Below are 450,085 nucleotides of genomic sequence, written 5' to 3' on the forward strand. Positions count from 1 at the left end.
CAGCTGGCGAGCTGGCTCAACGTCCAGGGCATCCGCCTCGCCGAGGTGCGCGTGGTCCCGGACAATGAGAACGCGATCGTCGAGGCGGTCAACCAGTTGCGCGCGCGCAACGACTATCTCTTCACCACCGGCGGCATCGGGCCGACGCACGACGACATTACGGTCGATTCGATCGCGGCGGCGCTCGGCGTCGGCGTGGTCCACCATCCCGAGGCGGTGGCGGTGCTGGAGCATTATTACGCCTCGCGCGGCGGTATCACCGCAGCGCGGCTGCGGATGGCGCGCGTGCCGGAGGGCGCGACGCTGATCGAAAATCGAGTCTCGGGCGCGCCGGGGATCCGCGTCGGCAACATCTTTATCATGGCGGGGGTGCCGCACATCACCGCGGGGATGCTCGACTCGCTCACCGGCACGCTCGAGGGCGGGCGCCCGGTGGTGAGCGGCACGATCGGCTGCTGGGTGGCGGAGAGCGAGGTCGCCGACCTGCTGCGCGACGCCGAGAAGGCGCACGAGGGCGTCTCGATCGGCAGCTATCCCTTCTTCCGCGAGGGGCGCACCGGCGCCAATTTCGTGGTGCGCTCGCCCGACGCGGCGCTGGTGGAGCGCTGCCTCGCCGACCTGGGCGCCGCGCTGACGGCGGCGGGGCATGAGGTAGTGGCCGGCGGGATCTGACCCTTCCCGACCCCACGAGCAGCGGGGATCCGAACTCCCATCATCGCCAACGCGATCCGAGATGTCGCGAGGCGCGCACTCGATCGGGCATCTCGCGACACCATCGGTCCGGGTTCAAACCGAAGAGGCTGCTGGCGGCGGCGGGCCCGGACAGGAGCCGCGCAGGCGCGCGGTGAAGCCCGCCCCGCCCCTCACCCGCGCCGGCCGCCGCCCCTGCCTTCGCCGCCCTTGCCCTCTCCGCCCGCGCGCGACCGCCGCTCGCCGCGGCGCTCCTTGCGCACCGTCTTGGCATGCGCCCGCGCGCGCGCCTTCTTCTCCTCGCGTGTCGGCGGCGCGCGCTCGTCGAGCGGCATCATGTCGCCCGCCATCGCCTCGAAGCCGAGCGAGGCGAGGCTCTCGGCGAAGTGCGACGGCAGCTCGGCGGTGACGTCGATCTCGCCGCCGTCGGGATGGTCGACGCGGATGCGGCGCGCGTGAAGGTGCATCTTGCGGCTGATCCCGCCGGTGAGGAACGCCGCCGGGCCGCCGTATTTGCCGTCGCCGACGATCGGGTGACCGATCGCCGCCATATGGACGCGCAGCTGGTGCGTGCGCCCGGTGAAGGGTTGCAGCTCGACCCAGGCGGTGCGGTTACCCGCGCGCTCGATCACGCGGTAGCGAGTCCGCGCCGGCTGGCCCTCGGCCTCGTCGACGTGCATCTTCTCGCCGCCGGTGCCGGGCTGTTTGGCGATCGGCAGCTCGATCGTGCCGTCGTCGATCGAGGGCACGCCGACGATCAGCGCCCAATAGACCTTCTTCGCGGTGCGGCCCGAGAAGGCCTTGGCGAAGAAACCAGCGGCGCGCGCGGTCCGCGCCACCAGCAGCGCGCCCGACGTGTCCTTGTCGAGCCGGTGGACGAGTTTGGGCCGGCCCTGCGACTCGTCCTGTAGCGCGTCGAGCAGCCCGTCGACATGCGCGGTCGTCTTGGTGCCGCCCTGCGTGGCGAGGCCGGGGGGCTTGTTGAGCACCAGCGCCTGCGCGTCGCGGTGGATCACCAGCTCGCGCGCGAAGGCGATCTCGTCGTCGCTGAGCGGGGCGCGCTGGCGCTCGGGCCTGGCATCGACGCGGACGGGCTCGGGCGGGGGCACGCGCAGCACCTGACCGGCCTGGACGCGGTCGCCGGGTCCGACGCGCGCGCCGTCGAGACGGAGCTGCCCGGTGCGCGCCCATTTGGCGACGGTGGTGAAGCTGGTGCCGTCGAGGTGGCGCTTGCACCAACGGTCGACGCGGATCCCGTCGTCGTCGAGCGCGACGGTGAACTGGCGGACGCCCTCGCCGCTCATGCCGCCACCCGCGCCAGCGCGAGCCCGGCGAAGACCGCCGCGATCGCGCCGACCACCGAGACGAGCGCGTAGCCGAGCGCGCCGAGCGCGGCGCCGCGCTCGATCATCGTCGCGGCGTCGAGCGCGAAGGCGGAGAAGGTGGTGAAGCCGCCGAGCAATCCGACGCCGAGCAGCAGCCGCCAGTTCTCGCCGCCGCCGGTGCGCGCGAGCGCGCCGACGAGCAGCCCCATCAGCAGCCCGCCGACCAGGTTGACGGTCAGCGTGCCCCAGGGCCAGTCGGGTCCGAGCACCGCGGTCATCGCGCGCCCGGTCAGGTAGCGCCCGGCCGTACCGACCGCGCCGCCCGCCATGACGAGAAAGAGGGAGTTCATCGCGCCGCCCTAGTCGCTTTCGGCGCCGAAGGAAATCGGCGGGCGTGGGTGGAGGATAGTGGTGGTGATCAGGCGGTGACAGCGACGGGGAGCGGGCACGAGGCAGCCTTTCTCACGGCCGCGGCTGGAGGATGAGGTCGCCCGCGCGTCCGACCACGCCGTCATTCCCGCGCAGGCGGGAATCCAGACGCGCTAACGGCAGCGATGGAGTCGTGACGTCCGCGCGTCTGGATCCCTGGCATCGCAGGGGTGACCGTGTGCTTGGGGACGTGACGCGAGTCCTCGCAAGGCACGTGCGACAGCCGCTCGGCCGTGCGCCCCGCGCCAGCTCGGGTCCGCCCACCACCGTCTCACCCTTGCAATACACCTCGCCTCGCGCCATCTTGCCCCCATGCTCAACCTGTTCTCGATCCTGATCGGCCTCGTCGCGCTGCTGCTCGGCATCGTGCCGTTCCTGCCGTTCCTCGCCTGGGGCTATTGGTTCGTCATACCGATCGCGGTGGTGGGCGCCACGGTCGGCGCGCTGTCGTCGCGCAACACCGGGCGCAACCTCAATCTCGTGCTGATCCTGATCTTCGGGTTGCGGCTGATGCTCGGCGGCGGGATCATCTGACGCGAGACGGGCCCCGGCATCGCTGCCGGGGCTCGCCCGTACGCATCACTGAACGCGAGACGCCTCAGCGGCAGACCACCTGGCCGCGGTCGACCTGCTGGCCGAGCAGCGCGCCGCCGCCCGCGCCGATCACGGTGCCGAGCAGGCGCGAGCCGCCGCCCGCGATGATATTGCCGAGCGCGCCGCCGGCGAGACCGCCGACGATCAGGCCGGTCGTGCCGTCGTTGCGGCGGCAGTAATAACGGTTGTCCGAGCCGCGATAGATGCGGTCGTTGCGGCCGAGCGCGCGGGCGCGATAGTAACGGCCGTCGCGATAATAGCGGTCGGCGTAATAGGCGCGCTGCCCCGGCTCGTACCGATTATAGTCGTACCGCGCCGAGCGACGCCAGTCGCGCACCCGGTCGTTGCGGTCGCGCCGCGCGTCGCGGACACTGTCGCGATACTCGCGGCGCGCGTCGCGCACGTCGCGACGCGAGTCGGCGTCGCGCAGGTCTTCGCGATATTCCTGGCGCGCGTCGCGGACGTCGTCGCGATACTCGCGGTTGGCGCGGCGCGGGTCCTGCGGCGCGGCCGCGGCGGGGACGCTGGCCAAGGTAGTCGCGGCGAGCGCGGCGGCGAGGATGATACGCATCACTGATCTCCCTACAGAGTGATGCCGTATCAACGGCGCCGCCGCGCCCCCGGTTGCGTGAACTACAAACTACCTCTTGTTCACTTCAGAGACACTTATGACTCTAACTTGTGCGTGAGCGTCACTTCCGCGTTCAACACTTTGGAAACCGGGCAGTTCGCTTTGGCGTCCTGGGCGATCCGCTCGAACTCGTCGGGCGCGATGCCGGGGATCTTGGCGGTGAGGTCGAGCTTGGACGAGGTGATGGTGAAGCCGTCGCCGTCCTTGTCGACCGTGACTCGCGCGCTGGTCTCGAGCGTCCCGTCATTATAGCCAGCGCCGGCGAGCGCGAAGCTCAGCGCCATGGTGAAGCAGCTGGCGTGCGCCGCCGCGATCAGCTCCTCGGGATTGGTGCCGGGCTCGTCGCCGAAGCGCGTGCCGAAGCCATAGGGATGCTCGTCGAGTGCCTTGGACTGGGTCGAGGTCCAGCCCTTCCCCTCCTTGCCGAGACCTTCGTAGCGTGCCGAACCACCGCGCGTGGGCATGAGTCACTCTCCCGTTGAGACCTAAAAGAGAAAAGGCGCGGCCCGCACTCGCGGACCGCGCCTCCTCCAACGTCGGTCAGGCCGAAAGGCTCAACCGTGGCATGGCATCAGCGGCACTGGCGCTTGCCGCTGCGCTCGATCTCGCGCCCCGCGAGCGCGCCGCCGACGCCGCCCAGCACGGTGCCGAGCGTACGGTCGCCGCGCGAGTCGATGGTGCGACCGAGCAGACCGCCCGCCACCGCACCGACCACCAGGCCGGTGGTGCCGTCCGGCTTGCGGCAGCGCAGGCGACCGTCGTTGCCGCGCCACTCGCGATACTTGTACCGGCGCTGCGCGTCGGCATCGACGGTGGTGGCGACGAGCGTCGGCGCGACCATCGCAGCGGCACCGAAGGCCAGCATCAGCTTACGCATGACTTCATTCTCCCGTTCGAACTTCATGTTGGCGACGTAACGTGTCGCTTCTAGCGCGGTTGCATGAACCGGGAACAACGAGGCGTTCATGGTGTTGCACGCGTCCCGTGGCGGGGCGGCGGAGGGCGACGCGCGAGAGCTGGACCTACCTTCCCTCTCCCTCGCGTCATCCTGGCTCCGTTTGAGGATCCAGGGTGCCGCGTACCCACACGCCGCCGAACCTGCGGGCCCGTGGTTCCTGAGACGAGCTCAGGATGACGACTGGGGAGAAGGTCGCGGGCCGCCCCCAACCTCATCGCTGAACCGCGGCGCCCGTTTCTCCAGGTTGGCGCGCACCGCCTCCGCCTGGTTGGGCGAGCGCAGCAGCGCCAGCTGCGCCGCGCTCTCGGCGGCGAGGATGGCGGGTGCGTCGGCGTCGGCGGCGAGCGCGAACAGCCGCTTGGCGGCGCGCACCGCGTCGGGGCTGCGCGCCGCGATGGCGCGCGCGATCGCCAGCGCACGCTCGCGCGGTTCCGGGTCGAGATAGGTGACCAGCCCGCACGCCTGCGCCTCGGCGGCGTCGAGCTCGCGCGCGGTATAGACCAGCTCGCGCAGCACGTCCTCGCGCACGCTGCCGCGCCACAGGGCATAGCCGCCCATGTCGGGCACCAGCCCCCAATGCACCTCGCGGATCGCCAGCCGCGTGTCGGGATGCGCGACCCGCACGTCGGCGCCGGCGAGCAGCTGGCAGCCGCCGCCGAAGGCGACGCCGTGCGCGGCGGCGATCACCGGCACCGGCAGCGCGCGCCAGCCGGTGCAGACATATTGCACGTCGTTGCTCGCGCCGCGCGTGCGCTCGCCGAGCGCGAGCCCCGACCCGCCCGCGGCCATCGCCGCCATGTCGAGCCCGGCGCAGAAGCCGCGCCCCTCACCCGACAGCACCACGGCGCGCAACCGGGGTTCGCCCGCGAGCCGCTCGATCGCCGCCGCCAGCGCGGCGAACATCGCCGGGTCGAGCGCGTTCATCTTGTCGGCGCGGGCGAGCCGCACGTCGGCGACGCCGTCCTCCAGCGCGATCGTCACCCGCTCGTCCATCCCGCCTCCGCTCGCCCACCTTGCCTCACCGCGTGAGGAACAGCCGCGCGGCGACCGGTGTCAACAGGGGATCGGGGCGGCGCCCGCTCACAGCGATCCGCGCAGCTGCACGCCGACCCAGCGCGGGATGCCGGGCTTATACTGGTTCCACGACGGTTGCAGGCTGTTGTCGACGTCGAGCAGGTTGCGCACTAGCAGCGCGACGTCGAAGCGCCCGTCGCCCAGGCCCAGCCCGGCGGAGATGTCGGTGATCCCCCAGGCGTGCGTCCTGGTGTAGCGCGACAGGGTCGTGTCGGCGAGATACCCGCTCTGGAAGTTATGGTTCACGTCGACGTGGAGCACCCGCCCGGGCGCGATCGGATAGGACCAGTCGCCGAACAGGTTGCCGCTCCACCGCGGCGCGCCCGGCAGCGTGCTGCCGCTGGCGTCGTGATAGGGGCCGGCGGGATTGTCCCCGCCCAGCTCGCCGGGGACAGGCGCGCGCGGGAACGAGCGGTAGTGCGCGTCGGTATAGGCGCCGGCGAACCGCAGCGTCGTGTAGGGAATGGCGAACAGCGCCACGTCCAGCTCGACCCCCTGGCTGCGCACGCGCGGCACGTTGCCCAGCGCGGCGCGGTAGGCCGGGTGGCCGTCGCCGTTGAGCGCGCTCTGCACCGGGTCAAAGACGAAGGTCGGTTGAATATAGTCGGCGAAGTTTTCGCGGAAGCCGGTGGCGCTCGCCTGGAGCTTGTGCGCCAGCGCGATCGTGCGCACGCCCAGCTCATAGGCGTCCACCCGCTCGGCCGCGACCGGCAGCGAGGTGCCGCCCGCCGCGCTCGCTCCGACGATCTGCGCCACGCCCGGCTTCTCGCCGTGGCGATAGGAGGCCACGATCGTGTGCTCGGACGTCAGCTTGTAGCTCGCCGCGAGATCGCCGGTGACGAGCGTGCCGCGATACGGCTCGGCCTCGCTCCGCCGGTACAACGCGCCCAGCCGCGCGGCGCGCACCCCCTTGGCGGCACCGAGCTGCGCGCGCTGCGCGTCGGTCAGATCGGCATAGTTGGCGACATGGAAGTATTTCTGCGCGGTGCGATCGGCCAGCGCGCGCTGCGCGGCGCCGTTGTCGGCGGTCAGCACGCCCTGCTCGTCGCTGTCGAAGCCGCCGAGCACCACGTCGTTGACGCGCGCGGGATCGAGCTCGGCGGCGAACCCCTCGGACTGGATGAAGCTGCGCGCCTGGCTGTGCCGCGTCTCGCGCGACACCCGCGCACCGGCGTCGAGCGTGAGCCGCGCCGACGCGTCCCAGCTGAGGTGCGAGTAGGCCGCGAGCGTGCGGTTGAGGTAGCGCTCCTGCCGCTTGGTGATCAGCGCGTCGGCGGCGTTGAGCAGCAGGCCGCGTCCGGCCGGGTCGACCGCGTCGGGTAGCGCCGGGTCGACCGGGTCGAGCAGCGCATATTGCGCGGGGCTGGCGTACCAGGCGCCGGCGTCGGAGCCGTAGCGTTCAGTCTGGCTGTAGTTGGGGAACAGCCCGCGATAGGCGAACAGGCCGCCGCGGTAGCTCAGCTCCTTGAGCGGCCGCGCGTCGAGCCGCAGCTCCTGGCTCCATTGTTCGAACGTGGTCTGCGTGCCGCGCGGCGCGCGCAGCCACTCGAACTGCGTGTGCGAGCCGGCGCCCTGCGAGAAGGCATAGTCGCGCCACGCCGTGATCGAGCGCAGCACCGTGTCGGGCGCGAGCGTCAGCCGGATGTCGCCGGAGGCACCCTTGGTGGCATAAGTGTTGGGATACTCGCCGATCGTGTTGATCGCCTTGGCGGTGAAGTCGCGCACCGAATAGTCGCTGCGCTGGCGGAACCAGCGCCGCTCGAGATGGCCGGTGTCCTCGTTGGCGTAGTTCACCGCCGCCGGTCGGCCCGTGGCGGGATCGATCCAGTCATAGGTCGGCGGCGACACCAGGTTGAAGGCGAAGCAATTCTCGCAGATCTCGCGGTTGGTGGGGGTGACGTCCGCGATCAGCCGCGCCTCGATCGCGGGCGAGGGCGTCACCAGCAGCTGCGCGCGCACGCTGGTGCGATCGGTGTTGCGCCACGTGAAATGCGTGTCGTTGCGGTTCTTATACGGGCCGTCCGCCTGCTCGCGGTTGATCGAGACGCGATAGGCCAGCAAGTCGTCCACGATCGGACCGCCCAGCACGGCGGTGGCGACCAGGGTGTTGCGCTGGCCGACGGTGACCGCGGCCTCCGCCTCGGGCGTGAAGCTCGGCTTGCGCGTGCGGATCACCACCCGCCCCGCATCGGTCGCGCGCAGCCCGTCGCTGCCCGTCGGCCCGCGCACCACCTCGACCGTCTCGACGTCGAGATAGTTGCTCAGCGCCGAGATCGCGCTGATCCCATGGCTGACGTCGTCCACCGCGACGCCGACGCTGGGTTCGAGCACGCCCGCGCCCGCCGCCCAGCCGACCCCGCGGACGAAGATCGACGCGGTGTTGGGGTTGTTCCACGACGTGCGCACGTTGCCGATGCGATTGACGATGTCGCGGAAGTTGTTGATCTGGAACTTCTCCAGCTCCTCTCCGGTGACCGCCGAGGTAGAGCGCGGCGCGTCCTTGAGCCGCACCGCGGTGACGGTGATCGCGTCGTCAAGCCCGCGGTCGCCGCGGTCGTCGCCCATCGTGGCGGCGGGTGCGATACTGGCGGCGGCGACGGGCGCGGGTTCGCCCGGTACAGCGGCGCCGGCGCGCGCGAGCGTCGCACGCAGCTGCGCCACTTCGTCCTGGAGCGCCGCGTGGCGCTGGCGCAGCGCCTCGGCATCTTGCGCGGGGACGGGGGCGGGCAGCAGCGCCACGCCGGCGAGCAGCAGCGCCCACCAGCGTCGCCGCGACGCGGACCGGGCGATACCGAGAGAAGGAGAGAAAGACATCGCTGCGACTCCTCGATCTCGCGGACGATCGCTCGCGCGCGACGAGGATCGCCGACAGGGACTGAAACGCCCTCTCCCGCGCCGATGATAAGGATCGCGCGGGATGATCGAAGATAGAATTTCTGTGACGCTCGCGAGAACTTAGAGAAAGCCGGTGACTACTTAGGTTTACTGGCCAGCACGGCCACCCCTTCACCGTTTCGGGTCATCTATGCTACGCGTCGCAACAGAAGGCTTGCTAGCGCGCGAGGACAGAGCCCCTTTTCTTCACGGGAGGGGCCGGGACGTAACCGGGAGCGGCGCGCTCGCGGACGCCCCTCACTCCCGCCCTCCCCTGAACGGGAGGGGAGCCGCCGCCCGGCCTCAACGAGCGGAACTTCTTTCCAGACACGTGTGCGATAAACGCCCTATCCGGACTCCAACCCCGCGCCCGCGCGCCGAAGCGCGGCTCGCGCGCTCCGTCACACCAAGAGCGTCTGCCCGGTCGCCAGCCCCCAGGCGGCATAGAGCGACAGCGCGGCGGTCAGCGCGCAGGTCGCGCCGAACAGGACATAGCCCACGTAGTTCAGCACCGCCGGGTTCGGCCGCGCCAGCCGGCGATTGTGCGACGCGCCCGAGAGCACGAAGCTCAGCAGCATGCCATAGGTCAGTGCAACGGCTTCCAGCATTCCCCACACCCTCGTGATCGCTCATCCACGCGGCCGCCCCCCGACGCCCGCCACGGCTTAACCATATCCGTTCCCTCCTACGAAGGGGTTAACACGCACTCTGCCGCGGCCGCCGCACGCCTCGCCGCTGCGCCGCAGCATGAACGAGGCTGGCGCGTGCCGTGCCATCGTCCTAAGCGCGCGCTCATGTCGCCACGTCTCGCCGTGTTCGACTGCGACGGCACGCTCGTCGACAGTCAGGTCAATATCTGCCGCGCGATGGAGGCCGCCTTCGCCGGCAATGGCCTCCCTGCGCCCGCGCGCGAGTCGATCCGCGGCATCGTCGGGCTCAGCCTGGTCGAGGCGATGGCGGTGCTCGCGCCCGCCGCCGGCGCGGAACAGCATGCCGCCCTCGCCGCCGACTATAAGGCCGCCTTCCAGCGCATGCGCGCCGAGGCGGCGCTCGACCCCGAGCCGCTGTACGAGGGTCTGGTCGACGCGCTCGACACGTTCGCGGACGCGGGCTGGCGGCTCGGCGTCGCCACCGGCAAGTCCGATCGCGGGCTCGCGCTGCTGCTCGCGCATCACGGGCTGACCGAGCGGTTCGTCACGCTGCAGACCGCCGACCGCCACCCGTCCAAGCCGCACCCGTCGATGCTCCACGCAGCGATGGCGCAGGCGGGGGCGGCGCCCCATATGACGGTGATGATCGGCGACACCAGCTTCGACATGGCCATGGCCCGCGCCGCGGGCGTGCGCGCGGTGGGCGTAACCTGGGGTTATCACCGCGAGGAAGCGCTGTGGACGGCGGGCGCCGACACAGTGGCGCGGCGCTGCGACGAGCTCGCCGGGTGCTGCGCGTGAGCGCGCCGAGCGACCCCGCCTTCGCGCGCTGGTTCGCGATCGCGGGCGTGCGGCTGGCGACGAGCTTCGGCGCGATCCTCGGGGTGGTGCTGCTCGGCCGCGCGGAGACGCTGCCGACGCGGCTGCTCGGCGTCGCGATCGTGGCCTCGGCGCTGTGGGTGATGGCGACGGTACCGCGCGCGCTCGCGGCGCGGTGGCGGAGCGAGCGATGAGGCGCTTCTGGAGCGAGGTGGCGGTCGACGCCGAGCGTGTCGTCCGGCTCGACGATCGCCCGGTGCGCACGCCGGGCCGCGTGCCGCTGGCGCTGCCGAGCGCCGCGCTTGCCGCGCTGGTCGCGCAAGAGTGGCGTGCGGTGGGGGAGACGCTCGACCCGCGTGCGATGCCGCTGACTGGGCTCGCCAACGCCGCGATCGACCGGATCGCGCCCGCGCGCGCCGACTTCGCCGCCGGCCTGGCGCGCTACGCCGAGACCGACCTGCTCTGCTACCGCGCCGACGCCCCCGCCCCGCTGGTCGAGCGCCAGGCCGCTGCCTGGGACCCGCTGCTCGCCTGGGCGCGCGAGCGCTATGACGTGCATTTCGAACTGGTTACCGGCGTGATGCACCGGGCGCAGCCCGCGGCGACGGTGGCCCGGCTGAGCGAGGCGGTGGCGAGCCGCGACGCCTTCGCGCTCGCCGCGCTGTCACCGGTGGTGACGGTGACGGGCACGTTGGTCGGCGCGCTCGCGCTCGCCGAGGCCGCGGCCAGCGCGGAGACGCTGTGGGACGCCGCCACGCTCGACGAGCGCTGGCAGGCGGAGCATTGGGGCGAGGACCCGCTCGCCGCCGCGGCGACCGAGGCGCGTCGGCGCGACTATGACGCGGGGGTGGCGTTCCTGGCGGCGCTGTAGACGCCGTCGGTCGATGTCAGATCGTGCTCCGCTTAGACGGAAAACACGCTACGGCGCGCCCGCCCGCGCCTCTCACCCCGCCGGCGTGCGCAGCTTGCGGATGAAGCCGATCAGCCCGGTCTGGCGCGAGCGCTTGAGCCGCTCCGCCGCCAGGATCGTCTTCACCTTGGCGAAGCAGCTCTCCACCTCGTCGTTGACCAGGACATAGTCGTAGCCGTCCCAGTGGCTGATCTCGGCGTCGGCGCGCGCCATGCGACGGTCGATGATCTCCTGCGCGTCGGTGGCGCGGCCCTCGAGCCGGCGGCGCAGTTCCTCCATCGACGGCGGCAGGATGAACACGCGCACCACGTCGCCGCCCGCGATCTGGTGGAGCTGCTGCGCGCCCTGCCAGTCGATGTCGAACAGCACGTCCTTGCCCGCCGCCAGCATCGCCTCCACCGGCGCGCGCGGCGTGCCGTAGCGCTGGTCGAACACGTGCGCCCATTCCAGGAACTCGTGATTGGACGCCATCTCGCGGAATCGGTCGAGCGAGACGAAGTGATAGTCGCGCCCGTCCTCCTCGCCGCGCCGCATCGCGCGCGTGGTCGCGGAGACCGACAGCGACAGCTCGGGCTCGCTCGCCAGCAGCATCCGCGCGATCGTCGACTTGCCCGCGCCCGAGGGCGAGGAGAGGACGAACAGCACGCCGCGGCGCTTCATATGGTGCGGGTCGGCGGGAGTGGCGGAATCCATGCCGGCTGATGCCCCGCGGGGTTGCGGCGCGTCAAGGCAAAGCGTCCGCGCGCGCCAGCGGCTTAGAGGTCGAGCGCGGTGCATCGCCGACGTGCTCCTGCGCCAGCAGGAGCCCAGGGCCGCCAGCGCTTACCTCGCGACCCTGGGCTTCGGCGTGCGACGGAGCACGATACCGCCGGCCCGACCATCGTTCAGCCACCGACGACCGCTTGGACGATTGCCAGCCCGTCGCGGTCGATCCGCAGCGCGGTGAGCACGCCGGTCTCATAGGCGCCGGTGTCGAGCCCGATCCGGTGCGGCAGCAGCACCGGCCGCTCGCTCGCCCAGGTATGGCCGTGCACCACGATCGTCTCGGCGGGGCGCGGATGCTCGAGGAAATCGTCGCGGATCCACAGCAGGTCGTCGCGCTGCTGCGCGCGCAGCGACACGCCCGGCCGCACCCCGGCGTGGACGAAGGTATAGTCGCCGACGCACACCATCGACTCGAGCCGCTCGAGCAGGCGAAAGTGCGCCACGGGCATGACGTCGAACAGGCGATCGCGCAGCGCGGTGAGCGCGGCGGCGTCGGGCGCCTCCTCCGCCGGGGGCTCGACGCCGTAGGAGCGGAGCGTCTCCGAGCCGCCGTAGCGCAGCCACTGGCCGTGCGCCGCGGGCCGCTCCATGAACAGGCGGAACATCGCCTCGTGGTTGCCCTCGAGCAGTCGTGCGGTGATCGCCGCGGAGCGCGCCAGCCACGCCAGCGCGGCAAGCACCTTGGCCGAGTCGGGACCGCGGTCGACATAGTCGCCCAGCAGCACCAGCACCGGAGCGACGCCGGGGGAGCGCTCGGCGGCGTCGCGCGCGACCCAGGCGAGCAGGGCGTGGAGATGGTCGTAGCAGCCGTGGACGTCGCCGATCGCGTAGAGCGGCCGGTCGCCGGCACGCGCGCCCGCTGGGGCAGCGTGGCGCTCGTGGCGGAGCGTGATCAGCGCCACGTGCTCCGCTCGTCCCCGCGCGGATCCTCGCCCGGGTCGGTGGCGAGCATGTGGAGGTCGGCGGCGATCATGCCATAGACGCGCAGCGCCTCGCGCGGCCGGTGGCGCCCGACGCGACGCGCGCGCAGCCACTCGCCGCGATAGTCGCGCAGCAGCCGCGCGCTCACCCCCGCCTGGGTCGCCTCGGCATAAGCGCCGGCGACGTCGCCGTCGGCGTCGTAGAGCCGCTCGGCCGCGCAATAGGGATCGTCGAGGCAGCGCTCGCCGCGCAGCGCCACGGGTCGCGCGCTCGGCGCGGCGGGCACGCGCGGCGCCGCGGCGAAGCGCGTCGGCGCGGCGCTACGCGGCGGTGCGGTGTCGCGCGATGCAACGGGCGCGGCGCTGGCGCGCGCAGCGGTCGGAGCGGCGGCATAAGCCGTGGGAGCCGGCTCAGCGATGCGCGCGGGATCTACCGCCGATGCCGCGGGCTCGGGTGCGGCGGCGAGCGCGCTCGCGGGCGCGGCAACCGGCAGCGTCGCGGCCGGCGCCTCCGCCGTCGGAGCGGCGCGCGCGCCGGCGCGCACCGGCGCGGTGACGCCGTGCGGCGGCACCACGGGCCCGACTGCGCTGGTCCCGGCAAGCACGCCCGCGGTCACCGCCACAGCCAGCCCGGCCGCGCCGAGCGCGAGCGAGCGCCCCCGCCGCGCCGATCGCACGGGCAATGGCCGCGGTGGGATCGCGGGGGCGGGTCGGACGCCCGACCCGAACAACGCGGCCATGTCCTCGGCCACGTCGCGGCCAGCGATACGGTCTGGGTCAGTCATAGTACTCATCCTACCCGCATGCCACTGAACCGGCGCTGTATGCGGGCTAGCGTTGACCGCTCGATCCTAGCCGACTCCTCTGAGGTCACCTCTTAGCTTCCCGCGCACAATGCGGCGATCGGCGGCGCACCCGAGATCGGGCGTGAGATCCTCTCAGTTTCGGCGAGGATCTGACCTCGCGTCGCCCAATCTCCCCCATTCTGGCGACAGCCTTGTTTCCGCCACGGTCCGGCTGTGATCCGGCGCGCTTTGGCGGCTTGGCTGCGCGCGGGCGAAGGGAGCGGTGCGGATGCCGGGCGAGCGGGTGACGATGCTGATGCTGGGCGCCGCCGCGCTCGCCAACCCCGCGATTGCGCAGGAGCGCGCGGACGCGCCGCCCGCCGGCGACGAGCCCGACGTCATCGTCGCGGCACGGCGCCCCCCCGGCTCGGCGATCGGCAGCAACGAGCCCATCGCGGTGCTCGACCAGCGCGCGCTGCGCTCGCTCGGCGTCACCGGGCTGAAGGAGGTGCTCGACCGGCTTCGTCCGCTCACCGCGGGGATCGGCGGCACCGAGCCGGTGATCCTGCTCAACGGTCGGCGAATCAACGGCGTCGCGCAGATCCAGTCGATCCCGCCCGAGGCGATCGAGAAGGCCGAGATCCTGCCCGAGCAGGACGCCGCGCGCTTCGGCTACCCGCCCACCGTCCGCGTGCTCAACCTGATCACCGCCAAACACTTCCGCTCCACGGTGGCGCAGCAGCTCGCCGGCCCCACCACGCGCGGCGGCGGCGCGACGCAATATGCCGAGGCGACCGCGACGCGGATCGACCAGTCGCGCCGCGCGACGCTGCAGGTCTCGCACTTCCGCCAGCTGCCGGTGCGCCAGTCGCAGCGTGCGATCGCGCCCGAGCCGGTGCCCCTGCTCGGCGGCGGCAGCGGCGACGTCGGCGCCGGGCGCTATCTCCAGCCGCTGACCGACACGATCAAGGTCGACGCCACCGCCGCGCGGCCGATCGCGGCCAAGCTCGATGCCGACCTCAACCTGACGATGGAGGCGACCCGCAACCTGCGCCGGAACGGCCTCGCCCCGCTGCTGGGCGAGGACGAGACGATGCCCGGCCGCTATCTCCCCGGCACGTCGCTGTTCCAGCGCGATACCGCCTTCACGCTGCGCGGCAACGCCGGCCTGCACGGCAGCGCGGGGCGGTGGATCTGGGACGCCACGGGCGGGTACGAGCGGATCCGCGGCGGCGTCACCGCCGAGCAGGCGCGCGTGCTCGACGATCCCGCGCGCGCGCTGTCGACGCGCGGGCGCTCGCTCACCGGCACCGTCAGCACCCGACTGACCGCGAGCGGGCCGCTGCTGCGCCTGCCCGCGGGCGAGCTGCAGGTCACCACCAGCGCCGACGTCGCGCGCGCCACCAGCGACGGCAGCGCCTTCGCGGACGTCCCGCTGCTCGCGACGCCGGTGCCGCGGCTGCGGCGCACCAGCGCGGGCGCGAGCCTGGGCGCGGTGCTGCCGATCGCGGCGGTGAGCGAGGGTGTGCTGGCGCCGCTCGGACGACTCGCCGCCACCGCCACGCTGGGGGTCAACCGGGTGACCGGCTTCGAGCGGCTGACCAGCCTCAGCTATGGCGCGACCTGGCAGCCGGCGCGCGCGGTGGAGCTGACCGCCACGGTCAACCTTGCCCAGACCGCGCCGCCGATCACGTCGCTGACCGGCACGCTGGTGGCGGTGCCCAACCTTCCCGTCTTCGACTATGCCACCGGCACCAGCGCTTTCGTCGACGCCGTCTACGGCGGCAATCCCGCACTGCCGCCCGAGCGCACCCGCCTCACCACGCTGGGGGTCGCGCTGCGGCCGTTCGCCGAACGCAGCTTCGACCTGCGGCTCGACTATCTCGTCACGCGGGCACGGGACCGCACCATTACTCCGGTGAGCGGCTCGTCGGCGTTCGAGGCGGCCTTTCCCGACCGCTTCGTGCGCGATGCCGCGGGACGGCTGGTGCGGCTCGACCTGCGCCCGGCCGCGGTGGCGGCGGAGGACGAGCGCCGGCTGCGCTTCACGCTCAACCTCTTCACCGAACTCGGGCCCAAGCCGGTCGCGCCGCCCGCCACGCCCGACCCCAAAGCGCCGCCACCCGCGCCGCCCAAGCCGCGGCCGAGCGTCTACGTGATGGGCAGCGCGACATGGCGGCTCTCGGATCGGCTGACCCTGCTGCCGGGCCAGCCCGCGCTCGACCTGCTCGACGGCGCCACGCTCGACGGCAACGGCGGCCGGCCGCGCTGGGAGGTCGAGGGCAACACGGGGATCAGCTACGGGCCCGCGTCGCTGGGTGTCTACGCGCGGCTGCAGGGGGCGACGCGGGTGCGCGACCTGCTGCCCGCGGCCGACCTGCGCTTCTCCGGGCGCGACTGGCTGGTGCTGTACGGCAACCTCGACGCCGAGAAGGTGGTGGGGCGGCCCTGGGCGAAGCGGCTGTCGCTGTCGTTCACGGTCGAGAACCTGTTCGACGACCGGATCGCGGTGCGCGACGGGCTCGGCGCGACGCCGCTGCGCTTCCAGCCGGGACTGATCGACCCGGTCGGCCGCTCGGTCCGGCTGGGCGTGCGCAAGCTGTTCTGAGCCGCGCTGGCGGCGACCTCAACCGAGCACACGCGCCAGGATCGCGGCGTTGCGTTCGAGCAGCGCCGGGTCGCGCGCCGTCGCCGCGGTGAAGATCGCGCCGTCGAGCGCGCTGTCGGCGGGCACGGCGGATCGATCGGGGGGCAGCAGCGACGCCAGCGCCGCCACCGCGGCGCGCGCCACCCGCCCGTTCGCCGCCGCCTGCGCCACCACAGTCGCGAGATCGACCGCGGGCCCCTCGTCGCGCCACGAGTCATAGTCGGTGACCATGCCGACCAGGGCGTACGGCAGCTCGGCCTCGCGCGCGAGCCGCGCCTCGGGCAGCGCGGTCATGCCGATCACGTCGCAGCCCCAGTCGCGGTACAGCCGGCTCTCGGCACGGGTCGAGAACATCGGCCCTTCCATCGCCAGATAGGTCGCGCGCTCGGCCACGCGCCCGCCCGCCGCGGTGACCGCCGCCGCGACCAGCGCGGAGAGCCGCTGGCACACCGGGTCGGCGAAGCTGACATGCGCCACCAGCCCGCTGCCGAAGAAGGAGGCGGCGCGCGCGACGGTGCGGTCGACGAACTGGTCGACCAGCACGAAACTACCTGGCGCCAGCTCGTCGCGCAGCGACCCGACCGAGGAGAGCGCGATCACGTCGGTGCAGCCGGCGCGCTTGAGCGCGTCGATGTTGGCGCGCGCGGGGATGTCGCCGGGTGCGAGCCGGTGGCCGCGTCCGTGCCGCGGCAGGAAGCGCACCGGGACGCCGCCGAGCCGGCCGAACAGGATCTCGTCGCTCGGCGCGCCCCAGGGCGTCGCGACGTCGCGCCACTCGGCTTCCTCCAGCCCGTCGATCCCGTACAGGCCGGAGCCGCCGATGATCCCGATCGTCCATTGCGCGTTCATCATTGCTCCCTGATAGTCCTGGCCATGCGTTTCCCCCTCCCCGCCGCGCTCGCGCTGCTCGCCCCGGTCGCTGTGGCCGCCCCCGCCGACGCCGCGACCCCGATCGCGGGACGCTACCTCACCCAGGACGGCGCGGGCGTGGTCACGGTCGGGCCGTGCGACGGCAGCGTCTGCGGCCGGCTCACCACCATCCTCAAGAAGCGTCCCGGTGCGCCTGACACCGACGTCAACAACTCCGACGCGGCGCTGCGCTCGCGCCCGATCCTGGGCCTGCCGATCCTGTCGGGCTTCACCGACGAGGGCAAGGACTGGCGCGGCAAGATCTACGACCCGCGCAACGGCAAGACCTACAAGTCGATCGTCGCGCGCAACGCGGACGGCACGCTCAACGTCAAGGGCTGCATCGCCTTCTTCTGCCAGACGCAGGTGTGGAAGCCGGCAAAATGAACGCGATTTCGCGTGCTTAGCGGCACCTGTCCGGCCTAGGCTGCGCTTTGGGGGTCGCAAGGAGAGAGACATGCGTTCCATCCTCATCGCCACCGTCGCGCTGATCCTGCCGTTCGGCGCCACGCCGGCGTCGGCGCAATGGGCCGGCTTCGTCGATATGTCGCCGCCGATCACCGCACCGATCGTGTCGGGCAATTTCCTGCTCGGCGGCGGGCGCGACACGCCGACGATGTGGCGCCAGCGGGTGCATCTCGCCGACCAGCTGCGCGCCGAGGTGCGCGACATGCTGGCCGCGAACGACGGCGAGCTCACCGACAAGCAGGTCGCGTACATTCGCAAGCGGGTCCGCCGCATCAACGGCAACCGCTCGTTCTAGGCTGACCGCGTCCCTTCAGCCAAGCAGCCCGGCGGCGATTCCCGGTCCCCACGATCGCAACGTGAAGAACCAGGTCGCCGCCGCCACGAAGGCGGTGGCGGCGAGCAGCACTGCCGTCGCGCCGAGGGTGGTCGCAGCACGGGTCGTGCGACGGCGCACCCGGACGAACAGCTCCGCCACCGCAAGGTTGGGCAGGTAGAAGAGGAAGACCAACGCCTGGTCGAACCCGCCGCGGAAGTCGGCGGTGTGGCCGTCGCGCCCGATCGCCAGGAACCAGGCGCCATATTCCATCCGGTACAGCCACGAGCCGACGGTGAGCGCGAACAGCCGGATCGCCCAGGCGCGGTGCGCCTCGGTACGCCCGGCACGCGCCGCGGCATAGGTCAGCGTCGCGGCCACCGCCATCAGCGCGCCGTACAGCGCGAAGCCGGTGCTCATCACCGCGCCGCCGATCGTGCCGCGCGACAGGATGAAGCCGAGCCCACCCAGCCCCGCCACACACGCGCACAGCACGTACAGCCGTCCCAGCCACCGGTGAAGCGCGGGATGACGCCGCCGGAGCGCGCCGATCAGCTGGAGCGGGCCGAGCAGCAGCAGCACGCCGCCGGTGGCGAAATGCACGCCCATCGCCAGCGTCGCCAGCGGCGTGGCGGGATCGTGCAGGTTGGCGAGCGACTCGTTCCAGCGCGCCGTCTCGCCGCGCAGCGCCGCGCCACCGAAGAAGGCGATGATATAGGCGCCGAAAATCGCGCCGCTGCACCAGCAGCACGCCCCAGCAGCCGCGCGCTCCAGCGCAGCGCGCGCGGCGACCACGTCGCCCTTCCCTGCCCCGCCTCCGCCGCGACCGTCGCCATGCGCCGCCTCCCCTCTCGCGGCGATCGTCGCGCCGCGCCGAGCGCTTGGCAAGCCGCGCTCAGGCGGCGAGGCGGAAGTGGAACAGCCGGCTCGGCCCATCCTCGGGCAGCAGGTACAGGTCGCGCCCCTGGATCGCCATGCCCTCGCCTGTGTACGGGCCGCCGCGCCCGAACGGTCGCACCGGACCGATCGCCCCGGCGCGCAGCGTGCGACGCAGCGCGAGCGAGGGCCAATCGAGGAAATCGACCGTCCCGCTCCACAGGTCGAGGTTGCCCCCGCCGACCAGCGTGCCGTCGACGAACTTCAAGTCCTGATAGTGCGTCGCCGAGGGGTTCGGCGCGGTGCGCACCGTCGCGCCGTCGGCGGGATCGATCACGTAGAGCAGCCGGCTGTCCCAATTGCCCGCGACCAGCCACCCGCCGGGCGCGACCGCGACGCAGCCGAGATGATCGGCGACGCGCAGGCGCCGGCGCACCCGCAGCGTCGCGGCATCGAGCTCGATCAGCACCGCCGAGCTGTCGGGGCGCATCTCGGCGACCGGCACCCACAAATTCCCGTCGTGGAAGGAGAGTCCACCGGGATGATAGCGCACACCGTCGGTGAGCTCGACGCGGCGCACGAAGCGGCCGGTGGCGCGATCGAACTCGTGGAGGTAACCACGTTGCGCGGCGCCGTCGACGGAGGTGACCCAAATTCGCTGCGCGCCGACCTCGACGCCCTGGACGTGGTACAGCTCGCCGTCGAGCGGCAGCGCGCCGAGCAGCCGCGCGTCCTCGACCGCGCCGTCGAACCGCTCCGACGCGCCCGCCACCGACAGCCCGGACAGCAGCAGCAGCGCCGCGGTGACCGCCGCCCGCCCCAGCCGCCGCCCGATCGCCTGCCGCCCCATCTATGCCCCCGCCGCCGCGTCCCCGCGCCGCCTTGGCAGGCGCGCGTGTCAGCGACGCTGAGCTTTGGTTGCAGTTCGGCGGCAGCGCGCCGGGATGGGTCGGCGATGGCGGTCACGCCGAGCGAGCGGCGGCGTAGCGGGCGAGGCCTCACCCCGGCCGCTTGTAAGGATCGCCGCGATCGCGGCTGAGTCCGTCCAATCGAACGTTCGCGGAAGACGGTATCAAGGCCGTGCCGGGGGAGAACGGCGAGTGCGCGATCGGCAGGATCAGCGGCGCGGGAGGGAAAGGGACGGTGATGCCCTATCGTCATGGCTATCGGGCAGTGCTGCTGCTGTTGCCGCTGATCCTGTTGGCGTTCTGGCCCGGCTATTTCGGCGCGCTGCGCGCCGCGCCGCTCGCGCTCCACTTGCACGGACTGAGCGCCACCGCCTGGCTGGTGCTGCTTGCGCTCCAGCTCTGGTCGATCCACGACCGCCGCGTCGCGCTCCACCGCGCCGCCGGCCTAGCGCTGTTCGCGCTGGTGCCGCTGTTCGCGGGTGCCAGCCTGGCCGCGATGCAGGGCGGCATCGCGCTCTTCGCGGCGCGCAGCGACCCCTTTCATTCCAGCTTCGGCGCGCGGCTCGCGCTGGTCGACCTGATCGCCCTCATCACCTTCGTCGCGCTGGTACGTCAGGCGCTGCTCGCACGACGGGAGGTGCACGCCCATGCCGCGGCGATGCTGGCGACCGCGCTGCAGGTGCTACCGCCCATCCTGGGGCGGCTGTTCCCCGCCATCCCCGGCTTCTTCGACTGGGACGTGGCGGGGCACAGCGGCTTCGCGCTGTCGTTCCAGATGGCGATGCTGGCGTCGATCGGCGGTGCGCTGGCGCTGTGGCGTGGACGGCGCGGCGGCGGCGCGTTCCTCGCGACGGCGGGCTCGCTCGCGCTCCAGGCGGTGGCGTTCGACACGGTCGGCGCGGGCGCGGCGTGGGAGAGTGCGGCGCGCGCCCTGCTCGCGGTGCCCGCGGCGCTGCTATTCACGCTCGGCGCGCTGGCCGCGGCGGGCGCGCTCGCCGAGGGCTGGCTGCGCGTCCCGCCGCGCGCGCGGCCGCGGCTCGGCCTGGCCTAGCCGCCTCACACCGGCGCGGCGTCGGCCCCCCCGCCATAATGGTGCCAGGTGAAGATCGCCGCCGCGCCCCGGTGCGGGCGCCACGGCTCGGCCAGCGCGCGGGTGAGCTTCTCGCTCGGCCGCTCGGCATGGCCGAGGATGCGGCCGGTCTCGATCTGCACTGCCAGGTCGCCCGCGGGCCAGATGTCGGGGCGCCCCTCGGCGAACAGCAGGTACACCTCGGCCGACCAGCGCCCGATGCCCTTCACCGCGACGAGCTGGGCGATCGCTTCCTCGTCGTCGGCGGGCAGCGCGGCGAGATCGAGCGCGCCACTCGTCACGAGCCCGGCGAGGCTGCGCGCATAGCCCGTCTTCTGCCGCGAGAAGCCGCAGGCGCGCAGTTCCTCGTCGCTGAGCGCGGTGACCAGCGCCGGGTCGCCGGGATCGCCGCGCTCGGCCAGCTTGCGCCACACCGAGTCGGCCGCGCGCACGCTCACCTGCTGGCCGACGATCGTGCGCAGCAGCGTGGCATAGCCGGTGGCGCGGATGCGCGGCGCGGGATAGCCGACCCGCTCGATCGCGGCGGCGAAGGCGGGCTCGATCGCGGCCACCGCGTCGAGCCCGGCGGTGAGTGCCGCGGCGCTCAGCCCCATTGCGCGGCCCGCACGCAAGCGGCATGGATCGGGCGATTTTTGGTGGAGACCAGCATGCCCAAGCTTATCGTCGAGACGCGCGCGGGGGAAGAACGCGAGATCGACGGCGCCGCCGGCCTGTCGGTGATGGAGGTGATCCGCGAGGCCGGGATCGACGAGATCCTGGCGCTGTGCGGCGGCTGCTGCAGCTGCGCCACCTGCCATGTCCACGTCGACCCCGCCTTCGTCGCGCTGCTGCCGCCGATGGGCCAGGACGAGGACGACCTGCTCGACGCCACGAGCGACCGCGACTCGACCTCGCGACTGTCGTGCCAGATCGAGTTCGGCCCGGCGCTCGACGGCCTGCGCGTGCGCGTCGGCGCCGACGACTGAGGCTGTCCTGCGATCGGTTGAAGGGGCTCGCGCGAAGACGCGATGACGCGAATAGGGCGGTGCCGAGGGAGGGCACGTAGCGCCGGGATAATGATCACGCGGAGGCGCGGAGACGCGGAGCTGAACCGCGAACCGCCGCTCGTCGCCTACGCTCACGATCGGAGGGCGCCACTGCTGCCGCACGCTCCCTCTCTGCGCCTCCGCGCCTCCGCGTGAAGCAGCCTTCTTCCTCGCGTCATCGCGCCTCCGTGCGAACGACCCTCAGCCGATTCGCGCTGCCGCGGCGTATAGCGCGATCGCGGCGGCGTTGGAGACGTTGAGGCTCTCCACCTTGGCCGAGATCGGCAGCCGCGCCAGCTCGTCGCAATGCACTTCGGTGTTGTGGCGCATGCCCTCGCCCTCGGCGCCGAGCACGATCGCGACCCGCTGCGCGCCCATCGCCTGCGCCAGCGTCTGCGTCGCGTGGCCGGTCAGCCCGATGCGCCAGAAGCCGGCCTCGCCGATCTCGTCGAGCGCGCGCGAGAGATTGACGACGCGCACCCACGGCACCGTCTCGAGCGCGCCCGAGGCGGCACGGGCCAGCGCGCCTGATTCGGGCGGCGCGTGCCGGTCCTGCGTGACGATGCCGAGCGCGTCGAAGGCGGCGGCGGAGCGCAGGATCGCCCCGACATTGTGCGGGTCAGTCACCTGATCGAGCACGACCAGCGGCCGCTGGTCCTCGCGGCCTTCCTCGAGCAGGTCGCCGAGCCACACGTCCTCGAGCGGATCGACCTCCGCGACCAGCCCCTGGTGGGGCGCGTCGGCGGGGACGAGCCGGCCGAGATCGGGCGCCTCGGCGAAGACGATCGGCAGCACCGGCGGCAGATCGAGCGGCGCCAGCGCCTCGCGCGTGCCCCAGACCTTGCGCACCGTCCGCTGCGGATTGGCGAGCGCGGCGAGCACGGGATGGCGCCCCCACAGCCGCGTGCGGTTGCCCTGCTGCTGGCTCGGCCGATGCCCGCGCCGCGCCATCAGCCGCGGCTCCGGAGCATGGTGAGAAGAGCGAGCGGACGACGCGGCATGACGTGGGAGCTTTCCGTAGGTGGCGGGGAGTGCGGCGGACGCTATGCGCGCACGCGCCGCGACGCAACCGCCCCGGCGCTGACGAGAAGGCGGGATGGAAGGCGTTGACAGCGCGGCGCGGCGCGGGCATTGGGCGCCCTCGCTTTCGACAGCGCCGCTCGTGGAAGGGTGGCCGAGTGGTTAAAGGCAGCAGACTGTAAATCTGCCCACGCAAGTGTACGCTGGTTCGAATCCAGCCCCTTCCACCAAAACCCGATCTCCTTGGTCCGCGTCACCGCCAGCCTGGGCCACGTTCACGTGGTGTGACGGATTGTTTCCGGCCCCACTGACGCTCAAGACGACGCCCGCCATCGCGCTTCCAGCCGGCATGTCACACTGCCGCGACCTCCACCGGCATCGAGCGCAACGGCAGACTGGCGGCACGATCGCCCGCTCGGCTAGGGAGAGAGCGTGAGGATCGCGATCATCGACACCAGCACCACGCGCGCGGCGATCATCGCCGACGGGCTGCGTGAGGCCGGGCTCGACGATCAGGTGGTGATCGATCCGGCCGGGCCGCTGGTAGCGCAGATCGAGGCGTGCGCGCCCGAGGTGGTGCTGATCAACCTCGAGAACCCCAGCCGCGACCTGCTCGAGGACTTCTTCGCCATGTCGCGCGCGCTCGACCGGCCGATCGCGATGTTCGTCGACCAGTCGGACGCGGAGGCGACGCTCGCCGCGGTAGACGCCGGCGTCTCCGCCTATGTCGTCGACGGGCTCGCCAAGCAGCGCATCAAGCCGGTCCTCGACGTCGCGATCCGGCGCTTCCAGGCCTTCTCCCGGCTCCAGGTCGAGCTCGCAGAAGCGCGCACCGCGCTGGCGGACCGCCACACCATCGATCGCGCCAAGGCGATCCTGATGCGCCGCCGCGGCATCGACGAACCTGCCGCTTATGCGCTGCTGCGCGGCCATGCGATGCGGTCGAACCGGCGCATCGCCGAAGTGGCGGAAGCGATCGTCACCAGCGACGCGCTGATGGGAGACCTGCCGTGAGCAACGAGACGCTGCGGATCGGTTTCCTGCCGCTGGTCGACGCCGCGCTGCCGATCCTCGCGCGCGAGCTGGGGTTCGCGGAGGAACAGGGGCTGACGCTCGAGCTGGTCCGCGACGTCACCTGGGCGACGGTGCGCGATCGGCTGCTGTATGGCCATAGCGACGCGGCGCACATGGTCGCGCCGCTGGCGATCGCCACGGCGCTGGGGCGCGACCGGCCGGCGGTGCCGATCGCGGTGCCGTTCGTGCTCGGGCTGAACGGCAATGCGATCACCTTCTCCACCGCGCTGGGTACCGCCTGCGGGCTCGGTGACTCGCTCGGTGACCCAATGCAGGTCGGCGCGGCGCTGCGGGGGGTGGCGACGGCGCGCCGTGCCGACGGGCACCGCCTGCGCTTCGGCGTGGTGCACCGCTACTCCAGCCACAATTACATGCTGCGCTACTGGCTCGCGGGGGTGGGCATCCGGCCCGACCACGACGTCGAGATCGTCGTCACCAGCCCGACCTTCGCGGCGGACGCGCTCGCCGCGGGGGAAGTCGACGGGCTCTGCGTCGGTGAACCGTGGAACTCGATCGCGGTCGATCGCGGCGTCGGGCGGATCGCGCTGGCGACCGCGCAGATCTGGCGGCGCGGGGTGGAGAAGGTACTGGCGATGCGCGCCGAGGTGGCGGCCGAGCGCGCCGACGCGACCGCACGGCTGATCCGCGCGCTCCACGCCGCCGCGGCGCATTTCGTCCTGCCCGAGAGCGCCGAGGAGAGCGCGGCGATCCTCGCGCGCCCGCCCTATCTCGACGCGCCCGCCGAGGCGATCCGGCGCGCGATCACCGACCGGGTGCGGCTCGTCGCCGGCGGCACCCCGGTCCATTATCCCGACTTCATGTTCCAGTACCGCGAGGCCGCCAACTTCCCGTGGCGCAGCCAGGCCGCCTGGCTGTACGCGCAGATGACGCGCTGGGACGGGCGCGCCTTCGACGCCGCCGAGGCGGAGGTCGCGACCGCGACGTTCCGCCCGGACCTGTACCGCGCCGCGCTTGCCGGCACGGGCGCGCCGCTGCCCGGCGCCAGCTCGAAGCTGGAAGGCGCGCTCGGCGAGCCGATCGGCGCGGGATCGACGCAGGGGCGACTGGTGCTCGGCACCGATCGCTTCTTCGACGGCCGCGCCTTCGATCCCGACGACATACCGGGCTATCTCGCCGGCCTGCCCTGACCGCCGCGCGGTGCTGCACCTGCGAGAAGGGGCTTGTGTGCCGGCGCCGAATCAGGCAGCTTCAGGGCTGCCCGGCAATGGCGTCGGGCACGAGATAGCAGCGTCTTCCGCTCCAACGCCGGGGTGAAGATGCTGACGGACCAAGGGCCCCCGCGCCCCGTCCGACGAGGCAACGAAGCCGCCAGGATGCGCCCGCCATGGGCCGCCGTCCTGGCGGCTTTTTTTCGTTCTGGCTTCCGCGAAGGAGCAGCGATGGCGACGGCATATTGGGATCGGACGGCGGAAAAGACGGGCGGCTTCTGGCGCAGCGGCCATACGCCGACGCTGATCGCGGCCTTCCTCTATTTCGACTTGGCGTTCATGGTGTGGGTGCTGCTCGGCCCGCTCGCGCCCGAGATCGCGCTGACGCTCGGCCTGACCCCGGCCGAGAAGGGCCTGATGGTGGCGACGCCGACGCTCGCCGGCGCGGTGCTGCGCGTCGTCAACGGCCTCGTCGTCGACCGGATCGGGCCCAAGCGCGCGGGCGCGATCAGCCAGATCGTCGTCATCGCCGGGCTCGCCAGCGCCTGGCTGCTCGGCGTGAACAGTCTCGCCGGCACGCTCGCGCTCGGGGTGATCCTCGGCTTCGCGGGCGCCTCCTTCGCGATCGCGCTGCCGCTGGCGAGCCGCTGGTACCCGCCCGAGCACCAGGGCAAGGCCATGGGGCTCGCCGGCATGGGCAATTCGGGTACGGTGCTGGCCGCGCTGTTCGCGCCGGCGCTGGCCAAGGCGTTCGGCTGGAACGCGGTGCTGGGGCTCGCCTGCCTGCCGCTCAGCGCGGTGCTGCTGGTCTATCTCGCGCTCGCCAAGGATGCGCCCAACCCGCCGGCGCCGCGCACGCTGGGCGCTTATTTTCGTCCGCTGCGGCAGCGTGACGCCTGGTCGCTGATGGGCTTCTATGCGGTGACGTTCGGCGGTTTCGTCGGACTGGCGGCGAGCCTGCCGATCTACTTTACCGACCGCTTCGGGCTGAGCACCGTGACAGCGGGCTATGCCACCGCGCTCTGCGTCTTCGCCGGCTCGCTGGTGCGCCCGATCGGCGGTGCGTTGGCGGACCGGATCGGCGGTAGCAGCGCGCTGTCCGTCGCCCTGACGCTCGCCGCGCTGGCGCTGGTGGGGGTGAGCGCGGCGAGCACGATGGTGAGCGCGCTGGCCTTGTTCGCGCTCGCCATGCTGGCGCTGGGCGTCGGCAACGGCGCGGTGTTCCAGCTCGTGCCGCAGCGCTTCGCCGCGGAGATCGGCGTGATGACCGGGCTGGTCGGCATGGCGGGTGGCGTGGGCGGCTTCTACCTCGCCTCGTCGCTCGGCGTCGCCAAGCAATGGACCGGCAGCTTCGCGCCCGGCTTCCTCGTCTTCGCCGCGCTCGCCGGACTGGCGCTGCTCGGCCTTACCCTCGTCAAGGCGGACTGGCGGCGATGCTGGGGCGCCGGCGCCGACGTCCGAATCTGACCTCACCCGACACCCTCGCTTGAGACGGGAGCTACCGTGAAACACGACCTCATCGAACCGCCCGCGGGCGACTTGCGCGACCATCTGGTCGTGATCGGCAACGGCATGGCAGGCTGCCGCGCGGTGGAGGAGCTGCTGGCGCGCGACCCCGATCGCTACCGCGTCACGATCATCGGCGCCGAGCCGCTGGTGAACTACAACCGGATCATGCTCTCCCCCGTGCTGGCGGGCGAGAAGACGTTCGACGACATCGTGATCAACGATGCCGACTGGTACGCCGACAACGGCATCACGCTGCTGAGCGGCGATCCCGTCGCGGCGATCGATCGCGCCGCGTGCACCGTCACCACGCGCTCGGGGCTGACGCTCGGCTATGACCGGCTGCTGATCGCCACCGGCTCGGACCCGTTCGTCATCCCGGTGCCGGGCCATGACCTGCCTGGTGTGGTAAGCTTCCGCGACATGCGCGACGTCGAGGCGATGCTCGCCGCGGCGGCGCGCGGCGGCAGCGCGGTGGTGATCGGCGGCGGGCTGCTCGGGCTGGAGGCGGCGCACGGGCTCAGCCTGCGCGGCATGCGCGTGACGGTGCTCCACCTGATGCCGACGCTGATGGAGCGCCAGCTCGACGAGGCGGCGGCATGGCTGCTCAAGTCGGCGCTCGAGGCGCGCGGCCAGACGGTGCTGACCGGCGCCGACACCGCCGCGATCATCGGTGACGGCCGAGTCGAGTCGGTGCGGCTCAAGGACGGCACCGAGATCGCGGCGGATCTGGTGGTGATGGCGGTCGGCATCCGCCCCGCGGTCGGGCTGGCGCGTGCCGCCGGGCTCGACGTCGGCCGCGGCATTCGGGTCGACGACCATATGGTGACGAGCGATCCCGCGGTGCTCGCGGTCGGCGAATGCGTCGAGCATGACGGGCAGGTCTACGGGCTGGTGGCGCCGCTGTGGGACATGTGCCGCGCGCTCGCCGACGGCCTGGTCGGCACGCCGAGCGGCTACCGCCCCGCACCGACCGCGACCAAGCTCAAGGTCGCCGGGCTCGACGTCTTCTCCGCCGGCGATTTCGCGGGCGGCGACGGCGCCGAGGACATCGTGCTGCGCGACGCCAGCCGCGGCATCTACAAGCGCGTCGTCGTCCGCGACGATCGCCTGGTCGGCGCGGTGCTGTACGGCGACACGGCGGACGGCAACTGGTATTTCGACCTGCTCAAGCGCGGCGAGAGCGTGGCGCCGTTCCGCGACGCATTGATCTTCGGCCAGGCGTTCGCCGCGGAGGGCGCCCCGGCGGACCCTAAAGCGGCCGTTGCGGCGCTCTCCGACGCGGCGGAGATCTGCGGCTGCAACGGCGTCAGCAAGGGCAAGGTGCTGGCCTGCATCGACGGCGGCGCGCACGGGCTCGACGCGGTGCGCGCCGGGTGCAAGGCCTCGGCGAGCTGCGGCGCGTGCACCGGCACGGTCGAGGCGCTGCTCGCGTGGCGGCTCGACGGCGCGGTCGAGACCGGGCCGAAGACGCTGTGCCGCTGCACCAGCTTCGGCCACGACGACGTGCGGCGCGAGATCGTCGCGCAAGGCATGCGCTCGATCCCCGAGGTGATGCAGCGACTGCACTGGTCGACCCCGGACGGCTGCGCCTCGTGCCGGCCCGCGCTCAACTATTACCTGCTGTGCGCGCTGCCGGGGGAGTATGTCGACGATCAGCAGAGCCGTTTCGTCAACGAGCGGCTCCACGCCAACATCCAGAAGGACGGCACCTATTCGGTGGTGCCGCGGATGTGGGGCGGGATCACCAGCCCGCGCGAGCTGCGCGCGATCGCCGACGTGGTGGAGAAATATGACGCGCCGATGGTCAAGGTGACCGGCGGGCAGCGGCTCGACATCTTCGGCATCCGCAAGGAGGACCTGCCCGCGGTCTGGGCCGATCTCAACGCCGCGGGCATGGTCTCGGGCCATGCCTATGGCAAGGCGCTGCGCACGGTGAAGACCTGTGTCGGCAGCGAGTGGTGCCGTTTCGGCACGCAGGACTCGACCGGGCTTGGCGTGACGATCGAGCGCGCCACCTGGGGCAGCTGGATGCCGCACAAGTTCAAGATCGCGGTCAGCGGCTGCCCACGCAACTGCGCCGAGGCGACGATCAAGGACTTCGGCGTGGTGTGCGTCGATTCCGGCTACGAGCTCCACGTCGGCGGCAACGGCGGGATCAAGGTGCGCGCCACCGACTTCCTGTGCAAGGTCGCCACCGAGCGCGAGGCGATCGAGATGTGCGCCGCCTTCATCCAGCTGTACCGGGAGGAGGCGCGCTACCTGGAACGCACCGCGCCGTGGATCGAGCGCGTCGGCCTCGCCTACGTCCAGTCGCGGCTGCTGCCCGAGGCGGCGGCGCGCGCGGAACTCGCCGGGCGCTTCTGGTTCTCGCAGCAGTTCACGCAGGACGATCCCTGGGCGGCGCGCGCCGCCGGGGCCGAGCGCGAGCATCACGCGCCGATGGCGCGCTTCCAGCCGCGTCCGCAGCCGCAGGAGGAATGGGCATGACGGGTGAGTGGCTCGACATCGGCTGGATCGACGAGATCCCGCTGCGCGGCAGCCGCGTCGTCCAGGTCGACGGCGGGGACGACATCGCGCTGTTCCGCACCGGCGATGGGCGGGTGTTCGCGCTGCGCGACCGCTGCCCGCACCAGCACGGCCGGCTGAGCCAAGGCATCGTTCATGGCGCGACGGTGACCTGCCCGCTGCACAATTGGCGGATCGCGCTGGCGAGCGGCGAGGCGCAGGGCGAGGATCGCGGCTGCACGCCGACGGTGCCGGTCAGGCTGAGCGGCGGGCGCGTGCTGCTGTGCCGCGCGAGCACGCTGCGGGCAGCGGCGTGAGCGTCCGCACGACCTGCGCCTATTGCGGTGTCGGCTGCGGCATCGTCGCCACCCGCACCGGCGAGCGGGCGGTGCGGATCGAGGGGGACGCCGACCATCCCGCCAATCGCGGCCGGCTCTGCTCCAAGGGCACGCATCTGGGCGAGACGGTCGGGCTCGACGGTCGCCTGCTCCACCCGATGATCGGCCAGCGGCGCGTTGGCTGGGACAAGGCGCTCGATCTCGTCGCACGTCGCTTCCGCGCCGCGGCCGCCGAGCACGGCCCCGACAGCGTCGCCTTCTACGTTTCGGGCCAGCTGCTGACCGAGGATTATTACGTCGCCAACAAGCTGATGAAGGGTTTCATCGGCTCGGCCAACATCGACACCAACTCGCGGTTGTGCATGTCGAGCGCTGTGGCCGGGCATCTGCGCGCCTTCGGCGAGGACGTCGTGCCCGCCAGCTACGAGGACATGGACGTCGCCGACCTCATCGTGCTGGTCGGCTCGAACACCGCCTGGTGCCATCCGGTGCTGTACCAGCGGATGCGCGCACGCTGCGCCGCCGGCGCGCGGATGGTGGTGATCGACCCGCGCCGGACCGAGACCGCCGAGGAGGCCGACCTTCACCTGCGCCTGCGGCCGGGCAGCGACGTCGCGCTGATGAACGGGCTGCTCGCCTGGTGCCGCGACCATGATGCGCTCGACCGCGACTTCCTGCGCGACCATGTCGCCGTGCCGGACGGCTTCTGGGCGCAGCTGAGCGACCGCAGCGATCTCTGGTCGGTGGCGCGCGCGTGCGACCTCGCGCCCGCCGAGCTGCGCCGTTTCTACGAGCTGTTCGCCGCCACCCCGCGTACCGTCACGCTGTTCAGTCAGGGCGTGAACCAGTCGGTGACCGGCACTGACCAGGTGAACGCGATCCTGAACGTCCACCTCGCCACCGGGCGGATCGGCAAGCCCGGCGCGCAGCCCTTCTCGGTCACCGGTCAGCCCAATGCGATGGGCGGTCGCGAGGTCGGCGGTCTCGCTACGACGCTGGCGGCGCATCTCGATTTCTCCCCACCGTCGCGCGCGCTGGTGCAGCGCTTCTGGGGTTCACCCACGATCGCGGCCAAGCCCGGGCTCAAGGCGGTCGACCTGTTCCGTGCGGTCGAGGAAGGAAGGATCAAGGCGCTGTGGGTGATGGCCACCAACCCCGCGGTGTCGATGCCCGACGCGGGGCGGGTGCGCGACGCGCTGGCACGCTGCCCCTTCGTCGTCGTGAGCGACGTGGTGGAGGAGACCGACACCGGTCGCCTCGCGCATGTCCGTCTGCCCGCCGCGGCCTGGGGCGAGAAGGACGGCACCGTCACCAACTCGGACCGGACCGTCAGCCGCCAGCGCGCGATCTTCCCGCTCCCCGGCGAGGCGCGGCCGGACTGGTGGATCGTCGCGCAGGTGGCGCGTCGGATGGGCTTTCGCACCGCCTTCGCCTATGACCGGCCGGCGGAGATCTGGCGCGAGCACGTCCGCCTCTCGACCTATGGCAACAAGGGCGAGCGGCTGTTCTCCCTCCCCGGCCACGCGGCCGGCGGCAACGCCGGCTATGACGCGATGAAGCCGTCCCGTTGGGGCGGCACGCCGTTCGCGGACAAGCGCTTCCCCACCGCTGACGGGCGCGCGCGGCTCGTCACCGTCGCGCAGAAGCCGCTCGCCGCGCCGCTGCGCGACTGGCCGCTGCTGCTCAACACCGGGCGCTATCGCGACCAGTGGCACAGCATGACCCGCACCGGCCTGGCACCGAGGCTCGCGCGTCATCGGGAGGAGCCGCTGGTCGAGCTGCACCCCGACGATGCCGCGACCGCTGGCGTGACCGACGGTGAACTCGCCCGCGTGACGACGCCGCAGGGAGAGACGCTGTACCGCGCTCGGGTCACCGACGCGCAGCGGCGGGGCGAGTTGTTCGTGCCGATCCACTGGACCGACCGGAATGCGAGCGGCGGTCGCACCGGCCGGCTGACACGCGCGCAGGTCGACCCCTTCAGCGGCCAGCCCGGCTTCAAGTCCTGCCCTGCGGCGGTGAGCGCGGTCATCACCGCCTGGCGCGGGTTCCTGCTCGTCTCCGGCGAGCCGGCGCGTCGCCCCGATTGCCTGTGGGCCACGCGGGTGACCCTCGCCACCGGCAGCCTGTGGGAACTCGCCGGCGACAGTGCGCTCGCCCCGTTAGAGGCCTGCCTCCCGGCGGGCGAGCGGATCGAGGCCGCCGACCGCGCGCGCGGGACCCGGCGCGTGGCGGTGTTGGCAGAGGGCCGGCTCCGTGCCGCGCTGTTCGTCACCGCGACCGGCGAGTTGCCGCCGCGCGACTGGCTGATCGCCCAGCTGAACGCACCCGCCGCGCCGACCTTGCTCGCCGGACGCCCGCCCGGCGGCGCGGCGGATCGCGGGCCGATCGTCTGCGCCTGCTTCGACGTCGCGCTGCGCACGATCACTGCCGCGATCCGCGACCAGTCGCTCGCCAATGTCGCCGCGATCGGTGCTGCGCTCGGCGCGGGCACCAACTGCGGCTCGTGCCGCCCGGCGCTGGCGCGCCTTCTCGCCACGGAGACGAACGATGCCGCATGACGATTTTCCGCCGGGCATGGTGTGGCTGGTCGGCGCCGGCCCGGGCGACCCGGAATTGCTCACGCGCAAGGCCGCGCGGCTGATCGGCGCGGCGGACGTGGTGTTTCACGATGCGCTGGTGGGCGCGGGCGTGCTCGATCTCGTCGCGCCGGACGCGCGTTGTGTCAGCGTCGGCAAGCGGTCGGGGCGTCACTCGGTCGCGCAGGAGACGATCGACGGATTGATCGTCGCCGCCGCGCGGGAGGGAGCGCGGGTCGTCAGGCTGAAGGGCGGCGATCCCGCCATCTTCGGCCGCACCGCGGAGGAGATGGCAGCGTGCCGGACGGCGGGCGTGCCGGTACGGATCTGTCCCGGCGTGACCGCCGCCAGCGCCGCGGCCGCGGCGGGCGGAAGCGCGCTGACGTCGCGCCGCCTCGCCCGCCGGCTGGTGTTCGTCACCGCACACCTCGACACGGGCGCGCCGGGCCAACTCGACGCAGCGGTGCTGGCGGATGCGGGCGCGACGCTCGCGGTGTACATGGGGCGCGCCGCGGCCGGCTCGGTCGCGCGGCAGCTGATCGCCGCGGGGCGCCGCGCCGATACGCCGGTGCTCGTCGTAGTGAACGCCTCGCTGCCGCAGGAACGTGTGGTTCATGGCCGGCTCGACGCCCTCGCCTTTCTGGTCGAGGCCGTCGGCGCGCGCGAACCAGTGATGCTGCTGATCGGTGAGGCGGTAAGGAGCTCGGCTGCGGCAGCGCACTCGCTGTCGGACAGCGCCGTATGCGTGTAAGGCCGCGCCTGGCTCGCGCCGGCAAGCTCTTCCGCTCGCCAGCCTGCGGCTGGAGCACGTTCGCGGTCTATGTCGCGAACTGCTGTGCGATGACGATGCTGATGCGGTGGCTGCTGGGTTAGTACGACGTCATGTCGAGGGGTCGACCGCTCGGTGTCGATGACGCGATGAACGGCAAGCGTCGCGTCGGCGCGTCCGCCAAGCAGAGACGCCTACACGGAGCGACCCAGTCATGCCGGGGTGGATGTTGCGGCAACGTTTCCGGATCCAGTCGGAACGCGACACCGAAACAAAATGAAACTGGCGTCCTTCAATCACTTAGCCGATATTCTCGGGGCCGCGCTCATCCGTGAAGGACCGGTTGCTGTTGCCGTATCGGGAGGGGCCGGGTCGGGGAAAGCCGATCTGAGCGCGGCGCTCTGCTTCTTCCCGGCGACACCGGCCCGTCTCGCGTCACAATGCCCAGGTGAGCTCCAGCCACAGTTTCTGCGTGTCGGTGGCGAAGCCGTCCGCCCGGTACGTGGCGTAGCGCGCCGAAACGCCGTAGCGCGCCAGCTTGGCCGAGGCGAGCAGGTCGACCTCGTCGCCGTAGCGGCGGTCGACGCGCTCGGCGTCGAAGCGGTGGTACACCGCCTGCACGCCCACCGCCTTGAACGCACCCAGCTTGGGCCAGCCCCAGCCCAGGCTGCCGTACAGGTCGCGCACGCCGTCGGGCGGGGTGGTGGTGAGCCTGTCCGCCCAGCCCTGGAACTTGAAGATCGAGGCGAGCGGCGTCTGGAACGAGGTGAGCGCGGTGCCGTTGCCCGCGCCGAGCACCTCATAGCCCGCGCCGACGTGCAGCGCGTGCACGTCCAGCGCACCGTCGACGAGGTAGTAATCGGCGCGATAATCGTTGGGGTTGCGGTGATAGTCCGACTGGGTGGCATAGCTCAGCTGCCACGAGCCCTTCACCTTGGGCGCGAGCGCGCGCGACCCCACCAGTCGCGCGCCGTAGCTCTGGCTCGACAGGCGATAGCCCTGCACCGCGGCCTCGTCCTGATCGATCAGATAAGCGAAGCCGGTCAGCGTGCCGAGCGGCGTGTCCTGCGCCAGCAGCGCGAAGACGTTGTCGCCGTCGATCGCGGTCGGCTTGGCGCCGCGGCCGTTGATCCCGCTGGGCGTTCGCACGCTCCATGCATAAGTGAGGTCGGCACGCAGGTGCTTGGTCAGGCTGAGTTGGCCGCGCACCGCGTCGAACGAGCGCGAATTCTGCCGGATCGCGGCGGCGCCGACGAAGCGCTCGTCCTCCAGCCCGATCTTCTGGCGCCCGCCGGTGAGCGTGAGCGGCGCCGACTTGTACTGCAACTGCGCGCGGTACAGCGCGATATTCTCCGGATCGCCGACCGTGGGATAGCCAGCACCGTTGCCGACGGTGTCGTCATAATGGTCGACGATCGCTAGATTGCCCTGCGCCTCGACCAGCGCCGACCACGGCCCGCTGCTCGCCGCCACGCCGCTGCGCACGCGGATCGTCACCGCGTCCGCGGCGCGCGCGATACCGTCCTGCTCGACCCGCTCGTAGCGCAGGCGCACGTCCTCGGTCGGGGTGAGTTTGATCGGGTCGGCGAGCGCGGGAGCGGCTTCGAGCGACAGCGCGGAAGGCGCCGCGAGGGTGGCCGCGGCGAGGCGGCGGGTCAGCGGTGACAGGTGAACCATGCCCCGTCAGTAAGCGCGCCGGCTTGCGATGTAGTTAACACGGAGCACGGAGCGGATAGCGTGAAATATGCGGGATAATAAGTCTTTGGTCGCAAAGTTAGTCGGCCCTTAACTCCGCGCGGCTACCACGTCACGATCGCCAGGAGAGCTTCGTGACCATTCGTAATATCGCTATCCCCCGCAAGCTCGCGCTCGCCTTCGCGGTGTTGATCGCGACCTTCTCGATCGTCAGCCTCGTGGTCTTCGCCAACGTCCGCACGCTCCACCAGGTGGCGGCGACGCGCGACGAGGCGAAGCTCGCCTCCGACCATGCCGACGACATGCTCAATGGCGTGGTCGAGGGGCAGAGCGCGGTGCGCGGCTATGTGCTTCTCGGCAAGCCGGCCTTCCTGGACACCTACAAGGAGAATGCGGCGGCGATCACCGCCGCCGCGGCCGAGTTCAATCGCCACGCCGCGCGGCACGATCAGGCCGAGCGCGTGCGCCGCTTCCTCGCCGCGGTAGAGACATGGCAGCGCACCAAGGTGGAGCCGACGCTCGCCGCCTTCGCCGAGCCGGCGACGCGCGAGCAGGCGCGCGAGCTCGCCGGCTCCAAGCAGCTCGGCGCGATGCGCGACTCGATCAAGGAGATCCAGGCGGCGCAGCAGGCCTGGGTCGACCAGCAGGACGCCGCACAGCGCCACGCCGAGACGATGGTGACGCTGGCGCTCGCGCTCGGCGGCGCGATCGCGGTGGCGCTGGCGGGCACGATGGGCATGCTGCTGTCGCGTTCGATCGCGCGGCCGGTGGTGGCGATCGCTTCGGTGATGGAGGAGCTGGCCGCGGGCCGCCATCAGGTGGCGCTGCCCAGCGCCGACCGCCGCGACGAGATCGGCACGATGGCGCGCGCGGTGGCGGTGTTCCGCGACGCCGCGGTGGAGAAGGCGCGCGACGAGCAGGAGCGCCAGGCGGTGTTCGCCGAGGTGGGCGACGGCCTCGCGCGGCTCGCCGACGCCGATCTCGCCGCGCGCTTCAGCGGCTTCCCGCCCGCCTATGCGAAGCTGGAGCAGGACTTCAACGCCGCGATGGACGCGATGGCGCAGGTGATGGGCGCGGTGACCAGCGCCACCAACGGCATCAACGACGGTGCTGCCGACATTCGCGCCGCCTCCGACGATCTCTCGCAGCGCACCGAGCAGCAGGCCGCGAGCCTGGAGGAGACCGCCGCGGCGATGGAGGAGATCACCTCCACCGTGAAGGAGACGGCGGCGAGCGCGGCGCAGGCCAACAAGACGGTCGAGGCGGCGCGGGTCGAGGCCGAGCAGTCCGCCGAGGTGGTCGAGCGCGCGGTGGCGGCGATGGGCGGGATCGAGCGCGCCTCGAGCGAGATCGGTGAGATCATCGGCGTGATCGACGCGATCGCCTTCCAGACCAACCTGCTCGCGCTCAACGCAGGGGTCGAGGCGGCACGAGCGGGCGACGCGGGCAAGGGCTTCGCGGTGGTCGCCTCCGAGGTGCGGGCGCTGGCGCAACGCTCCGCCGAGGCGGCGCGCGACGTGAAGGGCAAGATCACCGCCGCGACCGGTCAGGTCGACGCCGGCGTCACGCTCGTCAACGCCGCGGGCGACGCGCTAGCGCGCATCAGCGCGCGCGTCGGCGAGCTCAGCGGGCTGGTGCGCACCATCGCCACCGCCGCCGAGCAGCAGGCGACCGGGCTCCAGCAGGTCAACACCGCGGTGGCCGAGATGGACAACGTCACCCAGCAGAACGCCGCGATGGTGGAGGAGGCGACCGCCGCGGCGCGCAGCCTGGCGGTGGAGGCCGACTCGCTGGCGCAGCAGGTGTCCCGCTTCCGCGTCGGTGCCGCACCGCGCGCGGCGAGCCCGGTCCACCAGTTGCAGCAGCGCGCCGCGGCCGGGGTACGCCGCCTCGCCGGCGCACGTGCGACCGCGGTGACCGACGACTGGTCGGGGTTCTGACGACGAACTCCTCCCCGTGCCGGGGAGGATTGTCGGTCCCTCACCCCATCCGCGCGCGGAACAGCTGACCGCCCTCGATCACCCACACCAGCGCCAGCACCGCGACCCCGATCGCGAGATATCCCAGCGCCAGCGGCAGCGTCGTCCCCGCGTAAGACTGGCCGATCGCGCTGCCCACCAGCACCGCGCCGATGCTGGTGATGAAGCCCTGCACCGAGGAGGCGGTGCCCGCGATATGCCCGACCGGCTCCATCGCCATCGCGCCGAAGTTCGAGCCACACAGGCCGATGCAGGTCATGCTAAGCGCCTGGAAGACGATGTAACTTACCAGCGTCTCCCATCCCGCGGTGATCACCAGCAGGTGCAGCACCGACAGCGCGATCAGCGCCAGCACCGCCGTCTGCGAGATCAGCCGGGTGCCGAGCCGCTCGACCAGCCGGCTATTGGCGAACGAGGCGCAGCCCATCGCACCCGCGCACAGCGCGAACAGCAGGGTGAAGCGGTCGCCCGCGCGGAACTCGTCGACGAAGATCTGCTGCGCCGAGGACACGAAGGCGATGATCCCGCCGAACGTCAGCGACGCCGCCACGGCATAGCCGGCGGAATAGCGGTTGGTCAGCGTCTGGCGATAGTTGGCGCGCAGGTTGGCGGTCGAGATGGCGACGCGCCGCTCGGCCGCCAGCGTCTCGGGCACGCGCAGCAGCGTCCAGCTCAGCACGAAGGCGGCGAACCCGCCGAGCGCGTAGAAGATGAAGCGCCACGGCCCGAAGGCGAGCAGGCCCTGCCCCAGCGTCGGCGCCATGATCGGCACGATGAAGAAGATCATCTGCGCGATCGACATGGTCCGCGCCATCTGCCGACCGGAGGCGGTGTCGCGCACGATCGCCACCGCCAGCACGCGGGTCGAGGCCGACATCAGTCCCTGCAGCAGGCGCGCGCCGAGCAAGGCGGGGAAGGTGGCGGCGCTCGCCGCGAAGACGCTGGCGGCGACGAAGCCCACGAGCGTCACGATCAGCACCGGGCGGCGGCCGTAGCGGTCGGCGAGCGGGCCGTAGAGCAGCTGCCCCAGGCCGAAGCCCATCATATAGACGGTGACGATCCACTGCCGGTGGTTGGCCGCGCTCACCGCCAGGTCGTGGCCGATGTCTGCGAGCGCGGGCAGCATGAGATCGACGCCGAGCGCGTTCACCCCCATCAGCGCCGCGATGAAGGCGACGAATTCGCGCGGGTGCATGCCCTGCGGCGCGGGGTGCGGGTGCGGGGCGGAAAGGGACGTCATGCCTGCCCTATCGTCCTCCCCGCCGCAGTGCACAAGCGGCTGACGGGGCTAGATTCCGAGGGCTAGGGCCTGATCCGGGCAGTCGAACCGTGCCGCGGCGCAGGTCGGCCAACCGACACGGTCCGCCTAACCCGCGCGCCGCAGCGTGATCCGCGTCATCTCGGACGGGCGTCCCAGCCGCAGCGCGAAGCCGGGCCACAGCGCAGTGCCGTTGCTGACGTACAGCGTCATCGCGCCGACCTGGTAGCGGCGCGACACGAAGCCGTCGTTGCCGCGCGCCACCAATCGGTCGAGCCCGACGATCATCCCGCCGTGCGTGTGCCCCGAGAGCTGGAGCGCCACGCCGCGCGCCGCCGCGGCGCGGGCGTTGCGCGGCTGGTGGTCGAGCAGCACCACCGGCACGCCCGCGGGCGTGCCCGCCAGCGCGGCGGCAAGGTCAGGCGCAGCGTGTCCGGTTGCCGCCGCCGAGGCATCGGTCACGCCGGCGAGCACCAGCCGCTCGCCGCCGCGCTCCAGCACGGCGTGCGCGTTCGGCAGCAGCCGCACACCCAGGCCGGCGAGGTGCCGCATCCAGGCGTCGTAATCGAAGAAATATTCATGGTTGCCCGGCACCGCCCAGATGCCGTCGGGCGCGCGCAGCGCGGCGAGCGGAGTGACATCGTCGCGGCGCATCGCGACCGAGCCGTCGATGAAGTCGCCGGTGACGACGACAAGGTCGGCGCCCGCGGCATTGGCGCGCGCCACCATCGCCTCGCCCCAGCGCGCCGGGAACAGCCTGCTGAGGTGCAGGTCGCTGAGCTGGAGCAGCCGATAGCCGTCGAAGCGCGGCGGCAACCCGGCGATGGCGACGGTCACGTCGCGCACCGGCGGCTGGCGCAGCGCGTTGGCGACGCCGATCGCCGCGAGTACCGCCGCCGACGCCGCGGCGGCGTAGCGCGCACGGTCGGGCAGGGTCGTGCCGCGGCGGACCAGCTGCGCCACCAGCAGCCCGAGATCGAGCAGCAGCTGGAGGGCGAACAGCAGCACGATGGCGCCGAACGCCCAGTTGAACAGCACGATGATCGCGCGGGGGAACTCGGGCGCGAACACCGAGCCGGACGACAGTTTGCTCCAATAATGAAACTGCGACGCGGCGAGCAGCAGCACCGCGACCCCGCCCTTGGCCCAGAGCGGCAGCGCGAGCGGCCAGAGCGTGCGAACGACGACGTAGAGGCAGGGCGTCGCGAAGATTAGATGGAAGATCGTGGGTCTCCTCGCCCGCCCCAACCAGCGACGCGCGCCGACGTTGCATCACGCGTCAAGCCGCGGACATGTCAGCCGGCGCGGCGCTCCAGCGCGTGCGCCGCCTCGGCCATCAGCGCGGCGATGATGTCGGCGATCGGCTCCTCCTTGGTGACCATGCCGACCGACTGGCCCGCCATCACGCTGCCGTGCTCGACGTCGCCGTCGATCACCGCGCGGCGGAGCGCACCCGCCCAATAATGTTCGATCTGCAGTTGCGCCTCGGCCATCGCGACGCGCCCCTCGTCGAGCGACGAGGCTACCTCGCGCTGCTTGGCGGTGAACAGCTCGCCGCCCGCATTCTTGAGCGCGCGCACCGGGATCACCGGCAAGCGCGGGTCGATCTGGACGCTGGCGACCGCGTCGCGCGCGCTGGCGCGGATGAACGCCTGCTTGAATTTCGGATGCGCGATCGACTCGGTGGCGCAGACGAACCGCGTGCCGAGCTGGACGCCGGCCGCGCCCATGTCGAGATAGCCCGCGATCGCCTCGCCGCGCCCGATCCCGCCGGCGACGAACACCGGCACCTGGCCCGCGATCTCGGGCAGCATCTCTTGCGCGAGCACGCTGGTCGAGACCGGGCCGATATGGCCGCCCGCCTCCATCCCCTCGATCACCAGCGCGTCGACGCCCGAGCGGATCAGCTTCTTGGCCAGCGCGAGCGTCGGCGCGAAGCAGATCACCTTGGCGCCGCCGGCCTTGATCGCCTCGAGCGAGCCCTTGGGCGGCAGGCCGCCGGCGAGCACGACATGGCCGACGCCGTGGCGCGCGCACACCGCGATCAGCTCCTCCAGCGCGGGGTGCATGGTGATGAGATTGACGCCGAACGGCTTGTCGGTGAGCGACTTGGTGCCGGCGATCTCGGCGTCGAGCAGCTCGGGCGTCATCGCGCCGCAGGCGATCACGCCGAAGCCGCCGGCGTTGGACATGGCGGCGACGAGGTGGCGCTCGCTCACCCACGACATCGCCCCCGCCATGATCGCCACCTCGCTGCCGAGGAAAGCGGCGCCGCGCGCCATGCGGCGGGCGAGGCGCGCGGCGCCGCTCGCGGCGTCGGTGGCGGGAGCGGCGGCGGGAGCGAGCGTGTCGGTCATGCCCTGCCCTAATCACCTCGCGCCACGACGGCAATCACCCGCGCCGCGGTGGGGCGAAGGCGAAAGCTGTTCGCCCAATTTTTCCGCGCCTTCGCCGCGCCGATCGGCTTGCCCCCGCTACGAGAAGAGGCAGTGGACGGGCGAGCGAGGGACGGGCGATGCCGAACAAAAAATGGCCGCGGCGACAGCGCGCCGCGCTGCTGATCGTGCTGGTCGCGGCGAGCTGGGTGCTGCTCGCCGGCGCGATCGCGCTGGCACTCACGCTGCTTCGCTGACCGATGACGAAGCCGCTGAACCAAAGCGGGAAAATATGAAAAATGCGTCAGTGCGACTCGCTTTTAGCGGCGCGACCGTTTGCGTAATCTGCCCGGACAACATCGGGAGGGGATGATGATGAACGGCATGATGTCGACGCGTCGGCGTTACTCGGTGCTCGCGGTGCTGACCGCAGCGAGCTGGGCCACGGTCGCGGTGGCGGCTGAGATGGTGTTGCAGTTGGCGCGCTGAGCCGCGCCGTAGATGGGTCGGCGCGGTTCCCGGGGGGGCACCGCGCCGACCGACCTTCGATCAGTTGCTGTCGCTATTGTCGTTGTTATCGTCACCATTGTCGGCGACGAGCAGCACGATACCGGTCAGCGCGGCGAGGATGCCGATGCTGATCAGCGTGGTGGTCGGCACCTCGGCGCCGATCTTGCTGGCATTGGCGCTGCCGCTGGCGGCGCGTGCCGAGCGCGCGACCGAGAGCGAGGAGGCCGGGTTGGCGGCGGGCGCGGCGACCGCGGCGGCGGGCAGCGCGAGCATCGCGGCGACACCCGCGACCAAGTTGATGAGACGCGACATTCGGTGATCTCCCTGACGGCGCCACCTCTGCGCGCGGCGCGTGGGACTTCCTAGAACAGGCTGTTGTTGCAGTCATTTGACAATTGCGGCGGGTGGGACGGGCAACGTCCTCCCCGCTCGTCGGGTAGCGCCTGCCCTTTACCGGATCGCTGCTGCCAGCACCGCGCGTGTGCCGGGGTGCGCGGCGTCATAGTCGAGCGCGGCGTCGAGGCTCTGCGCCATGGCGCGGATCAGCCGCGACCCCACGCCGGTGCCCTTGGGTCCATCGTCGCCGATGCCGATCCCGTCGTCCTCCACCACCAGGCGGAAGCGCAGCTCGCCGTCGCGCGCCAGCGCGATGCGCACCTCGCCGTCGCCGCCGGGATAGGCGTATTTGCAGGCGTTGCTCACCAGCTCGGTGACGATCACGCCGAGCGACACCGCCCGGTCGGTCGGCAGCCGCAGCGGCTCGGCGGCGAGGCTCAGCCGTCGCGGCGCCTCGCTGGTGGACCAGGTCGCGCCCAGCTCCTCGATCAGCTGCGCGAGATAGTCGCGCATCTCGACATGCTCGACGTCGTCGCCGGTGTAGAGCCGGCGGTGGACCTGCGCGATCGCGCTGATGCGCCGCTGCGTGTCTTCCAGCGCGGCGCGCGCGCCCGGATCCTCCAGCGCGCTCGACTGCATCCGCACCATCGCCGACACGAGCTGGAGCGAGTTGGCGACGCGGTGGTTCACCTCAGCCAGCAGCGCCTCCAGCCGCGCGTTGCTGGCGCGCAGCTCGGCTTCGGCGCGGGTCTTGAGCGCCTCGACCTCGGTGCGCGCTAGCACCTGGCGGAAAGTGGCGTCGAGCAGGTCGAAGAAGTCGTCGCCCGGCGTCTTCACCACATAATCGGCCGCGCCCGCGCGCAAGGCCGCCACCGCGACCCGCGTCTCCTCCGACCCGCTGACGTAGACCACCGCCGGGGGCGTGGGCAGCGCGTGGAGCCGCTCGAGCGTCTCCAGCCCGTCGATCCCCGGCATATAGTGATCGACGGCGACCAGGTCGAAATGCTCGGCCGCGGCCGCCGCCACCCCCGCCTCGCCGCCGTCGGCGGTGGCGACCTGATAGCCGCGCCGCTCGAGCGCGCGACTCACCAGCCGGCGGATGCCGGCGTCGTCGTCGATGTAGAGGATGCGGGTGCCGGCGGCGATGGTCACAGGCCGCTCAGTTCGCCCCGTCGAGGTCGGGCACCTGGATCACCGAGAGGAACAGCCCGAGCTGGCGGATCGCCTGGGCGAAGCTCTCGTAGTTCACCGGCTTCGTGATGTAGACGTTGGCGCCGAGATCGTAGCAGCGCTGGATCTCGCGCGAATCGTCGGTGGTGGTCAGCACCACCACGGGGGTGCGCTTGACCGGGCCGTCGCTGTTCTTGATCCGTGTCAGGATGTCGGTGCCGCTCATGTCGGGCAGGTTGAGATCGAGCAGGATCAGCGCCGGACCGCTCAGCGCAGGGCCGACCGGATCGTTGAAGATATAGTCGAGCGCGCTGGTACCGTCGGTGAAGTGACGGATCTCGTTGAGAATGCCGGCGCGCCGGATGTTCTTCTCGATGAGGCGCGCGTGGCCCTCGTCGTCCTCGATCATGACGATGCCGACCGACTGATGCGCGTTCATTCGTTTTTACCCTGCCCTTCAGGACGTTGCGACTCCAGCGTCAGTGGTAGTGATAGCGTGAAGGTCGCGCCCTGTCCCAGGTTGGACTCGACGCTGATCGTGCCGCCCAGTCGAAACACCAGCGCGCGCACCGTGGCGAGCCCGATCCCCTCGCCCGGTCTGTCCTGCGCGCCCGAGCGACGGAACAGGTCGAACACGCGCGCATGGTCGCGCGGATCGATGCCGCGGCCGTTGTCGGCGATGGCATAGATCACCCGCTGCGCCTCGCGGCGCCCACTCACCGTGATCCGCCCGGGCACGCCCGGGCGCAGGTACTTGACCGCATTCTCGATCAGGTTGGAGAACACCTGGTCGAGCGAGAAGCGGTCGCTGATCACCTCGGGCAGCGTCCCCGCCACGTCCAGCGTGGCCTCGACGTCGGCGAGCCGGTGCGCGAGCGTGTCGCGGATCTGGCCGACCAGCTGCGCCACGTCGATCCGCTCGGCCGCGAGCTGGCGCCGGCCCTGCCGCGAGAGCTGGAGGATGGCGTTGATCAGACGGTCCATCTTCTGCGTCGAGGCGCGGATGAAGCCGATCGCCTCGGGCAGGTCCTCACGCGCCGACAGCCGCGCCTCCTCGCTGAGCAGCTGCGGCGCCTCGGCCTCGACCGTATCGACCAGCGCGCCGAGCTGGCCCGTCGCCGCTTCCAGCTCGGCGGTGAAGCCCATCACGTTGACCAGCGGCGAGCGCAGGTCGTGGCTGACGATATAGGCGAAACGCTGGATCTCCTCGTTGGCGCGGGTGAGATCCTCGGTACGCTCCGCTACCATCTCCTCAAGGCTGTCCGCCAACGACTGGGTGGCGTCGCGCGAGCGCGCCAGGTCGCGCGTATAGGCCAGCACGGTGAGCAGCGCGACCACCGCCAGCGCGGCGAGCAGCACCGCGGCGAGCACCAGCACCGCGTAGAAAGCGCGCTCGGTGACGCGCAGCTCCCGGTCGCGGATGGCGAGCAGGCGACGTTCCTCACGCGCCATGCGGTTCATCAGAAAGCGCACCGCGCGCATGCTGCTCGCCTCGGTGTCGGCGCGAAAGGCAGCGAGGGCGGCGCGCTGGTCGCCGCGCTCGACCAGCGCCATCGTCTCGGCGCGACGCTGCGCCAGCGCGCCGAGCTGAAGCTGGAGCCCGGCGAGATTGTCGCGCTGGCGCGGATTGTCGGCGGTGAGTCGCGCCAGCGTCACCAGCCGCTGCGGCAGCTCGGCGGTGGCGCGGTGATAGCCCTCGCGGTAGGCCGCGGTGGCGGGGGCGAGCAGTGCTCCGCGCCGCGTCGCCTCGGCCTCCTCGATCACGCGGCGCACTTCCAGCACCGCCTTCTCGACCTCGTAGGTATGGACCACGGCGCGGGTGTGCACCTGGTTCTGCCGCGTCACCCAGGCAGCGCCGCCGCCCGCGGCGAGCAGCGCGAGGAAGCCGGGCACCAGCAGCGCGGTGAGCCGGGGTGCGATCTTGCCCTCGGGCGGCAGGAGGAATCGGGGCGTGGCCACGGCGCCGGCGGTTAGCGCGCGCGCGCGGCTTAGACCAGCCGCGACGCGCGACGGCTCATCCCTCGGCCGAATGCGCCGAGACCGGCAGGGCGATCGTGCAATGCGCACCGTCGCGCTCCAGCGTCAGCGCGGTGCGGGCGCCGAGCTGATAGGGCAGTGCCTGCTCGATCAGCTCGCGCCCCTGCCCGCCGCCGCTCGTGGCGCCCCCCGCCGCGGGCATCGCCACGCCGCGCTCGCGCCAGTCGATGTGGAGCCACGGCCGCAGGCCCGGCCCGGCCGGCTCCAGCCGCCACGTCACCGTCAGTTGCCCGCCGGGCTGCCCGAGCGCGCCATATTTCACCGCGTTGGTGGCGAGCTCGTGCAGCGCCATCGCCAAGGTCTGCACCGTCGAGGAGCGCAGCCGGACTCCGGCGGGGCCGTCGAGCGTCGACCGCTCGATCCCGCCCATCGCGGTCAGCTCGCTTCGCAGCAGGTCGTCGAAGGTGACCCGGTCGACGTCGTTGAGCCGCGACAGCAACGCCTGCACGCGCGCCAAAGCGTCGAGCCGGTCGGTGAAGCGCGTGCGGAAGTCGGCGAGGTCGGTGCTCGTCCGCGCCATATTGTCCGCGATCGAGCGCACCACGCCCATCAGGTTGCGCGTGCGATGCTGGAGCTCGGCGATCAGCACCGCCTGGCGCTCCTCCCACTCGCGCCGGTCGGTGACGTCGACCATCGCGCCCACCATGCGGATCGCGCCGTCGGCGTCGTAGAAGAAGCGGCCGCGCGCGTCGTGCCAGCGCACGGTCCCGTCGCGCCGGACGATGCGGAACTCGCGGCTATACTCGCTATGCCCCTCCATCGCCGCGCGGAGCGCTGCCTCCACGCCGGCGCGATCCTCCGGGTGCAGCCGGTCGCGCCAGGCCTCGTAGCTCGGCTGGATCTCGCCGACCGCGAAGCCCTGCATGCGGAAATGCTCGTCGGACCAGTGCACCTCGCCGGTGCGGACATCCCAGTCCCACAGTCCGAGCCGACCGACCTCGACCGCGCTGCGCAGCCGCTCCTCGCTGCGCCGCACCGCCTCGGCGGCCTGCCGCACCTCGGTGATGTCCTCGCCGATGCCGCCGATGAGCGTCACCGCGCCGCCGTCGCGGATCGGGAAGGCCGTGTCGCGGATCCAGCGCGTCGCGCCGTCGACCGGGCGGTGGAGGCGGTAATCGAAGCTGACATGCTCGCCACCGCGCACGCGCGCCATCGCCGCCTCGGCCAGGGGGCGGTCCTCGGGGTGGACGAGATCGAGCCAGCTCTGCGCCGCGTCGCCCGCGATCGCGCGGTCGGGGCTCAGCCCGTAGACGGTCTCGAACGCCGGGGTGAGATATTCCCAGCGCAGCGTCGCCGCGTCGCGGATCCACAGCACGTCGTGCGAGGCCTCGCCGAACTGGCGCAGCCGCTCTTCGCTCTGGCGCAGCCGGTCCTGCGCCGCGGCGTCGCGGAGCCGCAGCAGCTCCTCCTGCGCGTTCTTCCAGGCGCCGATGTCCTTCGTGGTGGTGGCGACGCCGTCGTCGAGCTTGACGACGGTCTGGAGAAACCAGCTGTCGAACTGCTCGTGGACATAGTGGCGCTCGTCCTGGCGCGGCTCGCCCGTCTCGGTGACGTGCTTGAAGGTAGCGAAGATCCCTTCCTCGATCACCCCGGGATTGCGCTCCAGCAGGCTCTGGCCGCGAACCTCGCCATAGGTGCTCTCGGAGGTGTGGTTGTTGAGCAGCCAGCGGAAGTCGACGATCTCGCCGCGCTCGTCGCGCACCGCCTCGAACACCTGGATCATGTCGGTCGAGGCGTCCATCGTCGCCCGCAACAGGTCGCGCCCGCGCGCCAGCTCAGCGGTGCGCTGGCGCAGCACCAGCGCGCTCGCGGCGAACTGGGCGAGGCTGGTGAGCAAGCGCGCGTCCTCCCGGTCGAAGGCGCGGTCGGGCGCGTGGGCGAGCAGCCACAAGGTGCCGGCGGCGCGGCCGTCGCGGTGGAACGGCACGAGCAGCAGCTCGCGTACGGGCGGGTCGAGCGCGGCACCCGCGAACAGCTCCTGCGGCCGCTCGAACAGCAGCGCCGCGTCGCGCGCGATCGCGACCCCGCACGGGCTGGCGTCGAGCGGCATGCCGCCGCCGCGATAGCGCGCCCAGGCGCCCGACAGCGCGTCCCAGCGGAAGCCGTTCGGCTCACGCAGGCTGACCCCGGCCGAGCCGGCCATCCCGTGCGTGACGATCTGGTCGGTCAGCCGCTGGAGCAGCTCGGCGGGATGGTCGGCCAGGTCGTGCGCGAGCGCCGAGAGGATCGCCGCCTCGGTGGCATGGTCGGGCGCGCGCGCCGGGCGCGCCGCGAGCGCGTCCGCCGCCGCTGCCCCGCTCGCCCCGCTCGCCCCGCTGCTCGATCCGCCGTGCATCGCGCTCCTCCCCCCGAGCCGCGCGACGCTACACCGGTGCGGGGGTCGGCGGCAACGCACGCGACGGTGGCGCGGGCCGCGGCTTGGCCCTACATCCGGTGGCATGCGCAGACACATCCTCGCCGTGCTCGGCCTCCTTGTCCTCGCCGCGATCGGCGTCGTCGCCTATCTCGCCTGGCCCGACGCCGCACGGCTCGACGTGGCCGCGGTGAGCGGCGCGCGGCCGACGATCACGCCGCCGCGCGAGCAGACGCTGCCCACGGTCAAAACTGCCGACCCGATCGGCTGGAAGGCGGGCGAGGCGCCGACGCCCGCGGCAGGGCTGCGCGTCGCCGCCTTCGCCACCGGGCTCGACCATCCGCGCTGGCTCTACCGCCTCCCCAACGGTGACGTGCTGGTGGCCGAGACCAACTCGCCGCCGCGCGAGGGTGGTGGGATCCAGGGTTGGGTGATGCGCCACCTGCTCGGCAAGGTCGGTGCGGGCGGCCCCTCGGCTAATCGCATCACGTTGCTGCGCGACGCCGACGGCGATGGTCGCGCCGAGACCCGCACCGTGTTCATGACCGGGCTCACCTCGCCCTCCGGCATGGCGCTGTTCGACGGCCAGCTCTACGTCGCCAACACCGACTCGCTGGTGCGCGTGCCCTATACCGAGGGCGCGACCAGCATCACCGCCAAGCCCGAGCTGGTGGTGAAGCTGCCCGGCGGCGGCAACCACTGGGCGCGCAACGTCATTCCGGCCGAGGATGGGCGCACCCTGTACGTCTCGGTCGGCTCGGCCTCGAACGTCGCCGAGGGCGGGTTCGCGCGCGAGAAGTTCCGGGCCGCGATCCTCCAGGTCTATCCCAAGGAGAAGACCTTCCGCGTCTTCGCCACCGGGCTGCGCAACCCCAACGGCATGGCGCTGGTCCCCGGCACCAACCGGCTGTGGACCGTGGTGAACGAGCGCGACATGCTCGGCTCCGATCTCGTCCCCGACTATCTCACCGCGGTGGAGCTGGGCGACAACTTCGGATGGCCCTGGTATTATTGGGGCGGCTACGTCGACACGCGGGTGGAGCCGAAGAACCCCGAGCTGCAGCAATACGTGAAGCGACCCGACTATGCGCTGGGCCCGCACGTCGCCGCGCTGGGGCTGAGCTTCGCGGGCGACGCCAAGCTGGGTGGGCAGTTCGCGCAGGGCGCCTTCGTCGGCGAGCACGGCTCGTGGAACCGCAAGCCGCTGTCGGGCTACAAGGTGGTGTTCGTGCCGTTCGACGCGGCGGGCTGGCCGGTGAAGGGGGCCAAGCCAGCCGACGTGCTGACCGGCTTCGTCACGCCGGACGGCGACGCGCACGGCCGGCCCGTCGGCGTGATCACCGACCGCACCGGCGCATTGCTGGTGGCCGACGACGTCGGCAACGCGATCTGGCGAGTCACCGCGGCGCGCTGATCCGGGCGCGCCCGTCCGCGCTATAATGAGCGTGGATCGAGCGCGGAGTGAGCGATGCTGTGGACGACCGTCGTCATCCTGGTGATCCTGTGGCTGCTGGGCTTCAGCTTCCACCTCACCCATGGCTTGATCCACCTGCTGCTGGTGATCGCGCTGATCGTCGGTCTGGTGCAGCTGTTCACCGGCCGCCGCTGAGCGGCACGCGCTTTTGCCTGTAACGAATTGTTGCCGGGGCGCGGAACAGTAGCCCGGCAGCGAGTGTTTTCCTCTCCCAACACAGGAGGTACTTCGATGCTCTGGACGATCGCCGTTATTCTCCTGGTGCTTTGGCTGCTGGGCTTCAGCCTTCATGTCGCCGGCGGGTTGATCCACATCCTGCTCGTGGTGGCGATCATCGTCGGGCTGGTGCAGCTGTTCAGCGGCCGCCGAGTGTAGGAGGCGTAACCCCGATAACGGTCGTGCGCGTCATCCCGGGCTCGACCACGGGATGACGAACGTGGATGCGGCGTTCCGCTAAGGCGACCGCCTCTTTCACAGCCGAGGGTGCGGCCCCACCCGTACCCATAACGCCGTGGCATCGTCACTTCGCTTGAAACGCGGGAAGCGTCGGCAGTCGGCGTCGTCCCGCTCGATCGCGCGCAACTCCTCGGCCAACGCCGCCATCCCCCGCGTGCGCACCGCCGCCATCAGCCCCGGCGCGTCATACGCGTCGTAGCTGTCGACCAGCGCGGCGAAGCCGTCGCTCATCAGAAGCAGACCGTCACCCGGCGCGAGCGCGACGCGGGCGTGGTCGGTCGCGGCCGCCGCGGCCGCAGCGTCGACGCCGAGCACGCGCCGCCCCGGTCGCTCGCGCGCGGCGCGACGATCCGCGATCATCGCCGGCGTCCGCACGCCGCCGAGCGCCTCACCCAGTGCCGCCGCCTCGGCGCTCTCCGCCGCGCGGTCGGGTGCGGGGGTGAGCCAGTCGACCGCACCGTCCGCGCGCGCGCGCAGGATCGCGCAGTCGCCCGCCCAGGCCACCTCGAGCGAGTCGCCGACGAGCTGGATCGCCGCGAACGAGGCGCTCGGCAGTTCCCACGCGCCCGCGGGTTCACGCCGCCGCTCGGCCGCGTAGCGCGTCGCCACGGTCTCATACACCGAGGCGCAGGTGGCGCGCAGGTCGGCGGCCTCGCCCAGCCCGAAGGCGGCGTCGGCGGTCGCTGCTAACCAGGCCGCGCCACCCCGATCACCGAGCAGCCCGGGCGGAGCGAGATCGGTGGCGCCGTCGATCACCCAGGCGCAGCGCGCGCTCGCGCCGGCGCGGTCGTCGTTGGGCGAGGCGCTGTCGCCGCACAGGCTGATCGACTGGAGCAGGTCGAGGTGCATGGCCTCGACCCTAGCCGCGCCCGCCGGCTCAGTCGACGAAGAGCAGCGCCGGCGCCTCGATAAGCCCCTTCAATGCCTGCACGAAGCTGGCCGCATCGTGCCCGTCGACCACGCGGTGATCGCAGCTGATCGAGAGATTCATCAGCTTGGCCCTGCGGATGGCATCGCCGCGCCCGGCCTCTTCGGGGGCGACGAAGACGGGGCGCTCGACGATCTTGTTCGGGCCTATGATCGCCACCTCGGGTCGGTTGATCACCGGCGTGGTCGCGATCCCGCCGAGCGGGCCTAGCGAGGTGAGCGTGATCGTGCCGTTGCCGAGCTCGTCGGGGCGCAGCTTGCCCGCGCGTGCCGCGGCGGCGAGTCGCGCGATCTCGGTGGCGAGCTGCCAGACGTTGCGGTCCTGCGCGTCGCGGATCACCGGCACGGTCAGCCCGGCGTCGGTCTGCGCCGCCATGCCGAGATGGACGCGGCCGTGGCGCGTCACCACGCCGGCCTCGTCGTCGTAGCGCGCGTTGAGCATCGGGAAGTCGGGCAAGGTGCGGCACAGCGCCACGATCAGCAGCGGGAGCAAGGTCAGCTTGGGCCGCTCGCCGCGGCGCGCGTTGAGCTGCGCGCGCAGCGCCTCCAGCGCGGTGACCTCGATCTCCTCGACATAGGTGAAATGCGGGATGTGGCGCTTCGCCGCGGCCATGTTCTCGGCGATGCGGCGGCGCATGCCGATCACGCGGACCTGCTCGTCGTCGCGCGCGCGGCTCACGTGGGGCGGGTGGTAGCCGTCGCCACCGCCGTAGCGGAGGAAAGCGTCGAGATCGGCGTGGCGAATGCGATCGCCCTCGGCGACGCGGACCCGCGCGAGGTCGACGCCGAGGTCACGCGCGCGGGCGCGCACGGCGGGGGAGGCGAGAACGGGGCGACCCAAATCCTCCCCGGAACGGGGAGGGGGACCGTCAGCCGAAGGCTGATGGTGGAGGGGGGGCTCCGCGGGCGGAGCGGCAGCTGGAGGGAGCTCCTCCGCCGGCAGCGTTCGGGGAGTCCCCCCTCCACCACGCCCTGCGGGCGCGGTCCCCCTCCCCGTCCCGGGGAGGATTTGGCTCTCCTCCACTCCCGGATTCTCCGCTTCGAGCGTGTCCTCCTGCACCGCGGGCGGCACGTCAGCGGCATCCGCTCCCTCCCCGTCGGTCTCGATCACCACCAGCGGCGCGCCGATCGAGACCTGGTCGCCGACCTCGCCCGCGCGCTCGACCACCACGCCCGCGACCGGGCTCTCCATCTCGACCGTGGCCTTGTCGGTCATCATGTCGGCGAGCTGCTGGTCTTCCTCGACGCGATCGCCGACCTGGACGTGCCAGGCGACGATCTCGGCCTCGGAAATGCCCTCGCCGATGTCGGGCAGCTTGAAGGTGAAGCGCGCCATGTGGGTTTAGTCCTTGAGAATCTTCTTGAGCGCCTGGCCGATCCGCACCGGGCCGGGGAAATAGGCCCATTCCAGGCTGTGCGGGTAGGGCGTGTCGAAGCCGGTGACTCGCTCGACCGGCGCCTCGAGATGGTAGAAGCAGCGCTCCTGCACCAAGGCGGCGAGCTCGGCGCCGAAGCCGCCGGTGCGCGTCGCCTCGTGCACCACCATGCAGCGGCCGGTCTTCCTCACCGAACGCTCGATCGCTTCGATGTCGAGCGGGACCAGCGTGCGCAGGTCGATGATCTCGGCGTCGACGCCGGTGTCGGCCACCACCTGTGCGCAGACGTGCACCATCGTGCCGTAGGCGAGCATCGTCACCGCATCCCCCTCGCGCACCGTCTTCGCCAGGCCGAGCGGGACGGTGTAATAGCCCGTCGGCACCTCGCCGCCGGGATGCTTCGACCAATTCTCCGCCGGGCGGTCCCAATGGCCGTTGAAGGGGCCGTTGTAGATCCGCTTGGGCTCGAGGAAGAGCACGGGGTCATTGTCCTCGATCGCGGCGATCAGCAGCCCCTTGGCGTCGTACGGGGTCGAGGGGATCACCGTCTTGATCCCCGAGACGTGCGTGAAGATGCCCTCGGGCGACTGCGAGTGCGTCTGCCCGCCGAAAATGCCGCCGCCATAGGGCGAGCGCACCGTGATCGGCGCGGTGAAGTCGCCGGCCGAGCGATAGCGCAGCCGCGCCGCCTCGGAAACGAGCTGGTCGAGCGCGGGATAGATATAATCGGCGAACTGGATCTCGGGCACCGGGCGCAGGCCATAGGCGCCCATGCCGATCGCGACGCCGACGATGCCGATCTCGGTGATCGGCGTGTCGAACACGCGGGTCTTGCCGTACTTCTTCTGCAGCCCCGCGGTGGCGCGGAAGACGCCGCCGAAATAGCCGACGTCCTCCCCCATCACGATCACGTCGGGGTCGCGCGCCATCATCTCGTCCATCGCCGAATTGATCGCCTGGATCATGTTCATGCGGGTGGTGGTGGGGGTGTCGATCGCGTCGGTCATGTCAGTATCCAAATCCTCCCCGCTCGCGGGAAGGGGGACCGCGACGCGAAGCGGCGTGGTGGAGGGGGCTCTCCACCAGCGCTGTCGTCCGCGGAGAGCCCCCTCCACCACCACGCTGACGCGAGGCGGTCCCCCTCCCCGTTCTGGGGAGGATTGGGAGTGCCATCGTCACGTCCGCGCCCATGGCCGGCCGCTCGCGGCTTCCTCGTCGATCATCATCTGGCGCTGCTCGCGCAGGTGCCAGGGCATCTCCTCGAACACGCCGTCGAACAGCGAGTCGAGCGGCTGCGCCAGGCCGTGGCCGAGGATGCCATTCGCCTCCGCCGCCTTCTGCGCGGCGCGGACCTCTTCGGCGACCGCGCGGTCCATCGCCTCCTGCCGCGCCTCGTCCCATTCGCCGACCGCGACCAGATGGTCCTTCAGCCGGCGGATCGGGTCGCCCAGCGGCCAGGCGTTCGGCTCGCCGGTGGAGCGATATTGCGACGGGTCGTCGGAGGTGGAGTGGCCCTCGGCGCGATAGGTGAAATGCTCGATCAGCGTCGGCCCGACGTTGGTGCGCGCGCGCTCCGCCGCCCAGAGTGTCGCGGCATAGACCGCGAGCGGGTCGTTGCCGTCGACCCGCAGCCCGGCAATGCCATAGCCGATCGCGCGCGCCGCGAAGGTGGTCGCCTCCGCCCCGGCGAAGCCCGAGAAGCTCGAGATCGCCCATTGGTTGTTCACGACGTTGAAGATCACCGGCGCGCGATAGACGGTGGCGAAGGTCAGCGCCGAGTGGAAGTCGCCCTCCGCGGTGGAGCCCTCGCCGCACCAGGTCGCGGCGATGCGCGTGTCGCCCTTGGAGGCCGAGGCCATCGCCCAGCCCACCGCCTGGGGATATTGCGTGGTGAGATTGCCCGAGATCGAGAAGAAGCCGAAGCGCTTCTCCGAGTACATGATCGGCAGCTGCTTGCCCTGCAGCTTGTCGCCGGTGTTCGAGTAGATCTGGTTCATCATGTCGACCAGCGGGCAGCCGCGCGCGATCAGCAGCCCCTGCTGGCGATAGGAGGGGAAGCACATGTCGTCGGCGTCGAGCGCGTGCGCCGCGGCCACCGCCACCGCCTCCTCGCCGAGCGACTTCATGTAGAAGCTGGTCTTGCCCTGACGCTGCGCGCGGAACATGCGCTCGTCGAAGGCGCGCACCGTCGCCATGTGGCGCAGCATGCGGCGCAGCGTGTCGGGGCTGAGCCGCGGGTTCCACGGCCCGACCGCCTGGTGCTGCTCGTCGAGCACGCGCACCATCGTATAGGCGAGGTCGGTGAAGTCGCGCGGCGGCGCGGCGGTGTCGGGGCGCGGCGCGGCGCCCGCGGGCGGCACCTCCAGGTCGCCGAAATCGGCCGCGTCGCCGGGGCGGAAGCGCGGCTCGGGGACGTGCAGCGTCAGCGGCTTCAGGTTGCGGGCGTCGCCCAAGGTCCACTCTCCTCGCCGCCCGATTGGGTCCGGGAGGCTTCGTCGCGGCTTGTAATTATATTTCAAGCGAAGCGGAAGCCCCTTGATGCTTTACCTGGACCTCGCGCCTGTCGCGTCGAACCGGTTCAGCGTCGCGCGGGTCACGATCCCGATCGCCAAGAGGCCGGCGCTCACCGCGCGTCCCGTGCCGCCGACGTGCACCATGCTCGCGACGAAGATGGCGCCGGCCGCGGCGGTGAAGACCATCGACAGCAGCGGTGCGAGCGGCGCGCGGTACGGCCGCGGCATGCTGGCGCGGCGGACGCGCAGGATCGGCAGCGCGGCGCCGCTCAGCGTCAGGAACAGCCAGTAGACCGGCGCCATATAGTCGACCATGGCCGCGAAGCCCGCGGGCGTGCTGGCGCCCCACAGGATCAGCGGCAGCGTGAGCGCGACCTGGCACCGCACCGCCGCCGGCGCGACCCCGCGCGCGCTGTCCCACCGCCCCAGCCGCGCGAGTGCCGGCGTGTCGCCCGCGAGCGCGGTGAGCGTGCGCCCGCCCACCAGGAACAATGCGTTGAGGATCGCCGCGGTCGCCACCACCACCGCCGCTACCATCGCGATCTCGCCGGCCGGTCCGAGCGCGCGGCGCATCACCGCCGCCGCGGGCGCGGCGCTGGTGGCCAGCCCGGCAGGTCCGAGTACGGTCAGGTAAGCCCAGTTGGCGATCAGGTACAGTGCGGTCACCGCCGCCATGCCGCCGACCAGCGCATAGGTGATGTCGCGCGGGCGCCGCACCTCGGCCGAGAGCGTCGCCGCGTCGTTGAAGCCGCCGTAAGCGAGCATCACGTAGATCATCGCGGTGCCGACGCCGCCCGGGCGCGGCATCGTCCCCGGTGCGGGAGCATCGACGCCGCGCAGCCACACCCCCGCCCCGCCCAGTGCGAGCAGCGCGATGATGACGAGCGCGACGAGCACCACCTCGCCGCGCACGCTCGTCGCCAGCCCGCGCAGATTGAGCAGCCCCAGCAGCAGCACCGCCGCCACCGCGACCGCCGCCCGCGCAATGGATCCCATCGGCACCAGCGCGGCGAGATAGTCGGTGCTCACGAACGCGAGCATCGCCGCCGAGGCGGTGAAGATTACCGTGAAACGCGACCAGCCGAACAGGAAGGCGATCGTGTCGCCAAAGGCTTCCTTGAGGAAGCGATAGTCGCCGCCTTCGTGCGGGAAAGCGGTGCTGAGCTCGGCGTAGCAGAGCGCGCCGGCGAGCGCGACCATCCCGCCCGCCAGCCACGCGGCATATATCGCGGGCGCGCTGCCGAGCGCGGCACCGACCGCCGCCGCAGAGCGGAAGATGCCCGCGCCCACCACCATCCCGACCACCACCGCCCCGGCCTGCCACGGCCCGGGCGCATGGCGTGCCCGAACGCCCGTGCCCGGGGCGTCGGCCCGCTCGTATTTTTCCGGTGTTCCCGCTGGCTCGGTCATCATCCCCTCATAGGATGGGAGATGACGAGAGCGCGCGGCACGGCCCTGGTGGGAATGGAGTGGATCGGCGGCACGGCTGCGTTCGTGCTGCTGGCGAGCAGTCCCGCCGCGGCGCAGACCGCGACCTTCGCGAACATCGACGCGCCAGCGGACGTCACCGTGATCGCCGCCCGCGGTGCGCCGCGCAGCGTGGCGGAGAGTGCGGTGCCCGTGGACGTGATCGGCGGCGACACGATCCGTCAGGCGAGCCCGGCGGGGGATCTCGGACAGGCGCTCGAGCAGCTGGTGCCGAGCGTCAACTTCCCGCGCCAGTCGAATTCGGGGGTCGGCGACGCGGTACGCGCGGCGCAGCTGCGCGGCCTGTCGCCCGACCAGCTGCTCGTCCTCGTCAACGGCAAACGCTATCATACCACGTCGACGCTGGCGCTCGACTCCAAGATCGGTCGCGGCACCGCCCCGGTCGATCTCGCCACGCTGCCCACCGGCGCGATCGCACGCGTCGACGTGCTGCGCGACGGGGCGGGTGCGCAATATGGCTCCGACGCGATCGCCGGCGTGATCGATCTGGGGCTCGACCGGCGGGCCAGCGGCGCGATCGCCGATCTGAGCTATGGCAGCAATCTCACCGCACCCGGCGCGATCGGCCGGCGGCTGCGTGACGGCGCGACGGTCCAGGCCGCGCTGGAACTCGGCACCGGGCTCGGCGACGGCTTCCTGACGGTGGGCGGCGACTGGTCGCACCAGCAGGGCACCGACCGCGCCGGGTACGATCGCGGCGGCTACTATCTGTCGAACGGCAGCGCGACCGATCCGCGCAACACGCGCCTGCTCGGCCGGCGGCTGTTCAAGCTGGGCGACCCCGCCGCCTCGGGCTTCCACCTGTGGTACAATGCGGAGACGTCGGTCGCGCCGGGGCTCACGCTCTACGGCTTCGGCATCGCGCAGGTGCGGCGGGCACTGGGGAGCAACTTCTTCCGCTGGCCCGTCATCGTCGACGGCGACGGCGACGATTATCTGCCGGTCGCGCAGCCGGGTGGCACCGCCGGCTTCCGCCCGGTGTCGGTGATACACGACCGGGACGGCTCGGGCACGCTCGGGCTGCGCGGCGCCGTCGGCGGGTGGCGGGTGGACGGGAGCGTCACCTATGGCGCCAACGCGATCGACGATGACCTGCGCGAGAGCGTCAATTACTCGCTCGGCGCGGCGAGCCCCACGCGCTTCCATCTCACCTCGCTGCGCTCGGACCAGCTGGTCGGCGACCTCGATCTCACCCGCGACTATGAGGTCGGGCTGGCCGTGCCGCTGACGGTCTCGGGCGGGATCGAGCTGCGGCAAGAGCGCTGGCGCGCCGGACCGGGCGACCCTGCCTCCTATGCCGTCGGGCCGCTCGCCGATCCCGCGATGCTCGGGCTTCAGCCCGGCGCACAGGCCGGCCCCGGCCTGACGCCCGAGGACGCGCGCCGCGTCGCGCGGTCGGTGGCGGCGGGCTATGTCGAGACCAGCACCGAGCCGCTGCCGGGGATCACGGTCGACCTGGCGGCGCGCGCGGAACGGTATAGCGACGCGGGTGCCGCGCTCGCCGGCAAAGCGGCGTGGCGCGCCGCGCTGGGGCACGGGGTCGCGCTGCGCGGCTCGGTCTCGAACAGCTTCCGGGCGCCCGCGCTGGCGCAGCGCGGCCTGTCCTCCACCACGCTCGGCTTCGGCGCGGGCGGACAGCTTCGCCGCATCGCGACGCTGGCGGTGGACAGTCCGGCGGCGCGGGCGCTCGGCGCGGCGCCGCTGCGGGCGGAGCGCAGTCTCAACCAGTCCGGCGGGATCGTCGCCGCCCCTGCGGCGGGGCTGCGACTGACGCTCGACCTCTTCCAGATCCAGGTGCGGCGCCGGCTCACCTTGTCCGAGCGGTTCGATCTCACCGCGCTGGACGAAGCCGCGCGCGCGGCGCTCGGGCTGGAGCGGTACGACGCGATCAACTTCTTCACCAATGCGGTGGATCTGCGCACCCGCGGGATCGAGGCGACGGGCGAGCAGCGGTTGGCGCTTGGCGCGGCACGGCTCACGCTGTCTGCCGGCTACAGCTATGCCGCCAGTGCGATCCGACGCGTCGCGGCGCCGCCGCCGCAGCTCGCCGCGCACGGGATCAGCGGTGCGTTGGTCGGGCTGGAGGAGGCGAACACGCTCGACGGCGCGGCGCCGCGTGACAAGCTGATCCTCGGTGCCGAGCTGGGCCGCGAACCATGGTCGGCGATGCTCCGCGCGACGCGCTTCGGCGCGGTCACCCACCAGTTCGATTTCGGTGCGGGGGACACGCCGTCGCAGCGGTTCGCCGCGCGCTGGTCGCTCGACGCGGAATGGTCCTTCTCGCTGTCGCCACGGCTGCGCCTCGCGGTCGGCGGGATCAATCTCGCCGACGCCTATCCGGCGCCGTCCGGCGACGCGATCAACGGTGCGGGCAATCTCGCCTACGATCCGCTCTCGCCGATTGGGGTCAACGGGCGTTATCTGTACGCGCGGGGACGAATCGCCTTCTGAGCATCACGGACTCGACTCAACCCATTAGAACAAAGTAAGAACGACGCTCCACCAGCGAGTCGTCACCTGTGTCCGAGTCGAGCGTCCTCCAGTCCCTGCGCGATACGCTCAGCGCGATCGAGGGCGACGGCCATCGCCGTCGCCCGGTACTGCCGTTCGGCGTGCCCGCGGTCGACGAGCGGCTCGCCAACGGCGGGCTGCGGCTCGACGCGCTGCACGAGGTCGCCGCCGCCACCCCCGCGATGGGCGACGACGCCTCGGCCACGCTCTTCCTCGCCGGCGTCGCCGCGCGCGCCTGGGGACCGGTCCTGTGGGTGGTGCGGCGGCGCGACCTGTTCGCGCCCGGCCTCTACCAGTCGGGTCTCGCGCCCGATCGCGTGCTATACGCCGAGGCGAGCGACGACGCCGAGGTGCTCGCGCTGATGGAGGAAGGCCTGCGCCACCGCGCGCTCGGCGCGGTGATCGGCGAGACGCGCCGCGCGGCGATGGCCTCGACGCGGCGGCTCCAGCTTGCCGCCGAGGGCGGGCGCACCATCGCCCTGCTGCTCAAGCGCCACGCGCGCGAGGGCGCTGACCCGCTCGCGGTGCCGTCCGCGGCGGTGACGCGCTGGCGCGTCGGCTCCGCCCCCTCGGCGCCGCTGCCGGTGGCGGGCGTCGGGCGCGCGCGCTGGGATCTCGCGCTGGTGCGGCAACGCAACGGCGAATCTTTTCAGACAATCGTGGAGGCATGCGATGAGACGGGTCGCATCGCTCTACCTGCCCGACTGGTCGATCGACCGGCTGCGGCGGGCAGAGCCGGCGCTCGCGCCGCCGCCTGAGCGCGTGGCGCTCGACCTCGCCGCGCTGAAGGCGGCGGGTGACGCCGAGCAGGGCGGCAAACAGTGCGACGCGCCGCGCAACACCGGCTGGCGCCCGGGCGCGCGCTGGGCGCGCGACGACGGCGGCTATCTGCCCGGCCCGCTGCGCGGCGTCGACGAGGCGACCGGCGGCGCGGGGGCGTGCTGGGCGGGCGAGACGCGTGCCGACGTCGCGCGCCGCGTCGCCGCGATCGCGCCGCACCAGCGCCCGCCGATGCGCGAGATGGGCCGCCGCAGCGAGGCGGCGGAGCATCCGTTCAAGCGGCTGCCCGGCGACGATGGGGGCAAGTCGAGCGGCTGGCCCGAGCCGGTGATGGCGCCGGTGCGCACCGGCGGCGAGGGCGTGCGGCCGACCTCACGCCAGCGCGAGCGCGGCAGCAGTGCGGCCGGGGCGCGACCGTCACCCCCCTTGTCGCCGTCAGACAGAGCCCAGGGTACCGCGAGCCAACCCACCCCGGTGCCCGCGGCACGATGGACCGCGGCGCAAGGTCGGGGTGACGACGCGCGCCCCTTACCCTCTTTCGCCTCGTCGTCCCGGACGTGTTCCGGGATCCAGGGTGCCGCGAGCGAACCGGCGGCGACTCGCGCGGGACGACGGCTCTCCGCGCAGGGCCGCGGTGACGAGGCGCGCCCCTCGCCCTCCTTCGCTCCGTCATCCCGGACGTTTCCCAGTATCCACGGTCCCGCGCCTTCAGCGGCCGAGGCGGGCGCGGAAAACTGGATCCCGGAACAGGTCCGGGATGACGGCAAAGCGCGAGAGGGTGCGAACCCCACCGTCCGCCTCGTGGCGCACGTCTCCACCGCAATTGACGGTCCTGCGGCTTCCATCTCAGACACCCCCGCCGTACCCGCGCCCCACCCCGCCTCGCGCGTCTCCCACGTCTCCCCCGCGCTGAGCGGCGCGTGGAACGCGATGCCCGCGATCCGCTATCCCGGCGACGGGCCGCACCCGGACAAGACCGCCGCCAAGGAGCGCCGACCCGGCTCGAACGACCCCGGCGCCGCGGTGAAGGAGGTCGCCGCCTTCTTCGACACCGGCCGCACCACCGCGGGCACGGTCGCGCGCGTCTGCCGCGACCCCGCCGCGGCCGCCCCTCCCGGCCCCGCATACGACATCGCGCCGCCGCTCGTCACCGTCCAGAAGGTGGGCAGCCGGGTCGAGATCGCCGCCGCCTCCGCCGCGGCGCGCGCGATCGGGGTCGAGCCCGGCATGGCGCTGACGCAGGTGCGCGCCGCTACCCCCGAGATCGTCGTGCGCGACGCCGACCCGGAGGGCGACCAGCGCGCGCTGCATCGGCTCGCGGTCGCGCTGGCGCGGCGCTGGACGCCGGTGGTGGCGATCGAGGACTCGCAGTCGCTGCTGCTCGACCTCACCGGCGTGGCGCATCTCCACGGCGGCGAGTCACGGCTGGCGCGGCGGCTGGTGCGGCTACTCGCGCGGCTCGGAATCACCGCGCGCGTCGCGATCGCCGATACCGCGGGCGCCGCCTGGGCCTGCGCGCACCATGCCGAGCCCGAGCAGGGCGGCGTGACGATCCTGCCGCCGGGCGCGACGCTCGACGCGCTCGCGCCGCTGCCGGTGGCGTCGCTCCGCGTCGACGAGCGCGCGCTCGAGCTGCTGCGCCGGCTCGGCGTCGACACCGTCGGCCAGCTCGCCGCGCTGCCGCGCGCGCCGCTGGCGCGCCGCTTCGGCACCGCGCTGGCACAGCGGCTCGACCAGGCGAGCGGGCGCGCGCCCGAGCCGCTCGCCCCGGTGGTGCCGCCGGTGGCGATCACGGTGGAGCAGCGCTTCGCCGAGCCGCTGCTCACCGCCGAGCCGATCGCGCACTGGATCGGGCAATTGGTCGACCGGCTCGCCGCCGAGCTGGCGCGCGCGGGGCGCGGCGCGCGCCAGCTGCTGCTCGCCGCCACGCGGGTCGACGCCGCGGTGCAGACGCTGCGGGTCGGCTTCGCGCGGCCGACGCGCGCGCGCGATCACCTGCGCCGGCTGCTGCTGCGCCGCGTCGAGCGGATCGACCCCGGCTTCGGGATCGAGGCGCTGACGCTCCACGTCCAGCGCGCCGACCCGCTCGCGCCCGAGTATCTCGACGGCGACCTTGCCGAGGGCGAGCGCCCCGACCTGGCGCCCCTGGTGGACGCGATCGTCAACCGCATCGGCGCGGCGCGGCTGTGGCGCGCGCGCGCGGTGGAGAGCGACGTGCCCGAGCGCTCGGTGGCGGGTGCCGCGCCGCTTGACCCGCCCGAGCGCGCCGCGCCGACGCTGCGCCGCGACGACGTGCGCCGGCTCGACACGCGCGACGCGGACCATCCGTGGCACCCGCGCTGGCCGCGCCCGACGCGGCTGCTGCGCCGCCCCGAGCCGCTCGACCATGTCCTGGCCGAGCTACCCGACCAGCCACCCAAGCGCTTCACCTGGCGCGGCGAGTCGCATGTCGTGGTGTGCGGCGACGGGCCCGAGCGGATCGCGGGCGAGTGGTGGCGCCGCCGCGGCGAGCGCGACGCGGTGCGCGACTATTACCAGGTCGAGGACGAGGCGGGCCGGCGCTACTGGTTGTTCCGCCGCGGCGACGGCGAGCGCGGCGCGACCGGCGACCTGACCTGGTACATGCACGGGACGTTCGGGTGAGCGGGGGTTGCCTCCCGCCGGTGCGGGGTAGGCCGCGGTGCGACGGCGTCGGCGGCCGACTCTTCGCCGCGGTGCTCCCGCGCACGCAGGAGCCTAGGGTATCGAGCGCCGACGACTGTGCCCGCAGTTGGTGGACGGCGTGCCGCTTGGCCCTGGGTTCCCGCGTACGCGGGAACACGGCGGAAGGTACCGTCGGGTGGGCTCGCATGCGGCGGACGATGCGCCGCGCGGGTCTGTGTTCCTGCCGACACAGGAGCATGATGGTGGGAGACGATCCCACCCTCCCTCCTCCACTCGATTACACCGGCGACCTACGCGCCGCCGCCCTCCTCTCGCGTCGCCCCGGCGGAGGCCGGGGAGCAGTTGGGAAGGCTTTCGTGAGACTCACCGGCGTCCTCCACCTGGGCCCCGGCTTCCGCCGGGGCGACGGTAGCGGGTGTGGTCGCCGTATCGCTTCCATCACTGCTGTACCGGGCGGCAACGCCTGGCACTGCTACGACTCTCAGCGACTCCCCCCGAACGTCACCTCTACCCCTTCACCCCCGCGCGTCGATCGCACGGACATGCCCCGCCGCGGCATAGCGCAGGATATGCTCGTCCGCCGTGATCAGCGCGGCGTCGAGCGCGCGCGCGGTCGCCACCATCAGCCGGTCGCATGGGTCGCCGTGGAGGCCGTTGCCGAGCCGCCCCGCCTCCAGCGCGATCGCGCGCGACACGGGCACGTCACGCGCCGCGAGGCTCGCGAGGCTGCGCTCGACCCATGTGTCGGGCGGCAGGGCGAGCACCAGCCGGCCGCGATCGACGAGCATCGCGATCTCCCACGCCACCATCGCCGAGACGCGACGGTCGTCGTCCCCCGCGATCGACGCGCGGGCGCGCGCGCCCAGCCGCGGCGAGTCGTCGACCGCCCAGATCACGACATGCGTGTCGAGCAGGATCACCGCGGCGGCGTGTCGGCGCGCGCCGCGAAGCCGAGCGAGTCCCACGCCGCGTCACGCGCGCCGTCGTCCGGCTCGAGCGGCGCGACGATGTCGCCGTGAACCGCCACCGTGCCCCGCATCGCGCCGAACGGCCCGGCATCGTCGGCGCGCAGCTCGCGCGCGGTGAGCGTCAGCGCGGGGCGACCGCGCCGCGTGATCGTCAGCGGCTCGCCGCTGCGCTCCATCTCGCCCAGCAGCGCGAGGCAGCGCGCCTTGAACTCGGTGATGCCGACGACCTTGCCCATCCGCGCCTCCAACTGACCATTTCATCTAGTCGGTTCGACCCGTGACGTACAGCGAGCTCCAGGTCACCACGCATTTCTCGTTCCTGCGCGGCGCCTCGTCGTGCGAGCAGCTGGTCGCCACCGCGGCGGCGATGGGGATGCCCGCGCTGGGCGTGGTCGACCGCAACTCGGTCGCGGGCGTGGTGCGAGCGCTCTACGCCTGCGACCAGGTGCGCCGCGACAGCGGGCTCGAGGTGCGCTCGATCCCGGGCTGCCGGCTCGACCTGGTCGACGGCGCCTCGCTGCTGGTCTGGCCCGAGGACCGCGCCGGCTGGTCGCGGCTGACCGAACTGCTCAGCCGCGGCAAGGCGCGCGCCGACGCGCAACGCGGCGAGAAGGGGCGCTGCTTCCTCCACTGGGAGGACGTCGCCGCGCACGCCAAGGGGCTGGTCGCCGCGCTGGTCCCGGGCCACGCGCCCGACCCCGAGCCGATGCGCTGGATGGCCGACCTGTTCGGCGACGCCGGCCACGTCTGCCTCACCCATTACCGCCGCCCCGGCGAGCAGCTGCGACTGCACCGGCTGAGCGAGGCAGCGCGCGCGCACGGGCTGACTCCGCTCGCCACCGGCGACGTGCTGTACCACGCACCCGAGCAGCGCATGCTCCAGGACGTCGTCACCGCGATCCGCGAGAAGTGCACGATCGACGAACTCGGCCTCCGCCGCGAGCGCAGCGCCGACCGCCACCTCAAGCCGCCGGGCGCGATGGCGCGGCTGTTCCGCGACCGGCCCGAGGCGATCGCCGCCGCGGCGGCGATCGTCGAGCGCTGCACCTTCTCGCTGCGCGAGCTGCAATACCAATATCCCGACGAGCTGGTGATGAGCGGGCGCAGCGCGCAGGAAGCACTCGCCCGCCTCTCGCGCGACGCGCTGGCGCGCCTGTTCGAGGGCACGCCCCCGGCGCGCTACGCCGAGCAGCTCGAGCACGAGCTGACGCTGGTCGAGCGGATGAGCTACGCGCCCTATTTCCTCACGGTCAACTCGATCGTCAGCTTCGCGCGCGGGCAGCAGATCCTGTGCCAGGGGCGCGGCAGCGCGGCCAATTCGATCATCTGCTACGTGCTCGGCATCACCTCGATCGACCCGATCAAGCACCAATTGCTATTCGAGCGCTTCATCTCGGAGGAGCGCAGCGAGCCGCCCGACATCGACATCGATTTCGAGCACGAGCGGCGCGAGGAAGTGATCCAGTGGATCTACGAGAGCTACGGCCACGACCATGCCGCGCTGACCGCGGTGGTCAGCCGCTTTCGCACCCGCGGCGCGATCCGCGAGGTGGGCAAGGTGCTCGGCCTGCCCGAGGACATGACCGGCGCACTCGCCAGCCAGGTCTGGGGCTGGTCGAACGAGGGCGTGCCGACCGAGCATGTCGCGGCGCTCCACCTCGACGCCGCCGAGCCGCGGCTGGCGCTCGCGCTCGATCTCGCCAAGCAGCTGATCGGCACGCCGCGCCACCTGTCGCAACACCCCGGCGGCTTCGTGCTGACGCGCGACCCGCTCCACCAGCTCGTCCCGATCGAGCCCGCCGCGATGGTGGACCGCCGCGTGATCGAGTGGGAGAAGGCCGACATCGAGGAGCTCGGCTTCATGAAGGTCGACATCCTCGGGCTCGGCATGCTGGGCTGCATGCGCCGCGCCTTCGACCTGCTCGCCGCGCACAAGAACGTCGACATGGACCTCGCCAGCGCGCCGTTGCAGGGCGACGATCCGGCGACCTACCGGATGATCCAGCAGGCCGACACGCTCGGCGTGTTCCAGATCGAGAGCCGCGCGCAGATGAGCATGCTGCCGCGGATGAAGCCGAAGACCTTCTACGACATCGCCATCCAGGTCGCGATCGTGCGGCCGGGGCCGATCCAGGGCAACATGGTCCACCCCTATCTCAAGCGCCGCGAGGGCCGCGAGACGGTGGAATATCCCAATGAGGCGCTGCGCGCGGTGCTGGAGAAGACGCTGGGCGTGCCGCTGTTCCAGGAGCAGGCGATGCAGGTCGCGATCATCGGCGGCGGCTTCACGCCGGGCGAGGCCGACGAGCTGCGCCGTGCGATGGCGACCTTCAAGCTGACCGGCGGGGTCGGGCGCTTCCGCGAGCGGCTGATCGCGGGGATGCGCGGCAACGGCATCAGCGAGGCCTTCGCCGAGCGGCTGGTGGCGCAGATCGAGGGCTTCGGCAGCTACGGCTTCCCCGAGAGCCACGCCGCCAGCTTCGCCAAGATCGCCTACGCCTCGTCGTGGATGAAATGCCACCACCCCGACGTGTTCTGCGCGGCGCTGCTCAACGCGCAGCCGATGGGATTCTACGCCCCCGCGCAGATCGTCCGCGACGCACGCGCGCACGGCGTGGAGGTGCGCCCGCCCTGCGTGCTGGAGAGCGAGTGGGACACCGCGCTGGTGGAGAGGGGGGAGTCGCTGGCGGCGCGCGGGTTGAGCGTGCGGCGTGGGGCTGAGGCTAGCGACGCGGGTAAGATTGAACCCTCCTCATCTCCGCTTCGGTTCGCCCCGCTGCGGCTCGGCCTGCGCGTGATCCACGGCCTGTCCGGCGAGGACGCCGGGCGGATCCTCACCGCGCGCGCCCACGTGCCGTTCCGCTCGGTCGAGGACCTGTGGCGCCGCTCGGGCGTGCCGCTGGCGACGCTCGAGAAACTGGCGCGCGCGGACGCCTTTCACGCGCTTGGGCTCGACCGGCGCCAGGCGCTCTGGGCGATCCGCGGGCTGGGCGAGACGCCGCTGCCGCTGCTCGCCGGGATCGAGCGCCGCGAGGAGCCGGTGACGCTCGCCAAGCTCACCCAGGGGCGCGAGGTGGTGGAGGATTATCGCGCCACGCAGATGTCGCTGCGCGCGCACCCGCTCGAGTTCCTGCGCCCGCGGCTCGACGACGCGCGGGTGACTCGCTGCGGCGATCTCGCCGGCAAGCATGGCAAGATGGTCGAGGTCGCCGGCATCATCCTGGTGCGCCAGCGCCCCGGCTCGGCCAAGGGCGTGCTCTTCATCACGATCGAGGACGAGACCGGGGTCGCCAACGGCATCCTCTGGCCCGATCGCTTCGAGGCGCAGCGCCGCACCGTGATGTCGTCGGCGATGGTCAGCCTGAAGGGGTCCGTGCAGCAGGAAGGCGCGGTGATCCACGTCATCGTCGACCGGGTCACCGATCTCACCGCGATGCTGCGCTCGGTCGGCGACGTCGACCTGCCGCGGCTGGTGGCGCGCGGCGACGGCGCCACCTACCCCGGCGCGCCCGACCGCGGCGACAAGGGCTGGCAGCCGCGCCCGCGCTCCGACTATCACTTCCGCGAGCGGCGCGACGACGTGATCCCGATCGCCAGCCACGACTTTCATTGACCGCAACTATCTACAATCTTCGACAAGCATTTAGCGTCATCGTGCCGATGGCCGACGCGCGCCGCCCACTCTCTCGGACGACCCGCTTATGGCCGCTGCCCTGCACCAGATCGTCTATATCAGCCGCGCCACTGCGCCGCTCTCCGACGACGCGGCGGCGGCGCTGTGCCGTGCCGCGGCCGAGCGCAACCGCGGCGCCGGCATCACCGGCCTGCTGCTCCACGACGGGACGCGCTTCATCCAGGCGATCGAGGGCGAAGGGGCCGCCTGATGGTACGCATCGCGCGCGACCCGCGCCACCACGCGATCGGCTATGTCAGCGATGGTCCCGTCGCCGCGCGGCAGTTTGGCGAGTGGGCGATGGACTATCGCCGCGTCGACGACATCCCCGCCGCGGCCGACTTTCTCGCGACGGTCAAGCGCGCGCTCGCGGGGGTCGAGGACCCCGGCCTGCTCGCCGCCTTCATCGGCTTCGCGGTGATCGGGCGCGGAGAGCGCCGCCGCGGCTTTGTCCCGCGCTGAGACGGCGGATCGTGCCGCTTCGCGGCGACCGTCCCAACCCACAGCAATTTAGCTTGAACTTTCCGTTGCTTTGCAACATCGCCCGGCGGCGCGATCCCGGCCCCTGGCCGCTGCGGACGCGATCGCAGCCGGGACGCAGGACAACAGAACGGATGAGCACGGGCTCCGATCGTCGAGGCACGCATGCTGGCACTTAAGCCGTCGCGACGCGCGCGACAGCTGCTCGGCCTGCTGCGACACCCGGTCGAACAGGTGCGGCTGCGACGCGCCATGTCGCGCGCGCGTCGCGCCGGCGTCGCCGCGTCCAAGGACGCCGGCGCGCGTCATGGGTCGTTCAAATATGTCGGCGCCTATCTTGCCACCCCGCTCAGCCGCCGCCAGCGGCTCGCCGCGCTGATCCACCACCATGACTTCGTCGGCCGCCACGCCGCGGCACACGGCGCCACGCTGTGGCGGGCGCCGTTCACGCTGTGGGAGCGGCACGATGAGGAGGGCCGCCACCACGCGGTGCTGCTCACCCCCGCGCGACTGGCGCCGATGGAAGGCGAGGTGGAGCTTGCCTTCCTGCTCGACGGGCAGCGGCTGTTCACGCTGACCTTCGCGCTGGTGAGCGGCGCGCTGGTCGGCGCCGCGGACGTGCCGGTGCTGCTCGTCGGCGGGCTGCAGGGCGGCTATCAGGTGCGCGAGGAGCTGCGCTACGCCGCGCGCGCCAACGGCGAGATCGCCGCACCGACGCTGCTGCTGCTCGCCGCGGCGACGCTGGCAGAGGCGCTCGGCGCCGCGCTGCTGGCCGGCCCGTCGAACCGGACCCAGGTGGCGGCCGGCTATGTCGTGGACGGACGGTCGAGCTCGCTCGACTATGACGAGCTCTGGGCCAAGCTCGACGGCGAGCGCACCTCCGCCGACTTCTTCCTCGTCGACCCGCGCCGCGAGGAACCGGAGGAGGGCGAGGTCTCGGGCAAGCACCGCTCGCGCACGCGGCGCCGACGCCGGATGCGCGCCGCGCTGCGCGCCGAGATGCTCGCCGCACTCGCGGCGGCGACGGGGCGAATGGATCTCGTCGCGGCACCTTTGTAGAAAAGTACCGCATTCAACTGTGGTGGCACAGTATAGTGTAAGGTTTACCCGCGCACCCAGCCGACTTGCCCGATTGTCTCAGTCAACACGAAAGCGCAGCGTCTCGCCCGTTCCAGCGTCAACACTGGAGGCGATCATGACAGAACAGCGTCAACACGAGCTCGACGAGTCCGAATCCGCGCGCGTCACGCGCCTATCGAGCGAGATCAAGGAGCGGCTCGACGAGTTGGCCACGATCTTTCGCGGCGCCGTCGGGCTCGGCGAAGTGCCCGAGGATGCGCTCAAGTTCGAGGCCAAGACGGTGAAGCGCGGCGAGCGCCGGCTCCAGACGGTCGAGCTGATCTGCGACGGCAGCGACTGCGGTTGTATCACCACGTTCCCGAACGGCCGGGTCCTCGTCGAATGGCCCTGCGGGACCGCGGGCTGAGGCAGACGCCTATTGCCCGTCCTGCCCGTAGCGCTGCTGTAGCGCGCGGGTGACGCCGTTGGTCCAGCCGAAGCCGTCCTGCGTCGGATATTCGCCGCCGCCGCCCGCGCGGCTCTCCTCGACGTCATATTTCTCGAGCAGCTTGCCCGAGGCGCGATACTCGCGCTCCACCGTAGCGAGGAAGCGCGTGCCGATCTGTCGAGCCACGCGCTCGGCGCCGTAGCGACGCAGCCCCTCCACCGCGACCCATTGCAACGGCGCCCAGCCGTTCGGCTTGTCCCACTGCTGCCCGGTCGCCGCGGCGGTGGTGCGCAGCCCGTTGGCGGCGAGCAGGTCGCGCTCGATCGTCTGCGCGACCCGCGCGCCGCGCGTCCGCGACGCCACGTCGGTGAACAGCGGGTAGGCCGTCGCCGCCGTGACGCCGGCGCGCAGCCGTGCGGCGGCAAGGTCATAGTCGCCGTAGCGGCCGTCGCGCTCGCTCCACAGCCAGCGCTCGATCGCCCGCTGGCGGGTCGTCGCGGCGCGCTCGAACGTCGCCGCGCAGGGTCGCGCCAGCGCACGGCAGCGCGCCGCGATCGCGCGCTCCATGCCGTAGAGCAGGCTGTTGAGATCGGCCGGGACGATCTTCGTCGTGTCGATCGTCGCCAGCGTCCGCCCGTCGCCGAACCAGCGCGAGCTATAGTCCCAGCCGCTCTCCGCGCCGGCGCGCAGGTCCTTGTAGACGCGCGGGTCGCCCTCGCCGGTCGCGACGTCCTCTCGATAGCTCTCGTCGCGCGGGGTCGACTTGCCGTCGCCGTAATGCTGGAGGCGCGCGCCGTCGGGCATGGTCGCGGAGCGCTGCTCGATCCAGAAACGATGCTCGGCGAGCAGGGCGTCGAGCCAGCGCGCCTGGGTGGCGCGGTCGACGTCGCGCACCAAGCTCATCATAAGGTAGAGGAACGGCGGCTGCGAGCGACTGACGTAATAGGTCCGCGTCCCGTTGGGGACGTGGCCGTAGCGCTCGACCAGCGAGACGAAATTCTCGATCATGTCGCGGGTGAGTGGCCGCTGGCTGTCCGCCTCCAGGCCCAGCATCGTGAAATAGCTGTCCCAGTAATACATCTCGCGGAAGCGCCCGCCCGGCACGACGTAACGGTGCGGCAGCGCGAGCGCGGAGGAGCCCGGCGGCGGGCTCAGCGGCGGCCGGGTGAGCTGCGGCCAGAGCGCGCGGATGTGCTCGGCGAGCCGCGGCCGCGCCGCGCTGGGGGGCGCGGTGCGACCCGGCTCGGGCACGTCGAAGTTGGCGAGCACGAAGGCGCGCAGCCCGCCATCGTCGAGCGCGCCGGCACGCGCGTAATCGGCCATGATCGCGGCGGGGCTGCGCTTCGGCGTGGCGTCGGCGAAAGTCTTGCCGTCGGGGAAGAGCCGGCGGCGCTGCACCTGGTCGAACAGCGCGCCGAACAGCTCGGCGGGCGAGGCGGGATAGGCGCGCGTCGCGGCGGGGATGGCGGAAGCGGCGGGGGAGGCGGCCGTCTGGGCCGCAGCGACGTCGGGCAGCAGCGCGAGCATCAGCGCCGCGGCCGCTACCGTGCTGCCGCGCACGCGGGAGCTCCAGCGATCCGCACGTCTCGACCCGACGCACTGTTCGGCCCAGGGCTCCTGCCTTCGCACGAGCACGGCGCAGGGGACGGGACCGTCGGCGCTCGGGCGGCGACCGCGCGCCGCGGACGCGCCGATGTCCCGACCGCTCACTCGACCACCTGTTCGATGGCGCCGAAGATCGTGTGGTGGCGATCGTCCTCGGCCCAGATCCGCACCGTGTCGTCGCGTTGCAGGAAGCGGGTGGTCGCCTCACCGCCGCGCAGCGTCTCGACCGCGCGCTGCTCGGCGATGCAGGAGTAACCCAGTCCCCCCTCGCTCACCGGGCGGCCGGGACCGCCCTTGGCGTCGCGGTTGGAAACGGTGCCCGAGCCGATGATCGTGCCCGCGCCGAGCCGGCGCGTCCGCGCCGCGTGTGCGATCAGCGCGCCGAAGTCGAAGGTCATGTCCTCGCCCGCCTCGGCTCGGCCGAACGGCTGGCCGTTCCGCTCGACCATCAGCCGGCGGTGGAGCTTGCCGTCCCGCCACCACGCGCCAAGCGAATCGGGCGTGACGAACACCGGCGAGAAGGAGGAGGCGGGCTTGGACTGGAAGAAGCCGAAGCCTTTCGCCACCTCGCCCGCGATCAGCCCGCGCAGCGACACGTCGTTGGTCAGGCCCACCAGCCGGATCAGCCCGAGTGCGGCGTCGCGTGTCGTGCCCTGCGGTACGTCGCCGGTGACGACCACGACTTCGGCCTCGAAGTCGGCGTCCCAGCTCTCGTCGGCGAGCGCGATCGGGTCGCGCGCGCCGAGGAGGGAGTCCGAGCCGCCCTGGTAGAGCAACGGATCGTGCCAGTAGCTCTCCGGCAGCGCGGCGCCGCGCGCCTGCCGCACCAGCGCGACATGGTTCACATAGGCCGAGCCGTCGGCCCATTGATAGGCGCGCGGCAGCGGCGCGGCAGCGTCATGCTCGTGAAAGCGCGCGCGCGGAATCGCCTCGTTGCGCAGATCGGTGGCGAGCAGCTCGAGTGTGGGCGCGACGCGCTCCCAGTCGTCCAGCGCGGCCTGGAGCGTGGGGCAGAGGTGCGCCGCGTCGGCGTACCAGGCGAGGTCGTCCGAGACCACGACGAGGCGACCGTCGCGCCCCTCTTTCAGGCTGGCGAGTTTCATGCGCTGCTCCTCTCCGCGTTAGGCGTATCGCGATTGTTGAGCCGACGCCACCGGAGACGGCATAGCCGTCCCCGCGCTCGGAGCGACGCGACGTGGTCGACGACTCACCGTCTATAATGAGAGACCCGGTCGCTCGGCTCGACACGCTCCCCGACCGGCCCATGCGACAGCGGAGATCGTAGATGAGCACGCTGCTATCCGACCTCACCTTACTGATGTCGAGTATGACGGATGCCCGACCGACCAGGTTTTTACCACGGCCGAATTCCGCCCCGGTGCTACGAGCGAAAGACGATTGGATGACCAACGGTGCCAGCCAAGACGATGCTGTCCTCGACTTTCACCACATGCGCCCCAAGCAATTCGCTCGTGAGGCCATGAAAATGTTTAATCACGGCGATATAGATATCGACGAGTTATTCCAGATGGACTGGCATGCAGGTGGCTTATTCATGAACTCACCAGCATGGGACACAGTCGAAAACTCGCCACGCGACTTTATCAATGATTTTTCAAGTAATTTATTATTCTACCAGCAAACCGGCCGAACCAAGAATGCCGGTTTCATTTCGGGCGTTCTAGATACATCACGCAAGTATCAGCTGGCTTCTTGATGAATGTGCTGGCCGTAACCATGTTATGACCAGCATCATATTACTTGATGTAGATCTGCGTACTCACGCCACTATTACCAGTGCCGCCGGACGTCTCATAGTAGAATTTTCCGCCTCCGGCTTCCCCATCCAACTTCCAATATTCAATGTAGCCAATGACGGTTTGACCTGCGCTGCAGCTCTCAGGTGCCGTAGCAGTCCCGCCACAGATCGTGTCCTCTTGATAATTAGCTGAGGATGGAAGATATTTCCCCTTGTACGACGCTTTTCGCCATGAAGCATAAGCCATTTCGACAACGGCGACTCGGAAGAATTCACCCCCGTGGTTGTATGTCGTGCTCATACCTCCGGCGGGATACTCCCAGCCACCCCCGGCCGTCGTCGACGCCACGGCATAGACCGCTAACTCTGACACGTCCGGCGCGGCCTCTTGTGGGCGAAGCGGCCGCTCACGTGGCGTCGCATCCTGGTTCCACTGCCGAAGCTGAACGCGTTGGCCCGCCTGCGCGCTCGACGCAAGCGCCACGGCGCAGATCGCACTGATACATATTTTCTTCAAAGAGACACCTCATTATGAGGCGACCAATCCGTAAAGATTGCATCAACAATATAGGTGAATTAGTTAGCGCGATCCGTCATCGCAGCCGTTTATCTCTAAATCTTCCACTTTCCGATAACTTGCCGGCTATACCAACGGGCCGACCTTCAATTGCCAACCAAAGATACTGCTCCATTTACACATCCCGATCACCCCGCCAGAAGCGCGCGCACCTTTCCGGCCAACGCCTCCATCGCGAAGGGCTTAGTGAGCAGCCCCATATTGGGCGCGAGCTGGCCGCCGCCGATCACCGCATTCTCGGCATAGCCGGTGATGAACAGCACCTTCAGCGCGGGCATCAGCGCCAGCGCGGCATCGGCGACCTGGCGGCCGTTCATCTGCCCCGGCAGGCCGACGTCGGTCACCAGCAGGTCGGGCCGCGCGCCCGCGCCGAGCAGCCGCAGCGCCGCCGCGCCGTCGCCCGCCTCCAGCGTGGCATAGCCCAGCCCGGCGAGCACCTCGACCACCAGCATCCGGATCGTCGGCTCGTCGTCGACGACCAGCACCACCGGCGTGCCCTGCGCCGCCGGCACTTGGTCGAGCGGCAGCGCCGCCTCCTCCTCACCGCCGGCCGCGCCATAGTGCCGCGGCAGGTAGATGCAGACGGTCGTCCCCTGCCCGACCTCGCTGTAGATGCGCGCCTGCCCGCCCGACTGGCGCGCGAAGCCGTAGATCATCGACAGGCCCAGCCCCGTCCCCTCGCCGAGCGGCTTGGTGGTGTAGAAGGGATCGAAGGCGCGCGCCTGCACCTCCGGCGTCATGCCCGTGCCGGTATCGCTGACGCAGAGCGAGAGATACTGGCCGGGCGGCAGGTCGCGCTCGCGCGCCCCGCGCTCGTCGAGCCAGCGGTTGGCGGTCTCGATCGTGATACGGCCGCCCTCGGGCATCGCGTCACGCGCGTTGACGCACAGGTTGAGCAGCGCGTTCTCGAGCTGGTTGGGATCGACCAGCGCGTCCCACAGCCCCGCCGCGCCGACCACCTCCAGCGTGATCGCCGGCCCGACGGTGCGGCGGACCAGATCCTCCATGTCGCTGACCAGCCGGTTGACGTCGGTCGGGCGCGGGTCGAGCGTCTGCCGGCGCGAGAAGGCGAGCAGCCGGTGCGTCAGCGCCGCGGCGCGGCGCGTCGCGCCCTGCGCCGCGGTGACGTAGCGATCGAGCTCGGCGACGCGGCCCTGCGCCACGCGCACCTGGATCATCTCCAGCGCGCCCGAGATGCCGGTCAGCAGATTGTTGAAATCGTGCGCGAGGCCGCCGGTGAGCTGGCCCACCGCCTCCATCTTATGCGCCTGGCGCAGCTGCTCCTCGGCGCGCATCAGTTCGGTGGTGCGCGCCTCCACCTCCTGCTCGAGATGCGCGGTGAGATCGGCCAGCTCGCGCTCGGCGCGGCGGCGCTCGACCGCGTCGCGCGTCCGCTCGGCCACCTCGCGGACGAATCCCTGTTCCTCGTCGGTCCACCGACGCGGCTGGGCGTGGTTGAGGTACAGCAAAGCGACAAAGCCGCCCTGCTCGGTCACCGGCATGTTGATGAAGGACATGGCGGCGAGCTGGCGCAGGCCCTCGGCGGTGTCGCGCGTGCGCGGGTCGAGCCGCACGTCCTCGATCGCGACGGTGACGCCGCGCTTCAGGTCCTCGATGTACGAGCCATAGTCGCGGAAGTGCAGCACCGCGGGGAGCGGATCGATCCCCGGCGCGCAGAAGGCGCGCTCGGTGGTGATCGTCTCCGCCACCGCGTCGACGATGCCATAGCCGGCGCGGCTGACGTCGAGCGCGCGGCCCAGTACCTTGGCGGCGGCGAGCGCGAGGTCGCCGGCGTCGCCGGGCTCGCGCAGCCGGTCGCCCAGCTCCACCAGCGCGGCGAGGCGCAGCTCGGCCCGCTTGCGCTGGTCGATGTCGAAGCTGACGCCGGGGAAGTGGACCGCCGCGCCCGCGGCATCGCGGTCGACGCGCCCCTGCGCCGCGACCCAGCGCGTCCGCCCCTCCGCATCGACGAGGCGATACTCGGCCTCGAACGGCGCGCCGCTGGCGATGCTGTGGTCGATCGCCTCGCGCACGCGCGGCAGGTCGTCGGGATGGATGCCGCCGAAGAAGTCGGCGATCGGCGCGCCGTCGCGCGCCAGCTCGGGGGCGACGCCATATAGCGCGGCGAAGCCGACGTCGGAGGTGACGCGATCGGCGCGGATATCCCAGTCCCAGCGCCCGATGCTGGGCGCCTCGGCGGGCGCGCGTGGGCGCGGCGTCGATACGGGTGGTTGGGTCATGTCAGAGAGGCTGCTCGGGGAAGGTCACCCCCGTCCAAACACCATCCTGGGCCAGGGGTTCAACGCCGCGACCTTGACTTTTTGCTGCACCTGCGCCATCTGCGCCGCATCGAGACGTATGCAGCGTGATCGGGCCCTCGCGGGCTCAGGCTCCGTCTCGGTTGTTGTTTCAGGGCTTCCCAAGTCACGCGGGGCGTCATTCTCCCCCCGCCACCCGTGCGTCCTCGCGGCGCGCGGTGGGCCTGTTTCGCAGGATTTTCACATGTCATTCTCCCATCTCGGCCTGGCCGAGCCGCTCGTCCGCGCGCTCGAGGCCAAGGGCTATAGCGAGCCCACCCCGATCCAGCGCGACAGCATCCCGCTGCTGCTCGAGGGCAAGGACCTGCTCGGCATCGCGCAGACCGGCACCGGCAAGACCGCGGCCTTCGTGCTGCCGTCGATCCAGCGCCTGTCCGAGGCGAACAAGCGCGTGCTGCCGACGCACTGCCGCATGCTGGTGCTGGCGCCGACGCGCGAGCTGGCGAGCCAGATCGCCGAGTCGGCGCGCGGCTACGGCCAGTTCTCCAAGATGTCGGTGGCGACCGTGTTCGGCGGCACCAGCATCGCCAAGAACCGCAACGACGTCGCGCGCGGCGTCGATATCCTGGTCGCCACGCCGGGTCGCCTGATCGACGTGATCGAGCAGGGCTTCCTCAACCTGTCGATGCTCGAGATCCTCGTGCTCGACGAGGCCGACCAGATGCTCGACCTCGGCTTCATCCACGCGCTCAAGAAGATCGTGCGCATGCTGCCGCGCAAGCGCCAGTCGCTGTTTTTCTCGGCGACGATGCCGCCGTCGATCCGCCAGCTCGCCGACCAGTTCCTCACCGATCCGGCGACCGTCTCGGTGGTGCCTCAGTCGACCACCGCGGAGCGCGTCGACCAGTCGGTGATCTTCTGCAACCAGACCGAGAAGCAGGCGCTGCTCACCATCCTGCTGCGCGAGACCAAGATCGACCGGGCGCTGGTGTTCACGCGCACCAAGCACGGCGCCGATCGTGTCGTGAAGCTGCTCGCGGGCAACGGCATCGCCGCCAACGCGATCCACGGCAACAAGTCGCAGCCGCAGCGCGAGCGCGCGCTGGCGGCGTTCAAGGCGGGCGAGGTGCCGATCCTGGTCGCCACCGACATCGCCGCGCGCGGCATCGACGTCTCGGGGGTGAGCCATGTGTTCAACTTCGAGCTGCCCAACGTGCCCGAGCAATATGTCCACCGCATCGGCCGCACCGCGCGCGCCGGACGCAGCGGCGAGGCGATCGCCTTCTGCGCGGACGACGAGCGACCCTACCTCAAGGACATCGAGAAGCTGACTCGCCAGAAGGTGACGCAGCATGAGCTGCCCGAGGACTTCCTGCGCCGCGCCGAGCAGCTCAAGAGCGAGCGCGTCAAGGCGATCGGCGCCGATCCCGCGCCGCGCGAGGACCGTCCGCGCGGATCGCGTCCGCCGGCGCGTCCGCGGGCCACGCACGCGCCGCGCCCGACCGCGGGCTCGCCGCAGGGCCGCAACTACGCCAACGCGAGCGCCGGTCCGGCCGGCGGCAACGGCGGCGGCAATCGTCGCCGTCGCGGCGGTCGCGGCCGCGGTGCCGGCGGCGGTGCGGGAGCGCCTGCGGGGCGGTAAGAGCGACACTGACGTTCTGAGAGGTGACTCGGTCCTCCCCTGCAAGGGGAGGTGGCAGTGCGTCGCACTGACGGAGGGGTGTCGCCGGCGGTGAGTCCTCCCGACCTCGCCGGCCGGGTCACCCCTCCGTCAGGCCTGCGGCCTGCCACCTCTCCTTGCAGGGGAGGACCGACGTGCGCCGCGTCCCTGCTCGGCTACTTCGCCGCCTTGCGCAGCGCGAGCCGCACCAGCGCGTCGAGCCCGGCGCTCGCGCCCAGCTCCTCCTCCGCCGCGGCGACCGCGGCGCTCGCCTCGGCGGGGCGGAAGCCGAGGTTGAGCAGCGCCGACACCGCGTCAACGCTCGCCCCCGCGGGCACCACCTGCGCCGCCGCGGCCGGGCCAAGCGCGACGCCGCCGACCTTGTCCTTGAGCTCGCGCACGATCCGCTCGGCCAGCTTGGGGCCGACTCCGTTGGCGCGCGCCACCGTCGCCTTGTCCTGCGCCATCACCGCGCGGCTGAGGTCGTTGGGCTCGAGCGCGGAGAGGATCGCCAGCGCGACCCGCGCCCCCACCCCCTGCACGCCGGTGAGCAGCCGGAACCAGTCGCGCTCGGCCGCGCTGGCGAAGCCGACCAGCCGCAGAAAATCCTCGCCGACCAGCAGCTCGGTATGGACGAGGCAGGCCTCGCCCGCGGGCGGCAGCGCGGCGAGCGTGCGCGCCGAGGCGCCGACGAGATAGCCGACCCCCGCGACCTCGATCACCGCGTGGTCGATCCCGGTCGACGCGACCAGCCCCTTGAGATGCGCGATCATGCGCGCGGCGTTAGGCGATGCGGGGCCGGCCGTCGATGGGAATGGCGGTCCGAGGCTCCCTCTGTCGGCGCCAACGGTCTGATCGCACGCCGTGTGCTCCTATCACCGTCGTCCCGGACCTGGTCCGGGATCCACTCGTCCGCGAGAGTAACGCCTCCTAAGTATGCGGCACGGTGGATCCCGGAACGGGTCCGGGATGACGGAGCGAGAGAAACGGTTGCTCCTCCCCTCAGAACGCAGCAGTGATCGTGGCGAACACCTGGCGCGGCGCGACCGGGAAGAAATTGTACGTCCCGCTCGCGGCGCCGATGCTGATCGTGCTGGCGCCGCGCTGGTCGGTGAGATTGGTGACGTTGAGGCTCACCCCCAGCTTCTTCGCCAGCCCCTCGCCCGACAGCGGCATGTCGAAGCCGATCCGGCCGGAAAGCGTGAAATAGCCCTTCACGCTGAGGTCGTTGGTATAAGTGGCATAGCGCTTGCCGATATAGTCGCCGATCAGCTGCAACTCGACGCCGTCGGTGCGCAGCGTCGCCACCGTTTTGTTGAGCCACTCGGGCGAGCCCGGCACCTTCTTGCCCGCGGTCGGCACCACCGTTTGCGCGGCGCCGACGGTGTAATCGTCGTCGTAGCGCGAGTTGTTGTACGACAGGGCATTGTACAGCGAGACCGTGTCGCCGAAGCGCAGCGTGCCGGCGACGTCGACACCATCGGTGGTCACGCTGCCGACGTTGGCGAGGATGGTCGCGCCGCTCGCCACCGCGCTGATCGTCTGGGTCGGGCTGACGCCCAGCAGCCGGTTCGAGAAGTCGACGTGATAATAGCTGATCTGGCCCTCGAAGCCCGTGACCGGGCCGAGATCGAGCGCGCGGCGGGTGCGCACGCCGCCCTCGTAGGTCCAGCTCGTCTCGGGCTTGGTCTGGTCCTTGAACGCCTCGAACAGTGTCTGGCTGCCCAGCGCGAAGGGCGACAGGCCCGCCGCCGCGCTCGTCTGGAACTGGCGGATGTTCTTCTGCGCGTTGACGAACACCTGCTCGCTCGCGGTGACGTCCCAGAGCACGCCCGCCTGGGGCAGGAACCACTCGTCGGTGTTGAGCCGGCCGACCGGCAGCTCGCGCGAGCCGGTGAACGAGCCCGGGATCGGCTGCACCGGCACCGCCTGGCGCGCCTTCTGGAAGGTGCTCTTGAAGCCCGCCTGCACCAGCAGCGTCGGCACGACCTGCCAGGCGTCCTGGATATGCGTCTGGATTTCCTCGACGCGCACCTCGCTGCCGTACTGCGTGATCAGCGGGTCGGCGTAGCTGTTGGGGCGGCGGTAGACCGAGCTGGGGTCGTTGATGTCGAAGGCGTACCAGCGGCGATAGCTCGACGAGCTCTGCCGCTCGTACCAGCCGCCCAGCTCGATCTGGTGGTTGCCGAGCTCGACCTTGAGCGTCGACAGGCCGCCGTAGCGATCGATGCGATATTCGGTGGTGCGCGTCGCCAGCCCGGAGTTGCCGAAGATCGTCGACAGCCGCGCGAGGTTGGTCGGCGAGGTCGGGCTGCTCCCGGCGGCGCCCGGGTAATAATAAGAGAACAGCAGCGGCAGGCCGGCGGCGGTGATCGGGCCGGCGATGATGCCGACGCCGTCATTGTGGTGGAAGTACACCTGGTTCGACCAGGTCACCCGGTCGGTGGCGCGCCAGTCGTATTTGGCGTAGCCGAGATAGTCGGTGCGCAGCGCGCCGCCGTAATAGTTGCTGTAGTTGCTGCCCGCGGCGGCATAGCTGGGCGCGCCGTTATAGGCATATTGATTGTTGAAATATTTTAGCGTGTTGGCCAGGTCCGAGTAGAGGAACGGCCGGATATAGGGCTGGAACGCCTGGTTGGCCGCGACGACGGTGGCATCCTCGTTGGGCTCGGTCTTGTCCGAATAGGCGAAGTAGGCGGTCAGCTTGCCACGGCTGTCGTCGTGAACCAGCTTGGCATTGCCCTGCCAGCCGTTCTGATAGCCGTTGAAGTCCCACGCCCGCGCGCGCTGGCGCACGCCCGAGACATAGAGCCGCGTGTTCTGCCCGATGTCGCCGCTGTCGAGGCGCAGATAGGAGCGCGTCGCCTGGTAGCTGCCGACGGTCTGCGCCGCGGTGAGGCCGAAGTCCGCGCGCGGGTCGCTCGAGAAGGTGTCGATCGTGCCGCCGAGGTTGCTGGTCGAGGCGGTGCCGAGGTCGCCCGCGCCCGAGGCCAACGTGACGCGGCCGACATTCTCCGAGATGATCGCGCGCTGTGGGCTCAGCCCGTTGTAATTGCCGTATTGCTGGTCGCCGAGCGGGACGCCGTCGAGCGTGTAGCCGAGCTGCTGCGCGTTGAAGCCATGGATGAAGAGCGAGATGTTCTGCTCGTTGTTGCCCCACGGGTCGGCGGTCAGATAGGTCACGCCGGGCAGCGTCTGGAGCGCCTTGAGCGGGCTGATGCCGGGCAGAATCTTCTGGATTTCGACGTTGCCGATCTGCGTGACCGATCGGGTCACCGCGCCGGTGACGACGACATCGGTCGCGGCGGTATCATCGGTCGTCGCCGGGTCGGCGCCCGCGCCGGAAGCCGGGTCCGCGAGCGCAGCGGCGGCGGCAGCGGGCGCGGCGCCCGTGCCGTCGCGCACGATCTGCGAGTCCTGCGCCGCGGCGGGCACCGCCGGGAAAGCGAGCGCGGCCGCGCTCGCGAGCAGCATCGTACGGTTCATGTGATCGTTCCCCAGCGGGCGCTGATCCGCCCGTCTGCGGTGCGCTGTGCGAGCGTCATCTTGCGGCGCGATGACGTTACTGGGTCAGTTCAATGACATGCGGTGGGAGGTGGGTGGAGAGATGAGTCTCACGCTGCGTCTCACCGACCGCGTTTGCTCGATCGCGCCACAGCGGCTGGCTACCCACGTCCGTCAAACCGGACTCGGTCCGGGATCCACCGTGCCGCTCATCCTGCAGGCGTTGCCCTTGCGGAGAAGTGGATCCCGGAACAAGTCCGGGACGACGGAAGAAGGTAGGGAGGGCCGACGTAGGCCGCGGCCCCCTCGCTTCTCGCCCCCTTCACACCGCCGCGGTGATCGCCTTCAGGTCGACGATCGGGCGCGCGCCGAAATGCTGGATCACCTCGGCGGCGCAGATCGCACCCAGCGTCAGCGATGCCTCCAGCGACTTGCCGCGCGCCTGGCCGAACAGGAAGCCCGCCGCGAACAGGTCGCCCGCGCCGGTGGTGTCGACCACCTTGTCGATCGGCTGCGCCGGCACCGTGACGCGCTCGTCGCCCGCGATCGCGGTGGCGCCGCGCTCGCTCAGCGTGACCACCACCAGCGGCACCTTGTCCTTCACCGCCGCGATCGCCGCCTCAACGTCGCCCGTCTCGGTCAGCGACATGATCTCCGCCTCGTTGGCGAACAGCAGGTCGATCAACCCGGCGTCGATCAGTGCGTGGAAGGCGGCGCGGTGGCGGTCGATGACGAACTCGGCGGAGAGCGTGAAGGCCACCTTGCGCCCCGCCGCGCGCGCGACGTCGATCGCGGCGCGCATCGCCGCGCGCGGCTCCTCCGGATCCCACAGATAGCCCTCGAGATAGAGGTAGCGCGCGTCCGCGATCAGCGCGCGGTCCAGCGCCGCCTCGGGCAGATAGTGCGAGGCGCCGAGGAAGGTGTTCATCGTGCGCTGCCCGTCGGGCGTGACGAAGATCAGGCAGCGGCCGGTGGTCGGCGCGCCGGCGCGCGCGGGCGTGTCGAAGCGGATACCCGCGGCGCGGATGTCGTGCGCGAAGACGTCGCCGAGCTGGTCGTCGGCGACCTGGCCGATGAAGGCGCAGGACGCGCCCAGTGCCGCCATGCCCGCGATCGTGTTCGCCGCCGACCCGCCCGACACCTCCTGCCCCGGCCCCATCTTGGCGTAGAGCGTGTCGGCTTCCTCGGGCGAGAAGACCAGCGCCATCGCCCCCTTGGTCATGCCGTTCTCGGCGACGAAGGCGTCGCTCGCGGGCGAGAGGATGTCGACGATGGCGTTGCCGATCGCGACGACGTCGTAACGGGGTTCGGTCAAGGGAATGGTCCTGCTGTCCGGGAAAGCGCCCGCCTATCCGGCGCCCGCGGCTTGCGCAACCGCGGCGCAGGGCGCATCGCTGCGCCACGATGCTGCGCGCGCTGCTGCTCTCGATCGGTCAGCTCGGCGACCCGCCGGTGCTGCGCGTGTTGGCGCAGTCGCTGGCGGTGACGCTCGCGCTGTTCGCGGCGCTGGCGCTCGGCCTGTGGTGGCTGGTCGACGCCGCGCTGGCCGGCTGGGCCTATCACGGCGCGATGGCGGGGCTGGCCGCGGTGATGGCGACCGCGCTGGCCTTCTGGCTGCTGTTCCGCGCGATCGCGATCCTGGTGGTCGGACTGTTCGCCGACAACATCGTCGCGGCGGTCGAGCGGCGCCACTATCCCGCGGCGGCGGCGAGCGCGCGCGAGGTGCCGCTGGCGCGCGGGCTGGCGATGGGGCTCGGCTCGGCGACGCGCTTCGTGCTGGTCAACCTGCTGCTGCTGCCGGTCTATCTCGCGCTGCTCGTCACCGGGGTCGGCACCGCGGCGCTGTTCTTCCTGGTCAACGCGTGGCTGCTCGGGCGCGACCTCGGCGACATGGTGGCGGCGCGCCACCTGCCGCGCGCGGCGATGCGAGACTGGCGCGCGGCGACCGGCGGGCGCCGCTTCGTGCTGGGGCTTGCCGGCACCGCGCTGTTCGTGGTTCCGCTGCTCAACGTCCTCGCCCCCGTGCTCAGCGCGGCGATGGCGACGCATTTGTACCACGGAGCCCGTCGATGATCCCGTCCCGCCGTGTCGCCGCGCTGCTCCCCGCGCTCGCGATCGCGGGCTGTACCGCCACCGCGCCCACCACCGCGCCGCGGCCGCAGCCGGTCGCGGCGGCGCTGCCCAGCCTGGGGCTGGAAAGCGTGATCGGGCAGAACGCCGCCGCGCTGGTGCGCAGCTTCGGCCCGCCCGACGCCGACGTGCGCGAGGGCACCGCGCGCAAGCTGCAATTCTCCAGCGCGATCTGCATCCTCGACGCTTATCTCTATCCCCCCAGCACGGGCAGCGGCGAGGCCAAGGTGACCTGGGTCGACTCGCGCCAGCGCGACGGCCGCTCGATCGATCGGGCCAGCTGCGTCGCGGCGCTGGCGCGGCGGGAGGGAGGGAAGTAGCGGCGGTCAAGCGTCAGCGAGGCAGGCGATAGAGACGCTCTACCCGCCGTCGTCGCTCGCGCAGATCCTCCCCGGCACGGGGAGGGGGACCATGCGAAGCATGGTGGAGGGGGGCTTCCACAAGCGCTGCACTGTGGGGAGAACCCCCTCCACCACCGGCTTTGCCGGCGGTCCCCCTCCCCGCCGAGCGGGGAGGATCTGCGCGGGAGCAACCCCTCCCTTCCGCGCTGGCCCTGGCGCGCGCGCTCGCCTAGGCTCGGCCGCGACAAGGGGGCGTCGGGTGGCGGATAACGGGATCGCGGTCAGCGCCGAGGCGCTGGTGAAACGCTACGGCGAGCGGCGCGTGGTGGACGGCGTCGATCTCGTGGTACCTGAAGGCGCGATCTACGGCGTGCTCGGCCCCAACGGTGCGGGCAAGACCACGACGTTGCGCATGCTGCTCGGCATCATCGAGCCCGACTCGGGCAAGCGCCGCCTGCTCGGCAGCGACGCCCCGCGCGACGTCGGCGACCGCGTCGGCTATCTGCCCGAGGAGCGCGGGCTGTACCCCTCGATGACCGCGCGCGAGGCGATCGCCTTCATGGGCGCGCTGCGCGGGCTGGAGTGGCGCACCGGCCGCGCGCGCGCCGCCGAGCTGCTCGAGGCGGCCGGGCTGGGCCACGCGATCGACGGCAAGATCCGCAAGCTCTCCAAGGGCATGGCGCAGCTGGTCCAGCTGCTCGGCGCGGTCGTCCACCGCCCAGACCTGCTCGTGCTCGACGAGCCGTTCTCCGGGCTCGACCCGGTCAACCAGGAGCGGCTGGAGGCGCTGATCCGTGCCGAGCAGGCGCGCGGCGCCACCATCCTCTTCTCCACCCACGTCATGCAGCACGCGCAGCGGCTGTGCGACCGGCTCGCGATCATCGCGCGCGGGCAGCGCCGCTTCGAGGGCACCGTCGACGAGGCGCGCGCGCTGCTGCCGCAGCACGTCCATTACGTGCCGCACCGCGCCGACCCGGCGATCGCCGCGCTGCTCCCGGCCGACGCGCGTAGCGACGGCGAGGGCTGGCGCTTCCAGCTCCCGCCCGACGGGATCGAGGCGGTGCTCACCCGGCTGATCGCGGCCGGTCACGGCATCGCCGGCCTGTCGATCGAGCGACCGGGGCTGCACGAGGCCTTCGTGCGAGTCGTCGGCGAGCAGGAGGCGCGCGCGTGACCCAGCTTCGCCGCCATCTCCGCCAGACGCTGACGATCGCGCGCCGCGATTTCGTCGCTACCGTGTTCACCCCGATCTTCCTGCTGTTCCTGTTCGCGCCGCTGATCATGGCGTCGTTCGGCGCGGTCGGCGGCATGGGCGCGGCGAGCGCGTCGGACAGTTCGGCCGCGCGCACCCGACTGGTGGTGCTGCTGCCCGCCGCGACGGCGCGGCGCGTGCTCGACGCCGACGCGCGCTGGCGACCGCTGCTCGCCGGCGACTCGCGCCAGCCGCAGGTCGAGGCGCGCGCTCCCGCCCCCGATCCGGCGCGTCAGGCCGCCGCGGCGCTCGCCGCGGGCGCGCACGGCCACGATACGGTCGACGTCGCCGCGGTGCTCTACGGCCCGCTCGATCGCCCGGCGGTGCTCTACGCCGCGGGCAGCCGCGGCGGCGCGCGCTACCTCGCCGGCCTCGCGCGCGATGCCGCGCTGGCCGAGCGCGCCGGCACCGCGCCCGCGGCGGCGACGCTCACCGCGGTGCAGACCAGCGCGCCGTCGCAGGGCGTGCGCAAGGCGACGGGCTTCTTCGCGGTGTTCGGGATCTTCTTCCTCACGCTGTTCCTGTCCGGCCAGGTCGCCGGCACGATGGCGGAGGAGCGCAACAACAAGGTGATCGAGGTGCTCGCCGCCGCGGTGCCGCTGGAGAGCGTGTTCCTGGGCAAGCTGGTCGGCATGTTCGGCGTGGCGGTACTGTTCGTCACCTTCTGGGGCGTGGTGATCAGCCAGCTCGGCGCGCTGCTGCCCGGCGACATCGGCGATTCGCTGCGCACGCTCGCGCCCGCGGTGGGCGGCGGCTGGTTCGCGCTGCTGTTCGGCGGCTATTTCACCATGGCCTATCTGCTGCTCGGCTCGGTCTTCCTCGGCGTCGGCGCGCAGGCGGCGACGATGCGCGAGATCCAGATGCTGTCGCTGCCGATCACGATCATCCAGGTGGCGATGTTCGCGCTCTCCTCGGCGGCGGTCTCGCATCCGGGCAGCTGGGTGGCGATGCTCGCCGAGCTGTTCCCGCTGTCCTCGCCGTTCGCGATGGCCGGCCGCGCGGCGAGCGACTCGGCACTGTGGCCGCATGCCGCCGCACTGGCGTGGCAGGCCTTGTGGGTAGCGATCTTCATCACCGTGGGCGCGCGGCTGTTCCGTCGCGGCGTGCTCCAGTCGGGCAGCCCGACGCCGGCGTGGAAGCGGCTGTTCAACCGCCGCTGAGTGGGTGGATCGACACCGTATACGGCATCTTCGCTGTCGCATTTATGCAACGCTCGGCGACAGTGTTGCAGCGCAGGACGAAAGCACTTTCCGCTGTCATGTAAGAGACATAATCGGAGGTCATCGGCGCGCCCAACGACGACGAATTCCGTCGCGCACCAGGCCATGCGCCATAGGGGACATCATCCGATGCGAAACAACCTTCTCGTAGGCGCGGCGCTGGTCGCACTCGTCGCGCCCGCCGCTGCCATGGCGCAGGAAACCACCTCGACGATCCGCGGCACCGTGACGGGCGACGGCGCCCCGGTGGCCGGCGCGACGGTCGAGGTCGTCAACGTCCCCTCGGGCACGCGCTCGACCACCACCACCGACTCGAAGGGCGGCTTCAACGCCACCGGCCTGCGCCCGGGCGGCCCCTATTCGATCACGGTCCGTGCCACCGGCTATGCCGACACCACCGTCACCGACGTGACCACGATCGTCGCGCAGACCTTCGACCTGCCGATCGAGCTGACCGCCGAGGGCACCGACATCGTCGTCACCGCGGCCTCGATCCCGAGCGCGCGCACCGTCAGCCAGGGCCCGGCGACCGTCCTCAACGCGGAGAAGATCGGCACCATCGCCTCGGTCAACCGCGACATCCGCGACCTGATGCGCCGCGACCCGCTCGCCCGCCTCGACGACACGCCCAGCGGCGGCCGTGCGGTCAGCTTCGCCGGCCAGAACGCGCGCTTCAACCGCTTCACCGTCGACGGCGTGCCGATCACCGACAATTTCGGGCTCAACCCGGACGGTCTGCCGAGCCGCCGCTCGCCGATCCCGCTCGACGCGATCGGCCAGTTCCAGACCAAGGTCGCCCCGTATGACGTGCGCGAGGGCAACTTCCAGGGCGGCGTCGTCAACGTCATCCTCAAGTCCGGCACCAACGAGTTCCACGGCACCGGCTTCTACTCCTATTCGGCGGACGAGCTGAGCGGCACCAAGACCAAGGCGGGCCCGGGCGTGCCCACCGGCGAGGTGATCCTGCCCAACTACAAGTATGAGAATTACGGCGCCGAGCTCTCCGGCCCGATCATCAAGGACCGGTTGTTCTTCATGGTCGCGGGCGAGCGCCTGCGCGCGCCGCGCCCGATCGCCGAGGGTCCCAGCGACGCCAACGCCGGCACCACCATCCCCAACCTGTCACTCGCCGACATCAACAACGTCTCGGCGATCGCGCAGTCGCGCTACGGCTATGACACCGGCGGCGTCGTCAGCAGCAACCAGGACAAGGACGACCGCCTCGTCGCGCGGATCGACGCCAATCTGTCGGACACGCAGCGACTGGCGCTGACCTACAGCTACGCCGAGGACTCGATCGTCCTCACCAACAACACCAGCGCCAATCCCAGCTCGCCCAGCCTCGGACTCGCGTCCAACGCCTATCTTCAGGGCAACAAGCTGCACACCGGCGTGATCCAGCTGAACTCGGACTGGTCGGACAGCTTCTCCACGGAGGCGCGCGGCTTCTACAAGAAGTACACGCGCATCCAGGACCCGCTGCAGGGCCGCGGCTTCGCCGAGATGCGCGTCTGCACCGCACCGACGTCGGACCGCGCCAACCCCGGCGCCGCGGGCGCCGGCGCCTCGCTCAACTGCGCGCCGGGCTATGCCACGGTCTCGTTCGGTCCGGACGTGTCGCGCCAGTTCAACGCGCTTAGCACCGAGACTTGGGGCGGTACGCTCCAGGCCCGCGTGACCCGCGAGGGCCATGACCTGCGGATCTTCACCGACATCCAGCACGTCGACGTGTTCAACGCTTTCCTCAGCTCGTCTAGCCCGCGCGCCGGCACCACCGGCTCCTATTATTTCGACTCGCTGGCCGACTTCCAGGCGGGCAACGCGCAGCGCTTCGGCTACACCAACGCGGTGCCGTCGCTCGATCCGAACAACGCCGCGGCGCAGTTCAACTATTGGCAATATGCCTTCGGCGTGCAGGACGTCTGGAGCATCACCCCGACGCTGAACTTCGCCTACGGCATGCGCTACGACCTGTACGGCAGCCACAGCCGCCCGCCGCTGAACGCCACCTTCACCCAGCGCTACGGCTTCACCAACCAGGCGTTCCTGTCCGGCCGCGGGCTGTTCCAGCCGCGCTTCGGGTTCGACTGGAAGCCGGTGCGTGAGATCAGCCTGCGCGGCGGCATCGGCATCTTCGGCGGGGGCGCGCCCGACGTCTACACGTCGAACAGCTTCTCCAACACGGGTATCGCGTCCAACGTGATCGACGTGCGCCAGATCAACAACGGCACGTACGAGGGTACCGGCCTGCCGTCGCAGGCGGTCGGCCAGGCGATCCTGAGCAACGTCAACGGCGGGACGATCCCGACCGCCGCGAACACCTATCTGGCCGGCGGCGTCTCGGCGGCGGCGACCAACGCGGTGGCGCCGAACTTCCGCCTGCCGTCGCAGTGGCGCGGCACGCTGTCGCTCGACTACACGCCGCAGTTCCTCGGCGGTGGCTGGACCTTCGGCGGCGACTTCTTCTGGTCGGACGTGCGCGACCAGGTGTTCTGGACCGACATCCGCTCGGTCCCGACCGCGGCGCGCACCCCCGACGGTCGCGTCCGCTACACCTCGCTGACCACGCCGACGGACACGTTCAACGACATCCTGCTGACCAACACCGGGCGCGGCCGCAGCTACGTCGGCGTCGCGCGGATCAACAAGCAGTTCGACTTCGGTCTCTACCTGGGTGCGAGCTACACTTACCAGAACATCAAGGATCGCACCCCGGCGACTTCGTCGACCGCCGGCTCGAACTATGCCAACGGCGCCTTCCTCGACGCCAATGGCGCGGCCTATGGCACGTCGAACGACGAGGTCCGGCACAACTTCAAATATGACGTGACGTTCGATCACGCCTTCGTCGGCGACTACAAGACGCGCCTGTCGCTGTTCGGCGAGACCCGCATCGGTCGCCCGTACAGCTACACGATGCAGGACACGTCGAGCGGGCGCAGCGCGATCTTCGGCACCACCGGTTCGAACTCGCGCTACCTGATGTACGTGCCGACCGGGATCGACGATCCCCTCGTCACTTATGACAACCCGACCACGGCGGCGACGCTCAACCAGTTCTTCGAGGACTCGGGGCTGGCCAAGTACCGCGGCAAGATCGCACCGCGCAACGCGTTCAACTCCAAGTGGTTCACCCGGATCGACCTGCACGTCGGCCAGGAGATCCCGACCTTCGTGGGCAACTCGCGCTTCGAGGTGTTCGCGGATATCGAGAATTTCACCAACCTGCTCAACAAGAACTGGGGGCAGATCCGCGAGTATCAGTTCCCCTATACCGCGGTGGCGGCGCGGGTGAGCTGCGTGACGGTGGGCAGCAACACCTGCGCCCAGTACCGCTACGCACTGCCCAACGCGACGCCGAGCGACACGATCTACGCGTCGCAGTCGCTCTACACGATCCGCGTCGGCGCCCGCTTCACCTTCTAAGCTCGCCGCCCGTTTGACCCGACCAGGCCGCCGTCCCAGCCCGGGGCGGCGGCCTTCCTTTTGCGCCAAGCGGTTCGCCGGTGTAGAGGGGGACGCGATGGCGACCTCCGCGACCCATGCGCCCCCCGCGCCTACCGCTTCCGCCCCGCCCCCGACCAGCGCAGCCGCGCCGGTGCGCCAGCTGCCCGCGCGCCAGCTGTTCGTGCGCCCCTTCTTCGAGGACAAGGCCGCCGCCTTCTGGAAGCTCCAGGCGGCGGGCTGGACCGGCTACATGCTGCTGCGCTCGGTCTCGTCGCTGTCGGTCAGCTTCACGCTCAAGTCGATCGTGCCGGTGATCATCGAGTCGATCGTGGGCTACTGCATCACGCTGCTGCTCTCGACGCTGTACGGCTTCTACCGCCGGCTGCCGCGCGTGACGGGCATCATGCTGTCGATCTTCACGCTGTCGGCCGCGACCTTCCTCTACGCCACGCTCGACGCTTTCTCGTTCAGCCTGATCAAGCTCGCCGCGCCGGGCATCGACCTGTCGGTGCTGCTCGCCACGCTGTTCCTCAACTTCACCGTGCTGGCGGGCTGGTCGGCGCTGTATTTCGGCATCAACTTCTACCTGATCGTCGAGGACCAGATCGATCAGATGGAGCATCTCGAGAACCAGGCCTCGAGCGCGCAGCTGGCGATGCTGCGCTACCAGCTAAACCCGCACTTCCTGTTCAACACGCTCAACTCGATCTCGACGCTGGTGCTGCTCAAGCAGACCGAGCGCGCCAACGCGATGCTGTCGCGGCTCGCCTCGTTCCTGCGCTACACGCTCGCCAACGAGCCGACCGCGCACGTCACCGTCGCGCAGGAGGTGGAGACGTTGAAGCTGTACCTCGAGATCGAGAAGATGCGCTTCGAGGAGCGGCTGCGCCCCAAGTTCGAGGTCGACGCGGCGGTCGAGAAGGCGCGACTGCCGTCGCTGCTGCTCCAGCCGCTGGTCGAGAATGCGATCAAATATGCCGTCACGCCGCAGGAGGATGGCGCCGAGATCTGCGTCACCGCGCGGCTCGTCGGCGACAGGGTGCTGCTCGGCGTATCCGACACCGGTCCGGGCTTGATGCCGACCAAATCGCGGCCAAGCCTTTCCACCGGCGTCGGCATCGCCAATATCAGGGAACGGCTGGCACAGGCTTACGGGCCTGACCACCGCTTCGATGTGCGGGCCATGCCGACGGGCGGGTTCGGGGTCGAGATCGAGATCCCGTACCAGCGCGACGTACCGAATAGAGAGGTGTGATGACCATTCGTACCATCCTCGTCGACGACGAGCCGCTCGCGATCCAGGGGCTCGAGCTCCGCCTCGCGGCGCACGACGACGTCGAGATCATCGCCAAGTGCCAGAACGGGCGCGAGGCGATCAGCGCGATCAAGACCCACAAGCCCGACCTCGTCTTCCTCGACATCCAGATGCCGGGCTTCGACGGTTTCTCGGTCGTGCAGGGACTGATGGACGTCGAGCCGCCGCTCTTCGTGTTCGTCACCGCCTATTCCGATCACGCGATCCGCGCCTTCGAGGCGCAGGCGACCGATTATCTGATGAAGCCGGTGGAGGAGGCGCGGCTGGCCGACACGCTCGACCGCGTCCGCCAGCGCCTGTCCGAGCGGCAGAGCGTCGGCGAGGCGGAGAAGCTAAAGGAGGTGCTCGCCGAGCATGCGCCGCAGGCGGCCGCTGAGATGGGCGACGGCGGCGGCGACGCGGTCAACGCCAGCCGTTTCGAGAAGATGATCAACATCAAGGATCGCGGCCAGATCTTCCGCGTCGACGTCGACACGATCGAACGGATCGACGCCGCGGGCGATTACATGTGCATCTACACCGGCGACAACACGCTGATCCTGCGCGAGACGATGAAGGATCTCGAGAAAAGGCTCGACCCGCGCCGGTTCCAGCGCATCCACCGCTCGACGATCGTCAACCTCGACCTCGTCAAGCAGGTCAAGCCGCACACCAACGGCGAGTGTTTCCTGGTGCTCGACTCGGGCGCGAGCGTGAAGGTGAGCCGCAGCTACCGCGACGTGGTGGCGCGCTTCGTCCATTGAGCGACGCGCCCGTCCGCGTCGACGCGCTCTACCGCTTCGCGCGGCTCGACGACCCGCACGCGCTGCGCGGACCGCTGCTGGAGATCGCGCGCGCGGGCGGCGTGCGCGGCACGCTGCTGCTCGCGAGCGAGGGGGTGAACGGCACCGTCGCGGGCACGCCCGCGGCGCTCGACCGGCTGCTCGCGCCGATCCGCGCGCTGCCGGGTGGCGCGCTGTCGCTCAAGCACAGCTGGGCGGACGCCTCGCCATTCCACCGGCTCAAGGTGAAGGTGAAGCGCGAGATCGTCACGATGGGCGAGCCGGTCGACCCGCTCACCGAGTCGGGCCACTATGTCGCGCCGGCCGATTGGAACGCGCTGATCGACGATCCCGCCACGCTCGTGATCGATACGCGCAACGCCTATGAGGTGCGAGTCGGCAGCTTCGCCGGCGCGGTCGACCCGGGCACCGCGAGCTTCGCCGACTTTCCCGCCTGGTTCCGTTCCAACCGCGACACGTTGCTGGCAGGCAAGACGCGCGTGGCGATGTTCTGCACCGGCGGCATCCGCTGCGAGAAGTCGACCGCGCTGCTCAGGCGCGAGGGCATCGAGCAGGTCCACCATCTCGACGGCGGCATCCTGCGCTATCTCGAAGAAGTGCCCGCGGCGGAGAGCCGCTGGTCGGGCGAATGCTTCGTGTTCGACCAGCGCGTCGCGGTCGGTCACGGCCTCACGCCGGGGACGCACCTGCTGTGCCACGCCTGCCGTATGCCGGTGAGCCCGGGCGACCGCGCCTCGCCGCTGTATGTCGAGGGGGTGAGCTGTCCCGCCTGCCACGACTCGCGCGGCGACGCGCAGCGCGCCGGCTACGCCGAGCGCCACCGCCAGCAGCGGCTCGCCGAGGCGCGCGGCGAGGCGCATGTCGGACGTCAGTTCGAGGGGTAAGCGGTGTTCCTGCTCATGCAGGAACCCGGGGTTACTCAGCGACGGGCCCGCGCCCCCGAGGCTCCTGCGTGCGCAGGAGCACGGTACCCGCTCCGCTCCGCCCCGTTAGGGCGTCCCCCCTCTTCCGTCATCCCGGCCTTCGCCGGGATGACGGAAGACGGGGGAGGTGCCCATCCAACCCACCTTCCCGCCCCCGCCGCGATCGGGTAGACGCGCGCGCATGCTCAACCTCAACGGCATCACCGTGCGCCTCGGCGGGCGCACGATCCTCGACGGCGCGACCGCGGCGCTGCCGCCCGGCAGCCGCGTCGGCCTGATCGGGCGCAACGGCGCGGGCAAGTCGACGCTGGTGCGCGTCATCGCGGGCCAGCTCGAACCCGACGACGGCTCCGCGGACATGCCCAAGGGCGCGCGGCTCGGCTACATCGCGCAGGAGGCGCCCGCGGGCGACGCCACACCCTTCGACACGGTGATCGCCGCCGACCTCGAGCGCGCCGCGCTGATGATCGAGAGCGAGACGTGCGAGGATCCCGACCGGCTCGGCGACGTCTACGAGCGGCTGATCGCGATCGACGCTTATACCGCCCCCGCCCGCGCCGCGCAGATCCTGATCGGCCTCGGCTTCGACGAGGAAATGCAGCAGCGTCCGCTCGACAGCTTCTCGGGCGGGTGGAAGATGCGCGTCGCGCTCGCCGCCCTGCTCTTCTCCCAGCCCGACCTGCTCCTGCTCGACGAGCCGTCGAACCACCTCGATCTCGAGGCGGTGATGTGGCTGGAGGACTTCCTCAAGGGCTATCCCGCGACGATCGTCGTGGTCAGCCACGAGCGCGACTTCCTCAACAACGTCGTCGACCACATCCTTCACCTCCAGGGCGGCAAGATCACGCTGTACCCGGGCGGCTATGACGCGTTCGAGCGCCAGCGCGCCGAGCGCATGGCGCAGCTGGAGGCAGCGCGTGCCAACCAGGCGGCGCAGCGAGAGAAATTGCAGTCGTACATCGCCAAGAACTCGGCCCGCGCGTCGACCGCCAAGCAGGCGCAGAGCCGGCAGAAGATGCTCGCCAAGATGCAGCCGATCGCGGAGATGGCGAACGATCCGACGCTGTCGTTCGGCTTCCCCGATCCGAGCGAGCTGCGTCCGCCGCTGGTCACGCTCGATCTCGCCAGCGTGGGTTATAACGCGACCCCGATCCTCAAGCGGCTCAACCTGCGGCTCGATCCGGACGATCGGATCGCGCTGCTCGGGCGCAACGGCAACGGCAAGACCACGCTGGCGCGGCTGCTCGCGGCGCAGCTGACCCCGCTGGAGGGCGCGATGAACGCGACCCCCAAGATGAAGGTCGGCTATTTCACGCAATATCAGGTCGAGGAGCTCGACACCGACGACACGCCGCTCGAGCATATGACGCGCATCATGAAGGGCGCGACGCCCGCCGCGGTGCGCGCGCAGCTCGGCCGCTTCGGCTTCTCGGGCGACAAGGCGACCACCAAGGTGGGCAAGCTCTCCGGCGGCGAGCGCGCGCGGCTGGCGCTGGCGCTGATCACGCGCGAGGCGCCGCACCTGCTGATCCTCGACGAGCCCACCAACCACCTCGACGTCGACGCGCGCGAGGCATTGGTGCAGGCGCTCAACGCCTATTCGGGCGCGGTGGTGCTGGTCAGCCACGACCGCCACATGCTCGAACTCACCGCCGACCGGCTGGTGCTGGTCGACGAGGGCACCGCGCGCGAGTTCGACGGCAGCCTCGACGATTACATCGCCTTCGTGCTCAAGGGCGATCCCGCCAAGCCGGGGATGAGCAAGGCCGAGCGCAAGGCCGACAAGAAGGCTGCGGCGGAGCGGCGCGACCGCGACGCCGCCTTGCGCAAGACGGTGCGCGAGCTGGAGGCGGAGATCGCGCGGCTTACCGCGGAGCGCTCTGGCATCGAGCGCGCGATGGCGGACCCGGGCGGCGCCGACCCGCGCTGGCGCGGCAAGCCGATGGGCGAGCTGAGCCGGATGCGCGGCGACGTGCAGGCGGTGCTCGACACGGTCGAGCTGCGCTGGATGGAGGCGAGCGAGACGCTGGAAAGCGCGAACTGAGGGGGCGGCTGGGGTTCAATCCTCCCCTGAAAGGGGAGGTGGCGCGCGTAGCGCGACGGAGGGGTGACCCCGTCGGCGAGCGTCGCTCGGCTCACCACCGGCGACACCCCTCCACCATGCCCTTCGGGCGCGGTCCTCCTCCCCTTGCAGGGGAGGAATGAAGGGGCTTACTCGCCCGCTCCCTCCGCGCCTTCATCCTCGCCGCCGCGCTCGAACCAGGCCTCGACCGGGCCCGTGAGCTTGATCGTCAGCGGACGGCCGTGGCGATCGACCTTCTTGCCGAGCGCGACGCGAATCCAGCCCTCGGACATGCTGTATTCCTCGACGTCGCGGCGCTCGACGCCCTTGAAGCGGATGCCGACCCCGCGCTGGAGCGCGGCCTGGTCGAAGTGCGGGCTCGACGGGTCGATCGAGAGATGGTCGGGAGGCGTGTCGGTCATGGCGCGGCGCCATGCCGCAATCTGCACGCTCAGGCCAACAAAAAACGGCGCGGGATCGCTCCCGCGCCGCCCGATGGGTCAGTAGCCGTAACCGTAGTAACCGCGCGGCCGATCATAGTCGCGGTAATAACCGCGCGGCTCGTAGTAATAAGCCCGCGGCGGCGGGGCATATTCGCGATAATAGACGCGGGGCGGCGGCGCCGGGTAATAGCCGCGGTCATAATAGCCCCGATCGGCGTAATAGCCGCGGTCGTAGCGATCATAGTAACGGTCACGGTTGTTGCTCGACGCGATCGCCGCGCCCAGTCCCAGCCCGATCACGCCGCCGATCAGCGCGCCCGCCGCCGTATCACCGCCGCGGTCGCGATGGCGCCAGTAGCGCTGCGCCTGGGCAGGCGCGGCGCTGGTCAGCGCGGTTGCGACCAGCACGGTGGCGAGCCCCGCCTTCTTCCACAGTCCCGACATCTCAAGACCTCCTCAACTCGGTTCGCATGATGGGTCCAACGCAGAGTGATGCGAGCCTGTTGCGGGAGTTAACCGAGCCGCGGTGAACCGTGCCGGAATGTGGCGTTCATCGAGCGTCTAGGTGGCGGGCGTGTTCGGGCAGGCCACGTCCGATCGCTCAGCCCGCGCGCCGCGCCGAGAAGAAGTCGCGGAGCAGCATCGCCGACTCGCCCGCACCGATGCCGGCATAGACTTCCGGGCGATGGTGACAGGTCGGCTGCGCGAAGAAGCGCGGCCCGTGCTCCACCGCGCCGCCCTTGGCGTCGTCCGCGCCATAATAGAGCCGTGCGACCCGCGCGTGCGCGATCGCGCCAGCGCACATCGCGCAGGGTTCGAGCGTCACCCAGAGGTCGCAATCCTCCAGCCGGTCGCGGCCGAGCGCGCGCGCGGCGGCGCGAATCGCGAGCATCTCGGCATGGGCCGTCGGGTCACAGAGCGCGCGCGGCGCGTTGGCCGCCACGGCGACGACCTGTTCGCCGCACATCACCACAGCCCCCACCGGCACCTCGCCGCGCGCCGCGGCGTCACGCGCGGCGTCGAGCGCCTGACGCATCGCGGGAGGCAGCGGGAACATGCCGGCGCACCTAGCGTGCCGCGCGCCCCTCGACCACCCCGAGCGGCTCGACGCCGCTCAGGGTCAGCGCTGCTCGCCGGGCTTCTGGATGTCCACCTTGGGCACTTCGACCGTCTTGTTCTCGGTGCCGACGCTGACCTTGGCGACGTCCGCCTCGAACTTGGGCGCCTGGCCGCCCTCGAGCCGCGGCAGCTGCGCGGTCTGCGTCTGATCGAACTTGACGAACCCCAGCATCATCGCGGCGAGCAGCACCAGGGCCGCGATCCCCACCAGAGCGAGCAACATGCGCATGTGATATCCTCCCGATCGGTACGTTAGCGCAACAACGCTTGTGCCGCTACAACGCGCCGCCGGGAGCGAGGTTGCCGCTGGCCCGAGTTGGCCGAACGCGTGATCGCTTGACCGATCCGCCGCCGCGGGCTATCGCGCCCCACTTTCCGGGCAACCGATATTCAGGATCGATCACATGTCGCGCATCTGCGAGCTGACCGGCAAGGGCCGGCAGGTGGGGCACAACGTCTCCCACGCCAACAATAAGACCAAGCGCACGTTCCTGCCGAACCTGCAGAACGTCACGCTGCTGTCGGACGCGCTGGAGCGTTCGGTGTCGCTGCGCGTCTCGACCCACGGGCTGCGCTCGGTCGAGCATAACGGCGGGCTGGACAACTGGCTGGTCAAGACCTCGGACGACAAGCTGTCGCTCAAGGCGCGTCGCCTGAAGCGCGATATCGTGAAGAAGCGCGCAGCCGCCGTCGCGGCCTGATCCGCTTCTCCGATCCGATCGATCGCGGCCCGCCGTCCCCGTGACGGCGGGCCGCTTCGCGTGCGCGGCTCAGCCGAGCCAGCGGAACTTGGCGAGCACGGTCGGGCGCCAGCGTGACATGTCATTGTCGGTGACCACCCAGATCATCGTCGCGCCGCGCTCCACCGTCACCGCTATGCCCTCGGCATTCTCCCGCTCCATGATCGGGCTGAGATCGGCCACGATCGGTCCGGCGAGCAGCGCGCCGGGGCGGATCGAGTCGCGCGCGATCCGCACCAGCACCGAGTCGAATCGCAGCGGTGGGAAGTGCCAGCGCCGGTTGAGCACCAGCACATCGCCGTTGGGCAGCACGGCGGCGTCGCTCGGCGCGAAGCCCTCGGGCGGGCGATAGTGTAGCGGTCTGCCATAGTCGCCGGACACGGTCGGATCGCCGTCGAACAATAACGCGTTGCGCGGCTCGATCATGCCCCGCCAGCCTTCCTGGATAACGAGGAAGCGGCCGTCATTGAGCCGTACCAGCGATTCGGGTCCGGTATTGGCGCCCCAATAGCGCATCGGTCGGGGCGCCACTGCGCCCAGCGCGTGTTGAAGGTCGGGGGCGTAGCGCCAGATCGCGTTCACGCGCTCGTAGCCGATCCAGACGAAGCCCGTGGTCCGGTCGAGCACCAGCGACTCGCTGTCTCTATCCTCCTTCATCCAGCCGGTACCGGGCCCCTCGCGCAGCGTGACGATCGCGCGCTTGCGAAGGTGCCGGCCCGCGATGCTGAGGCGAAGAAACTGGCCGCCGTCGCTCAGCAGCACCGCCTCGTCACCGCGCAGCGCCAGCGCCGAATAGCCGCCGAAGGCATGGTCATCCGAGCTGAGCGCGAGTGCGCCGACCGGTTGGAGCAGGCCGATCCGTCGTGGCCAACCGCCCGCCGGCGCGAGCCAGCGCGCCCGCACCGTGGCGTCGGGTGACAGGACCGGCAGCCGCGCCTCGCCCGTCCAGCCCGGCACCAGCAGCAGCACCGCGAGCAGGGAGAGGAACCAGCGCATCGCGGCGCTCTACGGGAGGCATGCCGCGGGGGAAAGGAGGATGAACCTTCGATAACGGGCGCATTCAGGGTCGGCTCAACGCGACTCGAGCATAACCGCATCATCGACGGGAAGCCCCGCCGACCGGAACAAGCAAACGGGAGATGACAGATGTTCAAGAATCTCGCTCTGGCTGGCGCCGCGCTCGCGATGGGTACCGCCGCGATCGTGCCGACCGCCGCCGACGCGCAGCGTTACGGCCGCTATGACCGCGACTATCGTGACTATCGCTACGATCGCAGCAGCTACCGCGACTATGACCGCCGCGGCGACTCACGCCGGTACAATTACAACCAGCGCTGCTCGGGCGGCACCACCGGGACGGTGGTTGGCGCGATCGCCGGCGGCCTGCTCGGCCGGGTGATCGACTCGCGCGGTGACCGCACGCTCGGCACGGTGCTGGGCGGTGTCGGCGGCGCGGTCGCGGGCAACGCGATCGAGAAGTCGAACAACCCGCGGTACTGCCGTTAACTTCTTGCGGTTACAGGGGCGGGCGTGGCCGAGCGGCCTCACCGTCCCGACCGCCACGAGTTCCCTCGCGTAGAGTAGGAGGGCGCGGGTCCGGTACCTTCGGGTGCCGGACCCGTAGTCATGTGGCGGGCGACCGCCGCCTCACTGATAATGGCCGAGCCGCTCGAATCCCGAGTTGGTCTTCGCCATCTTCATCAGCTTGCGGATCTGCCCGCGCGCGTGACGGTCGAACTTGCGATCGTCGTAGACGCCGCGCCAGATGAACTCGTCCTTGTCCTGCAGCGCCTTCAGCGCGGCGGTCAGCGAATCCTGGCTGTCGCTCGCCCCACCGCGCAGCAGCGCCGCGCACACCATCTCCTCGGCCGCGGCCTGGTCGCAATCGTCGTGGCCCACGCGGCCGTGGCGTTCGGCGGTGACCTGGTCGGCGCGCGCCGCCTCGATCCGGCGCTCCAGCCAGAGGCGCACCGCAGCTGCGTCCCACACCGCCGCCATCATGCCTCCTCCGCGTCCGCGGCGAGCACCCGCGCGATCTCGTCTTCGCCCAGGCCGAACACCGCGGCGAGTCCGGCGACGCTCGCGCCGCGCGCTGCGAGCGTGCGGATCCGCTCGCCGTCGACCAGCGTAGCATAGCCGCTGACGTCGCGGTCCTGCCGCACCACGTCGCGCCGCCCCGAGCCGCGCTTGCGCTCGGCGGCGGCGCGATGCGGGTCGCGCTCGGCCAGCGCCGCCGCGGCCTCGCGGCGCGAGCGGCGCGCCGCCTCGCGCTCCTGCGCCTGCGCCTCGCGTGCGGCCGCGCGCGACTCGAGCCGTGCCGTCATCGCCTCGGCGCGCATCGCGGCGCGTGCCTCGCTCGACCGGGCGCGCTCCTCGGCGCTCGGTCCGGCGTCGCGGCGTTCGCCAGCCATCACTGCTCCGCCCCGGTTCCAGCTGCTGTCGACCAACGTGCGCTCCATCGGCGCCCGATGCGCCGTCGTCTGCTCCTACGGCCAGCCCGGAGCGGCAGGCAACCCGCGCCCACGCGCCTGTCGCTTTCACCGCCACGACGCGGTACGGAGCGCGCCATGCATTTCCTCGATCAGGCAAAGATTTTCGTGCGCTCGGGCGCGGGCGGCCCCGGCGCGGTCAGCTTCCGGCGCGAGAAGTACATCGAATATGGCGGCCCCGACGGCGGCGACGGCGGCAAGGGCGGCGACATCGTCTTCGAGGCGGTCGCCGGGCTGAACACGCTGATCGACTTCCGCTACACCCAGCATTTCCGCGCGCCGCGCGGCACCGGCGGATCGGGCAGCAACCGCACCGGTGGGGGCGGCAAGGACCTCGTCATCAAGGTGCCGGTCGGCACGCAGATCCTCGCCGACGACGAGGAGCGCACGCTGCTGGCCGATCTCACCAAGGTGGGCGAGCGGATCGTGTTCCTGCGCGGCGGGGACGGCGGGCGCGGTAACGCCAGCTACAAGACCTCGACCAACCGCGCGCCGCACCAGCACGGCACCGGCTGGCCCAGCGACGAGGCCTGGGTGTGGCTGCGGCTCAAGCTGCTCGCCGACGCGGGGCTGGTGGGCTTGCCCAACGCGGGCAAGTCGACCTTCATCAACCAGGTCACCAACGCCCAGGCCAAGGTGGGCGCCTATGCCTTCACCACGACTCGTCCGCAGCTCGGCGTGGTGCGCCACAAGCAGCGCGAATTCGTCGTCGCCGACATCCCCGGGCTGATCGAGGGCGCCGCCGAGGGCGCGGGCATCGGCGACCGCTTCCTCGGCCATATCGAGCGCTGCCGCGTGCTGCTCCACCTCATCGACGCCAATGACGACGACGTGGCGGAGAGCTACCGCATCGTGCGCGACGAGCTGGCAGCCTATGGCGGCGGGCTCGAGGACAAGCCCGTCGTGGTCGCGCTCAACAAGATCGACACGCTCGACGACGAATTGATCGCGGCGCTGGCGGCGGAGCTGGAGGAAGCGAGCGGCGCCGAGGTGATCCCGCTCTCGGGCGCGAGCGGCGTCGGTGTCGACTGGGCGCTCGACAAGTTGCTCGAGGCGATTCCGACGAGCGGGTCGCCGGTCGACGACGACGGCGAGGAGGAAGCGCTGGAATGGTCGCCGCTGCGGGGGTGAGACGAGGACGGTAGAGGGCATCCTACCCTTTCCTGCCGTCATCCCGGACTTGGTCCGGACTCACCAGCCCGCAGGCATCGCCGCACTTGAGTGCGCGGCGCCGTGGATCCCGGACCAAGTCCGGGATGACGGCAGTGGCAGGTCGACTATTCGTGAGGATAACGCGCCGCGCTTACGCCGCTATGATGGTGAGAGTATGTCCGCGGGCATCATGCCAATCTACGCGCCGCTCACGGCCGAGCGCTTCCTCTCGATCGACTTCGGCGAGGAGAAGGCGGAGCTCGACCGCGGCGTCATTCGGATCATCACTGGCGCGACCAAGCGCCATGGCGAAGTGGCCGGCAACGTCCTGACCTTTCTCGCGACCAGCCTACGTGGTTCGGGGTTCGCCGACTATTCCTCGCAGCTGGCGACACGCACCGGCGACCTTTCGGTACGACGACCCGACGTGGCCGTCTTCCACGGCAAGAGCGACCCGTCCTACGACAACGAGCGCGCCTTCGCCGATCCTTACGTCCTCTTCGAGGTCATCTCCGGCAGCACCGTGCGTACCGATCTCACCGTCAAGCTGGAGGAGTACAGAGCCCTTCCCAGCGTCGACACGATCGTGTTCGTCGACATCGCGGCCGAGCGCCTGCGCGTGCTCCAGCGCACCGGGCCGCGCGCATGGAACGACGTCGCGCATGACTCGCTGCTCGATCTCGCCCTGCCCGCGCTGAACCTCACCCTCCCTCACGCGGAGATCTTCGCGCGCGATTGAGCCCGGCGCACGCGCGCGCTACCGCTCGCCGCGCCATGTCGCTGTTCCCGCCCACCGCCTGCCCGCGCCTGATCGTCAAGATCGGCTCGGCGCTGCTCGTCGACGACGCCGGCGGCGTGCGCCGCGCCTGGCTCGAGACGATTGCCGCCGCCATCGCCGAGCGCGTCGCCGCCGGGCAGCAGGTCGCGGTGGTCTCCTCGGGCGCGATCGCGCTCGGCGCACGCCGGCTCGGTCTCGCCAAGGGCGGGCGCGCCAGCCTGGAGGACGCGCAGGCGGCCGCCGCGACCGGGCAGATCGCGCTCGCCGGCGTGTGGGCCGAGGTGCTCGGCGCGCGCGGGCTGACCGCGGCGCAGATGCTGGTGACACTCGGCGATCTGGAGGAGCGGCGCCGCTACCTCAACGCCGCGGCGACGCTCAACCGCTTGCTCCAGCTCGGCGTCGTGCCCGTGATCAACGAGAACGACTCGGTCGCCACCGAGGAGATCCGCTTCGGCGACAACGACCGGCTCGCCGCGCGCGTGGCGCAAGCCGCGGCGGCGCAGGGCGTGGTGCTGCTCTCCGACGTCGACGGCCTGTACGACCGCAACCCCGCGCTGCCCGGCGCTCAGCACATCGCCCGCGTCGAGCGCATCGACGCCGCGATCGAGGCGATGGCCGATCGCGGCTCGGCCTCGGGCATGGGCTCGGGCGGGATGGTCTCCAAGATCGCGGCGGCGCGGATCGCCAATGCCGCGGGCGCGGCGCTCGCGATCGCCTCGGGGGGCGCCGAGGCGCCGCTGTCGGCCGCGGCGCGGCACACGCTCTTCGTCGCCGAGCGCGCCGCGCCCGCGCGCAAGGCGTGGCTCGCCGGCGGGCTGACCGCGCGCGGCGCGCTCCACGTCGACGCCGGCGCGGCGCGCGCGCTGACCGAGGGTCGCAGCCTGCTCGCCGCCGGGGTGACGCGGGTGGAGGGCGAGTTCGCGCGCGGCGATCTCGTCACCATCGAGGGCCCGGCGGGAACGATCGCGCGCGGCCTCGCCGAATATGACGCCGGCGAGGCGGCGCGACTGCTCGGACGGCGCAGCGACGAGCAGGCGGCGATCCTCGGCTATGCCCCGCGCGCCGCGCTGGTCCACCGCAACCATATGGCGCTGCTGTGATCCTGGCGCTGACCGGCGCGACCGGCTTCGTCGGCGGCGCGCTGCTGCAGCAGGCGCTCGCCGCCGGACACCAAGTGCGCGCGCTGGCGCGGCGGGCGCAGGCGGAGCGGGACGGCGTGACCTGGGTGGCGGGCGCGCTCGACGACGCGGCGGCAGTCTCGGGGCTGGTGTCGACCGCCGACGCGGTGGTCCATGTCGCCGGCGCGGTGAACGCACCCGACCGCGCCGGCTTCGCCGCTGCCAACATCGAGGGCACGCGAACCGTGGTCGAGGCGGCCAAGGTTTGGGGAGTCGCGCGCTTTGTCCACGTCTCCTCGCTCGCAGCGCGCGAGCCGAGGCTGTCGAATTACGGCTGGTCGAAGGCGGGCGCGGAGGCGGAGGTGGCCGCCAGCGGGCTCGACTGGACGATCGTCCGCCCGCCCGGCGTCTACGGCCCGGGCGACATGGAGCAGCGCGACCTGTTCCGCGCGGCGCGGCGCGGCATGGTGCCCTTGCCCCCCAACGGCCGGCTCTCGATCATCCACGTCGACGACCTCGCGCGGTTGCTGCTGACGCTTGCCGAGCGGCCGGGAACGGGTGCGCACGCCATCTACGAGCCCGCCAGCCCCGACGGCGCGCTGCGCTACACCGAGTTCGCGCGCGCGATCGCCGCCGCGGTCGGTCGCCGCGCGCTGCCGCTGCCGCTGCCCGCCGCGCTGCTCCGCCTCGCCGCGCGCGGCGACGCGCTGTTCCGCGGTTCGGGCGCAAAGCTGACGGCCGACCGCGTGGCTTATATGGTCCACCCCGACTGGACCGCCGATCCGGCCCAGGCGCCCCCGGCCGAGCTGTGGCGCGCGCGGATCGGCGCGGCGGAGGGGCTGGCCGCCACGGCGCGATGGTATCGCGCCCAGGGCCTGCTATAGCGCGGCCCGACATCCGCCGCATTTCAAGGCCACAGCCGAGCCCATGACCGACCGCAGCACGATCCTCGACACGCTCCGCACGCAGATCGAACCCTTCAACAAGAAGGGCATCGAGATCACCGAGGCGACCACCTTCCAGGGCGATCTGGAGTGGGACTCGCTCACCGTCATGGACTTCGTCGCCGCGATCGAGGACGAGTTCGACATCATCATCACGATGAACATGCAGGCCGAGATCGAGACCGTGGGGCAGCTCGCCGACGCGGTCGAGAAGCTGCGGGGCTGAATACGATGACCGAGACCGGCCTCCAGCCCGAGGCGCTGCCCGAGACCGTCGCGCCCGCGCCGACCGCGCACGACCTGTTCGCCAAGTTCGACCCGCTGATCGCCGAGCGCGACAAGCTGATGTCGTCGGGCGTGCGCGATCCCTTCGGCATCGTCATGGAGGAGGTGCGCTCGCCCACCACCGCGGTGATCCGCGGGCAGGAGACGATCCTGCTCGGCACCTACAATTACATGGGCATGACCTTCGACCCCGACGTGATCGCGGCGGGGAAGCGCGCGCTGGAGCAGTTCGGCAGCGGCACCAATGGCAGCCGAATGCTCAACGGCACCTTCCGCGACCATGTCGACGCCGAGGACGCGCTGCGCGAGTTCTACGGCGCCGCGCACGCGATGGTGTTCTCCACCGGCTATCAGGCCAACCTCGGCGTGATCTCGACGATCGCGGGCCGCGGCGAATATGTCATTCTCGACGCCGACAGCCACGCCTCGATCTACGACGGCTGCAAGATGGGCGACGCCGAGATCGTCCGGTTCCGCCACAATTCGGTCGAGGACCTCGACAAGCGGCTCGGCCGTTTGCCCAAGGAGCCGGGCAAGCTGGTCGTGCTCGAGGGCGTCTACTCGATGCTGGGCGACATCGCGCCGCTGCGCGAGATGGTCGCGGTGGCGCGCAAGCACGGCTGCATGGTGCTGGTCGACGAGGCACACTCGATGGGCTTCTTCGGCGAACACGGCCGCGGCGTTTACGAGGAGCTGGGCCTGACGCTCGGCGACGACGTCGATTTCGTGATCGGCACCTTCTCCAAGTCGGTCGGCACCGTCGGCGGCTTCTGCATCTCGAACCATCCCAAGTTCGAGGCGCTACGCCTGTCCTGCCGCCCGTACATCTTTACCGCCTCGCTGCCGCCGTCGGTGGTCGCCACCGCCGCCACCTCGGTGCGCAAGCTGATGCACGCGCACGACAAGCGCGCGCGGCTGTGGGACAATGCGCGGCGGCTGCACGGCGGGCTCAAGACGCTGGGCTTCCGCCTGGGCACCGCGGCGCCCGACTCGGCGATCGTCGCGGTGATCCTGGAGGACCAGGAGCAGGCGGTGGCGATGTGGCAGGGGCTGCTCGAGGCCGGGCTGTACGTCAACGTCGCGCGCCCGCCCGCGACGCCGACGGGCACGTTCCTGCTGCGCTGCTCGATCTGCGCCGAGCACAGCGCCGAACAGATCGACCGCGTGGTCGCGATGTTCGCCGCGGCGGGTCAGCAGGTCGGGGCGATCACGGCGGCCTGAGCCGGGCGTTTTAACCTTTGGTAAGGTAAACGGCGGTAAACCGCCGCCGGTGACCGACGAGGACGCCGAGCGCGGAGGCCCGACCTCCACCTGGGGGACGATCGCCCTGTGGGTGTTGGGCCTGCTGGGCGTCGCGGTGCTCGCCGCGCTGCTGCTGACGCTGCGCGAGGCCAATCATCGCCGCGACGACGCGCTGGCGGCGCAACGCCACAGCTACGACGTGATGATCCTGGTCCGCACGCTGCAGGGCACGATCGCCCGCTCGGAGGCATCGCTGGGCCGCTACGTCATCTCGGGCGACCAGCAGCTCGGGCGGCTCTATTTCGAGGACTGGCGCCGCGCCGACGAGACGATCGACCGGCTCGAGAAGCTGACGCACGACAATGCCGTTCAGTCGCGCCACCTCGGCGAGATCCGCGACGCTTTCCGCGAGCGCGGCGACGAGCTCGCGCTCACCGCGCTGAACACCAACTATCGCAAGAACAACCAGGCGCTGGCGCGCTTCTACCACAGCAGCAAGGCCGACTCGCTGACGCGAATCAACGAAGGGCTCGACGCGCTGGTGGCGCAGGAGCGCGTGCTGCTCGAGGCGCGCACCAGCCACGCCCAGGCCTCGGTGCGGCGATCGAGCATCATCGCCAAGGTGCTCGCCGCCTTCGGGCTGCTGCTGGTGGTCGGGGTGATCTGGCTCGGTTGGGCGGTGGTGTCGGCGCTGTCCGAGCATGCGGTGGCGCGCGCCGAGGCCGACGCGCAGCGCGACCGTGCGGAGGAACTCGCCAGCGCAGTGGCGCAGGCGACCGAGGAGCTGCGCGCGCAGGAGGCGCGCCTGCGCCAGATTCAGAAGATGGAGGCGGTGGGCCAGCTGACCGGCGGCATCGCGCACGACTTCAACAATATGCTCGCGGTGGTGCTGGGCGGGATCGAGCTGGCGCAGCGCGCCGTGACGATCGACCCGAAGACCGCCGCGCGCCATCTCTCGAGCGCGCACGACGGCGCCCAGCGTGCCGCCGCGCTCACCCAGCAGCTGCTCGCCTTCGCGCGCGAGACCGCGATCAACCCCGAGCCGATCGCCGCCGCGCCGCTGTTCGAGGGGCTCGCGGACCTGATCGGGCGAACGCTGGGCGACGGCGTCACGGTCCGGTTCGGCGACGAGAGCGACGGCTGGTGCACGCGCGCCGACCGGGTTCAGCTCGAGAACTCGCTGGTCAACCTCGCGGTCAACGCGCGCGACGCGATGGAGGGGCGCGGCACGCTCACGATTCGCGCGCTGCGCCGCACCGTCGCGGGCGCGGATTACGTCGCGCTCGCGGTGAGCGACACCGGCTGCGGCATGACACCCGACGTGGTCGAGCGCGTGTTCGAGCCCTTCTTCACCACCAAGCCCGTCGGCAAGGGCACGGGTCTGGGGCTGAGCCAGGTCTTCTCCTTCGCGCGCGGACTGGGCGGCGACGTGTCGGTCGACTCGGTGGTGGGGCTCGGCACCACGGTGACGCTGCTGCTGCCGCGCGAGCGCGCGCAACCCACGGCGTCCGCACCGCTGATGCCCGTCAGCGCGGCGCCGGTCGCGCCCGTGCAGAACCCGGCGGGCCTGCACATCCTGGTGGTGGAGGACGACCCACGCGTGTTGCCCGCGACGATGGATGCGCTCAGCGAGCTGGGGCATCATCCCCGCGCGTGTGACGACCCGACCCGCGCCGCCGCACTGCTCGCCGGGATGGACCGGGTCGACCTGATCCTCTCCGACGTGCTGATGCCGACGCTGACGGGCCCCGAGATGGTCGCCGAACTGGCCGCGACCCACGCGCGCGTGCCGGTGCTGTTCGTCACCGGGTTCGCGGGCGGCGCCGACGAGGCGATCGACCTCGGAGGGCACCCGGTGCTGCGCAAGCCGTTCACGCTCGCCGGGCTGGAGCGCGCGGTGGCACAGGCCGCGGCCGCGCGGCGGGAAGCGCGCGCGGCGGCGTAGGGAAGCGAGATCCTGCCCTTGAAGGGGAGCAACCGTCTTTCAGGCGGTCCAAGGCTGATCATGTTTGAGCGTGGCGTTGAGGGTGGTGAAGAGCTTTCGGTCGGCGGCGACGAGGCTGAGCTTGGATGGCTTGCCGGCTTCGGCGATGCCCCGTTTGAAGGCCTTCATGGCGGGCTAGTGCTGACCGGTCACAAGGGCGGCCATGTAAGCGGCGTCGTGCAGCGGTTTGCGGCCACCGGCGGTGCGTCGCTGGCCACGGGTGGTGCCGCTCTCGCCGTCGAACGCGGCGAGCGCGGCGAGCGCGGCGGATCCGTAGCCGCCGCAGGCCTCCAGTCCGACCGCTTCGGACTTCAGCCCCGCCACGTGCCGCACCCAAGCCTGGATACCCTCGTCATCGTTGGAGAAGCTCAACCACCCCTGGCTCGGCCACAGGCGTAGATGGAGCCTGGCCTTGCTCACGTCGCTCCCGACGAACACCGGCTGAGACGTCATCTTTGCTCCCTTCGTCGCGCGTGCGGGGTAGAACCCCTCGCAACCGTGCGGGCTGATGAAGATCCGTCCGGGCCATGCTCCCCTGCGGTCTCGGCAACCTGGATGGTAAAACGCGCTCGCGAACGGCGCGGGGTGGGTCACCGCCTACCCAACCCGCAACCGCCTCTATGCCTCATTCTTGAGATACAAGGCGTCAACGCGTCAGCGCTGACGGAGGGGTTTCGCCGGTCTTGAGTCCACCTGTCCCTCGTCGACCGGCTCATCCGTCCGTGAGCGCTGACGCGCTGCCGTGCGGGGGAGGATCAATCGCACACCGATTCTGGGAAGGTCCCGGCGCCCAGGAGCGCGGCGCAGAGCCATAGCTGCGAAGGCGCACAGGTCACGATGTACCCCATCTCGCCTCCTCCCCCCCGTCACTTCCCCGCGAAGGCGGCGCGCAGGAAGCCGTCGCTCTTGCGCAGCATCTCCGCGCGTGCGCGGTCGTCGTCGAGCTGGTGGTCCAATCCCTCGTACACCACCAGCATCGAGGCCTTGCCCGCGCCGCGCAGCCTCTTGTCCATCAGCTTCGACTGGCCCACCCCGACGTTGAGGTCGCGGTCGCCGTGGAACAGCAGCACCGGCGCCTTGAAGCGGTCGGCGTGGCGCGCGGGCGAGCCCTTGCCGATATTCTCCCCCGAGCCGATCTGGCGTTCGACCATGGCGTGGTTACTGAAGCCCTCGCTCTCCTGCTTGGTGCGGCCGAGGTCGGTCACCGGCGCGATCGCCACCACCGCCTTGAACAGGTCGGGGTCGACGACGTTGCTCTGCAACGCGGCATAGCCGCCGTACGACCAGCCGACGATGCCGAGCTTGGCCGGATCGGCGATCCCCTGCTTGACCAGCCAGCGCCCGGCGTCGCTGACGTCGCCGATCGCGAGTTCCCACGACCGGAAGCCGTTGTTGGCGAACCAGGTGTCGCCGTAGCCGGTCGAGCCGCGGAACTGCGGCTGGAGCACCGCATAGCCCGAGGCGGCGAAGAACTGGACGAGCCAGTCGAAACCCCATTCGTCGCGATAGGCTGGCCCACCGTGCGGCATCACGATCGCGGGCAGCCCCTTGGTCGCGCCGCCGGGTGGCAGCGTGAGATAGGCGGGCACCATCGTGCCATCCGCCGCGGGGAACTTGACCGAGGTCATCTGGCCGAGCGGCACACCCTCCAGCTCGGGACGCGCCGCGATCAGCGGGTCGAGCGTGCGCTTGGCCTTGGTGTAGAGGTAATACATGCCGGGATCGACGTCGCTGCCGGCATAGACCAGCAGCCGGCTCTCGTCCGCGGTGGCACCGACCAGGCCGATCAGCGGCGACTTGGGCAGCGCCCTCGCCAGCTTGGCGGCGAGCGTCTTGTACTCCGGATCGAAATAGTCGGTCTGGCGACGATCGGTCACGTAGGTGGCGCCGATCACGCGCCCGTGCCGCCCGATCCGCGCGATTCCGCCGACATCGACCTCGGGATTGCTCCACACCAGGTTCGCCTTCATCGAACCGTCGAGCGCCACGCTGTAGAGCGCGAGTCGCCCGTCGAGCCGCCGGGTCGCGAACGCCACGTCGCGCGTGCCGTCGACCGCGAGCGGCTCGAGCACGCTGGGGCCGTCCTGGCGCGAGGTGCTGAACGGCTTCCACGCGTCCTGGCCGGTCGCGCGATAGCTGTAGACGGTGTCGCCCTTGAGCTCGCCGTCGTCGCGCCGCGGCATCGTCTCGCGGACGCGGATGTGGCCCTGGCCGTCGGCCAGCCAGTCCTCGGCGTCGGCCACCGGGCGCTCGATCAGCTGCGCCTTGCCCGTGCTGCTGTCGACCAGCTCGACGCCGAGCCCGTCGCGCGACACCGAGCTGGCGTTGAAGCCGTCACCTCGCTCCGGGATGAAGTCGCGCTGCATCAGCACCCAGCCGTCGCCTCCGCGCCAGTCGATCACGTCGCCGTCGAACTGGTTGAGGCGGGTCGCGCCGAGCCGGCTCTTGCGGCCGAGGTACAGCGGGTGGCCGCCGTCGGCGTCGAAGGCGAACAGCCGCGAATAGCCCACCTGCTTGTCGTAATAGTCGGCGACGCCGCGGAACTTGCAGACGAGCCGCGCGGAGGAGGCCCAGCCGCACATCGACGGGGTCAGTCGCTCGCCGTTGCCGAGGTCGACCATCTCCTCGCGCTGCTTCGCGACGTCGATCAGCCGCACCGCGCTGCCGCGTCCCGAGGTCGCGCTGATATAGGCGATGTGCGCGCCGTCGGGCGCCAGGCTGACCTGGCCGACATGCTCGCGCGCGCCGAAGCGGCTCGCCAGATCGCCCGTGGTGGGCGCCGCCGGCACCGACGCGCCGTCCGTCCCTGCCGGCGCCGCGCTCGCGGCCTGGCCGGCGAGCCCCGCGAGCAGCGCGCACAGCGCCGCCCCCGTCTTCCCCTTCATCACATCTTCCCCCTGTTCCCCATCACAAATCTATCCGGCGCCGCGCGCGCCGCAAGGCCCGCGTGGACAGCGCTGAGCCAGCTTGGCATGAGGCGCCGGTATCCTCCCGGAGTACGTCCATGCGCCTGCGTCTCTCGTCCCTGTCCCTGCTCGCGCTCGCCGCGGCGAGCGCCGCCGCGGCGCAGACGGTGCCGACCGCGCCGATCGCCGAGCAGACACTCAAAGAGGTGACGAAAGAGTTATCGTCGGACGCGTACGAGGGCCGCGCGCCGGGCACCGCGGGCGAGGAGAAGACGGTCGCCTATCTCGCGAAGCGCTTCGCCGCGGCAGGGCTGAAGCCCGGGAACAAGGGCAGCTGGTTCCAGGACGTGCCGCTGGTCGAGCTGACCGCGCGCAACGTTTCGCCGCTCGTCTTCAAGGGCGCGGGCGCGCCGCTCAGCCTCCAGTACGGGCCGCAGATGGTGGTGGGCAGCCATCGCATCGCCCCGCGCGAGGAGGTGAAGGACAGCGACGTCGTCTTCGTCGGTTACGGCGTCGACGCGCCCGAGAAGGGATGGAACGACTATGCCGGGGTCGACGTGCGCGGCAAGACGGTGCTGATCCTCATCAACGATCCCGACTGGCGCACGCCCACCGTCGGCGGCACCTTCAACGGCCGCGCGATGACCTATTACGGGCGCTGGACCTACAAGTTCGAGGAGGCGGCACGACAGGGCGCCGCGGCCGCGCTGATCGTCCACCAGACCGAACCCGCGGCCTACGGCTGGAACGTGGTTCAGTCGAGCTGGACCGGCGCGCAGCAGGTCGCCGACGCGGCCGACGGCCATGCCGACCAGAGCGCAGCGATCGGCTGGATCCAGTACGACCAGGCGAAGGCGCTGTTCGCGCGCGAGAAGCTCGACTTCGACGCGCTCGCCGCCGCGGCCGCGCGAAAGGGCTTCCGCGCGATGCCGCTCAAGGGTGTGACCGCCTCGGTGTCGTTCGACGAGACGGTGCGCAAGCACATGTCGCGCAACGTCGTCGGCGTGCTGCCGGGCAAGACCCGCCCCGACGACTACGTCCTCTACAGCGCGCACTGGGACCATCTCGGCCATTGCGAGGCCGCGCCCGACGGCGACGACATCTGCAACGGCGCGATCGACAATGCCAGCGGCACCGCCGCGCTGGTCGCGCTCGCCGAGGCCAACGCCAAGGCCGGGCCGGCGGCGCGCAGCCAGGTCTTCGTCGCGGTGACGGGCGAGGAATCGGGGCTGCTCGGCTCCGAATATTACGCCGCCAACCCGCTCTACCCGCTGGCGCGTACCGTCGGCGGGGTCAATATGGACGCGCTGTCGCTCGCCGGCCCGGCGAAGAACGTGGTGGTGGTCGGCAAGGGAAAGTCCGAGCTCGACGCGTACCTCGACGCGGCGCTTAAGGCGCAGGGGCGCTATGCCTCGGACGAGCCCACGCCGGAGAAGGGCTTCTACTATCGCTCCGACCATTTCAGCCTCGCCAAGCGCGGCGTGCCGATGATCTATTTCGACGCGGGCGACGATCTGGTGGCGGGCGGCAAGGCCGCGGGCGCCGCCGCGGCGAAGGACTATGAGGAGCACCGCTACCACGGGCCCAAGGACGAATATGATCCGAACTGGAACTGGGCGGGGACGGTGCGCGACGTGCAGCTCTATTACTCGATCGGTCGCGCGCTGGCCGAGAGCGACGCCTGGCCCAACTGGGTCGCGGGCGACGAGTTCCGCGCGATCCGCGACCGCAGCCGCGCCACCGCGCGCTGAACAGGAGTGACGACCGTGTCCCGTACCCCGCTGCCCGAATGGGCGCCGCACCAGGCGGTGTGGATCGGTTTCCCGAGCCATCCCGAGCTGTGGCAGGACGATCTCGACCAGGCGCGCGACGAGGTCGCCGCCTTCGCGCGCGCGGTCCATGCCGAGGGGCGCGGCGAGCAGGTGCTGCTCGTCGCCGCCGACGCCGAGGCGGCCACGGCGGCGCGCGCGCTCGCGCCCTTCGCCGAGGTGCTGGTGCAGCCGTTCGGTGACATCTGGCTGCGCGACACCGCCCCGATCGTCGACGGCGACGGGCGCGCGCGCGACTTCCAGTTCAACGGCTGGGGCGGCAAATACGACCTGCCCGGCGACGACGACATCGGCGCGCGGCTGGCGCGCGCGCGCGGGCTGATCGTGCTGCCGTGCGAGTGGGTGCTCGAGGGCGGCGCGATCGACGGCGACGGCACCGGTCTGGTCGTCACCACCGAGCAGTGCCTGCTCAACCCCAACCGCAACCCCGCGCTGACCAAGGAAGCGGTGGAGCGCCGGCTCGCCGCGGACCTGGGCTACACGCGCGTGCTGTGGCTGGGCGACGGGCTGCTCAACGACCATACCGACGGCCATGTCGACAACCTTGCGCGCTTCGTCGGCCCGAACCGGCTGGCGCTGCCGGTCGGCGCGGAGAACGACCCGAACTGGCGCGTCTACCAGGACGCCGCGGCGCGCGCGCGCGCCGCGGGGGTGGAGGTGGTCGAGATCCCCTCGCCCGGCCGCGTGCTACGTGACGAGGAGGTGGTGCCGGCGAGCTACATGAACTTCTACATCGGCAACGCCGCGGTGGTCGTTCCAGTGTACGGCACGCCACAGGATGAGGCGGGCGTCGCCGCCGTGCGCGCGCTCTTCCCCGATCGCGAGGTGGTCGGGCTGCGCGCCGACGCGATCCTGACGGGGGGCGGCAGCTTCCACTGCATCTCGCAGCAGATCCCGGCGTAAGAGGGGGTAGCGGGGCGCGGGAGGAGGCGGAACGAAGCCGGGGGTCGCTCTCTGCTAGCGGGTTACTCCTCCGCCCCTCCCGGCACCTCTCCACCATACTCCCCGCCCGTATCTCTCCGCCATCGCGCCTCTCCGCCCACCGTCCCTCTGCCTTTTGGCTCGTCGCCTCTCGCCCCCCCTCGTCATCCCCGCGCGGGCGGGGATCCATAGACGCTGACGTGGCGGCCCTTGCACGAGCGTCAGCGTGTCTGGATCCCCGCCTCCGCGGGGATGACGTTAGGGGCGTGAGGGGGGAGGAACAGGGACGTGGATGGGGGGGGAGCATGACCAGGCGGGCACGGAGCAGGCGTCGCCTCTCCCACTCACATCACCCCCGTGACGAACGCCGCGCGGCAGCCTAGCCTCGCCCCACCAAAACAGGGGGCAACATGCTGAGAACACTCGCCGTCACACTCGCACTCGCGCTCGCCGCGGGAGCCGGTGCGCAACAGCCGACACCGACCGCCACGCCCGCCACGCCCGCACCCACGCTCATCTACGTCCACGCCGGCCAGCTGCTCGACCGGCCCGGCGAGCGCCCGCGCGGTCCCAGCACCGTGATCGTGCGCGACGGCGTGATCGCCGAGGTGCGCGACGGGCTCGTCCCGCCGCCCGCGGGCGCGCGCCTGGTCGACCTGTCGCGTGAATTCGTCCTGCCGGGACTGATCGACATGCACGTCCACCTCTGGGGCATCGGCGGCGACCCGCTGCGCGAGCGGCTGACCCGGCTCAACACCGACTCGGCCGACGACCTGATGACGGCGGTGGTCAACGCGCGCCGCACGCTCGAGGCGGGCTTCACCACCGTGCGCGACCTCGGCGGTGATCCGCGCGGCATCCGCGCGCTGCGTGACGCGGTCGAGCGCGGCGACGTGGTCGGGCCGACGATCGTCAACGCCGGATCGATGATCTCGGTGACCGGCGGGCACGGGGACGGCGGCAACGGACTCGCCGAGGAATGGGCCGACGCGGTGCACGCGCATCAGATCAACGTCTGCGACGGGCCGGACGACTGCCGCCGCGCGGTGCGCGCGCAGGTCGGGCTGGGCGCCCAGGTGATCAAGTTCGCTGCGACCGGGGGCGTGCTGTCGAACGTCGCCGGCGGGCTCGGCCGCGCGATGACGCCCGAGGAGATGCGCGCCATCGTCGAGACCGCGCACGCGCTGGGGCGCAAGGCCACCGCGCACAGCCACGCCGCCGAGGGCACCAAGGCGGCGCTGGAGGCGGGCGTCGACTCGGTCGAACACGCCAGCTACCTCGACGACGAGACGATCCGGCTGTTCAAGGCGCATAACGCCTATCTGGTGCCGACCGAGATCGCGCCGCTGGCGGCGCTCGCGCAGGCGCGCGCCGGTGCGCTGCCGCCCGCCACCATCCCCAAGGCCGAGGCGGCGGCGGCGGCGCTCCACGCCAACCACAAGAAGGCCTGGGCGGCGGGGGTGAAGTTCGCCTTCGGCACCGACAGCGGCGTGTCGCGCCACGGCGACAACGCCACCGAGTTCGCGCACCTCGTCGACCTCGGCATGACCCCGGCGCAGGCGATCCGCAGCGCGACCGTCGCGGCGGCCGACCTGCTCGGCCGCGACGACCTGGGCGTGATCGCGCCGGGCAAGCGCGCCGACCTGATCGCGGTCTCCGGCTCGCCGCTCGACGACGTGCGTCGACTGGAGGCCGTCGACTTCGTCATGCACCGCGGGGTGGTGGCGAAGGGTGGGTGAGCGGAGAGTATAACCCCTGACCCGTTCGTGCTGAGGAGGCACTGAGCTTGGCGAAGGGCCGTCTCGAAGCACCTGATGCCGCAGACGGTAAAGGCGCTTCGAGACGCGACTTCGACGGGCTCAGCCGCTCCTCAGCGCGAACGGAGCGCCCCTTCCTCACTGCGTCCGCACCGCCACACTTGAGCCCGCGCGCGCACCCGGATAGACGCGCCCCCTCTCCCGATCAGGGGCGAACCTCGCCGTCCGCCGCAGTGCGATTCGCCTGCGCCCGCGGGCGGCGTCATATTTTCGAGGAAGACAGTGAGATGGCGGAAGAGCGGGGCGAGGGCATGGGCGGCGGTGCGGTCGCGGCGGACGAGCTGCGGCTGCTGATCGAGCGCGCCGAGCGGCTCGAGGAAGAGAAGAAGGGCATCGCCGACGACATCAAGGACGTCTTCGCCGAGGCCAAGAGCCGCGGTTATGACGCCAAGGCGATCCGCCAGATCATGAAGATTCGCAAGCAGAAGCGCGAGGAGTACCAGGAGGAGCAGTCGATCCTCGAGGTGTACATGCAGGCGCTCGGGATGCTCTGATCGCCGAAACGGGTCACGATCGCTGCCGCGTTAACGGCTTCTTCGCGCCGCCGGTGGCATAGCCGCCATCTGGTTCAGCGATGAGGGAATGCGACGACGGTGCTCGCGGCGCTACAATCTGGCTTTCGCCCGCGCGAGGAGCGGATCACGGTCCTGATCCCGTCGCGGATGCGGCTGGGGGCGAAGTGGGTCGACGTCGTCATTCACAACGTTTCGTCGCGCGGGCTGATGGGCGGTTGCGACGAGCCGCCGCAGTCCGGCAGCTATGTCGAGATCCGCCGCGGCACGATCGTGATCGTCGGCCGCGTGCAATGGGCCAAGGGCCGCTTCTTCGGCATCAAGTCGCAGGAGCGGCTGTCGGTCAAGGCGCTGGTCGACGAGCCGCGGCTCGCCAGCCGGCCGCAGCAGAAGGCCGAGCCGGACGCCGGCGAGCGCCGCGCCGAGCGCCGCCTCGCGCACGAGGCGCAGATGGCGCGCAAGGTGGAGCGCTCGCGCGCCTTCGCCTCCGCCTTCCAGTTCTTCGTGATGGCACTCGTCGGCGTGACGCTGGCGGTGATCGCGGCGCAGGGCGTCTACGGGCTGCTCTCGCGCCCGGCCGACGCGATCGGCGCGGCGCTCGAGGGGAAGTAGGGAGGCCGACTGGCGCCTGCACACGCTGTGCGGTGCGGACGCGTTCTCGCCGGACGATCGCGTGAAGGGATCAGCAGCGGCACCTGCGCCGACCTCCCACTTGCGTCATCCTGAACTCGTTTCAGGATCTACCGTCCCGCGAACGCCTCGCCTGTTGGGTCAGCGGCACGGTGGATCCTGAAATGAGTTCAGGATGACGGCGGGACGACGTCGACGATCGCGTCGACGGCGTACTCGCCTCAGCTCGGCGTGATCGGCGGCGATGCCATCTCGGCACGGATCTCCGCCACCAGGTCCTTGCGGCTGAGCTTGCCGATCATCGTCTTGGGCAAGGCGGCGCGCACCACCACGCGGTCGACGCGCTCGTGCTTGCCCAACTGCGGGTTGAGCCAGTCGCGCAGCGCCGCGCCGTCGATCGCGCCCGCCTCCTCGGTCAGGGTGACATAGGCGCGCGGCACCTCGCCGCGATAGGTATCGGCCATGCCGATCACCAGCGCCTCGCGCACCGCCGGATGATGGTAGAGGATCGCCTCGATCTGGCTCGGGAAGACCTTGAACCCGCCGACCGCGATCATGTCCTTGAGCCGGTCGACGATGGCGATGAAGCCGTCCGAGTCGATCGTGCCGACGTCGCCGGTGCGCAGCCAGCGCCGCCCCTGCGAGTCGAGCGCGAAGGTGGTCGCGTCGGCGTCGGGACGGTTCCAATAGCCCGCCATGATCTGCGGGCCCAGCGCGACGATCTCGCCGGGCTCGCCCGGCGGCGCCTCGCGCGTGGCATCCTCCTTGTCGACCAGCCGGATGCGGGTCGACGGCAAGGGCTGGCCGATCGTGCCGGGCTTCTGCGGCGGATCATAGGGGTTGGTGGTGAGCACGCCGGTGCTCTCCGACAGGCCATAGCCCTCCACCAGCGTCGAGCCGGTCGCCGCCTCCCAGCACACCTTCAGCTCGGCGTTGAGCGGCGCGCCGCCCGAGATGCAGACGCGCAGGCTGGTCAGGTCGGTCTTGGCCAGCGAGGGATGGTCGAGCAGCGCCTGGTACATGGTCGGCACGCCCGGCAGCGAGGTCGGTCGCGTCCGCGCGATCGCGGCGAGCGCCTGGCCGGCGTCGAAGCGCGGCAGCAGCACCATCTCGCCGCCGGTCACGATCGTGCGGTTCATCACGCAGGTGTTCGCGAAAACGTGGAACAGCGGCAGCACGCCCAGGATGCGGTCGGTCTGGTCCCGGTGCGGGTCGAGGCAGGCCACCTGGCGAGCGTTGGCCGAGACATTGGCATGGGTCAGCATCGCGCCCTTCGGCACGCCGGTCGTGCCGCCGGTGTACTGGATCAGCGCGACGTCGCGCTCGGGCGCGATTGCGGCAGGGGGCAGCGCGCCGTCGTTGGCGATCAGCTGCGAGAAAGCGAGCACGCGCGGGTCGGCCGGGCGCGGCGCCACCTCGCGCCGCTTCAGCAGGCGGTAGGCGACCGACTTGGCGGGTGGCAGCACACCCGCGACCGAGCCGACCACCAGCCGCTCGAGCCCGCTCTTGTCGAGCACCGCCAGCGCGTTGGGCAGCAGCGCGGTGGCGGAGAGGGTGAACAGCAGCCGCGTGCCCGAGTCCTCGACCTGGTGGCAGAGCTCGTCGACGGTGTAGAGCGGCGAGAAGTTGACGACGGTGCAGCCCAGCCGCAGCGCGCCGTGATAGGCCGCGAGATAATGGGGCGTGTTGGGCAGGAACAGCCCGATACGATCGCCCTTGCCATAGCCGAGCGCGGCAAGGCCGGTGGCGACACGCCGCACGCCGTCGGCGAGCTCGTCGTAGCTATAGTGGCGCCCGAGGAAGTCGATCGCGGGGCGCGAGCCGTGCTGGCGTACCGAATCCTCGAACAGGTCGATCATCGATCGCGGCGCGAAGCCGGTGGCCCAGGGCACCGGGTGGCGATAGGCGTCCTGCCAGGCGTGCTCGTCCGTCATTGACATCGCTGTAAGCAACCGCGCCGCCAGCGACAAGCGGTCAGCGTACCAGATATTCTCCGAGCAGGACGACCGCGGCGGCGAGCGGGCGCAGCGCGGGGGCGGCGTCGGCTGTCACGCGCGGCAGATGCGCGCCGTCGGCATGGATCGTGAGCGTGCCGATCATCGGCGTCTCGCGGTGCGCCATGGCGAGCAGCAGCAGCGCCAATCCGCCGATCACGGCGCGGCGGCGACGAAGGTCTGGCGGCTGGGTCATGACAGGACTCGCTGTGGTGTGTGCGGAGCTTAGCGTGGCCGTACCGATGCGGGAAGCGGGGGTGTAAGGAAGCGTCGCGCGCCGGCGCCGGATAAGACGTAGGGTTGCCTGGAGCCGTCATCATGCCAGTACGGCGCCCCCCTTCGCCGTTCCGTCGCCGGGGTTCGTCGAGACGCTCGTCGCTGACCGCGCCCGCTTCCTCCTCCGTCATCCCTGCGAAGGCAGGGATCCAGACGCGTGGAGCGACGTGAGAAGAACAGAACGTCAGCGTGTCTGGATCCCCGCCTGCGCGGGGATGACGGATGGAGGGGTGAGACAACCGCTTTTCGACAGGTCTTCTGTACCAGGCGCCCAGCTCGGATCAGTCAGGCTCCCGCCCTCCACGCCGCGCCGCGCCACCATGGACCCAGCCCTAGCTGTCTCCAGCTCTCGACTAAGCCGCCGCGGCCCAGCGCACGCGATCGCGACCCGCCGTCTTGGCGGCGTAGAGCGCGTCGTCGGCGCGGCGATACAGTCGCTTCCACTCCGCCTCGGTCGCGATCGTGCCGCGCTCGCTGCCCAGCGAGGCGGTGACGGCGAGATCGAACGGCATCCGGGCCGCGCGCACCGCGCCGAGGATCTGGTCGGGCAGGTCGTCGCGCCCGGCGCCGGTCAGCACCGCGAACTCCTCGCCGCCCACGCGCGCCACCAGCGCGTCGTCGGGCACCACCGCGAGCAGCGCGCGCGCGAAGACGCGCAGCACCTCATCGCCGCCGTCGTGGCCGAGCGTATCGTTGACCTGCTTGAAATGATCGATGTCGATCAGCACGAGCAGCTGGGGCTCGGCGCGCCCGATCGCCTCGCGCAGGAAGCTGCGGCGGTTCATCAGCCCGGTCAGCGGGTCGCTGTCGGCGAGCAGCCGCGCCAGCATCTCCTGCTCGCGCGCGGCGTCGCGCTCCTCCACCACCAGCTTGATGCGCCACGCGATCACCAGCGCGCTGCATGACGCCTCGAGCGCCATCGCCAGCAGGGTCGAATTGTCGATGAAGAAGTTCCAGCGCACCAGCCCCGCCGCCTGCGCGACGCGCAGCCCGGCGAAAGCGAGCGGCGTGCCCCAGGCGAGCATGAACACGCGCGCGTGCGGCGTGTCGGCGCGCCAGCCGCGCCACAGCAGCGGCAGCGCCAGGGCCGCCACCGCGGCGAAGCTGGCGGTCAGCGCGGCGTCGAGCCAGTGCGATGCCCGGGGCATCAGCGTGCAATAGAGCGTCGCGGTCACCAGTACCGCACCGACCGACGACGTCGCCGTGCGCCCGACCCAGCCGGCGAACACGCGCGGGTGGAAGAAGCGCCGCGCGAACAGGATCGCGAAGCTGAGCGCCAGCGCCAGCAGCGCGGTGTTGAGCCGCAGCCGCAGGTTGTTGTCCATGCCCGTGAGCTGGCCGAGCAGCCCGGAGGAGCTGACACCATAGGCCAGCAGGCACAGCACCATCGCGCAATAGGGCGGGTGGAAGCGCTGGCGCAGCGCCGCGCCGAGCGCGAGGTTGGACATCAGCAGCGCCACGCACAGCCCGGCGAAGGCGGCGTAGAAGGCGGCCATCGCCACCTCCATCCGCGTCGACTGCGCCGGCGTCGCGACGCGCGGGTCGATGACGATGCCGCGCGTGACCGGCGCGCCGCGAACATGCCACAGCAGCGCGACGGGCCGCGCGGCATGATCCGGCAGCGCCAGCTCGAACACCGCGCCGAGCTTGAGCCGCTGCCACGCGGTCGCGCTGGTGAAGCCGGTCGCGCGTGTCGTGCCGTCGGCGTAGCGGACGTGGAGCGTCGCGGCGTCCTGCCAGACGCTGGCGGAGCGGATCAGCGAGCCGCGCGCGATCACGGGCAGGCGCGGCGCGAGCACCCAGTAATCGCCCGGTCCGGCGCTCCGCTGGTCGCTGGTGCAATCGAAGCCGCGCGGATCGGCGAGCACCGCGACGGCACGTTCATGGGGCAGCGCGTGGCGGAAACAGGTAGCGAGCGGCGTCCCCGCCAGCGCCGCGGCCGGGGGCGCGAGCGCGACAAAGGCGCCGAGCAGAGCGAGCGCGCGCGCGATCCAGCGGATGACCGTCCCCCCGTTCATGACAATCGGCGTAACAGGGCCAACCCGAAGGGAAGGTTAACGGCGCGATCATATGTTGCGTGATGCGACGAGAAAAAGCGCGCGTCGCCGCCGCACCTGCCCAGGTCATGTCAGACTGTGTCGCTTCACTGGAGCGGAAGGCAACGGGAGGCAACGTAGCCAGCCGTCGCAAAGGGTGTTCCCCGGCGGAGGCCGGGGCCGAGCCGGGGACGGTCATGGCTCTCACCACCACCTTCCCACCCGGACCTCGGCCTTCGCCGGGGAACAATGATCCATGCGAGGAGAGTGTCACCTCTCTGGACGGCGGCGGGGAACGCTCGTCCCCCGCCCCCTCGTCAGCCCTCGCCTCAGCCCGCCTTGACCGGCGCGGCCTTGCCGCCCTTCTTCTTGCCCGGCTTCTTCGGCGCGGCGGGCTCGATCGCGAAGGAGAGCGCGCCCTCCTTCAGCTTCACCGTCACCTCGCCGCCGTGGACCAATTTGCCGAACAGCAGTTCCTCGGCGAGCGGCTGCTTGATCTTCTCCTGGATCAGGCGACCCATCGGACGCGCGCCGTACAGCTTGTCATAGCCCTTGTCGGTCAGCCACTTCTTGGCCTCGTCGTCGAGCTTGATGTGGACGTCGCGGTCGGCCAGCTGGAGCTCCAGCTGGAGGATGAACTTGTCCACCACGCGCGCCACCACCTCGGGCGGCAGGTAGCCGAACGGCACGATCGCATCGAGCCGGTTGCGGAACTCGGGCGTGAACATCTTCTGCACCGCCTGCTCGTCCTCGCCCTCGCGGGTGAGGTTGCCGAAGCCGACCGTCTCGCGCGCCATGTCCGCCGCGCCCGCGTTGGTCGTCATGATCAGGATGACGTTGCGGAAGTCGACGGTCTTGCCGTGCTGGTCGGTGAGCCGCCCGTTGTCCATCACCTGCAAGAGGATGTTGAACAGATCGGGGTGCGCCTTCTCGATCTCGTCGAGCAGCAGCACGCAGTGCGGGTTCTGGTCGACCGCGTCGGTCAGCAGGCCGCCCTGGTCGAAGCCGACATAGCCCGGGGGCGCACCGATCAGCCGGCTGACCGAGTGGCGCTCCATATACTCGCTCATGTCGAAGCGCTGGAGCGGGATGCCCAGGATGGTCGAGAGCTGCTTGGCCACCTCGGTCTTGCCGACGCCGGTCGGGCCGGAGAAGAGATAGTTGCCGATCGGCTTCTCCGGCTCGCGCAGCCCCGCGCGCGCCAGCTTGATCGCCGACGACAGCTTCTCGATCGCGGCATTCTGGCCGAACACCACGCGCTTCAGGTCGGTCTCGAGCGTCTCGAGCTGCTTCTTGTCGTCGGTCGACACGCTCTTCGGCGGGATCCGCGCCATCGTCGCGATCACCGCCTCGATCTCCTTGGCGGTGATCGTCTTCTTGCGCTTCGACGGCGGCACCAGCATCTGCATCGCGCCGACCTCGTCGATCACGTCGATCGCCTTGTCGGGCAGCTTGCGGTCGTTGATGTAGCGCGCGCTCAGCTCCACCGCCGACTTGATCGCGTCGGGCGTGTACTTGACCGAGTGATGGTCCTCGAACGCCGAGCGCAGGCCCGCGAGGATCTTGATCGTGTCCTCGATCGAGGGCTCGTTGACGTCGATCTTCTGGAAGCGCCGCAGCAGCGCGCGGTCCTTCTCGAAGTGGTTGCGGAACTCCTTGTAGGTGGTCGAGCCGATGCAGCGGATCGTGCCGCCCGACAGCGCCGGCTTGAGCAGGTTGGACGCGTCCATCGCGCCGCCGCTGGTCGCGCCCGCGCCGATCACGGTGTGGATCTCGTCGATGAAGAGCACCGCGTCGGGCAGCTTCTCCAGCTCGTTGACCACCGCCTTGAGCCGCTCCTCAAAGTCGCCGCGGTAGCGGGTGCCGGCGAGCAGCGCGCCCATGTCGAGCGAGTAGATCACCGCGGGCTTGAGCACCTCGGGTACGTCGCCCTCGACGATCTTGCGCGCCAGCCCCTCCGCGATCGCTGTCTTCCCGACGCCGGGATCGCCGACATAGAGCGGGTTGTTCTTGGAACGCCGGCACAGAATCTGCACCGTGCGGTCCACCTCTGCCATGCGGCCGATCAGCGGGTCGACCTTGCCGACCTTCGCTTTCTCGTTGAGGTCGACGGTGAACTGCTTAAGCGCGCTCTCGCCCTTCTTGCCCGACGTGTCCGCCTTCTCCTTCTTCTCCTCCTCGGCCGCGCCCTTCACGCTGGTGGCCTCGGGGGTGGCGGCGCCCTTGCCGACGCCGTGGCTGATGAAGCTGACCGCGTCGAGGCGGCTCATGTCCTGCTGCTGGAGGAAATAGACCGCGTAGCTCTCGCGCTCGGAGAAGAGCGCGACCAGCACGTTGGCACCGGTCACCTCGTCGCGGCCGGACGACTGGACGTGCAGGATCGCGCGCTGGACGACGCGCTGGAAGCCCGAGGTGGGCGACGGGTCGGTCGTGGCGTCGACGCGCAGCGCGCCGAGCTCGGTGTCGAGGTAATGCGCGACCGTGGTCTTGAGCTCGCCGAGGTCGACGCCGCACGCGGACATCACCTGGCTGGCGTGCTCGTCGTCGATCAGCGCGAGCAGCAGGTGCTCCAGCGTGGCATATTCATGGCGGCGCGAGGAAGCGGCCTCGAGCGCCTTGTGCAGCGTGGTCTCGAGAGCGCTGGCGAATGAGGGCATCAGATTACTCCTAGCGAGCCGCGTGAGGACACGCGGCCCATCGTCACGAATGTCGTGATTGATTGGCCCCGCATCAAGCGCTGGCCTCCGCACCGGGAGCGATCGTTCGCCAGCCCAGTGCGCCAGCGTTCATCGCTTGAATAGCGCGTCCGCGCTTGCGCGATGGTTAACGGCCCCGTCTATTTTGCGCCGGACCCGCGCGATCTCGCCCTCCAGCGCGTCGGCGCGCGCCTCCAGCTCGATGACCGAAAGTCGGTCGAGATCCTCGCGCAGCAGCGCGGCGAGCGGGTCGTCCCGCTGCGGGCCGAGGATGTCGTCTAGGTCCATGTCCGGATCGTCCTACCGGGGCGGCGCGGAGTCAAGCCGCGGCGAACCCGAGTGTGGCGTGCGCGTTGACGCCCTCGCCGCGCCGGCCATAAGGCGGGGAAGACGCCAGAAAGAAAGGGTTGCCCTAGCGATGACCGACCTGCCCGAGGTGATGCTGGCGATCGATCCCGCGGAGTCCGGCGGCCCGGAGGTCCTGGTGCCGGTCGAGCGCGCGGTGCCGCGACCGGGCGCGGGCGAGCTGCTGGTGCGAGTCGCCGCGGCGGGGGTCAACCGTCCCGACGTGCTGCAGCGCCAGGGCAACTATCCCCCGCCCCCCGGCGCGCCGAGCGTGCTCGGGCTCGAGCTGGCGGGCGAGGTGGTGGCGCTCGGCGACGGCGTGGAGCCGGTGCTGCTCGGCCAGCCGGTCTGCGCGCTCGTCGCGGGCGGCGCTTACGCCGACTATGCGCTGGTGCCCGCGGGCCAGGCGCTGCCCGTGCCCGAGGCGCTGTCGATGACCGAGGCGGCGGCGCTGCCCGAGACGCTCTACACGGTATGGACCAACCTCTTCGAGCGTGCCTTCGCGATGGAGGGCGACACCGTGCTGGTGCACGGCGGCACCAGCGGTATCGGCACGATGGCGATCACGCTCTCCAACCTCTTCGGGCTGGAGATCATCGTTACCGTCGGCTCGGACGAGAAGGCCGCGGCGGCGCGGCGGCTCGGCGCCGACCATGCGATCAACTATCGCTCGGAAGATTTCGTCGCGCGCGTCCGCGACATCACCGAGGGGCGCGGCTGCGCGGCGGTGCTCGACATGGTGGGCGGCGACTATGTGCCGCGCAACCTCCAGTGCCTCGCCGAGGACGGGCGCCACGTCTCGATCGCGGTGCAGCGCGGCGCCAACGCGACCGTGCCATTGTTCGAGATCATGCGGCGGCGGCTGACGCTGACCGGCTCGACGCTGCGCGCGCGCGACGCCGGCTTCAAGGCGCTGGTCACCGACGAGATCGCCCGCACGGTGTGGCCCTTCGCCGCGGCGGGCAAGCTCAAGCCGGTGATGGACCGCAGTTTCCCGCTGGCGGAGGCCGCCGAGGCGCACCGGCGGATGGAGAGCGGCGACCATATCGGCAAGATCGTGCTGACGATGGGGTGAGCGGCCCTTAGGTCCTCCCCGCATGGCGGGGAGGGGGACCAGCCGAAGGCTGGTGGAGGGGGGCGTCCGCATACGAGGCGGTGCGTTCGCGGAGATCCCCCTCCACCACTCGCCTACGGCGAGCGGTCCCCCTCCCCGTACCGGGGAGGATCTTGCCCTCAATCCTCCGCGATCAGGCTCGCCTTGCCCGTGTCGCGCATGCGCAGGTAGACCAGCAGCGACACGCCGATCATCACCGTGACGTACCAATAGAAGCCCTGCTCCCAGCCGTGCTGCTTGAAGCTCAGCGCGACATATTCCGCCGTGCCGCCGAAGATCGTGTTGGCCAGCGCATAGGGCAGCGCCACCCCCAGCGCGCGGATGTGCGCGGGGAACAGCTCCGCCTTCACCACCGCGTTGATCGAGGTATAGCCGGTAACGATCACCAGCGCCGCCATTACCAGCAGCCCCGCGACGGTCGCGTCGCGCGTATGCTCCAGCGCGGAGAAGATCGGATAGGTGAACAGCACGCCCGCCACGCCGAACGCGACCATCAGCGGCTTGCGCCCGATCCGGTCGGACAGCCCGCCCGCGACCGGCTGGAGCAGCATGAAGGCGAACAAGGTCACCGCGTTGATCTGGGTCGCGGTCTCCTTGGAGAAGCCCGAGGTGTTGACCAGAAACTTCTGCATGTAGATCGAGTAAGCGTAGAAGGCGAGCGTGCCCCCGGCGGTGAGCAGCATCACCAGCGCCGTCTCGCGCGGATGGCGGCGCAGCAGCGTGCCGAAGCCCGACTTGGGCGCGTCGCTCGCCTTGGCCTTCTCGAAGCTCTGCGTCTCGGCCAGCCCGCGGCGCAGCCAGAACACCACCAGCGCCAGCACCGCGCCGATCGCGAAGGGGATGCGCCAACCCCAGCTGGTCAGCGCCTGCTCGCTCATCACCGATTGCAGCACCACCAGCAGCAGAATCGCGAGCAGCTGCCCCGAGATCAGCGTGACATACTGGAAGGACGAGAAGAAGCCGCGCCGCTCCTTGCCCGCCATCTCGGACAGATAGGTCGCGCTGGCGCCATATTCGCCGCCGACCGACAGACCCTGCATCAGTCGCGCGAGCACCAGCAGCGCGGGCGCGCCATAGCCGATCGTCTCGATGCCGGGGGAGCAGGCGATGATCAGCGAGCCGGTGCACATCAGCGTCACCGACAAGGTCAGCCCCGCCTTGCGCCCGCGGCGATCGGCGTAGATGCCCATGATCCACGCGCCGATCGGGCGCATCACGAAGCCCACCGCGAACACCGCCGCCGCGCTCAGCAGCTGCGCGGTCGGATCGTCCTTGGGAAAGAAATGCCTGACGAAATAGAGCGTGAACGCGGAATAGACGTACCAGTCGAACCACTCGACCAGGTTACCGGTCGAGCCGCCGATGATCGACTTGAGCCGGCCGGCGACGGGGGCGGCCTCGGGGGCGGTGGGCGGCGCGACGGCCATGGCGTCTCTCCTCATCATATGTGGTTTATCGCGTCGGCAGTGCCGGCGCCAACAATCCTCCCCGCATGGCGGGGAGGGGGACCGCTCGCGCAGCGAGTCGTGGAGGGGGGTTCGACACGGATGCGCCGGCCCGTATGCGGAGAGCCCCCTCCACCAGCCTGCGGCTGGTCCCCCTCCCCGCATGGCGGGGAGGATCGTTGAATTGACCCATCAGAACCGCAGGCTCAGCCATGCCGCGAGAAAGTCGGAGTTCTGATACCCCGCCCGCGTCAGCGCGTCCTTGGCGATCAGATGCTCGTAGCGCCCGGTGACGCTCACCCGCGGCGTCACCGCCCAGATCGCCTGGAAGCGCATCAGGTCGGCGATGCGCCTCCCCGCCACGTCCTGCGTGCCCGCGAAGGCGGCGCCCGAGGCGCGATACACGGCGTCGCTCTCGGTCGCGCGCCACGCCATCGTATACTCGCCTGTCACGCGCAGCCGCTTCACCGGGCTGAACGAGACGTTGGGCGAGACCGACATCAGGTTGGTCGGCGTCAGAAACAGCTGGTAGCTGTAGTAAATGTTGTTGCCGTAGAGCCCGCTCGCGGTGCGCAGCGTGCCGCCGTCATAGGCGCCCCCGCCGCTGGCATAGTCGAGGTGGACCCCGACCCGCGGCGCGCTCGCCGCCTTGCCGAGGCGGTAGGTCTGCGCGACGAAGGCCTGCCACGCGTTGATCGGGCGATCCCCGAACGTGCCGCCCTGATGGTTCACGGTCCAGTCGACCGTGACCGGCCCGGCGTCGCCGTAGAGGTGGAGGCCGTAGAACATCCGCTCCTCGCGCGCGACCGTGCCGTTCCAGCTCGCCACGCGGTTGCGCAGCCGCCAGACGAAGGGGTCGAAGAACAGCTTGGAGCCGCCGAGGAAATCGCTCGGCACCGCATAGCCGAAAGTGACGCCGCTGAAGCGCCGCGCGCCGTCGGTGCGGTCGTCGCTCAGCCCCTGCTGGCCGTAGGCGATGTAGCGCAGGTCGAACACGTCGGCGCGCACGCGCCTGCCGCGCGCATAGGCGCGGACGCCGTCGAGCACGAAGTGGAGCGTGGGATCGTCGCGCACCGAGGTGAGCAGGTTCGGCCCGTCCGAGAATTCCTGCCGCCCCGCGCGCACGCCCACGCTCGCGCCGGCGAGCGTGCCATAGACCTCGCCGAAACCCTGCGACAGCGTCAGCGCATTGCGCAGATTGCCCGCGGGGGCGCCGATGTTGACGCCGTCGACGCGCGCCTTGGCGAGCTCGCCGTAGACGCGGACGTGCTCGCCGAGGTGCAGGTCGGCGCCGGCATAGACGCGCAGCCGCTCCTGCCGCTGCGCCGCGCGGTCGCGCAGGTCGGGGTTGGTGGTGGCCTGGACGCGGTAGCGGATCTCGCCCGAGAGCGAGAGATAGACCGAGCCGTCCTCTGTCAGCGGCAGATATTTAAGCCGGTCGAGCGGGTCGTCGCGCTTGTCCGGGTCGGCCATCGCACGCCAGTCCTCGGCCCAGCGCGAGACGTTGTATTTGCCCTGCGCGGTCCCCTCGCCGATCCCGGCGGTGGGATATTCGGACGCGATCGGCGTGGCCGGCGCGGCCTTGCCCCCGCCCGCGGGAGCGCCGGCCTGGGCGCCCGCCGACGCCGCGACGAGCAGCGTGGGGGTGAGCAACGCGCTCGACAGGATAGAAACTCGTCTCATGACCTCTCCATGGCAGGCGGCTCGACCCGGCAAGGCGGCGGCCGTCGCTCTCGGCGCCATGCTACGCCGTCGCGGTCGGGCCGGCGAAAACACGCTCATCCTAGGATTTCCGCGGCTCCTGGCCGGACGGGGCGCGGGTTTCCGCATGGCCTCACTGGCCCGGATGCGGTATCCCGCACGCGTGTCCCTGCCGCGTCGCCCCGGTCTGCTGCTCGCCGCGCTCGCGGTCGTGCTGCTCGGCGCGCTGTTCTATCTCGCCGCGGCGCACGTGACGCGGCAGCGCGCGCTCGACCGGGTGGAGGACGAGGCGCTGCGCACCGCGCGCCAGCAGGCGCGGCTGATCGACAGCGAGCTCGCCAAGTTCCGCCTGCTGCCGATCGTGCTGAGCGAATATGGCGACCTGCGCGACGCGCTGGTGCAGGGCGCCGCCTCCCGCGCGGCGACGCGGCTCGACGACAAGCTCGCCTCGCTCGCGCGGCGCACCGGCGCGCCGGTGATCTACGCGATCGACTCGCGCGGCCTCACCGTCTCCGCGTCCAACGCCGCCGGCGCGCAGAGCTTCGTCGGCCACGATTATCGCTTCCGTCCCTATTTCCAGCAGGCGATGCGCGACGGCGCGGCGGAGCATTTCGCGCTCGGCAACGTCAGCGGGCGGCCGGGGCTGTTCATGGCGCGGCGGATCGACGGCGCGGCGGGGCCGCTCGGCGTCGTGGTGGTGAAGGTCGAGTTCGACGCGATCACGCGCGCCTGGGCGAATGATCCCGGCCGGACGCTGCTCGCCGACGAGCGCGGCATCGTGCTCGCCGCGACCGACCCGCGCGCCGCGCTCCGCGTGCTCGCGCCGCTGCCGCCGGCGACACTCGCCGCGATCCGCCGCACCGGCCAGTTCCTCGACCGCCCGCTCGCGCCGACCGGCTATCGCTTCGCCGGCAGCGACGCCGTCGCGCCCGACGGCGCGCCGCTGCGCCTCACCGCGGTGCCCGCGGCGCATGCCGGCTGGCGGCTGCTCCACCTCGTGCCCGTCACGCGCGCGCTGCGCGACGCCACCAATCTCGCGCGGCTCACCACCGTCACCGCGGTGCTGCTGCTGGCGCTGCTCGCCGCTCTGCTGCTGTGGCGCACCAGCCGGATCGCGCGCGCCGCCGCCGACCGCGCCGAGCTGGAGCAGGCGGTGGCGGCGCGCACCGCCGAGCTCAGCGCCGCCATGGCGCGGCGCGAGGACGCCGACCGCCGCTTCCGCGCCGCGCGCGAGGAGCTGGCGCAGGCCAACCGGCTCGCCTCGCTCGGCTCGATCACCGCGGGGCTGGCGCATGAGATCAACCAGCCGGTGGCGACGATCCGCACGCTCGCCGAGAACGCGCGCCACCATCTCGCGCAGCAGCGCACCGAGCGGGTCGCCGCCAGCCTCGACAGCGCGGTGGCGCTGACCGAGCGGATCGGCACGATCACGCAGGAGATGCGCCGCTTCGCGCGGCGCGGCAGCGGCACCGCGGGACCGATCGCGCTCGACGACGTGATCGACGGCACGCGGCTGCTGGTCGGCGACCGGCTGCGTGCCGCGCGCGTCGCGCTCGACTGGCCCGCGCCGAGGCAGCCCAGCGTGTTCGCCGGGCGCGTGCGGCTGGAGCAGGTGCTGGTCAACCTGATCAACAACGCGGTCGACGCGCTCGCCGGGCGCGCCGACCCGCGCGTCGCGCTCACCGTAGCGACGAGGGAGGAGTGGGTGGAGCTGACCGTGGCGGACAACGGACCGGGGATCGACCCGGCGCTCGGCGACGAGGTGTTCAGCCCCTTCGTCACCGGACGCCCCGACGGGCTCGGGCTCGGGCTCGGCATCGCGCGCGACATCATCGCGCAGTTCGACGGCACGCTGCGGATCGTCCCCTCCCCGCTCGGCGGCGCGGCGTTCCGCGCGACGGTGCGGCGCGCGTGAGCCAGCCGCCGCTCCGCGTCGTGCTGATCGACGACGACGAGGGCCTGCGTGCCGCGCTGGCGGACAGTTTCGCGATCGCCGGCATCGACGTCGAGCCGTACGGCGACGCGCGTACCGCGCTGGCGCGGCTCGACGCCGATTTCCGCGGCATCGTCGTCAGTGACATCCGCATGCCGCGGATGGACGGCCACGCGCTGTTCGAGGCGGTGGCGGCGCGTGACCCCGAGCTGCCGGTGATCCTGATGACCGGGCACGGCGACATCGCGATGGCAGTGGCGGCGCTCAAACAGGGCGCGTTCGACTTCATCGCCAAGCCGTTCGCCGCCGACCATCTGATCGCCAGCGCGCGCCGCGCGCTCGAGATGCGCCGGCTGGTGCTGGAGAACCGCCGGCTGCGCGTCGCCGCGGCCGAGGCCGAGACCCACTACCCGCTGATCGGCGAGACCCCGGCGATGGTGCGGCTGCGCGACACGATCCGCCAGCTCGCCGACGTCGACGTCGACGTGCTGGTCGAGGGCGAGACCGGCACGGGCAAGGAGCTGGTCGCGCTGCTGCTGCACCGCTGGAGTCACCGTCGCGCGCGCCAGTTCGTCGCCGTCGACTGCGCCGCTTTGCCCGACGCGGTGGCGGACGAGGCGCTGTTCGGCAGCCGCGCCCAGCCCGGCCGGGTCGCCGACGCCGACCGCGGCACGCTCTTCCTCGACGAGATCGACAGCATGTCGCCCGCGCTCCAGGGCAAGCTGCTGCGCGTGGTCGAGGAGCGCGAGCTGCCCCAGCCCGGCGGCGCGCCGCGCGTGGTCAACCTGCGCGTCGTCGCCGCGGCCAAGACCGATCTCGCCGCCGCGGTGGCCGAGGGACGGTTCCGCGCCGATCTGCTCTACCGGCTGGAGACGGTGCGGCTGCGCATCCCGCCGCTGCGCGAGCGCCGCGCCGACGTGCCGCTGCTGTTCGCCTATTTCCTCGGCGAGGCGGCGGAGCGGTTCGGGCGCGAGCGGCCCAACATCGATCCCGCGGTGGAGGCGCGGCTCGTCGCCGACGACTGGACCGGCAACGTCCGCGAGCTGCGCAACTATGCCACGCGCGTCGTGCTCGGGATGGCGGAGGGGACGCCGAGCGCGGCCGACCAGCTGCCGCTCGCCGAGCGCGTCGACCGTTTCGAGGCGGCGACGATCCGCGCCGCGCTCGACCGCGTGCGCGGCGACGTCGGCGCCGCCGCCGCCGAGCTTCAGCTGCCGCGCCGCAGCCTCTATGACAGACTACAGCGCCACGGCATCGAGCCGGCGGCGTTCCGCCAGCGCGAGTGATCCTGCCCCGATGCGTCTCCTGTTCCTGTTCGCTTCCCTTATTCCGGCGGCGCTGCTCGCCGCCGCCCCTGCCGCGGCCGAGCCGACATTGCTCGAAGTCGATCAACGGCTCGCCGCGATCGCCTGGCGGCTCACCACCGCCAACGCGCCCTTGTGCCGCGACCAGCAGCCGGTGATCGGCGCCGCGCTCCACGCCGCCGACCAATATCCCCCCGCGCTGCGCGCCGCCTTCGCCGCGCCGGTGACGGTCGAGCTGGTGGTGCCGGGCGCCCCCGCGGCGACCGCGGGGGTGGCGGCGAACGACGGGCTGCTCGCGATCGACGGCGCCGCGGTCGCGGCCCCGGCCGGTGGTGACTCGACGACGAGCGTGACCCGCGACGCGGCGCAGGCGCTGCTCGCGTCGCATCCCCCGACCGCACCGCTCGCGCTGACGCTCCGCCGCGCCGGCGCCGAGCGGTCGGTGACCGTGCAGCCGCGCGCGGGCTGCCGCGTCGAGTTCGAGGTGCTCGCGGGCAACAAGCTCGGCGCCTCGTCCGACGGTCGTGTGGTACAGGTCGGCGGGCGCTTGTTCGAGCTGTTCGGCGACGATCAGGTAGCGGTGGTGGTCGCGCACGAGCTGGCCCACGCCATCCTGCGCCACCGCGCGCGGCTGGAGGCGGCCGGCGTTAAGTGGGGGCTGTTCGCCGAACTGGGTCGCAACGGCCGGCTGTTCCGCCAGACCGAGACCGAGGCCGATCTGCTCGGCGCCTATCTGCTCCGCAACGCGGGCTGGGACCCGCAGCTGGCGGTGCGCTTCTGGCGCGAGGAGGGCGGCAAGATCGACGGCGGCTTCTTCCGCAGCCGCACCCACCCGTCCGCCAAGGCGCGCGCCGACGCGATCGCGACCGAGCTGGCGACGATGCCCGCGAACGCGCCGCTGCCCTATGCACCGCCGCTGCTGGCGAAGCGCGACGCGCCGCTGGGGTGAGCGACGGAGGGCGGGCGGATGGCGCGACAGGTGAGGGGATGCGCCCCCTGCCTCTGCCGTCATCCCGGACTTGTTCCGGGATCCACTCGTCCGCGAGCGGAACGCCTTCCGAGTACGCGGACCGGTGGATTCCGGAACAGGTCCGGGATGACGGCGCGGGTTTCAGGATGCGGGAGAAAGACTCAGAGAAAGCGCGTCAGGACGCGCGCCCGCCGCCTTATCACCCCCCCGAGTCGCGCTCGATATCGGCCCCCACCGCCAACAGCTTCTCCTCGAGCCGCTCATAGCCGCGGTCGAGGTGGTAGACGCGCGCGACGCTGGTCTCGCCCTCCGCCACCAGCCCGGCGATGATCAGGCTCATCGAGGCGCGCAGGTCGGTCGCCATCACCGGCGCGCCGACCAGGCGATCGACCCCCTTCACCACCGCGGTGCGGCCGTGCACCTGGATGTCCGCCCCCATCCGCGCCAGCTCGGGCACGTGCATGTAGCGGTTCTCGAAGATCGTCTCGGTCAGCACGCTGGCGCCCTCGGCCTTGCACAGCATCGCCATGAACTGCGCCTGCATGTCGGTCGCGAAGCCCGGGTACGGCGCGGTGGAGAGCGTCAGCGGCGCCAGCTTGCCCTCGCTCGTCACCACGATCGAGTCGCGCCGCTCCTCGATCCCCACGCCCGCCGCGCGCAGCGCGTCCAGCGTCGCGCCCATGTCGGCGGCGTTGACGTTGGCGAGCTCGACCGTGCCGCCGGTCACCGCCGCGGCACAGGCGTAGCTGCCTGCCTCGATCCGGTCGGGCATCACGCCATACGTGGCGCCGTGCAGCTCGGCGACGCCCTCGATCTCGAGCGTCTCGGTGCCGATCCCCTCGATACGCGCGCCCATCGCGACGAGGCAGCGGCACAGGTCGACGATCTCGGGCTCGCGCGCGGCGTTCTCGATGCGGCTGCTGCCCCGCGCGGTCACCGCCGCCATCAGAACGTTCTCGGTCGCGCCCACCGACACGATCGGGAAGGTGTAGCGCCCGCCCTCGAGGCGGCCGCCCGGCGCGGTGGCGGTGACATAGCCGGCCGACATCTCCAGCTCGGCGCCGATCGCCTGGAGCGCCTTGAGGTGCAGGTCGATCGGGCGATTGCCGATGGCGCAGCCGCCCGGCAGCGAGACCCGCGCCTGCCCCGCGCGCGCCAGGATCGGGCCGAGCACCAGGATCGAGGCGCGCATCTTGCGCACGATGTCATAGGGCGCCTCGGTCGAGCTGAGCTGGCCGGCGCGGATCGTCATCACGCGGCCGAAATCCTCCGGCCGGCTGCCCTCGATCGTGGTCGAGGCGCCGAGCTGGTTGAGCAGATGGCCGAAGCCGTCGACGTCGGCGAGCCGCGGCAGGTTGCGCAGCGTCAGCGGCTCGTCGGTGAGCAGGGCGCAGGGCATCAGCGTCAGCGCGGCGTTCTTGGCGCCGGAGATGGGAAGACGACCGTTCAGGCGGTTACCGCCGCGGATAAGAATGCGATCCATCGCCCCGCTCTATCGAAGCCCCGCGCGGTCGCCAAGGATGAGCGAACATGGTGACCCCCGCGTGCGCTTGATCGGTTTTAATGCACGTTGGTCGATTGCCCGCGTAACGAACGCACAGATCAAGGGGATATCCACCGGGTGCCAGCGCGTAGCCTCGCCGACAGGATCGGCGACATGATAATCCTCACCGCGCCCGAGCGCGCGGCGCTAGACCAGCTGGGTGAGCGCGAGCGCACCGTCCGCAAGGGGATGACGCTGGTGCGGGAGAATGAACGCTCCACCGAGCTGTTCGCGCTGAAGAGCGGCATGCTGATCGCCTATGTTTTGCTGGACGACGGCAGCCGGCAGATCCTGCGCTTCATCTTCCCCGGCGACCTCACCGGCATGGCGGTGATCGCCTTTGGCAAGGCGCCGCACGCGCTCCTCGCGCTGGCGGACAGCGTGGTGGTGCCGATCGACCGCACGCAGGTAGCCGACATCGTCTTCCGCTTCCCCCGCGTCGCGCTGGCGCTCGCCGCGCTCGAGCAGGTCGAGCGCGCGACGCTGACCGATCGTCTCGCCGGTTTGGGTCGGATGTCGGCGCGCGCGCGCGTCGCGGCGGTGCTGCTCGACCTGCGCGACCGCATCCGCCGCCAGGACGAGAACACTGGCGACACCTTCGCGCTGGGGCTGACGCAGGAGGAGATCGGCGACGCCACCGGTCTCACCGCGGTGCACGTCAACCGCATGCTGCGCCAGCTCGAGGAGCAGGGACTGATCGCGCGCTCGGGCGGCCGGGTGACGCTGCTCGACGAAGCGCGGCTGATGCGCAGCGCCAACCACGTCGACCGGCTCGCCGCGGTCGACCTGAGCTGGTTGCCGGGGCCGAGCGGGGGGTAGCGCGGCGGCGGCGACGCTCGCTTGCCAGCTCTCTGCCGTCATCCTGAACTGGTTTCAGGATCCACTGTGCCGCGCGTTCAACGACCGTCGCGCTCGCAAAACAGTGGATGCTGACCCAAGTTCAGCATGACGTCAGCGAACGGAGCGAGGCCGTCTCGTCATAGTCCCCGCGCGTCGCGCTACCGCCGCACCCCGCTCGCCGCCAGCTCCGCGTCGATCGCCGCCACCAGCCGCGCCAGCCCCGCCTCGTCGCGCGCCTCGGCGCGCAGGGTCAGCGCCGCCTGAGTATTCGACGCGCGCAGCAGCCACCAGCCGTCGTCGACCGATACGCGCACGCCGTCGGTACGATCGACGCGCGCGGCAGCGGCGTCGAGCCGCGCCGCCACCTCGGCCACCACTGCGAGCTTGCGCGCCTCGTCGACCGGGACGCGCCACTCGGGCGTGGTGCAGCGCGGCGGCAGCGCGGCGCGCAGGTCCGCGAGCGGCTGACCCGCGCGCCGCACCGCGCGCAGCAGCCGCACCGCCGCGTACAGCGCGTCGTCGAAGCCGTAATAGCCGTGCGCGAAGAAGATGTGGCCCGACAGCTCGCCCGCGAGCGGCGCGCCCACTTCCTTCATCTTCGACTTCATCTCGCTATGGCCGGTGCGCCACATCAGCGCCTTGCCGCCCAGCGCGGCGATGCGGTCGAACAATGCGTCGCTCGATTTCACGTCGGCGACGATCGTCGCGCCGGGCAGCTCCTCGAGCAAGGGCGCGGCGAGCAGCGCGAGGATCTCGTCGCCCCACAGCACACGGCCCGCGGCGTCGACCGCGCCGATCCGGTCGCCGTCGCCGTCGAAGGCGAAGCCGAGGTCGAGCCTCTCGCGCGCGATCAGCGCCTTGAGGTCGGCGAGATTGGCCTCGACCGTCGGGTCGGGGTGATGGTGGGGGAAGTTGCCGTCGATCTCGCAGAACAGCAGGTGGTGCTCCCCCGGCAGGCGCGCGGTGAGCGCGCGCACCACCTCGCCCGCCGCGCCGCTGCCCGCGTCCCAGCCGACGCGGAGCGGCCGTCCCTCGCCGCGCTCCGGATCGCCCGCGAGCAGCCGGTCGACATAATCGGCGCGAACATCGCGCTCGCTCACCCTGCCCTGCCCGCTGGTCCAGTCGCCCGCCGCGGCGAGGCGCGCCAGGTCGGTGATGTCGTCGCCGAAGAAGCTGTCGCCACGGAGCACCAGCTTGAAACCGTTGTCGTCGCGCGGGTTGTGGCTGCCGGTCACCTGCACCCCGCCGTCGACCCCGAGCGTCGCCGCGGCATAATAGAGCATCGGCGATGGTCCCAGCCCGACCCGCACCACGTCGACGCCGCCCTCGCTCAAACCGCGCACAAGCGCCGCCTCGAGCGCGGGCGAGTGGGTGCGCCCGTCGTAACCGACCGCGACGCTGGTCCCGCCGGCGCGCCGCAGCCGCGTGGCGAAGCTGCGGCCGACGGCATAGGCGTCCGCGTCCGACAGGTTGGTGCCGACGGTGCCGCGCACGTCATATTCGCGCAGGATCACGGGGTCGAAGCGGTGGCTCATGCCGGCGATCCCGTCAGTCGCGGCGCAGGCGCGCGAGCAGCGTGTCGCGCGCGGCGTTGGCCTGGCGCGCGCGCTCGGGCGAGCCGCCGCGGTCCGGGTGGATCTCGGAGATGAGGCGACGATGCGCGGCACGGATCGCCGCCTCGTCGGCGTCGTGCGTGACGCCGAGCAGCGCCCGCGCCTCGGCCAGCGGCGAGCGCTGACGCTTGGGCGCCGGGCGGAGGAAGCGCCAGGCGGCGTAGACGATCGCGAGGAGGAGGAGCCACTTCAGCATAAGCGTGAGTCGGCGCCGGCGAGTGTCCAGTCCGGGCGGCGGGGTGCGAGGACCACCGATGACCCCGCCCTGCTCCCCCGCGAGGCGTCATCCTGAACTCGTTTCAGGATCGACCCGTCCGTGACTTCCGCCGCACCTGAGTACGCGGCACAGTGGTGCACGCGCGAGATCGTGTCCCCCGGAAACGATCTTGGCTCACCGGGGGTGAGCCAAAGCGCGTACACGAGACAAGTTCGGGATGACGGGGGGTGGTTGGAGAAGGCGCTCGCCTCATACGCCACGTGCTCCTGCGCACGCAGGAGCCTAGGGTCACGCAGCGTAGCGGTCGGCGCTCTGGGTTCCTGTCTCAGCAGGAACACGGCCTCTTCCCGCCCCCTCACGCGAACAGCGGCATCGTGGACTCGGGCAATGCCAGCGCGGCCATCATCTCGCGCAGCTCCTGGCGCGCGGCGACGTGGCTCAGCCCCATCCCGCCGAACGCCTTGGCGTCGAGCAGCGTCAGCCCCTTGGGAAAGAGCTCGCGGTAGATCACGCGCTCGCCCAGGCCCGGGATGATGCGGAAGCCGACGCGCCGGGCGAGCTGGTCGAGCGCCTCCGACACGCGGCGCATGTTGCGCGCCTCCAGATATTGCAGGCGGTTGCGCAGCACGACCCAGTCGATCGTGGTGCCGTCCTCGCGCGCGCGCGCCTTGCGCGCGTCCCAGATCAGCTCGGAGTAGAAGCTCGGCCGGGTGACCTTGTAGGTCTCGGGATCGACCTGTCCGATCAGGTCGAAGTCGACGAAACTGTCGTTCATCGGCGTCACCAGCGTGTTCGACAGCGCCGCCGCGAGCCGCGCCGCGGGGTCGTCGCGACCGGGCGTGTCGATCACCAGGAAGTCGTAGCCGTCGGTGAAGCGCTGGTAGAGCTCGGCGAAGATGCCGTCGGCGCGGCCGTCACCCGTGGCGTGATCGGGCAGCGGCAGGTCGATCGCCGAGCGCTGCACCGTCGACTCGCGGTTCTCGAGATAGCGGCCGAGCGTGCGCTGGCGATGGTCGAGGTCGATGCAGGCGACGCGCGCGCCCTTCGCCGCGAGCGCGATCGCGACATGGACCGCGGTGGTGCTCTTGCCCGTCCCGCCCTTCTCGTTGGCGAAGACGATGACGTGCGTGCGCCCGCCCGGCGCCCCCGCGCCCGGGCTATCGTCGTGCACGCCTGCAACGGTATCGGACAATTCGTCGCATCCCTGATTGATCGCGGTTCGTCGCGACCATAGAACCCGACGCCGCGAGTTTCGAGGGGTAACGGGTGGAGATATATCGGGAGCTCGCCGGGCTCCGCGCGGCGCTGGAAGCGGCGCGCGCGAGCGGCCGCGAGGTGGCGCTGGTGCCGACCATGGGGGCGCTGCACGCCGGCCATATCGCGCTGGTCGAGGCGGCGCGCCGGCCGGGCACGACGGTGGTGGCGTCGATCTTCGTCAATCCGCGCCAGTTCGGCGCGGGCGAGGACCTGTCGCGCTACCCGCGCAAGGAGACCAGCGACATCGCCATGCTGGGTGAGGCGGGCTGCGACCTGCTGTGGCTGCCGCCGGTGGAGCAGATGTACCCCGACGGCTTCGCCACGACCGTCTCGGTCAGCGGGGTGAGCGAGGGGCTCGACGGCGCGGCGCGGCCGGGTCATTTCGACGGCGTCGCCACCGTCGTCGCCAAGCTGTTCAACCAGGTATACCCGACGCGCGCCTATTTCGGCGAGAAGGACTTCCAGCAGCTCGCCGTGGTGCGCCGCATGGTGGCCGACCTCGACTTCGACGTCGAGATCACCGGCGTGCCGACCCAGCGCGAGGACGACGGGCTCGCGCTCTCGTCGCGCAACGTCTACCTCTCACCCGAGGAGCGCCAGAAGGCGGTGGCGCTGCCGCGCGCGCTTGGCATCGCGGCCCGCGCGATCCGCGGCGGCACCGACTCGGCCAAGGCGCTCGACGACGCCACCGCGACGCTGACCGCGGCGGGGTTCGAGGTCGACTATGTCGCGCTGGTCGACGCCGAGACGCTCTCGCCCGAGCCGGCGGCGGGTCGGCGGCGGCAACTGCTCGCGGCGGCCCGGCTCGGCAACACGCGGCTGATCGACAATCTCGCGGTCGATCCTGGATAAGTTCGACTGAAGTCGCATTAACCGATTAACCAATTAGAGACTCGAATCAGCGAAAACACCCTCATTCCAAGGATTAGAGGGGTAGTCCGAGATGCTGACCGATTTCGAGGGCGCGCTGCTCGCCCGCCGTACCGCCGAGGCGACCCGCGGCAACGAGGACGCCGCTTATGACCTGGGCGTGGCCTATTCGACCGGCACCGCCGGCGCGACGCTCGACCTGATCGAGGCGCACAAGTGGTTCAACCTCGCCGCCGCACGCGGCCATGAGGCGGCCGCCGCGGCGCGGGCCGAGGTGGCCGAGGACATGACCGCGCGCGAGATCGCGACCGCGCAGCGCGCCGCGCGCGACGTGCTCGCGCTGGGCACCCGCCGCGCCGCCTGAGCCACGCTGACCCGAGGCACCCGGTCGATAACGGCGCCGCGGCGACAGGCGTGATGCTCCTCCCCTGCCCTCTGCCGTCATCCTGAGCTCGTCTCAGGATCCACGGTCCCGCCTACCCAGCGGCGCGAGGAGAGCGCGGACGGGTGGATCCTGAAACGAGTTCAGGATGACGAATCGCGAGGTTGTGAGCCCTCTCAATCCTCCCCGGCACGGGGAGGTGGCAGCGCGAAGCGCTGACGGGAGGGGGCGCGCCGCGAGCGAGCCGGGTCGTGCGGGGCGAGCCCCCTCCACCACTCGCCTTCGGCGAGCGGTCCCCCTCCCCGCCTAGCGGGGAGGATCGGAGCGCTCCTACTTCTTCGCCGCCGCCTTCTTCGCCGGCGCCTTCTTGGCGGCAGCCTTTTTGGCCGGCGCCTTCGCGGCCCCCGCCTCCTTCGCCGCGGCCGGCTTCTTCGCCGACGCCTTCTTCTTGACCGGCTTCTTCGCCGGTGCCGCGGCGGCGCGGTCGTCGATCAGCTGCGCTGCCTCCTCCAGCGTCAGTTGATCGGGCGCGATCGTCTTGGGCAGGGTCGCGTTGGTGGTGCCGTCGGTCACGTACGGCCCGTAGCGCCCTTCCATCAGCCGCAGCTCGGCCTCGGTCCGCGGGTGCGCGCCCAGCACCTTGAGCGGCGCGCGCGCGGCGCCGCGCTGCGGCCGGCCGCCGCCGGCCGCCGCCTCGGCCAGCTTCACCACCGCCGCGTTCATGCCGGTCTCGAACACCTCGGCGGTCGACTGGAGCCGCGCATACTTGCCCTCGTGCACCAGATAGGGGCCGTAGCGCCCGATGCTAGCGGCGATGTCCTTGCCCGTCTCGGGGTGCTGGCCGATCACGCGCGGCAGGTTGAGCAGCTTGAGCGCCATCTCCAGGTCGAGCTCGGCGATGTCCTTGGGGATGGAGGCGCGCTTGGCGTCCTTGCCGTCGCCGAGCTGGATGTACGGACCGAACCGCCCCGACTTGCGCTCGACCGGCAGCCCCGTCTTCGGATCGTGGCCGAGCTGCTCGGGGGTCGCGTCCTCGGTCGCCTCGCCGCCCTGCGCGAAGCGGCGCGTGAACTTGCACTCGGGATAGTTGCTGCACGCGATGAACGCGCCGAACTTGCCGCCGCGCAGCGCCAGGCTGCCGACATGGCATGCCGGGCACAGCCGCGGGTCGGTACCGTCGGCCTTGTCGGGGAAGAGATAGGGCGCGAGGAATTGGTCGAGCTGCGCGGTGACCTCGCTCGGCTTCTGCTCCATCACCTCGGCGGTACGCGGCTTGAAGTCGCGCCAGAACGCCTCGAGCACCGCCTGCCACTGCGCGCGCCCGCCCGAGACGTCGTCCAGCTCCTCCTCGAGGCCCGCGGTGAAATCATAGCCGACGTAGCGCTCGAAGAAGCGCTCGAGGAAGGCGGTCACGAGCCGGCCGCTCTCCTCGGCGAAGAAGCGGTTCTTCTCGACGCGGACGTAGGCACGGTCCTTGAGCGTCTTGATGATCGAGGCATAGGTCGAGGGCCTGCCGATCCCCAGCTCCTCCATGCGCTTGACCAGCGACGCCTCGGAGAAGCGCGGCGGCGGCTGGGTGAAATGCTGCTCGGCCTCGACACCCTTCTTGGCGGGCGAGTCGCCCTCGCGCAGCCGCGGCAGGCGCCGGGCGTCCTCGTCCTGGCTATCATCTTGCCCCTCCTCGTAGAGCGCGAGATAGCCGGGGAAGAGCACCACCTGCCCGGTGGCGCGCAACACGTGGCGCCCGGTGCCGTCGGCGAGCTCCACCGTCGTGCGCTCCATCCGCGCCGAGGCCATCTGGCTCGCCAGCGCGCGCTTCCACACCAGGTCGTACAGCCGCGCGTGGTCGCCCGAGCCGACGCGGTCGCGCGAGAAGTCGGTCGGGCGGATCGCCTCGTGCGCTTCCTGCGCGTTCTTCGCCTTGGTCTGGTACATCCGCGGCGTGTCGGGGACGTAGCCGCCGTCGTAGCGCGCGGCGATCGCGGCGCGCGCGGCGGAGATGGCGCTGCCGTCCATCTGCACGCCGTCGGTCCGCATATAGGTGATCGCGCCGTCCTCGTAGAGCTGCTGCGCGATCCGCATCGTGTGGTCGGCCGAGAAGCCGAGCTTGCGCGCCGCCTCCTGCTGCAGCGTCGAGGTGGTGAAGGGCGGCGGCGGATTACGCGTCGCCGGCTTGGTCTCGACCGACTGGACCGAGAAGTTGCCGGCCTCGACGTCGGCCTTGGCGCGCAGCGCGTCGCCCTCGTTGCCGATCGAGAGCCGGTCGAGCTTCCTGCCCTCCCATTGCACCAGCCGCGCGACGAAGGGCGTCCCGTCATGCTCGAGGTTCGCCGTGACCGACCAATATTCCTGCGCGCGGAACGCCTCGATCTCGCGCTCGCGCGAGACGATCAGCCGCAGCGCGACCGACTGGACGCGCCCCGCCGACTTGGCGCCGGGCAGCTTGCGCCACAGCACCGGCGAGAGCGTGAAGCCGACGAGATAGTCGAGCGCGCGGCGCGCGCGATAGGCGTCGATCAGGTCGGTATCGAGCTGGCGCGGGTTGGCCATCGCCTGCGTCACCGCGGGCTTGGTGATCGCGTTGAAGGTGACTCGCTGGACGTCCTTGGGTAGCACCTTGCGCTTGGCCAGCACCTCCTGGACGTGCCACGAGATCGCCTCGCCCTCGCGATCCGGATCGGTCGCGAGGATCAGCCGGTCCGCGGTCTTGGCGAGATCGGCGATCGCCTTGAGCTGCTTGGCCTTGTCCGCGTAATTCTCCCATTCCATCGCGAACCCCTCGTCGGGGTTCACCGACCCGTCGCGCGGCGGCAGGTCGCGGATATGGCCGTAGCTCGCGAGCACGCGATAGTCGGAGCCGAGGTACTTTTCGATGGTCTTCGCCTTGGCGGGCGATTCGACGATGACGAGCTGCATAAGCGGTCGGTAGCGGTCCTTACGTGTACGCGCGAGGGTGGGTGGCCGGAACGGGCACGTCAAGCGAGGGGTAAATCCTTCCCGGCACGGGGAGGGGGACCGCCGCGCGCGGCGCGGTGGTGGAGGGGGCTCACCACGCAGCGCAACGCCCAGGGAAGCCTCCCTTCCCCACTCGCCTTTGGCGAGCGGTCCCCCTCCCCGCTCGCGGGGAGGATCTTAGCACCTCACCGCGTCGGCACCGGCGTCTCGCCGCCGTAATCGTAGAAACCGCGGCCGCTCTTGCGCCCGTACCAGCCCGCCTCGACGTACTTCACCAGCAGCGGCGCGGGGCGGAACTTGGGATCGCCGGTGCCCTCGAACAGCACGCGCGTGATCTCCAGGCAGGTGTCGAGCCCGATGAAGTCGGCCAGCGTCAGCGGCCCCATCGGATGGTTGAGCCCGAGCTGGCAGGCGGCGTCGATGTCGGGGATCGTCGCGACCCCCTCGCCCAGCGCGAACACCGCCTCGTTGATGTACGGCATCAGCACGCGGTTGACGATGAAGCCCGGCGCGTCGCTGGCGTGGACAACGCGCTTGCCCAGCCGCGCGGCGAAACGCTCGATCGCGGCGACGGTGGCGTCCGCGGTGGCGAGGCCGCGGATCACCTCGATCAGCCCCATGACCGGGACGGGATTGAAGAAGTGGACGCCGATGAAGCGCGCCGCGTCGGGCGCCGCCTGCGCCAGCCGCGTGATCGGGATCGACGAGGTGTTGGTCGCCAGGATCGCGTCCGCGCCCAGCACCTCGCCGACGCCGGCGAAGATCGCGCGCTTGATCTCCTCGCGCTCGGTCGCCGCCTCGATCACCAGCGCGCAGTCGGCCATCGCGTCATAGCCGGCCACCGGCTCGATCCGCGCGAGCGTGGCGTCGCGCGCGGTGGCGTCGATCTTCTCCTTGGCGACGTCGCGGTCCAGCCGCTTGGCGACGCCGTCGCGTCCCTTGGCGGCGCGCGCCTGATCGACGTCGGCGAGCAGCACGTGCGCGCCCGCCGCGGCGGCGACCTGCGCGATCCCCGCCCCCATCTGCCCCGCGCCGATCACGCCGATCCTGTCCATGTCCGTCTCCCGTGCGGCGCGTGCGCCCGTCCTATCGGCGCCGGCTCGACGGCCGTCGCTTCTCGGCGAGCGCTGTAGCGGCAGGTGAGCAGGAGGTGAAGCGGCGCGGCGTACCATGCCGCCGCTTCTGCTAAGGTGAAGCCGGACCGTGCTCCGGCGAACGCCGGAGCCCAGGGTTGCAGGGACGACGCTCGTGGCCCTGGGCTCCTGCTTGCGCAGGAGCACGGTAGCGACACAAAGGACTGGATCAGGTTATCACGGAAGACGCGACCCCGCCGACGTAGAGCGGGGTCGCGCCGTCAGCTCAGGCGGACAGCTTCTGGCTGAACGCGTCGGCCGGCTTGAGCTGGTCGATGCGGTCGGCGTTCATCACCTTGTCCCACGCCTTGACGAAGTCGCGGACCATCTTCTCCTTCGAGTCCGACTGGGCATAGACCTCGGCCTGGGCGCGCAGCTCGGACTGCGAGCCGAAGATCAGGTCGACGCGGGTGGCGGTCCAGGTCGGCGCCTTGGTCTTGCGGTTCAGGCCCTGGAAGCGGTTGTTCGACTCGGTCGCGACCCACTCATTCTCCATCGTCAGCAGGTTGACGAAGAAGTCGTTGCTCAGCACGCCGACGCGGTCGGTGAACACGCCCTCCTTGGCGCCGAAGGCGTTGGCGCCGAGCACGCGCAGCCCGCCGACCAGCACGGTCATCTCCGGCGCGGTCAGCCGCATCAGCTGTGCCTTGTCGACCAGCGCCTCCTCCGGAGCCATGAAGGCGCCGTCCCAGTAATAGTTGCGGAAGCCGTCGGCCATCGGCTTGAGCGCCTGGAACGAGTGGGCGTCGGTCCACTCCTCGCTGGCGTCCATGCGGCCGGGGGTGAACGGCACCTCGACGTCGACGCCGCCGTCACGCGCCGCCTTCTCGACCGCAGCGGTGCCCGCCAGCACGATCAGGTCGGCGATCGACACCTTCTTGCCGCCGGTGGCAGCGGCGTCGAACTCGGCCTTGACCTGCTCCAGCTTGGGCAGGACCTGCGCCAGCAGCGCGGGATCGTTGACGTCCCAGTCCTTCTGCGGCGCGAAGCGGATCCGCGCGCCATTGGCACCGCCGCGCTTGTCCGAGCCGCGGAAGGTCGAGGCCGAGGCCCAGGCCACCGACACCAGCTGCGGCACGGTGAAGCCGAGCCCAAGCAGCTTGGACTTGAGCTCGGCGATCTCGCCCGCCTCGATCACGGGATGGTCGAGCGCCGGGATCGGGTCCTGCCAGATCAGCACCTCCTGCGGCACGAGCTTGCCGAGGTAGCGCTCGCGCGGCCCCATGTCGCGGTGGGTCAGCTTGAACCAGGCGCGCGCGAAGGCATCGGCGAACTCGTCCGGATTCTCGAGGAAGCGGCGCGAGATCTTCTCATAGGCGGGGTCCGCTCGGAGCGCGATGTCCGAGGTGAGCATCGTCGGGCGGTGCTTCCTGTTCGGATCGAACGCGTCGGGCACGTCCTCGGGGGCGTCCTTGGCGATCCACTGGTGCGCGCCCGCGGGGCTCTTGGTCAGCTCCCATTCGAAGCCGAACAGATTCTCGAAATAGCGGTTCGACCATTGCGTCGGCGTCTGGCTCCACGTCACCTCGAGCCCTGAGGTGATCGCGTGCGCGCCGACGCCGCTCTCGAACTTGCTGCGCCAGCCGAGCCCCTGGTCCTCGATCACCGCGCCCTCGGGCTCCGCACCGATGAACGACGGGTCGCCCGCGCCGTGCGTCTTGCCGAAGGTGTGGCCGCCCGCGATCAGCGCGACCGTCTCCTCGTCGTTCATCGCCATGCGGCCGAACGTCTCGCGGATGTCGTGCGCCGAGCGCGCCGGGTCGGGCTCGCCGTTGGGCCCCTCGGGGTTGACGTAGATGAGGCCCATCTGCACCGCGCCGAGCCCGGGGTGGAGCTGGCGCTCGCCCGAGTAGCGCTCGTCGCCGAGCCACGTGCCCTCGGGGCCCCAGAACAGCTCCTCGGGCTCCCAGGTGTCGGCGCGGCCGCCGGCGAAGCCGAAGGTCTTGAACCCCATCGACTCGAGCGCGGCATTGCCGACGAGCACGAACAGGTCGGCCCAGCTCAGCGCGTTGCCGTACTTCTGCTTGATCGGCCACAGCAGGCGGCGGCCCTTGTCGAGGCTGGCATTGTCGGGCCAGGAGTTGAGCGGAGCGAAGCGCTGCTGCCCGCCGCCCGCGCCGCCGCGCCCGTCGGTGATGCGATAGGTGCCCGCCGAATGCCAGGCGAGCCGGATGAACAGGCCGCCGTAGTGGCCGAAGTCCGCGGGCCACCAGTCCTGCGAGTCGGTCATCAGCGCCTTGAGATCGGCCATCACCGCGTCGAGATCGAGCGTCGCGAACGCCGCGGCATAGTCGAAGTCGGCGCCGAGCGGGTTGGAGCGCGGCGAATGCTGGTTGAGCGCGGTGAGGCTGAGCCCCTCCGGCCACCATTCGCGATTGCCCTGGCGCTTCGAGCGATTGCCCCCGCCGTGCCCGACCACCGGGCAGCCGCCGCCTACTTCGCCCGTCTTCGCGTCCATGCTCGCTCTCCTCAGTCGTGGCCCGCGCGCTCGTGCGCGGCGGTACGCCACCGTTAATGGCGGGATAGGACGTTCCGATGACGCGAGTAAAATCGATTAAAGGCGTGACTTTGACGGAGTGGGTCGATCAGTGACGCAGTCCTCCCCGCATGGCGGGGAGGTGGCAGCGCGAAGCGCTGACGGAGGGGGCTCTCCACCAACGCTTCGGCTCGTGTGCGGCGAGCCCCCTCCACCACCGGCCTGCGGCCGGCGGTCCCCCTCCCCGTGCCGGGGAGGAATTTGCGCCCCCGCACCCCATTGCATCGCCCCGCACATGCCGTCACCACGCGCGGCATGACCGCGCTCTCGCCCCCGCCCGCCGACCTGCTCGACGGCGCCAGCCTCTTCCTCGACTTCGACGGCACCCTGGTCGAGATCGCCGATACCCCCGACGCGGTCGCGGTCGCGCCGCACGTGCCGTCGCTGCTCGCACGCCTCATCGACGCGCTCGACGGGCGCGTCGCGATCGTCAGCGGGCGGCCGGTGGCGGAGGTGCGTGCCCTGCTCGCCCCCGCACTGCTCACCGTCGCCGGCAGCCACGGGCTGGAGATCGCGGGCGCCGACGGCGGCTGCTACGCCCCCGAGCGTCCGCCCGCGCTCGACCAGGCGCTCGCCGCCGCGCGCGCTCTCGCCGCGCAGCACCCCGGCGTGCTGATCGAGGACAAGCCCTTCGGCGTCGGCCTCCACTATCGTCAGGCTACCGACGCGCAGGCCGCGGTCACCGCGCTCGCCGACGAACTCGCCGCGACGCACGGTCTCATGGTGCAGCACGGCAAGATGGTGGCCGAGCTGCGCCTGCGCGGGCGCGACAAGGGCAGCGCGGTGGACCTGCTGATGGCGGAACCCGCGCGGCGCCACACGCGTCCTGTGTTCATGGGGGACGACGTGACCGACGAGGCGGGCTTCGCCGCCGCGCGTGCCCTGGGCGGCGCGGGCGTGCTCGTGGGCCCGGCGCGCGACACCGCCGCCGCCTATCGGCTCGACGACGTCGCCGCCGCGCTCGCCTGGCTCGCCGCTGCCTGTCCCTCCCCTCACCCGACGGAGACATGATGACCAACCTCGACCTGTGGCCGATCGGCAATTGCCAGGTGAGCGCGCTGGTGGACCGGCAGGGGCGCTTCGTCTGGGGCTGCGTGCCGCGCGTCGACGGTGACCCGCTCTTCTCGTCGCTGCTCGGCGGCGAGGCGCCCGACAGCGGCTATTGGGGCATCGAGATCGAGGACAGCGTCTCGGTCGAGCAGGAATATATCCGCAACACCCCGATCCTGGTCACGCGCCACGTGGACAGCCACGGCGGCGCGATCGAGGTGATCGACTTCTGTCCGCGCTTCCAGCGCGAGGGGCGCACCTATCGCCCGGTCGGCTACGCACGGATCATCCGCCCCGTCGCGGGCAGCCCGCGCGTGCGGGTGAAGCTGCGCCCCACCTGCGGCTGGGGCGGCGGCTGCCGCGAGCAGATCGGCGGCTCCAACCACCTGCGGCTGCTGCTCGACACGATCGCGCTGCGGCTCACCACCACCGCGCCGATCGCGATGGTGCAGGGCGAGCACGCCTTCCGCGTCGAGCGCCCGCTCCACTTCTTCCTCGGGCCGGACGAGAGCTTCCAGGGCGATCTCGCCAGCACCGTCGACCTGATGCTCTACCGCACCACGCAGGAGTGGCAGGGCTGGGTGCGCGGGCTCGCCGTGCCGCTGGAGTGGCAGGAGACGGTGATCCGCTGCGCGATCACGCTCAAACTGTGCCAGCACGAGGAGACCGGCGCGATCGTCGCGGCGCTGACCACCTCGGTGCCCGAGCACGCCGGGTCGCAGCGCAACTGGGACTATCGTTACTGCTGGATCCGCGACGCTTATTACACCGTGCAGGCGCTCAACCGGCTCGGCGCCCTCGACGTGCTGGAGGGCTATCTCGGCTACCTCCGCAACATCGTCGACGCGGCGCGCGGCGGGCATATCCAGCCGCTGTACGGCGTGCTCGGCGAGGCCGAGCTGCCGGAGCGGATCGAGGAGCAGCTCGCCGGCTATCGCGGCATGGGGCCGGTGCGCGTCGGCAACCAGGCGGCCGAGCAGATCCAGCACGACGCCTATGGCCAGATCGTGCTCTGCTCGGTCCACGCCTTCTTCGACCATCGCCTGTTCCGGCTGAGCGGCGTCGAGGATTTCGAGGCGCTGGAGCGAGTCGGCGAGCGCGCCTGGGCCTATTACGACCAGCCCGACGCGGGCCTGTGGGAGCTGCGCACGCGCCAGAGCGTCCACACCTACTCCAGCGCGATGTGCTGGGCGGCGTGCGACCGGCTCGCCAACGCCGCCGAGCGGCTCGGGCTGGCCGAGCGCCAGGCGGTCTGGGCCGAGCGCGCGCAGGTGATCCGCGACCGCATCGAGAGCGCCGCCTGGCGCGAGGAGACGCGGCGCATGTCCGCCACCTTCGCGGGCGACGACCTCGACGCCAGCGTGCTCCAGCTGCTCGACCTGCGCTTCCTCGAGGCGGACGATCCACGCTTCCTCGACACGCTCTCCGCGATCGAGACGGGCCTGCGGCGCGGCTCGACCATGTTGCGCTACGACACCGAGGACGATTTCGGCCTGCCCGAGACCGCGTTCAACGTCTGTACCTTCTGGCTGATCGAGGCGCTGTACCTCACCGGCCGCAGCGACGAGGCACGCGCCCTGTTCGAGGAAATGCTGACTCGCTGCACCGCGGCCGGGCTGCTCTCCGAGGACATCGATCCCCACAGTGGGGAACTGTGGGGCAACTATCCGCAGACCTATTCGCTGGTCGGCATGATCAATTGCGCCGCCATGCTGAGCAAACCGTGGAGTAGTATCCGTTGAGTCGACTGATCGTCATCTCGAACCGTGTCACCGCTCCAAAGGGCTCGACCTCGGGCGCGCAGGGCGGGCTGGCGGTGGCGATGGCGGCGGCGCTGCGCGACCGCGGCGGGCTGTGGTTCGGCTGGTCGGGCGAGCAGACCGACCATTTCACCGGCCACATCAACTTCCAGCGCAACCAGGGCGTGACCACCGCGACGGTCGACCTGGAGGAGCAGGACGTCCAAGAATATTACGACGGCTACGCCAACCGCACGCTGTGGCCGCTGTTCCACTATCGCATCGACCTGGCGGAATATGAGCGCGAGTTCGCCGGCGGCTACCAGCGCACCAACCAGCGTTTCGCCGACACCGTCCGCCCGCTGATCGAGCCCGACGACCTGGTGTGGATCCAGGACTATCACATGTTCCCGCTCGGCGCCGAGCTGCGCCAGCGCGGCTGCCGCAACAAGATCGGCTTCTTCCTCCACATTCCCTGGCCGCCGCGCCGGCTGCTCGGCACCCTGCCCAACGCGCAGGAGCTGGTGGAGACCTTGTTCGCCTATGACCTGATCGGCTTCCACACCGCGGAGTGGCTCGACTCGTTCCGCGACTTCGCGGTGCACGACATGGGCGCCACCGTCGACGAGGACGGCATCGCCCGGCTGGGCGACCGCTGCGTCAAGCTGGTCGCCTGCCCGATCGGGATCGACGCCGCCGAGTTCGCCGAGATGTCGAAGGGCGTCGCGGCGCGGCTCGCCTATCGGCGCATGCGCGACAGCGCGACCGGACGCGACATGATCGTCGGCGTCGACCGGCTCGACTATTCCAAGGGACTGGAGGAGCGCTTCCTCGGCTATGAGCGCTTCCTGATCGAGCATCCCGAGGAGCGCAAGGAGGTGTTCCTCCTCCAGGTGGCGCCGCCGAGCCGCGTCTCCGTGGAAAGCTACCAGCGCATCCGCACCTCGCTCGAGCAGATCTCGGGGCGGATCAACGGCGAATATGCCGACGTCGACTGGGTGCCGATCCGCTACGTCAACCAGGGCTATCCGCGCGACCAGCTCGCCGGCATCTACCGCGCCGCCAAGATCGGACTGGTGACCCCGCTGCGCGACGGCATGAACCTGGTGGCGAAGGAATATGTCGCCGCGCAGGACCCGGCCGACCCCGGCGTGCTGGTGCTGTCGCGCTTCGCCGGCGCAGCCGAGCAGATGCCCGAGGCGCTGCTGGTGAACCCGTATAGCGCGGAGGAGGTGTCCGACGCGATCTGGCAGGCGCTGCGCATGCCGCGCGACGAGCGCGTGCGCCGCTGGGAGGCGCTGATGGAAGGCGTCCAGTCGCAGGACGTGACCTGGTGGGCGAGCGAGTTCCTCGGCGCGCTGGAGCGGGTCGAGATGAAGGAGCGAGCGGCGTAGCGCCACCGACGCGATTCTCCTCCCCACCCCGGGTCAGACACGCCGCTGCACCGCGCGCCGCTGCACTAGGATAGTGAAAGGGGTCGGGAGGGGGCAGCATCAACGTGCGCAGCTGGACATCGGGCCGTCGCGGCCAATCCACCGCCGAACTCTATTTCGAGGCGTCGCCCGAGGCGATCTACATCGTGCAGGACGGCCGTTACGTCGACTGCAATCCGGCCACGCTCCGCCTGTTCGGCCGCACGCGCGAGGAATTCATCGGTCAGCCGCTGGGGCTCACCTCGCCCGAGCTGCAGGCCGACGGCGAGCCGACCAAGGCCGCGGTCGGCGCGCTCATGAAGGAGGCGCAGCGCGCCGGCGTGGCCCGCATGCCGTTCCGCGGATTGCGCAAGGACGGAACGCAATTCCCGGCGCTCGTCTCGCTCTTCCTGGCCCAGCGCCACGGCCGGCCGGCGATGATCGTGACCTGCATCGACATCAGCGAGATCGACGCGCTGATCGGCGCGATCACGGCCGGCCTCGCGCGGCTGGCCGGCGGCGACCTCAGCCAGCCGATCGCGACCGCGCTGTCGGAGCGCTACGAGCCGGTACGCGCCGCGTATAATCAGGTGCTGGTCGATCTCCGCGCGATCGTCACCGCGGTGCGCGAGCGGGCCAGCGCGATCGAGGCGGAGACGCAGGTGATCCGCGCCGGCGCCGAGTCGCTCGCCGAGCGGACCGAGCGCCAGGCCGCCGCGCTGGAGCAGAGCGCCGCCGCCTTGCAGGAGCTCACCCGCGATGTCGCCGCCGCGGCGGAGGACGGCACGCGCGCCGATCAGCTCGCCGCCGAGGCGAGCGCGGCGGCCGCGGCGAGCGGCGACGTGGCGCAGCGCGCGATCGCGGCGATGCACGGCATCGAGCGCAGCGGCGCCGAGATCGGCGAGATCATCGCGCTGATCGACGGCATCGCCTTCCAGACCAACCTGCTCGCGCTCAACGCGGGCGTGGAGGCGGCGCGTGCGGGCGACGCCGGCCGCGGTTTCGCGGTGGTGGCGCAGGAGGTGCGCGCCCTGGCGCAGCGCTCGGCCGAGGCGGCGCGTGAGGTGAAGGCGCGCGTCGGCGCGGTCGGGGGCGAGATCGCCACGGGGGTGCGGCTGGTCGGCGAGACCGACGCCGCGCTGCGCCACATCCTGACGCGCGTGGACGACGCCCGCGCGCTGGTCGCGCGCGTCGCCGACAGCGGGCGCAAGCAGGCGGCGGGGCTCGGGCAGGTCAATGCCGCGGTGAGCGAGATGAGCCGGATGACGCAGGACAATGCCGCGATGGCGCAGCAGACCGACGCCGCCTCGATCGACCTGGCCGAGCGCGCCGCCGACCTCGGCCACCAGCTCGCGCGCTTCCGGCTCGAACGCGCGGCGCGACCCTCGCCTGCCCCACCGCGGCGCGCGACCCTGACGCGCCACGGGAGCTGAGGTTCGCCGCAGCGCGCGATCGGCCGCGACATCACGGGCGATCATGCCAGCGCTTGGCTGCTCGAAGCGGTGCCGCTGCCGCCCCGCCATGTGCCGCCGGTGGAGCACGCGCTGCTCCGGCTCGGCGGGCGTCACCCGCTCCACACCTTTCGCCGCGTTCATCCCGCCTTACCTATCGTTAACCAGCAGATGCTACCTTCCGTCCCGACACCAAGGGGGGATGTTCCGCGTGGCCTCGCAGCCCAGTATCGACAACCGGCGCGACCCGCGCTTCAGCACCGAGTGCCGCGCGATGGCGCGCGTCGCGATCTCGGTCACCATCCTCGACGTCTCGGCGAACGGGCTGCGCGCGCGCATCTCTTTGCCGCTCGCCGTCGGGACCTTGCTCAAATTGTCGCTGCCGGGGGGCAGCGAGCATCACGCGCGGATCGCCTGGAACGACGGTGACGTGTTCGGCTGCGAGTTCATGAAGACGCTGAACTCGCACGAGTTGCGCCGAGTCGTCGAGGCGAGCAGCAACGCCGCACCGGTCGCGATCAGCGGCTGAGCGGGGTCGCGCGTAGCTCGACCTGCCGCGCCGTCCGGTCGACGCGGACGGTGAACTCCGGCAGCCGCAGCTCGACACCGTCGGCGCCCTCCCAGTCGGCGTCGCGCATCGGCGCGCCGTCGAGCCGATACCAGCGCGCATCGTGCCGTAGCGTCGGATCGCGCAGCGCGGGTAGCGCGCGACGCCGTGCCGCCAGCGCGGCGACGACATCCTCCAGCGCGACGTCGCGTCCCGCCCAGTCGAGCCAAATGGTGGCGTTGTCCTGCGCATAGGCGTTGTTGTTACCGCGCTGGGTGCGGCCGAACTCGTCGCCCGCGGTGAGCATGATGGTACCGCGGGTGGCGAATAGCGTTGCCAGCAGCGCGCGCGCGTCGGCGGCACGCCGCGCCCGTACCGCGGGATCGTCACTCGCACCCTCGACGCCGTTGTTCCACGCGATCTCGCCGCCGTGGCCGTCGCGATTGTCCTCGCCGTTGGCGTGGTTGTGGCGCTCGGCGTGCGCGACGAGGTCGGCGAGCGTGAAGCCGTCGTGCGCGGCGACGAAGCTTACCCCGCGCGTGCGCTCGGCGCCGAACACGTCGCTCGATCCCGACAGCCGCGTCGCCAGCGCCCCCGCGCCGCCGTCGCCGCGCCAGAAACGGCGCACGTCGTCGCGGTAGCGGTCGTTCCACTCCCACCAGCCTTCCGGAAAGGCGCCGAGCTGGTAGCCACCCGGCCCGGTGTCCCATGGCTCGGCGATCATCACGCGGTCGTGGAGCAGCGGGTCGGCCGCGATCTCGGCGAAGATCGGCGCGTCGGCGGCGAAGCCGGGGCCGCGCGCCATCACCGTGGCGAGATCGAAGCGGAAGCCGTCCACCCCCGCTTGTGCGACGAAGTGGCGCAGCGAGTCGCACACCAGCGCGCGCACCCAGCCCCGCGCGAAATCGAGCGTGTTGCCCGTGCCGGTATCGTTGATCAGCGTGCCGTCCGACGCGCGCGCATAGGCCGTGTCGTCGAGCCCGCGCAGCGACAGCGTCGGGCCGAGCAGGTCGCTCTCGCCAGTGTGGTTGAAGACCAGGTCGAGGATCGTGCCGATCCCCGCCGCGCGCAGCGCCGCGACCGTGTCGCGCAGCTCGCGTATGCCGCCGGGCACCAGCCGCGGGTCGAGCGCCATCGGCACCACCGGGTTGTAGCCCCAGGCGTTGCGCAGCCCGAGCGGCGGCAGGTGGCGCTCGTCGATCCAAGCGGTGATCGGCATCAGCTCGACCGCGTCGACCCCGATCTTGCGCAGGTGCGCGATCACCGCGGGGTGCGCCAGCGCCGCGACGGTGCCGCGCTGCGCCGCGGGCACCTCGGGATGCAGCATGGTGAAGCCGCGGACGTTGATCTCGTAGATCAGCCCGCCCGCACGCGTGAGCGGCGGCAGATCGCGCGGCGGCAGCGGCGCGCGCACGATCGCCTTGGGCACCAGCGCGGCGGTGTCGGCGCCGTACGCGGCCAGCCGCGGATCGTAGGCGAAGGCTCGGTCGAGCTCGGTCGCGTGCGGGTCGACGAGCAGCTTGGCCACGTCGAACGGCGCGTCGCCCTCGGCGCGGAAGCCGTAGCGCACACCCTCGCCGACGCCGGTGACGTGGACGCGCCAGCCCTCGCCGTCGCGTGCCATCGTGACACGGCGTTCGTCCTGGCCGTCGAACAGGCATAGCCATAGCACCGCCGCGGCGGGCGCGCGCACCGCGAAGGTGACGCCGCCCGCCTCGATGACCGCGGTCACGTCACGACGTCGGGGCGCTCGCGGCCGGTGTGCTGGCGGATCGCGGCGAGCTGCTCGGCCGCGGCGACGATGTCGGCGAGCATGTCGCCGGTCTCGGCGTCGAGGTCACCGCCCGCCGGCTCGTAGCGCTCGAGGTAGACGCGCAGCGTCGCGCCGCTGGTGCCCGTGCCAGAGAGACGGAAGACGACACGGCTGCCGCCCTCGAACAGCACGCGCACGCCCTGGTTGCGGCTGGTCGAACCGTCGGTCGGGTCCTCATAGGCGAAGTCGTCGGCCTCGGCGATCGTAAGCCCGGCGACGCTCGTTCCCGGCAGTGTCGCCAGCTTGCCGCGCAGCTCGCGCATCAGCGTGTCCGCGGCGGCGCTGTCGACGCCCTCATAGTCGTGGCGCGCGTAATAGTTGCGGCCGTAGGTGGCCCAATGCGCGCGCGCGATCTGGTCGACGCTCTTGCCGGTCGCCGCCAGGATGTTGAGCCACAGCAGCACCGCCCATAGCCCGTCCTTCTCGCGGACATGGTCGCTGCCGGTGCCCGCGCTTTCCTCGCCGCAGATCGTCGCCATGCCGGCGTCGAGCAGGTTGCCGAAGAACTTCCAGCCGGTCGGCGTCTCATAGGCGGGGATGCCGAGCTTCTCGGCGACGCGGTCGGCCGCGGCGCTGGTCGGCATCGAGCGCGCGATGCCCTTGAGCCCGTCCTTGTACCCCGGCGCGAGATGCGCGTTCGCCGCGAGCATCGCGAGGCTGTCCGAGGGCGTGACGAAGCGGTTGCGCCCGATGATCAGGTTGCGGTCGCCGTCGCCGTCCGAGGCCGCGCCGAAGTCGGGCGCGTCGGCGGACATCATCAGCTCGTACAGCTCATGCGCGTGGACGAGGTTGGGGTCGGGATGATGGCCGCCGAAATCCTCCAGCGGCGTACCGTTGCGCACCGTGCCCGGCGCGAAGCCGAGCCGGCGCTCGAGGATCTCGATCGCGTACGGCCCGGTCACCGCGCTCATCGCGTCGAACGCCACCGTCAGCCCGGCGGAGCGGATCGCGGCGAAGTCGAACAGCTGCTCCATCTGCGCGGCATAGTCGGCGACGGGGTCGATCACCTCGACCGCCATGCCCTCCACCGTGACCTCGCCGAGCGTGTCGAGGTCGATGTCGGCGCTGTCGGCGGCGTGCCACTCGCTGAGCGACACCGTGCGCGCGTGGATCGCCTCGGTAACCTTTTCGGGCGCTGGGCCGCCGTTCGCGACATTGTACTTGATCCCGAAGTCCTCGTCGGGGCCGCCGGGATTGTGGCTCGCCGACAGCACCAGCCCGCCGAGCGCGCCGCGCTGGCGGATCACGTTCGAGGCGGCGGGGGTCGAGAGGATGCCGCCCTGCCCCACCACGACGCGTGCGAAGCCCGCGGCCGCGGCCATGCGGATCGCCTTCTGGATCACGACCCGGTTGAGGTAGCGACCGTCGCCGCCGATCACGAGCGTCGCGCCCTGCTTGCCCTCGACCACGTCAAACACCGACTGGATGAAGTTCTCGGCGTAGTTAGGCTGCTCGAACACGCGCACCTTCTTGCGCAGCCCCGAGGTGCCGGGCTTCTGGTCGTCGAACGGCGTGGTAGCGGTGGTGACGATCATGCGGCGAGCAGCTCCCTGTACAATGACGCGTAACGGCGACCGCTCGTCGCCCATGAGAAATCGGCCGCCATGCCGGCGCGCTGGATCTGCTCCCAGCGCTCGGCATCGGCGTAGAGGTCGGTCGCCAGTGCGATCGCACCCACCAGTGACTCGTAGGTGACGGTATCGAACTGAATACCCGTGGCAACACCGGCCGCGAGCGCGGCGGCATTGGCGTGGATCACGGTGTCGGCGAGCCCGCCGGTGCGCGCCACCACGGGGACGCAGCCATAGGCGAGGCCGTAGAGCTGGGTCAGTCCGCACGGCTCGAAGCGCGACGGGATCAGGATCGCGTCGCTGCCCGCCTGGAGCAGGTGCGACAGCGCCTCGTCATAGCCGAGCCGCACGCCGATCTGGCCGGGGAAGCGCTCGGCGGCGTCGCGGAAGGCCTGTTCGATCCAGGCGTCGCCCGAGCCGAGCAGCGCGAGCCGCGCGCCGCGCTCGACCAGTGCAGGGATCGCGTCGGCGAGCACGTCCATCCCCTTCTGCCACGTCAGCCGGCTGACGACGCAGAAGATCGGGCCGTCACCGGCGTCGAGGTCGAAGGCCTCCTCCACCGCGCGCTTGTTGGTGACGCGGCGGGCGAGCGTGGCGGCATCGTAGCGCGCCGGCAGCGACGGGTCGGCGGACGGCGACCACACCGCGGTGTCGATGCCGTTGACGATCCCGCTGACGCGGCGCTGGCGCGTGCGCATCAGCCCCTCCAGCCCCATGCCGAAATCGGGCGAGAGGATCTCGCGCGCGTAGGTCGGGCTCACCGTGGTGATCGCGTCGGCGGACTCGAGCCCCGCCTTGAGGTAGCCGACGCCGCCATAATATTCGACGCCGTCGACCGCGAAGGCGTGCGCGGGCAACGCCAGCGAGGCGAAGATGCCGGCGTCATAGCGCCCCTGGAAGGCGATGTTGTGAATCGTCATCACCGTGCGCGGCACGTCCGCCGCGGGCGGCGCGAAGCGGAGATAGGCCGGCGCCAGCCCGGACTGCCAGTCGTGCGCGTGGAGCACGTCGAAGCGCTCGCTCGCCACCGCGCCACCCGCCACGTCCGCCGCGGCGCGCGCGAAGGCGGCGAAGCGGCGCCAGTTGTCGTCCCAGTCGCGCCCGGCCGGGTCGCCGTACGGCCCGCCCTCGCGCGCGAAATAGCCGGGCGCGTCGAGCACGAGCAGGCGATGTCCCGCGATCTCGCCCTCGAGCAGCTGCGCCGGCGCGCCGAGCAGGTCCGGCCAGCGGTGCAGCGGCGCGCCCCATCCGTGACTCACCTCGCCTGAACCATCGAGCTCCTGCGCACGCAGGAGCCCAGGGCCGCGCTCGTCACCCTTGTGACTCTGGGCTCCGGCGTTCGCCGGAGCACGCGCACGCTTGGCGGCATCAGCCTCCAGCGCGGCGAGGACTCGCGGATAGCCCGGCAGGAAGGTGGTCACGTCGACGCCATGCGGCGCGAGCGCGGCGGGCAGCGCGCCGACCACGTCGCCCAGCCCCCCGGTCTTCACCAGCGGATAGGCCTCGGACGCGACCGAGAGGACCGAGAGCGCCATGTCAGCCGAGGCGATCGATCATCGGCTGGGTGATCAGGCAGACGCCCTTCTCGGTGCGGCGGAACCGATGGGCGTCAAGCTCCGGATCCTCGCCGACGATCAGCCCGTCGGGGATGATCACACCGCGATCGAGCACCACCTTGCTCAGCTGGGCGCCGCGGCCGATGTGACAATGCGGCAGCACCACCGCCTCGTCCAGCGACGAGAAGCTGTGCGCCCGCACCCCGGTCGACACCAGGCTGCGATGCACGTTCGAGCCCGAGATGATCGTGTCGCCCGCGATCAGGCTCGACACCGCCTGGCCGCGCCGCCCCTCGATATCGTGGACGAACTTGGCCGGCGGGGTCAGCTCGGAATAGGTCCACAGCGGCCACTCGCGATCGTAGAGGTCGAGCTGCGGCACGACGTCGGTGAGGTCGATGCTCGCCTCCCAATAAGCGTCCACCGTGCCGACGTCGCGCCAATAGGCCGCGGGCTCGTCGGGCGAGCGGACGCAGCTGGCGGAGAAGCGGTGCGCATAGGCGTTGCCGTTCTTGACCAGGTACGGGATGATGTCCTTGCCGAAGTCGCGCGCCGACCCTTCCGTCGCTGCGTCGCGACGCAGCTGGTCGATCAGCAGCCGCGTGTGGAACACGTAGATGCCGAGGCTGGCGAGCGCGCGATCGGGCTGGCCCGGGATCGAGGGCGGATCGGCGGGCTTCTCGACGAAATCGATGATGCGATCCTGCTCGTCGACGTGCATCACGCCGAACGCGCTGGCCTCGTGCCGCGGCACCTCGAGGCACGCCACGGTGACGTCGGCACCGCTGTCGCAGTGCTGGCGCAGCATGATCTCATAGTCCATCTTGTAGATGTGATCGCCGGCCAGGATCACCATGAACTCGGGCGCGATGTCCTGGATGATGTCGATGTTCTGATAGACCGCGTCGGCGGTGCCCTCGTACCATTGAAACTCGCTGATCCGCTGCGAGGCGGGCAGGATGTCGAAGCTCTCGTTGCGCTCGGGGCGGAGGAAGTTCCATCCACGCTGCAGGTGGCGGATCAGCGAATGCGCCTTGTACTGTGTCGCGACGCCGATCCGCCGGATGCCCGAGTTGATCGCGTTGGACAGCGCGAAATCGATGATCCGGCTCTTGCCGCCGAAATAGACGGCTGGTTTCGCTCGCGTATCGGTAAGTTCCTTGAGGCGGCTCCCGCGACCGCCGGCCAGAACATAGGCCATGGCGTCGCGTGCCAGCGGCTGACCTCTGCGTTCGTCCACGTCAGACTCCTCCCTGTATCGTCTTTACTGCCGCGCGTCGGCCGGTTAGGTTCGGAACGCTCGAGCAGATTCCGCGTTGCTCAGTCAGTGATGGCGTATCAAGGAACGACAATGATAAGAGAGGATCTGCAATGGATCGCGCATATCCGTATCGTTCGCCCGACGGTCTGATCCGCGGGTTGATGACGGCCATTATTCCCTCGATCCTGGCCTGGGCCATGATCATCGCGGTGCTCACGCGGCTCTTCTGAGCGCTGCTCACCCTTCGAACTCCAGCATCACGGTCGCCAGCGGCGGCAGGGTAACGTCAGCATAGCCCGCCGCCGCGACGACGCCACCGAGATTGCCGAGCCCCGATCCCCAATATTCCTGCGCGTCCGAGTTGATCAGCTCGCGCCAGCGCCCTTCGAGCGGCAGCGGCACGCGATAGGGCATCCGCGCCACTGGCGTCATGTTGACGATCACCGCCACCGGCGGCGCACCGGGCGCACGCCGCAGCCAGGCGAACACCGAGTTCTCCGCGTCATCGCCGATCAGCCACTCGAACCCCTCGGGCTCGCAGTCGCGGGCATGCAGCGCGCGGTGCTCGCGGTAGACCTTGTTGAGATCGCGCACGAGCTTGCGCACGCCGTCGTGCGCGGATGAGTTGGTCAGCCCCCAGTCGAGCGCGCGCTCCTCGCTCCATTCCTGGCGCTGTGCGAACTCCTGCCCCATGAACAGCAGCTTCTTGCCGGGATAGCCCCACATCATCGCGTAATAGGCGCGCAGGTTGGCGAACTTCTGCCAGTCGTCGCCGGCCATCTTGGTGAGCATCGAACCCTTGCCATGCACCACCTCGTCGTGGCTGATCGGCAGGACGAAATTCTCGCTGAAGGCGTAGACCAGCCCGAAGGTGATATTGTGGTGGTGGTGGCGGCGGTGGATCGGGTCGCGCGCCATGTACTGGAGCGTGTCGTGCATCCAGCCCATGTTCCACTTGAAGCCGAAGCCGAGCGCGCTGGCGGCTCCCTCGTCATAGGCGGGCGTGGTCACGCCGGGCCAGCTGGTCGATTCCTCCGCGACGGTGATCACGCCGGGGTGGCGCGCGTAGACCGCCTTGTTGGTGGCGCGCAGGAACTCCACCGCTTCCCAGTTCTCGCGCCCGCCCTCTGTGTTGGGGATCCACTCGCCGGCCTTGCGCGAATAGTCGCGGTACAGCATCGACGCCACCGCATCGACGCGCAGCCCGTCGACATGGTAGCGCTCGGCCCAGAACAAAGCGTTGTTGACCAGAAACGCGGAGACCTCGCGCCGCCCGAAATTGTAGATCGCGGTGTTCCAGTCGGGGTGATAGCCGAGCCGCGGGTCCTGGTGCTCGTACAGCGCGGTGCCGTCGAAATGCGCGAGCCCGTGCGCGTCGGTCGGGAAGTGCGCCGGCACCCAGTCGAGCAGCACGCCCAGCCCGGCGCGGTGCGCGCCGTCGACGAAGCGCGCGAACCCCTCGTGGTCGCCGAAGCGCGCGCTCGGCGCGAACAGGCCGGTGGTCTGATAGCCCCAGCTCGGATCATAGGGATGTTCCGAGATCGGCATGAACTCGATGTGCGTGAAGCCCATCGCCACGGCATAGGGGATCAGCCGCTCGGCAAGCTCGTCCCAGCTGAGATACCAGCCGTTCTCGTCGCGGTCCCAGCTGCCCGCGTGGACCTCGTAGATGCTGATCGGCACGCGCCGCGGGTCGACCGAGGCCCAGGCGTCGCGGTGCGCCGCGTCGCCCCATTCATGGGTCGGCGGCGCGGTGGTGAGCGAGGCGGTCTTGGGGCGCAGCTCGGCGGCGAAGGCGTACGGGTCGGCCTTGAGCGGCTGCATCACGCCGTCCGGCCCGGTGATGGCGTATTTGTAGGCGCGCCCGGCGCCGATATCGGGGAGGAAGATCTCCCACACGCCGGTGTCGGCGCGCAGCCGCATGCCGTGGCGGCGCGCGTCCCAGTCGTTGAAGTCGCCCACCACCGCGACGCGCCGCGCGTTGGGCGCCCACACCGCGAAATGCACCCCATCGGCGCCCTCGTGGTGGAGCAGGTGCGCGCCGAGCTTGTCGTAGAGGCGGAAGTGCGTCCCCTCGTTCATCAGCAGGTCGTCGACCGGGCCGAGCACGGGACCGAAGCTGTACGGGTCGGTCACCCACCATTCCGCTCCGCCGCCGCGCGCGCGATAGCGCAGCGCCTGGGGATCGCCCTCGATCACGCCCTCGAACAGTCCGCGGTCGTCGACGCGGTCGAGCGTGCCGAGCGGCGCGCCCGCGAGCGTGTGCGGCTCGGCGCTCTCCGCGCCCGGTATCCAGGCGCGCGCGAACGTGCCCTTAGGCCCGGCATGCGCGCCGAGCAGGGCGAAGGGATCGGCGCTGGTGCCGTCGAGCAGCGCGTCGATCGCTGCCGCCGGCGGCCTCACAGCACGCCCCAGATCTCGCGCGCATACTCGCCGATCGTTCGATCGGACGAGAACCAGCCCATGTTGGCGGTGTTGCGGATCGCGCTGCGCTGCCAGCCATCGCGATCGCCCCAGCGGCGGTCGACCTCGCGCTGCGCGGCGGCATAGGCGTCGAAGTCGGCCGCGACCATGAACCAGTCGTGGTCGTACAGGCCGTTCATGAGATCGCGGTAGCGGTTCGGGTCATCCGGGGAAAACACGCCAGAGGCGATCGCGTTCACCGCCTGCGCCAGCTCCGCCGAATTTTCGATCACCGCGCGCGGCGAATACCCACCTGCGCGCTTCGCTGCTACCTCCTCCGCGGTCATCCCGAAGATCACGATGTTGTCGGCGCCGACATGGTCGCGGATCTCGATATTGGCGCCGTCGAGCGTGCCGATCGTCAGAGCACCGTTAAGCGCGAACTTCATGTTACCCGTGCCCGAGGCCTCCATGCCCGCGGTGGAGATCTGCTCGGAGAGATCGGCCGCCGGCACCATCCGCTCGGCGAGGCTGACGTTGTAATTGGGCAGGAATGCCACCTTGAGCAGCCCGCCGATGCTGGGATCGCCGTTGATCCGCCGCGCCACGTCGTTGGCCAGCTTGATGATCAGCTTGGCGTTGACGTAGCTCGACGCCGCCTTGCCCGCGAACAGCTTCACGCGCGGGGTCCAGTCGCGCTCGGGATGGCTGCGGATCTGGTCGTACAGCGCCACCGTCTCGACCAGATTGAGCAGCTGGCGTTTGTATTCGTGGATGCGTTTGATCTGGACGTCGAAGATCGAGTCGGGATCGAGCCGCAGCCCGATCGTGTCGCGGACATGCTCGGCCAGCGCGACCTTGTTGGCGCGCTTCACCGCGGCGAACTTCTCGCGGAATCCCGCGTCCTCGGCAAAGGGGGCGAGCGCGGGCAGTTTCTGCGCGTCGTCGGTGAAGTCCGGCCCGATCGCCTCCGTGATCAATGCGGTCAACGCGGGGTTGCAGCCCTGCAGCCAGCGCCGCGGCGTGATGCCGTTGGTCTTGTTGTTGATCCGGTCGGGATAGAGGCGGTGGAGGTCGGCGAAGACGGTCGACTTCATCAGCTGCGTGTGCAGCGCCGCCACGCCGTTCACGCTGTGCGCGCCCGCGAAGGCGAGGTTGGCCATCCGCACGCGGCGCTCGCCGCCCTCGTCGATCAGGCTGATCGCGGCGATGGCGCGGTCGTCTATCCCCTCGGCGGCGCGCGCCTCGCGCAGCAGCTTGGCGTTGATCGCGTAGACCAATTGCATGTGGCGCGGCAGCAGCCGCTCGAACAGCGGCAGCGGCCAGCTCTCCAGCGCCTCGGGCAGCAAGGTGTGGTTGGTGTAGCCGAAGGTGGCGCGGGTGATCGCCCAGGCCGCATCCATGTCGAGCTCGTGGTGATCGACCAGCAGCCGCATCAGCTCGGCCACCGCCACCGCGGGATGGGTGTCGTTGAGCTGAATCGCGGCGCGATCGGGCAGCGTGCGGATGTCGCCGAAATACTGGATGTGGCGGCGAACGATGTCCTGGATCGACGCCGAGGAGAAGAAATATTCCTGGCGCAGCCGCAGCTCCTGCCCGGCCGCGGTGGAGTCGTTGGGGTAGAGCACGCGCACCAGGCTGTCGGCGCGGAGCTGGTCCGCCATCGCGCCCTCGAAGTCGCCGCGGTTGAAGGCATCGAGCTTGAACGGGTCGAGGCTGCGCGCGGTCCACAGCCGCAGCGTGTTGACGCGCTTGCCGCGCCAGCCGACCACGGGCGTATCGACCGCGACCGCCTCGACCGCCTCGCCGGGCTGCCAGTGGACACGGCCGGCCTCGTCGCCGGTCACCTCGCCGCCGAAGCCGACGAAATAGGCGCTCTCGCGCCGCTCGAACTCCCAGGGATTGCCATGCGCCAGCCAGGTCTCGGGCAGCTCGACCTGCCAGCCGTCGTCGATGCGCTGGCGGAACATGCCGTTCACGTAGCGGATGCCGTAGCCGTAGGCGGGCAGGTCGAGCGTCGCCAGGCTCTCCATGAAACAGGCCGCCAGCCGCCCGAGGCCGCCGTTGCCGAGCGCGGCGTCGGGCTCCAGCTCCTCGATCCCGCCGAGGTCGACGCCGAGCTGGCGCAGCGCCTCGCCCACCTCGTCGCGGTGACGCAGGTTGGCGAGCGTGTCGCGCAGCAGCCGACCGATCAGGAACTCGAGGCTGAGATAATAGACCCGCTTGGCGCCAGCGGCGTGCGCCTGCTTAGTGGAGGCCATCCAGCGCTCGATGATCTCGTTGCGCAGCGTGAGGATCGTCGCCTCGAGCCAGTCGTGCGGGCGCGCGGCGCGCTCGTCCTTGCCGATGCGGTGGACGAGCGTGTCGATGATGGCGAGCGCGAGCGGCCCGCGCTCGCTGACGTCGGTGGTCGCGGTCAAGTGTCTGGCCCCCGGGCGATGATGTCGGTGCCGACCCTAACCGCGCGGCGCCGCGGTGGCTATGTCCGAGATGGCGGGATGATCGGGCCGTCCGCGATAGGCCTGCACGTCGAGCGCGGCGCCGAGCAGGAAGGCGTAGACGCTGATCCACAGCCAGGTCAGCACCACGATGATCGCGCTCAGCGAGCCGTAGGTCGCGCCGTAATTGCCGAAATTGGCGACGTAGAGGCTGAACCCGACGTTGGCGAGCAACCACACCGCGGTGGCCACCACCGTGCCCGGCGTCGCCCAGCGCAGCCGCGCGCGCGGGCGATAGGGACCGAAGCGGAACAGCAGCGACGCGCCGGTGATCACCAGCAGTGCGAGCGCGAGATAGGTCGCGATCCGGATCACCACCAGCACCACCGCGGGGAACCACGGGATCAGCGTGCCGATGAACGCGGCGAGCGCGCTCGCGGCGATGCCGGTCAGCACCAGCACGACGCCGGCGAGCACGATCGCGAAGGAGGTCAGCGTCCAGGTCACGAAGCTGCGCTTGTCCTTCACCTCATAGGCGACGTTCAGCGCGGTCATCATCGAGGTCGCGGCCTTGCTGCCGCCGTACAGCGCGATGGCCAGCGCAAGGATGATGCCTAGCCCCTTCTTGCCCTGCGAGCCCGAGACGACCGTGTCGAGCTGCTGGCCGATCAGCACCGCCACATCGCGCGGGAAAGCGGCGAACAGGGCGCGGATGTCCTCCTGCACCGTCTGAGCGTCCGCGAACAGGCCGTAGCCGAGCACCGTCACCGCGAGGATCGGCGCGATCGAGGAGATGATGTAGAAGGCGGCTCCGGCCGCGATCAGCCCGAGATTATCGGCGTCCGAGGCGGTGTAGGCGCGCTTCAGCTGGCCCCACCAGTCGGCGCGGAAGGAGCGCCACAGGTCGGCGGAGGAAAGGTCGACTCGCATTATACCGGGCAACGCCGCAGCGCGGCGGAGGGTCCGTGGAGAAATGTTGCGCGAGGTGAAGGGGTTGGAGGGTTACCTCTGCACAGCCGCCGGTCGCCTGAGGACCACACACGCCTTTCGACCTCCGGCGTGCCCCTTACCGTACGTCATCCCCGCGGAGGCGGGGATCCATAGGCGCGAACGTCGCGCCTCATGACCAGACGTCAGCGTGTCTGGATTCCCGCCTTCGCGGGAATGACGGAGGAAGAGGAGCGGGAGCGATCACTGTCGTGTCCCCCAGCCGCTCACACCGTGAAGCTCTCCCCGCAGCCGCACGCGCCCTTCGCGTTGGGATTGTTGAACACGAACCCCGCGGTGAAATCGTCCTCGACCCAGTCCATCGTCGAGCCGATCAGGTACAGCAGCGACGCGCCGTCGACGAACAGCACCCCGCCCGGCGTCTCGATCCGCTCGTCCATCGCGCTCGCCGCCTCGACGTAATCGACCGAATAGGCCAGCCCCGAGCAGCCGCGCCGCGGCGTCGAAAGCTTCACGCCGACCGCGCCTTCCGGGGCCTTGCCCATCAGCTCGGCGATCCGCGCCTCGGCGCTCGCCGTCAGGTTCAGCGCCGCGGGGCGCGCACGCAGGGTGGTGGCCATCACAGCATCCCCAGTTCGAGCTTGGCGTCGTCGGACATCTTCTGCGGGTCCCAGGGCGGATCCCACACCAGGTTGACGTCGGCGAAGGCGATGCCCGGCACGGCGGCGACGCGCATCTCCACCTCGCCCGGCATCGACTCGGCGACCGGGCAGTTCGGCGTCGTCAGCGTCATGGTCACCGTCGCCTGGCCGGCGTCGGTCACCTCGACGGCGTAGATCAGACCCAGGTCGTAGATGTTGACCGGGATCTCGGGGTCGTAGATCTCCTTGAGCGCGTCGATCACGCCCTCATAGAGCGCGCCGCCGGGCTCGTGCGGCGCCTCGCCGCCGGCGGGCTGCTGCGCCAGGAAGCCGGCGAGATAGTCACGCTGCCGCCCCTCCCCGCCTGCAGGCTCGACCGCGTCGGACACCTTGGCGCGCGGCGGCGCCTGCACCGTCTCGACTTCCTCGACCTTGATCGGGTCGCTCATCGTCCCTCGTCCCTATCCAAAACCGTCATCCGAAGATCCGGGCCACGCGCTCGATCCCCGCGGCGAGCGCGGCGACGTCGTCCGGGCCGTTGTACACGCCGAAGCTGGCGCGCGCGGTCGCCTCGACCTTCAGCGCCGCCATCAGCGGCTGCGCGCAATGATGGCCGGCGCGGATCGCCACCTTCGACTCGTCCAAGATGGTGCCGATGTCGTGCGGATGCACCCCCTCCATCGCGAAGGAGACGATCCCGGCGCTGTCCGCCGGCCCGAGCACGCGCACCGAGTTGATGCGGCCGAGCGCCTCACGCGCCTGCGCCACCAGCGCGGTCTCGTGCGCGTGGATGCGCTCGAGCCCGATCCCCTGCACATAGTCGATCGCCGCGGCCAGCCCGAGCGCGCCGACGATGTGCGGCGTCCCCGCCTCGAACCGCGTCGGCGCGGGGGCGTAGGTGGTGCGCTCGAACGACACGCGATCGATCATCGAGCCGCCGCCCTGGTAGGGCGGCATCGCGTCGAGCAGCGCGCGCCGGCCCCACAGCACGCCGATCCCGGTCGGGCCGTACAGCTTGTGCCCGGAGAAGACGTAGAAGTCGCAGCCGAGCGCGCGCACGTCGACCGGCAGCCGCGCCACCGCCTGGCAGCCGTCAATCAGGATCGTCGCGCCGACCGCGTGCGCGAGTTCGCTCGCGCCGCGCACGTCGAGTACCGAGCCAAGCACGTTGGAGACGTGCGCGAGCGCGACGAGCTTGTGCTCGGGGCGGAGCATCCGTGCCATGGCGTCGAGGTCGATGCGCTGGTCGGCGGTGAGCGGGACGACGTCGATCGCGGCGCCGACCCGCTCGGCCACCATCTGCCACGGCACGATGTTGCTGTGGTGCTCGAGCGTGGAGAGCAGGATGCGGTCGCCGGCTTTCAGCGTCGTGCCCGCGAACGACTGGGCGACGAGGTTGATCGCCTCGGTGGCGCCGCGGACGAAGACGATCTCGTCGGGCGTAGCGTTGACGAAGCGCGCGACGGTCTCGCGCGCCGCCTCATAGGCCAGGGTCATGTCGGCGGAGCGCTGGTACACGCCGCGGTGGACGGTGGCGTAATCGGTGTCGTAACCGCGCGTGATCGCGTCGATCACCGCGCGCGGCTTCTGCGCCGTGGCGGCGGTGTCGAGATAGGCCCAGCCGGCGGGGATGGCGGGAAAATCCGCGACGACGTCGAGCGGGCGCGCGGCGGGATCGGCGGTCAGGACGGTCATGCGCGCTCCCCAATGTTGAGTAAGTTGAGTCGGGAGGAGGGTGTGGGGCGGCGGGGGACCGACGCCCGCCACTTCTCTGCCGTCACCCCGGACTTGATCCGGGGTCCATGGTTCCGCGCACGCATCAGCCGCTGGGTACGCGGAGAGATGGATACCGGATCAAGTCCGGGATGACGGGCGGGGGTGAGCCGGTCCAGCTCGCCCCCGCCAATATTGCGAATGTTGAGTCGCCCGTGCCCCACGCGCGCGTCGGTGTTCGAGGAGCCGGGAGTTGTCACCACCGCCTCATCGCACCGGGCTCGCGCGTAGGACAGGGTCACAGCGCGCGCTCCAGCCACGCGGCAGCATCGGCCGCGAACGCCTCCCGTACCGTCTCGTCGGCGATGCGGTCGAGCGCGTCCGCCACGAAGGCGTGCGTCAGCAGCGCCTTGGCGCGCGCCGCCGGGATGCCGCGGCTCTCCATGTAGAAGAGCGCGCGCGCGTCGAGTTCGCCCACGGTCGCGCCGTGCGCGCATTTCACGTCGTCGGCGAAGATCTCCAGCTCGGGCTTGAGGTTCACCGTCGCGGTGCGGTGGAGCAGCAGCCCGCGCAGCGACTGCTCGCCGTCAGTCTTCTGCGCGTGGCGCGCCACCTCCACCGCCGCGGCGAGGCTCGCCTGCGACTGGTCCGCCGCGACCGCGCGCCACAATTGGTGCGACTGGCCGTTGGGCTCGGCGTGGCGCACGCGCACCGCGCATTCCTGCTGGAGCCGGTCGCGGGTGAGCAACGCACCGCCGAACTCGGCGTAACCGCCCTCGCCCGCCAGCGTCAGCGCGGCGTCGACGCGCGCGCCCTGATCGCCCGCGGCGAGCACGGTGCCGGTGAAGCTCGCCGCCTGGCCGAGCACGATCTCGTCGCGCAGCGAGACGAAGCCCGCCGCCTGGGTCAGCCGCACCGCGCGCGACAGCCGCGCGCCGCGCCCCAGCCGGACGCTGGTGAAGCGGTTCGACCAGCCCGCGCCCACGAACGTCTCGACCAGCTGCGCGACCGCGTCGTCGCCCAGCTCGATCGCGGCGCCGAGATGGTTCTCCGCACCGGTGGCGACATGGACGACCTGGACCGGGTCGGCGACCGCCTGCGCGTCGAGCGTGAGCGTCCAGCCGCGCGCGGCGCGCCGGCCGAGCGCGTGGTCGCTCGGGGCGATCGCGCCGACGCTGACGCGGTGGAGCTCGCTCGCACCTTCGTCGAGCTCACCGTCAACGAACAGGAGCTTGGCGCCGGGCAGGTCGAGGAACTGCGCGTCGGGGCGCGCGACCGGCGCGAGCGCGGCGGCCGCGGCGATCCCGCCGAGATCGGCCCAGCGCCATGCCTCCTCGCGATTGGAGGGAAGGTCGAGCACGCTCATGCGGCGGCTCCCATGTGATTCGGTTCACGCGAAGACGCGAAGACGCGAAGAGGTTCGCACGCGGAGGCGCGGAGACGCGGAGGCGTTGCGCCCCGCCGCGCCAGCGCCGCCGCATCACATCGCGTATGGTGATGAGGGCGCGCTGCCACGCGCGCGACACCTCCGCGTCTCCGCGCCTCCGCGTGAACCATCTTCTTCGCGTCTTCGCGGCTTCGCGTGAACAACATCATCACGCCGCCACCTCGGCATAGCCCTCGCGCTCGAGCTGCTGCGCCAGCTCCGGCCCGCCCGAGCGCGTGATGCGCCCGTCCGCCAGCACGTGGACGCGGTCAGGCCGCACGTAATCGAGCAGGCGTTGGTAATGGGTGATCAGCAGCACCGCCTTGTCCGGCTGGCGCATGATGCGGTTGATGCCGTCGCCGACCACGCGCAGCGCGTCGATGTCGAGGCCCGAGTCGGTCTCGTCGAGGATCGCGAACTTTGGATCGATGATCCCCATCTGCACCATCTCGTTGCGCTTCTTCTCGCCGCCCGAGAAGCCGACGTTGACCGGACGCTTGAGCATGTCCTGCTGGAGCCCGAGTGCGTCGGCCTGCGCGCGCGCCACTTTGAGGAACTCCGCGCCCGACAACGGCTTCTCCCCGCGGACCGCGCGCTGCGCGTTGAGGCTCTCGCGCAGGAACTGGACGTTGGACACGCCCGGGATCTCGACCGGATATTGGAAGCCGAGGAACACGCCCGCGGCGGCGCGCTCGTGCGGCTCCTTGTCGAGCAGGTCCTCGCCGTTGAACGTGACCGAGCCCGCGGTCACCTCATAGCCGGGCCGCCCGCCGAGGACGTAGCCGAGCGTCGACTTGCCTGCGCCGTTGGGCCCCATGATCGCGTGGATCTCGCCCGCGTCCACCTGGAGCGTGAGGCCCTTAAGGATCGGCTTGCCGTCGATCTCGGCATGAAGGTTGTCAATCGTGAGCATCGTCATTCCTGAAGCCCCTCCCCTGTAGGGAGGCCGTTGCCTATTCCATCGTCAACCCGGACGTGTCCGGGATCGACCCTTCCGCAAACCTACCGACCGTCAGGCGCGCCGACGGCTGGCCACCGGAACAGGCCCGGGGTGACGGAAGGACGAAACGTCACCCCACGCTCCCCTCGAGCGAGATCCCAAGCAGCTTCTGCGCCTCGACCGCGAACTCCATCGGCAGCTGCTGCAGCACCTCGCGCGCGAAGCCGTTGACGATCAGCGCCACCGCGGCCTCGGCGTCGAGCCCGCGCGACATCGCGTAGAATAGCTGATCCTCGCTGATCTTCGAGGTCGTCGCCTCATGCTCGATCTGCGCCGAGGGGTTGCGCACCTCGATGTACGGCACGGTGTGCGCGCCGCACTGGTCCGACAGCAGCAGCGAGTCGCACTGGGTGAAGTTGCGCACGCCCTCCGCGGTCGGCGCGACGCGCACCAGCCCGCGATAGGTATTGTCCGACCGCCCCGCCGAGATGCCCTTCGACACGATCGTCGAGCGCGAGCCCTTGCCGAGGTGGATCATCTTGGTGCCGGTATCGGCCTGCTGGCGGTTGTTGGTCACCGCCACCGAGTAGAACTCGCCGACGCTGTTCTCGCCCGCCAGCACGCAGCTCGGGTATTTCCAGGTGATCGCAGAGCCGGTCTCGACCTGGGTCCAGCTCACCTTGCTGTTCCTGCCCTGGCAGAGCGCGCGCTTGGTGACGAAGTTGTAGATGCCGCCGACGCCGTTCTCGTCGCCGGGATACCAGTTCTGCACGGTCGAATATTTGATCTCGGCGTCGTCGAGCGCGACCAGCTCGACCACCGCGGCGTGGAGCTGGTTCTCGTCGCGCATCGGCGCGGTGCAGCCCTCGAGGTAGCTGACGTACGCGCCCTTGTCGGCGACGATCAGCGTGCGCTCGAACTGGCCGGTATTCTCGGCGTTGATGCGGAAATAGGTGGAGAGCTCCATCGGGCAACGTACGTCCTCGGGCACGTAGACGAAGGTGCCGTCCGAGAAGACCGCCGAGTTGAGCGTCGCGAAGTAATTGTCGCGCTGCGGCACGACCTTGCCCAGCCACTTGCGGACGAGGTCAGGGTATTCGCGGATCGCCTCGCTGATCGACAGGAAGATCACCCCCGCCGCCTTGAGCTCCTCGCGGAAGGTGGTCGCGACCGAGACCGAGTCGAACACCGCGTCGACCGCGACCTTGCGCGCGCCCTCGACCCCCGCGAGCACCTCCTGCTCCTTGATCGGGATGCCGAGCTTCTCGTAGGTGCGACGGATCTCGGGGTCGAGCTCGTCGAGCGACGCGATCGTCTTCTTCTGCTTGGGCTCGGCGTAGTAGTACGCGTCCTGATAGTCGATCGGCGGCACGTTGAGCTTGGCCCAGTCGGGCGCCTGCATCGTCTGCCACAGGCGGAACGCCTTGAGCCGCCAGTCGAGCATCCACTCGGGCTCGTTCTTCTTGGCGCTGATATAGCGGACGGTATCCTCGCTCAGCCCCTTGGGCGCGAAGTCCTGCTCGATGTCGGTGGCGAAGCCCCACTCATACTTCTTGGCGACGGCCGCATGGGCCTCGGCGTTCTTCGTGGCCATGTTATGCCTCAACCTTCATCTGTTCGGGCGCGGGCGTGGGCGCGGCGGCGAGCGACGCCAGCGTCACCCCCGCGAGCGCGCCGCGCACCGCCTGATTGACCGCGTTCCAGTGCGGCTTGACGCGGCAATTGCCCTCGATCGCGCAGTCGTGCTCGGCGGCGTCGACGCAGGCGGTGAGCGCGATCGGCCCCTCCACCGCCTCGACCACGTCCGCCAGCGTGATCATCGCGGGCGGGCGCGCCAGCCGGATCCCGCCGCCGGTGCCACGCGTGCTGTCGATCAGCCCCGCCGCCGCGAGTCGGCTGACCAGCTTCTGCGCAGTGGGCAGCGGCACGCCGGTCTCCTCGGCGAGCGACGTGGCGTTCATCCGCGCCAGCCCGCCGCAGTGGCGCGCGGCGGCGGTGAGCAGCACCACGGCATAATCGGTCAGGCTCGAGAGGCGCATCGTTCCCAGCTAAGCAGTTGCGATCGACTCTCAAATCGGAGTAGATCGTTCCGATTGGCATGTGGCCGCCCTTCGGCGCGAAATCAACCGCGCGGGTTCGCGCCGGGCGCAAAAAAAGGGCCCGGCAGAGGCTGCCGGGCCCTTGAGGAAAGAACTTCCGTTCGGAAGCCCTTCGGGTCGCAGTCGCGTTATGCACACGACTCGTCGCGGAAGGATTGGATAGATTCATCTCGCTCAAGTCGAATCTTTACAATTCGTACGGCTTGATCTCGCCTCGGGAGGGGACGACAGACGCGATATGGCGATCTCCTCCCTCCTCCACCGCGCCACGTTGGCGCTGCCGCCCGAGCGCGCGCACGACGTCGCGCTCGGCGCCCTGGCGCGCTGGGGCACGCTGGGCGGGCCGCTGGGTAGCGCGATGCCGCGGCTGCCGACGCGCGTCGTCGGGATCGATTTCCCCAACCCGGTCGGGCTCGCCGCCGGGCTCGACAAGGACGCGCGCGCGATCGCCGGGCTGATGCGGCTCGGCTTCGGCTCGGTCGAGGTCGGCACGCTCACGCCGCGCGCGCAGCCCGGCAACCCGCGCCCGCGGCTGTTCCGGCTGGCCGAGGACCGCGCGATCATCAACCGCATGGGCTTCAACAACGGCGGGCTCGCCGCGGGCGTGGCGCGCGCCGCGGCGGCGCGGCGCTACGGTGGCGTGCTCGGGATCAACGTCGGCGCCAACAAGGACGCGGCCGACCGCGTCGCCGACTATGTCGCGGGGGTGAGCGCCGCGGCGCCGGTGGCGGACTATGTCACGATCAACGTCAGCTCGCCCAACACGCCGGGGCTGCGCGACCTGCAGCACGGCGCCGCGCTGGCCGAGCTGCTCGCCGCCTGCGTCGCCGCGCGCGGCGCCACGCCGCTGTTCCTCAAGGTGGCGCCCGATCTCGAGACGGCGCTGGTCGACTCGATCGCGCGCGCCGCGCTCGACGCGGGCGTGGACGCGCTGATCGTGAGCAACACCACGGTGAGCCGCCCGCCGTTGCGGAGCGCACACGCGGGCGAGGCCGGCGGGCTGTCGGGCGCACCGCTGCGGTCGCTCGCAGCCGAGCGGCTCGCCGACTTCCGCCGCGCCACCGGTGGCGCCCTGCCGTTGATCGCGGTCGGCGGGATCGACAGCGGGGCGGAGGCCTATGCGCGGATCCGCGCCGGGGCGAGCCTGGTGCAGGTCTATACCGCGCTGATCTACGACGGGCCGGGGCTGCCGCGGCGGATCGTGTCCGAGCTGGCGGCGTGCCTCGCGCGCGACGGCTTCGCGAGCGTGGTCGAGGCGGTGGGGGCGTAACCTACAATCCTCCCCTTGCAGGGGAGGTGGCAGCCCGCAGGGCTGACGGAGGGGTGACCCGGCCGGTGAGGCGCTTCGTCACTCACCACTGGCGACACCCCTCCGTCAGCGCCGATGCGCTGCCACCTCCCCTCGCAGGGGAGGATCTTGAGACCCTTACGCCTCCTCTTCCTCCTCCTCGTCGGCGCCGAGCTCCTCGGTCAGCGCAGCGAGGATCGCCTTGTTGAAGGCGGGGATGTCGTCGGGCTTGCGGCTGGTGATGAGATTGTCGTCGACCACGACCTCCTCGTCGACCACCTCGCCGCCGGCATTCTCCAGGTCGGTGCGGATCGACTCGAAGCCGGTCAGCCGGCGCCCGTCGATCACGTCGGCCTCGGCGAGCAGCCAGGGCGCGTGGCAGATCGCCGCGACGATCTTGTCCTCGTCCATGAAATCCTGGACGATCTGCACCGCCTTGGCCTCGACGCGCAGCTTGTCCGGGTTGGCGACGCCGCCCGGCAGCACCAGCGCGTCGTAGTCGTCGACCTCGACCTCGTCGAGCGTGAGGTCGGGCGTGGCGGTCTCGGCCTGGTTGATGTCCTGCTTCATGCCCTGGATCGGGTCGCGCTTGATCGAGGCGAGCGTCACGGTGACGCCGGCGGCTTCCAGCGCCTGACGCGGCTCGAACAGCTCCACCGTCTCGAAGCCGTCGGCGGCGAGCATCAGCACGCGGGCTTGCGACAGGTCGGCCATGGGAAATCTCCTGATACGTGTCGGTTCGACGCGGTCCCAACCCCGCCGCCGCACGCCCGTTCCGGAACGATGCGGCAGCCCGCGCATTTCCCGCGACATGAGCGTAGAAGCGGAGCGCACGACCGGAAACGGCTGCCACATCGTCTATTTCGACGACGGTGAGCCCGGTATCACGCGCAAGAAAACGCGGCACGGCGCCTGGGCCTATTACGATTCCGACGGCGCGCGCATCTCCGACCGCGACGAGATCGACCGGCTCAACGCGATCGGCCTGCCCCCTGCCTATACCGACGCCTGGTTCTGCCCGGACCCGACCGGGCATATCCAGGCGGTCGGCTGGGACGAGAAGGGGCGCAAGCAATATCGCTACCATCTCGAGTACCGCGCGCAGCAGGAGGCGGCCAAATACGACCTCTGCGCCCCGTTCGGCCGCGCGCTGACGAAGCTGCGCGCGCGCGTCAAGGCCGATCTCGATAAACGCACGCACAGCAAGGAGCGCACCGTCGCCGCCATCGTCAAACTGCTCGACATGGCGGCACTGCGCATCGGCAACGAGACCTACGCCAAGACCAACAAGAGCTACGGCCTGACCACGCTGCGTGACCGCCACGCGCAGATCAAGGGCAGCACGCTGGCGCTCCAGTACAAGGCCAAGTCGGGCAAGACCCGCAAGCTGCGCATCACCGACGGCAGCCTCGCGCGCTTCGTCAAGAAGTGCCAGGACCTGCCCGGACAAAAGCTGTTCCAATACGTCGGGGACGACGGCGCGCCGCATGCGGTGACCTCGTCGGACGTCAACGCCTATCTCCGCGAGGCGATGGGCGACGGCTTCACCGCCAAGCATTTCCGCACCTGGGGCGCAAGCGTCGTGGCGTTCGAGGCGCTGGTCGAGGCGCCCGCGCCGATCGGGCTCAAGACGATGCTCGAGCCGGTGGTCGAGCGGCTCGGCAACACCCCCGCGATTGCGCGCAAATCCTACGTGCATCCCGCGCTGATCGAGCTCGGCAAGGACAAAGCCGCGCAGGCGGCGTTCCGGCAGACGCTGCGGCTACCGCGCGCCAGCCAGTATCTGACCCGCACCGAACGCGGGCTGATCGCCTTCCTGGAGCAAACCGGTGCGTGCGAGTTGAAGGCGGCCTGAGATGAGTGACACCAAGGCGGCCGCGACCAAGCCGGCCGCGTCGATCGACGCCGGCCGCGTCGGCGACCAGCTTCAGGCGCTGCTCGGCGCGAGCGTCACCTGGCTGCAGGAGCATTGGCTGCAGATCCTGATTGCGCTCGGCATCGGCGTGGCGCTCGCGCTGCTGCTGTTCTGGCTACGTGCGTTCGGTCCGCGGCTGGCGCGGCGCAGCGCCTCGGGCAAGGGCTGGTCGGCGGTGCTGGGGCGCGCGGTGGAGCGCACCAACGCCTTCTTCATCGTCATGCTCTCGGCGCGGCTGGTGAGCGGCTATGCCGCCACCCCGCCCGAGCTGGACGCGACGATCGCCTTCCTGTTCAAGGTGGCGGTCACCTTCCAGGGCGCGATCTGGGCGCGCGAGCTGATCCTCGGCGCGATCGAGCATCGCACCCGCGGCGAACATTACACCGGCGAGGCGCTGATGAGCGCGATGGGGCTGATCCGCCTCCTCGTCAGCGTCGCGGTGTTCGCGATCGCGCTGGTGGTGGTGCTCGACAATCTCGGGGTCAACGTCACCGGGCTGGTGGCGGGGCTCGGCGTCGGCGGCATCGCGATCGGTCTCGCCGCGCAGGGCATCTTCGCCGACCTGTTCGCCGCGCTGGCGATCATCTTCGACCGCCCGTTCCGCCGCGGCGACAAGGTCAGCTACGGCACCACCAGCGGCGTGATCGAGTCGATCGGGCTGAAATCGACGCGGATCCGCTCCTTTACCGGCGAGCTGCGGATCATCTCGAACCGCAACCTGCTCGACAAGGAGATCCAGAACACCTCGCTGCGCGATCACGTCCGCGTGTCCTACACGATCGGCGTCACCTACGAGACACCGCCCGACACGCTGGCGCGCGTGCCCGCGATCCTGACCGAGCTGGTCGAGGCCGAGGGCGCCAAGGTGGCGCGGTGCGGCTTCGAGACGTTCGGCGCCTCGAGCCTCGACTATGCGCTCCAGGTCGACACGCCGGGGGACGACTGGGCCACCGCGCACGCCACGCGCGACCGGCTGATGGTGGCGATCATGCGGCGCTTCGCCGACGAGAAGATCGGCATCGCCTACCCCACGCAGACCACCTACACCGCCGCACCCGACGGGACGCTGGTGATGCCCTATGCGGAAGTGGCGCGAGGCTGAGGAAGCCTCCTCTCCAATCCTCCCCTGCAAGGGGAGGTGGCGCGCGCAGCGCAACGGAGGGGTGTCGCCAGGGTGAGTCTATCGAGGCTCACGAGCGGCAACACCCCTCCGTCAGGCCTACGGCCTGCCACCTTCCCTTGCAGGGGAGGATTTCGTCGGCATCGTCCGGACTAACGGCACGCGGCCCTCAGTCCCGCGCCCGCGCCGCGCCCACCAGCCCCGGCGCATCCGCGACGAAGCGGTCGAGCACGCCATCCGCCACCTTCACCGTGCCGTCGAACCTCGTCGCGCCGGGGATCGTCTTCACCGCCGCCGCCTGTGCCGCCAGTTGCCCCGCCGCGGCGAAGTCGCGTGATGCGGCAGCGCTGCGGTCGAGCGCCGCGCCCAGTCCGGCCGCGGTGAGCTGGAGCGCGCGGCCCCACAGAGCGGCCGCCTCGAGCCACGGCGCCGCCTGCGCCGCGAAGCCGGGGTCGATCACGCCGGCACGGATCGTGTCGGGCGCGGCCGCCAGCGCGTCGGCGCGCGCCGCCAGCGCCGCGATCGCCTCGCGCCGCGCCGCGTCGTCGCCGTCGGCCAGCGCGAAGCGGACGCCGTCGAGCAGCGCCTTGAGCCGCGGCGCCTGCTCCTGCCACGGCTGGCTGCCGAAGGTGGGGGCGAGATGCTGTGTGTCGAAGAAGTCGAGCAGCGCCGCCGCGGTGCGCGCGTCACTGCCCGACAGCGCGTCCGCGGCGAAGCGCCAGCCCTGCGCCGGGTCGTAGCCGCGGTCGTTCCACGCGAACGCCGCGACGCCCGCCACCGCGACGCGGCTGGGCGCCTCCTGGTTCATCGGATTGGAGAGGATGCCGCTCAGCTCGCCCGCGAGCCCTGCCTCGCGCCGCGCATACGGGGCGAGCAGCAGCCGGCCGGTGGTCTGGGCGTAATCGTTGACCGGGTAATTGTCCCACAGCAGCGTCTTGCGCCCGAACGCCGTGGTCGCGGTCTTGGCGTCGCCGATCGAGATCGCGGGCGGCACCACGTCGGTGCCGGTCCATTGCACCACCACGCGCGGGTCGAGTTCCTGCCGCAGCGCGGCCTTGTAGGGCGTTTCCTTGGCGTCGTAATATTCGGTCGGCACCATGATCAGCGGCGGCGCGGCGCGGTCCTTCGCGATCAGGTCGCGCTGCACCGCGTTGAGCAGCCGCGCCTGCGCCGTGCCAGCGGCGGCCGCCCCAGAGGCGCCGAACGCGGCCTCGTCCTTCGCGCAGTTCCACTTCTTATACTCGATGTCGTCGAGCGCGACGTAGAAGCTGCGCACGCCGATGCCGCGCAGCCCGTCGAACTTGCGCTCCAGCGCGGCGGCGTCGGCGGGGTCGGAGAAGCACACCGTCGGCCCCGGCGAGATGGCATAGACGAAATTGACGTGATCGCGCTTCGCCGCCGCGGCCAGCGTGCCCAGCTCGGCCAGCGTCGCCGCCGGATAGGGCTCGCGCCAGCGGTCGCGCGCATAAGGGTCGTCTTTGGGGCTGTAGACGTAGGTGTTCGCCTTGACGCTCGCGAGGAAGTCGAGGTGGCGGATCCGGTCCTCCTGCGTCCAGGGCTTGCCGTAGAAGCCCTCGATCGTGCCGCGGATCGGCATGGCAGGATGGTCCTGGATCACCAGCCCCGGCACCTCGCCGCGGCGCGCGAGCTGGTGCAAGGTCTGCGCGGCGTGGAACAGCCCGTCGGCATCGTGCCCGGCGAGCGCGATCAGCCCGCCGCCCGCCGCGTCGGGGCGCGCGACGAGCGTGTAGCCCTCCGGCCGGTCGTCGGCAGAGGCGCCCGCGCGCGCGAGCGAGTCGCGCACCGCGACGGCGTCGCTCGTCCCGACGACGACGTGGAGCGCTGCGAGCGTGGCGGGCAGCCGGTTCGCGATGGTGACCTGGGTGACGCCCGCGGCGGTGAGCGCGGCGCGTACCAGCGCCACCGTCTCCGGCGCGGTGCCGGGCGCGACCACCAGCACCGCGGCGCGGTCGAGCGCGACGCGGCCGCCGATCAGCGCCATCGACGTGGGCGCGGGAAAGATCGCGGGGAGCGTCGGCACCTGCGCCGAGGCGGACGTCACCGCGGTGCCGGCGAGCGCGGCGGCGAGCCACAGGGGGCGAGGGGTCCGCGTGCGTGTCATGTCGCGCTCCGGTATCATGTTGGTATTATGATTGTCTGGGTAGAAGGCGCGGCGCGGCTTCGCAAGCGGGGGTGTGGCAGCCCCGTTGCCGCGTCAGCGCGATGGGAGCGGCTGGTAAGGCGTCCTCTCCCCAACCCTCTGCCGTCATCCTGAGCTTGTCTCAAGATCCACCGGCCCGCGAGCGCCGCCGCCAGATCTCGCGCGGCACGGTGGATCCTGAAAGGAGGTCAGGATGACCCCAGCGTGGAGGGGTAACGCCTCACAGCCGCGGTCGGCGTTCGGAGCGCGGCCGCGGCAACCCGATCCGCGAAGCCGACGCCTACCCCGCGGTCCCGGCGACCGCCCGCGGCGGCGCGGTCGCGGCCGCGACGGTGGCGGGGACGAGCTGGCCGGCGCGCCAGCGATCATAGGCGGCGAAGAAGTCGGTGAACGGCCGCTCCAGCGCCGCCAGCCGCTCCGCCGCGAAGCCCGGCAGCGTCGCCGCCGGCACCGTCGCCATCGCGCCCAGCGTGTCCGCCGCGCCGGCGCAGAAGGCGTCGCGCGCCAAGTCCTGCGCAAAGAAATTATAGAGCCGGGTCATCTGGTCGTCGAACCGGTCCTGCCAGTCGCCACCACCGGCGCGATACTCGGCCTGGAGCGTCGCCTGCGCGCTGGCGAACTCGACCTTCCGCGCGGCGAGCATCGCATTGTACTGCGCGATGATCGTCGCCTCCTGCGCGCCGCGGCAGGCGAGCGCGGCGACGTTGAGCGCGCTGCGCAGGTGCCACACCGCCCCCGCGCCGCTGAGCGCGCGGTTGGGCGTGGGATAGCTGCCGTCGGGCAGGCGCGCCGGGACGTTCATCCCCGGCCGTGCGCCAGTTGGGAGCGGCGCGGGCACCATCGCGACGACGGGTGGTGGCGCGGCCGCCGCGGTCGGCGGCGGCGCGGCGTGGCGTGAGCAACCCGCGAGCAGCACGGCGATGAACAGCGCCCAAGCGATCGATGCGGCGGGCGCGCTCTGCTGGAAACGCACGGTCGGGCCCCTTCTGTTGTGTCCCCGCTTCGATCGTACGCCCGTACCGCGGCGGCGCCCACGGCAGCACGACCCGCCCGCCCGCGCTTCGCGCCCAACCGAGTCGCTTTCGCGCCAGGGCGAGTCGCGCGCCGCTCATGCCTCCTCGATGCGGCGCTCCTCCTCGGTGCGCAGGCTCATCTCGGTGAAGTCGAGCTCCTCCTGCAGCACCAGGAAAGAGTCGGCGCCCACCTCCTGCGCCTCGCGCAGTTCCTCGAGCCGCTCGCGCTGGCACGCCACCGCGGCGAGGCCGAGCTGGCGCTTCTCCTCGCCCGCGCGCGCGTCGCCGCCGGCCCGCATCGCGTCGCGCTTGGTCGCGAGGCCGTAGCGCCAGTGGTCCGCCGCCGCACCCGGCGCGTCGCCGATCCGCGCCAGCGCCGCCTCCGCCATCGCGACACGCGCGCGCGCCAGCTCCTCGCCCAGCCCGTCGTCGCCGTCGAGCCCGAGCCAGCGCACCAGCGGCGCCAGCGTCATCCCCTGCACCACCAGCGTCGCGAGCACGACCGCGAAGGCGGTGAGCACGATCAGGTCGCGCTGCGGGAAATGGCCTGGCAGCGCGAAGGCGGTGGCGAGCGTGACGATGCCGCGCATGCCGCACCAGCCCACCACCACGCTCTGCGCCAGCCCCGTGGCGGGATAGTCGCCGCGCAGCTTGGGAAAGTGGAAGGCGAGCCGGTTGTAGATCAGCACCCAGGCCATGCGCACGACGATCAGGCAGGCCACCACCGCGGCGGCGAACACCGCCGCCTCGCGCAGCCGCTCGGGTGCCATGCCGGCCACGATCGTGCGCGCCTGGAAGCCCATCAGCAGGAAGGCGAGCACGTTGAGCAGGAACACCGCCGTCTCCCACACCGCGAAATCGTGCAGCCGCGCGCGCGGCGGCGTCACCAGCCCGGCCGAGCGCGCGATCGTCATGGCGAAGGTGACGAGGCACAGCACCGCCGACAGGCCCAGCCGCTCGGCCACCAGCCAGGCGGCGAAGCCCGAGACGAACTGGAAGATGTTGCCGCTCAGCGTGCCCCAGACCAGCGGCTGGATGCGGCGCATCGCCAGCGCGAGCAGGTAGCCGAGCAGCACCCCGCCGGGCACCGCGACGCCGACGCGCAGCGCCAGCCCGCCGTCGATCCCGCCATGGCTCTCCACCAGGATCGCGGCGGTGTAGAGCAGCAGCGCGGAGGCGTCGTTGAGCAGGCTCTCGCCCTTGAGCACCGCGACGGTGCGGCGCGGCATCCTGACGCTGCCCGAGATCGCGGTGGCCGCGGCGGCGTCAGGCGGGGCGACGATCGCGCCGAGCGCGAGCGCGGCATAGACTGGCAGCCCGGCGAGCGCGACGCCGAGCCAGGTCACCGCGCCCGCGCTCAGCAGCACCGCCACCAGCGCCAGCGCGGTGAGCGGCCGCCACAGCCGCATCACCGTGCCGACGGGAAAGTCGAACGCGGCGTCGATCAGGATCGGCGCGATGAACAGGGCGAGCGCAGTGTGCGGGTCGAGCGCGATCGTCGGCGCGCCGGGCAGCCAGGCGAGCGCCACGCCCGCGGCGGCGAGCAGCGCGGGATAGGGGATGCTGGTACGGCGCGCGAGCTGGAGCAGCAGCACCGCGACGCCGAGCAGCGCGAGCAGGCTCTCGAAGAAGGTCACGGCGCGCTCCCCTGCCGCGCCGGCTCCCGCGGCGCGCGTCCGCAGCATGGCCGATCGCGCGCGACGGCGCCAGCGGATGGTGGCTGGCTTCCACATAGGCGAGACCGGCACGTAGCGCTCCGGCCGCGAGATCGTCGCCGTGCGATACTCATTGAACAAGCGCCGGAGGGGGCCACCCCCGCCCTCACTGGCGTCATCCTGAGCTCGTCTCTGGATCCGCGATTCCACCAGCGCCACCGGCACCTGGGATCGCGGCAGGGTGGATCCTGAGACAAGCTCAGGATGACGGGGGCAGGCGGCGGCGTTGTGAGCCATCGTTTCCAACCGCGACCTTCGTCGCAATTCCTCGCTTGCCGTCCGTCACTTACACTCAGGAAGCCGGGTCGCACGCCGCGCGGGCGGCGAGGAGAGGCCACCGACATGTCCGCCCATCGCCTGCTCGCCCCTCTCCTGCTCGCCCCGCTCCTGCTCGCGGCGCTTGCCGCCCCCGCCGCTGCGGCACCGGCGCGCGGCGTCTCCGCCTTCGTCACCGCGCCGCTCGACCCGCGCGCCACCATGGTGCGAGGCGTCGGCGACGGTCGCGCCGACGACAGCGCCGCGCTCCAGCAGGCGATCGACGCCGCGGCCGACCAGGGCGGCGGCGGCATCGTCTTCCTGCCGCAGGGCCGTTACCGCATCACGCGCACGATCTTCCTGTGGCCGGGCGTGCGGCTGTTCGGCGTCGGCGCGCGGCGGCCGGTGATCGCGCTCGGTGCCGACTCGCCGGGTTTCCAGAAGGGCGTCGCGCACATGATCGTCTTCGCCGGCGCGCGCCGCTCGGGCGCGGGCGGGCGCAGCGAGGGCGGGCGCGTCGGCGCCGCGCCGCCGCGCCGCATCCCTTTCCCCGTCGCGGGCAGCGTGCCGTTCGACCCCGCCATCGCCGACGCCAATCCCGGCACCTTCTACTCCGCCATCAGCAACGTCGACGTCGCGGTCGGCAAGGGCAACCCGGCCACTGCGGCGATCCGCTTCCACGCCGCGCAGCACGCGTATCTCAGCCACATGGACTTCGACCTCGGCCCCGCGCTGGCGGGCCTGTACCAGGTCGCCAATGTCGCGCGCGACCTGCATTTCCGTGGCGGCCGCTACGGCATCCTCGCCGAGAAGCCCTCGCCGGCCTGGCCGTTCACCTTGATCGACTCGAGCTTCGCCGGCCAGCGCGACGCCGCGATCCGCGAGCATGAGGCGGGGCTGACGCTGGTCAACGTGGCATTCCGCGACACGCCGGTCGGCGTCGAGATCGATCGCGGCTACGGCGACTGGTTGTTCGGCCAGGACGTGCGTTTCGAGAACGTGTCGCGCGCGGGCGTGATCGTCTCCAACGAGAACAACGCCTACACGCAGGTGACGTTCGAGAACGCGCTGGCACGCCGCACCCCGGTGTTCGCGCGCTTGCGCGACAGCGGCACCGAGCGGCGCGGCGCCGGCCCCAGCTATCGCGTGACCAGCTTCAGCCACGGCCTCGCCGTCGACGGCTATGCCACGATGGGCACGCCGCGCACCACGATGGCGGCCGAGCGGCTCGCCGCGCTGCCACCGCGCCGCGCCGACGCGATCCGCGCGCTGCCCGCGACGCGCGAGTGGTTCAACGCGCGCGATGCCGGCGCCAAGGGCGATGACCGGAGCGACGACACCGCGGCGCTGCAGCGCGCGATCGATGCGCACCGCACCGTCTACCTGCCCGCCGGCCGCTACGTGGTGAGCGACACGCTGCGGCTGCGGCGCGACAGCGTGCTGGTCGCGCTCCACCCCAATCTCACCCAAATCCTGTTGCGCGAGAACACCTTCGCCTATCAGGGCATCGGCGCGCCCAAAGCGCTGCTGGCGAGCGCCGACGGCGGCGACGCGATCGTCAGCGGCGTTGGCCTCGCCACCGGCGGGATCAACCCACGCGCCACCGCCCTGCTATGGACCGCGGGGGCTGACTCGCTGGTCGACGACGTCAAGTTCCAGGGTGGCCACGGCACCGATCTCGCCGGCGGGGTGCGCTTCAACCCCTATAACGCCAACGCCACGGGCGACGCCGATCCGGCCAAGCGCTGGGACGCGCAATATCCCAGCCTGTGGGTGACGCGCGGCGGCGGCGGCACCTTCAATAGCCTGTGGACGCCCAACACCTACGCTCAGACGGGGCTGTACGTCTCCGACACGACCACGCCCGGGCGCGTGTACCAGATGTCGTCCGAGCATCACGGCCGCGTCGAGATCGCGCTGAACCGCGTGGCGAACTGGCAGTTGATCGCGCCGCAGACGGAGGAGGAGGGCGGCGAGAGCCGCGACGCGGTCGCGCTCGAGATCCGCGACTCGCACGATATCCTCGTCGCCAATCTCCACGCCTATCGCGTCACCCGTACCGCCAAGGCGCTGCCCGCGGCGGTGACGCTGTACGGCGCACGCGACATCCGCTTCCGCAACATGCACGTCAACGCCGAGAGCGGGCTGGCGACCTGCGACGAGAACGGCTGCGCCACCTTCCTGCGCGCCAACAAATTCCCGTACGAGAACGCGATCGTCGACGTGAGCGGCGGCGCGCAGGTGCGCGAGCGCGAGTTCGCCGCCTTCGACGTGCCGGCGAGCACGACGCCAGCCGCGCCCGCGGCGGCGAATGCGGCCGGGGGCACGGTCGAGAAGCTCGCCGGCGGCTTCGACGCGGCGGGCGGCGGCACGGTCGCGCCCGACGGCACGCTCTATTTCGTCGACCGCCTCCAGCAGCGCATCTACCGCTGGTCGGCGGCGCGCGGGCTCGGCATCGAGCGCGACACCACGCTCGACGCGGTCAGCCTCGCCGCCGACGACGCGGGCGACCTGCTGGTGCTCTCGGCGGCGGGGCGCGACGGCACCGTCTCGTCCTTCCGCCCCGGCACGAGCGAGCTGGCGCTCGACGTGATCGCGCCCACGCCCGTCGCGACGGGCACGTCGCGCGTACTGCTGCCGGGCGCCTGGTGGGTCAACGGCGAGTTCCGCGACCAGTACGATCCGGCGACCGACCGCTTCACCACGCTCGGACAGCTGTTCGCGCGGGACGTCGCCACCGCCCCGGCACGCGCGTCGGTCGCACCCGATGGCACGCTCGCGCTGCCGGCGTGGCGCGTGTTCCAGCAGGGTCCGCCCGACTTCCGCGCGCGGCGCTTCTCGCACGCGCTCGACGGCTACGGCCTGGTCGCGGCGCGCGTGGGCGAGCGCAGCTACGTCAGCAACGCCTCGGAGGCGCGCACCTACAGCGCGCTCGTCGGCGCTGGCGGCGCGCTGACCGACCTGCGCGTGTTCGCCGAGCGCGGCGGCGAGAGCGTCGTCGCCGACGCGCGCGGGCGCGTGTACGTCGCCAATGGGCAGGTGTTCGTCTACGGCGCTGACGGGGCAGCGCTCGGCCGGATCGACGTGCCCGAGCGCCCGCTCCAGCTGCTGCTCAGCCGCGACGGCACCGCGCTTTACGTGCTGACGCACCACTCGCTGTACCGCGCGCGGCTCTGAGCCGCGGCGTGTTCCTGCGCGTGCACGAGCGCGCCGCGCTCACCAGAAGGTCGCGTACAGCGCCACCAGGATCAGCACGAGCGCCAGCGCGCCAACGTTGAACGCCGCGCTGGTGGCGTAGCGCACGTCGCCGGTGACGATCGTGTCGCGGTCGTCGCGCCGCGGCGTCGCCAGCGAGGCGCCCACCGCCAGCGCCAGCGCGATCAGGAACACCAGCCCCATCCGGTCCATGAACGGCAGCCCGGGCAGCAGCAGCTTGAACCCCCAGGACAGCAGCACCGAGGCGACCGCGGCGATGATCGCGCCGGCCTCGTTGGCGCGCTTCCAGAACAGGCCGAGCAGGAAGATCACGGTGATGCCCGGCGTGAAGAAGCCGGTGAACTCCTGGATGAACTGGAACGCCTGCTCGGAGGATCCGACCAGCGGGCGCGCGGTGAGGATCGCGATCACCGTCGCCACCATCGCGGCGACGCGCCCGACCAGCACCAGTCGCGAATCGTCGACCGCGCCATCCTCCGCCGCGGACGGGCGGCGCTTGAACTTGGCCCAGACGTCGAGCGTGAAGATGGTCGCGATCGAGTTGATCTTGGAGGCGGTGGAGGCGATGATCGCCGCCACCAGCGCGGCGAAGACGAGGCCGAGCAGCCCGGTCGGCAGCAGCCGCATCATCGTCGGATAGGCCTCGTCGGGCTTGGCCAGCCCGGGCGCGAGCACCACCGCGGCGATGCCGGGCAGCACGATGATGATCGGCATCAGCAGCTTGAGGAAGGACGCGAACAGCACGCCCTTCTGCGCCTCGGCCAGCGACTTGGCCGCGAGCGCGCGCTGGATGATGTACTGGTTGAAGCCCCAGTAGCTGAGGTTGGCGATCCACATCCCGCCGATCAGCACCGACAGGCCGGGCAGGTCCATGTAATGCGGGTTGTCGCGCGACAGGATCATCTCGAAGTGATCGGGCAGCTCGCGTGTCAGCCGCGCGAAGCCCGCGGCGAGCCCCGCGCCCTGCCCCAGTTCGCCGAGCGTGAGATAGGCGATGATCAGGCCGCCGAGCACCAGCAGCGTCACCTGCACGATGTCGGTCAGCGCCACCGCCTTCAACCCGCCCTTGAGCTGGTACAGCAACGCGAAGGCGCCGAGCACCACCAGCGCGATATTCTGGTCGACCCCCGCCACCTTGGTCACCGCGATCGAGCCGAGCCAGATGATGCTGGTGAGATTCACGAAGACGTACAGCGCCAGCCAGAACAGCGCCATCAGCGTCCGGATCGAGGGGCCGTAGCGCCGCTCGAGGAACTGCGGCATCGTGTAGATCTCGTTGCGCAGGAAGATCGGCAGGAAGAACTTGCCGACGATCAGCAGCGTCAGCGCCGCCATCCACTCGTAGGAGGCGATCGCGAGCCCGATGGCATAGCCCGAGCCCGACATGCCGACGATCTGCTCGGCCGAGATATTGGCCGCGATCAGGCTGGCGCCGATCGCCCACCACGGCAGGTTCTTGGAGGCGAGGAAATAGTCGGTGGTGTTCTTCGGCCCGGCGCCCGCCTTGTCGCGGCTGACCCATTGCGCCAGCGCGAAGATGAAGATGGCGTAGGCGACGACCACCAAGACGTCGATCGTGGCAAGCTGCACCCGTGTCTCTCCCATCCGCCGCGCATCGCGTGTCGCGCGCACTTGTAGATCGCGGCGGTCGCCTGTCCACCCGTGTCATGGGCGGGCATTTTTTCGCGACAAAGGTTGCGGCGCCGACACATGCCGCAATCCTGCGATGCGGCGTGCCCGCCACCACGGGGCCGAGGTCGCGGCGTTCCCGTGCTGTCCGCACCTCGCGTCGCCCGTTTCTCCTCCCGGTGGGCGGGCGGCGCCTTACTCGACCGCGGCGGGGAGGAGACGATGATGACCCTTCTGCTCGCCGCGGTCCTTCTGGCCGGGACCGCACCGGAGGCCGCCGTGCCGCCACCGCCGCAGCGCGTCCGCAGCGTCGCGCTCGCGCCCGGCGAGGCATGCCCCAGGCCCGCCGGCGACGAGGTGGTGGTGTGCGCCCCGCTCGACGAACCCTATCGCATCCCCAAGCCGCTGCGCCGTGCCGAGATCGCCGCGAAGAACCAGAGCTGGGTCAACCGCGTCGCCACCATGGACGAGGTCGGTCGGGTCGCCGGCGGGCTGCCGGACACCTGCTCCGCGGTCGGCACCGGCGGGCAGTCCGGCTGCACCCAGTCGATGATGCGCGCCTGGGCCGCGGATCGCCGCCAGCTCGCGCGTGAGAGCGCGGCGGTGCCGTGAGGGCATGAATGCGCGGCAGGCGCAGTGGAGCGGTCCGAGCGCGACGCCCTCCCCTCCCCCTAAGCGTCATCCTGAGCTTGTCTCAGGATCCACCGTGCCGCGAGCGCCCCCGCCGTCGTGAGCGCGGACGGGTAGATCCTGAAACGAGTGCAGGATGACGCAAGCGGATGAGGCGGCCGCAGCCATCGGCGCTCTGGGATCAAGCCGTGCGCCGGACCCGCCCTCCTCTCACCCCACCGGTATCGACTTGGCGGTGGGCTCGGCGTGCGCCAGCGCCTTCTCCTCGGCCTCGTGCGGCGTCGCGGGCAATCGGCCGCGGCGCCAACCGCCGTGGAGGTAGAAGCCGATCATCAGCAGCATCGAGCCGACCGAGCCGGCCGGAAAGCTCCACCAGATCGCGTCCGCGCCCCAGCGCGGCGACAGCCCCGCCGCCATGCCCAGCCGCAGCGGGAACATCGCGACGGCCAGGATCACCAACGGCCCGATCACCGCACCGTTGGCGCGCACCGTGGCGGACAGCACCATCGACACGCCGAACAGCACGAAGCTCCATCCGGCGATGAGGTTGATCCGCGCCGCGATGTCGACCGCGCCGCCGTCCTGCCCGAGGAACAGCCACAGCACGTGGCGGTCGAGCAGCGTCAGCAGCGCGACCAGCCCGCCGGTCAGCGCCAGGTTGGTGAGGATGCCGGTGCGCGTGATCCGCCCGACCCGATCCCACCGCCCCGCGCCGATATTCTGCGCCGCCATCGCGCTCACCGCCGCGCCCACCGCCATCGCGGGCATCTGCACGTAGGTCCACAATTGGTTCGCCGCGCCGTAAGCGGCGGTGGTGGCGGTGCCGTGGCGGTTGACCAGCCCGATCATCGCCAGCGCCGAGGTGGAGACCACCAGCATCTGCAATCCCATTGGGATACCCTTGGCGACGATCGTGCGCAGCAGCGCGGGATCGGGCAGGACGTAGCGCCACTCCGCCCCGCGCAGCCGCACCGGCAGGTCGCGGCGGTAGATATAGCCGAGCAGCGCGAGCAGCGAGACGCTGTTGGCGAGCAGCGTCGCCAGCGCCGAGCCCTCGATCCCCAGCGCCGGCAGCGGCCCCACCCCCCGGATCAGCAGCGGGTTGAGCACCACGTCGATGGCCGAGCCCAGCGCCATGAACTTGAGCGGGGTGATCGAGTCGCCGGTGCCGCGCAGCGCCATCGTCAGCAGCACCGAGAGGAAGCCCGGCGGCATCGCGACGAAGATCACGCGCAGATAGGCGAGCGCGAGCGGGTAGACCTCCGCCGACGTGGCGAGCGCGCGCAGGATCGCGGGCGCGGCGAACCAGCCGACCAGCAGCGTCACCACCGACACGCCCGCGAACAGCCCGAGCGAGGTGCCGAGCACGCGCCGCACCGCGTCGAGATCGCGCCGCCCCATGTTCTGGCCGATCAGGATCGTCGCCGCCATGCCGAAGCCGAACACCGCGGCGATCAGCAGGAACATGATGATGTTGGCGTTGGTGGTCGCGGCCAGCGCGCGCTCGCCGAGGAATTGCCCGATCCAGATCGCGTTGATCGAGCCATTGAGCGACTGGAGCACGCTCGAGCCGAGCGTCGGCAGCGCGAACAGCAGCAGCGTGCGCCCGATCGGCCCGGCGGTGAGGTCGCGCTGCGGCGGTCGCGCCATCGGTCCTGCTCCTCCCCTTGCCCGGCGACGGCTTTAGAGGCTTATCGTGCCGTGCGATAGCGGGCGTCAGTCGGCGAGAAAGGCGGCGAGCTCCTCCGCGCTGCCGGTCGGGAAAGCGGCGCGGAGATGGTCCAGGAAGGCGGCGACGCGCGCGCTCAGCAGCCGCCGCGTCGGGTAGAGCGCCCATAATCGGATCGGGGCGGCGTCGAGCTCGCCCCACAGCGCCAGCCGCCCCGCGGCGAGGTCACGCGCGACGAGCGAGATCGGCAGCCGCGCCGCGCCGACGCCTGCCAGCGCGGCGTCGCGCACCATCACCAGCGAGGACAGGCCGAGCACCGGCGTCACCGCGACGCTTCCCGCCACGCCGCCGGGGCGCAGCCGCCACTCGGCTCCCTCACCCACGGCGCCGCGCACCACCGCGGGGGCGCGCTCACCCGCTTCGGGCGGCGCCACGCCGGGCGCGGCGACCGCCACCAGCCGGTCGCGCAGGAAGGGGCGCCCGACCAACGCGGCGTCGGGCGCCGGGTCGACGCGGATGACGAGGTCATAGCCCTCCTCGACCAGGTCGACCGCGCGATCCTCGCTGGTCACCTCGAGCCGCACCTCGGGGTGCGCCAGCGCGAACCCGGCCGCCAGCCGCCCCATCGCGGTCTGCGAGAAGAGCAGGGGCGCGCTCACCTTGAGCCGCCCGCGCGGTGACCGGCCGCCCGCCGCCACCGCGGCGGCGGTCTCGTCCAGCTCGGTGAGCAGCGCGGCGGTGCGCTCGTACAGCGCACGCCCTTCCTCGGTCAGCTTGAGCGCGCGTGCGCCGCGCTCGAACAGCCGCAGGTCGAGCGCCGCCTCCAGCTCGGCGACGCGGCGTGACAAGGTCGCCTTGGGCCGCCCCGCGGCGCGCGCGGCGCGGCCGACACCGCCGTGGCGGGCGACCAGGGTGAAGTCGGCGAGGGCGAGCAGGTCCATGTGTCTCCCGGCGCGGTGTCTGATCTTCCCCTGCAAGGGGAGGTGGCAGCGCGTCAGCGCTGACGGAGGGGTGTCGCCGGTCGTGAGTCCAGCGTCACTCCTTGGCCGGGTCACCCCTCCGTCAGGCCTGCGGCCTGCCACCTCCCCTTGCAGGGGAGGATCAATCCAATTTGTCGCTTAACCTCTTACCGCCGAAGAGCCCGCCCGCGATACCGCACAGCGCTCAGAAGCCGATCGATGCCCGCGCCGCGATCCGGTCACCGGCATGGTCGAGCGCCGCATAGGGCGAAATCACCACCGCGTCGTCGCTGATGTCGGTGCCGGTATAGACCAGCGCGAGCGTCACCGGGCCGGTAATGTGCTCGAGCCCCACCGACCAGTCGCGGTAGCTGCCGGTCGGCCGCAGCCGCGCCGCGCGGACCGGATCGTCGACGCTGCCCGAGGAGCGGCCGAGGCTGGCGGCGAGCGTCCAGGGGGTGGCCGGGATGCCGACGCGCCCGCGCACGCCGAGATAGAGATTGTCGCCGCCGATCGCGCTCTGCGACGGCGCGTAACGCGCCTCCGCGCCTGCCTCGATCGGGCCGAGCGTGTAGCTGGCGCCGGCGCCGAGCTCACCATAGTCGAGCGCCCCGCCCGCGCCGGTGAACAGATGCCCCGTGACGAAGCCGTCGAGCCGGAAGCCGCCGGCGAGCCTGCTATAGCCGAGCGTCGGCTCGATCACCGCGTCGGCGCCGCCGTGGCGCGGGTCGCCGCGCGTGCCGGTGACCCGCGCGCCCAGGTCGATGCCGGAGGGCAGGTCGATCCGCGCCCAGGCGGCGGGAGCGAGCTGCGAGTCGCTCCAGCTCAGCCCGCGCCGACGCTCGTCGGTCGCGACCTCGACGCCGGCGTGCGGCGCGACCTGCGCCGCCGCCGGGGAAACGAGGGCGGCGCCGGTCAGCGCCGCCAGCAGGAAGGGACGCTGCCGCACTCAGCCGCGCACCCGGTCATGCGCCGCGTCGAGCTCGGCGACCAGCGAGTCCTGGTCGCGCGCGGCGACGGCGAGCAGATGCTCGCGCATCGTGCCGCTGCGCGCCGCGACGTCCTGCGCGATCGCGTCCTTCTGCGTGGAGCACCAGCCGGGGCGCGAGCCGGTCAGCGGCTTCTCGGCGCTGACGGTGCGCGCCAGCACGTGGCCGGCGGGATGACGCGCCTCGCGCTGCACCGCGACCGAGGCCTGCCAGGCGCAGCGCAGCGCGCTGGGCCGGCCCGGCGCGCCGACCGCGCCGACCTGGCGGTGAGTCACGCTGACGTCGCTGCGATAAGTCACGTCGACGCGCTGCCCGCGATGATCGAGCTGGACCTGATGGGCCGTGTCAGGGGCGGCGGCGGGCACCGGCTCGGTCGCGGTGAGCGCCAGGGCGAGCCCGGCGACGAGGGGAACGTACATAGTCTTCTCCTTGCGCTGCCCCGGGCCATGCTGCCCGGTGGCATCACCGAGATGAGGGCGTGTGCGCCCGCTTCAACGAAGCCGGGCGCGGGCGCAATGATTCATCACAGGCGATACGGCCAATGTTGCTGGCGTCGGGTCGGAGCGACAGTTGTGCGCGCCGCGGCGGCGCGGCACAGTCCTCGCGATGCCCTATGCTCCCGCTCTGCCCACCATCGCCGAGGCGATCCAGGCCTCGCTCAGCCCCGTCTTCATGCTCACCGGCATCGGCGCGCTGCTCAACGTGCTGACCGGGCGGCTGGCGCGCGTGATCGATCGCGCGCGCGTGCTGGAGGAGCGTCACCCCGCGCTCCAGCGCGATGACCGCACCCGCGCCGCCGCCGAGCTGCGTCGGCTGGCGCGGCGGATGAAGGTGATCAACGCCTCGCTGTTCCTGGCGGTGGCGAGCGCGGTGGCGACCTGCACCGTGGTGGCGATGCTCTTCGTCGGCGCGCTGACCCGCTATCATATCGGCCAGTGGGTGGCGTTCAGTTTCATCCTGGCGATGTCGCTGCTGATCGCCGCCTTCGTCGCCTTCATGGTGGAGGTGCGGCTGTCGATCCACGCGATCCGGGTGCGCGACGAACTGCTGCGGTAGGGAAGCCGGCCCGTCCGCCCTTCTACCGTCATCCCGGACTTGAGCCGGGATCCATCGCGCCGCGCACGCCGTCGTTCGAGGAAGCGCGCACGCGTTAAGCGCGCCGCCGATCGCGCTTTCGGCTCCAAGGATGGCGCCTGCGGAAGCATGGATCCCAGATCGAGTGCGGGATGACGGGTGGTTCGGGGCGCTGAGCGCACCTTCCCGCCGCGCACCTCCCCGATGAACCGGCGTCATCCCGAGCTCGTCTCAGGATCCACCGTCCCGCACACCCCCCGGCACTTGAGTGTGCGGCCGGGTGGATCCCGAAACAAGTTCGGGATGACGGCGGTACTTAAGGCGCGGGGCCTCGCCGCCGCGCCCCGCCGCCTCATCGCGTTGGGTCGATCAGATACTTTTCTCCGGTCGCCTTGCGCTCATAGGCGCGCAGCACGTCGGGATCGAGCGCCTCGGCCAGGCCGATCGTGCGGGTGTAGCGACTGGCGAAGGTGGTGGTCAGCTCGTCGACCACGCGCTGGCGCATCCGCGCCACCGTCTCGCGCCCGGCCTTCTGCAGCCACGGCGTCAGCAGGAAGCCCGAGACGCTCCACTGGAAGCCGAACGCCAGCCGGTTGAGCGTCGTCGGCGCGGTGTCGAGCGCGCCGTAGATGTACAGCTGCTTGAACACGGTCGAGCCGTAGCGGCTGTACTCGGTGGCGCGGCGGTTGGCGGCCTGCTCCATCGCCTGGACAATGTCGCTGCCGAGCGTGCCGCCGCCGATCGCGTCGAACGCGATTGTCGCGCCGGTCTCCGCGATCGCGTCGGCGAGACGGCGGCGGAAGTCCTCGGCGCGGCTGTCGAGCACGTGGGCGGCGCCGATATCGCGCAGCAGCGCCGCCTGCGCCTCGCTGCGCACCACGTTGACCAGCGGAACGCCGTCGGCGAGGCAGATCTTCTGGAGCATCTGCCCGAGGTTCGACGCCGCCGCGGTGTGAACGATCGCGCTATGCCCCTCCTGCCGCGCCGTCTCGACGAAGCTGAGCGCGGTCAGCGGGTTGACGAACATCGCCGCGCCGTCCGCCGCGCTGGCACCGTCGGGCAGCGGCACCACGTCGCGCGCGCGCAGCTTGCGATACTGGGCGTACATCGCGCCGCCCATCATCCCGACCGTGCGCCCCACCAGCGCCTGCGCCTCCGGACCCGCGGCGATGACCGTGCCCGCGCCCTCGTTGCCGACCGGCAGCGACTGGCCGAGCCGCGCGCGCACGCCGCCGATCCGCTCGCGCGGCACCTGGAAGCGCAGCTCGGGCCGCTCCGCGCTGCCGCCGCGCGCCAGCGTGGCGACGTCCGCCGGGCCGAGCAGCAGCCCGAGATCGGAGGGGTTGATCGGCGCCGCCTCGACGCGGACGATCAGTTCGTCGCCCTGCGGCGGCGACAGTGTCACTGGTTCGAGCGACAATGTCAGCGTGCCGCCCTCGTCCACGGTCGAGCGCAGTTCCAGCCCGGTCACCTCGTCCATCCTCGCCTCCTGTCCTGTCAGAGGTCGGGGATGCCGGTGCAAAGGTTTGCGGTCAAATCCGTTCTCATCCGCGCGCGGCTGAGGTAGCGCGGCAGCATGTTCGACCTCGACGCCTATCTCGCCCGCATCGAGCTGCCGGCGCGCCCCACCCGCGACGCCGCGGGGCTGGCGCGGCTCCAGCTCGCGCACCGGCTCACCATCCCGTTCGAGAATCTCGACGTGCGGCTCGGCCGCGCGATCGCGATCGACGGCGATTCCGTCGCGGCCAAGCTCGTCGCCTCGCGCCGCGGCGGCTATTGCTTCGAGCACAACCGTTTGCTGCTCGACGTGCTCGCCGCCCTGGAGATGACGGCGCGCCCGCTGCTCGCGCGCGTGTGGCTCGGCGCCGAGGCGACCCCGCCGCGCAACCACGCGCTGTCGCTGGTGACGATCGACGGCGCCGAGTGGATCGCCGACACCGGCTTCGGCGCGAGCTACGCGCCGGTGATGCCGCTGGTCGCCGACCAGGAGGCGACCGCGCCCGACGGCGCGCGCTTCCGGCTGGCGCGCGAGGACGACGGCGGCTGGCTGCTGTTGCGCGACGGCGATCCGGTCAGCACCGACGGGCGCACCGCGGCGGGGTGGAAAGGCACGAGCTGGCAGCCGCAATACAGCTTCACCACCGAGGCGGTGCACGACAGCGACCTGGCGATGAGCAACCACTGGGCGATGAGTGCGCCGGCGAGCCGCTTCACCCAGCGCGCGGTGGTGAGCATCGTGCTGCCGCACGGCTTCGCCGCGCTGACCGACCGCGCCTACCGCCGCCGCGCCGCCGGCAACACCGCCGAGGGCGAGATCACCGACCCGCGCGTCTATCGCATGCGGCTCAGCCTGATGTTCGGGATCGACCTGGCGAAGGAGGAGGTGGCGGCGCTGGGGCTGTTCTGAGGGGGGCTTTTCTCGTCATCCCGGCCCTGAGCCGGGATCCATGGTGCCACGAGCGCCTCAGTGGTGGTGTATGCGGCGCGATGGATCCCGGCTCAAGGCCGGGATGACGGTAGAGAGTGCGGGCCCCACCCTCGCGCCGCCCCTATCGCATCCCCTGCTCGCGCAGCCGCGGGTGATCGGGCGGCAGCGGCGGGGCGAAATCCTCGCGGCGCCAGATCGCGTCGGCCGGCTCCTCGGGATCGGGCCGCGCGAAATCGACGTAGCCGAAATAGGTCGCGATCAGCCGCTCCCCGGGATCGGTGATCGCGGTGCGGCCGTGCAGGAAGCGCGTGTTGTCGAGCATCAGCACGTCGCCGTTCCGCCACTCGACCGGTACCATCAGCCGGTCACCGACCGCCTTGATCGCCTGCAGCCACGCCTCGGGCACCGGGCGCCCGTCGTCGAGCACGGGATGGTCCGGCCGGTTGTTGTTGAAGCGCGCGAACAGCAGGAAATTGCCGAAGGCGGGCGCGTCGGCGAACATCGGCCGGTGCAGCGCCGGGCGCGAGAAGAAGCGCACGATCGTGCCGTCGGGGAAACGCCGGAACTGATAGGGGCAGGCGGACGGCGGCGCCGCGAGCTGCGAGTCGCTCGGTGTCTCGGTGCCGAGCCAGTAGCGCAGCAGCGAGGGCCAGACCGGCTTGATGTACAGCAGCCGGCGGTGCAGCAGCCCGGCGCGCACCGCCTCGGGCAGTTCGCGCGCCAGCGCGACGCCGTCGCAGATCGTCGTCTGCCCGCCGCGGGTCGGTGCTGAGAGGCAGGCGAAGAAGGCGGCGTCGGGCTTCCACGGCTCGCGCGACAGCTCGGGGTGGAGCGCGAAGGCGCCGGTGCCGCCGTCGACGGTGTGGATGTTGGCGGCGGGATCGATCGGCTTGCGGCCGGGACTCTCGTTGACCACGGCGGTGCGGCAGAAACGCTTGGCGAAGTGGCGGAACGAGTCGACGTCGGCGCCGAAGCCGCGGAACAGCAGCGCGCCGTGCGTGCGATACAGGTCGACGACCTCGTCGCGGTCGAGCGCGGCGAGCCGCTCGGCGTCCTCGGCCACGATCAGGACATGAGGGCGGCCCGGCCCCGGCAGCGTGATATCCGGCATAACTTACTGGATTAGCGAGGAGCGACCGTCGGCGCTATAGCGTGCCATGGCCCTGACGCTCGCCGACCTGTACGCCTCGCCCGACCATTATCTCCAGCGCTTCGAGCGCGACGCGGCGGTGTTCGTGCCGATGGACCGCGCCGCCTATCACCGCTCGATCTTCCTCGACGCGCGGATCGCCCCGGCGGCGCCGCAGGAGATGCGGCTGCCGGTGGCGATGCTGCGCGATCCGCCCCCGCCGCGCGCGACCGCCTGGATCTTCCATGTCGCGCACTGCGGCTCGACGCTGCTGGCGCGCGCGCTCGACTCTGTCGAGGGCGGGTTGGTGCTGCGCGAGCCGCAGGCGCTGCGCCAGACCGCGCTCGCGTTCGATCCGACTCGGCTGGCGCTGGTCACCGCGATGCTGGGGCGGCGCTATCGCGACGACGCGCCGACGCTGGTCAAGGCCAACGTGCCGGTCAATTTCCTGCTGCCCGCGCTGGCGGCGGCGCAACCGGAGGCGCGCGCGATCCTGCTCTACCTCCCGCTGCGCGACTATGCGCTCGCGATCCTCCGCAGCGACACGCACCGCGCGTGGCTGCGGCGCGTCACAACCGACTTGGCGCCGCATCTCGGCGACCTCGCGGGTGCGCCCGACGCGGTGCGCGCGGCGCGGCTGTGGTCGGCGCAGATGACCCACTTCGCGGCGGCGCTGGCGGCATGGCCGACCGCACGCTCGCTCGACGCCGAGCGTTTCTTCGCGGCGCCGGGGGAGGTGCTGAAGGTGGCGGCGCGGCAGCTGGCGCTGCCGCTGGAGGGCAAGTGGCTGGAGGACGTGGCGGCGGGAGAGCTGTTCGCGACCTACTCGAAGAACCCGGCGCAGGCCTTCGACAATGCGGCACGCGTGGCCCGCCGGGCGGCGCTGGAGCGCGAGCTCGCGGCGGAGCTGGCGCTGGCGGAGGCGAGCGCGGGCGACCGGGCGGACGCGCGCGCGGTGGCGGCGGCGGCGCTGGGGTAAGCTACTGAGATCCTCCCCGGCACGGGGAGGGGGACCGCGCCGCGAAGCGGCGTGGTGGAGGGGGGCTTCCACAAGCGCTGCGCTAGGTGGAGAGCCACTCGCCTGCGGCAGCGGTCCCCCTCCCCGTCGTGCGGGGAGGATCTAGCCGCCCCGCCCTTCCAGCATCGCCACCATCTCCGCCGCGAGCAGCGACAGCGTGTCGTCGCGCGCGCCCATCACCACGATCCGATCTCCTGGCCGCGCCACCGCGACGCAGTGCGCCGCAGCGCTCGCGCGATCGGGGATGTGGATCGCCTGCCGCCCCGCCACGCCCACGTCGCGCACCACGTCGGCGCTGGTCACCTCGCGCGTCACCGTGCCGCCCTGGTAGACCGGGTCGGGCAGCACCAGCAGGTCGTCTGCCGCCAGTCGCCCCGCGAACATCGCCGCCAGCTCGGCGCGCATCACCTTGAGCGGGCCGTAGCCGTGCGGCTGGAACAGCACGATCAGCCGACCGGGAAAGGCGTGGAGCGTGTCGAGCGTCGCGGCGATCTTGTCGGGATTGTGCCCGAAGTCGTCGATCACCGTCACGCCCGCGGCGCTGCCGACGAGATCGAAGCGGCGGCGCAGGCCCTCGAACCGCTGCACCCCCGCTACTGCGGCGTCGAGCGAGACCCCCGCCGCCAGCGCCGCGCCGATCGCCGCCAGCGCGTTGGCAACGTTGTGGCGCCCCGGCACCTGCAGCGCCACCGCTCGGCGCTCGTCGCGGTGGTGAAGCGTGAAGCGCGCGGCGAACGGGGCCTCCTCGACCCCGTCGGCGTACAGGTCCGCGCCCGCGTCGCGCAGCGAGAAGCGAGCCACGCGCGCGGGCGGCAGGCGCAGCGCCAGCGTCGCGGCGTCGGCATTGTCGGCGTTGACCACGGCGTGGTGCGCCTTGACGAGGAAGTCGCCGAACAGCGCGTTGAGCTCGTCGAGCGACTTGTGATCGAGGCTGACGTTGTTCAGCACCGCCACCTGCGGCGCGTAGAGCGCGATCGAGCCGTCGCTCTCGTCGACCTCGCTCACATAAGCGTCGCCCTGCCCCACCAGCGCGCTGGCGAAGGGGCGGTCGGCGCGCGCGACATGCTTCATCACCGCGCCGTTCATCACCGTCGGGTCGCGCCCGGCAGCGCCGAGGATCGCGGCGATCATGCCGGTGACGGTCGACTTGCCGCTCGTCCCCGCCACGCCGATCGGCAGCGCGCTGGCGTTGAACAGCCGCGCGTTGAGCTCGGCGCGCGACAGCCGCCGGCAGCCGAGCCGCGCCGCCGCGACCATGTCGGCCACGGTTTCCTCCACCGCGGCGGAGGCGACCACGATCTGCTCGGGCGCGGTGACGCCGCTGCCGTCCTGCGCGAAGAGATCGATGCCGAGCGCGCGCAGCGCCTCGAACTTGGCGGGGACACGGCCCTGGTCGAGCCCGCGGTCGCTGCCCGCGACGGTCGCACCACGCCCGCGCAGGATCATCGCCAGCGGCATCATCCCCGATCCGCCGATACCCACCAGAAAGAAACGCTGGTCCGCCACGTTGCCGTCATGCATGGCGCCGGGCTATCCGCCTTCACCGGGCGGGTGGCAAGCGGGAGTGTCGGGACTTCGCCGTGCGACGCTCAGAATTGCTGTCCGGTCGAGCGGACACCCGCCAAGAGCGCGCGAGTTGCGGCACAGGGTGGTCCCAAGAGAATGTCACCGCTGAGATGCCACCGTGCGCCGCGGGCGGACCGGTCGTCGCCGATGAGCCGCACTACCCGCACCCCGCCAACAAGCCCGCCGAGATAATACCAGACGATTGTCTCGTGCCGTCCCATATAGGCGCGGAGGAACTGCCGCTCCGGCGGGCTCGTCGCCGCGGCTACATCGTTGAGTCGAAAAGGAGCGTCCCTCTCCGCGATGCGCAGATGCTGACGCGCGAACTCATCCGCAATCGCCGGCGCCGCGTTTAGCCGCTCGACCCGCCTGTATTGCTTGCCTAGACGGCAGGTAGGAAGGGTAAGCGAGGGAGGACGGCGCACGACTTCGATGCCGCCTTGCGTCAGCGCCAACGACACCAGCGGGAGCGCGGCAATAAGATTAAGCATGAGCCGTCCTTCAACGTTCTAATTACTTGGATCGGTTAACCACAGCTCTGATCCCCCCGCGAGATCGAATAGGTTGTAGAGGCAATCGAGTCAGTGTTCGTATATTTTCCATCACCATGCGTGGTTCGGCCTGCCTCAAACTTAGTGCCAAAGTAGCCGTTATATCCGGTGGCAATCTTGTTCGCCTTATCGATTGCATCCATTTCGGGAGATCCGGGCAAAGCGGCATGACATATCTCGTGCGCCAGCGCCAGAACCGCGGGAACAGACTTAGTCACTCCATTTTCATCCCAGCTAGGGTAAGAAAAGGGATCCCACGACACAGTGTTGTTTTGAGTGTCAAACATATCTTGTTTGCCACCATCCGCCGTATCAATCCTGATTAGATTAAAGGCTGCGTTGTTTGAGTGCGCCTGGTCGATCACCTGCCTGGCGGTTGCCGAGCCTTCATAAAGCTTGTTCATTGCGTCGTCGAACCCGCTCTTCGCCGGCTGACACCATGTACGACCGCTTACTTGAATGTCGGCGGCGTGGGTGTACCGCCGCCGATGATGATCGGTGTGCCGACGTCAGCGGCGGGTGGCGGGTTCTTCCCGACGACCACGACCTCGGGCCCGGGCTCGGTGCCTTCCTCGCATGGCTGACCATCTGGCTGCGGACACGGACCGGCTCCGGCTGTGTGATACACCAATTCCGCAGTATCTACCTCAGTCATCACTATGCCTCGCTCACTTGATGAGGCTGACGCAATTGTACATTGTTGGATGACGATTTCACTTATATCTGCGATTAGGAAACCGTTGACTACGCCATCACGGCATTTTCAGAGTGATAATCTCTTCCGTTCGACGGTCGCGCCGCGCCCGCGCAGGATCATCGCCAGCGGCATCATCCCCGATCCGCCGATACCCACCAGAAAGAAACGCTGGTCCGCCACGTTGCCGTCATGCATGGCGCCGGGCTATCCGCCTTCACCGGGCGGGTGGCAAGCGGGAGTGTGCGCGATGCGGATCGGAGTGCTGGCGGCGAGCAGCGTCGCCAACCCGGACGTGATCGCGCCGGTCTCGGCCTTCGCCGCGCTCGCCTTCCCCGAGATCGATCTGGTCTTCCACCCGCAATGCTACGCGCACGACGGGCATTTCGCCGGCTCGGATGCGGTGCGCGCCGCCGCCTTCCTCGAGTACGCCAACGATCCCGCCTTCGACGGCATCTGGTTCCTGCGCGGCGGCTATGGCTCGAACCGGTTGCTCGCGACGATCATGCCGCAGCTGGGCGAGGCGGCGCGGCGCAAGACCTATCTCGGCTATTCCGACGTCGGCTTTCTGCTCGGCGCGCTCTACGCGCGGCGGATCGGCCATCCGGTCCACGGACCGATGGCGAGCGACATCCGGAGCCACGGTGGCGACGCGACGGTGGCGCGCGCGCTCGGCTGGTTCGCGCGGCGCGACCGCGCCGGGCTGGAGCCGGGGCTCGACGGCCGTCCCGCGGCGGCGTTCAACCTCTCGATCCTCGCCGCGCTGGTCGGCACGCCCTACCTCCCCGACCTCGCCGACCATGTGCTGATCGTCGAGGAGGTGTCCGAGGCGATGTACGCGATCGACCGCATGCTGTTCACGCTCGGCAACGCCACCCAGCTGCGCAGCCTGGCGGGCGTACGGCTCGGCGCGGTGACCGCGGTGAAGGAGAACGACCCCGCCTGGGGCGAGCCGCTCGACGGGATGATGACGCGCTGGTGCGGCGAGCTGGGGGTGCCGTATCTCGGCCGCGCCGAGGTGGGGCACACGCAGACGAACCGGGTGGTGCCGTTCGGGGTGGCGTGAGGGTAGGCTGATCGCTCACCCATCCTACCAGCACCACCCCGGCGCACGCCGGGCTCCAGTTGGCGGACGTCGGAGAGTGCGACGGCAGCCTTCCCACCTGGACCCCGGCGTGCGCCGGGGTGGTAGTGAGTGACGCGAGTCCAGGTCCGAACGCCTCCCATACGACAACACCCGGGCAGCGCGTGCTGCCCGGGTGTCGCTCGTCCCGTGCGAGACGGATCGGCGGACCGACCGTGACTGGCCCCGCCCCGGCCTGAGCCGGCGCGGGACCGTCAGCGGCTTAGAAGTCCATGCCGCCCATGCCGCCCATGCCGCCGCCGGCGGGCATGGCCGGAGCCTTGTCCTCGGGCAGCTCCGAGACGGTCGCCTCGGTGGTGATCAGCAGGCCCGCCACCGACGCGGCGTTCTGCAGCGCGGTGCGCACCACCTTGGTCGGGTCGATCACGCCGGCCTGGACCAGGTTCTCGTAGGTGTCGGTCGCGGCGTTGAAGCCGAGCGAGGTGTCGTTGCCGTCGAGCAGCTTGCCCGAGACCACCGCACCGTCGTGACCGGCGTTCTGCGCAATCTGGCGGACCAGCGAGGTCAGCGACTTGCGGACGATGTCGACGCCGCGCGTCTGGTCGTCGTTCTCGCCGTTGAGACCGTCGAGCGCCTTGGTCGCGTACAGCAGCGCGGTGCCGCCGCCTGGGACGATACCTTCCTCGACCGCGGCGCGGGTCGCATGCAGCGCGTCGTCGACGCGATCCTTGCGCTCCTTCACCTCGACCTCGGTCGAACCGCCGACCTTGATCACCGCCACGCCGCCGGCCAGCTTGGCCAGGCGCTCCTGGAGCTTCTCGCGGTCATAGTCCGAGGTGGTCACCTCGATCTGCTGGCGGATCGCCTCGGTGCGGCCCTTGATCGACTCGGCATCACCCGCACCGTCGACGATGGTGGTGTTGTCCTTGTCGATCGACACGCGCTTGGCGGTGCCGAGCATGCCGAGCGTGACGCTCTCGAGCTTGATGCCGAGATCCTCGCTGACGACCTCGCCCTTGGTCAGGATCGCGATGTCCTCGAGCATCGCCTTGCGGCGATCGCCGAAGCCCGGCGCCTTGACGGCCGCGACCTTGAGGCCGCCGCGCAGCTTGTTCACCACGAGCGTGGCGAGCGCCTCGCCCTCGATGTCCTCGGCGATGATCAGCAGCGGACGGCCCGACTGCACCACCGCCTCGAGGATCGGCAGCATCGCCTGGAGCGACGACAGCTTCTTCTCGTGGATCAGGATGTACGGGTCGTTGAGCTCGACCGACATCTTCTCCGGGTTGGTGATGAAGTACGGCGACAGATAGCCGCGGTCGAACTGCATGCCCTCGACGACGTCCAGCTCGAACTCGAGGCCCTTGGCCTCCTCGACGGTGATGACACCTTCCTTGCCGACCTTCTCCATCGCCTCGGCGATCTTCTCGCCGACCTCACGGTCGCCGTTGGCCGAGATGATGCCGACCTGCGCGACTTCCTGCGAGCCCGAGACGGGCTTGGAGCGCGCCTGGAGATCGGCGACGACCTTGGTCACCGCCAGGTCGATGCCGCGCTTCAGGTCCATCGGGTTCATGCCGGCCGCGACCGACTTCATGCCCTCGCGGACGATCGCCTGCGCCAGCACGGTGGCGGTGGTGGTGCCGTCACCCGCGATGTCGTTGGTCTTCGAGGCCACTTCGCGCACCATCTGCGCGCCCATGTTCTCGAACTTGTCCTTGAGCTCGATCTCCTTGGCGACCGACACACCGTCCTTGGTGATGCGGGGCGCGCCGAAGCTCTTGTCGATCACGACGTTGCGGCCCTTCGGCCCCAGCGTGACCTTCACCGCGTCGGCGAGGATGTCGACGCCGCGCAGGATGCGCTCGCGCGCGTCGCGGCCGAATTTCACGTCCTTGGCTGCCATGTGGCTACCCTTTCAGATGAACGATTGTTGATAACGTTTAGTTGCCGGAACGGTCTCAGGCGATGACGCCGAGGATGTCCGACTCCTTCATGATCAGCAGGTCCTCGCCGTTGACCTTGACCTCGGTGCCCGACCACTTGCCGAACAGGATGCGGTCGCCGGCCTTGACGTCGAGCGGGGTGACCTTGCCGTCCTCGGCCTTGACACCGGTGCCGGCGGCGACGACCTCGCCCTCCTGCGGCTTCTCCTTGGCGGTGTCCGGGATGATGATCCCGCCGGCCGTCTTCTCTTCCGCCTCAACGCGGCGGACGAGAACGCGGTCGTGCAACGGACGAAAGTTCATTGCTCTTACCTCTCTAAAGGTATGTGACAGTTGTTTGGCACTCCCGTGGGGCGAGTGCCAGCGCCCCGCATATGTGGGGCGTGCCCGCGGCGGTCAACCGGGGTCGCGCGATTTTTCGGGAACCGTGCGTCAGGCCGTGCGTGCGGCCGGGTCAGGCAGCAGGCCGAGCCGCGCGCGCACCGACCAGCGCCAGATCAGCAGCGCCGAGACGACGCCGAGCCCGGCGGCGAGCCCCCACCAGATGCCGATCGCGCCCCAGCCAAAGGTGAAGCCGAGCAGCGCGGCGATGCCGAAGCCGATCACCCAATAGCCGAACACCTGGATCATCATCGGCACGCGCGTGTCCTGCACGCCGCGCAGCACGCCGGCGGCGACCGCCTGCGCGCCGTCGACCAGCTGGAACACCGCGGCGACGCCGAGCAGTTCGACCGCGAGCGCGGCCACCGCCACCTCGCGCGCCGGATCGACATAGGCGCGCACCAGCACCCCCGGCACCGCCCAGAGGATCGAGGCGCTGACGACCATCACCGCGATGCCGGACACGATCGCGACCCCGCCCGCGCGCCCGACCCAGCGCGGGTCGGCGGCGCCATAGGCCAAGCCGACGCGGATCGTCGCCGCCTGCGCCAGCCCGAACGGGACCTGGAAGGCGACCGCGGCGATGTTGAGGGCGACCGCGTGCGCGTCGATCGCGGTGACCGAGATCAGCCCCATCAGCAGCGCGGCGCCGCCGAACAGGCCGCCCTCCGCCATCCAGCCGAGCGCGATCGGCGCGCCGAGCTTGGCGATCTCGATCATCCGCGGCCATTCGGTGCGCCACCAATTGCCGAACAGGTGGAAGCGGCGCAGCCGGCGATCGGTCGACAGGATCACCGCGTAGCTCGCCGCGGTGGCGAGCGAGGTGAGCAGGCTCGCGATCGCGGCGCCCTCCAGCCCTAGCGCGGGGAAGCCGGCGTTGCCGAAGACGAGGCACCAGTTGGCGGTGACCGCGACGCCGAGCGCGAGCAAGGTCACCACCAGCGCCCAGCCCGGCCGCCCGAGCGCGGCGGCGGTGAGCCGCATCAGCGCCGCCGCCACCGCGAAGGGCGCGGCGAGCGAGAGCAAGCGGCAGAAGCTGCCCGCGCGCGCCGCCACCGCGGCGTCCTGCCCGGCGAGGCGCAGGATCGGCTCGGCGAGGTTGAGCAGCGCGATCACCACCAGCGAACCCGCCGCGGCGAGCCACAAAGCCATGCGGAACGACCGCCGCACCTGCCGCACCGCGCCGATGCGGCGCCCGAGCGCGGCAGCGATCAGCGGCTCGGCCGCGCCGACCAGCCCGACCAGCGCGAAGGCGAGCAGGTTGAACAGGAACACGCCCAGCGTGGCGGCGGCGAACTCGACCGGCCCGAGCCGCGCGACGAACACGACGTCGATCGCGAACACCGCCATCTGGAGCAGGTTGGCGCCGACCAGCGGCCCCGCCAGCGCGGCGAGTGCGCGCAGCTCGCGCTGCCACGTGGCGGGCGCCCGCTCGGTCAGCGGGTGGAGGGTGGCGGCACCATGCATCGCGGCGTGCCGTAGAGGAGATTGTGCCGCGGTGCACGCGGGTGTTCGCCGGGGCGCGGCGACGGGCGCGGCGGCAGCCTCGCGGCTGCGCTTCGAGACGAGGCTTCGGCGAGCTCAGCCTCTCCTCAGCGCGAACGGAAGGCGACCGATCCGCCACCGTTCGTGCTGAGGAGCCACTGAGCCCGTCGAAGTGGCGTCTCGAAGCGGGGCCGCTACCGTGCAGCGGCTACTCCCCCCGCGCGCCCTCAGAAACGCACGCTCGCGCCCGCACTGAAGTTGCGCCCGACCAGCCCGGCATAATGCCAGCTGCTCAGGTAGTTCGGGTTGCTGCCATAGGCCGCCGACGCGAGCGGCGCGCGTGCGTCGGTGACGTTCTCCACGTTCAGGAAGAAGCGCAGCTGGTCGTTCACGGTCACGCCCGCGTTCAGGTCGACGTAGAGGAACGGCCGCACATAGCATTGCGTGCCGACGTCACCGCCCTTGTTGATCGGTGCCAGCGTATGCTGGCACGAGAGGTCGATCACGCCGCCCACGGGCGCGATGCGATCGGCCGCGACCTGCTTGATCCGGCCCACATAATAGGTCGTCGTCGCGAGCGAGAAGGCGCCGACCTCCAGCGCGTTCTGCCAATTGCCGCGGATCCGCGGCGTGCCGCTGCCCGACGACAGCTCATATGGTCCGAGCGTCCCTGCGTAACGCTGCACCACGCCATCGGGCGTCACCAGGTCGAGCCGGAGCACGCGGGTGGCGTCGAGACGCTCGATCAGGCGGACGCCGGACGCCAGCCGGATCCGCGCGTTGGCCTGCACGTCGAGGCCCGAGCTCACCTCGTCGTTGGCGTTGACGTATGGCACGTCGAACACGAGCAGACGCGGCAGGGCCTCGGGGTTGGCCGGGTCGGGCGCGTCGACGACGTTGCAGGCGTATCCCTTGGCCACCCTGGCAAGCGCATCGCAGCCGGCGGCCTTGTTGGGCTGGCTGTAATAGGCCGCTATCGCCTCGCTCCGGCGCGGGCCACTGACGATCAGGTTCGACTTCTTGATGTGATAGTAATCGACGGTCAGGTCGAGCCAGCGCGCGGGCTTGATGATGGTGCCGAACGTAAGACTCCGCGAGACCTCCGGCAGGATGTCAGGATTGCCCCTCGCCCCGCTGCCGATGCTGTAGCTGGTGCCATAACTCGCGTTGCCGGCATGCGCCGCGACGAAGCTCGCCGGCGGAGAGAAGGTCGAGAAGCCGGCATAGCTGCTGAGCGGATTGTTCTCGGCGAACGTCGGCGCGCGAAATCCCTGCGAGTATGTGGCGCGAAACGCGATCGGCTCGACCGGCGTGAGCTTGGCGCCGAGCTTGGGCGAGAAATGACCGTAGCCCTGCGAGTAATGGTCGTACCGGCCGGACAGATCGACATCGAGGCCGCGCGTGAACGGTGCGTTCACCTCGAAGAAGCCCGCGCTCACGGTCTGGCGGCCCTGGGCCGAGGAGGTGTTCAGCCCGTAGTAGCTCTGGTCCGCGTTCTGGCTGCGATTCATCAGCGTCTCGCGGCGCAGCTGGAAGCCGGCGCCGACGTTGAGGTCGCCGCCGCCCAGCGCCGTCACCGCCTTGATGAGCGATCCGCCGACCGTCGCCACGGTCGAGGAGGACGGCGTGATGCGGTCGGGCGAGACCTGCGCCCGCGCCGCCGCGCTGTTCTGCTCCGGATGGACGAAGTCATAGGCGCCGGTGTTGATCGCGCTCAGCAAGCCCCGGATGCTGATCGCACCATGCTGCGTGAGGTTGAAATTGTCGCGCGCGTAGACGCCGTTGAGGCGGAAGCTGAGGCCCTCTCCCAACGTCCCCGAGATACCGGCGGTGGCGCGGAACACGTCGACGTAGCGCTCGCTCGCGCCCGGGATGTCGCCGAACAGGTAATAGATGCGCGCGGCCCCCTCGCCGGGGTGGTCGGCATAAGCGGCGGCGTAGGGATTGTTCGGGTTCAGCCTCCGGTCGGCCGCGACGGCGCAGTTCACCCCGGCCGCGCAGACATAGACCGGCAGCACGATCCCCGGATTGTTCGACGCGATCGTGGGGGAGCCGCCGAACGGCTGGATCTGGCGGATCGCGGACGGCGCGCCGGTGATGCTCAGGTCAGAGTGCGAATAGCTGCCGCTCGCGAACAGCTCGAGCCGATCGCCCAGCCGCGCGGTGAGCCGGCCGGTGGTCGAGTAACGCTGCTGGCGCGGTTGGATGATGGAATAATCGTCGACGAGGTTGTGCGCGCAGCCGACGCCCTGCGCGTCCTTCTCGGTCGAGGTGAAGGTACCGTGCGGGCAGCCGTTCGGATCGAGCAGCTGATATTGTTTGGTGGGCGGCGCTCCGGCCCGGCCGGTGAGCGGATCGTTGAGATCGCTCTGCGTCACCCGCGTGACCACCGCCTGGGGGTTCGCGGCAGTCAAAGAGTCGTCGTTGCGGTTGCGATCGGCCAGGCCGCTCGGACGGAGATCGAGCGTGTTGAAAGGATAACCGCGCGAGTGATTGGTGATGAAACCGTCGGACGTGTACTCGCCGTTGAGGTAGAAGTTGAAGCCCTGCTCCTTGTAGTCGCCGAACCCCGCGGTCAGCGTGGCGCGATAATGCGAGCCGTCGCCGTGCGCGGTGGTGCCGGCCTGGACCGAACCGTCGATGCCCTGGACGTTCTTCCGGCTGATCAGGTTGACCACGCCGCCGATCGCGTCCGCGCCGTACGTGGAGGAGGCGCCGTCCTTCAGCACCTCGATATGGTCGACGGTGCTGAGCGGGATCGAGTTGAGGTCGACATAGGCGTTGTGCCCGTCGTCGTTGAGCGGGAAGTTGGCCGAGCGCAGCCCGTCGATCAGTATCACCGTCGAGGACACGCCGAGACCGCGCAGCGACACCGCGGCGCCCCCGGCCGAGAAGCCGTTGCGAAAGCCGGTCGAGATCGAGCCCGCGCCGTCGGCCGACACCGAGCGGATCGCTTCCTGCGCGGTGGTGATGTTGGCGCGCTCGAGCGTCGCCGTGGTCAGCACCGTGGCCGGCGAGATCAAGGTCGTGTTCGAGTCGCGGAACAGGGTACCCGTCACGACGATCTCGTTGCGCGGCTCGAAGGGCGCTCCGGACTGCCGCTGGTCGATGTCCGGCGCCGCGGCGTCCTTCGTCTGTGCGGAGGCGGCGACCGCGGTCAGCACCGCGACGGTGGAGATGCCATGTAATACCGTCGTGCGCGCGGACTTGACCAACATCATCGAATTCTGCCCCTGTAGACCCCCGCGTGCCGCGCCGTTGCTGGTCCGCAGCGCATGCTCACCCGCCTGCGGCGCGACATCGCCGTCACTGCAAAGCCGTGACTTGAGTGCTCCTTAGGAGCGGCATGGCGGGCGGCGCCGATCGGATAGGGAAATTTTCGAGCGGCAGCGCCGGAACAGTCGCGACCGCGGTCGTGGCGGCTCGTGCCTGCCGAGACGAGGCCGCGACGGTGCCGGCTCGCTCCTCCGCGTGACCGAAGCTGGGAGGTCAGGCGTTCTGGGCAAGCCAAAGCGTATTGCTCACTTGATACACGCCGGGCTAGGCTGGACGCCGCGCGACTCTCCCGCGAGAAGGTGATAATCACGATGAAACTGGTGCGCGGCGCCTGGAAGCTGCTGGTGGGCATCAAGGACGCGCTGGTGCTCGCGGCGATGCTGCTGTTCTTCGCTCTGCTGTTCGCCGCGCTCAACGCGCGCTCGCGCCCCGGCGCGATCAAGGACGGCGCGCTGCTGCTCGCGCTGGACGGCCCGATCGTCGAGCAGCCCGAGGAGATCCAGCCCACCGCGCTGCTCAGCGGCCAGCAGATCGGCAAGCAATATCGCCTGCGCGACCTGCTGCGCGTGATCGACTCGGCGGCCCGGGACGACCGCGTCAAGGCGATCGTGCTCGATCTCGACAAGTTCGGCGGCGGTTACCCTGCCTCGCTCGGCGAGGTGCAGGACGCGCTGCTGCGCGCGCGCAAGGCGGGCAAGCCGGTGCTGGCCTATGCCACCGCTTATACCGACGCGGGCTATCGCCTCGCCTCGGCGGCGAGCGAGATCTGGATGAACCCGCTGGGCGGCACGATCTTCGCCGGGCCGGGTGGCAGCCAGCTCTACTACAAGGGGCTGCTCGACAAGATCGGGGTCAACGCGCACGTCTATCGTGTCGGCAAGTTCAAGTCGGCGGTGGAGCCCTATACCCGCACCGACCAGAGCCCGGAGGCGCGCGCCGCCAGCCAGGAGCTGTACGGCACGCTCTTCCAGCAGTGGCGCGAGTCGATCGCGAGCGCGCGGCCCAAGGCGCAGGTGGCGCCGTGGCTGGCGCAGCCGGCGCAGCTCGTCCAGCAGGCGCAGGGCGACGTCGCGCAGGCGAATGTCGCCACCGGGCTGGTCGACAAGCTCGGCGACCGCGTCGCCTTCGGGCGGCGCGTCGCGCAACTCGCCGGCGGCGACGACGGCAAGCCCGCGGGCTGGTTCCGCACGATCAAATATCAGCCCTATGTCGACGCCGCGCCGCTGCCCAAGACCGGTCAGATCGGCGTGCTCACCGTCGCGGGCGAGATCGTCGACGGCGAGGCGCAGCCCGGCACCGCCGGGGGCGACACGATCGCCAAGCTGCTCTATCAGGGCATGATCGACAACAAGCTCAAGGCTTTGGTGCTGCGCGTCGACTCGCCGGGCGGGTCGGTGCTGGCCTCGGAGAAGATCCGGCTGGCGGTGCTGGAGGCCAAGCGCCGCGGCCTGCCGGTGGTGGTGTCGATGGGCGGGCTCGCCGCCTCGGGCGGCTATTGGGTGTCGACCCCGGGCGACGTGATCTTCGCCGAGCCCGGCACGATCACCGGCTCGATCGGCATCTTCGGCATCATTCCCACGTTCGAGAACACGCTCGCCAAGATCGGCCTCTCGGCGGACGGAGTTAAGACCACGCCGCTGTCGGGCCAGCCCGACCTGCTCGCCGGCACCACGCCGCAGCTCGACGCGGTGGTGCAGTCGGGCATCGAGCACGGCTATCGCGAGTTCCTGACGCGCGTGTCGCAGTCGCGCCGGCTGCCCGTCGAGCGGGTCAACGAGATCGGCCAGGGTCGCGTGTGGGTCGGCGGGATCGCGCACCAGCTCAAGCTGGTCGACCGGTTCGGCGGGCTCGACGCCGCGGTGAGGGAGGCGGCGCGTCGCGCCAAGCTCGACCAGGACAAGCCGCCGGTGGTCTATCTCGACAAGAAACCGGGCTTCGCCGCGCAGATCGCGCAGCAGCTGGCCAGCCAGGAGGACGACGACGACGCCGGCGCTCCCGCCGACGCGGTCGGCCAGCTGGCGTGGCAGCGTCAGCAGGCGTTCGCGGTCGCGCTCGGCGACGCGCAGCGGATGCTGACCGGCGCGACCGTGCGCGCGCAATGCCTCGAGTGCGCCGGGCTCGGCCCGGTGCGCGCCAGCGCGGCGGACCGGACCTTGCTCCAGCTCGTGCTCGCCAAGGTGGGGCTGTAATGCCGCCCGGCCCGATCGCGATCCGCGCCGCCACTGCCGACGACGCCGCCGCGATCGCCGCGATCTACGCGCCCTATGTGCTGCAGGGTACGGTCTCGTTCGAGAGCGAGGCGCCTGACGCCGCGGCGATGCGCGACCGCATCCTCGAGTGGGACGGCTATTACCCCTGGATGGTCGCGGTCTCGCGCGGCGAGGACGGCGGCGAGCGCGGGCTGCTCGCCTACGCTTATGCCACGCGCTTCCGCGACCGTCCGGCCTATCGCTACGTCGTCGAGACCTCGATCTACGCCGCCGGCGCGACGCAGCGGCAGGGCGTCGGCCGGTTGCTGTACGAGGCGCTGGTCGACACACTGCGCGCGCAGGGTTTCACCCAGGCGATCGGTGTGATCGCGCTGCCCAACGACGCCTCGATCACGCTGCACGAGGCGGTCGGCTTCCGACGTGCCGGCGTGTACCGCGAGGTCGGCTACAAGCAGGGACGCTGGATCGACGTCGGTTTGTGGCAGTGCGCGCTCAACGAGTCGGCCATCCCGCCGATCGAGCCGCGCGCCTTCCGCGACGTGGGCGTGCGACGCGACTGAGCGACGGGGCGTGTGACAGCTGAGTGAGTCGGTTCACGCGCTCGGGCGCCGCGCCCATCGCCGCCCGCCAGAACGGGCCACTGCCCCGCTCGACATCGCCGCCCTACCCCGCCGCCACGCTAAGTTTCCCCTACGGCGCAGGCGCGTCGAGGGAGGCGAGCGATGGAGCATCTCACCCGGCCGTGGCGGCTCTACGGCGAGCTCGCCGGGCGCGCGACGCGGCGCGAGCTGTTCGGTTTCGACCTCACGCTGCTCGCCGCGCTGGCGCTCGCCTGGCACGCGCCCGATCTCGCCGCGCCCTGGCTCGGCGCGCTCGACCTGCGCCCCGAGATGGCGCGAGGCGGCGTGCTGCTCGCGGCGCTGGGCTTCGTGCTGCTGTTCGGTGCCGCGCCGGGCGTCGCGGTGCACGCGCGCCGGTTGCATGACGCCGATCGCTCGGGCTGGTGGCTGCTTGTCCCGGTCGTGGCCCCGCTGCTGCTGCTGCTGCCGGGCACGCGCGGCCCCAACCGCCACGGCGCCGACCCGCGCGGATCGGAGCGCGCCGCGCCTGCGCCGGACAGCGCGCCCGAGCCGCTCCGCGCGGCCGCGGCAGCCGCGGTGACCTGAGGACAACAGCCTCGTGCCCCGGCGGAGGCCTAAACCGCGATACGGCGAGGTCGGGGCTCAGGTCGCTACCGTTTCCCACCCAGGCCCCAACCTCTGCAGGGCACGAGCTGCGCGGGCCATGCCCGCCCGAGCAGAGCGGATAACCCAAAACGGCGAACCGCCTCGCCCGGTCACCCGACTGTCGCCGAGCAGGCCTAGCTCCCGCGCCGGCAACCGGGGTGTGGACCATGACCATCTTCTACCGTTACGATGCCTTTCTCCTGTCGATCGCCGGGGCCCTGCTCTGCGCGCCCGCCGCGGCGCAGACGCTGCCGCCCGCTCCTTTACCCACCGGCGATACCGCGACCGACCCCGCCCCCGCGCTCGGCGAGGTGATCGTGACCGCGCAGCGCCGCCGCACCGACCTGCAAGAAACCCCCATCGCGGTGTCGGTGCTCGACTCGACCGCGCTGCGCGATCGCCACGTCCAGTCGCTCGGCGACCTGCGCGACGGCGCGATCCCGTCGCTGCGGGTCGCGCCCTTCTACTCGCGCACTTCTGCGCTGATCGTGAACATACGCGGCGTCGGCGTGCTCGCCGACAGCAACCAGCCCGCGCGCGACCAGGGCGTCGGCGTCTATGTCGACGGCGTCTATCTCGGCCGCGCGCAGGGTCTCGGCACCGCTTTGTACGACGTCGCCAGCCTGGAGGTGCTAAACGGGCCGCAGGGTACGCTGTTCGGCCGCAACACCGAGGGCGGCGCGGTCAACATCGTCACCCGCGCGCCGAGCGGCGAACTGGGGCTGCGCGCCGGCGCGGGGATCGGCGATGCGGGCGCGTACAGCGGCGAGGTCCACCTCGACCTGCCCGCGCTCGCCGGCGTGGCGGTGAAGCTCGACGGGCTCGTCACCGCACGCGGCGGACTGGTGCGCAACCCGCTGACCGGCCAGACGCCGTTCGACTTCTACGACCGCCGCGGCGCGCACCTCGCGGCGCTGTGGCACCCGGTCGAGGGGCTCAGCGCGGACTATGCGTTCGACACCGCCTATGACGGCTCCTCCCCGCTCTACTACCAGACGGTCACCACCGACACGAAGCCGCAGGCGCCGGCGCAGCCGATCACGCCGCGCCGGGTCCGGGTCGCCGCCGTTGGCGTGCCGCAGCAGGACAGCGTCGGCCGTACCCACGGTCACCGCCTCACGCTCGACTGGCAGGCCGCGCCTGGGCTGGAGCTCAAGTCGATCAGCGCGTCGCGTGCCATGACCCAGTCGCAATATGACAACGGCTCGGCGACCAAGTCGGTGTTCGCGCCGCGCAGCGCCTTCGCGCGCTACAGCCTGGCGGCGTTCGATCAGCGCCAGTGGAGCCAGGAGGTGCAGCTGATCGGCGAGACGCCGCAGCTCCACTATCTCGCCGGCGCACTCTATTTTCGCGAGCGGGTCGGCGATCAGGCGCAGGCGTTCAACACGATGCGCTGGAACGAGCGGGGCACCGCCGCCACCCTGCTCTCGCTGACGCCCGCGACGCAGCCGATCGACCGCGCCAGCCGGGTCACCGCCGAGAGCCTCGGCGCCTTCGGCCACGCCACATGGACGCCGCCGCTGGCCGACGCGTGGCTGCATCTCACCGGCGGGCTACGCTGGTCGCGCGACGCCAAGGCGGGCAGCCTCTACATCGTCAACAACAGGACGCCGAGCGTCAACGGCGTGGTGGCACCGCGCGGGCTCGACGCGCGCTGGTCGCGCCTCGACCCGATGGTGACGCTCGCCGCCGACGCCGGGCCCGACCTCCACGCCTACGCCAAGTGGAGCACCGGCTATCGCTCGGGCGGCGCCAACTCGCGCTCGCTCACGTACGCGCCCTTCACGCCGGAGAGCGTCTCGGTGTGGGAGCTCGGCACCAAGAGCGAGTGGCTCGATCGCCGCGCGCGGCTCAACCTGGCGGTCTATGCCGGCAGCTACGCCGGCATCCAGGTCGATTTCACCGCCAAGTACCTGCAGAAGGATCAGGCCGGTCGCGTGCTGGAGTCGACGCGTACCACCACCGAGACCTTCAACGCCCCCGGTCGCGGCCGGCTGCGCGGTGCCGAGGCCGATCTCACGCTCGCACCGACGACGGGGCTGACGCTCACCGCCTCTTATGCGCACACCGACCTGGGTATCCCGCCGACCGCCAACCCGTTCCCGCAGACCGACGGTCTGGTGGTGACGACGCCGGTGCGGCTCTACCCGGTCTGCACGCCGCGCGACGCGATCAGCGGCGCGTTCGACTATAACGCCGACGTGCCCGGCGGGACGCTGCGCGCGCATTTGGATGCCAACGCCGACTCGGGCTTCTACGCCAACTACAACGATCCGGAGCGTGACCGGCGCCAGCCGCGCGGCGCCGCCGACGTGGTGGTGAATGGCCGCGTCGCGCTGACCGACGTCGCCGTCTCGCCCGGCGCTGCGATCGAGCTGGCGCTGTGGAGCCGCAACCTTTTCGACGAGCAGCACCTGTTCTATCGCGAATATACCAGGCTGGTGGGAACCGGCGGCTTCTTCAACGAGCGCCGCACGATCGGGCTGGAACTGGGGCTGCGCTTCTGACACGTGCCCCGTTGATCGCGCCGGGCCTGAGCGCGCATAGCGGGAGCGTGAGAGCGGGGAGCGAGCGACGATGACCAGGCACCTACCATGGATCCTGCTCGCGCTCACCGGCGCCGCCTGCCTCGGCGTGGTCGCGTCGGTGCGCGGCGAGCCGGTCAACGCGCTGTGGATCGTCGCCGCGGCGTTCTGCGTGTACCTCGTCGCCTACCGCTATTACGCCCGCTACATCGCGCGCGTCGTCGTCGCGGTCGACCCGGCGCGCGCCACGCCGGCCGTGCGCCGCGCCGACGGGCTCGACTATGTCGCGACCGACCGGCGCGTGCTCTTCGGCCACCATTTCGCGGCGATCGCGGGCGCGGGGCCGCTGGTCGGGCCGGTGCTCGCCGCGCAGATGGGCTATCTGCCGGGGACCCTGTGGATCCTCGCCGGCGTGGTGCTGGCCGGCGCGGTGCAGGACTTCATGGTGCTGTTCATCTCGATGCGGCGCGACGGGCGCTCGCTCGGCGAGCTGATCCGAATGGAGATGGGCGCGGTGCCGGGCACGATCGCGCTCGTCGGCGCCTTCATGATCATGGTGATCATCCTCGCGGTGCTCGCGCTGATCGTGGTGCGCGCGCTGGCGGAGAGCCCCTGGGGGCTGTTCACCGTGGTCGCCACCGTGCCGCTCGCCATGGTGATGGGTGGCTACACGCGCTGGCTGCGACCGGGCGCGATCGGCGAGGTGTCGGTGATCGGCGTCGTCGGGCTCGTCGCGGCGATCCTGCTCGGCCAGTCGGTCGCGGCGAGCGCGAGCCTCGCGCCGTGGTTCACGCTCACGCCGGTGGCGCTGTGCGTCGGGCTGATCGGCTACGGCGCGGTGGCGTCGCTGCTGCCGGTGTGGCTGCTGCTCGCGCCGCGCGACTATCTCTCGACCTTCCTCAAGATCGGCGCGATCGCGGCGCTGGCGGTCGGCATCGTGCTGCTGGCGCCACCGCTGCGCATGCCCGCGCTCACCGACTTCGCCGCCACGGGCCGCGGGCCGGTCTGGGCCGGGCCGCTGTTCCCCTTCCTGTTCATCACCATCGCGTGCGGCGCGGTGTCGGGCTTCCACGCGCTGATCGCCAGTGGCACCACGCCCAAGCTGATCGCGAGCGAGGGCGACGCCGCCTTCATCGGCTATGGCGCGATGCTGATGGAGAGCGCGGTGGCGATCATGGCGCTGGTCGCGGCGTGCATCCTCGATCCCGGCATCTATTTCGCGATGAACGCCCCCGCCGCGATCACCGCGGGCGATCCCGCCACCGCCGCCGCGGCGGTGACCGCGATGGGCTTCCCCGTATCGCCCGAGACGCTGACCGAGACCGCGCGCCAGGTCGGTGAGACCACGATCATCAGCCGCGCCGGCGGCGCGCCGACGCTGGCGGTGGCGATGGCCGAGATCTTCTCGCACGCGATCGGCGGCCCCGCGATGAAGGCCTTCTGGTATCATTTCGCGATCCTGTTCGAGGCGCTGTTCATCCTCACCGCGGTCGATGCGGGCACGCGCGCAGGACGCTTCATGCTGCAGGACCTGCTCGCGCTGGCGGTGCCGCGCTTCGGGGATACGCGCGGCTTCGTGCCCGGGCTGGTCGCGACGCTGCTGTGCGTCGGCGCCTGGGGCTTCTTCCTCTACCAGGGGGTGACCGACCCGCTCGGCGGAGTGAACACCTTGTGGCCGCTGTTCGGCATCTCCAACCAGATGCTCGCCGCGGTGGCGCTGCTGCTCGCCACCGTGGTGCTGTTCCGCATGAAACGCGCGCGCTACGCCGCGGTGACGGTGCTGCCCGCGACCTGGCTGGTGCTGTGCACCGGCACCGCCGGTCTGATGAAGCTGGCGCACCCCGATCCCGCGATCGGCTTCCTGGCGCACGCGCGCCGCTTCGCCGTCGCCGCCGCGCGGGGCGAGGTGCTCAAGCCCGCCAAGACGCTCGCCGAGATGCACCGGATCGTGCTCAACGACCGGATCGACGCGGCGCTGTGCGCGCTGTTCCTCGCGGTGGTGGCGGCGATCCTGGTCTACGCGGTGCGCACCTGCCTGGCGGTACGGCGGCTCGACCGGCCGAGCGTCAGCGAGATCCCGCCGGCGGGAGCGACCGCGTGAGCGCGCTGTGGCGCCGGCTGGCGCAGACCGCACGGCTGATGGTCGGCCAGCCCGACTATGACGCCTATCGACGCCACCTCGCCGAGCATCATCCCGGGCGCGAGGCGATGACGCGCGCGCAGTTCTTCCGCGAGCGCGAGGCGGCGCGCTACCGCGGCGGCGGTGGTCGCTGCTGCTGAGGGGCGGCTCGCCTCCGCCCCCCAGACCTGAACTTCACGTGAAATGGTGATTAATAGCGCGTTGATCTGACGTATGGCACGGCTTAACCTGATGGCCGGCTATAGACGCGCCCCATGGGGCCGTTCCGGTGCGGTGACAGGTGCTCGAATGAGTGTTCCGGACTGGCAGATCAGCGGCACGATGGCCGCGGCACAGCGCGACGCGATCCTGGCGGCGCTGCTCGCCACCGATAACAATCTGACCCATGCGGCGCAGCGGCTGCGCATCGGGCGAACCACGCTCTACCGGCTGATCAAGTCGTACGATATCCTCCTGACCGAGCGCGTGCCGCGCCGTCGCGTCACCGCGGCGGGCGCGCCACGCGCGGTGGACGGGCGCGACGGCGCGGCGTCGCGCGTGATCCTGGTGGACGGGGCGTGGTACCTCGTCCCCGGCGCGGCGCAGGCATCGTGAGGGCGACGTGAGGGAGCGAGAATAGATCCTCCCCTGGAAGGGGAGGTGGCGCGCGTAGCGCGACGGAGGGGTGTCGCCGTCGGCGAAGCGCGCTGGACTCACCAACGGCGTCACCCTTCCGTCAGGCCTTCGGCCTGCCACCTCCCCTTCCAGGGGAGGATTGTTCAACGGTCTTTCCGGCGAGGCCCACTCCCCCCCCCTCAGATCGTCCACCCGCTCCGATAGTCACGCGTCAGCAGCGTGTTCGCCTCCGCCGCGTCGGTGATCCGAGCGGCGTTGCCGTCGTACGTGATCGGCCGACCGGCACGCAGCGCAACCATGCCCAGGAGCATCGTCTCGTTGAGCGTGGTGGCATAAGCGAACGGGCACGACGCCTGCGTCTCGCCGCGGATCGCAGCGAGCCAGTTGCGCTCGTGCCCCTGCAGCCCGCCCTCGATCCGCGGCAGCGAGCGCGGCACTGCCGCGGCGCGCTCGGCCGCGCCGGCGCCGAACACCACCGGCTTCTCGCCATAGGTCTCGTGCATCAGCATGCCCTGGTCGCCGACGTAGAGCACGCCGCCGTCGGGCGTCATCGTCACCTCGGCGGGCAGGTCGTGCGGCGTCGGGGGCATCAGCCCGCCGTCGTACCAGGTGAGCTTGATCGGCCCGCCCTTGGCGTTGCCGAACTCGAAGAAGGTCAGCCCCGCCAGCGGCCAGCTGCCCGGCTGCGCCGGCTGGTCGCGCGACGCCCAGCGCGAGTGGCGCGTCTCCACCCGCGTCGGCAGGCCGGGCTCGAGCGCCCACACCGGGAAGTCGAGCAGGTGCGCGCCCATGTCGCCCAGCGCGCCGGTACCGAACGGGGTCCACCCACGCCAATTGAAGTGGGCGTAATCAGGGTTGTAGCCCCAGTCGACCGAGGCCGGCCCGAGCCACAGGTCCCAGTCGAGGCTGGCGGGCTTGGCCACCGGATCGGGGCGCGCGATGCCCTGCGGCCAGATCGGGCGGTTGGTCCAGGCATGGACCTCGCGCACGTTGCCGATGGCGCCGCCGCGCAGCAGCTCGACCACGCGGCGACCGTCGTCGCCCGAGTGGCCCTGGTTGCCCATCTGCGTGACCAGCTTGGGGTTCTTGCGCGCCAGCTCGGCCAGCATGCGACTCTCCGCGACCGTATAGGTCAGCGGCTTCTGGACATAGACGTGGAGCCCGCGCTCCATCGCCATCTTGGCCGCGACCGCGTGATGGTGGTCGGGCGTGGCGATCAGGACCGCCTCGATGTCCTTCCGCTTGTCGAACAGCTTGCGATAGTCGCTGAAATGCTCGGCCTTGTCATAGGCGGCGCGCAGCGCGACGCGCTCGGGGTTGGTGTTGCCGTCGCGGCCGAGCAGCGACTTGGCGACATGGTCGAAATCGACGTCGCACGCGGCGACGATATTCTCGCCGGTCAGCCGCGAGGCGTTGGCGGCGCCCATGCCGCCCGCGCCGATCACCGCGATGTTGATCTTGTCGCCCGCCTTGCGGCGCCGCGCCGCCTGCGCGACGCCCGGCAGCGCCCCTGCCATCGCCGTGGCCGCCGCCCCGGCCAGCCACGTGCGGCGGCTGATCCCCTCGCTGATCGTCATCGTCTCTCCTTCGCGTGCGTCGTTGCAGAGGCTTGCGCGCTCACCGCCTTCGTCCCGCGCTCCGGGCTGAGCTCCGAGAGTCGCGCCATTCGAAAGCAATTATCTTATTGTATGCGGCACGTAAGGGAGCGGGGCAAGCCGATACGTTAGCGGCGCTGACGTATGGCGGCGGCAGGAGATCCGCTTTTGCCACGAGCGCACATCCCACCTCCTACCGTCATCCCGGACGTGTTCCGGGATCCACTCCTCCGCGAGCACAACGACGTCAGCATGAGCGGCACCGTGGATCCCGGAACAAGTCCGGGATGACGGGAGAGAGTGGCGCGGTTCGCCTTCCGAAGGGGAGTGAGGCCCCCCCCCCCTCAGAAGCTCAGCGCCGCGCTGAAGCGGAGCGAGCGGCCGAGGATCGGGCGCGCCAGCACCGGCCCGGTCCCCTGCGAGCCGATGATGCGCGGGTTGCCCTCGGTCAGCCCGATCTCGTTGGTGAGGTTGTTGCCCGTCACCTGCAGCCGGATCCGCTCCGCCACCTCGACCGACACGCCCGCGTCGAGCTGGTAGAAGCGCGGCAGCAGCTGCTGGTTCTCGGGGTCGGAGAAGCGGTCGCCGGTATATTGCAGCGTCGCGAACAGCGACGGCCGCAGGCTCCCCACCGGCAGCTCGTAGGACGGCGTCACGCGCCACATCCAGCGCGGCTGGCGCTGCACGCGATTGCCGGTGTTGTCGATCGCGCCGCCGCCGGTGAAGAAGTCCTGATAGGTGCCGTCGAGGAACGTCCCGGCCGCCGCCAGGCTGAAGCCCGCGAACGGTCGCAACGCGCCCTCCAGCTCGACGCCGGTCGCCTTGGCGCCGCCGACCTGGCTCAGCGCGACGTTGTTGATCAGCTGCGTCGTCGCCAGCCCGTCGAACTTGTTGTGGAAGACGGTGGCGTAGAGGTTGAGCCACGGCATCGAGACCTTGAGACCACCCTCGTAGGTGTCGACCTTGGCGACGATCGTCAGCCCCTCGCGCAGGTTGTCGAACTGCGGGAAGCTGTGGCCGCGGCTGTAGCGCGCGAACACGCCGACCTGCGACGTGAAGTCGTAGTTGGCACCCGCGGTCCACGACCAGCGCCCCTCGCGGAACGGGTCGAGCGCGCGGCGCTCGCCGAACACGTTGACCGCATTGTCGTACAGCGTGTTGGGGTTGCCATCGAGGTTGACCTGGGTCGCCGCCGGGGTGCGCAAATTGCCGTCGACGATATGCTTCTGGTAGCGCAGGCCGCCGTCGACGCGCAGCTGCGATGTGATCTGCAGCTCGTCGACCGCGTAGAAGGCGAGGTCCGACCCCTTGTAATAAGCGTCGACCAGGAAGCCGTCGCCGCTGGTGAAGCCGTTCTGCGTCGCGGTGCGCCCGCCGTTGAGCGTCAGGTTGAGCAGCCGCGCGCGCGGCTCGGCGGTGAGCAGCACCTGGTTGCCCAGCGCCCATTGGTCGCGCGTGGTGTAATCGGCGTAGTAGAAGCCGCCGGTCAGCTTGTTGCCGCCGGCCTTCCACTCCAGCGCGGTGTCGGCGACGAAGGAGGTGATCTTCTTCTGCACGCTCCAGATGCCCGCGCGCATCACCTGCGTGTCCGCACCCGAGGCGACCGCGCCGCCGCCATTGACGAAGCTGAGCGAGGCGACGGTCGAGCCCGCCCCGCCGAGCGCGGTTGCCATCGCCGAGGCGGCGGTGGGCGGACCGTCGGGGACGAGCCCGACCGTGTCGGCGCGCCCGCCGAGATAGCTCATCCGCTCGCGCACGCGCAGGCCGTCCGCCACCTCATAGTCGAAGGTGATGCCGGTGTTGATCACGTCGGCGCCGCGGCCGTTCTCGAGGTTGACGGTGTTGCCCTGGACGTTGCGCGTCAGCCGCGTCTCCGGCCCGAGCAAGGTGCCGGTGCCCGCGTCGAAGCCGGGATAGGCGCTGATCTTGCGCCCGTCCTGGATCACCGGGATCGGCAGCAGCCACTGGCCGCGATCGTTGAGGTAGCGCGCATAGACCTCGACCGAGCCGCGCCCCTCGAAATCATGGTGGATGTTGGCGGTGACCTGACCGCCCTTCTCGGCGCGGAAGCCTGGGTCGCGGATGCCGTTGCCCTGCGCGTAGAAGCCGCCGATCATGAAGCCGGTGTTCTCGCCGAGCGGGCCCGACACCCAGGCGTCGCCGCGTGCCTCGTCATAGTCGGTGTAGGAGAATTTGGCGAGGCCGTGGAGCGCGCTGCCGCCGGTGCGCGGCACGACGTTGACGGTCAGGCCGGGCTGGCCGTTGGAGAAGAGCGAGCCGGTGCCGCCGCGCACCGCCTCGACCCGCTGCACCGTCTCGTCGAGCCGGATCAGCTGCGAGTTCTCGAGGAAGGACAGGGTCGAGGGCGGGAAGATCGGCACGCCGCCGAGCTGGAAGGTCACGAATTGCGCGTCGCCGCCCGAGGGGTAGCCGCGCACGAAGATATTGGCGCCGTTCTGCCCGCCCGAGCTCTCCGCCATCACGCCGGGGACGGTGCGGAGCAGGTCGGCGGTGCTGTTGGGCGCGGCGCGCTCGATCGCGTCGTCGCTGAGCGTGGTGACCGCGAAGGCGGCGTCCTGCCGCCGCGTGCCGCCGCCGGCGGTGCCGACGACGATGATGTCGTCGCCGGTCGGGGCGGTGGTGTCGACGATGCCCGTATCGGGCTGCGAGCGCTGCGCGGTGTCTTGGGCGGGGTCAGGCGTGACGCCGGGTGCGGCGCCGGTCTGGGCGAGCGCGGGCGCGGCGAGCAGCGTCAGCGCGACGGTGGCGGCGCCGCTGAGCAGCCGCGTGGCGTGGGTGGACCGCATGCTTCTTCTCCCTCTGCTGCGGCGCTCGGGTGGCGCCGTTAACCATGCATGTAGGTGGCGCGCGGACTCGTGTCGACACGCGGCGGGCTGCGGTGGATCGTTGATCTGTGAGGGTTGCTTCCGCGCCACAGTGCGGCGAGCGGCGTGCTCCCTCGCTCGAGACAGCGCGTCTGGATCCCCGCCTTCGCGGGGATGACGGAATTAAGTGCGCGGGGATGACGAACTAAATTCGCGGGGATGACGGATCGAAGTGGTAAGATCCGCCGCCTATCTCTTCCGTCATCCCCGCGCAGGCGGGGATCCAGACGCGCAGGTGGCGCGATCATGGAATAGATCGCCGAACGCTGAGGCTACCTTCCGCGGCGATGGGCAGCGCGCGTAGCCCGGCTCCCCCCGCGCGAACGAGCGCCCCGATCACCCCACCAGCGCGACGCGGCAGATGCGGTCCGACGCCGTCAGGAACAAGCTGCGCCCGCCCTCCCCCACGCAGGCATTGGCGATCGGCTTGCCGTTGCCGATGATGCCGAGCGGCTCGCCCGCTGGGCTCAGCACGTGCATCCCGCCCGGCCCGCTGACGAACAGGTGGCCCGCCGCCGCGACGTCCATCCCGTCGGGCGCGCCGGCCCAGCCCTTCGCCTTGTCCGCGCGCATATCGCTGAACACGCGCGAACCGGTCGGAGAGCCGCGCGCGTCGAGCGCATAGGCCCAGACCAGCGGCGCGGCGTCGTCCGAGCAGGACAGGTACAAAGTCCGCTCGTCGGGCGAGAGGCCGACGCCGTTGGGGAAGCGCCGCGCGCCGTCGAGCAGCATCACCGTGCCGTCGGGATCGAGCCGGTAGAGCCCCATCACGTCGAGCTCGCGCAGCGGCGAGTCGGGGCCGGCGGCGAAGCCGTAGGTCGGGTCGGTGAAGTAGATCGCCCCCGAGCGCGCCACGACCACGTCGTTGGGGCTATTGAAGCGCTTGCCGCGATAGCGCTCGGCCAGCACCGTCCGCTTCTTCGTGGCGAGGTCGACGCGGACGATCGCGCGCGTGCCGCTGTCCGCGACGATCAGCCGGCCCTGGCGATCGAGCGCGAGCCCGTTGGCGCCGGCCTCGCGGATCGCGGGCGGGATCGGCGTCTGCAAGCCCGCCGGATCGAGGAACGGCCGCGCGCCGTCGCGGCGCGACCAGCGGTGGACGACGTTCGCGGGTACGTCGGAGAAGAGCAGATAGTCGCCCTTCGCGACCCACACCGGCCCCTCGGCCCAGCGATAGCCGGTGGCGAGCGTCTCGATCGTCGCGCCGCGCGGGATGATCGCGTCGAGCCGCGGGTCGAGCCGCAGCACCCCCATCGGCGGCGGCTCGGCCGCGCGCGCGGCGCTCGCGAGCAGCGCCCCCGCGCCCAGTCCCGCGCCCAGTCCCGCCAGCGCCGCGCGCCGGGTGAGGACCGTCATACCAGCCGCACGCGCTGGCCCTCGCGCGCTGAGCGGTAGATCGCCTCGATCACGCGCAGGTCGGCGAGCCCCTCCTCGCCGCCGGTCAGCGGCTCCTTGTCGTCGAGGATGCACTCGGCGAGATGGTCGAGCTGTCCGGCGTGCTGCGCCTTGCCCGCGGGCGGGTCGCGCGGTTCGGTGCGGCCGTCGCGGTTGATCCGCATCTTCTGCCCCTCGTACGAGGTGGCGGGCTCGAGCTCGATCCAGCCCTTGGTGCCGGTGACGCGATAGGCGTTGTGGTTGGAATTGTAGCTCGACACGCAGGTCGCCTCGATCCCCGAGGGAAAGCGCAGCAGGAAGGAGATCTTGTCCTCAACGGTGCGGAAGCGCGGGTCGGAGCGGTCGGTCGACTCGATCGCGCTGACCTCGATCGGGTTCTCGCCGGCGAGATAGCGCGCCGCGTTGAGGCTGTAGATGCCGATGTCCATCAGCGAGCCGCCGCCCGACAGCGGGCGGTCGAGCCGCCACTGGTTGGGCTTGATGGTGAAGCCGTGCTCCGAGGTGATGATCTGCGTCGGCCCGACGAAGCCGCTCTGCGCGAGCTGGATCGCCAGCACGTTGTGCGGCTGGAAGCGCGAGCGATAGCCGATCATCAGCTTGCGCTTGGCGGCGCGGCAGGCGTCGATCATCGTCTGGCATTCCGCCACCGAGACCGCCATCGGCTTCTCGCACATCACGTGCTTGCCCGCCTTGGCGGCGCGCACGACGTACTCGGCGTGCATCGAATTGGGCAGGATGACGTAGACGACGTCGACGTCGGGATTGTCGCGGATCGTGTCGAAATTGGCGTAGCTGTAGCGGTGCGACTTGGGGATGTTGTACTGCGCGCCGAATTTCTCGAGCTTCTCGGGCGTGCCGCTGACCAGCGCGACCAGCCGCGAGTGATCGCACTCGGCGAACTTGGACATGATCAGCTCGGCGTAGCGGCCGAGACCGACCACGGCATAGCCGATCTTGCGGTCGCGCGGCGGCGCGGCGCACGCGCCGCTCGCGGCGACGGCGAGCCCCATCCCGAGCCCGGTGATGATCGTGCGACGGTCGGCCTCGCGCATGTCCCTCTCCCTCTCCTGTCGACGCTTTCGACGCCGCGGATCAGAGGGTTAACAGCATCATTCGGGGAGCGCTACCATCTCCGCCGCGGCCTCGCCGCGCGCGTCGTAGCGCGCCTGCGCCTGCGCGACCGCGCCCATCCGCGTCTCCGCCCAGTCGATCATCTGGCGCAGCGCGCCGAGCAGCTCGCGCCCGAGCGGCGTGACACGGTAGACCACCTTGATCGGTACGCTCGCCTCGACCTCGCGCGTGACCAGCCCGTCGCGCTCGAGCGAGCGCAGCGTCTGGCTCAGCATCTTCTGCGACAGGCCAGCGATGCGGCGCTTAAGCTCGCTGAAGCGCCGCGGCGAGTCGCCGAGCAGCAGCAGGATCAGCACGCTCCATTTGTCGCCGACGCGGTCGAGCAGGCGTCGCGTCGGGCAGTCGGCCGCGTAGACGTCACCGCGCGCGGTATCGCCGAAGTGACCAGGTGAGATCGAAGTGCCGTCTTGCATGACGTCGCGCCCTAGCCAAGTAGGTCACCGTTGGAAACCACCACGGAGGGCGACATGAAGGTAGCGGTGCTGGGCGCGAGCGGCCGCGCGGGCAAGGAGATCACGCGCGAGCTGGCGCGGCGCGGCCATCAGGTCACCGCGGTCGCGCGCCACCCGGAGGCGATCCCCACGGGCGACGGCGTCACCGCGGTAGCGGGCGACGCGCAGGACGCCGACGCGCTCGCCGGGCGCCTCCGCGGCCACGACGCGGTGATCAGCGCGCTCCACTTCGACGTCACCGCCGAGACTCTGCTGGGCGCGCTGCGTGCCGCGGGCGTGCCGCGGCTGCTGGTCACCGGTGGCGCGGCGAGCCTGCGCACCGCCGACGGCGGCCGGCTGATCGACTCGCCCGATTTTCCGGCGGCGTGGCGCGACATGGCGATGGGCGGGGTTCGCTTCCTGGAGGTGCTGCGCGGGGTAGAGGACATCGACTGGACCTTCTTCTCGCCCGCCGCGCTGATCGAGGAGGGGCCGCGCACCGGCCGCTTCCGGCTCGGCGATGACGAGCTGGTGGTCGACAGCGAGGGGCAGAGCCGGATCAGCTTCGCCGACTACGCGATCGCGATGGTCGACGAGCTGGAACAGCACCGCCACCCGCGCGCGCGCTTCACCGCGGCCTATTGAGGGGCGGGTGGCGAGTCCGCGACTGCTGTGCCGGTAGGCGGTAAAACCGCCGCCCCCTTCCGTCATCCCGGACTTGTTCCGGGATCCACCGTCCCGCACATCCTGGTGCCGCTGCTCTCGCGAAAGTCTGAATCCCGGAACAAGTCCGGGATGACGGCGGTGGTAGGGGAGCGTTGAGAAAGCTCCCGTCAGCGCAGCCCTCTCAACCCAGCGCCTTCTCCAGCTGCGCCTTACTCATCGTCGAGCGGCCCGGCACGTCCGCCTTCTTCGCGCGCTCGTAGAGCTCGGCCTTGCTCGGCCCGTGCCTGCGCTCGCGCCGCTCCGCCGCGCCCTTGCGGCGCTCGTTCTGCGCGGGGGTCTGCTGGTTCGACGCCCCCGCCTCGCTCAGCCCGATCGCGATCGCCTGCCTGCGGCTGGTGACCTTGCGCCCCGCGCTCGTCTCGAGCTCGCCTTCCGCGAACTCGTGCATCACGCGCTCGACCGTCTCCTGCTGCGCCTTGCTCTGCTTCGCCATCTCACCCGCTCCCGACGCGATGCGAGCGAGAACCGGGGCGCGCGGCGGACGGTTCCGACGATCCTCCCGTGCCGGGAAGGACTTGCGCCTTCAGAACGCCGCGATGCCGGTGATGGCGCGGCCGAGGATCAGCGCGTGGACGTCATGCGCGCCCTCGTAGGTGTTGACCGTCTCGAGGTTCATCAGGTGGCGCATCACCTGATACTCGCCCGAGATGCCGTTGCCGCCGTGCATGTCGCGCGCCGCGCGCGCTACGTCGAGCGCCTTGCCGACGTTGTTGCGCTTGACCAGCGAGACCATCTCGGGCGCGAACCGGCCCTCGTCCATCAGCCGCCCGACGCGCAGGCTCGCCTGCAACCCGAGCGCGATCTCGGTCTCCATGTCGGCCAGCTTCTTCTGGAACAGCTGCCGGCCGGCGAGCGGCGTGCCGAACTGCCTGCGGTCGAGGCCGTATTGCCGCGCCGCATGGAAGCAATATTCCGCCGCGCCCAGCGCGCCCCAGCTGATCCCGTAGCGCGCGCGGTTGAGGCAGCCGAACGGCCCCTTCAGCCCCGCCACGTTGGGCAGCAAGGCGTCCTCGCCGACCTCGACCTCGTCCATCATCACCATGCCGGTGATCGAGGCGCGCAAGCTCAGCTTGCCCTCGATCTTGGGCGTGGCGAGCCCCTTCGCGCCCTTCTCCAGCACGAAGCCGCGGATCGCGCCGTCGTGCGCGTCGCTCTTGGCCCAGATCACGAACACGTCCGCGATCGGGCTGTTCGAGATCCACGTCTTGGCGCCCGAGAGGACATAGCCGCCGTCGCTCTTGCGCGCGCGCGTCGTCATGCCGCCGGGATCGGAGCCAGCGTCGGGCTCGGTCAGGCCGAAGCAGCCGATCAGCTCGCCGCGCGCCAGCCCGGGCAGCCAGCGGTGGCGCTGCTCCTCCGAACCATAGGCGTAGATCGGGTACATCACGAGGCTCGACTGCACGCTCATCATCGAGCGATACCCTGAGTCGATCCGCTCCACCTCGCGCGCCACCAGCCCATAGGCGACATAGGAGGCGCCGACCCCGCCATATTCCTCCGGGATGGTCGGGCCGAGCAGCCCCAGCTCCCCCATCTCACGGAAGATCGCGGGATCGGTGTGCTCGTGCGCGAACGCCTCGACGATGCGCGGCGCGAGCTTGTCCTCGGCGTACGCCCGCGCGGTGTCGCGCACCATCCGCTCGTCCTCGCTCAGCTGATCGTCGAGCAGGAACGGGTCTGCCCAGTCGAACCGGCCCATCTGGGTCATGCGGTGATCAATCCTCTCCGATGTCGTGCCCGGCGCGGCCGGTCTCTGGCTCCGGCTCTAGCGCAGCGCGCGCGGTTTCGGAACCGCGCGAGGCGGGCAGCGCGATCTCGCAATGGACGCCGTCGTCGCGCAGCGCGAAGCGGGTGCGCGCGCCGAGCTGATAGGGCAAGGCATGCTCGATCAGCTCGCGCCCATAGCCGCCGCCCGGCGCCGGCGCGTCGGCGACGGGATCGCGCGCGACCCCGCTCTCGTGCCAGGTGACGTGCAGCATCGGCGAGCCCCCGTCCGCCGCGACTCGCCAGTCCAGCGCCAGCCGCCCGCCCCGCGGCGACAGCGCGCCATATTTGAGTGCGTTGGTGGCGAGTTCGTGGAGCGCGAGCGCGAAGGTCTGCACCGTGCTGGAGCGCAGCCGCACGCCGACCGGCCCGGTCATGGTCACCCGTCCCGAGCCGAGCCAGTCGGCGCCGCCGAGCGACTCGAGCTCGCTCCGCGCCAGCTCGTCGAAGGTGATGCGATCCCCCTCGCTGAGCCGCGCGAGCAGCCCGTTGACCCGCGCCAGCGCGCGCAGCCGGTCATCGAACCGGCCGGCGAAATCGTCGAGCGAGGCGCTGCTCGCGATCAGCTGGTTCGACAGGCCGCGGACGACGCCGAGCAGGTTACGCGTCCGGTGCTGCAGCTCGGCGACGAGCACCTCGAGCCGGTCCGAGCTCGCCTTGGCAGCGGTGGCATCCTCGCTGATCCCGCCGATGCGGTGGACCCGGCCCTCGCCGTCGCGGATCGGGAAAGCGGTGTCGCGCACCCAGCGCACCGCGCCGTCGGCGGCACGGCGGATACGGAACTCGGCGGTGACGGTCGCGCCCGCGCGGACGCGGCGCACCGCGTCGATCGCGCCGGCGCGGTCGGCGGGCAGGATCAGCCGCGCGACGCGGCGCAGGTCGTCGCGGCCGCCGACCGTCGCCAACGGCAGGCCGTACAGGCGCTCGAAGGCGGGGCTGGCATATTCGATGCGCAGGTCGCGCGCGTCGCGCACCCACAAAGCGTCGGCCGACGCGGCGCCGAACTGCCGGAAGCGCGCCTCGCTCTCGCGCAGCGCCGCCTCGGCGCGCTTGCGCGCAGTAAGATCGATCGTGACGACCAGCAGCGAGCGCGCCGGATCGCCCGGCGCACCGAGCGGGGTGATGCTGCTGTTCGCCCAGACGCTGGTGCCGTCGGAGCGATGGTAGCATTTGTCGAGCGTGGCGGTGCGCCCGCTCGCCAGCGCGCGTTCCACCGCGGCGACGGAGGGGGCGAGATAGGCCGGCTGGGTCACGTCGGCGACGCCGAGGCGCAGCAGCTCGGCCTCGTTGCGGCCGAGCAGACGACACAGCTCCTGGTTGACGCGCAGGAAACGTCCCTGCTGGTCGACCTCGGACAGGCCGACCGAGGCGGCGGAGAAGATCGCGCGCAGCCGCGCTTCCGCCGCGGCACGCTCGATGTCGCGGCCGCGCTCGGCCGTGACGTCGCGTTGCACGCCGATCCAGCCCTCGATCGCACCCGCGGCGTCGCGGATCGGATCGATCGTCCAGTCGACGACGTAGCGCGTGCCGTCCTTGCGATAGTTGACCGCCTCGCCGGCATAGCCGCGGCCGGCGCGCAGCGCGTCCCGGAGCGCGGCGAGCACCGCGCGATCGGTCTCGGGGCCCTGGAGGATCCGCGGCGTCGCCCCGAGCAGTTCGTGCTCGGCATAGCCGGTCAGCGCACACATCGCCGCGTTGACGAAGCGGATCACCGGCCCCGGGCGCTCGACCTCGGGTCCGGTGACGACGATGGCGTGCCCCGCCGCCATCGCGGCGCGGCGGAACCAGCGGGCGTCCTCCTCCTCGTGCGGCGATCCGGTCATCGCGCCGGTCTACCGGGCGTTATGCCCCACCGCCAGCGAGTTGACGGCGTCGCGGTACGCGGTGCGCGACGATGACGGTCGCCGCGCCCGGATCACCGCGCGCCGGACCGGGCGTCGCGGGCGGACCGGGGTGCCGCGCCGGCCGCCCCTCTTCCCGGCGTCATCCTGAACTCGTTTCAGGATGGCATTGCAGGGGATGACTGACGCTGCACCGCCCCTCAGAACTTCGCGCCCAGCCGCAGCCCGATCGTGCGCGGGGTGATCGGCACGGCATAGGGCCGCTGGTAGCAGGAGCCGCATTGGACGAAGCGGGCGATCTGGCCGCGCTCGTCCCACAGGTTACGCGCGAACAGCTCGAGCGTGTATTTGCCCCAGTCCGCTCCCAGCGCGAGATTGCCCGTGGTGTAGGCGGGCAGCCGGCCGATCTCCGCCGACGGATTGGCGAGACGGCCGGTGCCGACCTCCTCGACGCTGAGCCGGATGTCCGACGCCGCCGAGCTCTGGTGCGCCACCAGCCCCTGAAGGTAGGCCTTCGCCGCGCCGATGGGGACGGTGTAGCGCGCGGTCGCGCTCAGCTTGAAGCGCGGCGTGATCGGCAGGCGCCGGCCCGCCGCGGCGACCACGTCGCTGCCGTCGCCGATGCAGGTGACCGTCCGGCACAGATCGGTGCGTGTCTTGGCGTCGGTATAGGCGCCCGAGGCGGTGAAGGAGAGCGGCCCGGCGCTGACGTTGGCGTCCATCTCGATGCCGCGGATGCGCGCGTCGGGGCCGTTCTGGATCACGGTGAAGCTGTTCTCGCCCAGGAAGGCGAACTGGAACTGGTCCCAGTCCTGCTGGTACACCGCGCCGTTGATGCGCAACCGCCCGTCGAGCCAGGTCGTCTTCCAGCCGAGCTCGTAGTTGGTGAGGAAGTCGGCGTCATAGTCGCCGACGTCGCCGCGCCGGTTGATCCCGCCGGGCCGGAAGCCCTTCGACCAGGTCGCGTAGAGCAGCAACAGGTCGGTCGGCTTCCACGTCGCGTTGAAGCGGTAGGTCACGCCCTGGCCATCGGCGCGCTTGGGCACCACCGTGTTGCCCTTGACCACGCCGAGGTTGGCGCAGGGGATACCGCCGACATCCTTGGTCGTCAGGAAGGCGCTGGTGTCGCCGCCGTTAAGATAGGCGTCGCGCAGTGTGCCGCCGCCGGCGAGATAGCAGCTCGCCACGCCGGTGCGCGAGCTGCCCGCGGCGTTGAACGGCGAGGCCGTATAGGGCCGGCCGTCCTCGGGATCGACGCCGGGATTGCGGCCGAAGCCGAAGAAGCCGACGAGCGAATTGTCGTAGATGAAGGCGCGCCCGCCCGCGGTCAGCGTCAGCCGCGGCGTGAGGTCGTAGCTCGCCTCGCCGAACACCGCGTAATCCTTGTCGACGCGGTGCTGGCGGGTCAGCCACAGCGTGCCGGTATAGCCGTTGACCGACACGTCCGGGCCCAGGTTGGGGATCTGATAGTCCTGGAAGATCAGGTTGCTCTGCCGCTGGTAGAAGCCACCCGCGACGATCCGGAAGGGCTGGTCCGCGGGCGAGGCGACGCGCAGCTCTTGGCTGGTCTTCTTGAAATGGTCGCGCCCGACGACGCGCTGGCGTGGGTCGACGGTGTTGCCGGCGGCGTCCTGGTAGTAGAAATAGCCCGCCAGCCCGCCGACCGACGAGTAGAGCGAGTCATAGGCTTCCGAGTAATCGGTATAGTCGGTCGACTGCTCGGCGCGGCGGTCGAGATAGGCGCCGGCATAGGTCACGTCCCAGTTGCCGAGCTGCCCCTCGATCGTCAGCGCCGCCTGGGCGAAGCGATCCTTGCGATATTCGGGGTAGAAATGCTGCACCTCGAGGTCGCCGACCTTCGGGTCGAAGGCGTAGCTGCCGTGGCTGCGCTGTTCCTGGTAGAGGAAGGTCGGCGTCGCGGTCCAATTGTCGTCGAGGTCGATCTTGAGCGCGGCGCGGCCGCCATAGGTCTCGGTGTCGTTATAGTCCTTCTCGACGAACTGGTCGTTGGTGACGGTGATGCCGCCGGGCTGGGGCAGGAAGCTGCGCGTGCCGGGCACGTTGTCGATGAAGCCGGCGTCGCGCTGGTAGAAGCCGACCACGCGCAGCGCCATGCGCTCGCTGATCGGGATGTTGAGCATCCCCTCGGTGGTATAGCCGATCCCGCCCGAGCGGACGCTGTTCACCTCGCCGTCGACGCGGCCGTAGAAGCCGGCGGTGTCGGGCTTGTTGGTGATGATGCGGATCGTCCCCGCCTCGCTCGACGCGCCGTAGAGCGTGCCCTGCGGGCCGGCGAGGCTCTCGATCCGCGCGACGTCGTAGATGTGGATGTCGAGCGTGCCGCCGATCGTGGTGACGGGCTGCTCGTCGAGATAGGTGCCGACCGAGGGCAGCGAGCCCGAGTGGTTGCCGTCGCCGCCCGAGGCGACGCCGCGCATGTAGACGGTGGTGACGCCGGGCTGCGACGACTGGAACGCCACCGATGGCAGCAGCTGAGTATATTCGTTGAAGTTCGAGACGTTGAGCTGATCCAGCCGGCGCGTGCCGATGGCCTGGATGCTGATCGGCACGTTCTGGATGTTCTCGTCGCGCTTCTGCGCGGTGACGATGATGTCGCCGTCGGTGGTGCTGCTGTTCTGCGGCACGTCGGCCTGGGTGGTCTGGCCCGAGCCGGTCGGCGCGGCGGCGACCTGGTCGGACGCCGTGCCCTGAGCCGCCGCCGGGGACGCGATCGCGGCCGACGCGAGAAGCTGCACCAGCACGCGACGTTTGAAGCTGACCACCACAATGCCCCCATTGTTGCGACTGTATGACGGGCATGCTGCGCTGCGGCGGGTGGCTTCGTCAATCGGGGGGGCGCCGAGGTGCGACATTTTGTTGCCGCGGCGATGCTGCGGGTGGGGCGCGTCGCATGGTAATCCCTGGTGTAAGCGACACTAAGGGTCGGCGGCGCGCGGGCGACCGGGCTTTCGCGGTACCCCCGTCATCCCTGCGGAGGCAGGGATCCAGACGCGCGGACCTTCGTGAAAGAGCCGGCACGTCGGCGTGTATGGATCCCCGCCTCCGCGGGGATGACGGACGAAATTGGGCGATACGTCGCGGGCGAGAGGACAATGGTGTGAGCGCCCCGTCACACCTGCGCCGTCAGCAACCCAGCCTGATCCATGTCGCTGTAGCCAGCGCGGTCTTTCCCCTCGGGCGAATTTCGCCTCCTCCACGCAGCGCCCGCACCGCTCGCTCGTTGTCGCCGACCATGCAGACGATGATCGACCGCGCCGTTCCCGCCGAGGAGCCACGCGAGGCCCCGCCCGCCCCGCCCGTCCTGTGGATCGCGCTCGGCCTCGCCGGGCTGGTCGGCGTGGCGCTGCTCGCGCGGCTGGTCGCGGGCGGTGCGCCGCTCGCCTGGGATCGCGCGATCATGCTCGCGCTGCGCGTGCCCGGCGACCCGGCGCAGCCGATCGGCCCGCGCTGGCTGCATGCCGCACTGATCGACGTCACCGCGCTGGGCAGCGGCACGGTGCTGACGCTGGTGGTGGCGGGGGCGATCGGGCTGCTGCTGGTGCGGCGGCTGTGGCTCACCGCGGCGCTGATCGCGGCGGCGACGATCAGCGGCTCGATCATCGCGGCGCAGGCGAAATACTGGGTCGGCCGGCCGCGGCCCGAGCTGGTCGACCATCTCGTCCAGGTCACCGGTCTCAGCTTCCCGAGCGGGCACGCCACCAACAGCGCGCTGGTGTATCTCACGCTCGCCGGGCTGGTGGCGCAGGTGGCGGACGGTCGCGCGGTGCGCAGCTACATCTTCGCGATCGCGACCCTGCTAACCGGATCGATCGGGGTGAGCCGCGTGTACCTCGGGGTGCACTGGCCGTCGGACGTGCTGGCAGGCTGGTGCGCCGGCACCGGATGGGCGGCGCTGTGGTGGTGGCTCGGCGCGACGCTGCGGCGTTCGCTGGCGCGTTAGCCGTCGATCCAGCGACGCGTTCTCGTGCTCCGGCGGACGCCGGAGCCCGGGTTCACGAGCGTGACGGGCGTGGCTCTGGGCTCCCGCGTCCGAAGGAGCACCGCGATCCCGGCGACGAGGTTCGCGCGCTAGTCCGCGCGCGCCGCCGCGAGCAGCCGCCGCGCCGCGGCCAGGTGCGGCGCATCGACCATGCGGCCGTCGAGCTGGAGCGCGCCCGCGCCCGGATTGGTTTCGAACAGCGCGACCACGCGCCGCGCCGCCGCGAACTCTGCCTCGCTCGGCGTGAACGCGGCGTTGATCACCGCCACCTGCGCGGGATGGATCGCCATCATGCCCGTGAAGCCGTCGCGCCGGCCACGCGCGGCATAGGCGCCGAGCCCGTCGAGGTCGCGGAAGTCGGGATAGACCGTCTCGATCGCGGGCACCCCGGCGGCGTGCGCGGCGAAGAGCGCGAGCGCGCGCACCACCCTGTACGGATCGGTATAGCCGCCGTCGGCCTCGCGCGACGACAACGCCCCGATCGCCGCGGGCAAGTCCTCCGCGCCCCAGGTCAGCCCCGCCAGCCCGGCGCCGTCATAGTCGCCGAGCGCGAAGACCGCGCGCGGCGTCTCGGTCGCGATAGGCAGCACCGGATAGTCGCCCGGCAGCGCCTCGCGGAGCGCGGCCACGGTGGCGCGCCCCTCCGCCTTGGGCAGCACCACGCCGATCAGCGGCGCGCCCGCCAACGCGGCGACGTCGGCGGCGAACGCCTCGGTCGCGACCGGGTTGACCCGCACCAGCAGCGCCGGCCCGCCCGGCGCCCGCTCGATCAACCTCCGCACCGCATCGCGCGCCGCCGGCTTGGCGGCGGGCGCGACCGAATCCTCCAGGTCGAGGATCAGCGCGTCGGCGCCGAGCCCGAGCGCTTTCTCCATCCGCTCCGGGCGGTCGCCCGGCACGAACAGGAGCGAGCGCCACGTCACCGCGCGCGTTCGGCCAGCTGCCGCTCCCACGCCAGCGCGTCGCGGACGATCCCTTCCAGGTCGTCGCGGCGCGGCGCCCAGTCGATCGTGCGCAGGATGGCGGCGTTGTCCGCGACCAGCTCGGCCGGGTCGCCCGCGCGGCGACCCTCCAGCCGGCGCTCGATCGGGTGGTTGGTGACGCGGTCGACCGCGTCGAGCACCTCGAGCACCGAGAAGCCGCGGCCGTAGCCGCAGTTGAGCGTGTGGCTCTCGCCCGGCCGGTCGACCAGCAGCTTGAGCGCGGCGACATGCGCCTCGGCGAGGTCGCTGACGTGGATATAGTCGCGCACCCCGGTGCCGTCGCTGGTCGGGAAGTCGGTGCCGTAGACCGACACCGCGGCGCGCTTGCCCGTCGCCGCCTCGACCGCGATCTTGATCAGGTGGGTCGCGCCGACGGTCGACTGGCCGCTGCGCCCCTGCGGGTCCGCGCCGGCGACGTTGAAATAGCGCAGGCAGCAGTGATTCATCGGATGCGCCGCCGAGACGTCCTTGAGCATATGCTCGGTCATCAGCTTGGACATGCCGTAGGGATTGATCGGCACCTTGGGGTCGTTCTCGGCGACGGGAACGCGCTCGGGCGTGCCATAGGTTGCCGCGGTCGACGAGAAGATGAAGTGCGGCACGCCCTCGGCCACCGCGCTCTCGATCAGGCTGCGCGTCGCCGCGGTGTTGTTGCGATAATATTTGAGCGGGTCGATGACCGACTCGGGCACCACGACCGAGCCGGCGAAATGCATGATCGCGCGGATGTTGTGCTCGCGGATCACATCGCGCACGCGCGCGTCCTCGACCGCGACGTTGACGAAGGCGGCGCGCGGGTCGACCGCCCAGTCGAAGCCGGTGACGAGATTGTCGATGACGACCACGTCATAGCCCGAGTCGAGCAGCGCGAGCACGGCGTGGCTGCCGATATAGCCGGCACCGCCGGTCACCATCACCTTGCCGTCGAGCGTCGCGTCCTGCGTCATGCCTGTCTCCCGTGCCGTTGCCGCCGCCTAGCGGCTTCCTACATGACACGCAAAGGAGACGCTTTTCATGACGGAATATGCGACGCTGGCGGGTGGCTGCTTCTGGTGCACCGAGGCGGTGTTCAAGGACGTGATCGGGGTCGAGAGCGTCGAGAGCGGCTATATCGGCGGCCACGTCCCCAACCCGACCTACAAGCAGGTGTGCGGCGGCGACACCGGCCACGCCGAGGCGATCCGCGTCGGCTTCGACCCCGCGCAGGTGAGCTACGCCGACCTGCTCGATATCTTCTTCGCCACGCACGACCCGACGCAGCTCAACCGCCAGGGCAATGACGTCGGCACGCAGTACCGCTCGGCGATATTCCCCGAGACGGTGATGCAGGAGGAGCAGGCCAACCAGGCGATCGCGCGTGCGCAGGAGACGGTCCCGGGCAAGATCGTGACCACGATCGAGGAGTTCGGCGACTGGTACCCCGCCGAGGGCTATCACCAGGACTATTGGGAGACCTCTGGCCGGTCGAACCCCTATTGCATGGCGGTGATCCCGCCCAAGCTGCAGAAGCTGCGCAAGAGCTTCGCCGCGCGCAGCAAGGCGAGCGCGCCGGCGGCGTAAGAGTGGGGTGGCCGGCCTGGATTCAGGAGGTGGCCGGGTGCGCCGGCCACCGATCTGCTGGCCGCGCTCCCTTCCTCCGTTTCCTCCGTCATCCCGGACGTGTCCCGGGATTCACTCGTCCACGGGAGCAACGTAGCCTGAGTACGCGGAACGCTGGATCCCGGAACAAGTCCGGGAGGACGAAGCGGGTGTGGAGGCTTCGTCGCGGACATCACGTCATCCTCGCCTCGCGCCGGGAGCCGGTATGGGCACTCCATCATGCCCTTCCCGTCATCCCGGACTTGGTCCGGGATGACGCTGGCGACGCGCCTGGCAAGACATCTTCCCTCATGCCACCCATGCTCCTGCGCACGCAGGAGACCCGGGTGACACGCGATCCGCTCGCCGCCTTGGGTTCCTGCATCCAAAGAAGACACCGCGCCGCCGCCTAACGCCGCGCCGCGCGCCGCAGTCGGTCGTTGATCGCCACGCCCACGCCCGCCTCGGGCACCGGCGCCACCGCGATCCGCGCGCGCGCACTCGCGTCGGCGCGGTGCAGCGCATCGAACAGCCGCGCCGCCGCCTCGACCGGGTCGCCCGTCGCCGACAACGTGTCGTCGCCCGCGACCGCGCCATAGCCGATCAGCCACTCGTCCGCGTCCGCGGTCATCGCCGCCAGCCGCAGCGGCTTGCGCGGCGCGTAGTGGGTCGCGAGCTGCCCCGGCGCGCTGACGTGCGCGGTCGTGCCCGGCGCGACCGCCAGCACCTCGCCCAGCCTCTCCGCGGTGACCGGGCCGGGGCGCAGGATCGTCCGCCCCGCGACGATCGTCGACTCCACCCCCGCCTCGGTCGCGCCGTCGTCGAGGATCAGCGGCACCGCCGCGCCGAGGCTCGCCGCGACATGCTCGGCGCGGGTCGGGCTGATCGCGTTGCTCGCGTTGGCGGAGGGCGCCGCCAGCGGCGCGCCGCTCGCCGCCAGCAGCGCGCGCATCGCGCGGTGCGCCGGCACGCGCAGCGCGATCGTGTCGAGCCCGGCGGTGACGAGCGAGGCCACTCCCGCCCCCCCGCTCGCCTGCCCACGCAGCGGCAGCACCAGCGTCAGCGGCCCCGGCCAGAAGCGCGCCGCCAGCGCGCGCGCGTCGTCGTCGAACACCGCCAGCCGCTCCGCCGCGGCGAGGTCGAGCACGTGGACGATCAGCGGGTTGAAGCTGGGCCGTCCTTTGGCGGCGTAGATCCGCGCCACGGCGGCCGAATCACGCGCGTCGGCGGCGAGGCCGTAGACCGTCTCGGTCGGCACCGCGACGATCCCGCCGGCGCGGATCGCCGCCGCCGCGGCCGCGACCGCGGCCGTGCCGTAGCGTCGGATCTCGGGGAGTTGAGCGCTCATCGCACCGGGTATAGCGAGGGCGCACAGGAGAGAGAAATGACCTTCGTCCCCGCCATCGCCGATCAGCGCTTCGTCCTCGATCACGTCGTCGGGCTCGACGAGATCGCGCGGCACGAGCGCTTCGCCGCCGCCAGCGCCGACACGGTCGAGGCGGTGCTCGAGGGCATCGGCGCGTTCGCGGAAGGCGAATGGGCGCCGCTCGCCATCGCAGGCGACCGCGTCGGCGCGCGCTGGACCACGGAAGGCGTGGTCATGCCCGAGGGCTATCGCGCCGCCTACCAGGCCTATGTCGAGGGTGGCTGGGGCACGATCGGGGTCGACGAGCGCTGGGGCGGCCAGGGCCTGCCCTTCGTCGTCCAGGCCGCGGTGCTGGAGACGCTCGGCACCGCCAACATGGGCTTCGCGCTCGCGCCGATCCTCACCGTGGGCGCGATCGAGGCGCTGGCGCACCACGGCACGCCCGAGCAGCAGGCGTCCTACCTGCCCAAGCTCGCCAGCGGCGAATGGACGGGCACGATGAACCTCACCGAGCCGCAGGCGGGCAGCGACGTCGGCGCGCTGCGCACCACCGCGACACCGCGTGGGGATGGCACGTACCTGATCAACGGGACCAAGATCTTCATCAGCTTCGGCGACCACGACCTCGCCGACAACATCGTCCATCTCGTGCTCGCGCGCACGCCCGATGCGCCCGCGGGGACGCGCGGCATCTCGCTGTTCCTCGTCCCCAAGGTACGGCTCGACGGTGCGCCCAACGACGTGCGCGCGGTGTCGATCGAACATAAGCTGGGGCTCCACGCCTCGCCCACCTGCGTGCTGTCGTTCGGCGACAACGGCGACTGCGTCGGCGAGCTGATCGGCCCCGAATATGGCGGGATGCGCGCGATGTTCACGATGATGAATAACGCGCGCCTTAACGTCGGCGTCCAGGGCGTGCAGGTGGCCGAGGGCGCGACGCAGAAGGCCGCGGCCTACGCGCGCGACCGTGTCCAGGGCGCGCGCGACGGCGCCCCCGCGGCGATCGTCGAGCACGCCGACGTGCGCCGCATGCTGCTGCGGATGAAGGCGCAGACGATGGCGGCACGCGCGCTCGTCTACTACGCCTGCGGCCAGGTCGACCGCGCCACGCTCGGCGACGCCAAGGCGCGCGAGCGGCTCGAGATGATGACCCCGCTCGCCAAGGCGCACGCCACCGATCTGGGCAACGAGGTGGCGAGCCTGGGCGTGCAGGTCCACGGCGGGATGGGCTATGTCGAGGAGACCGGCGCGGCGCAGTTCTTCCGCGACGCGCGGATCACCCCGATCTACGAGGGAACGAACGGGATCCAGGCGGCCGACCTGGTCGGGCGCAAGCTGTCGCTCGCCAACGGCGGCGCCTTCGCCGACCTGATCGCGGACCTGCGCCGCGACGCGCGCCATCCCGCGCTGGTGCGGCTGGTCGACGCCTGCGAGGCGGTCGGGCGGCGGCTGCAGGGCGCGAGCGCGGACGACCGCCAGGCGGCGAGCTATCCCTTCCTGACGATGCTGTCGGTGGCCTCATGCGGCTGGCTGATGGAGCGCCAGGCGGCGGTGTCCACGGCCGACGCGGTGAAGCGCGCGGCCTGCGCCTTCTATCTCGACCAGATCGTGCCCGAGGCGCTCGGGCTGGAAGCCGCGGCGAACGCGAGCGCGGAGGTGCTGTACGCGCTGCCCGCGGGGGCCTTTTAGGGGCGCGAGGGCGTGTGGTGGCGGAGGAGTGCTCCGCCTCCTCTCAGCTCCACCCCGGCGGACGCCGGGGTCCTATTGGGAAGGCCGTCGTGGGAGCCACGACCGTCCCCCACCTGGGCCTCGGCGTCCGCCGGGGCGGTTATGGGGAAAGCGCGCGCGCCGAACTCATCCGCGTGCCCCGGCGAAGGCCGGGGCCCAGGTGGTAGACGCTGCGCAAGAGTTATCACGGCCTACCCAACTGGGCCCCGGCCTGCGCCGGGGCACAAGCGCAGCGGTGGGCGGAGCACGCCTATCTCAACCACCCGCTCACTCCCCCGACGGGCACCCGCTCGCCGGGTTCGGCCCCGCGCTCTCGGGATACCAGCGTGCCACCTTGCGGTCCTCGTCATAGTAGCAGACCGCGCCCGAGCCGCCGTCGGGCGCCAGCGCGATCGCCCAATTGTGCGGCCCGCAATTGTGCGGCTCGCAGCCGTAGGCGAGCACGCGGCCCTCGACCTCGGCGATCGGCGTGGCGGTAACGTCGGTGTCGAGCACGCGCGCGCGCACGCCCTCGTCGGGCACCGCCGCCGCCACCGCCGCGCGCACCGCCGGGTCGGCGAGGAAGCTGCCGCCCCCCTCCACCGCGTCGGTCGGGTAGTGGCCGACGTAGCGTGCCAGCGCCGCGACGGGCGTGGCGGCGGCGCTGGGCGACGCGCTCGGCTTCGCGGCCGGCACGGTGTTGCCGGGCTGGTCGGGCTGCTGCTGGCAGGCGGCGAGCGCGGCAAAGGCCGCGAGGGAGATCAGGCGTCGCATCACGCCGGACAACGCCTCAGCCGGCGACTCGTTCGAGCAGGTCGGTCGCGTCGAGCCCGAGCAGGTCGATCCGCTCGCGGATACGCGGCCACTGGTGCGCGACGAAATCCTCGCGCTCGGCGCGGCGCAGTCGCTCCGCCGCCCCCGCCAGCACGAACATGCCGACGCCGCGGCGCACCTCGACATAGCCGTCGTCCTGGAAGCTCTGATAGGCCTTGGCGACGGTGAGCGGGTTGGCGCCATGCTCGGCGGCGAGCGCGCGCACCGAGGGGAGCTGGTCGCCGGCGGCATAGTCGCCGCGCAGGATCGCCGCGGCGATCGTGCCGCGTAGCCGGAGATACACCGGCGAGTCGTCGCTGCTCAGCGCTGCCATGCTGCGTTAATACACTATATAACGTGATTGTCGAGCCGGGCGCGCGGTTCACTCGTCCGCCGGCAGCTCGCCCACGACGATCCGAGCGTCCGGCCATGCGGCATCGTGCAGCTGGCGCAGCCGCTCGAGCTGGTATCGGGAGGCGGCGATCACCGCCGCCGCGGCGAGCGCTCCGTCGCGGTGGAGCGCCACCACCGCCACGTCGTCGAGCGCGGCGAGCGCCTCCTCGTCGATCGTGTAGAGTCCGTCGAGCGCGTGGTCGCGCGCGTCGGCGCGGCGGAGCACCAGCCGCCACGGCCGCAGCAGCCGGTAACGCGCGAGCGCCTCGGCCAGCGCGCGCGCCGCGGCGACGTCCTCGACCAGCCGGCGCAGCTTATGGCGCAGCTCGTCCACCAGCGGAGTCGCCGCGCCGCCCTCCACCAGAGCCGCGCCACGCGCACCCAGCGACGCGTCGGCGGGGTCGATCGCGAGCCCGCTGCCGCCCTCGGCGAGGCGGAAGGCGCCGAGCAGCACCGCCTGCGGCATGTAGGTGGCATGGAAGCCGCCCGCGCCGGCGAAGAGGTTGTCGCCGCCCAGCGCCATCAGCGCGACCAGGTTGAAGCGGCCGGTGCCGCCGTCCTTGGCGAAGCACAGGGGCATGTCGCATGCCGCCACCGCGATCTCGCCGCGCCCGAGCTGCGCGATCGCCCGCCCCCGCCCCGCCGCCGCCGCGTCGAAGCGCAGCGCACCGTGGCGCGCGGGATCGAGCGCGACCGGTGGGCTCATACCGCCTGCAACCCGTGCTCGCGCACCGCGCGGATCAGGTCGCGGTGGCGCGGCAGCCGCTGCATCGCCTCGGCGCGCGCGCGTTCGGCGCGGGCGAGGTGGCGCCGCGCCAGCGCGCTCTCGGGCGCGGCCGGGTCGACCCGCGCGTAGTGCGCGTCGAAGCGCATGCCGTGGAGCACGTACTGGTAGCTCGGCCAGGAGAAGACCTCGCGCGCGTGCTCGAAGTCCTGCGGCGCGGGCGGCTGCGTGCGCCACAGCTCCAGCCGCTCCGCCAGACCGTCGGGCCAGGTCGCGGGCGAGGCATTGTCGCGCCAGAAGTCGGTGTCGGTGCGCTTGGTGATCGCGTAGTGAAGCTTGAGGAACTCGATGATGCGCGCCCAATGGTGCGTGAAGGCGGCGTTGAACTGGCGCGCGGCGACGCGCATCGCGCCGCGCGTGCGCGGCAGCCGGTCGGCGATCGCGTCCATGGACGCCTCGATCAGCATCAGCGCCGAGGCCTCAAGCGGCTCGATGAACCCCGCCGACAGCCCGACCGCGACGACATTGTTCTGCCAGAAACGCTCGCGGTGCCCGCCGTCGATCGTGATCCGGCGCGCGGTGAGCGAGTCGGCGGCGGGGCCGACATAGCGGCGCAGCGCCGCCTCGGCCTCGTCGTCGCCGATATGCGCGCTGCTGTAGACATGGCCGACGCCGCGGCGGGTCCACAGCCCGATGTCCCAGATCCACCCCGCCGCCTGCGCGGTGGAGACGGTGTGGCAGGTGATCGGCGCGTCCTCGCTGTCGTACGGCACCTGGAGCGCGATGGCGCGGTCGGCGAACAGCACGTCGCCGCAGCGCCGGAACGGGACCTCGTACACGCCGCCGATCAGCAGCGCGGCGAAGCCGGTGCAGTCGACGAACAGGTCGCCCGCGATCTCTGCCCCGTCGGCGAGCACCAGTGCGGTGACGTCGCCGCCCTCGGCCTGCTCGACGCGAGCGACGTCGCCGAGCACGTGGCGCACGCCGAGCCGCTCGACCGCATGCTCGCGCAGCAGCGTGGCAAACTTGCCCGCGTCGAGATGATAGGCGTAATTCGCCTGGCCGACCCACTCGGGCGTGGTGATCGACTTGGGCGCGAGCCCGGCGTCGCAGAGCGTCGCTTGGAAGTCGACCCAGGTGGCGAAGTCCGCCGCCTCCGGCGCGTCGGACTGGGCGAGCCAGTGCGGCGCGAGGTCGAGCTCGGTCGCGCCCGCGGGCGGGTTGAGCGGGTGATAATAGCCCTCGCCCGGCGAATCATCGGTCCAGCCGGCGAATCGCGCACCCTGTTTGAACGCGGCGTCGCAGCCGCGAACGAAGTCGGTTTCGGAGATCCCGATCTTCGACAACGTGTTACGCATCGTCGGCCAGGTGCCCTCGCCGACCCCGACGGTGGGGATGCGCGCCGACTCCACCAGCGTCACCGCGACGCCGCTGCGCGTGCGCTGCGCCTGGGCGGCGAGTCGACACGCCGCGATCCATCCCGCCGAGCCGCCGCCGACCACTACCACTTCAGTCACGGGCGCGTCGTCATGCCGTTGATTTGGCGACATTATCTCTCTCGAACCTCTCCACTGCGACGTCTTCGCGTCGTTTACGTAATCGATCCCACTTGTATTTGTCAGATATATCCGTGAGACTGTTTTCGACAGCACACGCATAACAAGTGTGGCTGCGATAGGGGAGGATGACGGTGGCGACCAGCTTTCGGCAAGTGACGGCGCGTGCTTTTCTGTTCTCGGGCGGCATGGGATGCGCGATCGGCGCGCTGATCGCCGCCACCCCGGTGCTGGCGCAGGAAGCGCCGCCCGCGGTCTCCGCCCCGCCCGGCCAGGCCGACGCCGACGGCACGGCGGGTGACATCGTCGTCACCGGCATCCGCGGCAGCATCGCCTCCTCCGCCGCGCAGAAGCGCGACGCGGTCGGCATCCTCGACGCGATCTCCTCGGAGGACCTCGGCAAGTTCCCGGACGCGAACGTCGCCGAGTCGCTCCAGCGCATCCCCGGCGTCGCGATCGACCGCACCAACGGCGAGGGCGCGCAGGTCAGCGTGCGCGGCCTGGGGCCGGCGTTCAACACGGTGCTGTTCAACGGCCGCAGCTTCGCCAGCGACAATTACAACCGCGCCTTCTCGTTCGACCTGATCCCGGCCGAGCTGATCAGCGGCGCGCAGGTGTACAAGACCGCGCAGGCGCCGCTGCAGGGCGGCGGCATCGGCGCGACGATCAACGTGCAGACGCCGCGCCCGCTCGCGCTCAAGGGTTTCAAGGTGATCGCCACCGGCAAGGCCTTGTACGAGAAGAACAGCGACAAGTTCACGCCGCAGGGCTTCGGGTTGATCAGCAACACCTTCGCCGACGGCACGATCGGCCTGCTCGCCTCGGTCTCGTACCAGCGCCGCATCGCGCAGATCGCCTCGGTCAGCAACGACGGCTATCTGCCCAACAGCTCGGTCGGGCCGAACAGCAACCCGATCGCGACCAACGTGTATGCGCCGCGCAACTTCGACGTGAACACCGCGCGCGACGACCGCACCCGCCTCGGCGCGACGGTGGTGGCGCAATATCAGCCCACCGACGAGCTGACCTTCACGCTCGACGGCCTGTACAACAAGTTCAAGAGCGACTCGAAGACGCGCGCGCTCGGTGCCTGGTTCGAGCCGACCAGCTACACCGCGGCGACGATCGACGACAATCGTACCGTCACCTCGCTCACCACCAACGGCAACGCCGATTTCATCTCCTCCGGCGCGCTGCGCGAGACGACGACCTGGGAGGGCGGCTTCAACGCCGAGTGGAACCCGGCCAACAACTTCAAGATGGTGATCGACGCGTCCTACTCGCGCGCCAAGAACGCGGGCGGCGGCGGCTCCTATTTCACCGTGATCGGGACGCCCACGCCTTATTCCTTCACCCAGGCGGACGGGAACGGCATCCCCACGGTCAACGGCTTCGCCGACGGCGTGCTCACCAACCCGGCGCTCGGCCGCACCCATATCGCGGGGATCAACGGCAACGACGTCACCGAGAAGGTGCAGGAATATCGCTGGAACAACGAGTGGAAGCCCGCGCTGGGCGTGCTTCAGACGGTGCGCTTCGGCCTGATGAGCACGACACGCGACAAGACCAACGTCGCGGTCACCTCGGGCGACGACGTCGGCTGCGTCTATTGCGGCTATCCGACGCTGGCCGACTCGTCGCTGCTGTCGCCCTTCACGGTGAAGGGGCTGGGCGCGCCGAGCGGCTCGGTACCGACCACCTTCCTCACCTATGACGCGTTCAAATACCTCAACTTCCTGGCGAGCCCGGCGGCGACCTCGGCGCTCGACGCCAAGTATAATCTCGCACCGGGCACGACCGCGGCGCGCTACGCCGCGACCAACGGCTATGCCGTCGCGCCCCAGCCGGGCACCCGCGTGAAGGAGACGGTGTGGGCGAGCTACGCCGACGTCGACTTCTCGGGTGAACTCGGCAGCATGCCGTGGCTGGTCAACGTCGGCGCGCGCTACGAATATACCGAGCTGACCTCGTCGGGCAGCCAGCGCCAGCTGGTCGACCTCACCCCGACCCAGGGCAACCCGCCGACCGATCCGACCATCTACGTCGGCGTCTTCGCGAGCCCGACCGGCACGCCGATCTCGCAGAAATCGTCGTACAGCAACTTCCTGCCCGCGCTCAACGCGCGGCTCAACTTCACGCAGGAGCTGCAGGTCCGCTTCGCCGCCTACAAGACGCTGACCCGCCCGGCGATCGGCGACCTCGCGCCGAGCCTCGACATCGGCACGCTGCGCCCGGCCACGCTCACCGCGAGCGGCGGCAACCCCAATCTCAAGCCGTACCAGGCGAAGAACCTCGATTTGTCGCTCGAATGGTATCCGACGCGGACGACCACGCTGTCGGCGGCGGTGTTCTACAAGAAGGTGGACGATTTCATCATCCAGCTGTTCGGCGACGAACTGTTCCCGATCCGCAACGCGGGCAACGCGCAGGGCGTCGGGCTGCCGGTGGGTGGCCTGATCGTCGACCAGAACACCGCGCGCTTCAGCGTGCGGCGGCCGCGCAACGCCCAGTCGCTCGACATCAAGGGGCTCGAGCTCAACCTGGTGCACACGTTCGACTGGCTGCCGGGCGTGCTGAGCGGCTTCGGCGTCCAGGCCAATGCCACCTTCGTCAGCACCAACCGCGACTTCGACGTCAGTCAGGTGGGCCAGTCGTTCGCCGCGGAGGGGATCGGCAACTCGCAGAATGCCACCGTCTTCTACGAGAAGTACGGCATCTCGGCGCGCATCGCCTATAACCGCCGCGAGCGCTTCCTGCGCGAGCTCGCCGGCGGCGCCGGCAACGAGCCGATCTTCGTGCGCGACTATGGCCAGTTCGACGGCAGCGTCGCGGTGAACGTGACGCCCTACGCCCAGGTGTTCGTGGAGGGCACCAACCTGTTCAACGCCAAATATTACACCACCGGCCGCTTCGATAACCAGCTGCTGCAATACCAGAACTTCGGGCCGCGCTACGACGCCGGCGTGCGCTTCTCGTTCTGATCGCCGCGGCCCCGCGCCGGTCCTCGCGAGGGGGCGGGGTTGCCTACCTTCTCGGAATGAGCCCCTCCCCGTCAGGGGAGGGGTTGGGGCGGGGCGTCTCCGCAGACGCTACGTTCGTGGGAACGCCCCACCCCGATCCTCCCCTGACGGGGAGGAGGACGGCGTCCGGCGTCGGCGCTGCTCAGCCCCTCAGCCGCGCCGCGTGCCAGTCGAGCTGCTCGCCCATGAACGTCGACACGAACAGGTACGAATGGTCGTAGCCCGCGCGCATCCGCAGCTCGAGCGGGATGCCCGCCGCCGCGCAGGCGCGCGCGAGCAGTTCCGGGCGGAGCTGCTCGGCGAGGAAGGCGTCGGCCTCGCCTTGGTCGACCAGCAGCTCGGGCACGCGCGCGCCGTCCTCGATCAGCGCGACCGCGTCGTGGCGGCGCTTCGCCGCGGCGTCGTCGCCGAGGTAGCGGTCGAGCGCCTCGCCCCAGGGCACCTGCGTCGGCGCGACGATCGGCGCGAAGGCGGATACCGCGCGGTAGCGGCCTGGGTGACGCAGCGCCGCGGTCAACGCGCCGTGCCCGCCCATCGAATGGCCCATGATCGACTGGCGCGCCGCATCGACCGGGAATTCGGTCTCGATTAGCGCGGGCAGCTCCGCGGTGACATAGGACCACATGCGGTAATGCGTCGACCAGGGCGCCGCGGTGGCGTCGACGTAGAATCCGGCGCCCTCGGCGAAGTCCCAGCGGTCCTCGTCGGGCACCTCGTCGCCGCGCGGGCTGGTATCGGGCGCGACGAAGATCAGCCCGTGGCGCGCGCAATGCGCGCGATATTCGCCCTTGTCGGTGACGTTGGCGTGGGTACAGGTCAGCCCGGAGAGGTACCAGACGACCGGCAGCGTCGCGCCCGGCGCGTGATCGGGGACGTAGACCGAGAAGGTCATGTCGGTGCCGGTCGCGCCGCTGCGGTGGCGGTAGACGCCCTGCGTGCCGCCATGCGCGCGCGCGGTCGAGACGGTCTCCATGCTTCCTCCTCCGCTCAGGCGACGCGATGGGTCGCGCAGACCTTGTTGCCCGCGGGGTCGCGCAGATAGGCGAGGTACAGCTCGCGCCCGCCGGTGACGTGGCGCACGCCCGGCGGCGCCTCGATCGCGGTACCGCCGCTGGCGACACCAGCGGCGTGCCACGCCTCGACCTGCTCGGGCGAGGTCGCGCGGAACCCGAGCGTCCCGCCGTTGGCGTGGCTGGCGGGCTGGCCGTCGATCGGGCGCGTGACCAGGAAGCGGCCGCCGTCGTGCGCGTAGACCAACCGTCCCCACTCGTCGATCACGCCCGGCGCCGCGCCGAGCGCCCCCAGCGTCGCGTCGTAGAAGGTCTGGGCGGCGGCGATGTCGTCTGCGCCGAGCATGACGTGGCTGAACATGATCTCTCTCCTAAACTCCTCCCCGCTTGGCGGGGAGGGGGACCGCCGCGCGCAGCGCGGTGGTGGAAGGGGCTCGCCACGCAGCGCAGCGCTCGCGGAGAACCCCCTCCACCAGCCTGCGGCTGGTCCCCCTCCCCGTGCCGGGGAGGATTAATAAACCACCACGCTGCGGATGCTCTCGCCGGCGTGCATCAGGTCGAAGCCCTTGTTGATCTCGTCGAGGCTGAGCCGGTGCGTGATCATCGGGTCGATCTGGATCATCCCGTCCATGTACCAGTCGACGATCTTGGGCACGTCGGTGCGCCCGCGCGCGCCGCCGAAGGCGGTGCCCTTCCACACTCGCCCGGTGACGAGCTGGAACGGGCGCGTCGCGATCTCCTTGCCCGCCTCGGCGACGCCGATCACGATCGACTCGCCCCAGCCGCGGTGCGCGCTCTCCAGCGCCTGGCGCATCACCACGGTGTTGCCGGTGCAGTCGAACGTATAGTCGCCGCCGCCGTCGGTCATGGCGATCAGGTGCGGGACGAGGTCGCCCACGTCGCGCGGGTTGACGAAGTCGGTCATGCCGAAGCGGCGGCCCCAGTCCTCGCGGTCGGGGTTGATGTCGACGCCGATGATGCGGTGCGCGCCGGCCAGCCTGGCGCCCTGGATCACGTTGAGCCCGATTCCGCCGAGCCCGAACACGATCACGGTCGCGCCCGGCTCGACCTTGGCAGTGTTGACCACCGCGCCCACCCCGGTGGTGACGCCGCAGCCGATGTAGCAGCTGGTGTCGAACGGCGCGTCGGGGCGGATCTTGGCGACCGCGATCTCGGGCAGCACGGTGAAGTTGGAGAAGGTCGAGCAGCCCATGTAATGGTAGATCGGCTGGCCCTTGTAGCTGAAGCGGGTGGTGCCGTCGGGCATCAGCCCCTTGCCCTGGGTCGCGCGGATCGCGGTGCACAGGTTGGTTTTCTGGCTAAGGCACGACTTACACTGGCGGCACTCGGGCGTGTAGAGCGGGATGACGTGGTCGCCCGGCACCACGCTGGTGACGCCCGCGCCCACCTCGCGCACCACGCCGCAGCCCTCGTGGCCGAGCACGCTGGGGAACAGCCCCTCGCTGTCGAGCCCGTCGAGCGTATAGGCGTCGGTGTGGCAGATGCCGGTGGCCATGATCTCGACCAGCACCTCGCCGGCCTTCGGTCCCTCCAGGTCGAGCTCGACGATCTCGAGCGGCCGCTTGGCCTCGAACGCGACGGCGGCGCGGGTCTTCATGGGGCGGCCTCTCTGTCTTAAGGATCGGCTGCGTCTCTATGCCGCGGGCGCGGCGGCTTCAACCGTCGCGGCACCCTTCTGCACCGCGCCGCGCGTCGCTACACCGCAGCGATGACCGACACTCCCCGCCCCCTCGCCGGCCTGCGCGTGCTCGAGCTGGCGCGCATCCTCGCCGGCCCCTGGGCGGGGCAGCTGCTCGCCGATCTCGGCGCCGACGTGATCAAGGTCGAGCGCCCCGGCGAGGGCGACGACACGCGCCACTGGGGGCCACCCTTCGTCCGCGGCGCCGATGGCAGCGACCTGTCGGCGGCCTATTACCATGCCTGCAACCGCGGCAAGCGCTCGGTCGCGATCGACATCGCCACGTCTGAAGGCCAGGCGCGCGTCGCCGCGCTCGCCGCCGGGGCCGACGTGGTGATCGAGAATTACAAGCTCGGCGGCCTCGTCAAATACGGGCTCGACGCAGCGACGCTGCGCGCGCACCACCCGCGGCTGATCGTGTGCTCGATCACCGGCTTCGGCCAGACCGGCCCCTACGCCGCGCGTGCCGGCTACGACTTCATCGTCCAGGGCATGGGCGGGCTGATGTCGATCACCGGCGAGCCCGACGGCCCGCCGCAGAAGACCGGCGTCGCCACCGCCGACCTGTTCACCGGCGTCTACGCCACCGTCGCGATCCTCGCCGCGCTACACGCGCGCGAGCGCACCGGCGCGGGCACGCACATCGACATGGCGCTGCTCGACACACAGGTCGGCGTGCTGGCGAACCAGGCGCTCAACTGGATGGTCGGCGGCGCGGTGCCGCGGCGGATGGGCAACGGCCACGCCAATCTCGCGCCGTACCAGAGCTTCCCGACCAGCGACGGCGACCTGATCGTGGCGGTGGGCAACGATCGCCAGTTCGCGCGGCTGTGCGCGGTGCTCGCGATCCCGACGCTGGCGGAGGACGCGCGCTTCGCCACCAATCCGGCGCGCGTGGCGAACCGCGCCGCGTTGCTGCCGGTCCTGATTGAGCGGACGCTGACCTGGACGAGCGCCGCGCTGCTCGCCGCGCTGGAAGCGGCGGGGGTGCCGGTCGGGCCGGTCAATCGCATCGACGAGGTGTTCGCCGACCCGCAGGTGGTCGCGCGCGGCATGCGACTGCTGGTGCAGGGACTGCCGGGGCTGGCGACGCCGATCGTTCTCGACGGCACGCGGGCGGTCGCGGAGCGGGCGAGCCCACGGCTGGGCGAGCATGACGGCGCCGAATGGGGGTGAGCTCTCAATCCTCCCCGCTCGCAGGGAGGATTGGCGTTACGCCCGCGGCGGCACGCCCGCGCGGGTCGCGCGGTGGCGGTCATAGGCCTTTTTCGCCACATAGGCGCCGCCCAGTGCCATGCCGAGCGGCCCCATCCGGGTCACCGCGCGGGTCGCCAGCGCGCCGACCATCGCGCCGCCGACGCCGCCGCGACCGTCGCGCCGGTCGAGTTCGCGCCCGAGCAGCGCGCCGATGATGGTCCTGATCATGCCTTCACCCTTTCCGAGATGGTGTCGCCGAGCGTCTCCAGCCCCTTCAGCACGCCCCAGCCGACCGCGTAGGTGAACGCGACGGGCAGGACGAGCTTGAGGACGTTGGCGGTGATCGCGCCGTAGAGCGCCCCGTCCGCAGCGCTGTCGTCGCCGGACATGGCGTCGATCGCGCCGCCGATCAGCGCGCCGATGGTGGTAGCACCCATGTGGATTGACCCTCGTCGTTGCGCTGCATCAATGCTGCGGGACGACGGCGGTTCCTCCGCGCTCTTACGTGCTCCTGCGCATGCAGGAGTACGAGGCCGTGATCAGCGCAGGTAGGTGAACAGCGACAGCTGCGACAGCTTGGAGAAGCTCGCCTGGGTCGCCGACAGGATCGTCATCGTCTTGGACAGCTCGGTGTACGCCTGGGTGACGTCGGTGTCCTCCAGTGTCGAGCGCAGCTCGGCGCGGTCGACGCTGGCGTTGGTCAGCAGGTTCTGCTGGAGATCGACCCGCGCCGCGCGCGCGCCAACCGAGGCCTGTACGGTCGAGACCTGATCGCTCGCGGTCTTGAGCGAGTCGATCGCGGCGCGTGCCTTCTCGCCGGTCGGCTCGCCCGCCTGCAACGCGGTGGCCAGCGCCGACAGCATCGCCAGCGTGTCGCCCTTGCCCGAGGTGAAGATCCGCGCCGCGGTCTCGGTCGGCTGGATCGACAGGCCGTTCTCGCCGATCGGCACCTCCGACAGGCTGGGCGCGGTATTGTAGGTGAAGGTGCCGTCCTTGTTGTCGATCACCGCGGGCGTTCCCGCCGCGCTGCCGAACAGCGGCTGGCCGCGCAGGTCGTTGGTGTTGCCGAGCGAGACCAGCGTCGCGATCACCGACTGGAGCTGGTCGCCGATCACCTTGCGATCCGACGCGCCGAGCGTGTCGGTGGCGGCGTTGTTCACCAGCTCGGTGGCGCGCTGCATCTGCTCCGTGATCGAGCCCATCGTGCCGTCGGCCTGCTTGAGCAGCGAGCCGGCGAGATCGAGGTTAGTCTTGAACGCGCCCGCATCGGCGTCCTTGCGGTCGAACTCGGCGAGCTGCTGCGCCACCGCGACATTCTCGGACGGCGAGCTGATCTTCTTGCCGGTGGCGATCTGGGTCTGCAGCTTGGTCGCGGTCGTCATCAGCGCGCCCATCCGGGCGGCGGAGCGATCGTATAGGAGGTTGCTGGAGATCTGCATGGCGGCTTACCTGATCTCGAGGATCGACTGGAAGGTCTCGCGCGCGACCTGGATCACGCGGCTGGACGCCTGATAGGCCTGCTGGAAGCGGACGAGATCGACCGCCTCCGAGTCGAGGTTGACCCCCGAGGCCTCGGACCGCGCGGTCACCGCGCCGTCGTAGATCGCGGTCTGCGCGTCGCCCACCAGCCGGCGCTGCTTCAGAGTCGCGGCATTGTCGGTGGTGAGCGCCTGGACCTTGCTCTCGAACTGGTTGCCGGTGCGCAGCGCGGCGAGCGCGGCGAGGTTGGACGAGTCGCGCACGCCCCCGCCGGTCTTGGCCGCGGCAATCTGGCTGCCGTCGGTCAGCGCGACCGAGAAGTCGGCCGGGTCGCTGGTGTTGGCGAAGAAGGGCTTGCCCTGCGCGCCGGTGAGATCCTGCCCCTGCTTCTGCAGGTCGTTGACGCTGGTGGTGAGATCGGCGGCGATCGCGCCGAGCTGGTCGCGCGTGGCGGCGATCCGCTGCGCGCCCTCGACCATGCCCGCCAGCGCGCCGCCCTCGGGATTGGCCTGGACCGCGACGCCGCTCGGCTTGAGCACGTTGAGCACCGCGTTGCCGCCGGTGCGCGCGTAGCTCATCTCGCTCGCCTCTTTCGGATCGACCAGCACAGGGCCGTTGCTGGCGCCGGCGCGCACGGTGGCGCGGCCGAAATCGTCGACCTGGACGTTGACCTCGGTCAGCGCACTCATCTGCTGGAGCAGGTCGTCGCGCTGGTCGGCCAGCCCCGCAGCCGCGGCCGAGCCCGGCTGCGACTTGACGATGCCCTGGTTGACCTTGAGCAGCGCCTGGCTCAGCCGGTTGAGCTCGCCCACCGTCTGCTGCGCCTTGGTGTCGAGCTCGGCCATGCCGTCGTCGAGTGCCTTGGCGGTGACCTTGAACGAGTCGGCCAGCGTCGCGGCGCTGCCCAGCATGCCGGCGCGCAGCGCGCTCGAGGTCGGCTCGGCCTGGAGCGCGGTGCTCGCCGCGAAGAAGCCGGTCAGGTTGGTCGACAGTGCGCCGCCGGTCATCGCGCCCTCGATCCGCTCGAGCCAGACCGTGCTCGCCTCGGTCTTCTTGGCGTCCGAGCTGGCGCTGCGCACCGAGGCCTCGAGATAGGGGCTGCTGTTGCGCGCGATCCCGTCGACCACCGCGCCCATGCCGTTGAGCGACGAGTTCCAGCCGTTGCTGGTCTGCACCTCGCGGATCGTCGCGCTGCGCCGCACGTAGGACGCGTTGCCGGCGTTGGCGATGTTCTCCGACGTCGTCGTCAGCGCGGTCTGGTACGCGCGGACGCCCGAAGCGCCGATGGAGAGCAGATCACTCATTCCACCGGCGTGCCATGATTCCCGTTAAGATCAGGTTGAGATTGCGCGAGGAACTTGCTCATCGCCGCGCCGATGCCGATCGGTTTGTGGGTCGCCATCTCCTGCACCACCTTCTGGTCCGACATGTCGCGGAAGGTGGTGAGCGCCTTGCTGTCGAACAGTGGGTCGGCGAGTTTGGCCTGGCGCATCGACTTCAGCATCATGCCGGTGAACACCGATTCGAACTGCTGCGCGGCCTTGTCGAGGTTGGCCTTGGTCGCGGTGCGGCTGAGCCCGGTGTCGAGCCCGGTCTTGCCGGTGATCGCGACGCCCCCAACACTCGCAGGGATCCCGTTGACCGGTGAGTCGCCCATCAGAGCACCACCAGCTCGGCCTTGAGCGCGCCGGCCTCCTTGAGCGCCTCGAGGATCGCGACCAGGTCCGCGGGGCTCGCGCCGATGGCGTTCACCGCCTTCACCACGTCGGCCAGCTTGGGGCCGGGCGCGAGCAGGAACATCGGCTTCTTCTCCTCCGAGACCTGGACGTTGGAGCGGTTCTCCAGCGCGGTCTGGCCCTGGCTGAGCGGCGCGGGCTGGCTGATGCGCTGGTTCTCGTCGATGCGGACGGTGAGCTTGCCGTGCGTCACCGCCGCCGCGCCGACGCGCACCGCCGAGTTGATCACCACCGTGCCGGTGCGCGCGTTGACGATCACCTTGGCGGGCGGCTCGGCCGAGGCGACGTCGAGGTTCTCGATCTCGCTCATCAGCGTGGCGCGCACGTCCGCGCCGGTCGGCGCGCGCACCGCCACGGATACCGCGTCGATCGCCTGCGCGGTGCCGGCGCCGAACTTGCGGTTGATCGAGGCGGCGACGTTCTGCGCGGTGGTGAAGTCGGCGCGCTGGAGGTTGTAGGTGACGAAGGGCGTGTCGGCGAAGCCGGTCGCGACCGCGCGCTCCACGGTCGCGCCCTCGGGGATGCGGCCAGTCGAGGGGATGTTGACGACGATCTTGGAGCCGTCCGCGCCCTCGGCGCCGAGCCCGCCGACCGCGAGATTGCCCTGCGCCATGGCGTAGACCTGCCCGTCGGCGCCGAGCAGCGGCGTCAGCACCAGGCTGCCGCCGCGCAAGCTCTTGGCCTTGCCCATCGAGGCGACGGTGATGTCGATCCGCTGCCCGGGCTTGGCGAAGGCAGGCAGCTCGGCGGTGATCAGCACCACCGCGGCGTTCTTGAGGCCGGGGTTGACGCCCGCGGGCAGCTGGAGCCCGAAGCGCGACGCCACCGCCTTCACCGACTGGACGGTATATTCGAGATTGTCGTCGCCGGTGCCGGGCAGGCCGACCACGACGCCGTAGCCGGTCAGCTGGTTGGCGCGGATGCCCTGGAAGCCGCCGAGATCCTTGATCCGGTCGGCGTGGGCAGGGCCGGCGAGCGCGGCGGCGAGCGCGGCGAGCGCGAGGAGCAGCTGGCGGATCATCAGAACGGGCTCACGACCTGGAAGAAGCGGGACAGCCAGCCCTGCCGGCTGGACCGTGCGACGTCGCCCTTGCCGGTATAGGCGATCTGCGCGTCGGCGACGCGGGTGGAGGGCACGCGATTGTCGCGGTCGACGTCGGCGGTACGGACAATGCCCTTGATCTGGACGAACTCGTCGCCGCGGTTGAGCGTCACGCGCTTCTGCCCGCGCACCAGCATCGTGCCGTTGGGGTAGACTTCGGCGACGGTGACCGAGACCTCGCCCGAGAGCGAGTTGGCCTGGTCCGCGGTGCCGCTGCCGTTGAAGCCGCGCTTGCCACTCGAGCCCACGTCGGTGCCGCTGACGATCCCGCCGAGCGGGCCGGTCGAGGGCGGGGTGAGCGAGAAGCTGCCGTCCGAGGCGAGCTTGGACGAGGACGACTTGGAGGCGGCGGTGCGCTCCACCAGCACGATCGTCAGCGGGTCGCCGACGCGGCGCGCGCGCCACCCCTCGTAGAGCGCGGCATAGCCGTCGGCGACCTGGAAGATCGACCCGTTGGCGGCGGGCGGCGCGGGCGGCTGGGCGGGTGCGTGCACCGCGGAGAAATCCTCCGCCGGCTTCTTCTTGAGCACCTTGCCGAGAAGCCCGGCATGCGCGGGCGCGGGCACCAGCGCGGCGGCGGCGAGCGCGCCGAGCGCGGCGTTTAGGGCGACCCGCGCGCGGCGGCGGAGAGACATGGTCGAGGTCATCGCCGAGTCTATGACAGATTTTGGTTAACGTATTTCAGCATGTCGTCCGTCGCCGAGATCATCTTCGAGTTGACCTCATAGGCGCGCTGGGTCTCGATCATGTCGACCAGCTCTTCCACGACGTTGACGTTGCTCGCCTCCAGCGTGCCCTGGCGGACGCGGCCGCGACCGTCCTCGCCCGGCACGCCGAGGTTGGCGGCGCCGCTGGCGGCGCTCTCGGTGAGGAAATTGTCGCCCGTCGCGGTCAGCCCCGCCGGGTTGGGAAAGCTGGCGACCTGGATCTGGCCGAGGTTCTGCGCCTGGTCCTGCCCCGGCACGGTGGCCGAGACGGTGCCGTCGAGCCCGATCGTGATCTGCGTGGCGTTGGCGGGCACGGTGATGCCCGGCATCACCTGATAGCCCTGACTGGTGATCAGCAGGCCCTCGGGCGAGCGCGAGAAGTTGCCCGCGCGGGTGTAGCCGAGCTGGCCGCCGGGCATCTGCACCTGAAAATAGCCGTCACCGTCGAGCGCGAGGTCGAGGCTGTTGCCGGTCTGGTTCATCGAGCCCTGCGTCTCGGTGCGCGACGTGCCCTGCACGCGCACGCCGGTGCCGAGGTTGAGCCCGGTGGCGTATTTGCTCTCCGCGGTCGACTGCGCGCCAGCGGCGGTGACGACCTGGTACGACAGCGTCTCGAACGAGGCGCGGTCGCGCTTGAAGCCGGTGGTGCTGACGTTGGCGAGGTTGTTCGAGATCACTCGCATGCGCGTGTCCTGGGCGTCGAGCCCGGTACGCGCGATGTGCATGGCGGACGTGGTCATGGTCTAATCCTTCCTCAGCCCGGCAGGCGCATCACCGATGCGCTCGACTCGTCCATGGATTTGGCCTCCTTGAGCAGGTTGGCCTGGAGCTCGTAGCTGCGCTGGTTCTCGATCATGTCGACCAGCGCCTCGGTCATGTTGACGTTCGATCCCTCGAGCGCGCCCGCGGTGACCTTGCCGTCGAGGTTCTCGGGCAGCGTGCCGCCGCCGCGCACGTGGAGCAGGTTGTCGAGCCCCTTCACCGTGTCGGACCCGGCCGAGGAGACCAGCTTGAGCCGGTCGATCACCTGCGGCTGCCCGCTCTTGTCGCCCTGCGGCACGATCGAGACCGAGCCGTCCGAGCCGATCGACACCGACTCATAGGGCGGCAGCGTGATCGGGCCGCTCGATCCCATCACCAGGAAGCCGTCGCCGGTCTGGAGCGTGCCCGATTCGGAGACGGTGAAGTCGCCGCGGCGGCTGTATGCCTCGCTGCCGTCGGCACCCTGGACGGTGAGCCAGGTGTCGCGGTCGCCCAGCGCGACGTCGAGCGGGCGACCGGTCTGCTGCATCGCGCCCGGCGCGCGGTCGGCATCGCGCACCTCCTCCGAGGTGGGCGCGCGCGCCGACAGCTGCGACGTGCCGTCGGAGAGGATGATGCGGTCGAACGAGACGCGGTCGGCGCGGAAGCCGGTGGTGGACGCGTTCGCCATGTTGTTGGCGATCGCGGCCTGCGCCTGCATGTGCGCGCGCAGGCCCGTCGCCGCGGTGTAGACCAGCTTGTCCACTTACATCCTCTCCTAGAACCCCGCCCCCGTGCTTACGCGCGGATGTTGAGGATCGACTGCGAGACCTGAGTCGCCGTATCCAGGGCCTTGGCGTTCGCCTGGAAGTTGCGCTGTGCCGCAATAAGGTTAACAAGCTCTTCGGTGATATCGACGTTGGAGCCCTCGAGCTGGCCCGACTTCAGGCTGCCGAAGCCCTCCGCCGCGGCGAAGCCGAGCGTCGCCTTCCCCGAGATGCCGGTCGCCTGCCAATAGTTGCTGCCGGCCTGGCGCAGCCCGGTCGGCGCCGAGAACTTGGCGATCGCCACCTTGCCCAGCGGCACGATGTCCGAGTTCGAGTAGCTCGCCTTGATGATGCCCGCGTCGTCGACGGTGATGCCGACCAGCTGGCCGACCGCGACGCCGTCCTGCGTGCGTGCGCTCACCGCCGCCGCCGCCGCGGTCTGGGTCGAGCCGGTGAGGTCGAGCGAGATGCCCTGCGCCGCGGCGCCCGAGGCGGGGATGAAATCCTCGAACTGGATCGTCTGCGCGCCCGTCAGCGCGCCCTTGGTGTCGTACACTTGGGTGATCGGGCCGGCCGAGGTCTGGCCCTGCGGCGTCAGCATCTGGTCGCCGACGTAGGTGAAGACCTGCCACGTGCCGGTGTTCGGCGGCGTCGCGGCGGGCTCGCCCTCCTTGGTGCGGACGTAATAGCTCGTCATCGTCATCGGGTTGCCGTTGGCGTCGTAGATGCGCGTGGCGACCGAGTTGTTGTACGTCGTCGTGTCGGTGCGCTTGAACGCGGCCGGGTCCTTCACCGTCGCGGTGGACGGGATCTGCACCTTGGTGGCGACGTTGTTGGTCATCTTCGGGGTGCCGCTGGTCGGCTGGATCTGCAGGTTGGTCAGCGACTTGTCGCCGGTCGCCGTGACGTTGCCGTCGTTGTCGACGGGGTAGACCATCAGGTAGCTGCCCTGCGCGTCGATCACGTTGCGGCTCTCGTCCACGGTGAAGGCGCCGGTGCGGGTATAGTTGACCTGGTCCGACAGGCCGGTCGACTTCACCACGAAGAAGCCCTCGCCCAGGATCTGCATGTCGAGCGCGCTCTTGGTCTGGTTCGACGAGCCGTCGCTGAACTGCTGCACCGTGCCCTTCACCGATACGCCCGAACCGACCATCTTGCGCGGGTCGGTCGACACGTTCGACGAGATCACGTCGGCGAAGGCGGTGCGGCTCTTCTTGAAGCCGTTGGTGGAGACGTTGGCGAGGTTGTGGCTGATGACCGACATGTCGGTCTGCATGGCCTGGAGACCGGAGAGCGAGGTGAAGAAGGACATGGTGCGTGCTCCTGGGGAAAGCGGGAAGAGGGAAAGAAGGGGTTAGGCGACCTTGCGGACCGCGGACGGGTCGACCGTGCCGAGCCCGGTGACGTTGAGGACGGGCGCGCCGCCGGCGGGCAGGCTGGCGGATTCCACCGGCGCCCAGACGAGCGAGGTGGCGTCGACCAGGGCCGAGCCCTTCGCCGCCTCGACAGAGACGGTGTAGGGACCGTTCTCGATCTTGTTGCCGGCGTCGTCCTTGCCGTCCCAGCTGTAGCTGGCCTCGCCCGCCGCCTGGGCGCCGAGCTGGATGTTCTTGACGACTCGGCCGTCCTTGTCGGCGATCGAGACGTCGACGTCGGTCGCGTCGCCGGCCAGCTCGACAGCGCCGGCGATCCCGCCCGAGGTGCGCTCATAGGCGGTCGTGCCAGCGGTCAGCACGGTGCGGCCGACATAGCCCATCGCGTCGGTGGCGGTGGTGGAGTTGAGCCGCCCGCTGATGCCCGACAGCGTCTGGTTCATCTCGCTGATGCCCGCGACCGACGAGAATTGCGCCATCTGCGCGACCATCTGCGTGTTGTCGACCGGGTTGAACGGGTCCTGATAGGCCAGCTGTGCGGTCATCAGCGCGATGAAGTCCTTCTGACCCAGCGTCGACTTGCCGGTGGTGGCGCTGACGCCCGCGGCGGTGGTGGTGTTCGAGCGCGCCACGCCGGCCGAGGCGAAGATCGCGTCCTGCGTGGCCTTGTCGGTGGCGGAGGTGTTGGCGGTGATGCTGGTCATGATCAGCGGCCCATCTTGAGGGTGTCGAGGATCAGCGTCTTGGCGGTCTGCATGACCTCGACGTTGTTCTGGTAGGTGCGCGCGGTCTCCATCATGTCGACCAGCTCGCGCGACTCATCGACCGCGGCGTCGAAGACGTAGCCGTCCTTGTTCGCCATCGGGCTGCCGGGATCGTAGCGCTTGGTCGGCGCCTCGCCGGCGGTGACGATCTGCTGCACGTCGGTGGTGGAGAGCCCGCTGGCCGCGTCGAAGCTGGTGCGGAACACCGGCTTCATCGTCTTGTAGGCGGCCTCCTCCGAGCCCGCGACGCCGCCCGCGTTGGCGAGGTTGGAGGCGGTGGTGTTCATCCGGGTCAGCTGCGCCGACATCGCGCGGCCGGCGACCTGGAAGATGGTGAGCGGGGAGCCGGACATCGTCTTACTCCCCCTTCAGCGCGCGCGTGATCTGGCCGATGCGCCCGTTGAGGAACGAGAGCGTCGTCTGATACTGGACCGCGTTCTCGGCGAAGGCGGTCTGCTCGGTGGAGAGCTCCACCGTATTGCCGTCCATCGAGGGCTGGGTCGGCACGCGATACTTCAGCGCGTCGCCGACACCGTCCGCGCCGCGCTGCTCGACCGCGCCGAGCGCGGCCTGGAAGTCGATGTCGCGGGCCTTGAAATTGGGCGTGGACGCGTTGGCGATGTTCGACGCGAGCACGCCCATGCGCTGGCTGCGCACCTCCAGGGCTGCTCCGTGAACTCCGAACAAACTCTCAGCCACTGGCCGAACCTCCATGCGAGACGGGGATCGCCCGTCGCCTTCGCGGGTATGTCAGCAAGCCGCGTGCCAATTGCTTCGTGCGGGGCGGATCGGGGGCCGGGAGGTGCGGAGCGGCAAGGGCTTGCCGGTTGCCGGCGCGGTTTGCCGGCAAACGGCGCTGACGGGTGGTCGCCGGATAGCTGCTGGACCGGTGGCCAGGAGCTCGCAGGACCGCGGACGCTACCGTGCTCGGCGAAGGCCGGAGCCCAGGTGGGAAGGCGGTGGTGAGACCCACGCAGGTCCGCGCAACTGGCCCCCGGCCTCCGCCGGGGCACGTGCGGAGTGGGGCTCTCCTCACTCCCCCCTCCTTCCTTCATGCTGAACTCGTCTCAGGATGACGCTAGTGGAGGGGGTGAGCGCCACTGCCGCCTTCCCACCTGGCCCCCGGCGTGCGCCGGAGCGGTAGAGGATGAAGCGCCGACCTCCTCACGATCGCGCACCGAACTGGCCCGCCCCTTGCAATGACGCGGGCATGACTCCCGGCATGTTCCTCGACCCCGCCGCGCTCGCGATCGTATTCGGCGGCACCGCGCTCGCCGCGGCGCTTCGAACTCCCGCGCGCGACCTCGGCCGCGCTTTGCTCGCGCTGCGCGTGCTGCCGCGCCGCCGCTTCCGCGCCGACACACGGCTCGACCAGATCGCCGCGCTCAGCCGCATCGCCGCGCGTCACGGCGTCCACGCGCTCGACCGCAGCGTGATCCACGACGGCGACGTCGCCGCCGCGGTGGCACTGATCGTCGACGGCGCGCAGCCGGACGCGGTGGTCGCCGCGCTCGATACCGCGCGGCGCGCCCGCATCGAGCGCCACCGCCTCGTCACCGACTGCTGGACCGGCGTCGCCGAGGCCGCGCCGGCGCTCGGCATGGTCGGCACCTTGGTCGGGCTGGTCGCGATGTTCACGCGGATGAGCGACCCGGGCGCGATCGGCGCGGCGATGGCGGTCGCGCTGCTCGCTACCTTATATGGCGCGCTGCTCGCCAACCTCGTCGCCATGCCGATCGCCACCCGTCTGCGCGCCGCCGCACGGGCCGAGGCGATCGAGCGCGCGCGCCTCGTCGCTCCGCTGGCCGAGCTCGCCGCGCGCGAGGCGCCGCGCGTGCGCGCCGGCGCGCGGCTCCACCCCGCGCCCGAGCCCGTCGCCGTCGCGGGCGACGCGGCCGAGGACGCCGACATCGTCTCGCACGAGCGGGCAGCATGAGCGACGACGATCTGCTCGCCGACGAGGCGCCCGCGCGCGCGCTGTGGCTGATGACGCTGGCCGATCTCGCCTTGCTGCTCGTCGGCTTCTTCGTGCTGCTCCAGGCCAACCAGCAGCTCGACCCGCGCGCGCTCGCGGCCGGGCTGGCCGAGGGCTTCGGCGTCGAGGCGCCCGCGGCGATGCCGGTGGCGAGCTACGGCGTGAGCGGCTTCGCGCCGGGCAGCGCGACGCCCCCCGGCACGCCCGCCGCGCTCGCCGCCTGGGCGCGCGCCGAGCTGCGCGACCCGCGCGTGAGCCTCACCGTCACCGGCGCGACCGACGGCACCGCCGCGGACGTCGACCCGCGCTCGCGCAGCGCCACCCTCCTCGCCGCCGATCGCGCGCGCGCGGTCGCCGCGGCGCTGGCCACCGCGGGCGTGCCCGACGCGCGGCTCGGCCTCGCCACCGCGGTGCGCCCCGGCCGCCGCCAGGTACTCGTCACGCTCGCGTTCGCGGGCGAACAAGGGAAAAAGCCATGATCGCCGCCCTTCTTCTCGCCGCCGCCGCCACCGGCGCCGGCTTCCAGGACACCGAAGCGCTCGACCGCGCCGTCGCCGCCTTCACCGCGCGCCCGATCGGCAGCGAGGGCGGCGCGCGCGCCCCGGTCGACGCGCGGCTGCGGCTCGCCGCCTGCCCGATGGTGGCGATGTCGTGGCGCACCGAGGCGCATGACGCCGTAGTGATCGCCTGCGCCGGCCCGTCGTGGCGGCTGTTCGTCCCCGTGATCGCGCCGCCACGTGCCGCCGGCGCGGTGGCGCCGCGTACCGCCGCGGCCGCCGCGATGCCGGTACGCGCGAACCCGGTGATCCGCCGCGGCGACGCGGTGACGATCGAGGCGGGCAGCGACGGCTTCGCGATCACGCGCGAGGGCGTCGCGATCGCCGACGCCGCCCCCGGCGCGCGCGTGATGATCAAGGTGGACGACGCGCCCCGCCCGGTGCAGGCGGTGGCGGTCGAGGCGGGGCGCGCGACGCTGCCCGGCTGGCCCGAATGAGCGGCGATAAAAAAGTGCTAAAGTCGCGCCACAGCCTGTCGTTTTTCCCGATGTCCACGGGGACCGACAGGTGCAGAGATGGTGGAAGCGGTAGGAACATCGACGATCAAGGCGAACGACCTGCGGGTCGCCGGCGTGACGCGCGTCAGCGCGCCGATGCCGGCCGCCGCCCCGGTCGCCAGCAGCGCGACGACCGCGACCGTGGCGCCGCAGACGCTCGCCAAGTCGCTCGCGGCGGAGCCGCCGGTCGACGGGGATCGCGTGCAGCAGATCAAGACCGCGATCGCCAACGGCACCTTCCCGCTCTCGCCCGCGACCATCGCGGACCAGTTCATCGCACTTCGTTTCGACTGGATGGCCAATGAACAGGCGTGACGCGCTGGTGCGCGTGATCGACATGCTCCACGCCGAGATCGCGGCGCTGAAGGCCAACGACATGGCCGGGCTGGAGCGCGCCACCGGCAACAAGCTGCGCGCGATCGAGACGCTCCGGTCGCTCGGCGACGGCCCGGCCGATGCCGAGCTGCGCGGGCTGGTCGAGGAGGCCGACCGGCTCAACGACACCTGCCGCATCTACGTCAACCTGATGGCGGCAAATGTCCGCCGCCGCCTGCAACTTCTTTCCGGCCAGGGCGGCGGCGCCTACGGCCGCGCGGGCTTGGCTTACGCGTAAGGGGGAAGGACCCGACTGCGCTTCGATCCCCCCCTGCAAGGGGAGGTGGCAGGCCGCAGGCCTGACGGAGGGGTGTCCCCGGCGGTGAGGGAGCGCGACCTATCCGGCCGCGACACCCCTCTCCATCAGCGCTGACGCGCTGCCACCTCCCCTTGCAGGGGAGGATCGTTGATACCCTGCGGCCCTGCGACGCTCCATCTGGCACGCCTCTTGCTTCACGCAGGGCATGACCGTCTCCGCGCTCACCCCGGCCACCGGCCGCGTTACCTCCGCGATCCAGCGCGCGGCGCAGCGCACCGGCGTCGACTTCAACTATCTCCTTGGCCAGGCCAAGATCGAGAGCGGGCTCAACGCCAGCGCGCGCGCCAGCACCTCCTCCGCCTCGGGCCTGTACCAGTTCGTCGAGCAGAGCTGGCTCGCGGTGGTGAAGAAGCACGGCAGCGAGCATGGCCTGGGCTGGGCGGCGGACAGCATCCAGCAGTCGGGCGGGCGCTTCACCGTCAGCGGCGGCAACCGCGCCGCGGTGCTGGGGCTGCGCAACGATCCCGAGGTCGCCTCGCTGATGGCGGCCGAGCATGCCAGCGACAACAAGGACGCGATCGAGGCGTCGACCGGCCGCACGGCGACCGGCACCGACCTCTATATGGCGCACTTCCTCGGGCTGGGCGGCGCGCGCACCTTCCTCTCGGCGATGCAGAACAACCCCGAGCGCAGCGCCGCCTCGCTCTTCCCCGCCGCCGCGCGCGCCAATCGCGGCGTCTTCTTCGACAGCGACGGCTCCGCACGCTCGCTCGGCGAGGTGTACCAGCGCTTCGCCGGCAAGCTGGGCGACGGCGCCGCCCCGGTCGGCGCGGCCTCGCCGTCCGACCGGCTGCAGTTCGCCGCGCAGGCGCTGGCGATGGGCGACGAGAACACCGTCGTCACCGGCGCGGGCGAGAGCGCGACCGACGCGCTCGCCTGGGCCAAATCGACGCTCGGCCAGATCAAGGGCAGCCAGGCGCAGCAGGCCAGCCTGCTCCGGCCGACCCCCGCCAACGCGCGGCTCGCCTACATGATGCTCGCACGGATGGGGAACTGATCCGATGAAGCTGCTCAGCCACGCGCGCCAGGCCGCGCTGCCCTTCGCGATCCTGCTGCTCGTCGTTCTCATGGTGGTGCCGATCCCGGCCTTCATGCTGGACGTGTTCTTCATCATGAACATCACGATCAGCCTCGCGGTGCTGATGGTGGCGCTCAACGCCGAGAAGCCGCTCGACTTCTCGTCCTTCCCGACGGTGCTGCTGTTCGCGACGCTGTTCCGGCTCGGCCTCAACGTCGCCTCGACGCGCATCGTGCTGGTTCACGGCCACACCGGCTCGGCCGCGGCGGGGCATGTGATCGAGGCGTTCGGCTCGTTCGTGATCGGCGGCGACTATGTCGTCGGCCTGTTCGTCTTCGCGATCATCGTCATCATCAACCTGATCGTGGTCACCAAGGGCGCCGGCCGCGTCTCCGAGGTGTCGGCGCGCTTCACGCTCGACGCGCTGCCCGGCAAGCAGATGGCGATCGACGCCGACCTCAACGCGGGCCTGATCACCCCCGACGACGCCAAGAAGCGCCGCGTCGAGGTCGCCACCGAGGCCGACTTCTACGGCTCGATGGACGGTTCGTCCAAGTTCGTGAAGGGTGACGCGGTCGCCGGCCTGCTGATCCTCGCCGCCAATATCGTCGGCGGTCTGATCCTCGGCCCGGTCAGCCACGGGCTGACCATCGCCAAGGCGGCGCAGAGCTACACCATGCTGGCGATCGGCGACGCGCTGGTGGCGCAGGTGCCCGCGCTGCTGCTCTCGATCGCCGCCGCCTCGATCGTCACCCGCGTCAGCTCGGACAAGGACCTCGCCGGCCAGATCGGCGGCCAGTTCGGCTCGGCGCGCACCTGGGCGCCGGTGGCGGTGATCCTGACCTTGCTCGGGCTGCTGCCCGGCATGCCGCACTTCGTCATCCTGCCGCTCGCCGCCACCGCCGGCTTCGCCGCGTGGAAGCTCCACCAGAACGCCAAGCGCCCGCAGATCGTCGAGGCTCCGGTTCAGGTCGAGCAGCCCGATCCGTCGAAGATCGGCTGGGACGAGGTGACCGAGGCGATGATGGTCAACCTCGACGTCGGCTACGGCCTGGTGCCGCTGGTGGACGAGCGCCGCGGCGCGCCGCTGATGAGCCGCCTCACCGGCGTGCGCCGCCAGCTGAGCAAGGAGCTGGGCTTCGTGGTGCCGCAGGTGCGCGTGCGCGACGACATCAACCTCGCACCCTACACCTATCGCGTGATGCTCGGCGGCGTGTGCGTCGGCGAGGACCAGGTCTCGCCCGACGAGATGCTCGCGCTCGACACCGGCCAGGGCTTCGGCGAGCTGCTCGGCAAGAAGGCCAAGGACCCGACCTTCGGGCTCGACGCCACCTGGATCTCGCCGGGCGACGCCGATGCCGCGACCGGTCAGGGCTATCTCGTGGTCGACGCCGGCACGGTGATGGCGACGCATCTCAACCACGCGCTCGGCGCCAACGCCGCCGACCTGCTCGGCGCGGACGAGGTGCAGTCGCTGCTCGACGGGCTCAAGGAGCGCGCGCCGCAGCTGGTCGCCGCGCTGGCGCCACTGCCGCAGACCGCCCTGGTGGCGGTGCTCAAGGGGCTGCTGTCCGAGGGCATCCAGCTGCGCGAGTTCCGCCGCATCGCCGCCGCGATCTCGATGGCCGCGCAGAAGACGCACGATCCGGTCGAGCTGATCGAGCTGATCCGCCCCGAGCTGGGCCCGCTGATCATCGCCAAGCTGGCCGGCGTGCGCGAGCCGCTGCGCGTCATGACGCTCGAGGGCGGGCTGGAGCAATTGCTCGGCCAGGGGCTGCGCAGCGATCCCAGCCGCCAGGTGATCGAGCCCGAGCTCGGCCGCCGCATCGTCGACGCGCTCCAGGATGCGGCGCAGCCGCTGATGGCCGAGGCCAAGCCGTTCGCGCTCGTCGTGCAGCCCGCGATCCGCGTCGCCGTCCGCAAACTCATCCGCACCGTTCTTCCGGATACCCCTGTCATGAGCTTCTTCGAAGTGCCCGAGGACAAGGCCGTCGAGGTCGTCGCGATCATCGGCGGCCAGCACCAGCCGCAGGCGCTGGCGGCATGAGCGCCGAGCCGATGCGCGGCGCCTTCGCCGCTGCCCAGCCCGCGATCGCCCCGGCCTCTTCCTCGGCGCCCGCCGCGATGACCGCGCCGCTGACCTACTCGCGTCCGCGCAAGCGCGACGAGAACGCGCTGGTGCAGCAGCACCTGCCGCTCGTCCGCCGGCTGGCGTGGCACGTCCACGGCTCGGTCTCGACCGCGATCGAGGTGGAGGACCTGGTCCAGGTCGGGCTGGTCGCGCTGGTCGAGGCGGTTGCCGCCTTCGAGGACCGCGGCCAGGTGACGCTCAAGCAATATCTCGTGACGCGGCTGCGCGGCGCGATGATCGACGAGCTGCGCCGCCACGCCGCGATGACGCGCGGCGCGATCCGCCGCAAGCGCGAGTATGCCCGCGCGGTCAACCAGCTGAGCCACGAATATGGCCGCGCGCCGACCGACCGCGAGGTCGCCGCCAAGCTGGAGGTGACGCCGGAGAAGCTGCGCACCGACTATGCCGCCGCCGAGGCGGTGCGTTACGAGTCGATCGACGAGGTCTATGCCGACGACCAGCCGTGGTTCGCCAGCGACACGCCCGACGCCTTCGAGCAGCTGTCCGAGGCGCAGACGCGCGACCGGCTGATCGCCGCGATCGCCTCGCTGCCCGAGCGCGAGCAGATGGTGATCCAGCTTTACCACGTCGAGGAGCTCAACCTCGAGGAGATCGGCCAGGTGCTCGGCGTCGGCGCCGCGCGCGTGTGCCAGATCAAGTCGAGCGCGCACGCGCGGCTGAAGAAGGCGATGACGCGCGGCTGAGGCGGGATCGCGGCGGGATCCGGGCGTGGGCGCGGGCGTTGCCCCGCGATCATGCCCGAGAGGAGCCGCCCATGACCGACCCACGCCAGCCCGACCCCGCCGCCGCCCCGCTTCTTGAGCCCGAGCGCGACCGCGACGCCCCCGCCGACCCGAGCGTCGACCAGCTCCCGGAAGGCGAGCCGGAGGACAATCCCGACGACCTCACCGTCCAGGGCGGGGAGTGAGGGGGCGCCAGCCCGTTTGAGCCACCTAAGATCCTCCCCGCGAGCGGGGAGGATTTTTCCCGTCGCGTGCTCTCCACCAACGAGAACCCCCGCCAGCCACGCTGACGGGGGTCCCGCGATCCACTGCGCTCATCCCGGCGCCGGCCCCGCCATGTTCGGGGGCGAGGGGCCGGCGACGGGCGTCGGCGATTAGCCGAGCAGCTTCATCACGCCCTGCTGCGACTGGTTGGCCTGCGCCAGCATCGCGGTGGAGGCCTGGTTGAGGATCTGCGACTTCGCCAGCGCGGTGGTCTCGGTCGAGAAGTCGGCGTCCTCGATGCGGCTGCGCGCGTCGGTGAGATTGGTGACGTTCGCCGTCGCGTTGTTCACCGCCGACTCGAGCCGGTTCTGCGCCGAACCCAGCGAGGCGCGCGCGCTCGAGACCTGCGCGATCGCGGTGTCATACTGGTCCAGCGTCGCGTTGTTGGCGGCGGTGGCGTCGGCGAAGCTCAGGTCGGTCACCGTCTTCAGGCCACCCGCGGCGGTGAAGTCGACCGACTTCAGCGTGACCTTGTCGCCCGAGTTCGCGCCGGTCTGGATGTCGAAGCCGGTCGCCGCGGTCGAGTCGAACAGCTTCTTGCCGTTGAACGCGGTGGTGGTGACGATCGAGCTGATCTGGTCCTTGAGCGCCAACTGCTCGGCGCGGATCGACGAGACGTCGGCCGCGGCATAGGTGCCGTTGCTCGCCTGCACGGTCAGCTCGCGCATGCGCTGCAGCATGTTCGAGACCTCGCCCAGCGCGCCTTCCGCGGTCTGCGCCATCGAGATGCCGTCGTTGGCGTTGCGGATGCCCTGGCTCATGCCGCGGATCTGCGACGTCATCGAGTTGCTGATCGCCAGACCGGCGGCGTCGTCCTTGGCCGAGTTGATGCGCTTGCCGGTCGACAGGCGCTCCATCGAGACCGACAACGCCTTGTTGGCGCTGTTCGAGGCGGCGGTGGCGCGCAGCGCCGAGGTGTTCGAGTTGATCACGGTCATGGGACTATCTCCATCTGCCCGGCCCGCTCGCCGCCCCCGAATACGCAGGTGGCCGTGCCGTCTCCCCTACAAACGACCGATCCGGCGGGAGATTTAGCGTTTTCGAGGCGGTACCCATAAATCCTCCCCGGCACGGGGAGGGGGACCGCTCGCCGGAGGCGAGTGGTGGAGGGGGTTCTCCGCACACGCACCGGCCCGTATGCGGAAGCTCCCCTCCACCACCGCGCTGCGCGCGGCGGTCCCCCTCCCCGCCATGCGGGGAGGATCTACCTTTCCGCTTAGCTCGCGGCCGAGTTCAAAACGCGAAACCCCCGCCAGCATCGCTGACGGGGGTTCCGTATCTCCACTCATCTCACTCCGGCGCCGGCCCCGCCTTGTTCGGGGGCGAGGGGCCGGCGGCGGGCGTCGGCGATTAGCCGAGCAGCTTCATCACGCCCTGCTGCGACTGATTGGCCTGCGCCAGCATCGCGGTGGAGGCCTGGTTGAGGATCTGCGACTTCGCCAGCGCGGTGGTCTCGGTCGAGAAGTCGGCGTCCTCGATGCGGCTGCGCGCGTCGGTCAGGTTAGTGACGTTGGCGGTGGCGTTGTTCACCGCCGACTCGAGCCGGTTCTGCGCCGAACCCAGCGAGGCGCGCGCACCCGACACCTCGGCGATCGCCGCATCATAGTCGTCGAGCGAGGCGCTGGTGGAGGCGTCGGCGAACGTCTTGGTGGTGACGATGTTCAGCTTGGACGCGGCGTCGCCGAAGTTGACCGACTGCAGCTTCACGGTGTCGCCGCTGTTCGCGCCGGTCTGAATGTCGAAGCCGGTCGCTGCCGCCGCGTCGAACAGCTTCTTGCCGTTGAACGCAGTGGTGGTGACGATCGAGCTGATCTGCGCCTTCAGCGCCGACTGCTCCGAGCGGATCGAGTCGGTGTCGGTCGACGAATAGGTGCCGTTGGCGGCCTGGACGGTAAGCTCGCGCATGCGCTGCAGCATGTTCGAGACCTCGCCCAGCGCGCCTTCCGCGGTCTGCGCCATCGAGATGCCGTCGTTCGAATTGCGGATGCCCTGGCTCATGCCGCGGATCTGCGACGTCATCGAGTTGCTGATCGCCAGACCGGCGGCGTCGTCCTTGGCCGAGTTGATGCGCTTGCCGGTCGACAGGCGCTCCATCGAGACCGACAGCGCCTTGTTCGCGCTGTTCGAGGCGGCGGTGGCGCGCAGCGCCGAGGTGTTCGAGTTGATCACGGTCATGGCAAAATCTCCGTCTGCTCGGCCCGTCCCGCCGCCCCCGAATGAGCAGGTGGCCGCGCCGTCACCGCCTCAAACGACCGTGCCCGACGGAGCTTTAGCGAAATTCTTTGACCCGCACCGGCGAGGCCCCGACCCTGCCCCGAGCCCCTCCCCTACGTACGCGCGCGCGTGACGCGGACGCTCGCGCCCCCGGAAAAAACCTGCCGGTCGCCGGCAATTATACTCCGCGTTAACCACTGGCGGCGCATTCAAGCCTTCGAGATTCGAGGGATATTTCCGATGCGTTCGATCATGCCGTCAGCCAGTGTGGAGCGCGAGCACCTGACGCTCGTGTCCTCGCTGCGCGCGCAGGGCTTCGCCATCCAGCCCGCCGCCGCCCGGCCGCAGGCGGGGGTGAGCTACCTCGTCGCCGCCGGCGAGCCGATCCCGGCGCCGGCGCGCACGCTGATCGTCGGCAGCGGCCAGCGCGAGGTGCTCCCGTTCCGCGACGGTCAGCCCGCGCGCATCGCCTACGGCCACGAGGACGCCACCGTCGGCAACGCCTTCGCCCGCGCGCTGATCGGCGGCCCTGAGCTGCCGACCGCCGCCGACCCCGAGTCGCTCGCGCTGCTGGCGCTGGCCGAGCGCGTCGCCCAGGCCGACATCACCGTGCTGATCAACGGCCCGACCGGGACCGGCAAGGAAGTGCTGGCGCGCACCATCCACCTCCAGTCGGAGCGGCGCGACGGCCCGTTCATCGCGATCAACTGCGCCGCGCTTCCCGAGACCATGCTCGAGGCGATGCTGTTCGGCCACCAGAAGGGCAGCTTCACCGGCGCCTCCTCGGGCGGCGACGGCTTCTTCCGCGCCGCCAACGGCGGGACTTTGCTGCTCGACGAGGTCGCCGAGATGCCGCTCAACCTCCAGGCCAAGCTGCTGCGCGTGCTGCAGGAGCGCGAGGTGGTGCCGATCGGCGCGACCATGCCGCAGCCGGTCGACGTGCGCGTCATCGCCTGCGCCAACCGCGACCTCCAGGAGGAGGTGGCGGCGGGCCGCTTCCGCGCCGACCTCTACTACCGCCTGTCGGTCTTCCCGCTCACCACCAAGGCGCTGGCCGAGCGCGCGCAGGACATCCCCGCGCTCGCCGCGACGATGATCCTGCGCCACGCCGGCAACCGTCCGGTGGTGCCGTGGCCGAGCGACGAGGCGATCGCGACGCTGGTCGCGCACGACTGGCCCGGCAACGTCCGCGAGCTCGAGAACGTGATCCAGCGCGCGCTGCTGTTCTGCGGCGGGGACACGATCGAGGCGGCGCACATCGTGTTCGACCGCCCGAGCGCGCCGCGCCTCGCGCCCGTCGCGCAGCCGGTCGACGACGCCACGCTGGGCCAGGTGGTCCAGCTCTCCGAGTTCGCCGCGATCCGCGAGACGCTGGCGGCGTGCGGCGGCAGCCGGATCGAGACCGCCAAGCGGCTCGGCATCTCCGAGCGGACGTTGCGCTACCGTCTCGCCAAGGCGCGCGAGCAGGGTGACGATCTCGCGTCCGGCACGCAGCGGGCGATCTCGGCATGAGCGCGGTGGGAGGCGTCGGCGGCATCGACCGCGTCATGGCGCTGCGCGCGCAGATCCTCGAGCGCAACGCCGCATTGAGCCGCGCCGGTGCCGCCGCCCCGGCCGCCGCGCCGCAGAGCGCCTCGGCCAACGCGACCAGCTTCGCCGACACGATGCAGACCGCGCTCGCCAAGGTGAACGACGGCCAGCAGAAGGCCTCGGCGCTGAGCGAGTCCTACGAGCGCGGCGAGACCGTCGACATCGCCAAGGTCATGCTGGCGCGCCAGGAGGCCTCGGTCGGCTTCGAGGCGACGCTGCAGGTCCGCAACAAGATCCTGTCCGCCTACAAGGACATCATGAGCATGCCGGTCTGATATGAGCAACGCTCTCACCCCCTCGCCGCAGAACCCCGCCGCGATCACGCTGGTGCCGGAGAAGTTCGCCAACCCGCTGCGCCAGATCCAGGGCGTGTTCGCGCAGCCCGCGGTGCGCCGCGCCGGCCCGATGGCGCTGATGGTCGGTCTGATCGGCGCCGCCGGCCTGGCCTGGTCGGCGCTGTCGACCCCGCCGCAGAGGGTGCTGTTCTCCGGTCTGCCCGACTCGGACAAGGCCGCGGTGACCAGTGCGCTCAGCGCCGCCAACATCACCAGCCACGTCGATTCCTCGTCGGACGCGCTGACCGTCAACGAGGAGGATTTCAGCAAGGCGCGGATGCTGCTCGCCGGCCAGGGCCTGCCCAAGGCGGCGCCGGGCGGCTACGCGATCCTCGACCAGCTGCCGATGGGCGTCAGCCGCGCGGTCGAGGGCGAGCGGCTGCGCCAGGCGCGCGAGACCGAGCTGGCGCGCTCGATCCAGGAGATCGACTCGGTCGCCGAGGCGCGTGTCCACCTCGCCATGCCCGAGGCCAGCGTGTTCGTGCGCGACAATGCCGCGCCCTCCGCCTCGGTGGTGCTCAAGCTACAGGGCGGGCGCTCGCTGAGCGACGCGCAGGTCAGCTCGATCGTCAACCTGGTCGCCTCGTCGGTGCCGGGGATGAAGCCCGATTCGGTCACCGTGGTCGACCAGCTCGGCGGCCTGCTCACCAAGTCGGGCGACGGTGCCGACGCCGCCAACGACAAGCGCATCGAGTTCCAGCGCCGCGTCGAGGACAAGTATCGCCAGCAGCTGATCCAGCTGCTCACCCCGCTGGTCGGTGCGGGGAATTTCACCGCCGAGGTGCAGGCCGACGTCAACCTCGACGAGACCAGCGCGACGCGCGAGAGCTATGACAAGGACGGCCGCCTGCGCGCCGAGACCGGCAACTGGACCGGCAACATGGCGAGCGGCCAGGCGCCCGCGGGCATCCCCGGCGCGCTGAGCAACACGCCGCCGCCGGCCTCGCAGCTGTCGACGCCGCAGCCCGCCACCGGCGCGCCCGGCACCCCGCAGCCACAGCCCGTGGCCGGTGGGCCCGCGCCCGACCCGGCCAAGCAGAGCGACTCGTTCCAGCGCGCCTATGACCTCAACAAGGAGGTCTCGGTCACCCGCGCGGCGCCGGGCAACATCAAGCGCCTGTCGGTCGCGGTGCTGCTGCGCGACCCGGAGAAGGGCAAGCGCAACGCGATGGAGATCAACCAGATCAACGATCTGGTGAAGAGCGCGGTGGGCTTCGACCAGACCCGCAACGACAATGTCACGGTGATCAGCCGCAAGTTCGCCGACGCCACCGACGCGAACGACGCGCCCAAGTGGTACGACAATGCCTGGCTGCCGGTGCTGGCGCGCAACGTCACCGCGCTGATCATCGCGCTGCTGGTGCTGCTGCTCGGCGTGCGCCCGATCGCCAAGGCGCTGATGAAGAAGCGCGAGGACGCCAGCCCCGCGGCGCTCGCGGCGCAGGCCTCCACCGCGGGCACCCCGCTGCTCGGCGAGGACGGCCAGCCGCTGGTCGGCGCCGACGGGCAGCCGCTGATGGGCGAGGCCGGCATCGCGGTGGCGCCGCCGGTCAGCCTCGACCAGATCGAGACCAGCCGCAGCTACGAGGAGCGGATCGGCGCGGTGCGCGGCTTCACCCGCGACAATCCCGCGCGCGCGGCGCTGGCGGTGCGTGACATGATCACCGCCGAGGCCAAGTCGTGAGCGCGGTCGCCGCTGCCCCGCGCACCTTCACCGGCGTCGAGCGCGCCGCGGTGCTGATGATGCTCGTCGGGGAGGAGGAAGCCGCCGCGATCCTCCAGAAGCTCGATCCCGAGGAAGTCCGCAAATTGGGCAGCGCGATGTTCGCGGTGGCCGACGTCAGCGAGCAGGAGGTGGAGCTGGTGCTCGACGATTTCGTCGGGCGCGCGCGCGAGCGCACCGGCATCACCTTCAACCCCGGTCCCAAGGTGGAGGCCGTGATGACCCGCGCGCTCGGCCGCGAGAAGGCCGAGAGCGTGCTGGCGCAGATCACCCCGCCCGAGGCGGTGTGCGAGATCGACCTGCTCGACTGGCTCGACGCCAGCGAGATCGCGACGATGCTCGACAAGGAACACCCGCAGATCGCCGCGGTGCTGATCGCCAACCTCGACCCCGCGGTCGGCGGCCAGGTGCTCGAGCTGCTGCCCGAGGCGGTCCAGCCCGACATCCTCCACCGCATCGCCAAGCTCGGCCCGATCACGCCCGAGGCGGTCGAGACGCTGCGCACGCTGATCGCGTCGCGCAGCGGCGGCGGCGGCAGCGGCGGCGGCCCGGTCGGCGGGCTCCAGCTCGGCGGCGCGCGCGAGGCGGCCAAGATCCTGCAGGGCGCGCGCAAGGCGACCGAGCAGCGCGTCATGCCCAAGCTGCTCAAGATGGACCGCGACATCGCGCGCCAGATCGAGGAGGCGATGTTCGTCTTCGACAACCTGCTGGAGCTCGACGACAAGTCGCTGGGCACGCTGATCCGCAACGTCGACGGCGACACGCTGACGCGCGCGCTCAAGGGCGTGGACGAGGCGGCGCGCAACCGCATCCTCGGCTGCATGTCGGCGCGCGCCGCGGACGGCATCCGCGACGACATGGAGGCGCGCGGCCCGATGAAGCTGAGCGAGGTGCTCGAGGCGCAGAAGGTGATCATCCAGATCGCGCGCAACCTCGCCAAGGACGGGACGATCAACATGGGGGCAGGTGACGACGATTATGTCTGAGGCGACGTTCGTCATCGGGCTGCCGGCACGTGCCGACGCGGCCGCCACCACGCGCGCGCGCGCGCAGTCCGAGTCCACCGGCGGCTTCACCCCCGCCGACCTGATCGCGCGGATCGAGCAGGCGTTCGGCGCGCGCCCGCCCGAGACGGCCGCGACCGCCGAGCAGCCGCGCCATTTCGCGCCGGCCGATCCGGCGAGCGACCCGACCGCGGGCTGGGACATGCTCGACCCCGCGGGGCAGCCGCTGCCCTGCCTCGAGCAGGTCGAGGCCGCGCGCTCGGAGGGTTATGAGGAGGGCTTCGCCGCCGCTACCCACGCCGCCCAGGCCGAGGCGGCGCGCGACCGCGCCTTGCTCGACGGCGTCGCCGCGCAGCTGCGCGCCGGCGGCGCGATCGACCGCGCCGCACTGGCCGAGACGCTGCGCCGCACCGTGCTGACGCTCGTCACCGCGGTGGTGGGCGAGACCGGCGTCTCCGGCCCGCTGCTCGCCGCGCGCGTCGAGGCCGCGGTCGATCTGCTCGCCGACGCGAGCGAGTCGGCGATGCTGCGGGTCAACCCGGAGGACGTCGCGCTGCTCGCCGGGTTGCTGCCCGACACGATCTTCCCGGTCGGCGACGCCGCGATGGCGCGCGGCAGCTTCGTCATGGAAGCGGCCTCGACGATCGTCGAGGACGGCCCCGCGCTGTGGATGGAGCAGCTGACGGCGGCGATCGAGCGCGCGGCGGTGCCCGCGTGCTGAACCGCTTCGCCGACGATTACCTCGCCACGCTGGCCGAGGCCGCGCCGCGCTTCGCCGCCAAGGTCTCGGGGCGGCTGTCGTCCTACGACGGGCTGCTGATGGAGGCGGTGGGGCTGTCGCTGCCGGTCGGCACCGTGTGCCGCATCGGCGCCGCGGGCACCGCGCAGGTCGAGGCTGAGGTGATCGGCTTCCGCAACGGCCGCACGCTGATGATGAACCTGGGCGGCCCCGCCGCGCTGCTGCCCAACGCGCCGGTGCGCCCGCTCGGCGCGCCCGGCGAGGCCGAGGTCGGCGCAGCGCTGCTAGGGCGCGTGGTCGACGGCTCGGGCGCCCCGATCGACGGGCTCGGCCCGATCCGCGGCGCCGGGCGCTGGCCGCTCGCGGGGCACATGCAGTCGCCGCTCGACCGCGGTCGCGTGCTCGCCCCGCTCGACGTCGGCGTGCGCGCGATCAACGGGCTGCTCACCGTCGGCCAGGGCCAGCGCGTCGGCATCATGGCGGGCTCGGGCGTCGGCAAGTCGGTGCTGCTCGGCATGATGGTGCGCGCGGCGCAGGCCGACGTGATCGTGATCGGGCTGATCGGCGAGCGCTCGCGCGAGGTCGCCGATTTCCTCGAGACCAAGGTGGCGGGCGAGGCGCGGCAGCGCGCGGTGGTCGTGGCGGTGCCCGCCAACCACTCGCCGGTGCTGCGCATCCGCGGCGCGCTGCGCGCCACCGCGATCGCCGAGGCCTTCCGCGCCGAGGGCAAGAAGGTGCTGCTGATCATCGACTCGCTCACCCGCGTGGCGCACGCCGGGCGCGAGATCGGGCTGGCGCTGGGCGAGCCCGCCTCGGCGCGCGGCTATCCGCCCTCCGCCATCGCGATGCTGCCCAACCTGCTGGAGCGTGCCGGCTCGGACGTGAACACCGGCGGCTCGATCACCGGCATCTACACCGTGCTGGCCGACGGCGACGACGGCAACGATCCCGTGGTCGACTCGGCGCGCTCGATCCTCGACGGGCATATCGTGCTGAGCCGCGCGATGGCGGAGCGCGCGGTCTATCCCGCGATCGACGTCTCCAAGTCGATCAGCCGCGTGATGAACGACATCGTGCCCGCCGAGCACCAGCAGGCCGCGCGCGCGCTGCGCCGCCATCTCGCCACCTACGAGGAGAACCGCGACCTCGTGCTGATGGGCGCCTATCGCTCGGGCAGCGACGCCGCGATCGACAATGCCATCGCCTATCACCCCGCGATCACCGAGTTCATCCGCCAGGAGACGTCGCAGGTGGTGCCGCTGGCGGACGCCGCGGCCGAGCTGGTCGGCGTGTTCGGCGATGGCTGACGCGGCGCGGCTCAAGCGGCTCCACCGCGTGCGCACGCTCCAGCTCGGGCTGGCGCGCGCGGACGAGGCGCGCGCGCGGGCGCAGCTGACGAGCGAGACCCAGCTGGCGCACCGCATCGGCCAGCTGGTCGACGCGGTGGCGCCGGTGGCGACCGCGGCGACGGGCGCGGTCAACCTCGCCGCGGCGGCGCATTTCCGCGAGCGGCTTCAACGCTCGGCCGAGGCGGCGGTGAACCGCGTGCGCATGGCCGAACAGCACGCCGAGCGCAGCGGCGAGGCCACCCGATCGGCCAGGCGAGATCAGAATGCGGTGGAGAAGCTGATCGACCGCCGGCGCGCCGAGGACGTGCGTGCCGAGATGAAGGCGCTGGAGGACGCGCCCGCGCCGGTGCTGCGGCGGTAGGGGGCGGCAAAGGGCGGCGTAGTGCCTCCTGTTCCCCGGCGCAGGCCGGGACCCAGGTGGGGAGGTGCCTGTGGAAGGCACCGCGGGCCGTCCAACTCGCCCCTCCTCCAGCTACCGGTTCCCGACCGATCGCCGGCGCTCGTCGCGCGTCAGTCGCCGCTCACCTCGCCCAGGTCATCCTTCAGCTTCGCCCTGACCCGTCGGCGCCGAGCGTCCCTGATCAGGTCGCTGATCTCGTCGAGCAGCACGATCCCCTCTTCGGCTTGCCCCGTCTTCATATCGGGATCGGCTTCGAACAGCGCCTTGGCCCGCGCGGACATGTCGATCGCCTTGGCGTAATTGTCCTCGCCCCGCTTCTCTCGCACGAGCTCCAGGCCATTGTTCAACTCATAGAAGTCCGCCTCGAGGAATGTTTCCGGAAAGTAGCCGGTTTTCTTTTTGAACTTTCTGGAGACGTGCAATACCATCGCCCCGAGCTGGTCGTAAATCTCACCAAGCGTTTCTGGATATATGGCCCCGGCTTAGTGATAGAACTGCTAAAGAGTAATCTTCTTCCTCCGCGTCGTTCATTCTGCAGCTTCCCTCCGGGAGGCATTACCCCTCCTGCGTTGCCCTGACAATCGCGACTGCAAATGGCAAACCCCCGTAGCGCGAGATCTTTAAACCTGCCGGTCGGACGTGCCGTCCATTCGGCATCCCGCCAGCCGCTCGCCACAGCAGACCGTCAGTCGCCGGTCACCTCGCCGTCATCGTCCTTGAGACCGCTCTCGTAGCGGTGGCGTCGCACCGCGTTGATCAGCTGATCGATCTCGTCGAGCAGCCGATTGCCTTCCCTCGTCTTCTCGCTGCCAATATCTGGTGCTTGTAAAAACAACGCCTTCGCGCGGCCTGACAGCTCGATTGCCTTGCCGTGAACATCCTCCCCGAGCTTCTCGCGCATACGGTCTAGGCCACTATTAAGCTCGAAAAAGCTCGACTCGAGGCTCGTGTCTGGAAAATACCCGGTCGTGTCTTTGAAGTGAGGCGATTTGAGCATCATCGATCCAAGCTGATCCTCGATCTCGCTCAGCGCTTGCGGCACATAAGGCTGAGGATTGGTAATAGAGCTTCTATAAACAATATTCTCTTCTTCCTCGATCATCACTTTGCCCTCCTTATGATGTAACTACCGCCTTCCTGCCGAGGCCTGACGATGACAACCGCAGAAGGCCTCGACCTACCCTCAAAGAATTGACGCACCTGACTGTCACTCATCCTTTTTTCTGACAGCGAAACATCAAAAAATACATCACCGATGCGAAGATCAGGAATACGAAAGCCCGATCCTTCGCTTAGATACTCTCTTCTGTTTACGGCGATCTGCGCACCTCCGGACGTTACCACTCCAGCGGCGTTGAACCGTCGTCTTAAGCCCCTACGGACTTCTTGATCGATAAAATTGCCTAAGGCCTCCCGCTCGTGAAGCCGGACCGGCAGAGCAGAAGCCGCAAGTCTCGCACTACCGTCGACATAGGCGTCATCAGCGATCTGCTGCATTGTTCGGACAGCCTCGACTCGCAACGGCCCAAGATCACCTTTGACACGCATCATAACAACAGCCCGATTGAAGCGAAGGTCATCGATGAGGCGTCGCTGACCCGCCTCGGTGGACGGGAACTGGAACGATTGGTAAACGAAGTTCGGATCCAGCGCCTTAATGTCCGCGAGAATCTTGTCCGCCTGCGCGCGCATGAGGGCGGTACGGATCTCTGCGCCAGGGCCTGTTATGTTCAGGAAGCCGTCCAACGGCGCCAGCAAGGCACCGGCCGGCGTGTCACGCAGGATCGGCAGCTCATCCAGCGTCATCGGATCCTCGAAGGCGCGGATGTTGCCGCCGCGCGTCTCGGGCGGCTCCGGCGCGCCGATCGGGATCAGCGTCGGCCCCGGCTCACCCGGCCGGTAGACGCCGTCCGAGCGGACGACGCCGCCGCCCTCTCCCGCGCCGCCGCCGCCCTCACCCACTCGTTCCGACGGTCCGTCGCGCGCCGCCGCCTCGCCGCCCGGCCCGGACGTGAAGCGACCGTCGCGCGGGTCGTGCCAGGGGTTGAACTTCAGCTCGACGCCGTCGTCGCGGTGGGTCGGGATCCGCCCCGTCCGTATCCAGATCGAGAATAAGCGCCGTCGTTCAGCGGGGCTCACCCCCGCCGGTATCCATGCCCGCTCCATGTTCATCGTGTCGCCCCGCTCTGCTGACGCGGCGAGAACATCTGAGCAACATTCTCCAACAAGGCAATCGACGATGACGCGCGATCGCCGCGGTGGGTCAGCGTGGGGAAGGGGACGGCGCGAGCCTAGGCGGTCGGTGTGTCGAGGGGCGGTTTCCCCCACACCGTCGCCCCGGCGGAGGCCGGGGCTCAGATGGGTAGGCCGTCGTGGGACTTACCGACGTCCCCCAACTGGACCCCGGCTTCCGCCGGGGTGACGGTCAGTGTTGGGCGACAGGGACCATTCTCACCGTCGAATCACCGCCCGCCTCCGCCTCCGCTCCCCTACGCCTCCTGCGGGTGGTGCGGCGTGAGGATCAGCGTGCGCCCCTCGACCCGCCACGCGCTCAGCCGCGACAGGAAGTTCATCCCCACCACGTCGACGTCGCCGAAGGCGGGCGACACCACCACCGCGAGGTCGCGCGCCACCACGTTGCCGAAGCGCAGCTCCGCCAGCGCGCCCGTGTCGGCGCGGATCGTGCCGTTGGCGGTCTTGAGCAGCAGCGGGAAGGTCGCCGGCCGCACCTCGACCCCCGCCGCCGCCGCGGTGGCGGGCGACAGCGCGGTGATCGTTGCGCCGCTGTCGACCAGCAGCCGCCGCTCCACCGTCGCCCCCGGCGGGCCGAGCCGCGCGCGCACGTAGAAATGACCGTCGGGGCTCATCTTGACCCGCGTCTCGCTGCCCGAGACCTGCTGGCTCTCGACGTCGAGCGCGGCGGCGACGCGGCCGAGCCAGGGGTCGAAGCGCTCGCGCTCCACCATCACCGTATAGAGCAGCACCGCCAGCCCGCCCCACACCGCCAGGCTCACCAAGGTGCGCAGCAGCGGCACGCGCCGCGCCACGATCGCCGCCACCAGCAGGGCGCCGAGCAGCAGGTAGAAATGCGGGTTGGCCGAGACGTCCACGGGCATCCACAGGATATAGGGACGCGCCCGCCGCGGATAAGCCCAAGCTGGCGCCGCGCCGCGCGCGCCGCTATATCGGCGCCATCATGCGCACGGCCCGGCTCACTACTAGCATCCCGGCGCGGCCCACGGCCGGCGCGCGCGTCACCCGCTGACGCGCCCCGCCGCCCGCGCCACGCCGGGCAGGCTCCCCCTTTTCGTCGCTCCACGCGCGCCTTAGGGCGTGCCCCACGGTTCTCGCAGGAAGATACTCCATGGACATGCTCTCGATCACGCTGCCCGACGGTTCGGTCCGCGAGGTGGAGCCGGGCACCACGCCCGCGGCGATTGCCGCCGCGATCGGGCCCGGGCTGGCCAAGGCCGCGATCGCGGCGCGAGTCGACGGCGAGCTGCGCGACCTCTCGCGCCCGCTGACGCAGGATTCGACGCTGGCGCTGGTGACGCAGCGCGACGAGGCCGAGGCGCTCGAGCTGGCGCGGCACGATCTGGCGCACGTGCTCGCCGAGGCGGTGCAGCATCTCTTCCCGGGCACGCAGATCACCTTCGGCCCCGCCACCGACGACGGCTTCTACTACGACTTCGCGCCGAAGGAGCGCCCGTTCACCGACGAGGACCTGCCCGCGATCGAGGAGGAGATGCGCCGCATCATCGCGCGCAACGAGCCGTTCACGCGCGAGGTATGGACGCGCGAGCAGCTGATCGAGACGTGGCAGCGGCAGGGCGAGACCTTCAAGGCCGAATGGGCCGCCGAGCTGCCCGATCACGAGGAGCTGACGATCTATCGCCAGGGCCAGTGGCTCGACATGTGCCGCGGCCCGCACATGCCGACGACCGGGCGGCTCGACCCGCAGGCGTTCAAGCTGACGCGCGTGTCGGGCGCCTATTGGCGCGGCGACCAGAAGAACGCGATGCTCAGCCGCATCTACGGCACCGGCTGGCTCAACAAGAAGCAGCTCGACGCGCACCTCCACATGCTGGAGGAGGCGGCCAAGCGCGACCATCGCCGTATCGGCCAGGACATGGACCTGTTCCACCTCCAGGCCGAGGCGCAGGGTTCGGTGTTCTGGCACCCCAAGGGCTTCGTGCTGTGGCGCCAGCTCGAGGCCTATATGCGCCGCCGTCTCGACGCCGCCGATTACGCCGAGGTGAAGACGCCGCAGCTGATGGACGCGCGCCAGTGGGAGCAGTCGGGCCACTGGGGCAAGTATCGCGAGAACATGTTCGTCGTCCCCGACGAGATCCCCAACGTTGAGGAAGAGGGGCCGGTGCTGTCGGGCGAGGGCGACCTGATGGCGCTCAAGCCGATGAACTGCCCGGCGCACGTGCTGATCTTCAAGCAGGGCATCAAGAGCTACCGCGACCTGCCGATCCGCATGGCCGAGTTCGGCTGCTGCCACCGCAACGAGCCGCACGGCGCGCTCCACGGCATCATGCGCGTGCGCCAGTTCACCCAGGACGACGCGCATATCTTCGTGCGCGAGGACCAGCTGGTCGAGGAAGTGCGCAAGTTCTGCGAGCTGCTCGACAGCGTCTACCGCGACCTCGGCTTCGAGGATTATGCGGTGAAGCTGGCGCTGCGCCCCGACAAGCGCTTCGGCGACGACGCGATGTGGGACACGTCCGAGCAGGAGCTGCGCGACGCGGTGCATGCCTCGGGGCTGTCGGACGCGATCAAGGCGAGGTTCGAGGAGCTGCCCGGCGAGGGCGCCTTCTACGCCCCCAAGCTCGAGTTCCACCTCACCGACGCGATCGGGCGGACGTGGCAGGTCGGCACGATCCAGTCGGACCGCGTGCTGCCCGAGCGGCTGGACGCCAGCTACGTCGGCGAGGACGGCCAGCGCCACCGCCCGGTGATGCTCCACCGCGCGATCCTCGGCACGTTCGAGCGCTTCATCGGCATCCTGATCGAGCACCACGCCGGGCGCTTCCCGCTGTGGCTGGCACCGGTGCAGGCGGTGGTGGCGACGATCGTCTCCGACGCGGACGATTACGCCGCCGAGGTGGCGGCGGCGCTGCGCGCGGCCGGGATCCGGGTGGAGACCGACACGCGCAACGAGAAGATCAACTACAAGGTGCGCGAGCATTCGGTGGCGAAGGTGCCGGTGCTGCTGGTGGTCGGCAAGCGCGAGGCGGAGGAGCGCAAGGTCGCGCTGCGCCGGCTCGGCAGCCAGGCGCAGGAGGCGCTGACGCTCGAGGAGGCGGTGGCGATGCTGCGCGGGGAGGCGACTCCGCCCGACCTGCGCTGAGGCGGGCGGGCACGGGCTGACCCGTGTGGGGGTGTTGGTTGGAGCAGCCGTTCCGATCTTGGGAGAAACGTCGATGCGCTCCGCCCTTCTGCTCCTCCTGCCACTCCTCCTCGCCGCTCCCGCCGCGGCGCAGCGTCCCGGACCGATCGCGCCGACGCCACGCCCCGACTCGGGCGTGGCGCCCGATCTCTCCACCACGCGCGACAGCATCACGCGCGAGCGGCGCGCCGGTCGCCTGTCCCGCGGGGATGCCCGCCGCGCCGAGGCCGAGGTGGACGTCAACGCCGCGATCGGCGCGCGCTACGCCGCCGGCGGGGGCCTGTCCGACTCGGCGCGCGCCGAGATCGACAACCGCGATCGCGCCACGCGCAGCCTGCTCGACGCCCCCGCGCACCGCCAGCCGCCGCGATGACTCGCCGCCCCTTCTAAAAGCGCGCATTCTCCCTTATATTGGCCGGCAGAACAGCCAACGGAGATTTACCTATACCTCCCCCCATGATGCGCCGGCCGATGCAGGCGCCTCCGATGAACGGGCCCCGCTTCAACGAGTGGATCCAGAGCCCCAAGGTCCGCGTGATCGACCACGAGGGCGAGAACCTCGGCGTGATGTACACGCGCGAGGCGATGGAGCAGGCGCGCGAGGTCGGGCTCGATCTCGTCGAGGTGTCGCCCAACGCTGATCCGCCCGTCGCCAAGTTCCTCGACGTCGGCAAGTTCAAGTACGAGGCGCAGAAAAAGGCGAACCTCGCACGCAAGTCGCAGAAGACGCAGGAGATCAAAGAGATCAAGATGCGTCCCAACATCGACGATCACGATTACGACACCAAGATGAAGAAGGTGGCGGAGTTCATCGGCGAGGGCGACAAGGTCAAGGTCACGATGCGCTTCCGCGGCCGCGAGCTGAGCCACGGCCAGCTCGGCATGAACGTGCTCCAGCGCGTCGCCGAGCAGGTCGCCGAGGTCGCCAAGGTCGAGGCCTATCCGCGCATGGAAGGCCGGCAGATGCTGATGGTGCTCGCGCCCAAGTGAGCCGATCGGGCCGCGGCCACGCGCCGCGGCCCGCCTGCATTCCGTAGCGTCGCGCCGCCGCGGCGTTGCGCGCGCTCCACACCCGATATTGAAAATCACCACGCCGGGCACGAAAGCGCTAGACGAACCTTAGGCGTGCGCTAATCTCTCCCCAATACCGAACCTTCGAAAACGAGGGTCGGGATAACAGGACCTTGGGAGAGGGACCGCCATGCGACTGAGCAACATCCTCTTGTCGTCGGCCGCGATGATCGTCGCGGCGCCCGCGCTGGCACAGCAGGCCAGCCCGGTGACCAGCAATGCCGCCGTCGACGGGCAGAGCGACACCGCATCGAACCAGGCCGGCGACACGCGCGAGCTCAACGCCAACGACATCGTCGTTACCGCCACCCGCCGCTCCGAGCGGCTCGCCGACGTGCCGATCTCGATCAACGCGGTGAGCCAGCAGGCACTGCAGAATTCGGGCGCGACCGATATCCGTCAGATGGCGCAGCTCGCCCCCTCGCTCAACGTCTCCTCCACCGGATCGGAGGCCAACGCCTCGGCGCGCGTCCGCGGCGTCGGCACGGTCGGCGACAATCCCGGGCTGGAGAGCTCGGTGGCGGTGTTCATCGACGGCGTCTACCGCAGCCGCACCGGCTCGGGGCTCAACGACCTCGGCGAGGTCGACCGGATCGAGGTGCTGCGCGGGCCGCAGGGCACGCTGTCGGGGCGCAACTCCTCGGCGGGCGCGATCAACATCTACACCAAGGCGCCGTCGTTCGACTTCGGCGGCTATGCCGAGGGCACCTACGGCAATTACGACTTCTGGCGCGCGGCAGGGGCGCTGACCGGCCCGATCATCAAGGACGTGCTCGCCTTTCGCGTCGACGGCGTGTGGCAGAAGCGCGACGGCTTCTACCAGGACGTCGCCAACGACACCGATTTCAACAACCGTGACCGCTATTTCGTCCGCGGCCAGCTGCTGCTCGAGCCCTCGTCCAATTTCTCGCTGCGGCTGATCGGCGACTACACCCGCCGCGACGAGAAATGCTGCGGCGCGGTCTATGTCGACACGCGCGAGAAGATCGACCCCACGCCCGGCACCCCCGGCGACTATGCCATCAACCCGGCCGGTAACCGTATCGTCAGCGTGATGACCTCGCTCGCCGCGCTGCGCGGTTATCCCGCGGGCTCGGTCTTCCCGAGCGGGAGCGACCCGTACAGCCGCCGCATCGCCAACACGCCCGGGCGCGCCTATTCGAACGTGACCAAGGACTATGGCGGCTCGGGCCAGATCGACTGGAACCTGGGCGGCGCCTCGCTCACCTCGATCACCGCCTATCGCGAGTACAAGTCGGACGGCGCGAGCGACATCGACTATAACGTGCTCGACATCGGCTATCGTCCGAACGACGGCAACAACTACCGCCAGTTCCACACCTTCACCCAGGAGTTGCGGCTCAACGGCGAGGCCTTCGGCGACCGGCTCAACTGGTTGATCGGCGGCTTCTACAGCAAGGAAGACCTGCAGGTCGTCGACAACCTCAAGTTCGGCCGCGACTATGGTGCCTTCGCGGCGTGCCGCATCGTTGCCACGATCAACCCCAATGCCGCGCTGCGCAACCCCGCCAATCCCGGCTGCCTCAGCGCCGCCGGCACCGCGATCCTCTCGGGGCAGGTGCCCGGGACGACCCCGGCGTTCGGCGCCGCGACGCCGCTGCTGCTCGCCAACATCCGCCTGCTGGGCACGCTCAACGACCTCGGCACCACGCGCGACGTCTACAACCAGGACAGCCAGAGCTTCGCGCTGTTCACGCATAACATCTTCAAGCTGAGCGACACGCTCTCGCTCACCGGCGGCCTGCGCTGGACGCACGAGCGCAAGAAGTTCGATGCCAGCTTCGGCAACAACAACACCGTCTGCCCGCAGATCCAGACCCTGCTCGGCGCCGGCCCCGCGGGCAACCTCTTCAACAACGCGCAACTCGCCGCGCTCACCCGCGGCATCGCCACGCTCGCCTGCACCGGCAACAGCTCGGCCGCGCTCAACGGCCGCCAGATCGCGGACGATTTCAGCGAGAGCCAGTTCACCGGCACCGCGGTGCTGAGCTGGAAACCGAGCGACCGGCTGATGACCTATGCCAGCTACTCGCGCGGCTACAAGGCGGGCGGCTACAACCTCGACCGCTCCGACCTGGGCGACGCCTATAATCCCGCGACGATCGCCAATATCGACGCGGGGCGGCTGCGCTTCGATCCCGAGACGGTCAACGCCTATGAGGTCGGCTTTAAATATTCGAGCCGCGCCTTCACCTTCAATGCCGCGGCGTTCCGCTCGGAGTTCAAGAACTTCCAGCTCAACACCTTCAACGGCACCAACTATGTCGTCGAGAATATCGGCTCCTGCTCGGAAAGCCTGAACGGTGCCGACCGCGACTCCAGCGCGACGACCGGCGTCTGCACCGGCGACGTCAAGTACGGCGTGCGCAGCCAGGGCGTCGAGCTGGAGGCCGGGATCTATCCGGTCGAGCATCTCGCCTTCGCGATGGGCTATACGCTGGCCGAGACCAAATATCGCCGCAATCTGGTCGGCTCGGACGCGGGCGCGGCGCTCGACCCGGCGTTGTTCCTGCTCTCGGGCGCACAGATCTCGAACGCACCGCGGAACGTGATCACGACGTCGCTGAGCTGGACGCCGCCGATCGGTGACAGTGGGATGAGCGCGTTGTTCTACGTCGATCAGCGCACGTCGTCGGACTATAACACTGGCTCGGATCTGTTCGCCGAGAAGATCCAGGACGGCTTCACCTTGGTCAACGCGCGCGTCGGGCTGCGCGGGCGCGACGAGCGCTGGGCGGTAGAGGTCTGGGCACAGAACCTGCTCAACACCGATTATCAGCAGGTGGCGTTCAACACGCCGTTCCAGGGCGCGGGCAGCCTCGAGCAGGTGCGCAGCTTCGGCGGCGTCGGCAATCAACTGTTCTCGTCGTTCCTGGCCGAGCCGCGCACCTATGGCGTGACTCTGCGCACCCGCTTCTGATCCATGCTCGACTTGGCGCCACCGCCCCGCGCGGTGGCGTCCGCGGCTCGATCCGTCGCTCGACTCGCTCGTCCCACTGCGTTCTTGTCGAATCTATTAACCTTATCTTCGTCAAATTGGGTTAATGATCTGCCGCGAACATCGGCGAATCGGTTCTGACTAGGGGCTTCTTGCGATAGAATAAATCAGCAAGATCGCCCGAGCGCCCGTGGGGGTGAAATGATGAACGTGGACGTTCTCGGCCAATCCATGGCCGAGCAGCTCGAACAGATCCTCTGGACCGCGCGCAGCGCGGGCAGCAGCCTCATCGTCTCGCGGAGCCAGCACCCCGACACGATCGGAATGATGATGCGCGAGGGGCTCGTGCGCGAACGTCTCGGCCATCTCGTGCTCACCCCCAAGGGCCACGCCCGCCGCCGCAAGTGCGCGCCTTATTGAGGAGAGACATCGCGGCTGACGTGTCTGGCGGCAGCGGCGCTCCTCGTCGGCGCTGCAGAGAGACACCTTCGCTCGGCGACATCATCGCGAGGGAACTCGACCTGCGCGCCGCGTCAGTGTGTTCCGGCGAATGCCGGCACCCCGGACCAAGCAGAGCAATGCTGGATCAGGCGCGACATCCTCGGCCTCTGCGTGCGCAGGAGTACAGAACAGCGATAGCGGGATACCGCGTGGCCCTTACCAGCAGGAGCGACCCACGCGCCTCTGCGGTCGTTTCGTTCGAGCATCACGCTCGACGGCGCCGGGAAGCCGCCTGTCGCGCCTGACCGCCCGAGGACTGGTGGTATCCGGTAGCCGCGACGCTCGCCACGTGGAGGGCGACGGCTCGTTGCGCGCGAGGGCCTGCTCAAGGGACCATGTCGCCGGTCCTCTTCACCGCCACGACCGGTCGGAACAACAGGACGTAGCGGACTGGCGCCTAGCCCTGATCGCAACGAAAAAGGGAGGCCGGCTCGCGCCGACCTCCCCATCTCGTTCGCCGTAGCGATCGACCTTACTGGCCCGCACCCGGACCGTAGGTGATCTCCACGCGGCGGTTCTGCACCTCGCGGACACCGTCGGCGGTGTCGACGCGCGGGCGGCTCTCGCCGAACGCCTCGGTGCTGATCACGTTCTCCGGGATCGCCTTCGAGGTCAGGTACGCCTTGACCGAGTCCGCGCGGCGCTGCGACAGCCCCACGTTGTACTTGGCCGAACCCGAACGGTCGGCGTGACCCGCCAGCATGACCTGCGCGTTCTGGCAGTTCTGATACTGGGTGACGGCGTTGTCGAGGATCGACGCGGCCTCCGGGGTGATGTCCGACTTGTCCCACTCGAAGAACACGATGAACGGACCCGGCGAGCAGACCACCTCAGGCGGCGGCGGCGGCGGCGGGGGCGGAGGCGGCGGCGGCGGCGGCGGCGGCGGCGGCGGCGGAGCAGCCTCCTCCGGTGCGCCGAAGTTGTAGGTCACGCCGCCGAGCAGGCTGTGCGACCGGAAGCGACCGTCGTACGAGCTGCCGCGCGCGTCGAACAGCTCGACGTTGTCCGCGTTGAAGAAGCGATACTTCAGCGAGACGTCGAGGTGATCGCTGAGCGGCGCGCGGATACCCGCGAGCGCCTGCCAGGCGAACACCGTGTCCGAGTCGTCGAGCAGCGTGTACGAGTTGCTCGGGTTCAGGCGCGCCTGGACCCGCGCCACGCCGGCGCCGCCGCCGACGAAGCCCTGCAGGCCGTCGTCCTCACCGAAGTCGAGCAGACCGTTGACCATGAAGCTCAGCGCCGAGGTGCGGCCGCCGACATTGTCATAGGTGCCCGCCGGCAGCTGCGCGGTGCCGCTGATCGGCACGCCAGCGGTGGTCCGGAAGCTGTCGACCGACGCGCGACGGTAGCCGACCTCGGTCTCGAGGCGGAACGCGCCGAAGTCATAACCGATGATCCCGTCGACGTCCCAGCCGTACTTGGAATCCGTCGTACCGGTGCCGGTCAGCGAGGTGGTCGAGCCAGCGATATCCCAATCGATATCCTCGACGATCATCGCGCCGCCTTCCACGCCTACGTACCACGCCTTGTCGCGCGCGAGCGCGGGCGTGGCGAGGGCGGTGGAGGCAAGCGCCATGATCATGGCAAGCTTACGCATCATAATCCCCTTTCCATGGTGTCACTACGGACAGCGCAAACTCACTATCGGCTAGTTGGTTTCCGAACAAGCTGACAAATCCCGAGTGCTGTTGCGCGATTACAACACCACCGCCGATGCTCACGACGCGATAAGTCCGTGTGCACGCAGTGCTGCCAGGATGTTGGCGAGACAGGCGCGCGCCACTGGGTCGCCGTCGCCTTGCCCCGGATCGGCGATCGCCGCCGCGCGCGCGCCGACCACCTGCTGCCCGTCGACCAGCACGCGCGCGGCGCGCATGACGCCGCTCTCCCACCCCGCGGCGGTGTAGGCGAGGACGCACTGGCGCGCTCGGTCCCAGGCGCGCAGCCCCTCGCGCGGCGCGACGAACTGCCAGCCCGCGCCGGTCCATCCGGTGAACGCGCCCGCCTGCCCCGCCCAGGCGCCGCGCGGCGCGGCGCCGACGATCCAGCACTGCCCCGGCAGCGGCGCCTCGGGTGGCGCGTCGACGCCGCTCGCCTCCACCGCGCAGCACAGCGCGAGGTCGATCAGCGCGAGCGCCTCGTTGTGCGTCTCCTCCTTGTGCGCCTGGCCGCTCACCAGCAGCGGCAGCGCCAGCCGCGCGGTCGTGTCGTCGCTCATCGAACGTCTCCTGCTTGCCTTGTGGTGGCCGAGCGGTGCTGACGCGAAGCCGGGACGAGCCGGCGCCCGCGCTCCAGCGCCGTCGCATCGAGGCCGTGAGGGGCGCCAGCCGACGGGCCGCGCGCACCCCCGCTGCGCCGCCGCCGCCCTGCGCGATCACACCTTCTTACCCTCTCAGCACCAGCTCCGCCGCGCGCGAGAGCGCCAGCGTGCCCTGTTGCCGAACCGCCACGCGGCGCACGCCGTGCCCCGCCGGCAGCAGCAGCGCCGGCGCCGCCACCGTCACTCGGCGCACGTCGTCGAGCGTCACGACATACAGCTCGCGCTCCTCCCCGAGCGGCACCGGGGCCTCGTCCCAGCGCCAGCCATATCGGCTGCGGCGCACCCAGCGCAGCAGCGTCGCCCCGTCCGCCGTGGCGCGCGCGCGCAGGTGCACCGGCGCGGGCGGTGCCAGCGCGCTGCCGTCGAGCACGCGCTCGGCGCCCACCGGCGCGGCGTCGCCCGCCCCCGCGGCGAGCAGGCGCAGCGTGTCGCCCGCGCGCGCGCCCGGCGGCGCCACAACGACGCTGCTCGCGCGCTCCACCAGCACGAAGCGCGCGCCCGCGGGCCAGGCCGCCGCCGCGGTGCCGCGGCGCGCGCGCAGCAGCGTGGCGAGGCGCCAGCGCCGCGGCGCGAGCTGGCGCGCGTCGGCGAACTGCACCAGCTCGTCGCCGACCAGGGCGAGGTTGGCACCGCGGTCGAGCGCGCGCGGGCCGCACGATTCCAGCGCCATGTCGTCATGCGCGAGCAGCAGCTCGATCGTGTTGGCGCGGTCCACCAGCGTCCCCGGCGCGTGCGCGAGCGGCGACGCCAGCGCGCCGATCACCGCCGCCGGCGCGGTGTCGCCCGCCGCGCTCCAGCTCGCCCCGGCGTCGTCGCTCACCAGCAGCGCGGCGCGGCGCCAGCCCGGCGCGGTGCCCGCGGTGAACACCGTCACGCCTTCTACCGCGGGCGCGGTGTCGTCGAGCGGCGGCAGCTCGGCGAGCTCGAGCAGGGTCGCGCCGACCGCGACGTCGGGCGCGCACCGCGCCGCTCCCGCGTCGGCCGGCGCCGCCTCGATGGGCGCATCGTCGAGCGCGGCGAGCTCGAGCGTCACCGCGTGCTGCTCGTAGCGCGCGCGCGTCACCCGCCACACCGCCGCCTCGCCGTCGATCCGCACCGCGACGCCGGGCCGCGCCGCCAGCGCGCGCGCGTCGAGCGTCACCGTGCACGACACGCGCGCGCGCTCGGCGCGGCGCAGCGTGTCGCGCGCCAGCGCGGCGGCGCGCGCGGCGGAGACCGTCGCGGGCAGCTCCACCGTCTCCTCGCGCCAGCCCGCGCCGCCGCGCCGCGCGTGCTGGGCGCCGACCTGATAGTCGCGCGCGACGTCGTAATACGCCACCGTCACGGCACGCGGCGCGGTCTCGACCGGGCGGCGCAGCGTCGCGCGCGCGATCGGGTCGTCGAGGGCGAGCGTCGCGTCGCAGCGGTCGGCGAGCGCGACGCCGCCGGGCACCGCGACGAACCAGCCGCCGGTGAGGCTCGCCAGCGGCGCCAGCGCGCCCGCGACGCTATCGCCGCTGGCGGCATAGCCGTCGACGGTGGCGTCGGGGCCGGGGCCGACGATGGCGCCAGCCCCGATCGCGCGCGCGACGTCGCCGACGCGCACCGGCGCCGCGTCGGCGACCACCTCGAATGACAGCATCGGTACGCGCCCGCCGAAGTCGGCGAGCTGAAGCTGCTCGAACACCGCATAGGCGATGCCGCGGAACGCGGGCGCGTCGGGCGCGTGCGCGGCGATCAGCGGGTCGGGCAGCTGGTCCTCGGTACCATGGTAGAGGCGGAAGCCGGTGGCGCTCTTCCAGTCGCCCGCGGCACCGCGCAGCAGCTGGCCGTCGGCCCAGATGCGCCGCACGTCGACGATCGCGCGCGCCGACAGCGCCACCGCGAAGGACGCGGTGTAGCCCGCGCCCCCGCCGCGCCCGCTCTTGCCGTGCGCGGCGTGAGCGGCGGGGGTGGGCTCGGTCGACCACAGCAGGGTGCCGCCCACCCGGGTCACGCCGAACAGCAGCGGCAGCGGCGTGGCGTAGGCGGCGCTCTGCACGCGCGGCTCGGCCAGCCGCGGCCCGGCGCGGTGGCGCGGCGCGAACAGCACACGGTCGAGCTGGTGCCCGAGCAGCCCGCCGATCGTGCCGCCGATCGGCCCGCCGACCGCGCGGCCGAGCGTGGAGAGGACGAGCGTGGCCATGCGGGTGCGTCTCCATGGTGATGCGGTTGGCGCGCGAGGTTGGGGGCGCCTCGTGCCCCGGCGAAGGCCGGGGCCCAGCTGGGAATGCCGGCGTGAGGTTCGCGGACGTTACCCAGCTGGACCGCGCGTCCGCCGGGGTGGTCGCTCACGGGACCGGAACCGCGCGACCTCGCTCGCCGGGCGGATCCCGGACGAAGCGCCGCTCCCGGCGCTCTGCCCCGGCGGACAGCGGGTGGGTCGATGGCGGCGGAACGCCTCGGCCTGCCAGCATCGTCCCCCACCTGAGCCCCGGCCTTTGCCGGGGAACCCTGTCGCGTGCGACCAGCCCCGCTCACCCGCGCCAGCGCCACGCCGCCACCAGCGGCCACGGCGCCTCGCCCGGGCGCTCCACCACGCGCCCGGCGACGTTGTCGGCGTGGAGGAGGCCGCGCTCGGCTCGCAGCGCGAGGTGGAGCTGCGCCGGCGAGACGCGCAGCAGCAGCACGTCGCCCGGCCGCGCGCCGTCGCACGCGACCAGCCCGGGCGGCAGCGCGAGCGGCGGCAGCGTGCCGCGGCGCAGGCGATAGTCGCGCGGCAGCGTCACCTCGGCCCCGGCGCGCGCGAGCGCCACCGCGACCAGCCCGACGCAGTCGAGCCCGAGCGCCGGGTCACGCCCCTGCGCGCGGAAGCGCACGCCGATCAGCGAGCGCGCGGCGGCGAGGACGCAAGATCCTCCCCGCGAGCGGGGAGGTGGCAGCGCGAAACGCTGACGGAGGGGGGCTTCCGCAAGCGGGCCGGCGCGAGTGCGGAAGCCCCCCTCCACGACTGCGCTGCGCGCGGCGGTTCCCAGCATCGGGTTGACCATGTCCTGCATGGTCAAGGATCGTCCGGCGGACGACTCGACCCGACGCTCCGTGCTGGGGAGGATTGAGGAGGTCTCGATCCCGCGAGGATCTCCCTCTGCGCCGATCTCCGCCACGCCAGCTCCCCTCACCCCGCCGGATAGCGCGTCAGCAGGTCGTTCCCTGGCACATAGGGCTCGCCGCGGAAGTTGACCGAACTGCCGAACCGCCCCGCGCAGGACGCGAGCCTCTTGTCGCAGCCCTCCACAAGCTCCACCAGCGTCCCCGCCGCCACCGCGTGCGGCGGCGCTTCGTCCAGCGTCACGCCCGCGCCCGCGGAGGTCGCCACCGCGCTCACCAGCCCGGCGTTGCCGCCGCCGAACCAGCGCAGCACGCCCCCCGCATAGGCCCCCGCCACCGGCTCCGCCGCGTCGAGCGTCACCGCCACTCCCTCCGCCGCGACCACGCGCGCGAAGCGCCGCCGCGCCGCCATCATCACGCGGCAGCGGCGGTCGCCCAGCTCGGCGCGGCAGGTCGGGGCGGTGAGTTCCACCGCGGGGCGGTCGAGCCGCGCCTGCGCGCCGCTCAGCTCGGCGGTGAAGTCGCGGTCGCGCGCGGTCACGGCGCCGATCCGCCCCTCGCCGAGCGGGAGCGGCGCGGCACCCGGATCGCTCCAGTCGATCGCCAAGCAGACCACGCGCGCGCCGTCCCAGCGCCCGTCGGCAAGGTCGCGCGCGGTGATCGCCGCGGCGGTGAAGGCGCCCTCCGCCGCCATCGTGTCGGCGTCGAGCCCGCTGCCCAGCGCCACCGCGGAGGGCGTCATCCCCGGCGCGGCGCGATACACCAGCCCGTCGATGACGAGGTCGCGGTCGTGCGCGGTCAGCGCCAGCGTGACGCCGTCGCGCCGCTCGAGCCGCCAGCACAGCGCCAGCGCCAGCACCCGGTCGCTCATGCCTCGCGCAGCTCCACCAGCGGCACGCTGTGTGCGCTGCCTGCCAGATAGGTGGCGCGCGCGACGCTCAGCCGGTCCTCGGCGAAACGCACCGGCACGTCGAAGTCGAACGACGCGGTCACCGCCGCGCCGGCCGCGGGCGCGTCGTCGAGCACGATCACGCCGAGCGGCTCCAGCGTGAACGCCGCGGTCGCCGCCCCCGCCACCGCGACGCGCAGCGTTCCCGCCACCGGTCGCGTGATCCGCCGCGTCGCCGCGCCGTAGCGAGTCACCAGCGCGAAACGCCGTGTCGCGCCGTCGCCATGGCCCAGCACGACCTCCCTCGCCTGCCAGTCGAACGGGTCGCGCAGCCGGAAGCCGCGCGCCGGCCCCTGGCGCGCGCGATAGAAGGCGAGCAGCAGCGCGATATCCGCCTCGCTGCGCACGCCGGGGCCGACGTCGTAGCGGGTGCGCGCCTCGGCCCAGGCGACGGTGCGCGTCTCGTGCCCGCCCGCGCTGGTCGTCACCGCGGTGGAGAAGCCCGGCGCCACCTCGGCCTCGCGCCCCAGCGCGAGCGGGAACAGCACGTCGTCGAACGCGTCCATGTCATCTTCCCCCTGCCAGTAGACCAGCCCGTCGCGCAGCACCTGCGGCAGCGCCCAGAGGTAGCGCGCCGCCACGCCGCGCCGCCGCGCCGCCGCTGCCGCGGCGAGGATCGGCGCCCATTCGCCGCTGTCGTCGGCGCGCAGCACGAAGCCGGCGAGATACTCCTGCCGCTCCGCCGGGTAGCCGAGCGTCGCGCCCACCAGCGCGGCACCGCGCTCGCTCGCGCCGGTCGCGCCCGCGGTGACCCAGTCGTAATCCTCGAGCTGGAGCCGGTCGAAGGCGGGCGCGGCCCAGTCGCTCGGCAGGTTGAGCCGCCGCGCGCCCGGCATGGCGGGATCGAGCAGGGTCGGCAGGTAGATCAGCAGATAGGTCACGCACTCCGGCCAGTCGCCGCACACCGCCGCCACCAGCGCGGCGGTGGAGCGCGCCAGCGCGGCGGCGGCGCGGTCGAGCGTCGCGAGTTGCGCGGCGTCGAACGCGCCACGCAGCGAGGGAACCGCCACCGGCTGGAGCGCGGCGCGCGCGCTCGCGTCGTAGAGGCAGGGTCGCGCGTCGGCGGTGATCCACCACCACGGCTCGCCGACCTGGAAGCGTGGCGCCAGACCCGCGCCCACGCCGATCGCGACGAAGGCGCGCGCCACCGCGTGCAGATAGTCCATCGCGCCCGCGTGGGTCGGCGACAGCAGCGTCGAGGGTGGGTCCCAGCCGGTCAGCGCGGGGGCGCCATCGGCGGCGCGCTGTTTCCAGTCGTCCCAGCAATGCCGGTCGAGCAGCTCGTAGGAGAGCGACCAGATCAGCTCATAGCCGAGCCGCGCCGCGCGCCGCGCCAGATCGGCGTGCCAGGCGGCGCAGGGCGCGTTGAGCGTGCCGCCGCGGCGGCTCACCAGCCAGCGCGTGTCCGCGCCACCGCCCACCGCCTCGAGCCGGAAATAGTGGCTCATCCCGACATAATGGTCGATCGCGCCGCGATAGCCGAGCTGGAGCGCGTTGCGCAGCAGCCGCGCCGGGGTGAGGTGGTAATGGTCGTCGTAGCCGCTCGCCACGCGCAGGTCGTGCGCGGGCACCACCACGTCGCCGATCGCCAGCACCGCGCCCGCGCCGTCGACGGTGATGCCGCTGAGCTCGGCCCAGCCCTCCGCCGGCGCGTCGAGCGGCGCGTCCCCCCGGTCGTAGCCGGGCGCGACCAGCGAGACGAACAGCCGGTCGATGTCGCCCGCCCAGACCGGATCGCGGTCGGCCGGCAGCGCGAAGCCGGCGTCGAGCGCGGCGAAGTCGAGCGTCACCTCGGCGTCCTCGGGCGCGCCCTTGGCGTAGTTCCACAGCCGCACGTACCAGGCGCGCGCCCGACCGGCGGCGTCGCGCCCCTCGATCGTCAGCGTCGGCCCGTCGACCTGGTCGAGCGCGCGTATCCCGTGGGAGCGCCAGCGGAAGCGCAGCCGGCAGGCGCGATAGTCGCGCGCGGTGTCGTAGCCGAGCAGCGGATGGTCGTGGCGGTCGACGCTCTCCCAGATGATCCCGGCGAGATCGTCGCGGCGGTAGAACACCGCGTCGACGCGCAGCACGTCGGGCGCGGGGTTGGTCGCCGCCGCCATCATCGGGCGCGGGAAGTTGACCGTCCAGTAGCGCGGGTCGAAGCGGGTGAGCCAGTCGGTCGCCTGTTCGGCGCGCTGCGTGGCGAGCCAATAGGGCATCACTCCGCCTCCTCGAGCGCGGCGCGCACCGCGCGCGCCACCTGCCGTGCCGATCGCTCCAGCGCGCGCGGCGCCTCGCCCGCGTGCGCGTTGACCGTGATGGCGAGCCGCAGGTCGCCGCGGCGCGACGGCGCCGCGGTCTCGCGCAGCAGGTCGATCCCACCGGCGCTTCGCTGGATCGGGAAGGACGGCATCGGCGCGCCACGCTCGCGCCCGCCGCCCCCGCCGTGGCCCAGTCCGAACAGCCCGCCGAGCAATCCGGTGAGCAGCCCGGTCGCCCCGCCGCCGCCGGTGACGCTGGCGACGCCGTCGCGCAGCGCCGCGCGCGCCACCGCGTCCATCGCCCCCATCGCCACGCCGCGCAGCTCGTCCAGCCCAAGCTTGCCCTTGCGCACCGCCTCGAGCAGCGCGTGCTCCAGCCCGCGCCCGGCGCGCGCGGCGCCGAGCGCGAACGGGCCCTCGACCTGGCCGCGCATCGTGTCGAGGTCGCGCGCGAAACCGGCGGTGTCGGCGCGCACGCCGATCACCAGCCGCTCGATCTCCTCATCCATCGGGGAACATCTCCTGCAAGCGCGCGCGCAGCGCGGCGTCGGGGGGCGGGGGTCGCTCGGGCGCGAGCGCTTCGCCCGGCGCGGCGAGCTCGGCGGGCGTGGCGCGCCAGAATTCGTCCGGGCGCCAGCCGAGCGCGAGCGCGGCCAGCCCGGCGAGCCGCGTCGCCGCCGCCGCGAAGGTGGCGTCGGCCATCTCGTCGCTCTCAGGCGCGCTCATCGTCCCGCGAGCACCTGGCGCAGCAGCGCGTGGAACGCCGGCGTGGCGGCGGCGAGCCCGCCCGCCACCAGCGCCTCGCCGAGCGCGTCGCGGGTGAGCGCGGCGGGCCAGTCGTGGCGGCAGTGCCAGAACAGCGCCACCAGCTCGGCCAGCGCGAGCTGCCCCGCCGCGGCGCGCTCGACCAGCGCGAACAGCGGCCCCAGCTCCTGCTCGGCCGCGACCAGCGCGGCGAAGCTCGGGCGCAGCACCAAGCTCTCCCCCGCGACGCGGATCGCCGCCTCGCCCCTCGCGGGATTGGCGGGCGCGGGGTTCGCGGCCGCGCTCATGCCGCCACCACCGCGCCCGAGCTCTCCAGCGCCAGCGTGTAGCTGCGCTCGCCGTTGTAATCGCCGGCATAGTCGAGCTTGGTGACGAGGAAGCGCCCGGCCAGCGCCTCGCCGCTCTCGAAGGTGAGCCGATAGTCGTCGAGCGTCCCCGCCAGCGCGCTGGCGCGCACGCGCGCCTCCGCGGCGGAGCCGGTGAAGATCCCCGCCGCGGCGACGCTGACCGAGCGCACGCCCGCGCCGGAGAGCAGTTCGCGCCAGCCGCCCGAATCCTTGTTGGTGATCGCGACCGCCTCGCCGTTGACGCTGAGCTGCGTGGTGCGCAGCCCCGCGACGGTGCGATGGCCGCCCGCGCCGTCCGCCACCTTGAGCAGGAACGCGCTGCCTCTCTCCGCTGCCATGTCGGTTCTCCTGGTTGATGATGTGATCCGCGGCGGCCAATCCCGTGATCCGCGTTCTATTCCCGTCATCCCCGCGAGGGCGGGGATCCAGACACGCTGACGCGCCGGCTCCTTCGTGGACATCGGCGCCGAAGCCCCGGCCGCTGAGCACGCGGGAAGAAGGCAGAGCCGTGCGCGCCGCTCTTCGATCGTGAGACCCGCGCGTCTGCATCCCCGCCTTCGCGGGGATGACGGAGGGAGCAAGGATGACGGAAAGAGGAGGAACGATGGAGGGAGGCGGTCGTGCTCGGCGGCGACACGCGAGTGTCGCTGGTCTCGACCACGCCGAGCGCCAGCGCCGCCCTCCTCACCCCGCCCGCAGCATCCTTACGCGGACGTCGACCAGCGCGGCCCAGCGCGCCGGCGCCTCCGCCACCAGCGCGAGCCGCACCGGGGCGACGCTCACCACCTGCCACGCGCCCGCGCGCGCCGGCAACGCGAGCAACGCCGCCTCCGCCGCCGCCGCGAGCCGCTCGGCGCGCGCGCCGTTCTCGCCCTCGTCGCGGATCGTCACGCCCAGCCGCAGCTCGCGCCCGTCGTGCGTCTTGCTGCCCCAATCGGTCGCGGCGAGCTCGCGCAGCAGCGCATAGGGCACCGCCGCGCGCGGCGCGCTGCCGTCGAACACGCGCGTCACGCCGATGTCGCGCAGCGCCGCCAGCGCCGCCGCGCGCAGTGCCGCGGAGGCGCCCTCCGCCGCGCCGCTCACGCGCGCCACCAGCCGAGCCGCGGGTCGGCGAGCCAGCGCCGCACCAGCCCGCGCCCGCTCACCGCGACGCCCTCGTCGACGAGCTCGACCCGCGCGCCGGGCAGCAGCGCGCGCAGCCGCGCCGCGACGCGCGTGCGGGCCGCGGCGACGTGACGCGCGGCGATCCGCTCCACCGTGCCGCTCACGCGCGCGCCTCCGCGGCCAGCCGCAGCGTCCGGTGCGGTCGCCACAGCGCGGTGACCGCGGCGGGCAGCGGCGTCGCGCCGCCGCGATCGGCGAAGAGATAGGCCGCGAGCAGCACCGCGCCATGGCGCAGCGCGGGCGGCAGCCCGGCCCAGTCGCCCGCCAGCCCCGCGGTGAAGCTGATCTCGGCCGGCGCGGCGGTGCGGACCCAGCCGATGCCCTGCTCGTCGATGTCGACCATCGCCGCGGCGGGCGCCTCGACGTGGCGCACCGGGCGCGCGGGCAGCGGCTGCCACGCGGCGCGCGCGGGCAGCGCCGCGACCAGCGCGCGCGCGATCAGCACCTGCCCGAGGAACAGCTCGGCGGCGCCGAGCGCGGTCTCGACCAGCGCGAGCGCGAGCGCGTCGTCATCGGTGGCGGCAGCGCGCAGCTCGGCGCGCAGCGCAGTCAGCGCGGCGCCGCGATCGGCCTCGCCCAGCGCCACCGTGCCGGGCGCGCCGCTGAGGATCGGCATGACGGTTCTCCTGATGTGGGTAGAACTAGATCCTCCCCGGCACGGGGAGGGGGACCATGCGAAGCATGGTGGAGGGGGCTGTCCACTCACGCGCCGGTGAGTTAGCGGAGAGCCCCCTCCACCACCCGGCTGCGCCGGGCGGTCCCCCTCCCCGCCGTGCGGGGAGGAGTTAGCTCCTCACTTCTCCACGAACTTAAGCAACTTGATCGCGTCGCTGTCGCTCACGCAGCCGGCCACGCGGCGGGTCGCGTAGAAGGTGACGAAGGGCTTGTTGCTGTACGGGTCACGCAGCACCGCGGTGTCGCCGCGATCGGCGATCAGATAGCCGAGCCGGAAGTTGCCGAAGGCGATCGAGGCGCTGCCCGCCGCCACGTCGGGCATGTCCTCCGCCTCCACCACGGGATAGCCGAGCAGCGTGGCGGGCTGCGCCGCCGCCAGCCCGGGCTGCCACAGGAACTGGCCGTCGTGCGTCTTCACCTTGCGCACCTGCGCGGCGGTGGCAGCGTTCATCACGAAGCACGCGCCCTGCCGATAGGGCGCGCGCAGCGCCTGGACGAGGTCGATCAGCCGGTCCGCCGGATCGCCCGCGAAGCCCCCCGCCGCGCCGCTGGCGAGATATTGCAGCGTGCCGAACGCGCGCGCGCCGTCCGCCGCGGCGCTGGCGGGCGACGTCAGGAAGCCGCGTGGCCGCCCCGCCCCGCTGCCGCTCACGAAGGCGGCGCCCTCCGCCTTGGCGAACTCGGTCGCGATCTCGCCGGCGAGCCACGCCTCGCTGTCGAACAGCGCGTCGTCGAGCATCGCCTGGCTCGCGCTGGGGTTGGCGTAGAGCTCGCCGCCGGGCGGGACCAGCTCGTGGAAGGTCGGCGTCGCGGTGACGGGGCGCGGGTCGGTCTCGCCGGCCCAGCCGGCGGGCGTGCCGCCGCTGGTGATCAGCTTGCGATAGCCCGCGCTGCCGACCTGCACCACGTTGGCGATGGCGCGGATCGGGCTGAGGCCGACGAGCTGCGCGTCGATCGTGCCGTCGAGCTGGGTCGGGATCGCCACCCCGCCCTGCTCCCCGGTGGTGCCGGTGAAGGCCTTGGTCTCCAGCGTGGCGCCGGTGCGGAGATAGCGCGCGAAGGCCTCGTCGCCCTCGGGCCGTGCGCCCTCCAGCAGCGGGCGCGCGTCGACGGTGTCGGTCATGGTCGGTCTCCTTCTTGGGGGTGAGTGAGGCTGTGATGGAGCCGTCGCGCTCGTGAGCACGGGCGGCGGCGTCGAGCGACGACGGGGACGCTGAGACGGTCGCTCCCCCGCGTCCTCGCGGGAGCGTCACGACGGCGCCGTGCCGAGCGTGCCGGACGTGAGCGCGGGCGGGTCGCCCGCCCACCAGTCGACCAATGCCCCGGGCTGCATCGGCACCGCGACGAGGCTGACCTCGACCAGCTCGGCCGCGACGATCGCGCGGTGCGCGCCCTGGCGCACGGTCCGCGCGCGATACGCCACCGAGAAGCCCGGCAACGCGCCGCCGCGCACCGCGCGCGCCACCGCCGCGTCGTCGACCCGCGCCGCCACCAGCAGCCCGCGCGCGTCCGGCTCGAGCCGCAGCAGCGCCCCCACCGGCGCGCCGCGATGCTGGCACAGCAGCGGCACGAGGCGCGGGGCGGCGCCGAACACGCCCGCGCGCAGCACGTCGCCCGCGCGGTCGACGCGGTCCCACACGGCGGCAAAGCCGCCGCAGCGCAGGCCGCCGCTCACTTGCCGTCCCCGCCGAGGTCGACGCCGAGCCGCATCGCCAGCCCGAGCAGCAGCAGCGCGCCGAGCGTCCGCGTCACCCAGCCGAGCAGCGCGCGCCACGCCGAGCGCTTCGCCGCGCGCCACGTCTGAAGCAGCTCGCGCAGTGCGGCGACGTCGCCCGCCGCGCCCGCGTCGGCGAGCCCGAGCCGGGTGAGCGCGCGCGTCGCGCCCAGTTCGCCGGCCTGCTCGGCCACCGCGCGCAGCCCCGCCGGGTCGGCGCCTTCCGCCGCCAGCTGGGCGAGCAGCTGCGCCAGCACCGCGGCGCTGCCCTCGTCGTGCGCCGCGCTCATTGCCAGTCCACCATCGCGCGCTTCTCCTCGGGCGTGAGGAAGTCCGCCGCCGCCGCCATCCGCCACAGCCGCTCGCGGTCCTCGGCCAGCGCGGGCACGCGGTCGAGGTCGACCCGCACCGTCGCGTCGCCGCACCAGCGCGCCAGCCCGGCGGCGAGCCCGGTGAGGATCGCGTCGGCGAGCGGCAGCACGGTCAGCCGCCACAAAGCGCGGTTGGCCTCGGCGTAATTGGCATGGGTCGAGTCGCCGGGCAGGCCGAGCAGCATCGGCGGCACCCCGAAGGCCAGCGCGATCTCGCGCGCCGCCGCCGCCTTGGTGCCCGCGAAGTCCATGTCGGCGGGGGTGAGGCTGAGGGGTTGCCACGTCAGCCCGCCCTCGAGCAGCAGCGGCCGGCCGGCGTTGCTCGCGCCGGCGAAGCCCGCGTCCATCTCGTCGCGCAACCGGCGGAACTGGTCGGGCGAGAGCGCCGCGCCGTCGCGCGCGTCATACACCAGCGCGCCCGAGGGCCGCGCGGCATTGTCGAGCAGCGCCTTGCTCCACGCCGCCGCGGCATTGTGGATCGCCACCGCGGGCGCGGCGGCGCCGAGGCAGCCCAGGCCGTAATGGTCGTCGAGCGGGTGGAAGCGGCGCAGGTGGATCACCGCCTCGGGCGCGAGCCGCGTGGCGCGCGCGCCGACGCGGTAGAGGAAGGCGGCGGGCCAGCCGTCGGCGCCGAGCTCGACGCTCACCCGCTCGGGCCGCAGCGGGTAGAGCGCGGCGGGTGTGCCGTCGGCGTCGCGCAGCGGCTGGACGAAGGCGTTGCCGTGGAGCAGCAGCTGCGCCGCGACGGTCTCGAGCAGCCCGGGCGCGGCGATCAGCCCGCGCAGCCCGTCGTCGTCGCAGGCGAGCGGCGCGCTGGCGACGCTCTCGGCGACGAGCCGCACCGCGCGCTGCGCGATGGCGTTGCCGCAATAGCCCGCGCGCACCTGCGCCTCATAGCCCTGCGGCCAGGCGGCGGGCGGCGGCGGCGCGGCGATGCCCGACGCGCGCGCGAGCGGCGGCCGCGCCGCCGCGGGGGCGGGCGCGGTCTTGCGGAACCAGGCCATGCAAGGGTCTCCTCGATTGGTGGTGTCGGCGGTGTCGGCGGGCGGCGGTGGTGACCGCGCCGGAGGCGGGCCGCGGGACGGGTGCGGCAAGCGGCGGCGTCGGCGGCACGGGGCGCGCGCCAAGCCGATCCGGACCGGCATGTCGCGGCCGTTCGCACCACGCCAACCCGACCGGCACTCCCGCCCGAACCTCGACCGTCCTCCCCCGACCGTCATCCCCGCGCCGACCGCGACCGTCACCCGCGCCCCCACCTCAACCGTCATTCCCGCGAAGGCGGGGATCCAGACGCGTGGAGCGTCGAGGGAGCCGCTACGTCGGCGTGTATGGATCCCCGCCTGCGCGGGGATGACGAAGGAAGGGGTCGTCCCCGCCTCTCCTCAACCGTCATCCCCGCAGAAGCGGGATTCAGACGCGTGGACCATCGAGGGACTCGCCACGTCAGCGTGTATGGATCCGTGCCGTCGCAGGGATGACGAAGTAAGGGGTCGTCACCGCCTCTCCTCAACCGTCATCCCCGAGCAGGCGGGGATCCAGACGCGCGGACCGTCGAGGGAGCCGCCACGTCCGCGTGTATGGATCCCTGCCGTCGCAGGGATGACGAAGACAGGGGTCGTCACCGCCTCTCCTCAACCGTCATCCCCGCGTAGGCGGGGATCCAGACGCGTGGACCGTCGAGGGAGCCGCCACGTCCGCGTGTATGGATCCCTGCCTTCGCAGGGATGACGAAGTAAGGGGTCGTCACCGCCTCTCCTCAACCGTCATCCCCGCGCAGGCGGGGATCCAGACGCGTGGACCGTCAAGGAAGCCGCCACGTCAGCGTGTATGGATCCCTGCCTTCGCAGGGATGACGAAGGAGCGGTCATAGCGACGTCAGGCGAGCCACGGTCAACGCGGCGCAGGTCCTGTTCCCGCCGTGACCGACGCAGAGGAGAACCGCGGCCCGCGCGTCGCTACCTACCGCCGCTTCAGCAGCGTCTCCACGCTGTCGTCGACGGTGCCGACCTTGCCCGGCTCGTGCCCCGCCTCCTTCTCCAGCGCGGCGCGGATCGCCTCGATCTGGCGGTCGGTCATATGCTCGATGCCGATGAACTCGCCGCGCGCCTGGTCGAGCGCGCGGATGATCTCGTCGAGCTTGGCCTGCACCGCCGCGGCGTCGCGGTTCTGCGAGTTCTGGATCACGAACACCATCAGGAAGGTCACCAGCGAGGTGCCGGTGTTGATGATCAGCTGCCACGTGTCCGACCAGCCGAAGATCGGCCCCGTCACCGCCCAGGCGAGGATCGTTGCCAGCGCCAGCGCGAACGTCACCGGCTGGCCCGAGGCAGACGCGATCCGGGTCGCGAGCGCGGCGAAGACACGTTCCATCATCCGCGCATCCTGCCACCGCGCCGCGAGCCCGGCCTTAGCGTGGATCAAGCCGCCCGACGCCGCTCACCCTCACAGCACGCGCACCCGCACCGCCCCGCCCTCGCCCAGCAGCAGCGCGGTGAGCGCCCAGACGCAGGCGTCGGCGCGGTCGGGCGAGCGGCCCGGACCCTCGTAGCCGCCGCCCGCGACCAGCCCGGCGAGCTCGTCCTCCAGCGCGGGGAAGGCGCGCGCGTGCCATACCCGTCCGGTCTCGTAGAGCGCCGCCACCGGCTCGGCGCGCGCCGCCTTGCCGCGCGTGGCGTGGACCAGCCGCAGCGGCAAAGCGGCGTCGGCGGCGCGCAGCACCTGCGCCACCATCTCGCCGCCCTGGTTGGCCTCGGCCACCACGCGCTCGGCGGCGTGGCGCGCGGCGCAGGCGGCGACCGCGCGCGCCCAGCGCTCGGGGCTGGCGCCGGTCACGCTCGCGTCTTCCAGCACATAGCCGTGGCCGTCGCGCCCCAGCCCGGCGGCGACGATGCCGCAGGCGTCGCCGTCGCTGCCCGCGGGCGGGTCGACCCCCACCACCACGCGCACCAGCACCGGCACCGCGGCGGCGCGCTGGCGCTCGAGCAGCGCGCGCGGCCAGAGCGCGCCGGCGACGTCCTCGATCAGCTCGCCGTCGAGCTCCTGCCGGCCGAGCCGGGTCGCGCCGTACTGCGCCGCGACCGCGGCGACGAAGGCGCGCGGCAGATGCGGGTTGTCGCGCGTGCGCCCGCGCGTCACCGCGGTGTCGGGCGCGGCGGCGAGGCGGCGCAGCAGCGCGGTGGCGCGCGGCGTCGTCGTCACCAGCGTGCGCGGCGACTCGCCGAGCCGCAGCCCCAGCATCAGATTGTCCCAGGCGGCGGCGCCGCGCCATTTGCCGAGCTCGTCGGCCCAGGCGAGATGATGCTCGGGGCCGCGCAGCCCCTCGGGTGCGGCGGCGGAATAGACTTGCGCCACCGCGCCGCCATCGAAGCGCAGCTCGCCCAGGCTCGGCCGCCACACCGCACCGCCGGCGTACCGCGCCACCGCGAGCAGCCCGCTCGGCCCCTCCACCATCACGCGCCGCGCGTCGTCCTCGGTGGCGCCGACCAGCGCGATCCGCGCCTCCGGCCGCGCGCGCGCGATCGCGGCGACCCACTCGGCGCCGGCGCGAGTCTTGCCGAAGCCGCGCCCGGCCTGGATCAGCCACACGCGCCAGTCGCCGTCCGGCGCGAGCTGCCCCGGATGCGCCCAGCTCGCCCAGTCGGCGACGAGCGCGCGGCGGGTCGCCTCGTCCAGCGTCTCGAACACCGGCGCGGCGTCGGCGGGATCGAACCGACGCAGCGCGCGCAGCGAGCGGGTGAGCGGCGCGGTCATGCCCACACCCGCGGGCGCGGCGCGGCGCTGACGCCGTGGGGCGGCGCTGCAGCCGGGCAGGCGGAACGGCGCGCACCGTCGCGGGCGTCGAACCCGGCTGGCGGAATGTCGGGGACGGCGGCACCGACCGCGACGGGCGGCGCCGCTCGCAGCGGCGCGACCGAACCGAGCGGGCGGACGGGGATATTGACGGCGGAGCGGTTCTCCCGTTCTTCCGACGCGCTCGACCGCTTGGGCCGCGCTTCGTGCGTCGCCGAGCAGATCGCGGTGACGGACGGGTCCGCGGCTGTGGGCCACCCGGCGTTCGGCGAAGCCTCGTGAACGTGTCCGCGTCGATCGTCGGACGGATCCTGTTCCCGCGGCGGGATCGTCCCGTCGTGCTCCCGCGCTTGCGCGAGCCCGGGAGGGTTGGACGTCGCCCGTCGGCGGTCTGCTTGACCCTCGCCTCCCGCGTGCGCCGGAAGACCATGGAGGGAAGGAGCGGCAGCGACGCTGTCGCAGAGCGCTCGTGGCGGCGGCGCCCCAGGATCGAGCAGGATCGCCACTTGCGGCGCTCGAGGCTCCTGCGCCCCCGCGGGGGCGGCAGAACAGGATGAGTCCGGCGTCGACTCGGAGGCGATGGCAGCAACACTGTCCGTGGCCGGAGCGGCGCGCGCATCGGAGCCTGTGCCCCTGCCCGCCGCGTCCGTGTCGACGCGCGGGTCGGAACCGGCCCTTTCGGCGGCGCCGGCGCCTGCGCTCGAGGCCACCGCGTCCGCGCCGACGTCCGCGTCGCGGTCGGCGGGGACGGCGACCGCTTCCTCCCGCTCGTCCCAGTCCGCCGCCGCGGCGCGCTCGACCGCGTCGACCTCGGCGGCCGCCGCGGGCGACACCGGGGCGCGACGGACACGCGGGGTGACGCCGGCATAGAGCTTCAGCCGGCGCGCCAGCTCGGCCCCGGCGGGACCGAGCGGGTCACGCTGGCGGCGCGCCGCGCGCGGCGGCGCGACCGGCACGGCGCCGGCGGCGGCGGCGCGGTGGCGGTCGAGCAGCGCCAGCGCGGCGGCGAGATCGAGCGGCGTCTCGCGCTCGAGCAGGTCGCGCAGCGCCTCCGCCTCGAGCCGCTCATACCCGATCGCGAGCGCGTCGCGCCAGGCGGCGGCGAAGCGCGCGTTGCGCCGCCGCAGCGCATAGGCCGAGACGAGCGCGACGCCGACCGCCGCCGCGGCGCGCGCCGGACAGCCGAGCATGGCGAGCTGGTCGAGAAAGAACGCGCGGGTGACGGCGTCGAGCGGGGCCGCGCGCACCGCGCCGCCGGGCACGAACGGTTCGGAGGCGGCGGCTGAGGGCGCCGCGCGACCGCCGGCCGAGCGGGCGGCGCCGCCGAGCGCGAACGTCGCGGCCTCGCCCCCTGCTGCGCGGGCGTCGGGCGCACGCGCGCGCGTCCCCGCCCCGTCCGAGCGTTCGCCCCGCATCGCCGATCTCCCGCTGAAACGCGAACGGGCCGGCGCGGCGGGAGCCTCGCCCCCGAACCGCCCGGCCCGACTCACATCATCTCGATGTTCATGCTTTGTACGCGAACAGCGTCGCGCTGTCAAGTGTCGTCTCGCCGCCGGCGGCGCCGCTCAGCCGAGCGCGCGCCCGGTGCCGGGGCTGATCGACAGGCGGCGCCCGCTGAGCGTCTCGACCTGGAGCGAGTCGCCGTCGCGCTCCACCGCGACGAAACGGTCGGGCTCGGCCGCGGGCGGCAGCTCGCCGCGCCACACCACGCGCCCGGCGCGATCGAGGCAGACGAGGTTGCGCGCGCGCGCGTCATCCTCGGCGGCGGGGGCGTAAAGCACCACGCGCCGCCCGCCCCCGATCGCGATGCTGCGCGCGACTCGCGCTGGCTCGGGCATCGGCCGCTCTCCTGTTACGCGCGGAGATACGCGGGCGCGCGCGCGACGGATGCAGGGGGGCTTACGGGAACCTGTCAGGTCTCTCGATGAAAGACCCGCCTGAAGACGATCGGTGTCGAGAGATGCGGGACGATCATGGTGGTCTCTTCCTCCAGATCCCGACCGACGGTGCGATAGGTGGTCGTCCGATCGCTGTCCTCGCCGCGGAACCTTATGGAGAGCGCGTCACCATCCCTTCTTGCCGATACCTGAAAGACAAGAACGTCGGTCAGCTTCCACGTGACCGGCTCTTCACCGATCCAGAGGGTGATGGGTGCCTTGGCATCATAAGCGATCCCGATCCGATCCCCTGCGGTCGATATTCTGATCCGGGATACGGCAACAGACTTGCGCAGCCTCATGCGAGCGGTGATCCGTGTCGAGTTGGGAAGGCCCTCGGTCGCGCTGTCGATCGCCTCGAAGGCGTGGTCGCTCCGTAGGTCTCCACCATAGATGCCCGACGCCACGCCCTGCGCTGGGCTCGCGGCGCCTGAGCCACAGCCCAGGAAGGCAGCGCCGACCGCGGCTGACACAATCCACTGACGCATCTCGCACTCCTCGGATCCCGCTGTCGGGCTCGACGGTTGTGGTGGCACTTGAGGCTAGCACACGGTCCTCTTGCGTCATACGGGATCGAGGACCTGGCTCCGGTTGCCGAGCACGTGAGTTGGCGAAGAGCTGTCCTGTAGGGGGAGCTGAGCATCACTGCCTGATGTTTCGATCGGCGAACTCGGAAGCGGAGCGGCCGCTCCTCGCGATACTCAAACGGTTCGCCCGGTGGATCAGCTCTCGCCGCCGCGACGCTCCACTCCAGGGTGGAGCGGGTAACGGGAATCGAACCCGTGTATTCAGCTTGGAAGGCTGCTGCACTACCATTGTGCTATACCCGCATACCCGCGGGAAGGCGCCGCTTTCTGGCTTTTCCCACCGGCCGTTCCAACGTCCGCTATGTTGGCTTTCCAGCATCCCGCCGGATGGAACGAGCGGCGTCATACCCAGCCGCCGGCAGCGGCACAAGCCGTCCCATGGCGGTCGGGCCGCCGATACCGAGCGGCGTCACCCCAGCACACCGGGCGGTGCCGGACCACGCCCTGCCGCGCGGCGCGGCGGGACGTGGCCGAGCGGGCGATCAGCTCGCCGCCGCCCCGATCATGACGACCGCGGCGAGCCGCTCCGGTCCGGCCGTCGCGCGCGCGAGGCGGATCTCCCTGCGCAGCAATGTCAGCTTGTTCCTGTAGTCGAGGTAATCAGAGGCGAAGATGATATTGGCCTGGACCGTCGGGGCCGCACCCGCGCCCCACGCGAGCGCGGGGAGCTCGCCTAACCGGCCGATCGCACGCAGCGCGACTCGGTCCAACCGACGGTCCTTCGAGGTCCGCGCGAGGGTGGGGGCCACGGGCCGATGGCGCTCGTTCAGCGTGAACCGGACCGACACGATGCCGCCCGACGCGGGATCGTTCGTCCACAGCGGCTCGTGTTGTCGCAGCAGCTCCGCCTCGAGCCGCCGCGTCACCGCGGCGGCCCAGCGTTCGCGTGGCAGCTGGTCTCCCCTCACCGTCACCTCTCCCTGCGGCGGCTGCGCCGGGGCGGTCGACGGGAACGACGCACAGACCGCGGCGATCACTATCGAACAATGCTTCATGACGATCTCCAGTTCATGGATGATCGGCCAGGACGCGCGACCAGTTTCTGCGTGAACTCTAGACGCCTTGGTCGACAAGAAGCGGCGGTCGCTACGATCCCGCTCCTCTGCCCTTATAGCACGCCGGCGAGCACGATGAAAGAGAGTCCGGATCGGACCTTTCTGGCAGGATCGGTGTCGCTTTTCCTGACGCAGATGGGCGGACGCCCGCGCTCGCGACGGCTCCAACACTCGTGACAAGCTATTGATACTCGTTCGCACAAGCGATAGAGCCCAGATCGGAAGGGGTTCTCACATGCATCATCGTCTCGTCCGCGCCTTGCTCGCCGCCAGCGCGCTCTGCCCGCTCCCGGCGCTCGCCGCCGCGCCCGACTCGCCGCTCGTCCCCGCCGCGACCGACGCCGCCGTCGACTCCGCCGCCACCACCGCCGCCCCCGACCAGCAGCAGGTCGGCGACGACGTCGTCGTCACCGGGGTGCAGACGCGCGACATCGCCTCCTCCGCCACCAAGAGCAGCGCGCCGCTGGCGCAGACGCCGCAGTCGGTCAGCGTCGTCACCGCCGCGGACATCGCCGGGCTCGGGCTGCAGAACCTCAACCAGGCGCTGCGCTTCGTCGCCGGCGTCACGCCCGAGACGCGCGGCTCCAGCGCGGAGGTGTACGACCAGTTCAAGCTGCGCGGCTTCGACGCCGCGGTGTTCCTCGACGGGCTGCGCCAGTTCGGCAGCCCGACCGGCTATGTCTCGCCCCAGGTCGACGTGTCGCGGCTCGACCGGTTCGAGGTGCTCAAGGGCCCCGCCTCGGTGCTCTACGGCCAGTCCTCGCCGGGCGGGCTGGTGGCGCAGTCGAGCAAGCTGCCGGTCGACGCGCCGCTCTACGGCGCGGTCGCGGCGAGCTACGGCACCTTCGACCTCTACCGCGTCGACGCCGACATCGGCGGGCGCGCGGGCGAGAGCGTGCTGTGGCGCGTCTACGGCAGCGTCAACGGCGCCGACACGCAGCAGCGCTTCAGCCGGCGCGAGCGCCAGACCATCTCGGGCGCGGTGACGCTCGGCGCGGGCGGCGCCACCACGCTGACGCTGCTGGGCAATTACTCGCACGATCCGCACAACGGCGCCTATGGCGTGTTCCCCGCGCTCGGCACGCTGATCGACAATCCCAACGGCCGGCTGTCGACTCGCTTCGACGGCGGCGAGGCGGGCAACCGCTGGCGCCGCGAGCAGGCGTCGGGCACCTATATCTTCCGCCACGACTTCGGCGGCGGATGGAGCTTCCGCGCCTCGGGCCGCTACCAGAACGTCACCGCGCGGCTGGGCTTGATCTACGTCAGCGGCGCGCCCGCGGACGCGGGGCTGCGCGTCTACAATCGCGCCTCCTATGCCACCGACGAGGAGCTCGACAACTGGACCTATGACAACCAGCTCAGCGGCGCCTTCCGCACCGGCCCGATCGAGCACCAGCTGCTGATCGGCGTCGACCGCCAGGTGGCGCACTCGACCGAGCTCTACGCCTTCGGCAGCGCGCCGGCGCTGGACGTCTATCAGCCGGTCTACGGCACGGTCGCGACGCCGCAGACCCCCGCGACGGTCCCCACCCCGTTCGGCGGCAATTACGACACGCGCCAGCGCCAGCAGGGCGTGTACGCGCAGGACCAGCTCTCGCTCGGCGCGCTGCGCGTGACGCTCGGCGGGCGGCAGGACTGGGCCTATGCGCGCGAGCGCACCCAGTCCGGGTCGACGCAACGCGACGAGAAGTTCACGTGGCGCGCCGCCGCGCTGTACACGCTGCCGTTCGGGCTGGCGCCGTACGTGAGCTATTCCACCTCGTTCCAGCCGCAGAGCGGCCAGGTGCTACGCGACGACGGCACGCCCGGCCTGCCCGACCCGTCGCTCGGCAAGCAGATCGAGGCGGGCGCCAAGTTCAGCGTGCCCGGCACGCCGATCCTGCTCAGCGCCGCCTGGTTCCGCATCGACCAGACCAACGTGCTGACCTCCACACCCGATTTCACCGTGTCGCGGCAGACCGGCGAGGTGCGCTCCACCGGCGTCGAGCTGGAGGGCTTCGCGCCGCTCGGCCACGGCTTCACGGTGCGCGGCGCCTTCAGCCGCCAGCGCGTGCGCGTGACGAGCGACCCGCAGGATCCGTCGCGCGTCGGCCGCGGGCTGGAGACGGTCGGGCGCGGCGGCACCTCGGTCAACCTCGACTGGACCGCGCCCGGCGGCCCCTTCACCGGCCTGACGCTGGGCGGCGCGCTGCGCCACGCCGACGAGGCCTATGCGGGCGTCTATACGCCGAGCTTCGGCGAGGCGGCGGCGGGGCCGCGCAACAGCCCGGGCTATACCGTCTACGACGCGCTGGTGCGCTACGACCTCGGCGCCGCGGCGCCGGGGCTGCGCGGGCTGAGCCTGGCTGTCAACGCCACCAACATCTTCGACAAGAGCTATCTCACCTCCTGCTTCGCCAATTACCAATGGTGCTGGTACGGCAACCGCCGCACCGTGCAGGCGACGCTGGGGTGGAAGTTCTGACGGACTGAGTCATCAGGCGCTGAGATCCTCCCCGCACGGCGGGGAGGGGGACCGCCGCGCGCAGCGCGGTGGTGGAGGGGGGTGGCCACGCAGCGCAGCGTTGGCAGGGGAGCCTCATCCACGAGGCGCTGCGCTCGCGGAAAGCCCCCTCCACCAGCCTGCGGCTGGTCCCCCTCCCCGCTTGGCGGGGAGGATTGAGTCCTCTCCGCCAAGCGGGGAGGATCGCACCTGCCCGCACCCGCTCCCCGCCCTCGCGCGTTGCGCCCTCCGCCACCATCGGAGACCCTCATGCGCTCGCTCCTCACCACCGTCGCGATCGGCCTCGGCGCCGGGCTTGTCGCCTCCTTCGCGATGGACCGGTTCCAGGCGGCCGCCGCCCCCGCGCTGGGGCAGAGCGGCGGCAACGACGATCCCGCCACGGTCAAGGCCGCCGACAGCGTCAGCCAGGTCGTCGAGGGGCGGCCGGTGACGCAGAAGTACCGCCGGCTCGCGGGGGGCGCGATGCACTATGGCGTCGGCGCCGCACTCGGGGTTGGCTATGTCGCCGCGGCGGAGCGCTGGCCCGAGACCGCGACCGGCTTCGGCCTGCCGTTCGGCGCGATGACGATGCTGCTGCTCGACGACCTGCTCGTCCCCGCCGCTGGCTGGGGGCCGTGGCCCGAGGCGGAGGCGAAGGGCAATCTCTACACGCTGGCGTCGCACCTCGTCTTCGCCGCCACGGTGGAGGGTGTCCGCCGCGGCACCGACGCGCTGCTCGACCGCGACTGAGCGGGCGGACGGGCGGGCGAGACCGCGGCCAGATCCTGAAGGTGCGAGGCCGCGTCTTCGGCCTCTCCGTGCGATGTTCCCGCCCCACGCCACGCCGTTCGTGCTGGGGAGGCGCTGAGCCTGTCGGAGCGCCGTCTCGAAGCACATGCCGTCCCGCTTGTGGCGCCGCTTCGAGACTGAGCTTCGACGAGCTCAGCCGCTCCTCAGCGCGAACGGAAACGGGAGGATGCGAGCGGACGCCGCCCTGACCCGCCCCCACATCGGGTCGCCGCGCCGCCCCGCCCCCTCGGCGTGACGCCGAACCGTCACGGCAGCGTCACCCGCGCGTCAAGCCGCGGTGACACACGTGTCACATGCGCGGCGTAGAACGGGGCAGCGAGGGAGGGCTGCCATGCCGACGACGGTTCACTCGATCAGCGCGCTCACTGCGGGCCTGCCGCTGGGCGACATCGCCGATCTGTTCGACGCCGAGGGGCGGCCTCATCGGCCCGAGCACGTCACCGGCGCGCGCCGCCGCTACCGCACCGTGTGGATCAGCGACGTGCATCTCGGCACGCGCGGCTGCAACGCCGACATGCTGATCGACTTCCTCGACCATGTCGACAGCGCGACCATGTACCTGGTCGGCGACATCATCGACGGCTGGCAGCTCAAGAAGCGCTTCTACTGGCCCGCCGCGCACAATGACGTGATCTGGCGGCTGATGAAGCGCGCGCGCCGCGGCACGCGGATGGTCTATATCCCGGGCAACCACGACGAGATGTTCCGCCAGTTCGCCGGGCTCGACTTCGGCGGCATCCAGATCCGCCGCAAGGCGATCCACGAGACCGCCGACGGCCGCCGCCTGCTGGTGCTCCACGGCGACGAGTTCGACGCGATCACCTTGTCGCACCGCTGGCTCGCGCATGTCGGCGACGCGGCGTACACGATGCTGATGGCGCTCAACCGCTGGGTCAGCGCGGTGCGGCGACGCTGGGGCATGCCCTATTGGTCGCTCAGCAAGCACGCCAAGGCCAAGGTGAAGAACGCGGTGGCGTTCATCTCACGTTTCGAGGAGATCGTCGCCGAGGCGGCGGGCAGCCGCGGCGTGCAGGGCGTGGTGTGCGGCCATATCCACACCGCCGAGATGCGCGAGATCGCGGGCGTGGCCTATTACAACGACGGCGACTGGGTCGAGGGCTGCACCGCGCTGGTCGAGCATCACGACGGGCGGATGGAGATCCTCGACTGGGGCGAGGAGATGCGCCGGCGCGAGCAGCGCCCCGCGGTCGCGCTCGCCGCCCCGGTGCCCGCGCCCGCGGCGCTCGCCGCCTGAGCCGCGCGCGATGCGGATCGCGATCGTCACCGATGCCTGGGCGCCGCAGGTCAACGGCGTGGTGCGCACGCTGGAGGCGGTGATCGCCGAGCTGCGCGCGGGCGGGCACGAGGTGCTGGTGGTCTCGCCCAGCGGCGCGCCGTCGCTGCCCTGCCCGACCTATCCCGAGATCCGGCTCGCGCTGATGACCCCCGCGGCGGTGGGGCGGCGGATCACGGCGTTCGGCGCCGAGGCGGTGCATATCGCCACCGAGGGCCCGCTCGGCCTCTCGGCGCGGCGCTGGTGCCGCGCCCGGCGCCTGCCCTTCACCACCGCCTATCACACGCAATTCCCGGACTATGTCGCGGCGCGCACCGGCGCGGACCCGGAATGGGTGTGGCGCTACGTGCGCTGGTTCCACGATCCCGCGGCGGCGGTGCTCGTCTCCACCGCCACGATCGAGCGCACGCTGCGCACGCACGGGCTGACGCGGGTGAAGCGCTGGGGCCGCGGCGTCGGCCCGGCGTTCCGGCCCGAGGGCGCGATGGCGCCGCGGATGGCGGCGGCGCGGGCGGCGGGCGGCGCGCCGGTGCTGCTCCACGTCGGCCGCGTCGCGGTGGAGAAGAACGTCGAGGCCTTCCTCGCCGTCGACGCGCCCGGCACGAAGGTGGTGGTGGGCGACGGCCCGGCGCGCGCCGCGCTCGAGCGCCGCTTTCCCGACGCCTTGTTCCTCGGCACGCTGTTCGGCGACGACCTCGCCGCGGCCTATCGCGCCGCCGACGTGCTGGTCTTCCCGAGCCGCACCGACACGTTCGGGCTGGTGATGATCGAGGCGCTGGCGTGCGGCACGCCGGTGGCGGCCTATCCGGTGCCCGGCCCAGTCGACGTGCTGGCCGCCGCCACCGGCGCGATGGCGGAGCGGCTGGACGAGGCGATCGCGCGCGCGCTGACGCTCGACCGCGCCGCCTGCGCGGCGGCGGGGGCGGGCTTCACCTGGGCGGCGAGCGCGCGCCAGTTCCTCGACGCACTCGCGCCGTTCGGGGCGACGCTGCGGATGGTGGCGTAAGGTTCGATCCATCGACGCTGAAGCGTGTCGCGGCGACGCCGGAGCCCAGCGCTGCGAGAACGGCGTTCGCGGCACTGGACTGCTGCTGGGGCAGGCGCTGTCTCGGGTATCGAACGTGGCGGATCATGCTCCGGGCGAACCAGAGCGCGACGAGCCTTTCGCCTATGGCTCCCCGCACGGCGCGGGCGTGACGCCTCCGACCGCGCCGACGTCACCGCGCCTCCGTGCCGCCGTCACGCGGTCTCGCCGACCTTCGCGTCCGCTGCCGGCACGGACCGATTTTCGCGCAGCTCGGTGAGCGCCTGTCGCATGATCTGCCCGCCACCGGACAGCCCCAGCCCGGCGAGGATCGCCGCGACGGCGATGTCGGGCCAGGCCGTCCGCGTGCCGAACACGCCGAGCGCGGCCGCAACCACCGCGACGTTGCCGATCGCGTCGTTGCGCGAGCAGATCCACACCGAGCGGCGGTTGGCCTCGCCGTGGCGGTGGCGCCAGAGCAGTGCGGCGCAGAGCAGGTTGGCCACCAGCGCGAGCGCGCCGATCGCGCCCATCGTCTCGGCCTTCGGCAGCGTGCCGCGGAGCGCCATCCAGACGGTGCTGCCGAGGATCCAGGCGCCGAGCAGCAGCAGCGAGCCGCCCTTCGCCAGCGCCGCCCGCGCCCGCCAACGCGGCGCCGATCCCGCGACTCCCAGGCTGATCGCGTAATTCGCGGTGTCGCCGAGGAAGTCGAGCGCGTCCGCCCTGAGCGACACCGATCCCGCCGAGACCCCGGCCGCGATCTCGATCATGAACATGCCGGCGTTGAGCGCCAGCGCGATCCACAGCGCACGCCGCCACGGCCGGTCGTCCTGCCGCACCGCCGCCACCGCACATCCGCCGCAACAACCGCCGCAACAACCGCCCGCCATGTCGTCACCTCGTCTTCGTCCGGTGACGCTCCATCTAGGGTCTGTAGCAGCTACGGGGTCAAGCCATGTCCTACACGATCGGCGCGCTGGGCAAGGCCACCGACACCACGGTCGAGACGGTGCGTTACTATGAGCGGATCGGGCTCCTGCCGCGGCCGCCGCGCAGCGCCGGCAATTATCGCATCTACGGCACGGGAACGCTCGGCCGCCTCTCCTTCATCCGCCGCGCGCGCGCGCTCGGCTTCTCGCTCGACCAGGTCCGCGCGCTGCTCGGCCTCGCCGACGACCGACGCAACGATTGCGCCGGGATCGACCGGATCGCGGACGAGCATCTGCGCGAGGTGGAACGGAAGATCGCCGATCTCATCGCACTGCGCCGCGAGCTCAAGGCCGTGATCGAGTCGTGCGGCGGCGGCACCGTCGCCGACTGTCGCATCATCGAGGCGCTCGCACCCTAGCGGGCTCGCCCGTCGCCACCTGGGCCCGCCTCCACGCCCGCTTGCCCTCGCGCGCGCCAGGCACTAAGTCGTTCGGCAACAGGCGGCCGCTCCGGGAAGGGGCGGCCCTTTGCATTTATGGAGTATTCCGCATGGCCCAGCCGCTCATGCCCCACGCCACCGCTTCCTGGCTGGTCGACAACACCTCGCTCTCGTTCGAGCAGATCGCCGACTTCTGCGGGCTGCACATCCTCGAGGTCCAGGCGATCGCGGACGACACCGCCGCCACCAAGCTGACCGGGCGCGACCCCGTCCGCGCGCACGAGGTGACCCAGGAAGAGATCGACAAGGCGCAGGCCAGCCCCGCCTATCGCATGAAGATGACCAAGGGCCCCGACCAGGTACGCCGCACCAAGGGTCCGCGCTACACGCCGGTCAGCAAGCGCCAGGACAAGCCCGACGGCATCGCCTGGATCATCCGCAACCACCCCGAGATCAGCGACGGCGCGATCAGCAACCTGATCGGCACGACGCGCACCACCATCGCCGCGATCCGCGACCGCAGCCACTGGAACATCGGCAACATCACGCCGAAGGACCCGGTCACGCTCGGCCTCACCACGCAGCGCGAGCTCGACGCGGCGGTGGCCAAGGCGGCCAAGGCGGCGGGGATCGAGCAGCAGGCCAACGACCCGCGGCTCGACGGCGACCGCGAGGCGCTGATCGCCTCGCTCCGCGCCGAGCGCGAGCAGGCCGCACGCGACGCCGAGGCGGCCGAGGCGGGCGAGCTGCGCGGCCCGGTCTCGCCGTTCGAGGACCCGTTCCGGCGGTGAGTTGAGGCGGCAGGCCGGCGCGGTGATCCGGAGCGCTGCGCCCGCCGCCCCGCACCGGCGTCGCTGGTACCAAGGCGCTCACCGCTCCCCCCGTGCCGTCATCCTGAACTCGTTTCAGGATCCACTCGTCCGCACGCGCCCCCGCGAGTGCGTTCGACCTACCTCTTCCCGACTGTCAGCATGCTCCGGCGAACGCCGGAGCGCAGGGCCACCGATTTCAGCACGCGCGCACGGGTTAGCGCGGAGCGATCAGCCATCAGCAAGACGCGCGGCTGCCGCGGCGACGGACATGCTCGCGGCACCGTCGCTCGTGGCCATTACCGCCGGGATGCGCTGCCCGGTGGATCCTGGGACGAGCTCAGGATGACGGCAGGGGCAAGGGACATGCCCTCCCACCTCACGCTGGCAATCCCCCCGCCGCCGCCCCACATAGCGCGGCACATGAGCTACGCCCGTCGCCCGCAGCCGCAGATCGTCCGCGTCATCGACCTCGAGACCACCGGCTCCGCCCCGCCCGCGCACGCGGTGTGCGAGGTCGGCTGGCAGGACGTCGCGCTCGGCGCGGACGGGCGGTGGGAGCTGTACGGCGAGGGCGGCAACATCCTCGTCAACCCGGGCCGGCCGATGCCCGCGATCACCCAGGCGGTGCACCATATCCGCGACGAGGACGTCGCCGACGCGCCGTGGTGGCATGACGTCGCGCGGCAGGTGCTCGATCCCTATCCGCGCCGCGTCGCGCTGGCGGCGCACCGCTCGGCCTTCGAGGAGCAGTTCTGCACCCCCGCGCTGACCCATGGCGCCGACTGGATCTGCACCTGGAAGTGCGCGCTGCGGCTGTGGCCCGACAGCCCGAGCTTCTCCAACCAGGTGCTGCGCTACTGGCGCAAGCCCGCCGGGCTGGAACATGAGCGTGGCCTGCCCGCGCACCGTGCCTTCCCCGACGCCTATGTCACCGCGCATCACCTGCGCGACCAGCTCAACGAGGCCTCGGTCGCGCAGCTGATCCAGTGGACCAGCGAGCCCGGGCTGCTGCCGCGCGTCCGCTACGGCCCCGACCGCGGCAAGGAGTGGCGCGAGATCGAGGAGGAGAGCCTGGTCAAGTTCCTCACCGACCGCGACCCCGACGTGCGCTACACCGCCGAGACCGAGATGGCGCGACGCCGCGGCGGCGGCCATGTCGGCCGCATGACGCCGCAGGAACTGCTGCTGTAGGTTCCTCCTTCCGTGCTCCTGCGCTCGCGAGCTCGGGGCCACGAAGCGCGCGCGGCGCGGGAGCACGACGCGGGTGGGACAGTGCCCCCCCGGCTCCTCCCTTGCCTTTCGCGCGCGGCTGCGGGAACACCGGCGCGACACGACGGAGTCACGGATGCGCGGGCAGATACTCGGGGTCGACGTACGCAGCGGCGACGGGCTGGTCGCGGGCGAGGACGGCGAACGCTACACCTTCGCGCCCGAGGACTGGGCGCAGCACGGCGAGCCGATGCGCGGGCAGCTGGTCGACTTCGAGGCGGCGGCCGGGCGCGCGCGCAACGTCTTCCCGGTGCCGGTCGCGCCGGCCGCCGCGGCGCTGCCCGCCGCCGCCGCGCCGGCGCCGACCACCGATCGCAACAGATATATCGCCGCGGTACTGGCCTTCCTGTTCGGCATCTTCGGCATCCACCGCTTCTATCTCGGCCGGGTCACCTCGGGGATCATCATGGCGGTGCTGACCTTCACCGTGATCGGCGCGCTGGTGACGGTGCCGCTCTCGATCGTCGACATGGTGCGCTACCTCGTGATGTCCGACCGCGACTTCGCCGCGCGTTACGGACGGTAGCGATAGGGCGGAAGAGCGGAGTTCTCCCGCCCCTTCAGGGGAGCGCCGGGGTGGGGCGCTTCCTCAAGCGAAGCATCCGCGGCGAGGCCCCACCCCGCCCTCCCCCGAAGGGGAGGGAGTTCTTCCCCTCCCCGCAACCCGCTGGCGCGGCGGCGGCAACGCGGCTAGGGCCGGCACCGTCCGAGCTTGAGGAGAGTTTCATGCGCCCCAGCGGCCGCACCCCCGACCAGATGCGCGCGATCACGATCGAGCCGCGCTTCACGCGCCACGCCGAGGGATCGGTGCTGATCGGCTTCGGCGACACCAAGGTGCTGGTCACCGCCTCGGTCGAGGAGCGCGTGCCGCCGTTCCTGCGCGGCAAGGGCCAGGGCTGGGTCACCGCCGAGTACGGCATGCTGCCGCGCGCCACGCACACGCGCAGCAGCCGCGAGGCCGCCAAGGGCAAGCAGTCGGGCCGCACCCAGGAGATCCAGCGGCTGATCGGCCGTAGCTTGCGCGCCGTCACCGACATGGCGCTGCTCGGCGAACGCCAGATCACGCTCGACTGCGACGTGATCCAGGCCGACGGCGGCACCCGCACCGCCTCGATCTCGGGCGCCTGGGTGGCGCTGCGGCTCGCGGTGGACGCACTGCTCCGCGACGGCAAGCTCGCCGCCGACCCGATCCGCCAGAAGGTGGCGGCGGTGTCGTGCGGCATCTACCAGGGCAACCCCGTGCTCGACCTCGATTACGACGAGGATTCGAACGCCGACGCCGACGCCAATTTCGTGCTGCTCGAGAACGGCCATATCGCCGAGGCGCAGGCCACCGCCGAGCACGCCACCTATGACGAGGAGGCGCTGCTCCGCCTGCTGCGGCTGGCGCGGATCGGCTGCACCGACATCTTCGCCGCGCAGGCGAAGGCGGTCGCGTGAGCGGCGAGGGGAAGGAGCCGCAGGCGATCCGCAAGCTCGCCCCGGGCAAGCTCGTGATCGCCAGCCACAACCAGGGCAAGGTGCGCGAGATCGCCGCCCTGCTCGAGGGGCGCGGGCTCGACGTCGTCTCCGCGGGCGAGCTCGACCTGCCCGAGCCCGAGGAGACCGGCACCACCTTCGTGATGAACGCCGAGCTCAAGGCGCGCGCCGCGGCGGACCTGTCGGGGCTGCCCGCGCTGGCCGACGACAGCGGGCTGTGCGTCGACGCGCTGAACGGTGATCCCGGCATCTTCTCGGCGCGCTGGGGCGGCGAGAGCAAGGACTTCGGCCACGCGATGCGCCTGGTCGAGGACAAGCTCGCCGCGCTGCCCGACGCGCCGCGCACCGCGCATTTCGTCTGCGCGCTGGCGCTGGCCTGGCCCGACGGCCACGTCGAGTGGTTCGAGGGCCGCGTCGACGGGACGCTGGTGTGGCCGCCGCGCGGCGACAAGGGCCATGGCTACGACCCGGTGTTCCGCCCCGACGGGCACGACGCCACCTTCGGCGAGATGGACGAGCCGGCGAAGAACGAGATCAGCCATCGCGGCGACGCCTTCCGGCAGCTGGTCGCGGCGGTGTTCTGAGCCGGGCGACGCTCTTGCGCCGCTAGCGGGTCCCGACCCACGAGACCGCCCCGGCGCACGCCGGGGCTCAGGTGGGATGGCTTCGGCGGGACTCACGCACGTCCCCCGGCTGGACCCCGGCGTCCGCCGGGGTGGCGGCAGTGGGCTGAGTGGAGCTTCCTTCCGGCGCAGTGCCCCGACGGAGGCCGGGGCCCAGTCGGGAAGGCCGACGTGAGTTCCGCCAGCGTCTCTCACCTCGATCCGACAGACGCGCGGGTGGCGGCATCGGAGTGAGCGGAGCATCCCGCGCACCATGCTCCGGCGGGCGCCCGCGCCGGGTGACACGGCTCATGTTCGAGCCATCAGCCGCCCCCAACTGGGCCCCGGCCTTCGCCGGGGCACGAGCCTGCCGCCGCAGTTCACCGCCTCACCAAGCGGTTCGCCTCACCTCGGCACCCCGCCACATCCCCCTTCTCACGTCCGCGGCAACGCGTACGCCAGCGTGTAATCCCCGTACCGCGTCCCCAGCGCGCCGTGGCCGCCCGCGGTGATCACGACGTACTGCCGCCCGTCGCGCCCGCGATAGGTCATCGGCGTCGCCTGCGCGCCGGCGGGCAGTCGCGCCTTCCACACCACCTTGCCGGTGCTGAGATCGAAGGCGCGCAGATACTGGTCGGTGGTGGCGCCGATGAAGGCCAGCCCGCCCGCGGTGATGATCGAGCCGCCGAGGTTGGGCACGCCGGTCTTGAGCGGCACGCCGAGGTGCGAGCCGAACAGCCCGGTGTCGCGCGCGGTGCCCAGCACCTCGCGCCACAGCACCTTGCGCGTGCCGAGGTCGACCGCGGTGAGATGACCCCAGGGCGGCGCCACACAGGGCGCGCCGAAGATGCCGACCCACGCCTTGACCACCGCGACGTACGGCGTGTTGTACTGCGTCTGCAGCTGCGCCTGCATCGCGTTCTCGCCGCCCTGCTTCTGCTTCATCAGCTTCGCCGCGCGCGGGTCGTCGCGGCGCATCAGCCACAGCTTGAACGGCATCTCCATCGTGTTGACCGTCATCACCCCGCGCACCGGGTCAACCGCCGCGCCGCCCCAGTCGGTGACGCCGTCGAAGGCCGGGTGGCCGATGATCGGCTTGAGCCCCATCGGCTGGTAGATGCCGGTGCCCTGCGCGCGGCGGATGTCGATGCGGCAGAAGAGCTGGTCGATCGGCGTCGCGCCCCAGGTCGCCACCTCGGTGGGCGCGGGCGGGGTGAAGCTCGGCATGCCGGTCGAGAAGGGCTGGGTCGGCGACACTCGCACGCCCGGCGTCGCGCCGTCGGTGCGCACCTTGCGCTCGGTGATCGCGGCGATCGGCGCGCCGGTCAGCCGGTTGAGAAAGAACACCTGCCCCATCTTGGTGGTCTGGATCAGCGCCGGAATCACCTGACCGTTCGGTGCGCGATAGTCGAACAGCGACGGGCCGATCGGCAGGTCCATGTCCCACATGTCGCGGTGAACCAGCTGGCGCACCCAGCGCAGCTTGCCCGTCTGCGCCTCGAGCGCGACGATCGCGCTGCCGAAGCGGTCGTCGAACGGGCGGCGGTAGCCGATCCAGTAATCGGGCGAGGCGTTGCCGGTGCCGAGATAGACCAGGCCGTTGTCGGGGTCGGCGGTGATCGCGCCCCACACGTTGGGCGTGCCGCGGGTATAGACCTGCCCGGCGGGCAGCGGCGCGATCGCGTCGGGCGAGCGGCCGACGTCCCACGCCCAGACCGGCGCGCCCGAGACCGGGTCGTAGGCGCGCACCACGCCCGAGGGAATGTCGCGGTTGACGTTGTCGGTGATGCGCTCGCCGATGATCAGCCGGCCGTCCACCACGACCGGCGGCGTGGTGCCGATCTGGTCGGAGGGCTTGGACACGCCCATGTTGGCGCGCAGGTCGATCGCGCCGCCCTGGCCGAAGCTCGGGCACGGCCGGCCGGTGTCGGCGTCGAGCGCGACCAGCCGGGCGTCGAACGTCGGCGCGAAGATGCGGCGCGGGCAGGCGGTGCCGGCGGGCGCCTCGAAATAGGTGACGCCGCGGCAGACCAGATAGTTGTTGCCCTCGACCTTGGCGGCCTCGTGCCAGCTCCACTTGGTCCGGCCCGTGGTCGCGTCGATCGCCTGGACGAAGGAGTGCGGCGTGCAGGTGTAGAGCGTGTCGCCGATGTGGATCGGGGTCGATTCGGAGTGATATTCGCGTTTGTGCTCGGTCGCCTCGGCCGGCATCGGCAGGTCGCCGGTGCGCTGCGTCCAGGCGAGCTGGAGCTTGCCCACATTCTGCGGCGTGATGTCCGCCAGCGCGGAGTAGCGCCGCCCCGCGGACGTGCCGCCATAGTCGCGCCAGTCGGCGTCGGCCGCGCCGGTCGGTGCCGCGGCGAGCGCGCCGTTACCCGGCGCCGGCGCCTGCGCGGCGACATCCTGGTGACCGAGCATCAGCCCGAGCCCGGCGAGCGCGGCCACGCCCGCGGCCACCGCCGGCACCGCGCGCGAGCGGGCGCGCGGCCCGCGGCGCCAGCCGGTCAGCAGCACCAGCGCGAGCAGCACGGTCGGCGCGACCAGCCGCGGGATCAGCTGCAGTCCGTCGAGCCCGACCTCCCATATCGCCCACAGCAACGTGCCGACCCAGACCGCGACATAGAGCCAGCGCCCGGCCGGGTGGCCGCGCCCGAGCAACGCCCCGCTCGCCACCATCGCGATACCGGCGATGACGTAATACGGCGAGCCGCCGAGCGACGCGAGCACCCCGCCCGCGACCGCGAAGAACCCGCCGAGGATCGCGACGACCCATGCCAGCGCCACGGTGAGCAACCGCCCCATAACTCGCTTCCTCGTTGATCGAGAGCAAGAACGCGGCGGCGGACGAAAAGTAACGGGATGTTGCTAGCGGAGGGGGAGGTCGTTCGATCTCCGCGTTGCCGCTCCTCGCCTGGCCTCGCCGATCCGAGCCTGCGACCCGCAGGAGCCGCAAGGTCCTGTGCGCCCGCGGATGACTTCTGCTTGGCGTTCTGCTTGTCCGGCGTCTGTCCGCCGCTCCTCCTCTACGATCCTGTGCGGTGATCCTCCATCCTGAGCACCCAGATCAGAGATCCAGCCATGACGATGGATAGGAGCAACGCGGTTGCGCCGACCACCGTGGTCAACATCATCATTAGATGTCGGTTCAACGCCACGAAGCAAGCCAGAATGATCAGACCCGAGATGATGATCCGGGCAGAGGCGATGCACCTTCTTCTCATCACAGGACATCTACTATCTACGTGTCACCCGTCGCAACGGTGACATGGTCGATTGTAACTCGCTTCGGTGAATGGACGAGTCCGCAACAGTCGATATCTCACCCTGGTCGGTACGCTTTCGTCTGATCTTCACCACGGCTGAGGCGGGAGCTACGTTGCCAGCGCTCTTCCGGGGCGATAGGCGAGGTCTCGGTCAACGGAGTCGACGCACATGGTCCCGCATCGCCGCTGAGGCGGCCCGGCCGCGGCACGTGCCGCCCCCTTCTCTCCCGACCAGAAACCGACATGACACGATTGAAGGACAAGACCTGCGTCGTCACCGGCGCGGCGCGCGGCATCGGCCGCGCCATCGCCGCGCGCTTCCACGCCGAGGGCGCCCGCGTGATCCTCACCGACCTGGACGAGGCCGCCGGCGCCGATGCCGCCGCCGCGATCGGCTGTAGCTTCCGCGCGCTCGACGTGCGCGAGGAGGGCGACTGGGCGCGGCTCGCGCGCGACCTTCCCGCGCTCGACGTGCTGGTCAACAACGCGGGCGTGACCGGCTTCGAGGCGGGTGCCGTCGCGCACGACCCTGAACATGCCACGCTGGCGGACTGGCGCGCGGTCCACCGCGTCAACCTCGACGGGACCTTCCTCGGCTGTCGCTACGCGATCGGCGCGATGAAGGCGGCGGGCCGCGGCGCGATCATCAACGTCTCGTCGCGCTCGGGGATGGTAGGGGTGCCCGGCGCTGCCGCCTATGCCGCGTCCAAGGCGGCGGTGCGCAACCACAGCAAGAGCGTCGCGCTCTACTGCGCGCAGCAGGGCTGGGCGATCCGCTGCAACTCGATCCACCCCGGCGCGATCCTCACCCCGATGTGGGAGCCGATGCTGGGCGAGGGACCGGCGCGCGCAGAGCGGATGCGCGCGCTGGTGGCGGACACGCCCTTGCGCCGCTTCGGTCAGGCCGAAGAGGTCGCCGCGGTGGCGGTGATGCTCGCCTCCGACGAGGCGACCTATCTCACCGGCGCCGAGCTGACGATCGACGGCGGGCTGCTCGCCGGCTCGGCGGCGGCGCCGGGCTAGCGCGCGGCGGGCCCCGGTGGCGCCGACTCAATAGGCCGTCTCGCCGATCGTCTCGCCCGCGGGGGCGTAGCGGCAGACGAGCACGTCGTCGCGCCGCCCCGCCGCCAGCGCGCAGCCGAGCCGCGCGGTGCCGCGCCACACGATCTGCGCGTAATGCACCGCGTCCTGCCAACGCCCGGTGCGGCTGAAGCGCGGCGACGGCGCGTTGACATAGGCCCGGCGCTCGTCGAGCCACCAGCGCACCATCTCGGCATAGGCGTAGGCGTCGCGCGTGCCGGCGAACAGGTTCTCGCCCTGGCGCTGGCGGCCACGCGGCTGCGCGGCGTGGGCGAAGCGGCCGGTGCGCGCCAGCTCGCGGGCATACGCCTCGGCGGCGCGCGCGAGCGTCTCGTCCCAGGCGAGCGGCGGCAGCGCCAGCTCGGCGCGGGCGCGATTGTGCTCGTCGAGCATCGCCTGGCGCAGCAGCAGCGGGCCGCGCGGGGCGGGATCGATCCGCTGGCGCCACTCGGTCGCGCCGGCGCGCGGCGGCGGCGCGAGCCGCGACGGCTCGGCGCGGGCGGGGAGGTCGACGGAGGAGCGCGCGAGCAGCGCGGCGGCGAGCAGGACGACGGTTCGTTGCGAGGACACAACGAGCGCTCCTAGCGCCCGCGACTCGCGGTGCAAGGCGGGGTCGCAACGGCGCGCGGCGCTCGGCTGTGCTGGAGCGGGACGGGGGTGGTGGGCCGTCTTGCCCATGGCGCCTGCGCGCAGGGGTTCACGGCGGCGTGGCGAGCGCCGTGCGGTCTCTCTCCGCGACCATTCGCCTATAGTCGCCTGCCCCGTCCTTCCTGCCCGCGGCTTCAGGAGCTCGCCGTCCGCGAAGGTTCACCGGCCTTGCCGCACGCAGTATCGTCACCCGATCAGCCGCGGCACGGAGACGCGGGGCGGTAGCCCGGCGCGCGCGCGGCGCAGCGTCGCGGGCGCCTCCACCAGCGGGGCCGCGCCCGCCAGCGCCTCCCGCAGCTTGAAGTCGCGCGGGATCGCGCGGACGGCATCGGCGTCGCTGGTGAAATCGGGCGCGATCACGTCGAAGGCGGCGATCAGCTCGGCGAGCGACTCCGGCGGCAGCGCGTGGAGCGTCGCCGCGAGCCGCCGCATCCCCTCGTCGTCGACGCCGGGCTCGATCTCCTCGTCACCGAAACGCTCGAGCAGCAAGGTGAAGACCGTCACGATACGCGCCGCCACCGCCGCGATCGGGGAGATACCGGCGGTTTGGCAGACTGCGCGCTGGCGAACGATGTTCGCCTCGATTCGTTGCGGTAGCTCCGATTGGTCCTGGAGCCCATGACTCTCCGATATGTCACGGACGATCGAGGCCTCTTCGCCGTCCAGCGTGTCGGCGACGGCATCGAACGCGGCGATCAACGAGGGGAGATGCTCCAGTCCCACATGGTCGAGGGCATCTCCTGTATATTCTCCGAGGCTGACGTTGGCGTCGAGATCCAGCAGTTCTTCACCAATCTGCTCGATGAAGATGTAAACCGTCGCGTAGATGCGGGCGAGATCCATTATCGTCATGGTTACACAATCCTCACGCTTATCCTTCTCGTTCCAACCTTCCTTATCATTCTTCTCGCGATCGCCGCGCGCTTCGCATCCTCCACTTCCCAGACGGCGTGTCCTCCGCCGATATCATCCCGTCGATCATCGCAGCCACACCCGCGTTGGTCTGCGCGATCGTGGTCAGTGATTGGTGGTAAGCGCGGCTTTGAGGCCGGCGGCGCTGCTCCTCCCGACATCGGCTACGCCCTCCCCGACACCCGCGGCGAAGTCGACCGCCGCCGCCGCCGGATCGTGCGGCTGAGCCGCCAGTGCACGCAGATACTGCTGATATCGCGCCTCGATCGCGGCGCGATTGTCTGACCGGTCGCCATGACGCGAGAGCTGCTCGGCGCGCCACGCGTCAGCCTCCGCCCGCGTGCGAACCGGCGGCAGCTCCCGATCCTCGGTGAGCGCGATCTTCGTGCCGCCGTCACCACCTGGATTCGACGTGAAGCGGCCGTCACGTGGATCATGCCACAGATTGAACTTTAACTCGACGCCGTCCTCGCGGAGCGTCGGCAGCCTCCCGGTGCGCAGCCAGATCGAGAATACGCGCCGTCGTTCCGCGGGATCCAAGCCCGCGGGTAGATATGCTCTGGGCATGTTCATCGTGTCGCTCCGCCGTAAACGCGGCGAGAACATTTGAGCAACATTCTCCAACAAGGCAATCCGGTGCCGCCGCGCGATCACCGCCGCGGGTCAGCGTGCGCGGCGCGCGCGTTGACCCAGGGTGACGCGTCGGAACACCCGCCGCGACGGAGCAGATAAGAGCCGCCGTTTCGGCTCGGTCGCACGACGGCGATCTGGATCGGTCCGGGCTCGTCCCGAAGGTCGCCTCGATCGCGCGCCGCGCGCGCGGCAACTGCGTCCATCCGCCGCCGCGGGTCACCGCGGTGGGGCGTAGATCAGCTCTGCGGGAATTGGTGCCCAGAAGAGGACTCGAACCTCCACGACCTTGCGATCGCCAGCACCTGAAGCTGGTGCGTCTACCAATTCCGCCATCTGGGCACGGGGTAGGCCGGCGCCTCTAGGGGGTGGTCGGCGCCCTTGTCAACACGCATTTTCACGATCCTCGCCGCACTGCCGCATCCGGCCTTGTCATCGGCGGGCGCGGCGGGCAGAGCGGCGCGCGTAGCGGAAAGGCGTTCGAGATGAAGGACGGCATGAACGACAGACTGGTCACGCTGATCGGCGGCGGGGGGTTCCTCGGCCGCTATGTCGCGCAGGCCCTGCTCAAGACCGGCGCGCGCGTCCGCGTGGCGCAGCGCGACCCGCGCCAGGCGTTCTTCATCAAGCCGCTCGGCGGGCTGGGGCAGACCCAGTTCGTCGCCGCCGACATCGCGCGGCCCGAGACGATCCAGCGCGCGGTCGCGGGCGCGGACGCGGTGGTCAACCTGGTCGGCACCTTCGCGGGCAACCTCCAGCGCGTCCACGTCGACGGCGCGCGCATCGTCGCCGAGGCGGCGCGCGACGCGGGGGCCGCGCTGGTCCATGTCTCCGCGATCGGCGCCGACGCCGGCGGCGACTCGGTCTACGCGCGCACCAAGGGCGCGGGCGAGCAGGCGGTGCGGCAGGCTGATCCGTCCGCGACGATCCTGCGCCCGTCCACCGTGTTCGGGCGCGAGGACCAGTTCCTCAACCGCTTCGCCGGGATGATCGCGCGGCTGCCGGTGGTGCCGGTGCTGCGCCCCGCGGCGCGCTTCCAGCCGGTCTATGTCGTCGACGTCGCGCAGGCGGTGTTCGCCGCCATCGCGGACCGCGACGCGCACGCCGGCCACACCTACGAGCTGGGCGGTCCCGAGGTGCTGACGATGCTCGAGCTCAACCGCCGCGTCGCCGAGCATATCGGCCGCCGCCCGCACTTCGTGACCGTGCCCGACGGCGCGGGCGCCTTGCTCGCCGCGCTGCCGCTGACGCCGATCTCGGGCGACCAGTGGAAGCTGCTCGGCCACGACAGCGTCGTCGGCCAGGGCGCCGAGGGGCTGGCCGCGCTCGGCGTCGAGCCGACCCCGATCGACGCGGTCGCGCCCAACTGGCTGGTGCGCTACCGCAAGGCGGGGCGCTTCAGCATGATCAACCAGACCGCGGGCTGATCGGCGCGCGGGAGACGCGCCGGTGAGCTCGGGGGGAGAAAGACATTGAACGACCTGCTGATCACCATCCTCCTCGGCATCGTCGAGGGGGTCACCGAGTTCCTGCCCGTCTCCTCCACCGGACATCTCGTGCTCGCCGGCGCGCTGCTGGGGCTGAAGGAGGCCGACGCCACCTTCGACATCGTCATCCAGCTGGGCGCGATCCTCGCGGTGATCGTGCTGTTCTGGCGGCGCTTCCTCAAGGTCGGCGAGGGGCTGCTGCGGCGCGATCGCGGCGCGATCCGCTTCACCCGCAACGTGCTGCTCGGCTTCCTGCCTTCCGCCGTGGTCGGCGCGATCGCTTATTCCTCGATCCGCAAGGTGCTCGAGGCGCCCGGCATCGGGCCGACCGTGGTGGCGGTGGCGCTGATCGTCGGCGGTCTCGCGATCCTGTTCATCGAGCGCACCGTCCCCCCCGCCCCCAAGAGCGAGGTGGAGACGATGTCGTGGCGCGTCGCGCTCGGCATCGGGGTCGTCCAGTGCATCTCGATGATCCCGGGCGTCAGCCGCTCGGGCGCGACGATCATGGGCGCGCGCGCGATGCGCGTCGACCAGGAGACCGCCGCCGAGTACAGCTTCTTCCTCGCCATCCCGACGATGCTCGGCGCCACCACGCTGGCTTTGTGGAAGAGCCGCGACCTGCCCGGCCACGTCGATTACGGCGCGATCGCGATCGGCTTCGTCGTCGCCTTCGTCGTCGCGCTGCTGGTGATCCGCTGGTTCATGGGTGTGGTGACGAAGCACGGTTTCGCACCCTTCGCCTGGTACCGCATCGGTGCGGGCACGCTCGCGCTCATCCTGCTCGCGATGCATTGAGCCGAAGCGGACCTTCTTCTCACGTCCAAGTGGAAGGACGCTGCGTGAGCACGCAACAATCGAAGTATTTGCGGCAGCTTTGCTGACGTATCGGCCAGAAAGTGCGTGACTCACCTATGTCGGTGTGAGACGTCGGCTGTCGGAGGACACCGATGGCCGACATGCTCAAGTTCGTGGATCGCGCGCAATCCTATCCCGCCAAGCGCGGGGCGGCCGATCGCGCCGACGATTTCCGCGAGATCGCCGAGCGCTACGCCACCCCCGCGGCGGAGGACCAGGCCGGGCGCTGTTCTCAGTGCGGCGTGCCCTATTGCTCGGTCCATTGCCCGCTCCACAACCACATCCCCGACTGGCTGCGGCTCACCGCCGAGGGCCGGCTGCGCGAGGCCTATGAGCTGAGCAACGCCACCTCGACGATGCCCGAGATCTGCGGCCGCATCTGCCCGCAGGACCGGCTGTGCGAGGGCAATTGCGTGATCGAGTTCAGCGGCCACGGCGCGGTGACGATCGGCTCGGTCGAGAAGTTCATCACCGATACCGCCTGGGAGGAGGGCTGGGTCGAGCCGCTCGTCCCCGGCCCCGCGCGCGGCCAGTCGGTCGGCGTGATCGGCGCGGGTCCGGCCGGGCTCACCGCGGCGGAATATCTCCGCGGCCACGGCTATGAGGTCCACGTCTACGACCGCCATGACCGCGCCGGCGGGCTGCTGACCTACGGCATCCCCGGCTTCAAGCTGGAGAAGCCCGTGGTCATGCGCCGGGTCGAGCGGCTCAAGGCGGGCGGGATCGTCTTCCACGAGGGCTTCGAGGTCGGCCGCGACGCCACGCTCGACGAGCTGCGCGCGCGCCACGATTCGCTGCTGATCGCGACCGGCGTCTACCAGGCGCGCGCGATCGACCTCGCCGGCAACGAGCTGGGCGGGGTCGTGCCCGCGCTCGACTTCCTCACCGCGTCGAACCGCAAGGGCTTCGGCGACCACGTCCCCGCCTTCGAGGACGGCTCGCTCAACGCCGCCGGGCGCGACGTGGTGGTGATCGGCGGCGGCGACACCGCGATGGACTGCGTCCGCACCGCGATCCGCCAGGGCGCCACCAGCGTGAAGTGCCTCTACCGCCGCGACCGCGCCAACATGCCGGGCTCGCAGCGCGAGGTCGCCAACGCCGAGGAAGAGGGCGTCGAGTTCGTCTGGCTCGCCGCGCCGGCCAAGTTCACGGGCGCGGAGGGCAAGGTCGGCGCGGTCGAGGTCAACCGCATGCGGCTCGGCGCGCCCGACGCGAGCGGGCGGCGCGCCCCCGAGGTCGCCCCCGGCGGCGCCGAGACGATGAAGGCGGACCTGGTCATCAAGGCGCTCGGCTTCGATGCCGAGGAGCTGCCGCGGCTGTGGGACGCGGCCGAGCTGGGCGTGACCCGCTGGGGCACGGTGCTGGTCGACTCCAAGACGCTGATGACCAGCCTCGACGGCGTGTTCGCGGCGGGCGACGTCGTCCGCGGCGCCAGCCTGGTGGTGTGGGCGATCCGCGACGGCCGCGACGTGGCGGCGACGATGCACCAGTATCTGAAGGCGAAGGCGAAGAGCGAGAAGGTCGCGGCGTGATCGCGCGGCCCGTTCTCCTCGCCGCGCTGGCGCTGGCCGCCGCGCCGGCCGCGGCGCAGACCGGCGCGCCCGGCCCGGCCGCCATCGCCGCGCCCGAACCGGCTCGGCTCGCCGCCGCGCGGCGCGTGCTCGACCGGCTGATGCCGCCCGCGACCCGCGCGGCGACGGTCTCCGCGATGGTCGCGCCGATGATGGCGAACATGCGCGAGGGCATGGCGCAGAGCCCGCAGCTGGGTGCCATGCTGCGGGAGAACGCCAAGATGAAGGCGGTGTTCGATCGCTTCATGGACGCGCAGGAGCAGCGCTCGCTGGCGCTGATCCGTGACTCGATGCCGGGGATGGTGGAAGCGATGGCGCGCGCCTATGCGCGCCGCTTCGACGTGACGCAGCTCGGCGAGATCGAGCGCTTCTTCGCCACGCCGACCGGCGCCGCCTATGCCCAGACGTCGATGTCGGTCATGAGCGATCCCGACGTCGCCGCCTTCCAGCGCCAGATGATGACGGACGCGATGCGCCAGGCACAGGCGAGCACCGGCGATCTCGCCAGGGAGATCGCGGCGGTGCAGGCGGAGGCGCGGCAGTGACGCGGCGCGCGCGATGAGGCTGCCGCCCGACTATGTCGCCGCGATCAAGGAAGCCGCGCGCGAGGCGTTCGGCGAGGGCGCGGTGGTGCGCCTGTTCGGCAGCCGCGTGCGCGACGATCGGCGCGGCGGCGACATCGACCTGCACTTCGAAGTCGATCCCGGTCGCGGCACCGACGCCGAACTCGACCGCTTCGAGGACAAGCTGTTCCAGCGCATCGAGCCGCAGCGCGTCGACAAGGTCTTCAGCGTGCGCGGTGAGCCGCTCGGCCCGTTCGAGCAGATCGCCTATCGCGATGGGGTGGTGCTGTGACCGCGCCGGAGGGCGTCCTGCTCACGAAGCTGACGACCGCGCTCGACTCGGTGCTGCGCGGTGCGGACGTCGCTGCCCGCATCCTCGGTACGTTGCCCGAGACGGCCGTGGACTTCGCGGCACTCGATGACCTGCGCGCCACAGGCGCGCGCGCCCTGCTCAAGGCGGTAGAACAGGCGCAGGATCTGCTCGCCCGCATCTTTCGGACGTATCTGATCGCCGAACAGATCGACATCTCCGAGATGACCGCGCGCGACATCGCGAACCGTATGGAAAAGTACGGGATGCTCGCCGATGCGGCGGCCTGGTCCGGGCTCGTGCGGCTGCGCCACCGCTTGGCGCATGAATATCCCGTCAGCCCCACCGAACAGCGTGAACGCGTCTTCGATGCGCTGGCGGCGGTGCCGCTGCTCCGCTCCATCCGCGATGGTCTTCTACCGACGCTTCATACCAAGGGTTATTTGGCATGACCGATCCCCGCACCCACCTCGCCACGCACGGCATGTACCGCCCCGAGTTCGAGGGTGACGCGTGCGGCGTCGGCCTCGTCGCCGCCACCGACGGGCGCGCCTCGCGCCGCGTCGTCCAGTCCGCGATCGACGCGCTCAAGGCGGTGTGGCACCGCGGCGCGGTCGACGCCGATGGCAAGACCGGCGACGGCGCGGGCCTCCACGTCGACCTGCCGGTGCGCTTCTTCGACGATTGCGTCGCCGCCAGCGGGCACAAGCTGCTCCCCAACCGCCTCGCCGTCGGCATGGTGTTCCTGCCGCGCACCGATCTCGGCGCGCAGGAGACCTGCCGCACCATCGTCGAGAGCGCGATCATCGAGGCGGGCTACACCATCTACGGCTGGCGCCAGGTGCCGGTCGACGTGTCGGTGATCGGGATGAAGGCGCAGTCCACGCGCCCCGAGATCGAGCAGATCATGATCGCCGGCCCGCTGCCGGACCAGGTCTCGGCCGAGGAGTTCGAGAAGAACCTGTACCTCGTCCGCCGCCGCATCGAGAAGCGCGTGATCGCGGCGCAGATCCAGGGCTTCTACGTCTGCTCGCTGAGCTGCCGCTCGATCATCTACAAGGGGCTGTTCCTCGCCGAGAGCCTGTCGGTCTTCTACCCCGACCTGCAGGACCAGCGCTTCGAGAGCCGCGTCGCGATCTTCCACCAGCGTTATTCCACCAACACCTTCCCGCAATGGTGGCTGGCGCAGCCGTTCCGCTGCCTCGCCCACAACGGCGAGATCAACACCGTGCGCGGCAACAAGAACTGGATGCTCAGCCACGAGATCCGCATGGCCTCGATCGCGTTCGGCGAGCATTCGGAGGACATCAAGCCGGTGATCCCCGCCGGCGCGTCCGACACCGCCGCGCTCGACGCCACGTTCGAGGCGATCTGCCGCTCGGGCCGCGACGCGCCCACCGCCAAGCTGATGCTGGTGCCCGAGGCCTATTCGGACGACATGCCCCCCGCGCACCACGCAATGTACCAATATCTCGCCTCGGTGATGGAGCCGTGGGACGGCCCCGCCGCGCTGGCGATGACCGACGGGCGCTGGGCGGTCGGCGGGGTCGACCGCAACGCGCTGCGCCCGCTGCGCTTCACCGAGACCGCCGACGGGCTGCTGATCGTCGGCTCGGAGGCGGGCATGGTGGTGGTGCCCGAGAGCACGGTGATCGCCAAGGGCCGGCTGGGGCCGGGGCAGATGATCGCGGTCGACCTGCACGAGGGCCGCGTCCTGCGCGACCGCGAGGTGAAGGACCGGATCGCCGCCGAGCAGGACTATGCCGCGATGATCGGTGAGTTCTCCACCATGGCCGACCTGCCCCCCGCACCCGTCGACACGCTGACGCGCTACGCCCGCGCCGACCTCACGCGACGCCAGGTCGCCGCCGGCCAGACGATCGAGGACATGGAGCTGATCCTGTCGCCGATGGTGGAGAGCGGCAAGGAAGCGATCGGCTCGATGGGCGACGACACGCCGCTCGCGGTGATCTCGGACAAGCCGCGCCTGATCAGCCAGTTCTTCCGCCAGAACTTCAGCCAGGTGACCAACCCGCCGATCGATCCCTTGCGCGAGCGCTACGTGATGTCGCTGCGCACGCGCTTCGGCAACCTCGCCAACATCCTCGACACCGAGGACCGGCGCGAGCGCGTGCTGGTGCTCGACAGCCCCGTGCTGACCTCGACCGACTGGGCGCGGCTCAAGGGCTATTTCGGCCAGGCCGCGGCCGACATCGACTGCACCTTCGAGGCGGGCGGCGGCCCCGAGAAGCTGCGCGCCGCGATCCAGCGCATCCGCAACCAGGCCGAGCAGGCGGTGCGCGAGGGCAAGAGCGAGCTGTTCCTCACCGACGAGCATATCAGCGAGGACCGCGTCGCGATCCCGGGCGTGCTCGCCGCCGCGGCGGTGCACACGCATCTCGTCCGCCGCGGCCTGCGCTCCTACGCCTCGGTCAACGTGCGCGCGGCCGAGTGCCTCGACACGCATTATTACGCGGTGCTGATCGGCGTCGGCGCCACCACGGTGAACGCCTATCTCGCCGAGGCCGCGATCGCGGACCGCCACGCGCGCGGGCTGTTCGGCAAACTCTCGCTCGAGGACTGCCTCGCGCGGCACAAGAAGGCGATCGAGGAGGGCCTGCTCAAGATCCTCAGCAAGATGGGGATCTCGGTGATCTCCAGCTATCGCGGCGGCTATAATTTCGAGGCGGTCGGGCTCAGCCGCAGCCTCGTCAACGACCTGTTCCCGGGCATGCCGGCCAAGATCTCGGGCGAGGGCTATGCCTCGCTCCACGTCAACGCCACCGAGCGCCACGAGGCGGCGTACGATCAGGCGGTGGCGACGCTGCCGATCGGCGGCTTCTACCGCCAGCGCCACAGCGGCGAGGCGCATGCCTATTCGGCGCAGCTGATGCACCTGCTGCAGACCGCGGTGGCGACCGACAGCTACTCGAGCTACCTGCAATTCTCGCGCGGGGTGGCCGACCTGCCGCCGATCTACCTGCGCGATCTGCTCCAGTTCAACTTCCCCAACGAAGGCGTGCCGGTCGACCAGGTCGAGGCGATCACCGAGATCCGCAAGCGCTTCGTCACCCCGGGCATGTCGCTCGGCGCGCTCTCGCCCGAGGCGCACGAGACGCTGGCGATCGCGATGAACCGGATCGGCGCCAAGGCGGTGTCGGGCGAGGGCGGCGAGGACAAGGCGCGCTACACGCCCTATGCCAACGGCGACAACGCCAACTCGGTGATCAAGCAGATCGCCAGCGGGCGCTTCGGCGTGACGGCCGAGTATCTCAACGCCTGCGACGAGATCGAGATCAAGGTCGCGCAGGGCGCCAAGCCCGGCGAGGGCGGCCAGCTGCCCGGCTTCAAGGTGACCGAGTTCATCGCCAAGCTGCGCCACGCCACCCCGGGCGTGACGCTGATCAGCCCGCCGCCGCACCACGACATCTACTCGATCGAGGACCTGGCGCAGCTGATCTACGACCTCAAGCAGATCAACCCGCGCGCGCGCGTCTGCGTCAAGCTGGTCAGCTCGGCGGGGATCGGCACGGTCGCGGCGGGCGTGGCCAAGGCGCATGCCGACGTGATCCTCGTCTCGGGCCATGTCGGCGGCACCGGCGCCAGCCCGCAGACCAGCATCAAATATGCCGGTACGCCGTGGGAGATGGGGCTCTCCGAGGTCAACCAGGTGCTCACGCTCAACGGGCTGCGCGGGCGGATCAAGCTGCGCGCCGACGGCGGGCTCAAGACCGGGCGCGACATCGTCGTCGCCGCGATCCTGGGCGCGGAGGAGTTCGGCATCGGCACGCTCAGCCTGGTGGCGATGGGTTGCATCATGGTGCGCCAGTGCCACTCGAACACCTGCCCGGTCGGCGTCTGCACGCAGGACGAGGCGCTGCGGCAGAAGTTCGTCGGCACGCCCGAGAAGGTGATCAACCTGATGACCTTCATCGCCGAGGAGGTGCGCGACATCCTCGCCCGGCTGGGCGTGCGCAGCCTCGACGAGGTGATCGGCCGCACCGAGCTGCTGCGCCAGGTCAGCCGCGGCGCCGAGCATCTCGACGACCTCGACCTCAACCCGATCCTCGCCAAGGTCGACGCCACCGACGCCGAGCGCCGTTTCTCGCTCAGCACCTTCCGCAACGAGGTGCCCGACAGCCTCGACGCGCAGATCATCAAGGACGGCGCGCCGGTGTTCTCGCGCGGCGAGAAGATGCAGCTCACCTACTCGGTGCGCAACACCCACCGCGCGGTCGGCACGCGCCTCTCCAGCGAGATCACGCGCAAGTTCGGCATGTCGACGCTGGCGGACGGGCACGTGACGATCCGGCTGCGCGGCTCGGCGGGCCAGTCGCTCGGTGCCTTCCTGTGCCGCGGCATCACGCTGGAGGTGTTCGGCGACGCCAACGACTATGTCGGCAAGGGGCTGTCCGGCGGCACGATCATCGTCCGCCCGGCGGTGTCGTCGCCGCTGCGCAGCCAGGAGAACACCATCCTGGGCAACACCGTGCTGTACGGCGCCACCTCGGGCAAGCTGTTCGCGGCGGGCCAGGCCGGCGAGCGCTTCGCGGTGCGCAACTCGGGCGCGACCGTGGTGGTGGAGGGCTGCGGCGCCAACGGCTGCGAATATATGACCGGCGGCGTCGCGGTGGTGCTCGGCGCGGTCGGTGCCAACTTCGGCGCGGGCATGACCGGCGGCATGGCCTTCGTCTACGACGCCGACGGCAGCTTCGCGCGCTCCGCCAACCCGGAGAACATCACCTGGCAGCGCGTCGCCGCGGCGCATTGGGAGGAGCAGCTGCGCTCGCTGATCGCGGAACATGCGGTGGCGACCGACAGCCGCTGGTCGCGCGGCCTGCTCGACGATTGGGAGCGCACGATCGGCTCGATCTGGCAGGTGGTGCCGCGCGAGATGCTGACGCGGCTGGCGCACCCGCTCGACGACGCGGAGACGCTGGTGGCGGCGGAGTGATCTTCCCTTCTCGTGACGGGATACGGGGTGAAGTGAAGTCCCCTCGCGGACGCGGCGCCTGAGGAGGCGCCATACCTCACCCCCTCCCTCACGGGGATCGCTGCACCTTTCGGTCCTGTGCTCCGGCGAAAGCTGGAGCGCAGCATCGCACACACCGCCCGGAGCCGTTCTGCTTGCCCCTGGGTCCCCGCGTTCGCCGCAACACGGCCACCGAACCCGCACGTCGGGCGATCTCGCCACGAGCTCCTGAGGGGCGGGAGAGAATAGTGCCATGACGCTCCTCCCCTCTCGGCGGAGCGGTCTACTCGATCCGGAACGCGCGGAACGGCGAGCCCTTCTTCAGCGGCACCGGCACCAGCCAGTCGAACCGCTCGCCGCGCGCCAGCCGCGCGTAGAAGCCGCCCGGCGCCTTGGCGCGATAGTTGGTCGATTCCGCCATGTCCGGGCACACCAGCAGCAAGGTCGCGCCGTGGCGCTTCATGATCGCGCGCGCCTGCTCGGGCGTGCCCTTGAAGGCGTGGTGGACGTCGAGGATCGCGTCACCGTTGCGGTGGTACGGCCCGGCGATCGCGTCGTGGTGGGTCAGCGTGATCAGCCGCGGGCCGATGTCGACGAAGGTGAAGATCGTCTGGCGCGGCAGCCGGTCGAGCGGCGCCATCGCGGGGATCGTCATGCACCGCCCGGTCGCCTTGTTGACGCGGCGGACATAGGCGCTGGGCCGGTCGATCTGGAACCAGTCGATCGCCAGCTGGGTGAAGCTGCCCGACACCAGCACGAACACCGCCACCGCCGCGAACGCCTTCGCCGGCCAGAAGCGCGGCGCCAGCAGCCAGGGCAGCGTCGCCCACGCCAGCGCCGCCGCGCCGGGGATGGCGAGCAGCTGCGCCGCCGGACCGGCGCGCGCCTGCCACAGCAGCATCAGCGCGGCGAAGGCGCCGAACAGCGCGACCGCGGCCCAGCCGCGCAGAGCGGGCGTGCGCCGCGCGCGCCATGTCGCCAGCAGCGCGCCGATCAGCCCGATGATCGGCAGCGTCACGATCGGCAGCGCGATGCGCAGCGGGTGGCGGTAGATCGGCTTGGCCTCGCGCACGTTGGCGAGCCAGGTGGTGTAGAGCTCGTCCGACACCTGCTCGGGCCGGCCGAGGCATTGCGGGAAGGCGAGCGCGAAGAACGCCGCGACCGCCGCGCCCGCCGCCAGCGCCAGCACCAGCCGCACCGCCGGCTTCTTCGGGTCGGCCAGCGCGAGCAGCAACAGCAGCCCGCCCGCCAGCACCACCACCGACAGCCACACCGGGGTGAGCGCGTCGCAGCGCAGCACGCGGTTGGCGTAGGAGGCGAAGCCGGCATAGCCCGCCGCGCCCCCGCCCGCGAGCGTCAGCGCGTAGACCGCGAGCCGGTCGCGCTCGCCGCGATCGATCACCCAGGCGAGCGCGATGATCGCGCCCGACATCGCGGCATAGGGCAGCATCTCCAGCCCGATCGTCAGCGACACCGCGGTGGCGATCCCCACCAGCGCGCCGCCGCGCGCGCCGCGCGGGTCGCACAGGCCCGCCACCGTCACCGCGAGCATCGCCAGCTGCCAGCCGTGATGGTCGATCCGATCGGGCAGGAACATGCCGAGCGTCACGTTGGTGGCGAGGAACAGCGCCGGCGCCAGCACCCAGGCGAGCGGGTGGATCAGCCGCCGCAGCGTCGCGCCGAGCGCCACCAGCGTCACCGCCGCGGGCAGCAGCGGCGCGATGCCGCACGCCAGCCGCTCCGCCTCCGCGTAGCCGACCAGCGGGCGCAGCAGCAGGATCAGCCCCGCGATCGGCAGGTCGACCAGGCGCGACCAGTGGATGTCGAACCCGCCCGGCGGGTCGAGCCGATAGTCGCGCAGGTCGTACCAGCCCTGGCCGTTCAGCAGCGCGCGCACCTGCATCAGCCGCATGTTGTCGTCGGTGTCGCCGAGCGACAGCCAGTGGATCGCGGCCCAGCGCTTCCACACGAACCAGGCCGCGATCGCGACCCAGACGAGCAGCGAGAGGCGCAGCCAGTCGCGATCGATCACGCGCGCCGCTCGCTCCAGCCCGTCACGCGCGCTGTGGCGCTCACCCGGCCCGGCGTCCCGCCCCTGCATATCCAAAACGCTTCCTTCCGGCCGCCGCGCGCGATAGAGCCGCAGCCGCGTCTAGCCCCGGCGGCGCAAAGGGCAAGGTTTTGGCAGCGTCTCACTCATCCCCGTCGTCCCCGCCGCCGGCGTCCTCCTCACAGCGCGAGATGATCTGGCAGCTGGTGCGCTTCGGCGTGACGGGCGGGGTGATGACCGCGCTGTACGCGTTGGTCTACTGGCCGCTCGCCACCTATGTGATGAACCCCAACCTGGCGGTGGTGGTCGCCTTCCTCAGCGTGACCTTCATCGGACGGTTCGCGCACGGCGCGGTGAGCTTCCGCGGCCATGGCACGCGCAGCGCGCGCACCGCGCGGCGCTTCTTCCTGGTGCAGCTGTTCGGCTTCTTCCTGCAGCAGGGGTTCACCTGGGTGCTGGTGACCGGCCCCTTCTTCCATGGCCCGACATGGTGGCCGCTGGTACCCGCGGTGTCGGTGGTGCCGCTGCTGACCTTCTGGCTCCAGCGCAACTGGGTGTTCGCGTAAACATGAAGGCTGATCGCTGATGGACCGCCGCGTCTACGACCGCATGGCGGAGCACGACTCGACCCACTGGTGGTATCGCGCGCGCCGCGACGTGCTCGCCGATTTCCTCACGCGCGAGGCGCATCTGCCCGCGAACGCGCGCATCCTCGAGATCGGCTGCGGCACCGGGCACAACCTGCCGATGCTGGCGCAGTTCGGCACGGTCGACGCGATCGAGATCGACCCCGCCGCGCGCGCGATCGCGAGCGAGCGGCTCGGCCGCGCGGTCGGCGCCGCGCCGCTGCCCGAACTGCCGGGCGTCGAGCGCGGCGCCTATGACCTGGTCGCGGTGCTCGACGTGGTGGAGCATATCGAGGACGACGTCGCCGCGCTGGCGGCGATGCGCGCGTGCCTGAAGCCGGGCGGCAAGATCCTGATCGCGGTGCCCGCGCACCAGTGGATGTGGAGCGCGCACGACGTGGTGAACCATCACCACCGCCGTTATTCCAAGCCCACGCTGGTGCGCGCGATCCGCGCCGCCGGGCTGAAGGAGCGCGGGCTGACCTATTTCAACTCGCTGCTGTTCCCGCTCGCCGCCGTGGCGCGTCTGGCGGGGCGACTGACCGGGCGCGACGACAGCGACGATTCGCCCCCGGCGGCGCCGCTCAACGCCTTGTTCGAGCGCGTCTTTCGCGTCGAGCGCCACCTGGTCGGGCGGGTGCCGATGCCGATCGGCGTGTCGATCCTGACGTTGGCGGAGCCGGCGTAGCGGGGGGAGGCGTGGCGGCGGTATCGGCGGCGCGGCGCGGTGCCTGGCCCGTCCCACATCGTCATCCCTGCGACGGCAGGGATCCAGACACGCGACGGTCGCGATATCGAACGGGACGACGGCACGTCTGGATCCCCGCCTGCGCGGGGATGACGGGCAGAATGAGGCGAGCGCACGTCGAACGCTCCCGGCCCCTCACCCCAGGTGCCGCAACGCCTCGGCCGCGCCGGCCAGCTCGCCGTCGTCGAGCGCGGCATAGACCCGCGGCACGGTCGCCAGCAGCCGCGCATATTTGCCGCTCCCCGCGAACAGCGGCGCCATCTCCGCCAGCCGCAGCAGCGGGCGCAGCGCCGCCGCCACGCCGCCGGTGACGATCACCCCGTCCCACGCGCCATAGACGATCGTCAGCTGGCCGGCGTAGCTCCAGAAGGCTCGGCACAGCCAGGTGCAGGCCTCGCCCGCGAGCGGGTCGGCGGCCATCGCGCGCGTGATGTCCTCGGCGCTGGTCCAGCGCGGCGCGGTGCCGCGGCGGCGCGCCAGCGTCTCGTACAGGCGCACCAGCCCGGGCGCGGAGAGCAGGTCCTCCGCCACCACCGGGTAGCGCCCGGGGAAGATCTCGGCGGCGAGCCGCGCCAGCTCCTCGCTCACCGCGATGAAGCCGCCATGCCCTGCCTCGGTGGCCAGCACGCGCACCGCCCCGCGGCGTCGCGGCTCAGCACCGAGACACCCAGGCCCGAGGTCATCCCGAGCACGCAATAGGTGCCGGCGCGGCGCAGCGAGGGTTCGTCGCCGGCGAACCGCTCCTCGGCGCGCACGTCGGCGCCATGGAACGCCCAGGCCTCGGCCTCGAAATCGTTGAGGATCAGCGGCGCGTGCCCGAGCATGCCGCGCAGCCCCGAGCGCGACACGTACCAGCGCCCGCGCGTGATCGATACGGTCTCGCCGCGCGGCAGCCCCGCCACCGCGAAGGCGGAGCGGCGCGGCGGCGCGTCGGGCCGGGCGTCGCGCAGGAAGTCCATGATCGCGCCGGAGATGCTGACGGTGGTGTCGGCGGTGAAGCCGCGCACGCTGTCGCGCCGCACCTGCCCGGCCGCGTCGGTGAGCGCGAAGCGCATGCGCTTGCGCCCGACATGCCCGACCAACGCCGTCCCCGCCTCCGCCATGCGGCGCTCTCCCTCGTTATTATTTTCCGTGATATCGCTATCAGCGCAGGACTAACAGAGGGTTAGCTGTGACCGTGGGGCGGGTGTGCCACTCCTCCCCGCTTGGCGGGGAGGGTCGTGCAGGTCGCCATGTCCCCAGGACATGGCGGGAATTACCGGGGCCATTCCACCCGCACGACAGCCGCAGGCTGGTGGAGGGGGGCCTGCACAGGCCCTGCGCTGCGGGGAGATCCCCCTCCACCACTCGCCTGCGGCGAGCCGCGAGCGGGGCGGATCTAGACCCTCACTCGCCGATCACGTGCAGCGCCACGCGGCGGCGATGTGGCGCGGCGCGGTGCTCGGCGAGGTAGACGCCCTGCCATGTCCCCAGCACCATCTGGCCGCGCGCCACCGGGATCGACAGCGACACGCCGGTGAGCACGCTGCGCAGATGCGCGGGCATGTCGTCGGGTCCCTCGTCGTCATGCTCATAGTCGCGCGACTCGGGCGCCACGCGCGCCAGCCAGCGCTCGAGGTCGCGGCGCACCGCGGGAGCGGCGTTCTCGTTGATCAGCAGCGAGGCCGAGGTGTGACGGCAGAAGACGGTGAGCAGCCCGGTCGCGATCGCCTCGCCCTCGAGCCACGCCGCCACCTCGCGCGTGATCTCGACCAGCCCGGCGCCGCGCGTCGCCACCACGATCTCGCCGGCCGCCTGGCGCATCAGAACAGCCGCCCGCCGTCGGGCACGCGCTCGCTCGGCGTCACCAGCACCACCTTGCCCGCGGCGTCGGGGAAGCCGAGCGTCAGCACCTCGGAGAGGAACTTGCCGATCTGGCGCGGCGGGAAGTTGACCACCGCGGCGACCTGCCGCCCGACCAGCTCCTCGACCGCGTAGTGCTCGGTGATCTGCGCCGAGGAGCGCTTGCGGCCGATCGCGGCGCCGAAGTCGATCAGTAGCTTGTAGGCGGGCTTGCGCGCCTCGGGATAGGGTTCGGCCGACACGATCGTGCCGACGCGCACGTCCACCTTGAGGAAGTCGTCGAACGCGATCTCGGGCGCGGCCGCGGCGGCAGGGTCGTGCGTGACGTGCATCAGAAGTCCGGATTCTCGTAATAGCTGGGCGGCTCGATCCCGGTGATGCGCTCGGCCAGCAGCGGGCGGAAGCTGCGCCGGCTCTTGAACGCCGAATACCATGCCTTGGTATGCGCATGGCCGGTCCAGTCGATGCCGCCGAGATAGTCCGCGACCGAGATCTGCGCCGCCGCGGCGAGGTCGGCGAGGCTGATCGTCGCGCCGGCGATCCACTTGCGATGATCGAGCAGGAAATCGATGTAGTCGAGGTGGCCGACCGAGGATTTCATCGCCTCGCGCAACCGCGACGCGTCCGGCGTGGTGCGGTGGACGACGCGCTTGATCATCCGCTCGTCGAGCAGCGGCTGGGTCACGTCGCGGTAGAAATGCGTGTCGAACCAGGCGACCAGCCGGCGGATCTCGGCGCGGTTGGCGGCGGTGCCGTTGATCATCGCGACGCGCTCGACGGTCTCCTCGAAATATTCGCAGATCGCCATCGAGTCGACGAGCACGACGCCGCGCTCGTTGTCGGTCATCACCGGGGTCTGGCCGGCGGGGTTCATGTCGATGAAGGCGTCGCGCCGCTCCCACGGGTTCTCGCGCATCAGCTGATAGCCGACGTCCTTCTCGTTGAGGAGCGTGCGGACCTTGCGCGTGAACGGGCACAGAGGGAACTGGTAGAGCTGCCACATGCCCGCCCGCTTAGGCCGAAAGCGCGGCGCGGGGGAAGCGGCTTCGTGGGCGCGCGGCGCGCGACTGTGTCGGGGCGGCGCGGTGGCAGGAGGGCGCGCGCGGGCGGGGATGTGGCGCGTAGCAGCCCCTTCCCTTCAAGGGAGGGGAGATGCGTTCACGTCGTGGGCGCTGAACGGCAACACGCCAGCGGAAGGGAGGACGCCGCCTCGTCGGGTCACGCTTCAGGGTGACCGCGGCGCTAGGGCGTGGCAGCGGCCGTACCGATGCCGTCACCCGAGCCCTCCATCTCCCCGCCACCCGCCGTCGCCGCGCTCGTCACGCTGGCCGCGCTCGCGGTGGGGCTGACGCTGCCCGACGTCGACCTGCGGCTCGGGCTCGGCCACCGCAGCGCGCTGACGCACAGCCTGCTGCCCGCGCTGCTGCTGCTCGCCTGGCGCCGGCGCGCGGCTGCCTGCGGGATCGCCGCGGGCATCGGTGTGCACCTCGCCGCCGACTGCTTCCCGCGGCGCATGACCGGCTATGCCACGGTGAAGCTGCCGCTGCTCGGCGCGCTGCCGCCGCTGGAGTCCTACGCCTGGCTCGCGCTCAACGCCGCGGCGGCGCTGCTGCTGGCGGCGTGGTGGGCGCGGCGGCTGCACGCGCCGGTCGCGCGCGCGCTGGTGGGGCTGGCCGCGCTGGCCGCGGCGCTGCGCTACCTGTGGCACGATCCCGGCGGCTGGCCGGTGCTCGCGCTGGCGGGCGCGGTGGCGCTGGCGGTGGCGCGAAGGCGTGGGCGCTGGGCGGGGCGGGCACGGTGCGCCGGCGGAGCGAGGAGCACGAGGTCGCGCACACCGTGAGGCGCTCGTCTGCGCGATCGCCTGACCGGCGACGGAGAGATCGTGCCCCCGTCGCTTCGGCGCGTCCTCAGCGCAGCTGCTCGACCACGCCGTCGATCACGAATTGCACCGCCAGCGCGGCCAGCAGCACGCCGAGCAGCCGCGTGATCACCGCCTCGATCTTGGCGCCGAGGATCCGCATGATCGGCCCCGCCGCCAGCAGCGAGCCCAGCATCAGCAGCAGGTTCGCCCCCAGCGCCGCCATCACCACCGCCGAGCGCTCGAAGCCGTTGCTGCGCGCCATCAGCAGCATCACCGTCGCGATCGAGCCCGGCCCCGCGATCATCGGCATCGCCATCGGGAAGATCGAGACGTCGTCGGCCTCCTCCGCGGTCACCTTGGCGGCGCGGTCCTCGCGGCGCTGGGTGCGCTTCTCGAACACCATCTCGAGCGCGATCAGGAACAGCATCAGCCCGCCCGCGATGCGGAACGAGGCGAGCTCGATCCCGAGCGCGTGGAGCAGCGGCTCGCCCGCCAGCGCGAACAGCAGCAGGATGCCCGCCGCCACCACTACCGCGCGGATCGCCATGGCGCGACGGTGCGCCGGCGTGGCACCCGCGGTCAGCCCGGCGAAGATCGGCGCGCAGCCGGGCGGGTCGATGATCAGGAACAGCGTGACGAAGGACGAGACGAACAGCTCGACCATCTCAGAGCGACGCGTCCACCGGCAGCCCGGCGCGGCGCGACGCCGCCACCAATGTGTTGCGCAGCAGCACCGCGATCGTCATCGGCCCGACCCCGCCCGGCACCGGGGTGATCGCCCCCGCCACCTCGGCGACGCGCGGGTCGACGTCGCCCACCAGCCCGCCCTCGACCCGGTTGATGCCGACGTCGATCACGGTCGCGCCGGGCTTGATCCACTCGGGCTGGACGAAGCCGGGGATGCCGACCGCGGCGACGACGATGTCGGCCATGCGCACGTGCGCCATCACGTCGCGGGTGCGGCTGTGCACCGTCGTCACCGTGCAGCTCTCCTGCAGCAGCAGCGCCGCCATCGGCTTGCCGACGATGTTCGAGCGGCCGATCACCACCGCCTCCAGACCGGCGAGATGCGGGTGGACGTCGCGCAGCAGCATCAGGCAGCCGAGCGGGGTGCACGGCACCAAAGCGTCGAGCCCGGTGGCGAGCCGCCCGGCGTTGAGCGGGTGGAAGCCGTCGACGTCCTTGTCGGGATCGACCCGCGCGATCACCGCGCGCTCGTCGATGTGGCGCGGCAGCGGCAGCTGGACGAGGATGCCGTCCACCGCCGGGTCGGCGTTAAGCCGGTCGACCAGGGCGACCAGCGTTTCCTGCGTCGTGTCGGCGGGGAGACGGTGCTCGAAGCTCGCCATGCCCGCGGCCAGCGTCGCCTTGCCCTTGGAGCGGACGTAGACCGAGGAGGCGGGGTCCTCGCCGACCAGCACCACCGCCAGCCCGGGCTGGCGCCCGGCGGCCGAGGTGAAGGCGGCGGCGGCGGTGGCGACACGGTCGCGCAGCGCGGCGGCGAAGGCTTTTCCGTCGATGAGGCGGGCGGTCATGACTCGGCCGCATAGAGCGAAGCGGCGCGCTGTGCCAGCGTCGCGGGATCGCCTTTGATCGTCAGCCGCTTGAGCCGCGCGGTTTGCCCCGCGACCAGCGCCACGTCGCGCTTCGCCACACCGAAGTGGCGCGCCACCAGCGCCACCAGCGCGTCGTTGGCGGCGCCGTCGACCGGGGCGGCGGCGAGCCGCGCGGCGAGATGCTCCTCTGTCCCCGCCACCAGCGAGTCGCGCCCGCCGCGCGGCGTCACGCGCACCGCCAGCGCGATCCCGTCCGCGGTCGCGCGCCAGGCGCTCAGACGGCGGCGCCCACCAGCACGCTCGCGGCGATGTTGTTGAGGATGATGTTGAGGATCACCAGCCCGAGCAGCACCACCATCGGCGCGAAGTCGATCCCGCCGGTGGCGGGCAGCATGCGGCGGATCGGGCGGTAGAGCGGCTCGGTCAGCCGGTCGAGCCCGTCGTGCAGCCCGCGGATGAACGGGCTGGAGGTGTTGATGATGTTGAACACGATCAGCAGCGACAGGATGAACTGGATGATGATGATCCAGCGCACGAACGAGATCAGCACCTGCAGGATCTGGATGATGGTGAGCGTCAGCACGCGCGGCGTCTCCGTGATGGTGTATCGGTCATATAGGGCACTGGCAGGGTCTGTGCCAGCGGGGTGTGGTTGGCATGGTAGGAGCAGGGCAAATCCTCCCCGCTTTGCGGGGAGGGGGGACCATGCGTAGCATGGTGGAGGGGGGCTTCCGCGTACGAGCCGGTGCGTTCGCGGAGCACCCCCTCCACCACGCCCTGCGGGCGCGGTCCCCCTCCCCGCGAGCGGGGAGGATCTACGCCCGCCCCCTCACCGCCGGATCAGCGTGCCCGCGCCGCGCCGCGTGAAGATCTCGAGCAGCATCGCGTGTGGCACGCGCCCGTCGAGCACCACCGCCGCGTCCACCCCGGCCTCGACCGCGGCGACGCAGGTCTCCAGCTTGGGGATCATCCCGCCCCTGATCGTGCCCTCCTCGCGCAGCCGCTTGATCGCGGCCGGGTCGAGGTCGGTGAGCAGCTCGCCGTCGCGGTCGAGCACGCCGGCCACGTCGGTCAGCAGGAAGAAGCGCGCCGCGCCCAGCGCCGCGGCGATCGCGCCCGCCATCGTGTCGGCGTTGATGTTGTAGGTGTGGCCGTCGGCGCCGATGCCGATCGGCGCGATCACCGGGATGATGCCGTCGCGGCTGAGCGAGTCGATGATGCGGCGGTCCACCGCGACCGGCTCGCCGACGAAGCCGAGGTCGACCTTGCGCTCGATCCCTTGCAGCGGGTCGGGGTCGCGCCCGCCGACCTTCTCGGCCAGCACGAGCCCGGCGTCCTTGCCCGAGATGCCGACCGCGCGCCCGCCGGCGCGGCCGATCCAGCCGACGATCTCCTTGTTGATCGATCCGGCGAGGACCATCTCGGCGATCTGCGCGGTCTCCGCGTCGGTCACGCGCAAGCCGTCGACGAACCGCGATTCGACGCCCAGCCGCTTGAGCATGCTGCCGATCTGCGGCCCGCCGCCATGCACCACCACCGGGTTTATGCCGACCGCCTTGAGCAGCACCACGTCCTCGGCGAAATCGGCCTGCGCCTCGGGCTCGCCCATCGCATGGCCGCCGTATTTCACCACGAAGGTCTTGCCGGCGTAGCGCTGGAGGTACGGCAGCGCCTCGACCAGCGTCTCGGCCTTGAGCGACGGGGGCACGGCAGCGATCGGGGCGGCGGCGGGGGTCGGGTCGGTCATCCGCGGCGCCATAGCGGCGCGGGCGCGGGCGCGAAAGGTCAGCCGTCGAGCCGGCGGCCGAGCGCGACCATCAGGTAGATCAGCGGCGGCACCAGCACGATCGACAGCACCACCTTGGCCAGCATCTGCCCCGCCATCAGCCAGCCCACCGCGGAGAGGCCGAAGGCGATCGAGATGAACAGCACCGAGTCGACGATCTGGCTGAGCGCGCTGGCGGTGGCGGCGCGGAACCACAGCAGCCGCCCGCCCTCGCGTCCCTTCAGCCACGAGAAGATCGTGACGTTGAGCGTCTGCGACACGCCGTAGGCGACGATGCCGCCGGCCCAGATCCACGGCGTCGCGCCCATCATCTGCTCGAACGCGGCGAGATGCGCGCGGTCCATCTCGGGCGCGGCGGGCAGCTCGAGCACCACCAGCGTCAGCACCATCGAGACGAGCAAGGGCACGAAGCCCATCAGCACGAGCCTGCCGGCGACCTTCTGCCCGTGCAGCTCGGCGACCGCGCTGGAGGTGACCACCAGCAGCAGGAAGGCGAAGATCCCCGCCTCCACCGCGAGCGGCGGCAACCCGACCAGCGGCCCCAGCGCCGAGATCGGCCCGAGCGACACCTGCTTGTTGCCGAGCACCCCGGCGATGCAGACCATCCCGCCGTAGAAGATCGACAAGGCGAACAGCGAGCGCGGGATCGGGGCGTGGGGTCGGGAGGCCATCGCGAGCGTCGTAGCGGGCGCGGGTGGCATGGGGAAGGTGTTGCGGGGGCGACGAGATTCGCGGGTCGGCAGGAACGAGCGCCAGCGCGGCAAGCGACTCCCCAAGATCCTCCCCGCTCGCGGGGAGGGGGACCGCCCGGCGCAGCCGGGTGGTGGAGGGGGGGCTGCCACAGACGGATCGCGTCGTGGCAGGCGTGGGCGGTCCGTATCGCGTCATCCCAAACCCTCGAACGCCAGCTCCCGCGGACAGCCCCCTCCGCCACCGCGCTGCGCGCGGCGGTCCCCCTCCCCGCCAAGCGGGGAGGATCTCAGCGCTTCGCATCGGAGGATCGGAGCTACTCCCCCCAACCCGTTGCGAATCCGGCACACCCTCGCCGACTCGCGCGAACATGGCTGGCGGCGCGCGGCCACCGCTGTATGATCGGCCCCCGCGTGTGCGCCTCCGCCGCGCGCCTCCGACGCGGCTCACATCAAAGAAGACGAATGCAGAGAATCCTGATCGGTCTCGCGGGCATCGCGGTGATCCTGCTGCTCGCGGTGCTGCTCTCCGCCGACCGTCGCGCGATCCGCCCGCGCGTCGTCGGCAGCGCCTTCGCGCTCCAGGCGCTGATCGCGGTGATCGTGCTCTACTGGACGCCCGGGCGCGCCGCGCTCGCCGGTGCCTCGGCGGGCGTCGCCGCGCTGCTCGGCTATTCGCAGCGCGGCACCGAGTTCCTGTTCGGCAATCTCGCCAGCCCCGCGGTGGGTGGGCAGAGCTTCGCCATCGCCGCGCTGCCGGTGATCATCTTCTTCGCCAGCCTGGTGTCGATCCTCTATTATCTCGGCGTGATGCAGCTGGTGGTGCGCTGGCTCGGCGGCGCGATCGAGAAGCTGATCGGCACCAGCAAGGTGGAGAGCCTGTGCGCCGCCGCCAACATCTTCGTCGGCCAGAGCGAGTCGCCGCTGGTGATCCGCCCCTATCTCGCCGGGCTCACGCCGCCGCAGGTCTTCACCGTGATGACCAGCGGCATGGCGGGCGTGGCCGGGACGATCCTGGCCGCCTATGCCTCGATGGGCATCAGCATCGACTATCTGCTCGCCGCCAGCTTCATGGCGGCGCCGGGCGGGATCCTGATGGCCAAGATCATCATGCCCGACCGTTGCCTCCCGCCCGAGGGCGAACTGGCGCTGGGCGACGTGCCGGGCGAGCCGCGCGAGGTCGCGCTGGCCGACCATCGCCGCACCGCCGCGGGGATCGGGCCGGCGGCGCTGCCGAGCGAGGCGGCGCACCCGGTCGCGGGCGAGCCACTGCCCGACGCCAGCCACGACGAGGAGAAGCCCGCCAACCTCATCATGGCGGCCGCACAAGGCGCGCAGACCGGCGTCAAGCTGGCGGTGGCGGTGGGCGCGATGGTGCTCGCCTTCGTCGCGCTGGTGGCACTCGCCAACGGGCTGCTCGGCGGCGTCGGCGGCTGGTTCGGCCATCCCGAGCTGAGCTTCCAGGGGATGCTCGGCTATGTCTTCCAGCCGGTGATGTTCCTGCTCAACGTGCCGTGGCGCGAGGCCGGCATCGCGGGCGGACTGTTCGGCGAGAAGATCGTGCTCAACGAGTTCGTCGCCTATATCGATCTCGGCAAGCAGGCGGCGCAGCTCAGCCCGCGCACCATCGCGATCGTCACCTTCGCCCTGTGCGGCTTCGCCAATTTCTCGTCGATCGCGATCCAGATGGCGGTGACGGGCAGCCTCGCGCCCAACCAGCGCCCAACGATCGCGCGGCTCGGCCTGCGCGCGCTGGCGGCGGGGAGCCTGGCGAACCTGATGAGCGCCGCGCTGGCAGGGCTGCTGATCGGCTGAGGGGCCACAATCCTCCCCTGCAAGGGGTGGTGGCATGCCGAAGGCGTGACGGAGGGGTGTCACCGGTTGTGAGTTCAGCGACACTCGCCGGCCGGATCACTCCTCCTCCGTCAGCCCTGCGAGCTGCCACCTCCCCTTGCGCGGGAGAATAGAGCCGATCCGGACCGCCCCTACCGCTTCATCGCCTCGAGCAGCAGCTTGACGTCCTGGCTGCGGCCGCGCGGCAGGATCAGGATGTCGCTGCCGCTGGCGACCACGATCAGGTCCTCGACCCCGACCATCGCCACCTTGGCGCCGTCGCTGCGCACCAGGCAGTTGCGCGTGTCGAGCAGGAGCACCTCACCCGCGACGACGTTGCCGCCGGCGTCGCCCGCGCTGATCGCGTGCAGCGCGTCCCAGCTGCCGACGTCGCTCCAGCCCATCGCCACCGGCACCACCGCGACCCGCTCGGCCTTCTCCATCACCGCATAGTCGATCGAGTCGGAGGGCGAGGCGGCGAAGGCCTCGGCGTCGGGATAGATGCGCGCGCCGTCGTGCCGCGCACCGTCGAGCGAGCGCTTCACCGCCGCCAGGATATCAGGCCGGTGCGCCTCCAGCGCCGCCAGATAGGCCTCGGCGCAGAACAGGAAGATGCCGCCGTTCCAGGCATGGTCGCCCGCCGCCACCATCGCTTCGGCGACGTCGCGCTTCGGCTTCTCGACGAAGCGCGCCACGCGGTGGACGCCCGCGGCGATCTCCTCGCCCACCTTGATATAGCCATAGCCGGTCTCGGGCGCGTCGGGGGTGATGCCGAAGGTGACCAGCCAGCCCTGCTCGACCAGCGGCAGCGCGGCATGGATCGCGGCGTGGAACGCCTCGCGGTCGGCGATGACATGGTCCGACGGCATCACCAGCAGCGGGCTGTTGCCCTTCGCCACCAGCGCGGCGAGCGCGATCGCGGGCGCGGTGTTGCGGCCCGTCGGCTCGAGGATCAGCGCGCTCGGCGCCGCCCCGATGCCGGCGAGCTGCGCCTCCACCTCATCGGCGTGCGCGGCGTTGGCGACCACCACGGGCGCGGCGAAGGCGTCGCCGTGCGCGCGTGCCGCGGTGAGCTGGAGCATCGTCTCGTCCGCGGTCAGCGCCAGCAGCTGTTTGGGCTTCTCGGGCCGCGACATCGGCCACAAACGGGTACCCGATCCACCCGAGAGGATCACCGGCACGATCTCGGTCAACGTTATTCCCTTTCCCCCGGGGCGCGCGCGGCGCCCGCTTCGTCCGTGACAACACCCCGGCGGGCGCTTGGGTCCCGTACGGCCCTTTGTGCGGTGCGGCAATTGGCGTTAACCGCGTAACTGTTCCACCTTTAGCCGTTCTTCGTGAAACGCGGCAGCAAGGCGGTAACGCGTCGACGCGCCAAGCACCGTACTTCTCAGCGAGTCACCACCCAGGCCCAGCAGGCGGCCAGCCCGGCGCAACCGATCAGCAGCTGGGGTACGCGCAGCCGCGCGAAATGCGCCGGCGCGTCGCCGCGCAGTGCGGCGCGGCGGTCGAGCAGCGCCGCCAGCGCGTAGCCCGCGGCGAGCAGCGCCACCGCGGTGGCCGCATAGGGTACCAGCAGCGCCAGCCCCGCGATCGTGACATAGGCCACGGCGGCGGCGAGCTCGACCGCGGTCGAGGCCTGAGGGCGCGCGAAGCCGAAGCCGCGCCGCACCCCGCCGATGAACGACAGGATCAGCGCGCCCCAGATGATCGCCAGCCGCACCGCGAGCACGCCCCAGGATGCGGGCAGCACCCAGGCACCGACGCCGGCGGCGACGAGCGGCAGCATCGGGCCGAAGCCGAAGACGAGGCTGTCGATCGGGATCGACCGGTCCGTGGGAGTCGGTGCGTGCGTCGCCATCGCCCCCGAACGCGCGAGCGCGCGATCAGTCGCGCGCAAACGTCTCGTCGGCGGGCAGCACGATCGCGAGCGACGGCAGCGCCACGTCGCGGCGCGCGGGCACCGTGTCGATCCACCCGCCCTCGACGCGCTGGCTGACGATCACCCATTCCTCGCCGGGATCGACGAACAGGATCGTGTCGACGCTCGGCAGCGCGCGATATTCCTCTTTCTTGACGCGGAGATCGTGGTCGCGCGTGGAGGGCGAGAGCACCTCGACGATCACCCGCGGCGCGGTCAGCCGCGTGTCCGACTCGCGGTCTCCCGCCGCACCGCAGTCCACCGTCACGTCCGGGTAGCGCACCGAGCGGTCGTGCGTGGCGACCGCCATGTCTGAACCATAGGCATGACAGCCGCTGCCCCGGACGCGTTCCCGCAAGAAACTGATGATGTTGGCCTGCACCCGTGCGTGTTCGCGCGAGCCGCCCGTCATCATGCGGATCACGCCATCGTCGAGCTCGGCGCGCAGCTCCGGACCGAAGTCGATCTGGAGGAACTCCTCGGCGGTGAGGAAGCGCGGGTCCTGGAGCGCGAGCAGGCTGGCCATGCCCTTACTATAAAGCCTGCGCGCCGCCGCACCAAGCGGCTCCGCCGGTCGGGCACTCCTCCGCCTCCGCGCAAACGGCACGGCTCTTGCTGATGGTGGGCCGTATCCTTCCACCAGCGCCCGGAGCCTGCCTTGACCACGATCGCGAGCCTGCTGCTGACCGCCGCCCCCGGCGCGCTGGCGACCCCCGGCGCCCCCGCCGGCGAGTCGCTCGCCGCCGCGGCGGGCGGGCGCGCCAGGCTCGCGGTGGCGGGCGGCACCTTCCTCGATCTCGTCGCGCCCGGGCTCGACGTCGCGGCGGCAGCCGCGGGCGGTGAGCGGCAGGCGCTTGCCGTTCCCGGCAGCGACTTGCCGCTCGCGCCCGGCGAGGGCGCGCTGCCCGCGGCGGGTCCGACGGGCGAAGCCGCGCTCGCCTGGCTCGCCGACGCCACCGGGCTGGACGTGCCGCCCGCGCCCGTGCTCGCCGACGCGGTCGCCGCGCCGGCGGCACCGCGTCACGGCGTGCCGCTGCCCGCGGGCGCCGTGCTGGGCCGCACCGCGGCGGTACGGCGCGCGATCGCGCCCGAACTGCCCGCGCCGGCGCGCGAGACCGTCGCCGCTGCCGCGCCGTCGCTCGCGGCGGACCGCGCCTCGACCGCGGAGGAGACGGCGACGGCGGAACCGGCGGCGGCCGAGACCCCGACGGTGGCGCCGGGCGAGCTGCCGCCGGCGACGCCGGTCGTGGCGGCCGACCCGCCGCCCCCGACCGCGCTGCCGGTCGCGCCCGCGCCGAGCGCGTCAGCGGCGACCACCGAGGCTGCCGCCGCGTCCGTCGCGACGGCGATCGCCGCGCCGGCGCGGGCCGCCGTGACACGCGAGGCGGCGCCCATCCCCTCACCCCCGCGCGACCCGATCGCGGCCGAAGCTCGGCCGGGCAGCGCTCCGTCCGCCGGGGCGGCACCCACGACGGCGGCGACGCCGACACCCGCGGCGCCGACGGCGCCGCCGCAGGCGGCCGCCGCCGACGACGGGCGCGCCAGCCGGGGCGGTTCGCCCGTCCCGGCGGCCGAGTCGGTCGCCGCCGCGCCGGCGCCGATGCCGCGCGACGCGGCAGGTGACGCCGCCCCGAGGCGCGCCACCGCGCCCGCGCCCGGCACTGCCGCCGGGTCGCTGCTCCCCACGCCAGCGGTCCCTGGGCGCACCGCGCGGTCGCACCCCGCACCCGACACGGCCGGGCCGAGCGCCGCGACGACGTCGCCCGGCGACACGACCGCGACCGTCAGTGCCGCGACCGACCCCGGCCCCGCGCCCTCACGCGCCACCGCGCGCCGCGCCGACTCGACCGACGCCTCGTCGCGCCCCAACGGCGCCGCGCAACCGGCGTCGGCCCCGGTCACCGTGGCGGACGAGATCGCTCCGGGCGTCACCGCGCCGGCACCGTCCTCGATCGCGGCCGCCCCTCCCGCCACTGCACCGTCGAGCGAGCCTGCCGGCGTTCGGCCAGCGCCGCAGCCCGCCGTCGCGACCGAGACCGCGCCCGCCGCGGCGGCGCGCGGCAGCGAGCGCGCGCCGGTGACGAGCCCCGCCCCGCGCGCGGCCGGCTCCCCCGCCGCATCGTCGACGGCGCGTCCGTCCGCCGCCGCCGCCCCGGTCGCCGCCGCGGCGCCCGCCGCGCCTGCCGCCAGCGTCCCGCCCGTCATCGCCGCGGCGGCGCCGGCGCGGGTCGACGCACCGCTGCCGCTCGCCACGTCGGCGTCGCCCGCCCCGGCGCCGGTCGCCCTCTCCCGCGCCGCGCCGGCCGACCCGGTGGCGACCGTCGCACCCGAGTCGACCGCCACGCCGACGCTCGAGCCAGCGCCGCGCGCCGCGGTCGCGCCGGCGCCCGCGACCGCTCCCACGCTCGCTCCGGCGGCGCCCCCGATCGCGAGCGCGGCGCGTACCTTCGCCGACGCGATCCACCGCGCCGTCACCGCCGACGAGCGCGCCGCGCCCGCCGAGCCGCTGCCGACCGCGCAGCTCGCCCAGCCCGCCACCGGCGCGATCACCGCCGCCGCGGTCGCCGCGCCGCAGCCCGCCACCCAGCAGCCGCTCGACATGACGCACGGGCGCTGGCCCGAGGCGATGATCCACCGTATCGAGATGCTGCGCGACATGGCCAATGCCAATGACGTGCGCATCCGGCTCGTCCCCGACGCGCTCGGCGCGATCGACGTCGCGCTGCGGCGCGATGGCGACACCGTGCAGGTCCAGCTCGTCGCCGAGCAGCCGCAGACCCGCGCGCTGCTCGCCGAGGCGCAGCCGCGCCTCCAGGAGATGGCCGAGCAGCGCGGCATCAAGCTCCAGCACGGCGGCGGCGCGACCTCGGGCAATGGTTCAGGGGGCACCGGCGCCGGCAGCACGCCGCAGCAGGGCCAAGCCTCGTCCGGCGGGTCGCAGGCGTCGCAGACCGCCGCCGGCCAGTCGCACGGCAGCCACGCCGGCCAGCAGCCCGATCGCCAGCAGCCGCAGGCGCAGCAGCAGCGCGCGCCGCGTGCCCCCGCCTCCGCCCGCCGCGTCGCCGACGCGGCCTCCACCGACGACCGTATCGCCTGAACCGAGGGAATGACCGATGAGTGACACCGAAGCTGCCGCGCCCAAGAAGAAGGGCAAGATGAAGACGATCCTGGTCGGCGTCGTCGGCGTCGTCGTACTGCTGGGCGGCGGCGTCGGCGCCGGCCTGTACGCCGCCAACTCCGGGCTGGTCGGCGGCGGCGGCGCGCACCCCGCGCTCAAGGAGGATCCCAACAAGCCCCATCTCGTCCCCAAGAGCGAGCAGAAGCGCGCCGGTGAAGGCGGCGAGGGCGGCGAGGGTGGCGAGGGCGGCCACGGCGGCGGCGAGAGCGCCGAGGGCGGCGAGGCCAAGAGCGAGGACCACGGCGCCCCCACCCCCGAGGGCGCCGGCGGCGAGCCGTACGCCTCCAACTACTACGCGATGGACAAGGAGTTCACCTCCAACCTCCAGGACTCGGTGCACTTCGTCCAGGTCGGCATCGCGGTGTCGACGCCCTATGACGACAAGGTCATCAACAACCTGAAGACCAACGACATCGCGATTCGCTCGGCGATTCTCATGACGCTGGGCGACACGACCGAGGATCAGGTCTTCACCAGCGCCGGCAAGCAGCAGCTCCAGAAGCGGCTGGTCGCGTCGATCAATCAGACTCTGCGCGAAAAAGAGGGATTCGGCGGCATCGCTAACGTCTACTTTACCAACTTCGTGGTTCAGTGACCGGGCATGGTTAACGAGCCCGACCTCTCCGACTTCGGCCTGGAGCCCGACGCCACCGAGCGGCGCGGGCGTGGGCGCACCGACTCTCCCGTCGGCGTGACCCACCTCGGCGCCGGGTCGGGGGCGGCGGGCAAGCTGCATCCCTTCGGCGACCTCCACACGCTGCAACATCTCTCGGCGCGCGCCGCGCGCGGGGTGCGCCAGGTGTTCGAGGGCTATTGGCGCAGCGAGACGCGCACCTGGGCGGAGCCGCTCGAGGTGCTGCGCCTCGCCGACTATCGCGCCGCACGCGGCGACAAGCTGACCGCCTATCTGCCGCTGACGATGGACGGGCGCCCCCTGCTGGTGGTGCTCGACTCACAGTTCATCGCCGAGCTGCTCGACCTGTTCTTCGGCGGCACCGGCGACGTCTCGCCCACGCTGGCGCTCGAGTTCACCCCCGCCGCCGACGTGCTGGCGCAGCGGGTCGCCGCCGCGATGGCGCGCACGTTGCAGGGCGCGTGGGAGCCGCTGGCACGCGCGCGCTTCGGCGCCGAGCGGTGCGAGCTGGGCTCCAACCTGATCCAGGGGATCGAGGGCGACGACGTGGTGATCTCCACCCGCTTCGGCCTCGCGCGTGGCAGCGCCAAGCCGCTGTTCGTCGACGTGCTCTACCCCGTCGCCACGCTCAAGCCGCACACCGTCGCGCTTACCGGCAAGGTGGTGGCCAAGCCCGCCGAGGTCGACGCCGAGTGGCGCACCCAGCTCACCCGCGCCGCGATGGGCGTGCGGCTGCCGGTGCGCTCGGTGCTGGCCGAGCCGACCATCTCGCTCGCCAAGCTGATGGACCTGAAGGAAGGCGACGTCATCCCGATCAGCTTCGGCCCCGACGTGCCGATCGTGATCGGCGGCGTCGCGCTCGGCATGGGCACGGTCGGCACCTCCAACGGACGCGCCGCGATCCGCATCTCCAAGCTCGAAGGACCCCTGCTATGAACGACATGACGAGCGGCTTCACGATCGACGCGGCGGTCGCCGCCAACCTGCGCATGCTCCAGGACGTCGACGTCAAGCTGACGGTGGAGATCGGCTCGACCACACTGTCGCTGCGCGAGCTGCTCGCGCTCGGCGAGGCCAGCGTGATCGAGCTCGACCGTCAGGCGGGCGAATTGCTGGATGTTCTGGTTAACGGCACGTTGATCGGACGCGGCGAAGTCGTCACGGTGGGCGACCGCTTCGGGGTGAAGATGACCGAGCTGGTCGCGCCCGAGAAGCGGGGCTGAGAGGCGACGCGCGTATGATGTGGACCTATATCCTCAAGCTGGTGGTGCTGCTGCCGCTGGTCTGCGGCTTGATGATCGGGTGCCTGTATCTGTGGCGGCGGCTCGAGACCCGGCTGCCGGGCAAGACCGCGACCCGGATGATCGCGGTGCGCGAGACGATGATGATCTCACCCGGGCTGCGACTCGCGGTGATCGATTTCGAGGGCAGCCGCCTGCTCGTCTCGGTCGGGCGCGGCGGCGTGACCCTGGTCGACAAGACGCCGGCGACGGGCGAGGGCGCCGCCGCACCGGCCGACCCGGTCGAGGCGGCGCGCGCGCTGGCGCGGGAGTTCCGCCGGTGAGCGGGGGTGCGATGAGATCCTCCCCGGAACGGGGAGGGGGACCGCCGGCCGCAGGCCGGTGGTGGAGGGGAGCTTCCACGGACGCTGCGCTGCGTGGCGAACCCCCTCCACCACTCGCCTCCGGCGAGCGGTCCCCCTCCCCGCCATGCGGGGAGGATTTAGTGAGCGCCCTCTCCTTCCGTCATCCTGAACTCGTTTCAGGATCCACCGTGCCGCAGGGCTGGAAGCCGCGGCAAGCTGGGCGACGTGGATCCTGAAACGAGTTCAGGATGACGCTGGGGAGGAGGATGCGGATGCCACTGATGCAACAGACCTACACCGTCACGCGCACCGGCGGCACCGCGGCGCTGATCCGCGCGCGCGCGGCCAAGCGCCAGCACGCCTGGCGCGTGCTGCTCGCGCTCGCCGCCATCGCGGTGATGCTGTGCGTCGCCTTCCCCGCGCTCGCCCAGGTCGCGGCTCCCTCCGGACCCGCCGCGCCACCGCCCGGCGCGCCCGCGGCGCCCGCGCCCGGCGTCGGCGACGCGGTCGACCGCGCGCTCGGCCAGCTCTCGCGCGGCGACGCCTCGAGCACGCCCGGCAACGGCTCGCTGTCGCTGTCGCTGCAAGTGCTCATCATCATGGGGTTGCTCACGATCCTGCCCGGGATCGTGCTGATGATGACGAGCTTCACCCGCATCATCATCGTGCTGTCGATCCTGCGCCAGGCGATGGGGCTGCAGCAGACGCCGCCCAACCAGGTGCTGATCGGCCTGTCGCTGTTCCTCAGCTTCTTCGTGATGGCGCCCGCGATCAACCAGATCAACACCACCGCGATCCAGCCCTATTCGCAGGGGCGCATCGGCGGCACGCAGCTGATCCAGGCCGCCGGCGCGCCGCTCCACGCCTTCATGGAGAAGCAGACGCGCGTGAAGGACGTCACCATGTTCGCCGAGATGGCCAAGTCCGGCCCCTATGCCAGCCCGCGCGACATCCCCTATTCAGTGCTGCTGCCGGCCTACGTGACCTCCGAGCTGAAGACCGCGTTCCAGATCGGCTTCCTCGTCTTCCTGCCCTTCATCGTGATCGACCTGGTGGTGGCCACCGTGCTGATGGCGCTGGGCATGGCGATGCTGAGCCCGACGATCATCTCGCTGCCGTTCAAGCTGCTGCTGTTCGTGCTGGTCGACGGCTGGGCGCTGACGATGGGCAGTCTCGCCAACAGTTTCGCGACCTAGTGGTAGAGGTGCGTTAACCAAGTTCCGCCATAGCGCGCCTGTTCCGACCCCGCGTCCGGGGTGACGCCATAGAGAGCCCGCATGCACCCGCTCGTCGACGCCGACTATTTCCTGACCGTCGCCAACCAGACGATGTGGGTGCTCGCGCTCGCCGCGGCGCCGATCCTGATCCCGGCGCTGCTCTCCGGACTGATCCTCGGCATGGTCCAGGCGGCCACCTCGATCAACGAGCAGACGCTGAGCTTCGTCCCCAAGCTGGTGGTGGTGGCGGTGTCGATCATGGTGTTCGGCGCGATGATCCTGGGGCTGCTGAGCGACTTCACCACCGAGATCTTCGCGCGCATCCCCGATCTGGTGCGGTGAGCGCGTGACCGTGCTGCCCCCTCCTTCTTCTCTTCGGTTCCCCGGGGAAGGCCGGGGCGGAGGTGGGGGACGTTCCGTGCCGGCCACAGCGCTCCACCCAACTGGACCCCGGCGTTCGCCGGGGATCAAGCGTGAGGGGGAACGGTGTCGCTGCCCCGGGCGCCGTGCTCCTGCCTGCGCAGGAACACGGAACATCGAGCCCCGGCGCTAGATGCTCGGCTTCGGCCTCGCCATCGAGCCGCAGCTGTGGGCGATGATCTTCGTGATGATCCGCGTCGGCGCGGCGTTCGTCGCCGCGCCCGTGTTCAGCAACGTCTCGGTGCCGCTCACCGTGCGGGTCGCGCTGTCGGGCGCGATCGCGGTGCTGGTGCTCGGCACCACGCCCGTGCAGGTGCCGCAGACGGTGTTCGCGCTCGCCACCTTCGTCGCGGTCGCGGCCGAGGCGCTGGTCGGGCTGGCGATCGGCTTCGTGCTCCAGATCGCCTTCGCCGCGCCGCTGGTGGCGGGCGAGATCATCGGCGGCTCGATGGGGATCGGCTTCGCCAACATGATCGACCCCAATTCGGGCCGCTCCAGCCCCGCGATCGGCCAGTTCCTGTCGATCATGATGACGTTGCTGTTCCTCTCGCTCGACGGGCATCTGGTGCTGGTCGACCTGGTGGTGCGCAGCTATCGCGCGCTGCCGCCCGGCGCCTCGTGGCTGGCGGCCGGCCAGCTGCGCGACATCGCGCTGTTCGGCAGCTACGCCTTCGTCGCCGGGCTGCTGCTGGCGCTGCCGGTCGGCTTCCTGCTCTTGTGCCTCAACCTGGTGATGGGGATGGTGTCGCGCTCGGCGCCGTCGCTCAACCTCTTCTCCGTGGGGTTGCCGGTCAGCCTCGCCGCCGGCGTGATCAGCCTCGCGATCGCGCTGCCGGCGATGGGTGACTATATGCAGGTCATCGTCCGCGAGGGCCTCGCCGCGGCGCAGAGCCTCGTGCTCGCGGGGGCGCGCTGATGTCGGAGGGTGGCGACAAGACAGAAGCCCCGACCGACAAGCGTCGCAAGGACGCACGCGAGAAGGGCGACATCCTCAAGAGCCGCGACCTCGCCACCGCCTTGGTGGTGCTGGCGGGCGTGGCGTGGCTGATGTTCTTCGGCCCCGCGCTGCTGGCGGCGTGCCGCGGCGTGATGGCCTCCAGCCTCACCTTCGACCGCGCCGACGTCGAGGATTTCGCGCCGTGGCGACCGCTGGTCGAGGCGGGGTGGAAGCTCGCCATGCCGCTCGGCACCTTGTTCGCGATCACGATCGCCGCGGCGGTGGTCAGCCAGGCCGGGCTCGGCAGCTTCGGCTTCAACGGTTCGCTGCTCGCGCCCAAGGCCTCGCGGATCAACCCGGCCTCGGGGCTCAAGCGCATCATCGGCATGTCGGGCTGGATCGAGCTCGGCAAGTCGCTGCTCAAGGTGATCCTGCTCGGCTCGATCGGCACCTGGATGGTGTGGAAGACCGCGCATTTCAGCTTCGGCCTGGCCGCCTCGAACCTGCCGGTGGCGCTCGCCGGGCTGGGCGCGACGATGACCAACGTGCTGCTCGTCATGGCGATGGGGCTGGTGGCGATCGCCTTGTTCGACGTGCCGACGCAGATCCTCCAGCTGCTGCGCAAGCTGCGCATGACCAAGCAGGAGGTGCGCGACGAGCACAAGGAGAGCGAGGGCAACCCCGAGATGAAGGGGCATCTGCGCGCCAAGCAGCGTGCGATGCTCTCGGGCGGCATGCGCCAGGCGCTGACCGAGGCGCACGTGGTGCTCACCAACCCGACCCATTTCGCGGTGGCGCTGCGCTACGACCGCGGGCGCGACCAGGTGCCGGTGGTGGTGGCCAAGGGCCGCAACGCCACCGCTCTGGCGATCCGCGAGGCCGCCGCCGAGATGAGCCTGCCCGTGCTCGAATATCCCGCGCTCGCCCGCGCGGTCTATTACACCAGCCGCGAGGGGCAGGAGGTGCGCGACGACCTGTACGTCGCGATCGCCACCGTGCTCGCCTTCGTCTTCGGGCTCAACGAGCGCGCCGGCGGGCGGATGCCGCCGGTCGACGTGCCGCTCACCGCGCGGTTCGACGAGAATGGCAAGAAACAGGGGTAAATTTCTGCCGCGAGCGGTCGTTTAGAGGGGCATCATGGCGACGACGATCAGCAGCACCAGCAGCAGCACGGCAGCGACCGCCACGACGTCGACGACCAAGACGTCGTCGACCTCGTCGGTCAACCAGTCGGCGGCCAACTCGGTCCTCACCTCGCTCGGCTCGGGCTCGGGGGTCGATACCGGCGCGCTCGTCACCCAGCTGGTCGACGCGCAGTTCGCGCAGAAACGCGCGCAGCTTACCTCCAAGAGCGACACGCTCACCGCGCAGATCTCGGGCGTGGCGACGCTCAAGAGCACGATCTCGGACTTCACCAAGGCGCTCGAGAACCTCGTCGAGGGCGGCACGCTCGCGACCCAGCCCAGCAGTTCGATGAGCGGGGTTGCCACCGCCAGCCCGGTCGCGGGCACCTCGGCGTCGGGGCTCAATAGCAGCGTCACCGTCAACGCGCTCGCCACCGCGCAGATCGCCACCAGCGCCAAGATCGCGTCGCCGTCCACCGCCACCTTCGGCACCGGCACGCTGACGCTGACGCTCGGCACCGCCACCGCCAGCGGCGGCGCGATGACCGGCTTCACCGCTGGCACCAACAGCGACGGCTCGGCCAAGTCGTTCGCGATCTCGATCGACTCGAGCAACAACTCGCTGTCGGGCATCGCCGCCGCGATCAACGCCAAGAAGGCGGGCGTCACCGCCACGGTGATCAACGACGCGGACGGCGGCGCCTATCTCTCGCTCAAGGGCACCACCGGAGCGGCGCAGGCCTTCACGCTGGCGGCGAGCGACCCGGCCGGCGCGCTGGCGCAGTTCGACACCGGCTTCGGCACCGGCAACAAGACGACCGTCTCGAGCCAGGCGGGCAACGCCAAGCTGGTGGTGGACGGCGTATCGGTCGAGCGCGGCAGCAACGAGGTCAGCGACCTGATCGCGGGCGTGAAGCTCAGCCTGACCGGCACCGGCACCACCAACCTCACCTCGACGCGCCCCGACAGCGCGCTGACCAGCGCGGTGAAGGACTTCGTCGACACCTACAATCAGGTGCTGGCGGTGGTGAAGGAGCAGACCGATCCGATCAACGGCCAGCTCCGCGCCGATCCCGCCGCCAAGACGCTGCTGCGCACGTTGCAGGGGCTGACCAGCCGCGTGCTGCTGCCCGGCGCGGCCGCGGGCTCGCCGGCGACGCTCGCCGCGATCGGCGTGCGCACGACGCGCACCGGCGAGCTCGAGGTCAACGACGACGCGCTGAGCAGCGCGATGAAGAACGCGCCCGAGGCGGTCGAGGCGATGTTCACCAAGAGCAGCAGCGGCGCCACCGGACTGTACGCGGCGATGAAGTCGCTCGACCTCAACACCGGCAGCACGATCTACGGCCTGGGTGCCTCGTCCACGCGCTTCCTCCAGGCGCAGTCGGACCTGGGCAAGCAGAAGAGCAACGTCGACGACCAGGCGACGAAGATGACGACGCGGCTGACGCAGCAGTTCTCCAGCATGAACGCGCGCGTCTCCGCCTACAAAGCCACGCAGTCGTTCATGCAGCAGCAGATCGACAACTGGACCAAGTCGACGGGTTGAGCGAGAGATAGACGACTATGGCCTATGCTTCCGCCCTGCTGCGCGATCCGGCGCGCACCTATCGCGAGATCGACCTCGCCGGCCGCACCGCCGCGGCCGACGGCCCCGCGCTCGTCCAGCTGCTGTACGAGGAGCTCACCCAGGCGCTGCGCGTCGCCGCCTGGGCGGCCGACAACCGCCAGTTCGCCACGCGCAGCGAGCGCGTGACCCGCGCCACCGCGATCCTCTTCGCGCTGGAGGCGAACCTCGACTTCGAGCGCGGCGGCGACGTCTCGCGCACGCTGGCGCGCTTCTACGCCGGCTGCCGCCGCCAGGTGGTGGACGCCAGCATCGGCACCGACGGCGAGCCGTTCCGCGCGGTGGCGTCGGAGCTGGAGGAGATCGCCGCGGCGTGGCGGATGGCGCGCGCGGCGTGAGGGGGTGACGATCGCCACCTAACGGCCGCCTTGTCATCAGCGTCATCCTGAACTTGTTTCAGGATCCACCCTGCGGCGCGCTCACCGACCGCGGCGCTCGCGGGACCGTGGATCCTGAAACGAGTTCAGGATGACGGCAAAGAAGGAGAGCAGTGTCGCTCCCCTCACCTCCCGCTCACCGCACCAGATCGCGATACTCCGGATGGCGCTCGATGAAGGCGCGGACGAACGGGCATTGCGGCACGACGCGCAGGCCCTGGTCGTGCGCGGAGTCCAGCGCGGCGCGGATCAGCCGCGAGCCTACCCCCCGCCCCTCGATCGCGGGCGGCACCAAGGTGTGCGTGAAGACGATCGTGTCGCCCTCGAGCTGATAGGCCGCGACCGCGCGCTCGCCCGCCACGGTGAGCTCGAACTCCTGCTCGGAGCGATTGTCGCGGACGCGCTCGACGCTCACTGGCCGGGCGCCGCCGCGGGCGCGTCGGGCGCGCGCGCCACCGGCGCGGCGGGCGTGGCCTGCGCCTCCACCGCGGCCGCGGCGCCGTCGGCGGGCTCGCGCTCACACGCGGCGAGCAGCGCCGCGGCGCCGAAGGTGAAGAGCGCGAGGTTCGGGCGCGGGGTCATCGGTCGTCCTGAGAGCATGCCCGCACTACGCCCCGCCCCCGCCGCGCGTTCCCCCGCCCGCTCGCCCCGCCGCGTCACCGCGCCGGTTGCCCTCGGCCGCGCGCGCGCCTAGGTCGGGCGCGCCCATGGCGCTCGACCCGCTTCCCCAGCTCCAGACGATCTTCGGCTTCCCCGCCTTCCGCGGCGTGCAGGAGCAGGTCGTCACGCGCGTGCTCGCGGGCGAGCGCACGCTGGCGGTGATGCCGACCGGCGCGGGCAAGTCGCTCTGCTACCAGCTGCCCTCGGCGATGCTGGAGGGGACGTGCGTGGTCGTCAGCCCGCTGATCGCGCTGATGCACGACCAGCTCCGCGCCGCCACCGCGGTCGGCCTGCGCGCCGCCACGCTGACCAGCGTCGACGAGAACAAGGCCGAGACGCGCGGGCGCTACCTCGATGGCGGGCTCGACCTGCTGTACGTCGCGCCCGAGCGCGCCTCCACCGCCGACTTCCGCGACCTGCTCGAGCGCGGCCGCCCCGCGTTGTTCGCGATCGACGAGGCGCATTGCGTCAGCGAGTGGGGGCACGATTTCCGCCCCGACTATCGCCTGCTGCGCCCATTGCTCGACGCCTTCCCCGAGGTGCCGCGGCTGGCGCTGACCGCCACCGCCGACGCGCACACCCGCGCCGACATCCTCGAGCAGCTCGGCATCCCGCAGGACGGCATGATCGTCGCGGGGTTCGACCGGCCGAACATCCGCTACGCGATCCGCCCCAAGGACAACAGCACGCGCCAGATCGCCGACGTGGTGCGCGACACGCCCGGCCCCGGCATCGTCTACGTCCAGACCCGCGCCGCGACCGAGAAGATGGCGGCGCAGCTCACCGCGATCACCGGGCGCCCGGTGCGGGCCTATCACGCCGGGCTCGACCCGGCGGTGCGCGCGCGCAACCAGGCCGATTTCGTCGCGTCGGAGGACATGGTGATGTGCGCCACGGTCGCCTTCGGCATGGGAATCGACAAGCCCGACGTCCGCTTCGTCGCGCATGCCGGCCTGCCCAAGTCGATCGAGGCCTATTACCAGGAGACCGGCCGTGCCGGGCGCGACGGCGACCCGGCGGTGGCGCATCTCTTCTGGGGCGCGGAGGATTTCGCGCGCGCGCGGCAGCGCATCGGCGAGGTCGAGCCGCAGCGCCAGCCCGGCGAGCGCCAGCGGCTCGCCGCGCTCGGCGCGTTGGTGGAGACCGCGGGCTGCCGCCGCGCGATCCTGCTGCGCCACTTCGGCGAGCACCCGCCCGAGCGCTGCGGCAATTGCGACAACTGCCTCTCGCCCCCGGCCGCGCTCGACGCGACGGAAACGGCACGCAAATATCTCTCGGCGGTGTTCCGCACCGGGCAGATGTTCGGCGCGACCTATATCGAGCAGGTGCTCACCGGCCAGTCGAGCGAGCGCAGCCTGATGAACGGGCACGAGCAATTGTCGGTGTGGAACATCGTCGACGGCGACGAGCTGGCGCTGCTCAAGCCGGTCGGGCGCGCCCTGCTGCTCAAGGACGCGTTGCGCACCAACCATCACGGCGGGCTCGAGTTCGGCCCGGCGGCGCGTGCGCTGCTGAAGGGCGAGGCGACGCTGCCGCTGGTCGAGCCGCCCAAGCGCGAGCGCCGCCGCGGCGGGCGCGCCGGCGCGACGCCCAACCCGGTCGACGATCCCGTGTTCGAGGCGCTGCGCGCGTGCCGGCGCGAGCTGGCGAAGGAGGCGGGGGTGCCGCCCTATGTGATCTTCCACGACTCGGCGCTCCGCGAGATGGCGGCACTGCGCCCGACCTCGCTCGCCGCGCTGGGGCGGATCGCGGGGGTGGGGCAGCGCAAGCTCGACGCCTACGGCCAGGCGTTCCTCGACGTGCTGAAGGGAGCGGGGTGAGGGGGTGAGTTGCGCCGGGTCGGGAGACCTAAATCCTCCCCGCTCGCGGGGAGGGGACCATGCGCAGCATGGTGGAGGGGGTCTCCACCGACGCTGCGCTGCGTGGAAAGCCCCCTCCACCACTCGCCTGCGGCGAGCGGTCCCCCTCCCCGTGCCGGGGAGGATTTCGCCCCCTCACCCACCGGCCGCTCTTCCCCCTCGCCGTCGCGCCCGTCCGCCGCTAAGCGTTGCTCTCCCGCGACGGGACGAACGGGATCAGTGACGCGGCGGCCCGTCCGCGCTAGAGGCACCATCCTATGTTGCGCATCATCGACGAGACGATCGCGGTCGCGCCGCAGATCCGGCCCGAGGACCTGCCCGCCATCGCCGCCGCCGGCTACAAAGCCGTCGTCAACAACCGCCCCGACGGCGAGGAACCCGGCCAGCCCGACGGCGAGTCGATCCGCGCCGCGGCCGAGGCGGCGGGGCTGCGCTACACCGCGATCCCGATCACCCACGCCGGCTTCTCGCTGCCGCAGGTCGAGGCGATGACCGCGGCGCTGGCTGCGGCGGGCGGCCCGGTGCTGGCCTATTGCCGCTCGGGCACGCGCTCGTGCAACCTGTGGGCGCTCGCCGGCGCGGCGCGCGGCGACGACGCCGACTCGCTCACCGCCAAGGCGGCGGCGGCGGGCTATGACCTCACCAACCTGCGTCCCCTGCTCGACGCGGTGGCGCGGCGCGGCTGAGCCGGTACGATGGGGCTGGCGGCATGGCTCGGCCTCGGCCGGGCGCACCGGATGATGCGATCGGTCGACGAGGCGATCGAGGCGGTCGGCGTCGCGCTGCCGCGCTTCGCCGCCTTCGACGCGGTGATCGCGGAGGACGGCCGCGCCGCGCTGGTGATCGACTCGACCGGGGTGATCGCGCTGGTGCTGGTGCGCGGCGCACGGGTGCGGGCGCGTTTGGTCGAGTGGGCGATGGTGCGGCAGACTCACGCGGGCATCCTGGTCGAGACCGGTGACCGCGGCTTCGGCGACGTGCTGCTGGCGGGGGTGAGCGCGATCGACGTGCGCCGCCTCGGCATGCCGCCGCTGCCGCAGCGCGAGCCTGCCACGATCGTCGGGTCGCTCGAGACCGCCTAAACGGAAGTTAAGGGATCGAAGGCAGCTCGTCCTTCCGACGAGGCATAGCTCTGCGGAACTTCCGAAACGCTCTTCACCTTCCGTCATCCCGGACCTGGTCCGGGATCCACTCTTCCGCATAAGAAACGCTTTCAGAGTATGCGGAAACGGTGGATCCCGGACCAAGTCCGGGATGACGAGGATTGAGGACGCACCGCCCTTGCCCGCTCACGCCGCGCGACGCGGCACCGGTTGATTGAGCCACTCCAGGTCGAACGCCGCGTCGAACTGGAGCCCGGCGCGGCCCTCGTCGTCGACCCAGCGCAGCGTCGCCGCCAGCGCCAGCCCGTCCTCCAGCTCCAGCGCGACCGGATAGCCGATCGCGGCCGCGGGCAGGTCGACGCCATCGATCATCGCCCCCGCCGGCGAGATGTTGCGCACGCGCACCTCGGCGCGCTCGCCCGCCAGCTCGAGCCGCGCCGAGCGCAGCACGCGGTGGCGCGGCGCGCGGCTGGTCTTGTGCCCGATCGGCACCGCATAGCCCTCCGCCTCGGCGAGCTGCGCGCGCACCGTGCCGGCATCGGCGGGGCGACCGTAGACATAGCCCTGGATATGGCTGCACCCCAGGCCGCGGATCAGCACGATCTCGTCCTGCTGCTCGACCCCTTCCGCGGTCGTCTCCATGCCGAGCGTCTCGGCCAGGCTGACGATCGCGCGGATGATGGCGGCGTTGCGGTTGCCCGGCTGGATCGCGCCGCGCACGAAGCTCTGGTCGATCTTGATCTTGTCGAACGGCGCCTTGCGCAGATAGCCGAGGCTGGAATAACCGGTGCCGAAGTCGTCGAGCGCGAGCCGCACGCCCAGCGCCTTGAGCGCGCGGAACATCTGCTCCGACGAGGCATCCTCGTTGAGGAACACGCCCTCGGTGATCTCCAGCTCGAGCCGGTGCGGCGCCAGCCCCGTCGCGGCGAGCGCGCCCGCCACCAGCGCCGGCAGCCGCGGGTTGGCGAACTGGATCGGCGAGACGTTGACCGCGACCCGGACGTGATCGGGCCAGCCCGCCGCCTCGGCACAGGCGGTGTCGAGCACCCACGCGCCGATCGCCTCGATCAGCCCGCATTCCTCTGCCACCGGGATGAACTCGGCGGGGCTGACGGCCCCGCGCTGCGGATGGTCCCAGCGCACTAGCGCCTCATAGCCCATGATGCGCGCGTCCGCGGTCGACACCACCGGCTGGTAGGCGAGCCGGAACTGCCCCGCGGCGAGCGCGCGGCGCAGGTCGTCCTCCAGCCGCTTGCGGTTCTGCGCGCCGTGCAGCAGCTCCTCGCGATAGAAACGGTGGACGCCGCGCCCGTCGGCCTTGGCGGCGTAGAGCGCGAGGTCGGCGTTGCGCACCAGCTCTTCCTGCGCCGCGCCGTCGGCGGGAGCGATCGCGACGCCGACCGAGCAGCCGATCGACAAGGTCGAGCGGTCGATGTGGTAGGGCAGCGACAACGCCGCGATCACGCGCTGCGCCAGCGCGCCGAGCCGGTCGCGGTCGCCCTCGTTGGGGACGATCACCTTGAACTCGTCGCCGCCGAGCCGCCCGACCAGACCGGCGTCGCCGATGGTGCGCTGCAGCCGCTGCGCGACTTCTTTGAGCAGCTCGTCGCCGACCTGGTGGCCGAGCGTATCGTTGACCGCCTTGAAGCGGTCGAGGTCGAGCAGGAACAGACCGGTCGGGTGAGTGCCGCCCGCCTGCGCCTGCGCCAGCGTCTGCTCGAGCGCGAGCCGCATGCGCTGGCGGTTGGCGATGCCGGTGAGCGCGTCGAACAAGGCGAGCCGCTTGATCTCGGCCTCGGCGCGGCGCTGCTCGGTCAGGTCCGAGCCCGCGCCGATGAAGCCCTGGAAGCGGTCGAGCTCGTCGCGCGCGGGGCGGCCCGAGATCGACCACCAGCGCTCGGCGCCGCTGCCCCCCGCGGCCGGGCGCACCGAGTAATCGGTGAAGGAGGTGCGCGACGAGAGGTGGAAGCTCAGCGTCCGCTCGGTCTCGACCCAGGCCGAGTCGACGCGGAACACGTCGGTGAGCGGGGCGCCGATCGGCTCGATGCCGAGCGTGCGCAGCTCGCGCGCGACCTTGTCGGAGAGATAGGTGAGCCGGCCGCGACGGTCGCTCTGCCAGAACCAGCCGGCGCCGTGCGCCTCATATTCGGCGACGAGGCGGCTGTCGCGTCGCTCGGCGTCGCGGCGCTGCCGCCGCTCGGCGAGCGCGCGCTGGCGGACGAGCGCGGCACGGCCGATCGCGAGCGCCACCGCCGCGGCGGTGCCGAGCGCGAGCGCGGCCGGCAGCGGCGCGGCGCCGGTGAGCGCCACCGCGGCGAGCGCGAGCGTCACCACCAGCGCCAGCGCGGCGGCACGCAGCGGCTGGAGCGCGAGCGCCAGCGCGATCAGCGCGGCGGCACCCGCCACGCCGGCGGCGGGGTGCAGTGCGGGCGGGAGCGTCGCGGCGGCGTGCGCGCCGAGCGCGAGCGAGAGCGCGATCGCGCTGCCGCCGGCGCTGACGGTGGCGATGCGCCAATGGCTCGGGCTCGCCGCCGCGCGCGGGTGCGCCGCGACTGCCCAGCAGCCGATCGCGAGCAGCACGGCCGGCGCGACGCACCATGCCAGCCCCGCCGCGGCGGGGCTGGCGGAGGCGCGCACCAGCAGCGCGAGCGGTGCGAGCACCAGCACCGCCGCGACGGCGGGCCACAGCGCGGCGCTGGCGGCGAGCGCGGCGCGGCGCGACTCCTCCACCAGCGCGTCCGACGCGGGCGCGAGTCCGAGTGCCTCGGCGAGCGCGCGCGGGCCGCCGGTCGGTTCGTCTCGGTCGGGGGCGGGCGGGCGCATGGCCTTGTCCTACCGCGACATCCTTGCGTTTTCCTTTGCGCCGGGCGGAGCGTGGAGCGGGGACGGTCGCGACTGCCCCGATGTGCTCGGGATTGGCGGCGTTCCCATAGTCTCGGAAGCGAAGAGGTGGAGCAGACCCTCGACGCTCTTCACCGTCCGTCATCCCGGACTTGGTCCGGGATCCACCCTTCCGCGAAAGCAACGTCCCAAGAGGATGCGGCACCGTGGATCCCGGACCAGGTCCGGGATGACGGGGTGAGGAAAGCTGCGAAGGGGGAAGTCACTGGTACCCGCCCGGGATCGTCACCGCCCAAGGTGCCCCATCGCGCCCCGCCCCCAATAGTTGCCCGTCCCCCGGCAGCGTCGTACAGCCGCGCGCATGACGACGATCCGCGAAGCCGACCTGATCGAGAGCGTGGCCGACGCGCTCCAGTTCATCAGTTACTACCATCCGATGGATTACATCCGCGCGCTGGGCGAGGCCTATGCCGCGGAGCAGAGCCCCGCCGCCAAGGACGCGATGGCGCAGATCCTCACCAACAGCCGGATGTGTGCCGAGGGGCACCGCCCGATCTGCCAGGATACTGGCATCGTCACCGTCTTCGTCAAATGGGGGCAGGACTGCCGGCTGGAGAGCCGGCGCTCGCTCCAGGAGGTCGTCGACGAGGGCGTGCGCCGCGCCTATCTCCACCCCGAGAACAAGCTGCGCGCCTCGATCCTGGCCGACCCCGCCTTCACCCGGCGCAACACGCGCGATAATACGCCGAGCGTGCTCCACGTCGAGATGGTGCCGGGCGACAAGGTGCACATCGACGTCGCGGCCAAGGGCGGCGGCAGCGAGAACAAGTCCAAGTTCAAGATGATGAACCCCAGCGACTCGATCGTCGACTGGGTGCTCGAGATGCTCCCGCAGATGGGCGCGGGCTGGTGCCCGCCGGGGATGCTCGGCATCGGCATCGGTGGCACCGCGGAGAAGGCGATGGTGCTCGCCAAGGAATCGCTGATGGGCCAGATCGACATGGCGCAGCTCAAGGCGCGCGGGCCGAAGAACGACCTGGAGGCGCTGCGCATCGAGCTGTTCGACAAGGTCAACGCGCTCGGCATCGGCGCGCAGGGGCTGGGCGGGCTCTCGACCATCCTCGACGTCAAGATCCTCGACTGGCCGACCCACGCCGCGTCCAAGCCGGTGGCGATGATCCCGAACTGCGCCGCGACCCGCCACGCACACTTCACGCTCGACGGCTCGGGGCCGGTGTACCTGGAGGCGCCCAAGCTCGCCGACTGGCCGCAGGTCGACTGGCAGCCCGACAGCGCCGCGATCCGCGTCGACCTCGACACGCTGACGCCCGAGGTGGTGCGGACGTGGAAGCACGGCGACCGGCTGCTGCTCAACGGCAAGATGCTCACCGGGCGCGACGCCGCGCACAAGCGCATCGCCGACATGCTGGCGCGCGGTGAAGAGCTGCCGGTCGAGTTCAAGGGGCGCGTGATCTATTACGTCGGCCCGGTCGATCCGGTCGGCGAGGAAGTGGTCGGGCCGGCGGGGCCGACCACGGCGACGCGGATGGACAAGTTCACGCGCATGATGCTCGAGCAGGGCCTGCTCGCGATGGTCGGCAAGGCCGAGCGCGGCCCGGCCGCGACCGAGGCGATCCGCGATCACCAGAGCGCCTATCTGATGGCGGTCGGCGGCGCGGCCTATCTGGTCGCGCGCGCCATCAAGGGCAGCAAGGTCGTCGGCTTCGCGGACCTCGGCATGGAGGCGATCTACGAGTTCGAGGTGAGCGATTTCCCCGTGACGGTCGCGGTCGACGCCGAGGGGCAGAATGTCCACCAGCTCGCGCCGCTGGTGTGGCGCGAGAAGATCGCGCGGGAGCGATTGTTGCAGCCGGCGTGAGCCGGGCGGCGGTGCTCCCTGTCATGGGGCACCGCCGCCGTCGCCCAAGGTCTCGGCCGTCCTGCTAACGCCGTTTGAACGGCTCCTGCTCCCACGCGGGAGCGGCAGGCGCGGCGATTGCCGCGCAGATCTGAACGATCGCGGCGGTCCATGCCGTCAGGTAGACCGCGATCCAGAGATGATCGCCGCGCGTCACGCCTAATAGCGCAACGCTTTTCGCCACCACCCCACCGGTGACCAGCGGCAGGCTGAGCGCCAATGTCGCCATGACCAGCAAGGTCCAGCGGTGTCCCTCGAAGGTCTTCATGACGCCGCGCGCCGCGCCGGCCGCCCGTACGCTCGCCATCAGCATGACGAACCCACCGAGCACCAAGGCAAGGCGCTGTCCCGTCTGGAGGTAGAGCGTGTCCGTCCCGTGTAGCCCGGCGCTCGCATAATGAAGGAGGACGAGCAGATATTGCAGCGGGACGAGGACGAAACCGTACAGCATCACCATCAGCAAGACCGCGAGACAGCTCTGATCTAGTCGATGCACGACTCTCGGGTGCGCATGCAGGATCTTGTTACGACGCGCTGCTATCGCAGCCAGCCACAGATAGATCCGCTGCATCGCGGCTTTCCTTCCGATCGGCCTGAACGACTCAGGTTCGAACGGAAGAATGACATAGCCGGTACAAACCCGCAACAGAAGCGTCGCTGGGCGTCGACCTGTGACCGGCGCCGCGGCTCAGTCGCGCCGGAGCAGCACCGCCTCGCCCGCCCCGGCGGCGACGCGCCAGCCCTCCGCCGCCAGCGCATCGCGGTGGCGCGGGGTGACGTACAGCAGCCGCACGTCGCGCTCGGGCGGCAGCGCCGCCAGCCGCCGCGCCACCGCGCGGATGATCGCCTCCTCGAACGGGTTGAAGAGATAGACGAGCAGGTCGCCGTCGGGGAGCGCGACCGCGGTGGCGTCGCCCAGCAGCGCGCTCGCGCGCGGGTCGCCGCGGCGCGCGAGGTTGCGCGTCGCGGTGGCGTGCAGCTCGGCGGCGAACTCCACGCCGGTGACGGCGCGGAATGGATAGTCGCAGGCGAGCAGCAGCGCGCGCCCCTTGCCCGAGCCGAGGTCGAGGAAATGGAAGCGCGACAGGTCGCCGTCGACCAGCGCCATCGCCGCCGCGAACACGTCGGGGTCGGAGGCGACATGGTCGATGCCGTAGCGCGCGTTGGGGCTGTCGATCGCGAGCGTGTAGAGCCGCTGGACTCCGCCGGTGTCGCTGTCGTGGGCCGAGTCATAGGCGGCGTCGCGCGCGGCCTTGGCGGCGAGATAGTCGCCGAGCCCGGTACCGGGGCGCGCGCGGCGCAGCAGTCGCCGCGCCGCCTCGAGCGGCCCCTCGTCGGCGACGATCGCGCCGAGCCGCCGCGCCCCCTGACCGAACCGTGCGAGCCTGCCCAACCCCCGCTCCCCTTCTCACCCATGCCAGATATGAGAAGAGGTTGCCGGACCCCGCCGAAGCGGTGCCCGACAACCCCTAAACATGGTCAGCGGCCGGAGAGCTCCAGCCCGGGAGACCATGCAGGCCTCCGACAGAATGACCTACCTCGTTGTCAGGGGGAGGATACCCCCCGAGGCAGACCGTACCGTCAGAAGCGCGTCCCCCGAACGAACTGAACCGACCCCATTGCTGAACCATGAGACATCGGATCACCTCCTTTCGCTGGTTGATAACGAGCGCGGTCCTCGCGAACCGCACGGTCAATGTGAGCCGCGCGCGACTCGGATACAAGTCTTGTGTTGCGGGCCGGATTGTACGATTCTCGCACGCTCGGTTTTCGCGTTGGGGCGGGACAGTTGGCGGTGCCGGGCTCACTCGATGCATCGACGCGCCGCTTATACCCAGGTCGCTGTTCTCGCCGGCCTCTGCGTGGGCTTCCCGACATCCGCCGATCGGGCGACCGGTTTCACACCCCCTTCGTCATCCCGGACTTGTTCCGGGATCCAGCCTGCCGCGAACGCAGAAGGCGTTGCTCGTGCTGAAGAGTGGATCCCGGACCAAGTCCGGGATGACGGCGGGAGGCGTGTTGCAGCGGTTCGGTCCATCCGTCCGTGGGTGGTAGCCCTATGCACGTAGGCACGTGACCGCTCAGCCCCTCACCCGCGGCAGTCCTCGATCACGCGCGCCAGCTCGGCCCAGGGCGGCAGCACCAGCGGCGCGCTGCCCGGCTGCTCCAGCGTGAAGCGGCCACGGCTGAACACCATCGCGTCGAGCAGCCGGTCGCTCGCCTGGAGCGCCACCCCCGCGCCGCCCGCCACCGCGGTCGCGGGCAACGTGCGTGTCGTCGCGCTGGTGCGCACCGTGAGCGGCGCGGCGACGCCGCCGATCCGGGTCAGCGTCACCGTGCGCGCGGCGCGGTCGCAGCGCGCGGTGGCGACCGCCGCCGCGCCGGTGCCGAAGCTGGCGACCGCGCCGGCGGCGTCGCGCGTGTAGCGCCACGTCCCCGGCGTGCGCGGCCAATCCTGCCACTCCGCCGCGAGCGGCGCGGGCACGGGGGCCGGCGGCGGAGGCGGCGGCGCGGGCGCAGGAGTCGGCGCGGGCGCGGGCGGCGGCGGAGTCACCTGCGGCACGCAGCCGGCAGCGAACGTCAGCATGGCGGTGAGCGGCGCGAGGCGCGCGCGCGAGGAAAAGTATCGAGGCACGATCGGGGCCTATGCCGGAAGCGACGGGCGCGCTCAACCGCGCGGAACCGCGGCGCGGCGCGGGCGGTTCTCGACTGATAACGTTTGTTGATGGAGTCACCGATGGCCGACGACGCGCCCACCCAGATCCTCGTCCAGTCGAATCTGGGGGAGACGATGAAGGTGGACAGCCGCGACGGCGACCATCTCGGCGCGGTCCATGCCTTCATGGTGCACAAGGCGTCGGGGCGCGCGACCCACGCGGTGCTCAGCCTCGGCGGCTTCCTCGGCATGGGCAAGAGCTTCTATCCCCTGCCCTTCGCGCTGCTGCAGTTCGATCCGGTGCGCGACCGTTACGTCGTGACGATCGACCGCCGCCTGCTCGAGGGCGGGCCGAGCTGGGCCAATAATGCGCCGGTGTTCGACCAGGCCTATGCCGATCGCGTCGCCAGCTACTACCAGGTGCGCGGCGAGAATCTCGCCGCCGAGTGAGGAGAGGATCGATGCCCGAGCCGGACCACGACGACGCGGTGGAAGAGACGGTCGAGGAACTGCTGACCGACCCCGACGCGCCGGAGCACGGCACGCACCCGCGACCGCCGCAGACGATCGACGCCGAGCCGAGCGGGGACAAGCGCTAGCGCGCGCGAACCGGTGCTCCCGCGCACGCAGGTGCTCCCGCGCACGCAGGAGCATCGGCCCAGAGGCCCGACCCCGAGGCGGCACCCACGCGAAAAGAGCCGCCGGCGCGATGCCCGCGGCTCCCGCGATCAACCGGCGACGGGCGGCCGCGCCGCCCGCGACGCTTACTTGATCTTGGCTTCCTTGAACGCGACGTGCTTGCGCACGACGGGGTCGTACTTGTTGAAGCTCAGCTTCTCGGTCTTGGTGCGCGGGTTCTTCTTGGTGACGTAGAAGAAGCCGGTGTCAGCCGAGCTGACGAGCTTGATCTTGACGGTGGTCGGCTTGGCCATGACCGGTTCCTAAGCGAATGAAACAAGAAAGCGGCGAAGCTCGCCTCGCCGCGTCAGACGCGGGCGCTTGGCGCATGTGGCGCGCGGAGTCAAGTGCGGCGCGGCATTAAGCATAAGGTAAGGGGCGCGGGCGCAGGGTGTGCGGATCGGGACTCACCCGAGCAGGATCACGCGCATGGACGACATGGATATCCTCGCGATCAAGGCGCATCTGGCGCGGCGCATCGCCGCGATCGACTGGCGCGCCGGGCCGGCGCGGCTCGCGCCCGAACTCGACGGCATCCGCGTCGCCGCCGAGCAGCACCGGCTGCTGCCGGTGGTGACGGTGGCACAGTCGCTCGGCACCGCGATCGGCCGCGGCGAGCGCGGCGTGCTGGTCCACGACTGGCTCGGCCTGCTCGGCGAGGCGGTGGCGAGCGGCGCGCAGGACGAGGCGACCTCGCGCGCCTTCGCCGCCGCCTGCGCGGTGCGGCTGGCGGCGTAAACGCTCAAGATCCTCCCCGCTTGCGGGGAGGGGGACCAGCCGAAGGCTGGTGGAGGGGGATCTCCCCGCAGCGCAGCGACTGTGGCAGCCCCCCTCCACCACCGCGCTGCGCGCGGCGGTCCCCCTCCCCTTGCAGGGGAGGAGCTTGCCTCCCTTGCCTTGACCGGACCCAATCGCGCCCCACATCGTTTCGCTCCCGATCAGTGAAACGACGGAGCCGCCCGTGGCCGATACCAATCCCGCCCTCGATACCCCCACCGACCTCGCGCGCAACGACACCCGCAGCGTCGCCGACGCGCTCAACGCCGCGCTGGCCGACAGCTATGCGCTGTATCTGAAGACCAAGAACTTCCACTGGCACGTGTCGGGGCCGCACTTCCGCGACTATCACCTGCTGCTCGACGATCAGGCGGCGCAGATCCTCGGTGCCACCGACGCGATCGCCGAGCGCGTGCGCAAGACCGGCAATACCACGCTGCGCTCGATCGGCGACATCGCGCGGCGGAGCTCGATCCGCGACAATGACGCCGATTTCGTCGCGCCCGAGCAGATGCTGGCCGAGCTGCGCGACGACAATCTCACGCTCGTCCAGCGCTTCCGCGACGTCAAGGAAGCCGCCGAAGAGGCGAAGGACAATGCCACCAGCGGCATCGTCGACGACTGGACCGACCAGGCCGAGGAACGCGCCTGGTTCCTGTTCGAGGCCAGCCGCAAGGCCTGACCGCACTAACCGTAGAAGGAGCCGAGCGATGCTGAAACTGGCCGTGATCTTCCTCGTCGTCGGGCTGCTGCTCGGCGCGCTCGGCTTCGGCGGCATCGGCGGCGCCTTCGTCGGGATCGCCAAGATCCTGTTCTTCATCGCGCTGGCGCTCTTCCTGATCTTCCTCGTGCTCGGCATCACCGCGGGCAAGAAGGTCAAGGACACGCTGGACTGAGGCGCGCGGGCGAGTGGAGCGTTAGCACCGCATGCACGCCTTCGCCGCGCTCCTCGACTCGCTGATCTACACCCGCGGGCGCAACGCCAAGCTCAAGCTGATCGGCGATTACCTCCGCGCCACGCGCGACCCCGACCGCGGCTGGGCGATGGCGGCGCTGACGGGCGACCTCGACCTGCCCGCGGTCAAGCCGGCGCTGATCCGCGCGCTGATCGAGTCGCGCGTCGACCCGGTGCTGTTCCGCATGAGCCGCGACTATGTCGGCGACACCGCCGAGACGGTGGCGCTGCTCTGGCCGGTGCCGGACGTGCCGCCGACCGACGTCACGCCGCTGACCGTTGGCACGGTGGTCGACCGGCTCATGCACCTGTCGCGCTCGGACGCGCCCGCCGCGCTCGCGGGCATGCTCGACCGGCTCGACGCCGAGGAGCGGTTCGCCTTGCTCAAGCTGGCCACCGGCGCGCTGCGCGTCGGCGTCTCGGCGCGGCTCGCGAAACAGGCGCTGGCCGACGCGTTCGGGCTCGACGTCGAGGCGGTGGAGGAGGTGTGGCACGGGCTCGCCCCGCCCTACCCCACCTTGTTCGCCTGGGCCGAGGGCACCGGCGAGCAGCCGACCCCGGCGGACGTGCCGGTGTTCCGCCCCTTCATGCTGGCGCATCCGCTCGAGGACCTGCGCGTCGACCTCGCCGATTATGCCGCGGAGTGGAAGTGGGACGGCATCCGCGTCCAGCTCGTCCATGTCGCGGGCGCGACGCGGCTGTACAGCCGCACCGGCGACGACGTCACCGCCGCCTTCCCCGACGTGGCCGCGGCCTTCGCGACTTACGGCGTGGTCGACGGCGAGCTGATGGTGCGCGGCGATGCGCAGGGCGCGCGGCTGGGCGAGAGCGAGGGCGAGGGTGCCGGCAGCTTCAACGCGCTGCAGCAGCGGCTCGGGCGCAAGCTGGTCTCGGCCAAGATGCTGGAGGAGGCGCCCGCCTTCGTCCGGCTCTATGACATCCTGTTCGACGGCGCCGAGGACCTGCGCGCTTTGCCCTGGACCGAGCGGCGCGCGCGGCTGGAGGCGTTCGCGGCGCGGCTCGACCCGACCCGCTTCGACGTCAGCAGCGTGATCGCGGCGGAGGATTTCACCGCGCTGGAGGGGATCCGCGCCGGCGCGCGCGACGCCGCGATCGAGGGCGTGATGCTCAAGCGCCGCGACTCGCCTTACGTGGCGGGGCGCCGTGCCGGTCTGTGGTACAAATGGAAGCGTGACCCGCTCACCGCCGACTGCGTGATGATGTACGCGCAGCGCGGCAACGGCCGGCGCTCGAGCTGGTACAGCGACTATACCTTCGGCTGCTGGACCGACGAGGGCGAGCTGCTGCCGGTGGGCAAGGCCTATCAGGGCATCACCGACCAGGAGATCGCGCAGCTCGACCGCTTCGTGCGCCAGCACACGCTCAACCGCTTCGGCCCGGTGCGCGAGGTGGAGAAGTCGCTGGTGCTGGAGGTGGCGTTCGACTCGATCCACGAGTCGAAGCGGCACAAGTCCGGACTGGCGATGCGCTTCCCGCGGATCGCGCGAATTCGCACCGACAAGCCCGCCGCCGAAGCCGACACGCTGGCGGCGCTGCGCAAGCTGGTGACGTGAGCGGCATGTGGCCGCAGGCCGAGTGCGCCCAATCGCGCGACTCGCTCGCCCCTTTCCCCGGCCGCGCCGCATGAGGTACACCCATTCCATGACGCTGCGCCCCTTTCACCTCGCCTTCCCGGTCCACGACCTCGCCGAAGCGCGCGCCTTCTACGGCGGCGTGCTGGGCTGCGCGGAGGGGCGCTCGAGCGAGTCCTGGATCGACTTCGACTTCGGCGGCCACCAGATCGTCGCGCATCTCGATCCCGCCGCGCAGCCGGTCGCGGTGACCAACCCGGTCGACGGCCATGACGTGCCCGTGCCGCACTTCGGCATCGTACTGACCATGGCGGACTGGCAGGCGCTCGCCGCGCGCGTCGAGGCGGCGGGAGTGCGCTTCGGCATCGCGCCGCACGTCCGCTTCCAGGGCCAGGCGGGCGAGCAGGCCACCATGTTCTTCCGCGATCCCAGCGGCAACGCGCTGGAGTTCAAGGCCTTCGCCGACGACTCGCAGCTCTTCGCCACCGCCGCGCGCGTACCGGAGGCGGTGGCATGAGCCGCCCGGTCGAGGTCGACCTGCCGCACCAGCTCGGCCGCGCCGGCGCCAAGCAGCGGATCGAGGGCGGGTTCGGCAAGCTCGCCGGCTATGTCCCCGGCGGCCACGTCACCGAGCATCGCTGGGACGGCGACACGCTCCACTTCACCGTCGAGGGCATGGGGCAGCGCGTCGGCGTGCGGCTCGACGTGGCGGACAATAACGTCCACGCGGTGTTCGAGCTGCCCGGGCTGCTCGCCATGTTCGCCGAGCCGCTGCGCGAGAAGCTCCAGAAGGACGGGCCGAAACTGCTCTCCTGAGGGCGACGCCTCCGCGGCGCACCGCATCGTTAACCGGCCGTTCGCCATTTGATGGCATCCCGCGCCTCATCGCGGAGATCACGGGACCATGGCGCATATCATCGTCGCCGACGACGACGACATCTGGGGCGAGCTGGTGTGCGACGCACTGCGCGCCGCCGGTCACACCGCGGGCGCGCTGACCGACAGCCGCGACGCGCTGCGCGCGATCAAGGCGCGCCGGCCCGATCTGGTCGTGCTCGACTGCAGCATGCCCGAGCTGAGCGGCGTGCTGCTGCTGCAGGAGCTGCGCAAGTCGCCACAATTGTTCGACCTGCCGGTGCTGATGCTGACCGGGCGGCGCAACGACCAGGACGTGCAGCTCGCCTATTTCGCCGGCTGCAACGACTATCTCAAGAAGCCGTGCGACCCCGAGGAAGTGGTCTATCGCGTGCAGCGGCTGCTGGAGAAGTTCCCGCCGGCGGTGGCGCCGATACGCCGCGTCGCGCCGGGCAGCTTCGGGCGGCGCGCGCCCGGGCGCTGAGACCCACCGAATGGCGCCCGCCTCCCCCCGTCGTCCCGACGGGCATCGACGCCCCCCCAACCTACTGGCCGCCATCCTGTAATCGGCCCGAGGCCCCATCGTGCCGCGTTCGCCCGGGCACCGGCGCGGGCGGGCCGGTGGATGCCGGACCGGGTTCAGCCTGACGCTTCGCGGAGCCAGACCAGTGTCGCGTGGCGGCGCCGCTCACCCCGCCGCGGTATAGGCCGCGAACGGCTCCTCCAGCAGCAGCCGCCCGTCGCGCCACACCTGCACCGCGCCGCCGCCCTGCGCCGGCTCGAGCGAGGCGATCACGCGATAGACGAAGCCGTCGCGCTCGAACTGGTAGGTGCGTCGCTCGCGCGCGCTATCGATCACGCGACCGCCGTCGATCGTCAGCGAGGCGCGCGTGCCGCGGCCGCCCCAGGGCACGTCGACCGCGCCGAGCTCGGCATCGTGGTTGTAGCTGGAATAGCGATAGCCGCCGCGCGCGTCGCCGGTGACCTGGATCGAGCGCTTGGCAGTGACCCCCAGCACGCGCGTCTGCGCGGCGAAGCGGCACTGGCTGGTGGTCGGGCCGTAGCGCAGCGACACCACCGTCGGCGTGGTCGCGCCGGGCTCGACCATCTGCGGGCTGACCGTCTCGACCGCGCCGACCTCGCGCCCCGCGGCGTTGGTCAGCGTGTACCAGACGTGCCCCATGCCCGCGTCGCCCTGGCCGACGCGCACCGTCGCGCGATGCGTCGCCAGTCCGGGCTTGGCGTAGCTGGTGAGCGTCACCTGGCCGTCGCGGTCGGGCGGAGACATCGCGATCGCCCAGTCGCGGTCGGTCGAGTCGCACAGGAAGGCGGCGGGCTTCCACGCGCCGTCGACCCGCTGCATCGACACCGCGCCGAGCGCGCGCAGCTGCGCCACGCCCGCCGCCGGCAGCGCCACTGCGCCCGCCGTGATCCCTGCCGTCATCGCGCCGATCACCCACGCTCGCATCGTCGATCTCCGTTTCCCGCGTTTCGTTTTGGCGCGCGAGGCGATAGGCGGCGCTGCATGAACGATCCCACAACGATCCGACGCCTCTACGGCCGCCGCCAGGGCCATGCGCTGCGCGCCGGCCAGGCCGCGCTGGTGGAAGAACTGCTGCCCCGGCTGGCGCTGCCCGAGAGCGGCGCGCTCGACTCGCGCGTGCTGTTCGGCGACGACCGCCCGCTCCAGCTCGAGATCGGCTTCGGCGCGGGCGAGCATCTCGCCGCGCAGGCGGCGGCGGCGCCGGGCACCGGCTTCATCGGCTGCGAGCCCTTCCTCAACGGCGTGGTCGGCGCGCTCGGCCACGTGCGCGACCGCGCGCTCGGCAACGTGCGGATCCACATGGGCGACGCGCTCGAGGCGGTGGAGCGGCTGCCCGACGAGTCGCTCGATCGGGTCTATCTGCTCCACCCCGATCCCTGGCCCAAGGCGCGCCACGCCAAGCGGCGGATGATGAACCACGGCCCGCTCGACCTGATCGCGCGCAAGCTCAAGCCGGGGGCGGAGTTCCGCCTCGGCACCGACGATCCGACCTACTGCCGCTGGGCGATGATGATCATGGACCAGCGCCGCGACTTCACCTGGACCGCGACGACTCCCGCCGATTTCCTCGAGCGCCCGGCCGACTGGCCCGAGACGCGCTACGAGCGCAAGGCGCGGCGCCAGGGGCATGAGGTCTGGTATTTCAGGTACGTGCGGGGGTAAGCCGAGCCGCGGTCAGCGCAGGTCGACATAGCCGATGCGGCGATATTCACCGGCTCGGTCGTGTAGATGAGCACCGCGCGTCCACGCCGGCGCCAGCAGACCGATCGACAGGCCCACCATGTGTCGCATGGGGCATGTGCTGTTCGTCGCTGTCGCGCCTCACCGCACCGGCACCGCGGCGCCGGCATAGGGGTCATATTCCTCGGGCTGTGCGGGCGCGGCGAGGCGCGGGGGCGGTGCGGCCGGGAGGTCTGCGACCGCCTCGCGCTCGGACGTCGCCGCGGCGGCGTGCAGCAGCCCCGCCGCCACCGGACCGGCACCGAAGATCAGGAAGCAGCCGAGCAGCGCGCGTCCCGCGCGACGCAGCGGCAGCCGCCCTTGCAGCAGCAGCAGCCCGAGCCCCGCGACCGCCAGCGTCGCCGCGCGGGTGGCGAGCTCGCCGGTCGCGGCCGCGACGACCCACGCGGCCGCGTCCGCCAGCGGCGCGCCCGCGGCCGGGTCAGCCAGCGGCGGGGTGACGATCACCGTCGCTCCGGGCCGGAGGGAGCGGCGGCGGGCGGCAGCCGCTCGGCGCACGCGCGCTGCCGGTCGAGCCGGAAGACCAGCTCGCCGACCACTTCGTCCAGAACGAAGAACTTGCCGCGCATGTTGCCGTTGAGCAGCGTCTCGGTGCCGCGGTCGCGACGATAGACCGCGGGCAGCGGCCCGTCCGCGGGCCATTCGATGAAGGTGCGGGTGCCGTCGTCGCTGATCGCCGCGGGATAGAGCGCGCGCTGGCCGCTCAGCCGATAGTCCGCGATCATCGGTCCCGTCGCCGCGACGCTGCCGCCCGGCAGCGCGCCGGCGCCCGGCCCGGCCGGGTAGCGGAAGCGGATCGCGAAGGGCAGGTCACCGCCGGGCTCCGCCACGCCGACGAGCTCGAACTGATAGCGCCGCACGTCGGTCGCCACCGTCATGTTGGTCGGCGCGTTCAGCTGGAGCGGCTTCACGAACAGCAGGTTGCCCGCCTTGTTCGCGGTCACCTGCCAGGCCGCGCCGTCGCCCAGCGCGATGTTGCCGATCCGCTCGTCGGAGGCGAGCTCGATCGTCACCTGATAACCCGGCGCGGCGCGAAGGCGGACGACCTGATCGTCGCGATAGGCGATCGACTGGATGCGCGAGTCGCCGGGCTGCGCGCTGGCGGGCGCGGCGAACGCCAGCGCGACGGCGCAGCGCAGCGTGCGGGAAGGACCGCCGCTGGCTCGCCTGCCGATCCCCGACCCTCGCCCCACCGCCTCGTCCCGATCGCGTCGCTCTCTCTCTTATAGGCGCGTCGCGCCCGCCTCAGATCGCGGCGATGAAGGTGATGATGGCGATCCAGCTCAGCGCGCAGAAGCCGGCGATCAGCAGGAAGCGCGTGCGGATCGGCAGCTTCTCGACGTCGGGCACGTCGGCGTCCGCGTCGAAGACGTGGAGCGGCCGGTCGTCGGACAGCGCCACCACCGGCGTGTCCTCGCCGACGCGCGCGAGCAGGCTGGGGGGCACGTGGCTGATGAAGGCGCAGCCGTAGCCGGTGCGGGTGCGGCGTACCACCAGCGCCTCGACCCGCCCCAGCCCCGCGATGCCGAGCGAGATCAGCTCGCCGACGCTCACCTCCTCGGGGGTGAGGATATGGCAGCCCGAGAGCGAGATCTGGTCGACCACCACGTCGAGCGGCACCTGCGACGCGCCGCGCAGCGTCGACGGCGCGTCCGTGTCGTACCGCTCACCGGCGCGACGCGTGCGATAGACTCGGGCGGCGACCTCGATCATCTCTCTCCTATCCGCTATGGGATAGGGCTGAGCTCCTTACCTTAACATTCCGTAGTTTACGTCGAAATGCCGGGTCGGTCGGGTGGCGCGGCCCGCCGGCCGCCGCTGCCCTCAGGCCGGCTTGGCGCCGGGCGTGCCGCATTTGGCGAACTGGCCCTTGGCGTTCTTGCACTTGGTCGCCTTGGCCGGGGCGGTGGCGCATTTGACGAACTTGCCGGTCTTGGGATCCTTGCACGGCGCGGCGAGCGCGGGCGTGGTGCCCGCGAGCAGTGCGGCGGCAGCGACGACGAAAGAGAGCGAACGCATCGGACCCATCCTCCCGCCCGATGATCGGGCACCGATGATGCTACGCTTAGTTAACGCCCACTCAACCTGAATCATCGTGTGCCGACAGCGGCCTAGTTCCGTCGGGCGCGCCGCTCGACGCCGAGGACGCGTTCACGCTGCGAGGTCGTTCGCCTCGACGTGCGCGGCGATCGCGCCCGCGGTGGTCCACCAGATGCGCGGGTCGTCGGCCTCGCGCAGCTCGGTCAGCACGCGCGCGAGCGCGGGTGTGCGGTGTGGCTGCCCCATGATGTACGGGTGGAGCGCGATGCCGAGCACCAGCGGGCGGCGGTCGCACTCGGAGAGCAGCTGCGTCACCGCGGCGCGGATCATCGCGGCGAAGGTATCGGCCTCCTGGTGGCGCCCGACGATCGCGGGGATGTCGTTGACCTCCTGCGAGTAAGGGATGGAGAGCAGCCCGCCGTGGCGGGTCGAGAGCCGCGTCGGCTGGTCGTCGTGCGCCCAGTCGAGCACGTAGCGATAGCCGTGGCGCGCGAGCAGGTCGGGGGTGCGCTCGCTCTCCGAGATCCACGGGCCGAGCCATCCGGTCGGGGTCACGCCGAGCGCGGCCAGCCGCTCGGTCACCCGCGCGATCATCGCCGCCTCGCCACGCCGCCCCATCTCGCCCTGCGCCTGCGCGTTGCTGGCACCGTGCGCCGCGATCTCGTCGCCGCGGTCACGGCAGGCCTCGGCGAGGCCGGGGCAGCGATCGAGCACCTCGGCGTTGAGCAGCGCGGTGGTGCGCAGCTCCAGTCGATCGAACAGCTCGAACAGACGCCACGCCCCGACGCGATTGCCATAGTCGCGCCAGGCGTAGTTGAGCACGTCGGGCTCGCCGTGCGCGGGGGCGAGCTGCGCGCCCAGACCCTCGCCGAAGCGGAACACCTCGTGGTTGACGCCCAGATAGATCGCGAGCCGGCGGCCGCCGGGCCAGTCGTAGACGGGGCGATCGACGATCGGGCGATAGGCATAGCGGTCATGGTGGTGGCTCATGCGCCGCCAACGCACGAGAAAGCTTCGGGGGGCGCGACGCCTGCGCCCGTCGTCGCCCCCTGCGCGCGGCGCCGCCGCGGGTGCCGGCGCGATGCCGCCCGCCGCGGCGGGGTCGCGCGTCAGCCGATCGTCACGCCCTTCCAGAAGGCGATGCGCCCACGGATCGCCGCCGCCTCGGGTTTCGGGTCGGGGTAATACCAGGCGGCGTCGATATTGTCGGCGCCGTCGACGCTGAGGCTGTGGTAATGCGCGACGCCCTTCCACGGACAGATCGAGGTCGTGTCGCTCGGGCGCAGCAGCGCGGCGTCGACCGCCTCGGCCGGAAAATAGTGGTTTCCTTCCACCACGACGGTGTCGTCGCTGCGCGCGATCAGCGCGCCGTTCCACCGAGCCTCGACCATCCGCTATCTCCTGTCGACGACGTAGGTCGGCACGCCGGTCGCCACCGTCAAGGCACGCGCTCGGCCGCGGGGGCGGGCGGGTCGAGCATCGCCTCCGCCACGCCGGCGTAGAGCGTCTCCCAGGCGGCGCGGGTCGCGGTGTCGAAGCGGTCGCCCGCCATCTCGGCGAAAGTGTCGAGCAGCACCTCGCCGACATAGGCGTAATGGTGCGTCAGCACGCCGTAGCCGACGTGGCGCTGGCCGAGCGCCGCCAGCGCCGCGCGCGCCGCCCCGGGTTGGGCCTCGGGCTGGTCGAGCTGCGCGATCAGCGCGTCCACGGTGAGGCGGAACACGCTGATCTGGCGCGTCAGGTCGTCGGGGAACAGCGCGCGGGTGAAGGGATGACGCTCCAGCAGCCGGTGATAGAAGCGCGCCGAATAATCCTGCTCCATCCGCGTGATGGCAGCGTAGCTGGCGCGGACCAGCACCACCTGCGCGGGCGACAGCGTGACCGGGGCGCTCATCGCTCCCCGCACCGGCGCGCGCGACCGCAGGGAATGCCCGGCGGGTCACGCGTGATCGGGCGGCTCGGCTCCAGCATGGCGCCACGCTACACCGCCCGATCGGCTCGATCAGTAACGTGGGTGAGGAGAAAATTTGCAACTCGGCCAACGACATGCCGACCAGTCTTCGGCGGCTAGGGCGCCTCGGCCGGCGGCGGCGCCGCGAACGCGGCGTAGCGCGCGCGCCACGCCGCCACCTCAGCGGCGAGCGGCGCAGGCGGGGGCGTGCCGGCGAGCACGTGGCCGGCGACCTCGGCCTCCGGGTGCATCAGCATCTTGCGCGCACCGTCGCTGAACCAGACGGGGACGAGGCGGTCGCACAGGGCATCGAGCACCGCGGCGGCGGTGCCGTCCTCGATCGCGCTGCTGCCCTCGAGCCGTCGCACCGTGATCGCGACCCCCTCGAGGCAGTTGCGCGGCGCGCGCTCGAAGCCGAGCGAGACGAGCAGCCCGGAGCGGTCGGGCCGTGCCGCGTCCGGCATGGCGGCGACGCGCCGCCAGCCGCAATACCAGTCGCGGCAGATGCGCGGGCGTACCGCGTGGATGGTGCAGCCGCGCGCGCCGAGATGCGCGCAGGGCGTGTCGGCCGGCTTGCTGAAGTCGGGCGAGGCGACGTTGAGCACGGTACAGCAGACGGTGCAGTCGCCGCACGTCCGCTCCGCCACCAGCGGGCCGAGCAGCGCGGTCTCCAGGTCGGTGTCGGCGTGCATCGCCGCCCCGTGCCGCCCGGCGCGACGCGGCGCAAGGGGCGGGTGACGACGCGACGCGGCTAGCGCTCCGCCGGCAACTTGGTGCCGAGCAGCACCAGATGATCGCCCGTGATCCCGAACCAGTGCGGCACGCCCGCGGGGATCAGCAGCACGTCGCCCGGCGCGAGCGCGCGCGTGGTGCCACCCGCGATCCGCTCGCCCTCGATCATGCCATTGGGGCGCGTGACCGGCGCGACGAGCGTGCCGCCCGATACCAGCGTGCCCGCGCCCTCCAGCACCGTCGCATATTCCGCCTCGGCCGGGTGCACCGCGGGGCGGCCGGGCTTCTTCCACACCTCGATCGCGGCGACGCGCGCGCCGTCGCGCACCAGCGGGCGCCACAGGAAGCCCTGGTCGGGGCGCATCTCGGCGAGCATCGCCGCGACCTGCGCGCGCACCGCCGCGCCGCTCGCCACCTCGGTCGTGCCCGGCGGGCTGGCGCCGACCAGCAGCGCGCCCGCGGCGGCCACGGCGATGGTGTCGATGATCCGCCGCATCGCTGACCTCTCCTCTATCCTGACGCCGCTTGTCGCACCGGCGCGCGCACCGCGCCAGAGGCCTCTTGCGCGCCGACCGCGATCACAGCCGGACGAACAAGGTCGCGCTCAGCACATGGTTGACGCGGTCCTCGCCCGTCCGGACGATCCGCTGGTTGAGATAGCCGGGCTCGAGCCGCGCGCGTGGCAGCACCGGGAAGCCCACGCCGACGAAGGTGCGCCACTGGTCGACGCCGTCGCGCACGCCCCAGCGGGTCGCGTTGAGGTTGACGAAGCCCTCGGTGGTGCCGACCAGCTGCACCGGGCTGCCGCCGCGCACCGGCAGCTGCAGCCGGACGAACTGGCGCAGCCGCCAGCTGGTGCCGTCGCGTCCCTCGACCATGCGCTGCTCCAGCCGGGTGCGGCTGATCAGCAGCGGCGTGCCGTCACGGTGGCGGACCGGCGCGAACTGCACCTGCTGCCACGGCCGGTGCTCGCGGCTGAGCGTGCCCCCCGCCGGGTCGGTGCGGACGAAGGCGTAGCCCGCCACCGCGTGCGCGTCGCGCCCGATCCGCGCGCCGATCGCGGGGCGCAGGATCAGCTGGCTGCCACCGCCCACCTCGTCGGTGGCGCGCGCCTGTCCCTCGAGCCAGAGGAACAGGTCGCCGCGCACCGGCCCCGAGGCGATCACCGCGGCCCAGGCCTGGGCGTCGTCCTCGGCGCGCGCGGGCGTGGCGGCGGCGAGCCCGATCGCACCCGCGAGCGCGGCGTGGAGAAGTGGCGAGGATCTCATGGCATTGCTCCGGCAAGGTGAAGCGCGAGGCCGCCGAGCGCGCTCGCCAGCAGCGTCGCGATGACGCCCGCGCGCGTGCGGAACAGCGCGACAGCGGCGGCGAGCGCCAACGCCAGCGCGTACGGGTCGAGGGCCGCGAGCACCGGCGCGTCGAAGCGGAACGGCCCCGCGTGCACCGCCACGGTGGCGCGGAACAAGGTGTGCAGCGCGAACCACAAGGCGAGGTTGAGCACGACCCCGACCACCGCGGCGGTGATCGCCGCCAGCGCGCCGCCCACCGCGGCGTTGCCGCGCAGCCGCTCGATGAAGGGCGCGCCGAGGAAGATCCACAGGAAGCACGGCGCGAACGTCACCCAGGTGGCGAGCAGCCCGCCCAACGTCGCGGCGAGCAGCGGCGCCATCCCGCCGGGGTCGCGATAGGCGGCGAGGAAGCCGACGAACTGGAGCACCATGATCAGCGGCCCGGGGGTGGTCTCGGCGAGGCCGAGCCCGTCGAGCATCTCGCGCGGGGCCAGCCAGCCGTACTGATCGACCGCCTGCTGCGCGACATAGGCGAGCACCGCATAGGCGCCGCCGAAGGTCACCGTCGCCATCGTCGCGAAGAAGGTGGCGATGCGCGCGAACACGTCGTCGGGGCCGAGCGCGACGCGCAGCGCCACCACCGGCACCAGCCACAGAGCGAGCCACAGCAACGTGGTCCGCAGCGTCGCGCGCCAGCCCGGCCGCGCGTGCGCGGGCAGGTCCTCGCCCAGCAGCGTGTCGGCGTCGGCCACGCCCGCGCCGCCTGATCCACCGTGGCCGCCGGGACGGAAGGCGGTGCCGCCGCGCCGCGCCGACCACCAGCCGATCACGCCGGCGCCCAGCACGATCAGCGGGAACGGCGCGCCGAGGAAGAAGATCAGCACGAAGGCGAGCGCGGCGAGCAGCCGCGCCGGCGTGCTGCGCAGCGCGCGCGCGCCGATCCGCGCCACCGCCTGCAGCACCACCGCGAGCACCGCGGCCTTGAGCCCGTCGAACAGCGCAGCGACGATGCCGACACGGCCATAGAGGACATAGACCCAGCTCAGCGCCATGATCGCCGCCGCGCCGGGCAGCACGAACAGCACGCCAGCGACGATGCCGCCGCGCGTGCGGTGCATCAGCCAGCCGATATAGGTGGCGAGCTGCTGCGCCTCGGGGCCGGGCAGCAGCATGCAATAGTTGAGCGCGTGGAGGAAGCGTTGCTCGCCGATCCAGCGCTGCTCGTCGACCAGGATGCGGTGCATCACCGCGATCTGCCCGGCCGGGCCACCGAAGGAGAGCAGCGCGATGCGCCACCACACGCGGGTCGCGGCGCGCAGCGTCACCGGTCCGGGGCGGCCCGGCGCGGCGGGGACGCGCGCGCTCACGCGGTCACCGTGGCGGACGCGGGCCGGTGCGAGCGCGCGTCGTGGCGCTCGCCCTGCGCGTCGCGGCACCAGCGATACAGCGCGTCGTAGAGCGTCAGCCCCGCCTCGAGCTGCGCGTGGTCGTCGTCGTGGAGCCGCGACAGGCCGAGCGACAGCGCGAGCAGCCCCGCCGCTTCCGGCGCGAGGTCGAGCCGGTCGGTGTCGGCACCCCGCACGATCGCGGCCAAGCGCGCGAGCGGGGCGTGACCGGCGAGTCCGAAGCCGTCGACCAGCGCGTCGAAGCTGCAGCGCTCGCCGCGGTGCGTCCACACCACGCCCTCGCCCGCGACGTCGAACGGCTCGGCACGCTCGGCCGCCGCGACCGCCAGCACCTCGCCCGGCGCGACGTAGAGGAAGCGCGCGTCCGGATCGATGAAGCGGCGGATCAGCCAGGGGCAGGCGATCCGGTCCACCTTGGGTCGCGCGCGCGTGACCCACCACGTGCGGCCGTCGTCGTGGCGCGGCGGCAGATGCGCCAGCGCCACCGTTGGCCATCCCGCGCTCGCCCAGGCCGCGAAGCCGCCCTCCAGCCGCTCGGCGCGGACGCCGTCGCTCCGCAGCAGCGCGACCGCCGCGGCCGCGGGGGCACCGCCCGCCTCGTCCACCACCACGACCGCACGCCCGGCCGGCGCGGTCGGTCGCGTCGCGACGCCGAGCACGCGCCCGCCGGGGAGAGTCGCGGCGGGCGCGTCGCGCAGGTCGAGGATCGCCGGGGCGCCGGGCAGCGCGACGCGCCGGGCGAGCGTGTCGGGGGAGATGGCGTGGTGTGCGGGCACGGTGCGTCCTCGGCAGGATGATGCTGGACGCGAACCTTCGGCTGACGCCTCATGGGGAGGTCGCAGCCCCCATGGCGCCCAATCAGCCACCACCGGCGCGCGCTGTCAACCCGCGCGCCACGTTGGCAGCGCGCCGCGTCTCGGCTAGCCTGCGGCGATGCGGCTGCTCGCTTTCCTGCTGCGCCGGCTGATCCGGCGCGGCGTGCTCGTGGTGGTCGACGCCGCCGGGCGCACGCACCGCTTCGGCGAGCCCGCGCCCGCCGCGCCCGACGCGACGATCCGCTTCCGCGATCAGGCGACGCCTCGCCGCGCCGCGCTGGACCCGGCGCTGGCGCTGGGCGAAGCCTATGTCGACGGGCGCATGCAGATCGACGGCGACGACATCAGCGGGTTCCTCGACCTGATCGGGCGCAACACCCACTGGGACGACGACGCCGCCGCCGACCTGCGCTGGTGGCGGCCGTGGCGGCGCAGCGCCTGGCTCACCGGGATCAACTGGCGTCGCCGGGCGCGCCGCAACGTCGCGCACCATTACGACCTCTCCACCGAGCTGTACGCGCTCTTCCTCGATCCCGACCTGCACTACAGCTGCGCCTATTTCGACGCGCCCGACGCCACGCTGGAGCAGGCGCAGGCGGCCAAGCTGCGCCACATCACCGACAAGCTCGCGCTGCGCCCGGGCGATCGCGTACTCGACATCGGCTGCGGCTGGGGTGGCCTGGCGCTCCACCTGCACCGCGTCGCCGGGGTCGAGGTACTGGGGATCACGCTCTCCGAGCAGCAGCTCGCGGTGGCGCGGCGGCGCGCGGAGGAGGCCGGGGTGGCGGACCATGTCCGCTTCGAGCTGCTCGACTATCGCGACGTGCGCGGGACGTTCGACCGGATCGTGTCGGTCGGCATGTTCGAGCATGTCGGGCCGCCGCACTATCGCGCCTTCTTCCGCCACTGCCGCGCGCTGCTCGCCGACGACGGGGTGATGCTGCTCCACACCATCGGCCGCGCCGACGGCCCCGCCGCGACCGACCGCTGGCTCGCGCGCTACATCTTCCCCGGCGGCTACGTCCCCGCGCTCAGCCAGATCACCCCCGCGATCGAGGACGCGCGGCTATGGGTGACCGACGTCGAGACGCTGCGGCTGCATTATGCGCTGACGATCGACCGATGGCTGGCGCGCGTCGAGGCCGCGCGCGACGCGATCGAGACGCTGTACGACGCGCGCTTCTATCGCATGTGGCGCTTCTATCTCGCGGGCGCGCTGGTCGCCTTCCGCCACGACGGGCACCTCAACTATCAGATCCAGCTCACCCGCCGGCGCGAGGCGTTGCCGCTCACGCGCGACTATATGATGCCGCCCGGTGCTCAGCGCGCTGCTCAGCCCGCGATCGGCGCGTCGGGCTTGTAGCCGGCGGTGGCGATGACGCTGCCGTCGGGGTTGCGGCCCTCGCGGTAGAAGGCGCTGACCTTCTGCCGCTCTGCCCAGGTGAGGCTGTCCCAGTCCTCGCGGTCGTTGCTGGGGTGGCGGCCGGGGACGCGCTGGCGCTGCGCCGGCTCCGCGCCGCGCGCCGGCCGCGCGCGCTCGGCCTGGCGCGCGCGCAGCGCCTCGTCGAGCTCGCCCGCCTCGACCGCCTGCTCGAGCGCGTCGAGGAAGGCGGCGAAGACGCCCTCGGGCAGGTGGTTGGTGGCGGCGCCGTTAAGCGGCAGCACGTCGCCGCCGATCTTGACGGTGAGCGCGACCACGCCGTTCTGCAGCTGCCACCAGCGGCTGGCGACACGCGCGCCGTCACCCGCGCGGGCGGCGAACTGCTCGCGCGCGCGGCGGATGCCGTCGAGCAGCGGGCGACGCGCCTTGGCGGGATCCTCCGCCTTGGCGGCGAAGGCCTCGGCCAGGCCGTTATTGTCGATGAAGCCGGCGAGTGAGTCCAAGATTGCCAAATGCGCCTCCGTGCCCCGCAGCGCCAGCTAGGCCGCGAACCTTACCGAGAGGTCAACGGATCGAGCCTCCTGCGCGCCGCTACGACGAGCCGCGCGCGCTGGTGCCGGCGTGCTCCTGCGCAGGCAGGAGCCCAGAGCACCCAGCGGCGCGCTTCGCGGCCCCAGGCTCGGGCGTTCGCCGGAACATGGTTCAGCTCGCCCGGCCTCGCGACAGACGGCTAGCCCCATGCGGCGGTGCCGGTCACGCCGCCGCGTGCCGCCGCCGGAAAGCGTCGCTTACTTCATCCGCATGCTGGCGCGCGGCCATGGTCGCGACATGACGGAAGTTTAACGCAACACCCCGGCCGGCGGCGCGTAGGACAGGGCATCACTGAACGACGGAGGTTCTCATGCGGATGCTCTCTCTCCTCGCGGTCCCGCTGGTGCTGGCCACGGCCTCGCCCGCGCTCGCCAAGGGCTGTGTGCGCGGCGCCGCGGCGGGCGGCGTGGCCGGGCATCTCGTCGGCAAGGGCCATGCGGTGCTCGGCGCGGCGGCCGGCTGCGCGGTCGCGCACCATCACTATGCCAAGCAGGCGCGCGCACAGAAGACGGTGACCAAGACGCGGGGGTGAGAAACTCCTCCCCGGCACGGGAAGGGGACCGCCGCGCGCCAGCGCGGTGGTGGAGGGGGCTCGCCCCGCAGCGCCGCGCCTGCGGAAGCTCCCCTCCACCAGCCTTCGGCTGGTCCCCCTCCCCGCGAGCGGGGAGGATCTAGCGATCAAAAGCGGGCGCGCACGCCGAACAGGTAGCGCGAGCCGGTGTTCTGCAGCATCAGCAGCCGGTCCTCGATCACCGAGTAATCGTGGACATATTGGTTGGTGAGATTGACCCCCTGCGCATAGACCTGGAACACCGGCGTGACGTCGTAGGAGACGCTCATGTCGAGCTGGCCGTACGCAGCACGGTTCTCGGGCCGCGACGCCGCGCCGAAACACTGGCGCAGGAACGACGAGCGCCAATTGTACGAGGCGCGCGCCTGGAGCCCGTACTTCTCGTAGAACAGGCTGCCGTTGGCGGAGTGCGGCGACAGCCCGTTGTAGCCGCAGTTGTTGGCGTTGGTACCGCTGCCCTCGGCCCGCTCGACGTTGCTCGACACATAGGTGTAATTGCCCGCGACGCCGAAGCCGCCCAGCGCGCCGGGCAGCAGCCGGTCGAACGTGTACTGGCCCCCCACCTCGACGCCCGCGATCGAGCCGCTCTGGCCGTTGCGCGTGCGCGTGTCGAGGAAGTCGAAGCCGGCGATCGTCACCGGCAGCGTCTGGCTCTCGAGGAAATCGGTGAAGGCCTTGTAGAAGCCCGAGACGCTGACGTAGCTCACGTCGGTGATGTAATATTCGAGCGACACGTCATAGTTGGTCGACTTGAACGGGCGCAGCGCCGGGTTGCCGCCGCTCGACGTCGCGTTGGTCAGCCGTCCGCCATAGCTGTTGTCGACGCCGAGCGAGGTCAGCGTCGGCCGGGTCACCGTCTTCGACACCGCGGCGCGCGCGAGCATCTTCGGCGTGATCGCATATTTGATGTTCGCCGAGGGCAGGAAGTCGGTGTAGCTGTTGCGGACGCTGAGCGCCTGCGGGTCGGTGTAGACGAAGTTCAGATTGTCGTCGCCCGGGTTGACGAAGATGCGCACGATCTGCTGCCCGAAACCGGCCGAGCGCAGCCGCGTGCTGACGAAGCGGCCGCCGACATTGCCCGACCAGTCGTCGCCCTTGAAATTGGCGTTGAGATAGGCCGCGACCACCTTCTCCTCGACGTCGAGCCGCGCGTTCGGCCGGTCGCGCCGGCCGTAGGGGCCGCCCGCCAGCGCCTGGACGCGCGCCGCCTCGGCCGCCTGCTCCTCCGCGGTGCGCCCCTGGCGCGGGCGCACCAGATTGGCGGGATCGGACAGGAAGGCGAAGATGTCCTCCTGGTTGAAGGTGAAGAAGTCCTTCGGCAGGGCGTCGCTGCCCGAGGCGCCGGGCAGGAAGTTGCCGAGCGAATAGGGCTGGACGAGGTTGGACGGGATCGGGATGTCATAGCCGCAATAGGTGCAGACCGTGTCCGAATTGTCCGAGCGGGTGCGCACCTTGCGGCGCTGGTTGTAGGAGGCGCCGAACATCAGCGATTGCAGGATGCCGCGGTCCGCCTTCCACTCGCCGTCGGCGTGGAACTCGCTGCCCTTGTCGCTCACGCGCGTGAGGTCGTTCTGCGCGAAATGCGCGCGCAGCAGGCTGGCGTCGGTGATCGGGCCGAGGTTGGTGAGGCCCGGCAGGTCGTTCTCGGGGTTGAGGTCGAACCGGACCGAGGTCTGCGCGAGCGAGCCGACGACGACGAACTTGTACGGGTTGCGCTGCGTCGCCTTGGTGGTGGAGGCGTCGAGCTTGAGCTTGAGCTGGTCGGAGACGTCCCAGGCGAGATTGGCGCCGACCTGATAGCTCTCGGTCTCGCGCTGGCTGGTCCAGACGATATTGTCGTTCTGCTGCCGCGTCACGCGCGTGTCCGACACGCCGGGCACCGGCTCGAGCAGGCCGGGGTTCGCGGCCAGGAAGTCCGAACCGGGACGGTTGAAACCGGTGACCGTGTTGTTCGCGTCGGTCTCGACGCCGATGAAGCGCTCGGTGAAGAAGTCGCCGTAGCGACGCGTGTATTGCGAGACGTTGAACTGCGAGTAGATGCCGTCGACGGTGAGCAGCAGCCGGTCGGTCAGCTGCCCCTGGATCGAGCCCGCCACGTTGATCCGCTCGCGCTTATCCTCCTCGCGATCGAAATTATACTCGCGCGGGATGTGGATGTCGTTCGGGCTGTCGACCAGCGCGTCGGTGGTCAGGCCGGTCGAGCTGGCGGTGCCGTCGATCAGTCCCTGTGACCCGAGGATCCAGCCGCCGATGCGCGCCGAGTCGAGCTGGCTCTTGCGGTTGGTGTAGGAGGCCGAGAGCAACGCGCCGAAGGTCTTGTCGGGGTTGGTCCAGGAGACGATCCCCGAGAAGTCCGGGCTGACCTTGTCGGCGAGCGAGTCGTAGATGCCGCCCGCCGCCAGCGTGGCGTGGAAGCCCGCGCGCCCGTCGAGCGGCCGCGCGGTGACGACGTTGACGGTCGCGCCGATGCCGCCTTCCTGGAGCTGCGGCAGCGAGGTCTTGTAGACGTCGACGCGCTGGATCAGGTTCGAGGACAACACGTCGAACGAGAATTCGCGTCCGGGATTGTCAGTCGCCATGATGCGGCCGTTGACCAGCACGGTGTTGAACTCGGGGCCGAGGCCGCGGACGGTGATGAACTGGCCCTCGCCGCCCGAGCGGTCGATCGCCACGCCGGTGATGCGCTGGAGCGAGTCGGCGATGTTGGTGTCGGGGAACTTGCCGGTGTCCTCGGCGGTGATCGAATCGACGATATTCTCGGCGTTGCGCTTGGTGGCGAGCGAGGAGCGCAGGCTGCTGCGAATGCCGGTGACGACGATGTCCTCGACCCCGTCCTGCGGCACCGCGCCCGGCGGCGTCTCGGACGGGCCCTGCGGCTCGGCGGGGGTGTCCGCCTGCGGCGTGCCGGTGGGGGCGACCGCGTTGGCGTTGGACGATTGCGCCATCACAGGCGACGCGGCGCAGGCGAACAGCGCCGCGCCCGCGAGCAGACGAGCTCTCATGATCCTCTCCCGAAGTGCGGGGTCTTATGCCCTCGCCCGATTGATCATCTTGTATGAGTAGTGAGGTGTCAAGCGGAACGGGTTACCCGGATCGGTGATTCTTGGCGGGACGATCATCGAGGTGCCCGGCGCAGCGATGGGCGGATACATCCTCCCCGGCACGGGGAGGGGGACCGCCGGCCGCAGGCCGGTGGTGAAGGGGGTGTGCCGCGAGCGCGCCACTCATGGAAGCCCCCCTCCACCAGCCTTCGGCTGGTCCCCCTCCCCGCCGAGCGGGGAGGATATGCGTTTGCGACCCCTCTCGACAATTGTTTGAGTATTGATACGCTCGGTCACGAGATCGCGGGCAGGGAGCCGGTCACCGGCCAGCCGCCGCGCGAGCGGGAGGAGAGGATGATGGACGAGGTGCGACTCAGCCGGCGCGCGATGCTGGCGGCGGGGCTCGGCAGTGCCGCCGTGACCGCGCTGCCGGCGGCGGCGCAGCAGGCGCCGGCAGCGGCCGACGCGCGCGGCAGCGGGGCGGCGCTCGCGCCGCGGCCGCCGATGGGGTGGAACAGCTGGAACAGCTTCGCCACCACGATCACCGAGGCGCAGGCGCGCGAGACCGCGGCGATCATGCGCGAGAAGCTGCTGCCGTTCGGCTACGACGTCTTCACCGTCGACATCCAATGGTATGAGCCCAACGCCACCAGCTACGAATACAACAAGGTCGCCACGCCGACGCTCGACGCGCACGGCCGCGTCATCCCCGCACCCAACCGCTTCCCCTCGAGCGCGGACGGCTCGGGCTTCACCCAGCTCGCCGCCGCGGTGCACGCGATGGGGATGCGCTTCGGCATCCACGTGATGCGCGGCATTCCGCGCGAGGCGGTGAAGCGCAACCTGCCCGTGCTCGGCACCAGGCTGCGCGCCGCCGACGTCGCCGACACCTCGAGCACCTGCCCGTGGAACCCCGACATGTACGGCGTCGACATGACCAAACCCGGCGCACAGGCCTATTACGACAGCATCTTCGCGCTCTACGCTTCCTGGGGCGTCGACTTCGTCAAGATGGACGACATGAGCCGCCCCTATGACGCGCACGCGCCCGAGATCGAGGCGGCGCATCGCGCGATCCAGCGCTGCGGTCGGCCGATCGTGCTCAGCCTCTCGCCCGGCGAGACGCCGGTGGCACGCGGCGCGCACGTCCGCGAATACGCGCAGATGTGGCGGATCAGCGACGATTTCTGGGACGAGTGGGCGATGCTGGAGGCGCAGTTCACCCGGCTGGAGAACTGGAACCAGTGGCGCCGCCCGGGCGCCTGGCCCGACGCCGACATGCTGCCGCTCGGCCGGCTCGCGCTGGGCAAGCGCGACACCAAATTCACCCCCGACGAGCAGCGCACGCTGATGACGCTCTGGTCGATCGCGCGCTCGCCGCTGATCATGGGCGGCGACCTGCGCCACCTCGACGCGCCGACGCTGGCGCTGCTCACCAACCGCGAGGTGCTGGCGGTGAACCAGGCCAGCACCGACAACCGCCCGCACTTCATCGCCGACGGCACGCGGATCTGGTCGGCGCGGCCCGAGGGCAGCCGCGACCATTATGTCGCTCTGTTCAACACCACCGACAAGGCGAAGGAGGTGGCGCTGCCGCTGCGCGAGCTGGGCGTCACCGGCGCGGTGCGCGTGCGCGACCTGTGGTCGGGGCGCGACGACGGCAGCGCGAGCGGGCGGCTCGCGCGCACGCTCGCCTCGCACGGCGCGGGCCTGTATCGACTGTCCGCGGCGTGACGGAGGAGAGAGCGGTGAACGAACTACCCGGTCAGGAGGCCGCGCTGCAGTCGACCGGGCGGCGCTGGCGCGGCGCGATCGGCAACATGCTGGGGCGCGCGATCCTCTCGGGCGAATATGCGCCGGGCGACGTGCTGCCTGGCGAGATCGTCTTCGCCGAGACCAACGGCGTCTCGCGCGGCGCCTATCGCGAGGCGGTGCAGGGGCTGATCGCCAAGGGGCTGGTGGAGAGCCGCCCCAAGACCGGCACGCGCGTGCTGCCGCGGCGGCGCTGGAACATGCTCGATCCCGACGTGCTCGCCTGGGCCTTCGCCGACAAGCCCGACATGGCGCTGCTGCGCAGCCTGTTCGAGCTGCGCTCGGTGGTGGAGCCCGCCGCGGCCGCCTTCGCCGCCGAGCGCCGCGACCGCGAGGATCTCAAGGCGCTCAAGGACGCGCTGGGGCGGATGCGGCGGCACACGCTGTCCACCGAGGCGGGGCTGACCGCCGACCGCGACTTCCACGGCGCGATCCTGGCGGCCTCGCGCAACGACGCGCTGGTGACGCTGTCGGCGGGGATCACCGCGGCGGTGGCCTGGACCACCCAGCTCAAGCAGCGCGACCGCGCGCTGCCGCGCGACCCGATCCCCGAACATGCCGCGGTGTATGACGCGATCGCCGACGGCGACACCGTCCAGGCGGCGGCGGCGATGCGCCGGCTGGTCGACCTCGCGCTCGCCGACACGCGCGCCGCGCTCACCGACGCGATCGAGGGGTGAGTCTCACTTCGGCACGATTACGTCTGCAATGTGTCTGACTCGAGCGGCTTGCTCCATTATGGCTGGATCGTCGCCGCGAGGCGATACTGGGCCGTGCGGAACTCCCTTGGTTCACCACGACGCACGGCCCTTTACCGCCGCGCTGGAGTGCGTGCGGGAGGGGAAACCCTCGCTCTCCATCTGCCGCCATCTGAGCCCGTCCGAGGATCCGCTGGTGCGGACCCGCACCGGGCGGGCCTGCGCCTGCGGTCATCCGCGGTCCGCGCGGCACCGCGGCGTTGACGTCGAACCTGCGACGGATGGGGTGCGCCGCCTCCGCGACGGTGAGCATGACGGAGCCGGACCAACCTGCCGCGGGCTCCGCGCGGGATGGAGGTGCGGGCCCGTCCGTCATGGAAACGGCTTCTGTATGGCCGGCGAGGACCGCAACCCGGTCCCTGCCGAGACCGTTAGCGCCCGCGACGAACAGGAGCGGGAACGGCGATGGGCAAGAAGAAGGCGGTCAAGAAGGCGGCGAAGCGCGAGCATGACGCGCTCGCACCGGTGCGCGCGCTCGCCGGCAGCAACGCGGTGCACGCGCTCACCCCGCTCGCCAAGGCGACGGACGAGCCGCCGCTGCTCGCGCTCGGGCTCGGCACGCTCGCGCTCGGGGCGGTGCTGCGCCGGCCGGCGATGGCGCGCAGCGGCGCGCGGATGGTCACCAGCCACCTGCTCGCCACCGGGCTCAAGACGGTGATGAAGGCGAGCGTCGACCGCGTCCGCCCCAATGAAGCGGGCGACCGCCCGATCGTGGAGAAGGGCCATGGCACCGACGACACGACGCGAAATGCGTTCCCGTCGGGCCACACCGCCGGGGCGGTGGCGATCGCGGAGGCGGTGCGCCACGAACTGCCCGGCGCGACCGTGCCGGCGCGGCTCGCCGCGGGGGCGGCAGGCGCGCTCCAGGTGACGCGCGGCGCGCATTACGCCAGCGACGTCGTCGCCGGCGCGGCGATCGGCTGGCTCTCCGAGCGGCTGGCGAGCTGGGCGATGGCGGCGGCGGGCGGCGCGATCGAACGCCGCGTCGAGGCGCGCGCCGAGGCGGAGACGGAGGCGCACCCGAGCTGAGCCGCGCCCGTGCTGCCGTCCGCGCGGGAGATGCCTGCGACGTCCTTTGGGGACGTCATCCCGGGCATGTTCCGCGATGCACTCCACCGCGAGAGCGATGCGCGATGGGTGAACGGAACGGTCGCAGAGGGTCTCGCCGCCGCGGGAACACGGCTTGCCCTCTTGACGGGCCTGCGCTCAGTCCCCGCGCAGCGCGAGCGCGCGCGCGAACACCGCCTCGAGCATCGCCGGGGTCAGCCGCCCGGTCTGCTGGTTGTAGCGCGAGCAATGATAGCTATCGATCACCACGCGCCCGTCGGGCAGGCGGTGCTCGGCGCCGTGCGCGAAGCGCGCCTTCGGCAGCCGCCCGCCGAGCGCCTTGATCGTCGACTGGTGCGCCAGCTGCCCCAGCGCGACGTACACGCGCGCCGCGGGCAGCGCCGCCGCCCCCGCGGCGAGATACGGGCGGCACGCCCGCGCCTCCTCGGGGGTCGGCTTGTTCTCGGGCGGCAGGCAGCGCACCGCGTTGAGGATCAGCGCGCCGGCCAGCCCCGGCGCGTCGCCGTCCGGATCGGTGCTCGCGAGGCCGAGGCGCGCCAGCGTCGCGAACAGCAGCGCGCCCGCGGCGTCGCCGGTGAAGGCGCGGCCGGTGCGGTTGGCGCCGCTGCGGCCGGGCGCGAGCCCGACGATCACCAGCCACGCCGCCGCGTCGCCCAGCGCGGGCACGGGCGCGTTCCACCAGTCGGGCTGCTCGACTCGCAGCCGCTCACGCAGCGCGACGAGGCGCGGACAGCGCGGGCAGTCGCGCGGCGGCTCGGTCGCGGCGAGCGGAGAGGGTGCCAAGTCCATCGCGGTGCGATAGGCGCAGCGGCATGGAGCGGACAAGCGACGCGCAACGCTATCTGATCGGCGTCGGCAGCAACCGGCGCGGGCGCCACGGCGCGCCGCGCGCGGAAGTGGCGGCGGCGCTGGCGCTGCTCGGCGGCACCGCGGCGCCGATCCGCGAGAGCGCGCCGCTCGGCCCCTCGACCCGCACCTTTGCCAACAGCGCGGCGCTGATCGCGAGCGACGAGCCGCCCGAGGCGCTGCTGGCGCGGCTGAAGGCGATCGAGCGCGCCTTCGGGCGGCGTCGTGGCCGTCGCTGGGGCGCGCGCGTGATCGACCTCGACGTGATCCTGTGGTCGGGCGGGCGCTGGCGCTCGCCGCGGCTGACGATCCCGCACCCGGCCTATCGCGCGCGCGACTTCGTGCTGGCGCCCACTGCCGCGCTGGCGCCGCGCTGGCGCGACCCGGCGAGCGGGCGGACGCTGCGCCAGCTCCATGCCCGGTTGACCAAGCCGCGCGCGGTGCCTAGGCCGACGCGCACCGCGTGAGGGTCCGTAGCTCAGTCGGTAGAGCAAGCGACTTTTAATCGAGAGGTCCCGGGTTCGAGCCCCGGCGGACCCACCACGCGGTACCCCTTTCGTCCTCCGCCGCTCGATGTCACGCGGCTTACTGCGCCGGCGGAGACATCGCCGAGGCACGATGCCGGTCGCCCGCTCAGCGCCCGGCCGGCGCGATCGCGTCCCGCAGCGCGGCGACGAAGCCGTCGGGATCCTCCACCTGCGGCGCGTGGCCGAGCGGGTCGAGCCGCACCAGCCGCGCGCCCGGGATCCGCGCCACCGCCTGCTCCGCCGCCTGCGGCACGGTGCGCACCGCGGCGCGTCGCTCGGGCGGCGCCGAGCCGGCACGGAAGGCGGTGCGGTCGCGCTGCCCGATCAGCAGCACGGTCGGGACCGTCAGCCGCGGCAGCTCGGCGGCGACCGGCTGGGTCTGGATCATGTCGGACAGGCGCGCCTGCGCGTCGCGCACCCGGTCGCCGTCGGCGCCGGCATATTGCCCCGCCAGCATCGCCACCCAGCGGTCATAGGCGGGGCGCCAGTCACCATGATAATAGTTGCGGAGCTGATAGGCCTTGATCGTCGCCGCGCTGGTCTTCGCCTCCTCCGCACGCAGCGCGCCGAGATCGGTGTAGGGCACCCCCTCCGCGAGCGTGTCGTTGAGCCCGAGCGGGTTCACCAGCACCAGCCGCGCGACCCGGTCGGGATAGAGCAACGCGAAGCGCACGGCGAGCACGCCGCCGGTGGAATGGCCGACGAGCACGACCCTGCCCGCGCCCGCGCGCTCCAGCAGCCCGCGCGTCAGCGCCGCCATGGTATGGAAGCTATACTGATAGCCCGCTGGCTTGGAGGACTTGCAGAAGCCGATCTGGTCGGGCGCGATCACGCGATAGCCCGCCGCGGCGAGCCGTCGCGCGGTGTCGTACCAGGTGGCGGCGCAGAAGTTCTTGCCATGGAGCAGCACCACGGTCGTGCCGTTGGGCGTGGCCGAGGGCGGCACGTCGAGATAGGCCATCCGCACGCGCGCGCCCTGCGAGTCGGCGGCGAACCAATGCACCGGCGCGGGATAGGCGAAGCGTTCGAGGTCGGCGCCGAGCGCGACGTCGCGTGCGGACACGGTCGCCGGGATGAACGCGGCGGCGGGAGCGAGGCAGAGCGCGGCGGCGAGGCGGAGGCGTTGCATGCCGGGTGAACCGCCGGGCGCGGCGGGATATCCGTCGTCGCGCGCGGGCGGACGAGCGAGCGGTGCACCGGCGGAGGCGGGAGCCCAGGGCCAGGCGCGCGATCGCGGGCGGCGGCAGCCGTCGCCGAAGCCACGCGCTCGATCACCCGTTCGACGCTAGATCGTATCGACAGTCGGGGAGAGGCTTATCGATTCTTCCCTGGAAGGGGAGCGCCGGCTTTGGCTTGCTCCAGGCAGGCCAAGTCGTGTCCGGGGGACACGATCTCGCCCGCCCTGCGAGCGCGCAGCGCTGACGGAGGGGTGTCGCCCGTGGTAAGAGCGCGCGAGATCGCCGGCGTCGACACCCCTCAATCAGGCCTTCGGCCTGCCACCTCCCCTGCGAGGGGAGGATCAGCTGAATGACGACACGGCCTACTCCCCGCCCGTCTCGCGCAGCAGCGCCGCGGTGATCGCGCGCGCCTCGTCCCCGGTCGGCCCCGCGGCGATGGGGCGCCCGGCGCGGCGGTACCAATAGGCCGCGTTGCCGTCGTCGCCCTCGACGCGGTGGAGCCAGGCGTGGACCCAGGCACCCGCGGCGCTCGGATCGTCCTGCGCGATCGCGTGCGCCGCCTCCCACTCGCCGCGTGCACCGTGCCACAGCGCGCGGAGGAGCCCGCCCGCGGCGGGTGGCTGATCGTCGCGCAGGAGCGCGCGCGCGGCGTCGTCTGTCATCGCGCCGCCGCCTCGGCGTAGCGCCCCACCGTCTCGCCGCGCGCGAGCACGTGCCCGGCCGCCGCGGCAAGCAGCTGGTCGCGCGTCGCGCCGAGCGGCAGGTCGAGCGCGCGGTCGAGCGCCAGCACCTGGAAGTGGTAGGCGTGCGGTCGATCCCCCTTCGGCGGCCGCGGGCCGTACCAGCCGACCGTGCCGCGCGTCGTCGCGCCCTGCATCATGCCCTCGAGCGCGCCGCCGCTGAGCCGGTCGCGCTCCTGCAGCCCGGCGGGCAGCGCGTGCGTGCCCGCCAGGACGTTCCACGCCAGCCAGTGCACCACTGGCTTGGCCGAGCCGTCGGGATCCTCGACCAGGATCGCGTAGCTGGCCGCGCCGGGCACCGCACCCCAGCGCAGCGCGGGCGAGATGCCGAGGCCGTACTCGCTGTGCTCGCGCGGGATCATGCCCTGGTCGGCGAAGGCGTCGGCGTTCACCGCGAAGGCCGCGCCGCGCGCCGCCGTCTCGGGCCGCGCCAGCGCGAGCGGCACGTTGGTGCCGCGCGCCGCCTGCTCGCGCATCGGCGCCGCCGGCGGAGCCAGCGGCGCGGCCTGGCCCGCGGCACCGTCGTAGCTGATGCGGTAGAGGATACCGTTGGCATCGTCGGAGAGCAGCAGCGAGCCGTCGCGCAGCACCGCCACGCCGCACGGGCGGCCATATTGGCTGGTGCCGTCGCGGCTCATGAAGCCGCTGACGAAGCTCTCCACGCGCGTCGGGCGCCCGGCGGCGTCGAAGCGCACGCGCGCGAGCTCATAGCCCGAGGCGGGCTTGCGGTTCCAGCTGCCGCGCAGCGCGACGAAGGCGTCGCCGGCGGCGTCGGGGCCGAAGCCGCCGCCCGGGTGGAAGGCCCATTGCATCCCGGCCGAGTGCGCGATGTGCATCAGCGTGGGCGCGGTCGAGGCGGCGGCCCAGCGCGCCGCGGTGAGCCCGCCGGGCGGCTCGTCCTGCGGGTTCCGTTTCCCGTCCTCGAACACATAGGGCCAGCCGTAGCGATGGCCGCGTTCGATCAGGTTGATCTCCTCACGCTGCATGTCGTTGCCGAGCCAGTCGATCCCCTGGTCCCAGCCCCATAAGGCGCCGGTGCGCGGGTGCCAGCCGAAGCCGATCGTGTTGCGCAGCCCCGAGGCCCAGACGGAGCGGCGCTTGCCGTCGAGGCTGGCGCGCAGCAGCGTCGCATTCTCCTGGCTCGACTCGTCGCAGGCGTTACAGGTCGAGCCGACGCTGATGTACAGCATCTCGTCGGGCCCGACCGCCAGCGTGCGGTTGAGGTGCTGTCCGGCGTCGGGCAGGTCGTCGATCAGCGTCTCCACCGCGCCGATGCCGCCGTCGGGGCGGAGCGGCGCGCGGAACACCTCGTGCGCGGTCATGAAATAGAGCTGGCCGGCGTGGATCGTCAGCCCGTGCAGTCCCGGCCGGTTGACGATCACGGTGGGCGGGCCGTCGGCGCGGCCGTCGCCGTCGGCGTCGACCAGGCGGATGATGTCGGCCTCGGAGCGGCGGCTGACGTACACCGATCCGTCGGGCGCCACCGCGAGCATCCGCGTGTTGCCGAGGTCGCTCGCCCAGACCGCGGCGCGATAGCCGCTCGGCACGCGCAGCGACGCGGCGAAGTCGGCGCCCGGCTTGCGCGGGGTGAGCTCGTAGAAATGCGCCGCGACCGGGCGTTTGTCATTGTCCTCGGGGCTGCTTTGCGCGGCGGCGCCCAGCGGGAGGAACAGCAGGGCGGAAGCGAGCAGCGCGGCCTTCATCATCGTCTCCCGGTGGCGACACGGACATAATGCGCCGCAGCGCCCGCGGCTCCGGCTGATTTAGTTGACAGACCTGGGTTCTTTTCACCCGCCGCGTCGTTGACGAGCGCCGGACTGACCCGGCGATGAGAAGGAAGCCCCATGGCCGTCAAATTCGCCGGAACGATGAACGCGATCAACCGCGGGCTGGAGAGCACCAAGCCCGCCAAGGGCGCGACGATGGTGGAGGATTGGGAGGCCGCGCTGGCCGAGGTCGACACGCCCGGCGCCAAGGGCATCCTCCGCGACCTCGCCTCCCTGCGCAAGCAGCTGGAGAAGGGCGAGCCCGACGCCGACCGCGTGCACGACCTGCTCCACCGCCTCGGCGCCGCGACGACCAAGATCGCGGACAAGGCCGACAAGCAGCAGGACAAGCTCAAGGCGCTCGGCGAGGCGCTGAGCGAGGCGGGCGAGGAACAGCCCGACGAGGAGGAGGACACCGCGGCCGCGGCGGCGCCGAAGCGCGCACGCACCAAGAAGTGAGCCGCGCGGCGGGCGGGAGAACGTCTCCCGCCCGCCCGCACGCGCCATCTGCCGCTCGCGCCGGTCGCCTGCTACGGCACGGTCGCGACCGGCGGAGACGATGATGCGCGTGCTGATGGTGGGAGTGGGCGACATCGCCCGCAAGGCGTACCTGCCCGTGCTGGCGGCGTGTGGCGACATCGAGCTGCACGTCGCCACGCGCGATCCCGCGGTGCGCGACCAGGTCGTGCGCGAGCACCGCCTGCCGCATCACCACGCCAGCCTCGACGCGGCGCTCGCCGCGACCCGCTTCGACGCCGCCTTCGTCCACGCCGCCACGCCTGCGCACCCGGACCTGGTCGCCGCGCTGCTCGATCGCGGCGTCGCCACCTTCGTCGACAAGCCGCTCGCCGACACACTCGCCGCGGCGGAGGTGCTGGTGGAGCAGGCGCGCCGCCGCGGCACGCCGCTGGTGCTCGGCTTCAACCGCCGCTTCGCGCCCGATTACGTCGCGCTGCGCGGCCGCGGCACGCTGATCACGCTGGAGAAACACCGCCATCGCCAGCCTGACGAGGCGCGCCGGGTGGTGTTCGACGACTTCATCCACGTCGTCGACACCCTGCTCTTCCTCGCGCCCGGCGCGGTGCGCCGCCACGCGATCGAGACGCAGGTGGCGGACGGGCGGCTCCACGCCGTCACGCTCACGCTGGCGGGCGACGGCTTCGGCGCGATCGGCCTGATGCATCGCGACAGCGGGCTTGACGAGGAGCGGCTCGACGTGATCGGCGGGGGCGAGCGCCACAGCGTGCTCGACCTCGCCGAGCGGATCGACACGGCCGGGACGCAGCAGCGGCGACGGCGCGGCGACTGGACCGCGGTGGCGCGCCAGCGCGGCTTCGAGGCGATGTGCGACGACTTCCTCACCGCCGCGCGCGAGCGCCGCCCGGTCGACGCCGACGCGATCCTGCGGACGCATGCGCTGTGCGAGGAGATCGTGCGCCACGCCGAGGCGGCAGGGTAGACTGCGCGCTACGAAACCTCCCGCATCGCCGCGAGAGCGAGCGAAGTGCGTTGCATGTCGCTTTTCATCTTGCGTCATCCCGGACTTGGTCCGGGATCCACTCTTCCCCGTGAGCAACGGTTGACGGGTTCGCGGAACCGTGGATCCCGGACCACGTCCGGGATGACGGTAAGGTTAGTCGGGAGGCTCGCATCCGCCGAAGGAGGACGGCACCGGGGCAGTACACCCCGCTGTCCTCTCGCTCCTCACCGCCGGCAGTAATCGCCGTTGTCGGCGCGCTCCACCGCATTGCCCGCGAGCGCGCCCGCGCCGGCGCCGAGCACCGTCCCCAGCGTGCGGTCGCCGCCGCGGTCGATCGTGCGGCCGAGCAGCCCGCCGGCGATCGCACCGACGATCGAGCCGGTGGTGCCGCTCTGGCACCGTCCACCATAGCGATAGCGCCGGTCGTCGTAGCGGCCGCGGTCGTCGTAGACGCGGCGCTCGTAGCGCTCATAGCCGCGGTCGCGATCGTCGTAACCGTAGGCCGGCTCGCGGTTCCAGCCGTCGCGATAGGCGCGGCGATAGGCGCGCGCATGGTCGCGGTAGCCGTCGTCGTCGTAGCGGCGCCGGTCATCGTCGCGCGTGTCATAGTCGCGCTCGTAGACCTCGCGCTCGTGGTAGCGCTGCGCCTGCGCCGCCACCGGGGTGAGCGCCGCCACCGCCAGCGCGACCGATCCCACGGCGACCGAGAATTTTCCCAGCATCACTCCAGCTCCTGTCCGTCACCCGCCGTGCCCCGATGGGCCGCGACGAGGATCGTGATAGAAGCCGGCGCTTGAGCGCGGGCTGAATGCGCGCGTTAGCCGCGGTTCAGCCGCGCCCGCGCGGGTCGCCCGGGTCCGGGCCGCAAGGCACTGGCGACGCGCCCGATCTGAGCCCGCGCCACGGGGCGCAGGGAGTCGCACCGCGCCGGCGCACTGACCCAGAAGGGTGATCAGAGCCCGACGCGCAGCCCGAGCGCGTAATAACCGGCGCCGACGTTGCCCTTCAGCTTGACCAGCGGCGCGAGCGTGAACGCCACCGTGCCGTACGGCGTGGTGTCCGCCTCGCTCACGCGCAGCCCCGCGCCCAGCGTCGCGACCAGCGGGATGGCATAGGTGGCCTCGAGCTTGGCATAGGGTTTCACCACCGTCTTGTCGCAGCGGTCGTCGTCGGCGTAGCGCCCGGTCGCGCTGTCACGGCAGCGCGCGTTGCTGCCGTTGTCGTCGCGGACGTAGCGGTCGGTGTCGCCGGCGTAGAGGAAGGCGCCGACCATCGGCGTGAGCTTGAAGCCGGCCGCGCCCAGTCCATAGCCGACGCCCAGCTCGCCGCCCCAATGGTCCTCGGCGCGGGCGCCATTGGCCTCGGCGGTGAGCTGCGCCGCCGCCGGCGCGGACAGGAGAGCGAGCGCGGCGCCGAGTGCCGCCAGACGATATGAACGCATGGATCCCCCTTGCCCCGGGAACGGGAGCGGCGCGCGCTTAGCCGCGGCGCCGCCCCGAGCGCAACCGGGTCGGCGAAAGGATCAACATTTTTTCAACCGCTTGCTCGCCGTCACCGCGCGCCCAGCACGCGATAGGCGCTGGCCACCGCGGGATATTGGCCCTCGCTCAGCTTGCCCGCATAGGCCGCGTTCGAGTTCCAGTAGGAGGCGTAGACCACCTGGTGCGCGGCGAACCAGGCGAGCGCGAGCGTGACATAGGGCGCGTCCGAGTCGCGGCTGACGCCCCATTCGGCGTAGGCGGTCGGCTTGCCGTGGCGCGCGGCGAAGTCCTGGTGCCAGGCCAGGCCGTAGCGCTCGGCCACCTTGTAGTTGAAGGCGGCGACCGGGTCGGCCGGATCCCACTCGTGATTGTAGTAGAAGTCCATGCCGATCAGGTCGACGACGTCGTCGCCGGGATAGCTGTCCTCCGGGTTGGTGCCGAAGTCGCCGACATTGGGCGTCCATTCGAAGCGGAAGCGGTCCGATATCGCGCGGAAGCTGGCGACGAAGCGGCGATAGGCGGCGCGATAGTCGGCCTCCTTGCCCTTGGCCGCCCAGGGTTGCCAGTCGCCGTTGAACTCCCAGCCGGTGCGCACCGCGATGGTCGAGCCGCCCGGGCTGGCGGCGAGCAAGGTCGCCGCGGCGGCGCGCCAGCGCGGGTCATAGTCGCCCGCGGCGGCGGCGGCGAGCGTGCCGCCCTCGGCGAACAGCGGGATCGACCAGTAATGCGTCCGCGCGACGCCCTTCCAGCGGTCGGCGAGCCAGCCAATCGAGTCGGACCAGTCGGCCCAGCCGTTGCGCCCGCTGAACAATTGCACGCCGTCGGTCGGTCGGCCGAGCCACGCCTCATAGGCGGCGAGGTCGGGCACGTCGTTGCCGACGTAGACGACCGACTGGAAGGTCGGCGCCGCCGCGGGCGGGATCGCGACCGCCGCCGGCGTGGGGGTCGGCGTGGGAGCGGGCGCCGGCGTCTGGGTCGCCGTCGGCGCGGGCGTGACCACCGGCGCGGCGGAGGGCACGACCGTCACCGCGCCCGCGGCGCCGGTCTGGCCACTGCCACCGCCGCAGCCGGCGAGCAGGAGCGCCGCGGCGAGCGGCGCGAGGGAACGGATCTGGGTCATGGCGGCGCGCGATCACTCTCGGGAAGCGGTGCACCGGCTGGTAAAGGAGCGGGGTTGTCATCCGGTTAGCGCCGCCGCGGAGCGCCGCGCGCGCTCGCTTGTTGGTGCCGCATGGCGCATCGCAAACCGCACCTGCCCGAGAAGATCTGCGCGAGCTGCCACCGCCCCTTCGCGTGGCGCAAGAAATGGGCGCGCGACTGGGAGCAGGTGCGCTACTGCTCCGACCGCTGTCGCGGGGTGGGTGCGCGCGAGGCGTGAGGCGCGGAGCGGCTGCGTGGCGCAGACGGGGGTGACGAGCGCCACCGCGGCGCGCTGCGGCCCGATCCATCGACGCTGAGGCGTGCTCCGGCGAACGCCGAAGCCCAGCGCCAAGCAGAACAAAACCTCACGCCGTGTGTGACTCCGGGCTGCTGCTTCCGCAGGAGCACAGGAGCGGATCTCGCAGCGCCACCCTGAAGGGGATCACCGCGAAACTGCTGTCATCCCGGCCTTGAGCCGGGCTCCATGGTGCCGCGTACGCATAGGCCTTCGTTCTCGCGGAGACATGGATGCCGGGATGACGGCGGGACGTGGAACGCCCGGTGCGTCACACCGTCACCTGCGATCGCCCTCGGCCACGGGGAGGATCAGCTGGATGCCGGTACGGTCTAGAACCGCACCCGCACCGAGGCGCGGTACGCCTGATCGCGCACGTCCTGCCGCCGAAGCGTGGTGTCGGCGCCGAGCGTCAGCGTCGCGCGTCCGGTGTCCAGCGCGATCCCCGCCCCGAGCTCGGCCCAGTCGCGATCGCGCCCGGGCAGCGCGAAGGCGACGTCGGTATCCGGCACCGCGGCGAACGAGGCGCCCAGCAGCGGCGACGGATCGCGGAAGTCGTGCACCATATAGACCGACGCCCACGGCCGCACCGTGCCCCCGCCGGACAGCGCCACGCCGGCGCGTCCCTGCACGCTGGCGTAGCGACGGCGATCGAGCCGCAGCGCCGCGGTGCCGCCGGCCTCGCTCACCGCCCCCAGGTCGAGCGCGCTCGCGCGCAGCGCCACGCGCGGCCCGACGCGCAGCGTCCCCACCGCGCTGTCGTGCCCGGCACCGATCTCCGCGCCATAGGCGAGCGCGTGGTCGCGGCTGCGCAGCGTGGTGGAGCTGCCGACCAGATCGGCGCTGCGTCGTGTGGCGTGTCGCCACAGGCCGGCGCTCTCCTGCGTGTCGAGGTACAGGCCGTCGGCGGCGGAGAGCTTGGCGTAGAGCGTGCCCTGGTACAGCTCGCCCTCGGCGCTCTGCCCCGCCACCGCCGTGCTGCCGGTCACGCGCGTGAACGAGAGGCCCAGCCCGACCAGCGCGCGATCGTCGACCGCGCTCTCCAGCCCGCCGGCGAGATACCAGCCCGACAGCGGATCGCGGCCGCGCGGCGCGAGCGCGGTGCGGGTCGAGGCGGCACTGCCGTCGAGATAGCCCGCCGCGAGATAGGCCGCGACGCTGTCGGGCAGGCGCGTCGGCGCGACGACGGTGGCGGCGGTGTCGCTCGCGACCGGCGGCTGGCCGGGCAGGCGCGCCGCCTCGGCCGCGGCGAGCTGGATCGGCGCGCCCGCGAGCGTCAGCTGCCCCGCACCGGCGGCGCCGCGCCGCGGGTCGGCGGCGGCGAGCCGCGCGCGGTAGAAGCGCGCCATATTGTCGAGCGCGAGCGCGCCGAGCGCGCGGTCGAGCCCCTCCGCGCGCGGTGCCAGCGCCTCCAGCGTGTGCTGGATCGTCGGCGCGTCCTGCAGGTCCAGCACGTCATACACGCCGGCGAGCGCCGCCGCGTGCGGCCGCGCGCGATCCAGCAGGGTGGCATAGCCGCGCTGCGCGCGGGTCGAGGCGACCACGTCGGCGTAGCGCCCGGCGTCGACGCGCGCCCGCACGCTCGTGTCGTCGTAGAGCAAGGTCGGCGCGAGGATCGCGCTCAGCCGCGCCGCCGAGTCGAAGCGGGCGGCGAGGCCGTCATCGGCGGTCAGGATCGTGTAGACGTCGCCGGCGCGGACGCGATGCCCCGCCACCGGCGCGAGCGCCACCGTGCCGCCGAGGCTCGCCTTGCCCTCCACCGCGACCCGGTCGGCGGCGCGCGCCGCACCGACGTCGATCAGCAGCAGGCTCTGCGACGCGAGCACCAGGTTGCCGCCGATGTGCAGCGTGCCGATCGTGCCCACCTGCCCCGGCGCGATCACGCCGGCGACGCTGGTGAGATAGGGCGTCTCGATCCGCCCGCCGCCCGAGAGCTGGCCGGCGACGAGCAGATAGTCGCCCGGCGTGGTCACCGTGCCGTCGACATGGACGAAGCCGGCGAGCTGGTCGACCTCGATCAGGCCGGTGAGATGGCCCTCGGGCGCGACCGACAGCCGCGCGCCGCTGCCCGAGACGGTGAACTTGTCGACCGTGGCGCTGGTGTCGAGCGTGGTGGTGCCGGGCGCGGACAAGGTCACGTCGAAGTAGCGCGCGCTGCGGCGGGTGGCGGCGTCGGGCTCGATATTGTCGGGCACGAAGCCGGTCGCGCCGGGCAGGCCGTTGGCGAGCGTCGGGGCCGGGAGCGGGGCGGCGCTGGCGCGCCTTCCAGCGCGGTCCAGCCGATCGGCGCCCGCGGCGCTCACTGGACGACCATGGTCGTAGCGGACGTGCGTGCGCACGTCGTAGCAGCGGTCCACATCGAGTGCGGGCTCCTGATCGCAGATCTGGCCGAACCGATGCGAGTCGGGCGCCAGCCCGGCGCCGGGCTCGCCCGGCAGCGCGTTGATCAGCCCTTCGCCCGCGATCACGCGGTAAGCGGGGTCGATCCGCGTCTCCCAATGCGCCGGGTCGCTCCACTTGCCGTCGCCGGCCAGCGCGCCGACGTAGCGGTACGGGTTGTTAGCGACGATATAGTCCCAGTAGAGATAGAGCGGCTGGTAGAAGGCGAAGGTGCCGTAGCTGCCCGGCGGCGTGGCATCGGGCCAGCGACCGGCCGAGAGCACGCCGATCACGGTCCGCTCGGCATAGCGGCGATCGAGGATCAGCGGCCCGCCCGAGTCGCCGAACCCGGGCATGCCCTCCCCCGGTAGCGCGTCATCGCGGAAGACGTTGATGTCAGCCGCGGCGCGTCGCCGCGGATCGTCGAAGTCGAGGAAATAGAGGTTCTGGTGCAGGCCCTCGCCCGGCATGCCGAGCTCGGCCTCGACCTCGTCAAGCGAGGTGAGCAGCCCGATCATGTTCTCCGCCGAGCGGCGGCGCAGGTCGAAGCCGGCGTAACCGCTGCCGCCGTTGCCGTGAACGCCGTAGCCGGTGACCGTCACGTGGTAGCCCGTCCCGGTCGCGGCATCGATCGCGGCGGGCGCGGGCAAGGGCGAGAACAGCAGCGTCCAGGTCGGGATGCCCTTCGCGGGCGTGTCGAGCGACCCGATCGCGATGTCCGCCTGCACGTCCGCGAGGTCCATGCCCGCCGTCACCGCATCGGGATGATAGACGACCTGATTGAGCGAGAAGATCGCGTTGCCGCGGTCGGTCCGGTGCTGTCCCTCACCCTTCGTCACCCATCGGTGAACGCCGGCCCGGTTGTCCGCCTTGAGCGCGAACGCGACCGGCATCTGCCCCGCGGCGCTGCCATGGCGCCACGCGTCCTGCGGTGTTTCACTCCCATCGCCGTTCACGCAGTGCGAGGCGAAGAGGACGGTGCGCGGGTTGATCAGCGTGCCGGTGCAATAGCCGCTGGCCCAGCCGTGATCGATCACGATCTGCCCCACGCCGTTGATGTCGGCGGGATCGACCGCCGCGTCGGGCGTGATGGTGTCGACCAAAGCGATGTCGGGCGCGCCGCCGAACCGGCGCGCCGCGGCCTGCGGGCTCTCCTGCGCGGTGACCGGCACCGCGAACAGCGCCGTGCTCAGCGACAGGAGCGTGCGAAGGCTCCGCGCTCCGGCTGCTCGCATCCGTCTTCCTTCCCGCGGCCCGTTCTCAGGACCAAGGATAGAAGGAGCGGCGTCGCGCGCCGGGTGGCGCGCCCGTTTACCTACCCGCTATGGACGCTTCGAGCGCTCAATCCAGGTTCGGCCGCAGCAGCCGCGTCGCCTGCCGCACGTCGACGCCGAGCCGCTGGGCATAGTCGGCGACCTGGTCCTCCCCGATCCGCGCCACGCCGAAATATTCCGCCTGCGCGTGGCCGAAGTAGAAGCCGCTCACCGCCGCGGTCGGCAGCATGGCGTAGCTCTCGGTCAGTTCCAGCCCGACGTTCTTCTCGGCCTCGAGCAGGTCGAACAACGTGCGCTTGAGGCTGTGCTCGGGGCAGGCGGGATAGCCCGGCGCGGGGCGGATGCCGCGATACTGCTCGCGGATCATCGCCTCGTTGGTGAGCTGCTCGTCAGGGGCATAGCCCCACAGGTCGGTGCGGACGTGCGCGTGGAGCCGCTCGGCGAACGCCTCCGCCAGCCGGTCCGCCAGCGCCTTGAGCAGGATGTCGTTATAGTCGTCGTTGTCCTGCTTGTAGCGCGCGAGGTGCGAGTCGATGCCGTGGATGCCGACCGCGAAGCCGCCGATCCAGTCGCCCGCGGGGTCGACGAAGTCGGCGAGGCACATGTTCGCCCGCCCCTCGCGCTTGGCGATCTGCTGGCGCAGGAACGGCAGCCGCGTCGAATGCTCGTTGCGGCGATCGAGGTCGGGGGTGTGCATGCCGTCGGGCACGCTCGCGCCGTCGGGCGAGCGCGTGTCGACGCTGTGGCGGTCGTGCACCCACACGTCGTCGTCATGGCGATGGCACGGCCACAGCCCGGCGACGCCGCGCGCGGTCAGCCACTTCTCCGCGACGATGCGGTCGAGCATCGCGCGCGCGTCGGCGTAGAGCGAGCGCGCGCTCTCGCCGACCACCGCGTCGTCGAGGATCGCGGGGTAATTGCCCGCCAGCTCCCAGGCGCGGAAGAACGGCGTCCAGTCGATGTAGTCGGCGAGGTCGGCGAGGTCCCAGGCGTCGTAGACATGGACGCCGGGCTTCTTCGCCGGGGGCGCCTTGAGCGCCATATCCGCTGCGAAGCCGCGCTTGCGCGCTTCCTCCAGCGGCAGCAGCGCGTTGGCGCCCTTGCCCTCGCGCGCGTCGCGCACCGCCTGATATTCCGCCGCGACACCGGCGATGAAGCCCTCCGCCTGCGTCTCCGACACCAGCGCGGTGGCGACGCCGACCGCGCGGCTGGCGTCGAGCACGTGCACCACCGGTCCGGTGTACGCCGGCGCGATGCGCAGCGCGGTATGGACCTTGGAGGTGGTCGCGCCGCCGATCATCAGCGGCATCGTCATGCCGGCGCGCTGCATCTCCTCCGCCACGGTCACCATCTCGTCGAGCGAGGGGGTGATCAGGCCGGAGAGGCCGATCATGTCGGCGTCCTGCTCGCGCGCGGTCTCGATGATCTTGGACCAGGGCACCATCACGCCGAGGTCGATCACCTCGAAGCCGTTGCACTGGAGCACGACGCCGACGATGTTCTTGCCGATGTCGTGGACGTCGCCCTTCACCGTGGCGATCACCATCCGACCCTTGCCGCGCTGCTCGGCGCCGCCCGCGGCCTTCTCCGCCTCGATGTACGGCAGCAGGTGCGCCACCGCCTTCTTCATCACGCGCGCGCTCTTCACCACCTGCGGCAGGAACATCTTGCCCGAGCCGAACAGGTCGCCCACCACGTTCATGCCCTGCATCAGCGGACCCTCGATCACCTCGATCGGGCGGCCGCCGCGCGCGGCGATCTCGGCGCGCGCCTCCTCGGTGTCGTCGACGACGTGCGCGTCGATCCCCTTGACCAGAGCGTGCTCGAGCCGCTTGACCACGTCCCAGCCGCGCCACTCCTGCGCCGCTTTTTCCGCGACCGCGTCGGTGCCGCGGAAGCGCTCGGCCAGCGCGACCAGCCGCTCGCCCGCCTCGGGGTCGCGGTTGAGGATGACGTCCTCGCAGGCGGTGCGCAGCTCGGGGTCGATCGCGTCGTACACGTCGAGCTGGCCGGCGTTGACGATCGCCATGTCCATGCCCGCGGGGATGGCATGGTACAGGAACACCGAGTGCATCGCGCGGCGCACCGGCTCGTTGCCGCGGAACGAGAAGCTGAGATTGGAGAGCCCGCCCGAGATATGGACGTGCGGGCAGCGCGCCTTGATCTCGCGGCAAGCCTCGATGAAGTCGACGGCGTAGTTGTTGTGCTCCTCGATCCCGGTCGCCACCGCGAACACGTTGGGATCGAAGATGATATCCTCGGGCGGGAAGCCGATGCCGGTGAGCAGGTCATAGGCGCGCGCGCAGATCTCGACCTTGCGCGCCTGGGTGTCGGCCTGGCCGACCTCGTCGAACGCCATCACCACCACCGCCGCGCCGTAGTTGCGGCACAGCCGGGCGTGGTGGAGGAACTGGTCCTCGCCCTCCTTCATGCTGATCGAGTTGACGATCGGCTTGCCCGAGACGCACTTCAGCCCCGCCTCGATCACGCTCCACTTCGAGCTGTCGATCATGATCGGCACGCGCGCGATATCGGGCTCGGCGGCGATCAGCTTGAGGAAGGTGGTCATGGCGTGGTGCGCGTCGAGCAGCCCCTCGTCCATGTTGACGTCGACCACCTGCGCGCCGTTCTCGACCTGCTGGCGCGCGACCTCGACCGCGCGGGTGTAGTCGCCCGCCATGATCATCTTCTTGAACGCCGCCGAGCCGGTGACGTTGGTGCGCTCGCCGACATTGACGAAGCGGGTGGAGGAAGCGGTCATGTCATTCTCTCAAATCCTCCCCGCTCGCGGGGAGGGGGACCGCGCGCGCAGCGCGGGGTGGAGGGGGCTCTCCGCGTACGCTAACGCCAGCGGAGAGCCCCCTCCGCGGCGGTCGTCTTGATGGGGCGCGTCGCAACCTACCGAGTGTAGCGTGCGTGGAGAGTCCCCTCCACCACTCGCCTGCGGCGAGCGGTCCCCCTCCCCGTGCCGGGGAGGATCGAGGGTGCGGCGCTGGCGCCGCCCCCCCTAGCCCGTCACGCCGCCATGGTGAACGGCTCCAGCCCGGCGAGCCGCGTCTGCACCGGCGACGCGGGGATCGCGCGCGGGGCGACGCCGCGGACGCGCTCGGCGATCGCCGCGATATGCGCCGGGGTCGAGCCGCAGCAGCCGCCCAGCACGTTGACCTGCCCCGCCTCGGCCCATTCCGCCACCAGCCCCGCGGTGGTCGCGGGCGCCTCGTCATAGGCGCCGAGCTCGTTGGGCAGGCCCGCGTTGGGATAGACCATGATCAGCGTGTCGCAGATCGTGCTCAGCGTACGCACGTGCGGGCGCAGCTGCTCCGCACCGAACGAGCAGTTGAGCCCGATCGTCAGCGGGCGCGCGTGGCGGATCGCGTGCCAGAACGCCTCCACCGTGTGCCCCGAGAGGTTGCGCCCGGAGAGGTCGGTCAGCGTCATCGACAGCATGATCGGCAGGTCGCGCCCGAGCGCCGCGCCCGCCTCGATCGCCGCCATCACCCCGGCCTTGGCGTTGAGCGTGTCGAACACCGTCTCGATCAGCACGAAGTCGGCGCCACCCTCGACCAGCGCGTCGATCTGCTCGCGGTAGACGTCCTTGAGATAGTCGAAGTCGATCTCGCGATAGCCGGGATCGTTGACGTCGGGGCTGAGCGACAAGGTCTTGTTGGTCGGCCCGATCGCGCCGGCGACGAAGCGGGGCCGGCCATCCCTCGCCTGGAACTCGTCCGCGAGGCGGCGCGCCAGCCGCGCGCTCTCGACGTTGATCTCGCGCACCAGCCCCTCGGCGCCATAGTCCGCCTGGCTGATACGGTTGGCGGAGAAGGTGTTGGTCTCGGCGATGTCCGCCCCCGCCTCGAAATAGGCGCGGTGGATCGACTCGGGCACCTCCGGCTTGGTCAGCGCGAGGATGTCGTTGTTGCCCTTCTGGTCGTGGCCGAGCGTCAGCGCGCCGGCATAGTCCGCCTCGGAGAGCTTCCAGTTCTGGATCTCGGTGCCGAAGGCGCCGTCGGTGATCAGGATCCGCTTCGCCGCCTCGGCGAGGAAGGTGTCACGTGGGGTCATGGTCTCTTCCAAATCCTCCCCGCTTGGCGGGGAGGGGGGACCGCTCGCGCGAGCGAGTGGTGGAGGGGGCTCTCCGCGGACGGTGTCGCTGATGGAGAGCCCCCTCCACCAGCCTGCGGCTGTCGTGCAGGTGGAATTGCCTCCGGCCATTCCAGCCATGTCCGGGGGACATGGCGACCTGCACGACCCTCCCCGCTGAGCGGGGAGGATCGAAGATCACGCCGCCGCGACGGTCTCTCTCGCTCGCGCCCGCACCCCGAGCAGGTGGCAGATCGCGTAGCTCAGCTCGGCCTTGTTCATCGTGTAGAAGTGGAGCTGCTTGACGCCGCCGGCGTAGAGCTTGCGGCACAATTCGGCCGCCACCGTCGCCGCCACCAGCTGGCGCGCGGCCGGCAGGTCGTCGAGCCCCTCGAACAGCCGCACCAGCCAGCCCGGCACGTCGGTGCGGCACATCGCCGCCATCCGCTGCACGCCCGCGAAGCTGCCGATCGGCATGATCCCCGGCACGATCTCGGCCTGGATCCCCGCCGCCGCCGCCGCGTCGCGGTAGCGGAAGAAGGTCTCCGCCTCGAAGAAGAACTGCGTGATCGCGCGGTTGGCGCCGGCGTCGAGCTTGCGCTTGAGATTGTCGAGGTCGCCGGCGAGATCGGCCGAGCTGGGGTGGCACTCGGGATAGGCCGCCACCGAGATCTCGAACGGGTGCAGCCGGCGCAGCCCCGCCACCAAAGCGGCGGCATTCTCATAGCCGCCGGGGTGCGGCGCATAGTCCGCCGCGCCCGCGGGCGGATCACCGCGCAGCGCGACGATGTGGCGCACCCCCGCGGCCCAATATTCCTGCGCGACCGCGTCGATCTGCTCGCGCGTCGCCTCGACGCAGGTGAGATGCGCCGCGGCGGGCACCGCGGTCTCGCGCGCGATCCGCGCGACGGTGGCGTGGGTGCGGTCGCGCGTCGACCCGCCCGCGCCGTAAGTGACCGAGAGGAAGCGCGGACCGAGCGGGCAGAGCGTCTCGATCGACTGCCACAAGGTCTCCTCCGACTTCTCGCTCTTGGGCGGCGAGAATTCGAAGCTGACGTCCACGTCGCCGCCGACGTCGGCGTAGAGCGGCGCGTCCAACGCGCGGCGCGCCTCCTCGAGCTGGTTGACCGAGAATGTCATGCCGCCTTCACCTCTCGCCACGGCTCGCCGGCCTTCCGGCCGAGCCATAATTTCACCGTCAGTTCGCCGCCCTCGAGCGTCTCGGTTCGCGCCGGCAGCAGCCCGGCGGCGGCGAACCAGCGCTCGATCTGCGCGTCGGCGAAGCCCAGCCGCGTGTGTGCGTCGCGCGCGCGCAACTCCTCGCGGTCGTGCGGCGCGAAGTCCGCGATCAGCAGCCGCCCGCCCGTTGCCAGCACGCGCGCCGCCTCGGCGATCGCGGCGCCGGGCTGCTGCGCGAAATGCAGCACATGGTGGAGGATCGCCACGTCCGCGGCGCCGTCGCCGAGCGGCAGCGCGTAGAGGTCGGCCTGGCGCAGCTCGGCGTTGGCGAGCCCCTGCTCGCCCAGTTTGGCGCGCGCCAGCCGCAGCATCTCGCTGCTCTTGTCGATCCCCAGCGCGTGGGTGGCGCCGGGCGCGAACAGCTCGATCATCCGCCCGGTGCCGGTGCCGATGTCGATCAGCCGGCCGAGCGGCGCGTCGGCGAGCACCTCGCGCATCGCCGCCTCGACCTGCTCCTCGGCGACGTGGAGCGAGCGGATCGCGTCCCACTCGGCGGCGTTCGCCTCGAACCAGCCCGCCGCCGCGGCGGCGCGATCGGCGCGCACCGCCGCCAGCCGCGCGAGATCCGCCGCGGCCTCCTCGGTGACGCCGAGCGAGTCGAGCGCGGCGAGCACGGGCGCGAGCCGCTCGCGGTCGCCGAGCGCGACGAACACCCAGCTGCCCTCCTTGCGCCGCTCGGCCAGCCCGGCGTCGCACAGGATCTTGACGTGGCGCGACACGCGCGGCTGGCTCTGCCCCAGCACCTGCGCCAGCTCGCCCACCGACAGCTCCATCGCGCCGAGCAGCGCGACGATGCGCAGCCGCGACGGGTCGGCGAGCGCGCTGAAGATGGCGAGGGCGTGTTTCATCCGGCGAGTAGATATAAAGATATCTTTATATGAGGTCAAATGATGGATCGCGGGTCGACTGCCTAGATCCTCCCTGGAAGGGGCGGGGGACCAGCCGAAGGCTGGTGGAGGGGTGACCCGGCCGGCGTGCGTCGGTAGACTCACCGCCGGCGACACCCCTCCGTCAGCGCTGCGCGCTGCCACCTCCCCTTACCGGGGAGGATCGTGCCGCCCACCTCACCGCCCCCTCCCTTGGACCCTTTCCCCCCGCTGCCGCGTTCGCGCCCCACCCCCGGCTCTTGTGCCGGCGTAACGACAGGGGAGATATGTCCATGAAGCGCACGCTGATCGCCGCCCTCGCCGCCACCACCGCGCTGGGCCTCGCGGCCTGCAGCGAGAAGGCGCAGGACCAGTCCGCCGCGGCGGCGAACACGATGGCCGCCGACACCGCAGCCACCACCTCGAACGCGGTCGACGACGTCGATGCCGCCACCGACCGTGCGCTCAACTCGGCCGAGAACAGCCTCGACCGCACCGGCGCGGCGCTGAGCAACGCGGGCGATCGCACCGGCGACGCGCTCAGCAACACCGGTGACCGCGCCGCCGACGCGACCGGCAACGCGATGGTGCGCGCGGGCGAGAAGCTGCGCGACTGAGCCTGACCGACCCCGTCGCCGTCGCGCCCGCCACGCGCGGCGGCGATCATCTGCCCGGGACGACCGCATGACCGACCTCCGCCGCCTCGGCGCCTCCGACCTCAAGATCGCGCCGCTGGTGCTGGGCGGCAACGTGTTCGGCTGGACCGCCGATCGCGCCGCCAGCTTCGCGGTGCTCGACGCCTTCGTCGCAGGTGGCGGCACGATGATCGACACCGCCGACGCCTATTCCGCCTGGGTCGACGGCCATCGGGGCGGTGAGTCGGAGACGATCATCGGCGAGTGGCTTCGCACCAGCGGTCAGCGCGACCGGGTGCTGATCGCCACCAAGGTCGGCATGCAGCCCGGCGAGGGCGGCGAGGCGCTGGCGCCGGCGCGGATCGCGGCGGCGTGCGAGGCGTCGCTGCGGCGGCTCGGCACCGACCGGATCGACCTCTATTTCGCGCATCGCGACGACGAGGCGCAGCCGCAGGAGGCGGTCGCCGAGGCGTTCGCCCGGCTGGTCGAGGCGGGCAAGGTGCGCGTGCTCGGCGCCTCCAACTTCCACGCCGCCCGGCTGAAGTCGGCGGTGGAAGGCGCGCGCGCCGCCGGGCTGCCGCATTATCAGGTGCTGCAGCCCGAATATAATCTCGTCAGCCGCCACAAGTTCGAGGGCGAGCTGCAGGATTATTGCGTCACCGAGAACATCGGGGTGGTGCCCTATTACGGCCTCGCCTCGGGCTTCCTCACCGGCAAGTACCGCACGCGCGACGATCTCTCCCAGAGCGTGCGCGGCGCGAAGATGGGCGAGCTGCTCGAGGGCAAGGGCGCCGCGGTGCTGGCCGGGCTCGACTCGGTCGCGGAGGAGACCGGCGCGACCTTAGCGCAGGTCGCGCTGGCATGGCTGATCGCGCAGCCCGGCGTCACCGCCCCGATCGCGAGCGCCACCTCGGCGCGACAGGTCGAGGAGCTGCTCGGCGCGATCTCGCTGACGCTCTCGCCCGACCAGCTCGAGCGGCTCACCGACGCGGGCGCATGAGCTAGGTCAGCCCACCGTCACGCTCGCGGGTGCGTCCGCGACCGGCTCGGTGGCGCGCGGATCGGGGCCGAAGCGGTTCTCGCCGGCGTCGCCGGCCTTGAGGCCGAAGAACAGGTCGATAAAGCCGCCGATGAGCGGCACGAAGCCGATCAGCAGCCACCAGCCCGACAGGCCGATATCGTGCAGTCGGCGGACCTTCACCGCCAATCCGGGGATGCCCAGCGCCGCCACGACGGGCAGGTAAAGGAGCACCATCAGGTCCTTTGTCGCCACGCCGAGCGAGAGCGCGCGCTCCAGCGCCTCGGCGACGATGAGGGCGAGAAGCATCGCCGCCAGCGCCACCGCCGCGAAGCACCAATATTCGCGCCGCGTCGATCGCCCGCGGAACACCGCGTAGAGCCGGAACGGTCGCGTGACATAAGCGGGCAGCATCGGAACCTCCATCGTCGTGACTCAGGCGGGAAGGCGCGCATGCTCGGCGAGCTCGTAGACGCCGGCGCCGTTCGCGGCGGGCGACGCCGGCGTCAAGGCCTCGGCGTCGGCCGCGCCCCCGCGGCCGAGCCCCAGCAGCGCGAGCAGCGCGACGCCGCCGAACGGCGCGACCAGCAGCAGCAGCCAGCGCGGCGAGCGGCCAAGGTCGCGCAGCCGGCGCGCGCTCACCGCCAGGCTCGGCACCAGCAGGATCGGCACAGCCAGCAGCGGCATCAGCATGATCGCGAACAGCAGCAGCGCCGCGGCATTGCTCTCACCGAGCCGCAGCGCCGCGATCAGCCAGGCGAGCGAGTCCTCGACCAGCCGCGACAAGGTGCCCACCGCGACCAGCGCGCCCGCTGCACCGAGATGGAAGAACCAATAGTCGCGCCGCGTCGCGCGCCCGTCGAAGTCCGCATACAGCCGCCAGGGCCGGATCCACTCGTCCACTCGCACCCCCCGGCCCGCCGCGCGGCGGGCTATGAGCGCATCATAGGCGAACGGCGCGACCGGGCGTGGCGCGCGCACGACGAAATGTGAGAGCGCAGCTCAGGCGGCGAGCGCGCGCGCGTGGGGGCCGGCGGCCCCCAGCGCGGCGATGCTGGCGGAGCTCACCGGGCGGCTGAACAGATAGCCCTGGAGGTGCGTACAGCCCGCCAGCACCAGCGCGTCGCGCTGAGCGCAGGTCTCCACGCCCTCGGCGACGATCGCCATGCCGAGCGCCTCGCCGAGCCCGACGATCGCCTTGATGATCGCCCCCGCCGCGCGCGACGTATCGAGCCCGCGCACGAACGACTGGTCGATCTTCACCTTGTCGAACGGGAAGCGCTCGAAATAGCTGAGCGACGAATAGCCGGTGCCAAAATCGTCCATCAGGATCTTGATCCCGGCGGCGCGCAGCCGCTCCAGCTCGACGAAGGTGCGCTCGACGTCGTGCATCACGACATTCTCCGTCACCTCCAGCTTGAGCCGGTGCGGCGGTAGTCCGCTGTCCGCCAGCGCGGCGATCACCGTGTCGTAGACGTCGCCGGCGTGAAACTGCACCGGCGAGAGGTTGACCGCGACCGCCAGATGGTCGGGCCAGGTGGCGGCGTCGATGCAGGCCTGGCGCAGCAGCATGCGGCCGAGCGGGACGATCAGCCCGCTCTCCTCGGCGATGGCGATGAATAGGTCGGGCCGGATCGGGCCACGCGTGGGGTGGGTCCAGCGCGCCAGCGCCTCGGCGCTCGCCATCGCGCCGGTATCGACGCGGAGCACCGGCTGGTACACCAGCGTGATCTCGCCGCGCTCCATCGCCGCGCGCAGGTCGAGCTCGAGCGCGCGGCGGTCGCGCGCCGCCTCGTCCAGCGACGGGTGGTAGAAGCAGATCGTGCCGCGCCCGCTGCTCTTCGCCTGGTACAGCGCGACGTCGCCGCAGTGGCGCAGCTCGGAGGTGGTGGCGGCATGAGTCGGCGCCAGCACGATGCCGACGCTGGCGCCGAGATGCGCGGTGCCCATCGCCGTCGGGAAGGGTTGGGCCATCGCCGCGATCACGCCCTCGGCCACGGCGCGCGCGCGCGCGGCGGGGGCATCGCCGATCACCAGCACGATGAACTCGTCGCCGCCGGCGCGCGCGACCAGGTCGGTCGGCTCGATCAGCCCCTGCAGCCGCTCGCCTACCGCGGCGAGCACCAAGTCGCCGGTGACATGGCCGAACTGGTCGTTGACCGACTTGAAGCGATCGAGATCGATCGCGAGCAGCGCCAGCTCGGTGCCCGACGCCATCAGCTCGTTGAGCCGGTCGACGTAGCTGTGGCGGTTGACCAGCCCGGTGAGCGAATCGAAATGCGCCAGCCGCAGGATCTCCGCCTCGGCGCGGCGCACCTCGGTGACGTCCTCCGACAGGCCGAGCAGATATTGCGCGGGCCGGTCGGGGCCGTCGAGCACGATCCGCGTGGTGCGCAGGCTCACACGCCGCCCGTCGGAGCGGGTGAACTCGTTATCGAAGCGTTGCTCCGAGCTGGGGCTCGCCAGCGCGGCGCGATCCTGCTCCTCATAGGCGCTGCCGCACGCCGGATAGAGCTCGCGCGCGGTGCGCCCGATCATCTCCTCGCGCGGCCGCCCCATCAGCTCCTCGCCGGCGCGGTTGGTCAGCAGGTAGCGGCCGGTCGCGCTATCCTTGACGAACAGCATCGCGGGCAGATGGTCGATGATCGTGTCGAGGAAGGCGTGCGCCTCGGCGTTCTCGCGCTCCAGGGCGCGCTGGGCGCTCTCGTCGCGCATGACGATGCCAAAACCGCCGATCTGCTCGCCGAGCTTGCAGCTCGACAGCGTCAGCTCGACCGGGATCGTCCAGCCCGCGGCGTGGCGCGCCTCGCTGGCGTGATGCGTGCTGGCGCCGGTGTCCTGCGCGAGCGTCGCCACCTCCTGGTGCCAGTGCGGGAGAAGCGACTCCGCCGACCGGCCGATCAGCTCGAGCGGGTGCGTCCCCAGCATCGCCGCGGTGAGCGCGTTGGCGTAGATGATCTTGCCGGTGATGTCGGCGTACAGCACCGCCACCGGCGCGCTCTCCACCATCTGCCGCGCGATCTCGCCGGCGGATCGCGCCAGCCGCGTCTCGATCAGCTCCACCGTGATCTGGGCGAGCGCGATCAGCGCCTCGCGCTCGGTGAGCGACAGGCGCGCGCGGCGACGCGAGTCGAGCACATTGAGCGAGCCGAGATGATGTCCGTCCGAGGTGACCAGCGGGGCGCCGGCGTAGAAGCGCAGCCCCGGATGCTCCGCCACCATCGGGTGATCGACGAAGCGCGGGTCCCCGGCCAGGTCGAGCACCTCCATCAGCTCGGTCGAGGCCAGGGTATGCGCGCAGAGCGAGTCGTCGCGCGGCAGCTCGCACGAGGGAAGGCCGAAATGCGACGTGAACCGCGCGTGATGCTGGTCGAGCAGCGTCACCGCGCTGTACGGCACGCCCATCACCAGCGCGGCCACGCGCGTGACTCGTTCGAAGATCGGCTCCGCCAGCGTGTCGAGGGTCCGGAGCCGCGCGAGGGCACCGAGTCGCTCACGCTCGCGCTTGGCATGGAGGGACGAGGCCGCGTTCATAGGCGACTCGTGCCAGCAACAGTTTACGAAACCAATAGCGTCGCCGTCCTTCGGCATACGTCTCGTCGAAATGAGTAATTTACAGAGTTACACGGACTTCCCACGCAGCAACCAAAGCAAGACGAACCATCAACGTTCAGCGTTAAACCATTTATACCAACGAAGATCGTGATCCGCTCGTGCAGGAAACGGCAGCCCGACGGACACGGCCCGCTATACTGATCGACATCAAGATTCGCGACGGCGGCGGTCGCGCGCGTCAGACCTGCGCGGCGCCGAAGTCGGAACGGCGCCGTCGCGCGCCGCGCTCGCCGCGACGGTTGAGCGCCTGGCTGACGCGGTCGAGCAGCTCGGCGCGGCGATAGGGCTTGCTCAGCACGTCGGTGGCGCGCGCGCGCGGGCCGTTGATCACCAGCTCCTCATTATAGCCGGTGGTCATCAGCACCGAGACAGAGGCGTCGCGCTCGACCACCGCGTCGGCGAGCACCAGCCCGTTCATCCCGCCCGGCATCACCAGATCGGTGAACAGCAGATCGACGCGATCCCGCGGGTGGATCTCCTCGAACAGCCGCAGCGCCTGCTCGCCGTTGGTCGCGGTGGAGACGTGATAGCCCGCGCTCTCCAGGATCTCGCGCGCGATCGCGAGCACCTCGTCGCTGTCCTCCACCACCAGGATGTGGCGCGCGGTGTCGGGATCGACGATCGCGCTGGCGGCGACGTGCGGCTCGGGTGCGGCCGACTCGCGCTTCTCGGCGTGACTGCCGGGGAAGAGCATGCGGACAGTGGTGCCCTCGCCCGGCCGGCTCTCGATCTCGAGCCGCCCGCCCGACTGGCGCACGAAGCCGCTCGCCATCGCCAGCCCCAGCCCGGTGCCGCTGCCGACACCCTTGGTGGTGAAGAAAGGCTCGGTGGCGCGCTCGATCACCTCGGGCGACATGCCATGGCCCTCGTCCTGCACCTCGAGCACGACATAGTCGCCCGCGGCGAGCTCGACCCCGTCGCGCAGCGCGGTGCCGCCGGTGCCGTCGCCATTCTCGACCGGCTGGAGCTTGAGCGGGCGGGTCGCGATCGTCACCAGCCCGCCGTCGGGCATGGCGTCGCGTGCGTTGTTGACGATGTTGAGCAGCGCCATCTCGAGCTGGTCGGGGTCGACCACCACCGGCGCGAGCCCGCGTCGCAGGCTGAGATGGATCTCGACCTGCTTGTTGACCGAGCTCTCGATCAGGTCGCTGAACTCGGAGACGAGCTGGGTCAGGTCGAGCGGGCGCGGCTCCAGCCGGGTCTTGCGCGCGAAGGCGAGCAGCTGGCGGGTCAGCTTGGCGCCGCGCTCGGCCGCCGACTGCGCCGCGGCGACGTAGCGCTGCGCGCGCGCGGGGTCCTTCGCGGTGGCGACCAGCTCGAGATTGCCGTTGACCACCTGGAGCAGGTTGTTGAAGTCGTGCGCCAGCCCCGCGGTGAGCTGGCCGATCGACTCCATCTTCTGGGCCTGGCGGTACGATTGCTCGGTGTTGCGCCGGCGCGTCACGTCGAGCTGGCTGGCGAAGAAATAGCGCAGCGTCCCGCCCGTATCGTAGACCGGGCCGACGAACACCGCGTTCCAGAAGGGCGTGCCGTCGCGGCGATAGTTGAGCAGCTCGAGCGCCACCGCGGACTTGTTCTCGACCGCATGGCGCAGCTCCGCCACCGCGTTGCGATCGGTCTGCGAGCCCTGGAGGAAGCGGCAGTTGCGCCCGAGGATCTCCTCCTCCTCGTAACCGGTGAGGTCGAGGAACGCCTTGTTGGCGAAGACGATCGGATTGTCGTCCAGATTGGGATCGGTGAGGATCATCGGCATCCGCGTCATCTCGATCGCGGCGAAGAAGACGCCGCCGCGGTCGTTCAGGTCGGGATCGGTGATCGTGCTCTCGCGCCAGTGATGCAGGCCGCTGCGCTCGGTCGGCTCGTTGGCGCCGGTGTCCATCGTGCCTTCGGCCTGTTTGCCGGCGGCGAGACCCGTGGGATCGACGTCATCGTGGCTGGACGGATCGGAGGGAACGGAATCGGCGGACATTCTGCCGCGTTAGCCGGTTTGCGGGCGGCGCGGCAAGGTTTCGGTAACCTAGGTGGGCTTTGGGCGAGAAAGACTCTCCCGCACGGACCTGTCGCGCATCTCCGCGGTCCTCGATGTGTTCCGTCGGTCACTGGGCGGCACCTTGGATCTCGTCCTGAGGTGTGCGGGGCGGCTCAACCAGCCGTCATCCCGGACTTGATCCGGGATCCAGGCGGCCGCGAGTACCGGAAGCGTTGCTCGCGCGGCAACATGGATCCCGGCTCAAGGCTGGGATGACGATCGTCGGGGATACGACCGGAACGATGCGATGAAGCCGGCGACCAGGAGTGCGCCCGCCCCCTCCCCTTACGCGGCGACCTTGGCGCGGCTGGCGCGCTTGCGCTCGTGCGGGTCAAGGTAGCGCTTGCGCAGGCGGATCGACTTCGGCGTCACCTCCACCATCTCGTCGTCGTCGATATAGGCGATCGCCTGTTCCAGCGTCATCTTCTTCGGCGGGGTCAGGCGGATCGCGTCGTCCTTGCCGCCGCTCGCGCGGAAGTTGGTGAGCTGCTTCGCCTTCATCGGATTGACCTCGAGGTCGTCCGTCTTGGCGTTCTCACCGATGACCATGCCTTCGTACAGCGTCTCGCCGTGGCCGACGAAGAGGATGCCGCGGTCCTCGAGCGGGCCGAGCGCATAGCCCTGCGCCTCGCCAGCGCCGTTGGAGATCAGCACGCCGTTCTTGCGGCCCTCGATCGTCCCCTTGTGCGGGCCGTACTTCTCGAACAGCCGGTTCATGATGCCGGTGCCGCGCGTGTCCGACAGGAACTCGCCGTGATAGCCGATCATGCCGCGGCTCGGCGCGGAGAAGGTGATGCGCGTCTTGCCACCGCCCGACGGGCGCATGTCGGTCAGCTCGGCCTTGCGCAGGTTCATCTTCTCGACGACCGTGCCCGAATATTCCTCGTCGACGTCGATGATGACGGTCTCGTACGGCTCGGTCTTCTTGCCGTCCTCGTCCTCGCCGAACAGCACGCGCGGGCGGCTGATGCCGAGCTCGAAGCCCTCGCGGCGCATCGTCTCGATCAGCACGCCGAGCTGGAGCTCGCCGCGGCCCGCCACCTCGAAGCTGTCGCGGTCGGCCGCCTCGGTCACCTTGATCGCGACGTTCGACTCGGCCTCGCGCATCAGGCGATCACGGATCATCCGGCTGGTCACCTTGCTGCCCTCGCGCCCCGCCAGCGGCGAGTCGTTGACCGCGAAGCGCATCGACAGCGTCGGCGGGTCGATCGGCTGCGCGTGGAGCGGCTCGCTCACCGACGTGTCCGCGATCGTGTTGGCCACGGTGGCGACGGTGAGGCCGGCGAGGCTGATGATCTCGCCCGCGCGGGCCTCCTCGACCGGCACGCGCTCCAGCCCATGGAACGACATCAGCTTGGAGGCGCGCCCCGCCTCCACGATGTTGCCGTCGTTGTCGAGCGCGTGGATCGGCTGGTTGAGCTTGACCACGCCCGAGTTGACGCGGCCGGTCAGGATGCGGCCGAGGAAGTTGTCGCGGTCGAGCAGCGTCACCAGGAAGGTGAACGGCGCCTCGAGATCGACCTTGGGCGCGGGGACGTGCTCGACGATCTTCTCGAACATCGGCGTCAGCGTGCCCTCGCGCGCCTTGGGGTCCGTCGAGGCGTAGCCGTTGCGGCCCGAGGCGAAGAGCACGGGGAAATCGAGCTGCTCGTCGGTGGCGTCGAGCGAGACGAACAGGTCGAACACCTCGTCGAGCACTTCCTGGGTGCGCTCGTCGGCACGGTCGATCTTGTTGACCACCACGATCGGGCGCAGGCCGAGCGCCAGCGCCTTGCCGGTGACGAACTTGGTCTGCGGCATCGCGCCCTCGGACGAATCGACCAGCAGGATCACGCCGTCGACCATCGAGAGGATGCGCTCCACCTCGCCGCCGAAGTCGGCGTGGCCGGGGGTGTCGACGATGTTGATGCGCGTGTCGTTCCACACGATCGAGGTCGGCTTGGCGAGGATGGTGATCCCGCGCTCCTTCTCGAGGTCGTTCGAGTCCATCGCGCGCTCCTCGACGCGCTGGTTGTCGCGGAACGTGCCCGACTGGCGGAAGAGCTGGTCGACGAGGGTCGTCTTGCCATGATCGACGTGCGCGATGATGGCGATGTTGCGCAGGTTCATACGGATTCCTGAGGTGGCCCGCGGCGGCCGCAGGCGATGTCGCCGGCGCGCATAGCCGAAAGTGAGCGCGGGCGCCAGCCTTCGCGCCCGCAGCATGGGGCGCCGGGGCCGGACGGGTCAGGCGAGCGCGGCGATCGGGGTGAGGTCGATGATATCGGAAGCGACGCCGGCCATCTCGCCGCTCTGCCGCTCGACGAGCGACATGGACCGGTCGACACCGCCACCCACACACCTCGACAAGCCCGCCGCACCGTCTTACATCCACAACACACTTGAACAGCGCGCGCCACCGCGAGACAACAGCGCGCGACGCACGAAGGAGACGAGCATGGCGACCTCCCCCGGTACCGACACCGAGCCGGCGCTGACGCTGACCCCGCCCGATCCCGTCCCCGCGGTCCCGAGCGAGCGCGCCGCGGGCCTCGTCCCAGTCGATCCCGGCACGCGCAGCGAGCTGGAAAAGCGCGTCGATGCCTTCGTCGACCAATTGCTCGCCGAGGACGTCAACTCGCCCGAGTTCGGCAAGCGCGTCGACGCGATCACCGCGATGGGACAGAAGGAGATCCGCGACGCCGCGGGCCAGTCCAACCGCTTCCTCGACCGCCCGGTGCGCGCGATGGACAAGGAGGCGGGCGTCGGCAAGGACCTCGCCGAGCTGCGCCGCACCGTCGAACAGCTCGATCCCGGCCGCCGCGGCAATCTCTCCAAGCCGCAGAAGCTGTTCGGGGTGATCCCGTTCGGCTCGAAGATGCGCGACTATTTCGACGGCTATAAGAGCAGCCAGACGCATATCGCCGCGATCCTGCGCAGCCTCGGCTCGGGCAAGGACGAGCTGCTGATGGACAATGCCGCGATCGACACCGAGCGCGCCAACCTCTGGGCGTCGATGGGGCGGCTCGAGCAGATGATCCACCTCGCGCGCGCGATGGACGCGCGGCTGGAGGACAAGGCCAACGAGCTCGACGCGACGGATCCGGCCAAGGCCAAGGCGATCCGCGAGACCGCGCTCTTCTACGCGCGCCAGCGCACGCAGGACCTGCTCACCCAGATGGCGGTGACGGTGCAGGGCTATCTCGCGCTCGACCTCGTCAAGAAGAACAACGTCGAGCTGATCAAGGGCGTCGACCGTGCCAGCACCACCACCGTGGCGGCGCTGCGCACCGCGGTGACGGTGGCGCAGGCGCTGACCAACCAGAAGCTGGTGCTGGAGCAGGTCACGCAGCTCAACGCCACCACCGCCGGGCTGATCGACTCGACCGGCAAGCTGCTGCGCCAGAACACCGCGGCGATCCACGAGCAGGCCGCGGCCTCGACCATCCCGCTGGAGACGCTGCAGCGCGCCTTCCAGAACATCTACGACACGATGGACGCGATCGACACGTTCAAGCTCAAGTCGCTCGACACGATGAAGAGCACGGTGGAGACGCTCGGGCGCGAGGTCGACAAGTCGCGCGGCTATATCGCGCGCGCCGAGGGCGCGGCGCGCAACAGCCTCGCCAGCCCGGCCGAGCAGTTCAAGCTGGAGGCGCTGTGACGCTGCCGCCGAGCCACGACACCGACGCCGCGATCGCGGGCGCGCGCGCCGCGGCGGACCGGGTGAGCGGGCGCGGCGTGCTGACGGTGCAGCGCCGTCCGCGGCGCGGGCGTGGGGGAGCGAAGGCGCGGCTGGCGCTGATCGCGGCGGTGAACGGCGCGATCCTGCTGGTGGCGGCGCTGCTCGGCGTCGGGCTGTTCGGCGGGGTGGCGGCGATCATGGTGATGCTGGCGGCGACGCTGGCGATCGCCTTCGCGCCGGCAACGCCGGTGCCGACGCCCGAGCGGCTGGCGCGCTCCGAACTCAAGGCGCTGCCGGCGCAGACCGCGCGCTGGCTCGACGCGCAGCGCCCCTCGCTGCCCGCGCCCGCGCTGGCGGTGGTCGACCGGATCGAGCAGCGGCTCGACACGCTCGGCGTCCAGCTCGCCGCGCTCGACGAGGGCTCCCCCGCCGCGGCCGACATGCGCCGGCTGATCGGCGAGCAGCTGCCGGACTTCGTGCGCGACTATGCGCGCGTCCCGCCGGCGCTGCGCGGCACCGCGCGCGGCGGCCGCACCCCCGACCAGCAGTTGGTGGAGGGACTCGGCGTGATCGAGCGCGAGCTGGCGGCGACGAGCGAGGAGCTCGCGCAAGGCGATCTCGACGCGCTCGCGACCAAGCGGCGCTATCTGGAGATCAAGTACGAGGCGGAGTGAGCGGGGCTGAGCGCGCCGATCGCTCCAGGCCGGTCGCGCCCTCCTTCTCCCATCGTCATCCCCGCCAAGGCGGGGATCCAGACGCGCGAACCTGTCGATAGAGGCACTACATGAGCGCCTATGGATCCCCGCCTGCGCGGGGATGACGGCGGTGGGCTGAGCGGTCGCCGACTGGGCCAGGCACGACCCTCCGAGCCGCCACGCAGTCTCCCTCACACGCCCGCCCCATGCCCGCCACGACCGCGGCGCGCCCGCCGCATCGCCGCCCGATCTCCGCCACATTGGCGCGGTCGCGTTCATGGTTCCGACAGAAAGCGTGTCACTTCGGCCACACCTCGGGATCACGTCGCATCGCAGCACGATTTCGCAGCAACCAAGCCGAACGCGCGCGGTTCAGTGGGTCCCCGGTCCGGGCGCCTGCAGCGTCACACACCGGACAACGAAACTGATCTTGAGGAATCCGTATGCGTAAGCTCGTTCTTGCGGCCGTTGCCGCGTCCGCCGCGTTCGTCGCCACCCCCTCGCTGGCACAGGACGCCACCGCGACCGACACCAGCGCCCCGGTCGACAGCTCGACCGCACAGGCGCCCGACGGCAGCAAGGCGTTCGGCTTCGAGCCCTATGTCGCGGTGCGCGGCGGCTGGGAGGAGTTCCAGACCGACAGCGTCGCGGGTGCGCCGAACCGGAACAAGCTGAACGGCTCGCTGGTCGAGGGACTGGTCGGCGCCAACGTGCCGCTCGGCGCCTTCTTCGTCGGCGCCGAGGGCAACGTCGCCAAGGGCATCTCGGGCGACATCGACTGGCAGTATGGCGCCGCCGGCCGCTTCGGCCTGCGCGCCGGCGAGAGCGGCCTGATCTACGGCAAGGTCGGCTACCAGTGGGTCAATTTCGACAAGCGCGTGAACACCGACCGTGACTTCCACGACGTCACCTACGGCATCGGCTTCGAGGTCGGCCCGAAGGAGATTGGTCTCGGCGGCCTGACCGGCAACTCGGGCATCCGCCTGCGCGGCGAGGTCTCGACCTTCGGCTGGACCAACAGCTTCCGCCCGACGCTCGGCATCGTGGCGCACTTCTGATCCCGGCTCCGGTCGCGAAGGGAGCCTAGCGCGACCGACCGCACCAGTGGCGTCCCGTGCGGGGGAGAGCGAGGGCGGGGCCGGCGACGGCCTCACCCTTTCCTGTGTTCCGCATCGGCGCAGCCGCGCGGCTCGCCTCTGGCAAGCGGGCGCCGGCGCGTGTAGCGCCGCGCGGCTCATCCGGGGGAGGAACGGTTCGGTGGTGCCATCTCGTCGCGCGGCGGTGCTGCTCTCGGCGCCGCTCGCCGCCCTGCTCTTCTGCGCCGCGCCCGCCGCCGCGCAGGTCGAGGACCGCCAATTGTGGGAGCAGGTCAACCTCGTCGTGCCGCTCACCCCCGAGGTGCGCGTCACGCTCGAGCAGATCGGCCGCTGGGGCGACCGCATCGAGGGTCTGACCCAGACCGAGGTCGGCGGACTGCTCGGCTACAAGCTCAGCTCCGCGATCGAGCTGGGCATCGGCTACCGCTACGTCGGGCTGTACAGCGCCTCCGGGCCGACGGTGCACGAGAACCGGCTGCGCCAGCAGGTGGTGCTGACCCGCGGGCGGCTGCTCGGGCGCCTGCGCGTCGACGAGCGCTTCAATCCCGGCGGCAGCGAGATCGGTGTCCGCGTCCGTCCGCTGGCACGCTACAATCACCCGCTGGGATCGCGCGGCTACGCGCTCTACGCCAGCCACGAGAGCTTCATCGTCCCCAACAGCACCGCCTGGGGCCAGCGCTCGGGCTATGAGCGGATGCGCAACATGGCGGGCGTGACCCTGCCCTTCGTCGGCCGCAAGGTGATGCTCGATATCGGCTATCTCAACCAGTACCGCTTCGGGCTGGGCGGCGCGCGGCCGCAGATGGAACATGCGCTGAGCCTGCAGCTGACCATCAACGCGCTCGGCCCGATCCTGCACGACTGAGGCGGTAGGGATGGCGGTGACGGCGTGCAACTCGTCCTCCCCTGGAAGGGAAGGTGGCAGCGCGTCAGCGCTGACGGAGGGGTGTCGCCAGTCGTGAGTCCGCCGACCCTAACCAGCCGGGTCACCCCTCCGTCAGGCCTGCGGCCTGCCACCTCCCCTTACAGGAGAGGATCGAGTCGCCCGCCCCTCGCGCGCCTCCCCTCACCCTTCCACCTTCTCCGCCAGCTCGAGCCAGCGCAGCTCGGCCGCCTCCTTCTCGTCGCGCAGCGCGGCAATGCCCTTGCTCAGCCGGTCGAACGCGGCCGCATCGCGGGCGTACAGCCCCGGATCGGCCATCGCGGCCTCGTCGCGCGCGATCGTAGCGTCGATCTCCTCGATGCGCCTGGGCAGCAGCTCATAGTCGCGCTGGTCCTTGTAGCTGAGCTTGGTGCGCGCCGGCGGCGCAGCCGGCGGTGGCGCGGCCGCCGCTTTCGCCGCGGGCCTGCGCGCCGCCTCGACGCGCGGGCGCCGTTGCCGCTCCCAATCCTCGTATCCGCCCGCGACCACGTCGACATGGCCCGAGCCGTCGAGCCCCAGCGTCACCGTCACGGTGCGGTCGAGGAAGTCGCGGTCGTGGCTGACGATCAGCACCGTGCCCTCGTAATCCGCGATCACTTCCTGGAGCAGGTCGAGCGTCTCGAGGTCGAGGTCGTTGGTCGGCTCGTCGAGCACCAGCAGGTTGGAGCGCCGCGCGAACTCGCGCGCCAGCAGCAGCCGCGAGCGCTCGCCGCCCGACAGCGACCCGACCTTCGCCTCGGCCAACGAGGGATCGAACAGGAACTCCTTGAGATAGCCGTGGAGGTGCTTGCGCGTGCCGAGCACGTCGATCCACTCGCCGCCGTCGGCGACGACGTCGCGCACGGTCTTCTCGGGCGCCATCAGGCTGCGCTGCTGGTCGATGACGATGCCGTCGAGCGTCTTGGCACGCCGGATCGTGCCCTCGTCCGGCGCGATCTCGCCGGTGAGCAGCCGCAGCAGCGTCGTCTTGCCCGCGCCGTTGCGCCCGACGATGCCGATCCGGTCGCCGCGCGCGACGCGCAAATTGAGGTCGCGGATGATCGGACGCTCGCCGTAGCTCTTCGAGACGTGCTCGACGTCGATCACCACCTTGGTCTTCACGTCGTCGCTCGCGATCGACAGCGCGGCGGCGCCCTGCGGACCGGTCATCGCGGCGCGCTCGGCGCGCATCTCCTTGAGCTTGGCGAGCCGGCCCTGGTTGCGCCGGCGCCGCCCGGTGACGCCGCGCTGGAGCCAATGCTCCTCGATCTTGAGCTTGGCGTCGAGCCGCGCGGCGTTGCGCTCCTCCTCGGCATAGACCTGCTCGGTCCACGCCTCGAAGCCGCCGAAGCCGACCTCGGCGCGGCGCAGCTCGCCGCGGTCGAGCCACAGGGTCTGGCGCGTCAGCCGGGTGAGGAAGGTGCGGTCGTGGCTGATGACGACGAAGGCGCCCTTGAAGCGCTTGAGCCAGTCCTCGAGCCACTCGATCGCGGCGACGTCGAGGTGATTGGTCGGCTCGTCGAGCAGCAGCACGTCGGGATCGAGCGCGAGCGCGCGCACGATCGCGGCGCGGCGACGCTCGCCCCCGGAAGCGGACTGCGCCTCGCGCGTGAGGTCGATGCCGAGCTGCCCCGCGATCGCCTCGGCCTCATAGGGCTGCGGCGGGTGCTCGCCGGAGAGGACGTAATCGGCCAGGGTGGCGAAGCCGGCGAGGTCCGGGTCCTGCTCGAGCATCACCACCTTGGTGCCCGGCACGATCGTGCGGCGGCCCTCGTCGCTGTCGATCGCGCCGGCGATCAGCTTGAGCAACGTAGACTTGCCGGCGCCGTTGCGCCCGATCAGCGCGAGCCGGTCGCGCTCGCCGATGAACAGGTCGAGGTGGCGGAACAGCCAGCCGGCGCCCTGCACCAGCCCGAGGTCTTCGTAGGAGAGGATGGGTGCGGCCATCGCGCGGACCTAGGTGGCGGGGGCGCGGCTGGCAATGGCGGGGGCGCGGCGGGGCGCGAGCGATCAACGTCGCGGCGCGCCTGATCCGCCGCGATCGGCGCGATCGGCGCGATCGTCGAGGATCCTAGCGAGCTCCTGCTCCAGCGCGGCAAGGACGGCCCCTCGATGGTCCTCGTCGTACGTCTCCACCAGGCCGATGCCGGCGCGGTCAAGGGCAAGCCGCTTGACGCGGTCGCGGTCTTCCGCGTCGCCCTGGAAGTGACCCTTGCCCTGATGCTCCACGGCGATGAGGGGCCGCCAGTCCTCGCCGCAGATCAGCAGGTCGACCCGCTTGCTGTTGAACGATCGGAAGGCTCTCCCGCTGTGATCGCCCCATTCGGTGCCGATGAATTCACCCATGTTGACCTGCGGACAGACCTTCATGCCGCGTCCTCGGACGAAGTCGAGACAGGCCCAGAACTGTCGTCCCTCTCCGTCGTTTAGCAGTGGCTTCGGGTGGAGCCTGGTTCCGCCGATGAAGCGCAGCTGGTTCTCCGTGTCCTGCACGCTATTCGCCTGCGCCTGCTCGCGGCGGTGCTCCCACTCGGTCAGCGTCTGCCGCGCCGCGTCGCGCTCGACCCGCAGCGCGGCGGCCCTGCTTCGCTCGGCGGTGAGGCTCGTCTCGAGCTCGGCGACCCGCCTCCGCCACTCTCGATCCGCGAGCAGCAGGCGGCGGCGGTCGCGGTGGCTGTGAAACCAGCCCGCGGCCGCGCCGACGACCGACAGCAGCGCCGCGACCAGCCCACCGCGCATCATGGCCGGTGTGATCGCCCCGACGATCGGGAGAGAGGCCGTCGCGGCGACGGGAACGGAAACAGGAACGGAAGGGGTCGGCCGGGTCACCGGCGCTGTCCGATGATGAGCGGGGCGGTGCGTGCCGCGTCTGTGATGCCGCCTGGCTTCCGCCCCGCTCACCGCGCCGGAAAGGAGAAGCGCGAGCAGCGCCATCATCAAGGGTCGTCCGATGGCTACCATACGGGGCACGTTCCTGTGGCGGTCGCGCCGCAGGGCGCGGGCGAGAGGCGGACGAGGCGCGCACCACGACTGCGCGGACGACGGTCGCACGGCGCTTCCTTCATCATAGGGTCACTCTGGGATGTTTTCGGCGCCCTGTGCAACTCGCGTCCGGCAGCCGCGCCCGGGAGGAAGCCCGACCCACCATCGCGGCGCGTGGCGCGGGCAAGGGCCATGGAGTGGTGCACCCCGCGGTCCGCCGTTGCCCCGCTCGCTCGGTGCACCTACACCGCTGGAAAGGAGACGCTCACGTGACCGCACGCCGATGGACCTTCGCCGCGCCGCTGCTCGCGGCCGGGTCGCTCGCCGCCTGCTCGGCGCAGCCGAGCGCACCGGTAGCGGGAGACGCCTATGTCCGGCTCGCGGCGGTGCCGGGGCGGCCGGCGGCGGGCTATTTCCTGCTCCACGGTGGCGCGAAGGATAGCACGCTGGTGCAGGTCGAGGCGCCGGGCGGCGCGCGCGCCGAGCTCCACACCAGCCGGATGACCGGCAACGGCATGGCGACGATGGACTCGCTGCCGAGCGTGCGCGTGCCCGCGCGCGGCAGCGTCGCCTTCGCACCCGGCGCGCAGCACGTCATGCTGTTCGGCCTGCCCGCCAGCGTCGCGCCCGGCGGCACGCTGCCGCTGACGCTTCGCTTCGCCGACGGCAGCGCGGTGCGCGCCGACGCGCGCGTGATCGCGGCGGGCGATGCCGTGCCGGAGTGAGCCGCGGTGCGCGGTGCGGCGGAGTTGGCGAGGGCGGCCGCGGCATCGTCCGCCGGGGCACGAAACGGGGCGGAGCGCGCCTCCCTTTCTCCGCCTCGCCCGTTTGACCCGCACATGACCCGCCCGCTCACCCCCGGCGAGATCGATCTCGCGCGCTCGGTCTACGGCGACGCGATCGATTTTGCGCCGGTGCGGCTGGCGCGTCGGAAATGGGCGTTCTTCCAGCCGCGCGACGTGGTGATGGCACCGCGCGGCACGATCCACTTCCACCCCGCGGGCGAGCTGTGGCGCGAGGATTTCGCCGCCGCGCCGCTGGGGCTGCAGGGGTTGTTCGTCCACGAGCTGTGCCACGTCTGGCAGCACCAGCGCGGCGTGTGCCTGCCGCTCGCGCGCCATCCGTTCTGCCGCTACCATTACACCATCCACCCCGGCTGGCCGCTCGAGCGCTACGGGCTGGAGCAGCAGGCCGAGATCGTCCGCCACGCCTTCCTGCTGCGCCGCGGCGCCACCGTCGCGGGCGCACCCGAGCTGGCGCGCTACGAGACGATCCTGCCATTCGGCACGGGGTGAAGGGGCAAGCGCAATTCCTCCCCGCTCGTGGGGAGGGGGACCATCGCGGAGCGATGGTGGAGGGGGGCTTCCGCAGGCGCCGCGCTGAGTTATTGCACTGGCGATTGTCCCGCCCGCGGAGAGCCCCCTCCACCACCGGCCTGCGGCCGGCGGTCCCCCTCCCCGCCATGCGGGGAGGATTTGCCAGCACCCCCGCCCCCCTCCCCACCGCGGGTCACCCGTCGCTTGTGACCGCGCCCGACCCCCGCCTACATGCGAGCCGATCGCAAGAACCGACACGGGGGACCATCCGTATGACATCTCACGCGCGCGCGCTCGGCGTCGCGCTGCTCGCCGGCGCGTGCCTCGCCGCCGCGCCGGCCCGCGCCGGCGAGGGCATGTTCTCGCGGCTCTACACCACCGATCTCACGCCCAGGGGCCATGTCGAGGTCGAGCAGGTGGTGCGCGAGCGCGCCGGCCGCCGCTTCGGCCATTATGACGCCACCGATTTCCGCAGCGAGCTGGAAGTCGGCGTCACCGACGATCTCCAGGCCTCGCTCTACGTCAACTCGAACCGGATGCACGCCACCGGCGCGCCCGACGACGACGACCCGAGCGCCGACACCGGCTTCACGCGCCACCGTTTCGCGCCGCAGAGCGTCTCGGCCGAGTTCGTCTATCGCGCGCTCAGCCCGTACAAGAACAAGGGCGGCTGGGGGCTCGCGCTCTACATCGAGCCCGAGTACGACTTCCACGATCTCCACAACGGGCTGCGCTACGCGCCGGGCACGTTCGAGCTGGAGACGCGCGCGATCGTGCAGAAGAACTTCGCCGAGGACCGCGTGATCGTCGCGTACAACCTCGTGCTCGAGGCCGAGTCGATCCGCTTCGCCGGGCGCGACGACACGAACAGCGAGCTCGACTGGAACAACGAGCTGGGCGTCACCGCGCGCGTCGCGCCCAAGGTCTACCTCGGGCTCGAGGGGCGCAACCACAACGAATACGGCAATTTCATCCACCACGAGCATTCGGTCTACTGGGTCGGGCCGACGCTCCACTTTGCCGGGCAGCACGGCTGGGCGACACTCGGCTGGCTGCACCAGGTCGCGGGCGATCCCGGCTATGACGAGGACGGTCGCGACATCGGCCGCCACCTCTTCCTGCGCAGCCACGAGCGCGACGAGGTGACGCTCAAATACGGCATCCCCTTCTGAGGCCCGCTCGGATGCGCTGCCGCTTCGTCCTGCTCGCCGCCGCGCCGGTGCTGGCGAGCCCGGCCTGGGCGACCACCTACATGACGGTCGACCAGGCCAAGGCCGCGCTCTTCCCCGGCGTGGCGCTGGTGCGCGACGACCGTGAGCTCACCGACGCGCAGGCGGCGGCGATCCGCGCGCGCTCGGGGGTGAGCGTCCACGCGCGCACGGTGCACAGCTGGCGCGCCCGACGGGGCGCGGCTGATCGTCGACCAGGTGCTGGGCAAGCACGAGAACATCACGCTCGCGCTCGCGCTCGACCCCGCCGGCGCGGTGCGCGCGCTCGAGATCCTCGACTATCGCGAGAGTTACGGAGGAAAGGTGCGCGACCCGGCGTGGCGCGCGCAGTTCACTGGCAAGCGCGACGGCGCGCCGCTCGCGCTGGGGCAGGACATTCGCAACAACTCGGGCGGTACGCTCTCGGCGCGCCACGTCGCCGACGGCGTGCGCCGCCTGCTCGCCACCGACCGGATCGTCTTTGCGCCGCATTGAGCGCGCCCGTCCGCTGCTCGGCACGCTCGTCGCGGTGCGTGCAGAGGGGACGGGCGAGCTGGAGCGCGCGGTCGAGTCCGCCTTCGCCGCGATCACCGAGGTGGAGACGCGGCTCAGCGCCTTTCGCGACGACAGCGACCTCGCCGCGGTGGCGCGGCTCGGCGCGGGCGAGCGCGTGCCGGTCGATCCGCTCACCGCGCGCTGCCTGTGGCTCGCGCTGGCGCTGGCGCGCGCGAGCGACGGCGCGTTCGACCCGGTCGTACCCGCGCCGGCGGGGGCGCCGCGCGCGGCGTCGTGGCGCGACCTCCACCTGGCGCGCGGCGCGGTGGCGGTGGCGCGGCCGCTGCGGCTCGACCTCGGCGGGATCGCCAAGGGCTTCGCGGTCGATCGCGCGATCGCCGCGCTGCGCCGCGCCGGCGTGGCGGCGGCCACGGTCAACGCCGGCGGCGACCTGCGCAGCTACGGGTCGGACGAGTGGGTCGCGCTCGCGCCGCGCCACGCCGCGCCGCCGGTCGCGGTGCTGATCGCCGACGGCGCGCTCGCCAGCAGCGACGTCGCCGCCGCGACCGCGGACCGCGGCGCGCCGCAGCACCGCGACCCTACGAGCGGCGCGCCGCTGCCTCGCGGTTTCGCCAGCGTCGCCGCGCCGCGCTGCGCCGTGGCGGACGCGCTGACGAAGGTGGTGCTGGCCCGCGGCACCGCGGCGGGTCCGCTGGTGGCGCGGCTGCGCGCGCGCGCCTTCCTCCACCGCCCCGGCCGCGCGTGGCAGGAGATCGTGGCGTGACGCGCGGGCTGCGCCGGGTCGCGCAGGCAGTGCTGCTGAGCGTGTGGGCGAGCGGCGCGGCGTGGCTGGTGCTGCACCATTGGGGCCAGCGCGCCGGCGAGTTCGGACCCGAGCCGAGCGCCGCCGAGCCCTGGGCGCTGCGCGTGCACGGCGTGGCGGCGACCGCGACGGTGGCGCTGCTGGGGCTGCTCTACGGCCTCCACGTCGCACCGGGCTGGCGCGCGCGGCGGCGGCGCTGGTCGGGCGGTGCGCTGTTCGGCACCGGGGTCGCGCTCGCGCTCAGCGGCGACCTGCTCTATTATCTCGCCGACGAGGACTCGCGCGCGGCGGTGGCGCTGGCGCACTGGGCGGTCGGGCTGGCCGCGCTGCCGCTCTTCCTGGCGCATCGGCGGCGGCGGGGATGAGGTTCGTGCGGCGGCACGGAAGCCGCGCGATCGCGCCCGGCGTCCTCCTGGATGCGGCGACCGGAGAAGCTGTTCGCCCCCCGTTCGTACTGAGGAGCCGCTGAGCCCGTCGAAGCGGCGTCTCGAAGCACCCCGCCGCTACCGGCAAGCGTGGTTCAAGACGAGGCTTCAGCAAGCTCAGCCGCTCCTCGGCGCAAACGGCACGGGGCAAGCGGGTATGTCGTCTCCGGCATCACGTGCCGCGCTCGCCCGCCTCATGCCCGAGCGTCACGTCGCCATCGCAACATACCGCCCCCTCACCGCAGCAGCACCAGCTCCTCCGCCATGGTCGGGTGGAGCGCCACGGTGGCGTCGAACTGCGCCTTGGTCAGCCCCGCCTTCACCGCCACCGCGGCGGCCTGGATGATCTCGGGCACGTCCGGCCCGATCATGTGGATGCCGACGACGCGGTCGGTCTCGCCGTCGCACACCATCTTGTAGAGCGCGCGCTCGTCGCGCCCCGCCAGCACGTTCTTCATCGGGCGGAAGTCCGACGAATAGACCTTCACCGAGCCGAGCTGCTGCCGCGCCTGGCTCTCGGTCAGCCCCACGCCCGCGATCGGGGGGTGGCTGAACACCGCCGAGGGGACGCAGTCGTAGTCGACCCGCGTGTCCTTGCCGCCGTACATCCGGTCGGCGAAGGCCTGACCCTCGCGGATCGCGATCGGCGTGAGCTGGATGCGGTTGGTCACGTCGCCCACCGCGAAGATCGAGGGGCAGGTCGAGCGATTGTCGTCGTCGACCTTCACCGCGCCCTGCTCGTCGAGCTCGACGCCCGCGCTCTCCAGCCCCAGCCCGGCAGTGTTGGGACGGCGCCCGGTGGCGAACATGACGAGGTCGACGATCGCGGGCTCGTGCCCGCTCATGCTGACCTTGAGACAGCCGTCGTCCATCTTCTCGATCCCCTCGAAGGTGGCGTCGAAGCGGAACTCCAGCCCCTTCGTCATGCTGATCTGGAGCAGCCGGTCGCGGATCTGCAGGTCGTAGCCGCGCAGGATCTCCTTGGTGCGGTTCATCAGGATGACGTGCGCACCGAACTGGTGGAAGATGCCCGCGAACTCGTTGGCGATATAGCCCGCGCCCGCGATCAGCACGCGCCTGGGCACCGAATCGAGGTGGAACGCCTCGTTGGAGGTGATGCCGTGCTCGTGGCCGGGGCAGGAGGGCACCGCGGGATGCGCGCCGACCGCGATCAGGATCGTCTTCGCCGTGCGCGTGGTGCCGTCGCCGAGCGTCACCTCGTTGGGGCCGGAGACGGTGGCGCGCTGGTGGATGATCTCGGCGCCCGCGTTCTCCAGCGTGTGGGTATAGGCGCCGTTGATACGATCCACCTCGCGCAGCACGTTGTCGCGCAGCCGCTGCCAGTCGAACGCGCAGTCGCTCGGCACGTCCCAGCCGAAGTGGCGCGCGTCGCGCAGGTCCTCGGCGAAATGCGCGCCGTAGACGAGCAGCTTCTTGGGCACGCAGCCGCGGATCACGCAGGTACCGCCGACGCGATATTCCTCCGCCACCGCGACCCTGGCGCCGTGCGCGGCGGCGACGCGCGCCGCGCGCGTGCCGCCCGAGCCGGCGCCGATGACGAAGAGGTCGTAATCGTAGTCGGGCATAAGCGGGCGGCTCCGTGGACGCGGGAGAACGTGTGCGCGCGCCGGGGCGTCGAGACGGCGCGCTGCGGTCCCGGCGCTGCTAAACGCCGGCCCCACCAAGCTCAACCGTGCTCCTGCGCACGCAGGAGCCCAAGATTACGGAACGAGATGCTCGCGGCTCCGGCCTCCTGCGTGTGCAGGAGCACATCAGCGATCCGATAACCATCCGCCGAGCTTGATGCGCGTCAGATGGGGTCGCGCGCCGGCTGGGGAAAGGGGGCGCGCTCAGCACATCCCCGGGCTGAGCAGCTCGCTGAGCTCGCGTTGCAGCCGCGCCATGGTGAAGGGCTTGCCGATGAAGCGGTCGGCGGCGCGGGTCTCGAGATGGTCGTCGCCGACGAAGCCCGACATCACGATCGTGCGCGCGTCCGGCAGCAGCGCGAGCACGCGACGCACCAGCCCGAAGCCGTCGATCGTGCCGGGCATGCGCACGTCGGTGAGCAGCACGTCGAAATGCACCCCCTCGCTGATCATGTCATAGGCCTCGTCGCCCGAGGCAGCGGTGTGGACGCTGTAGCCGGTGCTCTGGAGTTGCTCGCACACGGTGCTGCGCACCAGCGGCTCGTCGTCCACCACCAGGATCACTGGCGTGCGCTGGTCATCAGACATCCCGTGCAAAGTCCCGTGCGACACCGTTCATCGTATAAAGTCATCCACTCGACGATGTCTTGCCGCTGGCTCGACGCGTGTCAAGTCGGGACAGGAGCGCTGCCGCTCCGAACTTGACGCGACGGTAATTTACAAGCGCGGGTGTGGCGCGGAGTCCGCAGTTCTGACGGCGGCGGACGTGGGTGGGGCCGCTGGCGTGGGGCGGCCGCGGCGGAGACCGAGGGCTTGGGGGTGCGCAGCCGATGTGAGTGACTCGGGGATGCGTCGTCGCCCGCACCTCGTCATCCCTGCGCAGGCACGAATCCAGACGCGCGGACCTGGCGATAGAGCCGAGACGTCAGCGCGTCTGGACCCCTGCCGCCGCGGGGATGACGGGAATAGGTGAGGCAGCGGAGCGAAGGGCACGGACGCGCGAGCCTCTGCCAGGCGCTCGCCCGCGATATGTCGTGATCCGGAGCGGAGCGCCGGCCACGCCCGCCGCCGCCGCCGCTCCCCTGCCGGCTCACCCCGGCATCACGCCGCGGCGGGCTGCTTCGACTTGATCACCGCGAGCAGCTCGTCGAACGACTTGGAGAAGCTCGCCACGCCCTCGTCGACCAGCTCCTTGGTCACCGCGTCGAGGTCGAGACCGAGCCGCGCCTGCTCCGCGATCACGTGGCGCGCGTCCTCGACGTCCCGCTGGAGCGTCGGCGCCACCGTGCCATGGTCGCGAAAGGCGTCCATCGTCTTGGGTGGCATGGTGTTGACCGTGTCGGGCCCGATCAGCTGGTCGACGTAGAGCGTGTCGGGATAGTCCGGGTTCTTGGTACCGGTCGAGGCCCAGAGCAGCCGCTGCGGGCGCGCGCCCTTCGCCGCCAGCGTCTGCCAGCGGTCGGAGGCGATGAACTCCTCGTACCAGGCATAAGCCAGCTTCGCGTTGGCGATCGCGACCTTGCCCTTGAGCGCCTTGGCCTCCTCGCCGCCGACCCCCGCATCGATCTTGTCGTCGATCTTGCTGTCGATGCGGCTGACGAAGAAACTGGCGACGCTGGCGATCTTGTCGATCGACAGGCCCTTGCTCACGCGCTCCTCGAGCCCCTCGACATAGGCGTGCGCGACCTGCTTGTACGCCTCGACGCCGAACAGCAGCGTCACGTTGACGTTGATGCCCTTGGCGATCGTGTCGCGGATCGCGCGGACGCCGTCGTCGGTGCCGGGAATCTTGATCATCAGATTGGGGCGGTCGACCGCCTCCCACAGCCGCTCGGCCTCCTCGGCGGTCTCGGGGCCCCTGAGCGCGAGATAGGGCGAGACCTCGAGGCTGACGTAGCCGTCCGCCGCGTTCAGCCGCTGGTAGACCGGCAGCAGCGTGTCGCACGCCGCCTGGATGTCCTTGATCGCCTGCGCCTCGTAGCGCGCCATCGGCTCGGCGCCGGGGTTGGCGCGATCGAACGCGGCGAAGCCCTCGTCATAGGCGTCGCCCGCGCCCATCGCCTTCTCGAAGATCGTCGGGTTGGAGGTGACGCCGGTCAGGCCGTCCTCGTCGACCAGCTTCTGCAGCCCGCCCTGCGCGAGGAACTTGCGGTCGACGAAGTCGAGCCACACCGCGGTGCCCGCCTTGCTGAGGTCCTGTAGCTTGCTCATTCGCCTTCCTCCATCTCGTCGCGCGTCCCGCCGATATAGGGGCGGCGGGGGCGTAGAATAAGCCTGTGCGGGGCGCGGGGCTTCTATCGCCGCGGTGAGCGCCCGCGCCGCCCTCCCGCCCTCTCGTCATTCCATTCTCACGTCATCCCCGCCTGCGCGGGGATGACGGACGTGCGCGGTCGCCGGCACGACGACCGCCCGCTCGCCGCCCTTGCGGACTACCGCCCCATCGCCTCCTTGGCGACCTTGACGACATTCTCGACGGTGAAGCCGTACTTGTCCTGCAGCTTCGCCAGCGGGGCCGAGGCGCCGAAGGTCGACATGGTGATCTGCCGCCCCTCGAACCCGACATAGCGGTCCCAGCCGAGCGAGCCCGCCATCTCGATCGCGACGCGCGCGGTCACCGCCTTGGGGAGCACGCTCTCCTTGTAGGCGGCGTCCTGGCGCTCGTAGCGGAACCAGCTCGGCATCGAGACGACGCGCGCCTTCACGCCCTCGCCGACGAGCTGCTCATAGGCCGCCACCGCGAGCCCCACTTCCGAGCCGGTCGCGATCAGGATCACGTCGGGCACGCCGCCCTCGGCCGCGTCGGCCAGCACATAGGCGCCCTGCTCGACCCCGTCCGCGCTCGCGTACTTCGAGCGGTCGAGCGTCGGCAGCGCCTGGCGCGACAGCACCAGCGCGGTCGGGTGGTCGGCGGACTTCATCACCGCGCGCCACGCCGCCGCCACCTCGTTGGCGTCGCCCGGGCGGATCGTGTCGAGCCCCGGGATCGCGCGCATCGTCGCGAGATGCTCGATCGGCTGGTGGGTCGGCCCGTCCTCGCCGACGCCGATCGAATCGTGCGTGAAGACGTAGACCGCGCCGATCTCCATGATCGCCGCCAGCCGCACCGGCGCGCGCATGTAATCGAGGAACACCAGGAAGGTGGAGCCGTAGGCGCGCAGGTGCGACAGCGCCATGCCGTTGACCACCGCGCCCATCGCATGCTCGCGCACGCCGAAGTGGAAGTTGGTGCCGCCGTAATTGCCCGGCTCGAACGAGGGCGCACCCTTGATGTCGGTCTTGGTCGAGGGGGCGAGGTCGGCCGAGCCGCCGACCAGCCACGGCACCTTCTTGACGATCGCGTTGAGCACCTTGCCGCCCGCGTCGCGGCTCGCCACGCCCTTGGCGTCGGCGTCGAAGGTCGGGATCTCGCTGTCCCAGCCCTCGGGCAGCTGGTCCTTGAGCAGCAGGTCGAGCTCGCCCGCCTGCTCGGGGAACTCGGCGCGATAGCGGTCGAACAGCGCGACCCACTCGTCGCGCGCCTTGCCGCCGCGTGACGCCACCGCCTCGCCGAACGCCTCCTTGACGCCCGCGGGGACGTAGAAGTCCTTGTCGACCGGCCAGCCATAGGCCTCCTTGGTCTTGGCGACATTCTCGGCGCCGAGCGGCTCGCCGTGCGCCTTCTCGGTGCCGGCGCGCGGGCTGCCCCAGCCGATCACCGAGTGGACGACGATGAAGGTCGGCCGGTCGTCGGTCTTCTTGAACGTCTCGATCGCGGCCGACAAAGCGCCGACGTCATTGGCGTCGTCGACATGGATCACGTTCCAGCCATAGGCCTGGAAGCGCGCGCCGACGTCCTCGTCGAACGCCAGATCGGTGCCGCCCTCGATCGAGATATGGTTGCTGTCGTAGATCCAGCACAGGTTGCTGAGCCTGAGATGCCCGGCGAGGCTCGCCGCCTCGGCCGCGACGCCCTCCATCATGTCGCCGTCGCCGCACAGCGCGTAGACGTCATGCGAGAACAGGTCGTAGCCCGGACGGTTGTAGCGCGCCGCGAGCCAGCGCTCGGCGATCGCCATGCCGACCGAGTTGCCGCAACCGGCGCCGAGCGGGCCGGTGGTGGTCTCCACCCCGGTGGTGTGGCGATACTCGGGGTGGCCCGGCGTCTTGGAGCTGAGCTGGCGGAACTGCTCGATGTCGGTCAGGCTGATCGCGGGCTGGCCGGTCTTGTTGCCCTCCGCATCGATCTCCTCGACCCCGGCGAGATACAGCAGGGAGTAGAGCAGCATCGAGGCGTGGCCGACCGACAGCACGAAGCGGTCGCGGTTGGGCCAGTCGGCGTGGCGCGGATCGTAGCGGAGGAACTTGGTCCAGAGCGTCCAGCCCACCGGGGCGAGCGCCATCGGCGTGCCGGGGTGGCCCGAGTTGGCCTTCTGCACCGCGTCCATCGACAGCGTGCGGATCGTGTCGATCTGGAGCCGCTCGGGGCTGCCGTCCTCATGGACGTCCGCGTTGATGGTAGCGGTATCAGTCATGTCAGCCCCTCGCCTCGTCTAGTCGCAACAGGTTCGATCGCACCGTGAGAATATAGGCGCGCGCCGGGCACGTCACCGCCCCGGACCTCGCGCACTCGAACGCACCGGCGCACCGCCGGTTGCCCGATTCACCGCATCCTTAACGCCTCGGCGCGGCGCGTTCCAGTCGCGTAACGACGCCGTCCCGCGCCACGTAGGCGGCGTCGACCTCGTCGAGGAACAGCCCGTGCCCCATCACGCCGGGGGTGGCGTCGAGCGCGCGGGCGAGGTCGCGCGGCTCAGGGAAGGCGGCGAAGCGCGCGTCGAGGATGAGGTTGCCGTTGTCGGTGAGCGAGTCGCGCGGGGTGACGGCGGCGCCCAGCGCGGCGAGCCGCGCGGCGACGAAGGCGCGCGCGAAGGGGATCACCTCGACCGGCAGCTTGGCGGCGCCGATCGCGGCGACCTGCTTGGCGCCGTCCGCGATCACCACCATCCGCGCCGAGGCGGCGGCGACGATCTTCTCGCGCAGCAGCGCGCCGCCCGCGCCCTTGATGGCGTAGAAGCGCGGGTCGAGCTCGTCGGCGCCGTCGACGGTGAGATCGACGTGCGCGACCTCGGCGAAGTCGTCGACCGCGATGCCCGCGGCGCGCGCCCGCTCGGCGCTGGCGAGGCTGGTGGCGACGGCGCGGATCGCGAGCCCGTCACGAACGCGCGCGGCGAGCGCGTCGATGAAATAGGCGACGGTGGAGCCGGTGCCGAGCCCGACGCGCTGGCCGGGGGTGACCTCGGCGACGGCGGCTTCGGCGGCGAGGCGTTTGTCGTTAGCTTCGTTTGCCATTTGATCGTGACCTACTCGAAACCCGCCGACAGCACGAGCTTCGGTGGGACATACATTTGTTTGTTACAAAGCCCCATAATCCGATCTGGATCAAAAAATTCGCTCGTCGCATGTTGGCGATTGACGGTGGGCGGCGGTCACGTACCATCCACACAGATCATTGCGCGAGCCTCCAATGCAGCTAATCAAAAAAGTAGAAGTAAACTACTTGCGATCGCTTTACAGCCTCAATCTTGACGACGTTGGCGATCTAAACGTTGTTTTCGGCAGAAACGATAGCGGCAAGTCAAACTTTTTACGAGCATTAAACCTATTTTTCAATGATGTGACTGACACTCAGCATGAATTTGATTTTTCAATAGAGATATCAGACGAGCGCAAGAAGGTTGCAAGGGAGGCGAAGGGGAGACAGTTTATATGGATAAAGGTCACCTTTAATGTTCCGCCGAATTATCAATCTGCGCTGGGCGATGAGATCGCTGTAAAAAGGCAGTGGAACCGAGATGGTGACATGAACGAGACCGTCTTCCCATCATCCTCAAGCCCAGGAAGGCAGGCAAGACTTACTAGGTTTCTTAATGACATAGATTACACCTACATTCCTGCCATCAAGGATATTAACGTCTACGCAGATTTGATCGAAAGGATGTACGGCGCAGCGGCGGATACCGGCGTTCTGAAAGATGCAACTGACACCTTTGTGGACGCCATAGGAGAGAAGACAAATTCGCTGTCAAGCCAGCTTGCTTTGTTATTCGGCACTAGTGCGAGCCTCGCTCCCCCAACGGAGATGAAGCGTCTGTTTCGAAATTTAGACTTTTCATATGGCGATGATAAACACTCTCTTTTGAGGCAAAAGGGAGATGGTATCAAAGCTAGGCACTTGCCCGAACTTTTACGCTTTATCAATGAAACCGAAGAGCGTGCGAAGCGCTTCATTTGGGGGTTTGAAGAGCCAGAAAATTCGCTAGATCTAAATGCCGCAGAGCTCGAAGCACAACGTTTTGCATCTTTTGCAGAGCGTTCAGACACTCAAATCTTTATAACCAGCCACTCGCCTGCCTTCTACCTGTCAGAAACATCCTCATCATCAGAAATCCGCCGTTACTTCATAACAAAACAAGGCATAAACGAAAGCGGTGTCGTAAACCCATCAAACGCAGCTTCCAAGATTGATCTTCTTGAAGATGCCGAAGCAAAGATGGAAAAAGCAGGACTTCTTCAACTACCGTTCATAATCCGTCTTATCAAAGAACAGCGAAATGAAATAGAAAAACATAGGGAAGCTGCCGGGAAGCTAAACGTGAAGTTGTCGTCCCTGCAAAAGCCTACTATTTTTGTAGAAGGGAAGTTTGATGTTGAAGCTTTACGCGAAGCGCTTTCACGATCGGGCCACGCAGAAGATGTGTCGGTAAAGCAGCTAGGCGGCACGCCCTCATCAATCGGAGGTATCTTGAATGCTGTTTTGCAGCAAGGAGGTCTGTCATCATCTGCTCCGACTATTTTTCTCTTTGACAATGACAAACCTGGCCGGGCAGCCTTCTCAAAACTTTCTAGCAACCTAAATCGACAAGCGCCGACCGCGCTAGGAAGCCGACAAGCTGCTTGGTGCCTGCCCTTCTCTGACGATTTCAAGGAATTTTTAGCGAACCATCAGATCCAAGACGAACAAGCCTTTTTTACACTTGAGTTTCTATTCCCAAGCCAGGCAGCGACCGATCTATGTCTTAATCTGGCCGAGGAAAATCATGATCGCGTCGATTCAAGCTGGTGGAATACTATTAACGGACAGTACTTTGGACCACTAAAGCAGGAAATCTTTTTGAAGCTGCGCGACGCAGAGCGGGGAACGCCTGCATGGCTTTTTGGCCGAGGCGTTCCTGAAGGGATCAAAGGGCGATTCCTTAAGAAGGCAACTCAAAATCTGTCGACTTCAGCAATCGATGAGGTCACCAAAAAGGTGATTGAGACTTTGCAAAGCCTCTGAGTACAAGCTAATCAGGAGCTCAGAAGCTTTACCCCCGCCCCTTCAACCCACCGAAGAACGCCGTCGCCACGCGCGTCACCGCGTCCCCGATCTCCTGCTCGCGCGTGCGCTGGCCACCACCGGCGCCCGCCGCCGCGGCCCCCGCGCCCGCACCCTGCGCCTCCCCCGCGCCGCCCGCCGGCGCCGCGCTCCTCACGGCCTTCTCCGCCGCCTTGGCCGCGACCGCGCTCGCGGCCATGCCCGCCACCGCGGTCAGCGCGCTCGCGATCGCCTGCTGGCCCGCGGGCGACTGGGCGCGCTCGATCCACGCCTCGCCCTGGCGGCGCAGCTCCTTGGGCAGCTTCACGCCGAACAGCTCCTTGGGCAGCTTCGCCGACCGGCCCGCGCTCTTGCCCGCGTCCTTGCCGGCGCCCGCGCCCCCGCCCGACCCCTTGCCGTCCGCACCCTTCTTCTTGCCCATGCGCACCTCCTGTGTGCCATAGAGGTAAGACACGCGCGCGGGCGATCAACCCTCGGCGCGCGCGGCCTCGCGGCGCTGGCGCACATAGGCGCGATAGGCGGGATCGTCCTGCCACGCGCCGGGCAGCTCCCATCTGATCACCTGGGTGGTGTGGCTCGTCATCGGCAGGCCGTCGCGCCCCACCGCCGGGGTGAAGCGCGCGCGCAGCCGCGCGGCGTCGCAGCCGGCCTTGTCGAGCGCCTCGCTGCCGCTCGGGATCACGGTGCGGCACTCGCTGACACGGCCGTCGGTGGCGATCGTCCACACTTGCGCCGAGGTGCCGAGCTCGCCGCGCGCCACCGCCGCCTTGGCGTAATCCTCGGGGCCGATGAAGCGCGTCGGGCTGCCGCGCGACTGCGCCTCGGTCGCCACCGCCGCGCGCTCGCCCGGGGCGATGCCCCAGCCGCGCGCGATATCGTCGTTGCAGCGCGCCAGCGCGGCGAGCGCGCGCGCGGTGCCGACCAGCGACACCGCCAGCGCGGGCTCGCTCGAGGGGGTGAGCGTCAGCACCGCGCGCTCGGGCAGATCGGCGAACAGCGCGGGGTTGGTCCAGCCGCGCAGCGTGCGGAGCTTGTCGCCGGTGCCGTTGAATGCCTCGTAGACGGTCTGGTCGCCGCGCCCCTCCACCGCGATCGTGAGCACGCCGCGGCGTAGCCCGCGCTGGCCGAGGCGGCGCTGCACGCTGAGCTCGACGCGGTCGCTGAACGGCAGCGAGCGCCACGCCACGATCACGGGCGCGTCCGCCGCGCCGAAGGCGCGCGCCATCGCGCAGCCGCGCTCGCCGTAATTGACCACCCATTTGCCCTGCGGTGCGAGCGGGGCGGGGGCGAGCGGGGCGGGGTCGGGCGGCGCCGCGGCAGCGAGCGCGAGCGCGCTCCCCAGCAACGCCGCGCCGGCCAGCGCGCGCGCCGCCGTCGCCCCGCGCCGCTCAGCTCGCCCGCGCGCCCGCCCGCTCCGCCGCTCAGCCTGCCGCATCGCTTGCTCCCGTGCCGGCGCGTGCCCGTGCGCGCCTTGTCGCCCGCAGCCTAGCGTCCCACATCGCGCGGGCAAGCGCCCGGCGCTGGACCTGCCCGAACAAATCTGGAACAAACAACCGCATGGCCCTTACCACCCTCTCCGTCCGCGGCGCGCGCGAGCACAATCTCAAGGACGTGTCGGTCGACATCCCGCGCGACACGCTCACCGTGATCACGGGGCTGTCGGGCTCGGGCAAGTCGAGCCTGGCGTTCGACACGATCTACGCCGAGGGCCAGCGCCGCTACGTCGAGTCGCTGTCGGCCTATGCGCGCCAGTTCCTCGAGCTGATGCAGAAGCCCGACGTCGACCATATCGAGGGGCTCTCCCCCGCGATCTCGATCGAGCAGAAGACGACCAGCCGCAACCCGCGCTCGACCGTCGCCACCGTCACCGAGATCTACGATTACATGCGGCTGCTGTGGGCGCGCGTCGGCGTGCCCTACTCGCCCGTCACCGGGCTGCCGATCGCGGCGCAGACGGTCAGCCAGATGGTCGATCGCGTGATGGCGCTGCCCGAGGGGACGCGGCTGTACCTGCTCGCGCCGGTCGTGCGCGGGCGCAAGGGCGAGTATCGCAAGGAGCTGGCCGAGTGGCAGAAAGCGGGCTTCACGCGCGTCCGCATCGACGGCGCGGTGCATGAGATCGACGAGGCCCCCGCGCTCGACAAGAAGTACAAGCACGACATCGAGGTGGTGGTCGATCGCCTGGTGGTGCGCGAGGACGTCGCGACGCGGCTCGCCGACAGTTTCGAGACCGCGCTCAAGCTCGCCGACGGGCTCGCCTATGTCGACCCGGCCGATCCTGTGGAGCCGCGCACCCCCGAGAGCGTCGTGCTGGGCGACCACGCGCCGCCGGGGCGGATCGTCTTCTCCGAGAAGTTCGCCTGCCCGGTCAGCGGCTTCACCATCGCCGAGATCGAGCCGCGCCTCTTCTCGTTCAACGCCCCGCAGGGCGCCTGCCCGGCGTGCGACGGGCTCGGCGAGAAACTGGTGTTCGACGAGGACCTGATCGTCCCCAACCACGAGCTCAGCATCAAGAAGGGCGCGGTGGTGCCCTGGGCCAAGAGCAACCCGCCCTCGCCTTATTACATGCAGGTGATGGCGAGCCTGGCGCGCGAGTTCGGCTTCTCGCTCGACACGCCCTGGGGCGAGCTCCACCCCGAAGTGGCGGACAAGATCCTCTACGGCACGGAAGGCCAGCCGGTGACGCTGACCTTCATCGACGGCAAGAAGAGCTACGACGTCAAGAAGCCGTTCGAGGGCGTGATCGGCAACCTCAACCGCCGCATGCTCTCCACCGAGAGCGCGTGGATCAAGGAGGAGCTCGCCAAATACCAGTCGTCGCAGGCGTGCGAGACCTGCCACGGCGCGCGGCTGAAGCCCGAGGCGCTCGCGGTCAAGATCGCGGGCGAGGACATCAGCCACGCCACCCGGCTGAGCGTGGTCGACGCGCTCGCCTTCTTCACCGACCTGCCGAACCATCTCGGCGACCAGCAGCGCGCCATCGCCGAGCGCATCCTCAAGGAGATCATCGAGCGGCTCGGCTTCCTCAACAACGTCGGGCTCGACTATCTCAACCTCGACCGCACCTCGGGCACGCTCTCAGGGGGCGAGAGCCAGCGCATCCGCCTCGCCTCGCAGATCGGCAGCGGGCTCTCCGGCGTGCTGTACGTGCTCGACGAGCCCTCGATCGGGCTGCACCAGCGCGACAACGACATGCTGCTCGCCACGCTGCGCCGGCTGCGCGACCTCGGCAACACCGTGCTGGTGGTCGAGCATGACGAGGACGCGATCCGCACCGCCGACTATGTCATCGACATGGGGCCGGGCGCGGGCGTGCGCGGCGGCCAGGTGGTGGCGCAGGGCACCTTGCCCGAGCTGCTGGCGAGCGAGGGATCGGTCACCGCCGACTATCTCAACGGCGTGCGCGAGGTGCCGGTGCCGGCCAAGCGCCGCAAGGGCTCGGGCAAGAAGCTGACGGTGCACAACGCGCGCGCCAACAACCTCACCGGCGTCACCGCCTCGATCCCGCTCGGCACCTTCACCTGCGTGACCGGCGTGTCGGGCTCGGGCAAGTCGAGCTTCACCATCGACACCTTGTTCGCGGGGGCGGCGCGCCAGCTCAACGGCGCGCGCGTGCTGGCGGGCAAGCACGACAAGATCACCGGACTGCAGCATCTCGACAAGGTGATCGACATCGACCAGTCGCCGATCGGCCGCACCCCGCGCTCGAACCCGGCGACCTACACGGGCGCCTTCACCCAGATCCGCGATTGGTTCGCCGGGCTCCCTGAGTCACTCGCGCGCGGCTACAAGCCGGGGCGGTTCAGCTTCAACGTCAAGGGCGGGCGCTGCGAGGCATGCCAGGGCGACGGCGTGCTCAAGATCGAGATGCACTTCCTCCCCGACGTCTACGTCACCTGCGACGTGTGCCACGGCGCGCGCTACAACCGCGAGACGCTGGAGGTGAAGTTCAAGGGCCACTCGATCGCCGACGTGCTCGACATGACGGTGGAGGACGCCGCGGGCTTCTTCGCCAACGTGCCGCCGATCCGCGACAAGATGGCGATGCTGGTCGAGGTCGGGCTGGGTTACGTCAAGGTCGGCCAGCAGGCGACGACGCTCTCGGGCGGCGAGGCGCAGCGGGTCAAGCTCGCCAAGGAACTGTCGCGCCGCGCGACGGGGAACACGCTGTACATTCTCGACGAGCCGACGACGGGGCTGCACTTCGAGGACGTGCGCAAGCTGCTCGAGGTGCTCCACGCGCTGGTGGAGCAGGGCAACACCGTGGTGGTGATCGAGCACAACCTCGACGTGATCAAGACCGCCGACTGGATCATCGACCTGGGGCCCGAGGGCGGCGTCAAGGGCGGCGAGATCGTCGCAGAGGGCACGCCGGAGGCGGTGGTCAAGGAGAAGCGGAGCTATACCGGGCGGTATCTGGCGCCGCTGCTGCGGAAGCGCGGGGCGGGCGTGAAGGCGGAAGCTGAAGCGGCGGAGTGAGGCGTTTGCCCGAAATTTATCCAGTTCATTTCATTCACTTCGGCCCGATAACCTCTTGACGAGCACATTCGGTGATTTCATGCTTCTCCAATGAAAATCAATCAAGCGGTAAGCAGTACATTGCTGGTTGCTATAACAGAAGCAATTCAGGACGGACAACATTTACAATACGGGCTTATTGATTTTCCGAAAGGATGGGAAGAAAAGACATTAGTTGCCCTTTCGGACGAATTTCGCTCCGCATTGAATAAGTCACTAGACGGCTCGTCCTTTGAGGCGTTTGTCAAGGAAAGCCTTGAGTTTATACGCCTTGAGTCAGGCGTTCCATCGCCTAAGACGCCTATCCGCCTTACTGAGCTTACGTGTTTCAAAGATGCGCTCTCCACCGCTCGTATTATTGTCGCTAATCTTGAAAGGGTGCCAGCTCAATACAGGCTAATCACTCGCATATCTAAGGAGCTAGGTGAGCGGATAACCTGCTCAGGTGTAGACGTAAAACTGTCGGATCGACTTCGCGTTCTATCCTTTGACATGATACCAAAGTCATTTGTCTTGAAACACACAAATAGCAGAATCAACGCTTATCTTAACCGATATCACTCGGATAAAATTGAAGAACAATTTCAGGACAATGCATTGTATCTGGAATTTCGTACAACTGGCTATTTGGCACGTCGAAGAAGTTCAAGAGCAATTAGTGAGTTTTACGATGAGATTAGGGCGTTTTACGGAGCATGCATAGCAAACGGCATTTTCTATGAACACGGAGGATGGTCGGAGGAGATAACGCCTCTTCTTATAGGCAATAGCATACATAATGGCGTGGAGAGCTTCGCTTACGTGGAGCGTTGCGACGAGGATGTGGTCGCATGCGCCGCTCTCGAAACTTCCATGAAAACTGATCGTCAGCTTAAAAATGGAAATTCGCTTGAAGAGGTTCTTACACCGATAAAGGCTGTCTTTAACTCTGACAATCATGTTAAGCTTAAAACCGCTTCGACATGGGCGCTGCGAGCTCATCTAAGCAGGCGCGGTCTAGATAAGATTCTTGAGTCGGCTATTACGATTGAGGTCCTAATGGGCGACAGGGAGACAAGTGACCGCATCGGGCTTACTAAGCTTATCGCAAATAGGTGCGCTTACGCCTTAGGAAAAAGTAATAAGGAAAGAGAAGACCTTATCAAATTTTTTATTGAATTTTATAAGGTTAGATCTGAGGTAGTTCATAGTGGCCGAACAGTTCTAAACCATGATGAGCGCAAGATTGTTGACGAAGGACTTGAGCTCTCCATTAGGGTTCTGAAGCATGAGATTGAATTGTCAAGTGACACGCCGACCGTAGTTCGGGCGTAATCGTCATGAGCCAAGCCCCACTGCCTTCCTCAACGCGTCGTTGATCCGCCCCTGCCACCCCGGCCCATCGGCGCGGAAGCGCTCGACCACGTCGGGGTCGAGCCGCAGCGTCACCTGCTGCTTGGCGCGCGCGCGTTGCGGCGGTCGGCCGCGCACCACGCCGTTCGGGCCGAGATAGCCCGTCGCCGGCCGGATAACCTTGCCGGCGATCGAGAATTCGGCGATCTCGAACAGCTCGTCGGTCATCTCGGGCGCGTCATCCGCCGGGTCGAGCCAGCCGGGGTCCGTAGTGGGCACGTTCTCGCTCATTGGCCTTCCTCATCGAGATCACGCGGCGTCCATTCGCCGCCTCGGTCCACACCAGCGCCACCATGCGGCCGTCGAGCAGACCGTAGGTGGCGAAGCGGCGCTCCGGATAGGCGAAGCGGACGTCCTCGAACTCGACCACCGGACCGGCGAACACCGCGACCGCGTCCGCGAAGTCGAGACCGCGGCGTTCGAGCGTCCTCCGCCGCTTCTCCGGATCGAAGCTGATCTCCATCCCTACATTATGTAGCTACACAATCCCCGACAAGCCTCTGGCGCATCTTTCGACGACCCATCGCGGCGCCCGCTGTCCTACACCGTCCAACACCGCGCACCCTCGCCGCCTCCCCCAGCCGCAGCGAGCCGCGCCCATGACCGTCATGACCCCGATGGAAGGCATCACCGCCCCCGCCCGCCGGGCCGACAAGCCCCCCGCCCCCGACTCGCTCACCGACCCGCTCGCCGCCCCGTTCACCGCCTCGCGCCGCGCCGACGGCTGGTCCGCCGAGCGCCAGCGCGCCTTCCTCGAAGCCATCGCGGAAGGCCACGGCGTCGAGCGCGCCGCCGCGCGCGTCGGGCTCTCCGCCACCTCGGCCTTCGCCTTCCGCCGCTCGGCCAAGGGCAGCGCCTTCGCGCTCGGCTGGCGCGCCGCCACATTGGTCGCGCGCGAGGCGGTCGCCGAGACGCTGATGGTGCGCGCGCTCGAGGGCCAGACCGACAGCTATGTCCGCGCCGACGGCACCACCGTCACGCGCCACCGCCACGACAACCGGCTCGCGCTCGGGCTGCTCCACCGGCTCGACCGCCAGGTCGAGTCCGCGCCGGCGGCGGACGCGCAGGCGGCGCGGCTGGTCGCGCAGGAGTTCGACGCCTTCCTCGACTGCGTCGCGGCCGAGGGCGGCGCCGCGCGCGCCGGGCTGTTCCTGGCGCGGCGCAGCGGCGCGCTGCGCGATCTGCTCGGCGGCGCCGCCCCCGCCGATCCCGCCGCGGCCGACGCGGCCGCCGCCGCCGCTTCGCCCGACCCCGCTGCCGCCGACGCGCTCGCGCGCGAGCTCGCGCCGATCCTCGCGCTCGCCGCGGCGGACCGGTTCCAGCGCGTCGGCGCCGCGCGCGCCGTGGAGGTCGACGTCGCCGACCTCGACGCCGCGGCGCGTCACACGTGGAGCGCGGCGCAATGGGCGCGCGCCGAGGCGGCGGGGCTGGTGGTGCTCGCCCCGCCCGCCCCCGATCCGGCGCCGGCGGCGGACTCGCCCGAGGCGCAACATTCGCAACATTCGGGCGTGCCGGTGTGGTGGGACGAGGCGGCGCGCGACTGGCGCACGCGCTTCCCGCCGCCCTACGCCTTCGTCGGCGAGGAACAGGGGCTGCCGGGCGATCGCGCCTATGCGCGCGCGCTCACCCCGGCCGAGGCGCGCGCGATGGGGCCCAACCCCGATCGCTACGACGACGACGAATATGACGCCTTGTTCGACGCGCGCGACGCCTGGTTCACCGCGGCCGCCGCGCGCGCGGGCGTGCCGCCGCCCCCGACCGCGCGGAGCACGCGCGACGAGCAGGCCGCGGGCGCGTGGGACCGGCGCCGCGGCGGCGCGCCGCTCAGCGCGACGCAGGTCGAGCTGATCCGCCGCATCCGCGCGGCGGCGCGCACGCCGCCGACGCCGGAGGAGATCGATCCCGACAATTGGGGCAGCTACGAGGAGGGCATCGCCGAGGCGGACGCGCTGCTGGCGGAATGCGACGGTGAACCTTCGTGGCGACGCGACGTTGCCGGGGACGACCTGGATCAGATGGGAGTTGGTGACATGAGCATCTTCGGCGCGATCAAGAGCGCGATCTTCGGCGACAAGGGCCCGCTCGGCGGCCAGTTCGGCGGCCACAAGGAGGCACCCGCCACCCCGGCGACCCCGGCCACGCCGGCGACGCCGGGCACGTCGGCCGCGCCCGCCACGCCGGCTGCCCCCGCCGCACCGGCGGCGCCCGCGGCGCCCGCGGCGCCGGCCGCCGCGGTCGACGTCGAGCAGGTGCTCACCGCCACCGCGCAGGCGAAGGGCAACCCCGACCTCAACTGGCGCACCTCGATCGTCGACCTGATGAAGCTGCTCGACATCGACTCGAGCCTGTCCAACCGCAAGGAGCTCGCCACCGAGCTCGGCTATACCGGCCAGCTCGACGGCTCGGCCGAGATGAACATCTGGCTCCACCGCGCGGTGATGCGCGCGCTGGAGCAGAGCGGCGGCATCGTCCCCGACTCGCTGCGGGGGTGACGCCGAAGTCCTCCCCGCGCCGCGGGGAGGATCGGCTTAATCCCCGTCGAGCTCGGGATAGTGGCGGAAGATGCCCTCCTCGCTGAACGGCAGCCGCCGCTCGCTGGTGAGATAGGCGTTCACCCCGGGAAGCGCGGCGACGCGGTCGTGCAGCGCCGCCAGACCGGGGTAGCGCGGCGCCAGCGTCGCCATCCGCCGCGGAAAGGCATAGCGCAGCCCCGCGATCACCTGGAACAGCGAGGTGTCGACATAGCTCCAGCGCCCGCCCGCGACCCACTCGCCCTCGATGACGCGTGTCGCCGCCTCGAAGTGATCGAGGAATTTGGGGATTCGCTCGTCGCGGAACGTGGCGGCGGCGCGTGCCGCCTCGGGCTTCTGTTCCTCGTAATAGGCCATGGCGGCGACCGGGTGGTGGACGTTGTGCGCCTCCGCCACGAGGTCGGCGACGGTGAGCTGCAGCTGGTGGAGCCAGTAGCGCGTCGCCGCGTCGCCCGGCGCCAGCCCGTGGTGGTCGCCGAGGTAGAGCAGGATGTCGGCGACCTGCGCCACCGCGCGCCCGTCCGCTACCAGATAGGGCGGCGCGAACGGCGCGAACGGCGCGTGCCCCGCCATGTCGGCGAGCATCGCCTTGACGCCATGCACCCGCGCGCTGTCCTCATAGGCGATCCCGCCCGCCTCGAGCGCGAGCCGGACGAACTCGCCGCGGCCCTGGATCGTCGGCCAGTACCACAGCCGGTAGCCGCTCACGCCGGCTCGCCCGGCGCGGTGGCGCGGATCGCCAGCGCGTGGACGTGGTCGGCGAGCAGCTCGGCGAGCGCGCGGTTGACCAGCCGCTGGCGCTCGACGCGCGAGCGACCGGCGAAGGCGGGGCTCTCCACCAGCACGCGGAAGTGGCTCTCGCCGCTGCCGTCGTCGCCGGCATGGCCGCGGTGAAGCGCGCTCTCGTTGATCACCTCGAGCCGCGACGGGGCGAGCGCCGCGGTGAGACGGGCGGTGATCTCGGCCGCGATCGGCCCGGTGGAAGCGTCGGTCATCGCCCCCATATACCCTCCTTTGTCCGGGAAGCGACGGCAGTTCAGTGAAGCCCCACAAGGATCGACCGCAGACGAGATTCCACGGCCGCGTCGAGGGCGCGGCGCAGGAATGTGCGCACCCCGGCTGTACCGAGCCGGGCGAGTTCCGCGCGCCGCCGCTCGAGGGCGCGGGCCACGGCGAGGGACCGCCGCGCTTCCGCTGGTTCTGCCTCGACCATATCCGCGCCTTCAACGCGGGCTACAATTACTTCGACGGGATGACAGCGGACGAGATCCACCACGCGCAACGCCCGCTGGCGGGCTGGGAGAACGCGACACGCGCCTTCACGCGCGCCGGCGGCGGCGACCAGGGCCCGCGCTGGGCCGACTTCACCGACCCGCTCGACGCGATCGGCGCGCGCTTCCGCCGCGCCGCCGCGCCCGAGCGGAGCGACGGCAAGCTGTTGTCGGGCGAGGACCGGCGCGCCCTGGAGACGCTCGGTCTGGCGGCGGACGCGGACCGCGCCGCGCTGCGCCGCCGCTATTCCGAGCTGGTGCGCCGCTATCACCCCGACCGCAACGGCGGCGACCGCAGCCACGAGGCGATGCTGGCCAAGGTGATCAGCGCCTATCACCAGCTCCGCCAGGCGCCGGCCTTCGCGTGAGGCGCGCCGCGGTGGGTCAGCGCAGGGGCTGACCCACCGCGGGAACGTCATATGACGTCGAGCACCAGGCCGAGGTCACGTGCCTCGTTCGCCTCGATGTACCAATTGTCGGGCGCGCGCTTCTTGAGCTCGTCGAGCGTCACCTGGCTGCCGCGGACGAGGTCGGCGAAGCCCTCCTCCTGGATGCGGATCGAGTCGGCAATCTCGTTGAGCTTGGCCTTGAGGATCGGCGGGATCGTATTGAGCGGGCCGGAGAGCTGGATCGTGCTTGTCATGCTGCGCTCGTGGATCATCAGGCGTGAGTTGCGCGTGAGGAAGCGGTTCTCGACCGGGAAGGCCGACATGAAGGTCGCGCCGGCGGAATAGACCGCGACCTTGCCGAGGAACAGCGCCTCGCGGCCGGTATATTCGCGCAGCAGGCGGATCGAGTCGCCCATCGCGCGCGCCATCTCGGGGTCGCCGCCGAGCGTGGTGAGCGAGACGACGATCGGGCCCCCGGCGGGCACGGCGGCGAGTTGCTCTTTGAACCGTGCATACATCATGTCGTCCACGGTGCCGTGGAGCTGAATGTGCGGGATGGCGAGGAGCGGGTAGCGAGCGGCGTTGCTGTCGGTCATGGCGGCGGTAAGCGACGGCGGGGGCGAGGGTTCCCTACGGCGCAGAAAACGTGGGCGCGGTGGAGGTGGGCTCGTTCCGCGTGTCTATGACAGAGCGTGTTCGAGTTCAACGCCGCGAAGAGTGCCGCGAACCGGCTCAAGCTCGGCATCGACTTTCCTACCGCGCGGGCGCTGTGGCATGATCCGCTGGCGTTGCGTATTCCGGTGAGACGATCGGCCTCGTCAAGCCGCGCTGGCTGGTCGTCGGCCATATCGACGGACGGCTGTGGTGACCGAGCGCGGCGACCGGATCCGAATCAACTCGGTGCGCCGCGCGCGACCGGAGGAAGCGAGAGCCTATGAGCGGGCAGATGAGCAGTGAGGACTTCGACCGACGTTTCGACGCGGTGGACGACATCAGCGACCTGATCGACTGGAGTGCGGCGGAGCGGATCAACGACATTGAGCGTGTCGCGCTCGACCTGCCCACGTGGCGCGTCCGCCGGCTCGACCAGCTCGCCGCCGATAGCGGCACCACCCGCCAAGCGCTGATCGCGCGCTGGCTCGCCGAACGGCTCGACGGCGCCGCCTAATCCGAGCCGCGCCCGGCCGTCCGCATCATGGCCTTGCTCGCCTTTGCGGTGCGCGACATGGCGCGGTTGAGGCGCTCTCACCTGCGACGCTGGCAATGCTCCTGCGCCGCCGCGGTCGGGTCGGGCACGGCCAGGATCTGATCGAAGCACGAGCGTGCTCCTGCGCACGCAGGAGCCTAGAGCCACGAGCGCCATCCCTGGCGCCCTGGGCTCCGGCGTTCGCCGGAGCACGCTTCAGCTTCGATGAATTAGCCTCTAAGGGCTCGACCAAGGCGCGTTGATCAGTAGACGCGCTTCTTCGGCTTGATGTAGTCGACGTCGTCGGTGAGCGTGTAGTCGTGCACCGGGCGATAATCGATCGCGGTGGCGCCGCTCTTGCCGCCCCAGCCCTCGAAGGTCGTGATCGTGTGCTTCATCCAGTTGGCGTCGTCGCGCTCGGGGAAGTCCTCGTGCATGTGCGCGCCGCGGCTCTCCTTGCGGTTGGCCGCGCTCTTCATCGTCACCACCGCTTGGCCGATCAGATTGTCGAGTTCGAGCGTCTCCACCAGGTCGGTGTTCCAGATCAGCGAGCGATCGGTCACGCCGACGTCCTGGACGCCCTGGTAGATCGCCTCGATCTTCTCGACGCCCTCCGCCAGCAGCGCCGAGTCGCGGAACACCGCGCAGTGGCGCTGCATCGTCCGCTGCATCTCGCCGCGCAGCTTGGCGGTCGGGGTGCCGCCCGAGGCGTGGCGGAAATGGTCGAGCCGGCTCAGCGCCATCTCTTCCGAGCCCTTGGGCAGCGGGTTGTGCGGCGTGTCGGGCTTGAGCGTCTCCTTCAGCCGCAGCCCGGTGGCGCGGCCGAACACGACGAGGTCGATCAGCGAGTTGGAGCCGAGCCGGTTGGCGCCGTGGACCGAGACGCACGCCGCCTCGCCCACCGCGAACAGGCCGGGGACGACCGAGTCGGG

415 protein-coding genes and 4 tRNA genes (2 of these 419 running past the window's edge) are annotated in these 450,085 nt (G+C 71.2%); 186 read left to right on the top strand and 233 right to left on the bottom strand.

Features of this window, described 5'->3' with window-relative positions; translation table 11 throughout:
- A protein-coding gene (locus tag FHY02_RS09170; RefSeq protein ID WP_183921635.1) for a molybdopterin-binding protein crosses the window boundary here: on the top strand, positions 1-672 show its 3' portion. It extends 87 nt beyond the left edge of the window; 672 of the gene's 759 nt are visible here — the last part of the coding sequence; its start codon lies off the left edge, out of view; its stop codon occupies positions 670-672.
- 191 nt (positions 673-863) lie between these two features.
- On the opposite strand, the gene FHY02_RS09175 is transcribed toward FHY02_RS09170, so the two are convergent.
- Complete coding sequence (locus FHY02_RS09175) at positions 864-1,994, bottom strand: RluA family pseudouridine synthase (RefSeq protein WP_183921636.1); 1,131 nt, start codon at positions 1,992-1,994, stop codon at positions 864-866.
- Positions 1,991-2,365 carry a fluoride efflux transporter CrcB gene (gene crcB, locus FHY02_RS09180; RefSeq protein ID WP_183921637.1) on the bottom strand — a complete coding sequence of 125 codons (375 nt, stop codon included), beginning with the start codon at positions 2,363-2,365 and terminating at the stop codon, positions 1,991-1,993. The genes FHY02_RS09175 and crcB overlap by 4 nt, the downstream gene beginning before the upstream one ends.
- 391 nt (positions 2,366-2,756) lie before the next feature.
- On the opposite strand from crcB, the gene FHY02_RS09185 reads away from it, so the two are divergent.
- Positions 2,757-2,978, top strand: coding sequence for a hypothetical protein (locus tag FHY02_RS09185; RefSeq protein ID WP_183921638.1), 222 nt, complete (start codon positions 2,757-2,759; stop codon positions 2,976-2,978).
- Positions 2,979-3,042: 64 nt separating this feature from the next.
- Here FHY02_RS09185 and FHY02_RS09190 read toward each other — a convergent pair whose 3' ends face one another.
- From FHY02_RS09190 to FHY02_RS09215, 6 genes are all read right to left on the bottom strand, one after another.
- Positions 3,043-3,609, bottom strand: a complete 567-nt coding sequence (locus FHY02_RS09190) for a glycine zipper 2TM domain-containing protein (protein ID WP_183921639.1) — start codon at positions 3,607-3,609, stop codon at positions 3,043-3,045.
- Positions 3,610-3,704: 95 nt separating this feature from the next.
- Complete coding sequence (locus FHY02_RS09195) at positions 3,705-4,133, bottom strand: OsmC family protein (protein WP_183921640.1); 429 nt, start codon at positions 4,131-4,133, stop codon at positions 3,705-3,707.
- 107 nt (positions 4,134-4,240) lie between these two features.
- Complete coding sequence (locus tag FHY02_RS09200; protein WP_183921641.1) at positions 4,241-4,546, bottom strand: glycine zipper 2TM domain-containing protein; 306 nt, start codon at positions 4,544-4,546, stop codon at positions 4,241-4,243.
- A gap of 249 nt (positions 4,547-4,795) precedes the next feature.
- Entirely contained in the window at positions 4,796-5,620 is an 825-nt protein-coding gene (locus FHY02_RS09205; protein WP_183921642.1) for a crotonase/enoyl-CoA hydratase family protein, read from the bottom strand.
- Between the two features lie 87 nt (positions 5,621-5,707).
- Positions 5,708-8,515 (bottom strand): TonB-dependent receptor, encoded by a 2,808-nt coding sequence (locus FHY02_RS09210; protein ID WP_183921643.1) that lies wholly within the window; start codon positions 8,513-8,515, stop codon positions 5,708-5,710.
- A 461-nt stretch (positions 8,516-8,976) separates the two neighbouring features.
- Positions 8,977-9,183 carry a hypothetical protein gene (locus tag FHY02_RS09215; protein WP_183921644.1) on the bottom strand — a complete coding sequence of 69 codons (207 nt, stop codon included), beginning with the start codon at positions 9,181-9,183 and terminating at the stop codon, positions 8,977-8,979.
- Positions 9,184-9,369: 186 nt separating this feature from the next.
- Between FHY02_RS09215 and FHY02_RS09220 the strand changes: the two genes are divergently transcribed.
- Genes FHY02_RS09220 through FHY02_RS09230 form a run of 3 tightly spaced genes read left to right on the top strand, consistent with a single transcriptional unit; the run spans position 9,370 to position 10,915 of the window.
- Complete coding sequence (locus FHY02_RS09220) at positions 9,370-10,026, top strand: HAD-IA family hydrolase (protein WP_183921645.1); 657 nt, start codon at positions 9,370-9,372, stop codon at positions 10,024-10,026.
- Positions 10,023-10,238 (top strand): hypothetical protein, encoded by a 216-nt coding sequence (locus tag FHY02_RS09225; RefSeq protein ID WP_183922064.1) that lies wholly within the window; start codon positions 10,023-10,025, stop codon positions 10,236-10,238. Before FHY02_RS09220 ends, FHY02_RS09225 begins: the two co-directional genes overlap by 4 nt.
- Entirely contained in the window at positions 10,235-10,915 is a 681-nt protein-coding gene (locus FHY02_RS09230; protein WP_183921646.1) for an ATP12 family protein, read from the top strand. Before FHY02_RS09225 ends, FHY02_RS09230 begins: the two co-directional genes overlap by 4 nt.
- Positions 10,916-10,987: 72 nt before the next feature.
- On the opposite strand, the gene gmk is transcribed toward FHY02_RS09230, so the two are convergent.
- From gmk to FHY02_RS09245, 3 genes are all read right to left on the bottom strand, one after another.
- Entirely contained in the window at positions 10,988-11,647 is a 660-nt protein-coding gene (gene gmk / locus FHY02_RS09235; RefSeq protein WP_183921647.1) for a guanylate kinase, read from the bottom strand.
- A gap of 191 nt (positions 11,648-11,838) precedes the next feature.
- A complete protein-coding gene (locus FHY02_RS09240) occupies positions 11,839-12,621 on the bottom strand; it encodes a metallophosphoesterase family protein (protein WP_311731811.1) in 783 nt (260 codons plus the stop codon).
- Complete coding sequence (locus FHY02_RS09245) at positions 12,612-13,424, bottom strand: hypothetical protein (protein WP_183921648.1); 813 nt, start codon at positions 13,422-13,424, stop codon at positions 12,612-12,614. Before FHY02_RS09245 ends, FHY02_RS09240 begins: the two co-directional genes overlap by 10 nt.
- A 289-nt stretch (positions 13,425-13,713) precedes the next feature.
- On the opposite strand from FHY02_RS09245, the gene FHY02_RS09250 reads away from it, so the two are divergent.
- The gene (locus FHY02_RS09250) at positions 13,714-16,032 is read left to right on the top strand and encodes a TonB-dependent receptor (RefSeq protein WP_183921649.1); all 2,319 of its coding nucleotides are present in this window, start codon (positions 13,714-13,716) and stop codon (positions 16,030-16,032) included.
- Between the two features lie 18 nt (positions 16,033-16,050).
- Here the strand turns inward: FHY02_RS09250 and mtnP are convergent, their stop codons facing one another.
- The gene (gene mtnP / locus FHY02_RS09255) at positions 16,051-16,920 is read right to left on the bottom strand and encodes an S-methyl-5'-thioadenosine phosphorylase (RefSeq protein WP_183921650.1); all 870 of its coding nucleotides are present in this window, start codon (positions 16,918-16,920) and stop codon (positions 16,051-16,053) included.
- A 24-nt stretch (positions 16,921-16,944) separates the two neighbouring features.
- Here mtnP and FHY02_RS09260 point away from each other — a divergent pair, with 24 nt between their 5' ends.
- Positions 16,945-17,367, top strand: a complete 423-nt coding sequence (locus FHY02_RS09260) for a DUF2147 domain-containing protein (protein ID WP_183921651.1) — start codon at positions 16,945-16,947, stop codon at positions 17,365-17,367.
- Positions 17,368-17,437: 70 nt separating this feature from the next.
- Positions 17,438-17,743: a hypothetical protein gene (locus FHY02_RS09265; RefSeq protein WP_183921652.1), complete on the top strand. Its 306-nt coding sequence runs from the start codon at positions 17,438-17,440 to the stop codon at positions 17,741-17,743.
- 15 nt (positions 17,744-17,758) lie between these two features.
- Here FHY02_RS09265 and FHY02_RS09270 read toward each other — a convergent pair whose 3' ends face one another.
- Both FHY02_RS09270 and FHY02_RS09275 read right to left on the bottom strand, forming a co-directional pair.
- A complete protein-coding gene (locus FHY02_RS09270; RefSeq protein ID WP_260172829.1) occupies positions 17,759-18,649 on the bottom strand; it encodes a DUF2306 domain-containing protein in 891 nt (296 codons plus the stop codon).
- 7 nt (positions 18,650-18,656) lie between these two features.
- On the bottom strand, positions 18,657-19,487 hold the full coding sequence (locus FHY02_RS09275) for a DUF6454 family protein (protein WP_183921654.1): 831 nt from the start codon (positions 19,485-19,487) through the stop codon (positions 18,657-18,659).
- Between the two features lie 296 nt (positions 19,488-19,783).
- On the opposite strand from FHY02_RS09275, the gene FHY02_RS09280 reads away from it, so the two are divergent.
- Complete coding sequence (locus FHY02_RS09280) at positions 19,784-20,596, top strand: hypothetical protein (RefSeq protein ID WP_183921655.1); 813 nt, start codon at positions 19,784-19,786, stop codon at positions 20,594-20,596.
- 5 nt (positions 20,597-20,601) lie between these two features.
- Here the strand turns inward: FHY02_RS09280 and FHY02_RS09285 are convergent, their stop codons facing one another.
- The gene (locus FHY02_RS09285) at positions 20,602-21,228 is read right to left on the bottom strand and encodes a DNA-3-methyladenine glycosylase (RefSeq protein WP_183922024.1); all 627 of its coding nucleotides are present in this window, start codon (positions 21,226-21,228) and stop codon (positions 20,602-20,604) included.
- A 54-nt stretch (positions 21,229-21,282) separates the two neighbouring features.
- Between FHY02_RS09285 and FHY02_RS09290 the strand changes: the two genes are divergently transcribed.
- Positions 21,283-21,600: a 2Fe-2S iron-sulfur cluster-binding protein gene (locus FHY02_RS09290; protein ID WP_183921656.1), complete on the top strand. Its 318-nt coding sequence runs from the start codon at positions 21,283-21,285 to the stop codon at positions 21,598-21,600.
- 261 nt (positions 21,601-21,861) lie between these two features.
- Here FHY02_RS09290 and rlmB read toward each other — a convergent pair whose 3' ends face one another.
- On the bottom strand, positions 21,862-22,611 hold the full coding sequence (rlmB, locus tag FHY02_RS09295) for a 23S rRNA (guanosine(2251)-2'-O)-methyltransferase RlmB (RefSeq protein ID WP_183921657.1): 750 nt from the start codon (positions 22,609-22,611) through the stop codon (positions 21,862-21,864).
- Positions 22,612-22,824: 213 nt separating this feature from the next.
- Between rlmB and FHY02_RS09300 the strand changes: the two genes are divergently transcribed.
- The 8 genes from FHY02_RS09300 (at position 22,825) to cobA (ending at position 32,605) form a co-directional block, all read left to right on the top strand.
- Positions 22,825-22,910 (top strand) — tRNA-Tyr (locus FHY02_RS09300).
- 202 nt (positions 22,911-23,112) lie between these two features.
- A complete protein-coding gene (locus tag FHY02_RS09305) occupies positions 23,113-23,694 on the top strand; it encodes an ANTAR domain-containing protein (RefSeq protein ID WP_183921658.1) in 582 nt (193 codons plus the stop codon).
- Positions 23,691-24,902, top strand: a complete 1,212-nt coding sequence (locus FHY02_RS09310) for a CmpA/NrtA family ABC transporter substrate-binding protein (protein ID WP_183921659.1) — start codon at positions 23,691-23,693, stop codon at positions 24,900-24,902. Before FHY02_RS09305 ends, FHY02_RS09310 begins: the two co-directional genes overlap by 4 nt.
- A 252-nt stretch (positions 24,903-25,154) precedes the next feature.
- On the top strand, positions 25,155-26,390 hold the full coding sequence (locus FHY02_RS09315; protein ID WP_183921660.1) for a NarK/NasA family nitrate transporter: 1,236 nt from the start codon (positions 25,155-25,157) through the stop codon (positions 26,388-26,390).
- A gap of 36 nt (positions 26,391-26,426) precedes the next feature.
- Positions 26,427-28,919 carry a nitrite reductase large subunit NirB gene (gene nirB, locus FHY02_RS09320; RefSeq protein WP_311731812.1) on the top strand — a complete coding sequence of 831 codons (2,493 nt, stop codon included), beginning with the start codon at positions 26,427-26,429 and terminating at the stop codon, positions 28,917-28,919.
- Positions 28,916-29,254, top strand: coding sequence for a nitrite reductase small subunit NirD (nirD, locus tag FHY02_RS09325; RefSeq protein ID WP_183921661.1), 339 nt, complete (start codon positions 28,916-28,918; stop codon positions 29,252-29,254). Before nirB ends, nirD begins: the two co-directional genes overlap by 4 nt.
- Positions 29,251-31,836: a nitrate reductase gene (locus tag FHY02_RS09330; RefSeq protein WP_183921662.1), complete on the top strand. Its 2,586-nt coding sequence runs from the start codon at positions 29,251-29,253 to the stop codon at positions 31,834-31,836. The genes nirD and FHY02_RS09330 overlap by 4 nt, the downstream gene beginning before the upstream one ends.
- Positions 31,826-32,605 (top strand): uroporphyrinogen-III C-methyltransferase, encoded by a 780-nt coding sequence (gene cobA / locus FHY02_RS09335; RefSeq protein WP_183921663.1) that lies wholly within the window; start codon positions 31,826-31,828, stop codon positions 32,603-32,605. The genes FHY02_RS09330 and cobA overlap by 11 nt, the downstream gene beginning before the upstream one ends.
- Positions 32,606-33,058: 453 nt before the next feature.
- Here the strand turns inward: cobA and FHY02_RS09340 are convergent, their stop codons facing one another.
- Positions 33,059-34,300, bottom strand: a complete 1,242-nt coding sequence (locus FHY02_RS09340; RefSeq protein WP_183921664.1) for an alginate export family protein — start codon at positions 34,298-34,300, stop codon at positions 33,059-33,061.
- A gap of 152 nt (positions 34,301-34,452) precedes the next feature.
- Between FHY02_RS09340 and FHY02_RS09345 the strand changes: the two genes are divergently transcribed.
- On the top strand, positions 34,453-36,258 hold the full coding sequence (locus FHY02_RS09345; protein ID WP_221198581.1) for a methyl-accepting chemotaxis protein: 1,806 nt from the start codon (positions 34,453-34,455) through the stop codon (positions 36,256-36,258).
- Between the two features lie 40 nt (positions 36,259-36,298).
- On the opposite strand, the gene FHY02_RS09350 is transcribed toward FHY02_RS09345, so the two are convergent.
- From FHY02_RS09350 to FHY02_RS09385, 8 genes are all read right to left on the bottom strand, one after another.
- On the bottom strand, positions 36,299-37,492 hold the full coding sequence (locus FHY02_RS09350) for a multidrug effflux MFS transporter (RefSeq protein WP_183922027.1): 1,194 nt from the start codon (positions 37,490-37,492) through the stop codon (positions 36,299-36,301).
- A gap of 171 nt (positions 37,493-37,663) precedes the next feature.
- Entirely contained in the window at positions 37,664-38,803 is a 1,140-nt protein-coding gene (locus FHY02_RS09355) for a metallophosphoesterase (RefSeq protein ID WP_221198582.1), read from the bottom strand.
- A gap of 47 nt (positions 38,804-38,850) precedes the next feature.
- The gene (locus FHY02_RS09360; RefSeq protein ID WP_183922029.1) at positions 38,851-39,837 is read right to left on the bottom strand and encodes a nitronate monooxygenase family protein; all 987 of its coding nucleotides are present in this window, start codon (positions 39,835-39,837) and stop codon (positions 38,851-38,853) included.
- 642 nt (positions 39,838-40,479) lie between these two features.
- The gene (locus FHY02_RS09365) at positions 40,480-40,752 is read right to left on the bottom strand and encodes a hypothetical protein (protein WP_183921665.1); all 273 of its coding nucleotides are present in this window, start codon (positions 40,750-40,752) and stop codon (positions 40,480-40,482) included.
- Between the two features lie 138 nt (positions 40,753-40,890).
- A complete protein-coding gene (locus tag FHY02_RS09370; protein WP_183921666.1) occupies positions 40,891-41,928 on the bottom strand; it encodes a response regulator in 1,038 nt (345 codons plus the stop codon).
- 7 nt (positions 41,929-41,935) lie between these two features.
- On the bottom strand, positions 41,936-42,385 hold the full coding sequence (locus FHY02_RS09375; protein ID WP_183921667.1) for a response regulator: 450 nt from the start codon (positions 42,383-42,385) through the stop codon (positions 41,936-41,938).
- The gene (locus FHY02_RS09380) at positions 42,382-43,905 is read right to left on the bottom strand and encodes an ATP-binding protein (RefSeq protein WP_183921668.1); all 1,524 of its coding nucleotides are present in this window, start codon (positions 43,903-43,905) and stop codon (positions 42,382-42,384) included. The genes FHY02_RS09375 and FHY02_RS09380 overlap by 4 nt, the downstream gene beginning before the upstream one ends.
- 55 nt (positions 43,906-43,960) lie before the next feature.
- Complete coding sequence (locus FHY02_RS09385) at positions 43,961-46,318, bottom strand: PAS domain-containing protein (protein WP_221198583.1); 2,358 nt, start codon at positions 46,316-46,318, stop codon at positions 43,961-43,963.
- Positions 46,319-46,421: 103 nt separating this feature from the next.
- Between FHY02_RS09385 and FHY02_RS09390 the strand changes: the two genes are divergently transcribed.
- From FHY02_RS09390 to FHY02_RS09400, 3 genes are all read left to right on the top strand, one after another.
- Entirely contained in the window at positions 46,422-47,750 is a 1,329-nt protein-coding gene (locus tag FHY02_RS09390; protein WP_183921670.1) for a sorbosone dehydrogenase family protein, read from the top strand.
- 54 nt (positions 47,751-47,804) lie between these two features.
- Entirely contained in the window at positions 47,805-47,945 is a 141-nt protein-coding gene (locus FHY02_RS09395; protein ID WP_183921671.1) for a lmo0937 family membrane protein, read from the top strand.
- 96 nt (positions 47,946-48,041) lie between these two features.
- Complete coding sequence (locus tag FHY02_RS09400) at positions 48,042-48,185, top strand: lmo0937 family membrane protein (RefSeq protein ID WP_183921672.1); 144 nt, start codon at positions 48,042-48,044, stop codon at positions 48,183-48,185.
- A gap of 96 nt (positions 48,186-48,281) precedes the next feature.
- On the opposite strand, the gene FHY02_RS09405 is transcribed toward FHY02_RS09400, so the two are convergent.
- The 5 genes from FHY02_RS09405 to FHY02_RS09425 all read right to left on the bottom strand — a co-directional run bounded on the left by FHY02_RS09405 (position 48,282) and on the right by FHY02_RS09425 (position 54,492).
- On the bottom strand, positions 48,282-49,115 hold the full coding sequence (locus FHY02_RS09405; protein ID WP_183921673.1) for a protein phosphatase 2C domain-containing protein: 834 nt from the start codon (positions 49,113-49,115) through the stop codon (positions 48,282-48,284).
- Between the two features lie 28 nt (positions 49,116-49,143).
- Positions 49,144-50,529, bottom strand: coding sequence for a dihydrolipoamide acetyltransferase family protein (locus FHY02_RS09410; protein ID WP_183921674.1), 1,386 nt, complete (start codon positions 50,527-50,529; stop codon positions 49,144-49,146).
- A 6-nt stretch (positions 50,530-50,535) separates the two neighbouring features.
- On the bottom strand, positions 50,536-51,540 hold the full coding sequence (locus tag FHY02_RS09415; RefSeq protein ID WP_183922030.1) for an alpha-ketoacid dehydrogenase subunit beta: 1,005 nt from the start codon (positions 51,538-51,540) through the stop codon (positions 50,536-50,538).
- A gap of 204 nt (positions 51,541-51,744) precedes the next feature.
- Positions 51,745-53,022 (bottom strand): 3-methyl-2-oxobutanoate dehydrogenase (2-methylpropanoyl-transferring) subunit alpha, encoded by a 1,278-nt coding sequence (locus FHY02_RS09420; protein ID WP_260172830.1) that lies wholly within the window; start codon positions 53,020-53,022, stop codon positions 51,745-51,747.
- A 90-nt stretch (positions 53,023-53,112) separates the two neighbouring features.
- On the bottom strand, positions 53,113-54,492 hold the full coding sequence (locus tag FHY02_RS09425; RefSeq protein WP_183921675.1) for an APC family permease: 1,380 nt from the start codon (positions 54,490-54,492) through the stop codon (positions 53,113-53,115).
- Between the two features lie 21 nt (positions 54,493-54,513).
- Here FHY02_RS09425 and FHY02_RS09430 point away from each other — a divergent pair, with 21 nt between their 5' ends.
- The 3 genes from FHY02_RS09430 (at position 54,514) to FHY02_RS22980 (ending at position 60,504) form a co-directional block, all read left to right on the top strand.
- Entirely contained in the window at positions 54,514-57,021 is a 2,508-nt protein-coding gene (locus FHY02_RS09430; protein WP_183921676.1) for a TonB-dependent siderophore receptor, read from the top strand.
- A 68-nt stretch (positions 57,022-57,089) separates the two neighbouring features.
- On the top strand, positions 57,090-57,839 hold the full coding sequence (locus FHY02_RS09435) for a protein ImuA (protein ID WP_311721288.1): 750 nt from the start codon (positions 57,090-57,092) through the stop codon (positions 57,837-57,839).
- Entirely contained in the window at positions 57,754-60,504 is a 2,751-nt protein-coding gene (locus tag FHY02_RS22980) for a hypothetical protein (RefSeq protein WP_260172831.1), read from the top strand. Before FHY02_RS09435 ends, FHY02_RS22980 begins: the two co-directional genes overlap by 86 nt.
- Positions 60,505-61,040: 536 nt before the next feature.
- Here FHY02_RS22980 and FHY02_RS09445 read toward each other — a convergent pair.
- On the bottom strand, positions 61,041-61,445 hold the full coding sequence (locus FHY02_RS09445; protein ID WP_183921677.1) for a type II toxin-antitoxin system VapC family toxin: 405 nt from the start codon (positions 61,443-61,445) through the stop codon (positions 61,041-61,043).
- A complete protein-coding gene (locus FHY02_RS09450) occupies positions 61,442-61,729 on the bottom strand; it encodes a type II toxin-antitoxin system Phd/YefM family antitoxin (protein WP_183921678.1) in 288 nt (95 codons plus the stop codon). Before FHY02_RS09450 ends, FHY02_RS09445 begins: the two co-directional genes overlap by 4 nt.
- Positions 61,730-61,770: 41 nt before the next feature.
- On the opposite strand from FHY02_RS09450, the gene FHY02_RS09455 reads away from it, so the two are divergent.
- From FHY02_RS09455 to FHY02_RS09475, 5 genes are all read left to right on the top strand, one after another.
- The gene (locus FHY02_RS09455) at positions 61,771-65,106 is read left to right on the top strand and encodes an error-prone DNA polymerase (RefSeq protein WP_183921679.1); all 3,336 of its coding nucleotides are present in this window, start codon (positions 61,771-61,773) and stop codon (positions 65,104-65,106) included.
- Between the two features lie 88 nt (positions 65,107-65,194).
- A complete protein-coding gene (locus FHY02_RS09460; protein ID WP_183921680.1) occupies positions 65,195-65,377 on the top strand; it encodes a BLUF domain-containing protein in 183 nt (60 codons plus the stop codon).
- A complete protein-coding gene (locus FHY02_RS09465; protein WP_183921681.1) occupies positions 65,377-65,628 on the top strand; it encodes a BLUF domain-containing protein in 252 nt (83 codons plus the stop codon). The genes FHY02_RS09460 and FHY02_RS09465 overlap by 1 nt, the downstream gene beginning before the upstream one ends.
- 183 nt (positions 65,629-65,811) lie before the next feature.
- Positions 65,812-66,705: a DUF535 family protein gene (locus FHY02_RS09470; RefSeq protein WP_183921682.1), complete on the top strand. Its 894-nt coding sequence runs from the start codon at positions 65,812-65,814 to the stop codon at positions 66,703-66,705.
- Positions 66,706-66,841: 136 nt separating this feature from the next.
- Positions 66,842-67,132, top strand: coding sequence for a hypothetical protein (locus FHY02_RS09475; RefSeq protein WP_183921683.1), 291 nt, complete (start codon positions 66,842-66,844; stop codon positions 67,130-67,132).
- 9 nt (positions 67,133-67,141) lie between these two features.
- Here FHY02_RS09475 and FHY02_RS09480 read toward each other — a convergent pair whose 3' ends face one another.
- Positions 67,142-68,713, bottom strand: coding sequence for a trehalase family glycosidase (locus FHY02_RS09480; protein WP_311731813.1), 1,572 nt, complete (start codon positions 68,711-68,713; stop codon positions 67,142-67,144).
- Between the two features lie 146 nt (positions 68,714-68,859).
- Positions 68,860-69,861, bottom strand: a complete 1,002-nt coding sequence (locus FHY02_RS09485) for a fumarylacetoacetate hydrolase family protein (RefSeq protein ID WP_183921684.1) — start codon at positions 69,859-69,861, stop codon at positions 68,860-68,862.
- 182 nt (positions 69,862-70,043) lie between these two features.
- Here FHY02_RS09485 and FHY02_RS09490 point away from each other — a divergent pair, with 182 nt between their 5' ends.
- The gene (locus FHY02_RS09490) at positions 70,044-70,475 is read left to right on the top strand and encodes a hypothetical protein (RefSeq protein ID WP_183921685.1); all 432 of its coding nucleotides are present in this window, start codon (positions 70,044-70,046) and stop codon (positions 70,473-70,475) included.
- A 40-nt stretch (positions 70,476-70,515) separates the two neighbouring features.
- Here FHY02_RS09490 and FHY02_RS23425 read toward each other — a convergent pair whose 3' ends face one another.
- Complete coding sequence (locus tag FHY02_RS23425) at positions 70,516-71,001, bottom strand: DUF4879 domain-containing protein (protein WP_183921686.1); 486 nt, start codon at positions 70,999-71,001, stop codon at positions 70,516-70,518.
- A 221-nt stretch (positions 71,002-71,222) separates the two neighbouring features.
- Positions 71,223-73,334 (bottom strand): ATP-binding protein, encoded by a 2,112-nt coding sequence (locus FHY02_RS09500; RefSeq protein WP_183921687.1) that lies wholly within the window; start codon positions 73,332-73,334, stop codon positions 71,223-71,225.
- A 262-nt stretch (positions 73,335-73,596) separates the two neighbouring features.
- On the opposite strand from FHY02_RS09500, the gene FHY02_RS09505 reads away from it, so the two are divergent.
- Positions 73,597-74,994: a DEAD/DEAH box helicase gene (locus FHY02_RS09505; RefSeq protein ID WP_183921688.1), complete on the top strand. Its 1,398-nt coding sequence runs from the start codon at positions 73,597-73,599 to the stop codon at positions 74,992-74,994.
- Positions 74,995-75,188: 194 nt separating this feature from the next.
- On the opposite strand, the gene ruvA is transcribed toward FHY02_RS09505, so the two are convergent.
- The 3 genes from ruvA to FHY02_RS09520 form a co-directional block, all read right to left on the bottom strand.
- Positions 75,189-75,785, bottom strand: coding sequence for a Holliday junction branch migration protein RuvA (gene ruvA, locus FHY02_RS09510; RefSeq protein WP_183921689.1), 597 nt, complete (start codon positions 75,783-75,785; stop codon positions 75,189-75,191).
- 229 nt (positions 75,786-76,014) lie between these two features.
- On the bottom strand, positions 76,015-78,498 hold the full coding sequence (locus FHY02_RS09515) for a TonB-dependent receptor (protein WP_183921690.1): 2,484 nt from the start codon (positions 78,496-78,498) through the stop codon (positions 76,015-76,017).
- Between the two features lie 340 nt (positions 78,499-78,838).
- Positions 78,839-79,831: an adenosine kinase gene (locus FHY02_RS09520; protein ID WP_183921691.1), complete on the bottom strand. Its 993-nt coding sequence runs from the start codon at positions 79,829-79,831 to the stop codon at positions 78,839-78,841.
- 89 nt (positions 79,832-79,920) lie between these two features.
- Here FHY02_RS09520 and FHY02_RS09525 point away from each other — a divergent pair, with 89 nt between their 5' ends.
- The 9 genes from FHY02_RS09525 to FHY02_RS09565 all read left to right on the top strand — a co-directional run bounded on the left by FHY02_RS09525 (position 79,921) and on the right by FHY02_RS09565 (position 91,970).
- Positions 79,921-80,589, top strand: a complete 669-nt coding sequence (locus FHY02_RS09525) for an EI24 domain-containing protein (protein WP_183921692.1) — start codon at positions 79,921-79,923, stop codon at positions 80,587-80,589.
- A complete protein-coding gene (locus FHY02_RS09530) occupies positions 80,586-80,966 on the top strand; it encodes a hypothetical protein (RefSeq protein ID WP_183921693.1) in 381 nt (126 codons plus the stop codon). Before FHY02_RS09525 ends, FHY02_RS09530 begins: the two co-directional genes overlap by 4 nt.
- A 280-nt stretch (positions 80,967-81,246) precedes the next feature.
- On the top strand, positions 81,247-82,161 hold the full coding sequence (locus tag FHY02_RS09535; RefSeq protein WP_183921694.1) for an ATP-binding cassette domain-containing protein: 915 nt from the start codon (positions 81,247-81,249) through the stop codon (positions 82,159-82,161).
- On the top strand, positions 82,158-83,399 hold the full coding sequence (locus FHY02_RS09540; RefSeq protein ID WP_183921695.1) for an ABC transporter permease: 1,242 nt from the start codon (positions 82,158-82,160) through the stop codon (positions 83,397-83,399). Before FHY02_RS09535 ends, FHY02_RS09540 begins: the two co-directional genes overlap by 4 nt.
- A gap of 189 nt (positions 83,400-83,588) precedes the next feature.
- Positions 83,589-86,885 (top strand): carboxypeptidase regulatory-like domain-containing protein, encoded by a 3,297-nt coding sequence (locus FHY02_RS09545; protein ID WP_183921696.1) that lies wholly within the window; start codon positions 83,589-83,591, stop codon positions 86,883-86,885.
- A 97-nt stretch (positions 86,886-86,982) separates the two neighbouring features.
- Entirely contained in the window at positions 86,983-88,161 is a 1,179-nt protein-coding gene (locus FHY02_RS09550) for a sensor histidine kinase (RefSeq protein WP_183921697.1), read from the top strand.
- The gene (locus tag FHY02_RS09555) at positions 88,161-88,964 is read left to right on the top strand and encodes a LytTR family DNA-binding domain-containing protein (RefSeq protein WP_183921698.1); all 804 of its coding nucleotides are present in this window, start codon (positions 88,161-88,163) and stop codon (positions 88,962-88,964) included. The genes FHY02_RS09550 and FHY02_RS09555 overlap by 1 nt, the downstream gene beginning before the upstream one ends.
- A complete protein-coding gene (locus FHY02_RS09560) occupies positions 88,961-89,887 on the top strand; it encodes a rhodanese-related sulfurtransferase (protein WP_183921699.1) in 927 nt (308 codons plus the stop codon). Before FHY02_RS09555 ends, FHY02_RS09560 begins: the two co-directional genes overlap by 4 nt.
- A 220-nt stretch (positions 89,888-90,107) precedes the next feature.
- A complete protein-coding gene (locus FHY02_RS09565; protein WP_183921700.1) occupies positions 90,108-91,970 on the top strand; it encodes an ABC-F family ATP-binding cassette domain-containing protein in 1,863 nt (620 codons plus the stop codon).
- 167 nt (positions 91,971-92,137) lie between these two features.
- On the opposite strand, the gene FHY02_RS09570 is transcribed toward FHY02_RS09565, so the two are convergent.
- The 4 genes from FHY02_RS09570 to FHY02_RS09585 all read right to left on the bottom strand — a co-directional run bounded on the left by FHY02_RS09570 (position 92,138) and on the right by FHY02_RS09585 (position 93,779).
- The gene (locus FHY02_RS09570) at positions 92,138-92,410 is read right to left on the bottom strand and encodes a DUF3297 family protein (RefSeq protein ID WP_183921701.1); all 273 of its coding nucleotides are present in this window, start codon (positions 92,408-92,410) and stop codon (positions 92,138-92,140) included.
- Between the two features lie 78 nt (positions 92,411-92,488).
- Entirely contained in the window at positions 92,489-92,875 is a 387-nt protein-coding gene (locus tag FHY02_RS09575; RefSeq protein WP_183921702.1) for a hypothetical protein, read from the bottom strand.
- 157 nt (positions 92,876-93,032) lie between these two features.
- Complete coding sequence (locus FHY02_RS09580; RefSeq protein ID WP_260172832.1) at positions 93,033-93,488, bottom strand: nucleoside deaminase; 456 nt, start codon at positions 93,486-93,488, stop codon at positions 93,033-93,035.
- A 63-nt stretch (positions 93,489-93,551) separates the two neighbouring features.
- Positions 93,552-93,779: a hypothetical protein gene (locus FHY02_RS09585; protein ID WP_183921703.1), complete on the bottom strand. Its 228-nt coding sequence runs from the start codon at positions 93,777-93,779 to the stop codon at positions 93,552-93,554.
- Positions 93,780-93,954: 175 nt separating this feature from the next.
- Here FHY02_RS09585 and rpmB point away from each other — a divergent pair, with 175 nt between their 5' ends.
- The gene (rpmB, locus tag FHY02_RS09590) at positions 93,955-94,251 is read left to right on the top strand and encodes a 50S ribosomal protein L28 (RefSeq protein ID WP_183921704.1); all 297 of its coding nucleotides are present in this window, start codon (positions 93,955-93,957) and stop codon (positions 94,249-94,251) included.
- A gap of 69 nt (positions 94,252-94,320) precedes the next feature.
- Here rpmB and FHY02_RS09595 read toward each other — a convergent pair whose 3' ends face one another.
- On the bottom strand, positions 94,321-95,286 hold the full coding sequence (locus tag FHY02_RS09595; RefSeq protein ID WP_183921705.1) for an esterase-like activity of phytase family protein: 966 nt from the start codon (positions 95,284-95,286) through the stop codon (positions 94,321-94,323).
- A 150-nt stretch (positions 95,287-95,436) separates the two neighbouring features.
- Here FHY02_RS09595 and FHY02_RS09600 point away from each other — a divergent pair, with 150 nt between their 5' ends.
- Positions 95,437-95,796, top strand: coding sequence for a glycine zipper 2TM domain-containing protein (locus FHY02_RS09600; protein WP_183921706.1), 360 nt, complete (start codon positions 95,437-95,439; stop codon positions 95,794-95,796).
- Between the two features lie 141 nt (positions 95,797-95,937).
- Here the strand turns inward: FHY02_RS09600 and FHY02_RS09605 are convergent, their stop codons facing one another.
- A complete protein-coding gene (locus FHY02_RS09605) occupies positions 95,938-96,288 on the bottom strand; it encodes a hypothetical protein (protein ID WP_311721290.1) in 351 nt (116 codons plus the stop codon).
- Complete coding sequence (locus FHY02_RS09610; RefSeq protein WP_183921708.1) at positions 96,288-96,701, bottom strand: hypothetical protein; 414 nt, start codon at positions 96,699-96,701, stop codon at positions 96,288-96,290. The genes FHY02_RS09605 and FHY02_RS09610 overlap by 1 nt, the downstream gene beginning before the upstream one ends.
- Positions 96,702-96,857: 156 nt before the next feature.
- On the opposite strand from FHY02_RS09610, the gene obgE reads away from it, so the two are divergent.
- The 7 genes from obgE to FHY02_RS09645 all read left to right on the top strand — a co-directional run bounded on the left by obgE (position 96,858) and on the right by FHY02_RS09645 (position 104,243).
- Positions 96,858-97,910 (top strand): GTPase ObgE, encoded by a 1,053-nt coding sequence (gene obgE, locus FHY02_RS09615; protein ID WP_183921709.1) that lies wholly within the window; start codon positions 96,858-96,860, stop codon positions 97,908-97,910.
- Between the two features lie 211 nt (positions 97,911-98,121).
- Positions 98,122-98,670 (top strand): Uma2 family endonuclease, encoded by a 549-nt coding sequence (locus tag FHY02_RS09620; RefSeq protein WP_260172833.1) that lies wholly within the window; start codon positions 98,122-98,124, stop codon positions 98,668-98,670.
- Positions 98,671-98,705: 35 nt separating this feature from the next.
- On the top strand, positions 98,706-99,809 hold the full coding sequence (gene proB / locus FHY02_RS09625; RefSeq protein WP_183921711.1) for a glutamate 5-kinase: 1,104 nt from the start codon (positions 98,706-98,708) through the stop codon (positions 99,807-99,809).
- On the top strand, positions 99,806-100,711 hold the full coding sequence (locus FHY02_RS09630; RefSeq protein WP_183921712.1) for an NAD(P)-dependent oxidoreductase: 906 nt from the start codon (positions 99,806-99,808) through the stop codon (positions 100,709-100,711). The genes proB and FHY02_RS09630 overlap by 4 nt, the downstream gene beginning before the upstream one ends.
- Positions 100,712-100,754: 43 nt before the next feature.
- A complete protein-coding gene (locus FHY02_RS09635; protein ID WP_183921713.1) occupies positions 100,755-100,997 on the top strand; it encodes an acyl carrier protein in 243 nt (80 codons plus the stop codon).
- 5 nt (positions 100,998-101,002) lie between these two features.
- Positions 101,003-102,277 carry a serine palmitoyltransferase gene (gene spt, locus FHY02_RS09640; RefSeq protein ID WP_183921714.1) on the top strand — a complete coding sequence of 425 codons (1,275 nt, stop codon included), beginning with the start codon at positions 101,003-101,005 and terminating at the stop codon, positions 102,275-102,277.
- Positions 102,278-102,326: 49 nt separating this feature from the next.
- A complete protein-coding gene (locus tag FHY02_RS09645) occupies positions 102,327-104,243 on the top strand; it encodes an ATP-binding protein (protein WP_183921715.1) in 1,917 nt (638 codons plus the stop codon).
- A gap of 39 nt (positions 104,244-104,282) precedes the next feature.
- Here the strand turns inward: FHY02_RS09645 and FHY02_RS22985 are convergent, their stop codons facing one another.
- The 3 genes from FHY02_RS22985 to FHY02_RS09655 all read right to left on the bottom strand — a co-directional run bounded on the left by FHY02_RS22985 (position 104,283) and on the right by FHY02_RS09655 (position 107,167).
- Positions 104,283-104,411 (bottom strand): hypothetical protein, encoded by a 129-nt coding sequence (locus tag FHY02_RS22985; protein ID WP_260172834.1) that lies wholly within the window; start codon positions 104,409-104,411, stop codon positions 104,283-104,285.
- Positions 104,412-104,417: 6 nt separating this feature from the next.
- Complete coding sequence (locus tag FHY02_RS09650) at positions 104,418-104,735, bottom strand: hypothetical protein (protein WP_183921716.1); 318 nt, start codon at positions 104,733-104,735, stop codon at positions 104,418-104,420.
- Between the two features lie 413 nt (positions 104,736-105,148).
- Positions 105,149-107,167: a S9 family peptidase gene (locus FHY02_RS09655; protein WP_183921717.1), complete on the bottom strand. Its 2,019-nt coding sequence runs from the start codon at positions 107,165-107,167 to the stop codon at positions 105,149-105,151.
- Positions 107,168-107,286: 119 nt separating this feature from the next.
- On the opposite strand from FHY02_RS09655, the gene FHY02_RS09660 reads away from it, so the two are divergent.
- The 5 genes from FHY02_RS09660 (at position 107,287) to FHY02_RS09680 (ending at position 112,879) form a co-directional block, all read left to right on the top strand.
- Complete coding sequence (locus tag FHY02_RS09660) at positions 107,287-108,939, top strand: M28 family peptidase (RefSeq protein WP_183921718.1); 1,653 nt, start codon at positions 107,287-107,289, stop codon at positions 108,937-108,939.
- Between the two features lie 15 nt (positions 108,940-108,954).
- Positions 108,955-109,920, top strand: a complete 966-nt coding sequence (locus tag FHY02_RS09665) for an agmatine deiminase family protein (RefSeq protein ID WP_183921719.1) — start codon at positions 108,955-108,957, stop codon at positions 109,918-109,920.
- 428 nt (positions 109,921-110,348) lie between these two features.
- A complete protein-coding gene (locus FHY02_RS09670) occupies positions 110,349-111,677 on the top strand; it encodes an amidohydrolase family protein (protein WP_183921720.1) in 1,329 nt (442 codons plus the stop codon).
- Positions 111,678-111,982: 305 nt separating this feature from the next.
- Entirely contained in the window at positions 111,983-112,249 is a 267-nt protein-coding gene (locus tag FHY02_RS09675) for a DUF2312 domain-containing protein (protein ID WP_132909494.1), read from the top strand.
- 99 nt (positions 112,250-112,348) lie between these two features.
- Positions 112,349-112,879, top strand: a complete 531-nt coding sequence (locus FHY02_RS09680) for a PilZ domain-containing protein (protein ID WP_183921721.1) — start codon at positions 112,349-112,351, stop codon at positions 112,877-112,879.
- A 239-nt stretch (positions 112,880-113,118) separates the two neighbouring features.
- On the opposite strand, the gene FHY02_RS09685 is transcribed toward FHY02_RS09680, so the two are convergent.
- From FHY02_RS09685 to FHY02_RS09705, 5 genes are all read right to left on the bottom strand, one after another.
- Complete coding sequence (locus tag FHY02_RS09685; protein ID WP_183921722.1) at positions 113,119-114,831, bottom strand: long-chain fatty acid--CoA ligase; 1,713 nt, start codon at positions 114,829-114,831, stop codon at positions 113,119-113,121.
- A 40-nt stretch (positions 114,832-114,871) separates the two neighbouring features.
- Positions 114,872-115,087 (bottom strand): hypothetical protein, encoded by a 216-nt coding sequence (locus FHY02_RS09690; protein WP_183921723.1) that lies wholly within the window; start codon positions 115,085-115,087, stop codon positions 114,872-114,874.
- A gap of 433 nt (positions 115,088-115,520) precedes the next feature.
- Entirely contained in the window at positions 115,521-117,185 is a 1,665-nt protein-coding gene (locus FHY02_RS09695) for a diguanylate cyclase (RefSeq protein WP_183921724.1), read from the bottom strand.
- 347 nt (positions 117,186-117,532) lie between these two features.
- Complete coding sequence (clpA, locus tag FHY02_RS09700; RefSeq protein WP_183921725.1) at positions 117,533-119,860, bottom strand: ATP-dependent Clp protease ATP-binding subunit ClpA; 2,328 nt, start codon at positions 119,858-119,860, stop codon at positions 117,533-117,535.
- A 129-nt stretch (positions 119,861-119,989) separates the two neighbouring features.
- On the bottom strand, positions 119,990-120,187 hold the full coding sequence (locus FHY02_RS09705) for a DUF1192 domain-containing protein (protein ID WP_183921726.1): 198 nt from the start codon (positions 120,185-120,187) through the stop codon (positions 119,990-119,992).
- Positions 120,188-120,317: 130 nt separating this feature from the next.
- Between FHY02_RS09705 and FHY02_RS09710 the strand changes: the two genes are divergently transcribed.
- The gene (locus FHY02_RS09710; protein WP_183921727.1) at positions 120,318-121,319 is read left to right on the top strand and encodes an NAD(P)H-quinone oxidoreductase; all 1,002 of its coding nucleotides are present in this window, start codon (positions 120,318-120,320) and stop codon (positions 121,317-121,319) included.
- A gap of 158 nt (positions 121,320-121,477) precedes the next feature.
- On the opposite strand, the gene FHY02_RS09715 is transcribed toward FHY02_RS09710, so the two are convergent.
- Positions 121,478-122,785, bottom strand: coding sequence for an MFS transporter (locus FHY02_RS09715; protein ID WP_183921728.1), 1,308 nt, complete (start codon positions 122,783-122,785; stop codon positions 121,478-121,480).
- 210 nt (positions 122,786-122,995) lie between these two features.
- A complete protein-coding gene (locus FHY02_RS09720) occupies positions 122,996-124,486 on the bottom strand; it encodes an alginate export family protein (protein ID WP_183921729.1) in 1,491 nt (496 codons plus the stop codon).
- 181 nt (positions 124,487-124,667) lie between these two features.
- Here FHY02_RS09720 and FHY02_RS09725 point away from each other — a divergent pair, with 181 nt between their 5' ends.
- The 3 genes from FHY02_RS09725 to FHY02_RS09735 are packed head-to-tail and all read left to right on the top strand — an operon-like array spanning position 124,668 to position 128,690.
- Complete coding sequence (locus FHY02_RS09725) at positions 124,668-126,419, top strand: ATP-binding protein (protein WP_221198584.1); 1,752 nt, start codon at positions 124,668-124,670, stop codon at positions 126,417-126,419.
- Positions 126,416-127,723 carry a sigma-54 dependent transcriptional regulator gene (locus tag FHY02_RS09730; RefSeq protein WP_183921731.1) on the top strand — a complete coding sequence of 436 codons (1,308 nt, stop codon included), beginning with the start codon at positions 126,416-126,418 and terminating at the stop codon, positions 127,721-127,723. Before FHY02_RS09725 ends, FHY02_RS09730 begins: the two co-directional genes overlap by 4 nt.
- 10 nt (positions 127,724-127,733) lie before the next feature.
- Positions 127,734-128,690: a M48 family metallopeptidase gene (locus FHY02_RS09735; protein ID WP_183921732.1), complete on the top strand. Its 957-nt coding sequence runs from the start codon at positions 127,734-127,736 to the stop codon at positions 128,688-128,690.
- 220 nt (positions 128,691-128,910) lie between these two features.
- Here the strand turns inward: FHY02_RS09735 and murA are convergent, their stop codons facing one another.
- Positions 128,911-130,194 (bottom strand): UDP-N-acetylglucosamine 1-carboxyvinyltransferase, encoded by a 1,284-nt coding sequence (murA, locus tag FHY02_RS09740; RefSeq protein ID WP_183921733.1) that lies wholly within the window; start codon positions 130,192-130,194, stop codon positions 128,911-128,913.
- A gap of 138 nt (positions 130,195-130,332) precedes the next feature.
- On the opposite strand from murA, the gene FHY02_RS09745 reads away from it, so the two are divergent.
- Positions 130,333-131,073 carry a Crp/Fnr family transcriptional regulator gene (locus FHY02_RS09745; protein WP_311721291.1) on the top strand — a complete coding sequence of 247 codons (741 nt, stop codon included), beginning with the start codon at positions 130,333-130,335 and terminating at the stop codon, positions 131,071-131,073.
- Positions 131,074-131,252: 179 nt separating this feature from the next.
- On the opposite strand, the gene pgmG is transcribed toward FHY02_RS09745, so the two are convergent.
- From pgmG to FHY02_RS09760, 3 genes are all read right to left on the bottom strand, one after another.
- Positions 131,253-132,629, bottom strand: coding sequence for a phosphoglucomutase/phosphomannomutase PgmG (gene pgmG / locus FHY02_RS09750; protein ID WP_183921734.1), 1,377 nt, complete (start codon positions 132,627-132,629; stop codon positions 131,253-131,255).
- 13 nt (positions 132,630-132,642) lie between these two features.
- A complete protein-coding gene (locus tag FHY02_RS09755; protein WP_183921735.1) occupies positions 132,643-132,903 on the bottom strand; it encodes a J domain-containing protein in 261 nt (86 codons plus the stop codon).
- A 376-nt stretch (positions 132,904-133,279) separates the two neighbouring features.
- Positions 133,280-134,095, bottom strand: a complete 816-nt coding sequence (locus tag FHY02_RS09760; protein WP_183921736.1) for a division plane positioning ATPase MipZ — start codon at positions 134,093-134,095, stop codon at positions 133,280-133,282.
- 95 nt (positions 134,096-134,190) lie between these two features.
- On the opposite strand from FHY02_RS09760, the gene panC reads away from it, so the two are divergent.
- Both panC and FHY02_RS09770 read left to right on the top strand, forming a co-directional pair.
- Positions 134,191-135,033 (top strand): pantoate--beta-alanine ligase, encoded by an 843-nt coding sequence (gene panC, locus FHY02_RS09765; RefSeq protein ID WP_183921737.1) that lies wholly within the window; start codon positions 134,191-134,193, stop codon positions 135,031-135,033.
- A 91-nt stretch (positions 135,034-135,124) separates the two neighbouring features.
- Entirely contained in the window at positions 135,125-135,415 is a 291-nt protein-coding gene (locus tag FHY02_RS09770) for an SEL1-like repeat protein (RefSeq protein ID WP_183921738.1), read from the top strand.
- Between the two features lie 348 nt (positions 135,416-135,763).
- Here the strand turns inward: FHY02_RS09770 and topA are convergent, their stop codons facing one another.
- From topA to katG, 3 genes are all read right to left on the bottom strand, one after another.
- On the bottom strand, positions 135,764-138,349 hold the full coding sequence (gene topA / locus FHY02_RS09775) for a type I DNA topoisomerase (protein ID WP_183921739.1): 2,586 nt from the start codon (positions 138,347-138,349) through the stop codon (positions 135,764-135,766).
- Between the two features lie 224 nt (positions 138,350-138,573).
- Positions 138,574-139,443, bottom strand: coding sequence for a 3-hydroxybutyryl-CoA dehydrogenase (locus tag FHY02_RS09780; protein WP_183921740.1), 870 nt, complete (start codon positions 139,441-139,443; stop codon positions 138,574-138,576).
- A 304-nt stretch (positions 139,444-139,747) separates the two neighbouring features.
- Positions 139,748-141,979, bottom strand: a complete 2,232-nt coding sequence (gene katG, locus FHY02_RS09785) for a catalase/peroxidase HPI (RefSeq protein ID WP_183921741.1) — start codon at positions 141,977-141,979, stop codon at positions 139,748-139,750.
- A 333-nt stretch (positions 141,980-142,312) separates the two neighbouring features.
- Between katG and otsB the strand changes: the two genes are divergently transcribed.
- The 5 genes from otsB (at position 142,313) to FHY02_RS09810 (ending at position 148,238) form a co-directional block, all read left to right on the top strand.
- Positions 142,313-143,068, top strand: a complete 756-nt coding sequence (gene otsB, locus FHY02_RS09790) for a trehalose-phosphatase (protein ID WP_183921742.1) — start codon at positions 142,313-142,315, stop codon at positions 143,066-143,068.
- Positions 143,068-144,849, top strand: a complete 1,782-nt coding sequence (locus tag FHY02_RS09795) for a glycoside hydrolase family 15 protein (protein ID WP_183921743.1) — start codon at positions 143,068-143,070, stop codon at positions 144,847-144,849. The genes otsB and FHY02_RS09795 overlap by 1 nt, the downstream gene beginning before the upstream one ends.
- Positions 144,846-146,240 carry a trehalose-6-phosphate synthase gene (locus FHY02_RS09800; RefSeq protein WP_183921744.1) on the top strand — a complete coding sequence of 465 codons (1,395 nt, stop codon included), beginning with the start codon at positions 144,846-144,848 and terminating at the stop codon, positions 146,238-146,240. The genes FHY02_RS09795 and FHY02_RS09800 overlap by 4 nt, the downstream gene beginning before the upstream one ends.
- 104 nt (positions 146,241-146,344) lie before the next feature.
- Positions 146,345-147,691, top strand: coding sequence for a methyl-accepting chemotaxis protein (locus FHY02_RS09805; RefSeq protein ID WP_183921745.1), 1,347 nt, complete (start codon positions 146,345-146,347; stop codon positions 147,689-147,691).
- Between the two features lie 229 nt (positions 147,692-147,920).
- The gene (locus tag FHY02_RS09810) at positions 147,921-148,238 is read left to right on the top strand and encodes a PilZ domain-containing protein (RefSeq protein WP_183921746.1); all 318 of its coding nucleotides are present in this window, start codon (positions 147,921-147,923) and stop codon (positions 148,236-148,238) included.
- Here FHY02_RS09810 and FHY02_RS09815 read toward each other — a convergent pair.
- From FHY02_RS09815 to FHY02_RS09880, 14 genes are all read right to left on the bottom strand, one after another.
- On the bottom strand, positions 148,228-149,988 hold the full coding sequence (locus tag FHY02_RS09815; RefSeq protein ID WP_311731814.1) for a glycogen debranching enzyme: 1,761 nt from the start codon (positions 149,986-149,988) through the stop codon (positions 148,228-148,230). The two genes, FHY02_RS09810 and FHY02_RS09815, sit on opposite strands and share 11 nt — an antisense overlap.
- Positions 149,985-151,604: an alpha-D-glucose phosphate-specific phosphoglucomutase gene (locus tag FHY02_RS09820; protein ID WP_183921747.1), complete on the bottom strand. Its 1,620-nt coding sequence runs from the start codon at positions 151,602-151,604 to the stop codon at positions 149,985-149,987. The genes FHY02_RS09815 and FHY02_RS09820 overlap by 4 nt, the downstream gene beginning before the upstream one ends.
- Positions 151,601-153,175: a glycogen synthase GlgA gene (glgA, locus tag FHY02_RS09825; RefSeq protein ID WP_183921748.1), complete on the bottom strand. Its 1,575-nt coding sequence runs from the start codon at positions 153,173-153,175 to the stop codon at positions 151,601-151,603. The genes FHY02_RS09820 and glgA overlap by 4 nt, the downstream gene beginning before the upstream one ends.
- 1 nt (position 153,176) lies before the next feature.
- Positions 153,177-154,436, bottom strand: a complete 1,260-nt coding sequence (gene glgC / locus FHY02_RS09830; protein WP_183921749.1) for a glucose-1-phosphate adenylyltransferase — start codon at positions 154,434-154,436, stop codon at positions 153,177-153,179.
- A gap of 258 nt (positions 154,437-154,694) precedes the next feature.
- The gene (gene glgB / locus FHY02_RS09835) at positions 154,695-156,860 is read right to left on the bottom strand and encodes a 1,4-alpha-glucan branching protein GlgB (RefSeq protein ID WP_183921750.1); all 2,166 of its coding nucleotides are present in this window, start codon (positions 156,858-156,860) and stop codon (positions 154,695-154,697) included.
- Positions 156,857-159,280: a glycogen/starch/alpha-glucan phosphorylase gene (locus FHY02_RS09840; protein WP_183921751.1), complete on the bottom strand. Its 2,424-nt coding sequence runs from the start codon at positions 159,278-159,280 to the stop codon at positions 156,857-156,859. Before FHY02_RS09840 ends, glgB begins: the two co-directional genes overlap by 4 nt.
- A gap of 36 nt (positions 159,281-159,316) precedes the next feature.
- Complete coding sequence (locus tag FHY02_RS09845; protein WP_183921752.1) at positions 159,317-160,228, bottom strand: YihY/virulence factor BrkB family protein; 912 nt, start codon at positions 160,226-160,228, stop codon at positions 159,317-159,319.
- A 284-nt stretch (positions 160,229-160,512) separates the two neighbouring features.
- Positions 160,513-160,866, bottom strand: coding sequence for an iron-sulfur cluster assembly accessory protein (locus FHY02_RS09850; RefSeq protein ID WP_183921753.1), 354 nt, complete (start codon positions 160,864-160,866; stop codon positions 160,513-160,515).
- Complete coding sequence (locus FHY02_RS09855) at positions 160,866-161,336, bottom strand: SUF system Fe-S cluster assembly protein (protein WP_183921754.1); 471 nt, start codon at positions 161,334-161,336, stop codon at positions 160,866-160,868. The genes FHY02_RS09850 and FHY02_RS09855 overlap by 1 nt, the downstream gene beginning before the upstream one ends.
- 25 nt (positions 161,337-161,361) lie before the next feature.
- Positions 161,362-162,582 carry an aminotransferase class V-fold PLP-dependent enzyme gene (locus tag FHY02_RS09860; RefSeq protein ID WP_183921755.1) on the bottom strand — a complete coding sequence of 407 codons (1,221 nt, stop codon included), beginning with the start codon at positions 162,580-162,582 and terminating at the stop codon, positions 161,362-161,364.
- 316 nt (positions 162,583-162,898) lie between these two features.
- On the bottom strand, positions 162,899-163,966 hold the full coding sequence (locus FHY02_RS09865; RefSeq protein ID WP_183921756.1) for a SufD family Fe-S cluster assembly protein: 1,068 nt from the start codon (positions 163,964-163,966) through the stop codon (positions 162,899-162,901).
- A gap of 229 nt (positions 163,967-164,195) precedes the next feature.
- Entirely contained in the window at positions 164,196-164,939 is a 744-nt protein-coding gene (gene sufC / locus FHY02_RS09870; RefSeq protein ID WP_183921757.1) for a Fe-S cluster assembly ATPase SufC, read from the bottom strand.
- Positions 164,940-165,096: 157 nt separating this feature from the next.
- Entirely contained in the window at positions 165,097-166,560 is a 1,464-nt protein-coding gene (sufB, locus tag FHY02_RS09875) for a Fe-S cluster assembly protein SufB (protein WP_183921758.1), read from the bottom strand.
- A 1-nt stretch (position 166,561) separates the two neighbouring features.
- Positions 166,562-167,005, bottom strand: a complete 444-nt coding sequence (locus FHY02_RS09880; RefSeq protein WP_183921759.1) for an SUF system Fe-S cluster assembly regulator — start codon at positions 167,003-167,005, stop codon at positions 166,562-166,564.
- A 298-nt stretch (positions 167,006-167,303) separates the two neighbouring features.
- Between FHY02_RS09880 and FHY02_RS09885 the strand changes: the two genes are divergently transcribed.
- Positions 167,304-168,335: a quinone-dependent dihydroorotate dehydrogenase gene (locus tag FHY02_RS09885; protein ID WP_183921760.1), complete on the top strand. Its 1,032-nt coding sequence runs from the start codon at positions 167,304-167,306 to the stop codon at positions 168,333-168,335.
- A 156-nt stretch (positions 168,336-168,491) separates the two neighbouring features.
- Here FHY02_RS09885 and FHY02_RS09890 read toward each other — a convergent pair whose 3' ends face one another.
- Entirely contained in the window at positions 168,492-169,067 is a 576-nt protein-coding gene (locus FHY02_RS09890; RefSeq protein ID WP_183921761.1) for a type 1 glutamine amidotransferase domain-containing protein, read from the bottom strand.
- 97 nt (positions 169,068-169,164) lie between these two features.
- Here FHY02_RS09890 and FHY02_RS09895 point away from each other — a divergent pair, with 97 nt between their 5' ends.
- Together FHY02_RS09895 and FHY02_RS09900 are read left to right on the top strand one after the other, a co-directional pair.
- Complete coding sequence (locus FHY02_RS09895; protein ID WP_183921762.1) at positions 169,165-170,208, top strand: DNA topoisomerase IB; 1,044 nt, start codon at positions 169,165-169,167, stop codon at positions 170,206-170,208.
- Position 170,209: 1 nt separating this feature from the next.
- Entirely contained in the window at positions 170,210-171,370 is a 1,161-nt protein-coding gene (locus tag FHY02_RS09900) for a mechanosensitive ion channel family protein (RefSeq protein WP_183921763.1), read from the top strand.
- A gap of 187 nt (positions 171,371-171,557) precedes the next feature.
- Here FHY02_RS09900 and FHY02_RS09905 read toward each other — a convergent pair whose 3' ends face one another.
- The 3 genes from FHY02_RS09905 to FHY02_RS09915 all read right to left on the bottom strand — a co-directional run bounded on the left by FHY02_RS09905 (position 171,558) and on the right by FHY02_RS09915 (position 176,199).
- Positions 171,558-173,510, bottom strand: a complete 1,953-nt coding sequence (locus FHY02_RS09905) for a beta-N-acetylglucosaminidase domain-containing protein (RefSeq protein ID WP_183921764.1) — start codon at positions 173,508-173,510, stop codon at positions 171,558-171,560.
- A 319-nt stretch (positions 173,511-173,829) separates the two neighbouring features.
- Entirely contained in the window at positions 173,830-174,522 is a 693-nt protein-coding gene (locus FHY02_RS09910; protein WP_183921765.1) for a hypothetical protein, read from the bottom strand.
- 135 nt (positions 174,523-174,657) lie between these two features.
- Complete coding sequence (locus FHY02_RS09915; protein WP_183921766.1) at positions 174,658-176,199, bottom strand: sodium:proton antiporter; 1,542 nt, start codon at positions 176,197-176,199, stop codon at positions 174,658-174,660.
- 420 nt (positions 176,200-176,619) lie between these two features.
- Between FHY02_RS09915 and FHY02_RS09920 the strand changes: the two genes are divergently transcribed.
- Positions 176,620-179,709, top strand: coding sequence for a glycosyl hydrolase family 28-related protein (locus FHY02_RS09920; protein WP_183921767.1), 3,090 nt, complete (start codon positions 176,620-176,622; stop codon positions 179,707-179,709).
- Between the two features lie 39 nt (positions 179,710-179,748).
- On the opposite strand, the gene FHY02_RS09925 is transcribed toward FHY02_RS09920, so the two are convergent.
- Complete coding sequence (locus FHY02_RS09925; protein ID WP_183921768.1) at positions 179,749-181,338, bottom strand: sodium/sugar symporter; 1,590 nt, start codon at positions 181,336-181,338, stop codon at positions 179,749-179,751.
- Positions 181,339-181,602: 264 nt separating this feature from the next.
- Here FHY02_RS09925 and FHY02_RS09930 point away from each other — a divergent pair, with 264 nt between their 5' ends.
- Positions 181,603-181,989: a hypothetical protein gene (locus tag FHY02_RS09930; RefSeq protein WP_260172835.1), complete on the top strand. Its 387-nt coding sequence runs from the start codon at positions 181,603-181,605 to the stop codon at positions 181,987-181,989.
- Positions 181,990-182,217: 228 nt separating this feature from the next.
- On the opposite strand, the gene FHY02_RS09935 is transcribed toward FHY02_RS09930, so the two are convergent.
- The 4 genes from FHY02_RS09935 to FHY02_RS09950 all read right to left on the bottom strand — a co-directional run bounded on the left by FHY02_RS09935 (position 182,218) and on the right by FHY02_RS09950 (position 186,043).
- Positions 182,218-183,657 carry an MATE family efflux transporter gene (locus tag FHY02_RS09935; protein ID WP_183921770.1) on the bottom strand — a complete coding sequence of 480 codons (1,440 nt, stop codon included), beginning with the start codon at positions 183,655-183,657 and terminating at the stop codon, positions 182,218-182,220.
- A 66-nt stretch (positions 183,658-183,723) separates the two neighbouring features.
- Positions 183,724-184,617: a LysR family transcriptional regulator gene (locus FHY02_RS09940; RefSeq protein WP_183921771.1), complete on the bottom strand. Its 894-nt coding sequence runs from the start codon at positions 184,615-184,617 to the stop codon at positions 183,724-183,726.
- Between the two features lie 223 nt (positions 184,618-184,840).
- Positions 184,841-185,584 carry a TorF family putative porin gene (locus FHY02_RS09945; protein ID WP_183921772.1) on the bottom strand — a complete coding sequence of 248 codons (744 nt, stop codon included), beginning with the start codon at positions 185,582-185,584 and terminating at the stop codon, positions 184,841-184,843.
- Entirely contained in the window at positions 185,585-186,043 is a 459-nt protein-coding gene (locus tag FHY02_RS09950; RefSeq protein WP_183921773.1) for a hypothetical protein, read from the bottom strand.
- Between the two features lie 187 nt (positions 186,044-186,230).
- Between FHY02_RS09950 and FHY02_RS09955 the strand changes: the two genes are divergently transcribed.
- On the top strand, positions 186,231-186,680 hold the full coding sequence (locus tag FHY02_RS09955; protein WP_183921774.1) for a DUF2721 domain-containing protein: 450 nt from the start codon (positions 186,231-186,233) through the stop codon (positions 186,678-186,680).
- A gap of 370 nt (positions 186,681-187,050) precedes the next feature.
- On the opposite strand, the gene FHY02_RS09960 is transcribed toward FHY02_RS09955, so the two are convergent.
- Entirely contained in the window at positions 187,051-188,178 is a 1,128-nt protein-coding gene (locus FHY02_RS09960; protein WP_183921775.1) for a zinc-binding dehydrogenase, read from the bottom strand.
- A gap of 96 nt (positions 188,179-188,274) precedes the next feature.
- Here FHY02_RS09960 and FHY02_RS09965 point away from each other — a divergent pair, with 96 nt between their 5' ends.
- On the top strand, positions 188,275-189,105 hold the full coding sequence (locus FHY02_RS09965) for an arylamine N-acetyltransferase (protein ID WP_183921776.1): 831 nt from the start codon (positions 188,275-188,277) through the stop codon (positions 189,103-189,105).
- Between the two features lie 142 nt (positions 189,106-189,247).
- Here FHY02_RS09965 and FHY02_RS09970 read toward each other — a convergent pair whose 3' ends face one another.
- Positions 189,248-190,237: a TauD/TfdA family dioxygenase gene (locus FHY02_RS09970; protein WP_183921777.1), complete on the bottom strand. Its 990-nt coding sequence runs from the start codon at positions 190,235-190,237 to the stop codon at positions 189,248-189,250.
- A 46-nt stretch (positions 190,238-190,283) separates the two neighbouring features.
- On the opposite strand from FHY02_RS09970, the gene FHY02_RS09975 reads away from it, so the two are divergent.
- Positions 190,284-191,234 carry a hypothetical protein gene (locus FHY02_RS09975; RefSeq protein WP_183921778.1) on the top strand — a complete coding sequence of 317 codons (951 nt, stop codon included), beginning with the start codon at positions 190,284-190,286 and terminating at the stop codon, positions 191,232-191,234.
- 141 nt (positions 191,235-191,375) lie between these two features.
- Here FHY02_RS09975 and FHY02_RS09980 read toward each other — a convergent pair whose 3' ends face one another.
- The 4 genes from FHY02_RS09980 to FHY02_RS22995 all read right to left on the bottom strand — a co-directional run bounded on the left by FHY02_RS09980 (position 191,376) and on the right by FHY02_RS22995 (position 194,282).
- Complete coding sequence (locus tag FHY02_RS09980; protein WP_183921779.1) at positions 191,376-192,794, bottom strand: glutamate ligase domain-containing protein; 1,419 nt, start codon at positions 192,792-192,794, stop codon at positions 191,376-191,378.
- A gap of 68 nt (positions 192,795-192,862) precedes the next feature.
- A complete protein-coding gene (locus FHY02_RS09985; RefSeq protein WP_183921780.1) occupies positions 192,863-193,330 on the bottom strand; it encodes a hypothetical protein in 468 nt (155 codons plus the stop codon).
- 35 nt (positions 193,331-193,365) lie between these two features.
- Entirely contained in the window at positions 193,366-193,794 is a 429-nt protein-coding gene (locus tag FHY02_RS09990; protein WP_183921781.1) for a hypothetical protein, read from the bottom strand.
- A 359-nt stretch (positions 193,795-194,153) separates the two neighbouring features.
- Positions 194,154-194,282: a hypothetical protein gene (locus FHY02_RS22995; protein ID WP_260158625.1), complete on the bottom strand. Its 129-nt coding sequence runs from the start codon at positions 194,280-194,282 to the stop codon at positions 194,154-194,156.
- A gap of 52 nt (positions 194,283-194,334) precedes the next feature.
- On the opposite strand from FHY02_RS22995, the gene FHY02_RS09995 reads away from it, so the two are divergent.
- The gene (locus tag FHY02_RS09995) at positions 194,335-195,150 is read left to right on the top strand and encodes an LD-carboxypeptidase (protein WP_183921782.1); all 816 of its coding nucleotides are present in this window, start codon (positions 194,335-194,337) and stop codon (positions 195,148-195,150) included.
- Positions 195,151-195,430: 280 nt separating this feature from the next.
- Here the strand turns inward: FHY02_RS09995 and groL are convergent, their stop codons facing one another.
- The 4 genes from groL to FHY02_RS10015 all read right to left on the bottom strand — a co-directional run bounded on the left by groL (position 195,431) and on the right by FHY02_RS10015 (position 202,198).
- Entirely contained in the window at positions 195,431-197,074 is a 1,644-nt protein-coding gene (gene groL, locus FHY02_RS10000) for a chaperonin GroEL (RefSeq protein WP_183921783.1), read from the bottom strand.
- 55 nt (positions 197,075-197,129) lie between these two features.
- Positions 197,130-197,417, bottom strand: coding sequence for a co-chaperone GroES (gene groES, locus FHY02_RS10005; RefSeq protein ID WP_132909544.1), 288 nt, complete (start codon positions 197,415-197,417; stop codon positions 197,130-197,132).
- A gap of 129 nt (positions 197,418-197,546) precedes the next feature.
- Positions 197,547-198,962, bottom strand: coding sequence for an MATE family efflux transporter (locus FHY02_RS10010; protein WP_183921784.1), 1,416 nt, complete (start codon positions 198,960-198,962; stop codon positions 197,547-197,549).
- 245 nt (positions 198,963-199,207) lie between these two features.
- Positions 199,208-202,198, bottom strand: coding sequence for a TonB-dependent receptor domain-containing protein (locus tag FHY02_RS10015; protein ID WP_183921785.1), 2,991 nt, complete (start codon positions 202,196-202,198; stop codon positions 199,208-199,210).
- 369 nt (positions 202,199-202,567) lie between these two features.
- On the opposite strand from FHY02_RS10015, the gene sppA reads away from it, so the two are divergent.
- From sppA to FHY02_RS10050, 7 genes are all read left to right on the top strand, one after another.
- Positions 202,568-204,445: a signal peptide peptidase SppA gene (sppA, locus tag FHY02_RS10020; RefSeq protein WP_183921786.1), complete on the top strand. Its 1,878-nt coding sequence runs from the start codon at positions 202,568-202,570 to the stop codon at positions 204,443-204,445.
- Positions 204,445-205,026, top strand: a complete 582-nt coding sequence (locus FHY02_RS10025) for a GNAT family N-acetyltransferase (RefSeq protein WP_183921787.1) — start codon at positions 204,445-204,447, stop codon at positions 205,024-205,026. The genes sppA and FHY02_RS10025 overlap by 1 nt, the downstream gene beginning before the upstream one ends.
- Before the next feature lie 162 nt (positions 205,027-205,188).
- Positions 205,189-205,632 carry a DUF805 domain-containing protein gene (locus tag FHY02_RS10030; protein WP_183921788.1) on the top strand — a complete coding sequence of 148 codons (444 nt, stop codon included), beginning with the start codon at positions 205,189-205,191 and terminating at the stop codon, positions 205,630-205,632.
- 227 nt (positions 205,633-205,859) lie between these two features.
- Complete coding sequence (locus FHY02_RS10035) at positions 205,860-208,199, top strand: TonB-dependent receptor (protein WP_183921789.1); 2,340 nt, start codon at positions 205,860-205,862, stop codon at positions 208,197-208,199.
- A 70-nt stretch (positions 208,200-208,269) separates the two neighbouring features.
- The gene (locus tag FHY02_RS10040; RefSeq protein ID WP_183921790.1) at positions 208,270-210,318 is read left to right on the top strand and encodes a carbon starvation CstA family protein; all 2,049 of its coding nucleotides are present in this window, start codon (positions 208,270-208,272) and stop codon (positions 210,316-210,318) included.
- Positions 210,315-210,497, top strand: a complete 183-nt coding sequence (locus FHY02_RS10045) for a YbdD/YjiX family protein (RefSeq protein WP_183921791.1) — start codon at positions 210,315-210,317, stop codon at positions 210,495-210,497. The genes FHY02_RS10040 and FHY02_RS10045 overlap by 4 nt, the downstream gene beginning before the upstream one ends.
- Positions 210,498-210,645: 148 nt before the next feature.
- Entirely contained in the window at positions 210,646-210,951 is a 306-nt protein-coding gene (locus FHY02_RS10050; protein WP_183921792.1) for a helix-turn-helix domain-containing protein, read from the top strand.
- A gap of 200 nt (positions 210,952-211,151) precedes the next feature.
- Here FHY02_RS10050 and FHY02_RS10055 read toward each other — a convergent pair whose 3' ends face one another.
- The 5 genes from FHY02_RS10055 to FHY02_RS10075 all read right to left on the bottom strand — a co-directional run bounded on the left by FHY02_RS10055 (position 211,152) and on the right by FHY02_RS10075 (position 218,391).
- Positions 211,152-212,549 carry a Gfo/Idh/MocA family protein gene (locus FHY02_RS10055; protein WP_183921793.1) on the bottom strand — a complete coding sequence of 466 codons (1,398 nt, stop codon included), beginning with the start codon at positions 212,547-212,549 and terminating at the stop codon, positions 211,152-211,154.
- Between the two features lie 362 nt (positions 212,550-212,911).
- Positions 212,912-215,374, bottom strand: coding sequence for a TonB-dependent receptor (locus tag FHY02_RS10060; RefSeq protein WP_183921794.1), 2,463 nt, complete (start codon positions 215,372-215,374; stop codon positions 212,912-212,914).
- A gap of 414 nt (positions 215,375-215,788) precedes the next feature.
- Positions 215,789-216,808, bottom strand: coding sequence for an SMP-30/gluconolactonase/LRE family protein (locus tag FHY02_RS10065; protein WP_183921795.1), 1,020 nt, complete (start codon positions 216,806-216,808; stop codon positions 215,789-215,791).
- Positions 216,805-217,899 (bottom strand): Gfo/Idh/MocA family protein, encoded by a 1,095-nt coding sequence (locus FHY02_RS10070; RefSeq protein WP_260172836.1) that lies wholly within the window; start codon positions 217,897-217,899, stop codon positions 216,805-216,807. Before FHY02_RS10070 ends, FHY02_RS10065 begins: the two co-directional genes overlap by 4 nt.
- A 57-nt stretch (positions 217,900-217,956) precedes the next feature.
- Positions 217,957-218,391: a helix-turn-helix domain-containing protein gene (locus tag FHY02_RS10075; RefSeq protein ID WP_183921796.1), complete on the bottom strand. Its 435-nt coding sequence runs from the start codon at positions 218,389-218,391 to the stop codon at positions 217,957-217,959.
- Between the two features lie 54 nt (positions 218,392-218,445).
- Between FHY02_RS10075 and FHY02_RS10080 the strand changes: the two genes are divergently transcribed.
- Entirely contained in the window at positions 218,446-219,054 is a 609-nt protein-coding gene (locus FHY02_RS10080) for an NAD(P)-dependent oxidoreductase (RefSeq protein WP_183922039.1), read from the top strand.
- Positions 219,055-219,256: 202 nt separating this feature from the next.
- Here FHY02_RS10080 and FHY02_RS10085 read toward each other — a convergent pair whose 3' ends face one another.
- From FHY02_RS10085 to FHY02_RS10100, 4 genes are all read right to left on the bottom strand, one after another.
- On the bottom strand, positions 219,257-219,568 hold the full coding sequence (locus FHY02_RS10085) for a DUF6496 domain-containing protein (protein ID WP_183921797.1): 312 nt from the start codon (positions 219,566-219,568) through the stop codon (positions 219,257-219,259).
- Between the two features lie 90 nt (positions 219,569-219,658).
- Positions 219,659-220,843, bottom strand: a complete 1,185-nt coding sequence (locus FHY02_RS10090; protein WP_183921798.1) for an acyl-CoA dehydrogenase — start codon at positions 220,841-220,843, stop codon at positions 219,659-219,661.
- A gap of 7 nt (positions 220,844-220,850) precedes the next feature.
- On the bottom strand, positions 220,851-222,722 hold the full coding sequence (locus tag FHY02_RS10095; RefSeq protein ID WP_183921799.1) for a PAS domain S-box protein: 1,872 nt from the start codon (positions 222,720-222,722) through the stop codon (positions 220,851-220,853).
- Between the two features lie 218 nt (positions 222,723-222,940).
- On the bottom strand, positions 222,941-225,523 hold the full coding sequence (locus FHY02_RS10100; protein ID WP_311731815.1) for a TonB-dependent receptor: 2,583 nt from the start codon (positions 225,521-225,523) through the stop codon (positions 222,941-222,943).
- Between the two features lie 470 nt (positions 225,524-225,993).
- Here FHY02_RS10100 and FHY02_RS10105 point away from each other — a divergent pair, with 470 nt between their 5' ends.
- Positions 225,994-226,701, top strand: a complete 708-nt coding sequence (locus FHY02_RS10105) for a phosphatase PAP2 family protein (protein ID WP_260172837.1) — start codon at positions 225,994-225,996, stop codon at positions 226,699-226,701.
- 128 nt (positions 226,702-226,829) lie between these two features.
- Here the strand turns inward: FHY02_RS10105 and FHY02_RS10110 are convergent, their stop codons facing one another.
- Positions 226,830-227,663: a CoA ester lyase gene (locus FHY02_RS10110; protein WP_183921801.1), complete on the bottom strand. Its 834-nt coding sequence runs from the start codon at positions 227,661-227,663 to the stop codon at positions 226,830-226,832.
- On the bottom strand, positions 227,660-228,670 hold the full coding sequence (gene galE / locus FHY02_RS10115; RefSeq protein WP_183921802.1) for a UDP-glucose 4-epimerase GalE: 1,011 nt from the start codon (positions 228,668-228,670) through the stop codon (positions 227,660-227,662). The genes FHY02_RS10110 and galE overlap by 4 nt, the downstream gene beginning before the upstream one ends.
- 67 nt (positions 228,671-228,737) lie before the next feature.
- On the opposite strand from galE, the gene msrA reads away from it, so the two are divergent.
- The gene (gene msrA, locus FHY02_RS10120) at positions 228,738-229,283 is read left to right on the top strand and encodes a peptide-methionine (S)-S-oxide reductase MsrA (protein ID WP_183921803.1); all 546 of its coding nucleotides are present in this window, start codon (positions 228,738-228,740) and stop codon (positions 229,281-229,283) included.
- Between the two features lie 427 nt (positions 229,284-229,710).
- Here the strand turns inward: msrA and FHY02_RS10125 are convergent, their stop codons facing one another.
- Positions 229,711-230,649 (bottom strand): L-threonylcarbamoyladenylate synthase, encoded by a 939-nt coding sequence (locus FHY02_RS10125; protein ID WP_183921804.1) that lies wholly within the window; start codon positions 230,647-230,649, stop codon positions 229,711-229,713.
- Between the two features lie 36 nt (positions 230,650-230,685).
- Between FHY02_RS10125 and FHY02_RS10130 the strand changes: the two genes are divergently transcribed.
- Entirely contained in the window at positions 230,686-232,356 is a 1,671-nt protein-coding gene (locus FHY02_RS10130; RefSeq protein WP_183921805.1) for an acyl-CoA dehydrogenase, read from the top strand.
- 306 nt (positions 232,357-232,662) lie between these two features.
- On the opposite strand, the gene FHY02_RS10135 is transcribed toward FHY02_RS10130, so the two are convergent.
- From FHY02_RS10135 to FHY02_RS10150, 4 genes are read right to left on the bottom strand one after another with little or no spacing between them, the layout of a single operon-like run.
- Positions 232,663-233,148: a hypothetical protein gene (locus tag FHY02_RS10135; RefSeq protein ID WP_183921806.1), complete on the bottom strand. Its 486-nt coding sequence runs from the start codon at positions 233,146-233,148 to the stop codon at positions 232,663-232,665.
- A gap of 16 nt (positions 233,149-233,164) precedes the next feature.
- A complete protein-coding gene (locus tag FHY02_RS10140) occupies positions 233,165-233,521 on the bottom strand; it encodes a GntR family transcriptional regulator (protein WP_183921807.1) in 357 nt (118 codons plus the stop codon).
- A 48-nt stretch (positions 233,522-233,569) separates the two neighbouring features.
- Complete coding sequence (locus FHY02_RS10145; protein WP_183921808.1) at positions 233,570-234,286, bottom strand: SapC family protein; 717 nt, start codon at positions 234,284-234,286, stop codon at positions 233,570-233,572.
- Positions 234,283-235,854 (bottom strand): tryptophan halogenase family protein, encoded by a 1,572-nt coding sequence (locus FHY02_RS10150; RefSeq protein ID WP_183921809.1) that lies wholly within the window; start codon positions 235,852-235,854, stop codon positions 234,283-234,285. Before FHY02_RS10150 ends, FHY02_RS10145 begins: the two co-directional genes overlap by 4 nt.
- 140 nt (positions 235,855-235,994) lie before the next feature.
- Here FHY02_RS10150 and FHY02_RS10155 point away from each other — a divergent pair, with 140 nt between their 5' ends.
- Positions 235,995-238,841: a TonB-dependent receptor gene (locus FHY02_RS10155; protein ID WP_183921810.1), complete on the top strand. Its 2,847-nt coding sequence runs from the start codon at positions 235,995-235,997 to the stop codon at positions 238,839-238,841.
- Between the two features lie 181 nt (positions 238,842-239,022).
- Here the strand turns inward: FHY02_RS10155 and fghA are convergent, their stop codons facing one another.
- From fghA to FHY02_RS10170, 3 genes are all read right to left on the bottom strand, one after another.
- Positions 239,023-239,853 (bottom strand): S-formylglutathione hydrolase, encoded by an 831-nt coding sequence (gene fghA / locus FHY02_RS10160; RefSeq protein ID WP_183921811.1) that lies wholly within the window; start codon positions 239,851-239,853, stop codon positions 239,023-239,025.
- A gap of 14 nt (positions 239,854-239,867) precedes the next feature.
- Positions 239,868-240,251 carry a VOC family protein gene (locus FHY02_RS10165; protein WP_183921812.1) on the bottom strand — a complete coding sequence of 128 codons (384 nt, stop codon included), beginning with the start codon at positions 240,249-240,251 and terminating at the stop codon, positions 239,868-239,870.
- A gap of 150 nt (positions 240,252-240,401) precedes the next feature.
- Complete coding sequence (locus FHY02_RS10170) at positions 240,402-241,508, bottom strand: S-(hydroxymethyl)glutathione dehydrogenase/class III alcohol dehydrogenase (RefSeq protein WP_183921813.1); 1,107 nt, start codon at positions 241,506-241,508, stop codon at positions 240,402-240,404.
- Between the two features lie 111 nt (positions 241,509-241,619).
- Between FHY02_RS10170 and FHY02_RS10175 the strand changes: the two genes are divergently transcribed.
- Positions 241,620-242,765: a CaiB/BaiF CoA-transferase family protein gene (locus FHY02_RS10175; RefSeq protein WP_183921814.1), complete on the top strand. Its 1,146-nt coding sequence runs from the start codon at positions 241,620-241,622 to the stop codon at positions 242,763-242,765.
- A gap of 36 nt (positions 242,766-242,801) precedes the next feature.
- Here the strand turns inward: FHY02_RS10175 and FHY02_RS10180 are convergent, their stop codons facing one another.
- The 13 genes from FHY02_RS10180 to FHY02_RS10240 form a co-directional block, all read right to left on the bottom strand.
- Complete coding sequence (locus FHY02_RS10180) at positions 242,802-243,014, bottom strand: hypothetical protein (protein WP_183921815.1); 213 nt, start codon at positions 243,012-243,014, stop codon at positions 242,802-242,804.
- Entirely contained in the window at positions 243,011-243,223 is a 213-nt protein-coding gene (locus FHY02_RS10185) for a hypothetical protein (protein ID WP_183921816.1), read from the bottom strand. Before FHY02_RS10185 ends, FHY02_RS10180 begins: the two co-directional genes overlap by 4 nt.
- Positions 243,224-243,325: 102 nt before the next feature.
- A complete protein-coding gene (locus FHY02_RS10190; protein WP_183921817.1) occupies positions 243,326-244,225 on the bottom strand; it encodes a flagellin in 900 nt (299 codons plus the stop codon).
- A gap of 6 nt (positions 244,226-244,231) precedes the next feature.
- A complete protein-coding gene (gene flgK, locus FHY02_RS10195) occupies positions 244,232-245,569 on the bottom strand; it encodes a flagellar hook-associated protein FlgK (RefSeq protein ID WP_183921818.1) in 1,338 nt (445 codons plus the stop codon).
- Entirely contained in the window at positions 245,566-245,922 is a 357-nt protein-coding gene (locus FHY02_RS10200) for a rod-binding protein (RefSeq protein ID WP_183921819.1), read from the bottom strand. The genes flgK and FHY02_RS10200 overlap by 4 nt, the downstream gene beginning before the upstream one ends.
- Complete coding sequence (locus FHY02_RS10205) at positions 245,922-247,022, bottom strand: flagellar basal body P-ring protein FlgI (protein WP_183921820.1); 1,101 nt, start codon at positions 247,020-247,022, stop codon at positions 245,922-245,924. Before FHY02_RS10205 ends, FHY02_RS10200 begins: the two co-directional genes overlap by 1 nt.
- Positions 247,022-247,738: a flagellar basal body L-ring protein FlgH gene (locus FHY02_RS10210; RefSeq protein ID WP_183922041.1), complete on the bottom strand. Its 717-nt coding sequence runs from the start codon at positions 247,736-247,738 to the stop codon at positions 247,022-247,024. The genes FHY02_RS10205 and FHY02_RS10210 overlap by 1 nt, the downstream gene beginning before the upstream one ends.
- A 20-nt stretch (positions 247,739-247,758) precedes the next feature.
- The gene (flgG, locus tag FHY02_RS10215) at positions 247,759-248,550 is read right to left on the bottom strand and encodes a flagellar basal-body rod protein FlgG (RefSeq protein WP_183921821.1); all 792 of its coding nucleotides are present in this window, start codon (positions 248,548-248,550) and stop codon (positions 247,759-247,761) included.
- A 14-nt stretch (positions 248,551-248,564) separates the two neighbouring features.
- Positions 248,565-249,317, bottom strand: a complete 753-nt coding sequence (locus FHY02_RS10220; protein ID WP_183921822.1) for a flagellar basal body rod protein FlgF — start codon at positions 249,315-249,317, stop codon at positions 248,565-248,567.
- A gap of 32 nt (positions 249,318-249,349) precedes the next feature.
- Entirely contained in the window at positions 249,350-250,630 is a 1,281-nt protein-coding gene (locus tag FHY02_RS10225; protein ID WP_183921823.1) for a flagellar hook protein FlgE, read from the bottom strand.
- Between the two features lie 42 nt (positions 250,631-250,672).
- Positions 250,673-251,395: a flagellar hook assembly protein FlgD gene (locus FHY02_RS10230; RefSeq protein WP_183921824.1), complete on the bottom strand. Its 723-nt coding sequence runs from the start codon at positions 251,393-251,395 to the stop codon at positions 250,673-250,675.
- 2 nt (positions 251,396-251,397) lie between these two features.
- Positions 251,398-251,808, bottom strand: a complete 411-nt coding sequence (gene flgC / locus FHY02_RS10235) for a flagellar basal body rod protein FlgC (RefSeq protein WP_132908352.1) — start codon at positions 251,806-251,808, stop codon at positions 251,398-251,400.
- A gap of 4 nt (positions 251,809-251,812) precedes the next feature.
- Complete coding sequence (locus tag FHY02_RS10240; protein WP_132908351.1) at positions 251,813-252,169, bottom strand: flagellar basal body protein; 357 nt, start codon at positions 252,167-252,169, stop codon at positions 251,813-251,815.
- A gap of 508 nt (positions 252,170-252,677) precedes the next feature.
- On the opposite strand from FHY02_RS10240, the gene FHY02_RS10245 reads away from it, so the two are divergent.
- The 9 genes from FHY02_RS10245 to FHY02_RS10285 all read left to right on the top strand — a co-directional run bounded on the left by FHY02_RS10245 (position 252,678) and on the right by FHY02_RS10285 (position 259,255).
- The gene (locus FHY02_RS10245; protein WP_260172838.1) at positions 252,678-253,391 is read left to right on the top strand and encodes a motility protein A; all 714 of its coding nucleotides are present in this window, start codon (positions 252,678-252,680) and stop codon (positions 253,389-253,391) included.
- Positions 253,388-253,909: a hypothetical protein gene (locus tag FHY02_RS10250; RefSeq protein ID WP_260172839.1), complete on the top strand. Its 522-nt coding sequence runs from the start codon at positions 253,388-253,390 to the stop codon at positions 253,907-253,909. Before FHY02_RS10245 ends, FHY02_RS10250 begins: the two co-directional genes overlap by 4 nt.
- Positions 253,906-254,424 carry a flagella basal body P-ring formation protein FlgA gene (locus FHY02_RS10255; RefSeq protein ID WP_183921826.1) on the top strand — a complete coding sequence of 173 codons (519 nt, stop codon included), beginning with the start codon at positions 253,906-253,908 and terminating at the stop codon, positions 254,422-254,424. Before FHY02_RS10250 ends, FHY02_RS10255 begins: the two co-directional genes overlap by 4 nt.
- A gap of 78 nt (positions 254,425-254,502) precedes the next feature.
- A complete protein-coding gene (gene flgM, locus FHY02_RS10260) occupies positions 254,503-254,799 on the top strand; it encodes a flagellar biosynthesis anti-sigma factor FlgM (RefSeq protein ID WP_183921827.1) in 297 nt (98 codons plus the stop codon).
- Positions 254,786-255,097, top strand: a complete 312-nt coding sequence (locus FHY02_RS10265) for a flagellar protein FlgN (protein WP_183921828.1) — start codon at positions 254,786-254,788, stop codon at positions 255,095-255,097. Before flgM ends, FHY02_RS10265 begins: the two co-directional genes overlap by 14 nt.
- 226 nt (positions 255,098-255,323) lie before the next feature.
- Positions 255,324-256,175: a lytic transglycosylase domain-containing protein gene (locus FHY02_RS10270; protein WP_183921829.1), complete on the top strand. Its 852-nt coding sequence runs from the start codon at positions 255,324-255,326 to the stop codon at positions 256,173-256,175.
- A gap of 4 nt (positions 256,176-256,179) precedes the next feature.
- The gene (gene flhA / locus FHY02_RS10275; protein ID WP_183921830.1) at positions 256,180-258,243 is read left to right on the top strand and encodes a flagellar biosynthesis protein FlhA; all 2,064 of its coding nucleotides are present in this window, start codon (positions 256,180-256,182) and stop codon (positions 258,241-258,243) included.
- Entirely contained in the window at positions 258,240-259,031 is a 792-nt protein-coding gene (locus FHY02_RS10280; protein ID WP_183921831.1) for a sigma-70 family RNA polymerase sigma factor, read from the top strand. Before flhA ends, FHY02_RS10280 begins: the two co-directional genes overlap by 4 nt.
- Positions 259,032-259,102: 71 nt before the next feature.
- The gene (locus FHY02_RS10285; RefSeq protein ID WP_183921832.1) at positions 259,103-259,255 is read left to right on the top strand and encodes a hypothetical protein; all 153 of its coding nucleotides are present in this window, start codon (positions 259,103-259,105) and stop codon (positions 259,253-259,255) included.
- Between the two features lie 189 nt (positions 259,256-259,444).
- Here FHY02_RS10285 and FHY02_RS10290 read toward each other — a convergent pair whose 3' ends face one another.
- Together FHY02_RS10290 and FHY02_RS10295 are read right to left on the bottom strand one after the other, a co-directional pair.
- Entirely contained in the window at positions 259,445-260,272 is an 828-nt protein-coding gene (locus FHY02_RS10290) for a flagellin (RefSeq protein WP_183921833.1), read from the bottom strand.
- Between the two features lie 412 nt (positions 260,273-260,684).
- Positions 260,685-261,509 (bottom strand): flagellin, encoded by an 825-nt coding sequence (locus tag FHY02_RS10295; RefSeq protein WP_183921834.1) that lies wholly within the window; start codon positions 261,507-261,509, stop codon positions 260,685-260,687.
- 279 nt (positions 261,510-261,788) lie between these two features.
- On the opposite strand from FHY02_RS10295, the gene FHY02_RS10300 reads away from it, so the two are divergent.
- The 7 genes from FHY02_RS10300 to FHY02_RS10330 are packed head-to-tail and all read left to right on the top strand — an operon-like array spanning position 261,789 to position 268,649.
- A complete protein-coding gene (locus FHY02_RS10300) occupies positions 261,789-263,060 on the top strand; it encodes a sigma-54-dependent Fis family transcriptional regulator (protein WP_183921835.1) in 1,272 nt (423 codons plus the stop codon).
- Complete coding sequence (fliE, locus tag FHY02_RS10305; RefSeq protein WP_183921836.1) at positions 263,057-263,413, top strand: flagellar hook-basal body complex protein FliE; 357 nt, start codon at positions 263,057-263,059, stop codon at positions 263,411-263,413. Before FHY02_RS10300 ends, fliE begins: the two co-directional genes overlap by 4 nt.
- A gap of 1 nt (position 263,414) precedes the next feature.
- Positions 263,415-265,157, top strand: coding sequence for a flagellar basal-body MS-ring/collar protein FliF (gene fliF, locus FHY02_RS10310; RefSeq protein WP_183921837.1), 1,743 nt, complete (start codon positions 263,415-263,417; stop codon positions 265,155-265,157).
- Complete coding sequence (gene fliG, locus FHY02_RS10315) at positions 265,154-266,182, top strand: flagellar motor switch protein FliG (protein WP_311721295.1); 1,029 nt, start codon at positions 265,154-265,156, stop codon at positions 266,180-266,182. Before fliF ends, fliG begins: the two co-directional genes overlap by 4 nt.
- Positions 266,175-266,921 (top strand): flagellar biosynthesis protein FliH, encoded by a 747-nt coding sequence (locus FHY02_RS10320; protein ID WP_183921838.1) that lies wholly within the window; start codon positions 266,175-266,177, stop codon positions 266,919-266,921. The genes fliG and FHY02_RS10320 overlap by 8 nt, the downstream gene beginning before the upstream one ends.
- The gene (locus tag FHY02_RS10325; protein WP_183921839.1) at positions 266,915-268,246 is read left to right on the top strand and encodes a FliI/YscN family ATPase; all 1,332 of its coding nucleotides are present in this window, start codon (positions 266,915-266,917) and stop codon (positions 268,244-268,246) included. The genes FHY02_RS10320 and FHY02_RS10325 overlap by 7 nt, the downstream gene beginning before the upstream one ends.
- Entirely contained in the window at positions 268,239-268,649 is a 411-nt protein-coding gene (locus FHY02_RS10330) for a hypothetical protein (RefSeq protein WP_183921840.1), read from the top strand. The genes FHY02_RS10325 and FHY02_RS10330 overlap by 8 nt, the downstream gene beginning before the upstream one ends.
- Before the next feature lie 149 nt (positions 268,650-268,798).
- Here FHY02_RS10330 and FHY02_RS10335 read toward each other — a convergent pair whose 3' ends face one another.
- The 4 genes from FHY02_RS10335 to FHY02_RS10350 form a co-directional block, all read right to left on the bottom strand.
- Positions 268,799-269,116, bottom strand: coding sequence for a hypothetical protein (locus FHY02_RS10335; protein WP_221189956.1), 318 nt, complete (start codon positions 269,114-269,116; stop codon positions 268,799-268,801).
- Positions 269,117-269,373: 257 nt separating this feature from the next.
- Positions 269,374-269,790: a hypothetical protein gene (locus FHY02_RS10340; protein ID WP_183921841.1), complete on the bottom strand. Its 417-nt coding sequence runs from the start codon at positions 269,788-269,790 to the stop codon at positions 269,374-269,376.
- Positions 269,790-270,860 (bottom strand): hypothetical protein, encoded by a 1,071-nt coding sequence (locus FHY02_RS10345; RefSeq protein ID WP_183921842.1) that lies wholly within the window; start codon positions 270,858-270,860, stop codon positions 269,790-269,792. The genes FHY02_RS10340 and FHY02_RS10345 overlap by 1 nt, the downstream gene beginning before the upstream one ends.
- A 317-nt stretch (positions 270,861-271,177) precedes the next feature.
- Positions 271,178-271,804 (bottom strand): TIGR02281 family clan AA aspartic protease, encoded by a 627-nt coding sequence (locus FHY02_RS10350; RefSeq protein WP_183921843.1) that lies wholly within the window; start codon positions 271,802-271,804, stop codon positions 271,178-271,180.
- A gap of 254 nt (positions 271,805-272,058) precedes the next feature.
- On the opposite strand from FHY02_RS10350, the gene thrS reads away from it, so the two are divergent.
- From thrS to FHY02_RS10375, 5 genes are all read left to right on the top strand, one after another.
- Positions 272,059-274,044, top strand: coding sequence for a threonine--tRNA ligase (gene thrS / locus FHY02_RS10355; protein ID WP_183922045.1), 1,986 nt, complete (start codon positions 272,059-272,061; stop codon positions 274,042-274,044).
- 73 nt (positions 274,045-274,117) lie between these two features.
- A complete protein-coding gene (locus tag FHY02_RS10360; RefSeq protein WP_183921844.1) occupies positions 274,118-274,456 on the top strand; it encodes a hypothetical protein in 339 nt (112 codons plus the stop codon).
- 83 nt (positions 274,457-274,539) lie between these two features.
- Positions 274,540-275,073, top strand: coding sequence for a translation initiation factor IF-3 (gene infC / locus FHY02_RS10365; RefSeq protein ID WP_183921845.1), 534 nt, complete (start codon positions 274,540-274,542; stop codon positions 275,071-275,073).
- Between the two features lie 211 nt (positions 275,074-275,284).
- Positions 275,285-278,095, top strand: a complete 2,811-nt coding sequence (locus FHY02_RS10370; protein WP_183921846.1) for a TonB-dependent receptor — start codon at positions 275,285-275,287, stop codon at positions 278,093-278,095.
- A 249-nt stretch (positions 278,096-278,344) separates the two neighbouring features.
- The gene (locus FHY02_RS10375) at positions 278,345-278,533 is read left to right on the top strand and encodes a hypothetical protein (RefSeq protein ID WP_183921847.1); all 189 of its coding nucleotides are present in this window, start codon (positions 278,345-278,347) and stop codon (positions 278,531-278,533) included.
- 553 nt (positions 278,534-279,086) lie between these two features.
- Here the strand turns inward: FHY02_RS10375 and FHY02_RS10380 are convergent.
- The 24 genes from FHY02_RS10380 to FHY02_RS10495 form a co-directional block, all read right to left on the bottom strand.
- Positions 279,087-280,211 (bottom strand): OmpA family protein, encoded by a 1,125-nt coding sequence (locus tag FHY02_RS10380; RefSeq protein WP_183921848.1) that lies wholly within the window; start codon positions 280,209-280,211, stop codon positions 279,087-279,089.
- Between the two features lie 120 nt (positions 280,212-280,331).
- The gene (locus tag FHY02_RS10385; RefSeq protein ID WP_183921849.1) at positions 280,332-280,832 is read right to left on the bottom strand and encodes a DUF2793 domain-containing protein; all 501 of its coding nucleotides are present in this window, start codon (positions 280,830-280,832) and stop codon (positions 280,332-280,334) included.
- Between the two features lie 166 nt (positions 280,833-280,998).
- Positions 280,999-283,098: a phage tail protein gene (locus tag FHY02_RS10390; protein WP_183921850.1), complete on the bottom strand. Its 2,100-nt coding sequence runs from the start codon at positions 283,096-283,098 to the stop codon at positions 280,999-281,001.
- A 331-nt stretch (positions 283,099-283,429) separates the two neighbouring features.
- Complete coding sequence (locus FHY02_RS10395) at positions 283,430-283,957, bottom strand: C40 family peptidase (RefSeq protein WP_260172840.1); 528 nt, start codon at positions 283,955-283,957, stop codon at positions 283,430-283,432.
- 110 nt (positions 283,958-284,067) lie between these two features.
- Positions 284,068-284,871, bottom strand: coding sequence for a DUF2163 domain-containing protein (locus FHY02_RS10400; RefSeq protein WP_183921851.1), 804 nt, complete (start codon positions 284,869-284,871; stop codon positions 284,068-284,070).
- Complete coding sequence (locus FHY02_RS10405; protein ID WP_183921852.1) at positions 284,868-287,147, bottom strand: DUF2460 domain-containing protein; 2,280 nt, start codon at positions 287,145-287,147, stop codon at positions 284,868-284,870. The genes FHY02_RS10400 and FHY02_RS10405 overlap by 4 nt, the downstream gene beginning before the upstream one ends.
- Complete coding sequence (locus FHY02_RS10410) at positions 287,147-287,698, bottom strand: tail tape measure protein (RefSeq protein ID WP_183921853.1); 552 nt, start codon at positions 287,696-287,698, stop codon at positions 287,147-287,149. The genes FHY02_RS10405 and FHY02_RS10410 overlap by 1 nt, the downstream gene beginning before the upstream one ends.
- Positions 287,691-287,915 (bottom strand): phage tail assembly chaperone, encoded by a 225-nt coding sequence (locus FHY02_RS10415; protein ID WP_260172841.1) that lies wholly within the window; start codon positions 287,913-287,915, stop codon positions 287,691-287,693. The genes FHY02_RS10410 and FHY02_RS10415 overlap by 8 nt, the downstream gene beginning before the upstream one ends.
- On the bottom strand, positions 287,912-288,241 hold the full coding sequence (locus FHY02_RS10420; RefSeq protein WP_183921854.1) for a GTA-gp10 family protein: 330 nt from the start codon (positions 288,239-288,241) through the stop codon (positions 287,912-287,914). Before FHY02_RS10420 ends, FHY02_RS10415 begins: the two co-directional genes overlap by 4 nt.
- A complete protein-coding gene (locus FHY02_RS10425) occupies positions 288,238-288,639 on the bottom strand; it encodes a phage major tail protein, TP901-1 family (protein WP_183921855.1) in 402 nt (133 codons plus the stop codon). The genes FHY02_RS10420 and FHY02_RS10425 overlap by 4 nt, the downstream gene beginning before the upstream one ends.
- Before the next feature lie 346 nt (positions 288,640-288,985).
- Positions 288,986-289,384, bottom strand: a complete 399-nt coding sequence (locus tag FHY02_RS10430) for a DUF3168 domain-containing protein (RefSeq protein WP_183921856.1) — start codon at positions 289,382-289,384, stop codon at positions 288,986-288,988.
- On the bottom strand, positions 289,381-289,569 hold the full coding sequence (locus tag FHY02_RS10435; RefSeq protein ID WP_183921857.1) for a hypothetical protein: 189 nt from the start codon (positions 289,567-289,569) through the stop codon (positions 289,381-289,383). The genes FHY02_RS10430 and FHY02_RS10435 overlap by 4 nt, the downstream gene beginning before the upstream one ends.
- Entirely contained in the window at positions 289,566-290,081 is a 516-nt protein-coding gene (locus tag FHY02_RS10440; protein WP_183921858.1) for a hypothetical protein, read from the bottom strand. Before FHY02_RS10440 ends, FHY02_RS10435 begins: the two co-directional genes overlap by 4 nt.
- Positions 290,082-290,258: 177 nt before the next feature.
- The gene (locus FHY02_RS10445; RefSeq protein ID WP_183921859.1) at positions 290,259-291,263 is read right to left on the bottom strand and encodes a phage major capsid protein; all 1,005 of its coding nucleotides are present in this window, start codon (positions 291,261-291,263) and stop codon (positions 290,259-290,261) included.
- Between the two features lie 126 nt (positions 291,264-291,389).
- Positions 291,390-291,815 carry an HK97 family phage prohead protease gene (locus FHY02_RS10450; protein ID WP_311731816.1) on the bottom strand — a complete coding sequence of 142 codons (426 nt, stop codon included), beginning with the start codon at positions 291,813-291,815 and terminating at the stop codon, positions 291,390-291,392.
- Entirely contained in the window at positions 291,812-292,144 is a 333-nt protein-coding gene (locus FHY02_RS10455) for a DUF6127 family protein (protein ID WP_183921860.1), read from the bottom strand. The genes FHY02_RS10450 and FHY02_RS10455 overlap by 4 nt, the downstream gene beginning before the upstream one ends.
- The gene (locus FHY02_RS10460) at positions 292,141-293,229 is read right to left on the bottom strand and encodes a phage portal protein (RefSeq protein WP_183921861.1); all 1,089 of its coding nucleotides are present in this window, start codon (positions 293,227-293,229) and stop codon (positions 292,141-292,143) included. Before FHY02_RS10460 ends, FHY02_RS10455 begins: the two co-directional genes overlap by 4 nt.
- 955 nt (positions 293,230-294,184) lie before the next feature.
- Positions 294,185-294,595 (bottom strand): low affinity iron permease family protein, encoded by a 411-nt coding sequence (locus FHY02_RS10465; protein ID WP_183922049.1) that lies wholly within the window; start codon positions 294,593-294,595, stop codon positions 294,185-294,187.
- Between the two features lie 72 nt (positions 294,596-294,667).
- Positions 294,668-295,975, bottom strand: coding sequence for a DNA-packaging protein (locus FHY02_RS10470; protein ID WP_183921862.1), 1,308 nt, complete (start codon positions 295,973-295,975; stop codon positions 294,668-294,670).
- A complete protein-coding gene (locus tag FHY02_RS10475; RefSeq protein WP_183921863.1) occupies positions 295,972-297,429 on the bottom strand; it encodes a hypothetical protein in 1,458 nt (485 codons plus the stop codon). The genes FHY02_RS10470 and FHY02_RS10475 overlap by 4 nt, the downstream gene beginning before the upstream one ends.
- Before the next feature lie 150 nt (positions 297,430-297,579).
- A complete protein-coding gene (locus FHY02_RS10480; RefSeq protein ID WP_183921864.1) occupies positions 297,580-297,852 on the bottom strand; it encodes a hypothetical protein in 273 nt (90 codons plus the stop codon).
- Positions 297,853-297,926: 74 nt separating this feature from the next.
- Positions 297,927-298,439, bottom strand: coding sequence for a hypothetical protein (locus FHY02_RS10485; RefSeq protein ID WP_183921865.1), 513 nt, complete (start codon positions 298,437-298,439; stop codon positions 297,927-297,929).
- A 268-nt stretch (positions 298,440-298,707) separates the two neighbouring features.
- Positions 298,708-298,781: transfer RNA gene (locus FHY02_RS10490), tRNA-Gly, on the bottom strand.
- 239 nt (positions 298,782-299,020) lie between these two features.
- A complete protein-coding gene (locus FHY02_RS10495; protein ID WP_183921866.1) occupies positions 299,021-299,611 on the bottom strand; it encodes an energy transducer TonB in 591 nt (196 codons plus the stop codon).
- Positions 299,612-299,828: 217 nt separating this feature from the next.
- Between FHY02_RS10495 and FHY02_RS10500 the strand changes: the two genes are divergently transcribed.
- The 4 genes from FHY02_RS10500 (at position 299,829) to FHY02_RS10515 (ending at position 305,188) form a co-directional block, all read left to right on the top strand.
- The gene (locus tag FHY02_RS10500) at positions 299,829-302,060 is read left to right on the top strand and encodes a TonB-dependent siderophore receptor (protein ID WP_183921867.1); all 2,232 of its coding nucleotides are present in this window, start codon (positions 299,829-299,831) and stop codon (positions 302,058-302,060) included.
- 288 nt (positions 302,061-302,348) lie between these two features.
- Positions 302,349-302,828, top strand: coding sequence for a DUF1440 domain-containing protein (locus FHY02_RS10505; RefSeq protein ID WP_183921868.1), 480 nt, complete (start codon positions 302,349-302,351; stop codon positions 302,826-302,828).
- 391 nt (positions 302,829-303,219) lie between these two features.
- Entirely contained in the window at positions 303,220-304,143 is a 924-nt protein-coding gene (locus tag FHY02_RS10510) for a UDP-2,3-diacylglucosamine diphosphatase (protein ID WP_183921869.1), read from the top strand.
- Positions 304,144-304,153: 10 nt separating this feature from the next.
- Complete coding sequence (locus FHY02_RS10515; RefSeq protein ID WP_183921870.1) at positions 304,154-305,188, top strand: glycosyltransferase family 1 protein; 1,035 nt, start codon at positions 304,154-304,156, stop codon at positions 305,186-305,188.
- Between the two features lie 233 nt (positions 305,189-305,421).
- On the opposite strand, the gene FHY02_RS10520 is transcribed toward FHY02_RS10515, so the two are convergent.
- Positions 305,422-306,096, bottom strand: coding sequence for a cation transporter (locus FHY02_RS10520; protein WP_183921871.1), 675 nt, complete (start codon positions 306,094-306,096; stop codon positions 305,422-305,424).
- A gap of 65 nt (positions 306,097-306,161) precedes the next feature.
- Here FHY02_RS10520 and FHY02_RS10525 point away from each other — a divergent pair, with 65 nt between their 5' ends.
- From FHY02_RS10525 to rdgB, 6 genes are all read left to right on the top strand, one after another.
- Positions 306,162-306,554: a helix-turn-helix domain-containing protein gene (locus FHY02_RS10525; protein WP_183921872.1), complete on the top strand. Its 393-nt coding sequence runs from the start codon at positions 306,162-306,164 to the stop codon at positions 306,552-306,554.
- 131 nt (positions 306,555-306,685) lie between these two features.
- Positions 306,686-307,366 (top strand): DUF1013 domain-containing protein, encoded by a 681-nt coding sequence (locus FHY02_RS10530; RefSeq protein WP_183921873.1) that lies wholly within the window; start codon positions 306,686-306,688, stop codon positions 307,364-307,366.
- Positions 307,367-307,807: 441 nt separating this feature from the next.
- Entirely contained in the window at positions 307,808-308,578 is a 771-nt protein-coding gene (locus FHY02_RS10535) for a 3'-5' exonuclease (RefSeq protein ID WP_132909714.1), read from the top strand.
- Positions 308,579-308,732: 154 nt separating this feature from the next.
- On the top strand, positions 308,733-309,182 hold the full coding sequence (locus tag FHY02_RS10540) for a TM2 domain-containing protein (protein WP_183921874.1): 450 nt from the start codon (positions 308,733-308,735) through the stop codon (positions 309,180-309,182).
- A 200-nt stretch (positions 309,183-309,382) separates the two neighbouring features.
- Positions 309,383-310,096: a ribonuclease PH gene (gene rph / locus FHY02_RS10545; protein WP_183921875.1), complete on the top strand. Its 714-nt coding sequence runs from the start codon at positions 309,383-309,385 to the stop codon at positions 310,094-310,096.
- Positions 310,093-310,719: an RdgB/HAM1 family non-canonical purine NTP pyrophosphatase gene (gene rdgB / locus FHY02_RS10550; protein ID WP_183921876.1), complete on the top strand. Its 627-nt coding sequence runs from the start codon at positions 310,093-310,095 to the stop codon at positions 310,717-310,719. Before rph ends, rdgB begins: the two co-directional genes overlap by 4 nt.
- Before the next feature lie 453 nt (positions 310,720-311,172).
- Here rdgB and FHY02_RS10555 read toward each other — a convergent pair whose 3' ends face one another.
- On the bottom strand, positions 311,173-313,539 hold the full coding sequence (locus FHY02_RS10555; protein WP_183921877.1) for a membrane-bound PQQ-dependent dehydrogenase, glucose/quinate/shikimate family: 2,367 nt from the start codon (positions 313,537-313,539) through the stop codon (positions 311,173-311,175).
- A 704-nt stretch (positions 313,540-314,243) separates the two neighbouring features.
- Here FHY02_RS10555 and FHY02_RS10560 point away from each other — a divergent pair.
- Positions 314,244-315,023, top strand: coding sequence for an SDR family oxidoreductase (locus tag FHY02_RS10560; protein ID WP_183921878.1), 780 nt, complete (start codon positions 314,244-314,246; stop codon positions 315,021-315,023).
- A gap of 27 nt (positions 315,024-315,050) precedes the next feature.
- On the opposite strand, the gene FHY02_RS10565 is transcribed toward FHY02_RS10560, so the two are convergent.
- The 4 genes from FHY02_RS10565 to FHY02_RS10580 form a co-directional block, all read right to left on the bottom strand.
- The gene (locus FHY02_RS10565; RefSeq protein ID WP_311721296.1) at positions 315,051-315,650 is read right to left on the bottom strand and encodes a CAP domain-containing protein; all 600 of its coding nucleotides are present in this window, start codon (positions 315,648-315,650) and stop codon (positions 315,051-315,053) included.
- Between the two features lie 264 nt (positions 315,651-315,914).
- A complete protein-coding gene (locus FHY02_RS10570) occupies positions 315,915-316,580 on the bottom strand; it encodes a hypothetical protein (RefSeq protein WP_183921880.1) in 666 nt (221 codons plus the stop codon).
- Between the two features lie 165 nt (positions 316,581-316,745).
- Complete coding sequence (locus tag FHY02_RS10575; protein WP_183922066.1) at positions 316,746-317,294, bottom strand: hypothetical protein; 549 nt, start codon at positions 317,292-317,294, stop codon at positions 316,746-316,748.
- 231 nt (positions 317,295-317,525) lie between these two features.
- A tRNA-Leu gene (locus tag FHY02_RS10580) sits at positions 317,526-317,612 on the bottom strand.
- Between the two features lie 155 nt (positions 317,613-317,767).
- On the opposite strand from FHY02_RS10580, the gene FHY02_RS10585 reads away from it, so the two are divergent.
- From FHY02_RS10585 to gltB, 7 genes are all read left to right on the top strand, one after another.
- Positions 317,768-318,697: a complex I NDUFA9 subunit family protein gene (locus FHY02_RS10585; RefSeq protein ID WP_183921881.1), complete on the top strand. Its 930-nt coding sequence runs from the start codon at positions 317,768-317,770 to the stop codon at positions 318,695-318,697.
- 45 nt (positions 318,698-318,742) lie between these two features.
- A complete protein-coding gene (locus FHY02_RS10590; RefSeq protein ID WP_183921882.1) occupies positions 318,743-319,552 on the top strand; it encodes an undecaprenyl-diphosphate phosphatase in 810 nt (269 codons plus the stop codon).
- A 152-nt stretch (positions 319,553-319,704) separates the two neighbouring features.
- Positions 319,705-321,144 carry an NAD(P)-dependent oxidoreductase gene (locus FHY02_RS10595; RefSeq protein WP_183921883.1) on the top strand — a complete coding sequence of 480 codons (1,440 nt, stop codon included), beginning with the start codon at positions 319,705-319,707 and terminating at the stop codon, positions 321,142-321,144.
- Positions 321,141-321,728 carry a hypothetical protein gene (locus FHY02_RS10600; protein ID WP_183921884.1) on the top strand — a complete coding sequence of 196 codons (588 nt, stop codon included), beginning with the start codon at positions 321,141-321,143 and terminating at the stop codon, positions 321,726-321,728. Before FHY02_RS10595 ends, FHY02_RS10600 begins: the two co-directional genes overlap by 4 nt.
- Before the next feature lie 13 nt (positions 321,729-321,741).
- Positions 321,742-322,038, top strand: coding sequence for a nucleotidyltransferase domain-containing protein (locus FHY02_RS10605; RefSeq protein ID WP_183921885.1), 297 nt, complete (start codon positions 321,742-321,744; stop codon positions 322,036-322,038).
- A complete protein-coding gene (locus FHY02_RS10610) occupies positions 322,035-322,508 on the top strand; it encodes a hypothetical protein (protein ID WP_183921886.1) in 474 nt (157 codons plus the stop codon). Before FHY02_RS10605 ends, FHY02_RS10610 begins: the two co-directional genes overlap by 4 nt.
- On the top strand, positions 322,505-327,010 hold the full coding sequence (gene gltB, locus FHY02_RS10615; protein ID WP_183921887.1) for a glutamate synthase large subunit: 4,506 nt from the start codon (positions 322,505-322,507) through the stop codon (positions 327,008-327,010). Before FHY02_RS10610 ends, gltB begins: the two co-directional genes overlap by 4 nt.
- Before the next feature lie 301 nt (positions 327,011-327,311).
- Here gltB and FHY02_RS10620 read toward each other — a convergent pair whose 3' ends face one another.
- Entirely contained in the window at positions 327,312-329,129 is a 1,818-nt protein-coding gene (locus FHY02_RS10620; protein ID WP_260172842.1) for an AcrB/AcrD/AcrF family protein, read from the bottom strand.
- A 140-nt stretch (positions 329,130-329,269) separates the two neighbouring features.
- On the opposite strand from FHY02_RS10620, the gene FHY02_RS10625 reads away from it, so the two are divergent.
- Both FHY02_RS10625 and FHY02_RS10630 read left to right on the top strand, forming a co-directional pair.
- Positions 329,270-329,644, top strand: a complete 375-nt coding sequence (locus tag FHY02_RS10625) for a GtrA family protein (protein WP_183921888.1) — start codon at positions 329,270-329,272, stop codon at positions 329,642-329,644.
- Positions 329,645-329,663: 19 nt separating this feature from the next.
- A complete protein-coding gene (locus tag FHY02_RS10630) occupies positions 329,664-330,392 on the top strand; it encodes a bifunctional 2-polyprenyl-6-hydroxyphenol methylase/3-demethylubiquinol 3-O-methyltransferase UbiG (protein WP_183921889.1) in 729 nt (242 codons plus the stop codon).
- Between the two features lie 195 nt (positions 330,393-330,587).
- Here the strand turns inward: FHY02_RS10630 and FHY02_RS10635 are convergent, their stop codons facing one another.
- The 5 genes from FHY02_RS10635 to FHY02_RS10655 all read right to left on the bottom strand — a co-directional run bounded on the left by FHY02_RS10635 (position 330,588) and on the right by FHY02_RS10655 (position 333,297).
- Positions 330,588-331,079, bottom strand: coding sequence for a glucokinase (locus tag FHY02_RS10635; protein WP_183921890.1), 492 nt, complete (start codon positions 331,077-331,079; stop codon positions 330,588-330,590).
- Positions 331,037-331,555, bottom strand: a complete 519-nt coding sequence (locus tag FHY02_RS10640) for a glucokinase (protein WP_183921891.1) — start codon at positions 331,553-331,555, stop codon at positions 331,037-331,039. Before FHY02_RS10640 ends, FHY02_RS10635 begins: the two co-directional genes overlap by 43 nt.
- Positions 331,556-331,838: 283 nt before the next feature.
- The gene (locus tag FHY02_RS10645; protein ID WP_183921892.1) at positions 331,839-332,255 is read right to left on the bottom strand and encodes a secondary thiamine-phosphate synthase enzyme YjbQ; all 417 of its coding nucleotides are present in this window, start codon (positions 332,253-332,255) and stop codon (positions 331,839-331,841) included.
- Complete coding sequence (locus tag FHY02_RS10650; RefSeq protein ID WP_183921893.1) at positions 332,255-332,626, bottom strand: tRNA-binding protein; 372 nt, start codon at positions 332,624-332,626, stop codon at positions 332,255-332,257. Before FHY02_RS10650 ends, FHY02_RS10645 begins: the two co-directional genes overlap by 1 nt.
- Positions 332,626-333,297: a glutathione S-transferase family protein gene (locus FHY02_RS10655; RefSeq protein WP_183921894.1), complete on the bottom strand. Its 672-nt coding sequence runs from the start codon at positions 333,295-333,297 to the stop codon at positions 332,626-332,628. The genes FHY02_RS10650 and FHY02_RS10655 overlap by 1 nt, the downstream gene beginning before the upstream one ends.
- A 246-nt stretch (positions 333,298-333,543) precedes the next feature.
- Between FHY02_RS10655 and FHY02_RS10660 the strand changes: the two genes are divergently transcribed.
- Positions 333,544-334,134 carry a hypothetical protein gene (locus FHY02_RS10660; RefSeq protein ID WP_183921895.1) on the top strand — a complete coding sequence of 197 codons (591 nt, stop codon included), beginning with the start codon at positions 333,544-333,546 and terminating at the stop codon, positions 334,132-334,134.
- Between the two features lie 67 nt (positions 334,135-334,201).
- On the opposite strand, the gene FHY02_RS10665 is transcribed toward FHY02_RS10660, so the two are convergent.
- The 6 genes from FHY02_RS10665 to FHY02_RS10690 all read right to left on the bottom strand — a co-directional run bounded on the left by FHY02_RS10665 (position 334,202) and on the right by FHY02_RS10690 (position 338,168).
- Positions 334,202-334,819 (bottom strand): MarC family protein, encoded by a 618-nt coding sequence (locus FHY02_RS10665; RefSeq protein ID WP_183921896.1) that lies wholly within the window; start codon positions 334,817-334,819, stop codon positions 334,202-334,204.
- A gap of 1 nt (position 334,820) precedes the next feature.
- The gene (gene folD, locus FHY02_RS10670; RefSeq protein ID WP_183921897.1) at positions 334,821-335,690 is read right to left on the bottom strand and encodes a bifunctional methylenetetrahydrofolate dehydrogenase/methenyltetrahydrofolate cyclohydrolase FolD; all 870 of its coding nucleotides are present in this window, start codon (positions 335,688-335,690) and stop codon (positions 334,821-334,823) included.
- Positions 335,687-335,989 (bottom strand): DUF167 family protein, encoded by a 303-nt coding sequence (locus FHY02_RS10675; RefSeq protein WP_183922051.1) that lies wholly within the window; start codon positions 335,987-335,989, stop codon positions 335,687-335,689. Before FHY02_RS10675 ends, folD begins: the two co-directional genes overlap by 4 nt.
- Positions 335,986-336,294, bottom strand: a complete 309-nt coding sequence (locus FHY02_RS10680; RefSeq protein ID WP_183921898.1) for a YggT family protein — start codon at positions 336,292-336,294, stop codon at positions 335,986-335,988. The genes FHY02_RS10675 and FHY02_RS10680 overlap by 4 nt, the downstream gene beginning before the upstream one ends.
- A 246-nt stretch (positions 336,295-336,540) precedes the next feature.
- Positions 336,541-337,458: an acetylglutamate kinase gene (gene argB, locus FHY02_RS10685; protein ID WP_183921899.1), complete on the bottom strand. Its 918-nt coding sequence runs from the start codon at positions 337,456-337,458 to the stop codon at positions 336,541-336,543.
- A gap of 38 nt (positions 337,459-337,496) precedes the next feature.
- Positions 337,497-338,168: a queuosine precursor transporter gene (locus FHY02_RS10690; protein ID WP_183921900.1), complete on the bottom strand. Its 672-nt coding sequence runs from the start codon at positions 338,166-338,168 to the stop codon at positions 337,497-337,499.
- A 483-nt stretch (positions 338,169-338,651) separates the two neighbouring features.
- On the opposite strand from FHY02_RS10690, the gene FHY02_RS10695 reads away from it, so the two are divergent.
- Entirely contained in the window at positions 338,652-340,001 is a 1,350-nt protein-coding gene (locus tag FHY02_RS10695) for a NupC/NupG family nucleoside CNT transporter (RefSeq protein WP_183921901.1), read from the top strand.
- A gap of 170 nt (positions 340,002-340,171) precedes the next feature.
- On the opposite strand, the gene FHY02_RS10700 is transcribed toward FHY02_RS10695, so the two are convergent.
- From FHY02_RS10700 to FHY02_RS10710, 3 genes are all read right to left on the bottom strand, one after another.
- The gene (locus tag FHY02_RS10700) at positions 340,172-341,212 is read right to left on the bottom strand and encodes a mannose-1-phosphate guanylyltransferase/mannose-6-phosphate isomerase (RefSeq protein WP_221189957.1); all 1,041 of its coding nucleotides are present in this window, start codon (positions 341,210-341,212) and stop codon (positions 340,172-340,174) included.
- A gap of 197 nt (positions 341,213-341,409) precedes the next feature.
- Complete coding sequence (locus FHY02_RS10705; protein WP_183921902.1) at positions 341,410-341,880, bottom strand: DUF3429 domain-containing protein; 471 nt, start codon at positions 341,878-341,880, stop codon at positions 341,410-341,412.
- Between the two features lie 25 nt (positions 341,881-341,905).
- The gene (locus FHY02_RS10710; RefSeq protein WP_183921903.1) at positions 341,906-342,466 is read right to left on the bottom strand and encodes a Uma2 family endonuclease; all 561 of its coding nucleotides are present in this window, start codon (positions 342,464-342,466) and stop codon (positions 341,906-341,908) included.
- 132 nt (positions 342,467-342,598) lie between these two features.
- Between FHY02_RS10710 and FHY02_RS10715 the strand changes: the two genes are divergently transcribed.
- The 11 genes from FHY02_RS10715 (at position 342,599) to FHY02_RS10765 (ending at position 353,000) form a co-directional block, all read left to right on the top strand.
- Complete coding sequence (locus FHY02_RS10715) at positions 342,599-345,037, top strand: flagellar hook-length control protein FliK (protein ID WP_183921904.1); 2,439 nt, start codon at positions 342,599-342,601, stop codon at positions 345,035-345,037.
- 16 nt (positions 345,038-345,053) lie between these two features.
- Positions 345,054-345,713 carry a flagellar basal body-associated protein FliL gene (fliL, locus tag FHY02_RS10720; protein WP_183921905.1) on the top strand — a complete coding sequence of 220 codons (660 nt, stop codon included), beginning with the start codon at positions 345,054-345,056 and terminating at the stop codon, positions 345,711-345,713.
- Between the two features lie 6 nt (positions 345,714-345,719).
- On the top strand, positions 345,720-346,688 hold the full coding sequence (locus tag FHY02_RS10725) for a flagellar motor switch protein FliM (RefSeq protein ID WP_183921906.1): 969 nt from the start codon (positions 345,720-345,722) through the stop codon (positions 346,686-346,688).
- On the top strand, positions 346,685-346,975 hold the full coding sequence (fliN, locus tag FHY02_RS10730) for a flagellar motor switch protein FliN (protein ID WP_132908390.1): 291 nt from the start codon (positions 346,685-346,687) through the stop codon (positions 346,973-346,975). Before FHY02_RS10725 ends, fliN begins: the two co-directional genes overlap by 4 nt.
- A 14-nt stretch (positions 346,976-346,989) precedes the next feature.
- Complete coding sequence (locus tag FHY02_RS10735; protein WP_183921907.1) at positions 346,990-347,316, top strand: flagellar biosynthetic protein FliO; 327 nt, start codon at positions 346,990-346,992, stop codon at positions 347,314-347,316.
- Between the two features lie 293 nt (positions 347,317-347,609).
- Entirely contained in the window at positions 347,610-348,533 is a 924-nt protein-coding gene (gene fliP / locus FHY02_RS10740; protein WP_260158635.1) for a flagellar type III secretion system pore protein FliP, read from the top strand.
- 81 nt (positions 348,534-348,614) lie between these two features.
- On the top strand, positions 348,615-348,896 hold the full coding sequence (locus FHY02_RS10745) for a flagellar biosynthetic protein FliQ (protein WP_183921908.1): 282 nt from the start codon (positions 348,615-348,617) through the stop codon (positions 348,894-348,896).
- Positions 348,897-349,107: 211 nt separating this feature from the next.
- Positions 349,108-349,890 (top strand): flagellar biosynthetic protein FliR, encoded by a 783-nt coding sequence (gene fliR / locus FHY02_RS10750; protein WP_183921909.1) that lies wholly within the window; start codon positions 349,108-349,110, stop codon positions 349,888-349,890.
- On the top strand, positions 349,890-351,014 hold the full coding sequence (locus FHY02_RS10755; RefSeq protein ID WP_183921910.1) for a flagellar biosynthesis protein FlhB: 1,125 nt from the start codon (positions 349,890-349,892) through the stop codon (positions 351,012-351,014). The genes fliR and FHY02_RS10755 overlap by 1 nt, the downstream gene beginning before the upstream one ends.
- Positions 351,015-351,048: 34 nt before the next feature.
- The gene (fliD, locus tag FHY02_RS10760; RefSeq protein WP_183921911.1) at positions 351,049-352,584 is read left to right on the top strand and encodes a flagellar filament capping protein FliD; all 1,536 of its coding nucleotides are present in this window, start codon (positions 351,049-351,051) and stop codon (positions 352,582-352,584) included.
- 17 nt (positions 352,585-352,601) lie between these two features.
- Positions 352,602-353,000, top strand: coding sequence for a flagellar protein FliS (locus tag FHY02_RS10765; protein WP_183921912.1), 399 nt, complete (start codon positions 352,602-352,604; stop codon positions 352,998-353,000).
- A gap of 175 nt (positions 353,001-353,175) precedes the next feature.
- Here the strand turns inward: FHY02_RS10765 and FHY02_RS10770 are convergent, their stop codons facing one another.
- Both FHY02_RS10770 and FHY02_RS10775 read right to left on the bottom strand, forming a co-directional pair.
- On the bottom strand, positions 353,176-353,454 hold the full coding sequence (locus tag FHY02_RS10770; protein ID WP_183921913.1) for a GNAT family N-acetyltransferase: 279 nt from the start codon (positions 353,452-353,454) through the stop codon (positions 353,176-353,178).
- Positions 353,451-353,621 carry a hypothetical protein gene (locus FHY02_RS10775; RefSeq protein WP_183921914.1) on the bottom strand — a complete coding sequence of 57 codons (171 nt, stop codon included), beginning with the start codon at positions 353,619-353,621 and terminating at the stop codon, positions 353,451-353,453. Before FHY02_RS10775 ends, FHY02_RS10770 begins: the two co-directional genes overlap by 4 nt.
- 125 nt (positions 353,622-353,746) lie before the next feature.
- Here FHY02_RS10775 and recQ point away from each other — a divergent pair, with 125 nt between their 5' ends.
- From recQ to FHY02_RS10790, 3 genes are all read left to right on the top strand, one after another.
- A complete protein-coding gene (gene recQ, locus FHY02_RS10780) occupies positions 353,747-355,519 on the top strand; it encodes a DNA helicase RecQ (protein ID WP_183921915.1) in 1,773 nt (590 codons plus the stop codon).
- 296 nt (positions 355,520-355,815) lie between these two features.
- The gene (locus FHY02_RS10785; protein ID WP_183921916.1) at positions 355,816-356,244 is read left to right on the top strand and encodes a TIGR01244 family sulfur transferase; all 429 of its coding nucleotides are present in this window, start codon (positions 355,816-355,818) and stop codon (positions 356,242-356,244) included.
- Between the two features lie 9 nt (positions 356,245-356,253).
- Positions 356,254-356,640, top strand: a complete 387-nt coding sequence (locus tag FHY02_RS10790; protein ID WP_183921917.1) for a hypothetical protein — start codon at positions 356,254-356,256, stop codon at positions 356,638-356,640.
- A gap of 207 nt (positions 356,641-356,847) precedes the next feature.
- Here the strand turns inward: FHY02_RS10790 and FHY02_RS10795 are convergent, their stop codons facing one another.
- Positions 356,848-359,484 (bottom strand): EAL domain-containing protein, encoded by a 2,637-nt coding sequence (locus FHY02_RS10795; protein ID WP_183921918.1) that lies wholly within the window; start codon positions 359,482-359,484, stop codon positions 356,848-356,850.
- A gap of 379 nt (positions 359,485-359,863) precedes the next feature.
- Here FHY02_RS10795 and FHY02_RS10800 point away from each other — a divergent pair, with 379 nt between their 5' ends.
- Positions 359,864-361,381, top strand: a complete 1,518-nt coding sequence (locus FHY02_RS10800) for a fumarate hydratase (RefSeq protein ID WP_183921919.1) — start codon at positions 359,864-359,866, stop codon at positions 361,379-361,381.
- Between the two features lie 64 nt (positions 361,382-361,445).
- Here the strand turns inward: FHY02_RS10800 and FHY02_RS10805 are convergent, their stop codons facing one another.
- The 3 genes from FHY02_RS10805 to FHY02_RS10815 all read right to left on the bottom strand — a co-directional run bounded on the left by FHY02_RS10805 (position 361,446) and on the right by FHY02_RS10815 (position 364,055).
- Entirely contained in the window at positions 361,446-361,991 is a 546-nt protein-coding gene (locus FHY02_RS10805; RefSeq protein ID WP_183921920.1) for a hypothetical protein, read from the bottom strand.
- A 117-nt stretch (positions 361,992-362,108) separates the two neighbouring features.
- Positions 362,109-362,813, bottom strand: a complete 705-nt coding sequence (locus FHY02_RS10810) for a class I SAM-dependent methyltransferase (RefSeq protein ID WP_183921921.1) — start codon at positions 362,811-362,813, stop codon at positions 362,109-362,111.
- Between the two features lie 696 nt (positions 362,814-363,509).
- Complete coding sequence (locus FHY02_RS10815; RefSeq protein ID WP_311731817.1) at positions 363,510-364,055, bottom strand: hypothetical protein; 546 nt, start codon at positions 364,053-364,055, stop codon at positions 363,510-363,512.
- 102 nt (positions 364,056-364,157) lie between these two features.
- Between FHY02_RS10815 and FHY02_RS10820 the strand changes: the two genes are divergently transcribed.
- Positions 364,158-364,526 (top strand): PRC-barrel domain-containing protein, encoded by a 369-nt coding sequence (locus FHY02_RS10820; protein ID WP_183921922.1) that lies wholly within the window; start codon positions 364,158-364,160, stop codon positions 364,524-364,526.
- 11 nt (positions 364,527-364,537) lie between these two features.
- Positions 364,538-364,675, top strand: a complete 138-nt coding sequence (locus FHY02_RS10825) for a hypothetical protein (protein ID WP_183921923.1) — start codon at positions 364,538-364,540, stop codon at positions 364,673-364,675.
- Between the two features lie 165 nt (positions 364,676-364,840).
- On the opposite strand, the gene rpmG is transcribed toward FHY02_RS10825, so the two are convergent.
- The gene (rpmG, locus tag FHY02_RS10830; RefSeq protein ID WP_022687989.1) at positions 364,841-365,008 is read right to left on the bottom strand and encodes a 50S ribosomal protein L33; all 168 of its coding nucleotides are present in this window, start codon (positions 365,006-365,008) and stop codon (positions 364,841-364,843) included.
- A gap of 175 nt (positions 365,009-365,183) precedes the next feature.
- Here rpmG and FHY02_RS10835 point away from each other — a divergent pair, with 175 nt between their 5' ends.
- From FHY02_RS10835 to FHY02_RS10865, 7 genes are all read left to right on the top strand, one after another.
- On the top strand, positions 365,184-365,492 hold the full coding sequence (locus FHY02_RS10835) for a hypothetical protein (protein WP_183921924.1): 309 nt from the start codon (positions 365,184-365,186) through the stop codon (positions 365,490-365,492).
- A gap of 223 nt (positions 365,493-365,715) precedes the next feature.
- Entirely contained in the window at positions 365,716-366,213 is a 498-nt protein-coding gene (locus FHY02_RS10840) for a Dps family protein (protein WP_183921925.1), read from the top strand.
- Between the two features lie 28 nt (positions 366,214-366,241).
- Positions 366,242-366,427 carry a DUF1328 family protein gene (locus tag FHY02_RS10845; RefSeq protein ID WP_183921926.1) on the top strand — a complete coding sequence of 62 codons (186 nt, stop codon included), beginning with the start codon at positions 366,242-366,244 and terminating at the stop codon, positions 366,425-366,427.
- A gap of 31 nt (positions 366,428-366,458) precedes the next feature.
- On the top strand, positions 366,459-368,060 hold the full coding sequence (locus tag FHY02_RS10850; RefSeq protein ID WP_183921927.1) for a cisplatin damage response ATP-dependent DNA ligase: 1,602 nt from the start codon (positions 366,459-366,461) through the stop codon (positions 368,058-368,060).
- 88 nt (positions 368,061-368,148) lie between these two features.
- Positions 368,149-368,595, top strand: a complete 447-nt coding sequence (locus FHY02_RS10855; protein ID WP_183921928.1) for a VOC family protein — start codon at positions 368,149-368,151, stop codon at positions 368,593-368,595.
- Positions 368,592-368,894 carry a polyhydroxyalkanoic acid system family protein gene (locus FHY02_RS10860; protein WP_183921929.1) on the top strand — a complete coding sequence of 101 codons (303 nt, stop codon included), beginning with the start codon at positions 368,592-368,594 and terminating at the stop codon, positions 368,892-368,894. Before FHY02_RS10855 ends, FHY02_RS10860 begins: the two co-directional genes overlap by 4 nt.
- A gap of 88 nt (positions 368,895-368,982) precedes the next feature.
- Positions 368,983-369,417, top strand: coding sequence for a response regulator transcription factor (locus FHY02_RS10865; protein WP_183921930.1), 435 nt, complete (start codon positions 368,983-368,985; stop codon positions 369,415-369,417).
- 204 nt (positions 369,418-369,621) lie between these two features.
- On the opposite strand, the gene FHY02_RS10870 is transcribed toward FHY02_RS10865, so the two are convergent.
- Complete coding sequence (locus tag FHY02_RS10870) at positions 369,622-370,401, bottom strand: hypothetical protein (protein ID WP_183921931.1); 780 nt, start codon at positions 370,399-370,401, stop codon at positions 369,622-369,624.
- A 57-nt stretch (positions 370,402-370,458) separates the two neighbouring features.
- Here FHY02_RS10870 and FHY02_RS10875 point away from each other — a divergent pair, with 57 nt between their 5' ends.
- On the top strand, positions 370,459-371,139 hold the full coding sequence (locus tag FHY02_RS10875) for a tRNA (guanosine(46)-N(7))-methyltransferase TrmB (protein ID WP_183921932.1): 681 nt from the start codon (positions 370,459-370,461) through the stop codon (positions 371,137-371,139).
- Between the two features lie 159 nt (positions 371,140-371,298).
- Here FHY02_RS10875 and FHY02_RS10880 read toward each other — a convergent pair whose 3' ends face one another.
- The 12 genes from FHY02_RS10880 to FHY02_RS10935 all read right to left on the bottom strand — a co-directional run bounded on the left by FHY02_RS10880 (position 371,299) and on the right by FHY02_RS10935 (position 379,411).
- Positions 371,299-371,664 (bottom strand): TrbC/VirB2 family protein, encoded by a 366-nt coding sequence (locus FHY02_RS10880; protein WP_183921933.1) that lies wholly within the window; start codon positions 371,662-371,664, stop codon positions 371,299-371,301.
- Complete coding sequence (locus tag FHY02_RS10885) at positions 371,661-372,410, bottom strand: TrbG/VirB9 family P-type conjugative transfer protein (RefSeq protein ID WP_183921934.1); 750 nt, start codon at positions 372,408-372,410, stop codon at positions 371,661-371,663. Before FHY02_RS10885 ends, FHY02_RS10880 begins: the two co-directional genes overlap by 4 nt.
- A gap of 52 nt (positions 372,411-372,462) precedes the next feature.
- On the bottom strand, positions 372,463-372,930 hold the full coding sequence (locus tag FHY02_RS10890) for a PilZ domain-containing protein (RefSeq protein WP_183921935.1): 468 nt from the start codon (positions 372,928-372,930) through the stop codon (positions 372,463-372,465).
- Positions 372,931-373,041: 111 nt separating this feature from the next.
- On the bottom strand, positions 373,042-373,236 hold the full coding sequence (locus FHY02_RS10895; protein ID WP_183921936.1) for a hypothetical protein: 195 nt from the start codon (positions 373,234-373,236) through the stop codon (positions 373,042-373,044).
- A gap of 132 nt (positions 373,237-373,368) precedes the next feature.
- Entirely contained in the window at positions 373,369-374,247 is an 879-nt protein-coding gene (locus FHY02_RS10900; protein WP_183921937.1) for a polysaccharide deacetylase family protein, read from the bottom strand.
- 119 nt (positions 374,248-374,366) lie between these two features.
- Positions 374,367-374,648, bottom strand: a complete 282-nt coding sequence (locus FHY02_RS10905; protein WP_183921938.1) for a DUF427 domain-containing protein — start codon at positions 374,646-374,648, stop codon at positions 374,367-374,369.
- Positions 374,649-374,695: 47 nt separating this feature from the next.
- Positions 374,696-375,151 (bottom strand): globin domain-containing protein, encoded by a 456-nt coding sequence (locus tag FHY02_RS10910; protein WP_183921939.1) that lies wholly within the window; start codon positions 375,149-375,151, stop codon positions 374,696-374,698.
- Between the two features lie 173 nt (positions 375,152-375,324).
- A complete protein-coding gene (locus FHY02_RS10915; RefSeq protein ID WP_183921940.1) occupies positions 375,325-375,900 on the bottom strand; it encodes a YkgJ family cysteine cluster protein in 576 nt (191 codons plus the stop codon).
- A 59-nt stretch (positions 375,901-375,959) separates the two neighbouring features.
- On the bottom strand, positions 375,960-376,436 hold the full coding sequence (locus FHY02_RS10920) for a cupin domain-containing protein (RefSeq protein WP_183921941.1): 477 nt from the start codon (positions 376,434-376,436) through the stop codon (positions 375,960-375,962).
- An 82-nt stretch (positions 376,437-376,518) separates the two neighbouring features.
- Positions 376,519-377,208, bottom strand: coding sequence for a DUF2490 domain-containing protein (locus FHY02_RS10925; RefSeq protein WP_183921942.1), 690 nt, complete (start codon positions 377,206-377,208; stop codon positions 376,519-376,521).
- Positions 377,205-378,596, bottom strand: coding sequence for a chromate efflux transporter (chrA, locus tag FHY02_RS10930; RefSeq protein ID WP_311731818.1), 1,392 nt, complete (start codon positions 378,594-378,596; stop codon positions 377,205-377,207). The genes FHY02_RS10925 and chrA overlap by 4 nt, the downstream gene beginning before the upstream one ends.
- Entirely contained in the window at positions 378,593-379,411 is an 819-nt protein-coding gene (locus FHY02_RS10935) for a chromate resistance protein ChrB domain-containing protein (RefSeq protein WP_183921943.1), read from the bottom strand. Before FHY02_RS10935 ends, chrA begins: the two co-directional genes overlap by 4 nt.
- Positions 379,412-379,568: 157 nt before the next feature.
- Between FHY02_RS10935 and FHY02_RS10940 the strand changes: the two genes are divergently transcribed.
- Complete coding sequence (locus FHY02_RS10940; protein WP_183921944.1) at positions 379,569-380,813, top strand: cyclopropane-fatty-acyl-phospholipid synthase family protein; 1,245 nt, start codon at positions 379,569-379,571, stop codon at positions 380,811-380,813.
- On the opposite strand, the gene FHY02_RS10945 is transcribed toward FHY02_RS10940, so the two are convergent.
- Positions 380,783-381,343: a hypothetical protein gene (locus FHY02_RS10945; RefSeq protein ID WP_183921945.1), complete on the bottom strand. Its 561-nt coding sequence runs from the start codon at positions 381,341-381,343 to the stop codon at positions 380,783-380,785. The genes FHY02_RS10940 and FHY02_RS10945 overlap by 31 nt on opposite strands.
- Positions 381,344-381,732: 389 nt before the next feature.
- Between FHY02_RS10945 and FHY02_RS10950 the strand changes: the two genes are divergently transcribed.
- Positions 381,733-381,954, top strand: a complete 222-nt coding sequence (locus FHY02_RS10950; RefSeq protein WP_183921946.1) for a hypothetical protein — start codon at positions 381,733-381,735, stop codon at positions 381,952-381,954.
- Between the two features lie 146 nt (positions 381,955-382,100).
- On the opposite strand, the gene FHY02_RS10955 is transcribed toward FHY02_RS10950, so the two are convergent.
- Complete coding sequence (locus tag FHY02_RS10955) at positions 382,101-384,995, bottom strand: TonB-dependent receptor (RefSeq protein WP_183921947.1); 2,895 nt, start codon at positions 384,993-384,995, stop codon at positions 382,101-382,103.
- Positions 384,996-385,391: 396 nt separating this feature from the next.
- Between FHY02_RS10955 and FHY02_RS10960 the strand changes: the two genes are divergently transcribed.
- The 3 genes from FHY02_RS10960 (at position 385,392) to FHY02_RS10970 (ending at position 388,633) form a co-directional block, all read left to right on the top strand.
- Complete coding sequence (locus FHY02_RS10960; RefSeq protein WP_183921948.1) at positions 385,392-386,768, top strand: glycoside hydrolase family 27 protein; 1,377 nt, start codon at positions 385,392-385,394, stop codon at positions 386,766-386,768.
- 86 nt (positions 386,769-386,854) lie between these two features.
- Positions 386,855-387,526 (top strand): FadR/GntR family transcriptional regulator, encoded by a 672-nt coding sequence (locus FHY02_RS10965; protein WP_183922056.1) that lies wholly within the window; start codon positions 386,855-386,857, stop codon positions 387,524-387,526.
- Positions 387,527-388,009: 483 nt separating this feature from the next.
- Positions 388,010-388,633 carry a phosphatase PAP2 family protein gene (locus FHY02_RS10970; protein WP_183921949.1) on the top strand — a complete coding sequence of 208 codons (624 nt, stop codon included), beginning with the start codon at positions 388,010-388,012 and terminating at the stop codon, positions 388,631-388,633.
- A gap of 177 nt (positions 388,634-388,810) precedes the next feature.
- On the opposite strand, the gene FHY02_RS10975 is transcribed toward FHY02_RS10970, so the two are convergent.
- Entirely contained in the window at positions 388,811-389,461 is a 651-nt protein-coding gene (locus tag FHY02_RS10975) for a uracil-DNA glycosylase (RefSeq protein WP_183921950.1), read from the bottom strand.
- A gap of 23 nt (positions 389,462-389,484) precedes the next feature.
- On the opposite strand from FHY02_RS10975, the gene folK reads away from it, so the two are divergent.
- Entirely contained in the window at positions 389,485-389,985 is a 501-nt protein-coding gene (gene folK, locus FHY02_RS10980) for a 2-amino-4-hydroxy-6-hydroxymethyldihydropteridine diphosphokinase (RefSeq protein WP_183921951.1), read from the top strand.
- Positions 389,986-390,061: transfer RNA gene (locus FHY02_RS10985), tRNA-Lys, on the top strand. It begins immediately after the preceding gene.
- A 90-nt stretch (positions 390,062-390,151) separates the two neighbouring features.
- On the opposite strand, the gene FHY02_RS10990 is transcribed toward FHY02_RS10985, so the two are convergent.
- The 3 genes from FHY02_RS10990 to FHY02_RS11000 all read right to left on the bottom strand — a co-directional run bounded on the left by FHY02_RS10990 (position 390,152) and on the right by FHY02_RS11000 (position 393,666).
- Complete coding sequence (locus FHY02_RS10990; RefSeq protein ID WP_183921952.1) at positions 390,152-391,174, bottom strand: alpha/beta fold hydrolase; 1,023 nt, start codon at positions 391,172-391,174, stop codon at positions 390,152-390,154.
- A 411-nt stretch (positions 391,175-391,585) separates the two neighbouring features.
- Positions 391,586-391,885: a hypothetical protein gene (locus tag FHY02_RS10995; protein ID WP_183921953.1), complete on the bottom strand. Its 300-nt coding sequence runs from the start codon at positions 391,883-391,885 to the stop codon at positions 391,586-391,588.
- Positions 391,882-393,666: a YbhB/YbcL family Raf kinase inhibitor-like protein gene (locus FHY02_RS11000; protein ID WP_183921954.1), complete on the bottom strand. Its 1,785-nt coding sequence runs from the start codon at positions 393,664-393,666 to the stop codon at positions 391,882-391,884. Before FHY02_RS11000 ends, FHY02_RS10995 begins: the two co-directional genes overlap by 4 nt.
- 141 nt (positions 393,667-393,807) lie before the next feature.
- Between FHY02_RS11000 and FHY02_RS11005 the strand changes: the two genes are divergently transcribed.
- Both FHY02_RS11005 and FHY02_RS11010 read left to right on the top strand, forming a co-directional pair.
- Entirely contained in the window at positions 393,808-394,188 is a 381-nt protein-coding gene (locus FHY02_RS11005) for a hypothetical protein (RefSeq protein ID WP_183921955.1), read from the top strand.
- Between the two features lie 103 nt (positions 394,189-394,291).
- A complete protein-coding gene (locus FHY02_RS11010; protein WP_183921956.1) occupies positions 394,292-395,188 on the top strand; it encodes a Gfo/Idh/MocA family protein in 897 nt (298 codons plus the stop codon).
- 245 nt (positions 395,189-395,433) lie between these two features.
- On the opposite strand, the gene FHY02_RS11015 is transcribed toward FHY02_RS11010, so the two are convergent.
- The 3 genes from FHY02_RS11015 to FHY02_RS11025 form a co-directional block, all read right to left on the bottom strand.
- Positions 395,434-395,931: a glycine zipper 2TM domain-containing protein gene (locus FHY02_RS11015; RefSeq protein ID WP_183921957.1), complete on the bottom strand. Its 498-nt coding sequence runs from the start codon at positions 395,929-395,931 to the stop codon at positions 395,434-395,436.
- 230 nt (positions 395,932-396,161) lie between these two features.
- A complete protein-coding gene (locus FHY02_RS11020) occupies positions 396,162-396,650 on the bottom strand; it encodes a hypothetical protein (protein ID WP_260172843.1) in 489 nt (162 codons plus the stop codon).
- Positions 396,651-396,760: 110 nt separating this feature from the next.
- Positions 396,761-397,810 (bottom strand): glycosyl hydrolase, encoded by a 1,050-nt coding sequence (locus FHY02_RS11025; protein WP_183921958.1) that lies wholly within the window; start codon positions 397,808-397,810, stop codon positions 396,761-396,763.
- 111 nt (positions 397,811-397,921) lie between these two features.
- On the opposite strand from FHY02_RS11025, the gene FHY02_RS11030 reads away from it, so the two are divergent.
- Entirely contained in the window at positions 397,922-398,068 is a 147-nt protein-coding gene (locus tag FHY02_RS11030) for a DUF2256 domain-containing protein (protein ID WP_183921959.1), read from the top strand.
- 389 nt (positions 398,069-398,457) lie between these two features.
- Here the strand turns inward: FHY02_RS11030 and FHY02_RS11035 are convergent, their stop codons facing one another.
- The 5 genes from FHY02_RS11035 to FHY02_RS11055 all read right to left on the bottom strand — a co-directional run bounded on the left by FHY02_RS11035 (position 398,458) and on the right by FHY02_RS11055 (position 407,945).
- Complete coding sequence (locus FHY02_RS11035) at positions 398,458-401,739, bottom strand: autotransporter domain-containing protein (RefSeq protein ID WP_183921960.1); 3,282 nt, start codon at positions 401,737-401,739, stop codon at positions 398,458-398,460.
- Positions 401,740-401,845: 106 nt separating this feature from the next.
- On the bottom strand, positions 401,846-404,539 hold the full coding sequence (gene metH, locus FHY02_RS11040; protein ID WP_183921961.1) for a methionine synthase: 2,694 nt from the start codon (positions 404,537-404,539) through the stop codon (positions 401,846-401,848).
- 254 nt (positions 404,540-404,793) lie between these two features.
- Positions 404,794-405,840: a homocysteine S-methyltransferase family protein gene (locus tag FHY02_RS11045; protein WP_183921962.1), complete on the bottom strand. Its 1,047-nt coding sequence runs from the start codon at positions 405,838-405,840 to the stop codon at positions 404,794-404,796.
- A gap of 216 nt (positions 405,841-406,056) precedes the next feature.
- Positions 406,057-406,998 carry a methylenetetrahydrofolate reductase [NAD(P)H] gene (metF, locus tag FHY02_RS11050; RefSeq protein ID WP_183921963.1) on the bottom strand — a complete coding sequence of 314 codons (942 nt, stop codon included), beginning with the start codon at positions 406,996-406,998 and terminating at the stop codon, positions 406,057-406,059.
- A complete protein-coding gene (locus tag FHY02_RS11055; RefSeq protein ID WP_183921964.1) occupies positions 406,995-407,945 on the bottom strand; it encodes a metalloregulator ArsR/SmtB family transcription factor in 951 nt (316 codons plus the stop codon). Before FHY02_RS11055 ends, metF begins: the two co-directional genes overlap by 4 nt.
- Before the next feature lie 311 nt (positions 407,946-408,256).
- Between FHY02_RS11055 and FHY02_RS11060 the strand changes: the two genes are divergently transcribed.
- A complete protein-coding gene (locus tag FHY02_RS11060; RefSeq protein ID WP_183921965.1) occupies positions 408,257-408,580 on the top strand; it encodes a hypothetical protein in 324 nt (107 codons plus the stop codon).
- Between the two features lie 67 nt (positions 408,581-408,647).
- Positions 408,648-409,598: an aldo/keto reductase gene (locus FHY02_RS11065; RefSeq protein ID WP_183921966.1), complete on the top strand. Its 951-nt coding sequence runs from the start codon at positions 408,648-408,650 to the stop codon at positions 409,596-409,598.
- Between the two features lie 6 nt (positions 409,599-409,604).
- Here FHY02_RS11065 and FHY02_RS11070 read toward each other — a convergent pair whose 3' ends face one another.
- The 5 genes from FHY02_RS11070 to typA form a co-directional block, all read right to left on the bottom strand.
- Complete coding sequence (locus FHY02_RS11070) at positions 409,605-410,042, bottom strand: DUF805 domain-containing protein (protein ID WP_221189958.1); 438 nt, start codon at positions 410,040-410,042, stop codon at positions 409,605-409,607.
- Positions 410,043-410,051: 9 nt separating this feature from the next.
- Complete coding sequence (locus FHY02_RS11075) at positions 410,052-410,519, bottom strand: DUF805 domain-containing protein (protein ID WP_183921967.1); 468 nt, start codon at positions 410,517-410,519, stop codon at positions 410,052-410,054.
- Between the two features lie 99 nt (positions 410,520-410,618).
- Positions 410,619-413,150, bottom strand: a complete 2,532-nt coding sequence (locus tag FHY02_RS11080) for an EAL domain-containing protein (RefSeq protein WP_183921968.1) — start codon at positions 413,148-413,150, stop codon at positions 410,619-410,621.
- Between the two features lie 259 nt (positions 413,151-413,409).
- Positions 413,410-415,200: a histidine kinase famiy protein gene (locus tag FHY02_RS11085; protein ID WP_221189959.1), complete on the bottom strand. Its 1,791-nt coding sequence runs from the start codon at positions 415,198-415,200 to the stop codon at positions 413,410-413,412.
- 345 nt (positions 415,201-415,545) lie between these two features.
- Positions 415,546-417,369, bottom strand: a complete 1,824-nt coding sequence (typA, locus tag FHY02_RS11090) for a translational GTPase TypA (RefSeq protein WP_183921969.1) — start codon at positions 417,367-417,369, stop codon at positions 415,546-415,548.
- A 328-nt stretch (positions 417,370-417,697) separates the two neighbouring features.
- On the opposite strand from typA, the gene FHY02_RS11095 reads away from it, so the two are divergent.
- From FHY02_RS11095 to FHY02_RS11110, 4 genes are all read left to right on the top strand, one after another.
- Positions 417,698-418,903: a toxic anion resistance protein gene (locus tag FHY02_RS11095; protein WP_183921970.1), complete on the top strand. Its 1,206-nt coding sequence runs from the start codon at positions 417,698-417,700 to the stop codon at positions 418,901-418,903.
- Positions 418,900-419,598 (top strand): hypothetical protein, encoded by a 699-nt coding sequence (locus FHY02_RS11100; protein ID WP_183921971.1) that lies wholly within the window; start codon positions 418,900-418,902, stop codon positions 419,596-419,598. The genes FHY02_RS11095 and FHY02_RS11100 overlap by 4 nt, the downstream gene beginning before the upstream one ends.
- 464 nt (positions 419,599-420,062) lie before the next feature.
- Positions 420,063-420,677: an opacity protein gene (locus FHY02_RS11105; RefSeq protein WP_183921972.1), complete on the top strand. Its 615-nt coding sequence runs from the start codon at positions 420,063-420,065 to the stop codon at positions 420,675-420,677.
- A 202-nt stretch (positions 420,678-420,879) separates the two neighbouring features.
- Positions 420,880-421,581 carry a DUF2490 domain-containing protein gene (locus FHY02_RS11110; protein WP_311731819.1) on the top strand — a complete coding sequence of 234 codons (702 nt, stop codon included), beginning with the start codon at positions 420,880-420,882 and terminating at the stop codon, positions 421,579-421,581.
- A 201-nt stretch (positions 421,582-421,782) separates the two neighbouring features.
- On the opposite strand, the gene FHY02_RS11115 is transcribed toward FHY02_RS11110, so the two are convergent.
- Positions 421,783-423,564, bottom strand: a complete 1,782-nt coding sequence (locus FHY02_RS11115) for an ABC-F family ATP-binding cassette domain-containing protein (RefSeq protein ID WP_183921973.1) — start codon at positions 423,562-423,564, stop codon at positions 421,783-421,785.
- Positions 423,565-423,627: 63 nt separating this feature from the next.
- Entirely contained in the window at positions 423,628-424,554 is a 927-nt protein-coding gene (locus FHY02_RS11120; protein WP_183921974.1) for a DUF2726 domain-containing protein, read from the bottom strand.
- Positions 424,555-424,868: 314 nt separating this feature from the next.
- Here FHY02_RS11120 and FHY02_RS11125 point away from each other — a divergent pair, with 314 nt between their 5' ends.
- The 6 genes from FHY02_RS11125 to FHY02_RS11150 all read left to right on the top strand — a co-directional run bounded on the left by FHY02_RS11125 (position 424,869) and on the right by FHY02_RS11150 (position 428,806).
- Positions 424,869-425,324 carry a copper chaperone PCu(A)C gene (locus tag FHY02_RS11125; protein WP_183921975.1) on the top strand — a complete coding sequence of 152 codons (456 nt, stop codon included), beginning with the start codon at positions 424,869-424,871 and terminating at the stop codon, positions 425,322-425,324.
- Positions 425,325-425,438: 114 nt separating this feature from the next.
- A complete protein-coding gene (locus tag FHY02_RS11130; RefSeq protein ID WP_183921976.1) occupies positions 425,439-425,894 on the top strand; it encodes a vgr related protein in 456 nt (151 codons plus the stop codon).
- 293 nt (positions 425,895-426,187) lie between these two features.
- Entirely contained in the window at positions 426,188-427,087 is a 900-nt protein-coding gene (locus tag FHY02_RS11135; protein ID WP_183921977.1) for a DUF6662 family protein, read from the top strand.
- 255 nt (positions 427,088-427,342) lie between these two features.
- Complete coding sequence (locus FHY02_RS23000; RefSeq protein ID WP_311731820.1) at positions 427,343-427,618, top strand: FMN-binding protein; 276 nt, start codon at positions 427,343-427,345, stop codon at positions 427,616-427,618.
- Entirely contained in the window at positions 427,605-428,402 is a 798-nt protein-coding gene (locus FHY02_RS11145) for an FAD:protein FMN transferase (protein WP_183921978.1), read from the top strand. The genes FHY02_RS23000 and FHY02_RS11145 overlap by 14 nt, the downstream gene beginning before the upstream one ends.
- A complete protein-coding gene (locus tag FHY02_RS11150) occupies positions 428,399-428,806 on the top strand; it encodes a hypothetical protein (RefSeq protein ID WP_183921979.1) in 408 nt (135 codons plus the stop codon). The genes FHY02_RS11145 and FHY02_RS11150 overlap by 4 nt, the downstream gene beginning before the upstream one ends.
- A 296-nt stretch (positions 428,807-429,102) precedes the next feature.
- Here the strand turns inward: FHY02_RS11150 and gorA are convergent, their stop codons facing one another.
- The 5 genes from gorA to rpiA form a co-directional block, all read right to left on the bottom strand.
- A complete protein-coding gene (gene gorA, locus FHY02_RS11155; RefSeq protein ID WP_183921980.1) occupies positions 429,103-430,452 on the bottom strand; it encodes a glutathione-disulfide reductase in 1,350 nt (449 codons plus the stop codon).
- A 264-nt stretch (positions 430,453-430,716) separates the two neighbouring features.
- Positions 430,717-431,100, bottom strand: a complete 384-nt coding sequence (locus tag FHY02_RS11160; RefSeq protein ID WP_183921981.1) for a response regulator — start codon at positions 431,098-431,100, stop codon at positions 430,717-430,719.
- Positions 431,101-431,613: 513 nt separating this feature from the next.
- Positions 431,614-432,723 carry a transaldolase gene (gene tal, locus FHY02_RS11165; RefSeq protein WP_183921982.1) on the bottom strand — a complete coding sequence of 370 codons (1,110 nt, stop codon included), beginning with the start codon at positions 432,721-432,723 and terminating at the stop codon, positions 431,614-431,616.
- 218 nt (positions 432,724-432,941) lie between these two features.
- Positions 432,942-435,023, bottom strand: coding sequence for a transketolase (tkt, locus tag FHY02_RS11170; protein WP_183921983.1), 2,082 nt, complete (start codon positions 435,021-435,023; stop codon positions 432,942-432,944).
- Between the two features lie 139 nt (positions 435,024-435,162).
- Positions 435,163-435,840, bottom strand: a complete 678-nt coding sequence (gene rpiA, locus FHY02_RS11175) for a ribose-5-phosphate isomerase RpiA (protein WP_183921984.1) — start codon at positions 435,838-435,840, stop codon at positions 435,163-435,165.
- A 175-nt stretch (positions 435,841-436,015) separates the two neighbouring features.
- Here rpiA and FHY02_RS11180 point away from each other — a divergent pair, with 175 nt between their 5' ends.
- Positions 436,016-437,827, top strand: coding sequence for an ATP-dependent endonuclease (locus tag FHY02_RS11180; RefSeq protein ID WP_183921985.1), 1,812 nt, complete (start codon positions 436,016-436,018; stop codon positions 437,825-437,827).
- Positions 437,828-437,855: 28 nt separating this feature from the next.
- On the opposite strand, the gene FHY02_RS11185 is transcribed toward FHY02_RS11180, so the two are convergent.
- Complete coding sequence (locus tag FHY02_RS11185; protein WP_183921986.1) at positions 437,856-438,320, bottom strand: hypothetical protein; 465 nt, start codon at positions 438,318-438,320, stop codon at positions 437,856-437,858.
- 12 nt (positions 438,321-438,332) lie between these two features.
- Positions 438,333-439,301, bottom strand: coding sequence for an energy transducer TonB (locus FHY02_RS11190; protein WP_183921987.1), 969 nt, complete (start codon positions 439,299-439,301; stop codon positions 438,333-438,335).
- 122 nt (positions 439,302-439,423) lie between these two features.
- Between FHY02_RS11190 and uvrA the strand changes: the two genes are divergently transcribed.
- Both uvrA and FHY02_RS11200 read left to right on the top strand, forming a co-directional pair.
- Complete coding sequence (uvrA, locus tag FHY02_RS11195; protein WP_183921988.1) at positions 439,424-442,345, top strand: excinuclease ABC subunit UvrA; 2,922 nt, start codon at positions 439,424-439,426, stop codon at positions 442,343-442,345.
- A gap of 90 nt (positions 442,346-442,435) precedes the next feature.
- Positions 442,436-443,698 (top strand): HEPN domain-containing protein, encoded by a 1,263-nt coding sequence (locus FHY02_RS11200; RefSeq protein WP_183921989.1) that lies wholly within the window; start codon positions 442,436-442,438, stop codon positions 443,696-443,698.
- A gap of 3 nt (positions 443,699-443,701) precedes the next feature.
- On the opposite strand, the gene FHY02_RS11205 is transcribed toward FHY02_RS11200, so the two are convergent.
- Together FHY02_RS11205 and FHY02_RS11210 are read right to left on the bottom strand one after the other, a co-directional pair.
- On the bottom strand, positions 443,702-444,007 hold the full coding sequence (locus FHY02_RS11205) for a BrnA antitoxin family protein (RefSeq protein WP_183921990.1): 306 nt from the start codon (positions 444,005-444,007) through the stop codon (positions 443,702-443,704).
- The gene (locus FHY02_RS11210) at positions 443,955-444,239 is read right to left on the bottom strand and encodes a BrnT family toxin (protein WP_183921991.1); all 285 of its coding nucleotides are present in this window, start codon (positions 444,237-444,239) and stop codon (positions 443,955-443,957) included. Before FHY02_RS11210 ends, FHY02_RS11205 begins: the two co-directional genes overlap by 53 nt.
- Positions 444,240-445,806: 1,567 nt before the next feature.
- Between FHY02_RS11210 and FHY02_RS23430 the strand changes: the two genes are divergently transcribed.
- Positions 445,807-446,268 (top strand): DUF3597 domain-containing protein, encoded by a 462-nt coding sequence (locus tag FHY02_RS23430; protein ID WP_183922061.1) that lies wholly within the window; start codon positions 445,807-445,809, stop codon positions 446,266-446,268.
- Positions 446,269-446,304: 36 nt separating this feature from the next.
- Here the strand turns inward: FHY02_RS23430 and FHY02_RS11220 are convergent, their stop codons facing one another.
- Positions 446,305-447,015: a glutathione S-transferase gene (locus tag FHY02_RS11220; RefSeq protein WP_183921992.1), complete on the bottom strand. Its 711-nt coding sequence runs from the start codon at positions 447,013-447,015 to the stop codon at positions 446,305-446,307.
- Positions 447,012-447,302 (bottom strand): BolA family transcriptional regulator, encoded by a 291-nt coding sequence (locus tag FHY02_RS11225; protein WP_183921993.1) that lies wholly within the window; start codon positions 447,300-447,302, stop codon positions 447,012-447,014. The genes FHY02_RS11220 and FHY02_RS11225 overlap by 4 nt, the downstream gene beginning before the upstream one ends.
- A gap of 44 nt (positions 447,303-447,346) precedes the next feature.
- Here FHY02_RS11225 and FHY02_RS11230 point away from each other — a divergent pair, with 44 nt between their 5' ends.
- On the top strand, positions 447,347-447,946 hold the full coding sequence (locus tag FHY02_RS11230) for a DnaJ domain-containing protein (RefSeq protein ID WP_183921994.1): 600 nt from the start codon (positions 447,347-447,349) through the stop codon (positions 447,944-447,946).
- Between the two features lie 47 nt (positions 447,947-447,993).
- Here the strand turns inward: FHY02_RS11230 and FHY02_RS11235 are convergent, their stop codons facing one another.
- Positions 447,994-448,563, bottom strand: coding sequence for an ATP-dependent Clp protease proteolytic subunit (locus tag FHY02_RS11235; protein WP_183921995.1), 570 nt, complete (start codon positions 448,561-448,563; stop codon positions 447,994-447,996).
- A 96-nt stretch (positions 448,564-448,659) separates the two neighbouring features.
- Between FHY02_RS11235 and FHY02_RS11240 the strand changes: the two genes are divergently transcribed.
- Positions 448,660-448,905 carry a hypothetical protein gene (locus tag FHY02_RS11240; protein ID WP_221198587.1) on the top strand — a complete coding sequence of 82 codons (246 nt, stop codon included), beginning with the start codon at positions 448,660-448,662 and terminating at the stop codon, positions 448,903-448,905.
- A gap of 8 nt (positions 448,906-448,913) precedes the next feature.
- Positions 448,914-449,135 carry a type II toxin-antitoxin system BrnA family antitoxin gene (gene brnA, locus FHY02_RS11245; protein ID WP_183921996.1) on the top strand — a complete coding sequence of 74 codons (222 nt, stop codon included), beginning with the start codon at positions 448,914-448,916 and terminating at the stop codon, positions 449,133-449,135.
- A 281-nt stretch (positions 449,136-449,416) separates the two neighbouring features.
- On the opposite strand, the gene sdhA is transcribed toward brnA, so the two are convergent.
- Positions 449,417-450,085, bottom strand: partial view of a succinate dehydrogenase flavoprotein subunit gene (sdhA, locus tag FHY02_RS11250; protein WP_183921997.1) — the final stretch only. Its footprint extends 1,134 nt past the window's final position; the window shows 669 of its 1,803 coding nt (coding positions 1,135-1,803); its start codon lies beyond the right edge, outside the window — the gene reads right to left on this strand; the stop codon is at positions 449,417-449,419.

The organism is Sphingomonas sp. BK069 (assembly GCF_014193405.1).
Classification (GTDB): Bacteria; Pseudomonadota; Alphaproteobacteria; order Sphingomonadales; family Sphingomonadaceae; genus Sphingomonas.

Coding starts and splice junctions, on each gene's coding strand:
- FHY02_RS10695 (WP_183921901.1), top strand. CDS start 338,652: ATGCAGAGAATCCTGATCGGTCTCGCGGGCATCGCGGTGATCCTGCTG.
- FHY02_RS10710 (WP_183921903.1), bottom strand. CDS start 342,466: ATGGCCAGCCTGCTCGCGCTCCAGGACCCGCGCTTCCTCACCGCCGAG.
- FHY02_RS11135 (WP_183921977.1), top strand. CDS start 426,188: ATGACATCTCACGCGCGCGCGCTCGGCGTCGCGCTGCTCGCCGGCGCG.
- ruvA (WP_183921689.1), bottom strand. CDS start 75,785: ATGATCGCGCATCTCAAGGGGCTGGTCGCGTCGACCGGGATCGACCAC.
- clpA (WP_183921725.1), bottom strand. CDS start 119,860: ATGCCCTCATTCGCCAGCGCTCTCGAGACCACGCTGCACAAGGCGCTC.
- uvrA (WP_183921988.1), top strand. CDS start 439,424: ATGGCCCTTACCACCCTCTCCGTCCGCGGCGCGCGCGAGCACAATCTC.
- FHY02_RS09555 (WP_183921698.1), top strand. CDS start 88,161: ATGACCATTCGTACCATCCTCGTCGACGACGAGCCGCTCGCGATCCAG.
- FHY02_RS10475 (WP_183921863.1), bottom strand. CDS start 297,429: ATGCGGGGCGAACGCTCGGACGGGGCGGGGACGCGCGCGCGTGCGCCC.
- FHY02_RS09985 (WP_183921780.1), bottom strand. CDS start 193,330: ATGCTTAATCTTATTGCCGCGCTCCCGCTGGTGTCGTTGGCGCTGACG.
- FHY02_RS09280 (WP_183921655.1), top strand. CDS start 19,784: ATGCCCTATCGTCATGGCTATCGGGCAGTGCTGCTGCTGTTGCCGCTG.
- FHY02_RS10955 (WP_183921947.1), bottom strand. CDS start 384,995: ATGAGAGCTCGTCTGCTCGCGGGCGCGGCGCTGTTCGCCTGCGCCGCG.
- FHY02_RS11115 (WP_183921973.1), bottom strand. CDS start 423,564: ATGGCCGCACCCATCCTCTCCTACGAAGACCTCGGGCTGGTGCAGGGC.
- FHY02_RS09210 (WP_183921643.1), bottom strand. CDS start 8,515: ATGTCTTTCTCTCCTTCTCTCGGTATCGCCCGGTCCGCGTCGCGGCGA.
- FHY02_RS10225 (WP_183921823.1), bottom strand. CDS start 250,630: ATGTCCTTCTTCACCTCGCTCTCCGGTCTCCAGGCCATGCAGACCGAC.
- otsB (WP_183921742.1), top strand. CDS start 142,313: ATGACCGCGCTCTCGCCCCCGCCCGCCGACCTGCTCGACGGCGCCAGC.
- FHY02_RS09905 (WP_183921764.1), bottom strand. CDS start 173,510: ATGACACGCACGCGGACCCCTCGCCCCCTGTGGCTCGCCGCCGCGCTC.
- FHY02_RS10990 (WP_183921952.1), bottom strand. CDS start 391,174: ATGCAACGCCTCCGCCTCGCCGCCGCGCTCTGCCTCGCTCCCGCCGCC.
- FHY02_RS10915 (WP_183921940.1), bottom strand. CDS start 375,900: ATGCACGCCGACACCGACCTGGAGACCGCGCTGCTCGGCCCGCTGGTG.
- FHY02_RS09245 (WP_183921648.1), bottom strand. CDS start 13,424: ATGACTGACCCAGACCGTATCGCTGGCCGCGACGTGGCCGAGGACATG.
- FHY02_RS09715 (WP_183921728.1), bottom strand. CDS start 122,785: ATGGCCGTCGCGCCGCCCACCGCCCCCGAGGCCGCCCCCGTCGCCGGC.
- FHY02_RS09950 (WP_183921773.1), bottom strand. CDS start 186,043: ATGTACGTTCCCCTCGTCGCCGGGCTCGCCCTGGCGCTCACCGCGACC.
- FHY02_RS11205 (WP_183921990.1), bottom strand. CDS start 444,007: ATGAGCGAGAACGTGCCCACTACGGACCCCGGCTGGCTCGACCCGGCG.
- FHY02_RS09250 (WP_183921649.1), top strand. CDS start 13,714: ATGCCGGGCGAGCGGGTGACGATGCTGATGCTGGGCGCCGCCGCGCTC.
- FHY02_RS10050 (WP_183921792.1), top strand. CDS start 210,646: ATGAGTGTTCCGGACTGGCAGATCAGCGGCACGATGGCCGCGGCACAG.
- FHY02_RS10890 (WP_183921935.1), bottom strand. CDS start 372,930: ATGATCGAGGTCGCCGCCCGAGTCTATCGCACGCGTCGCGCCGGTGAG.
- FHY02_RS09265 (WP_183921652.1), top strand. CDS start 17,438: ATGCGTTCCATCCTCATCGCCACCGTCGCGCTGATCCTGCCGTTCGGC.
- FHY02_RS10390 (WP_183921850.1), bottom strand. CDS start 283,098: ATGGCCACGCTCGTCCTCTCCACGCTCGGCCGCGCGGTCGGCGGGCCG.
- gorA (WP_183921980.1), bottom strand. CDS start 430,452: ATGCCCGACTACGATTACGACCTCTTCGTCATCGGCGCCGGCTCGGGC.
- FHY02_RS11130 (WP_183921976.1), top strand. CDS start 425,439: ATGACCCGCCCGCTCACCCCCGGCGAGATCGATCTCGCGCGCTCGGTC.
- FHY02_RS22995 (WP_260158625.1), bottom strand. CDS start 194,282: ATGCATGACGGCAACGTGGCGGACCAGCGTTTCTTTCTGGTGGGTATC.
- FHY02_RS10870 (WP_183921931.1), bottom strand. CDS start 370,401: ATGCGAGCGTGGGTGATCGGCGCGATGACGGCAGGGATCACGGCGGGC.
- folK (WP_183921951.1), top strand. CDS start 389,485: ATGGAGCGGACAAGCGACGCGCAACGCTATCTGATCGGCGTCGGCAGC.
- FHY02_RS10785 (WP_183921916.1), top strand. CDS start 355,816: ATGTTGCGCATCATCGACGAGACGATCGCGGTCGCGCCGCAGATCCGG.
- spt (WP_183921714.1), top strand. CDS start 101,003: ATGACCGAGACCGGCCTCCAGCCCGAGGCGCTGCCCGAGACCGTCGCG.
- FHY02_RS10850 (WP_183921927.1), top strand. CDS start 366,459: ATGCACGCCTTCGCCGCGCTCCTCGACTCGCTGATCTACACCCGCGGG.
- FHY02_RS09315 (WP_183921660.1), top strand. CDS start 25,155: ATGGCGACGGCATATTGGGATCGGACGGCGGAAAAGACGGGCGGCTTC.
- FHY02_RS09660 (WP_183921718.1), top strand. CDS start 107,287: ATGCGCCTGCGTCTCTCGTCCCTGTCCCTGCTCGCGCTCGCCGCGGCG.
- FHY02_RS10150 (WP_183921809.1), bottom strand. CDS start 235,854: ATGTCGCCAAATCAACGGCATGACGACGCGCCCGTGACTGAAGTGGTA.
- FHY02_RS09855 (WP_183921754.1), bottom strand. CDS start 161,336: ATGAGCGACCCGATCAAGGTCGAGGAAGTCGAGACGGTGCAGGCGCCG.
- FHY02_RS10745 (WP_183921908.1), top strand. CDS start 348,615: ATGCACCCGCTCGTCGACGCCGACTATTTCCTGACCGTCGCCAACCAG.
- FHY02_RS10605 (WP_183921885.1), top strand. CDS start 321,742: ATGAGGCTGCCGCCCGACTATGTCGCCGCGATCAAGGAAGCCGCGCGC.
- FHY02_RS11120 (WP_183921974.1), bottom strand. CDS start 424,554: ATGATGGCGCTGCTCGCGCTTCTCCTTTCCGGCGCGGTGAGCGGGGCG.
- FHY02_RS10970 (WP_183921949.1), top strand. CDS start 388,010: ATGGGCAAGAAGAAGGCGGTCAAGAAGGCGGCGAAGCGCGAGCATGAC.
- FHY02_RS09885 (WP_183921760.1), top strand. CDS start 167,304: ATGGCGATCTCCTCCCTCCTCCACCGCGCCACGTTGGCGCTGCCGCCC.
- FHY02_RS10570 (WP_183921880.1), bottom strand. CDS start 316,580: ATGACGATAATGGATCTCGCCCGCATCTACGCGACGGTTTACATCTTC.
- FHY02_RS09845 (WP_183921752.1), bottom strand. CDS start 160,228: ATGCGAGTCGACCTTTCCTCCGCCGACCTGTGGCGCTCCTTCCGCGCC.
- nirD (WP_183921661.1), top strand. CDS start 28,916: ATGACGGGTGAGTGGCTCGACATCGGCTGGATCGACGAGATCCCGCTG.
- glgA (WP_183921748.1), bottom strand. CDS start 153,175: ATGGCGCTCTCGGTCCTCTCGGTCGCGTCCGAGGCCTATCCGCTGGTG.
- FHY02_RS09385 (WP_221198583.1), bottom strand. CDS start 46,318: ATGCACGGCGGATCGAGCAGCGGGGCGAGCGGGGCGAGCGGGGCAGCG.
- FHY02_RS09215 (WP_183921644.1), bottom strand. CDS start 9,183: ATGCTGGAAGCCGTTGCACTGACCTATGGCATGCTGCTGAGCTTCGTG.
- FHY02_RS09895 (WP_183921762.1), top strand. CDS start 169,165: ATGAGCGTAGAAGCGGAGCGCACGACCGGAAACGGCTGCCACATCGTC.
- FHY02_RS10825 (WP_183921923.1), top strand. CDS start 364,538: ATGCCCGAGCCGGACCACGACGACGCGGTGGAAGAGACGGTCGAGGAA.
- FHY02_RS09275 (WP_183921654.1), bottom strand. CDS start 19,487: ATGGGGCGGCAGGCGATCGGGCGGCGGCTGGGGCGGGCGGCGGTCACC.
- FHY02_RS09620 (WP_260172833.1), top strand. CDS start 98,122: ATGCCAATCTACGCGCCGCTCACGGCCGAGCGCTTCCTCTCGATCGAC.
- flhA (WP_183921830.1), top strand. CDS start 256,180: ATGAAGCTGCTCAGCCACGCGCGCCAGGCCGCGCTGCCCTTCGCGATC.
- FHY02_RS11065 (WP_183921966.1), top strand. CDS start 408,648: ATGACCGACCTCCGCCGCCTCGGCGCCTCCGACCTCAAGATCGCGCCG.
- FHY02_RS10795 (WP_183921918.1), bottom strand. CDS start 359,484: ATGCGCCCGCCCGCCCCCGACCGAGACGAACCGACCGGCGGCCCGCGC.
- FHY02_RS10530 (WP_183921873.1), top strand. CDS start 306,686: ATGGCCCAGCCGCTCATGCCCCACGCCACCGCTTCCTGGCTGGTCGAC.
- FHY02_RS10860 (WP_183921929.1), top strand. CDS start 368,592: ATGAGCCGCCCGGTCGAGGTCGACCTGCCGCACCAGCTCGGCCGCGCC.
- FHY02_RS10145 (WP_183921808.1), bottom strand. CDS start 234,286: ATGAGCCCACCGGTCGCGCTCGATCCCGCGCGCCACGGTGCGCTGCGC.
- FHY02_RS09475 (WP_183921683.1), top strand. CDS start 66,842: ATGACAGAACAGCGTCAACACGAGCTCGACGAGTCCGAATCCGCGCGC.
- FHY02_RS10900 (WP_183921937.1), bottom strand. CDS start 374,247: ATGAGCCACCACCATGACCGCTATGCCTATCGCCCGATCGTCGATCGC.
- FHY02_RS11025 (WP_183921958.1), bottom strand. CDS start 397,810: ATGACCCAGATCCGTTCCCTCGCGCCGCTCGCCGCGGCGCTCCTGCTC.
- FHY02_RS10130 (WP_183921805.1), top strand. CDS start 230,686: ATGACCTTCGTCCCCGCCATCGCCGATCAGCGCTTCGTCCTCGATCAC.
- FHY02_RS10735 (WP_183921907.1), top strand. CDS start 346,990: ATGATGTGGACCTATATCCTCAAGCTGGTGGTGCTGCTGCCGCTGGTC.
- groL (WP_183921783.1), bottom strand. CDS start 197,074: ATGGCAGCCAAGGACGTGAAATTCGGCCGCGACGCGCGCGAGCGCATC.
- FHY02_RS10845 (WP_183921926.1), top strand. CDS start 366,242: ATGCTGAAACTGGCCGTGATCTTCCTCGTCGTCGGGCTGCTGCTCGGC.
- FHY02_RS11225 (WP_183921993.1), bottom strand. CDS start 447,302: ATGACCGACGCTTCCACCGGGCCGATCGCGGCCGAGATCACCGCCCGT.
- FHY02_RS09465 (WP_183921681.1), top strand. CDS start 65,377: ATGGTACGCATCGCGCGCGACCCGCGCCACCACGCGATCGGCTATGTC.
- FHY02_RS10290 (WP_183921833.1), bottom strand. CDS start 260,272: ATGACCGTGATCAACTCGAACACCTCGGCGCTGCGCGCCACCGCCGCC.
- FHY02_RS09990 (WP_183921781.1), bottom strand. CDS start 193,794: ATGAACAAGCTTTATGAAGGCTCGGCAACCGCCAGGCAGGTGATCGAC.
- FHY02_RS09995 (WP_183921782.1), top strand. CDS start 194,335: ATGCGGATCGGAGTGCTGGCGGCGAGCAGCGTCGCCAACCCGGACGTG.
- FHY02_RS11055 (WP_183921964.1), bottom strand. CDS start 407,945: ATGAAACACGCCCTCGCCATCTTCAGCGCGCTCGCCGACCCGTCGCGG.
- FHY02_RS09530 (WP_183921693.1), top strand. CDS start 80,586: ATGATCCCGTCCCGCCGTGTCGCCGCGCTGCTCCCCGCGCTCGCGATC.
- FHY02_RS10665 (WP_183921896.1), bottom strand. CDS start 334,819: ATGGTCGAGCTGTTCGTCTCGTCCTTCGTCACGCTGTTCCTGATCATC.
- folD (WP_183921897.1), bottom strand. CDS start 335,690: ATGACCGCCCGCCTCATCGACGGAAAAGCCTTCGCCGCCGCGCTGCGC.
- FHY02_RS09575 (WP_183921702.1), bottom strand. CDS start 92,875: ATGTCGGGACTGTGGAAGAAGGCGGGGCTCGCCACCGTGCTGGTCGCA.
- rpmG (WP_022687989.1), bottom strand. CDS start 365,008: ATGGCCAAGCCGACCACCGTCAAGATCAAGCTCGTCAGCTCGGCTGAC.
- FHY02_RS10855 (WP_183921928.1), top strand. CDS start 368,149: ATGACGCTGCGCCCCTTTCACCTCGCCTTCCCGGTCCACGACCTCGCC.
- FHY02_RS11235 (WP_183921995.1), bottom strand. CDS start 448,563: ATGACCGACAGCAACGCCGCTCGCTACCCGCTCCTCGCCATCCCGCAC.
- FHY02_RS11000 (WP_183921954.1), bottom strand. CDS start 393,666: ATGAAGGCCGCGCTGCTCGCTTCCGCCCTGCTGTTCCTCCCGCTGGGC.
- FHY02_RS10805 (WP_183921920.1), bottom strand. CDS start 361,991: ATGCAGCGGATCTATCTGTGGCTGGCTGCGATAGCAGCGCGTCGTAAC.
- FHY02_RS09850 (WP_183921753.1), bottom strand. CDS start 160,866: ATGGCCACCACCCTGCGTGCGCGCCCCGCGGCGCTGAACCTGACGGCG.
- FHY02_RS09570 (WP_183921701.1), bottom strand. CDS start 92,410: ATGACCGACACGCCTCCCGACCATCTCTCGATCGACCCGTCGAGCCCG.
- FHY02_RS10950 (WP_183921946.1), top strand. CDS start 381,733: ATGCGGATGCTCTCTCTCCTCGCGGTCCCGCTGGTGCTGGCCACGGCC.
- FHY02_RS11080 (WP_183921968.1), bottom strand. CDS start 413,150: ATGAACGCGGCCTCGTCCCTCCATGCCAAGCGCGAGCGTGAGCGACTC.
- FHY02_RS09820 (WP_183921747.1), bottom strand. CDS start 151,604: ATGATCGTCACCACCGCTACCACGCCGTTCGACGACCAGAAGCCCGGC.
- FHY02_RS09755 (WP_183921735.1), bottom strand. CDS start 132,903: ATGCTGAAGTGGCTCCTCCTCCTCGCGATCGTCTACGCCGCCTGGCGC.
- FHY02_RS10940 (WP_183921944.1), top strand. CDS start 379,569: ATGCGGCTGCTCGCTTTCCTGCTGCGCCGGCTGATCCGGCGCGGCGTG.
- FHY02_RS10085 (WP_183921797.1), bottom strand. CDS start 219,568: ATGGCGAAGCAGAGCAAGGCGCAGCAGGAGACGGTCGAGCGCGTGATG.
- FHY02_RS09865 (WP_183921756.1), bottom strand. CDS start 163,966: ATGAGCGTGCTCGACCTTCCCTCCAATCGCGAGGAGGCATGGCGCTGG.
- FHY02_RS10645 (WP_183921892.1), bottom strand. CDS start 332,255: ATGCGCCAGGCGGCCGGCGAGATCGTGGTGGCGACGCGCGGCGCCGGG.
- FHY02_RS10625 (WP_183921888.1), top strand. CDS start 329,270: ATGATCTGGCAGCTGGTGCGCTTCGGCGTGACGGGCGGGGTGATGACC.
- FHY02_RS11070 (WP_221189958.1), bottom strand. CDS start 410,042: ATGGAGGTTCCGATGCTGCCCGCTTATGTCACGCGACCGTTCCGGCTC.
- rph (WP_183921875.1), top strand. CDS start 309,383: ATGCGCCCCAGCGGCCGCACCCCCGACCAGATGCGCGCGATCACGATC.
- FHY02_RS22980 (WP_260172831.1), top strand. CDS start 57,754: ATGAGACGGGTCGCATCGCTCTACCTGCCCGACTGGTCGATCGACCGG.
- flgM (WP_183921827.1), top strand. CDS start 254,503: ATGGTGGAAGCGGTAGGAACATCGACGATCAAGGCGAACGACCTGCGG.
- FHY02_RS09795 (WP_183921743.1), top strand. CDS start 143,068: ATGACCAACCTCGACCTGTGGCCGATCGGCAATTGCCAGGTGAGCGCG.
- rpiA (WP_183921984.1), bottom strand. CDS start 435,840: ATGGCAAACGAAGCTAACGACAAACGCCTCGCCGCCGAAGCCGCCGTC.
- FHY02_RS10165 (WP_183921812.1), bottom strand. CDS start 240,251: ATGTTCAGCCACGTCATGCTCGGCGCAGACGACATCGCCGCCGCCCAG.
- FHY02_RS10380 (WP_183921848.1), bottom strand. CDS start 280,211: ATGCGTAAGCTTGCCATGATCATGGCGCTTGCCTCCACCGCCCTCGCC.
- FHY02_RS10280 (WP_183921831.1), top strand. CDS start 258,240: ATGAGCGCCGAGCCGATGCGCGGCGCCTTCGCCGCTGCCCAGCCCGCG.
- FHY02_RS09705 (WP_183921726.1), bottom strand. CDS start 120,187: ATGGACCTAGACGACATCCTCGGCCCGCAGCGGGACGACCCGCTCGCC.
- FHY02_RS10470 (WP_183921862.1), bottom strand. CDS start 295,975: ATGACCGCGCCGCTCACCCGCTCGCTGCGCGCGCTGCGTCGGTTCGAT.
- FHY02_RS10500 (WP_183921867.1), top strand. CDS start 299,829: ATGCATCATCGTCTCGTCCGCGCCTTGCTCGCCGCCAGCGCGCTCTGC.
- FHY02_RS10010 (WP_183921784.1), bottom strand. CDS start 198,962: ATGCATGGTGCCGCCACCCTCCACCCGCTGACCGAGCGGGCGCCCGCC.
- FHY02_RS10030 (WP_183921788.1), top strand. CDS start 205,189: ATGGAGCATCTCACCCGGCCGTGGCGGCTCTACGGCGAGCTCGCCGGG.
- FHY02_RS09515 (WP_183921690.1), bottom strand. CDS start 78,498: ATGAACCGTACGATGCTGCTCGCGAGCGCGGCCGCGCTCGCTTTCCCG.
- topA (WP_183921739.1), bottom strand. CDS start 138,349: ATGCAGCTCGTCATCGTCGAATCGCCCGCCAAGGCGAAGACCATCGAA.
- FHY02_RS10285 (WP_183921832.1), top strand. CDS start 259,103: ATGACCGACCCACGCCAGCCCGACCCCGCCGCCGCCCCGCTTCTTGAG.
- FHY02_RS11180 (WP_183921985.1), top strand. CDS start 436,016: ATGCAGCTAATCAAAAAAGTAGAAGTAAACTACTTGCGATCGCTTTAC.
- FHY02_RS11085 (WP_221189959.1), bottom strand. CDS start 415,200: ATGTCCGCCGATTCCGTTCCCTCCGATCCGTCCAGCCACGATGACGTC.
- FHY02_RS10655 (WP_183921894.1), bottom strand. CDS start 333,297: ATGTGGCAGCTCTACCAGTTCCCTCTGTGCCCGTTCACGCGCAAGGTC.
- FHY02_RS10400 (WP_183921851.1), bottom strand. CDS start 284,871: ATGAGCGACCGGGTGCTGGCGCTGGCGCTGTGCTGGCGGCTCGAGCGG.
- FHY02_RS09970 (WP_183921777.1), bottom strand. CDS start 190,237: ATGCCGGATATCACGCTGCCGGGGCCGGGCCGCCCTCATGTCCTGATC.
- FHY02_RS09460 (WP_183921680.1), top strand. CDS start 65,195: ATGGCCGCTGCCCTGCACCAGATCGTCTATATCAGCCGCGCCACTGCG.
- FHY02_RS09975 (WP_183921778.1), top strand. CDS start 190,284: ATGGCCCTGACGCTCGCCGACCTGTACGCCTCGCCCGACCATTATCTC.
- FHY02_RS10340 (WP_183921841.1), bottom strand. CDS start 269,790: ATGATCGAGGAAGAAGAGAATATTGTTTATAGAAGCTCTATTACCAAT.
- FHY02_RS10075 (WP_183921796.1), bottom strand. CDS start 218,391: ATGCAAGACGGCACTTCGATCTCACCTGGTCACTTCGGCGATACCGCG.
- FHY02_RS09400 (WP_183921672.1), top strand. CDS start 48,042: ATGCTCTGGACGATCGCCGTTATTCTCCTGGTGCTTTGGCTGCTGGGC.
- FHY02_RS10535 (WP_132909714.1), top strand. CDS start 307,808: ATGAGCTACGCCCGTCGCCCGCAGCCGCAGATCGTCCGCGTCATCGAC.
- FHY02_RS10410 (WP_183921853.1), bottom strand. CDS start 287,698: ATGGATGAGGAGATCGAGCGGCTGGTGATCGGCGTGCGCGCCGACACC.
- FHY02_RS10180 (WP_183921815.1), bottom strand. CDS start 243,014: ATGATCAGGACCATCATCGGCGCGCTGCTCGGGCGCGAACTCGACCGG.
- FHY02_RS23430 (WP_183922061.1), top strand. CDS start 445,807: ATGAGCATCTTCGGCGCGATCAAGAGCGCGATCTTCGGCGACAAGGGC.
- sufC (WP_183921757.1), bottom strand. CDS start 164,939: ATGCTCACGATTGACAACCTTCATGCCGAGATCGACGGCAAGCCGATC.
- FHY02_RS11210 (WP_183921991.1), bottom strand. CDS start 444,239: ATGGAGATCAGCTTCGATCCGGAGAAGCGGCGGAGGACGCTCGAACGC.
- FHY02_RS10705 (WP_183921902.1), bottom strand. CDS start 341,880: ATGGCGACGCACGCACCGACTCCCACGGACCGGTCGATCCCGATCGAC.
- FHY02_RS09655 (WP_183921717.1), bottom strand. CDS start 107,167: ATGAAGGGGAAGACGGGGGCGGCGCTGTGCGCGCTGCTCGCGGGGCTC.
- FHY02_RS09650 (WP_183921716.1), bottom strand. CDS start 104,735: ATGACGTCTCAGCCGGTGTTCGTCGGGAGCGACGTGAGCAAGGCCAGG.
- FHY02_RS09360 (WP_183922029.1), bottom strand. CDS start 39,837: ATGGCGCGCGGCGCCGCTTTCCTCGGCAGCGAGGTGGCGATCATGGCG.
- FHY02_RS09525 (WP_183921692.1), top strand. CDS start 79,921: ATGCTGCGCGCGCTGCTGCTCTCGATCGGTCAGCTCGGCGACCCGCCG.
- rpmB (WP_183921704.1), top strand. CDS start 93,955: ATGTCGCGCATCTGCGAGCTGACCGGCAAGGGCCGGCAGGTGGGGCAC.
- FHY02_RS09880 (WP_183921759.1), bottom strand. CDS start 167,005: ATGCGCCTCTCGAGCCTGACCGATTATGCCGTGGTGCTGCTCACCGCC.
- FHY02_RS10800 (WP_183921919.1), top strand. CDS start 359,864: ATGACGACGATCCGCGAAGCCGACCTGATCGAGAGCGTGGCCGACGCG.
- FHY02_RS09200 (WP_183921641.1), bottom strand. CDS start 4,546: ATGCGTAAGCTGATGCTGGCCTTCGGTGCCGCTGCGATGGTCGCGCCG.
- FHY02_RS10510 (WP_183921869.1), top strand. CDS start 303,220: ATGCCGACGACGGTTCACTCGATCAGCGCGCTCACTGCGGGCCTGCCG.
- FHY02_RS10910 (WP_183921939.1), bottom strand. CDS start 375,151: ATGAGCGCCCCGGTCACGCTGTCGCCCGCGCAGGTGGTGCTGGTCCGC.
- FHY02_RS09690 (WP_183921723.1), bottom strand. CDS start 115,087: ATGACCCAGCCGCCAGACCTTCGTCGCCGCCGCGCCGTGATCGGCGGA.
- FHY02_RS10520 (WP_183921871.1), bottom strand. CDS start 306,096: ATGGCGGGCGGTTGTTGCGGCGGTTGTTGCGGCGGATGTGCGGTGGCG.
- FHY02_RS09585 (WP_183921703.1), bottom strand. CDS start 93,779: ATGCGCATGTTGCTCGCTCTGGTGGGGATCGCGGCCCTGGTGCTGCTC.
- FHY02_RS10135 (WP_183921806.1), bottom strand. CDS start 233,148: ATGCGACGCCTGATCTCCCTCGCGGCCTTTGCCGCGCTCGCCGCCTGC.
- recQ (WP_183921915.1), top strand. CDS start 353,747: ATGGCGCTCGACCCGCTTCCCCAGCTCCAGACGATCTTCGGCTTCCCC.
- msrA (WP_183921803.1), top strand. CDS start 228,738: ATGACGGAATATGCGACGCTGGCGGGTGGCTGCTTCTGGTGCACCGAG.
- FHY02_RS10255 (WP_183921826.1), top strand. CDS start 253,906: ATGATCGCCGCCCTTCTTCTCGCCGCCGCCGCCACCGGCGCCGGCTTC.
- flgK (WP_183921818.1), bottom strand. CDS start 245,569: ATGAGTGATCTGCTCTCCATCGGCGCTTCGGGCGTCCGCGCGTACCAG.
- FHY02_RS10440 (WP_183921858.1), bottom strand. CDS start 290,081: ATGCCGATCCTCAGCGGCGCGCCCGGCACGGTGGCGCTGGGCGAGGCC.
- FHY02_RS10585 (WP_183921881.1), top strand. CDS start 317,768: ATGAACGACAGACTGGTCACGCTGATCGGCGGCGGGGGGTTCCTCGGC.
- FHY02_RS10895 (WP_183921936.1), bottom strand. CDS start 373,236: ATGCGTTCGCTCTCTTTCGTCGTCGCTGCCGCCGCACTGCTCGCGGGC.
- FHY02_RS10765 (WP_183921912.1), top strand. CDS start 352,602: ATGGCCTATGCTTCCGCCCTGCTGCGCGATCCGGCGCGCACCTATCGC.
- FHY02_RS11060 (WP_183921965.1), top strand. CDS start 408,257: ATGAAGCGCACGCTGATCGCCGCCCTCGCCGCCACCACCGCGCTGGGC.
- tal (WP_183921982.1), bottom strand. CDS start 432,723: ATGAGCAAGCTACAGGACCTCAGCAAGGCGGGCACCGCGGTGTGGCTC.
- FHY02_RS10015 (WP_183921785.1), bottom strand. CDS start 202,198: ATGTTGGTCAAGTCCGCGCGCACGACGGTATTACATGGCATCTCCACC.
- gmk (WP_183921647.1), bottom strand. CDS start 11,647: ATGGATTCCGCCACTCCCGCCGACCCGCACCATATGAAGCGCCGCGGC.
- FHY02_RS09350 (WP_183922027.1), bottom strand. CDS start 37,492: ATGCACCCGCGCGAATTCGTCGCCTTCATCGCGGCGCTGATGGGGGTG.
- FHY02_RS10560 (WP_183921878.1), top strand. CDS start 314,244: ATGACACGATTGAAGGACAAGACCTGCGTCGTCACCGGCGCGGCGCGC.
- FHY02_RS09580 (WP_260172832.1), bottom strand. CDS start 93,488: ATGTTCCCGCTGCCTCCCGCGATGCGTCAGGCGCTCGACGCCGCGCGT.
- FHY02_RS09595 (WP_183921705.1), bottom strand. CDS start 95,286: ATGCGCTGGTTCCTCTCCCTGCTCGCGGTGCTGCTGCTGGTGCCGGGC.
- FHY02_RS10925 (WP_183921942.1), bottom strand. CDS start 377,208: ATGAGATCCTCGCCACTTCTCCACGCCGCGCTCGCGGGTGCGATCGGG.
- FHY02_RS10105 (WP_260172837.1), top strand. CDS start 225,994: ATGCAGACGATGATCGACCGCGCCGTTCCCGCCGAGGAGCCACGCGAG.
- FHY02_RS09770 (WP_183921738.1), top strand. CDS start 135,125: ATGCTGACCGATTTCGAGGGCGCGCTGCTCGCCCGCCGTACCGCCGAG.
- fliP (WP_260158635.1), top strand. CDS start 347,610: ATGCCACTGATGCAACAGACCTACACCGTCACGCGCACCGGCGGCACC.
- FHY02_RS10175 (WP_183921814.1), top strand. CDS start 241,620: ATGACCGACACTCCCCGCCCCCTCGCCGGCCTGCGCGTGCTCGAGCTG.
- FHY02_RS10690 (WP_183921900.1), bottom strand. CDS start 338,168: ATGGCCTCCCGACCCCACGCCCCGATCCCGCGCTCGCTGTTCGCCTTG.
- FHY02_RS09610 (WP_183921708.1), bottom strand. CDS start 96,701: ATGGCTGGCGAACGCCGCGACGCCGGACCGAGCGCCGAGGAGCGCGCC.
- FHY02_RS10415 (WP_260172841.1), bottom strand. CDS start 287,915: ATGAGCGCGCCTGAGAGCGACGAGATGGCCGACGCCACCTTCGCGGCG.
- FHY02_RS10650 (WP_183921893.1), bottom strand. CDS start 332,626: ATGCACGTCACGCACGACCCTGCCGCCGCGGCCGCGCCCGAGATCGCG.
- FHY02_RS10965 (WP_183922056.1), top strand. CDS start 386,855: ATGCTGGGGCGCGCGATCCTCTCGGGCGAATATGCGCCGGGCGACGTG.
- fliE (WP_183921836.1), top strand. CDS start 263,057: ATGAGCGCGGTGGGAGGCGTCGGCGGCATCGACCGCGTCATGGCGCTG.
- katG (WP_183921741.1), bottom strand. CDS start 141,979: ATGGACGCGAAGACGGGCGAAGTAGGCGGCGGCTGCCCGGTGGTCGGG.
- FHY02_RS10630 (WP_183921889.1), top strand. CDS start 329,664: ATGGACCGCCGCGTCTACGACCGCATGGCGGAGCACGACTCGACCCAC.
- FHY02_RS09685 (WP_183921722.1), bottom strand. CDS start 114,831: ATGACGGACGAGCACGCCTGGCAGGACGCCTATCGCCACCCGGTGCCC.
- FHY02_RS09410 (WP_183921674.1), bottom strand. CDS start 50,529: ATGGCGCGCTTCACCTTCAAGCTGCCCGACATCGGCGAGGGCATTTCC.
- FHY02_RS09425 (WP_183921675.1), bottom strand. CDS start 54,492: ATGACCGAGCCAGCGGGAACACCGGAAAAATACGAGCGGGCCGACGCC.
- FHY02_RS10265 (WP_183921828.1), top strand. CDS start 254,786: ATGAACAGGCGTGACGCGCTGGTGCGCGTGATCGACATGCTCCACGCC.
- FHY02_RS10190 (WP_183921817.1), bottom strand. CDS start 244,225: ATGCAGATCTCCAGCAACCTCCTATACGATCGCTCCGCCGCCCGGATG.
- FHY02_RS09635 (WP_183921713.1), top strand. CDS start 100,755: ATGACCGACCGCAGCACGATCCTCGACACGCTCCGCACGCAGATCGAA.
- FHY02_RS10350 (WP_183921843.1), bottom strand. CDS start 271,804: ATGCCCGTGGACGTCTCGGCCAACCCGCATTTCTACCTGCTGCTCGGC.
- crcB (WP_183921637.1), bottom strand. CDS start 2,365: ATGAACTCCCTCTTTCTCGTCATGGCGGGCGGCGCGGTCGGTACGGCC.
- FHY02_RS09470 (WP_183921682.1), top strand. CDS start 65,812: ATGCTGGCACTTAAGCCGTCGCGACGCGCGCGACAGCTGCTCGGCCTG.
- FHY02_RS10095 (WP_183921799.1), bottom strand. CDS start 222,722: ATGACCGGATCGCCGCACGAGGAGGAGGACGCCCGCTGGTTCCGCCGC.
- FHY02_RS09190 (WP_183921639.1), bottom strand. CDS start 3,609: ATGCGTATCATCCTCGCCGCCGCGCTCGCCGCGACTACCTTGGCCAGC.
- FHY02_RS10405 (WP_183921852.1), bottom strand. CDS start 287,147: ATGCCCTATTGGCTCGCCACGCAGCGCGCCGAACAGGCGACCGACTGG.
- FHY02_RS10200 (WP_183921819.1), bottom strand. CDS start 245,922: ATGGGCGACTCACCGGTCAACGGGATCCCTGCGAGTGTTGGGGGCGTC.
- FHY02_RS10725 (WP_183921906.1), top strand. CDS start 345,720: ATGGTTAACGAGCCCGACCTCTCCGACTTCGGCCTGGAGCCCGACGCC.
- FHY02_RS09430 (WP_183921676.1), top strand. CDS start 54,514: ATGACGAGAGCGCGCGGCACGGCCCTGGTGGGAATGGAGTGGATCGGC.
- FHY02_RS10170 (WP_183921813.1), bottom strand. CDS start 241,508: ATGAAGACCCGCGCCGCCGTCGCGTTCGAGGCCAAGCGGCCGCTCGAG.
- FHY02_RS11045 (WP_183921962.1), bottom strand. CDS start 405,840: ATGACCCCACGTGACACCTTCCTCGCCGAGGCGGCGAAGCGGATCCTG.
- FHY02_RS09290 (WP_183921656.1), top strand. CDS start 21,283: ATGCCCAAGCTTATCGTCGAGACGCGCGCGGGGGAAGAACGCGAGATC.
- FHY02_RS11005 (WP_183921955.1), top strand. CDS start 393,808: ATGGCCGTCAAATTCGCCGGAACGATGAACGCGATCAACCGCGGGCTG.
- FHY02_RS09485 (WP_183921684.1), bottom strand. CDS start 69,861: ATGAAACTCGCCAGCCTGAAAGAGGGGCGCGACGGTCGCCTCGTCGTG.
- FHY02_RS10295 (WP_183921834.1), bottom strand. CDS start 261,509: ATGACCGTGATCAACTCGAACACCTCGGCGCTGCGCGCCACCGCCGCC.
- FHY02_RS11010 (WP_183921956.1), top strand. CDS start 394,292: ATGCGCGTGCTGATGGTGGGAGTGGGCGACATCGCCCGCAAGGCGTAC.
- FHY02_RS09890 (WP_183921761.1), bottom strand. CDS start 169,067: ATGGCCGACCTGTCGCAAGCCCGCGTGCTGATGCTCGCCGCCGACGGC.
- typA (WP_183921969.1), bottom strand. CDS start 417,369: ATGAACCTGCGCAACATCGCCATCATCGCGCACGTCGATCATGGCAAG.
- murA (WP_183921733.1), bottom strand. CDS start 130,194: ATGGATCGCATTCTTATCCGCGGCGGTAACCGCCTGAACGGTCGTCTT.
- FHY02_RS10185 (WP_183921816.1), bottom strand. CDS start 243,223: ATGGGTGCTACCACCATCGGCGCGCTGATCGGCGGCGCGATCGACGCC.
- FHY02_RS10125 (WP_183921804.1), bottom strand. CDS start 230,649: ATGAGCGCTCAACTCCCCGAGATCCGACGCTACGGCACGGCCGCGGTC.
- FHY02_RS10055 (WP_183921793.1), bottom strand. CDS start 212,549: ATGACGATCAGCGAGGGGATCAGCCGCCGCACGTGGCTGGCCGGGGCG.
- FHY02_RS10790 (WP_183921917.1), top strand. CDS start 356,254: ATGGGGCTGGCGGCATGGCTCGGCCTCGGCCGGGCGCACCGGATGATG.
- FHY02_RS11200 (WP_183921989.1), top strand. CDS start 442,436: ATGAAAATCAATCAAGCGGTAAGCAGTACATTGCTGGTTGCTATAACA.
- FHY02_RS10375 (WP_183921847.1), top strand. CDS start 278,345: ATGGCCGAGCAGCTCGAACAGATCCTCTGGACCGCGCGCAGCGCGGGC.
- FHY02_RS10835 (WP_183921924.1), top strand. CDS start 365,184: ATGGACGACATGGATATCCTCGCGATCAAGGCGCATCTGGCGCGGCGC.
- groES (WP_132909544.1), bottom strand. CDS start 197,417: ATGAACTTTCGTCCGTTGCACGACCGCGTTCTCGTCCGCCGCGTTGAG.
- FHY02_RS10065 (WP_183921795.1), bottom strand. CDS start 216,808: ATGACGGTCCTCACCCGGCGCGCGGCGCTGGCGGGACTGGGCGCGGGA.
- FHY02_RS22985 (WP_260172834.1), bottom strand. CDS start 104,411: ATGAAGGCCTTCAAACGGGGCATCGCCGAAGCCGGCAAGCCATCCAAG.
- FHY02_RS11190 (WP_183921987.1), bottom strand. CDS start 439,301: ATGCGGCAGGCTGAGCGGCGGAGCGGGCGGGCGCGCGGGCGAGCTGAG.
- FHY02_RS09415 (WP_183922030.1), bottom strand. CDS start 51,540: ATGAACATGATCCAGGCGATCAATTCGGCGATGGACGAGATGATGGCG.
- FHY02_RS09395 (WP_183921671.1), top strand. CDS start 47,805: ATGCTGTGGACGACCGTCGTCATCCTGGTGATCCTGTGGCTGCTGGGC.
- FHY02_RS09695 (WP_183921724.1), bottom strand. CDS start 117,185: ATGAACGGGGGGACGGTCATCCGCTGGATCGCGCGCGCGCTCGCTCTG.
- FHY02_RS10540 (WP_183921874.1), top strand. CDS start 308,733: ATGCGCGGGCAGATACTCGGGGTCGACGTACGCAGCGGCGACGGGCTG.
- FHY02_RS09670 (WP_183921720.1), top strand. CDS start 110,349: ATGCTGAGAACACTCGCCGTCACACTCGCACTCGCGCTCGCCGCGGGA.
- FHY02_RS09550 (WP_183921697.1), top strand. CDS start 86,983: ATGGCGACCTCCGCGACCCATGCGCCCCCCGCGCCTACCGCTTCCGCC.
- FHY02_RS09375 (WP_183921667.1), bottom strand. CDS start 42,385: ATGAACGCGCATCAGTCGGTCGGCATCGTCATGATCGAGGACGACGAG.
- FHY02_RS10875 (WP_183921932.1), top strand. CDS start 370,459: ATGAACGATCCCACAACGATCCGACGCCTCTACGGCCGCCGCCAGGGC.
- thrS (WP_183922045.1), top strand. CDS start 272,059: ATGCTCTCGATCACGCTGCCCGACGGTTCGGTCCGCGAGGTGGAGCCG.
- FHY02_RS10320 (WP_183921838.1), top strand. CDS start 266,175: ATGTCTGAGGCGACGTTCGTCATCGGGCTGCCGGCACGTGCCGACGCG.
- FHY02_RS10920 (WP_183921941.1), bottom strand. CDS start 376,436: ATGCGGCGGATCATCGACACCATCGCCGTGGCCGCCGCGGGCGCGCTG.
- FHY02_RS11020 (WP_260172843.1), bottom strand. CDS start 396,650: ATGCGTTCATATCGTCTGGCGGCACTCGGCGCCGCGCTCGCTCTCCTG.
- FHY02_RS09920 (WP_183921767.1), top strand. CDS start 176,620: ATGTCCGCCCATCGCCTGCTCGCCCCTCTCCTGCTCGCCCCGCTCCTG.
- FHY02_RS10270 (WP_183921829.1), top strand. CDS start 255,324: ATGACCGTCTCCGCGCTCACCCCGGCCACCGGCCGCGTTACCTCCGCG.
- FHY02_RS10300 (WP_183921835.1), top strand. CDS start 261,789: ATGCGTTCGATCATGCCGTCAGCCAGTGTGGAGCGCGAGCACCTGACG.
- FHY02_RS10905 (WP_183921938.1), bottom strand. CDS start 374,648: ATGGTCGAGGCTCGGTGGAACGGCGCGCTGATCGCGCGCAGCGACGAC.
- FHY02_RS10995 (WP_183921953.1), bottom strand. CDS start 391,885: ATGACAGACGACGCCGCGCGCGCGCTCCTGCGCGACGATCAGCCACCC.
- FHY02_RS11030 (WP_183921959.1), top strand. CDS start 397,922: ATGGCGCATCGCAAACCGCACCTGCCCGAGAAGATCTGCGCGAGCTGC.
- mtnP (WP_183921650.1), bottom strand. CDS start 16,920: ATGAACGCGCAATGGACGATCGGGATCATCGGCGGCTCCGGCCTGTAC.
- tkt (WP_183921983.1), bottom strand. CDS start 435,023: ATGACTGATACCGCTACCATCAACGCGGACGTCCATGAGGACGGCAGC.
- brnA (WP_183921996.1), top strand. CDS start 448,914: ATGAGCAGTGAGGACTTCGACCGACGTTTCGACGCGGTGGACGACATC.
- sppA (WP_183921786.1), top strand. CDS start 202,568: ATGAAACTGGTGCGCGGCGCCTGGAAGCTGCTGGTGGGCATCAAGGAC.
- FHY02_RS10460 (WP_183921861.1), bottom strand. CDS start 293,229: ATGGCCTGGTTCCGCAAGACCGCGCCCGCCCCCGCGGCGGCGCGGCCG.
- FHY02_RS10595 (WP_183921883.1), top strand. CDS start 319,705: ATGGCCGACATGCTCAAGTTCGTGGATCGCGCGCAATCCTATCCCGCC.
- FHY02_RS10620 (WP_260172842.1), bottom strand. CDS start 329,129: ATGCAGGGGCGGGACGCCGGGCCGGGTGAGCGCCACAGCGCGCGTGAC.
- FHY02_RS10505 (WP_183921868.1), top strand. CDS start 302,349: ATGCGCTCGCTCCTCACCACCGTCGCGATCGGCCTCGGCGCCGGGCTT.
- FHY02_RS09930 (WP_260172835.1), top strand. CDS start 181,603: ATGACCCTTCTGCTCGCCGCGGTCCTTCTGGCCGGGACCGCACCGGAG.
- FHY02_RS09980 (WP_183921779.1), bottom strand. CDS start 192,794: ATGCATGACGGCAACGTGGCGGACCAGCGTTTCTTTCTGGTGGGTATC.
- fliN (WP_132908390.1), top strand. CDS start 346,685: ATGAACGACATGACGAGCGGCTTCACGATCGACGCGGCGGTCGCCGCC.
- argB (WP_183921899.1), bottom strand. CDS start 337,458: ATGACCGACCCGACCCCCGCCGCCGCCCCGATCGCTGCCGTGCCCCCG.
- FHY02_RS09285 (WP_183922024.1), bottom strand. CDS start 21,228: ATGGGGCTGAGCGCCGCGGCACTCACCGCCGGGCTCGACGCGGTGGCC.
- FHY02_RS11105 (WP_183921972.1), top strand. CDS start 420,063: ATGCGTAAGCTCGTTCTTGCGGCCGTTGCCGCGTCCGCCGCGTTCGTC.
- FHY02_RS09935 (WP_183921770.1), bottom strand. CDS start 183,657: ATGGCGCGACCGCCGCAGCGCGACCTCACCGCCGGGCCGATCGGGCGC.
- FHY02_RS10775 (WP_183921914.1), bottom strand. CDS start 353,621: ATGACCCCGCGCCCGAACCTCGCGCTCTTCACCTTCGGCGCCGCGGCG.
- FHY02_RS10230 (WP_183921824.1), bottom strand. CDS start 251,395: ATGACCAGCATCACCGCCAACACCTCCGCCACCGACAAGGCCACGCAG.
- FHY02_RS11160 (WP_183921981.1), bottom strand. CDS start 431,100: ATGTCTGATGACCAGCGCACGCCAGTGATCCTGGTGGTGGACGACGAG.
- FHY02_RS09545 (WP_183921696.1), top strand. CDS start 83,589: ATGCGAAACAACCTTCTCGTAGGCGCGGCGCTGGTCGCACTCGTCGCG.
- proB (WP_183921711.1), top strand. CDS start 98,706: ATGTCGCTGTTCCCGCCCACCGCCTGCCCGCGCCTGATCGTCAAGATC.
- FHY02_RS09940 (WP_183921771.1), bottom strand. CDS start 184,617: ATGGACCTGCTCGCCCTCGCCGACTTCACCCTGGTCGCCCGCCACGGC.
- FHY02_RS10035 (WP_183921789.1), top strand. CDS start 205,860: ATGACCATCTTCTACCGTTACGATGCCTTTCTCCTGTCGATCGCCGGG.
- fliR (WP_183921909.1), top strand. CDS start 349,108: ATGCTCGGCTTCGGCCTCGCCATCGAGCCGCAGCTGTGGGCGATGATC.
- FHY02_RS10425 (WP_183921855.1), bottom strand. CDS start 288,639: ATGGCAGCGGAGAGAGGCAGCGCGTTCCTGCTCAAGGTGGCGGACGGC.
- infC (WP_183921845.1), top strand. CDS start 274,540: ATGATGCGCCGGCCGATGCAGGCGCCTCCGATGAACGGGCCCCGCTTC.
- FHY02_RS09450 (WP_183921678.1), bottom strand. CDS start 61,729: ATGGGCAAGGTCGTCGGCATCACCGAGTTCAAGGCGCGCTGCCTCGCG.
- fliD (WP_183921911.1), top strand. CDS start 351,049: ATGGCGACGACGATCAGCAGCACCAGCAGCAGCACGGCAGCGACCGCC.
- metF (WP_183921963.1), bottom strand. CDS start 406,998: ATGACATTCTCGGTCAACCAGCTCGAGGAGGCGCGCCGCGCGTTGGAC.
- obgE (WP_183921709.1), top strand. CDS start 96,858: ATGCATTTCCTCGATCAGGCAAAGATTTTCGTGCGCTCGGGCGCGGGC.
- FHY02_RS10420 (WP_183921854.1), bottom strand. CDS start 288,241: ATGAGCGCGGCCGCGAACCCCGCGCCCGCCAATCCCGCGAGGGGCGAG.
- FHY02_RS10040 (WP_183921790.1), top strand. CDS start 208,270: ATGACCAGGCACCTACCATGGATCCTGCTCGCGCTCACCGGCGCCGCC.
- FHY02_RS10445 (WP_183921859.1), bottom strand. CDS start 291,263: ATGACCGACACCGTCGACGCGCGCCCGCTGCTGGAGGGCGCACGGCCC.
- FHY02_RS10245 (WP_260172838.1), top strand. CDS start 252,678: ATGTTCCTCGACCCCGCCGCGCTCGCGATCGTATTCGGCGGCACCGCG.
- FHY02_RS10525 (WP_183921872.1), top strand. CDS start 306,162: ATGTCCTACACGATCGGCGCGCTGGGCAAGGCCACCGACACCACGGTC.
- FHY02_RS09605 (WP_311721290.1), bottom strand. CDS start 96,288: ATGGCGGCGGTGTGGGACGCAGCTGCGGTGCGCCTCTGGCTGGAGCGC.
- FHY02_RS09195 (WP_183921640.1), bottom strand. CDS start 4,133: ATGCCCACGCGCGGTGGTTCGGCACGCTACGAAGGTCTCGGCAAGGAG.
- FHY02_RS09405 (WP_183921673.1), bottom strand. CDS start 49,115: ATGCACCTCGACCTGCTCCAGTCGATCAGCCTGTGCGGCGACAGCGCC.
- cobA (WP_183921663.1), top strand. CDS start 31,826: ATGCCGCATGACGATTTTCCGCCGGGCATGGTGTGGCTGGTCGGCGCC.
- FHY02_RS10060 (WP_183921794.1), bottom strand. CDS start 215,374: ATGCGGTCCACCCACGCCACGCGGCTGCTCAGCGGCGCCGCCACCGTC.
- FHY02_RS10485 (WP_183921865.1), bottom strand. CDS start 298,439: ATGCGTCAGTGGATTGTGTCAGCCGCGGTCGGCGCTGCCTTCCTGGGC.
- FHY02_RS09780 (WP_183921740.1), bottom strand. CDS start 139,443: ATGGACAGGATCGGCGTGATCGGCGCGGGGCAGATGGGGGCGGGGATC.
- FHY02_RS09205 (WP_183921642.1), bottom strand. CDS start 5,620: ATGGACGAGCGGGTGACGATCGCGCTGGAGGACGGCGTCGCCGACGTG.
- FHY02_RS09365 (WP_183921665.1), bottom strand. CDS start 40,752: ATGTCGCGTCTCATCAACTTGGTCGCGGGTGTCGCCGCGATGCTCGCG.
- FHY02_RS10090 (WP_183921798.1), bottom strand. CDS start 220,843: ATGACCCAGATGGGCCGGTTCGACTGGGCAGACCCGTTCCTGCTCGAC.
- FHY02_RS10960 (WP_183921948.1), top strand. CDS start 385,392: ATGGACGAGGTGCGACTCAGCCGGCGCGCGATGCTGGCGGCGGGGCTC.
- FHY02_RS09340 (WP_183921664.1), bottom strand. CDS start 34,300: ATGGTTCACCTGTCACCGCTGACCCGCCGCCTCGCCGCGGCCACCCTC.
- FHY02_RS10755 (WP_183921910.1), top strand. CDS start 349,890: ATGTCGGAGGGTGGCGACAAGACAGAAGCCCCGACCGACAAGCGTCGC.
- FHY02_RS11035 (WP_183921960.1), bottom strand. CDS start 401,739: ATGCGAGCAGCCGGAGCGCGGAGCCTTCGCACGCTCCTGTCGCTGAGC.
- FHY02_RS09390 (WP_183921670.1), top strand. CDS start 46,422: ATGCGCAGACACATCCTCGCCGTGCTCGGCCTCCTTGTCCTCGCCGCG.
- FHY02_RS10210 (WP_183922041.1), bottom strand. CDS start 247,738: ATGTCTCTCCGCCGCCGCGCGCGGGTCGCCCTAAACGCCGCGCTCGGC.
- FHY02_RS10140 (WP_183921807.1), bottom strand. CDS start 233,521: ATGGCAGCGCTGAGCAGCGACGACTCGCCGGTGTATCTCCGGCTACGC.
- FHY02_RS10205 (WP_183921820.1), bottom strand. CDS start 247,022: ATGATCCGCCAGCTGCTCCTCGCGCTCGCCGCGCTCGCCGCCGCGCTC.
- FHY02_RS10555 (WP_183921877.1), bottom strand. CDS start 313,539: ATGGGGCGGTTGCTCACCGTGGCGCTGGCATGGGTCGTCGCGATCCTC.
- FHY02_RS11015 (WP_183921957.1), bottom strand. CDS start 395,931: ATGCTGGGAAAATTCTCGGTCGCCGTGGGATCGGTCGCGCTGGCGGTG.
- rlmB (WP_183921657.1), bottom strand. CDS start 22,611: ATGGCGCGGCGCGGGCATCGGCCGAGCCAGCAGCAGGGCAACCGCACG.
- FHY02_RS09175 (WP_183921636.1), bottom strand. CDS start 1,994: ATGAGCGGCGAGGGCGTCCGCCAGTTCACCGTCGCGCTCGACGACGAC.
- FHY02_RS09735 (WP_183921732.1), top strand. CDS start 127,734: ATGCGTCTCCTGTTCCTGTTCGCTTCCCTTATTCCGGCGGCGCTGCTC.
- FHY02_RS10480 (WP_183921864.1), bottom strand. CDS start 297,852: ATGCCCGAGCCAGCGCGAGTCGCGCGCAGCATCGCGATCGGGGGCGGG.
- fliL (WP_183921905.1), top strand. CDS start 345,054: ATGAGTGACACCGAAGCTGCCGCGCCCAAGAAGAAGGGCAAGATGAAG.
- FHY02_RS09185 (WP_183921638.1), top strand. CDS start 2,757: ATGCTCAACCTGTTCTCGATCCTGATCGGCCTCGTCGCGCTGCTGCTC.
- galE (WP_183921802.1), bottom strand. CDS start 228,670: ATGACGCAGGACGCGACGCTCGACGGCAAGGTGATGGTGACCGGCGGT.
- FHY02_RS10070 (WP_260172836.1), bottom strand. CDS start 217,899: ATGCGCGAGGCCGACCGTCGCACGATCATCACCGGGCTCGGGATGGGG.
- metH (WP_183921961.1), bottom strand. CDS start 404,539: ATGACCGCTTCCTCCACCCGCTTCGTCAATGTCGGCGAGCGCACCAAC.
- FHY02_RS09220 (WP_183921645.1), top strand. CDS start 9,370: ATGTCGCCACGTCTCGCCGTGTTCGACTGCGACGGCACGCTCGTCGAC.
- FHY02_RS09710 (WP_183921727.1), top strand. CDS start 120,318: ATGACCGACCTGCCCGAGGTGATGCTGGCGATCGATCCCGCGGAGTCC.
- fghA (WP_183921811.1), bottom strand. CDS start 239,853: ATGGAGACCGTCTCGACCGCGCGCGCGCATGGCGGCACGCAGGGCGTC.
- FHY02_RS09565 (WP_183921700.1), top strand. CDS start 90,108: ATGCTCAACCTCAACGGCATCACCGTGCGCCTCGGCGGGCGCACGATC.
- gltB (WP_183921887.1), top strand. CDS start 322,505: ATGACCGATCCCCGCACCCACCTCGCCACGCACGGCATGTACCGCCCC.
- FHY02_RS10250 (WP_260172839.1), top strand. CDS start 253,388: ATGAGCGACGACGATCTGCTCGCCGACGAGGCGCCCGCGCGCGCGCTG.
- sufB (WP_183921758.1), bottom strand. CDS start 166,560: ATGGCCACGAAGAACGCCGAGGCCCATGCGGCCGTCGCCAAGAAGTAT.
- FHY02_RS10335 (WP_221189956.1), bottom strand. CDS start 269,116: ATGGTATTGCACGTCTCCAGAAAGTTCAAAAAGAAAACCGGCTACTTT.
- FHY02_RS09260 (WP_183921651.1), top strand. CDS start 16,945: ATGCGTTTCCCCCTCCCCGCCGCGCTCGCGCTGCTCGCCCCGGTCGCT.
- flgG (WP_183921821.1), bottom strand. CDS start 248,550: ATGACCACGTCCGCCATGCACATCGCGCGTACCGGGCTCGACGCCCAG.
- FHY02_RS10080 (WP_183922039.1), top strand. CDS start 218,446: ATGAAGGTAGCGGTGCTGGGCGCGAGCGGCCGCGCGGGCAAGGAGATC.
- FHY02_RS09490 (WP_183921685.1), top strand. CDS start 70,044: ATGAGCACGCTGCTATCCGACCTCACCTTACTGATGTCGAGTATGACG.
- FHY02_RS09900 (WP_183921763.1), top strand. CDS start 170,210: ATGAGTGACACCAAGGCGGCCGCGACCAAGCCGGCCGCGTCGATCGAC.
- FHY02_RS10025 (WP_183921787.1), top strand. CDS start 204,445: ATGCCGCCCGGCCCGATCGCGATCCGCGCCGCCACTGCCGACGACGCC.
- flgC (WP_132908352.1), bottom strand. CDS start 251,808: ATGTCCGGCTCCCCGCTCACCATCTTCCAGGTCGCCGGCCGCGCGATG.
- FHY02_RS10820 (WP_183921922.1), top strand. CDS start 364,158: ATGGCCGACGACGCGCCCACCCAGATCCTCGTCCAGTCGAATCTGGGG.
- FHY02_RS09230 (WP_183921646.1), top strand. CDS start 10,235: ATGAGGCGCTTCTGGAGCGAGGTGGCGGTCGACGCCGAGCGTGTCGTC.
- FHY02_RS10975 (WP_183921950.1), bottom strand. CDS start 389,461: ATGGACTTGGCACCCTCTCCGCTCGCCGCGACCGAGCCGCCGCGCGAC.
- FHY02_RS09955 (WP_183921774.1), top strand. CDS start 186,231: ATGCCCTATGCTCCCGCTCTGCCCACCATCGCCGAGGCGATCCAGGCC.
- FHY02_RS09720 (WP_183921729.1), bottom strand. CDS start 124,486: ATGAGACGAGTTTCTATCCTGTCGAGCGCGTTGCTCACCCCCACGCTG.
- FHY02_RS10385 (WP_183921849.1), bottom strand. CDS start 280,832: ATGAGCGACGACACGACCGCGCGGCTGGCGCTGCCGCTGCTGGTGAGC.
- FHY02_RS09505 (WP_183921688.1), top strand. CDS start 73,597: ATGTCATTCTCCCATCTCGGCCTGGCCGAGCCGCTCGTCCGCGCGCTC.
- FHY02_RS10370 (WP_183921846.1), top strand. CDS start 275,285: ATGCGACTGAGCAACATCCTCTTGTCGTCGGCCGCGATGATCGTCGCG.
- FHY02_RS10515 (WP_183921870.1), top strand. CDS start 304,154: ATGCGGATCGCGATCGTCACCGATGCCTGGGCGCCGCAGGTCAACGGC.
- FHY02_RS09965 (WP_183921776.1), top strand. CDS start 188,275: ATGTTCGACCTCGACGCCTATCTCGCCCGCATCGAGCTGCCGGCGCGC.
- FHY02_RS09860 (WP_183921755.1), bottom strand. CDS start 162,582: ATGACCGTCCTGACCGCCGATCCCGCCGCGCGCCCGCTCGACGTCGTC.
- FHY02_RS10865 (WP_183921930.1), top strand. CDS start 368,983: ATGGCGCATATCATCGTCGCCGACGACGACGACATCTGGGGCGAGCTG.
- FHY02_RS10465 (WP_183922049.1), bottom strand. CDS start 294,595: ATGGAACGTGTCTTCGCCGCGCTCGCGACCCGGATCGCGTCTGCCTCG.
- FHY02_RS09960 (WP_183921775.1), bottom strand. CDS start 188,178: ATGGACGAGGTGACCGGGCTGGAACTGCGCTCGACCGTGGACGAGGGC.
- FHY02_RS10360 (WP_183921844.1), top strand. CDS start 274,118: ATGCGCTCCGCCCTTCTGCTCCTCCTGCCACTCCTCCTCGCCGCTCCC.
- FHY02_RS10455 (WP_183921860.1), bottom strand. CDS start 292,144: ATGAGCGCGGCGCACGACGAGGGCAGCGCCGCGGTGCTGGCGCAGCTG.
- fliF (WP_183921837.1), top strand. CDS start 263,415: ATGAGCAACGCTCTCACCCCCTCGCCGCAGAACCCCGCCGCGATCACG.
- FHY02_RS10240 (WP_132908351.1), bottom strand. CDS start 252,169: ATGGAGGTTCGGCCAGTGGCTGAGAGTTTGTTCGGAGTTCACGGAGCA.
- FHY02_RS09600 (WP_183921706.1), top strand. CDS start 95,437: ATGTTCAAGAATCTCGCTCTGGCTGGCGCCGCGCTCGCGATGGGTACC.
- FHY02_RS10330 (WP_183921840.1), top strand. CDS start 268,239: ATGGCTGACGCGGCGCGGCTCAAGCGGCTCCACCGCGTGCGCACGCTC.
- FHY02_RS11095 (WP_183921970.1), top strand. CDS start 417,698: ATGGCGACCTCCCCCGGTACCGACACCGAGCCGGCGCTGACGCTGACC.
- pgmG (WP_183921734.1), bottom strand. CDS start 132,629: ATGAGCCACCGCTTCGACCCCGTGATCCTGCGCGAATATGACGTGCGC.
- FHY02_RS09500 (WP_183921687.1), bottom strand. CDS start 73,334: ATGACCCAACCACCCGTATCGACGCCGCGCCCACGCGCGCCCGCCGAG.
- FHY02_RS10640 (WP_183921891.1), bottom strand. CDS start 331,555: ATGGCGGAGGCGGGGACGGCGTTGGTCGGGCATGTCGGGCGCAAGCGC.
- FHY02_RS10345 (WP_183921842.1), bottom strand. CDS start 270,860: ATGAACATGGAGCGGGCATGGATACCGGCGGGGGTGAGCCCCGCTGAA.
- FHY02_RS09675 (WP_132909494.1), top strand. CDS start 111,983: ATGGCGGAAGAGCGGGGCGAGGGCATGGGCGGCGGTGCGGTCGCGGCG.